This window comes from Brenneria sp. L4-2C, from assembly GCF_040240335.1.
Taxonomy (GTDB): Bacteria; Pseudomonadota; Gammaproteobacteria; order Enterobacterales; family Enterobacteriaceae; genus Brenneria.
The window spans coordinates 1-353844 of record NZ_JBEIAC010000004.1 but is presented as its reverse complement, the minus strand read 5'-3'; the positions used below and the strand labels follow the sequence as shown (position 1 = coordinate 353844).

Sequence of the window (353844 nt, the reverse complement as noted above, 5' to 3'; positions counted from 1 at the left end):
CGTTGCCTTCCACCAGCCACTCCTCGCCATACAGTCCGTTGATATTGCGTGCGCCTTTTTGCAGCGTGTTCCCTTCCGCCGCCGCGATAATCTGATTTATTTCCGCGCCGCGCTCCAGCAGCGAATCCTTTTCCCGATTAAAATTATCGGTATCAAGGTTAATCACAATATTAGGGTACTCTGGCGATGTATAACTCAGGGTTACCTCCTCCTGTTGGTAATAATCCCCATCGGCAATAAACATATTTGGCCCGCAAAAACCCGGCCGGTCAGGAATATCCGTTTCATTACGGCCTTTAATCCGTTTTAGCAACTCCACCAACTCAATCATTTTCTGAGGAACCGAATTTCGATAAACCTCGGGAAGTTGCTGCCGGTCTTTATCGTAGCGGGATGCGGTGCCATTTTCGGCCTCCACCTCCACTTCTACCGCCACCCCGTTGGTATACAGATGCGCTTCCAGTATTCGCGCGGCATCCGGCACTGATTTATCTTCATTGCGTTCAAAAATCACCCCGACCATACCCGCGGGCAGAGGGAACTTACGTTTTAAAAACGGCATATCCAGCGGATCAACGGTTTTCTCTCCACTTAGCTGCGCTTCGCGGCGGCGGATTTTCTGCTCAAACGCCGGCGGGTATATACGCTGGGTTCTTATCGGATGGTCGTTGATAAATGCTCTCAGCACTTTATTCCTTAATGTAAACGACGCCGGTATATCAATCAGATAGCGCCCCACGCAGCGCGTTTGCATCGTCGTTAAAAAGGTCTCCACCACCGCTTCCTCCTGTTGCGTCAAATCCTGTTGCGGCGGATAAGGCGTCATCCACCGGTAGATGCCATAGCCCGCCGCCAGCGCCAGCAGCGCCGCCATAACCGTTGTGCGTTTCATTGGCCGCCCTGCGTCGTGTGTTTGATAGCCTGCGCGATCCTGACGATCGCCCGTAGCGTAAATAAGCGTGCTTTCTCATCCTGATAGGCGGGTTCATGCTCGACCGCCACCTGACAGCGCGAACGCAAATAGCCGGAGGGTATCCGCCCCGAGCGCAGCGGCACCGTGCCGTCGCCGGCTTCAGTGGGCGGCAGCAGCCGGTAGGTTTGCCGCACGCCGCTGGCCCAGCCTTCCCCGCCAAGCGGCGTGGCGACCTTGCGAGTCACGCCTGTTTGCTCCTCCCCCACCACCCGGGCATCAGGCGCATGACGCATCCGGCCCTGGTTCATCCAGCTTTCTATCGCCGGCGTTTCCGCGCGCCAGCATACGTCGCCGTAGGCCGGATGCGCGCTGGCGGCGCTGTAAAACGCATAGGTATTGGGGTGATATTTGCCTGACAGATTCTCGATAAAAGCCTTCACCTTGTTGTCAAGCATCTTGGCATACGTTAACCAATCGCTATTTAATTCCCCCTGCGTACGGCGGCTCCCTGGATTAATCAGCCGCTCATCGCACAACCCCCACCATTTATCTCTCACCAGATAGATTTCAGAATAGGGATCTTCTTTCGGGTAAAAACTGACATTTTCGCCGTCCAAAATTTTTAGCCAGCGCATACCGTAATCCCGTCCGGGCAGCAGTTGCAGCGGCCCCGGCGCCTGCGACAGCACCGCCGTCATTTTCTTCCCATCGTCGCCCAGCACCTGCGCCGCCGCCCATGACAGATAATTCCCCTCCGGATATTCCGTACCCGCCTTCATCCGCCGGTAGGTGGCCGCCGCGCCGCGGGCCGGCATCACCCCATGCACCATTCCCAGCACGCGGTCTCTGCCGCCCAGGCATTCGCTATAGTGGCGCGCCACCAACCCGCCCATCGAGTGAGTCACCAGGATCACCTTTTCGCAGTGCCAGCCTTTGCTGTGATAAAAATTGATGGCTTCGGTGATTTTTGCACCGAGGCGTTCTGCCGACTGGGCATTAGATTCCAGCCAGTTATAGCCGACGGCAAAAACGGGGAACAGATAGTTATAGCTCTGCTTCACTTCCTCTTCTTGCAGCGCCAGCTCGCCGATTTCCGCCGCCAGATCCCGACCCACCAGTTGATGACGCTCGCCCATGCCATAGGCGGAAAAGTCATTCAGCGCCGCCTGCAACCAGGCCAGAAACGGCGCATAGCTGGTATAGGCCACGCTGCCCCAGCCGCGCTGGCGCCGGCTGCGCAATAAAAACTGCTCATTACCGGATTCGTCGACCTTTCCGCCATCATCCACCACCGTTTTTCCCGGATTTAAGTGCTTTTTTCTTTTTTCCGCGCTGGCGTCGAACCACGTTAGCGCGATCCCTGCCGCGCTATCCAAACGCCACACAGCGGTATTGTTATCGGCGTTTTTCAAATTACTGCCCATCACCCCGGGAATAAAAAATACCGGGATCATCCGCGTCGGATAAACCTGGCATTGCTGCGTGCGGTAGCAGCCCTTCGGATAGCTGTACAGGTCATAAATGGCGTTGCCGCCGTTATCAAACGTCGGATAGATTTTGATGATTTTCGACGGGTCTAACATTATTCCATGTCCCCTTGCAAACAAGCTTTCATCCTCGCATGCGGCGCGGCATCGCCATTAATGGGTAACCGGTAGCGTGAAGTCGGCGGGCGGGTGGAGGTGATGCGTTCCATGCTGTTCCTTGCCATATCCATTAAGAAATTTCAGGAGCGGATTATGCCGAAAAAACAGACGACAAGACAAGTGAATTTTGATAAAAAATCTATAAATATTCCTTAAAAATCAAATTATTGAAAATAAAACAATGAGCAGAGTTATTATTTAAAATAAGGTTTTTTAAGAAATAACCTTGCATTACATCTGAATACGTCGCCACCTTCCTATGCCTCATTCCCGCGCACAAAAACATCGGGAATGTTTTTGAACGCCGCTTGCGGCGGCCCGAAGGGCGAGCCCCAGGGATGGGGCGAGTAACCGGGAGTCAGCCAATGGCGGTTTACGGTTCAGTAGGCGATTCCCGCCTACTACTGCGGGAATGACTAAGCGTAGCGGAGGATGACAATGGCGTATTACAGGCTTTATCAACAGCCTGACGCCCGCTTTCGCAGGCGTGACGAGTCAGTGAAGAGTCCTCTGAGCGACGGGTTACAGCGTATGTTCGGTACGGGCGATAATATCGTCCTGCGTATCGGGCGACAGCGCGGTGAAAAACGCCGAGTATCCCGCCACGCGCACCACCAGGTCGCGGTATTGGTCCGGATGTTTTTTCGCGGCTATCAGCGTGTCGCGCGAAACGATATTGTACTGAATATGCCAGCCCTTATGCGCTTCGAAGAAGGTGCGCAACAGCGCCATCAGCTTATGGCGATCGTTGTCGTTATCCAGCGTTGCCGGGTTCAGCTTTTGGTTCAGCAGCACGCCGCCGAGGATTGAGCCGGTCGGCAATTTGCCGATAGAACTGATGACCGCCGTCGGCCCCAGATGGTCGGTGCCGGACGCCGGGCTGGCGCCTTCGGCCAGCGGCGCATGCGCCTTGCGCCCGTCCGGCGTCGCCATGGTCGCGGCGCCGAACGGCACGTTGGCGGAAATGGACGAGGTGCCGGCATAATAGTCGCCGCCGATCGGCCCGCGGCCGTAACGCGGGTTATGGTAATGCCGCAGCTCATTAATATAGGTTTGATAGGCGCGCACCAGCAGTTCATCGACGCTGTCGTCATCATTGCCGTATTTCGGCGCCTGATTCATCAGACGCTGACGCAATTGCTCATTGGCCGTGCCGGCGAAGTCGCTGTCAAGCGCCTGCGCCAGCTGTTGCTGACTGACAATCCCTTGTTCAAAGACCAGTTTTTTCACCGCGGCCAGACTGTTCCCCAGGTTGGCGATGCCCACCTGCAAGCCGGAAACCCAGTCATATTTCGCCCCGCCCTGCTTGATGCTTTTCGCACGTTCGATGCAGTCATCCACCAGCGCCGAGCACAGAATATCGTGCGCGTTCTCTTCGAGCACGGTATCGACCACATACTCGATTTCAATCGATTTGCGCGTGTAATACCGGATCTGCGCGTCCCACGCCTGCATGACCTGCTCAAAGTTCTCGAAGCCGCCCTGCGACAGCCGGCGCGTCTGCGGCAGGAACAGATTGCCGCTGGTGGCGTCGCGTCCGCCTTCGAGCGCCGCCAGCATCACGCGGGCGAAGTTGATAAAGCTCATACCGGTGCAGCGATAGCCCCACTTGCCGCCCACCGCGGTTTCAATACAGCCAATCGCGGCGTATTGATAGGCGTCTTCCACGGCAACGCCCAGACGGATGAACTCGGGAATGACGATTTCATCATTATTGAAAGCCGGCATGCCGAAACCGCAGCGGATCACCTGCACGCAGGCGTCGAGAAAATCGTCGCTGATGCCGGCATGGTAGCGCACGCTCAGGTTCGGCTGGGTCGAGCGCAGGCGGCCGCAGGACTCCAGAATGGCGTAGGAAAGCGGATTAACGGCGTCCGTCGGCCGGCCGTCAATCAGGTTTTGTCCGCCGATGGTGACGTTCTGATAAAGCGGGCTGCCGGCGGAGGCTTTCGAATGCGAGCCGGAACGGATCTTGTTGACCTCAAGCAGCTTCAGCCAGCAGCTCTGCAACATTTCGATGGCGCTCTCGCGCGTCAGCGTCTGTTGCAATTCCACATCGCGGCGATAATACGGATACAGATACTGATCCATGCGGCCGAAGGAAACCGAGTGGCCGTTGGATTCAATCTGCAACGCCAGTTGAATGAAATAGCACAGCTGTAGCGCCTGATAGAAGGTTTGCGGCGGCCGATGCGCAATCCGATCGCAGTTTTCCGCAATCAGAAACAGCTCCTGGCGGCGGGTCTCGCGCGTCTCCGCCGCAGCCATTTTTCGCGCCAGCCCGGCATAGCGGTGAATGTGCCGGCTCAATGCCTCCAACGTGATGTCGATCGCTTTCAGAAACTGTTCGCCGTGCAAATCGTCCAGTACCGTCAGGTTGATGCGCGCACGACGCTCGGCGACTTTCTCGCGCAATCCGTCCAGCCCTTTTTCCAGCAGCAGCGGGAAATTTACCGCCAGATGCGCGTCGCCGGAGGTCATATTGCCTTCCGCTTTGATGATGCCGCTCGCCAGCAGCGCTTTTTGCTCGTCGGTAAACATGCCGTAGCAACGATCCTGCACGGTCTGCCCCCGCCACCACTGGCAAATCTGATGCAGCACGCGCTTGTTCTCTTCGCTGACCGAGAACCCCGCGCCGGGGCGGTCGGCCAACTCGTCGATTTCCTTTTCAATCCAACTGACGGTGTACTCCGGGAAAATCGGCGCGGCGCGCACTTCGCCGGCCTGATTGCCGATGATCAGTTCATCGTGCTTAATCCAGATTGTGCGCTTGTCCAGGTGGTCGGCCAGCGCCATCGCCCGGCGCACCGGCAGCGGCTTGTCCATATTTTCCTGATAGACGCGGGTATAATGCTGAGCGCGCTCCGTACACACCGGCGGTTTCACAATATGAATCAACGCGTTTTTATGCGCTTTAATGCGCTCGCTCAACATGGTCAAATTCAGGGTGGTCATAGTGCTATCCTCTCAAGGTGACTTTCAGCCCTTTTGCCTGCGCGTAATGCTGCGCAAAAGCCAGTAATTCGGGATCGTTCAACGGCTTGTCCGCCGCGAGATAAGGCTGGTTTAACAACACATACTTGTTCATGCCCAGCGTGTGGTAGGGCAGAAAATGAATATCGGCGACCTTTAATTCGTCGGCGGCAAAGTCGGTAATCGCCCTGATCGCCGCTTCATCGGCATTGAAATTCGGGATCAGCGGCACGCGAATGACGAGCTGTTTGCCGGCGCGCGCGACTTTCTTCAGATTTGCCATCACCCGCCGCGCCGAACCGTCCGTCCAGGCGCGGAACACCCGCTCATCCACATGTTTGAGATCGGCCAGAAAGAGATCGGTATAGGGCAATGAGGGTTCGATATAGGACCAGGGCACATGCAGGCAGGTTTCCACCGCGGTATCAATGCCCTCAGCGCGGCAGCGCCGCAACAGCGCGCCGGCGACCTCGGGCTGCATAAACGGCTCGCCGCCGGACAGCGTCAGACCGCCGCCGCTGCGCTGGTAAAACGGCATATCGCGCCGCACAACAGCCATAATGTCATCCAGTTCGATCGCCTCGCCGCACACCGTCAGCGCCTGCGTCGGGCAGCAGTTTTGCAGGCGGTCAACATCCGCCTCCGTCAGCCGTTCCCGAAAAATAACCAACCCTTGCGCGGTATTTTCAATCACCTCCGGCGCCGCGCGTCTGCAGAGATCGCAATCGGCCATACAGAGACGGGCGTCAAATAACAGATCTCTTTTTCTGGAACGACTTTCCGGATTCTGGCACCAGCGACAGCCCAACGAGCAGCCTTTGAGAAATACCACGGTTCTGATCCCCGGGCCGTCATGTGTCGAGTAGCGCTGTATGTTGAAAATCATCATATCGATCCGCTATATTTTCTTCATATGAAGATTAAATAGATTTCGAAAGAAATGTATTTTGATTTTTATCAAAAGTTATTCGCGTTTTTGATTTTATACTGAGCAAAATTAGCGATAACTCACATTTTCTGAGGATAAATCGATGGAACTCTATCTCGACACTGCCGACCTTGACGCCGTAAAACGTCTGGCGCGCATCTTCCCGCTCGCCGGGGTGACCACCAATCCGAGCATCATCGCCAGCGGCGGCAAACCCGTCGCGGAGGTGCTATTGGCGCTGCATGAATTACTGGACGGCGAGGGCCGCCTGTTCGCCCAGGTAATGGCGCAGACGGCGAAAGGCATGGTGGAAGACGCCAAAAAGCTGCATGCCGTCGCCGGCAATGTGGTAGTGAAAGTCCCGGTGACCGCGGAAGGTCTGGCCGCTATCAAGATCCTGAAAACAGAGGGGATCCCAACATTAGGCACGGCGGTGTATGGCGCGGGTCAGGGGCTGTTGTCGGCGCTGGCGGGAGCGGAGTATGTCGCGCCTTATGTCAATCGCATGGATGTTCAGGGCGGCGACGGCATTCAGACCGTCACCGATCTGCAAAAGCTGCTGTCGCTGCACGCGCCGCACGCCAAAGTGCTGGCGGCCAGTTTTAAAACCTCGCGTCAGGTGCTTGAATGTCTGCTGGCGGGTTGCGAAGCGGTCACGCTGCCGGTTGACGTGGCGGAACAGTTTATCTCCGCCCCGGCGGTCAAGGCCGCGGTGGAAAAATTCGAGCACGACTGGAAGCAGGCGTTCAATACCACTCTTTTATAGGCCGTTGTGGTTCCCGCGCCCCCTCTTCGCAGGGCTGTCTCTTATACACAAATGCGGGAGCGCTGATGGGGTTGGCTGTTACGCGGCGTAAAAAATTATGCTGAGGAGATAGCAGGCTTAGGATGAGCCGCATGGACGCGGCGAAAGCTTGCGCCACGTCGGGAACGTGTCGCAAGCGATCCGTTAAGCCTGATACCGACGAAGGCACCGCGCAGCGGCATAATTTAGCCGCAAGCCCGGGTTCGTAGGGTGGTGGCGCTTGAACCACCCTGCGTCGGGCGCGTACTGCGACATCGCAGAGAAATGACGGCCTTCTCGCGCACGAAATAACACTGAGCCTACATATACCGTTATCGGTAAATATGTGACTAAGAGACAGCTTCGCAGGTGGAGGAGCTAAGCGGTTCCCTCCCCTGCGAAGGCTGTCTCTTATACACAAATGCAGGGAGTCATAACGGATTTTCCCTTTAACTCGGCGTGAGAAATTATGCTGAGGTGGACTTGACCGCCGAGTGAGCAGCAGGGATGCTGCGAAAACCAGTGCCGCGTCGGACAAAAACGTCGGGAGCGTTTTTGAACAGCGCTTGCGCTGGCCCGGTAGGGCGAGTCTCAGGGATGAGACGAGTATTCCGTCACTGGTGGCTCGAATAGCGGTCATGGGCGCCGAGGGTACCGCGCCAGCGGCATAATTTCAGCCGGAAGCCAGGGTTCTCAGGGCTGCGGCGTCTGAGCGCCCTGAGTCGGGCGCGTGCATCGACGTGCCATAAAAATACCTTTCTTTTCGCGCACGAAATAACACTGAGCCTACATATACCGTTATCAGTAATATTTGTGACTAAGAGACAATTGTCAGGGGGAGTAGCTGACGCCCTCCCATGCGAAAGGGAAGATCGGGCGGGAATCACTAACGGCAAGGTTTCGAACTTTGCCGGCAAACGCGGTATAGTTGCTTTTATTTCTTTCACTTTTTGCTATTTGGCGGCTATGAACACTCGGCAACAAAATATTATTCAGTTGGTGAATGAACGCAAGAGCGTCAGCGTCAGCGAGCTGGCGCAGATATCCGGGGTATCGGAAGTCACTATTCGTCAGGATCTCAACGCGCTGGAGCGCAGTAGTTACCTCAGGCGGGCGCACGGTTATGCGGTTGCGATAGAAAGCGATGACGTCGATGCCCGCATGCAAACCAACTTTCAATTGAAAAAATCGCTGGCCGATTACGCCGCCGCCCTGATTAACGACGGCGACTGCGTGTTTATTGAAGGCGGCAGCACCAACGCGCTATTGGCGCGCAATGTCGCCGAGACCAAAGAGGTCACCATCATTACCGTCAGCCACTATATCGCCCATCTGCTTAAAGATACCGACTGCGACGTCATCGCCCTCGGCGGCCTGTATCAGAAAAACAGCCAGTCGGTGGTCGGGCCGTTAACCCGCAGCGGCATCCAGCAGGTACACTTCCATAAAGCGTTTATCGGTATTGACGGCTACCATCCCGAGACGGGCTTTACCGGCCGCAACATGATGCGCTGCGACGTCATCGATGCGGTGCTGAGCAAGGACATCGAGACGATCGTGCTGACCGACTCAAGCAAATTCGGCCTGATACAACCCTATCCGTTATCCAACGACCATCAGGTCAGCCGGGTGATCACCGATACCCTGCTGCCGCAGGAATATCGCGACAAGATGGCGGCGCTGGATATCAAACTCAATCTGGTTACGGAATAACGCCGTTGAGAGCAGGGCGACGGGCGCGAGAGAGCAGACTCCCCCGCGCCTGCGACGACGTTACAGCCCGAGCAGCTTGTCCAGCATCACGTTCAGTTGCAGCCAGAAGGTATAGCCGTCCTCCGGCTTGACGTTGGAATAGACGTATTGCCAATTGCTGTTATTCCAGACACGGGAGCCGGTCATCTGCAAATTAATCTCCGGCGTCAGCATAACGGAGGCGTCGATGCTCAGTTGATACTCGTTGCGCGGCGCCTGCCACCCCGTTCCGCCCAGGGCGTTGAACATATCCTGTGAGTAGCGTTGTCCCCCTTCCGTCAGCCGGCCCCAGCGGAAAGTCAGCCCGTAACTGTCGTGCGGACGACTCTGCCACGGCCCGGACCAGATCAGCCCGACATCCGCCAGCGTGGACGCCCCGGTGTAGGCATTTGATTGCAGGGTCTGCGTGACGCTGCCGTGCAGGCTGATGGCGCTGGGCGACGGATCTTGCGCATCGGCGCCGCCGTCGCGCCGCCACAGGGCTTTCTTGGCGGTAAGGTAAACGCCGGAAACGCCATCGCGGCTACGCGCCGCGGCGCTGCCGTCGTACACTTTGGACGTCCCGTTCACCGTATAGTAGATGTCGTCGTATTCCAGGAAATTATGAAACGCCATCGCTTCCCAGTTGAAGGGATAGGGTTCCTGCCGCCAGTTGACGCGCCGCGCCACATTGGCGACCAGCAAGGTGTTGCCCGACTTATAGTCATCGTCCCACCTTTCCCAGCCGTTGGTGAACGGGAACGCCTGATAGGTGCGCCAGACGCCGACATTGGATTCCAGCGCCGGCGTAAAGCGGTAGCCGATGCGCGCGCCCCAACCGGCATAAGGCGCCGGCCCGAACACCGCCGTTTTATTCAGGATGGTGTTCACACAGGACGACTGGATATTACAGTTGGTGAAACCGAAGAACTGGCCGGGGTTGCTTTTACCCAGCTCGATCGACAGCCGGTCGTCCAACAGCTTCTGTTCGTAGGTGAAACGCATCAGGTGCGCCGTCTTGGGAATATAGGGCGGCGGGTCGCCGGCCAGCATCCCGCCGACTTTGTTGCCATATTCCAGATTGTGGGAGAAAGGCACCCACAGTTGCAGGAAGTGAATATTGCCGCCGGGAATAAGTCCCATCTGATCCAGATTGAAATCCGCGCCGGCGAAAAACATCGTATAAGTTTGATGTTCGTCCGTGGTGGTTCCGGCGCTGGGGTTGCCCAACCAGAGCTGGGACGCGAACAGATGCGGCGTAATGCCGCGATCCGCCAGCCATGTCCCCGCGTCGGACAGCGGACGGCCCGACTGCTCCGCGTCATCGGCGGCAACCGCCGCGCCGTTCGTCAGCATCATGCCGGACACGACGACGCCGACGGACAGCATTCTCATCCACATATTATGATGTGTTATTTTCATTATGTTATCTCATTGAAAGCAATGAGACGGCGCACGGTAATTATTCCGCTGGCAGCCAGCGTTAATTATTTTTTACCGCGTTGTTTCCGCCTCTGGTTTTTATGAATGCGGCGCAATCTGCGCCGCATGGCTGATTAGCGATATTGCTTATTTTTTCACGGCGAGTTGCGCCGCGTGCTCGCCGGCGATACGCCCGGAGTTGAGCGCAAAACCATTCGCCAACCCCTGATAAGGCGGGTAACCCGGTACGCTGTAGAAACCGGCCGCGTTGTTGCCGACCGCATACAGCCCCTCGATAGGCTGAAGATCCGCATTGGTGACCTGTAAATCGGCGTTCACCCGCACGCCGCCCAGGGAACTGAGGCTGACCACTACCGCCTTAAAGGCATAGAAAGGCCCTTTTTCGACGCCGTAGGCCAGATATTCCGCCTTCTTGCCGAAGTCCTTATCCTGTTTGCCCTTCACATGGCCGTTATAACGCTCGACGGTGGCTTGCAGACGTTCAGGCGCGATGCCCATATGCGCCGCCAGTTCGGCAATGTCCTTGCCCTTGAGGATCGATTTGCTGGTTCCGCCTCTGGTGCCTGCCTCCGCCAGCGCGACAAAGTCGCCGGGTTTGGGCGGGTTGGCCGGCCCGGCTCCCGACAGCGGGAACGGCATGGCGTTTTTGGTGAAGGATTGCAGCGTCGGGGTATCGACGACGATGTAATAATGGCCGCCGACGGAATAGGCGACGTTGGCCCAGAACGCGGTATCGTAGATATGGCCCTCGTCGGCGAAGCGTTCGCCGACCACATCCACCCACAGTAGCGGCGATTTCAGCAGCCAGATCAGCGGGCTGTCCAACGCCGCCGCCGCGCCGCCGCCGTGATGCGCCCCTTCCGAAGGCTCGATGTCGACCAGTTGAGCTGCGTGGATCAAGGCGGATTGCATATCCCATTTCGCGCCGCCGGCCTGCCAGGCCATTTGCAGCCCTTCCCCCATATTGGGCCATGCCAGCGGGAAAATATTCGCCGTCAGCATCGCTTCGTCCAGCATCTTTTTATTGGCGCCGAAACCGCCGCTGGCCAGAATCACCGCCTTGGCGTGTACGGTTAATTTGCCGCCGTCCGCTTTTTCCGCGATAAGCCCGACCACTTTGCCTTGATCATCCTGAATCAGCGATTTGCCGACGGTCTTGGTCAGCACTTTGCCGCCCAGTTTGGCGAACTCGTCGTACAGCGTTTTATAAGCCGCTTCGCCGCCGTTTTTGATGCGGTGATACACGTCCGATTTAATCGGATCCTCCAGGTGCGCCTGCTGTACCGAACTCAGCTTGGCGTCGCGCGTGGTCTCCACGATCTCCAACTCCACGCCGTGCTTGATCATCCAGTCGACCGTCGATGCCGATTTATCGACAATCCGCTTCGTCAACGGGCCGTTGGACAGATACTGGTTATATTCCAATAGCCGCTGCGTCAGCTCGGCGGCGGTATATTTCATGCCTTTCGCTTTTTTCAGCGAAGACTCCACCGCGGTAAAACCGCTGGCCATCCGGCCCGCGCCGCCCAGCACCGGCATTTTTTCAATCACCAGCACCGAGACGCCCTTTTCCGCCGCGGCCAGCGCGGCGGCCGTGCCGGATACGCCGCCGCCCACCACCACCACGTCAACGCGGGTTTCCTCATCCTGCCCTTGTTTCGCTACTTTTTGCTGATAGCGCGCGACGTCCGCTCCCGCCTTAACCAGCGCGTCGGCGACCGCTTTCTTCACCGCGTTGCTGGTCATGGTCGCGCCGGTCACGCCGTCCACATTCAGACTCTGGTGTTCGACAATCGCCTTACCCACTTCCGGGCCGGCCTTGCCGCCCAACTCCGGCGTTTCCTTACTGGCATCCACCGCGATATCCTTGATGACGCCCTGCGCATCGACGGTGACCGTCACGCCGACTATCCCCTCGTTGCCTTTCTGCGCGGCGCTGTATTGACCGGCGGTAATCGCGGCCTGCGCCGATCCCAACATGCCGCACGCCAGTAATATCGCGGTAAGTCGCCGTTTATAGGTGCTTCCCTTGCTTTTCGTTATCATAATTTCACCTTTATAGAGATAGCTTCAGACTGCCGACAAAGTTATGCGCTTTGCCATTCCAAACTCCCTCCCCCTGCGAAGGGGCTGTCTCTTAGTCACATTTTTATGCGGACTCAGAGGCAGTTTCGTGCGCCACAATGCCGCCATTTCCATGCTACGTCGTAGCACGCGCCCGACATAGGGGGCCCAAGCGCCAGCCCCCTATGAACCCGGGCTTGCGGCTAAATTATGCCGCTGCGCGGTGCCATCGGTGTTCTTGACCGCTATTCGAGCCGCCAGTGACGCGTTCCCGACGCGGCACTGGCTTTCGCCGCATCCATGCGGCTCACTCGGCGGTCGAGTCCACCGCTGCATAATTTTTTACGCCGCGTAACAACCAACCCCGTCAGCACTCCCGTATTTGTGTATAAGAGACAGCCCTTGTCAGGGGGAGGCGCTAACAAGTGGGTAGTCCTGCTACAGGCGTTCCACAATCACCGCCACGCCCTGCCCGCCCCCCACGCAGAGCGTCGCCAGCCCCAGCGTTTTATCCCGGGCGGCCAGCGCATGTAACAAGGTCACCAGAATCCGGGCGCCGGACGCGCCGATCGGGTGGCCCAGCGCGATCGCGCCGCCATTAACATTGGTTTTATCCATGTCCAGATTCAGTTCATGGCCGACGGCGACAAACTGGGCGGCGAAAGCCTCGTTGGCTTCCACCAGATCGAGATCGGCGACCGTCAACCCGGCCCGGCTCAGCGCCTGCCGAGTCGCAGGCACCGGACCGATCCCCATCACCGCGGGATCGACGCCGCTGACGGCATAGCTGCGGATGCGCGCCAACGGTTGAATGCCATGCTGCTTCGCCCATGACTCGCTCATCACCACCAGCGCGGCGCCGCCGTCGTTAATACCCGACGCATTGCCCGCCGTCACGCTGCCGGCGGGATCGAAGGCCGGCGACAGTTTTGCCAGGCTTTCCGCCGAGGTCGTCGTTCGCAAATGTTCATCGACCGCAAACAGCGTGTCGCCCTTTTTGCTTTTCAGCGTCACCGGCACAATCTCCTGCTGAAATGCGCCGCGCTCAATGGCCGCCGCCGCCCGCCGCTGGGAAAGCAACGCCGCGTCATCCTGCTCCTGACGGCTGATATGGAACCGCCTGGCGACGTTTTCCGCCGTCACCCCCATGTGATAACGGTTGATGGCGCAGAACAGTCCGTCGTTGACCATACTGTCGGTTACCGTCTGGTCGCCCATACGGTATCCCCAGCGCGCCTGATTCAGCAGATAAGGCGCCGCCGACATATTTTCCATGCCGCCGGCCAGCACCACGTCCGCATTACCGGCGGCAATGCTTTGCGCGGCGAGGATCACGCTTTGCAGCCCGGAGCCGCAGACCATATTGATGCTGGTGGCCGGAACGCTGTCCGGCAGGCCGGCTTGCAGCAGCGCCTGGCGCGCGGGGTTTTGTCCCAGCCCCGCCTGAAGCACATTGCCGAAAATCACTTCGTCGACCGCCGACGGCTCCAGCCCCGCCCGGCGAACCGCCGCGTCCATCACCAATGCGCCCAGTTGCGGCGCGCTAAAGGCGCTCAGACTGCCGCCGAATTTGCCGATTGCCGTACGTACCGCACTGGCAATAACAAGTGATGTCATATCATGCCTCGTTATATTTATTTAATAAGAGAGACTCTTCACATTAAAATTGATTCGACATAAAACCCGATTAATTACCGAATAACAAAACACATGGCCTTATTTATCTTTTCCTGGGAAACACCCTTCGCCATTAATATTAAAAATGCCGATATTCAGTGAAACTGCATTAACGGCATGCTGAATCCCAGGTGAAAGAACGATACGTCCGCGTCATTCTTTGCCCGCAGCGAAAATAACATCCGGGCATTTATCGAGAACGCGCCGAAATCATAGGCGAGCAGCGGCCCGGCCAGCACATGCTCCGCTTTATTTCCTTCGCCATAAAACCCCGGCACCGCAGAGACCTTTTTTCCATCAATCTTATCGTCGGTAATTTGCTTGGTATAATTTCCAATAAATCCCAGCGTATAATTATTGATACGTTTGGCGACGGTCATATCCAGATAATAAGTCATGCCTGAACGATATTGAGTAGTCTTATTGGTGGTATTAATATCCAGCAGATTATTCACCGTAATATTCCAGCCATCGGTCAGATAGGTTAACGCCAGGTTCGGTTCCAGCGTCCAGTAATCATTACCGATGGCGGTGGAGGATTTCACATGACGTCCGGCCGGCGCATCGTAGGCGTAGCGGAATTTTCCGTTATCGGCATAGACCGTCAGTCCGGTTCCCAGATGATACCCGCCGCCTAAATCCCATGACAGGATCGCCGGCGTAATCGACGTGTTGACCAGACCGCTGCTGCTCACGACGTTACTGCCGTATTCATCGCCGATCCGCGTGCGCGCCCATTTATACGGTTGCGCGACGGCGGCCGCGTAGCGCGCGCCCAGCACTTCCCAACCGGGAACCCAAACCAACGCCGCCACGGAACTGACGTTCGATGCCTTGATGCGCTGTCCGGTCGGCGTTCTGGCCGTCTCGCCGCGTTCATTCTTCAGTTTCCCCTTTTCATAAGCGACATCCGTCATCAGATACAACCCCGGCGGCGGCAATGCGCCGGCGGCATTTCCCGTCGTCGCGCCGGGTTGCAGCGGGCTGATGCCTTCAGCCGCGATGGCGTGACCGGCCAGCGCGGAGAAACAAAGCGCCAGCGCGCGCATGCTATGCTTTGTAATCAGGTTCATCATTCACCCCCGACGCGTTCTGCGGCCGCACTGATATCGACCGGATTCACATCGATCAGCCAAATCAGCACCAATGCGACGGCGCCGACCCCCACCAGCAGCAGATAAGCGCCGGTATAACCGCCCAGGTAGGCCAGTCCGAATGCCAGAATGGAGAACGCGAAACAGCGCACCACCGATTGAATCGGATGGACGATGCCGATGGCGCGCACATAGAGACGACGAGGAAACTTGCTGGCGATCAGCGCGGTGCTCAGGTTGGTGGCGCCCGGCAGGCTGAAGCCGATCATCAGCAGGGAGATCCACAGCATCACGGTATGGTGAGCGAACAGGTTGATCACCACCGCCGCCATCCACCAGAGGGTGTACACCAGCAGCGCCCGTTTAACCCCGATCCGGTGGTTGAGCCAGCCCCAGCCGTATGCGCCCAGCGTGCCGAACAGCGCCGACGCGGACATATAGAAAATGGCGGTGTTTAACTCATAGCCCATCTCCATCAACCGGGGAACGATCTGACTCACCACGCCCACCAGCATGATATAGATGGCGCCGGTGGCGATACCCATAAACCACACGTCGCGCATGCCCAGCAATTGCCGGATGCTGAGCGGGCAGACATAGCTGTCGTGCTCGCGTACCCGCGCGCCCAACTCGGCGGCGGAAAGCCGTTCATTATCCGGCGCCAGGCCGATATCCTCAGGCTTATTGGCGACCAACAACGCCACCAGTATCGCCATGATGAACATCATCGCCGAGATGCCCCAGAAGCCATGCCGGATCCCCAGCCAGACGAATAGCGCCGCCAGCGTCGGGACGAAAAACGCGCTGGAAAAGGTCTGCCCCACCGTACACCATCCCAGCGCCAGCCCCGCCTTACGCACGAACCAATTGGTTATAATGGCCGTGCCGCCGACATAGGCGAATCCGGTGCCGAAGAAACAGACCCCGGCGAACAGCAGCGTGAACCCCACCAGCGATCCGCTCGATCCCAGCAGACCGAAACAGAGTCCGCAGGCAAGCAGGCAGAAGATGACGTTGAATTTGGCCCCTTTTTTTTCGCACAGCCAGGCGCATATCGGTCCGGCGGGAATCGATGCCCAGGAAGCCGGCGTCGCCAGCGCCAGCAACGTGCTGTAGTCCAGATCGTAAGTCTGCGATAGCGCAGGCAACATCACATTCAGGCCGTGAGTCACCGCCCCGGCGGCAATCCAGAACATTAGCGCCTGTAAGATGATGATGATCCAACCGCGAGAACCAAAACCATTGCGATCGGCGGCTGAAGATTGCGTATCGTTGTTGATGGAACATGCAGTCATTTTAGTTAATGCAATATTGTTTTTTTGCCCTGTCATAAAGTGTGCTCCCACGGCGCGAACAGGATAATGCGCGCTGGCGCCGTTATTAGGCCGGCATAATCGTCAACCGCTCGGCGACGATCAGCCGGGGTTCGACCTGTTGTTGGATCGCTTCGGGCGTCATTCCTTCCAGCAATTCGACCAGCATCAATCCATCGCGCGTGACGTCAATCACGCACTGTTCGGTGACGATATGGTTCACACAACCTTTGCCGGTCAGCGGATAACTGCACGAATTCACGATCTTTGGTTTGCCGTCCCTGGTACACAGCTCCATGGTGATAATCACTTTGCGGGCGCCGTTCACCAGATCCATCGCGCCGCCCATGCCGAATACCCGGCCGGGTTGCGCCCAGTTGGCCAGATCGCCGTTCTCCGCCACCTGCAATCCGCCCAATACCGTCGCCGCCAGTTTGCCGGAGCGCACCAGCGCGAAGGATTCGGCGCTATCGAATGCGCAGGCGCCAGGCACCGGCACAAAGCGCAGCGCGGTGGCGTTGGAGAAACCTTCCACCGCCAGCAGCCCGTCGACCAGCGGCCCCATGCCGACCAATCCGTTTTCGGTGTGGAACATCACGCCGGGCGGCGCATAGTCGCTGCACAGGCTGGGAATACCGATACCGAGATTGATGACGTCGCCGTCCGAAAAATATTGCGCGGCGCGCCGGGCTATCCTGTCACGCGCGTTCATGGCCGTTCTCCTTGCATTGTCAGAATCTTGTCCACATAGGCGCCGGGGGTGATGATGCGATCGATGTCGAGTTCATCGACATCCACCAGCATGTCGGCGTCCACCAGCGTCAGGCGGGCGGCTTTGGCGACCAGCGGATTGAAGTTGCGCATAGTGCCGCGATAGGTCAGGTTGCCCAGCGGATCGGCGGTGCGGGCGCGCACCAGGCCGATATCCGCCTGTAGCGCCGTTTCCAGCAGATAGCGTTCGCCGTCCGCCAGCACGGACTGCTTGCCCTCCTCCACCATCGTGCCGATGCCGGTTTTGGTCAGCACCCCGCCCAGCCCCGATCCGCCGCAGCGCATCCGTTCGGCCAGGCTGCCCTGCGGCACCAGTTCCAGTTCGATTTTTCCGGCGGCGACCAGCGCCACCGTTTCGGTGTTGCGCCCGATATGCGACGCGATCAGTTTGTCCACCAGACCGTGATGAATCAGGCGGCCCACGGTAAGATCCGCGTCGCCGGAATCGTTGGATATCAGGGTGAAATGCCGCGCGCCGCTGTCGATCACGCACTGAATCAGGCGGTTCGGCACGCCGTGATTAGCGAAACCGCCGCACATGAGCGTTTGTCCATCCTGAAACAGGCCGGTGATCTCATCTATTGAAGCGAATTTTCCCAGCATCGTTATTCCCTCGTCAGCAGAACCGCAACGCCCTGACCGCCGCCGACGCAGAAAGTAATGACGGCGTTGTTCAGTTGACGGCGCTGCATGTCGTAAACGGCTTTGGCGGCCAGAATGGCGCCGCTGCCGGCCAGCGGATGGCCGAGCGCAATCGCCCCGCCGTTCGGGTTAACCCGCGCCGGATCCATGCCGATATCGCGGATACAGGCCAGCGACTGCGCGGCAAAGGCTTCATTCAGTTCCCACAGATCGATGTCCTTCACCGCCAGACCGGTTTGTTTCAGCAGTTTGGCGGTGGCCGGCACCGGCCCCAGCCCCATAACATTGGGATCGACCCCGGCGGCGGCATAGCCGCGGAATACCGCCAGAACCGGCAGTCCCTGCGCCTGCGCCAGCGAACGTTCCATCACCACCAGCGCGCCGGCGCCGTCGCTCATCGGCGAGCTGTTGCCCGCGGTCACGATGCCCTCGTCGCAAAAACAGGGGCGCAGGGCGGACAGCGCGTCCAGCGAGCAGTCGGGACGCACCGACTCATCGCGATCAATCACGATTTCCCGCCCTTTCCTGTCCGGTATAGTCACCGGCGTCACCTGCCCGTCGAAGCGGCCTTCTCGCCAGGCGGCGGCGGCCAGTTGATGGCTGCGCAGCGAAAATTCATCCAGTTCCCGGCGGGTGAGTTCATAGCGCCGGGCGATGTTTTCCGCCGTGACGCCCATCGACGGATTGCCCAGCCGGTCCGGCGAGGTGTGAATATCCACAAAGCGCGGCGGCTGCACCGAATAGGCGATTTCCGTTTTTTCCAGCGACCAGGTGCGTCGGGAATCACTCTCCACGCCCCCGACCACCACCGTTTCGGCAAAGCCCGCCATGATCTGAATCGCGCCATAGGCCAGCGCGTTTAACGAGGCGGCGCACTGCCGATCGAGCGTAATGCCCGGCACCGTGATGGGCAGCCCGGCTTCCAGCGCCGCCATCCGCCCCATGTTGTTGATTTCGTGGTTCATTAAGTTGGCGAAGATGACATCATCAATGCTCTCCGGGGCGATACCGGCCCGGCGCACCGCCTCTTTCACCACCTGCGCGCCCAGCTTATGCGCCGGCACCGGCGCCAACGCGCCGCGACACCTGCCGATCGGCGTACGAACCGCCGCAACAATCACTGCTTCTTTCATAATCTTTTCCCGCTGTAACCGCATGGATAACTACAGAGGACGGATCCCCAGTATTTTTCTGGCGCTGGCCGGCGTGGCGACCTGTTTGCCAAACAGACGAATGGCCTGTGCGGCGCGCTCGACCAGTTGCGGATTGGTGGCTTTTACCCCTTTGCTGAAGTAGACGTTGTCTTCCAGACCGACCCGCACATGGCCGCCCAGCGCCAGAGCGGCGAACAGGATCGGCAAATGATGCTTGCCGACGCCAAAGGCCGACCAGGTGGCGTCTGCGGGAATATGCGCGACCAGATAGTTCAGGTTCTCGATGGTGGCGGGCATACCGCCCGGTACGCCGAGACAGAATTGATAATGCAGGGGGGACGACAGTTTGCCCTGCTCGGCAAAGTAACCCGCCACGCCGAGCATGCCGCTGTCGAAGATTTCCACTTCCGGTTTGATCGCCCGCTCGGTGAGGATTTCGCCCAGCTTGCCGAGGAACTGCGGAGAGTTGATGAACACGCCGCCGGGCATCCAGTTAAACGAGCCGGCATCCCAGGAGGCCATCTCAATGCCTTGCAGACGGGAAACGTGTTCCATCCGTTGCGCGTCGCTGGCGCGATGATCGCCGGAGGTGGTGCAATTGATGATCACGTCGCAGTCCTGGTAGCCGCGCAGCAAACGGAGGGTTTCGGCGAACCTGTCGCAGTCCATGGTGCCTTGTCCCTGGTCGTCGCGCATATGCAGATGCACGATGGCGGCGCCCTGTTGCCAGCAGCGATAAGCGTCGGCGGCGATTTCTTCCGGCGTCAGCGGGATATGTTCATTGATCTCTTTTGGCGTTACCGCGCCGGTCAGCGCGGCGGAAATGATAACGTCGTTGCCTGTGTTCATGGATTTTCCCCGGTCATGGATTTTATAGTTTTAAATCAAAAGGTTGACCACTTACGTCCGCTATTTTGACGGCGGCGGGGCCGCCGCCGCGCGCTATCTGGCCGGGTGACCGTAGGGACGGCCACCGTGGATGCAATGGCGAGGACGTATACAGCGCCTGTGAAGGCCGGTTGACGCTTACTTGATTTCGTCTTCTTCCTGACCGCCGTTGATACGCGGACGAATGACCTTGCCTTTTTTCTCAGCGGCCTTGACCAGCTCCGCCTCTTCATGCGCCCACAACCAGTAATTGGCTTCGTGCGGCGAGTGTTCCGTGGCGGTAACGAACATTTCGGTGGCGAAGGCGTTACGCAGTTCGTTGGCGATGTCTTCCTTCCAGGCTTTGCGCAGTTGCTGAGTGGTGATGCGGCGAGTCACGCGGGTGCCGGTGCGCATAATCAGTTCGGCGATTTCCCAGGCGCGGTCATAAGCGGCTTCCGTATCGGGACAAATTTCGTTAACCATCCCGAGGGAAAGCGCCTTGCGCGCGGTGATGATTTCGCCGGTCAGTTCGGCGTAGGCATAACGCTTGCGTCCCATCAATTCGCGCCAGGCGATTTGGATACCGTCGCCGGGTACCATATTGACGCGGAAGTGCATTTCCGTGGTCCATGCATCCTCGGTACACAGGGTGATATCGCTGAACAGCACCAGATCGGTATGGAAAGCCGCGCCGTTCCATACGCCGATGGTCGGCACCTCGACGTCGAACACCTGCCCTTCAATGTCATTGGTGCCGTCATAGTACTGATATTCATACATTTTCCACGCTTCATCGGGCGCGGAGGAGAACTCGGTGGCCGGCAGCCAGTTGCCGTTTTCATCCAAGCGGCCGATGCCTTTCATAAAATCCTTGCCGGTGCCGCCGAGGATGATGATTTCGTTGTCCGGGTCTCTGCCGGCCCAGTCGAAGAAATAGTGCAGCGCCTGATGCGCAGGCGCGCCCCATTGCAGGCTATCGCCATTGGTATGCAGGCGGGCTTCCAGGATGCCGTTCTGCCGCTTCATGGTGAAACAGTGTTTGAGTTTTTCCGAATACTCTTCGAAAGGCATATGGGGGATGGTGCCTAACTCCTTGTGTGACATTTCTTTACGTTTTCCGGCATCGGACTCATAATTGGCTTTAATCACCATGATTTATTTACTCCTGTCTCTCTTTATTGGCATTTATTAGAAACAACGTCGATTTAAGTGATGTCATTCACATTTCACCTCTGATGTTTCCCGACAATAAAAACCTAACACCGGCCCGATATCGGTAGAAATTCTTTTTATTTTTACGGTTATGCATTTTCAACATAGCCATTGAATATAAAATGAAAATAAATTAATTTACCCTTAAAAAACAAGGGAAATAACGGAAATTAAAACAAAAATTGAAAATATAAACAGACAAAAAACAGCGTGCCAATAGCGTATTAATGAGACATTAATCACATTTAATTAATGTCGATTAAATTTCACCTATTGGCGCTATTTTCAGACGACGGGAAGTTGAGGGTGGATAAATTAATAAATAATTTATCCGGCGAATTCATTTAGCGGGAAAGTATTCCTTTCATGTAAAAAACATTTAAATTCATTTAAAAAAAGAGAAATACAGGGATTAGTATTTTTATTATCCCAAACCAGTTCCAGGTTAAACCAGTAATCCTGCTCCAGCACATCCAGTAATACGCTGTTGGCGCCGAGTAGATAGCCGCGATGCTTCGGCATCAGCAAGGCGACCCGATCCCTGAACTCCAGATTAAAACAACAGGTTTTGAGATTGGGATACTCTTTATCCAGTTTAAAATCAATGTTATAGCAATCGAAAAAGCGGGTACTGTAGGCTTCGGACAACAAAAAATCTCGGGGATCGATGCGAATGATCGGCCATTCGCTCACTTCCCGCAGCGACACGCGTCCCCGCCCGGCCAGCGGATGATTTTTATTGACCGCCACGCATATCGGATCGGTTTGAAAGGAGAGTGAGTTAAACTTTTTATTTTCCAGAAAGTTAGGCCGCAATAAAAAGCCCAGATCGCAGGTGTGTTCTTCCAGCAGCAGCAAAGCTTCATCCAATTCGCTATCACGACACTCGACGGTAATATCCGGGTGGTTGCGCTGGAACAGGGTTAACAACTCCACCAGCACGTTCTGGATCGCTTCGCCCAGAAAGGTGATGGTCAGCCGGCGTCGGCTTTTGCCGGTAAACGCGTTAACAATGGAGACGGAACTCTCATATTGCTGAATCACTTTACGCGCTTCCACCGACAACAATTTCCCGGTCGAGGTCAGCTCAACGCTGTGGGTATCACGGCGGAACAGTTCAGCACCGAATTGTTCTTCCAGCGATTTCATATGACGGCTTAAAACCGGCTGGGTGATATTCATTTTCTGCGCCGCCCGACTGAAGTTAAGCAATTCCGACAACAGAATAAATTCGTATAACAGCTGCATTTTCATCGCAAATGACTTCCACTTAACGCGTGACCTGGCCCACGGGGTGCCACTATAGCGAAATCGCGGCGCATGAACTGTGAAAGCAATCAAAGAGCGTCGCCCGCCGGCACGGTTTTGACCTGACCGCGACACGAATCCGCACCGCGCGCCACGCCGACTGCTATGCTGTGATCACCGGTTGCATTCACTGTATATCAATGCGTTTATCGTCAAGCCATGCCACATGATCAGGGGATCCCAATGACCAGCAGAACGATTAAATTTCAACACCCCGCCTACAGAGACGATATTGCCGATCTCTCGACGGTGCGGCCGCTTCCCGGTCCCCACGTCGAGCAAATTGATCCCTTCCTGTTTTTGAATCATCACGGGCCGCAGGTATATCAACCGAATAATGCGGGTCTGCCGTTTGGCCCGCATCCGCATCGCGGCTTCGAGACGGTCACCTTCATTCTGGCCGGCGAACTGTCTCATCTGGACAGCGGCGGTCATGAAAATATCATCGGCGCCGGCGGCGTACAGTGGATGACGGCCGGTTCCGGCCTGATACACGCGGAGCTGTCGCCGGAATCCTTTAAACGCAGCGGCGGCCTGCTGGAGATCCTTCAACTGTGGGTGAATCTGCCGGCCAGACTGAAAATGACCAAACCGGCCTATATCGGCCTACAGAAAGATCAGATCCCGGAAATTCCGCTTGATGGCGGCCGGGTAAAGGTCAAACTGGCGTCCGGCGAGTTTGCCGGAACCACAGGGCCGATCGCCTCGCTGACCGGTATCTCGCTGATGACCGTCGCCATGCAACCCAAGGGCGCCGTAACGCTGCCGGCACCGCCGGGACACAATGTATTTCTCTATACCGTGCGCGGCAATACGGCCATCGACGGCGTGCCGATCAATCCCCAGCATCTGATTGAATTGAATGATGATGGCGATGCGGTCAATATCACGGCGTTCACGGATGCGCTGATCCTGTACGGACACGCCGCCCCGCTGAACGAACCGGTCGTCGCGCACGGTCCTTTTGTGATGAATAGCCGGGAAGAGATCTCGCAGGCGATTCGCGACTATCAGTCCGGGGCATTCGGCAACGTGACGCCGGGAACAAGGTAGATTGGCGTTCTCCGATCTGCGCCCGGCGCGCGGATAGCGAGTTAACCCGCTATCCGCGCGTCCTTCGCTTATTTGAGCCGCTGGCCATTGACGCTGTTTTCTTCCGTCTCGCCGTCCAGCGCCTTGATCAGATTATCCACCGCGCACGCGGCCATGTTATAGCGCGTTTCATGCGTCGCCGAACCGATGTGCGGCAACGCCACCACGTTTGACAACCTCAGCAGCTCGGAGTCGGCGGGCAGCGGCTCGACCTCGAACACATCCAGCCCGGCTGCGCGAATGACGCCGTTTTTCAACGCCTCAATCAGCGCGGGCTGATCGACAATGCGTCCGCGCGCGCCATTAATTAAAATGGCGCTCGACTTCATCCGGCGTAAACGCTCGGCGTTGATCAGATGATGCGTCTGCTCGCTATAGGGCAGCGTGATCGCCACAAAATCCGACTCGGCCAGCAGCGTATCCAGTTCGCAGCGTCGGGCGCCCAGCGTTTGCTCCACCTGAAGGTTGGGCCGATCGTTCCAGTACAACACCTGCATGGCGAATCCGGCGCTGGCGCGACGGGCCAGCGCCGAACCGATACGCCCCATTCCCAGAATGCCGATGGTTTTGTGATGAACGTCGGTGCCGTAATATTCGCTGCCGATGCTGCGCCGCCAACGGCCCGCCTTGACCAGTTCCCCCATCTCCTGCGCCCGGCGGGCGGTCATCAGGATCAGGGTGAATACGGTGTCGGCCGTTGTTTCCGTCAACACCGTCGGCGTGTGCATCAGCACTATCCCGCGCCGGGTCAGATCCTCGACGTCAAACTGATCGTAGCCCACGGAAATGGTGCTGATGACCTTAAGCTGCGGCGCATGATCGAGTAACGCGGCGCGCACCGGCACGCTGGCGCCAATCATGCCCCTGGCGTCGCTTAGCGCGCGAATCACGTCGGACTGATTGGCGGCATTGATGCCGTCAAAAAAGCGCACGTCAAAGCGCTCCGTCAGTCGTTGATGCAAGTCTTGCGGGATTTTTTTATACAATACAATCGGTTGTTTCATGTATAACGTCTCCTGACGGTCAGCGGTCAAACTACCGCCGTCACCTGTTTTTGCGCCTCGGACGGTTTAACAATGATGGTGAGCCAAACCGAAACGAGCAGCGCGCCGGCCATAAAGACATAAGAGGCGGCAGGCGATCCGGTGGCGCCGTTGAGATAGCCCACGAACCAGGAGCCAAAAAACGAGCCCAGCGCCCCCATGCTATTGATTAGCGCCATCGCGCCGCCGGCGACATTGCGCGGCAACATTTCCGGGATAATGGCGAAGAACGGGCCGTACGGCGCATACATGGCCGCGCCGGCAATCACCAACATGGCGTAAGACCACCAGAAATGATCCGCCCCCAGCAGATAAGAGCCGACAAACGCCAACGCGCCGATCAACAACAGCGGCCAGACGAACAGCTTGCGGTTCTGCATTTTGTCGGAAGCCCAGGAAACCACCAGCATGGCGATCGTCGCCGCCAGATAGGGAACCGCGGACAGCCAGCCGGCTTCGACCATGCCCATATCGGAACCGTGGCGTAAAATCGAGGGTAACCACAGCACAAAACCATATACGCCGATACTCCAGGCAAAATACTGTGCGCACAGCAGAACGACATTGCGCGAACGGAAGGCTTCGGCGTAGTTACGCACCACTTTGATATTCTGTTGCTCCGCCAGTAATTGCGCCTGCAACGCCGATTTTTCCTCGTTGCTCAGCCAACTCACCTCATCGGGTTTATCCTTGACCAACACCCACCAGCAAAACGCCCAGATAATCGCCGGAACGCCTTCTATGATGAACATTTCACGCCAGCCATAAGCGTGGATCAAATAGCCGGAAACCACCGACATCCATAGCACCGTGACCGGATTGCCCAGAATCAGGAAGGTGTTGGCGCGGGAACGCTCCGCTTTGGTGAACCAGTTGCTGATATAAATCAGCATGGCCGGCATGACGGCGGCTTCGACAATCCCCAGTGCAAAGCGGATAGCGGCCAGCGCGGGGATATTGCTGACCATGCCGGTCAGCGAAGCGCAGCCGCCCCACAGGATCAGACACCAGAAGATCAGCTTGCGCACGCTGCGCCGTTCGGCGTAGATCGCGCCCGGAATCTGGAAAAAGAAGTATCCCAGGAAAAACAGCGCGCCCAGCAGCGAGGCCATGCCTTTGGTAATGCCGAGATCATCATTGATGCCGGCGGCGGAAGCGAAACTGAAATTGGCGCGATCCAGATAAGCCAGGCTGTAGGTGATAAAAATCACCGGCATCAGGTACCACCAGCGTTTCTGAGAAAGTACGGGATTTTTCATTATTGTCATCCTCAATATTTATCAGTCGGGCGTCCGTACCTAGGTGTAGGGTTCCAGTGATAGAGGTTGATACGGAATTGACCGGCGACTTACTCCGCCAGTTGCGCGCGGGTCGGCAGCCCTTCGCTATCGCCAATGGCCTGTACCGCCAACGCGCCGATTCGGTTGCCGCGCATCACGGCTTGCGCCATGCTTTTCTCTTCCAGCAGCGCGCTGATGACGCCGACCGCGAAACCGTCTCCGGCCCCCACGGTGTCGACGACATTCTCCACGCGCACGGCGGCGACATGCTGCCGCTGCCCGTCGCGGGTTTTAAACCAGGCGCCGTCCGGCCCCAGCTTGATGATGACGGCCTTCACCCCCTGGGACAGATAGAAATCGGCAATCTCTTCCGGCGTCTGCTTTCCGGTCAAGTTCTGCCCCTCTTTCAGGCCGGGCAGCACCCAATCCGCCAGACATGCCAGCTCGTTGAGCTTTTCACGCATCACCCGCTGATTCGGCCACAACACCGGGCGCAGATTGGGATCAAACGACAGGGTTTTCCCCATGGCGCGCATTTCCCGCGCCGCATGGTTGGCCAGCGTCAGCGAACTGTCGGAGATGGCCGCCGCGACGCCGCTGAGATGCAAATGGCGCGCGCGCATAAAATATTCGCGATCAAAATCGCTTACCGCCAGGTGGCTGGCGGCCGAGCCGCGGCGGAAATACTCCACGATGGGATCGGTTCCATTTTCAGCCCGCGATTTAAGCTGAAAGCCGGTAGGAAAACGCGCATCCAACGTGACGCACTGATGATCGATCCCCTCTTTTTCCAGCGTATCCAGGGTAAAATGACCGAAAGAGTCATTTCCCACCCGGCTGACCCAACCCACCTTGAGCCCCATCCGCGACAGACCGATGGAAACATTCAGCTCCGCGCCCGCAATACGTTTGGTGAAGTGGCCGGCCTGCCGTAGCTCGCCGCTTTCATTGGCGACAAACATCGCCATGGCTTCACCGTAGGTAATCACATCCAGTGGAAGAGTGGTGCTCATCTTTAATTCTCCCTCAGTAAATTAACGTAATGCCGGGTAACCGCCGTCAAATCCTGACCGACCAAAGGAAACTCAATACCGCGCATCGCCTGCTGCGGCAACAGGGCAAGCAATGAACGCCAGCTACCGTCGCTGTTGTCCAGATCGACGGCATGCCACTGGCGATTCCGCTGTTGCGCCGCTTTGACGTGGATATAGCCGACATATTCGGCCAGGCGGACGGCGGCCTGATTTGCGTCTTCATCCACCCAGCGCCAGTTCGCCATATCAAAAGTCATGCGGATCGGCGAACCGCTCTGCCGGACGTCGGTGAAAAACGCCTGTAGCGGCGGCAAAACGCCGTACGCTTTGGTCTGGTCGTTTTCCACCACCACCTGAACCGACCGGCCGCCGAGGCTGGCATTCAGTTCGCGCAAGTCATAACCGGCGCGATAACCGCCCAGCGAAAATTTGACCGCCCGCGCCTTCAGCGCACCGGCCTCCGCAAGCCGCGTTTCCAGCCCAGGATTCAGATCGCCATTGTCGGAGAACAACCCCTCAGGCACGGAATAGAGCGTAAATAATTGATGCCGGGCAATGCGCTCAGCCAGCGCGGGCAAGGTTTGTAACTCCTTATCCGTCAACAACTCCCGTCGTATTTCCACACCGTCGGCGCCCGACTCGGCGATAATCGGCAGCAGCGCGGCCTGACCGCCCAGTTGTTTTACCCGCTCGCTGCCATAAGCCGCCGTAACCACCACAATTTCTCTTTTCATCTCGACTCCCGTGAGCACCAATGCATTGCCCTCTGTTTTCCTGTGGCCATAGTAAATGGTATCGGTTCCATTAAAAATCGCGCCACGAACAGAATGTGAACAAAATCACAGCATAATTATTTTTTATATTTAATTTCAAATAGATAAAATCATCTCCCCGGACGACTGGGCATCGATATCGGGCGCAGGCTATAAATGGAAATAGCGGCTTTGTTACGCAGGAATATTCTCTGGTATGACATATTTCAGGAATACCAATGGCGGTTTACGGTTTCAGCAGGCTGATCCCCGCCTACTGCCGCGGGGATGACGAGGGAGATGCGGGGATGACGAGGGAGATGCGGGGATGACGGGGGAGATGCGGGGATGACGAGGAGAGATGCGGGATGACGAGGGGAGATGCGGGGATGACGAGGGAGGTGCGGGGATGACGGGTTGTGTTTGCGGGAATGACGGGCGTCGCAGATACCATGTTGATATCAGCCGATGGCTGTCTACGGTTCCGGGGAGTGCGGAATACTCTGCTGCGTTATGCCTGCGCCGGCGGGTAGCGTTTTGATTTTTTATCCGAAAACAATTGTTCAAAAGATTTGGTGGGATAAAACAGCGCATGGTCATTCTCACCGACAAGAGGGATGAAGCCAAGTGCCGCATAAAAACGCCTGGCCTTGTCGTTAAGCGCTTCAACAAAAAGCCCATAGATACCCACAGCCTTAGAAGCCTGCCAGACGATTTTCATGGCGTGTGTAACCAAAGTCACGCCATACCCTTGTCCTTGCAGTGACTTGTCAATAGCCAGACGACCCAGGGTTACGCTTGGCGTATTGCGATAAGGGACTTTTTTTTGTTGTGCCTTTGACGGCAGCGTGCCTCTTTCGAAGCAACTGCCGGACAATGTGTAATATCCCAGGATTTTCGCCCCTTCATCTCTGAGAACATAGGCTCTTAAAATCTGTCCGGCGTGCTGCCGCTTGAGATGATCTTTTAAAAATACATTCAGCGACGCTTCACCGCAATCAAAATTCAAAAAATCATATTGAAAATCATCGGTGATCATCTCTATCGTCAGCTTGCTCACAGCTTCTACTCCATGTGTTGTAGACGCTTCGCCGCTCGTTTCAGCTTGTCATTCGGTGCTTGCGGATTGTCAATGGCATCCATAACCAAGTTCCACGATTCTTCGTTAAGAACTAATCGACGATGCTGTTGTATAACTTCCGCCGCACGTTCTGCGGCACTGCTAACCATGAACTGGGTCATCGTCAGGTTAGATAGAGCCGCCGCTTCTTCGATCATGCTTTTGTCGTCATCGGTTAATCTTAAGTCGATACGCTGCTTTTTAAGTGCGGACATTGTTTCTCTCCTCGGCTACTCAAGTTGTTAAGTAGCCACTTACTCCTGGTCTCCAGGGGCGACCAACACGGTCTTTATGGCTTCTTGCCATGTACACTTATTCTTTTAGGCCTCTGCTTCTTTTGCCTAATTTGAACGCTTAGCTCATGTACGGAAATATTCCGTACATGAAATATAGCGACAATTGACAATACAATCAACTGCGGCGAGGTAAAACCTCGGGCGGTTGTGATAATCTGTGGCAAGGTCATATCCAGAGGATAGCGTGGTGAGAAGTAAGGGAAACCGTACAACAATCAGCGACGTAGCCAAAGCGGCGCAAACCGGGAAAACCAGCGTGTCGCGCTACCTGAACGGCGAGCAGCGCCTGTTATCGGACGCCCTTAAACTTCGCATCGAGAACGCGATCCGGCAACTGAATTACAGCCCCAGCCAGATGGCGCGCGGCCTCAAAAAAGGACAAACCCGCCTGATCGGCATCATCATCGCGGACATCACTAATCCTTATTCCGTCGACGTGCTGCGCGGCGTGGAAGACGCCTGCCAAAAGCACGGCTTTACCCTGCTGATGTGCAACACCAATAATGAAGTGGATCAGGAGCAGCATTATCTGCAATTGTTCAGCAGCTACAGCGTGGAAGGCATCGTGGTAAACGCGGTGGGCATGCGGGAGGACGCGTTTGCCAGACTACAGCACTCTTCATTGCCGATGGTACTGGTTGACCGCAAAATTCCCGGCTTATCATGCGATATGGTCGGGCTGGATAATCCGGCGGCGACCGTCGAAGCCACCCGCCATTTGATCGAACAGGGATTTGAAGCGTTTTTATTCCTCAGCGAACCCCTGGGGCTGGTCAACACCCGCCAGGAGCGTTTGACGGCTTTTCAGCAGACCATGCGGGATAACCCGTCATTAGTGGCTTGCCACAACGACGTGGCGCTAAGCGACCAGGAACGACTGGATGCCCTCCTGCATGAGTTTTGTCACGACCACCGCGGAATGCGTAAGGCGGTGATTTCAGCGAATGGCGCTCTGACCCTGCAAATTGCGCGCGCAATGCGTCGGCTGCGCCTGAACTGGGGAAATGATATCGGCTTTCTGGGCTTTGATGACATGGAGTGGGCGGAAGTCGCCGGCATCACCACGCTCAAACAACCGACCTACCAGATAGGCCGGGCCGCGCTTGAGCAGTTGCTGTCGCGCATTCGCGGCAACAACGACCCCATCGTGGAAAAAACCTTCCCCGGTACGCTGGTGATCCGCGGTTCCACCGCCCGCTGACCCTATCGCGGCGACCAGAACGAGAGGCGCCCCCGCTCGGCAGCGGCGTCCCCCGCCCCGCCGAGCGCTGACATACAGCTCATCGCCCGGCGAATCGCATCTAATCCCGCAATCGCGCGCGCAGCGTCGCCGACGGTTTCTCATTAAATAAGCGCTGATAATCGTTGGCGAACTGACTTAAGTGCCAGAATCCCCACTGCATCGCCGCGTCCTTAACCGTGTCGCAGCGCGAAAAGGGACTGATTAATTCACGCCGCACCGCATTGAGCCGCAGCATTTTCAGCCAGGCATTCGGACCAACGCCCAGGGTTTCGCAAAAGGCGTTCTGCAAGGTGCGGCGGCTGACGAACAGTTCCCGGCACAGATCGGGAACCGTCACCGGTTCCGACATCCGGCTCAGCGCATATTCACGCGCGCGGGAAACCAGACGCCGGTAGCCCGTTCGCCGGTCGGTCGTGCTGGCAGGCGGCGGACAGGCGCTTTCCAACAGCGCGATCACCGCCGTCAGCAGATTATCGTTAAGGACTTTGCTGACGCTCTGCATCCCTTGCGGATCCCGGCTGCCGTGGCGCAGCGCCTGATGGATGTACGCCCATAAAGCCTTTTTCTTGTCAGTATCCACCCTCAGCGCCGAGGGTTCTTGCAACAGTTGAAAGAACTGCGCCTGCTCCGCCAGCATACCGGTGTGTTTTAACAGCACGTCATAGGAGATCACCACGCCCAGGATCGCGTATTCGTTCGGCGTATTCAGCTCAAACTCTTTGCCGCCCGGACTCAGCGCGATGCTGCCTTCGTCGATGGGCTGCGATCCGATAGCGCCGGTCTCGCCGCAGGCGAGCGGGATCCCCAGCCAGAATGCATCCGGCCACACCATGCAGGACTGCCGTAACGCCAGATTGGTGTATTCGTGGCAGAATTGAACGCCGTCGAACAGCAGTTCCGTCAGTTCGCCGCGAAAATGTCCGGGATGAAGCTGATCGTAAAGCTGCTGCCACGCCGTAATGGTGCAGGATTGCGCGTAGACATCCTGCGTATAATGTTGATGTACGTATTCATCTTCAGCTTGCGATGCCGGTTTCACCGCTGAGGGATAACGCATGGCATCCAGAGAATGCAAGTTGGGGCGTTTGTTCGTCATTGTACGCTCCTCGACAATTACCGTAACGGTATCCACAACATGCGCCGACCACCACAATCCGGCACGGATGACGATACTTTATGTCATGTTCGGGCGAATTACCGTGACGTCGACGATACCCTGATATCCTCGGCGCCGCCGGACATTCGCCCGATGCACTCTTCTTTCATTACGCCCTTTTCACCGCGGCCGTCGCCTCATTATCGCCATGGCGGCCACGGAATGGCGACGCGATCGCATCAGACGATGCGGAACATATCCACCATCACACAGCGACGCCGGCGGACAAAGGTGCTGGCCGAGGTCACGCCTTCGCCGGTCGGCGTGGAGATGGTCATCGAGGTACAGCCTTCGCCGCCCAGTCCCAGACCGGCGATACAGGGGCCGTTTTTCACAAAGATGCTGGTATTCATGATGCTGGCCATGTGGTGCATATTATTCACATTGGTGGAATGTATCGCGGCGGTATGCTGACAGCCGCCTTCCAGCTTCACCGCCAGCTCAATCGCTTCTTTCACGTTTCTGGCCCGCACCACCGGCAATACCGGCATCATCATTTCGGTGACGGCAAACGGATGCGCGGCGTCGGTTTCCGCCAGCAACAGACGCGTTTGCTCGCCGACTTCCAGGCCGATGCCGGCCGCGATTTTCGCCGCGTCGCGGCCAACCCATTCACGATTGACCACCCCTTTGCCATTCTCGCCGATGTTCGACAATAGCTGCGGCAGCAACTGCCCGACTTCGTCGTCGCTCAGCAATACGGCCTGATAACGCTGCAATTCCGCCAACAGCGCATCCGCGACGCTTTCAACCACAATCAGCACTTTTTCGTCGGCGCAGATGATGTTGTTATCGAAAGACGCGCCGCGAACGATAGAACGCGCCGCCCGGGCGAGATCCGCCGTCTCATCCACCACCACCGGCGGATTGCCCGCGCCCGCGGCGATCAGTCGTTTGTCGGTATGTTTACGCGCCGCTTCCACCACCGCTTCGCCGCCGGTCACCACCAGCAGGCCGATGCCGGGGTACTTAAACAGCCGCTGCGCGGTTTCGATGTCGGGATTCGCCACGCTGACCAGCAGATTGGCCGGCCCGCCCGCCGCCACGATCGCTTTGTTCAGCAGGCTGATGGCATGCAGGGAGACCTTTTTCGCCGACGGGTGCGGCGCGAAGACCACGCTGTTGCCGGCTGAAATCATACTGATCGCGTTATTGATGATCGTCGCGGCCGGGTTGGTGGACGGCGTGACCGAGGCGACCACGCCCCAGGGCGCATTCTCAATCAGGGTCAGGCCGTTGTCGCCCGTCAACACTTCCGCCGCCAGGCATTCCAGACCCGGCGTGCCGCGCGCCTGGGACACATTCTTGGTATATTTATCAATCACCCGGCCCATACCGGTTTCGGCGACGGCCATTTCCGCCAGCACCTGCGCGTAGCGTTCGCCCGCGTGGCGCATCGCGTCGATAACCCGTTGACGCAGTGCCATGCTGTTCAGCATTTTCTGCGCCATCGTCGCGGCGTATACCGCATCGTCCAGCGAGTCGAACACGCCGGCTTGCGGTATATTCATTACCTTTTCAGTCGTTAGCTGTTCCATACTCACTTTTCCTCTTCATTATGCTGTTATGCCGTTTCTTCCAACCGTGGACGGCGAAAAGTACGGAGGTGAATTCAGTCACGGCGTTCAATGACGACGTCGCACCGACCGCGTGCCGTCCAAATACCGCTTATTCCTGACGGAGAACGGCTTATCGCGCATCGTCCGGGAAGGCAATGAGGAACATCAGGCGCAACCGGCCTCCTGGAGGGACTTGGCGGAAAGCGTTCCATTGCCATTGCGTCTCCTCATTGACCTGACATCGATTCTGTCAACAATTCGCCAAAGGAAATAACAAATTTCGGCAAGGGGAATGAAAGATTGAAGTGGATCACTTAAATAGCGGGATTTTACGCTCGAACGCGGCCGTAAAAGCGCGCCGGGAGGGGCGATCGGCGATCGCCCGCTGACAAATCATCACCGTTCGCCGGCGCGGAATTATCCTCGCGACGTCAATTGCGCCAGCACGGCTTCCGTCTCGCCGAGCAGTTGCTCGCCGTCGGCCTGTGAAAAAACCAGCGGCGGACGAATTTTCAGTATGTTGGCCGAGTAGCCGGTGGCCGAGATCAACACCCGCCGCTCGCGCAGCCCGTTAACAATCGCCGCCGCCAACGGCGCATCCGGGGTTTTCCGCTCAGGATCGCCGACCATTTCCACGCCGATATAGAGCCCGGCGCCGCGAACATCGCCAATCTGCGGATAACGGCGGGCAAGTTCGCGGAAGCCGGCGCGCAGGAACGTGCCGACCCGGCTGGCGTTTTCCTGCAACCGCTCGTCGCGGATCACATCAAACGTCGCCTGCGCGGCGGCGATCGCCACCGAATTGCCGCCAAAGGTGTTGAAGTAACGCTGGTCGCGGCCGAAACGCTCGACGGCCTCATGGGTGACGGCCACCGCCGCCACCGGATAGCCATTGCCCATCGGTTTTCCCAGGGTAATGATGTCCGGATCGAGACCGTGGCGCTGAAATCCCCACAGCTTATCGCCGGTGCGGGCGAAACCGGACTGCACTTCGTCGGCGATAAACAACCCGCCCGCCGCGCGCACCACTTCGGCGACCGGCGCCAGCAGATCGGCGGGGTCGGTATAAATACCGTCGGACGAAAACACCGAGTCGGCAATAAAGGCCGCCAACCCTTCGCCATAACGCTGTAATTCGGCAATCTGCGCGGCCACCTCTTCCGCCATCCGCCGCCCCATTTCCGCGCGGGAAAGGCGATAGGAATCCGGCGCCGGCACGCGGCGCACCCACTGGCCGAGCGGCGAATGCCCGCCCAGCGACGGCGAAATACCGGCCGTCAGGAACGAGTTGCCGTGGTAGGCTTCGGCAGTGATGATCACACCCTGCCGGCCGGTGTAATGGCGGGCGATGCGCAGCGCCAGATCGTTGGCTTCCGAGCCGGTGCAGGCAAACATCATGTGACCCTGCTCCGATATCCGTCCGCCGAACGTAGGCAGCAGTTGTTCGGCGTAATCCAGAATCCCGTCCTGAATATAGCGGGTATGAGTGCAGAGTGTCCGCATCTGGTTATTGACGGCGTCGGCGACCCTGGGATGCGCATGTCCGACCGAAACCACGTTATTGTAGGCGTCCAGATATTCATTGCCGTTGCGGTCATACAGCCGCACGCCCCGGCCCCGGCTCACATCCACCGGCTGCTGATAGAAAAGGCGGTAGGCCGGCCCCAGCAGGCGAGTGCGCCGCTCAATGGCGGCGCGGTCAGCCGGATCGAGATGGTCAAGATTATCGGGATTAAAGGCATTGACCATTTTACCGCGGCCGGCATGGGAATCAGTCATGGTGTTCTCCTGAAAACGGAATCATCGACATAAACGTTGTTGAAAGCTCATCGCTGGAGCGGGCCAGCAGCCAGGCCAGTTGTCCCCAGCCCGGTTCGGTATTACGCAAAACATAGCGGGCGTTATCCGGGAAACGCCGCGCGCGCCACTGCGTAATCAGCGCCCGGGCGATCGCGCGCCCCATCACCAGATGAGGCAATAACGCCAGTTCTTCGCGGCTAAGCGGCGCCAGTCTCAGATAACCGCGCAGCAGATCGCGCCCGTCGGCGAACAGGTCGTCCGGCGGGTTGGCGGCGGCGTCCCGCGGCAGTTGATTCAGCAACGCGGTGGCGACATCAATGGCGACGGCGGTGTATACCGTATCGCCGAAATCAATGATGCCGGTAACGAAATCGGGCCGGCCGGCATCGACGATAATATTCGACCGGCTGAAATCATTATGCAGCACCTGGCAAGGCAGCGACCGAATACGTTCCGACAGATGCAGAAAACGTGCCATTCCGCGCTCAAGCAGCTGTTGTTGTTGTTTATTTTCCACCGACGCCAGCAGCGGTCGCAGATTGGCCAGATTTTTCACATCCCACAGCAACGTGCGGCGCGCGGCGGGATGCTCGAACCGGGCCATCGCCAGCCGCAAGCGGGCCAGCGCTTCCCCCACTTTTTCCCGCTGCCGGGGCGAAGCCTCGACGCTGTCCAGCGGCGTCCCGGCCAGATACGTCAGCAAGCGCGCATAGCGCCGCTGACCCGCGGCATCGGTTATCCGCACCATCATATTGTCCTGAACATCGGCTATCGGCGCGGGTACCGGCAGCCGGTCGTCCGTCTGCCGCAAAAAATTCAGCAGCGCTGTTTGCAACTGTATCTCATCCGCCGGCTCGGCGGGATTGGCGACTTTGAGAATATATTGCCGACCGTGGGTATCGGTTAGCCGAAACGTATCATCCTTTTCGGTGGCCAGACGCCTGACCCGCCCCTCGATGCCGAAATGCGCGCGGGCAAGCTGTAATGCCTCATCATCGCTCATGCTGATAAATCCGGTCGTCAGACCGCTGTCGTCCGCCGCGATATCAATGTCGTCTGAATCTATCGCCATATACTGTTTATCCCAATTGATTGCGATATTGTCGATTGTCGACAATCGTGCCGTATAAAGCAAGCATAGCGTCGACAATCGCCAACCGTCGCCTATATAATCCGGACATCACTGATTCCTGAGCGCCATGTCCGCCTATGATAAAACGTTCCCGCTTAAAACCGCTGACGAAAAACTCCATCGAAACCCAGACCACCGACAGTCTGCGCAGCTACATCCTTTCCGGTTCGGTTAAACCGGGCGATCGCCTTACCGAAACCTCGCTGGCCGAACAGCTCGGCGTAGGGCGCGCCACCGTCAGAAGCGCATTTCAGCGCCTGTCGGGAGAAGGCATTCTGGTGCAGATCCCCTATACCGGCTGGGAAGTCTCCTCGCTGTCGATCAACGACGTGTGGGAGCTGTGGACGCTGCGCGGCAGTCTGGAAGGACTGGCGGCGCGTCTGGCGGCCGAACACACCGACCCGGCGCAACGCCAGGCCATCGAACGCGCATACCGGCGTCTGGAAGACGACTGTGCGGCGGGCGATATGAAAGACATCAGCGAAAGCGACATGCATTTGCACCACACCATCGTCAACGCCGCCAATCACCAACGGCTGGCTCACCAGTACACGCTGGTGGAGCAGCAGGTGCGCTTGTACATTATGACCAGCAATGTCTATACCTCCGACGGTCCCGCCGACATCTTTTCTCAACACACGCCGATGGTCGAAGCGCTGCTGGCCGGCGACGGGCCGCGCGCGTCGCAGGAAGCCTGGCGGCATAACGAAACCGAAGGGAAAAAACTGTCGGACTGGCTGAAACAGCAAAACGGGCAGGACGCCGCCATCCGTTGACGCCCCGCCGCGTCGGCTCAGTCAGGTATGCCGGCCAGCGGCAAACGCGGACTGCGTGCTTCGATATCCGCCCCCGCCGCCAGACACAGATCTTCGCGAAAACGCCCCGACACGATCTGAATCCCCAACGGCGTCTTATCGGGCAGATAGCCGGTACACAGGCTTAGCGCGGGCAGGCCGGTGACGGGCAGCCCGATCATCGGCAACTGCGAACGCCATACGTGCTGATAGGCGGCCTCGCCCTGCAAATCCAGATTATTGGCAAACGGCAGCGAAGCGCTGACCGGCAGCAGCACAACCGGGTATTGTTGCAGAAAAACGCCCCATTCGCGGGCGATGCCCAGCCGACGCGACAAAGCCTGTGAAAATTCCGTGATGCCGATATTCTCGGCTATCGCTTTCTGTCCGGCCAGCGCGGCGATGGCGCCGGGATCGCCTTCCCGCTCCGCCGCGGCAACCATACCGGCATAGCCATCGCCCATCCACAGCGTAATCTGGATCGCCACCGCTTCTTCCAGCGACACCAGTTCATCCACCTCATCGACGATCCACCCCGCGTCTCTCAGCTTGTCCGCCGACTCAAGCAGCGACCGACAGATTTCCGGCGCGGTGTCGATACCGTCGGGGCGCAGACATACCGCGGCGCGGCGCGGCGCATCGGGGCCATGCAGCGGCGCAGGCACCCACCAGGGATCGTCGACGCTGCCGACCGACATCGCCCGCAGCGCCAGCGACAGATCCGCCACGCTGCGGGCGATCGGCCCGGAGACCGCCATAATCTGGCCGCCGATGGTGCGTTCGGCGCCGGACGCATTGTAAGCGGCGATGCGGCCAAACGACGGACGCAGACCGTGAACCCCGCAGGCATAGGCCGGATAGCGGATCGAACCGGCGATATCCGTACCATGACCGATGGCGGCGATCCCCGCCGCCACCGACGCCGCCGCGCCGCCGGACGAACCGCCCGGCGTCAGCGCGGCATTACGCGGATTAAGGGTGGCGCCGTGCAGCTGATTATCGGTGAACCAACGGTAGCTGAACGCGGGCGTATTGGTGCGCCCGATGCTCAGCGCCCCGGCCGACAGCAGGCTGGTGACCACCGGGCTATCGCGCGTGGCGATCAGGTTTTTCTGCGCTTTCAAGCCGTTGGTATTGACATAGCCCGTTTGGTCCACATTCACCTTGATGGTAACCGGCACCCCGGCCAGCGGCCCGACCGGTTCGCCGGTCGCCAGCTTTTTGTCCACCGCCCGCGCCTGCGCCAGCGTATCTTCCGGGCGGTAATCCACCACCGCATTAATGGCGGGATTCACCGCCTCCAGCCGTTGCAGGCTGGCGAGCGCCACCTCCCGGGCGCTGATATCGCGCAATTGAATCAGACTGGCGATTTCGCTGGCCGAGAGTTGCCACAGTTCGGATGTCGTTTTCATGCTGGTTTCCTTGTTTCATCAGAGAAAGCATCGGATAAAGGCGGTAAGATCGGCAGACGGCGGTCTACGCGCCTGCCGGACAAAAATTCTGGAAATCCCAATTCCGCCCCGGCGCCGCCTCAATCAGCGAACGCGTATAGCTATGGCTGGGTCGGCTCAGTACCGTAACGGCGTCGCCGGCTTCCACGATCTCCCCCTTTTTCATCACCACGATGGAATGACAGATTTGCGCCGCCACCCGCAGGTCGTGAGTGATGAACAGGATGGCGACGCCGGTGCGTCGGCGTATTTCCTCCAGCAGATCCAATACCTGCGCCTGCACGGAGACATCCAGCGCCGACACCGCTTCGTCCGCCACCAGCACGTCAGGCTCCATCACCACCGCGCGCGCAATGCATAAGCGCTGGCGTTGCCCGCCGGAAAATTGATGCGGATAGCGCGACATCACCTCTGCCGATAGACCCACCATTTCCAACGCCTTGCCGGCGATATCCAGCGCCTGCCGGCGCGGCGTGCCGAAATTGATCAGCCCTTCAATCAGCGAATCGCCCACCGTGCGGCGCGGATTGAGCGAGCGGTAAGGGTCCTGGAAGATAAACTGTATCTTGCGCCGCAACCCACGCATCTCCGCGGCTCGGGTTTTCACCAGATCGGTGTTCCCCAGCATAATGCTGCCGCCGCTCGGCTCCTGTAACCGCACCAGACAACGCGCCACCGACGATTTTCCCGAGCCGGACTCGCCCACCACGCCCAGCACCTCGCCGCGGCGAATGCGGAAGCTGACGTTGTTGGCGGCCACCACTCGCCGGGTCGCGCCCATGAATTTTTTCTCTTCGTAAATCTTGTCCAACCCGATGACTTCGATGGCGTCCGGCGTCATCGGTCGGGAAGCATGCCGGGGCAACAGGCTGGGAACGGAAGAAACCAACATCCGGGTGTACGCCTGGGCGGGACGAATAAGAATGTCGTCACGGCTGCCGCTTTCCACCCGCTCTCCGCGATTCATCACCACAATGCGATCGGCAATTTCCGATACCACGCCGAAATCATGCGTAATGAATACCACCGCCGTTTGCTGGCTGTGCTGCAACTCCTTAATCAACGTCAGGATCTGCTTTTGCGTGGTCACATCCAGCGCGGTGGTCGGCTCATCGCAGATCAGCACCCGCGGTTTGAGGATCAGCGCCATGGCGATCACGATACGCTGACGCTGTCCTCCCGACAGTTGATGCGGGTAGCTGTGGTAAATACGCTCGATATCCGGCAGGTGAACCGCCGCCAACATCGCCATAATCTGCTGTTTGCGCGCCTGGGCGGGCAGTGGGGTGTGAATACGCAGTACCTCATCGATCTGCTTACCGACTTTCTGCACCGGATTCAGCGCGGTCATCGGTTCCTGAAACACCATGCCGACAGTGGAAGCGCGCAGCGCCCTCAGGCGCGACGGACTGGCCTGCACCACATCCTCGCCGTCCACCAGAATGCGGCCCGCCGTCACGGTCAACGCCCCGACCGGCAGCAGCCCCATAATCGCCAGCGACGTCACCGATTTTCCCGAGCCGGATTCGCCGACAATGCAGACCGTCTCGCCGGCGAACACCTGATAGGACACCTTCTCCACCACCGCCCGACCTTCGCCGGCCTTACCGGTTCTTACGGTAACCGACTGCACGTCCAGCACCGGATCTGTACTCTGAGACGCATCAGAGGATTGAATTGGCTCCATGGATACTCCTGTTCTTGTGAGGCTTGTCGTTCAACCCGTTTTGACAAACAAAAGTCATCAAACCAGGAATCAACGCATTGCTATAACCGTTTCGCCATGCGGGGATCGAGCGCGTCGCGCACCGCGTCCCCCAGCACATTCACGCTCAATACCGTCAGCGATACCAGGATCCCCGGATAGAGGATCATGCCCGGCAGCATCATAAAGTAGACCCGGCCGTCGGCCATGATGTTGCCCCAGGAAGGGATCTCCGGCGGAATGCCCGCGCCGAGGAAGCTCAGGATGGCTTCGGTCAGGATCGCGGAGGCGAAAATGTAGGTTCCCTGAACGATCAGCGGCGCCACCGTAGACGGCATCATGTGCCGCCACATAATGACCGGCACCGGCGTCCCCAGAATAATCGCCGCCTCGACGTAGGATTCGTTGCGAACGCCCATGATGACGCTGCGCACCATCCGCACCACGCGCGGAATTTCAGGAATGGAAATCGCCACCAGCACGGTAAACAGGCTGGCGCCCGACAGGGAAACCAGCGCGATGGCCAGCAGAATGCCGGGAATGGCCATCAGCCCATCCATAATGCGCATCACAATGGCGTCGACCAGCCGGAAATAGCCGGCGACCACGCCGATCGCCAATCCGATGACCACGCTGATGCACACCGCCCCCAGCCCGACCACTAATGATTGCCGGGCGCCGAACACCACGCGGGCGAAAATATCGCGGCCCAGCGCGTCGGTACCCAGCCAGTGCAGCGCAGACGGCGTTTTAAGCCGTTGCGACGGATCGATATCAATCGGGTTGTAGTGGCTTATCCAGGGCGCGAGCAGCGCCAGCGCCACCACGATCAGCAGCACGGCGGCGCCCAGCATCACCGGCCAGGTCAGCAAGCCGGCGCGAAGCTGGGCCGATATCCCGCCCGTCGACGCGGCCGGAACCACCGAGGTTTCTGAACTCATTGCCATTCTCCTGTTCGGCTTAATAACGGATACGCGGATCAATCAGGGCATAGAGCAGGTCGATAACCAGATTGATGACGATGTACAGCGTGGAGAAGATCAGGATCAGCGCCTGAATGATGGGATAGTCGCGCGCCTGCACCGACTCCAGCACCAGTCGTCCGAGTCCCGGAATATTGAATACCGACTCGGTGACCACCACGCCGCCGATCAGCATGGCGATACTGACGCCGATGATGGTGACGATCGGCACCGCCGCATTGCGCAGCGCGTGATGAATCAGCACCCCGCGCTCATTCAGCCCTTTCGCCCGCGCGGTGCGGATAAAATCCTCCCCCATCACTTCAATCACGCTGGTGCGTACGATGCGGGCAATCAATGCGATATAGGCCGTGCTCAGCGCCAGCGTCGGCAGGATCAGCCGCTCCAGAAACGGCCAAATGCCTTCGCTCAGCGGCCGATAGCCCTGCACCGGCAGCCAGCCCAGCCAGCGCGCAAACACCAGAATCAAGGTATAACCGAAGATGAACACCGGTACGGAGAAGCCGATAACCGAACCGGCCATGATCAGGCGATCCAGCGGTTTGCCCTGTTGCCACGCCGCCATAATGCCCAGCGGGATCGCCACCACGATGGCCACCACGATGGTGGAAAGGCACAGAGCCAGCGACGGGGCGAAACGATCGGCGATCATGGCGGATACCGGCGTGCCGGGAATCAGCGAGACGCCCAGGTCGCCGCGCAATAGTCCGCCCACCCAGATAAGGAACTGTTGCAGCACCGGTTTATCCAACCCCATGGCGGTACGGATATTCGCCAGTTGCTCCGGCGTCGCGCTGTCTCCGGCCAGAATCAGCGCCGGATCGCCGGAAGTCAGCCGCAACAGCAGAAAGACGATGACCGCGACGATGCACAATACCGGCAGCGTGGCCGCCAGTCGTTGTAAAATAAATCGAGGCATAGCGATTACCTGTCGTGTTGGGAATAAGGCGCCCGGCGGCAACGCCGGGCTTCGCGGATTTAGTTACCGGTTTTGGTCATATTCCAGAACACCGGGACGGTGGTATTCACCTGATCTTTCACATTCGCGCGCCGGGCGGTCACCACCGAGCGCTCGCCCAGCGGAATGGCCGCCACTTCCTCCAGCAGCGTTTTCTGCAATGCTTCGGCGTACTGTTTTTTGTCGCTGTCGCTGGTGCTCAACGCAATTTTCAGTCGCAATGCTTCCGCGGCGGGAATATCGGGCCAGCCGAACCAGGCCTGCGGCCCGTTGGCCGCGGCGGTGATCGAGCCGACCGGATCGGAGATATCGGCGATGGTGTTGTAAGTGCTGAAGATATTCCAGCCGCCATTGGCGGGTTTCTCTTTCGAGGCGCGGCGCACCGTCACGGTCTGCCAGTCCATCGCCTGCAACTGCACGTTAAAACCGGCCTGACGCAGCGACTGGGCGAATACCGGCGGCATCGCCGCCAGCGACTGGACGTCCGTGGCGTGCAGAATAACGACCGGCGTGCCGTCATAGTTGGCCTGTTTCAGCAGCTCGGCGGCTTTGGCCGGGTTGCCTTTCACCAAAAGGTCCGCCCCGACCGAACCGGCATACGGCGTGTCGCAGCCAAAGTACGCCGGACAGGTGTGATAATATTTGGGATTGCCGCTTTGCGCCTGCAATACCGCCTCCTGATCCATCGCGACCAGGGCGGCCTGACGGATCAGCTTGTTATCGAACGGCGGCTGAAGGAAATTGAGCCGGGCCACATTCTGCGAGCCTTGCAGCTTATATTCGGTCAGCGTGACCTCGTCGTTGTTCTCCAGCATCGGCAACAGATCCATCGGTAAATCCTCGATGAAATCCACCTCGCCGGAAAGCAGCGCATTCACCGACGTCATGGTATCCGGCATGGAGATCCATTTGACCCGATCGACCTTCACCACCTTGCCGCCCGCCAGCCCGCTGGCCGGCTCTTTACGCGGCACATAGTCGGCGAATTTCTCAAATACCGCCTGTACGCCGGGACGGTATTCGCCGGCGATGAAGCGGAACGGGCCGGAGCCGACCGCTTCTTTGATCGGTTCGCCCGGCGGCTGATCGGCCAGCCGTTTTGGCAGCATAAACGGCGCCACGCCGCTGGATTTGGCCAATGCCTGTAGCGCGATGGCCGTCGGCTGTTTGAACGTCATCGAGAAGCTTTTGTCATCGATCACCTGAATATTTTCCAGCAGGCCGTTCATCACCTGCCCCAGCTTATCCAACTGCGCCCAGCGCTGGATGGATGCCACGCAGTCTGCGGCGACCACCGGTTGCCCGTCATGCCATTTCAGGCCGTCGCGCAGCGCGAAAGTATAGGTTTTGCCGTCTGGCGACACGTCCCATTTTTCCGCCATCTGCGGCTGGATGTTATTGTCGGCATCAAGCGCCAGCAGCGTGTCATAAACCATGTAGGCATAGTCACGCACGATATAGGCCGTCGTGATGTTGGGATCCAACGCGCGCAGGCTGGCATGCATCACGGCGTTAACGGTGGCCGCCTGAGCGACGGTTGAAGCGAACCCTAGCGATGCAGCCATTAACGCGTAACGGGCATAACGCCGTAGCGGTAATCTCGAACTGGTCATGTAAAGCTCCTGGATCGTTTGATGGAAATGGCGTTATCCTCTGACGGGATATTGTCGACAATCGACGATACAGACAGAAGCAATTATCGTTCCAGCTTGCAAACCCGAGATAAGCCGATCATTTGCGCGTTACTGGTGCAATTTTGTTCACCTGATTTCGCCGTTGCGCACCGGCACAGTGCAACCGCGCCGGATACATCAGGCCGGTATTGAATCCAATACAGCGAGGAGAAGACATTGCGTATCGTATATGGCGGTTTTGAGCATGAAACCAACACCTTTGCCCCCAGCCCCGCCGACTGGCGGATGTTCGAACAGGGCGGCGGCTGGCCGGGCATGACGCAGGGCGAGGCGGTATGGCCGAGCATCCGCGGCAAGAATATTCCCGCCGCCGGCTTCGTCGCCCAGGCGCTGGCGCACGGCGATGAGGCGATCCCGACGGTGTGGGCGGCGGCCAGCCCTTCCGGCCCGGTCACCCGCGATGCGTTCGAGCGTATTTCGGCGCTGATCCTTGAGGGTATCCGCTCGGCGCTGCCCGTTGACGCAGTCTATCTGGATCTGCATGGCGCGATGGCGGCCGAACACCTCGACGATGGCGAAGGCGAATTGCTGCGACGCGTGCGGGCGCTGGTCGGGGCGGCCATTCCGGTGGTGGCAAGTTTGGATCTGCATGCCAACGTCAGTCGGGCGATGTTGGATAACGCGGATTACCTGGTGGCCTTCCGCACCTATCCCCATGTGGATATGGCCGATACCGGGGTACGCGCCTGGAATTTGCTGATGCGGCATCGGGCGACGGGCGACAAGCCGGCCAAAGCCGTACGGCGCATCCCGTTTCTGATTCCCATCAGTTGGCAATGTACCGATCTGGCGCCCGCCAGCGAGCTTTATCAACAGTTGGCGGCGCTGGAAACAGAGCAGACGCATCTGTCCTTTACCATGGGATTCCCGGCGGCGGATTTTGCCGAATGCACGCCGGCGATCTGGGCCTATGCGCCGGATCAGGCGCAGGCCGATCGGCTGGCCGATACGCTGTATCACGCGGTGTGCGCCGCCGAATCCCGCTTTAGCGACAAAACCTATACGCCGGATGAAGCGGTGCGATACGCCATGCGTCGGGCGGCGCAGGGCTCGCGGCCGATCGTGATAGCCGACGCCCAGGACAATCCCGGCGCGGGCAGTAACTCCGATACCACGGGAATGCTGCGCGCGCTGGTGCGCAATCAGGCGAACCGCGCCGCCATCGGCCTGATGGTGGATCCCGCCGCGATGAAAGACATCGAGGCCGCCGGCGCCGGCAATAGCCTCACCCTTGCGTTGGGCGGACACGCCGGTCTGAGCGACGACGAACCGTTTAGCGCCACTTTTTTTATCGAACGAATCATGTCCGGCCGCTTCAAGGCCACCGGCCCCTATTTCGGCGGCTTCGATATGGATCTCGGCCCCAGCGCCTGTCTGAAGATCGGCAACGTCCGCGTGGTGGTCTCCACCCACAAGGCGCAAATGGCCGATCAAGCCATGTTTCGCTTTGCCGGAATTGAAACCACCGAACAGGATATTCTGGTGGTCAAAAGCGCGGTACATTTTCGCGCGGATTTTTCCACCATCGCCGCGGAGATTATCGTGGCGGTGGCGCCGGGGTTCATGCCCGTGGATCTGACAACCTTGCCCTGGCGGCATCTGCCTGAGGGTCTGCGGTTAATGCCGATGGGACGCCCTTTTCAGGCCCCGCGTTAAACCCCGGCCGGATGACGGCGCAGCAGCAGCCGTCATCCGGCCATTTTCGCTTCCTCGCCCATCAGGCCTTCTCCCGGCGCGCTGATTGAACCGCGGGGAAATTAATGATGCCGCGCCATATTGGTTATTGAACGGGGAACATTGATGCGTGCTACACTTTTCTACAAAATCAGTGTGGTTTCTACTTGGAATGGTTTCAGACCCTCTTCGTGTACTGTCAGTCAAACAAATCCGACAATATCAGGGAAATGAAAGAATAGAGACGTAATGGAAAAAAACAATCATAGCCCCGCCCCTGGATACGTGTATCTGTTAATCGTCGCCTGGTTACTCCCCATCTTACTGGGCATGGTCTTCAGCTATATCATTGCAAAGCAGGATGTAAAACAGGATCTGAAAATAACCAATCTGGTGATCATGCATCAGGCGGAAGCCATTAGCCGGCAGGCCTGGAGCATGGTGGATAGCCTGATGGTTTACGAGGGGCAACCCTGCGAGCGCATTTTTCCCGAACTGATATACCAGGGTACGCTCTCCGCCTACTTTCGTTCGGTGGGACTGTTGCAGGGAGAGAATATGTACTGTTCCTCCGTTTCCGGCGACAGCCTTATCCCGTTAAACAACATTATCCAGCATCCGCTGCCGACCCCGATGCCCGAGCGCTGGAATATTTCGCTGCCGGAGACAAGGCGCGTCCAGAAACGGCCGGCGGTGATTTTCGCCCGACAGCTTTCCGACTCGTTCGGCGCCTTCGCTCTGGTTGATTCGCAGTATTTGATCGACTTTATGAACGCCATGGGCAATACCCGGCAATATCTGCTGAGCATCTGCTTCGGCGACGGCTATAAAATTCAGGAAGGACACGCCATTGTGGATGATAATCCGCTGATCGCGCCAATGTCCGCCGCCGCCGTCTCACCCCGTTATCCGATTAAGGTCAGCGCGGCGTTGCCGGCCTCGGAGTTGGTCAAGTCATGGCGGCGCGCCTTTATCGCCTTTCTGCCGCTGGCGCTGATTTTGTCTGTGATCTTTACCGCCATTATCCGTTCATGGCAGAAACGCAAAATGTCGCTGCGCGACGAACTGCGCAAGGGCATGCTCAACGACGAGTTCGCCGTGCATTATCAACCGATCTACGATATGACGACCCGAAGCTGTATCGGCGTGGAAGCGCTGATGCGCTGGTATCGGCCCGGCGGCAGAAGCATCAGTCCGGATGTCTTTATTCCTTCCGCCGAGGCCGAGGGCTTAATCATTCCGCTGACGCACCATATGTTCAGACTGCTGGCCGCCGATGTAAAACACTGGCAAGTGCCTGAAGGATTTCATCTGGACGTGAATATCGCGGCCGAGCATATGCAACATGCGGATTTTGTGGACGACATTCGCCGTCTCGCGGAGATGCTGTCGCCGCATAAGATGCGCATCACGCTGGAAATCACCGAACGCAGCCTCATCACGAATACGCAGGATGTGGTGGAAAAGCTGACGCTACTGCGGCGGGAGGGGTTCATTATCGCCATTGACGATTTTGGCACTGGTCACTGTTCCTTGTCCTACCTGCAAATGTTTCCGCTGGATTACCTGAAGATCGATAAGGCCTTCGTCGGAACCATCGACTCGGCCCATAGCGATACGCCGGTGCTCGACGCGATTATCGGCCTGAGCCGCAGGCTGGATCTGGATATGGTGGCGGAAGGGGTGAATACCCGGCACGAATACCGCTACCTGAAGCAGAACGGCGTCAAATATTTACAGGGCTACCTGTACGCCCGGCCGATGGACAGCCGGACATTTATGACATGGCTGCGGAGGCGCAGGGTACGCGCGATTCCTCATTCCTCCCCCGCGTCATCCCCCACGTCATCCCCGCGGCAGTAGGCGGGGAGCAGCTTCTGCAACCGTAAACCGCCATTGACTGATTCCCGCCTGCGCGAGAATGACGAAAAAAGTATCCCGTCGTCCCCCGAGTCATCCCCACGTCAGCAGGCGGGGATCAGCCTCTGCAACCGTAAACCGCCATTGACCGATTCCCGCCTGCGCGAGAATGACGAAAAAAGTATCCCGTCGTCCCCCACGTCATCCCCGAGTCATCCCCGCGGCAGTAGGCGGGGATCAGCTTCTGCAATCGTAAACCGCCATTGACCGATTCCCGCCTGCGCGAGAATGACGAAAAAAGTACCCCGTCGTCCCCCACGTCGTCCCCGCTTCATCCCCGAGTCATCCCAACGTCATCCCCGCAGCAGTAGGCGGGGATCAGCTTCTGCAACCGTAAACCGCATTGACCGATTCCCGCCTGCGCGAGAATGACGAAAAAGTACCCCGTCGTCCCCCACGTCATCCCCGCAGCAGTAGGCGGGGATCAACCTCTGCAACCGTAAACCGCTATTAACCGATTCCCGCCTGCGCGAGAATGACGAAAAAAGTACCCCGTCGTCCCCCTCGTCGTCCCCCTCGTCATCCCCGCGGTAGTAGGCGGGGATCAGCTTCTGCAACCGTAAACCACCATTGACTGATTCCCGCCTGCGTGAGAATGACGAAAAAAGTATCCCGTCGTCCCCTACGTCATCCCCGAGTCATCCCCGAGTCATCCCCGCGGCAGTAGGCGGGGATCAGCCTCTGCAACCGTAAACCGCCATTGACCGATTCCCGCCTGCGCGAGAATGACGAGAAAAGTACCCCGTCATCCCCCGCGTCATCCCCACGTCATCCCCGCAGCAGTAGGCGGGGATCAGCTTCTGCAACCGTAAACCGCCATTGACCGATTCCCGCCTGCGCGAGAATGACGAAAAAAGTATCCCGTCGTCCCCCTCGTCATCCCCGAGTCATCCCCAAGCCATCCCCGCGTCATCCCCGCGGTAGTAGGCGGGGATCAGCCTCTGCAACCGTAAACCGTCATTGACCGATTCCCGCCTGCGCGAGAATGACGAAAAAAGTATCCCGTCGTCCCCCACGCCATCCCCGCGGTAGTAGGCGGGGATCAACCTCTGCAACCGTAAACCGCCATCGCTTGACGCCCTGTTATTTTCCGTCGGGCAACGCATAGGCGATAATATAATCGCCGAGTTTGGTGCCGAACGAGCCATGCCCGCCCGCGGCGATGACCACATACTGCTTGCCGTTAACCGCATAGGTCATCGGCGTGGCCTGGCCGCCGGCCGGCAGACGCGCTTCCCATAGCTGTTCGCCATTCGTCACGTTGAAAGCGCGCAGATAGTTATCGGCCGTCGCCGCGATAAAGAAGACATTGCCGGCGGTCGAGACCGGCGCGCCCAGCATCGGCATGCCGACCTTAAACGGCAGCGGCAATGGCGAGCTGTCGCGCACGGTGCCGATGCGCTTTTTCCACACGATATCGTTGGTTTTCAGGTCAATGGCCGAGATATAACCCCAGGAGGGCTGTTTGCAGGGGATCCCCAGAGGCGACAGAAAAGCGTTCAGCTTGACGCCGAACGGCACGCCGTACTGCGGCTGAATCCCCGCTTCCGAACCGGAACCGCCTTGCTCGCCGACGCCCGGTTGCGCCGGATTATTCGGGCCGCGGGGAATCAGTTGAGAAACGAACGGCAGCGCCATCGGGTTGGCGACGGCAATCTGACGGTCGGTATCAACCGAAATGCCGCCCCATTCGAACATGCCCAGATTGCCGGGGAAAACCAGCGTCCCCTGCTCGGATGGCGGCGTAAACGGCCCTTCATAACGCAAGCGGTGGAACATCACGCGGCAGACCAACTGATCGTAAAGGGTCGCCCCCCACATATCCTTGCCGGTCAACGGCTGCTGAGGACGGAAGGTCAGCGCGGAATAAGGCTGGGTGGGAGAAAGACGATCGCCTTTGGCCGGGCCTTGCGGCACCGGGGTTTCCGGCGCGGGCGACACGGTTGCGCCGGTACGGCGATCCAGCACGAAAATGTTGCCGGTCTTGGCCGGAACATACACCACCGGCACGGTATTACCGTTCTTATCGGTAATGTCCGCCAGACTTGGCTGCGCCGGTACGTCCATATCCCACAAATCGTGGTGAACCGTCTGATAGAACCACGCCAGTTTGCCGGTCGTCGCATTCAGCGCCAGCAGGCCGCTGGCGAAACGCTCCATTTCCGGCGAACGATGACCGCCCCAGATATCCGGCGTCGCCACGCCGATCGGCAGATAAACCAAATCCAGCGCGGCGTCATAAGCGGCCGGCGCCCAGGAGTTCGGCGAGTTCGGCGTATAAACCTGCTCCCCTTGCGGGATCTTGTTCGGATCTTTGCTGCCGGTATCGAATACCCACAGCAGCTTGCCGCTATTCACATCGAAACCCCGGATCACGCCGGAAGGTTCGCGCGTAGAGTAGTTATCGGTGACCGCGCCGGCGATAATCACCACGCTGTCGGTCACAATCGGCGGCGACGTCGGCTCATAGGCGCCGGCGCGGGCATATGGCATATTGCTTTGCAGATTCAGCTTGCCGTGCTCCGCAAAGTCGGGACACAGTTCGCCGCTTTGCGCGTCCAGCGCGTACAGGTTGCCGTCGTTGACCGGCAGCAGGATGCGGCGCGAGCAGAGCGCGGGTTTGGCGTCCGTCGCATTGACCTGCGCCGGCGTTTGGTGATAAGACACGCCGCGGCAGGTAACGTGCTGAAATGAGGGATTAGTCGCCAGTTGCGGATCAAAATGCCATTTTTCTTTGCCGGTCACCGCATCCAGCGCGAACAGCCTTTGGTGCGGCGTACATAGATAAAGGGTATCGTCGATCTTGATCGGCGTAACTTCATCGGTGATTTCTTCCGGATCGCCGACCCTTTTCAAATCGCCGGTGCGAAACCGCCAGACTTCCTGCAATTGACCGACGTTTTTATCGTTAATCTGCGTCAGCGGCGAATAGCGGGTGCCGGCTTGCGTGCGGCCGTAAGCGGGCCAGTCGTCGTCGGGTATCCCGCCGGCCGGGCGGTCGGCGGCGGCGCTTTGATCCGCGCTCAGCGAGCCGTTAATCTCCTGCGGATCGTTGAATATCGCATACGCCAGCACAATGACGGCGATCGCCAACGAGACGCCCAGCGCGCCGCGCGCCAGCGGCCCTTGACCGGTCAGGCCGCGGTAGATAAAGGGCAGCGCAATCCACAGGCCGAAAAAGAAGGTGACGTCCAGACGCGGCGTCAGCGCCCAGAAATCAGGCCCGACTTCCCAAAGCGACCAGAGCGTGGTGCCAAGCAGGAAAACCGCATACAGCAGCAGCGCGACGACGCGGCGGCGATGCAACAGCCAGGCGGTCGCCAGCATAATCAGCCCGGCGATCAGGTAATACCATGAACCATGAAGTTTGACCAACCAGATACCGCCGATGAGCAGGTAGAGGCCGGTCAGGACGGAGAACAAAACGGTGAGGGTTATCAGTATCCGCGATAACCCGGCTTTACGTTGCATAGCATTAACCTTACAGAAATTTAAAGTTACTCCTTTACAGGTTACGCCAAATATTAAAAATAACCCTTTGCCGGACGGATATTTATCATCGGCTCACCCGCCGTTTTCCCCCGCCGGGCAGGCGCGCCTTATCAAGCGTAAGCCTGCGGTCGATCGGCCCCGCGCAGGAAAATGTAAGCAATAATGATATTCACGCCGCGCGCCGGCGAGGTTGCAAGGCAAACGCCTCATTCATAGGTAATCGCGGCGAAAAGCAGATGCGCGTCCGCGGAGTCGGGCCGGACGTCGACGGCGCAGTCGTTCCACCATGCGCCCTGTCCGCGCGCGCAGGTGGCATCCCCTATGCGCCAGCGGCCGGCTATCACCCAGCAAACCCCGGCGACGGCCTGCTGCGGCCGTCGGGTGGCGATCACCGTCGCCCGACATACCCCGCGGCGCGTCATAACGTTGAAATCCAGACTTTCCGGGCCGGACAAACGGGCGTTCACCGCCGCTTCGCCGGCAAAGGCGAAAGGCTGGTACAGCGCCAGCGGCTGGTCAAACGCCCCCGGCGACGCCAGCGCCACGCCCTCGCCTTGCAATAGGGTAATCACACGGTCGACCCCCGGAAAAAAAGAGAAAGCGCCGCTGGCGGCGATGCTGGCGATACTGGCGCGCCAGGCGAATGACGCCGCGCGGGGCGGAAAGCTGACGATCTCCCGCGTTTCGCCGCCGCCATTACGCCAGCGCGTCACCGGCAGGCTCTCGGTATCATAAAATTCGATCATGGATTCCGCTCTGTTGGGTGCGGGGACGACGCCGTCGTCCCGATAATTATGCCAAGCGGCCGAGGCGAATATCCCTCAGCGCGTCGTTACCGGCCTTCGCGGGCAAACGCCAGCGCCGACTGTAGCATGGTCTGAAGATGGGTTTGCAGCGCGCGGGCCTTTTGCGGTTGCCAGCGCCAGGGCGGCGTTTCATCCATATAGCTGCTCTGCGCCAGCTCCATCTGCACCGCGTGTACGCCCTGATGCGGCTGACCATAGTGGCGGGTGATATAGCCGCCGGTATAGCGTCCGTTTTCCACCTGCGTGAACGGCGAGGCGGCGCGCGCGACCGCCGCGATACGCTGCTGCAATGCGGGCGCGCAGCTCGCGCCTTTATTGGTGCCGATATTGAAATCGGGCAGGCGTCCGTCGAAAAACTGCGGCAACACGGAACGAATGGAATGCGCGTCCCACAGCACGACGCGGGGAAAGCGGGCTTTCAGTCGCGTCAGTTCCTCCTCCAGCTTATCGTGCCAGGGCTGCCAGTAACGGCGGCGACGCGCCTGCACCTCTTCGGGAGACGGCGCGGCGCCCGGCAGATACACCGGCCCGCCGTCAAACCGCGTCTCCGGACACAGCCCGGTGGTGGCCTGCCCCGGATAAAGGCTGGCGCCGTCCGGCGGCCGGTTGAGATCGACCACATAGCGGGAGCAGGTGGCCTGTAGCCACGACGCCCCCATTTCTCTGGCAAAAGCATAAAGCTGCTCGATGTGCCAGTCGGTATCGGGTACCGTCCGCGCTTCAGGCGTCAGGTCGCCGGCCAGCTCGTCGGGCAGCCAGACGCCGGTATGGGGCATGGTGATCAATAAGGGTTCGCTGCCCTGATGGAAAATAAACGGCGCTACGCTAGTCATAATGTCAATCTCCCGGTCAAATTTGCTGCAATAACTGCCGACGTACATCGACGAACGCCGCCAGCGCCGACGGATGCAGCAGGTGCTGACGATCCACCCGCTGACGCCCCCCGGTCCATACCCGTTGTACCGCCGAACTGCGCGAACTGCCGAACAGATGGCCGGCCAGAATGTTGTCCGCGGACAGCAGCGCCAGCGCGGCGTGCTGCGCGTCCAGTTCCACCAGATCGGCGCGCTGACCGGCGGCAAGCCCGGCCACATTGCGCCCGCTGGCCTGCGCGCCGCCATGCAGCGCGCCCAGATACAGGCTGGCGGCGACATCGCTCTGCCGTTGGTCGGCGCAGACATTGCGCTGACGGAACTGCAAACGTTGAGAATATTCCAGCATCAGCAGCTCTTCCGCGGCGCTGACGGCGACATTGCTGTCGGAACCGATGCCCCAGCGGCCGTCATGCTGACGCCACTGAGGAAAATCAAACATCCCGTCGCCCAGATTGGCTTCGGTGGTAGGACACAGTCCGACCACCGCGCCGCTGCCGGCGGCGCGTCGATACTCCTGCGCCGTCATATGGGTGGCATGGATCAAGCACCAGCGACGGTCGACCGGCTGGTGTTCCAGCAACCACTCGACGGGCCGCAGACCGCTCCAGGCAACGCAGTCATCCACCTCCTTGCGCTGTTCGGCGACATGGATATGGATCGGCGCGCGCGCATCCATCTGGTCGATACCGCTCAGCAGTTGCGTCAACGCCTGTGCGGAGATGGCGCGCAGCGAATGCGGCGCGACGCCCAGCCGCACCTGAGCGTCGCGCGTCAGCGGCATCAGTTGTTGCCATAGCGTAAGAAACTGTTCGGTGTCGTTGATAAAACGCCGCTGCTTCGCCTCCGGCGGCTGAGCGCCGAAACCGCTGTTCTGGTAGCACACCGGCAGCAGCGTCAGTCCGATGCCGGTGCGCGTCGCCGCGTTGATCAGGCTGCGGCACAGCGTCGTCGGATCGGCATAGGGTCTGCCGTCGGGCTGATGATGCACATAGTGAAACTCGCATACCGAGGTGTAACCCGCCTCCAGCATTTCGCTGTACAACCAGGTGGCGACGATCTCCAACTGCTCCGGTGAAATCTTCGCCGCAAAGTCATACATCAGATTACGCCAGCTCCAGAAGCTGTCCTGTTGCTGTCGCCGATACTCCGTCAGTCCGCCGAAAGCGCGCTGGAAAGCGTGCGAGTGCAGGTTGACCATGCCCGGCAGCAGCCAGCCGGCCTGTTCAACGTCGGGCGGACGGCGGCAATCCGGGACAACCCGGCTGATCACGCCCTGCTCGTCCCACGCGATCAATACGTCGCGCTGCCAGCCGTCATTCAGCAACGCGTGTTGGGCAAAAAGTTGATTCGTTATCATGATGATTGGTTGCCTGGTGAAGAAAAGAGTTCGGTCCGGCGCCTTAGTGCTGGGACAAGACCGACTGAAGAAATCGCTGGGTGCGCTCGCAGCGCGGCGCGCCGAAAATCTGCGCCGGCGTCCCGGACTCAATAATGCCGCCGCCGTCCATCACCACCACCCGATCGGCGACTTCGCGCGCAAACCCCATTTCATGGGTGACGACAATCATGGTCATGCCTTCCTGCGCCAGCAATTTCATCACCTGGAGCACTTCGCCCACCAATTCAGGATCGAGCGCCGAGGTCGGTTCATCGAACAGCATCACCGTCGGCGACATCGCCAGCGCGCGGGCAATCGCCACCCGCTGTTTCTGTCCGCCCGACAGGCTGCCGGGCATCGCCTGCGCCTTGGCGGCCAGACCGACTTTCTCCAGCAGTTGCAGCGCCTGCTGACGAACGGCGGCTTTGCTCATATCGCGCAGCATCAGCGGCGCCACGCAGATGTTCTCCAGCACCGACAAATGCGGAAACAGGTTGAAGGACTGGAATACCATGCCGACCTCTTTGCGCAGTTGGTTGAGCTGCGGTTCGGCCAGCATCTTTCCTCCGCTGATCAGCGGCCGCCCGCACAGCGTGACGTCGCCCTCTTCCGGGTGTTCAAGACCGTTGCAGCAGCGCAGGAACGTGCTTTTCCCCGAGCCGCTGGGGCCGATAATCACCACGACTTCGCCGGGGAACACGTCGAAATCAATGCCGCGCAGCACCGTATTGTCGCCAAAACGTTTGCCGAGACGACGGATGGTGATCAGCGCGGACGCCTCTATAGATTGACGGTCGGTCATTACTGCACCCCCTTCATATGATGACGTTTCTCAAAATAACGCAGCGCCACAACGGAAATGCCGGTCAGGACAAAGTACACGCCGGCCACCACCAGATAGGTTTCCAGATCGCGGTAAGAGTTGCTGATAACCGTCGTGCCGGCCTGCATCACATCCTGAATGGTGATCAGGGAAACCAGCGCGGAGTTTTTGATCAGCGCGATAAATTCATTGCCCAGCGGCGGGATCATGCGCACCAGCGCCTGCGGCAGAATGATTTTGTACATCGCCTGTACGCCGGACATGCCCAGCGAGCGCGCCGCTTCGTTCTGACCGCGTTCGATAGAGGTGATCGCCCCCCTGACGATTTCCGAAATATAGGCGCTGGAGTAGAGCCCGAGGCCGATAACGCCGCAGAAAAAGGACGGCAACATCACGCCGAAACGCGGCAGGCCGTAATACCAGATAAACAGTTGCACCAGCAGCGGCGTACCGCGAATTAAGGTTACGTAGGCGCTGGAGGCGGCATACAGAATGCGCCGGTGCGGGTTAAGCCGGGCGATGCCGACCAGCAGACCGAGCGAACACCCGACCAGCAGCGCGCACAGGGTAATTTCGATCGTCACCAGCGTGCCGGCCAACAGGGCGTCGCTGCTGGCGAATACCGGCGCAAAGTCGAGGTCTAGATTCATAAAAAATGTCCTGTGGTACGTGGCGGTTTTGCGGGCGTGATGCGACGCCCGCGGCGGTTACGCGTTAGTGGGTGGGAAACCATTTATCCAGCAGACGCTGGTAGACGCCGTTCGCCTTGAGCGTCTCGACGGCGCCGTCGATATCGTCGCGCAGCTGCGTCAGATCTTTACGCACCGCGATCCCGTATTCTTCGGTGGTTAACTGGTCGGCAAGAATCCGTACCCCGCCTTTGGTGCGCGCATATTGGAAGGCGGCCGGCTTGCCGGTCACCGCGGCATCGACGCGGCCGATGCTGACCAGGTTGAACATCTGCTGGTTTTTCTCTACTTCCACCAGACGAACCTCCGGCATATTGCCGTGCAGCCATGCCACCGACTTGGTGCCGACCTGAACGCTGACGCTTTTCCCTTTCAGATCGTCATGGGTTTTGATCGCGGCGTTGTTCTCTTTCACCACCACCACCAGTCCGCCGGTCAGATAGGGTTTGGTGAAGTTCACCACCTGCGCCCGTTCCGGCGTAATGTAAATACCGGAGACCGCGATATCGGCCCGCTGCGAAGTCACGCTGGGGATCAACCCCTTGAAATCCACGTTCGTCCACTGTACCGGCCGATTCAACTGCTTGCCGATAGCCTCCACCAGTTCAATATCGAAACCGCTGAACTTGTTGTTTTCCATAAACTCCAGCGGCGGGAAAGTCGCATCCGTGACGGCTTTAATGGGTTCCCCCTGTTGTGCGAAGGTCAGACCGGGAATACAGGACAGTCCGATGGCGAACAGGGTGTTTAACAAAGCACGACGGGTAACAGACATACATGATTTCCTCTGGTTAAACGACGCGATGGATCCCCTGCGGGCCACAGCGTCAAAAATCGTTTAAATGCTGATGAATACGTTCGACGGCCGCCGCCGTCAGGCCAATCAGATCCGCCTGCTTGCCGGCCACCCGCTGCGAAGGCGCCATCAGACTCAACGCGCCAAGCAGTTTGCGGTTGGGCGCCAGTAACGGAAAACTGACGCCCCAGACACCGGCATCCACTTCACTGTCGCTGTCGACATAGCCCCGCTCGCGGATCGCCGCTAACTGCCGCGCTATCGCGGCGCGCTGTTCGGGATGCGGAAACTCCAGCGGCAGAATGTGGCGCAGTTCGGCTTCAGGCAGATGCGCCAGCAGACACTTCGCGGTCGCGCCGGCCCGCAGCGGCACGCTGCGCCCCTTCTCGAAGGAACAGCGCAGCGACTGCGTCGCTTCAATCATGCTGACGCAGATCGCCTGCCGGTTCATCGCCACGGTGATGGCGACCGTCTCCTGCGAGGCGTCGGACAGCCAGCGCATCTCCGCCTGCGCGCACTGCGTCAGCAACGCGGTTTCATCAAACCCCATCGCCAATTGCAAACTCACCGGCCCCGGCGCGTACAGATTCCCGCTTTCCATGACAAACCCCCAGCGGCGGAGGATCGCCAACTGCCGGTACAGCGTACTTTTGGCCAATCCGGTCATCTTCATCAGTTCGGTGGCGCTGGCCGGTCGGCCGAACTGCGCGATGGTTTTAAGGATCATCAGCACCCGCTCCTGCGCGCTGATAACGTCTTCCGCCTGACCGGCAGTGGTTTGAGAAACTTTCGGCATCATGCATCCCCGGTATGCGCAGCAATAAAATCGGGTGACGGCTCCCACCCTGATATGACTAAAGCAGGGGGCGTGCCATATTTTGGGAAATAAACTCCCATATAATGGGAATTAAAATAAATACAATGAATTAACAGGAGTAAAAAAGGCAAAAAACAGCGAAAAAAACGCTATTCGGCGTGATGAAAAAAATTTTCCCCGCGTGGCGATCGCCGGCCGCGGCCAATGGCTGCACCATATTGATGAACGCAAAGCACCAAAATGGCGCACAGGCTGCGGACAGCGATCTATGCGTCTGCCGCCCAGACGGCGCAGAGCGATAGCGTGCGTATGCAACCGCCGCCAAATAAGTGATAGATTTTGCTATACGTTACCCACAGTTATGTCAGAATTTGCCTGCCAAGTTCCAAGCCCAGGAGAATCCCCCGTTAATGAGCACTCAGCAAATCATCGCAAACAGTTATCCGCTGTTGACGCCGGAGCTACAAAGAGCGGCGGAATTTACGCTTCAGCACGCCAACGAACTGGTGGTGCTTTCTATGCGCGCATTCGCCAAACAGGCGGGCGTTCAACCGGCGACCTTGTTGCGTCTGGCGAAAAAGCTGGGGTTTGCCGGCTGGAGCGAACTGAAAAACGCCTTCATTGACGACATGGGGCTTAGCAATGAACCCTACGGCAAAAAAGCGCAAAAGCTGATCGATCAGGGGGAGGACAACGCGCTGTATGAGGAAATATTTAAATCCCATCTCGCCAACCTCGGGCAAACGGCATCGATTAACCCCGAAGCGATGAAAAAAGCGGCGTCCTTGCTGGATAAGGCGGAAAACGTTTATATCTGCGGGTTTCGCGCCAGCTTCTCCATCGCTTATTCGCTCTACTACATCTATCGCCTGTTTAAGAAAAACGTCTTTCTGATCGACGGGCATGCCAGCAACATAGAAATGTTTACCCGCGATTTGACCCCGGCAGACGCCATGCTTGTGATTGGTTTCGCCCCTTACTCGAAAGAGACGGTCAGGGTATTCAACGCCGCCAGGCAGGCGGGATGCCAAACGGTATCCATCACCGATGCGCTTATCTCTCCGCTGGCGCTGGAAGCGGATGCCGCGCTCCTTTTCCACACCGGCAGCCCCTCCTTCTTCCCGTCCGTCCTCTCCGGCATGGCTATCAGTGAATGCCTGCTGGCGCTGTTGGTGGCCAAACATGGGCAGCAGGCGGTGAAAGACATCGAGAACGCGGAAAGTCATCTGATCGATACCGGCGCCTATATCATGCCGGGCAAACAGCAATAATATTTCCCCTCGCCCACGCAGATAACCGCCATGCGCTGAATACCAGGCTAATCAGCGTCTGGATCATTTTTCAGCGCAAATGATACAAATGAATTAATTTTATATTGACCAGTTCCATTTGAATCATGCAAGATGAACGCATGACACCCCTTTTCGCCATTCAAGGTCTGGTAACATGAGCCGTATTATTCATCGCAGTCTGCTGTCAACACCGATCGTGGCGGCATCCGCACAAGGCGCCTATATCACGGATATCAACGGTAAACGTTATCTGGATGCCTGCGGCGGCGCGGCCGTATCCTGTCTGGGTCACGCGCATCCTGATGTTCTGGCGGCAATACATCGCCAAATCGATACCTTGGCCTATGCCCACACCAGCTTTTTCACCAGCGAGGCGGCGGAACAGTTGGCGGACAATCTGGTCGCCAATGCGCCGGGCGATCTCAATCACGCCTACTTCGTATCGGGCGGTTCTGAAGCCGTGGAAACGGCGCTCAAGATCGCCAGACAATATTTTGTCGAAATAGGCCAGCCGGAACGCACCCTGTTTATCGCGCGCAAGCAAAGCTATCACGGCAACACCCTGGGCGCGCTGGCGGTCGGCGGCAACGAATGGCGGCGTAAAAAGTTCGCCCCGCTGCTGATGAATGTCGCCCGCGTCTCGGCCTGCAATGAATACCGCGACAAAGGCGCAGACGAAACCCAGGCGCAATACACCGCAAGATTACTGAAAGAACTGGAAGACGCCATCATTGAGAACGGCGCGGAAAAAATCATCGCTTTCTGCGCCGAAACCGTGGTCGGCGCGACGACCGGCGCGACGCCGCCGACGCCGGGCTACCTGTCCGGCGTGCGCAAAATCTGCGATAAGTACGGCATTCTTTATATCGCGGATGAAGTGATGTGCGGAATGGGCCGCACCGGCACGCTGTATGCGTTTGAACAAGATAACGCCGTACCGGACATCGTGACGATCGCCAAAGGTCTGGGCGGCGGTTATCAGCCGATTGGCGCGGTTCTGACGACAGATAAAATCGTCGACGCCATCAAAGCCGGCAGCGGTCTGTTTCAGCATGGACATACCTACATTTGTCACCCGACGGCCGCGGCGGCCGCGCTGGCGGTGCAGCAGGTCATCCAACGCGACAACCTGCTGGCGGATGTCAAATCGCGCGGACAATATCTGCAAAAGAGCCTGCGCGAAGTCTTGGGGGGATACGATCATGTCGGCGATATTCGCGGCCGGGGGCTGTTTATCGGGGTTGAGCTGGTTAAAAACCGCGCAAGTAAAGAAACCTTTGATCCGGACAGCAAACTCCATGCGGCCATTAAGCGCGCATGCATGGCGAAAGGATTGCTGGTCTACCCGATGGGCGGAACGGTCGATGGCCGATATGGCGATCATATCTTAATCGCGCCGCCGTTTATCGTTAGCGAAAGCCAGTTGGATTTTGTGGTTGAAACGTTAGCCGCCGTCATCCCTGAAGAAATTCAACGTGTGGGAGCGAACCAATAATATGCCGCCGATGAACCGAATGCCGGCCCTGGATTCAGCCAGTTGGGACGCTGAACAAAGAAAACTGGCCGAGGAAATTATCAACGGCCCGCGCGGCGCGCTATTACCGCCTTTCGAACCGCTATTGCGCAGCCCGGAATTAATGAGCCACGCCCAGAAAATGGGAGAATACCTTCGTTATCGCAGCGCAATTGGCCCGCGGCTTTCCGAACTGGCTATTCTCATTACCGCCAGAAACTGGTCGCAAGAGGTGGAATGGGCGATTCATGCGCCAATCGCGGAAAAACAGGGGATCGCCAAAGAGGCGATTGAACGCTTAAATCACCGGCGGGATCCTGAGTTTTATTTAGAAGATGAAAAAGTGGTGTATGAATTCTGCCAGGAACTGCATAACAAAAAAAACATCAGCGATGCCACCTGGCATAAAGCGGTAACATTATTTGGCGAACGCGGCGTGATTGATCTGATCGGTATCAATGGCTATTACACTTTTTTGTCCATGATTATGAATTCATCACACACGCCGGCGCCGGAAACGGTATATCCACTTTTAAAAGAGCAGCAAAAGATATAATAATAAAAACACTAAAATGAGTGCGAAAATATGACCTTCACCAGGGAATCATTATTTTAGTGCAACGATTGGATCATTTTGGTGAAAAAATAAAATACATGAATTACATAAAAATAACGTGTTTAAACTAAAAATAAAAAACCTTTTAAATCAATAATATAAAAACAATAAAAACACAATAAAAAGACGGAAGATAATGCATCCTGGCATACCTCTTGCTAAATACTTATGTCAGTACACAGGTTTATATACTCTAACTAATTCGAGTTGCAGCAAGGCGGCTAACGCCCATGCAATTTTAAGCAGGACGAGTATAATTATCTTACAATGAGGTATTAATTATGAATTTTTTCAGCAAGTCATTATTCGTCTCAGGCGCAATTCTGGTCAGCAGTTTTGCTATTTCCGCTCACGCTCAAGACAAATTACTCGTTGGCGTGGATACCGCGTTTGTTCCCTTCGAGTTCAAACAAAACGATAAATATGTCGGCTTTGATATTGATCTCTGGGACGCCATCGCCCAGAAAATGGGCGTCGATTACGACTTAAGACCGATGGATTTCGGTGGTTTAATCCCCGGACTGCAATCCAGGAATATTGATGTCGCCATGGCCGGAATCACCATTACGCCGGCGCGTAAACAAGTGGTGGATTTCAGCGACGGATATTACGATGCCGACCTGCTTATCACGGTTAAAACCAGCGACGATTCAATCATTAAATTCAAAGATTTAACGGGTAAAAAGGTGGGACTTAAGCAGGGAACCGCCGCGGCGAATTATATGAAAGCCAATGTAAAAGCCAACTATGTCGAATTCCCGAATATTGATAATGCCTATCTGGATCTACAGGCCGGTAATATTCAGGCCGTGGTGCATGATACCCCCAACGTTCTCTATTATGTGAAAACGGCAGGCAACGGAAAAGTAAAATCAACCGGCGAAACAGACAGTATGCTACCTCAGCAATATGGTTTTGCCTTGCAGAAAAACAGCAAATATACCGCTGAAGTGAATAAAGCGCTGGCGGAATTAAAACAAGACGGAACTTATAATAAAATCTATATCAAATGGTTTGATAAAGCGCCCAAATAAGCATAAATACCGGCCGGGAGTCTATTCCCGGCCGACTGCTGCGTAGTTGAATTGGATATAAGCATGAATTTTGAATTTAAATATGTATGGGAAGCGATCCCCATACTTCTGCAAGGGTTGGAGTTAACGTTATTCATTTCCGTCATTGGATTGATCGGCGGTTTCGTCATCGGCCTGATCGCCGGAATATGCCGGGCATTAGGGGGGAAAATAACGAAAACCCTTTCATTATTTTTCGTTGAGATTATTCGCGGAACGCCCATTATGGTTCAGGTGATGTTCATCTATTTCGCCTTGCCGATGATCTTACCCGTGCGTATTGATCCCATTACCGCGGCGGTGACGACTATTATCATCAACTCCGGCGCTTATATTGCAGAAATTACCCGCGGCGCGATTTTATCTATTAATAAAGGTTTCCGCGAAGCGAGCCTGGCCATGGGGCTATCGCAAAGAGATACCTTAATTCATGTCATCATGCCGCTCGCGCTGCGAAGAATGATCCCGGCGCTGGGCAACCAATGGATTATCAGTATCAAAGACACCTCTTTATTCATTGTTATCGGCGTGGCGGAATTAACCAGACAAGGTCAGGAGATCATCGCCGGAAATTTCCGCGCGCTGGAAGTATGGAGCGCGGTCGCCGTACTTTACCTGCTGGTCACGATTTGCCTGAGCGTTGTACTTAAACGGTTGGAAAAAAGGATGCACATACTATGAGTATCGTTGAATTTCAAAAGGTCGCCAAAAACTTCGGCGATACCCAGGTGTTGCATGATATCAACCTGAAAATCGAAAAAGGCGAAGTCGTGGTGATCATCGGCCCTTCGGGTTCCGGCAAATCAACGCTGCTGCGCTGCATCAATAAGCTGGAGGAGATCTCGTCGGGCGCGCTGCTGGTGGCCGGCATGCACATTACCGATGCGCATGTTAATGAATGCGATATTCGCCGTGAGGCCGGCATGGTTTTTCAGCAGTTCCACCTTTTCCCGCATCTGACCGCCCTGGAGAATGTCATGTTCGGTCCGATACGCGTGCGCAAAAGCAGTAAAAAAGACGCCAGGGCGCTGGCTAAACAGCTATTGGATAAGGTCGGTCTGGCTGAACGGGCGGATCACTACCCGGCCGAACTGTCCGGCGGCCAGCAACAGCGGGTTGCCATCGCCAGAGCGCTGGCGGTTAAACCGCAGATGATGCTATTCGATGAACCGACGTCCGCGTTGGACCCGGAACTTCGTCACGAGGTGCTCAAGGTGATGCAGTCCCTGGCGGAAGAAGGGATGACCATGGTGATTGTGACCCATGAAATCGACTTCGCCCGTAAGGTGGCCTCGCGTCTTATTTTTATCGACAACGGCACCATCGCCGAGGATGGCCCGCCGGCGGAACTGCTTACCGCATCCAGAAGCGAACGCCTGAAAACGTTCCTGCAACACGTGTCATAATTAGACATTGACGACGATTCGTTAGCGACGAGATTGCGATATCCGGGCTTATCGTACCGGGGCCATGTTCAGCAATCGGCATAATCCCTGGTCAATAAACAGTAAAGAGAGAACGATGAAGATGATGACTATCGCTGGCGATCGTTACCAGATTGGCCGCCGGTTGGGCGAACTGGGGCGCCGGGCGTATCAGGAAAAAGTGCGGGCCACCAGCCTGTGGAAAAAAATTGCCGCGTTGCAACAATCGCCTCAGGCGTTGAGCATGCAGGCGTTGGTGCGAACTGATTTTCCCGATTGTTGGCAGGAGTTGGAAGGACTGGCTTCAGGTCTGGCGTGTTCCGTCAGTGAGGTCTTTGCCTGGAACTGCCGCGGAGATTTACTTCCCTCAACGTCTGACGGTTGCAGCACGGTGCTGGGGAGAAGCGCGCACAACGATCTGATCATCGCCCATAATGAAGACGGCTTCCCTCAGTTAAGAGAAGATTGCGCCATCGTGAATATTCAGCCCAGTCAGGGGTTGGCCTTTACCAGCTTTTACTATCCCGGTTCCCTCTGCGGCCATACCTTTGCCGTTAACCAGCGGGGGTTGGTCATGACGATCAACAATATTCGCGCGCAGGTGCGGCCCATCGGTTATCCCAGACAGATTCTTGCCCGGGCCGCGCTGGATACGGATACGCTTGACGACGCGCTTGCCATTCTGACGAGCGAGAAGCGTTCAGGCGCGTTTCATCACAGTCTGGCCCAATGCGGCGATCCCCGGTTAATCAGCGTCGAAGCAACCGGTTCAGGCTTCAGCATTCGGCAAGTGACCGGAACGCACGGCCACGCCAATCACCTGATAGAACCTGCGATGAGCGGCGTTGAACAGCTCGTCACTCAGAGTTCAGCCAGCCGTCAGCGGCGTCTGAACGACTGGTTGCGTGAGCGCGGCGACACGCCGCTCGAATGCGCTGAGGCGCTGGCGATATTAAGCGACCGGCAGGATGCAGCGCTGCCCATTTTCCGTCAGGACCCCGCCGATCCGGATGAGGAAAATACCCTGGCGACCGCCATCTTTACGCTCTCACCTCAGGCGGTTGAATGGCGTGTGTATACTCAGGATCGCCAGAATGCGCGTCTGGAGGGCATGATCAGGCGTTAAATGCACATGGGTCGGATACGGCGTCGGCCGCCGTATCTGCCTGTCCGGCGGCCGGTCGCAACCGATACTGTTATTTAATCGCGCGACTAATGCGCTACGGCATTTGCCGGTCTGTTTACCGTCTCGGATAAAGTAAATGCCGATATAATGGTAAACGTCAGCGCAATGCCGCCTAACACCAAATAGGTGTCGTTAAAGCCGATACGATCGTATAAGCCGCCGGCTATAGACGATAAAAATATCTGCATCAACTGCTTGGAAAACTGAAAACCAACCAGATAAATCGTGGCGGACAGGCGAGTATCGAACGTATTGGAAATATATTTAAAGATACCGATCAATAAAAAAGGCACTTCAAACGCATGCAGCATTTTCAGGATCACAATCTCCACGATCGATGTCGCGAAAGCCGAGCCAAAAATACGCACCGACATAATCACGCCGGCCAGCAGCAATGAGTTTTTCGCCCCGATGCGATTAATGATCCACGGCGTTAAAAACATGATCAGCGCATTAGCCGCTTCACCGGCCGTAGTGACAAAGCCGAATATCCGATTGCCCTGCTCCGCCGTGGCGAAGAAAGATTTAAAAAAGTTGGCGAACTGTTGATCGAAAACATCATAAATACACGCCACGCCTAATACATACAGCACCATCAGCCAAAACTTACGCAGCTTGAACAGATCAACCACTAATCTCATATTAAACTGCGGCGCGTTGGCGCCTAACGCGCTCATCACCTCAACGGTCTTATTATTATCGGTTTTAGCCATCAATAGCAGCACAGCCAGGATAATGGCGGCCCCCGATCCCATCCAGAAGACGATATCCGGGTTCACGCTAAATAATATCCCCGCGGTCGACGCGCAAATTCCCCAGCCGAAACAGCCGAACATCCGCGCCTTGCCGTATTCAAAATGACTTTGACGACTAATTCGTTCGATATAAGCCTCAACGGCGCCGGAACCGGCGTTAAATACAAATCCGATATAGACGCCCCCTAATAACGCGCCCAACACGATATTCGCCTTCAACATCGGCGCGAAGACAAACAGAAAAAAAGGCGCGAAAAAGAGCAACAGGAAGGTAATCACCCACAGCAGGTGTTTTTTAATACCCAGTTTATCAGACAAGATGCCAAGAACAGGTTGAAATATAATGGCGAATAGCGACAGGCTGGAAAAAACAATCCCGGTTTCCGTTTTATTTAACCCGATTACCTCATGCAGCCATATGGGTAAAAAGGGGAAACAGGTCGCCATAATGAAGAAATAAAGGAAGAAAAACGTGCCGAATAGCCAAAAAGTTCGATTATTAATATAATAGCATGAAGTTGTATTCATTTTAGTTTCCCTATATCAACGCTATATAAAACATCGAGACGGGCAGAAATAATATTTGTTCCTGCTCATTGATCTTAACTTTCCCTGTACATTCGTTAGGTATCGACATCAAATCGAGCCGCCGGACGGGGTAAGGTCGTTATCTCCGGGGTCATAAAACGCCGCCGGATCGTCTCCCGGTAAAAAATTTCCGCCTCAGGCGAATAGCGTGCAATCACTCCTGACTTATCGCTGGTTTCGCGACTCATTACTCCCCCCACAGGCGCTTCTTGATGAAGCCATACTGGATCCGAAACGTTTAGACAGACAACCGAAACGATTCGGATTTGTGATTTGGGTATAAAAATAACTATTCTGTTCGGGAGTCGACACGCCGAAATACCAGAGCGGACGATGATGCAATATGCGCCAGATCCTGCTTATCGCCAGCCGCATCCTGCGCTACCCTGTGCGGCTCGCCTGTACCGGCAACCCTGTATATAGAGAACGCCGGGGGCGTGTCTTACGGCGCATTTCGGCAAACGGATATCGGACGGCCGACATATGTTATGCCTTTTTATTCATTGCGTTGCGTCGGGATTGCGCCTATATCACGCATAAAAAGAAGAGTCAGGTAATAAAGTATGCATCTGGATTTACGGCAATTGCGCAATTTTCTAGCCCTGGCGGAGCACGAAAGTTTTGTGCAGGCGGCGGAAGCCGTTTGTCTGTCGCAGTCGGCATTTAGCCGCAGCATTCAAACGCTGGAACAAACCATGGGCCACCCGCTGATCGATCGGCAAAGCAAGCGGTTTGCCCTGACGTGGCAGGGGAAAAAACTGCTGCCTTTCGCGCGCCGTATGCAGGAACTGTCCTGGGAGTTGATCAATGATATGCAGCAAATCAGCGATGAGGGCGGCGGCGAGCTGACGTTTGGCTGCGGCCCGGCGCCGGCGGTGGCGCTAATCCCGCGCGCGGTGGCGCAATTCCACCGGCTGCGGCCGCGGGATCGGGTGGCCTACAGCGTGGATAACTGGCAGTCGTTGCGTCAGCGTCTGTTAGCCGATGAATGGCCGTTTTTCGTCGCCGATACCTGGCACGCCGAGTTGGAAACCACGTTTCGCGTCCAGCCGTTAAGCCAGCAGCGCTGCTTTTTTATCTGTCACCGCACGCACCCGCTGGCCCGACAGGAAGCGGTCACCCCGGATGAACTGCTGCGCTTCCCGCTGGCGTCGCCCTATCTGCCGGTCGGCATGCGTAAAATTCTGGCGACGCTGACCGGTCAGCCCGATTTCCGCCCGCAGATTCAATGCGATCATATCTATTCGCTGTTCAACGTGCTGTCCCAGACCGAAGCCATCAGTTTCGCCAGCGAAGACGGCCTGGCGCTGGGTCGGCAAAGCCACCAACTGGTGGAGATTCCCCTGACGGAGACGCCGCCGGAATGGGGCGAAATGCGCACCCGTTTCGGCATTATCTCCAACCTGCAAAAGACCCTCCCGCCGCTGGCGCAACTGATGATAGACACGCTGCTTGAGCAGGACCGGCAGCGCCAGTCCGATGACTACTGCGCCTGACCGGCGGCGTTATATTGCGGCCAGACCGCGGCCTGCGGCTGTTCTGCCAGCGCCTTATCGACAAAACCGCCGGCGAACCATTCATCGACCGGGTAATCGCGACGGATCAAGCCGGCGTTTTTCGCCCGCTGAATGCTGTCGGCAAAGCTGCTGCGTAAAAACGCATCCAGACGCGGAGAACTCTGGAAATTGAGATCGTTTGGATTCAACTCTTCCTCAAACAGCGCCTTGGGGATCTGGCTCTGTTCCGCCATCAGCGCGATATAGTCCGGCAAATGCGCGGGATCGGCGATCCAACGCGCGTTTTCCACCAGCACGTCGACCAATTGCTGAGTCGCCTGCGGATAACGCTGAATAAAGTCCTCGGTCGCCAGCACCGCGGCCTGCGTGGTATTGGCGCGTCCCAGCTCGCTGCTGTTCGCCACAATGTTGATGCCCTGTTTACGCAGGGTCAGCAGTCCGACGCCGCCCCATGCCGCATCCACGCGCTTGGCGGCCAGCGCCGCTTTACTGGCCGTCCAGTCCAGATTAATCACCCGGACATCCCGCTCATTGAGGCCGGCGCTTTTCAACGCCCGTTCGAAAGAGAGCTGATCCGCCGTTCCCTTATAGACCGCTACGCGCTTGCCGCGTAAATCTTCAATTCGCTGAATGCCCGATTCCGGCGTCGCCGCCAGATAGGAATTCGAGCCGCGCGATCCCACCAATACCTTGGTCGGCAAGCCGCCCGCCCGGCCGATAATCGCCGCCAAATCGCCCAGGTAGACAACATCCAACTGCTGGTTGGCCAGCGCTTCGTTAACCGCCGGCCCCGCGCCTTTGAAAAACGACCAGTTAATTTTTATTCCCTGCGGTTCAAACACCGCTTCCAACTGGCCGCGAATATGCGCCAGCCCCAGCGGGCCACGGATAAACGGCTTGCTGCCCGCGCTTTGATCGGGCAGGCCGATACGGATCTCCGTCGGCTGGTTTTCCGCGGCCTGAGCGCCGGCGGAAAACATCAGGCCGGCCAGCATCAGCGAACCGACTATGCGCTGAGCGGCTCTCCGCCAGCGGCTTACTGCTTTTTTCTGCATTACCGAACTCCACTAATCAAGACTGTTGCCATCAAACTAGCGAAACACGGCGACGCGTTTTAAATAACATTTCCTGCTTTATTCAGTAAAAAAAATCATATGGCCGATCAGTTTCCGCCAGCCTGCCGGCGGCGGCGCATCAACCGCTGGGCGCCGATGCCGGTAAATAACGGGCGCGGCGAGAAAAGCCGGCGCAGGCGCGGCTGGAAACCTGGCGGTGAGAAATACGCCTTCAGACGGCAATCATGCAGATATGCATTTTTTGCACGTCCGCTATCGGATTAATGCATTGGCCTTCGGCGCTAAAACCTGTTTTTTATTCTTTATTAATCCGCCCCGGCTGGTTTCAATAAAGAAAATGAATAAGGTTATTGTGCTGAAAATGTTTCCATTGACCTGGCCCACGCTGCCGAAAGCAGCGTTTTATCCTCTGGTCGTGCCGCTCGGCCTGCTGTTGCTGTGGTTCATCAGCAGCCGGCATGGCTGGATGCCGCCGCAGATCCTGCCCTCGCCGGCGATGGTCGCCCGCACGGCGGCCGAACTTTGGCAGGGCGACCTGCTGTCGCAGTTGCTCGTCAGCCTGCGTCATCTGTTCGCCGGCCTGCTGGCGGGCGTGCTCGCGGGTACCCTGCTGGGGGCGCTGATGGGCGCCTCGCCGCGCGCCGCCGGTCTGCTGCACCCGACGGTCTATGCCCTGGCGCAAATCCCGACGCTGGGCTGGATCCCGCTGTTCATGGTGCTGTTCGGCATCGACGACGGCCTGAAGCTGGCCGTGATCGTCAAAGCGGTGATTGTGCCGGTCACGCTGCATACCCAGAGCGGCGTGAGCAACATTCCCCATGCATTACTGGAAGTCGCCCGCACCCTGCGCCTGCCCTGGCGGCAGCGGCTGATTCGCCTGACGCTGCCGGCCATGCTGCCGGTGTGGCTGGTCGGCCTGCGGCTGGCGCTGTCGCAAGCCTGGGTATCGCTGATCGTGGTGGAACTGCTGGCGTCGTCCCAGGGCATTGGTTATCTGCTGGTCTGGGGGCGCCAGCTATTTCAACTGGATATCGTGTTCGTCTGTATCGCGGTCATCGGTCTGGCCGGGCTGGCGATGGAATGGACGATCAACCGACTGGAGCAGCGGCTGGTCTACTGGCCGCATCCGCCGGTCAGCCGGCTGAACGCTCAGCCCTCTCGCTGGCTGAACGGTTTACTTTTGCCCGTCGCGCTGCTGGCGCTCTGGCGTCACGCCAGCCTGGCCGGCTGGGTCGACGCCGCGCTGCTGCCGCCGCCGTCCGACGTGCTGCACACTCTGATTCAGGGGCTGCGCGACGGCGTATTGCTGGACGCCATGCGCCACAGCCTGATGCGCGCGCTGGCCGGCGCCGCAGTCGGCGTCAGCGCCGGTCTGCTGCTTGGCATTGTGCTGGGTCTCAGCCCGCGCGCCGATGCAATGATTACCCCCACTGTCGCCACGCTGCGCCAGATTGCGCTGTTCGCCTGGCTGCCGTTGCTGACCGCCTGGGTCGGCAACGGGGAAGCGGGCAAGGTGGCGTTCGTGGCGCTGGCCGCCTTCTTTCCCATGCTGGTCGCCAGCCATCGGGGAATTCGGCAGCGCTCGCTGCAACTCCAGGAGGTGGCGCAGGTGCTGCAACTTTCGCTGGCGCTACGGCTGCGCGTGCTGATCCTGCCGGGCGCGGCGCCGGCCATTTTCGCCGGTTTACGCCTGTCGCTGATTTATGCCTGGCTCGGCACCATCGGCGCGGAATATTTCATGGCGTCGAACATCGGTATCGGCAGCCTGATGATTAACGCCCAGCAGTTGCTGGATATGCCTACCATCATCAGCGGCATGTTGCTGATCGGCATCACCGGCGCCGCCATCGATCGCGCCGGTCTCAGTCTGGAAAAACGCATGACCCGCTGGCGCACCGCAGGAGAATCCGCATGAGTTCCATCGACATCAACCACCCGCCGGTGGTGCAATTTGAACATTTGACCAAGCAATTCAATGTGAAAGGCCAGCCGATGACGGTCATCGAGGACTTTTCGCTCGCCCTCTATAGCGGCGAGCTGGTGGCTATCGTCGGCAGCAGCGGCTGCGGCAAATCCACGCTGCTTCGCATGCTGGTCGGGCTGGATAACGACTATCAGGGCGACATTCTGGTCGACGGCAAGGCGGTCAACGGCATCAGCCGCGACCGCGGTATGGTATTTCAGGAGCCGCGACTGTTTCCCTGGCTGACGGTGCGACAAAACATCGCGCTGGGACTGGCGCAGGAAAAACAAAGCCAGGCAACGCGCGAACGGCTGATCGACCATTTTATTCAGTTGGTTCACCTCGGCGAGTTTGCCGACGCCCTGCCCGCCCAGCTCTCCGGCGGCATGGCGCAACGCGTCGCCATCGCCCGCGGGCTGGTGGCCAACCCGCGCATCCTGATGCTGGATGAACCCTTTGGCGCGCTGGACGCCCTGACCCGTCAACAGATGCAGCAGGAACTGCGGCGCATCCATCAGGCGGAAGGCACCACGACGCTGCTGGTGACGCACGATGTGGAAGAAGCGGTCTACCTGGCCGACCGCGTCGTGGTGCTGGCGCCGCGCCCCGGCCGCATCCGCCATATCGCCGCCCTCAGCCAGCCGCACCCCCGTCGGCGGGACAGTCCGGCTTTTCATCAACAGTGCGGCGAGCTGCTGTCGCTGTTAACGCATCCCGACATGCCGGCGTCGCCGGAACCCTCACTGACCTCTTTCTGAATGGAGCTTTACCATGGGACATCCTTCCGTCTACCCCACCGGCACCACTATCTATGACCCGGAGAAAGCCTGGGGCGGTTATACCGTCTTTCAGGCGCTGGAAAGCGGCGCCGTGCTGATCGACATGAACGGCGCCGAACTGCGCCTGTGGGAAGGCCTGCACGGTTTTCCCAATAAAATCCTGCCCGGCGGCTACATTCTGGGCCACAGCGGCGAACGCGATCCGCGCTACGGCATGCAGGATATGGTCGATCTGATCCAGGTCGACTGGGAGGGCAATATCGTCTGGAAATTCAACGGCTATGAAAAGATCGCCGATCCCGACCTGCCCGTCGAATGGATGGCGCGCGCCCATCATGACTATCAGCGCAGCGGCAATCCGGTGGGCTACTATGCGCCGGGGCTGGAGCCTCAGTCGATTGGCGGCAATACGCTGATTCTGGCGCACAAAAACCTGCGCAACGATCGCATCAGCGATAAATTGCTGCTCGACGACACCATCATTGAAGTGGATTGGCAGGGCAATATCCTGTGGGAGTGGCGTTGCAGCGATCACTTCGATGAATTGGGCTTTGACGACGCGGCGAAAAGCGCCATCTACAATAACCCCAATATGCGCAAGAGCGGCGGCGGCATGGGCGACTGGATGCACATCAATTCGATGTCGGCGCTCGGCCCCAACCCATGGTTCGATCAGGGCGATACCCGCTTCCATCCCGATAACATCATCTGGGACGCGCGTGAATCCAATATTATCGCCATCATCGATAAGCAAAGCGGCGACATCGTCTGGAAACTGGGGCCGGACTACAACACGCCGGAGCTGAAGCATCTGGGCTGGATTATCGGCCAGCATCACGCCCACATGATCCCCGCCGGATTGCCCGGCGCAGGCAATATTCTGGTGTTCGACAACGGCGGCTGGGCGGGTTACGGCGCGCCGAATCCGGCGTCCGCCGACGGCGTTAAAAACGCCTGGCGCGACTACTCGCGCATACTGGAAATCAACCCGGTGACGCTGGATATCGTCTGGCGCTATTCCCCCTATGAAGCCGGGCTGCCGCAGCCGACCGACGCGTTCCGCTTCTACAGCCCTTATATCAGCAATATTCAGCGCCTGCCCAACGGCAATACGTTCATCAACGAAGGGGCGAACGGACGCATTTTCGAGGTGACGGCGGAACACGATATCGTGTGGGAATATATCTCGCCGTACTGGGGGAAAACCGTCAACACCAATATGCTTTATCGCGCCTATCGCGTGCCTTATGACTGGGTGCCGCAACTGGCGCGTCCGCAGGAGACCCCGGTAGAAGCGCCGGATAACACGCGCTTTCGTCAGCCGGGCGCCGCGCAGCCCGGATTCGCCAGCGTGATCCGCGTCGACGGCGTCCGTCCTTACAAGAAAAGCGGCGATGCGCTGTGCGTGGCGACCGACAGCGAAGACCTGAAGCGCAGCCCCAAATTGTTTACCGTCAATCGTTCGCGCTTCACGCCGCTGGACGAAAGCGCATGGGAAGATCTCAGCCGGCAGCCGACGCCGCAGATCTTGCTGGTCGGCGCGGAGCGCTGCGTCCACTGTAAGAGCCTGTATAAACAGCTGGAGACGGTGCTGGACGAAGCGGCGTACCGCCAGCTAGACAGTCACTATCTGGATGCCGATCGTCATGTCGAACTGGCGCAACGCCTCGCGGTGCGATCGCTGCCGACGCTGCTGTGGCTGGAACAGGGCGAGGTCAAAGCGCGCGTCAACGGCGTTCAGCAACCGCAGGCGCTGCGCCAGTGGCTGAGCAATGTCGGATAACCCTGAGTCAGGCATTGATAACCTAGACCTCCCCTTCGCCTGTCTTTTATACACAAATGCAGGGAGCGCTGATGGGGTTGGTTGTTATGCGGCGTAAAAAATTATGCTGAGGAGATAGCAGGCTTAGGATGAGCCGCATGGATGCGGCGAAAGCTTGCGCCACGTCGGGAACGTGTCGCAAGCGGTCCGTTAAGCCTGATACCGACGAAGGCACCGCGCAGCGGCATAATTTAGCCGCAAGCCCGGGTTCATAGGGGGGTGGCGTTTGACCCCCCTATGTCGGGCGCGTGCTACGACGTAGCATGGAAATGGCGGCATTGTGGCGCACGAAACTGCCTCTGAGTCCGCATAAAAACGTGACTAAAAAACAGTCGCCGAGGAGGAAAACCGCAACGATATCCGGTCATCGGAAAATAATTACGTTCGGGCGACCCTGCGCAATATTTCTTTTGCATTATCTCGTTTCATTTTGTTATGTTATTACATAACGAAAAACAATGACGATATTCAGTGATAATGACGAACAGCGACAACCCGGCCGATAGCGTATTAGAGGTGGATAACCTCGGTCTGTCCATTGGCGCGGAATGCAAAATCAGCGGACTCACCTTTCGCCTGCGCGCCGGAGAAAAAGTTTGTCTGATCGGCGCATCCGGTTCCGGTAAATCGTTAACCGCCAAAATGGTGATCGGCACGCCGCCGGCGGGCTGTCGCATCAGCGGACAAATCCGGGTCAACGGCGTAGACGTGACGCACCGACACGCCCTTGCCCGGCCGGTTGGCGCACGCGTGTCCGCGGTATTTCAGGACTCGTCCACCGCGCTCAACCCGCTGATGACGCTGGGCAAACAGTTGTCGCTGGCGTTGGCGGCCTCATCGCCGGCTGAACTCGCCCTGCTGCTCGACGACATGGGACTGGGCGATATTCCCAACCTGCAACAGCGTTTTCCAGCCGAGTTGTCCGGCGGTCAGCGCCAGCGCGTCTGCATTGCATTGGCGCTGTTGGGACGCACCCGTTTGCTGGTGGCCGATGAACCGACGACCGCGCTGGATGTCATTAGCCAACAGCAGGTACTACGGGTGTTGCAGGAGCGATGCGCGCAACCTTCCGCGCCCGCCCTGCTCTTTATCACGCATGATATCGCCGTCGCCGCGCAGCTTTGCCAGCGCGGGCTGGTGATGGAACAGGGCCGTCTGGTTGAAGACGGCAGCATGGCGCAATTACTGAATGCGCCGCGACATCCTTATACGCGTCGTCTGGTCAGCGCCGCTCGCCAGGCCGATCTGTCTCTGCCCGACGTGGGAGCCCTTGCCGGATGAGCCGACATCTACACGACGTTTCCATCCCCTTTTTAAGTATGGAACGCGTCAGCCGTTATCGCGCCGCGCCGCGGTTCCCGTGGCGAAAAGCCGCTGCCGGCAACGCCATCTTTCTCGATCTGTCGCTAAGCCTGCAACGCCGTGAACATGTTGGTCTGGTCGGCGTATCCGGCTGCGGCAAATCCACGTTGCTGAAAACGCTGCTGGCGTTGGACACGCCGGACAGCGGCACGATACACTGCGACGGCCAATTGGTGCGGCCCGGTTCCGTTCGCTCGCTGCTGTGGTATCGCCGTCGCGTGCAGTACATTCCGCAGGATCCGGCCGGCTCGCTGGATCCGCGCAAACCGGTCGCCTCGCTGATTGCCGAGCCATTGAAACGTCTGAGATGCGGCGAAGACATTTCGTCATGCGTGCGCGACGTGATGGATCAGGTCGGCCTGAGCGTCGGCTTATTGGCGACCCCTGCCGGTCTGCTGTCGGGCGGACAGGCCCAGCGAGTCGCGATAGCCCGCGCGCTGGTGACGCGTCCTGATTTTTTACTGGCTGACGAACCCATTAGCGGGCTGGATTTACCGCTGCGGGAACAGATAAAAAGCCTGCTACAGCAGGTGACGTTGCAAAATAATATGGGATTGCTGATGGTGTCGCACGACATCTCAATGATCGCCGGTTTGTGCGAACGCATGCTGGTCATGGACGAGGGACGTATTATCGAAGATCGCCCGACGCCCGATGTGCTGGCGGCGCCGCGGCATCCGCAGACTCGTCGGTTACTGGCGGCCATCCCTTCGTTAACTACGCCCTTTCACACCGTCGCCGACCGTGCGGCGATGTGAAAAATGCAAGGCATATACCCCATCGATTTCACGCTGCCGGGTATTTTGAATTAATGGATGATTCTATGTCAGATCTCGCAAACAACCGTGCCGTTCAGCCTTACCCGCCGCTATTACTGGGCAGCCAGTTGGTTTTCAATATCGGTTTTTATGCCGTCGTTCCCTTTCTGGCCATCTTCCTGCGTGACGACATGCTGCTTTCCGGCTGGACGATCGGGCTGATTATCGGCTTAAGAACCTTTTCGCAGCAGGGCATGTTTCTGGTTGGCGGCGCGCTGGCCGACCGGTTCGGCGCGCGGGGCATTATTCTGTGCGGCTGCGTGGTGCGCATTGCCGGCTACCTGTTGCTGGCGCTGTCGGATTCGCTGTGGCCGATTATCCTCGGCGCCTGTCTGACCGGCGTGGGGGGCGCGCTGTTCTCGCCGTCGATTGAAGCGCTGATGGCGCAGGCGGGAACCCACAGTGAAAAACAGGGCAAACGCAGCCGTTCGGAATGGTTCGCGCTGTTCGCCATCTGCGGCGAACTGGGCGCGGTGCTCGGCCCGTTGCTCGGCTCCATGCTGGCCGGATATGGTTTCCAGCGAGTCGCGCTGGCCGGCGCACTGGTCTTTTTACTGGCGCTGTTCATCCTGTTTTTCAGCCTGCCCGCAACGCCGCGCAACCAGTCAACCCTGCATATTGCGCCCTGGTGGCAGACTTTCCGCCAGCGACGTTTTGTGGCGTTCATCATCGCCTACAGCGCCTATCTGTTCAGTTATAACCAGCTCTATCTGGCGCTGCCGGTGGAACTGCATCGCGCCGGCGGCAGCGAAAAGGATCTCGGTCCGCTGTTCGTGCTGGCCTCGCTGATGGTGATCGCCCTGCAACTGCCGCTGGCGCGGTTCGCCCGCCGTCAGGGCGCGGCCCGTATGCTGCCGCTGGGATTCGCCCTGCTGTCGGCGTCGTTTTTCAGCGTCGCGCTGTTTGCTCCCCTCGCGCCGGCAGAAGGCTGGCTGCGCCTGCTGCCGGCCATCTGCCTGATTAGCCTGTTGACGCTGGGGCAGATGCTTATCGTTCCCGTCGGCATGGATCTTATTCCGCATTTCGCCAATAACCATAACCTCGGCGCACACTACGGCGCGCTGGCGTCGATGGGCGGCGTGGCGGTGCTGACCGGCAATTTTCTACTCGGCGCGCAGCTTGACCTCGCGCTGACGCCATCGCCGCAGGCGGCGATCCCCTGGCTGATGCTGGCGACCGTTCCGTTGTGCAGCGCATTGGCGATGGTGCTGATTTGCCGTCCTTTTAAACATCCTCATTTTTTAAATCAATAGGATATCCGATGAATGCTCGCACCTTACGGCCGCTTTCCGGTCTGCTTTGCGCTACCCTGCTGCTTGCCGGCTGCTTCAATGAACCCGAGGAGAAACAGGCCGCCGATGGCGGCGGCCGCTTAAAGCTGGCGATGCTGCAACCGCCGCGTTCCGGCCTGACCCCGTTGAGCGATGATGCCTTTAAACTGTCGCGCTGGAGCACGGCGGAGACGCTGGTGACGCTGGATCCGCTCGGCGAAGCGCAGCCGGCGCTCGCCACGCAATGGCGGCAAATCGATGATAAAAGCTGGCGTTTTGAACTACGCCCGAACGTCCGTTTTCATGACGACAGCGCGCTGAACGCCGCGACGGTGGTCAACGCGCTCACGGTCGCCGCTTCCGCCGCGCCGAAACCGCGCATCCTTGACGGCGTTCAGATGACCGTCGCGGCGGACGGCGATAATGCGGTCATCGTATCCACCGCCACACCGGATCCGCTGCTGCCGCAGCGTCTTTCCAGCCCGCAGTTGGCCATTTTATCCACCCGCGCTTATGGCGAAAACGGCGTGGTTAACCCGCAGAACGCCGGCAGCGGCCCCTTTGTGCTGCGCAGCGTGAACGGCACCAGCGGCGCCGCGCTGGACAGATTCGAGGGATACTGGGGCGACAAAGCGCAGGCCGACGGCATCGACGTCAGTTTTGTGCCGGACGGCGCGGCGCGCGCCGCCGCATTACGTACCGGCGCGGCCGATATCGTGGAAGCGATTCCGGTCTCTCAGGCGCCGTTGCTGGATCAGAAACTGGTGCATGAAGTTCCGATGCCGCGCACCAATACGCTTTACCTCAATACCCAGCAGGGAGCGATGCAAGATCCGGCGTTGCGCGCGGCGGTGCGTAACGCGGTGAATCGCCAGCAACTGGTGGACAACGTTTATGAAAAACGCGCGGACGTCGCTCAAGGATTGCTGGGGCCGGCGCTGCCGTGGGCCGCTACGCTGCGTCAGCCGGTCGCCAATCCGGTCGCGGCGGCGGCGCCCAACGGCGTCAGCATCACGCTGGCGACCTTTAGCGATCGCGCAGAACTGCCCGAAGTCGCGGTGTATCTGGCGCAACAGCTTACCGCCGCCGGTTTCACGGTAAAACAGGTGGTGCGCGAATATGCCCAGATTGAGTCCGACGCGCTGGCGGGCAAATTCGATGCCTTCATTTTGTCCCGCGCCACGGTGCTGGACTCCGGCGATCCGGTGGCCTACCTGTATAGCGATTTCTCCTGCGAAGGCTCTTTCAATATTTCCCAGCTCTGCCGCCCGGAAATCGACCAGGCTTTGCGGCAGGCGGCCGCCATTCCGGCGGGCGATGCCCGACGTCAGGCGATTATGCGCGCGGAAAATCTGATTTTAGCCAGCGACGCGGCCATCCCGATGCTGCATGAACGGGTGATCCAGGGCGAAAGCGCACAGGTCGTCGATGCGCTGCGCGATCCGCGCGAACGCGCCTTGATCAACAGCGCCACCCGCATCGACCCGAAGAAAACAACCGAGTAACGCCCGTATCGCCCTAATGAGTGAAAATCCGTCATGAGTGAACCTTTATATTGCCGCACCTGCGCCGGGGTCGGCCGCACCCTGCCGCCCCGTTACGGCATGCTGATCCCGTTGTTTTCCCGCCTGCTGACGCTGGCGGGCATCGTCGCGCTGATTGGCATCTTGCCGTGGCTGTCGGGGCAGGATCCGGCGTTGGCGCTGCTGCGCGCGCGTTCCGGCGATCAGGAAGCCACGGCGGAAACCCTGAATGCGATCCGCCAGGCGCTGGGTCTGGATCAGGGGCCGTTGCGACTGCTGGCGAACTGGCTTGGCGGCTTACTGCGCGGCGACGCGGGCAATTCATGGGTATCGGGGCGTCCGGTCTTACCGGGGATGTTGCAGGCGGCGGGCGTCTCGTTGACTTTGATGGCGTCGGCCGCGCTGGTCGCCTTTTCGCTGGCGGCGTTGCTGTGCGCCAACACGTTCCGGCAAGGGTTGCGGGGACGGATCCGTCGCTCAAACGGTCTGTTCGCCGCCATGTTCACCGCGCTGCCGGAATTTCTGCTGGCCTCGTTCCTGTTGATTGTCGGCGCGGTCTGGCTGCAATGGTTTCCGCCTTACGGCTGGAATGGGCCGTATTATGCGGTATTGCCGTCGCTGGCGCTGGGCATTCCCGCCGGCGGCTATCTTGGCCGCATTATTGCCGATGCGCTGACGGCGACATTCAGCGAGAGCTGGCTGACGACCTGGAACGTGGCGGGGATCGGCCGCCGCCACCTTGCGCTGGCGGTGCTGAAGCGCACCTTGCCGAGCGTCATGCCGCTGGTGGGACTGGTTTTAGTCTCCCTGACCGGCGGCGCCATCGCGGTGGAAAAAGTGTTCGCCATACCGGGACTGGGCCGCGCGACGCTGGGCGCGGCGGCGGCGCAGGATCTGCCCGCGCTACAGGCGGGCGTGCTGATTTTACTGGTTATCGCGTCGATTGCCGGCATGGCCGCCGCCGGCGTGCGGTGGCTGATACTTGGCCGCGCGCTGAACAGCGGCGCGATGCCGGTGCCGGCGGAAAACCAGATGACGGCCTCGCGCTATGCCATCTGGCTGCCGGTCGTTTGTCTGCTGCTGTTAATCGCGCTGCTGATCGCCGGGCTGCCGCGCGATCCCTATACCTCCGCGTTTTTACGTTTGCAAACGCCCTCTTTCGCCCTGCCGTTCGGCGCCGATGCCATGGGGCGCGACCTGCTGGCCCGCGTCGCCCACGGTACGCTGAATACCTGCCTGCTGGCGTTCATGGTGTCGCTGGCCTGCCTGGCGATTGGCTTATTGATCGGGCTGTTCCCGCGCCTGTTCATCGGCCCGGTGGAAGTGACCAATGCCCTGCCCCCGGTGATCGCCGGCCTGCTGGTGGCGGCCATCAATGGCCCGACGGCGGCGGGCGCGGCGATTGCGGTGACCGCGGTCAGTTGGGCGCCGCTGGCGGCGCACACCGCGGCGCTGGTGTCTGAAATAAGCGCCCGCCCTTACATTCGCATGCTGCCCGTGATCGGCGTCGGGCCGGCGCGGCGCAGTCTGTTTTACGTCTTGCCGGCGCTGGCCGGGCCGTTGTTCCGTCATGCCATGCTGCGGCTGCCGGGTATCGCGCTGGCGCTGGCCTCGCTGGGATTTCTGGGGCTGGGGGCACCGCCGCCGACGCCGGAATGGGGACGCGTGCTGGCGGAAGGCATGCCCTATATCGAACGGGCATTCTGGGGAGTGCTGGCGCCCGCCGCCGCCTTGAGCATTCTGTCGATCCTGGCGGTCAGCGCCGCCAATCTGTCCGGCGCGACAAAACATTAAAAAACCAAAGGTTCGTTTTTACTTTGACTTTCAGCTAGCCTGTTACAACATGACTAGCTGAAAATCAAAAAAACCAATGGAGAAACGAGTATGGGTAACAACGGATCCAGCGCGAACCTCACAACCGCTGAGGCGCTTGATAAACTGGAAGCGTTGTACGACAACGCAGTTTCAGCACTGCGTGATGCCATAGGGGATTTTATCAACCACGATAAATTACCTGATGTGAAGGCGCGCGCCGAGGGGCTGTTCGCCTATCCTGAACTGCGCGTCAAATGGGACGGCATCTCGACCGGTCACCCCAAACACCGAGCCTATGGACGCTTTACCCGACCGGGCAACTATGCCACCACTATTACCCGACCCGCCTTTTTCCGCCACTATCTGCAAGAACAGTTGACGCTGCTGGAAGAGGAATACGCCGCCAGCATTGAGGTGGTTCCCTCGCAGCAGGAGATCCCCTTTCCTTATGTCCTGGACGGCTCCGATCTTATCCTCGATCGCTCGATGAGCGCCGGGATCGCCAAGCATTTCCCGACGACCGAGCTGTCGAAAATCGGCGATGAAACCGCAGACGGGTTATTCCACGCCACCACAACCACCTCTCCGCTGTCGCATTTCGACGCGCTGAGAACTGATTTTTCTTTGGCGCGGCTGCGCCACTATACCGGTACCGACGTGGAGGCGTTTCAACCTTTCGTTCTGTTCACCAACTATACCCGCTATGTGGATGAATTCGTGCTCTGGGCCTGTAAACAGATTACCGATCCGGATAGTCCGTATGAAGCCCTGGCCTGCGCCGGCGACGTTTTTATCACCCCGCAGACCCCGGAGCCGGAACAAACCGTTTCCGACCTTACCTGGAAAAAACATCAGATGCCGGCCTACCATCTGATTTCACGCAACGGCAAAGGCATTACGCTGGTCAACATCGGCGTCGGCCCGTCCAATGCCAAAACCATCTGCGACCACCTCGCCGTGCTGCGTCCGCACGCCTGGCTGATGATCGGCCACTGCGGCGGCCTGCGTGAAAGTCAAACCATCGGCGATTACGTGCTGGCGCATGCTTATCTGCGTGACGATCACGTGCTGGATTCCGTGTTGCCGCCCGATATTCCGATTCCGAGCATCGCCGAAGTCCAGCGCGCGCTTTATGACGCCACCAAGACGGTAAGCGGCATGCCCGGCGAGGAAGTGAAACAACGCCTGCGCACCGGTACGGTGGTCACCACCGACGATCGCAATTGGGAGCTGAGATATTCGGCCTCCGCGCTGCGCTTTAATCTCAGCCGCGCGGTGGCCGTCGATATGGAAAGCGCGACCATTGCCGCGCAGGGTTACCGTTTCCGGGTGCCTTACGGCACGTTGCTCTGTGTTTCGGACAAACCGTTGCACGGTGAAATCAAACTGCCCGGTCAGGCTAACCGTTTCTATGAAGGCGCGATTTCGGAGCACCTGCAAATCGGCATCTGCGCCATCGATCTGCTGCGTGCGGAAGGCGACCGTCTGCATTCACGCAAACTGCGCACCTTCAACGAACCGCCTTTCCGTTAAATGCGGGGCAGTATGCCCGCGGGTATGCTGCCGACTACCTTTTTTTTGATAATTCCTTGATTTCCTGCGTCTCTTTCGCATCGATACTTAACTCCGCCGTCGGCCTTAGCAACAGACGGCGCAGCCCGATGGGATCTCCCGTTTCAATACAATAGCCGTATTCGCCGGTGCGAATACGTTGCAATGCCGCATCGATTTTCGGCAACAAACGGCTTTCACGATCGATCTGCCGAAACAGCATTCTCAGCTCTTCCTCTCTGGTCGCCTTATCTCCGTCATCACCGTACTGTTCGCTGAATTGGATCGCGCTTTTCAGTTCATCAATGTGGTTAAGCAGGCTGGCGCGTTCGTTGATAAGCCGGCTTTTAAAAAAATCCAGCTGCTGCTGGTTCATGTAATCTGCCGACGGCATGGCCAAAATTTGTAATTCTTCATTTTGCGATGATTTAGGCATCTTTGCCTCCAAAGATAGAATCCACTCTTTTGTTATGTTATAACAAACCAATATTATTGATGACAGGCAACCATAATGCAAAAACACGCCTACCTGTTGTTCCTTTTCCTTGTTGCGGCGAAATCCCCCGCCTTTCAGGCCAAAATCGCGCCGCAAGACCTTCCGTCCGCTGGCGAGCTAAACAATCTTGAGAATAGGTTGTATCACGTGTCTGCAATGACGATGCAAACGCTCCATCCGGGCGTATGCAGCGCCGTTTCCATTGATGGTTGCGGCTGTCCTTTCTGCGTACAGTTGAGAAACATCGGCCGCTAAACCCGGTTGTTCAACCTCGCAATGCTTTGCGGCCAGGGATCGTCGAATTCGCCGCCGCGCCGCCAGTACTCGATTTCGTCTTCCGTCAGAAAACAAGTTCGCAACGCCGGCACAAAGCGCGCCAACGCCCGCCGTTGGCCGATGAGCGTTAAGCGACAGCGGCGATCGCCGAAACGTCCCGGCATCAAGTCTAGTTGCTGTTGTAATATCTGTCGTTCGGATTGACTCAACCGGTTATCGCGATGGTTAAGTATTCCCGCTTTCCAGTAGCTGATGAACTCCAGACCGATGGCGCCGGCGGCCTGATTCCACAACAACGCGAGATCGTCGCGGCCCGGCAGCCAGAAAAAGCCTTTACTGCGATGAATGCCGACGCCGAGCGCCTGGTGATAAACCTGCCACAATCGCTGCGGATGAAATGGCCGCTCGTCCTCGACCACCTGGCAGGCAAGATCATAAGGATGACGGCTGGCGGAATTCGACGTTGCAAGCTCATCTTCCAGTTCGGCAATCAGCTTTTCGACGCGATGGAAATCATAGTCCGGCCAGGACAGTAAATCATTCAGCCTGATATTGCCCCAGCAAGAGGAGAGAATATCGACGTAAGGGTTCAATGGATGAACAGCCTGAGCGATATCCCGCACCGTTTCCGCCGCCAGCCGATCGGCTTTCGTCAGCAGCAGTTGGCTGCAAAACATGATTTGCTCCGCCAACAGGTTGTCAATGGTACGCGTCCCGTGCGCCAGGTTTTGTTGCAGCCGGGGGATCAACCGCGTTCCTGTCGCATAGTCCTGTTGCAGCATGAGCGCATCCACCAGCGTGATAACCCCTTTCAGCGCCACGGCAGGATGAGTATGGAAGTATTTGATCAGGGGCAGCGGATGGCTGCTGCCGGACGTTTCCAGCAGGATATGGGCGGGCTGATTTTTCGCCAGCATAGCGCATAACGCGCGATCCAGTTTCGCGATCCCGCTGACGCTGCTGATGTCATCCGCCGAAATACTGACAAAGTTGCTGTGCTGTTGATCGACGATTTCAGTATTGGCGATCAGTACGCCATCCACATCCAGTTCACTCATATCGTTAACGACGATACCGAGCGGTATGCCGTGTTGATGCGACTGGACCAGCAAACTTTTCAGCAAGGTGGTTTTTCCTGCCCCTAAAAAGCCGTTTAAGAGGGTCAATGGGATTTTCATGATGGCATCCAACTCTCGTGCCGGGTGATACAGGCAGGTTTATGCCGGGTCGGTTTTTTTCTGCGCGCTACGGGCATCATTGCGAACCCTGTTATCAAACGGTAAACATTGGTGTTATGTTATAACATATCCAGTTCTGTTTCCATATCAGGCCGCGTGGTCATCGCCAAAATACAGTGCGCCAAAACGCCAGCCCAACCAACGGCGCAGGAATAAAAAAACGGCCCCTTAGCGACTGGCAACCGTATCCAGCGCTAAGGGGCCGTTCAATGACTCATCGCCTTAATTAATTTTGGGATGCTGGTCGATCAGCGTTTTTCTTTTTGTCTGCAACTCGGCGATTTGCTCATCAATATCTTCTATTTTCTGTTCAATATTGTCGTGATGCTCCTGCAATAGCTCTTTCGCCTCGGCCCGGTCTGAAGCCGCGGGCGTTGCGCCTTTCAACGGTCGGTTCGCCGTTTCTTTCATCGATATCCCGGTGACCAGCCCAATGACGGCTATCACCATCAAATAATAAGCCGGCATATAGAGGTTACCGGTTGATTCCACCAGCCATGCCGCCGCCGTAGGCGTAAAACCGGCGACGAGAACGGAAATATTAAATGAAATGGCCAACGCGCTGTAACGTATATGCGTCGGGAACAGCGCGGGTAAAATAGACGCCATCACGCCGGTAAAAGAGTTAAGCAGCACGGCCAGAATTAACAGTCCGCAAAAAATAAGGCCAATCACGCCGCTGTTAATCAGCATGAAACTCGGGATGGATAACAGGAGAAGACCGATGCTGCCGCAGATAATAAACGGCTTACGTCCGAATTTGTCACTCATTAACCCCATTACCGGCTGGACAAACAGCATACCGAGCATCACGGCGATGATAATCATGACGCCATGGTCTTCCGAATAATGGAGACTGTGTGACAGGTAACTCGGCATATAGGTCAGCAGCATGTAGTAGGTGACGTTGGTGACAATCACCACGCCCACGCACATCAGTAAACCCCGCCACTGTTTGGTGGCAATCTCCCTGAATGACACTTTGGGCGCCGACTGTAAGCTGTCTTTCGATTCTTTATCTAGTTTATCAACATGCTGTTGAAAGGCGGGCGTTTCCTCCAGCGCATGGCGCAAATAGATCCCAATCAGTCCTAAAGGACCGGCAATAAAGAACGGAATACGCCATCCCCACTCGAGGAAATCCGCTTCGCCGACAATCGACGAAATCACCACGACCACGCCCGCGCCTAACACAAAGCCGGCGATCGAACCGAAATCAAGCCAACTGCCTAAAAATCCGCGCTTCCTATCTGGCGAATATTCGGCGACGAATATCGCAGCGCCGGTATATTCCCCGCCGACGGAAAAGCCCTGCGCCAATTTGGCCAGCAGCAATAATATCGGCGCCCAGATGCCTATGGATGCATAAGACGGAATCAAACCGATACAGAACGTACTGACCGCCATAATGATAATGGTTACCGACAAAACTTTCTGCCGGCCAAATTTATCGCCCATCGCGCCGAAGAATACCCCGCCCAACGGTCTGACAAGAAAAGGCACCGAAAAAGTCGCCAGCGCGGCGATCATCTGTACGCCCGGATCCGCGCCGGGGAAAAATACCCGACCGAGCGCATAGGCAACGAAACCATAAACGCCGAAATCGAACCACTCCATCGCATTGCCAAGCGCCGCGGCCGTAATGGCCTTTTTAAGCTTGGCGTCATCAATTATCGTGATGTCCTGTATTTTCATTGGCACACGACGTTTCTTTTTTAATACCATCTATAACTCCATTTGTTTAAAAAACAACCGCCCATTTAAAAACGTCAATGCGCGATTGCAACAATTCTTGCCCAAAATCATTTGATTATAGGATATTTCAAAAATGACGCCCGTTATTCGCAGCGATTGAAAACGACCTGACGATTGCATTGCGGGATAAATAACGGAGTAGTAATTTCATCTTGAAATGACGGAATTGCAGCGTACTGAATAGCGCTATAATAACACAATCAGGGTAACGCGGGGAGGCGGCTAATATTTACCCCGCCTCACGCTCTCAGGTAGTGGGGTTACCCTCACAGCTTCTCCCGGAACAGGGAGAAGCTGGATAGCGGTTATTTAACGTGAACGACGGGCCGCAATAATCTCTTCCGTCACATTGCGCGGCGCTTCCACATAGTGCTTAAACTCCATGGTGTAGGTGGCGCGCCCCTGCGACATCGAGCGCAGCGCGGTGGAATAGCCGAACATTTCAGATAGCGGCACCTCGGCGCGGATAATCCGTCCGGTGATCATCTCTTCCATCCCCTGCACCAGACCGCGGCGAGACGACAGGTCGCCCATGACGCTGCCGGCGTACTCTTCCGGCGTTTCAACCTCAACCTTCATGACCGGCTCCAGGATCACCGGATTGGCGCGTTTGACCGCCTCGCGGAAACCGAAAATCGCCGCCATCTTGAACGCCATTTCCGAAGAGTCCACTTCATGGTAAGAACCGAACGTCAGCGTAACTTTGACGTCGACAATCGGATACCCCGCCAGAACGCCGGTCATCATCGCTTCACGGACGCCCTTTTCCACTGACGGAATAAATTCTCGCGGCACCACCCCGCCCTTGGTCGCATCCTCAAACACAAAACCCTTGCCCGCTTCCTGCGGCTCCACCGTCAGCACCACATGCCCGTACTGACCTTTACCGCCGGACTGCCGGACAAACTTCCCTTCCACATCCGTCACTTTGCTGCGTATCGTTTCGCGGTAGGTCACCTGCGGCCTGCCGATATTGGCGTCCACCCCGAACTCACGCCTCATGCGATCGACGATGATCTCCAGATGCAGTTCCCCCATGCCGGAAATGATGGTCTGACCGGATTCCTCGTCGGTTTTCAGGCGGAATGAGGGATCTTCCGACGCCAGCCGTTGCAGCGCAATCCCCATTTTTTCCTGATCGGCTTTGGTTTTCGGCTCTATCGCCAGCGAAATCACCGGCTCAGGGAATTCCATGCGTTCCAGCGTCAGTATCGCATCCGGATCGCACAGGGTTTCCCCGGTGGTCACCTCCTTCAGACCGACGCAGGCGGCAATGTCCCCGGCTCGGATTTCATCCACCTCATGACGGGCATTGGCATGCATCTGGACGATACGTCCGATGCGCTCTTTCTTGCCCCTTACCGGGTTATACACGCTGTCGCCTTTTTTCAGCACGCCCGAATAGACCCGGATAAACGTCAGTTGGCCGACATAGGGATCGGTCATCAGCTTGAACGCCAGCGCCGCGAACTTATCGTTGTCGTCGGCATGACGCACCGCCACGTTGCCTTTTTCATCAGTCCCGCTGACCGGGGGAATGTCCAGCGGCGACGGCATCAGCTCAATAATGGCGTCCAGCATGCGCTGCACCCCTTTATTTTTAAATGCGCTACCGCACAGCATCGGCTGAATTTCACCGGCAATGGTGCGGATGCGCAGACCAAGCGTGATTTCCTCTTCGCTCAACGCCGCACCCTCCAGATACTTGGTCATTAATTCGTCAGACGCCTCCGCCGCCGCCGTGACCATTTTCTCCCGCCATTCCTGCGCCGTCGGCAACAGGTCATGCGGGATCGCCTCATAGCTAAAGGTCATGCCTTGGGAGGCTTCATCCCAAATGATGGCGCGCATCTTGATCAGGTCGACCACGCCAATAAAATGCTCTTCGCTGCCAATGGGAATAACGATCGGCACTGGATTAGCTTTCAGCCGGTCAATCATCATCTGATAAACACGGAAATAGTTGGCGCCGGGGCGGTCCATTTTGTTGACGAACGCCAGACGCGGCACATGATATTTGTTGGCCTGACGCCACACTGTCTCCGACTGGGGCTGTACGCCGCCGACAGAGTCGTACACCATCACCGCGCCATCCAGCACACGCATGGATCGTTCCACTTCAATCGTGAAATCCACGTGTCCGGGCGTGTCGATAATATTGATCCGATGCTGAGGATAACGGCGATCCATCCCCTGCCAGAAACAGGTCACCGCCGCCGACGTAATGGTAATACCGCGTTCCTGCTCCTGCGCCATCCAGTCGGTGGTCGCCGCGCCATCGTGTACTTCGCCCATTTTGTGACTGACCCCGGTATAAAACAGAATACGTTCCGTGGTGGTGGTTTTACCGGCATCGATATGGGCGGAAATGCCGATATTGCGATAGCGTTCAATGGGGGTTGTACGTGCCATATAACATCCTTAATTAGTTAAACTAATCCTGGGCTGGCAGTTGCCTGTCTGCGGCAGAACTCGGTAGAAATATCGATGAACAATATAGTCCAATTGTACGAGTATGTACGAACTATTACTGCAATCGGTTTTGCCTGATAACCCTCAGTCATGAAAAATGACGCTGCGTCCTACTACCTGATTATTACTGCCCGGAAAAATTTTGCCGCAAAGCGACGACCGTTTATTCCCGCACTCGCCCGCCCCGAAACGCTTCACGGCGCTGGCGTTGAACGTTAAATCCAATGATTTCAAAGGACATAGCGCCATTCCTGTGGTAACCGGAAGAATGAAAGCTGACTCACATATCTAGTCCCTCAATATTGTCACCTCCGGACATGCGCCCTATAAGTAGATTGACCGGGAATGACCGACCGAATAAATAAAGACGAACCTGTCTGACAAATTTTTGGGACTAAAAAAGGACAAACATCGATGAATAAAACGCTCGCGATCGGGCTGATGATTATCTCTTCGCTCTGCCATGCCGCTCTTGCCGGCGAGCCCGAAGTTACGCTAGATAGCGGGCGTATCATCGGCACCACCGCGCAGGGCGTCGATGCTTTCAAAGGCATTCCCTTTGCCGCGCCGCCGGTCGGCGAACTACGCTGGCAACCGCCGCAGCCGGTTGCGCGCTGGACGGACGTGCGTCCGGCGAGCGCATACGGTAAAGATTGCATGCAGGAGCATTTTCCCGGCGATGCCGCTCCGCTTGGCGTCGGATTCAGCGAGGATTGCCTGACGGTTAACGTGTGGCGCCCCGTCAACGCGCATGGACCACTGCCGGTGATGGTGTGGATCTATGGCGGCGGTTTCGTCAACGGCGGTTCATCACCCAGCGTCTATGCCGGTGAAGCGTTTGCACGACAGGGCGTGGTATTCGTCAGCTTCAACTATCGCGTCGGCCGTTTTGGTTTCTTCGCCCATCCCGCCTTGGCCGACCAGCCGCTGCGCGGCAATTACGGCCTGATGGATCAGATTGCGGCGCTGAAATGGGTGCAAAAAAATATCGCTCAATTTAAGGGGGATGCGCAAAACATCACGCTGTTCGGTGAATCCGCCGGCGGGTTCGCCATCCATTCGCTGCTCACCACCGATTTGGCGCAAGGGCTGTTTCACAAGGCTATTATTCAATCGGGCGGCGGCAGACATAATCTGACGATCGCTCAAGACTGGGCCAAAGCGGAGCAAGCCGGGCTGGCGTTTGCGCAAGCCAATGGCATCCGCGGGGAAAAAGAACACGCGCTGGCGGCGTTACGCAGCATTCCGGCGGACAAGGTGGTCAACGGCCTGAATATGGCGACGATGACGTCAGCGGATTACTCCGGCCCGATGCTCGACGGCAAACTGATCGGCGGCGAACCACAGGATCTTTATCGCCAGGGGGCATTTCAGCGCGTACCGCTGATAATTGGCGCAACCGACGCCGATGTCGGCTTTCCTCCCAGGGTGGAAACCCTGGATGAGGCGGTGGCGGTTTTTGCCGCAGCCGATCGCCGACAAGCCAGGCTGGCTTATCGGGACATGACGCCTCAGGCGGTCGCTCAGGCGATTGCCAGCGATACGCTGATGGTTGAGCCTGCGCGTTTTGTCGCCCGCATCTGGGATAAGGCCGGGATTCCGGTATGGCAGTATCGTTTTGGCTATGTCGCGGACAGTATGCGCGCGCAATGGCCGGCCGCGGTGCATGCCAGCGAGATCCCTTATGTGTTTAATACGCTGACCGCGCGCTACGGAGATCGGCTCACGGCAAAGGATCGCGCCGTCGCCCGGCAAATGCAGCAGTACTGGGTGAATTTTGCCCGTACCGGTCGGCCGGATAGCGCCAATCTGCCAGCATGGGAGCGCTATCGCCAGCAACAAGACAACATTCTGATCGTTCCGGCCAACGGCGCGGAACACATCATAGAACAGGCCGACCCGTGGAAAGAGCGCCTGGATAGGGTGGAAAAGCTGGCGCAACCTGAGTCGCATTAACGTTATCACGGTAGGGCGTCGCACTGCGCCAGGAAAAATCGTTTCCCTGATTAATTTTCAGGATCGAATGGAGCCTTACCGGATAACTGCGCCATCTCTTCATCCGAAAGCCGGGTAATCTGCTGAATTTTTTCTCTGTCCATACCGCTTTGCAGCAATTGGCGAGCGATGTGGCAAGCGCTGACTTTCATGCCTTTTTCTATGCCTTTTTCTATGCCGCGCTTTTCTCCCTGCTTCAGCCCTTGCTGGATACCTTTCTCAAAACCAATCTTCTCAAGCTGTTGTGCAATCGTCATGATCTCTTCCTTATCCGCGGATAGCGCGTCAGTCACGGTATCGATAAACTTTGCCGGTCTGGAGGTATTGCCAGTCTGCGCAATATAAAACAACAGCGCCCGTTTCTGCGCCAGCGGCACCTGCCAGCGTTCAAATAATAACCCGATATCCCGCGCCAGTTCCAGCATATCCCTGGTACGAATATGCTTCTGAACCAACTCCAGCAACGCCGCGCGTCGATGCGTTTTAATTTCCTCATCCGGCATGACGGTCAGATCTATCAGCGGGAATGCGTCGCCGTAAATTTGTGCGGCCAACTGCGGATTATCAAAACCATCCAGCCAGCGCAGACTATAGGGATAAGGAGAGCGTTTACCGTGATAAAACAGTAACGGCACCACCAGCGGTAATTGTTTATGTCCCTGTTCCAGATGCTGCTGCATCGCCGCCAGGCAGTAGCGCAACAAGCGAAATGCCATGAGTTTTTCCGGCCTGCTCTGGTGTTCAATAAGGCAATAAATATAGCCTTTCCCCGCGGAGGTATGCAGTGAGTAGAGCACATCCGATACCCTTGAACGCAGCTTGTCATCAATAAATGACGCCGGCTCCAACCGCAATGTGGCGAAATCGCAACGTTCCCTGATGTCCGGCGGTAAATGGATCGACAGGAAATCCCGCGCGACATCAATATCACCGAGAAACTGTTTAAATATCGCATCATGTGTTTGCATCCCCCGCCCTCGCCATCCCTGAGTCCTTGCCCGAGATAGTAGCGGACTAACGACGGGCTAATAGCTGACAGTTGGGAAACTGGAATGCGACGCGAAAGAAAAACGCTGGCGAACGATAACGGCCTCCAGCTAAGCCGGTCTCTTAGTCACACGGTATATGTGAGCTCAGCGCTATTTCGTGCGCCAGAAGGCCGTCATTTCTTACGCCGACGAAAAGCAAAAAAACAAAGAACCAAGAATGAACCCAAGACCAGAATAAACATGGCCTCTAGAGGTTCCTTGGATTTATGTATAAGAAACAGAGCTAAGCAGGGGATTCTGTATGCAAAAAGCCAGTCGGCGTCTGGCTGACTGGCTTTTTGAATGGCATAAGAAAAGGCTGAATATCCGTATCGCTATCTTATTCGACGGCGAATTCCTTGATGTTATTCTCTTCCTGCATCATCGCCTTTAAATTTTTCAACACTTCTCCCGCCTCTTTCAACACCCGAACGCACTGTTCATGGGTAATGGTAAGCGGCGGTTCAATGCGAACGGATTTAGCGTTATTCAGGGTCCCCGCGACCAGAATGTTGCGATGGAAAAGTTCTTTAGCGAACGCATAACCAATCTCGTTTTTCTTGAACTCGATAGCCTGCAACAAACCAAGACCACGAACTTCGGCAATCAATTCCGGGTAGCCGGCGGCCAACTGCTTCAGTCCTTTCAGCAAGAAAGCGCCTTGCTGCGCGGCTTTTTCAGGTAAGTTATCGGTCAACAGGACATTGATGGTCGCCAGCGCCGCCGAACAAGCCAGCGGATTGCCGCCAAAGGTTGTGGTGTGCAGGAACGGATTTTCAAACAGTACGGAGAAGACCTCTTCCGTCGCCACCGTCGCGCCGATGGGCATCACTCCGCCGCCCAACGCTTTAGCCAGACAAAGAATATCGGGCTGAACGCCATAATGCTCACAGGCAAACATCTTGCCCGTCCGCCCCATGCCGGTCTGCACTTCGTCCAGAATCAGCAATGCCCCAACCTCATCACATAATGCTCTGACTGCAGGTAAGTAATTATCCGGTGGCACAATTACGCCGCCTTCCCCTTGAATGGGTTCAAGGATGATGGCGGCAACGTCATCTCCGGTCTTCTGGCATTGATGAACCTGCTTCCTCATAGCGCTGATATCGCCAAAAGGAACATGGTGAAAACCAGGAATCAACGGCATGAAAGGACGACGAAACTCAGCCTTGGCGGTAGCGGACAGCGCACCGAGCGACTTACCGTGAAACGCGCCCGACGCGGCGATAAACGTATATTTACCGCGTTTGGACTGATAAGCCTTGGCCAGTTTCAGCGCCGCTTCAACCGATTCCGTTCCGCTGTTGCTGAAAAAACTGTATTTAAGATTGCCCGGCGTTAATGCCGCCAGCGTTTTAGCCAACATGGCCCGTAGCGGGTCGAGAAGTTCCTGACTATGCAGCGGTTGCTTGGCAAGCTGCTGCTCTACCGCGGCGATAACGGTGGGATTGCGGTGACCAACGCTGAAGATGCCAAAGCCGCCCAGACAGTCCAGATATTCATTTCCCTGGGTATCGACTAACGTATTCGGGCCGCTGGCGCGCCATTCAACCGCGCCATACTCGCCCCCGGAGGTGACGGATTTTCTGTATTCAAGAAAACCTGGATTGACGTATTCACGAAAAGAAGTTAGAACATCGCGATTTAATGCCGCCACCTCATCGGTGGTTAAGTTTTCGCTTTTAATCCAATGCAATGCCTGCTGAGTACACTCTAGCGGGTTGAGGTTTGACGTTGATCTGGACAAAATGCGCTCCTTTATAACTGATATCACGCGATATCAGTTTAATTAATGCACATAACACGCCAGTAAGCAGCCCCGAAAGCTAATAAAAGATTAAAACCTGATATGGCTTACAAAAGCGAAATAAAAAGACAAATAAAAATTAACCATCAGAATTAAAAGCTAATAGAGGGCTTGTTTTTAGAAAATAAACCGATAAACACCCTTTATTTGCACCACAAAAGCTCACATCGCCCCACAATAGTGCAATCACACCATCAGGATGCAGCGTTCGCGCGCGGGAAATATAAGCAGGTGGGGAAGACTGACTCACGCCGCATTACCGCGGTGAAAACGCAGGTCATGCGGCGTTGTACGCTCAGACGGGACTAATGTCGGATCATGATATGGCGAACAAGGGTGTAATCCTCCAGGCCGTATATCGACATATCTTTTCCGTAGCCGGATAGTTTCTGTCCGCCGTGCGGCATTTCACTGACCAGCATAAAATGGGTATTCACCCAGGTGCAGCCATATTGCAAGTTGGCCGCCAGACGATGCGCACGGCCGATATCCCTGGTCCACACGGATGACGCCAGCCCATAGTTGGAATCATTAGCCCAACCAATCACCTGCTCTTCGTCATCGAACGGGGTGATGGAAACCACCGGACCAAAAACCTCTTTCTGGACGATCTCATCTTCCTGACGGGCGCCGGCCAGCACGGTCGGCTGGAAATAATACCCTTTTCCTTCTCTTTTCTTACCGCCCGTTACCACGGTGATATGCGCCTGCGCGCGGGCTCTTTCGACAAAACCAGCGACCCTTGCCAATTGCGCTTCGGTAATCAACGGTCCCAGTTCGGTGTTTTCATCCATCGGATCGCCCATATTCAGCGTAGACGCCGCCTTACCCAGTTCAGTCACGACCCGATCATAAACGCCGCGCTGGACATAAAGGCGACAGGCGGCGGTACAGTCCTGACCGGCGTTATAAAAACCAAAACTACGAATGCCGTCAACCACTTGTTCGATATCCGCGTCGTCAAAAACGATGACCGGCGCTTTACCGCCCAGCTCCATATGCGTGCGTTTAACGCTGGATGCCGTGTTGGAAATAATATTCACGCCCGTGGCGATCGACCCGGTCAGGGAGACCATGCGCACCTTTTCGTGGCCGGTAAGCGCGTTGCCCACGCCGGCGCCGTTGCCGAACAGGATATTCAGTACGCCGGCAGGCAGAATATCCGCCAGCAAATGGGCCAGGTAAAGGGCGGTCAAAGGCGTTTGTTCCGCCGGCTTCAGCACTACGCAGTTACCGGCGGCCAGCGCCGGCGCCAGTTTCCAGGACACCATCATCAATGGGTAGTTCCACGGGGCGATAGACGCCACCACGCCGACCGGATCGCGCCGGATCATTGAGGTATGCCCCTCAAGGTATTCGCCCGCCGCCGAACCGCTCAGACAACGCGCCGCGCCGGCGAAAAACCGGAACACATCGGCAACGGCCGGTATTTCGTCATTCAGCACCGCATGATAGGGTTTACCGCAGTTAAGGGATTCCAGTCGGGCAAACTCCGCGGCATGTTCCTCGATCACATCGGCAATTTTTAATAATAAGGCGGCGCGATCTTTGGGCGTCGTTTTTCCCCACTGCGCGAATGCCGCATCGGCGGCTTTCACCGCGGCATCAACCTGATGTAGGTCGGCCTGCGCTATCAATGCGATTTGCTCTCCATTTGCGGGATTAAAAACCGCCAGCACGTCCCCCTGACCCGCAACTTGTTTACCATCTATGAGCAATTTATCGTGCATAACACTTCCCTTATAAACAGAAAATCAGTGGTTTTTTACGCGTTACTGGTTCTTCACTTATAAAAGACACATGCAAAATATCGGCCACTTTACGCTGTATAAAATACCCGCGGCTCGTCAGTTAATATCAACAACGCGACCTTTCGTTCATCATGAGACGATGCGGTATCGCTAACGTTTCTGTTCAGCCTCTTTTTTCGCGTCCGTCACCGCCTTTTTCGCCTTTTCAGCCAACGCGGCCACCTCTTCTTCGGTCAGCTTATCCGCCGCCTCACGCATTTTCGCCAGCCCTTCGCTGACAGTGGCATCTTTTTGGGGATCGGATTTAGTCATGTTTGATTTCCTGATAGACAATGGATTGAGGAATGTTCAGATAAGTGTAGTCCATTGCCGCCGGAAATCAGACGGCGGGCAACGATAACAGACGGAGATTCACGCGCCTGACAGATTAGAATAATCAGCCCTACGCAATCAAAACGATGCTCTATCGACTCGCCAGCTATTTTAACCATGACTAAGCGATGCCTGTAAAAAATAGCCCCTTTCATTTTTTCAAGTTACGGTGCCGGTTGTCCATGCCTCGTTTTATACCAATCTAATTCCCTCATAGATTTTATACGCCAATAAAAACTTAGCGCCAAATCGGCATAAGCAATTTTATTTTTAAACTAATGCAACCGGCAATTCAGATCGGTTTATTTTCAAAATCCCATTTTTAAAAAAAGAAAATCTCGGCTTGGAAAACATCATTAGATAAAAACAGCTTAAAATAACCTGGTTATTATCATTAATTGGAATATTGAAAAAAAACGATAATTGACATTTTCGCCCGGCAAACAGCCCTTTCATCTAAAATAAAAAATCAAATAAAAATCAATAAACTAAAAAAAATCAACCACAAAAAAACGCTTAACCTCAAAAAAATAAAGGTTATTTATCAAAAAAATAAAACCGAGAAAGTCATAACAGAGAACCAACCAACAACAAAAAAATAACAATGGAGTGATAGATTTTTAATATTTAAAACCCTGTTCAATATGAATATAATCCATTGATTTTCAATTCATATTAAAAAACTAAAGTCATAATTAAAAAACTAAATAAACCAAAGAGAGATGATTATTGAGAGCTAGTTCTTCTATTTTGAATAAAATACTGAAAGATAAAAAATAGTAGACTCAGATCAAAAAAATAAAGCGCAAACGCCCCATATAGTACCCGTGACGAAGGTAAGACAACTTTATTAATTAACCCGTCACTTCGAGCAATGGGGTATATAATGGATTTTATCATTCAATTAGTCATTGTCCTGATCTGCCTTTTTTATGGGGCAAGAAAAGGTGGGATAGCTCTGGGATTATTAGGCGGTATCGGGCTCGTTATTCTGGTATTTGTATTCAAGCTCCAGCCAGGCAGACCGCCTATTGACGTTATGCTGGTCATCATCGCTGTGGTGGCGGCATCGGCTACGCTTCAGGCCTCAGGCGGTCTGGATGTGATGTTGCAGATCGCTGAGCGTCTGCTGCGGCGTAATCCCAGATATGTTTCGATTATCGCGCCGTTCGTTACCTGTATCTTGACCATCCTGTGCGGTACCGGCCATGTGGTTTATACCATCCTGCCGATTATTTACGATGTCGCCATCAAGAATAATATCCGTCCGGAAAGACCCATGGCCGCCAGCTCCATCGGCGCGCAGATGGGGGTTATCGCCAGTCCGGTATCGGTAGCCGTTGTGTCGCTGGTGGCGATGCTGGCTAACTTTACCTTCCACGGCAAACACCTGGAGTTCCTCGACCTGCTGTCGATTACCATTCCGTCAACCTTGTTGGGTATTCTGGCCATTGGTATCTTTAGCTGGTTCCGCGGTAAAGATTTGGATAAGGATCCGGAGTTTCAGAAATTTATCTCTGTTCCGGAAAACAAGGAATATGTGTATGGCGATACCGCGACGCTGCTGGACAAAAAACTGCCGCGCAGCAACTGGGTCGCCATGTGGATCTTTTTGACCGCCATTGCCGCCGTCGCCATTCTGGGCGCGGTATCCGAATTGCGTCCGCATTTCGGCGGTAAGCCCTTATCCATGGTGCTGGTTATTCAGATGTTTATGCTGTTGGCTGGCGCAATCATCATTATCGCCACCAAAACCAACGCGGCTTCCATCTCGAAAAACGAGGTGTTCCGCTCCGGTATGATCGCCATCGTCGCCGTTTATGGGGTTGCCTGGATGGCGGAAACCATGTTCGGCGCGCATCTGGAAGAGATTAAATCCACGCTGGGTACGCTGGTATCACAGTACCCGTGGGCCTACGCGATTATTCTGCTGCTGGTGTCGAAATTCGTTAACTCTCAGGCCGCCGCTTTAGCCGCTATTGTGCCGATTGCATTGGCGATCGGCATCAACCCGGCTTATATCGTCGCCTCCGCGCCCGCTTGTTACGGTTACTACATTCTGCCGACCTACCCAAGCGACCTGGCCGCCATTCAGTTCGACCGCTCAGGTACAACAAAAATCGGCCGTTTTGTTATTAACCACAGCTTCATCCTGCCGGGCTTAATCGGGGTGTTTACATCCTGCGTATTCGGCTGGGTGTTTGCCGGTTTGTACGGCTTCCTCTAATTACCACTTCTGTATGACAAGACCGTTCGGAAAACCGGACGGTCTTTTGTTTTACTTGATTAGGAACAGAATGCTTACATTTCCTCTAATAATCATTTATCTCCAAAAATAAGTGATTACACTCATTCTCCATTTGCCTATTCCCTTTCACATGACCGATCTATAAACGGCTTATTATCTTGCTCCCATTACCTATAGCAGGGTGACTTTTCCCTGCGTGCGGCGTTTAATGATCTAAGCGGCGATAATATTCGCAATCGCGACAGCCGCAATAATCCAGAGCAATGTAATTACCCAGTGAAATTTATTTTTAATAAAAATAATGATGATTAGTCTTATTATCAGAAGACAACAAGGGGGAATAGATGACGAATCCGTGGCAAAAGGTTTCCTTGTCCGATTATGAATCACATATGCAACTGCCGGACGTTGGGCAGCTACAGGCGTTGAACAACATTATGCGCCACCAGTTCAATGATTTTCCTGTAAAAACATTATGTATACTTGGCGTGGCCGGCGGTAACGGACTGGAACATATTGACGGCAAGTCGATTGAAAAAGCGTATGGCGTGGATATCAACGAAGACTACCTGAAAAACTGCCGGCAGCGTTATCGCCATATGGGCGATACGCTGAGGCTGTTAAACCTCGATCTGACCCGGCCGGACACACAGCTCCCCGCGGTGGATTTAGTTGTCGCCAATCTGCTTATTGAATATATCGGATTAGAGGTATTTTGCGCCAGGTTGCAAAATCATCCAGCCCAATATGTCTCCTGCGTGATTCAAAAAAATAACGACGATGGTTTTGTATCCGCATCACCCTATCAGGATGCCTTCGTTGATATCTCACAGGTGTATCATCAGATCAATGAAGAAACCACCACTGCCGCCATGGCGGCGATCGGCTTTTCATTAAAAGCGAAAGCTATTACGGTATTACCGAATCGGAAACAACTGATAACGTTGGATTTCCAGCGCCGGTAAGCCCGCCCGGTGGGCAGATGGAAGACATTGCCCGCCCGGATGGTTGATGAGAGAATGTCTGCCGCAGTTTCCCGGCGAGTTGAGCCGCAGTGAAACAAAGTCGGTTATTTTGCAAAATGGTGGTAAAAAAATATGAGTAATGGAGGCATGATTTTTCTTGCCGTAGCCATTGTGATGGAAGTGATTGCAACGACCTGTCTGAAAGCGTCTGAGGGTTTTAGCCGTTTGTTGCCCAGTATCATCACCGTTGTCTGTTATGGACTCTCATTCTGGTGCCTTTCCATCACCATGAAGACGTTACCGATAGGGATAATTTATGCTATCTGGTCTGGCGTCGGTATTGTACTCATCGGCGCCGTCGGGTGGTTATTCTACGGTCAGAAACTGGATTTACCCGCACTCATCGGTTTAGGCATGATTATCGGCGGCGTTGTGGTGGTAAACGTTTTTTCATCCTCGGTCAGCCACTAGGCGAAGCGAGACAATTCACCCCGGGAGGCGTAACTACGCCAACCTCATCCCGGGGTTCTGTATAACGCCGGCGTTTAAAAACCTTCCTTTTGTTGCACGGGTTCGCTGCCGACGTGTCTTAACTCACGCTCATATTGCCGCGCTTTTTTCTCGTCGAACTGCCCTTCCCATTTGGCAATCACCAGCACCGCCAGCGCATTGCCGACCACGTTCAGCGCGGTGCGCGCCATATCCAGAATACGGTCCACGCCGGCGATAAACGCCAGACCTTCCAACGGGATCCCCACGCTGCCCAGCGTCGCCAGCAGCACAACGAAGGAGACGCCCGGCACGCCGGCAATCCCTTTCGAGGTCAGCATCAGGGTCACGACCAGCACGATTTCCTGGCCGATCGACAACTCGATGCCATACAGTTGCGCGATAAAGATCGCCGCAATACTCTGATAAAGCGTGGAACCATCCAGATTGAACGAATAGCCGGTCGGCACGACAAAGCTGGTGATCGATTTCGGCGCGCCGTAGGCTTCCATCTTCTCAATGATGCTCGGCAACACCGTTTCTGAGCTGGCGGTGGAATAAGCGAGGATCAGTTCATCTTTCAGGATGCGAATCAGCGTGATAACGCGCAGTTTGCACACACGGGCAATCGCGCCCAGCACCACCAGGGCAAAAAACAGTATCGCGACATAGACCAGCACAACCAGTTTCGCCAGCGGTAATAATGAGGCGAAACCAAAATTGGCCACCGTAACGGAAATCAGGGCAAATACGCCGACAGGCGCATAACGCATGATCATGTGCGTAACTTTGAACATGCTCTCCGAAACGCCGCGAAACACCTTCAGCAGCGGCTCACGGTGCTCTTTTGGCAAAGAAGAGAGCCCCAGGCCAAACAATACCGAGAAGAAAATGATCGGTAGCATCTCCCCATTGACCATAGCGGAAAAAATGTTCGATGGGATTAAGGACAACACGGTGCCAACCAGGCTATGGGAACCATTTTGCACATGTTCGGTGGTTTTCTCATATTGAGAAATATCAACAGCCGTCAGGATCGACATGTCAATCCCCGCGCCCGGTTGAAACACGTTCGCTAACGTAATCCCCAATATAATGGCCAGCGTGGTGACAATTTCAAAATAGATAATGGTCTTAAAACCAAGCCGTCCTAACTTCTTGGCATCACCGACACCGGCAATCCCCACAATCAGCGTCGCGATAACAATCGGCACGACGATCATCTTAATCAGCCGGATAAAAATATCGCCGGCAGGGCTGAGAATATTGCTGACAAGCCATTGCCGGTTTTCAGGTTGATCGTGCAATACCGCGCCAAGCGCGATACCCAGGATTAACGCAATAAGAATTTGCCAGGCCAGGCTGATTTTCTGTATTTTCATAGAGCTCTTCCTTTCAAAACTCCTCGCCGGGAACGAACGACGATAGCGCAAATTTCAGCTCAAATTGAGCCGTAAAGTAAGCGTGGAGGTGACGAATATCGGGTATGTTTGATGGGCGGCAGGCGAAAATTTTCTCGATGCCAGTACACAAGGATGAATCACATAGTTATTCAATAAAAGCGCACAAGTATTTGTATCTAAAAACAAAACACCAAACATATGTTATTGTTATGCCGAGGGATGCTACTATCCCGCCACGGTGAGATCAAGTGGATTGTTCATAAGCAAAGCCATAATTATGCTAATGGAATGCATTTGCGCGACGATTTGGTCGCGGTAGAAAACAAGCGTGAAAAAGCGCGACCAGCCAGAAATGTTCTGGCTGGTTAATCAGTTATCTTAACGGATTGCCGGGGATACCCATGCGATATCCCGCAAGAGGCCGGGGGAAGAAACAGGCGGAAAAATTAAATCTGGAAATCGATAACGCTCTCATCATTCTCTGCAAATACCCGCTCTTTAATCTCCGCCTGCGACAGTTCGGTGTTACATAGCTGGATAAATTTCCAGGCGTAGTTACGTTGTAACTGATTCTTTTTTAATCCCAGCCAGACGGTATTCGCCTCAAACAGATGTTCAGCGCTCAGGCGCACCAGCCCTTTGTCCCGAACCGGATCGTAAGCCTTATCGGCCAAAATCCCGACTCCGAGTCCCAACTCCACATAGGTTTTGATGACATCCGAATCCTGGGCGGTCAGCGTAATGTCCGGCTCCATCCCCACCGCCTGGAAGGCGTGATCCACGCGGGAGCGTCCGGTAATGCCCTGACGATAGGTAATCAACGGCACGGCGTTAAGCATATCCAGCGTCACAATCTGTTCCCGAGCCAGCGGATGCGCCTCCGGCACCACGATCGCATGGTGCCAGCGGTAATAAGGAAAAGCCGCCAGCGAGGGATCGTTCATCAGCCGTTCGCTGGCAATGCCGATATCGGCTTCCCCTGAATGCAGCATGGCGACGATTTCATCCGGCGTTCCCTGATTCAGCACCAGACGTACCTGAGGATAAAGTTCACGAAACGCCATAATCACTTGAGGCAGACTGTAACGAGCCTGAGTATGAGTGGTGGCGATCACCAGTTGCCCGGTATCATTGTTGGTGAACACATTCGCCAGACGGCGAATGGTGCTGGCGTCATTCAGGATCCTGTCGGCCACCGTCAACAACGCTTTACCTGGTTCCGTCATTCCCAGCAAACGTTTACCGCGTCGGACAAAAATTTCAATCCCCAACTCCTCTTCCAGCTCGCGGATATGACGACTCACGCCGGATTGGGAAGTAAACAGGCTATTCGCCACCTCGGTCAGGTTGTAATTGCACCGCGCTGATTCACGAATAATCTTCAATTGCTGGAAATTCACCTTGCACTCCATCACCATTGCCCGAAACATGTAATAGAGATACGAAGGAATAATACCCAGGACAAATAAGTAAATGGATTTGTTTATATTTTTTTATACTAAAGCCATCTCCCAAATGCATTTCCAACGGTAACTCAGCGCCATCAACAATAAAAACACATAAAATTCAATTAATTACAAATACAACACAAAGACAATGGTTTTTGACCGCGCGCGACCGTTAAATCTTTTTGCCATGAATTATAAGATTTACATCTATAGATTATCTCGCTCTCACGGGATCAAAGGGCCGTGCGGCGGATTTAAAATCGCACGCGACGGCAAGAAGAGGAGTGACCCGACGCCGCTTGAGCGCCGGGCGATATCTGCATTTTTCCATCCGCCCCGCGCTACGTCATCATAAAGATCACCACGCCTTCAGTGAAAATCCCGACGGCGGTTCCCACCAGTATCGCCGAGGAAGCGGATTCAACATAAGTATCGCTGCGTATCGCAAACATGCCGGCGGCGATAGCGGACGGCGTCGCGCCGATAATCACCACCTGCTGCATCAGGCTGGGGCTGAGCCCGAAAGCAATGCCGGCTGCGGCCATAATGGCTGGCTGTACCAGATTTTTCAGGCTGATGTTGGTCAGGGTATGCAGATTAAATTTCGGGTTTTCGCCATAAAACAGCAGGCCAAGCGCAAACAGAGAAATGCCGCCGGCAGTTTTACCCATCATATCAATCGACGAATACAACAGCGCCGGAATTTTGACGCCCAACAGGCTGAGCGTCACGCCCAGAATCGGGATCCACACGATCGGATTGCGAGCGGCCTTATACAGATTGCTCATGATCATGATGCCCAAGCTCTCCTGACGCTCGGCATTGCCGCCGTTATCGCCCATACGGATAAGCACAATCGTCAACGGGATCATAAACACGCTGGTGATCAGGTTGCCGATCAATACGCCAAGAAACCCTTCGGGTCCGATTAGCACCGCCAACACCGGCGCGCCGAAATAAGCCATATCGGGAAAGGCGCAGACAAGCGACTGAATCGCGCTGGTCTTGATATCGTGGCGAAAAACTAATCGGGAAATACACAGTGTCAGTAGATAAGCGCCCATCAGACCGATAAACAACACGGCCACAAAAGAGAAATTCTTTATTTTATCAGGGTCGGTATTCAAGGCGCCGATAAACAAATGCAACGGCAAGGCAAAACGGATAACGACCGTCGCCAATACGCCGGCATCATCCCGTTTCATATAATTTAATTTCCCACTCAACCATCCCATCAGCATAATAAATACCAATGGAAATAAGGACGATAATAATAATGAAGACATGAAAACAATACCTTTTATCTGTGTTATAAGATAAAGGCGTTTTTATCTTATTTATTATCTCCTCATTGTGATTATCGTCACATGATTTTTTATATTTAATTTTCAATAATTAATAAATACAAAACAAACTAATATAACAAATTAATAAAAATTAAAACTCATATAATAATTAATATACCCTGAATAATTTCAACCTTGCGGAACCCGGTAATCGCGGGATGAATTCGGTGAAACGCATTTGAGCTTTTATACAGAATATCTCTACCTCATTGAATCCGCCGAATAATTGAAGTTATTTTCATCTTATTTAAACAATCATCGTCCAATTCGCTATTTCCCACGGATGCCAATAAAATAAAGGAACGCCGAAGAGTCATATCGCGGAAAGCGAGCGTAAAAACCGCTGACTGAGATTGTCAAAAAAACGCCGCCTGTCTGTCATGCCGTAGCGTTAAACGGGTATACTCGCCATATTGCATGCGCGTTGCCGCACTCGGTCGTCCGATGGTCACAATACAGGCGCGATTCAAATAACAAACAGGTTTAATCATGCTAACCGGTATTCTTTTTGCCCTTTCCGCGGGATTAATGTGGGGATTAGTCTTTGTCGGCCCTCTGCTGGTGCCTGAATATCCCGCCGCGCTGCAATCAACGGGACGCTATCTGGCGTTCGGCCTGATCGCATTACCGCTGGCCTGGCTGGATCGACGCCGGCTAAGTCGGCTAACCCGTCAGGACTGGTGGGAGGCGGCCAAACTCACCACCGTCGGCAATCTGCTTTACTACTTCTTTCTCGCCAGCGCCATTCAGCGCACCGGCGCGCCGGTGTCAACCATGATTATCGGCACGTTGCCCGTGGCGATCGCGGTAACGGCGAATCTGCTCTACAGCCAACGCGACGGCCGGGTTTTATGGCGCCAACTGATACCGGCGCTGATGCTGATTGCCGTAGGACTCGTTTGCGTCAATATTGCCGAACTGCAATCCTTAACGGTGACGCTGGATGTCTGGCGCTATGTCAGCGGCATTATTCTGGCGTTTATATCCGTGATCTGCTGGACCTGGTATCCGCTGCGCAACGCCCGCTGGCTGCGCGCGCATGCCGATCTGCCGCCGACGACCTGGGCGACGGCACAGGGCGTAGCCACGCTGCCGATCGCCTTGCTCGGTTATATGTTGGTATGCGGCCATCTTGCTTTGACCGACAGCGCGTTCGCCCTGCCGCTTGGCCCTCATCCTGAGGTGTTCATTCCCCTGATGATCGCCATCGGGCTGTTTTGCTCATGGCTGGGCACCCTATGCTGGAATGAAGCCAGCCAACGTCTGCCAACCGTGCTAATCGGTCCGCTGATTGTATTCGAAACGCTGGCGGCGCTATGTTACGCCTTTATCCTGCGTCAAACCTGGCCGCCGTTGCTGACCTTGACCGGCATCGTCTGTCTGGTGACTGGCGTAATTTATGCGATGCGCATCAAACCCCAGCCGGTGGCGGCGGCGGTATCAGCGTCGCTTCCCGCGGGAAAATAGGCAGGCTCGGCTATTTAGCGCCCAGGCCGGCGCTAAAAATGGGCGACGTCGACCCGATCAACGAATTTAATCGCCAACCCCGTCACGCCCCGTGCGCCAGGCGCGTAAACAACGCCGTCAACTGTTGTTCATTCCGCGCGCCTTGATGTTGCGCGATCACCTTACCGTTGTCGTCGATGATAAATGAAGTGGGCGTACCGATAACCTGATAGCGCTCTTTGGTGATCCCCAGTTGATCGCGGATCACCGGATAGCTGATCTGGTGCTGCGCCAGCAGCGGGGAAATATCCACGCCGTCCGGATCGGTATTCACCGCCACCACCACGACCTTATCGCCGTAACGCCGGCTCAGCTTTTCCAATGTCGCCATTTCCGCCAGACAGCCGCCGCAGCCCGAAGACCAGAAATTCAGATAAACGCTTTTCCCCTGCCAGCGAGACAGTTCCGCCTGCCGCCCGGTTAAATCATAGGCGGCCAGCGCGGGCGCTTTCCCGCCGATGCTTACCTGTTCCTCTTTGCAGCCGCCCAGTAACGCCAGCGCGCCCAACACCAGAAAAAGGGTTAACCCGTTACGCCACCGCATGATGATTAACCTCCTCGCCTAAATATTTACCGTGCTGCAAACGGATAATACGATCGGCAAACTTACCCAGCTCAGGGTTATGCGTCACCATCACAATGGTGCGCCCCTGACGGTGTAAATCTCTCAGCAGATCCAACACCCGCTGTTCGTTCTCTTCATCCAGATTGCCGGTCGGCTCATCGGCGAAAATCACCGGCGGCTCGTTGACCAATGCTCTGGCGATACACACCCGCTGCTGTTCGCCGCCGGACAGCTGACTGGGCAAATGGCCGATGCGGTGTTCCAACCCGACCTGAGCCAGAACCCGTTTGGCGGCTTCCTCATCGACCACGCTGTGGTAATGCTGCGCCAGCATGATATTCTCCAGCGCCGTCAGAAAGGGGATCAGATGAAACTGCTGGAACACCAGTCCGATTTTATCGGCGCGAAATTTGCGTCTTCCCTCTTCATCCAACGCGGCGGCGTCGACGCCGTCCAGCAGCACCTGGCCTTCGCTGACCGTATCAAGACAGGTAAGGATATTCATCAACGTGGTTTTACCCGATCCCGACGCGCCCATGATGGCGACGAATTCGCCGCGGGCGATGCGAATGTTGATATCTTCCAGCGCGGTAACCTGTCCGAAACGCTTGTATAGCCCGCGAGTCTCAATCACCGCCTCCGGCGTCTGCCCCGCGATCCGACCCTTTATTAATGAGGACATCGCACTACTCTCCTTTTAAAACTTTAGCCGGTTCGATATAAATCGCCCGCCGGGTGGGAACAATGGCCGCGACGGCGGCGACCAGCAAAGAGAGCGTCAGCGTCAGCGGGAAGACCGGCGCCCGCAGCGAAATCGTCGCATTGAACACCGCCATTCCGAGGATCTGAGCCAGCAGGTACCCCAGCACCGAACCGCACGCCACCGCCGCCAGCGCGATAATGCCGGTTTCGGCCAGCATCTGGCGGATAATATCCCGCCCGCTGGCGCCCAGCGCCTTCTGCAAGGCAAACTCGCGCGAACGTTCACCGACAATCGCCATCAACGTCGTGTTGACGCACAGGGATGAGAGCACCAGAATAACGGCCGAAACCAATCCCATCAGTCCCTTGATCTTATTGAGCACCTGACCTTCGGAAGCCGAGACCTTAAGGATCGGCCTGATTTCCAACTGCGGATATTGCTGCTGCAAGCGCCCGGCGAACCGATCCACCTGTCCCAGATCGTTACTGACGCTGAGCAGCGCATTACTGATCGTGCCGGCTTTATTCAGCCATTTCTGCGCCAGATCCAGACTGACGATCAGCATATTGTCCGTGGCGTCGCCGGACTCGACGATGCCTTTAATCTGCAAACGTTGCTTCTCGCCATCGTCCACCAGCGTAATGCTGTCGCCGACCTTCACATTCAGCCGCTCCGCCAGCTTGACGCCGATCATCGCGTTGCGATCGTCAAAGCTGACGCCGATCCAGTTGCCTTTCACCTGCCAGTAAGGCGCCAGCGGACGCAATGATTCGAACCACACGCCCATCAGCACCACTTTTTCCAGTTCGGTTCGCGCCATGCCGTACAGATAGGGACTGGCCGCATTGATGAGCCCGGCCGGCGCGTTATCCATAATTTGCTGGAACGTGGCCTGCGGCAACGAACTTCCCCGCGCGGGGCCGATATAGAAATTCGCCCCGAAGGTGCGCAGTTCCTGACTCATCTTGGCGTTGATATCGAAATAGACGGCGGACATGGCGGTCACTATCGCCGCGCCGACCATCAGAGCGGCGAACACCACGCCGACCCGCTGCATTCGCAGTCGTAGCGCGCGCAGCACCAGTCGCCAGAACATGCCGTTCATCCAGGCGTTAGCGGCCATACAGCACCTCCACCGGATACAGTTTGGCGATACGCCGCGCCGGGAACCAGGTGCCGATAACGGCAATCAGCATCGAAATCACCAGCACGCAGGGGATCACGATCCAAGCGAAGCTGAGCGGCACGCCAAACAGCATCAGTCCGATCGCCTTCGCCAGCCCCCAGCCCGCCACGCAGCCGATGAGGCCGCCGAGCAAGCCGCTCAGCGCCGCTTCCAGATAGAACAGCAGCATGATCTGCCATTGGCGGGCGCCCAGCGCTTTCATCAGGCCAATCTCTCTGGCCCTTTCCATAATGGTGCTGGTCATCAGCGAGGCGATCCCCATGGCGGCGGCGACCAGCGCGGCAAACGTGACCACCGCCAGCAACAGTTGGATCTTATCGATCACCACCCCCTCCGACGCGGCCACCTGCCAAATAGGGCGAACCACCGAGCCGGAGATGGCCTCTTCCAGTTGATGAGCGATGGAAGAGACATAGGCGGTGCAGTACCAGAGGTCATACTCTTCGGCGTTCAGCGCGTCCAGGTTTTCACGCGCCCGGCGCGACAGATCGTTTTCCGGCACCGTCAGCGCCGACACGCGGATCGCCTGAATCTTTCCTTCCAGCCCCAGCAAATGCTGCACCACCGCCAGCGGCATCACCAGACGATTCTCTTCATCGCCGCCGCTGGTCAGAATGCCGCTTACCCGCGCCGGGATCTCGCCTGTCGACCCCTTCAACCGAAGCCGGCTGCCCACCTGCCAGCCATTTTGCCGGGCCAGTTGTTTCCCCGCCAGCACCTCGGCGACTTGCCCTTCGACAACCGGCTCCTGCGGCCACTGACCGGCGACCTGCCAATACGGGCTGACGGTTGCCTGTCCGGTGCGGTAGTCCTCTTCATCCGGCACCGCGACGGGCTGGGAGAAAAACGTACCCAATATCGCAACCGGCTGTCCGTTAATCTCGACGTCGCCGCTGAGCAACGGCGCAAAGCCGACGATATTGTTACGCCAGAAGATATCCTTAATGTTCGGCAGTTCCGCCTCGTCGAGAAAGTCCTGCCCGTCCAGCGGATTGCTGCGTTCGCCGAATAACGCCGGTAACGCCGCCTGTCCCGCCGGCTCAATCAGGATATTCGCGCCATAGGATTTCAATTCGCGCGACATTTTGTCGCCGATATCGATAGAGACCGCCAACAGCGCCGAAATCAACCCGGCCGCTAAAAAGACCGTTAATATCGCCAGCGATTTACGCCGGATATTTCGGCGCCAGGACTGGCGTAACATGCGCCATAACATCGTTATTCCCCTTCCGCTTGATCGTCAGCCGCCGACCTGGCGGCGACATATTTGCCAGGACTTTCACGGAAACGGTTGTAGTTGGCTTCAGACGAGAAGAAATAGGTTTTACCGGCATAGCGATACTTATGCTCGGCTTTCACATTGGTGAGCGTTGAACCATCCACCGGATCGACCACCTCCAGGGATATCACGGTCGTGAAATAGTTGGCGCCCGCCGCCAGCGACGCGTGGCTAATCACCAGTTCGCGATCGTCATTGCTCCAGCCTTCTATCGGCACCGGATTACAGCCGCCCGCCTTACCGATGGAGGGAATAAAGATACGCACGTCGCAGGCCACGCAAATCACCTGATTGCCTTCCATCACGTAGCCCTGATCGCCGCATAGCAGGCAGGCGTCGAAAACCACGCCCAGCCGCAGCCGATCCGGATAACGGTTAATGACGAAAAAACGCACCGCTTTGCCGTCGTCGGCGACCCAGACAAACCGATGCAGCTTGCCGTCGCGGATCTGTTCGATCGGGATATGCACCTTGCCGTCTTCGGCCAGCGTCACCGGCAATGCCTCAGACAGGCGCGGCGGACGGGATGCCACCTGATCCCAGTAAAGCTGCCCCAAGACGATCGCCAGCAGCGCCGCCGCGGTCGCCAGCACCGTGCGACGCACATTGCGGTAATCGGCCGTGGCTTTACGTTTGGCGATGGCCTGCGTTTCCGAGCGCATCCGCCGGCGCGCGCGTAATAACGGCGGCAGGTAACAGAACGCCGCTAATGCCATTAATAGCGCGCTCAGATAATTCAACAGCCAGGCGCTGTTGGTCACCTGGGCGACATAGCTCAGGCGCGGTTTGGTCAGCCCCAAAACCTGTAGCTTTATCAATAGCAACAGCAGGTTGCCGCTGATCGGCAACATTAATAAGGCGACCAGCAAAATAAGCAGCGGCCAGCGCAGCGCGCGAATGCGTCGGACGATCATGCCGCAAAGCGCGGCGCTGAACGTCAGCCAGCCTAAGGCGATAACCACGGCGCTGAAATTCAGCAGGAGTTCGGTATTCACCACATGGGTGGCGGTTAAGGCGCTCAGATTGGGATCGCCGCCCCAATGGATAGCCGCGCCGGCGACCAGCGCCGCTTGCCAGAAATAGCCGATACGCGCGTGGGAGAAAAATTGGCTGACGAGAAACAGCGCTAAAGCCGCCGCCTGGATACCGGTTATCCACAGTTGCAGTTGCTGTCCGCCAGGCAGGCGTACCCCAACCAACGTACCGAGAATCAGCGCCAGCAGCGTTATCCAGGCTAACGGTCTGATTTCGGGCGTGGAACGGTGGCTCCAGTTCAACCCTAACAGCAACGCTATCGGCAGGAACGCCTGTAGCGTGGTCACAAAGAAATAACTCATATCCCCGTCATCTTTCAAATTGCAGGCGCGTCGGCGGCTTTACTCGCGCCTATCCGTGGAGCCCGCCGCCTTCAGGCGCCGCTGCCGAGAGGTGAATATGACCACGATGACGAAGAACGCATCGCGGTCGGGAGGATCACTTAATGCCGACGTATTTAAAGTCGAAGCTGACATCAAACGGCTTCCACCAGCGGCCGACGCCGGTTTCGCTGTCGGTATGACGATGCATGCCGGCTTTGGAAGGCGGGTCGATATGGTAAACCACCTTGTAGTTGCCGACGCCCATCATTTTGATGTTCGCGCCGTAGTGCGGACCATCGCTGGCGACCATCGGCATAAAGTTGCCTTCCTGTTTGGCGCCGGTATCGGTGTTGGTCAGGGTATAGGCGATAGTCAGGTTCGGCATCCATTCGCCAGCGCCGAAGCCGTTCTTATTGCCTTCAACCGCATGGATATCCGCTTCCAGATGGATATCCGATTTTGCCGCCGGCAGTCCCATACCGCGAGGTTCCATGTCGATCGGTTGCAGATAAACCGCAGCAATCTCCATTTCATTGAGAGTGACCGGCTCGCCAGCCGGGTACTCTTCAAACGCCAACACCGCCGGGGCGGTGAAAAGACCGGCGATTACCGCGCCCGCAATCAGACTTTTTCGCATGTTCATCAAACCCATCCTCATATCATCAATGTAAAAAATTATCTTTCGTTTAGCGCTTTTCATCACTTCCAGAATCAGGCGACCGCGGCGCGCCGCCGCATAATCAGCAGCGCGACTAACGCGGCGAGCAACAGCGCGGCTTGCGGTATCAGCGTTTCCACATAGGGATAAATCCCCAGGCCGCTGATTTCAGGCACGCCGGTCAGCAATGTCGGTTCAAACAATTTGCCTTCGATCAGCTCCAGCACCCCTTTGCCGGCAAAGACAAACGCCATCAGATACATAAAGCAGCCGGTGAACATAAAGAAAGGCTTAAGCGGAAGTTTAACCACCGTGAATCGCATAATCAGATAGGCGATAACCAGGATCACGCAGCCGATGACGAAGCCCGCCAGAATCGAGAGATGCCCCATCATATTGTTCGCATCCCCCGCCAGCGCGTAGTAAAACAGAACGGTTTCCGCGCCCTCGCGATAAACCGCCAGGAAACTGGTCAGCCATAACCCCACCAGCGACCCGCTGCTCAGGGAGTGCGACAATTTACCTTCCAGATAGGCTTTCCAGTGGCGGGCTTCCACTTTCGACAGCAGCCAGTAACTCATAAAGAACAGCATCACCACGGCGATCAGCATCGTGACGCCTTCCAGCAGCTCGCGGCTGGCGCCGGCGTTGGTAAACAGCAATTGGAAAATAACGGCGGTGATCACGCTGCACAGCAGCGCGACATAAACAGACTGTCGGATCAGCGGCAGCTTATCGTGCTGGCCGTTTTTCACCAGATAGGCGACGATGGCCGCCACAATCAGCAACGCTTCCAGCCCTTCTCGCACAATGATCAACAGGCTATAGACCAACAGGCTCCAGTGGGTATCGCCGCCGTCCCCCAGCATGGCGACGGCATTCGCCAGATCCTGCTTCAGCGCGTCCGCCTGCGCTTGCAGCTGTTCTACCGGCTGTCCGGCGCTCATCAGGCTGACCAGACGAGTAAAATACCCTTCCAGCGTGGACTTGAACGCGGCGTTGCGGGAACCGACTTTGTTTTCCATCCCGCTGGCTTCAAACAGATCGAAATAGGCGTCCTGCACCGCCATTATGGCGGGTCGGGACTGCCCCTGACGATATTGTTCGATAGCGTCCAGCATCGCCTGATTGATATCGGCGGCGACGTTGCCCCAGTCGGCGTCAGGCACATCATCGGCGGCGATGCCGGCATCGTCTTCCGGAGTTGCCGTGACTGGCTGGCTATCGCGCGTGGTGGGCAGCCCCGGCAGCAGATCCTCAATATCCTGTAGTAGCGTCGTCACGCGATAGGCGACTTCGCTCATCTGATCCGGTTGATTCGTCATGGCGATCAGCGCGGAGAACTGCTGATTAATGGCGGCGGCCTGCTGCGCGGAACGGTTCTGACGCACGGACATTTCCATCTCGGAGTTTTTAAACCCCTGATAGAGCGCCTGCTGCACATTCTGGCTGGCTTTGCTGTAATCGCCGGCCTGATAATCGCTTATCGCCTGCGCCAGCGAATCATCGATAATCTTGAAACTCTGCTGCCAGTACAGCGCGATATCCGTATTGTCATACGCGCCGTGCTGCTCCTGCGCCACCAGCTTATGCCCTTCCGCCAGAACGGGCTGCACCGCGTTCAGTTCCCCTTTCAGCCAGGAAATTTTGGCCTGTACATCGGCCAGCGGTTTTCCGGCGCCGATCATGCGGCGGATTTCACCGAACGTCGCTTCCAGTTGATAGCTTTTTTGCGCGGAGATATTGATACGAATGGGGCCTTCAAGATTTTCGAACACTTCGAAATAGGCCATTTGCACTTCGGTACGGGCTTCGTCCGGCTTCTGCTGCGCATACAACTGAGCCGTTTTATCCAGCCGGGATTCGATATCCTGAATAAATGAAACATAATCGGTTGCGGCTAAAGCCAGCGAGCAGCTCAACAGCCAGCACAACGCCAAGAAGAATTTTTGCCACATAGACATAATAGGAGTGAACGCTAATGGTATTTATTCTCATTATCACCCCATGGAGTGGACAATTTTTGATTCACATCACAAAATCGAATTTATTGACGCAAAAAATATGTAACATCTTGTTCCAACTCTTCCATCTGCCGCAAAACATCGAGTGTCGACTGCGCTTCCTCTTCATCTAAACGGCTCATGGCGAAGCCGACATGAACCAGCACCCAACTGCCGATCAGCTGTTGACGATCCACGCCATCCAGCACCAGGGCGATATTCACCTCGCGCCGGACGCCGCAGACATCAACCCAGGCGAGTTGTTCGTCCCCGGATGCCAACGCCACGACCTTTCCCGGAATACCCAAACACATAATCATCCTCCAACGCTAGCGGCCGGTCATATCATCCTGCCATTGTAATAAAAATGAATATTGCAATTTTTATGCCATAGTAGAAACAATGTGCATAATGACATTGCTAACGCCCTGTTAATTAGCGTCTTCATTACAGAAAATGAGATAAATTTACATAATGCGTCTGTTTTTAGACTATGCATTTCCATGCTCCCATGCGCTGTGAATGCCGCCTCGCCACCCCGCCGGCAACCCCATCATCCCCACCTCCCCCTCGTCATTTCCGCAAACACCCCGTCATCCCCGTAAACACCCCTCGTCATCCCCGCGACTGTAGGCGGGGATCGACTGCTGAAACCGTACACAGCCATCGGCTGATTCCCGCCTACGCGGGAATGACACGCGGGCGAGGTGTGACTTTGGATAATCAACATGGTATCCACTACGACTCCGTCATTCACGCAAACACCCTCGTCATTTCCACAAATACCCTGTCATCCCCGTAAACACCCCGTCATCCCCGCAAACACCCCGTCATCCCCGCGGCCGTAGGCGGGGATCGCCTGCTGAAACCGTACACAGTCATCGCCTGATTCCCGCCTACGCGGGAATGACACGCGGGCGAGATGTGACTTTGGATAATCAACATGGTATCCACTACGACCCCGTCATTCACGCAAACACCCTCCGTCATCCCCGCAAACACCCTCGTCATCCCCGCGGCCGTAGGCGGGGATCGCCTGCTGAAACCGTACACAGCCATCGGCTGATTCCCGCCGGTCTCCACACGACGAAAAAGCGCCAGACGTAAAAAATAATCTCATCGTCAAAAGTGTCGAAACCGCCGGCCGGGAAGCTGTCGACACTAATGTCGAGCGCATCGCCTCCCTCAGTGCGATAGCCGTCGTCTCTTGCCTCAGCCCTTGGCCGCCGCGCTCTGGCGCTATCATTTCCTGACGTGGCACGAAATATGCTTCAGCGCTGCAAACGCTAATATTTCCCCACGGAGGGTATGGCTATGAACCGCTTCGTCATTGCGGAGCCCAAACGCTGTATCGGATGCAACACCTGCATGGCCGCCTGTACGCAGGTACACCGCCGCCAGGGGTTGCAATCGCATCCGCGCCTGACGGTGGAACGCGACCTCGCCGGCACCGCGCCGGTGTTATGCCGCCATTGCGAAGATGCGCCCTGCGCCACAGTCTGCCCGGTTAATGCCATCACGCATCAGGATCAGGCGGTGGTGCTAAACGAAAATACCTGCATCGGCTGCAAACTTTGCGCCATTGCCTGCCCCTTCGGCGCGATAACGCCGTCCGGCAGCAAGCCGCAGGCTATCCCGGAGACCTTCAGTCAGAATATCCCTTTGTCCCTGCTTTCCGACGTCCCATGCAGCGTTTCCTCCATCAATCCTTTTCTTGCCTGGCATGCCGGAATACGCAGCGTCGCCGTCAAATGCGACCTCTGCGCCTTTCAGGAACAGGGGCCTGAATGCGTCCGGGTGTGTCCCACCAAGGCGCTGTTCATCGTCGACGAACGGGAACTCGAACGCGTGACGGCGGAGAAACGCCGCCATGCAATGGAATGGCCGGCCGGCAACCTGCCCTTCCCGCCAGACGCGACCGAACGGGAGAATAAACTATGATGACTTCACTGGAATGGTTGGCGCTGGCGCTGACGCTCTACGCCGTCGGCGCGTTGCTGTCCCTGTGTCTGGCCCGCGCCGAGTCTGTGGCGATTCTGCTGAGCGGCCTCAGTTCCGCACTGGCCGGACTCTGCGGCATCGCCGCCGCCCTGCCGGTTTTGCTCAACGGTCAATTGCTGACGGCGACCTTCGCCGGGCCATTCGCCGCGTTTGCTCATTTAACGCTAAGAATGGACGCGCTCGCCGCGTTCCTCATCCTGGTTATTTCGCTGCTGACGGTCGTCACCGCGCTCTATTCGCTGTCTTATTTACAGGAGTACCGGGGACGCGCCTGGGCGATGGGGTTCTTTATGAATCTGTTTATCGCCTCGATGGTAGCGCTGGTGGTTGTCGATAACGCCTTTTATTTCATCATCCTGTTTGAAATGATGTCGCTCAGTTCCTACTTCCTGGTGATTTCCGATCAGGACGAAGAAGCCATCAACGCCGGTCTGCTTTACTTTTTAATCGCTCACGCCGGTTCGGTGCTGATCATGATCGCCTTCTTCCTGCTGTATCGGCACAGCAACAGCCTGGATTTCGCCGATTTCCGCCAGGCGACCCTCTCCGCGCCGCAGGCGTCCATCGTATTTTTGCTGGCTTTCTTCGGCTTCGGCGCCAAGGCCGGGATGCTGCCGTTACACGGCTGGCTGCCGCGCGCGCACCCGGCCGCGCCGTCTCACGCTTCGGCGCTGATGTCCGGCGTGATGGTGAAAATCGGCATCTTCGGCATCATCAAAGTGGGCATCGACCTGCTGGGCGCCGCTGAAGTCTGGTGGGGCGTGGTGGTGCTGGCGTTCGGCGCGGTCTCCTCGGTGCTCGGCGTGCTCTACGCGCTGGCCGAACACGATATCAAACGCTTGCTGGCTTATCACACCGTGGAAAATATCGGCATCATTCTGATGGGCGTCGGCGTGGGGATGATCGGCATCGCCACGCATCACCCGCTGCTGGCGGCGCTTGGCCTGCTGGGCGGCCTGTACCACCTGTTGAACCACGCCGTCTTCAAGGGGTTGCTGTTTCTGGGCGCCGGCGCGGTGATTTACCGTCTGCATACCAAAGATATGGAGAAAATGGGCGGCCTTGCGCGCGTGATGCCGTATACCGCGCTGGCCTTTCTCATCGGCTGTATGGCGATTTCCGCGCTGCCGCCGCTGAACGGTTTCGTCAGCGAATGGTTTACCTACCAGTCGCTGTTCACCCTGAATAAAGAAGGCAGCTTCTCACTGCGGCTGGTCGCGCCAATCGCCATCGTTATGCTGGCGATTACCGGCGCGCTGGCGGCCATGTGTTTCGTCAAGGTCTACGGCATCAGCTTCTCCGGCGCGCCCCGCAGCGAGAAAGCGGCTCAGGCGCGGGAAGTCCCGTGGCCGATGACCGCCGCCATGTGGCTGCTGGCGCTGCTGTGCATCGCGCTGGGCGTGGGCGCCAGCGCAGTGGCGCCGGTAATAGGCCGGGTCGCCGCCAGCCTGACGGGAACCGCCGCGCCGCTTGTCGCGCAGGGCATGCTGGTGTTCCCCGGCGACCCGGCGCAAACCTCGCTGGCGGCGCCGCTGATTTTCATCCTGCTGCTGGCCTTGCCGCTCCTGCCGTTGCTGCTGTATATCGGCGCCAAAGGAACGCGGTTGAATTTTCGCCGACGCGGCACGCCCTGGGCCTGCGGCTATGCCTACGAGCCTGCGATGGCGGCCTCCGCCGCCAGCTTCACCCAGCCATTGCGCGTGATGTTCGCGCCCTTGTACCGAATACGTAAAACGCTGGATCCGGCGCCGATGATGCAAATCGCGCTGGATAAAACCACGCTGGCCGCCGGGCGAACCGAACCCGTCTGGGATACGCGCCTCGTCATGCCGCTGGTCGGCCTGGCCCAGCGTATCGGCCGCGTCACGCAGCGGATTCAGCATGGCGACTTCCGGGTTTACTGCCTGTATGTGGTCGCCGCCCTGGTGATCCTGCTGCTGACGATGGCCTGAGGAGAACATGATGATCGCTGATAGCTCAATCACAGGAACGATAAACTCAGGGACGCTGGCCTTGCCTGTTTCCGGCCTGATCGCCTGCGCGGTGATTCAGGCGCTGGCGTTGCTGGCGCTGGCTCCGCTGATGTCCGGCATGGCGCGGGTTATTCGCGCCAAAATGCATTCCCGGCAGGGGCCGGGCGTATTGCAGGACTACCGTGACATCTTCAAGCTGCTGAAACGGCAGGATGTTTCGCCGCAGCATGCGGGCGGCGTTTTTCGCCTGATGCCTTACGTCCTGATCGGCACGATGCTGCTGGTCGCCATGACGCTGCCCATCGTCACCTGGGTATCGCCGTTTGGTTCCGGCGGCGACGTCATTACCCTGCTCTACCTGTTCGCGCTGTTCCGCTTCTTCTTTGCGCTGGCCGGTCTGGACTCCGGCAGCAGCTTTGCCGGCATCGGCGCCAGCCGCGAGCTCACGCTGGGGATCCTGGTCGAACCCATAATGATACTGGCGTTGCTGGTGGTCGCGCTGATTGCCGGCTCCACCAACATCGGCAATATCAGCAGCATGCTGGCTGGCCGCCATTGGCTGTCGCCAACCGCCACCGCGATGGCGTTGCTGGCCTGCGCGTTCGCCGTCTTCATCGAAATGGGCAAAATCCCGTTCGACGTGGCCGAAGCCGAACAGGAACTACAGGAAGGCCCGCTGACGGAATACTCCGGCGCGGCGCTGGCGCTGCTGAAATGGGGGATCAGTCTGAAACAGGTAGTGGTGGCCGCCCTGTTTCTGTCCATCTTTATTCCGTTCGGCAAAGCCGAAACCTTTACGCTGGCCGCCCTGATCGGCGGTTCGATCGCCTTTCTTATCAAGCTGATCGTGGTGTTTTTTGTCGCCGCCTTAATTGAAAACAGCCTGGCGCGCGGGCGCTTCCTGCTCACCGGACATGTTACCTGGTTAGGCTTCGGCGTGGCGGCGCTGGCGTTCGTTTTCTATCTTACCGGTCTATAAGGAGTAGGCATTCATCATGGATATTCTCGTCTTAAAGAATGTTGCCCTTGCGACCATCCTGCTGCCGTTTATCGGCGCGCTGCTGATAGCCGCCCTGCCGCAGCGCCGGGCCAAAGGGCTCTGTATCCTGTTCGCTTTGCTGGCGACGCTCGGCATGACCTGGCTGGGCTACGGCTATCTGGCCGGGGGGAAAACGGATGTTGCCTATACCCTTTACCGCTACGGCCAGGCTGAGCTGTTCGGTTTTCTGTTCGACCGCATCAGCCTGCTGATCGGCTTTGCCGTGGTCTTCCTCGGCCTGTTGGTCAGCATTTATTCCACGGGCTATCTGACATTGGGCAACCGGGAACATCCGCACGAAGGCACCAACCGCTATTACGCCTTTCTACTGGTGTTCATCGGCGCGATGGCCGGCGTCACGCTGTCATCCACCCTGCTGGGGCAACTGCTGTTTTTCGAAATCACCGGCGGCTGCTCCTGGGCGCTCATCGGTTATTACCAGCAGCCGAAATCGCTGCGTTCGGCGTTGAAAGCGCTGCTGGTCACGCACATTGCTTCCGTCGGGCTTTATCTGGCAGCGGCTTATCTGTTCGTGCAGACCGGAACGTTCGCGCTGAGCGCGCTGGCGCAGTTGGACAACGACAGCAAAATCATCGTATTTAGCGGCATCCTGTTCGCCGCCTGGGGGAAATCGGCGCAGCTTCCGCTGCACATGTGGCTGCCCGACGCCATGGAAGCGCCGACGCCGGTCAGCGCCTATCTGCATGCGGCGTCGATGGTGAAAGTCGGCGTCTATATTTTCGCCCGGGCGATCCTTTCCGCCGAGCAGGTGCCACACATTATCGGCGCGGTCGGCATCGTCATGGCGACCATCACCATGGTGTACGGCTTCATCATGTATTTGCCGCAAAAAGACATGAAGCGGCTGCTGGCTTACTCCACCATTACGCAACTGGCCTACATTTTCTTCGCCCTGTCGCTGGCGACGTTCGGCTCGCGCATGGCGTTCGACGCGGGCGTGGCGTACATCTTCAACCATGCCTTTGCCAAGAGCCTGTTTTTCCTGGTGGCCGGCGCGCTCAGCTACAGCTGCGGCACCCGGATGTTGCCGAAGCTGAAAGGCATCATGCGGAAAATGCCGCTGCTGGGCGTCGGATTTTGCGTCGCGGCGCTGGCGATTGCCGGCGTACCGCCGTTTAACGGTTTCTTCAGTAAATTCCCCCTGTTCGCCGCCGGTTTCAGCCTGTCGCGGGAATACGTCTGGCTGCTGCCTTTGCTCGTTATCTCGCTGATTGAGTCGGTAGCCAGTTTTGCCTGGCTTCTCTATTGGTTCGGCCGCACCGTGCCGGGGGAACCGTCCGAAGAAGTTGCCGCCGCCACGCCCGTACCCTGGGCGATGCAGGGGGTGTTGATCGTGCTGATCGTCATGTCGGTATGTTCAAGCGTTATAGCCGCCATCTGGCTGAACTAAGGATAAATGATGACTGGATCTCTGATCATTAATAACCTGGCCGGGTTGCTGATTATCACTTCCCTGCTGGTAATCTGCGCCCGACGCCCGACGGTATCGGCCTGCCTGTATGCGCTACAGTCGCTGGTGCTGGTGCTGATTTTCTTCTCGCTGGCCGAACTGCTACAGGCTCACCAGCTATATCTGTGGTCCCTGAGCGCGTTTATCACCAAAGTCATACTGGTTCCGGTCATTATGTACTGGGCGTTTCGCAAGCTGGACGACCCGAAGGCCGATGGCGGCGTCGTCGGCCCGGCGGTGATTATCCTGTTGGCGACCCTGATTGTGGTGCTGTGCTACTTCGTGGTCGAACCGGTTAAATTGCCGATGGTCAGTTCGCTGAAACCGGCGCTGGCGGTCTCCCTCGGCCACTTCATGATCGGCCTGCTGTGCATTGTCACCCAACGCAATATCCTCAAACAGGTATTCGGCTATTGCCTGATGGAAAACGGCGCTCATTTGACGCTGGCGCTGCTGGCGAACCGGGCGCCGGAACTGGTGGAAATCGGCATCGCCACCGACGCGATTTTCGCGGTGATCGTCATGGCCCTGATGGCCCGCAAAATCTACCGCACGCTTAACACGCTCGATGTGCAACAGCTAACCGCGCTGAAGGGGTGAACAACATGACCACTACCGCTCTCCTTCTCACCCTTCTCGCCACCCCGCTGGTTACCGCGCTGCTGGCTTTCCTGTGCCGCTTTACCGGCGGTCAGGCGCGCAGGCTGGTAAGCCTTATCCATCTGCTGGGCATTCTCGCCCTGCTGGCGGTTTCCATGCAGCAGGTCTGGCTGGTGTACCAGCACGGAGAAATTCTGGCCGTACATAACTGGCTGCATCTGGACAGCCTCAGCGCCCTGTTTTTGTCTATTCTCGGCATCATCGGCTTTCTCACCGGGTTGTACTCCATGGGCTATATGCGCCATGAGGTCGACGGCGGGGAAATCACGGTGACCACCCTGTGCTACTACTACGGATTCTTCCATCTGTTCCTGTTCACCATGTTGCTGGTGATCACCAGCAACAACCTGATCCTGATGTGGGCCGCCATTGAAGCCACCACCCTGAGCTCCGCCTTTCTGGTCGGCCTCTACGGCCAGCGATCTTCGCTGGAGGCCGCCTGGAAATACATCATCATCTGTACGGTCGGCGTCGCTTTCGGCCTGTATGGCACCGTGCTGGTGTACGCCAACGCCGCCAGCGTGATGGCGGAACCGGGCGACGCCATCTTCTGGACGGAGGTGCTGAAACATGCGGGCGAACTGGACGGCACGCTGATGCATCTGGCGTTTATCTTTATCATCATCGGCTTCGGCACCAAAACCGGCCTGTTCCCGATGCATGCCTGGCTGCCGGATGCGCACAGCGAAGCGCCAAGCCCGACCAGCGCGCTATTGTCCGCGGTATTGCTGAACTGCGCGCTGCTGGTGATTGTGCGCTATTACATTATCGTCAGCGCCGCCATCGGTTCCGACTTCCCCCGTACGCTGCTGCTGGTTTTCGGCATGCTGTCGGTCGCGGTCGCCGCCTTCCTGATCCTGGTTCAGCGCGATATGAAACGCCTGCTGGCCTATTCCAGCGTTGAAAACATGGGGCTGATCGCCGTTGCGCTGGGGATCGGCGGCCCGCTGGGCATTCTCGCGGCGTTGTTGCATACCCTGAATCACAGCCTGGCGAAAACGTTGCTGTTCTGCGGTTCCGGCAATGTCCTGCTGAAATACGGCACGCGCGATATGGATGCGATTAAAGGCATCATGCGCGTCGCCCCGCTCACCGGCGCCTTACTGGCCGGCGGGGCGCTGGCGCTGGGCGGGATGCCGCCTTTCAATGTATTCCTCAGCGAATTTATGACCGTGAGCGCAGGGCTCGCCGCCGGCCATCTCTGGCTGGTGATTGCCCTGCTGGCGTTGCTGACCGTGGTGCTGGCCGGGTTGGTGCGTATGGTTGCCAGTACCGTGCTGGGCAGTAGCCCGACCGCGGTCAGTAAAGGCGAATTAGGGATCATGACCACCGCGCCGATGGTTGTGCTGCTGATCCTGATGCTGGTGATGGGGACGCACATCCCGCAGCCGGTTATCCGCCTGCTGGAAAATGCGACGACCATCGTCAGCAACGCGGCACGACACAACGAGATTGAACTGAATAGCCCGTTCCTGCCGCCCTGGCTGCGCACCGCGGACGGCGACACGACCGGACTTCACACCGCTGAACATACAGCGCCCACCCTTTCGCGTCAGGAGATGTATCGTGATGAATGAAACCCCTACTTCCAGCCAGGGATCCCCTGCTGACAAACTCGGCGCCGGTTATGCCGCGCAGGTCAGGCAGCGATTCCCGGCGGCCATTCTGGAGGAAGAGTGGCAAACATCCAATCAACTGACCCTGACCGTCAAACCGGATTCGTTGCCTGAGGTGGTGGAATTTCTTTACTACCGACAAGGCGGCTGGCTGTCCGTGCTGTTTGGCAACGATGAACGTTCATTGAATGGCTGCTTCGCCGTTTATTACGTGCTGTCGATGGAGGAAGGCGAAAAATGCTGGGTGATCGTCAAAACGCTGGTCAGCCCGGATAACCCGGAATATCCGTCGGTGACGCCCCGCGTACCGGCGGCCGTCTGGGGCGAACGCGAAGTTCGCGATATGTATGGTCTGATCCCGGTCGGTTTGCCCGACGAGCGCCGGCTAGTGTTGCCGGACGACTGGCCGGACGATCTCTATCCGCTGCGCAAGGATGCCATGGATTACCGTCAACGACCGCAACCCACCCGCGATGACGAATCCTATACCTTCACCAATGAAGCCACCGGCGCCACCCGCGTGGTACCCATCGGGCCGCTGCACATCACCTCAGATGAACCCGGCCACTTCCGCCTGTTCGTGGACGGTGAACAGATTATCGATGCGGACTATCGTCTGTTCTATGTCCATCGCGGCATGGAAAAGCTGGCGGAAACGCGCATGGGCTATAACGAAGTGACCTTTCTGTCGGACCGGGTGTGCGGTATTTGCGGTTTTACCCACAGCGTGGCTTACACCTCTTCCATCGAAAATGCGTTAGGCATTGTCGTTCCCGCGCGGGCGCACAGCATTCGCAGCATTTTGCTGGAAGTGGAACGCCTGCACAGCCATCTGCTGAACATTGGGCTTTCCAGCCACTTTGTCGGTTTCGATACCGGTTTTATGCAGTTTTTCCGTATTCGGGAAAAGTCGATGACCATCGCGGAAATGCTGACCGGCGCGCGAAAAACCTACGGTCTGAACCTGATTGGCGGTATCCGCCGCGACATTCTGAAAGACGATCGCTTAAAGACCATCAAGCTGATCCGGGAGATGCGCGCCGAGGTCAGCCAACTGACCGACATGCTGCTCAGCACGCCTAACATGGGGCAGCGCACGCAGGGTATCGGCATTCTCAATAAGAAAGTCGCCCGCGATTACAGCCCGGTCGGCCCCATGATCCGCGCCAGCGGTTTTAAGCGGGATATGCGTATCGACCACCCTTATGCGGGTTATCTGGATCTGCCGATGGAGCTGCATCACCTGGATGCGGGCGATGTCTATTCCCGCGTGCTGGTTCGGGTGCGCGAGGTGTTCACCTCGATGGCGATGATTGAATACGGTCTGGACAATCTGCCGGAAGGCCCGTTGCTGAACGAAGATTTCACCTATCAGCCGCACAAATTCGCACTGGGTTTTGCCGAAGCGCCGCGCGGCGAAGATATCCACTGGAGCATGACCGGCGACAACCAGAAGCTGTTCCGCTGGCGCTGCCGCGCCGCCACCTACGCCAACTGGCCGGTGCTGCGCTATATGCTGCGCGGCAATACCGTTTCCGACGCGCCGCTGATTATCGGCAGTCTGGACCCCTGTTACTCCTGTACCGACCGGGTGACGCTGATCGACGTGCGCAAACAGAAAATCACCACCGTGCCCTATAAAGAAATGGAACGTTACGGCCTGGAACGTACCCGTTCGCCGCTCAAGTAGAGGGATGAATCATGCTGAAACTGTTTAAAACCATCCTCAAAGCGGGCAACAGTACGGTGAAATACCCGTTTAAACCGCTGGACGTTCCCACGGGATTTCGCGGCAAACCGCAATACGACGCCGAACAATGCATCGCCTGCGCCGCCTGCACCATGGCCTGCCCGGCCAATGCGCTGACGATGGAAACCGATGTCGTCAACGGTACCCGCACCTGGCAACTGTTTCTCGGGCGCTGCATCTTCTGCGGACGCTGCGAGGAAGTCTGTCCGACCCGCGCCATCGTGCTGTCGCAGGAGTTTGAAATGGCCGTCGCCAGTAAGGCCGATCTCTATCAGCGGGCCACCTTTAACCTGCTGAATTGCCATGTCTGCCACCGTCCTTTTGCGCCGCAAAAAGAGGTGGAATACGTCATAGCGCTGATGGCGCAGTCCGGTTTAACCGAACAAGAGGCGGCGTCGCGGCGCGATCACCTGGCGACCTGTCCCGAATGTAAACGCAAACAGAATATGGACAATAAAGACAATGTGATGCTGAGCCGCTACGTTCAATCAACGGCCGGCGGCGCGCCAGCGACGATCAAAGGGAGCAAATCATGAGCACTCACGTCGATCACTACCGAACCACGCCGATCGTATTGGATGAACAGGCGCAAAAGCTGAAAAAAACGCTGCTGAAGGATATCCAGCGTTCGGCCTACGTTTACCGCGTCGACTGCGGCGGCTGCAACGGGTGTGAAATCGAGATTTTTGCCGCCATTACTCCGGTCTTTGACGCCGAACGTTTCGGCATCAAAGTGGTGGCCTCGCCCCGTCATGCCGACATTCTGCTGTTCACCGGCGCGGTGACCCGCGCCATGCGAACGCCCGCGCTGCGCGCCTATGAGTCCGCGCCCGATCCGAAAATCTGTATCTCTTACGGCGCCTGCGGCTGCGGCGGCGGCATCTTCCACGACCTGTATTGCGTCTGGGGCGGCAGCGATACCATCGTGCCGATCGACGTCTATATTCCCGGCTGTCCGCCGACGCCCGCCGCCACCCTCTATGGATTCGCCGTCGCGCTCGGCCTGCTGGAACAAAAGCTGCACGGCAGCGCACATCAGCAGGGGGCGGATGAAAAAGCGGCGTTGATTCATCCCGGCGTCCCGCTGGATCTGCGCGTGTTGCTGGAACGGGAAGCCCGACGTATGGCGGGATACCGTCAGGGACGGGAAATCTGCGACGCCTTTCTGGCCCGGCTGGAAAATCAATCGCTGGACGGTTTCGAGCAACGCATCAACGACTGGCTGCAACCCCATAACGACCCACGGCTGAATGAAATCGTCGGGCGGTTGCAACAAATTTACCTGTCGCTGCTAAGGGGGGAGCGCTACCGATGAACAGTCAGGCGATTTTCTACGCGCTGAATCAAAAGTTCCTCGACAGCAAGGACAAAGTGCCGGAACAGGCGCAACAGGTGATGTATTACTCGTTGTCGATCGGCCACCACGTCGGGGTGATCGACTGTTTGAAACGCATACTGACCTGTCCGCTGACGGACTATCAACGCTGGATCGGTCAACTCCCCGACGGTGACGCGCGGCGTAAAATGGCCGGATTGATGAAATTCGGCGAAATCGTTATCGATAGCAGCCACACCAAACTGCTGGGACAGGCTTTCAGCCGGTTATCCGACGGTCAGGACGCCTACCCCGACTGGACCGACACTCTGCTCGCCTATCTACAGGCGATTGAACGGGAAACGGCGCTTTATTTAATGGTGAAACGGATTGATGACTGAACTTAACCCACGTGTCGACAATATGGTGCTCGCCGTCGGCAACAGTATGATGGGCGACGATGGCGCCGGGCCGCTGCTGGCCGAACGCATGCTGCAAAATCCGGTTGCCGGCTGGTCGGTGATTGACGGCGGCGCCATTCCCGAAAATGCGGTCCATCAGCTCCGCGCGCGGCAACCCAGGCGGCTGCTGGTGGTGGACGCCACCGATATGGGGCTGGCGCCCGGTGAAATCCGCATCGTCGATCCGACGCGCATCGCCGAAGATCTGCTGATGAACACCCATAATCTGCCGCTGAATTTCCTGATCGATAGCCTGAAAGAGGATATTCCCGAAGTGATTTTTATCGGCATTCAGCCGTCGCTGGTGGCGTTCTATTTCCCGCTCAGTCAGGAAGTGGAACAGGCGGTGAACCAGATCTACCGGCGATTGGCCGGTTGGCGGGAGAACGGCGGTTTTCAGACGCTGTAGCGCGGGATGCCGGATTGCGCGTATCCATGAGGGTCGACGCCGATCGTCAAATCTGCCGAACCGGCATCCCCATCGTCGTCACCCTTGTTTTCGCCGCCATGAATTTCAATGGAAAAAAACGAAAAATCGCCAATATTCAATAAATTAAAAAGACTACACGGTTGTTGGCACAAACCCTGCTTATCAGTAGCGATGTGTCACTCCAAGAGTAATGTCGACACCCTAATTTTTTCACCTGACCCCAGGTCGGAGACGATGTTATGAACCGTTTCGTTATTGCAGATTCAAGGAAATGTATTGGCTGTCGCACCTGTGAAATTGCCTGTGTACTGGCCCACGGCGACGGTAAAACGTCTTCATTATCCCCTGAGCATTTTTCACCGCGCCTCAAGGTGGTAAAAGGGCTGAATATCAGCACCACGGTGCAATGCCGTCAGTGTGAGGACGCCCCCTGCGCCAACGTCTGTCCCAACGGCGCCATCATCCGCGCGGATGACCGTATCAAGGTGCAGCAGGAAAAATGTATCGGCTGTAAAACCTGCGTCGTGGCTTGTCCCTACGGCGCCATGTCCGTGATCAGCAAACCCGTTGCCCGCGTCAGCCATTACCAGACGTTGGGCCAGTGCATCAAGGCCGAAGCGCAGAAATGCGACCTCTGTGAAGGGCGCGCCGCAGGCCCGGCCTGTGTGGAGGTGTGTCCGACGAAAGCATTACGGATGATCGGCCGCGACGATATTCAGGCGATGATCCGACAAAAACAACGGCGTGCGGCGCTTGATGATGCCGCAGGAATGCAGTTCTGAACGGTGCCGCTCAAGGTACGCTGAAGGAGAATAATCATCATGCAGAAAGTTATCACCGTCTGTCCCTATTGCGGGTCAGGCTGCAAAATTAACCTGCTGGTTGAAAACGGCAAAGTGGTCGGCGCAGAAGGCGCCAACGGCCATACCAACGAAGGCGAACTGTGCCTGAAAGGCTATTACGGCTGGGATTTTCTTAACGACACCAAATTGCTGACGCCGCGCTTGAAACAGCCGCTGATCCGGCGTCATAAGGGCGAACCCTTTGAAGCGGTGTCCTGGGATGAAGCCATCACCTTTGCCAGTTCTCGATTGAAGGCCATCAAAGAGAAGTACGGCGCCGAATCCATTATGCATACCGGATCGTCTCGCGGCCCCGGCAATGAAACCAACTATGTGATGCAAAAATTCGCGCGCGCCGTCACCGGCAACAATAACGTAGACTGCTGCGCCCGCGTTTGCCACGGCCCTTCCGTCGCCGGCTTACAGGTCACGTTGGGTAACGGGGCCATGAGCAACTCCATCAATGAAATCGAGCATACCGAATGTATTCTGGTGTTCGGCTATAACGCCGCCGATTCGCACCCGATCGTCGCCCGCCGCATCCTGAAAGCCAAAGAGCGCGGCGCCAAAATTATCGTCTGCGACCCGCGTCACATCGAAACCGCGCGTATCGCCGACCTGTGGCTGCCGCTGAAAAACGGCTCCAATATGGCGCTGGTCAACGCCTTTGCCAACGTGCTGCTTAATGAAGGACTGTATAACCAGGACTATGTCGCCCGTTATACGGAAGGGTTTGAGGAATATAGCGAGATCGTCGCCAAATACACGCCGGAATACGTCGCGGACATCACCGGCCTGTCGCCGCAGTTGATCCGTGAAGCGATGCGCATGTACGCCGCCGCGCCATCGGCGACCATTCTGTGGGGCATGGGCGTAACCCAGTGGGGTCAGGGCGTTGACGTGGTGAAGGGCCTGTCGGGACTGGCATTGCTGACGGGCAATCTGGGACGACCCAACGTGGGCGTTGGTCCGGTGCGCGGTCAAAACAACGTACAGGGCGCCTGCGATATGGGCGCCCTGCCGAATGTGTTCCCCGGTTATCAAAAGGTCACGGACGAACAGGCCCGCGCCAAATTCGCCAAAGCCTGGGGCGTGCCGAGCCTGCCGGACAAAATCGGCTATTCGCTTACCGATGTGCCGCACAAGATCAAAGAAGGGAAAATCAGGGCAAACTATGTGATGGGCGAAGATCCGCTGCAAACCGAGCCGGACCTGTCCATGATGCGGGAAGCGTTTAGCGAGCTGGAGCTACTGATCGTACAGGATATCTTCATGACTAAAACCGCCTCGGTGGCCGACGTGATCCTGCCTGCGACCTCCTGGGGCGAACACGAAGGCGTCTATTCCGCCGCCGACCGCGGTTTCCAGCGCTTTTACAAAGCGGTCGAACCGAAAGGGGATGTCAAACCCGACTGGGAAATCATCAGCCTGATGGCGACCGCGCTCGGCTATCCGATGCACTATAACAACACCCAGGAAATCTGGGATGAACTGCGCCATTTATGCCCGCTGTACTACGGCGCGACCTATGAAAAAATGGCCGGACTGGGATACGTACCCTGGCCCTGCGCCACGGAAGACAGTCCCGGCACGCCGTGGCTGTACGCCGGCAACAAGTTTGACCGTCCCGGCGGCAAAGGGCTGTTGTTCGCTACCGAATGGCGGCCGCCGATGGAGCTGGTTGACGACGATTACCCGCTGGTGCTGTGTACCGTGCGCGAAGTCGGCCATTACTCCTGCCGCTCCATGACCGGCAACTGCACCGCGCTGCAAACGCTGGCGGACGAACCCGGCTACGTGCAGATCAATCCGGCGGACGCCGAACGTCTGGGACTGCGCGACCAACAGTTGACCTGGGTTTCCTCCCGGCGCGGCAAAGTGATTACCCGCGTCGCCGTCAGCGAACGGGTCAATAAAGGCGCGGTGTATATGACCTATCAATGGTGGATCGGCGCCTGCAACGAACTGACGCTGGATCACCTCGATCCCATCTCCAAAACGCCGGAATACAAATACTGCGCGGTCAAACTGGAGGCGATAGAGAACCAGCAATGGGCGGAAAATTATGTCCAGCAGGAATACAGCCAGTTGAAATCCCGCCTGCGGAAAACGGCGGAAGAGATCAGATAATCGTCGCAGCGGTCAGAGATGGCCGCTCGCATCTGAAGCGATAAATCGATTACATCGGCCGGCGAACCCGCTATCATGGGGCGTTTGCCCGTGGCGGGTTTAACCGGAGTCTTGACATGAAATACATTGGCGCGCAGCTGAACGAAGAAGCGACGGTGTGAAATGAACGAGAGAGAAAAGCAGATCCTCAAGATTTTGCGCCGCAACCCGCTTATTCAGCAAAATGAAATCGCCGATATCCTCGACATCAGCCGTTCGCGCGTTGCCGCCCATATCATGGATTTGATGCGCAAAGGGCTCATTAAGGGGAAAGGCTATATTCTTACCGAGCAGGAATATTGCGTGGTGCTCGGCGCCATCAATATGGATATTCGCGGCGTCGCCGACGTGCATTACCCGCAATCGGCATCCAATCCCGGCAGCATCCAGTGCTCGGCGGGCGGCGTCGGACGCAACATCGCGCACAACCTGGCGCTGCTGGGGCGCGACGTCCATTTGATTTCCGCCATCGGCAACGACTTCTATGGCGAGACGCTGCTCGAACAGACTCGTCAGGCAGGCGTCAACATGCAAAGCTGTACACGTCTGCACGGACACAACACCTCGATTTATCTGTCCATTGCAAACCGGCGGGATGAAACCGTGCTGGCGATCAACGACACGCACATCCTCGAAAAGCTCACACCGCAGTTGCTCAACAGCGCACGCGATTTGATCACCCACGCAGGCGTGATTCTGGCGGACTGCAACTTGTCGGCGGAATCCCTTGAGTGGGTCTTTACTCTGGCGGGCGATATTCCTGTCTTCGTTGATACGGTATCCGAATTCAAGGTCGAGAAGATTAAACCCTGGCTGGCGCGCATTCACTCGCTTAAGCCGACGCAGCAAGAGCTGCAAATTCTCTGGGGCCGCGAGATAACCGGCGAAGACGAACGCCGCGACGCCGTTCAGTGGCTGCATCGGCAAGGGACGCGGCGAGTGTTTGTCTACCTGGAGGACGATGCCGTGTTCTGTAGCGAAAAAGACGGCGAGCAGTTCTTACTGACGCCGCCTGTTCATCCGGTGGCGGATAATTTTGGCGCGGATGATGCCTACATGGCGGGGCTGCTTTACAGCTTTCTTGACGGCAGCGACTTCGCCGCCAGCGCCCGCTTTGCGCTGGCCTGCGCCGCGTTATCGCGCGCCAGCATCAGCATGAATAACCCGATACTGTCCGCTGACAACGCGTTGCAACTCGTCGGGCAACTGTAACCCGCGCCGGGCATTCGGCGCGGGTATCGCTCAGGCAAGACCGATGAAGAATCCGGCGATGGTGGCGCTCATCAGGTTGGAAAGCGTGGCGGCGACCAACGCTCTCACGCCCAGTTGGGCGATTTCCGGCGCGCGCTGCGGGGAAACCGCAGAGAATGCGCCGACCACCACGCCGATCGAGCCGAAGTTGGCGAACCCGCACAGCGCGAAAGAAATAATGGCGATGGTTTTAACGTCCAGCGCGCCGGGGGTTTGCAGATACGGCGAGAAATTGAGATAGGCGACAAATTCGTTGATCGCCAGCTTTTGGCCGATCAGACTGCCCGCCAGCGTCGCTTCGCTCCAGTCAACGCCCATAATCCAGGCGAGCGGCGCCAGCGCATAGCCGAACAACGCTTCCAGCGAGAGATTGTCGACGCCGAACCAGCCGCCGATGCCGCCGATCATGCCATTAAGCAGCGCAATAATGGCCACGAACGCCATCACCACGGTTGCGACGCCGGCGGCGATTTTCAGCCCGGTCATCGCCCCGCTGGCGGCGGCTTCAATAATGCTTTTCGGCGGCGTTTCGCTGAAGGAAAGGTTCTCAAAGGTGACCTGCGATTCTTCCGTCGCCGGGCTCAGCAAGCGAGCAAACAGAATACCGCCCGGTATCGCCATTAACGATGCCGCCAGCAGGTAATCAATCGGCACGCCCATCCCGGCATAGCCGATCAGCATCGAGCCGGCAATCGACGCCATGCCGCTGCAAATCGCGGTGAACAGTTCGTTGCGGTTAAGCCGGTTTATAAACGGTTTGACGATGGCCGGGATTTCGTTCTGGCCGAGGAAAATCGTGGTGACCGCGACGAAAGATTCTATTCTGCTGATTTTTAGCGCCCGCTGGAAAATCCCGCCCAGAATACGAATCAACAACCCCATTACCCCAATGTAATAAAGCAGGCTAATTAACGCCGTCACGAAGATAATGGCGGGCAGGACGCGGAAGGCGAAAATAAACCCTGCGCCATCGAACAGCTGGTCCATTTTCGGCCCGACCAACGCGCCGAAGATAAATGCGCTGCCCGCGTCGCTGTATGACATAACCTTATGCACGCCGTGCGCGGCTTGCTCAACCAGCCATTTGCCCGGAGGAAAATAGAGCATGACGCCGCCGATGGCGATTTGCAGCGCAAAGGCCGCGCCTACCGTCCTTATACTGATGCGTTTTTTATTGACTGACAGCAAAAAAGCGATGGTCAGCAATACCCCCATACCCAGAAGACTTCTCATTAAGTCCATAATAATTTCCCTTATACATGGTCGAAAACCCGGCCGCGAGGCCAGGCGATCCGGTATGTCGATATTTCAAAACCTGTTACGGGCGAAGGCAGACTGTCCGCAGATTAACGTTAAGCGAGCTGTTGATATTCTTTGGCGATTTCACTGGCCAGTGCGGCGTTATTAAACACCAGTTGGATGTTGGATTTCAGGCTATCGCCGCCGGTCAACTCCGCGACGCGGGCCAGCAGGAACGGCGTGCTCTCTTTGCCGATAATCCCCTGCTCATGCGCCTCCGCCAGCGCGCGGTCGATGGCGGCATTAATCTTTTCTTCCGCCATGGCGTACTGTTGTGGGATCGGATTCGCCACCACCAACCCGCCGTTAAGGCCGATCTGCCATTTCACCGCCATCGCCCGGGCGATTTCTTTAGGCGTATCAAGCTGAATGCCAACGTTGAAAGGACTGGTGCGGCAGAAAAAGGCCGGAAGCGACGAGGTTTGATAACCAATTAACGGCACGCCGAACGTTTCCAAATATTCGGTGGTCAACCCCAAATCAAGAATAGATTTTGCGCCCGCGCAAACGACGGCGACATTGGTTTTCGCCAGTTCCTGAAGGTCGGCCGAAATATCAAAGGTTTGCTCGGCGCCGCGATGCACACCGCCAATTCCGCCGGTGGCGAAAACTTTAATTCCCGCCATCGCGGCGATAATCATCGTCGAGGCCACGGTGGTGGCGCCGTTTACGCCGGCGGCGACCACAAACGGTAAATCGCGACGGCTTACTTTCGTGACGCCGTGTCCTTCACGGCCTAATAATTCAATTTCTTCTTTATTCAGCCCGACTTTCATTACCCCATGAATAATGGCGATGGTCGCGGGAACCGCGCCGTGTTTACGCACGGTTTCTTCGACTTCAAGGGCGGTTTGCGCATTTTCAGGAAAAGGCATGCCGTGAGAAATAATCGTCGATTCAAGCGCAACCACAGGTTTATTATTGGCTAAGGCCGCTTTAACTTCGGGCGATATTTGCAGTAACTGAGCAGAGATGTTTAATTCAGACATTTTCTTTCTCCATTAAATCCATCACTGTTGCGAAAGATAATTCAGGGTTATTGGTATATTCTGAAGACAGCGCCAGCGACGCGCATCCCTGGGCAAAGCGCACCGAATCGATAAATGAAAATTGCTCAACCGAACAGGCGGCGAGTCCAGCCATCATTGCATCGCCCGCGCCGGTTACATTCACCACCTGCGTTTGTATCGGCGGCGACCAGCCGCGTTCACCGTTGAGTTCGCTGTAATACACCCCGTCGCCGCCCATGCTGAGCACCAGGCGTCTCAGACCGCGCTGGTGAAACCAGTCCGCGGCGCCGACCACGTCATCCGGCCCGGAAAGCGTGATGCCGCTTAGCGTTTCCGCCTCAAGCCGGTTGGGTTTAAGGGTGTGAATCAGCGGTAGGCAGTCTTTGATTTTCACGCATTTCCAGGCCGAAACCGGATCGATAAATACCGGTTTATCCTGTGCATGCGTCAGGAGCCAGGCGAGCGCCGCCTCACTGATATTGCAATCCGCAACAATTACCGCGGCGCCGCGAATAAATGCCAGATGCTGAGCTAAAAACTCAGGCGTAATATGTTCTGTAATGCTCATGTCATTAATGGCGACAAGCATTTCCCCGGTGTTGTCGAGTAAAGATAAATAACTTGAAGTCCGCTGGTTCGCGACGATCGCGCATTTATCGACGTGAACGCCCGACTCGCGTGTTTTATTAAGTAGTAATTCGCCATAAGAATCATCGCCGACTACCGTAAGCAGCCAGGATTCAATACCCAGCAAGGCCAGATTCTGCGAAATATTGCGCCCGACGCCGCCGGGCGTATATTTAATTTTCCCTGGGTTGGAATCTGCATAATTCAGAGGAGCATGAGAATAGCCGGCAATATCCATATTGGCTGAACCAATAGTTACAATGTAGCCTTTTTCGCGCATGGAATGCCCTCTGATAAAATCATTTTCAGATTAATTAGCCCGTTAATAACAACGGCGATAACTATCGCGGTAAAAAAATATTAGAGCAGATGTTTATTTTTGAACACCTGTTTACTGTAGGGCTTTTGAGAGGAGAGTAAAGGCAACGCCGCGAGAGCTGGGACAAAAATAAGATCTTAATCACATATTTCCATTGTCCCTTGAGGGGAAAAGGTCAATTTATGTGATACACGTCACATAAATACCTTTCACAACATATTGGCGATGAGTCTGAGAGGAAAAACGTCGAGGCAGGGTGACTGTGGACGCGCCGCGCAGATACGTACCCGGCGAGGAATGATCGGCCTACTCCATATCTTCGATGGCCTTGACGGAAATCCCCATCCGCTGCATGCGCGATAGCAGCGTGGTACGTTTCAGACCCAACCTGACGGCGGCGCCTTTCGGCCCGGCGACAATGCCGTTGGTCTCTTTCAGCACCTGAATAATCCGCTGGCGCTCAGATTGTTCTTCGTCATCCGCGGCAACCGGCGATGCCGCCGGCGCCGCTTTTTCCGCCGCCGGAGACGCCTTGAGCGCGTCCGGCGCGGGCTGGTGATATTGCAATTCGCCCAGTTGCAGATTTAGCGTGGCGCCTTTCGTCAGGATCACCGCCCTTTCGATCACATTCTCCAACTCACGCACATTCCCCGGCCAGGGCAACTTACTAAGCTGACGCAACATTTCGGAAGGAATGCTGTCGATGGTTCGATTCATGCGCCGCGCAATCTTACGGGTAAAAAATTTGGCCAGCAGCGGGATATCTTCCGGCCGTTCACGCAACGGCGGGATCACGATAGGAAAGACATTCAGCCGATAATAGAGATCGCTGCGGTATTCCCGATCGGCCACCATCTGTTTCAAATCGCGGTTGGTGGCAGCAATCAGACGCACATCGACTGAAATCACTTTACTGCCGCCCAATCGTTCGATTTCCCGCTCCTGCAACACCCGCAACAGTTTGGGTTGCAGCTCTAAAGGGATATCGCCCACTTCATCCAGAAACAGCGTGCTCTTATCCGCCATTTCAAAACGCCCTTGCCGCTGAGTCGTAGCGCCGGTAAACGCGCCTTTTTCATGCCCGAACAGATCGCTCTCCAATAACCCGGATGGGATAGCGGCGCAATTCATTTTCACCATGCGCTTCGCCTTACGCGAACTCAGACTATGAATGGCGCGCGCGATCAACTCTTTCCCGGTTCCGGTTTCCCCCAGAATAAGCACGGTACTGTCGCTGCCGGCCACCATTTCCACCTGCTCCAGTACCGAGCGGATCGCGGCGCTGCGGCCGATAATTTCCCCGAAAGCCGCGCCGCCCAGGCTTTGGGTATGCTCGGTCAATTGTTCCGTCAGGTAGAAATTTTCATGGATCAGACTGTCTTTCAGGCGGGTAATCTGCTCGTAGGCCAGCGCGTTATCCAGCGCAATGGCGATACGCGACGCGATCTGACGCAGCAACTTTATCTCCGCCTCGCTGACCGACAGTTCGACGCCGTGGGCCAGCTCCAGTACGCCCAGCACATGGCTGCCGAAAGCCAACGGCAGCAGACAGGCATGCTGTAATCCGCTGTCAAACCCCTGCGCCAAATAGCGTGGCTGACCGGGCTTGATCATCCGGTCGCGATGATTGATGAGCATGAGCTCGTTGGTGCGTATGACGTCGGCCGCCAGCATCTCTTCATGCGCCAGCTCCCCTTCCCCCAAGCGCGGCGTCTGGCCGGGGAGATAGTGCGTCGCGTAATACTTCAGCGTTTTATCATCGTCATCGTTATCCCGAAAAGCCAGGGCCACGAAATCGATATTAAAAAAACGGTGGATCTCTTTTGAAACTTCCAGCGCCAGCGCCTTAAGTTCCAGTTTGGAAATCACGGTGTTGGTCACATCCACCAGAATGCGGAAATGGTCGCGTTCATGGCGCAGCCTCTCTTCTTCGCGCCGCGCCAGCTCACGCTCGCTGATATTTTCCAGCGCCAGCGTCACCACGCCGGACAACGCCTGAAAAAAAACGATTTCACTGTCATCAAACCGGCTGCCGTCCGTTTTAATGAACTCAAGGCCCCCTAACGCACGGTGCGGCGTCAATAACGGCAGTTGGCAATAATCGCTGAGCCCGGCGTAAGCAGGCTGATTCATCAGAGAGGGGAAATCATGCTGGAAATGAACTTTGTCGCAATGCAACAGCGTATGGGTGTTCCATACCACATTGCCCGGCCCTTCCAGTAGCGATAGCGTTTCTTCGCTACAGCCGGTTTCATTCGTATCGCGGTCATGGCTGTAAAACGCGGCCTGATTATGCAGGGGATCGATCAATAGCAGGTTAACCCGACCAAACCGCACCACCGAAAAAGAGAGGCTATCCAACACCTGCAACAGGTTATCAATGCTGCGCTGCTGCAACAGTGTCTGCGACACTTTCAGCAACGTATCCTGCCATAAAATCGACAAGCGTGATGGAAAATCTGTCAGCCGTATCGCCATAGCTACCGCAATAAAATCGCCATGAAAAGTGTGGTTAATAGTGTAGGAGTTAACAGACTAAAAACCTATATTGTCATGCCAATAGGTTGATCTGAATCGTACTAAACAAGCGTGAATCAACCTTCAGCCGCACTGAATAATAATAAGAACCATTTACCAATCTCGGCACGCCCGTCAAAGGCGGCGGTTGATTGATGCGCCGTTCAAATCAATCCTGCGGGCGTATTTTTACAATGTAACAAAAACAACACTTTTATTTATCAAAATAAAACAATTAGTCTCCATTTTCGCCATTTCATTTGAATAAATAACGAACAAAAATAATTACTTTATTTGAATATAATATTTATAACTAGACAGATGCATAATCTCTTGGTAGAGCCGGAAAATTAAACCGCCACAAAGAAAGTCGATAAAATACCCTGCAAATATAATTCTATTTATTACTAATATCGCCCACACCATAAGAAAATCTAATAGATGGGGCGTTTTATGTCTGCATGCGCAAAAAATGATTGTTCAATGCATTGTTTTTTATGTAATTTATTAACCTGACATTTAACGGACTGCGCAACGCCGCTATCCATCGAACGCCATAATCATGTTTTTTTTTGCGCCGAATTGTTATAGTTTGCAACCCGTCACACAGAAAAAACGGTAAACGACAAGAATCCATGTAATATCTGGCAGACAGACACAACATCCCCAATAACAGTCAGGGGGCTGGTTCAGTGCGTTCAAGGAATACGCGCCGTTTCCCACGCTGTAATAATACTGTGTTGTCTGAATCTATTCACCAACATGAGGTTTATATGCAAAGGCAGAAGTTACTTATACAGATAGTCGTGGCTATCATATTAGGGATATTAATAGGATGGCTATGTCATCAGTATCTTGATGGAGGTCGAGCCAAGGAAATTGCCTCTTATTTCAATATGGTGACCGATATTTTCCTGCGTTTGATCAAGATGATCATTGCTCCGCTGGTGTTCGCCACGCTGGTTTCCGGCCTGGCCAGTATGGGCAACTCGTCCGCCGTCGGACGTATCGGCCTGAAAGCCATGACCTGGTTTGTCACCGCCTCCGTTCTTTCCCTGTTTATCGGCATGGCGTTGGCTAATTTCTTCCAGCCCGGCGCCGATATGAACCTGGAAATCCCGGCCGCTTCCGCCCACGTCGCTACCGGGCTGAACACCGATGGCTTTACGCTCAAGAGCTTCATCAGCCATATTTTCCCGAAAAGCATCGTGGAAGCGATGGCGAACAATGAAATCCTGCAAATTCTGGTCTTCTCACTGTTCTTCGGCTCTGCGCTTGCCTTTGTGAAACACAAGAACAAAAACGCCAGCGTGATTTCATCCATGATTGAGGAACTGGCCAAGATCATGTTCCGCGTGACGGACTACGTGATGAGCCTGGCGCCTATCGCCGTCTTCGCCGCCATCGCCTCCGCCATCACCACCCAGGGACTGGGCCTGCTGTACGACTTCGGCAGGCTGATTGGCGAGTTCTATCTCGGTCTGGTGCTGCTGTGGGCCGTGTTGTTCCTGGTGGGCTACGCCTTCCTCGGCCGGTCGATCGTCACGCTGGGCAAACTGATCCGCGAACCGACCATGCTGGCCTTCGCCACCGCCAGCAGCGAATCGGCCTATCCGAAAACCATGGAAGCGCTGACCAAGTTCGGCGTACCGAAGAAAATCACCAGTTTTGTGCTGCCGCTGGGTTACTCGTTCAACCTTGACGGCTCAATGATGTATCAGTCTTTTGCCATCCTGTTTATCGCACAGGCGTACAACATTGATTTAAGCCTGACGCAGCAAGTCCTGATTCTGCTGACGCTGATGATCACCAGTAAAGGTATGGCGGGCGTAGCGCGCGCGTCTGTCGTGGTGGTCGCCGCGACGCTGCCGATGTTCAGCCTGCCGGAAGCCGGCATTCTGCTGATTATCGGTATCGACCAATTCCTGGATATGGGCCGTACCGCCACCAACGTTATCGGCAACAGTATCTCCACCGCCGTGGTCGCCAAGCTGGAAAACAGTATCGGCGCGCCGGAGGAAGAGGAAGATGAAGAAATCGAGTATGAAGAGGCGAGCGCGAATCGGTAATTAATCGCTCGCCTTATCCGCAATCACGGCGGCCTTTATGGCCGCCGTTTTTTATCCGCTAATGCCGTCCCAGCGTTTTCACATAGCGCCAGAATTTTTCCGATGCCATGTTCAGCTTGGTATCCAGCCGGTAGATATAAACCCCCATCGGCATCACCGCGTTTTTCATATCGACGATGGTCAGCGTTTTGTCTTGCAACTCGTCCTGAATCGAATAATCCGGCAGCCAGGCGATACCGAACCCCTGTTTGGTCATACGCTTAAGCAGATCGCTCATCGATGAAACAAAAGTAATGGCGAATTTATTGCTGTCGATGCCGGCGAGATAGCGGTTTACCTGACGTCCCATATAGCTGTTATCGGTATAATTCAACAGCGGCGCCGCAGGGGTATGGATATCGAATAGCGGGTTGCCTTCGCCGTCGCACGCGCAGACAGGATAAAGACGGGATTCCAGTATTTTGGCGTGCATAAAAGGTTCGGACATCAAATCTTCATTATAAAAAGAGATGATAAAATCACTGCGCCCTTCCTTAAGGTTTAATACCGCCTCATCTACATCAATGGATTCGACATAAAATATCTTTTCCTGAGATTCCGGCACATTCTTTAATAACTCAGGCATGATAAAAATCGACAGCGAATGCGCGGCCGCGATAGTGATTTTATTTTTATAATGACTGCCGCCGTGCAATTTATTTAATTGATACTCTAAATCATCCAGGGTATTTCGAATATGCGCATGAAAAACCCGGCCCTGTTCGGTTAATTGCAACGGCGAAGAGGCGCGGTCAAAAATATCGAAGCCAATCGCCGTCTCCAGCGCGCGAATACGCCGACTGAATGATGACTGAGAAATATTTCTTTTTTCCGCCGCGATCGTAAAGCTGCGATACTCCTCCAGCGCGATAAAATCATAAAGCCATTTTGTTTCTATATTATTCAGCATGATATTGCACCGCGTTTGCAAACCCAGGAAAAGCATGAGAAACCGACGAGCTATGCAAATCATACATAGCGAATGGGAATTTAGCAATTCACATTCCGGCGGGATGTGCAATTATGCTTTCAGTTTCAGAACGCTATGAGGCATACGGCATGAACAGTCTAATCGGTATTCTTGGCGGCATGGGGCCGGGCGCAACGGTTGACGCCATGCAGAAGTTGATAAAAAACACCCCCGCCTATCGCGACCAGGATCATATCCCGATGATTGCGGTTTCTATTCCGGATATTCCGGACAGAACACAATGTATTCTCGACCATAGCGCATCGCCGCTGGAAAAAATGATTCAGTATATGAAAATATTGGAGAATGCCGGCGCCGAGTGCATTATTATTCCCTGTAATACCGCGCACTACTGGTTCAATGAATTAAAAATGCATACCCGCGTTGAAATGATCAGTATTATCGATGCAACCTGCCAGGTTATTCAGCAGCAAAAAATCACCCGCGTGGGTTTACTGGCGACAACGGCCACCGTTAAGGCGCGGATCTATCAAAATAAACTGAGCGACAGTCATATTTGCTGCCACACGCCGACAGCGATTGAACAAAAACAGGTGATGGAAAGTATTTATGCCTATAAATCCGGCGATGCGCAAACCGCCCATCGCCTTCTCTCGCCGATAAAAGATCGCATGCGGCAAGACGGGGTGGAAAAAATCATTCTGGGTTGTACCGAACTGCCCCTTATTCTGGCAAACGACATACAGATATCGCCGGAAAACTATATCGACGCCACCGAAGCGTTGATCAAAAAAACCGTCGAATGGTACTTCACGCATACGCACAGGAACGAAGTCGCGGCCTGATCTGTTAACTCGCTTCCAATTTTATTTCCTGCGGTTGCGGGGATCGGCGTGACTGCGCATCATGCTGTTTCGTGACTTTTAAGTTGCAGGCAAAACGATGATTAATGTGGCGCTGATAGACGACCATATCGTTGTACGTTCCGGCTTTGCACAACTTCTGGCATTGGCGGACGATATTCAGGTCATTGGGGAGTATGCCTCGGCCGCGCAGGCATGGCCGCACCTTCTCAAACTGCCCATTGACGTTGCGGTGATTGATATCGCCATGCCGGATGAAAGCGGTCTGAGCCTGTTAACCCGACTGCGCCGGCAGCGTCCCGCCTTCCGCGCCATTATTCTAAGCATCTATGACACCAGCGCCTTTGTGCAAAGCGCGCTGGATGCCGGCGCCGTCGGCTATCTCACTAAACGATGCGGCCCTGAAGAGCTGGTTCAGGCCGTTCGTGTCGTCAGCGGCGGCGGTCTGTATCTGTGCGCGGACGCGCTGCACAGCATTCGCCACCAGCAACAACCGCCGAAAGAGCTGCTGGCGTTAACGCCGCGCGAACGAGAGATCTTTGCCCTGCTGGTCAATGGATTAAGCGTGAAAAACATTGCGGAGCAGCTTGCGCTGAGCCATAAAACCGTACACGTCCACCGCGCCAATATCCTGGGCAAATTACAATGCGATTCCACGGTTGAACTGGTGCATTTTGCTTTACGGCATCAGTTATTGGCGGGGAAATAACCCATGCCCGGCCGTCGTTCCGCCGGTATGATGCTGTTCCTGCTTTTTTTCTATAGCTTAAGCTGGTTGGCGTTATGGACCATCAGTTTCTACCTGAGCAATAACGGCCAGCAGGCGATACTGTTATTGCCGCAGGGACTGCGGCTGGCGCTGATGATCCTGCTGCCGCGCAGATACTGGCCGACGCTGCTGCTGGCCGAAATGGCGATGCAGACCTGGTTGATCGGCGAACAGTTGCAAACCCAACGGCTGGCCTTGCTTTCTCCCTGGCTGAGCCTGCTACCGGCGATCTGCACGCAGAAAATCTGGCATCGCTATACGCTGTACTGGCAGCGGCTTCTGCTGTTGCTGGCGGCGCTGACACTGAACAGCATCCTGCACGGGCTGTTTATCGGTCTCTGGCTGCCCGCGCAGTTTACCCAAACGCTACTGGCGACCTTTACCGGCGGCGTATTGTTGATTCCCTTTACCTATCTGATTCATGAGTATATCAAGCAACAGCACCTGCAAATCCTGCTGGCGCAGGCGATCCCCGATCCGCCGCTGCGCACATCGTTACTGATCTGGTGTTCGCTGTTTTTTTCCATCGGCGTCTGTCTGCAAATCACCTTTACGCCGGAAATGGAGCGTCTGCTGCTCATTTTCGTTTTCTTTCCCAATGTGGTGATGGCCTATAAGTTCGGCTGGCAAGGCGGGGTGTTATCCGCGGTGCTGGGCAGTCTGATGATCACGGCGACCCGTCAGGTCAGCGGCGCATTTAACGACTTACGCGAACTGGAACTGTTTGTCTCCACCCAGGCGCTGTTAGGCATCGGACTGGGGATCGCCATCAGCCGTCAACAGCAACTGGCGCAGCGGTTACAGCGCTATCGTCAACAACTGGAACAGGAACTGAAAACCCGACGCCGGCTGATGGAACAAATCATTCATACCGAAGAGGAAGTACGTAAAGATATCGCCCGCGAACTGCATGACGACATCGGCCAGAACATTACCGCTATCCAGATTCAGGCCATGCTGGTTAAACATAGCGTCTCGGCGGGAACGGCCCAGCAGGCCGCCGGCCAAATCGGCGTGCTGTCCCAGCGTATTCATCATACTACCCGTCAGCTATTGCGTCGGTTACGTCCCCCGGTACTGGATGAAATGATGCTGGACAAAGCGCTGCGCCATCTGGCGGACGAGTTCGCCTTCAACAGCAGGGGAATCGACTTCAATCTGGATTATCAGTTGCCGCAACAGCCTTATGACGACGCGGTGATCTTTACGCTCTACCGGCTGTTACAGGAACTGCTCAATAACATCAATAAACATGCCTTTGCCAGCCGGATTGAGGTTTCCCTCTATCAAAAAGAGGACTTAATCACGCTGGAAGTCATCGATGACGGCATCGGTATCCCATCGGACAACGTCGGCGGTTTCGGTCTGCGCGGAATAGAGGAGCGAGTGCGGGCGCTGGGCGGGAACTGGCTGGTTCAGGCGCAGCGTCAACCCGCGCGCGCCGGCGAAGCGCCGCGACAGCACGGCACCCATATAATTGTTAACCTGCCCACAAAATCTAAACAAAAGGCCGTCTGACTAGGAATTGTTCCTAGACGGCTAAAACCTTATCTCATCTCTTTTGACCGGTTTCCCCCTACGCTTGCGCCATAGCCGATCGAGGTATCCATGCACAGGACAACGCTATCTCCGACACAAATCAGCCTGCGTTACCGTTACTGGCGACCCCGGCTGCTGATTTCGATGATAGTCGGGTACGCCACCTTCTATCTGACACGGCGCAGCGTCAATTTCGCCATGCCGGTGATGCAATTGGAGCTAGGGCTGAGTAAAGACGACATCGGTCTGTTGGGGACGCTGTTTTATCTCTGTTACGGCGCATCGAAGTTTATCTCCGGCATGGTGTGCGATCGCAGTCAGGCGCGCTGGTTTATGGGCGTCGGACTGCTGATTACCGGGATATTGAACATTTTATTCATTTTCTGCCAGTCGCTCAGCGGGTTGCTGATTGTCTGGGCGTTGAACGGATTCTTTCAGGGATGGGGCTGGCCGCCCTGCGCCAGACTGCTGACCAGTTGGTATTCGCGCAACGAGCGCGGCCTCTGGTGGGGATGCTGGAACACCTCAATCAACATCGGCGGCGCGGCGGTACCCTTACTGGCGGGGTATCTGGCCGCGGAATGGGGATGGCAGGCGGCGCTGCTGACGCCGGGGATCGTCGGCATCCTGGTTGGCCTGTGGCTGTGCCGGCGGTTATGCGACAAACCGCAGCAGCAGGGGCTGCCGAGCGTGGGCCAATGGCGGCGGGATGCGCTGGAAATCCGCCAGGAACAGCAAAGTCCGCCGATGCCGATGCGGCAGATGCTGCGGGATACCATCCTGCGCAACCGGACTATCTGGCTACTGGGGATTTCCTACATTCTGGTGTATCTGATTCGCATCGCCCTGAATGACTGGGGAAATATCTGGCTGGCGGAGAGCCACGGCTTCAACCTGCTCAGCGCCAACGCCACGCTGTCGTTGTTCGAGTTGGGCGGATTGATCGGCGCGCTGTTTGCCGGCTGGGGATCGGATCTGCTGTTTCGCGGTCAGCGCGCGCCGATGATCCTGTTGTTTTCGCTGGGGCTGTTCCTGACCATGACCGCCCTGTGGCTGACGCCGGTGCATCACGCCTCGCTGCTGGCGGTCTGTTTTTTCAGCATCGGTTTTTTCGTTTTCGGGCCGCAAATGCTGATCGGCCTGGCGGCCGCCGAGTACAGCCATAAAGATGCCGCCGGCACCGTCACCGGATTCCTGGCCCTGTTCGCCTATCTGGGCGCGGCGCTGGCCGGTTGGCCGCTGGCGCAGATACAGCAACACGCCGGCTGGTACGGATTTTTCACCCTGCTGGCGCTGGCTTCAGCCTGCATCGGGCTATTACTGATGCCGCTGCTGATGGCCGGCGTTAGCCAGCGGGAAACGCTGAAATCACTGTAATACAGGCAGTAACCCTACAAACCGAGAAGGAAAAATAATGAAACTCACTACCCTAACCTCTCTAATCGCCGCCGGGATTACGCTGGCCGCCGTCTCTGCCTCCGCCCAGGCCGCCGGACGGCTGGTGATTTACTGTAGCGCCACCAACGCCTTCTGCGAGGAGGAAGCCAAAGCATTTGGCGAAAAATATGACGTCAGAACCTCGTTTATCCGCAATGGTTCCGGCAGTACGCTGGCGAAGGTCGAAGCGGAGAAGCGCAACCCGCAGGCCGATGTCTGGTACGGCGGTACGCTGGATCCGCAGTCTCAGGCGGGCGAAATGGATCTGCTTGAACCTTACCAGTCCGCCAATCTTGAGCAGATCATGCCGCAGTTCCGCGATCCGGCCAAACGCAAGGGCAACTACTCCTCCGCCGTGTATGTGGGCATTCTGGGCTTCGGCGTCAACACCAATCGCCTGAAAGAGAAAAATCTGCCGGTGCCGCAATGCTGGAAGGACTTGACCGACCCGATTTACAAAGGCGAAATCCAGATAGCCGATCCGCAGAGCTCCGGCACCGCCTATACCGCGCTGGCGACCTTCTCACAGCTATGGGGAGAGGATCAGGCCTTTGATTACCTGAAAAAACTCAACGCCAACGTTTCGCAATACACCAAATCCGGCATCGCTCCGGCGCGCAACGCCGCCCGCGGCGAAACCGCCATCGGCATCGGCTTTCTACATGACTACTCGCTGGAAAAAGAGAAAGGCGCGCCGTTGACGCTGGTTTCCCCCTGTGAAGGCACCGGTTATGAAATCGGCGGCGTCAGCATTCTGAAAGGCGCCCGTAATCTGGACAACGCCAAGCTGTTCGTGGACTGGGCGCTGTCGAAAGAAGCGCAGGAACTCGCCTGGAAGAAAGGTCAGTCCTACCAGATCCTGACCAATACCACCGCCGAGACTTCTCCGCTGTCGCTGAAACTGCAAGATCTGAAACTGATTAATTACGACATGGACAAATACGGCGCGGCGGATGTGCGTAAGGAACTGATTTCTAAATGGGTTAACGAAGTCAAAATGGGTAAGTAGTCGTTTATCGGGTAAATAATCCGGCGGATGAGCCTGCAACGGCGGGATGGCGACATGCGGCTTATCCGCCGACCCGATGCCATTGAATACGTATAACAATCTCACGACTCACTTAATGAATGATGACAATACCAGGGAATCCATCATGTCACACACCTTAACGCTCGCGCCGCCGCGCAAACGCGATCCCATCTTTCTGTGGCTGTCGTTGATAGCCACCGCCTTTCTGCTGCTGCCCGCCTGGAGCCTGGACTACGGCCTGTTTGACGTCACGCGCGATGAGCTGCTGGCCGCTTACAGTTGGTCCAATCTGAATATCAGCCTGCTATGGTTTTTGCTGCCTATGGCGCTGTTATGTCGCCCGCCGGTCGCCGCCGGGCGGGAACGCCCCGGCAGACACCGCTTCGATGCCGCCTACGCGTTGTTCTGCGCCGTTTTCGTGCTGATCAGCGCCACGCTGGCAGGACGAGGCATGGGTTATGCCGCCATCCCGCTGTTCATCGCGCTTGGCGCCATTATCACCCTGTCGCTATCGCGGCTTGACTGGTTAGGCGGCGATCGGTTCGTGATCGGCTCGCTGGTTAGTATCATTGTGCTGATCGGCGCATTTATTCTTTACCCCAGCATCGCCATCTTCATTCCGATGTTCACCAACGACAGCGGTGAATTTGCCCCGCTGCTGTTTATGCAGATTCTGGGACAGGCCCATATTTTACAGGTGATCTGGAACTCGTTCATGCTGGCGGCCGCGGTAGGCGTCGGCTGTACGTTTTTCGGTATGGTGCTGGCGATTTACACTTCGCGCATCGCCCGGCGCTCCGCTATCATCGGCCGGGTATTCTCCATCCTGCCGATCGTCACGCCGCCGTTCGTGGTCGGGCTGGGCGTAACCCTGATGATGGGCCGTTCCGGCTATGTCACCGAACTGATGGTCGCCTGGTTCGGCTTGACCAATACCAACTGGCTCTATGGCTTCACCGGCATCTGGCTGGCGCAGGTGCTGGCCTTTACCCCGATGTCCTTCATGATCCTAGAAGGCGCGATTAAAACCATTCATCCGTCGCTGGAGGAAGCCTCTTACACGCTGCGCGCCAACCGCTGGCAAACGTTTCAGCGGGTATTCCTGCCGCTGCTGAAGCCGGCTCTGGCCAACTCGTTTCTGATCGTTATCGTGCAATCCCTGGCGGATTTCAGCAACCCGCTGGTGCTGGGCGGCAACTTTGATGTTCTCGCCACCCAGATCTATTTCTATATCGTCGGCGCCCAGTTGGATTATCAGGCGGCCAGCACGCTGGGGGTGATCCTGCTGTTGTTCTCGCTGTTGGTGTTCTGTATTCAATATTTATGGATTGGCAAACGCTCCTACGTCACCATCTCCGGCAAATCCTATCGGGGCGATGTGCAGCCGCTGCCGGTCTCGCTGGTGTGGATCGTCAGCATTCTGCTTTATATCTGGATTGCCTTTAATTTCCTGCTGTACGGCAGCATTTTCTACGGCAGCTTCACCGTGAACTGGGGCGTCGACTATACCCTGACGCTGAACAACTTTATCAAGCTGTTCGGGCAAGGTTTCAGCGACGGCGCCTGGCCGTCGATGCTCGACACCCTGTTGTTCGCCGGTATCGCCGCGCCGATTACCGCCATGCTGGGACTGCTTATCGCCTATATCGTGGTGCGCCAGCAGTTTCATGGCAAAAAAACCATCGAGTTCACGACCATGCTGTGTTTCGCCGTACCGGGAACCGTGGCCGGGGTATCCTATATTCTGGCCTTTAACGATGCGCCGATATACCTGACGGGAACCGCCGCCATCATCATTATTTCGATGGTAATGCGTAACGTGCCGGTAGGCATCCGCGCCGGCATCGCCGGTTTGGGCCAGTTGGATAAATCGCTGGATGAAGCCTCGCTCAGCCTGCGCGCCGGTTCCATGCGCACCATCTTTTACATCCTGCTGCCGCTGCTGCGCCCGGCGATCCTGTCGGCGCTGATTTACAGCTTTGTACGCGCCATTACCACCGTCAGCGCCATTGTCTTCCTGGTGACGCCGGATACCCGCGTGGCGACCGCCTACATTCTTAACCGGGTGGAGGACGGCGAATACGGTATGGCGATTGCCTACGGCTCAATTCTCATCATGGTCATGCTGGCCATTATTTTCCTGTTTGACTACCTGGTCGGCGAAGCGCGGGTTTCCCGCTCCAAAGCCCAGAACAGCGACCAAGCGGAGTAATTACCTTGAATACTGAAAAGCCAAAAACACCGGGAACCTCTTTTAATGCCGACCCACAGGGCGCCCGCGATAAGAACTTTGTTGAACTGAAGCACGTCACCAAGCGCTTCGGCCGCAATACCGTTATTGACGACCTCAATCTGGCCATTCCGCAAGGAAAAATGGTCACGCTGCTCGGCCCCTCCGGCTGCGGCAAAACCACCGTACTTCGCCTGGTCGCCGGGCTGGAAAAACCGACGGAAGGCCGCATCCTGATCGACGACGAAGATGTAACCGAACGTTCGATTCAGCAGCGCGACATCTGTATGGTGTTTCAGTCCTACGCCCTTTTTCCGCATATGTCGCTGGGGGAAAATATTGGCTACGGACTGAGAATGCTCGGACGCCCGAAGGCGGAAATTAATCGGCGGGTCAAAGAAGCGCTGGCGTTGGTTGATCTGGACGGGTTCGAAGATCGCTTTGTGGATCAGATCTCCGGCGGCCAGCAACAGCGCGTAGCGCTGGCCCGCGCGTTAATCCTCAAGCCCAAAGTTCTGCTGTTTGACGAGCCGTTAAGTAACCTGGATGCCAACTTGCGACGCAGCATGCGCGAGAAAATCCGTGAGCTGCAACAACAGTTCAATATCACCTCGCTGTATGTGACCCACGATCAAAGCGAAGCCTTTGCGGTTTCCGATATGGTTTTGGTGATGAACAAAGGTAAAATAATGCAACTCGGCGCGCCGCAGGAACTCTATCGCCAGCCGGCATCGCACTTTATGGCGAGTTTTATGGGCGATGCCAATATCTTCCCGGCGAAGCTTTCTCAGGACAGCGTAGACATTTACGGCTATAAACTGCCGCGTCCCGCAGGCTTTGCCGCGGGACTGACCGAATGCACCGTCGGCGTCCGGCCGGAAGCCATCACCCTTGGTCAGCAAGGAGAGGACAGCCAGCGCTGTACCATCACCCAAGTCGCGTACATGGGGCCGCAATACGAAGTGCTGGTCGAGTGGCACGGCCAGTCATTGTTGTTACAGGTCAACGCCACACAGCTCCAACCCAATCCCGGCGATTGCTACTATTTACAGATTCACCCTTACGGCATGTTCGTGCTGGCCGATCAATAATCCCAGGGGCGGCATCCGCTGCCCTTCACTTCCCTGGCCGGCATTAGGCCCGTCACGGCATGAAAAATTCCTGCGCCCCTTCGCCGACGACAGTAAAAATCCACGGTAAAACACCGATATAACTCAGAATTGCAGCAACTTGCACATTCTCTCGCCAAACAGACGGAATTTGTGGTTTCCGCCTTTGACATGCGCACGGCGCCTCGCTATGATGCGCCCCGTTCACACGATTCCTCTGTAGTTCAGTCGGTAGAACGGCGGACTGTTAATCCGTATGTCACTGGTTCGAGTCCAGTCAGAGGAGCCATTTACTTGTTTTCATGCATCCTTGCGAATCCCTATTTGTACATTGATTCAACAGGTTAGCGTGAAAAACCTTCCCGATGCGTTTCTGGTTTTCCCTCCGCATCGGGGAAAAATGGTGGTCAGATTTGGGGTCAGGTTGGTTCGATGACGGAATGACCCCTAAATATCTCTTAACGACTCAAAAATCCGCAAGTTAAAACCTCTCGTTACCCCCATAAAACTGTCCGATTCAGGCCATTTGGAACCGGTGTTTCCCGGTGACCATAATCCGTATAAACCGATGAGTGCAAACACGGTCAATAAGGCGCTGCGTCTGATGGGTTATGACACCAAAACGGATGTCAGCGATCACGGATTCCGGACGATGACCTGTAGCGCCTTGATGAAATCCGGCCAGTGGTCGCAGAATGTCGTTGAGCGTCAGATGAGCCACCAGGAACGCAATAGCGTGCGGCGACCTATCCATCTTGAAGCCCGTAAAGCGATGATGCGGTGGTGGTCGGGTTATCTGGATGCGCGCAGGAAGGCATATCTCCCCCCCTACGAATGGGTAAACAAAACAACGTTTACAGCCACCGAATCGGAACCATCCATAATTAACGAGTAGAAAAAAAGCAGATCCAGACAATTCAGGATCGGCTTTCTCTACATTGTCTGTTCTTGGGAAGGCTGTTTCGCAGGGATATTGAGCCCATTCTCAATAATCAAGAAAACTTCATTTAAAACATCAGAATAAAGTGCTGAAGGGGAATTACGCTTCTTCCAGATATCATGAGCAGCCCAATGGGCATAATCCAAAACGCCAACAATAACGTTTGGTCGAATATCAACGTCAGCATCAACGCCGATACGTTGAGCGATCAACGAAATGATTGAATTTCTTCTGCTTTCACCATTTTGAAGGTTTTTGGCGCGAACCAAAGGATGGCTCCTTAACAGTTCCTGCAAAGTGATGAATCGATGTGCATCAAATCCATAGGAACCCGCTTCACACCCTTTTACGACCTGAACGGCAGAATGCCTAAGCGCGGTCAAGATTGGCTCATGCGCAGGGCGACTAATGAGCGCTGCAATAAAATCCTTGTGTTCAGCTTCTTGATAGTCAAGAACAACATCTTCTTTTGCTGCAAAATAGCGAAAGAACGTTCGGGTAGAAACATCAACCTTTTCAGTGATATCCTCAATTCGGGTCTCATCAAAACCTTTTTCGGCAAACAGCTCATAAGATGCCGTTATCAAGGCATCACGGAGCTGAATTTTCTTACGTTCACGGCGACTCACTTCTTTTTTGTCTGTCACGCGCTCGCCCCTCTACTCTTACCCGGCAATAAAAATCAAACCCAATAACTCTAGTCTCATCAAGACATTGGTACAATGCATATAAATAGCATTTAATGTTATTTGATTCATAAAAACTTTTGTCATTAAATGACACTTAATCATACCGAGCATCTCGTGTGAAAAATGTCCGGTGACGGTTTAGATCGGGCCTTTCTGCCGTCCTCATAAGCTCTATTCCTCAATTTACAAGGAACATGGACTATGAACAGCGCTACAGAAATCATCACTGTCTCATCTTATGAAGGCGAGCTAAGCCCATATGCAATGGATATCTGGGTTGAAACTGGTCGTAATGAAAACAGCCATCAATTTACCGTAGCTCTACATAAACGGCTTCCAAGCGCCATCGATCCAGAACGCCTCAAGCAAGCCGCCGAGCGAGTTCTGGCATCCGAGCCGGCGGCACACAAGGCGTTCCACAATGACGAAGGGATGACCCGCCAGATAGCGCCTGATATCTCTATTGATGTCCAAGACGCAGCAATCAGACTGTCTAAGCCTGCGTTTATTATTGGGGCTCATGATCACCGAGCGCCTTCATCTTATGCAAAAACTGTGGTAGCCGCTATTTCAGGTTCTCGTTATGTGGAATTAGATACTGGTCACCTTGCGCATATAGAACGTCCCGATGAGTTTATCTCTCTTCTAAAAGACTTTTTCTTATCGGGGGATAAATAATGATTTCTCAACGAGATCTAAAAACCTCGAGCGCTAAACTGACTAAGGCTGAAAATTCATCTGCTGCAAGTATTCGCGAATGGGCAGGTTTGGCGCTATTAGCCTTACCTACCATATTGCTTGGGCTTGACCTTACGCTTGTTCACCTGGCCCTTCCTGCTCTGGCCGCAGATTTACAACCAACCAGTACACAGGCGTTATGGATTATGGACGCCTATGGATTCATGATTGCTGGTTTCCTGATAACGATGGGTACGCTAGGCGATCGCATCGGCCGTCGTAAGCTCCTGATGATCGGTGCCGGAGCCTTCGTGGCGGCCTCGGTAGGCGCGGCTTTTTCGACCAGTGCGACGATGCTGATTTTGGCGCGAGCGGCACTAGGGATAGCGGGCGCAACGCTCATGCCATCGACCCTGGCGCTTATAAGTAATATGTTTAGTCATCCACGCCAACGGGCGCTTGCAATCGGCGTATGGGCGACAATGTTTGCGTTAGGTATGGCTATTGGGCCTGTGGTGGGAGGCTTATTACTGAAATATTTCTGGTGGGGCGCGGCCTTCTTAGTCGCGGTTCCTATTGTTGCTTTGTTACTTATTCTCGCGCCATTTTTATTGCCAGAATACCGTGATCCTCACGCAGGAAAAATTGATCTTTATAGTGTAGTTCTCTCTCTCATATCCATTCTAATGATTATCTATGGCTTAAAGAATCTCGCCCAATATGGGGTAACGTCAAATGACATTATTATCATCACTATAGGACTGAGTTTCGGATTCATCTTTATTTATCGACAGCGAAGACTGCATGACCCATTGCTCGATATGGCTTTATTTAAAAATCGTGCTTTTTCTGTTGCCTTGATAGTGTTGCTGTTCGGCCTTATAGCCGTCGGTGGAACCATGCTTCTTGTTACTCAATATCTGCAAATGGTTGTGGGATACTCACCATTCATAGCAGGACTTTGGATGGGGCCGCCTGCATTGGCGATGGTAATAGCTGGAATCGGATCCCCTATCCTCTCAAGACGTATTCGTCCAGGCTTTGTCGTAGCGGGTTCGTTAAGTTTATCAGTTATTGGCTACTTGATGCTAAGCCAAGTCAATGCAAGTCATACTGGCGTTGGAATTGTAGTTTCCGGTTTCTCTTTAGCCTATTTAGGCCTTGGTACCATCGCGGCCCTGGGTACCGATCTTGTCGTTGGATCAGCACCGGCAGAAAGAGCAGGCTCTGCATCAGCTATATCCGAGACAGTACAAGATCTGGGGATATCACTCGGAATTGCCATACTCGGCAGTATGGCAACAAGCATTTATCGCCGAGAAATGCTCGAATTAACGCCAAGTTCCCTGTCAGATGAGCAATACACTGCGGTAACAGATAGTTTATGGGCTGCCTTAGCAGTCGCTGCAAACTTGACTCCCGAAATAATTATGGATGCGAAAGGCGCCTTTACTATTGGATTCAAAATGGTGGCCATTGTGAGTTCCATCGGCGTTTCTATTTTGGCTGTTCTTGCCGTGACAATGTTAAAAAACGTCAAGAGCCATACGACATAAACGTGAAAATAATAGTTTTTCATTCTCATCGATATTCTGATTGGATATTTAAAATATCTATCAGCCTCTTATTGAACAGAAAGAATTCCTGATGGAGTACTTAATATGGATAACCCATACCGCGAGCTATTTAGCACTCCTGGCACTATCGCCTTCTCCGTGGCGAGTCTTGTTGCTCGCATTTCATTGCCAATGACAGGGATCGGCATCATCACAATGTTGTCTCAATTACGTGGTAGTTACACGCTGGCGGGAACCGTCTCTGCTACCTTTGTGTTGACCTACGCGTTATTGTCTCCGCAGATATCACGTCTTGTCGATAGATACGGGCAAAGACGAATACTGCCTGTAACAGCAGCAACTAGCGCCCTTGGCATATTCGCTTTGCTCATCAGTTCCTGGTGGCAAACTCCAGACTGGACATTATTTATCGGTGCCTTTCTCGCTGGCTTTATGCCCAGCATGTCCGCGATGGTACGAGCTCGTTGGACTGCTATCCATCGGGGTCAACCACGGCTACAGACCGCCTACTCTTTGGAAACCGTCCTCGATGAGGTCACTTTTATTGCCGGCCCTCCACTTTCGATCGGTCTGAGCGTGATGTTATTTCCCCAGGCCGGGCCTTTGGTTGCAGCAATACTGTTACTCGCCGGTGTGTTTTCCTTTGTAGTACAAGGTTCCACCGAACCGCAGATCGAAACGCATGACTCCACCTCTGTCCACACGGGATCCGTTATTCAACAGGCAGATCTGCGCTTGCTGACATTGTTGCTGGTTGCGATGGGCGTCATCGTCGGCACCGTCGATATCACCAGCGTGGCGTTTGCCGAGCAACTCGGGCAGCCCGCTGCGGCCAGCTTAGTTCTCTCTGCTTATGCGGTAGGTTCCTGCTTGGCCGGACTTCTGTTCGGCACGATAAAACTAAAAACCCCACTGCATCGTTTGCTACTATTGGGGGGATTGGCAACCGCAGCAACGACATTGCCCTTACTACTGGTCGGCAGTATCCCCTTGTTGGCCGCGGCCGTGTTCGTTGCAGGCCTGTTTTTCGCACCCACGATGATTGTCGCCATGTCTATCGTTGAGCGCATAGTGCCGGAAAACCAACTGACTGAAGGTATGACTTGGCTGCTGGCCGGGTTGAATGTTGGCGTGGCCTTTGGCGCAGCCACATCCGGTCAAGTGGTGGATATCGGCGGCGCAGGAGCCGGATTTACTGTGGCATTTTGCGCGGGAGTTGTCGTGTTGCTGGTGGTGATTTGGGGGCATCGACGACTGCGTACCTGCAATCTCGCGCGGCTGCCAGTCATTGATCAAAAACCCTCGAACATACGATAACCACCGTCCTGCTCGAGAAGCTGGAAGTACAGTAAGCAGCCTACCCCAACTAAGAGAGCTAATTCATAAATTGTCTCCAAAAATCGCAGCCGAGGAGCGGCCCTGTCGCATCGCTTCCCGGAGGTGTTCACCGCCAAAGTATTTGTAGGGATCGAGAAATTTTATCGTAGCCGATATCGGTGGCACGTCGCCCAAAGATTCAGAAGCTCTCACCGTCGCGCCGATGGTTAAATTCCCCCAATAAAAATTATCCGGCTTAATACACGCTCAGTTCAGAAAAAACGATGACATCAAAATGCTTGAATATGTTTTTCGACTGGGCCATGGTATCGGAATCGCGGCAGGGAAATCCGATAGAGCTCAGCAAATAGCCAACCCTATTCTCAATAGTCGCATTGGCGGAACGGTTCAAATTTAAGAGGCAAGATCTGATGCAGCATGCTTTTTCCTTATCATTGCACATAATAGTTCTTTTTCTGTTTTTCTTTTTTTTGGTTCGTCTGTTTTATCGGATTCGTGACAAAAAGGAATCTACCGCCAATGATGAAACAATGAAGAAAATATCTCAAAGCTCATTTATCCTGAAAAAACTTGGCATCAACAGAGAAGATTATTATTATGACCGTTTTTATTTTTATCAGGTTAGAGAACAATATACTAACAAAATTCCGTTATCAAAAATAATAAGAGTCAGTCCTGATATCATCAAAATAAACGGGAGACGCAAATGGTCAGTGCGGTATATTGCTCATGACGCAGAAAAAGAGGTGACATTCGTTCATAACTTCACACTTTTTAATCGTAATTTCGCTGGATTCCTGTCCGCAGTAAAGGAAGCAAACCCTAATGCAGACGTTAAGGCGCTGACCATTTTTTCATTTTGACTGGACGGCATGTTCTTTTTTGCCGCTATCGCTCTATTTTCACTCTTATTGACTCACTTCTTGCGCTCAGGCGCGCGCCATTTTTTTAACAGGTAGTTTATGCCGCGGAAGACCGTTAAGACGCGCAGCGCGCGTGACGTAGACCCGGAAGCGTTAAAGCCATCCGCTGGCCGTTTACGCTAAATCAGCGCCAGATCGACTTCCGGCAGCGATTCAAACCCCGGCCGCGCGAAATAGTATCCCTGCGCGTAGTCAATGCCCAGCCCGGCAAGAAAAGCATACTCCTGCCGGGTTTCAATCCCTTCCGCCAGTACGCCGACATTCAGCTCTCTCAACATGCGGATAGTATTGGACACGATAATTTGCCGCGTTGGATCTGTATCGATATTGCGAATCAGCGCCATATCCAGCTTTACGATATTGGTCTGAAAGTCCGCCAACAGATTCAGTCCGGAATAGCCGGCGCCAAAATCATCAATAGCGGTGTGAAAACCGAGACTTTTATAGTAGGCGACGATGTGCTGAATATGTTTGTTGTCGATGGCCTGCTCCGTCTCTGTAAACTCAAACATGATATTTTCGACGGGAAAACCACTGCTTTGCGCCATTTCCAGCGTGGAACGAATACAGCGCTCCGGCTGGTAAATGGCATTAGGCAAAAAATTAATGCTGAGCATACCGGACAACCGGAGTTTGGCCGCCAACGCAATCGCCTTGATACGGCACTGCTGGTCGAATCCGTAAAGCTTATCCTGGCTGACCTGCGAAATAATGCTGTACGCCGACTCATTACTTGTTCCGCGTACTAGCGCCTCGTAGCCGAAAATACGCCGGGCGGCGCAGTCCACTATCGGCTGAAACGCCATGGTGAAATCGAAACCTAAGTTAGCGCTATTTTTACATCGCCCGCAGGGGGCGGGTACCGCGTGAAGAGCCGGGGGATTCATAGTTACCTACCTGAAGATCAAATAAATGAAACCTGGCGCGCCGATCAAACCACCCTTGACGGCCGCAAATATCTTTAACGGCGCCAATCGGCGGGAAGCCGCCCTTCACAGCGAAATAAGCGGTGGAACAGCGATTGACCTCGTCGAAAGCCAGCGTCAAAAAGTGTAGTGTTTATCGGCTCAATGGCGCTGAAAGTTAGCGGAAATTTCGCTCAGGCGGTGAAATAGGGACTAAAACTGGCCGCTGCGATGATAATAATCTGGGGGTTGTTGCCGGAAGATTGAGACGCCGGTAGGTGGAATGGATATTCTTTAATCGAGCGCGGGATACGGTTATCGGGCGAAAGAGATGGCCGGCGGTCGCGCCGCCGGCCTGTATAGCGTGAAAATTAAAACGAAGTCCAATCCCCTTTATTGGACGCCGCGGTTTTACCACCGTCCCGCGCGGATTTATGCTCCAGCGCGGTCGTGGATAACGCCGGCTTGCCTGCCGCTGACGACGCGTTCGATGACTGCGCTTGCGTCAGACGAAATACGTTGACCACCTGCTCCAGCTGTTCAGCCTGCTGTTGCAGCGACTGCGTGGCCGAGGCCGCTTCGTTGACCAGCGCGGCGTTTTGCAGGGTCGTCTGTTCCATCTGGGTCACCGCCACGTTCACCTGATCGATCCCCAATGATTGCTCCAGGCTGGCGGCGCTGATTTCACTCACCAAATCGCTGACTTTGCGCACGCCGCCGACAATATCCAGAATGGACGCGCCGGCCTGTTCCACCAGCCGATTGCCCGTTTCAACGGTCTGTACCGAATGGGCGATCAGATCTTTAATCTCTTTGGCCGCCGACGCGCTGCGCTGGGCCAGACTACGCACTTCGCCGGCCACCACCGCGAATCCCCGGCCCTGCTCGCCCGCCCGCGCGGCTTCCACCGCTGCGTTAAGCGCCAGAATATTAGTCTGGAAAGCGATGCTGTCGATGACGCCGATAATGTCGACAATCTTCTTCGATGAGGAGTCGATGGCGCCCATGGTCTGCACCACTTCGTTCACCAACTGTCCGCCCGACTGAGCCTGTCCGGCGGTGGACTGCGCCATCTGATTGGCCTGTTTGGCGTTGTCCGCATTCTGGCGAACGGTGGAGGCCAACTGCTCGATAGCGGCCGCCGTCTGCTGCAATGCGCTGGACTGTTCTTCGGTACGGCTGGAGAGATCGAGGTTGCCGGCGGAAATTTGCGAAGACGCCCCGGCGATAGAGACCGCCCCCTGACGCACCTCGCCCACGACATTGCGCAGTCGCAGCGTCATATTGCGTAAGGCGTGCAGCAACAGCGCGGTTTCATCCCGCCCTTCCGGACGCACATCCTGGGTAAGATCGCCGTCGGCCACCGAGTTAGTGATATGCACCGCATGTTCCAGAGGCCGCACGATGCTGCGGGTAAGAAACCAGGCCAGCAGCGAACCGACCACCGAAATCAACAGGCCGATCCCCCCCAGAAACAGAAAGCCGTTGCTGGCTGCGCGAGAAATATCCACGCCCAGTTGGTCGATGGCGGCGCGCTGAAAGTCGCGCAGCGCCTGCAATGACGCCAGATAACGCTGCGTCGCCGGTTGAAAATCCTTTTCAAACAGCGTTACGGCCTTTTCCAACTGGCCGCTCGATTTCGTTGTAATAACCAAATCGCGCGCCTTGAGGTAATTCTTGCGCATCTCGTTCAACTGGTCGAATAACGCCTGTTCCCGCTCGCTGGAGATCAGATTGGCGAACGCGCTCTGCCGCTCGCCGGCGCCCTTGCTGGTGGCCACATAGTCCGCCGCGAACAGCGTGGATAACGCGTCATCGTTACTGCGTGCAATGGCGATAGTGCGCTGCACGCTGGCATTGATAATGTTATACCAGTCCGTCACCAGCCGTTCCTTACGCAGCGGCTCCTGCATCATTCGTTGGGTTTGCTGATCGATCTGGTTAAGCTGATAGACGCCGCACGCCAGCATCACCAGTGAAAAGATGATAAGCATGCCAAATCCCATCGCCAACCGAATCCCGATTCTGTAATTTTTCATTCCTTCACTTCCTTCGTGTGTCTTACTTTTACCTACAATGCGAATAGCGCTATCCCGGCGTTAAACGGGGAATATAGGGTGTATGAAGATGGGATATCCATCTGATGGAATAACGCCGGGCAAATGGGTAACAACACTATTTTTCAGCTAACCTTCAGGGCGAATGAAGGTACATTCGTGCTAACTGAAATCATTTCAAATGTTTATTACCCGACCCCTTATCGGCGAAAAGGAAGAGAAGTTTATGCCTATTATTGGTAATAACGATAAAATGCGAAAGTTTGATAGCTTTATCTAATCAAATGGAGTGTATTGATCGTTATATTCTATTTCATGCGCATTTGGTAAACAGTTTCGGCGCCGATTTACCCATCGCGGAAAAACCGGCGCCGTCGAATCATTACGCTAAATAAGGTTGGCCGAAATAGCGCCGCCGGCAGAGTCGCAGCCGCGCGATATAGAAGGAAAAAACCTGCTGAAATGGCGTCCACCGCCGCGGGGGGAAATCAGCTTCCGCACGCCAGGCGATTCAGCTTTTCCACTCAGCGACAATCCCGTCCGTCGGCTTCACCCGGATGGCATTTCCCGGCAGACTCAGCTCTGCCCAGACTTCATTATGTTGACCAATCAGTTGTTGAGCCGTCGCATGGGTTCGGTTCGAGGTGGTATGAGCGTCGGAAGCAACGGTAATGGCATAGCCTTTGCTGGCGCCGACTTTGATTGTCGTGTCCAGGCAATAATCCGTCGCACAACCGCAGATGACGAAGTTATCGGCGTTTAGCCGATGAAGAACATTTTCCAGCTCGGTATGCCAGAAAGCATCACTCGCGGTTTTATTCACATAAATAGCTTCATCCGGTTGCGCAAGCTCCGGTAAAATCCGCCATAACTCGCCGCCTTCCGTCATTTCGCCTTCGATATGCTGAATGAATATCGTCCGATCCGCCTGCGATATCAATTTATTGATCCGCCCGACGCAACCTTCCCTGTCATAGCGCGGCGCGGCAAATACGCCATTTTGCATATCAACAACGATTAATAGTCTCATTTAATAACCCCAGTACTTTATATCCCTGATAAGAGCCTATCACGGCTGGCGCCACCACTGAGAAAAAGTCTGTCTCGCATCGTCGATGGCGACATATTCGCCGATACGCGGGGTCATTAATCGCCATGCCTGATGTTGACTGGCCTGAAAGAGTCGTTCCAAAGGGTCGTTCCAGCGATGATGCGCCAGTTTGAATTTACTGTTGTGAACGGGCAACACCGCCTGCGCGCGCAAATCACTGGCTGCCAGAGCGGTTTCTTCCGGCGTCATATGCACATGCGGCCAGCCGTGATCATACTGACCACATTCGACGATGGCGATATCAAACCCGCCCAAACGCCGGGCAATCTCTTTGTAATGCGGGCCATAACCGCTATCGCCCCCCAGATAAATACGGTGCCGCGCGGTGATCAGCGCAAAAGATCCCCATAATGTCCGATTACGTTTAAATAAGCGGCCGGAAAAATGCTGCGTCGGCAGAATATGGATGGTCAGGTCATTCCTTTTCACCACGCTGAACCAATCCCCCTGCGTAATTTTTTCCCGTGCGAATCCCCATCTGGCAAAATACGACCCCACGCCCGTCGGGGCGACGATATGGCGGATTTTCCCGCGCAACGCCTTGACTGTAGGATAATCCAGATGATCCCAGTGATCGTGCGTAATCAGCAGATAATCAATCTCCGGGATATCCTCCGGCGCGTAAATGTTGCTGCCCCTGAAAGCGACATTGGTTCCGGGTACCGGCGATGCGCTGCGGCTGAATACCGGATCGACTAAAAAACGCAGCCCTTCCATCTGAATAAAATAGCTGGAATGTCCCATCCAGATAATCACATTATCGGTTATGCTCAGGGCATGCAGGTCGGTCTTTTGCGACGGCATCACAGAGGCGGGAACCGCGCCGGGATCTTTACCGAACAGCAAGCGGTACCACAGCATAAAATAACTCTGGCTATGGCTTATGATCGGTTGTTCAATCTGGTTATGAAAACGGCCATCACGAAAGTTCGGCGTTCCCTGATCCGGCTTCACCTCCGGCGAAACATACTGCGGTTGCCGCAGCCAGACATAAATAACCAGTACGACGATAACAAGTAATAAAAGCATATCCTCTATCCAAGACCTCTTTCCATTGGGATTAACGTTGTCCCGCATCGGCTGGCGCTACGCGCTAATCAAAGCAAGATGACAGCGTAACACCTGGCAAATACGCATGTCATCCGGCCTATCTGTTTGTCACGGCGCAACGGCGTCAAATAAACGAGACACGGGAACGCACGAGGATAAAGCCAGCGCACTTGCAATTGGCAAGATTAAGGGTATATAACGGAAGTCAGCAGGTAATTAACATCAACATGTGGCGATATAATTCGTTCTACTATAGTGACGGCAATATTTATTAAAAGAATAAAAGCATCTAGATAATGATTTTTCCCTTATATGGACTTTAGACTAATTCAAGGATTTTTATGATGTATTCTTTTGTTGCACGACAGCCTATTTTTGACCGAAATCTGAATACCGTGGCTTATGAACTGCTCTTCAGAAACGGACTTAACAATACTTTTCCTTCCGTTTCAGACGAATACGCCACAACCCAGATGATATCCGACCAATTTCTCTGTACGCCGCACTCCCGGCTTGTTGGTAACTATTCTTCTTTTATTAATTTTCCTTACCAGATGATCATTCAGGGCCTGGCTGATGCGCTGCCGCGAGAGGAGGTGGTCATTGAAATACTTGAAAATGCCGAACCGGATGATCATTTGCTTAAAGCGATAAAACGGTTACATCATAACGGATTTCGTATTGCGCTCGATGATTTTTCTTTAAGCGCCGAATGGGATAGATTCATTCCCTATATTACCCTGATAAAGTTCGATATCAGAATGAATACTTTCAGCGAGATAGATAACTATATAAAATCTCATAAACAAAAACTCCAGCATGTTACCTTTCTCGCCGAAAAAATTGAAACCTACGTTGAATTTGAAAAATATAAAAGACAGGGATTCGGTCTTTTTCAAGGGTATTTTTACAGCAAACCCGAGCTAATAAAAAACCGGCGCCTCTCACCCAATGAAATTTCCGCATTTCAACTGATGCTTGAGGTGAATTCAGACAAGCCCGACTTTAATAAAATAGAGATGATCATTAAGCGTGACTTGTCGCTCTCTTATAAAATCATGCGTTATGCTAAAAACGCCTTATATAAAACAGGCGGTAGTCATAACGTTAATCGGCTGTCTTTCAAAGCCATTGCCATGTATCTGGGTAAAAATGAGCTGAGGCGCTTTGTCTCCGTTGCCTGCCTGGCAGACAAGGATAATATAAAAACGCCGGAGCTCTATCATACCAGTTTGGTCAGAGGGCGATTCTGTGAACTGATTGCCGAGCACTTCAAGCTGTACGACCTCTCGCAAGACGCTTTTCTTTGCGGCCTTTTCTCTTTGCTGGATATTATTCTCGACATCCCGCTGGATGAACTGTTTAAGCAGGTCACGATATCCGACATCGTGACGGATACATTGCTTCGCCATGAAGGGATGCTATACCCGTTGTTAAATCTTGCGCAATTATATGAGCAGCAACGCTGGGAAGAGGCCAACACCGCGATCGCCCAGCTCAATATCTCTGAAAAGATGGTGATTAAAACCATGAGCGACGCCATCAAATGGACCGATGAATTTCAGCTATGATGATAAAACTCATTACTGTACTGATTCATTTCGGCTTTATATTCCTTTCCAGAGCCCTCTTCATCCCATATTTTTATCGCGTATTTTTTCCATTCCTGCGCCAGATTATCCAGTTCATGGCTGAACTTAAATACCGCGTCAGGCTAAATAAGCAACCCGACTTTATAAATCGCTAAGGATATTGATAACCAAAATGTGTGAGCTGATATTTCAGCTATCTGCCGGTCGTCAGGTATGCCGTGTTTCATCACCAGTTCGTTTTCGCGTGATATTGACGACCCGTTCGGCGTGCCGCCCCCCCGTTACGAAGCTGTCGCGCAGCCCTGTCGCCGGACAATAACGGGCGTGGGTAAGAAGGTGGCAAACATTGAAATTTGTACTATCATTTTTCTGTATAATGCAATGATTACATTGCATATTTTTAACATCTCATCAATTTTCAGGAAAACGAATCATGAAAGTATGGAATAAAGTTCTGCTGGCTTCGCTGATCGGATTAGCTATCGCCGGCTGTGACGACTCTTCCAAAGTGGATGCGCAACTGGATAAAGCGAAAGATAACGCGCAGCAAATCAAAGAAGCCGCCGATAGCAAGGCCGATCAGCTCACGGACGCGGCGAAGCAGAAAGCCGATGAATTGAAGAAAGATGCGTCCACGCATATCGACCAGCTCAAGTCGGAATCCGCGGCGATTAAAAATGAAGCCGATCAACGCGCCAAGGCCATTACCGAAGAGGCGAAAGCGAAGGCCGGCGACATCAAAGAACAGGCCAAACAGCAGAGCGACCAAATCGTCGAGCAGGCAAAAGATATCAAGGATAACGCCATCAGCGGCGCGCAAAATCTTTCCACCGAAGCGCAAAAACAGACCCAGGCGATCAAAGACAGCATCAGCAAAGATAACGCTCAGCAGACAACAACCCCGGATGCTCAGCCGGCGCCGGTAACCGAAGCGGAACCGACGCCCGCCACGCACAGCCACCCTTAATGGATTTTGCTGTCGCATGACTTAATCAATCAGGGCCGTCTGACGGCCCTTTTCCCTTCACAAGGGGCTGTTAGTCACAAATTTACGGATAACGGTATATAGGTTCAGTGTTATTTCGTGCGCGAAAAGAAAGATAATTTTATGCCACGTCGAAGCACGCGCCCGACAAGGCGCGGAATAGCGTTGCACCTTCCCTTCAGAAAACGATATCTCGGCCGCTTGCCTGCGCCAGCGATTGAGCGTAGGATTTTGATGATTAAAAACCAACCGGTCTAAATCATGGACGCCGAATCTCATTCCGAACTGAAACCGCGCCGGGGACGACCGCCGAAAACGGCGCGCGGCTTCGCCGATACGCGTGAGGAATTGATTCGCTCCGGTCTGGAAGTGATTACCGAGACCGGCTATCTGTCCGCCGGCATTGAGACGATAATTAAAAATATTTCGGTGCCGAAGGGCTCTTTTTATCATTACTTCAAAAGTAAAAAAGAGTTCGGTCGCGCGGTGCTAACGGCTTACGCTTCATTTTTCGCTCACCGGCTGGATAAGTTTTTACTGCATACTCCGTCGCCGCCTTTGCAACGACTGCAAGACTTTGTCGCCCATGCGGGGCTGTCCATGGCGAAATATGACTTTAAGCGCGGATGTCTGGTCGGCAATCTGCTGCAAGAATCTCCACTGCTTCCTGACGATTACCCCGACATGCTCAAAGCCATTCTGCAAGACTGGGAAAACCGCGTTGCGCAATGTCTGGAAGAAGCGCAACGGGCCGGGCAGCTCGCCGTGACCACCTCCCCGGCCTTGCTCGCGCGGATTTTTTGGTCCGGCTGGGAAGGCGCCGTTATGCGGGCGAAATTATTCCGCTCGGCGGAACCGCTGGAGCAGTTCTGGTCTTTCTTTCTGCAAAGCATTGATAAAAAGAACACCTGCGATCGGGAAAATGAAAAAAACCGTTTTCCGAGCCCTAACTCTTCTTCACCACCGGGACGTGGTGTGTGACTCATTACCGCGTTATCCGCCCCTGCCGGAAAGCGGCATTTCAGGCCGGAAGGAACGCTTAACCATAAAGGCGCAATAATGAAAGCTCTCGTACTCGAACAACAAGACGATAAAACCCTGGCTGAAGTAAAAGACATTACGCTTCCCCCGATGGCGGACGGCGACGTGTTAGTGGATGTCGCCTGGTCCGGCCTGAATTACAAGGACGCGCTGGCGATCACCGGTAAAGGAAAAATTATCCGCCAATTCCCGATGATCCCCGGCATTGATTTTTCCGGTCGGGTAAACCAAAGCAACGATCCTCGCTTTGTCCCCGGCCAGTCGGTGATTTTAACCGGCTGGGGCGTGGGCGAAACCCACTGGGGCGGTCTGGCGCGACAAGCCTGCGTCAAAGGCGAGTGGCTGACGCCGTTGCCCGAAGGGCTGGATGAGCGACAGGCCATGATAATCGGCACCGCCGGTTTTACCGCCATGCTTTGCGTCATGGCGCTGGAAGACGCGGGCATAAAACCGGACAGCGGCAAGGTCGTGGTGACCGGCGCCAGCGGCGGCGTGGGCAGCACCGCCGTCGCCTTGCTGCATGCGCTGGGTTATTCCGTGGCGGCGATAACCGGCCGTGAGGCGACGCATGACTATTTGCGCCGACTCGGCGCCGGCGAAATTCTGCCGCGCGCCGATTTTGCGCAATCCCGACCGCTGGAAAAACAGCTTTGGGCGGGCGCGGTGGATACCGTGGGCGACGCCGTGCTGGCGAAAGTGCTGGCGCAGACCAATTATGGCGGCTGCGTCGCCGCCTGCGGCCTGGCGGGCGGATTCAACCTGCCGACCACGGTTATGCCTTTCATCCTGCGCAACATCCGTTTGCAGGGCGTGGATTCCGTCTTCCTCCCCGCTGATCGTCGGGCCGAGGTCTGGCGTCGATTAGCGAAAATTCTGCCGGAGAGCTTTTACCAGCAGGCCGCCAGCGAAATCAGCCTGCAAGAAGCGCCCCGCGCCGCCGCAAATCTTTTGCAGAATAAAATCCAGGGGCGCACGCTGGTCAGGATTGACGGCGAATAACCCCTAATTTGAGTATCCGGCGGACGGGGTTTTACGCCAAACGGGAAAATAATCCGTCGTCGTGAATGATAATCAATAGATGTTGTCAGGGGGCGCAACGCGCCTACGCGGGTCGCACCCCTGACGCTATACGGATACTCGCGATCCTAAATCCGCATCCTGATGATCCCCGCTCACCAGATGGGTAAGCTCGCTGCACCGATAGATGCGCTGGTTTCTCAACGTAAAATGCGCCAGCACCTGTATTGTACTGCGAGCGCCATCTTGCTTTTCAACGTCCACCAAATGGTGCGTCAGCACTTCGTCCCCTTGCGACGCCACAGCCACAATTGTCAGCGTCATAGATCGCGTAACCTGCTTGAGCAACGCCATGTGATGTAAAAAATCTTCATAACATAAGTAATTACCATTTACCCATTGCTCATAGTCCGCATCGAAAAGTTCGGTCATTAATGCCGGGTTATGAACAGGCGAAGTGATTATCTGGCGTAATGCCGCCAACACATGTCGTTTTGCGGAATATCCCATTTTCGTCTCCCTGGTTGCGTGAATACAGAGAGCTTAAATCAACCAAAGTCTGTCATAATAACCATATTCTGACATTAAATAATGATTTTAAGCCATAATGATTATCCGCAGCGAAAAACTGGAACATACGAAAAAGCACCTAACGCCCTGGCACCAGCATGACGCCGGCCAGCTTTACTGGTTAAATCGGGGCATGATTACGCTTGAGACGCCGGTTCAACAAGGGGCGTTGACGCCGGGTTGTATTGGCTGGTTTCCGCCGCATGTCGCCCATCAGGCATGCGCTTTTGGTCATATGACGGGATTTATCCTCTATCTGACGGCGGAATATTGTCGGGAACTCCCTACCGCGCCGCAAATTTTCAGCGCAAATCGCCTATTGCAGGCGCTGGTGGAACGTATCGCCAACCTGAATGCGACTTCATTAACGGCACAACATCTGCGCCTGGTTCAGGTTCTCATCGACGAACTGTCATCAGCCCCGACGGCGCCGTCGCATCTGCCGATGCCGCAGGATAACCGGGCGCTGAAAGTCGCGCGCGAAATACTCGAAAATCCGGCCGATCCCCGCCCTCAGTCGCAATGGGCCGATTATGGCGGCTTGAGCGCGCGAACGCTGAGCCGGCTTTTTCTGGCGCAAACGGGGCTCAATTTCGCGCACTGGCGTCAGCAAGCCCGTCTGTTGCGCTCCATGGAACTATTGGCGAAAGGCGATCCCGTCGGCAACGTCGCTACGGCCTGCGGCTACGAAAACGTCAGCGCCTATATCGCGGTTTTTCGTCAACGCTTCGGAATTACGCCCGGCGGCTATTTTGCTGAAAAACAGGGTTATTAGCGGCCGCCGGCGGACGGAATTTTACTGGTAAGTCAGCGTAAAGGTGGCGTCGCCGTTGGCGGAACCGGCGGTCACGCTATCCTGCGTCGCCACATACTGGCCGTAGAACACCAGTTGCGCATTGCTGACGCCGGCGGTCAACGGGTATTGCTCGCTCGCACCGCCAAGCGGAATACGATTGCGATCTTTATCCAGAATCGCGATACCGACATGCGCGGCGGTGCTTTCGCTATTCAACGCCAACAGCGTCGAGTCGTTCGCATCCGCCGTACCGGAAAACGTGGCGGAAACCGAAGACACCGCCGAACCGCAGCGTTCAAGATTGACGGCAAACCTGACCGGATCCGCCCCCGCTTTACCTGCGCTGAACTGCTTTGCGGCCAGCGTTCCCATATTGACGGTTTGCTCCTGCGAAGCCACGCTGACCGCACAACTGTTCGACACCAGTGTCGCGGTGAGCCGCATATTCGTTGATCCCAGTTCCGCGTGTGCGGAAAACAAACCGCCCCACAACCCGGCCGCCAATGCCAGATGCTTGGCCGACGCCCGACGGCGCCAAATAGCAGACAATATCATCGTGACGCCTCCATCAGTCAAAGTCGACGCGCAGATAGGCCAGCGCGCTCACGACGCCCGCCTCTGGCGTATTGCCCGTTACGCTGACCGGGTAAGCGGTGATCGTCACGTTGGCGCTGGCGTTGTCATCCAGCGTAAAGGGCAGCACGCTGGAGAGGTCGTTAGGCGTCAGCGGGCGACTGCTGCTGTCGGTCACGACGAAGCCGACATCGCTGTTATCGGAGACAATCGCATTCCCGGACGCCGTATCCGCCTGAACGCGCAGCGACAGGTTGGTCTGAGCCTCAATGCCGTTACAGGCGATGCCGATCGTCCGGGTGGCCGCTTTCACGCCGTCAGGCTTGCTTCCGGCCGTGCTGAATGCGCCGGTGGAAATATTGCCGAAATCGATGGAGATCACTTGCCCCGCATTCAGCGTACAGCTTTGCGGCACCGTCATCGTACCGCTCAAAAAACCTTGCACCAGAGGGGATCCGGTTCCCTGCCCCAGGCTGCCTTGATTGCCGTACACAGCGAAGATGGGCATTAGCGGCAGCGTCGTCACGCCGACGAATTTGCGTTTAATGCGGAAACTCACCTGTACCCGGCTGCCGGTGGTCGCCATGCCGCCGCAGCGGCCGTTACAGTTATTGGATAAATCGACAAAGGGAACATTGTGATAGCTACTGCCGCCCGATGCGTTATACACGTAGATCTGCGAGGCGACCTGCAAATAATCATTGCCGATAATGTCGTACCAGTTAGCGGAGCCGTCGGAAAAAGAGAAGCTCAGGGAGGATCCCGGCTGGGCGGTATAATAGACGGTATCTCTATTATTACATCCGCCGCTAATGGTATACGAACCGCTGTCTGTTTTTTGGTTCCAGCCGGTGGTATAGCCGACATAGTTTTGCTGCGAGGCGAACTGAAAATTGAAATCATAATTCACGGGCGTACCGGCCGCGGTATTGCACTGGATCGCCAGGGCGTGCTGCGCGGCCAAAAAACAGAATACGGCCAGCATTAGCCGCCACTGTTCTTTTACTCTCAATCCGATTAACGTTATTACTGCTCTTTGCATAACTACTCCGCCTTGGCATGGCGCCTGCTGGTTTACTGTCCCGCGGTTACTGGTAACTCAGTGTAAAAGTGGCGTCGGCATTGGCCGAGCCGGGCGTCACGGCGGCGCCGGTTCGCACGTACTGCCCGTAGAACGTCAAGGGTTGATTACCGCCGCCGGCGGTCAGCGCGTAAACTTCGCTCGGCTGACCGATAGCAATGCGATTGCGATCTTTATCCAAAATCGCCACCGCGACATTCGCGGCCGTACTGTCGCTATTGAGCGCCAGCAGCGTGCTATCGTTGGCGTCTTGCGTGCCGGTAAAAGTGACTTGTACGCCGGTCGTCGCCGCGCCGCAGTCCTCCAGGGTAATCTGGAAGCGAGTCGGGTACGGGCTTTGCTGCGCGCCGATAAATTGCTTGCTGGCCCAGTTCCCCAGATCCACGGTTTTGTTCACGCTGTCCTGGCTGACGACGCAACTGTTGGCAAGCACCGTGACGGTCAACTGCACATTGCTCAGCCCCAAATCCGCCAGCGCGGACGGCGCCAGTATGACGAGCAGCAGGCCAACGCCGAATTTCAAGCCGCGACGCCCGGCTGCGCGGGCGGTCGAATGGAGAGATAAAGAAGCAGTCACCTGATTTCCTCCTGCTAGTAAAAGTCGACGCGCAAATAGCCTTTACCTGTCGCCAGTCCGACCTGCGGCGTCTTGCCGGTGACGCTGACCGGATAAGCGCCTATCCTGACATTGGCGCTGGCGGCATCGTCAAGGACGAACGGGATCACGCTCGACAGGGTGTTGGGCGTCAACGGATTGTTGTCGCCGTCGGTGATGATGAAGCCGATATCGGCGTTGTCGGACACGATCATATTGTCTTTCACCGTATCGGCCTGCACGCGCAGCGACAGGCTGGTCTGCGCTTCAATACCCTTGCACTGAATACCGATGCTACGGCTGACGGGCGTGACGCCCTCCGCTTTTTGACCGACGGTTTTGAACGCGCCGGCGGACACGCTGCCGAAATCAATACTGATGATCTGGCCGGCATTCAGCTCACAGCTTTGCGGCACCGTGACCGTACCGCTCAAATAGCCTACGGCCAGCGGGCTGCCGGTTCCCTGCCCCGCGCCGCCCTGATTGGCGTACAGATAAAAAATCGGAATGGAGGATATCGTCGTGATACCGACGAAAGGACGTTTGATGCGAAAGTTGACCCGTACCTTGCTGCCGCTGGCCAGGGTTGTACCGCAGCGGCCGTTACAGTAATTATTGACGTCGGTGAACGGCACATACTGGTACTGAAGTTGTCCCAGATTGACGTTATTGATGGCGATCTGCGAGGCGACTTGCAGATAATCATTGCCGCTGATGTCGTACCATTTGGTATCGCCTTCGGCGACGGCGAAGGTCAGCGACGGGCCGACCTTTGAGGTGAAATAGGTATCGGGACCGCCTTTACATCCGCCGCCGATCGACGAGGAGCCTGAAGCGCTTTCATTCCGCCAGCCGGTTTCATAACCGGCATAGTTCTGGCTTGAGGCGATCGTATAATTAAAATTGTAGGTAGTCGGGGAACCGGTGGTCGTATTGCACTGAACGGCCCATCCCAACTGCGGCAGCCCCAGCGCCCCCGCCGTCAGCGCGATCCCCAGCGCCTTGCCGCGCGTGACGCAGACGATTTCTTTTACAAGTTTTTTCATTAGTGTTCCGCTTTTCATGCAAATACTGTTGGTCGATCTTGATCGCCGTCGCGCAGCATGTGCGACGTTTCGCGTTACTGGCATCCGGATTTGAGGTAAGTAATCGGCTGATTTTCGCTGCCGCCGGGCAAGGTGTAATCGACCAGACACTGCTGCTGCGCGCCGCCGCCCCATTCAACTTTCAGCGTGCCGTTTTTCGGCAAGCCGGACAGGAACACCTGGCCGTTATCGCCGACGATGCCGGTGTAGTCACTGTCGGTACGCGTCACTTGCGCCCCGAACGGCACAATCTTGCCGTTGCGCTGTTGCAGCGTAATCAACACGCGGCTGCCCACATGGGCGTGAAAGTCCGCCAGTACCAATGCGCCGCGCGTCGGCACCACGTTCACCACCGCGTTGTCGACTTCGGTATTGGTCTTGAGCGAATCGACATCCAGCGCAATGCGGTTGGCGCGATACACGCTGGCGTAGGGGATCACCGCATAACCGCGACGGTCGGTGCGAATGCCGGTGGTATTGTTTAGTCTCACATCTTCCGCGCCAGGCGCTTTGATCAGCACATTGGTGTCGCCCAGCGGTTGACTGAGGGTGATGCCGTTGGCGTGAGCGACGATGCCGCCATCCAAGCCGTAATTAACCTGATGGTAATCTCGGTAATAGCTATAACCGACGTTGCTATTGCCGTAAGCGCCCTGATAGTTGAGGTCGGCGCCGCCGCTATAGCCGATGTTTTTATTGCCGTAGCCCTGACGAACGCTGTAATTAAGATTATTGTCTTCCAGCAAGGTGCCGCTGACGCCAGCCTGATGAACGGTGCGGTGATGGTTGTCGGCGGTGGCGTTATAGGTCGCGTAAGCGCTGTTGCTGGAACTGCTGAAGATGCCTTTGTTGCGCACGGGACTCAGCCATTCGCCAAGCGGCAACGAGAGGTTGAGCGAAACCATCCGATCGCTATCGTCAAGCGCCCGGCTCTTGTTGTAGCTGTACGTCAGGTTATAACTAATGTGGTTATAGTTGCCGCTATAGCCCGCTTGCCACAGGTCGTTGGTGCGATCGCTCTGCCAATAGGTCTGCCGGTTGGCGGAAAAGAACAGCGAACCCAACCCATCGCCCAGTTGCTGAGAAATATTGGCCTGCATTTGGCTTTTCTTGGCGTGGCGCAGGTCGTAATAGTCGCGATAGACGACGCGATCGGTCACCGTATCGTCTAGGGTATAACCGCGCATATTCTTGTAGCTGGCTTCATCCAGCGTAAAGAACCCCTTGGTGGAGTAACGGTAGCCGAGCAGTTGAAAGTTGGTGCCGAATTCGTTAAGCGATTTAGCATATAAGAAACGCAGCGACTGTCCGTCATGTTCACTGTCGTCCGAGAGTCTGGTATGGGCTTGCGTGACATCCAGAGATAACGCCCCCCAATGCCCCAGGTTCTGCCCCGCGCCGATCGCCACAGATTTGTAGTCGTCCGATAATTGGCTGCCGCCATACAGCGTAGTGCCGTACGGCAATCCCCAGATCAGGGTACCCTGCGCGAATTTTGGTTTACTCTGCTGGCTAAGGTTGCTGCGGTATTCCGCCAGCGTAACGGCGTATTTAATGTGACCTTCGCGTTGCAGCAGCGGCACCGCCGAATAAGGGATGTTAAAGCTATTGACGCTGTTGTCGCTTTCAGTCACGGTCACTTGCAAATCGCCGCTCGATGACGTGGGGTACAAGTCGTTGATAACGAACGCGCCCGGCGCGACATAAGCCTGATAAATCACATAGCCGTTTTGTCGGACGGTGACCCGGGCGTTGCTTTTGGCGATGCCGCGGATCGTAGGCGCGAAACCGCGCAGGCTGTCCGGCAGCATGGTGTCGTCGGAGGCCAACTGCACGCCGCGAAATCCCAGACTGTCGAACACTTCGCCGGGCGTCGTGCTATCGCCGAGCGTCACCTGGCTGCGCCAGGGCGTAACGGCATGTTGCAGGTAGGTGCTAACGTGTTGCCAATCGCTGTTGCTGGCGTTGCGCTGCTTGCTGTAGTTCCAGGTGGAAAAGTCACGCAAACGCCAGCCCTGCCAGTTAATCCCGCTGTCTAAATTGAGAAAGTAATTGTCGCTGCGCGTATCGCCGGAGGTGTTGCTGCCGGTGAAATGGTAATTGAGCAACGCGGTGGTGATGCCGTCGTCCCACTGCTCCGGCGGAATGTAGCCGCGCCCGTTGTGACTCAGCGCGATTTGCGGCACGCTGAGATAGAGGCGTTGCAGCCCGAAGTCGAAGGTACTCGTGGCGTCAGGGATTGCCGTCGGCAACGAGAGGCATTTATCTTTTGGCGCGTCCGCGATAGCGTTGATACCGCCGACATTCACGCCGAACTGTTCCAGCATCGGGCGCGTCAGGCAGGCCTCCAGCCCGGTATTATCTGGAACGGATGCGGTTTTCGCGGCGGCCGGTCGGTCATGAAAGGCGACGTCGCGCGAAGCGACGAATTCGTCGTTGATATAAATATCCACACGATAAAGACCGGGCGGCTGTCCTTCACCCCGTTCAAAACGCGACAGGTCGGCAACGGCGGACGGATCGTTCGATAGAAACGATGGATTAAAATACTCTTCTGCCGATGCGCCGCCGAATGGGAGCGCGATGCTCAATATCATCGCCTGATAAAGCGGCTTCAGACGACAAGGTACAGGGATGAGCGACTGCATTCGAAAATCCTCGCTGTTTATAACGAAAACACGCCCGCGCGCGAAAATCGGGTCATTGCTTTAATCTCGGCGCCATTGGCCATGCGGAAAAATCACTTCAGCACGCCGTTCGCTTTAGGCGTATTGGCGCCGTAATCGTTGATGGTCTGATAGGTCAGATCACCGCTGGTTCCGGCCGGAAGCGGTATCGAAATGCTGCCTTTGGGCGGCACCATGGTGTTAGGCAGTTTTTTCCCGCTCCGGTAGATGTTTACCAACGTAATGTAATAAGGAGAGGGATTTTCGATATGGGCCGTCTCGCCGACGCGAGTGAAACGCAGTTGGCTTGGCGCATCGACGGGCGAAACATCCAGATTGGCGGGGCGAACGAACATTTTGATGCGGGACAAGACCGCCAGTTGCAGTACATTTTTGTCCTGAAGTTCATTTTTATCCACCGAAGGAATCGCCTTGACGTTCATCCAGAAGACAGACTCTCGGTCAGTGGGCAGCGGTTTGCCGACATACATAATACGCAGCGTGTTTTCCCCTTTGGGATTCACAACGAACAGCGGCGGCGTAACGACGAACTCGGTGGTTTTATTACCGGTGCTGTCTTCTACCCAGGACTGAATCAGAAAACGCGATTTCTCATCGCTATTATTAATAGCCAGTGATGTCTGGGGCGCGCCGGCGGGATAAATAACACGCGTTGCGCCAAGCCCGATGCCCCCGGCCTGCACGGCGTGAGAAACCGTCAACAGAGAAAGAAATACCATGCCGACGCGGGCTAATCGACGTAGCGGCATAGCATGTAATAATGGGGTATTGAACACGTTAGACCTCGTTGATGCATAAAAATAGACGCTGAACAGTCAGCTGTTTAAGGCGTTAGCGGCTGCGTTTCGGTCGGACGACAGGCGAAAATGGGAGCGACGGAGCGCCACCGCTCGGTGACGGTGAAGGGATGTCCTTGCAATAGCCCTTTTCAACTGAATCAGCCATCCCTGGCTTTATTCACGTCCTTGATACATGTTGCGAATTATTCGTACTGCCGAATTATTCGTACTGCATAGTAAAGGTGGCATCCGCATCAGCCTGACCAGGCGTTACCGTAGCCAGAGTTGATTTATAACGTGCGGTAAAGTTCAGCGTATTGGTGCCGCCGTTGACCAGAGTCTGCGCAGCGGAGAAAGTGGAACCATTTGGCGTCAGTACGCTACCTTTGCTGTCGGAAATTTCGATACCTACGCCGCCAGCGGTACCGGCGCCGCCACTGCTGATGTTGCTGGTAGCCAGTACGGTGTTGTCGCTGGTATCAGCTGAACCATTAAAGGCAACCGCTGCGGTAGTCGATACCGTGGTATCACAATCTTCCAGTTTGATAGTGAATGGCACTTTGGCGGAATAGGCCCCCACGCTGGTGAAGTTAGCGGTACGGTACTGGCCCAGGTTTACCGTCTGGTCGGCAGAATTGGTGCTGACGGCGCAGGCGGCGTTAACAATTTGGCCTTTAAAATGAACTGTACCGCCATTAACGGTTGTTGCGGCGGCAGCCAGGCCAGACGACAGCATTGATGCGCCGATCAGGGCACTGAGTAGTAATTTACGCATAAGTGACGATTCCTTATTACCAATAAAGGGCCACGTTAGTGGCTGATAAATGAATGTGGTTTATTGCCCACGAGGTTATTTCTCATCTTCCATCCTGAAATCAATATAAAAACGTGCTAAGAACGCGCTTAAATAGACTCCAGTGCAGTTACATCGAGAGAAAAGACATACACAACATCCTTGCCGCCCCTTATTATTTTCAAAAAACCGCCCCACAGACCAATCGACCAGAAAATGCCAGCAATACAAAACTAAAACGCAAATTGAAAAACGGAAATAGAACAAAAAGCCAAAGAGTGATAATTAAAACGTCAGCAGCAAAATAAAAAACTGCAAAACCACAGATAGCTCACAAAAACCTTAAATTGCAAAGTAAAATAAAAAAATCCATATGAATTGAAATATTAAAAAATTGTAAAACATCAATAAAAAACGTTATTCCACAACAACCAAGCGGCTTAAACAGCAAATAAAAATAAATAAATTAATATTAAATTAACTAAAAAAACAGGATGAAAAATAGGAAGGGAAATAAAGAAATGAAATTCATTGAAAATGATAGCGTCGCGTAACCTAATCTCTTACATTACAGAAAAAGATTAAATCACACGACCAGATCAAGTATTTATAAGATAAGCCAATATAAAAACTAGCTAAACGAGATACTTTTCAATCGCCCTCGTTCCAATTCAATCGCGTTTTCCGACTGTAATTTCTTCAAGATCCTGAAGATGGTACTTTTCGATAACGAGCTTCGCTCGGCGATATAGTTTAACACGCTGAAATGCTGTCTGACGTCCGGCGGGAGATTATGCAATGAAATCAGCATATTCCTTACGACGAAGTTCGAATCTCCGTCGTTATCGACACAAAAATCAACCAGTTGATGAAACCAGAAATTGACGATATTCAACACGTCGTCAAACCGCTGATAGGCGGTGACCACCCTGAAAGCAAGATCGAACGGCAGACATCTTATTTTTCCATAATCCACCCTTTCGATATAGATATCATCACCGCCGAATACGGCTAAAGACCAGCCCACAACTGCCGGCGGTAAAATAACCGAGATAACTTTATTATCCCGTGTTCGCTTCATTAAAAACTCGCCCTCATCAAGAAAATAGATAAATTGCTCGCCGTCGGAGCGAAGGTGATAGCGTCGTTTTCCCTTTACAATTTCACTGGGCGTTGCTAAGCGAGCATGCGGAGAAAGCGTTCTTGTCAGACGATGTATGGATTGCTGTAGATCAACCATTCGAATAACCTTGTCAAAAATAAAACACCAGAACGTTATCCATCAGGAGTAGACCATCCTGATGAATTTCGAGCCAGTCAATAAGCGTGCTCAATTGTATTATTTAGCCATATTATGAAATGAAAAATATGACTATCTATTTCCCGCGTAATTGAATTCTACTTTGGGATATGTTGTTAACTTAAAACTATTTAAAGCAAAAGAAATAAACCATCCTCCATATTTATTTTTAATAACGACACACAGAGGAAAAACAGTTGAAGTATAGACAAAATCCTTACATTTTCTGCCAAACGAAAAAAAATAAATAAAAAAGAACATATATCTAAAAATAGAGATAAAATAGAGCAAGAAGGAGGAAAAAACAATATAAACCCAAAACGGCAGCATATAATTCGATTAATTATCGGCCAAATAGCCTCAACCAGGTGATAAAGAAGAATTATCCTATTGTCAGGTGACAAGAAATGTTAAACAGATATGTCAAATTCTGTGCCATTTTGTAGATAAATCGGCAAAGCGCCCCGGCAACCGGGTTACGCCTTGCTCGCCTTCGCTCAGCTTAAATCGACATTTTTACTGCCGAAAAACCAGGTCAATACGAACCCCGCCGCATAGGACACCAGCAATCCCGCGACGTATACCCCGATACCGGCATAAATGCCCTGCCCGGAGGTCATCAGCGGAATAGACACCACGCCGGAAGGACCGAAAACGGTATTCAGGCCGACAGGCAAGCCCAGATAGGCGACCAGACCGATGAAAAATCCCCCGGCCGCGCCGCCCAGACAGGCGGTGACAAAGGGTTTCAGCCTGGGCAGCGTGACCCCGTAAATCAACGGTTCGCCAATACCGAGAATGCCCGGAATGATCGCCCCTTTGATCTGAGTACGCAGCACCGAGCCGGCTTTCGCTCTGACGAACAGCGCCGCCGACGCCCCGACCTGCCCGCCGCCGGCCATCGCCAGAATCGGAAACAGCGAGTTAAATCCCTGGGCATCCATCAGCGCGAAATAGACCGGAACAAAGCCCTGGTGAACGCCGAACATGACGGCGATCAGGAATAACCCGGCCAGCACCGCGCTGCCAATCGGGTTGCCATTCAGATGCAAGAACAGCCATGACATCCCCTTAAACAGTTCGCCCCCGACCGGCATGATCACCACGAACGTCACCGCCCCCATAATCAGCAGAGTAATCAGCGAAGTCAGGATCATATCCAGGTTGTCGGGCATAAATTTCCGCACCGTACGCTCAACCCAGGCGCCCATAATCGTGGCGATCAGTACGCCGATAATGCTGCCTCGGGGGTCGATGGGCAGGCCGAAGAAGTTATCGATTCCCGCATAGAAGCCTACTTTGGCGTCGGGTACATAGCCCAACACAAACAGCGAAGCGATGATGGCGCCGTTCACGCCGGTGCCGCCGAACGCCTTTTGCGCGTTATGGCCGATCAGAATGCTCAAAAAGGCGAACAATCCCTTGCTGAAGACCTTCATATAACCGATGGCGCCGACCAGTCGTTGGTCGGGCGACTCAACGCCCAGCACCAGACTTTGCTCCAGCAGGGTCGCGATCCCCAACAGCAGACCGGCAGCGATAAAACCGGGGATCAGCGGCGTAAAGATAGTGGCGAACTTGGTGAAAAAGCGATGAATAGCGCTGCTTTGTTTCGCTTTGATCTGCTGCTTATTTTCCGCGGCGATCGACTTGAGATCCCGGCTCACGGCGGAATTTTCCGGCGCGTCGCGGCTTAGCCGCGCGTTCATTATGTCGGCGGCGGTTTGCGCTTTACCGGGGCCAAGAACAATCTGTAGCTGATCGTCGCCCTCAATTACGCCCATCACGCCGGCGATACGTTTCAGTTCATCGAGTTCGACCAACTCCCGGTCTTGCAGCGTTAAACGCAGTCGCGTCATGCAGTTGCCGCAAAGCGCGATATTGCCGCCGCCGCCCACATGACCGAGGATCTGTTCAATCAGGGCTTCATTTATTTTCGCCATCGTGGTGATGTCCTGTGTCGTGTAATGCCGCGCGGATAAAGCCGTTGTTGCGCTTCAGAAGCCTGCTGGCGTCAGCGGCGGAAAGATGGGCCAGCACCATGACAATCGCCGTTTTGCAGTGGTTGCCGCACTGGCTCAGCGCCTCGCTTGCGCGCTGCTGACTGCATTCCGTGGCCTGCATGACGATGTTGATCTGGCGCTGCACCAGTTTGGCGTTGGTGGCTTCGACATCCACCATCAGGTTGCCGTACACTTTGCCGCTGCGGATCATCGACCCGGTGGTCAGCATATTCAGTACCAGCTTCTGCGCCGTCGCCGCTTTCATCCGCGATGAGCCGGTCACCACCTCGGCGCCGACCACAGGCTCGATGGCGATATCCGCCAGCCGGCTCATTTCGCTATTCGGGTTACAGGTCAGCGCGACCACCGCAGCGCCCAACGTACGGGCATAGCGCATTGCCCCCAGGACGTAAGGCGTACGGCCGCTGGCGGCGATCCCCACCAGCACATCGCGGGAATTGAAATTCAGATCGCGCAGATCCTGCTCGCCCTGCGCCGCGTTATCTTCGGCATTCTCCACCGCCTGCAAAATCGCCGGATGTCCGCCGGCGATCAGGCCGACGACCTGCCCGCGCGGCGTGCCGTAAGTCGGCGGACATTCGCTGGCGTCCAGAATGCCCAGCCGGCCTGAGGTACCCGCGCCACAGTAAATCAGGCGGCCGCCGCGGGTAAAAGCGGCGCTAATCGCGTCCACGGCCTGCGCCGCCTGCGGCAATACCCGCTCGACGGCAAAGGCCACCTTTTGATCTTCGGCATTAATAACCTGAAGCATCTCCAGCGTCGGCAGCGTATCAATATTTTCACTTGCCTGATTGCGGCTCTCGGTCACCAGGTTGGATAAATCTATTTTCATAAGCGGGTTGCGTCATATTTGTACAGTAAGGAATAATTTATACCTGATAATGGGCAAATAAAATAATATTTTATTACTCTGAGACCTTCGTCGCCCATTTTGTTTTTCGTCATCGGCAACGTAAGATGGCTTGGATCAGGCGTCGGCTATGTGAGTTTCCACCATGAGATACACGCAAAAAATTATTCAGAACAAAGCGATATTTACCCCTGGCGAGCGCAAGATCGCGGATTACGTGCTGGAAAATCCGGCGGCGTTAAAACAGCTTTCCTCGCAGGGACTGGCGGCCGTACTGGGCATCAGCCAATCCAGCATTATCAAATTCGCCCAGAAACTGGGCCTGAAAGGCTTTACCAATCTTAAGCTGGCGTTAATCGAAGAGTGGGGACAGCAGGCATCGCGGCAAAAACAGCGAAGTTCGCACATTCATAACGCCATCAGCAGTGATGACAGCCTGCCGGCGATCGCCGAGAAGTTATGCGCGGAAAAACAAAAAGCGCTGCGGGATACCACCGATAGTCTTGATTTCGCCCAGCTACAGCAGGCGGTTTCGCACATCCAGTCCGCCAAACGCATTCAGATTATCGGCGTGGGCAGTTCATCGCTGGTCGCCAAGGATCTGGCCTATAAGCTGATGAAAATCGGCTATCCGGTTATGCATGAACTGGATAGCCATGTGCAGATCACCGTCGCTCAGTCCCTCAACGCCGCCGATGTGCAAATCATCATTTCATTTTCCGGTAAACGGCGGGAACTGCTGATTGCCGCCGAGGCCGCTAAAAAAAGCGGCGCGACGCTGATCGCCATTACCGCCCTGCAACATAATCCGCTGCGCGAACTGGCGGACTACACGCTGGATACCGTCGCGGATGAAACCCGCTGGCGCAGCTCTTCCATCTCCGCCCGGACGGCGCAAAACACCATTATCGACCTGCTGTTTGTCTGCCTTTTGCAGCAAAACAGCGAACAAAGCCGCCGTTTTATCAAGCAAAGCCAAACGCTGGTCGATCGGTTAAGCAAACCGAGCGCCAGATGAGAAATGAAGATGGTGAAGCCAATGTCCCCAGCAGCCCGATCAAGGCGATGCCGCCGCAGGGTACGCGCAGCAAAACAGTATTCACCGCACGCCGTGCGATACGCTTATCCTCGGTTGTAAGAGTCAACCGCAGAGTTGTAGCCGCCGATCATAAACTGAAGATCGCTCGGATCTTTTGACTCTTTAAACTGGCGGTAATAGTTAATCTCGCTATAAAGATAATTGATCACCGAATTATTCGTCACGCCGGCTTTTTTAGGATCGGAATTCTGGTCAATAAGCCGTTGCAGGCTGGCAAGATTGTCCTGCATCTCTTTGGCGATGGCATCCGCTTTGGCGACTTTATCCTTATCCTGCACATCTTCCGCCGACTCGATCAGCGAAACCAACTGTTCCGCCAGGTTCAAGCTTTTCAACTGATGATAGGCGTACATGTTGCCGCCCTTTTTCACCGCGTCCAGTTGCTTACCCTGATTCTGGTGATACACCACGTCCAGCTTCGTCTGAAAAGCGGCGTAACTCCGCAACGCCTGATTCAGTTCATTCTTAATGCGGGCGTCCGCGCTTTTCCCTTTAGCCAGATCATCTGTTTTATATTCGGCCGTGTCATAATATTGTTTTAGTTGCTGCTCTTCATTATGCAAGACTTCAAGCTGTTTCTTTAAATCGGCGGCGGCCTGAGTTAATTCAGGACTCCCCTGATAATTTAACGCCTCCGCCTTGGTATATTGCTCCATGATGTAATTATAATTAATCGGCGTGAGTTTCAGCGAATAAATGCCTGAACTATCGCCTTTATCGATATTCTGCCGTACGTAACTGCTCGCCGCACTTTCCAATCCACCGATGTTATTGAGCTGGTTGCTTATTTCAACGTAATAACCGACAGCCTGCGTCTCTTTTTGATCCTCGGACTGGCTGCTGGCGGCGGCAGTGGGCTCCTTGCCTGGCCCATCGCATCCGGCCAGACCGCACAGTAAAAGCGCGGAAAACAGGGTAGTGAGAGTAAATTTTTTTGCATTATTCATATAAGTATTCGCTTTATTTTAGCCATAGAAAGAGTATCGGAATAATAGTCTTTTCAGGCATTCTATCGCAACATCAAACGCCGCGAATTAAAGCGCTGAATTCAGGAAAATCTTATGGTATTCCCGCCGTAAAAAGAGATTAAAAATACGGCGACTATCCTGAATAATAAACTTGAAATAATTAGCTTTGCAGCGCTGAAAGTAAGGGACAAACTCGCGGGGAACATCCGGCGAGAGGCAGGCATCTCTCATTAAATCCCGATGCGCAATCCAGGGGACGGGCAAATCTTCCAGGAGCAAATACGCACGCGACTTGCCGGGCAGAGGCCTGCAAATGGGCCGGGTAATACGGCCAGCGCACCCGTCGCCTGAAGTAGGGCGAGTGGCGACATCGCCGAAAACCGACGATGTCGCGTATCGATGCTAATCGCGTTCGCCGGCATTAACCGCGCGTGTCCGCCTCGCGTACAACGTACCCCATGCCATCCCCAACACGGCCGCCGTCAGCGAACCGAGCAACACGCCGAGCTTGGCCGCGCCCAGTTGATTTGCATCGGCAAACGCCAGCATGGCGATGAAGATGGACATGGTAAAGCCAATGCCCCCCAGCAGCCCGATCAGGACGATGCCGCCCCAGGATACGCCGGGCGGTCGGTTGCATAAGCCGATCCGCACCATCAGCCAGCTTACGCCGATGATGCCCAACGGCTTTCCTATCACCAGCCCGGCCATTACGCCGACCATCACCCAATGAGCCCCCTGCGCCGAGAGATCGACGCCCTGAATGCTGACCCCGGCATTAGCCAGCGCAAACAGGGGCATAATGAAAAACGCCACCCACGGATGAAGCGCCATTTGCACCCTCATCACCGGGGGAAGCAGCTCGCGTCTGGCTACGCGCAACTGGCGGAAAGGCTGGGCCAGTCCGCTCGCATCATTATTGCGGGCGGAACGTCCCGCCAGCTCATTACCGATGCGCCGTACCTTGTCTAATGCGGACTCCTGCGTCCGCGCCGGGAATACCGGCGTGATGAGCCCGAGCACCACGCCCGCTATCGTCGGATGCACGCCCATAATCAGAAAACCGCTCCAGATGATGACGCCGGGTATCAGATAGACCAGCGCCGCGCCGACACCGATTAATTGCAAACCGAAGACCAGTAAAATCCCGGCCCCGGCGATCGCCAGCCCGCTATAGTCGAGCCCGGAGGAATAAAAGAGGGCAATCATCACGATGGCGACAAGGTCGTCGATAATCGCCAGCGTGAGCAAAAACACCCGGACATTGGCGGGAATCGCCCGCCCCAGCAGCGCAAGCACGCCCACGGCAAAAGCGATATCGGTGGCGGTGGGTACCGCCCAGCCGTGATGACGCGTCGGGTCGCTGTTAAACAACACATAGATCAACGCGGGCAGCGCGACGCCGCCGAAAGCGGCCACGATCGGCAGCATCGCCTGTTTGATATGACTTAGCGCGCCGGCGTGAATTTCATACCTGATTTCCATGCCGACCACTAAAAAGAAGATCGCCATCAGCCCGTCATTAATCCAGAAATGCAGCGGCTGAGAAAATGAAAACGATCCGACGGCCAGGGAAACCGGCGTATGCCATAACTGATGGTAGCTGGCGGCGAAAGGGGAATTAGCCCAGATTAAGGCGACGGCCGCTGCGGCAAGCAACACAATGCCGCTGACGGATTCGATATGGGCAAAACGTTCTAGTGCGGCGAAAGCGCGTTCGGCGAACAGACGAACGCGGGGAATTTTACGCGGTGACAGGTCGCGCCTCATAACGTGACAACTCCGCGCGGCGGCCCGACCAACGCAAAATGATAACCTGCCTGACTGTCCTATACAGCCGACACCCGGCGAAAATTTATCACGCCGCGGCGTCGGGAGGCAAGGCCGGCTATGCGACGGCAACCGCCGCGCCGCCCTCATCCTTTCGCACGACGCTAAATCCCATCGGGTGGATTCTAAACGAGAATTTTACCGACAAGGCAACAATGCCGCCGGGCGTTATAACGGCGTCACCGCGTTGACCTGATGGTGAAAGACATAAGGATCGGACAGTAATTCGAACTGTTCGTCATCGGGATAGGTCACCGCCACGGCATAATGCTCGCCGGCAAACGCCGTCACCGCCGCGATGTCCCGCCAATATGTCGCCAGGAAAAAATGTTCCCACTCTCCCTGGGTTTCACGCCTGACGAACGCGCCCAGATTACCGTCGATCCCTGCTGAATGCTGAACGCCGGTACGCTGAAGGTGTTTAGCAAATGCTTCAGCATAATCCACCGGCACGCAGCCGTGCCATGTGCGCACTATCATGTTAATCATTCCCGTTTTTTATGAAGAGATTTAACAGATTAACATGACCTTGTTGAATAATCAGAATTTGGCCGCCCACCGAGCCGACGTCGCAAGACGGCCAATATTGCGCAACGTGGTTAACGATAAATTTCTCCGGTCAGGAAATCAGGCCAGTTTTTCTCGAAAAAGATAGTATCCAGATCGCCGAGCGGCCGTAACGGTCTGGCCTCGACAGTAAAACCCGACGGTTGATAGCTCACGAACAACTGCTGCCGTTTATGCTTCGGTTTTTCCGTCAGAAACCGATATTGCTCCAGCGCGCCGGCGCGGGTTATCGGGGTTTCCTCTCCCTGCGGGGAGCAAATGGCTCTGGCGCCCCGGCTGCCGCCCCCCTGGCGAATATAAAAATCCAGCGCGCTGAGAAGCGCTTCCGACGCCAACGCCATATGCCGCCATTGGAAACTGACCGCCGCCTTATTGACGAAAGGGATGGCGATACCGCGCGCGCGTATCTGTTCATTCAAACGCCTGGCGGCCAGCAGCGCCCCTTCGACCTCATCGGCGTAGCAGATAAATCCGGCTTTATCGCTCATCCGCTGCTGAATGTCCCGCTTGATATCGTCAATAGCCAGACCGTTTTCATTCTCCATTCCCGACGCGATTGTTTGCGCGCAGTCCTGAATCTGGTGCAGCAGCCCGCTCACCGCTATCGGCGAAATTTCGCCCTGATTGGCGATTTTCCGGGCGCAACGCATGCCGAACACCTGTCCGGCGTTCAACGCCGCGCCGCCCGGCCGGGTAACGCCATGAGTACCGGCCGCCTCCCCCACCGCAAAACAACCGGTAAGCGAGGTTTGCCCCCACATATCCACCGCCAGCCCGCCGTTCATATGCTGATGGTTGACGTTAAACGGCAGCGGCGCGATGCCGATATCGTGGCCATGATGTTTATATAGCTCGATAGCCAGCGGGTTCATGCGCCGCAGCCGGTCGATCGGCTGAGCCAGCAACGCCTCATTATTCGCCAGATACTGCGCGACATCGTCATCCAGTTCGGTCAGGCTGAATGGCCGATCGCCAGGCACCGGCTGCGGATTGCGATTGAAATCCATATAGATCGTACGCCCCAGTTGGGACTCGGAAAAAATCGCCAGATCGACCAGGCTGGAGCCAAAATTCAGCATACGGGTAGCGTGGATCGGCCACTGATACCCCTTCCTGAAAATGTTTGACGCCAGTTCCCGCGTGGTACGGTAATAGTCAGCCAGAAAATTATGTTCCCGGCCCTGTTCGTCTACCGAGTACAGATACGGCATACACTGAACATAGGTTCCCGACAGGTTCCACGGAAACTCATCGCGTCGGGTACCGATGCCGAATTGATTTTCAGTCAGGTTGACGGCATGGATCCCCGCTTCCAGCCCCAAACCCAGCGAACCGAAACAACGGTTGGGATAGACGCTATCGCGAAACAATTCCCCAGGCCCGCCCGCGGCCAGCACCAGCGCCGGGCAGAGATACAGCGCCAGACCGGCGGGGTTATCGCCGCAACGGGCGCCGGTGTTGATCGCCAGCGCGCCCGCGATCCGCCGTTCATCATGACGCTCGTCAATGAGCAGGCGAATAATCGTCGAGTGATCGACGAAAGGCACGGCTAACCGGTTCGCCTCTTCAGCCAATACTTTCACCATCAGGCGCGAGGTGCGCGGGCCGCAGCTGGTGGCGCGCCCCGCCTCGTCATGATCGGTCTGATAACGCAAGCAGGCGCCGTAGCGATCTTCCGGCAACGGCAGGCCGATGTATTTCAAACCGGCGAACGCCTCAATAGAGCCGACGGCCTCGACATAGGCCGTATCGGCATCCATTGCCCCGCCGGCGCTCAGCGCATTCGCCAGTTGAATAAAGTTATCCCCGCCCTTGCTGGTGGCGGCGGTATGCAGCGTCTGCTTATCCGAGCCGGAGCAGGCCGAGGTTCCCCAAAACAGCGTCTGCGTAGCGACCAGCACATCCACCTGTCGGCGTTTGAGCTCCACCGCGGCGCGCAATCCGGCGGCGCCGCTGCCTACCACCAGCGCCTCGCAGCGATAGACAGGGATAACAATCCCCTGAGCCAACGCCAGGGTTTCATCCGGCTGGCGGGCGGCGGTGTGCTTGGGCATTTCGACATCGGTTAACTGGTCCAGCGTATTCTGCGAAATAATCATTGCCATATTCGGTTCACTCATTGAAATCTATTATGCAGGCGATCGGTGACGATCAGACGAGATGCTTGCGCGCGGAAACCGCCTCCGAGGCCGGTTGTTCGGCGGCGTTATCCGCGCCCGCCTCGATTTTGTTCACTTTCAGCAGCAGCAGACTGCTCAATGCCATCAGACAGGCGGCGAAAAACCACACCACCGGCATGTCATAGCGATCGGACAGGTAGCCCGCCAGCACCGGAGAAATACCGCCGGCAATCATGCCGATATTCATGACAAACCCAATGGCCGCGCCGCGAATGGCGGCCGGCACCAGTTCTGAGGTAAAGGAGAGCACCAGCGGAGTAATGGGATAACCGATAAAGCCGAGCAGCATCACCAGCACCACCACCGCCGCGATCGGCAGTTGGATGATCAGAGAAGCCATCAGCAATCCGCTGGCGACGGTGATGCCGATCAAAATCCATCTTTTGCGGGAGAAATTGCCTTTATCGCAGTATCGCCCCAGCAGAAAACCGCCCAGCGCGCCGGTCAGACCAAGCAGACTGGCGATGGTGCCGGCCATACTCATGGGCATTTGTTTGGCGTTCATCAGGAACGTCGGCGCCCAGAGCAGCACGATCCACCAACCGCACAGCAGCAGAAAATAGTAGAGCGCCATCATCACCACGGACGGAGTGCTGAACAGCAGAGACAAGGGAACTTTTTCTTTGACCACGCCGGCATTGGCAGCCGTTCCAGCGGATTTAGGCTCTGTTTTTACCAGGACGGCGTAAAGGATCGCCACCACGATCCCCAGCCCGCCGGCGACGTAAAAAACCATGCGCCAACCGTAAACCGGCCCCAGTACCGCCCCCAGCCAGGTGCCGAAAAAACCGCCGATTGGGTAGCCCATCCAGTACAGCGACATCACGGTGGTGCGCTGTTTTTCGGAGGTCACGTTAGCCACTTCCAGCGATGCGGCGGGCCAGAATATGCCCTCGCCGATCCCCGTCATAACGCGATAGAAAATTAATGCGGTGAGACTGCCCGCCAGTCCGGTAAATACCGTGGCGAGTGAAAATAGCGTTAATCCAAGAATTAATACCGGTTTACCGCTGAGTTTATCGGAGATAATGCCTGAGACGAATAAAAACAGGATAAAACCATAAAAGAAAGAGCTGAGTAAAATACCGGAGCTGCCTTTCCCCAGACCAAAATCCTGAGAAATCAAGCCAATGGCTGAGGACACGGTCATTCGGTCGACGGAATACATCATATAACCGAGACCGCAAAGGACGGACACCAATATCATTTTTTTTGTATCTGTATTCATAATTTCCCCGGCTGATAAAAGTCGCAACGAGAATTGAATTTCACCTCAGCGGCCAAATAAATGACCGCCGGCATGCTTTCTATGTCAGAGATACAACAACGACTGGGATAATATTTTTCCGGTGGTCTAACAACACGCCAGATGACGTTGTTTACACGTCTCCAGCACTTCATCGGGATCGCGCAGCCACCAGTTTTTGGCGGAGAAGATCTCGACTTCATGAAATCCGCGGTATCCCTGCGCTTCCACCGTCCAGCGGGCCGCGCGGATATCGATAACGCCATCGCCCATCATGCCGCGATCGAGCAACAGATCTTGCGTGGATGCCAGCCAGTCGCAGATATGAAAAGCCAGCAGTCGTGATTTCCCAGCGCGTTCAACCTGTTGACTGAATTTGGGATCCCACCAGGTATGGTAGAGGTCGACGGCGATCCCCAGCCCGTCATCGCCCAGTTCGTCGCACAAATCGTTGGCGTGTTCGAGCGTATTGACGCAGGCGCGGTCGGCGGCATACATCGGGTGCAGCGGTTCGATAGCCAGCGGCATGGCGACCGAACGGGAATATTCCAGCATGGTCGCCAGTCCGTCCCGTACCTGTCCGCGCGCCTGACTGAGATCCTTGCTGCCTTCCGGCAGGCCGCCGACCACCAGCACCAGGCATTGCGCGTTCAGTTCCAGCGCTTCATCCACCGCGCGGCGATTATCGTCATCGTTGAGGCGACGCTGCTGCGCGGTCGCGCCGGGAAACATGCCGCCGCGGCAATAACCGGTAACCGTCAGTTGATGGGCGCGGATGCGGCGCGCGGCCTCTTTCACCCCCAGCGCATGGGTTTGATCGCGCCACGGGGAAATACCGCGGATTTCATGACGGGCGCAGCCATCGATGATTTTATCGAGCGTCCACTGCTGGCGTACCGTAGCCGTATTGAGTGACAGCAGGTTGGCGTCGGGCCGTTGGTTATGATGTTCAGACATCGTATGATTCCTTATTCAGCGCCGTCATTACGGTTCAATGGCGGAACGTCTATCCAGCGGCGTTCGCGCCAACTTTGCAGCGCAAGCTCGACCAATTGCACGCCTTTCGCCCCTTCCAGCAGATTCCACTGGAAGTCGCCCTCGCCCCATACGTGCCGCAGGAACAGTTCCCATTGCACTTTGAAGGCATTGTCGTAAATCTTATTTTCAGGCATCGGCGCCCAGTCCTGGTAGAAGTCGTGGGTTTGGCGTACATCCGGATTCCACACCGGTTTAGGGGTATTGACGCCGGACTGGATACGGCAATCGGTCAGACCGGCCACCGCCGATCCATTGACGCCATCGACCTGAAAAGTCACCAGATCGTCCCGCCTTACGCGCACGCACCACGAGCTATTGATTTGCACCACGACGCCATTGTGCAGTTCAAACGTGGCATAGGCGGCGTCATCGGCCGTTGCGGCATAGGGTTGACCGTTTTCATCCCAGCGTTGCGGAATGTGCGTCGCGCCAAAGCAACTCAGACTTTTTATTTCGCCGAAAAGATTGTCGATGACGTAACGCCAGTGGCAAATCATATCCAGAATGATGCCGCCGCCATCCTGCTGACGGTAATTCCAGGAAGGACGCTGAGCCGGTTGCAGATCGCCGTCGAAAACCCAGTAGCCGAACTCGCCCCGCACGGAAAGCACTTTGCCGAAAAAGCCGGACTGGTTAAGCATCTGAAGTTTTTGCAAACCGGGCAGCCAGAGCTTGTCCTGAACGACGCCGTGTTTCACCCCGCGTTCTTCCGCGCAGCGGTAAAGATCGAGCGCTTCCGCCAGGCTAACCGCGACGGGTTTTTCGCTGTAGATATGTTTCCCGGCGGCGATCGCCTGCTTTAATAATGCCGGGCGCGCCTGCGTCGTGGCCGCATCAAAGAAAATGGTATCTTGCGGATTGTCGAGCGCCTGCGCCAAATCGGTCGTCCAACGGTCGATCTGGTAGCGGCGGGCGAGCGCGGCGATTTTATCTTCATTGCGCCCCACCAAAATAGGATCGGGCATCAGGCGATCGCCATTCGCCAACGCCACGCCGCCCTGCTGACGGATGGCGACGATAGAACGAATCAAATGCTGATTTTTCCCCATGCGGCCGGTAACGCCATGCATGATGATGCCAATAGAATGTGTTGCCATTGATGATTTCCCCCGGTGTCGCTTTCGCACTAACTACTTGTTGTTTTTATTAAAAATGAGGAACATTCAGCCCGCCGTCGACATTGATAATTTGTCCGACGGTAAACGGCAGGCGACCCGCCGCCAGCGTTTGCACCACCTCAGCGACATCCTGCGTTTCTCCCCAGCGCTTCATCGGCACCAGACCATCTGCAATCTGTCGATCGTACTTAGGCTTCACCACGCGGGTCATATCCGTATTGATAATGCCGGGTCGCACCTCATAAACGCCGATCCCCTCTTCGGCCAGACGTAAGGCGAAAAGCTGGGTAACCATGCTGGCCGCCGCTTTGGAGATACAGTATTCGGCGCGGCTGATAGACAGGATCGAGGCGCTGCACGAGGTAATATTGATAATGCTGCGACGATGACCGCCCAGTTCGCCCTGCCGCAGCATGATGCGCGCGACGCGTTGGCTGAGAAAAAACATCGCCTGCGCGTTGATATCCAGGCAGTACTGGTAGTTTTCGGCGCTGACGTCCAGCAGATCGCCGCGCTGTTTCGCCGCGGTGCCGGCATTATTGACCAGGCAGTCCAACCGTCCCCAGCGTTCGAGAATACGATCCAGCATCGGTTGGTGTTGTTCGAGTTCCGCCACGTTGCCGGAGCAAGCCATCGCTTCCACGCCATACTCGCCGAGCAGATCGACCAACGCCTGCTGGCGTAACAGGCCGTCAGGCGTATCCCGACCGTTAATCGCGACATTAAATCCCTGTTTAGCCAATTCAATGGCGCACTGCCTGCCAATGCCCCGCGTTGATCCGGTAATCAATGCCACTGGACGCGTTGTTGTCGTCATATGAACTCCATTGTTTTATTATTCAGTGAATTATAATCAACCAACCGTTTGGTTATTTGCGAATTCTAGAGCGGATTCGGGGTAAAAAAAATGATCCGACTCGCATAACCAACCAACCGGTTGATACATTTTTGAGCAGGATCACAATATCAATCATGACGCGGACCTTGGGGTTTGATACGGAGACCGATAGCGCGCATTGCGGGTTTGCCGCCAAAGTTAACATCGGCCATTGTTATTGCGCACGGACGCTATGGTAGGATGAAACGCGCCAACGACGGTTTTTCGGCGGCAAAAAATACATCTGATCAATACTTTGAGGTGGTGGCGTGGCAAAAGAAGCAAAGCCAAGACGTAAACGTGACCCGGTACTGACCCAGGCGAGAATCCTTGCCGCCGCAAGCCAGGAGTTTGCGGAGAAAGGATTCGACGGCGCCCGCGTTGAGCAAATCGCCAGCTTGGCTGATATCAATAAACAACTTATTTATCATTATTTTAATAATAAGGATGAGCTGTTCACCCGCGTACTGGAAGACGCCTATCGCGGAATTCGCAAAGAAGAAGCGGCATTGCAGTTGGACCACCTGCCGGCGGATCGGGCGATTTTGCAACTGGTGGATTTCACCTGGCATTACTACCTGGAACACCCCGAATTTATTCGGCTGTTGAGTAGCGAAAACCAGCAAAAAGCCCGCCACTTAAAAGCCTCGCGCAACATCGACGATATCAATCTCAGCTGGCAAGGGATCTCGCAGTCGCTGCTCGATCGCGGCGAACGTGAAGGAACCGTACGAATGGGGCTGGACGCCATGCAGTTGAACATCTCGATCTCTGCGTTGGGTTTTTTCTATCTAATCAATTGCTCCACCCTCTCCATCGTCTACCAGCAGGATCTCACGGCGGCGGAAGCGCTGGATAAGCGTCTGGCCGTCATGCGCGATACCATCGCCTGCTGGATACGCCCGGTGAAGTAAGGGCAACGTTGCCGCTACCCCCACCCGGCCTCCCCCTTATCAGGGCTGTCTCTTAGTCACAAATGCGGGAGCGCTAACGGGGTTGGCTGTTATGCGGCGTAAAAAATTATGCTGAGGAGATAGCAGGCTTAGGATGAGCCGCATGGACGCGGCGAAAGCTTGCGCCACGTTGGGAACGTGTCGCAAGCGGTCCGTTAAGCCTGATACCGACGAAGGCACCGCGCAGCGGCATAATTTAGCCGCAAGCCCGGGTTCATAGGGGGCTGGCGCTTGGGCCCCCTATGTCGGGCGCGTGCTACGACGTAGCATGGAAATGGCGGCATTGTGGCGCACGAAACTGCCTCTGAGTCCGCATAAATATGTGACCAAGAGACAGCTTATCAGGGGGAGGCTGGGTGGGGTCAATCGCAGCACAAGCGATAAAGGTTTATTGTTGATCGAACAGCAATTATCTTTCGCCACGATCAGACTGTATCTGGAATATCAGAAGCGGATACAATGCGCCTGCATGCTTATGTCTTTTTGTCTGCGGATTCGCCGACAAGGGCCGTTTCAGAAATAACGCAAGGCCGGTTTCTTTCGTTCCTCTATTATCAGGATTAGCTGTCGATGAAACTCAATTTTCCACTGGTGGCCTTAGCCACAGGCGCATTCGCCATTGGTACCACCGAATTCTCCCCAATGGGATTATTGCCGGTTATCGCGCGCGGAGTTGATGTCTCCATCCCCGCGGCAGGTATGCTAGTCAGCGCCTATGCCATCGGCGTGATGATCGGCGCGCCGGTAATGACCCTTCTGCTGTCGCGTTATTCCCATCGCAGCGCGTTGATTTTCCTGATGAGCATTTTCACCCTGGGAAATCTGTTATCGGCGCTCTCGCCCAACTATACGGTGCTGCTGCTTTCCCGCCTGATCACCAGCCTGAATCACGGCGCTTTTTTTGGCCTCGGATCGGTGGTCGCCGCCAGCGTGGTGAGCAGGGATAAACAGGCCAGCGCCGTCGCCACCATGTTTATGGGCTTGACCATCGCCAATATCGGCGGCGTGCCGGCGGCGACCTGGCTAGGGGAAATGATCGGCTGGCGCATGTCTTTTGCCGCGATATCCGTATTGGGATTGGCGGCGATGCTAAGCCTGCTGCTGTCGCTCCCAGCGGGAAAGGCGGGCCAGCGCCCGCAGGTTCGCCAGGAGCTGGCGGTGCTGACCCGCCCGGTGGTGGTGATGTCGCTATTGACCACCGTACTGGGCGCCGGCGCCATGTTCACCCTGTACACCTACATTTCACCGGTGCTGGCCACCCTCGCCGATGCATCGCCGGCGTTTATCACCGTCATGTTGATATTGATTGGCGTCGGCTTTTCACTCGGCAACTATCTGGGCGGCCGCCTGGCCGATCGCTCGGTCAACGGGACGCTGAAAGGCTTTTTTCTGCTGCTGATTGTGTCGATGCTGGCTATTCCCTGGCTGGCGAGAACAGAAATCGGCGCGGCGTTCAGCATGATTGTATGGGGCATGGCGACTTTTGGCGTGGTGCCGCCGCTGCAAATGAACGTGATGCGGGTCGCCCATGAAGCGCCGGGCTTATCCGCATCGGTCAATATCGGCGCGTTTAATCTGGGCAATGCGTTAGGCGCCGCCGCGGGCGGCGCGGTGATCGCGGGCGGGCTGAGTTACGCCTATATCCCGGTCGCCGGCGCGTTGATCGCCGGCCTCGGGCTGCTGCTGGTGCTGTATTATTCCCGCGGTCAGCGCGCCCGGGCATAAGATCGCAGCCATTCGCGCTGGCGGCGTGCGGGGATTAAGAAGAAATATCCGGCGCTCGGGCGCGCTTCCCATCGCCTTTCGCGTTTGAAGCGCCGCTACTCCCTGGTCGGCGACTGACGGCACAGGCTGGCGGACAGGCGATCCAGCAGAATCGCCATCAGCACCACCACAAAACCGCTCTGCAATCCCTGCCCGACGTCCAGTTGCTGAATGCTGGTCAGAATATCGTTGCCCAGCCCGCCGGCGCCGACCATCGAGGCGATAATCACCATCGACATCGCCATCATGATGGTCTGGTTCACCCCCGCCATAATCGACGGCAAGGCATTGGGCAATTGCACTTTCAGCAGCAGCTGACGCGGGGTACAGCCGAACGCCAGCCCGGCCTCGATCAGTATTTTATCCACCTGGCGGATCCCTAAATCGGTTAAGCGCACCACCGGCGGCATCGAAAACAGTACCGTGGCGAAAATGCCCGGCGGCCTGCCGAGGCCAAACAGAATGGTCGCCGGGATCAGATAAACAAACGCCGGCATGGTCTGCATGAAATCCAGCAGCGGCCGCACCGCCATACCGATGCGGCGATGTCGGGCAATCAGAATGCCCAGCGGAATACCAAGCAACAGGCTGAAAAACGTCGCCGACAAGGTCAGGCCCAGGGTTATCGCCGCGTGCTGCGCATAGCCGCTGTAGACGATATACAGCGTCGCGGCCGCGCTGAACAGCGCGAATCCCCAACCCAGCCGCCACCAGCTCAGCGCCACCGCCAGCAGCACCAGCCCCCAGGGGGAGAGCAGCAGCAATCCCTGTTCCAGTCCGCCGGAGACGCCGTCGAGCAGCGCGGCGATAAATTCGAATATCTCGCCATGCTGGCTCAGCAGATAGCGCACCGCGTCGTCAATCTGGCTGCTGAAATTTAACGGTTCAGCCATGAGTGGTTCCTCCCGGCGCGGATGTTGAGTAAATATCGGCATAGCTTTCCGCCAGCACATAGCGCGACGTATCAATCCCGGAGAAGAAGCGTTGCACATAGGCGTTGGCCGGCGCATTCACCAGCTGTTCGGCGGTGCCGATCTGCACCAGACGTCCGTGTTCCATAATCGCAATCCGGTTGCCGATGCGCAGCGCTTCTTCGATATCGTGGGTGACGAAAACGATGGTGCGCTGCTGCTCCGCCTGTAGCCGCAGCAGCAGGCTCTGCATTTCCCGGCGGTTAATCGGGTCCAGCGCGGAAAAGGCTTCGTCCATCAGCAACAGCGTCGGATTAACCAGCAGCGCCCGCGCCAGCCCGACGCGCTGCTGCATGCCGCCGGAGAGCTGGTGCGGCATATGGCGGGCGACCTGCGCCAGCCCCACCTGTTCCAGCGCCGCCAGCGCAGCCTGATATCTGGCGGCGGCCTTGACCCCCGACAGTTCCAGGCCGAACGCCACGTTATCCAGTACGTTGCGCCGCGGCAATAAGGCGAATGACTGAAAAACCATACTCATGGAACGACGGCGAAGATCGATTAATTCCGCCGCCGATAAAGCGGAAAGCGCGTTATTTTCAAAAAATATCTCGCCCGCCGTCGGTTCAATTAACCGATTGAGTGTACGCAATAAAGTTGATTTACCCGATCCGGACAATCCGACGATAACGAATATTTCCCCCTGGCGGATATGCAACGAAACATTATTTAATGCCACCGACCAACCGTGCTTGGATAATAATTCCGCGGCGTCCTTTCCCGCCTGTAAATAAGGGATCGCTTTATGTGCGCCGGGGCCAAAAACTTTATATAGCCCTTCAATTCGAATCAATTTCTCAGCCATTGATCACCTGATATTTATATTTTCTATATGTCGAGCATGCTGCTGACGGAAGTGAGTCATCCGCATATCGGGGCTCACTGTATAAGAAATAACACCGCGCCAATAAAACTTTATCATCTGAGTTATAACAAAATAATTTAACTCATCCCTGCGGTTGAAAATAACTCTCATGCCGGCTTTTGAAGGAAAATGATTCGTTAATCAGCCACTCTTTGACCCGGTGATACAGCGCGGATTCGCTGTCGCGCTGCGACTGGATCAGATAATAGCCGCGCTCGGTTTTCACCTCTGGCCCGCACGGGATAACCAGTTCGCCGTCATCCAGCAGTTGCCCCACCAGCGGCATCCAGCCCAATGCCACGCCCTTGCCTTTCAGCGCGGCCTCGATCAGCAGGGAATAGGCGTTAAAGGTTAACGAAGCGACTGAATTATCAAGAGTAATTCGCTGAGAGCCGAACCAGTCATACCAGGTCAGCCAGCGGCTCGGATTGGTCTCCGGCAAATTGAGCAGCGGCACCTTGAGCAAGGATTGCGGCGTATCCAGCGGCCCATACCGGCGGATAAATTCAGGGGTGCAAACCGGGACGACCAGCTCGGGAAACAGCTTTTCGCTGTGACATCCCGGCCAGTGGCCGTTGCCGAAGGTAATGGAGAGATTAGCGTGGCTGTCGCGCAGGTTGAAGTCATTGGGAGAGGTGGAAATCTGCACGTCCACGTCCGGCATCAGGCGCTGTAATTTATCCAGCCGGGGCAGCAGCCAGTAGCTGGCGAAGCCCATATCGGTATCGATGCGCAGGGTATCTCTGGTTTTCTTTTTCTTTATTTTTTCAATCTGTTGGCTGATATCCGTCAGGCTGCTGTAAACAATATGGTAAAGCCGATCGCCTTCCGGGGTTAATAATACGCCGCGATGGCGACGTTCGAACAACGCCACGCCAAGTTCGCGTTCCAACTGATTAATTCGCTGGCTGACCGCCGGCTGCGAGGTTCCCAGTTCTTCGGCCGCCGCGGTGAAATTAAGATGACGGGCCGCCGCCTCGAAAAATATTAATGCCGGGAGCGACGGTAATCGATTAATTGCTGACATAATCCCCTCTTATCAAGGCATAAGTTTTTAACCCGTTCACAGTCTGTGGAGATTATGAGATAAAAAATTATATTAATGAAGTCGTATTCTTAAGGTGATTTAAGATATATGCTTAGCAGAAAACCGAATATCGTTATTTTAATGGCGGATCAATTAACCGCGGGCGCACTTTCCGCCTACGGGAATAAAATAACCAGAACGCCCAATATTGATAAATTAGCGCAACAGGGCGTAGTGTTTGAATCGGCCTATTGCAATAGCCCGTTATGCGCGCCGTCCCGCGCGACATTAATGACCGGGCTGTTAAATTCCGAGAATAACGTTTTTGATAACGCCGCCGAATTCAGCGCGGAACAACCGACCTTCTGCCATTATTTGCGCGTGCAGGGTTACCACACCATTCTGGCGGGCAAAATGCATTTTTGCGGCCCCGATCAACTACACGGTTTTAATGAACGTCTGACCACCGATATCTATCCCGCTGATTTCGGCTGGACGCCAGACTGGCGAAATCCTGAAGTACGGCTCGACTGGTATCACAATATGAGTTCGGTGATCGACGCCGGCACCTGCATTCGCACCAATCAGCTGGATTTCGACGACGAAGCGGTGTTCCTGACCCGGCAGAAGCTGTTTGATATCGCCCGTCAGGGCAATCAGCAGCCGTTCCTGCTGTTGATGTCCCTGACCCACCCGCACGATCCTTTCGCCATACCGCAGCCTTATCTCGACCGTTATTCGCCGCAGGATATTGATTTACCGAAGGTGAGCGCCGCACAGGCGCCGTCGGACCCGCACTCCCGGCGGCTGCGCAAGATATACCAGTTGACCGACGACCTGCTGAGCGACGAACAGATCCGCCGCGCGCGCCACGCTTACTATGGCGCGGTCTCTTATGTCGACGATCAGTTCGGCGCCGTTCTCGCTACCCTGCAACAGACCGGATTGGACGAGAACACCATCGTGCTGGTGATTTCCGATCATGGCGAAATGCTCGGCGAACGCGGGCTGTGGTATAAAATGGGCTTCTTTGAGGGCGCCGCGCGCATCCCGTTTATCGTCCATGCGCCGGACCGTTTTGCCGCGCATCGCGTCGACGCCAGCGTCTCGCTGGCCGACCTGCTGCCCACGCTGGTGGCGCTGGCGGGCGGCGAGCCGTCATCGCTGCCCGCGACGCTGGCCGGACACAGTCTGCTGCCCCATCTGCGCCGGGAAGCCGGCCCCGACGGCGTGTATGCCGAATATCTGGCGGAAGGCGCGCTGGCGCCCATCGTGATGATTCGCCGCGGCGACTGGAAATACGTGCATTCGCTCAGCGATCCCGAACTGTTATTCAACCTGCGCGAAGATCCGCTTGAGCTGAGCAATCTGGCCGCGGACGCCGATTGCCTGCCGGTGCTATCGGCGCTGCGCGACGAGGTGGCGTCGCGCTGGGATCTGCCGGCGCTGCACCAGCGCGTATTGCAAAGCCAGCAAAACCGCCTGTTTCTCAACCGAGCGCTGGCGCACGGCGCGGCGCCGGCGTGGGACTATCAGCCGGTGCAGGACGCCAGCCGCCGCTATATTCGCAATAATCAGACACTGGACGAACAAGAGGCGGTGGCGCGTTTTCCACGTCCTCACTCTTCCTCTCATAACCAATAACACGGGAATTTATCATGCGCTTTCGTCATTCCGCCGTCACACTGCTTATCCCCTTACTGCTCGGCAGCGCTTTTTCGGCCCAGGCCGCCGTCGACGACGCCAGCTGCCGGTTAGTGAGAATGTCCGATCCGGGCTGGACCGACATCAACGCCACCAATGCGCTGGCCGGCGTGTTGCTGGAAGGACTGGGCTATCGGCAGCAGGTGCAAAACCTGTCGGTCGCGCTGGGCTTTCAGGGACTGAAATCCGCCCAGTTGGACGTTTTTCTCGGCAACTGGATGCCCGCGCAACAGCCGGTCATTGAAAAATTTACCCGCGACGGTTCGGTTGAAGTCTTGACCGCCAACCTGGCCAGCGCCAAATTCACCCTGGCGGTGCCGGATTACGTCGCCCAGGCCGGGGTAAAAAACTTTGCCGATCTGGCGAAATACGGCGATCGGTTCCAGCATAAAATTTACGGCATCGCGCCGGGCGCGCCGGCCAACCAGAATATTAAACGCATGATCGACCAGAAGGAGCTCGGCCTTGACGACTGGTCGCTGGTGGAATCCAGCGAAAGCGGCATGCTGGCGCAGGTTGAACGGGCGGTGAATAAAAAAGAGTGGATTGTGTTCCTCGGCTGGGAGCCCCACGCGATGAATACCCGTCATTCCCTGGTCTACCTCGGCGGCGGCGATGAGTGGTTCGGCCCGAATTACGGCAGCGCGACGGTCAATACCGTGGTGCGCAAAGGCTATGCGCAGGCTTGCCCCAACGTCGCCCGGCTGTTCAGCAATCTGCAATTCAGCGTCGACCTGGAAAACAAGGTGATCAAACGTCTGCTGGACGATAAGCAAACGCCGCGTGACGCCGCGCGCGCCGAGATCAGCGCCAACCTGCAACAGCTGGAACCCTGGCTGAACAACGTCACCACGCTGGACGGCAAACCGGGTCTGGAAGCCGTGCGCCAGTCCCTGGCGCGGTAAATTTTCAGCGCCACCAGAGGCGCGCCCGTCTCTGCAAACAGGCGATCGCCGCCCGCCTCAGGATACTTTGGTCAGCGCGGCGGCATCCGCCCAGGCGCGCAGTTCGCGCCAGCGTTCGTCCCGCGCCTCGGCCAGTTCGCTCAGCACTTCCGGCGTCAGGGATTTAAAGCGGCCCTGAGGCGAGAAATAGCTTTCCAGCGGCGCAAAACGTTTAGGATTGCGATTGATGGTCAGCGCCCCGTTCTGATATTCCAGCAGCGGCCACAGCCCGGTATCCACCACGCTTTTCCCCAGCGCTATCGTGCTGTCGCTGGCGCAACCCCAACCGGTGGGACAAGGGGCGAAGACGTGCAGAAACGCCGGACCGTCGACGGACGCCGCCTTCTCCAGCTTTTTCAGCAGATCGGACGGCTGCCCCACGCTGGCGGTGGCGGCGTAAGGCACATGGTGGGCGGCGGCGATCTGCAATAAATCCTTCTTGACGTTAAGGCGGCGCGGCGTGAAACCGGTCGGCGAGGTGGTAGTTCTGGCTCCCCAGGGGGTGGCGCCGCTCTTCTGAATGCCGGTATTCATATAGGCTTCATTGTCATAGCAGATATAGATGATGCGCTCCTGACGATCGAACGCGCCGGACAGGGATTGCAGGCCGATATCCGCCGTGGCGCCGTCGCCGGCGAACCCCACCACCGGAATATCGCGGACGCCTTTGGCGCGCAATGCCGCCGCCAGCCCCGAAAGCACCGCGCCGGTGGCGGCGAACGGCGCGATCATCGCATTCACCCCCACCGCCATTTGCGGATAGATAAAGCCGACCGCCGACATACAGCCCGCCGGGATCACCACATGGGTTTTCGGCCCGAAAACCTTCAGCGCCAGACGCACCACCAGACTGCCGCCGCAGCCGGCGCAGGCTTTATGGCCGATGAAGTACTCTTCCGGCGGCAGGTTTTTAATCGATATGGACATGGATGTCCTCCCGTTGAGCGGCAACCGATGACGAAGGGCGATCGGGCTCCGACGGGTCAATGCCAAGAAAACGCAAATCCGGCTCCTCAGCGGAACGGACGGGCAAGCGTGACAATTCGCCATATAAGCGCACCACATCCTCCAGCCCGATTTCCTGCCCGCCCAGTCCGGCGATCTGGTTGAGCAAACGCGGTACGCCCTTGCCGGTCGCGCTGGCGTAATCGAACAGCGCGGACTTGATCTCCACCGCCACCGCGCCCTGCTGACCAAAAGAAATGTCCTTCTCCAGCACGGCGACGGCCTGTACCCGGCGGGTGCGATGGGCGCCAAACAGCGCGTCGAGCACCGCGCCCTGCGGGAAAGGCCGCAGGTAACGCAAACGCAGCAGCCCGACCGCTTCGCCCCGCGCGCGCAGCGCATCCACGGCGGCGCGCACCGTACCGGCCACGCTGCCGAGCGTAATCACCACCCGTTCGGCGTCGTCCAGTTGATAACCTTCGATAACGCCGTCGGTCATCCCCTCTTCCCCACGACCGAAATGGGCGCGGAAACGCCGGCCGATGGCGGCGATTTCAGCTAACGCGCCGCGCATCGCCTGATGTTGAAGATACTTGAACTCGGTGTACTCTCCCGGCCCGGCGGTGATCGCCAGGCTCTGCGGATGCTCAAGACTGAAGGTTCCCGGCGTCCCCTCGGCAAAAAAGCGGTTCGCAAGGAACGAATCCACCAACGCCTGTTGCGGCAACTGCACCGGCTCATAGGTGTGGGTCAGCACGAAACCGTCCAGATTGATCAGCACCGGCGTACGCACCGCGGGGTGTTCGGCCAGCGCATAGGCCTGAATAATCAGATCCAGACTTTCCTGCGCGGTTTCGGCGTAAACCTGGATCCAGCCGCTGGCGAGCTGGGAAAGGGAATCGCTTTGATCGCCATAGATATTCCACGGCAGCGCCAGCGCCCGGTTGGCATTCATCATCACCAGCGGAAAACGCCCGCCGGCGCTGTAGGGCAGACATTCGGCCATATACAGCAGCCCCTGCGAGGAGGTGGCGGTAAAGGTGCGCACGCCCATCGCCGCGCTGCCCATCACCAGCGACAGCGCCGAGTGTTCCGATTCCACATGGACGAATTCGGCGTCAAGTTCGCCCTCCTCCACCATTTCCGCCAGCCGCTCCACCACCACCGTTTGCGGCGTGATGGGATAAGCGGCGATCACCGCGGGACGGCACAGGCGCACGCCGTGGGCCACCGCCTCATTGCCGCACAGGAACAGGCGTTCGCCCTTATCGCGGGTATTCAACCCATCGCTAGCGGTTGCAGATTGACTCATCGCTGTTCTCCCGTAACGGCACTGCGCCGGCTATCCGTTAATAACGCGTCGGACTCGCTCACCATAGTGATGGCGTCTTTAGGACATTCCAGCGCACAGATGCCGCAGCCTTTGCACCACTCCGCCAGCAGGCGGGGATAGTTGTCACGGGTATTGGCCAGCGCCCCGTCGGGGCAAAGCAATACGCACAGGTTGCAGCAGATACAGGCGCCGTCTTCGATTTTCGGCCGCGAGGTGCGCCAGCCGCTGTTTTCCGCCGCCAGATAGCCGGAGGCAAGCTGAGGCGAAGCCGGCCATTGCCGTAAGTCGGGCCTTTGATGGGCGCGCAGCCGACAGGGGCCGGACAAGGCCACCGGCAGCGGGTCCTGGCTGGTCCCGCCTTTGCGGGCGCGGCGCGGACGCTCGGCCGCGTTGCCGTCAACGCCGTTCACGTCGGCGTCTTTGCTCGAATCAGCCATGCGCCGCCTCCTGAATCGCCGCCGGGCGATGGTGGGCCGCCAGCCACGCCGTCAGCGGAGCGGCGCTGTTTTTTTCCGCCTGGCCGAACTGGCCGGCGGCGGCAAACGCCGCCAGATTGCGGCGCGCCCGTTCAGGCAACGGCGCGGAGGGCTGCCGGTGAGGCGCGAACTCGGAAATAATCGCCTGCTCCAGCGCGGAAGACGGCAACAGGTCGAGCAGCCCATTGAGGATACCGAGAAGGACGGTATTGGTATGCCGGCTGCCCAGATGATGTTCGGCCAGCGCGCGCGCCGGCACTCGCCACTCCAGCCCGTGCGGCCGCGGCTGAAAACGCGGCTCGTGCTCGCCGTCAATCAGGATCAGCGAGCCGGCGGACAGTTGATCGACGCGCAACTGCGGCAGCAGGGTGTCGTCCATCACCACCGCCACCTGAGCCTGACGCACCGGGCTGCGATCGCGGATAGGCGAGCGCGATAACCGCGTGTAGGCGTAAACCGGCGCGCCCCGGCGTTCCGGGCCGAAAGAGGGAAAGGCCATCGCCTCCAGATCGGCAAAGCGCACCGCGCCCAGCCCCAGTAACCGCGCCGCGGTAAAAGCCCCCTGGCCTCCGCGGCCCAGCCAAAGAATATCAAGCATACGTTTACCTATGCCTCTTATGGTGTGTCGTCAGTAAAAATCAGAGCGCGCAGGCACTGCGAGTATCGATAACGCGTTTCGCTTTGTGGGTATGACGAGGCAGGGTTTCCGGCGCCAGCAGCAGGACGCGCTTGGGGCGGACGCCGAGCCGGGTTTTAATCTCCTGATGCAAACGCGCCGCCAGTTGTTCATCCTCTTCGCCCGTATCACCGCTGCGTTCGACTTCAAGATCAAAGCGCGTCAGATGATCTTCCTCATACAGCGTAATACGGTATTCGCCATTGAGTTCCGGCGTGGCGCGCACGATCGCTTCCAGATCGCCGGGGAAGACGTTCACGCCGGAGACGATAAACATATCGTCTTTGCGCCCGGTGACCGTGATGCGCACATGCGTGCGACCGCAGGCGCAGGGCGAATGGTCGGCGATGATAATATCCCCGGTGCGAAAACGGATCATCGGACGCGCCTGTTTGGTCAGCGTGGTCAGCACCATTTCGCCCGGCTGGCCGTCCGCAACCGGTTCGTCGGTGGCCGGGTCCAGCACTTCCAGCAGAATATCGTCCTCGGCCAGATGCAGGCCGTCCTTCTGTTCACAGGAACCGGCGCAGGCGCCGTAAATATCGGAGATGCCGTAAAAATCATAAACCTCAACGCCCCAGCGCGCTTCGATCGCCTGCCGGGTCTCCGGGATGGATCCGCCCGGCTCGCCGCAAACGATAATGCGCTTAAGCGCCAAATCCCGGCGCGGATCGAGCCCCTGGGCAACCGCCGTTTCCCCCAGATGCCAGGCATAGGACGGCGTGGTCCAGGTGATGGTGGGACGGAAGTTTTTCATAATATACAGCAGGCGATCGGACGGGATGGTGCCGGCCCAAAAGCAGAGCGCTCCCAGCTTCTGGGCGCCGATCACATCCGGCCCGCCGACAAACAGCGTGAAGTTGAGCGCATGCACGTAGCGATCGTCGGGCCGCATGCCGACCGCCCAAAAAAGCCGCGCCTGAATATCCTGATAACGCTCGAAATCGTCAGCGCTGAACGGACTCAAGGTCGGCACGCCGGTGCTGCCGGATGACGCCGAGACATAGACCACCTGCTCTTCGGCAACCGCCAGAATATCCCCCAGCAAGGGCGCGGCCTCCTGCCGCTCTCTTTCAATCTGCTTATTGATAAACGGATAGCGACGCAGATCGTCCAGTTGCTGCAAATCGTCAGGATGGACGCCCGCCCGTTCAAACGCTTCCCGGTAGTAAGGGGAATGTTGGTAGGCATGGGTCAAGGTGGTTTTTAATCGTTGCAGTTGCAACGCTTCAAGTTCCTGACGGGGCAGTATTTCCACCTCATCCCAATAACGTCGATAGGTTGTTGTGCTCGTCATGACATGCCCTTAATTCTGCGCTAACTTCTCTTGCAGCCACTGCGGTTTCTGGAAGTCGCGAAAGATGTATTTGGGATCCTGTATCACCGCGGCGAATTCCGGCGACTCGACGGTCGCTTTAATATCGGCGACAAAGGGCTTGTTCAAATCCTCGGTGCGCACCGCCACCACGTTCTTGAGATCTTCCTCAAGCGTTTCAAGCGCGATGGCGTCCGAAAGCTTGAGACCGGAGGCGATGGCGAAGTTGCCGTTCACCAGCGAAGCGGCGGAGCTGTCCAGCGTGCGCGGCAATTGCGCCGCTTCCAGCGGTTTTAGCGCCAGCCCCCGCGGGTTGCCGCCGATATCCCTTTCCGTGGCTTTCGTCGCATCGATATCCCCTTTCAGGGTGATGAGATCCAGACTGGCCAGAAAACGCAGCCCGCGCGCCAGGTTGGTCGGATCGTTCGACAGCGTGACCACATCGCCGCGCTTCAGCTCATCCAGATTTTTAATTTTCCTGGAGTAAATCCCCAGCCCGGCGGTAGGAACATTAATTAGCCGCGACAGTTTCAACCCCTTGTCGGCGGAAAACTTTTGCAGATAAGGAAGATGCTGAAATAAATTGACGTCGATGCTGCCATTCGCCAGCGCCAGATTCGGCTGCACATAATCGCTGAATTCCGTAATCTTGACCTGATAACCTTTCTGCTCCAGCCCCGGTTTGATGGCGTACTTAATCATGTCGCTATACGGCCCCGGCGCCACGCCGAATACTATCGTCTGCGATTGCGCCTGCGCTGCATGAGAAGGCATAAAAATAGCGCCGACTAATAAGGAAAACATCATGTATAAATATCCGGCATACTTTCCTGAAATCATCTCTTCACTTCCCATATAAATTAAATAAACGCCCCGACCAACAGGGGGAAATATCTCATCCGCGTTCAATAAAAACGCTACCAATAAAGGGGATTAAAAATAAATTAAATAATCAACTATCATTATGTGAAAAACGGAATTAAATATTTCCGTTACCCTTTTGTTAAAAAACATCATCTTTTTGGCATGAGCAACAAATACCCCGTCAATATGGGCTTACCCGATCATCAGAAAATAAAAAACCATAGGATATAAAAGGTTATCCCACATCATTCGCCATAGCGACGTTTCAATATTTGATAATGAATTTTATTACGCGATTTATAAATTGATCGGCATCATATTTTCCATTGTAGCGGATACGACAAACGTTAATTTAAATGAATTACCCCGCGCCGGCTATTGCCGGTCGGCGGGAATAATCAGCAATAAAAAAGCTAATCCGGCCTCCCCAGCATAACGTCATGTCGGCTAGCGCGGCGTTTCCGCCGCCATTGTTGATTTTCAGCTTAATAATCAACGCTGAAGCGCGGCTCGGCGGGACGGGTTTTAACATCCACGCCAGGTACTTCCGCCGGCGCGTAATGGGTTTCCAAATCGCGAATCAGCGCCAGATAGCGGTCCGCCGCCTTGCTTAATATTTTGCGCCCTTTTTCCGCGCTGGCGGTCAGGATATCCTCGGTGCGCCCCAGCCCGCCGAGACTTTTATGGCCCGCGGCGGGGATCGGGATCCAGGTGGCGATATCCATCACGCCGAATGTCTCCGTTTCGTCGTGGGTGACGGAGCGCTTGAGCAAATTGCGATCGAGCAGCGGTTTCAATTCATGTCCGGTCACCGTATCCAGCTTCACCAGATCGGGTCGGACAAACAGCACGTTGCTGGTTTCCTCTTCCCCGGCGTGATAGAACGGCGTATTCAGCTCGTCGCGCAGCGTTTGCGCCGCCAGTTCCCAATAGGTAGCGCCGCCGATAAAGATCGCTTTCCCCTCGCGGCGCAGTTCGGTCGCCACCTCATGGGCGATAACCTGGAAATTCGGTTCTTGTCCATGACCTTGAATAATAATGACTTTACGAAATCCAGTGGCCCACAGTCCGCGCACGATGTCCTTAATCAGCGCATGCATGGTGGCATGGCCGATAGCCAGCGTGCCGGGGATCGGATCGCCGTTGACATCGTAATGAAACGTCGGCGACGCCCCGGCTCTTATCGGCGTCGGCAGCAGCGCGGGCAACCCCGTTTTACGGCTTAATTCCGCCGCAATCCATTCAGCGGTAAAAATATCCGTTCCCAGCGGCAGATGGGTGCCGTGCGCTTCGGTGGTCGCCACCGGCAAAATAACGATCCCGCGCGTTTCAGCGCTTTCAACCGCCTGATCCAATGAAAGCTCATCAAAATGAATAGCCTCTGCCATACATAACACCTCAGTTATTTTATCAAATTTTTATTTAATAAATTGCCGTCAGAAATCCCGACGTATTTATTCCTTACTTTCCCGTTAACCGTCATGACTATGCAGAAATACGGCTGAAAACATAAATAACAATCTTTCATGACGTAATGAGGAAATTTATTTTTGATTTTAAAAACTGAAAAATTTTTTAGATAACAACGGCTCGGCGAGAATATATATCGCGTATCGCATTTACCGATATAAACAATCCCATGCTAAATTGATCGGCATCATATTTGGCAAAAATCTATTTTTTGCCAAATATGATGAGGCCAGCTATTTAATATCAAACCATGGCAACGTTCGGCGTAATAAGTAGCGCCATGATAGTTGGCGACGCGAAAAAGCGGCATGCCTGATGCCCGGGAACCTTGGCGATGCGGGGTGTCGCGCCGCCGGCTGCGAGAGCCGCGGCCATTATGAATTTTATACGCAACGCGCATAAAAGTTCGTATTTACATAGCATAAAGTTATAGGGAAAGCCGACGATAACTATGGGGCAACACTGCATATGGTTATTTTTTTAAGGGAACAAAATGTTTAATCGTATAAAAGTAGTGACTGGATTGATTGTCGTGCTGTCGCTTTTCTACACGCTGCAATTAGTTTCAGGTGGGTTGTTCTTTAACGCGTTAACCAACAGTAAAGCCTCGTTTAGCGCTTCACAGACGGTTAATCAGCAAAAATCGGAATTGGACGCAGCCTGGTCGTTACTGCTGCAAACCCGTATCACGTTGAACCGCGCAGGTACACGAGCGGTGCTGGAAATCAACGGGTTGGGAGCCAGAGCGGACTCCAGCGGCCTGCTCGCCTCGGCGCAGTCCACGCTGAATGAGGCCAACGAACGCTTCCTGCGCTATGAAAAAACGGCCGGCGACATCAGTCTGGATCCCTCGTTAATCAGCGAGGTAAAAAAACATTATCTCGCCTATCACGCCGCCCTTGCCGAATTGATTCAATTCCTCTCCGCCAACGAAATTCAAAAGTTTCTCGATCAGCCGACCCAGGGCTTCCAGAACAATCTTGAAAAGGCCTACCAGACCTATCAGAACGACATTGACCACCTCTATCAGCAGATTAACCAGCAAAATAACCGCAACTATCAGCTATCGCTGTGGACGCTGGGCATAGCGATCGCGCTTATCACGCTGCTGTCGCTGCTGGCGTGGTTCGGCAGCAAGAACTTGCTGATCCGTCCGTTGAACAGCGTGATTGACTATATCCGCCATATCGCCACCGGCGATCTGAGCCATACGCTGAACGTACGCGGCAAGAATGAAATGGGTACGCTGGCGGATAACCTGCGCCACATGCAAAACGAGCTGATCAAGTTGGTGAGCGAAGTGCGCACCAGCGCGGAATCCATCCTGACCGGCGCCACGGAAATCAGCGAGGGCAACAACGACCTCTCTTCCCGCACCGAGCAACAGGCATCGTCGCTGGAAGAAACGGCGGCCAGTATGGAACAGTTGACCGCCACGGTGAAACAGAACGCGGAAAACGCGCGTCAGGCCAGCCAGTTGGCGCTGAACGCGTCGGGCAGCGCGCAGAAAGGCGGCGAAGTGGTGAATAACGTCGTGTCGACCATGCGCAACATCGCCGGCAGTTCACAGAAAATTGCCGATATCATCAATGTGATAGACGGCATCGCCTTTCAAACCAACATCCTGGCGCTGAACGCGGCGGTGGAAGCCGCACGGGCCGGCGAACAGGGCCGCGGGTTCGCGGTGGTGGCGGGCGAGGTGCGTAGTCTGGCGCAACGCAGCGCACAGGCGGCCAAAGAGATCAAAGGATTGATCGACGACTCCGTCAGCCGCGTAAGCGAAGGTTCCTTACTGGTGGAAAATGCCGGGGAAACCATGGAGGAGATCGTTTCCGGCGTGACGCGCGTAACCGATATTATGGGCGAAATCGCCTCCGCTTCCGACGAACAGAGCAAAGGCATCGCACAGGTGGGCGTGGCGGTAAGCGAGATGGACAGCGTAACCCAGCAGAACGCCGCGCTGGTGGAAGAATCGGCGACCGCCGCCGTCGCGCTGGAAGAACAGGTGCGCGCGCTGAACCGGGCCGTGGCCGCTTTTCGTCTGTCCGCGACGCAGCAGGCCGATACGCGTCTGAACGGCGACGGCCATAAAACGGCAAAGACGGCGCTATTGGCGAATAAAACCCACGCCACGCTCTCTCCGGCTAAACCCTCCGGCGACGAGAATAACTGGGAAACATTCTAAAGCGCCGTGTAACCGCCCCGCCCGCCGGCGGGGCTTTATCCAAAGGTTCATGCAGGCCGCCCGCAACCATCGATATCCGCCAGGGTAATTTGAGGCGTCAGATTTTATTGATGGCCCTTTCCTGAAAATATTTTCTGAAATATCCCGCGCTCATCGGTTTGCCAAAATACCAGCCCTGCCCGACCGAATGGGGACAGCGATTGCCGATATAGACGGCCTGTTCATAGGTTTCGATCCCTTCGACCACCACGGTGGCGTTGAACATCGCCATCATACTAAAGAGATGCTCGACCATCTGCGCATTAATCGAATCCGTGCCAATGGCTTCGGTAAACATTTTATCTATTTTAATGGCATCAAAAGGCATCACCGCAAGATAGGATAAATTGGAATAACCGGTGCCGAAATCATCCAGCGCGATTTTATAACCGGCGTCATGTAATATCGCGAGCCTTTCGGACATCACCGCATGATTGGCCGTCGAACGTTCGGTTATTTCCAGCATAATCTGTTCTCTGGCAATGCTAAAGGAATCAACAAGCCGATCCAGATAAGACTGAAACTCAGGCTCCACGATATCTTTAATATCCAGATTAATACTGAGGTAAAAATTTTTATTTTGGATCAGAATATCCTTTAGCTCGTCCAGCGCCAGATGCGCGACCTGCCGGGTAATTTCCCCGATAATGCCCAATTTCTCCGCAACCGGAATAAACACATCCGGCGGAATATTTTCGCCTTTATTATTCGTCCAGCGCGCCAGTACTTCCGCGCCGACCACCTTGTGATTGCGCAGGCAAACCAGGGGTTGATAATTAACGTGCAGTTGCTTAGCGCATACCGCGCTATAAACCTGTTTGCTGAACGATCTATTGCGTTCAATAAGCAAGAAAGCCGCCAGCGATAAAGATCCGCTCAATATGCCGCCCAGCAGCGCAAGAATGGCGACGATATAAGGCGGGAGAGCAAAAATACCCGATGAGTTCATGCGGACATAGATGCAGATATTATAAACTTTGCTGCACTGATATCCCAGGCGATACTGATGGTACCATGCGCTGGGCTGACGCGAATATTCTTCATCGCCGGCGCCGAATGTCTGGTAAATGTGCCGTTCATCCACGGTCGTCATCCGCGCGCTATAACCCGGCGCCGGCAGGGAAAAACCGTGGAACGCATCGGGAGAGGTGAATACCGCGACATCGCCCCGGGCGGCGATATCCATTTCCATTCTGGGATCAAGCAATCCCTTCGCCGCGCGCCAAAATCCGGTGTCTTTTTCCACCAGATCCGGCTTAGGCAAAGCCACCGGCGGGGTGAGAATTCCGCGCCCGGCGGAACAAATCAGTTTGCCGTCGCGCAGGCGGCCGACATCCAGCAGGTAACGGTATTTATAGGCCAGAAAACGCAACTGATACAAGTCGTCGTCGGAACAGGGCGTCACTGAAGAATAGCCGGCGTTATTGATCGCCTGCGCGGTTTGCATCGCCACGCCATTGGCGCGACGAATGAGCGCGTCGCTATAATACTTCAATTTATTCTGATCCATTTTGGCCGTCACGAACTGGCCGATTAGCAACAGACACAGGGCGCCGCACGCGATATTAAGCGCCATGATGACTTTTGCTTTTCTGCCGTTCGATCTCATCGATTCAAATTCTCTGACCATACGAAAAATGGTTACCTAAGCTTAAGTCATCGGCACATGCGGCAATAAGTTTATCTGAATAAAGGCCGTGGCGGTAAGCGGTTCCATTCCTTATCTTTTCCGATCCGATGATCAATCCTTTTTCAGCCCATGCTCTCATCTCGTCCGCCCGCGCGCAGGTCGCTCATTCACACATAAAACAGAATCTAAATATAAATATGAAAACATTATCGGAATAAAAAACTAAGTATTCTGTTTTTTCATAATTAAATTGTGGATGGCGGCGTCAGTGGTGTTTCATATGCCTCAACGAAACACACCGGGTTTCACGGTGGTTTCATCAATCCTCAGATTAAAAAGGTAAATGAAAATGCGTACGACAGTAAAAAATATCACCACGGTTATCGGTCTCTCTCTGGCGACGATGATGAGTATCCCGGCAGTACAGGCAATGGAAGGCGGCATCGATGTCGGTAAGAACTTTACCGATGTCAACGTCGGTCTGGGACAGCACACCGCCGGCCTGTATATCAACGGCGGCTGGGTTAAGAATAATGAAAGGGGTCATGAAGTGGCCGGCGCGGAAACCGGCATCAACATGCCTGTCGGCCCGGCGCTGGTCAATCTGGGCATTCAGGCCAATTACATTAAAGGCTCTACCGGCAGCGGCGAAGGCGTAGTTTTCCCGGTCGGCGCCGGCCTGCAATTGCCGGTTAATGACGCGGTCGGATTTTACGCCAGCGCCTATACCGCTCCCCGGCAATTGAGCAACAGCGCCAAAAATTACCTGGACGTGGATTCCGGTTTGAGCTGGGCGCCGGTGCAACCGCTGACGCTGAAAGCCGGTTATCGCTATATCGGTATGGACGGTAAAAACGCGCGCCCCAACCAGCGTCTGATCGAAGGCCCATATGTCGGCGGCGCGCTGAGTTTCTAAAGGCGCGGCTAATTAACGCAATCCGGGAAATAACGCTCCCCCAGTCATTTCGGCGCAGGTAGGAATCAGTCAATGACTATTTACCGTTTCAGTGGGAGATCCCCGCCTACTGCCGCGGGGATGACGGGTACTCTTCTGTGTCATTCCCGCGCAGGCGGGAATCAGTCAATGACTATTCACGGTTTCAGCGGGAGATCCCCGCCTACTGCCGCGGGGATGACGGGAGATATTCGGGAATGTCTTTCCCCTCAGTCATTCCCGCGCAGGCGGGAATCAGTCAATGACTATTCACGGTTTCAGTGGGCGATCCCCGCCTACTGCCGCGGGGATGACGGGTACTCTTCTGTGTCATTCCCGCGCAGGCGGGAATCAATCAATGACTATTCACGGTTTCAGCAGGAGATCCCCGCCTACTGCCGCGGGGATGACGGGTACTCTTCTGTGTCATTCCCGCGCAGGCGGGAATCAGTCAATGACTATTTACCGTTTCAGCGGGCGATCCCCGCCTATTGCCGCGGGGATGACGAGGAGATATTCGGGAATGACTTTCCCCTCAGTCATTCCCGCGCAGTCGGGGAATCAGTCAATGACTATTTACCGTTTCAGCGGGCGATCCCCGCCTACTGCCGCGGGGATGACAGGTACTCTTCTGTGTCGTTCTCGCGCAGGCGGGAATCAGTCAATGACTATTTACCGTTTCAGTGGGAGATCCCCGCCTACTGCCGCGGGGATGACGGGAGATATTCGGGAATGACTTTCCCCTCAGTCATTCCCGCGCAGGCGGGAATCAGTCAATGACTATTCACGGTTTCAGTGGGCGATCCCCGCCTACTGCCGCGGGGATGACGAGGAGATATTCGGGAATGACTTTCCCCTCAGTCATTCCCGCGCAGGAGGGAATCAGTCAATGACTATTCACGGTTTCAGCGGGCGATCCCCGCCTGTTGCCGCGGGGATGACGGGAGATGTTCGGGAATGACTTTCCCCTCAGTCATTCCCGCGCAGGCGGGAATCAGTCAATGACTATTTACCGTTTCAGCAGGAGATCCCCGCCTACTGCCGCGGGGATGACGGGGAGATATTCGGGAATGACTTTCCCCTCAGTCATTCCCGCGCAGGCGGGAATCAGTCAATGACTATTCACGGTTTCAGCGGGAGATCCCCGCCTACTGCCGCGGGGATGACGGGAGATATTCGGGAATGACGAGGAGATATTTGGAGATGACGGGGAAATATTCGGGGATAACGAAGAGATATTCCCAAGGATAGCAGCCAAATTATTCGTGGAAATATCCTCAATAACGTCATAAACGAGTTTTTAAATAATCCAATGCGCTCGAGCGAGCGCTTTATTTTAAATCAGGACGTCACAATGAGTCGTAGTAAATGTTTTTTCTGGCTATTTATCGCGGTCATTACCGAGATATTCGCCACGACCATGCTTATTTTATCCGATGGCATTAGTCAGGCGATCCCCGCGGTATTTGCGACCATCGGTTATGCCGTTTCTTATTATACCCTGACGCTGGCGCTGCAAAGAATCCCGATGGGGCTGGCTTATGCCATCTGGTCCGGCATTGGTATTCTGGCGACAAACTTTATCGGCAGGTTTTTATTTAATCAAACGCTACAGAGCGGATCAATTATCGGCATGTGGTTAATTATTATCGGCGTGCTGATTATTAATTTACTGTCCAATACAGAAACACAGGCGGAAAGAATATGACGACCTTTCTTATGTCCACCTTCTGGCTATTTATCGCGGTACTGCTGGAAGTCACCGGTACCAGTCTGCTGTTAAAAACCCGGAATTTCAGCAAAGCGATTCCGTCATTATTCGCCGTGGGATCTTATCTTTTGTGTTTCTACGCGCTGGCCCAGGCGATGTCGCTGATGTCTCCCGGATTGGCTTACGCGTTGTGGTGCGGCCTGGGCATTATATTTATTGCCTTTGCCGGGTTTATTTTTTATCAGCAGAAGCCGGACAAATTCGGCGTAATCGGCCTTGGTTTTATTGTCGCCGGTTGCATAACAATGGGAGTATTCCAATGAATAATAAAGAAGCGTTATCCGTACGAATTAATGCGCTGCGCCATCGCTATTTACAGGCCAAACCCTTTATCTCTATTTCACGCGCCAGGGCCGTCACGGAAATTTATCAGCGCTATCCCGGCATGGCGGCCATTCAACTGCGCGCGCTGGCCTTTCGCCGCGCCTGTCAGCTTGCGCCGCTGGTAATAGAAGACGGCGAGTTGATTATCAGCCATCCCGCCGGTCGGGCGCGCGGCGGTGAGATTTCACCGGAAATCGCCTGGCGCTGGGTGGCGGACGAATTGGACACCATGGCCGCCCGCGCCCAGGATCCCTACTTCATCAGCGATGCCGATAAACGCGAGCTGCGCGAGCATATCCTGCCATTCTGGCAAGGTCGTTCCCTGGATGAGATGGCGGAAACGCAGTTGCGTCAGGCCGGGCTGTGGGCCTGGAGCCATGACGAAAATATCTGCGATTTAACCATCAAAACCCAGAACGGCGGCGGCGATACCTGTCCCGGCTATGACAATATCCTGCTCGTCCAGGGCATGGGCGGCGTGCGGGAACAGGCGCGCCGGTCGCTGCTCGCCCTGAGCGGCATTTCCGATGAGGAAATGGAAAAACGGTGCTTCTATCAGGCGGTGATCGACACCTGCGACGGCGTGGTTGAATACGCGCACCGTTATGCCGCCTATGCGCAACAGCTTGCCGAAGGGCAGACCGACCCGGCGCGCAAGGCGGAGTTGGAACAGTTGGCGGCAATCTGCCTGCGCGTGCCGGAACAACCGCCGCGCAACTTCCATGAAGCGCTGCAATCCATATGGTTCGTTCAATCTCTGTTTATTCTGGAAGAGAACCAGACCGGCATCTCGCTCGGACGAGCCGATCAATATCTCTGGCCTTATCTGGAAGCCGACCTGGCGAATGGAACCCTGACGGAAGCGCAGGCCGAAGAGCTGATCTGCTGCTGGCTGATCAAAATGTCGGAATGCATGTGGGTGTGCAGCGCCGATACCGCCATGTATTTTGCCGGCTACCAGCCTTTTATCAATCTGGTGGTCGGCGGCCAGAAACGCGAAGGCGGCGACGCCACCAACCCGCTCTCTCTGCTGTTTATGGAGTGCTCGCGCAAGCTGAAACTGTATCAGCCGGGGCTGGCGGTGCGGATCCATAACCGCACGCCGCAGCATTTCATGCGCAAGGTGGTGGAGGTGATCCGCGCCGGAATGGGTTTTCCCGCCTGTCACTTCGACGACGCCCATATCAAGATGATGCTGCGTAAAGGTTTCGATTATGAAGATGCCCGCGATTACTGCCTGATGGGCTGCGTGGAACCGCAAAAGTCAGGCAAAATCTATCAGTGGACCTCCGTCGGTTACACGACGTTTACCGCCGCCATTGAGCTGGCGATGAATAACGGCAAGCGCGCCAGCGGCACGCAGGTCGGCCCCGCCACCGGCGATATCCGTACCCTGACGGACTATGAGGGTTTCGAACTGGCGGTCAAAACCCAGTTGCGCCACATTATCCGCCAGGCGGCGCACGCCTCGCTTATGGTGCAGAAACTGCACCGCGCCCACACGCCGAAACCGCTGATCTCCTGCCTGATTGAAGGCTGCGTCGCCTCCGGGCGCGATGTGATGCACGGCGGCGCCGAGATCAATAACGGGCCGGGTCTGATCTGGACCGGCATGGCGGATTTCGCCAACTCGATGATGGTGATGCGTGAACTGGTCTATCGTCAGGGCAAAGTCACGGCGGCGGAAATGGCGCAGGCGCTGCGGCATAACTTCCGCGACCATGCGGAACTGCGCGACCAGTGCCTGAATATTGCCAAATTCGGCAACGATATCGAAGAAGTCGACCTGATCGCCCGCGATCTGATCCGCTTCACCGAATATGAACATCGTCAGTATCGCATGCTGTACGGCCCTTTCACCCACGGCACGCTCTCCATTTCCAACAATACCCCGTTCGGCCTGATTACCGGCGCCTTGCCCAGCGGTCGACTGGCCGGACAACCGTTGGCCGACGGCATCAGCCCGTCCCAGCAGTCGGATATCGCCGGGCCGACGGCGATCGTCAATTCCATCGCCCGTATCAATGTCGAAGAGATGGAAATCGGGATGGTGCATAACTTCAAACTGATGTACGGCATGCTGGATACGCCGGAGGGCGAACAGGGGATCATTAACCTGCTGCGATCCGCCAGCCTGCTGGGGAATGCGCAGATGCAGTTCAGCTATGTGGATAACGCTACCCTGCTGAAAGCCCAGCAAAACCCGGACGCCTACCGCAACCTGATGATTCGGGTCGCCGGTTATAGCGCATTTTTTGTCGAACTCAGCCGTGAGGTACAGGATGAAATTATCAGCCGCACCCTGCTGCGTCACTTCTGATCTGCGGCGCTGCCGCGGCCGGGTATTCAATATCCAGCGCTTTTCTCTGCATGACGGGCCGGGCATCCGCACGGTGGTGTTTTTGCAAGGCTGTCCGATGCAATGCGCCTGGTGCGCCAACCCGGAGGGGATTTCACCCCATAGCGAGCTCCTGTTCGCCGGCGACTCGGCGCCGCGCCGGGTCGGCGAGATTTACACCGTCGAACAGGTTCGCCGACAAGTCATGGCCGACGAAGTCCACTATCGGGTCTCCGGCGGCGGGGTCACGCTCAGCGGCGGAGAAATGGCGCTTCAGCCGGCATTCGCCCGCGCGCTGCTGGCCACGCTCCGGGAAGAAGGCGTTCACACCGCCGTGGAAACCTCCGGTTTTGCCCCCTGGTCATCGCTGACGCGAGCCTGTGAATACAGTCAACTGATCATGTATGACCTGAAGCTGGCGGATGACGGCATGCATCTGCGTTATACCGGCGTCAGCAACCGGCCTATTTTGCGTAATCTGCAACGGCTGCTGGCCGGGGATATTCCGGTACGAATCCGTATACCGGTCATCCCGCAGGTCAATGACGGGCCGCAACAGGCGGAACAAATGATGGCGCTCATTCATTCACTCAGCCGCCATAGCCGCTGCTTTACCGGCATCGATTTGCTGCCTTATCACCGCTTCGGCCTGAATAAATATGCGCTGTTGGGCAAGCCTTATCGCTATGGCGAAATGCATCCCGACCCCGGCCCCGCCGACACCCGGACGTTGCAGGCCGCGGCGGAACGCTATGGTTTGACCACGAACACGCTATCGCACTGTATTGCCTGAACCCCAGACAACCGTCGGCGGCGATCTCCGCCGGCCTCCTATTTCGACCAGGTTGCACATGATGAAAGAGACCTTTAACCACAGAATCCCCGCGCGGGGCCTGTTGCTTGTCGCCGCGCTGCTGTCCGGCTCCGCGCTGGCTATCGTCAGACCGACGGTGACCACTGCCGACGTCATAACCCGGCATCAGGAAGCGGATCGCACTTATCTGGGCCGCCTTGAGTCCATACGCTCCGCCGATGTCGTCTCGCGGGTGGAGGGCATTATCGCCCGGCGTCATTTCCACGACGGCGACTGGGTCGAGGCGGGTCAACTGTTGTTCGAAATTGATCCGGCGCAGCAGCAGGCCGCCGTTGCGCGAGCCAAAGCCGCCGTCGCCAGCGCCGACGCCGGCGCCAATAACGCCCGACAGCATTTGGCGCGTCTCAGCCGGCTTACAGTCAGCCGCGCGGTGAGTCAGGCGGACAAGGACGCGGCCAAAGCCGACTGGCAGATGGCCCAGGCGGCGCTGGCGCAGGCTCAGGCCGAATTGAGCACGCAGCGGATCTTTCTTGGCTATACCCGCATTACCGCCCCCTTCTGCGGGCGTATCAGTCATAGCCCCTACCATGCGGGAACCCTGGTCGGGCCGGCGAGCGGCACGCTGGCGACAGTCACGCAGCTTGATCCGCTGCGGGTGGTCATTGCCGTCAACGAACCGGACTATCTGCGCCGCCTGGCAAAAACCGATATCCACGGCGCGCGGGAATTCGCCCCGCTGTCGCTTCAGTTGCTGCTGAGCGACGGCACCCGCTATCCCTACGGCGGCGTCTTTGACGCCATCGATAACCACATTGATCCGCAGACCGGTACCGTCGCACTGCGTCTGCGATTCGCCAATCCGCAGGAAAAATTGCTGCCGGGCGGCGTGGTCAATGTCGTCCTGCATACCGCGGCGTCGCAGGCGCCGATGATACCGGCCGCCGCGCTACGACAGGACAATCAGGGTTACTTTGTACTGGCGGTGGACGAGCAGGAGCGGGCCGTCGCGCGGCGCATCACGATCGGCGCCCTGTCCGGAGGATATTACCCGGTGACCTCCGGTCTGGAAGACGGCCAGCGGGTCATCATTTCTGATGTTCAGCACATCCGCCCGGGCGGGCCGGTGATGGCGACGGCAGCCAGCCGATAAGGAAAGCACCGTGTTACATTTTTTCATCAGAAGACCCAAGTTCGCGATGGTTATCGCGCTGATCACGGCGCTATGCGGATTGCTGGCGCTACGGCTGATTGCGATGGAACAGTTCCCTGACATCACGCCGCCGGTGATCGGCGTCAGCGCCTTTTATCCGGGCGCCAGCGCCAATGACGTCACGCAGGCGGTCGCCGGCCCGATTGAGCGGCAGCTCAATGGCGTCAGCCATATGCTGTATATGGAATCGAACAGCAGCAACAATGGCCGCTATCAGTTGAACATTACCTTCGCCAGCGGTACCGACCCGGATATGGCGATGGTGGACGTGCAGAACCGGCTCTCTCAGGTCGGCGCGCAGCTACCGCCGGAGGTGAACAGTCAGGGGGTGACCGTGCATAAACGCGCCACCAACATCCTTATGGGGATCAGCATCGTCTCGCCCGCGAATACCTTTGATAACCTCTACCTGAGCAATTTTGCCCGTCAGCGCCTGATCGACGTGTTGGCTCGCATTGACGGCGTGGGCGACGTGGAGATGTTGGGCGCGCGCGATTACAGCATGCGCATCTGGTTGGATCCCCAGCGAATGGAAGCGCTGCACATCAGCAGCGACGAATTGATCGCCGCGCTGAAACAGCAAAATGTGCAGGCGGCGGCGGGCCAGATAGGCTCGTCCCCGGCGCCCGCGACCCAGCGGCAGACGCTGACGCTGAGCGGACAAGGCCGGCTGGCCACGCCGGAAGCGTTCTCGCGGATCATTCTGCGCAGTAATGCTCAGGGCGGCATGGTACGGCTGGGGGACGTCGCCGCTATTGAGCTTGGCGCGGAAAACTATCAAATTAATGCGACCGTCAACAACACCCCCGGCGTGCTGCTGATGGTTTATCCGGCGCCGGGGGCCAATGCGCTGAATCTGGTACGGGCCATTAATCAGGAGATGGCGCGTTTGGCCGTCGATTTCCCTGACGATATCCGCTATCAGGTGAAATTCGATGCCAGCGAGTCGGTGCGAACCTCGTTGCAGGAGATTTTGTTTTCACTGGCGCTGACGCTGCTGATCGTGCTGGCCGTGGTCTATCTGTTTATGCAAAGCCTGCGCGCCACCCTGATTGTGGCGCTGACCATTCCGGTGTCGCTGCTGGGGACGGTCGCCGTGCTTTATCTGACCGGCTATACCCTGAACATGCTCAGCCTGTTCGCGATGATTCTGGCGCTGAATATTGTGGTCGACGATGCCATCGTGGTGGTGGAAAACGTCGAACGGCTGATGAGCGAAACCGAGGGGAAAAGCGCGCTTCAGGCCACGCGCGAAGCGGTCGGCCAAATCGCCGGGCCGGTTATTACCACCACGCTGGTGCTGCTGGCGGTATTCGCCCCGGTCGCCATGTTGCCCGGCATTACCGGCGAGCTGTACCGCCAGTTCGCCGTCACGCTGTCCACCGCCATGGTGCTCTCCAGCATCAACGCCCTGACCTTGACGCCCGCGCTATCGGCGATGCTGCTGCGCGCCCGTCCGGCGACATCGTCGGGGATGCTGGCCGGATTCAATCGCCTGCTCGACGCGACCCGGGAAGGCTACGTGAAAACGAGCGGCGCCATCAATCGCTATGGCGCGACGACCCTGCTGGTTATCGTCGGCGCCGTTGCCCTCATCTGGCTGAGTTACCGTCAGCTTCCCACCACCTTTCTGCCGCAGGAAGATCAGGGTTACCTGTTCGTCAACGTGCAACTGCCGGATGGCGCCTCGCTGGCGCGCACCCAGGATGTGCTGGAGCAGATGTATCAGCGGCTGTCCGACAACCCGGCCATTGAGGATATCATCAAGATCGCCGGGTTCAGCCTGATGAGCGGCGGCAATTCCGCCAACACCGGATTCGCCATCATCATGCTGACCCCCTGGGAAACGCGCCCCGCTGTCGATCGGCTGTTGCCGGCGATCCAGCAGCAGCTGACGACGATCCCCTCGGCGATGTTGATGGCTGTCGCCCCGCCGCCCATCAGCGGTCTGGGGAATGCCGCCGGCTTCGATCTGCAACTTCAGGCCTTTGCGGGACAGTCGCCGCAGGAACTGGCCCGCATCAGTCACGCCGTGATTATGGCCGCCAATCAACGGCCCGAACTGCAACGCGTGTTTACCACCTTCAGCGCCGCCGCGCCGGAATATACCCTGGCCATCGATCGTGAGCGCGCCGCGTTGTTGCAGGTGCCGGTCGACCGCCTGTTCGCCACGCTTCAGACGGCATTCGGCGGCTCTCTGGCCGGGGATTTTACCCACGGCGGCCGTTTATTCCGGGTACAAGTACAAAATGAGATGAACTACCGGCAGCGCAGCGAACAGATCCATCGGCTATCGGTGCGCAGCGACAGCGGCGCGCTGGTGAATCTCAGCCAGTTGGTCTCGCTGCAACCGTCGCTCGGCGCCCCCTTTCTGACCCGGTACAATCTCTTCCCGTCGGTGGCGATCGCCGGTTCGGGCGCGGAAGGCGTTCGCTCGGGACAGGCGATGCAGGCAATGGAACACGTTCTGTCGCAACATTTGCCGTCCGGTTATGGCTTCAACTGGAGCGGATTATCGCTACAGGAACAGCAGACCGGCGGCCAAATCGTCTATCTCGTTCTGGCGGCGCTGGTATTCGCCTATCTGTTTCTGGTCGCGCAATATGAAAGCTGGAGTATACCGGCAGCGGTGCTGCTCTCCGTCGTTTTTGCGCTGGCCGGCGCCATGACGGGGCTTCGGCTGGCTGGTTTGTCCAACGATATCTATGCGCAAATCGGCCTGATGCTGCTGATCGGCCTGGCCGCCAAGAACGCCATTCTGATGGTGGAGTTGTCGCTCAACCTGCGCGCTCAGGGATACAGTCTGCGGCAGGCCGCGCTTCAGGGCGCCCGGCAGCGGTTTCGCGCGGTTATCATGACCGCCGTCTCATTCATCATCGGCGTTGTGCCGCTCATGCTGGCAAGCGGCGCCAGCGCGTTGAGCCGCCAGGTCATCGGCGTCACGCTCTTCGCCGGCATGCTGGCCGCCACCAGCGTCGGCATACTGTTTATCCCGGCCTTATACCTGCACATCCAACGTCTGCGGGAGCGTTGCCGGCAACGACCGGCTTGCCCGCCGGTAAATGGAGGCCGGCATGAACATCACTAAACAACCTGGCGATGTGGTATTGAAAGGCCTGCTGATGCTGACTTGTCTGGTGATTGTGGTAATCGGTATTCGTCTGGCTGCGCCGATTATCGTGCTGCTGTTATTAGCGTTATTTCTGGTCATCGTCCTTGAGCCGCCGATCGCGATGATGTCGCGGCTGGGCGTACCGCGCCTGGCGGCCGTTGCGCTGCTGAGCGGCGGTCTGTTGCTGACCCTGCTGCTCACGCTGACGAAAATCATCAATACGCTGCCGGAACTTCAACTGATGATTACCCAGATGCGGGGATTGCTGGCGAACCATCTCATCGCCGGACTGGCGCCGCTGACGCGGGCGGGACTGACGCTCAGCCCCGATCAAATCATGACGGTACTCAATCCCGGCAAAATTCTGGGCATCGTGACCCGCGCCGTCGGTCGGATATCAGAGATCCTGTCGGCCATACTGGTGGTATTCCTGCTGGTGATATTTCTGCTGTGCGAAATGCCTGCGCTGGTCGCCGCAAGCCGGCGCCGGCTGCGGGATTCGCCAACCGCCATTGAGGCTATTCGTCAGGGCATCGCCTGCGTCACCCAGTATCTGGCGCTGAAGACGCTGATTAGCCTGCTGTGCGGTCTGGCGGTGTGGGCCGCCCTGCTGCTGCTGAAGGTCAAATTTGCCTTCATTTGGGGCGTACTGGCGTTTCTGCTGAATTTTATTCCGATTATTGGTTCGGTGCTTGCCGCTATCCCGCCCGTGATTCAGGCGTTTCTGTTTAACGGCATCGGCGCCGGTTCGCTGGCGTTGCTGGCGTATCTGCTCATCAATCTGATCGTGGGATGCCTGCTGGATCCCTATCTAATCGGGCGCAAACTCAATTTGCCCACCAGCGCGGTGATCGTATCCTTGCTGGTATGGGAAGGGATGCTGGGAATGACGGGCGTTTTGCTGGCGGTGCCGCTAACCCTGTCCGTCAAACTGGCGCTGGCGCAGATAAACGGCGGCGGCCAGCGGAACGCGGCCCCGATATCGGAGGGGGCGCGGCGATAAGATCCTTGCGGCGGCCTCGACGGGACGGGATCGGGCAATCCAGCCGCCGTACAGGGATAAACTAGGCACTAAATCAATCTCTCTATATAATCATCGTTACGTGGCGAATCGTCTCTTTTAACAGGTAACTTGATGATTTATATCATAGCGGAGGAGATCAGATTCAACCCTGATGATGGTACGCTGGGCAACCATCAACATGATGATTTCATTAAACTCAGCATCCCCGCCTGTCGTTTGCTGGAACAACTGCTGGTCTCCGGCGGGGAAACGCTGGGCCGCGAATATTTGCTGACCGAGGTATGGGATAAATACGGCCTGCGCGGCACCAACAGCAATCTTAACCAATATATCAGCATATTGCGTCGCGCCCTGGCCGGCTATGGCTGCGACAACCTGATTATTACCATGCCGAAAATCGGCTTTCGTCTCAATACCGATATACCGCTACAGCGCGTTGATTCCCCGCCACCCCGGCCCGCAGAGCAATCATTGCCCGCCGGACCATCGCCGGCCGCAGAGGAAGCGCCGCCGCCGCAGAAAGCCGGTAATCAGCAAAAGAAAACCTGGTTTCTGATTTTGCTTATTGGTTTCAGCATACTGATACTGGGATTATTGCTGCTTCAGTTCAGCAATACCCTGCAAGGGCGTGAGATTGAACCGGTTAACGCGACGTTTCAGGAGAACTGTCATGTCACCTATCTCAAAAATACGGACAGCAAAGATCGGGAAGCCATTAACCGGCAGATCGTAAAAATTCTGCATGACAACCAATTACAATGCGATAAAAACCGCAGAATTATTTTCGATAATTATACGTCTTACTCCACGCAAAGTTATGGACGCACCCTGTTGTCGTTTTGCCAACTGGGGATAAAACAAGAAATTATCTCCTGCGATAATTTTTACTATTACGACTGGAAATAACGTTGAAAAGATTCAGAGTCCATATCGCCGTCGCCGTGGGGCTGCTGTTGCTGCTGGTTACGCTGTTTATCGTGATTTCTTCTCACCAGCAAATCGCCTGGCCGTTTAAATGTTCGGCGTTTACCCGCTATAATTTGAATCAGGACGGGCAGAATCTGGAGTTCTTTCTGGCGCAAGACCTGCGTTTTCAGAACAATGACTCAGGCTATCTGTTACTGAACGGCCGCGCGGTCGATCGGGGGAAAACCACGGTTCTCAATCGCACTATCTATCTAAAGCAGGGCGGAAGAATAGATAGCGATACCTTCCGTTATGCTATTAGCCGGATCGTCCCCTCGCCTACGGATAATACCCCGGACGCAGTGTTCAATCAGTTACTTGCGGAGTTTACCTCCGACAGTACGCGGCTACAGCTGGACACCATTCACATTCAGGACAAGGCTTACCTGATAGGCGGCCCCATTTCCTACCTTTTCACCTGCACGGCCTACTGAATCGAGGGAATCAACATGTCTATCAAGATTATCCAGCCGCAGCACGCACAGCAGTTGCTCGAAAACGGCGCGCAATTGATCGACATTCGCGCCGCTGACGAATATGCGCGCGAACATATCGCCCAGGCGCAAAATATTCCCCTGACCGCGCTTTCATCAGCGCCGCCGCTCGCCGACGCCGGCAAGGGCGTGATCTTCCACTGCCAGTCCGGTCGCCGCACGGAACTGAATATCGATAAGCTCGCCGCCAGCGTGCAGGGCGAGGCGTACATTCTGGAGCGCGGATTATCCGGCTGGAAACAGGCGGGATTCTCTACCATCGTGGATGCCTCGCAGCCCCTCGAACTTAACCGTCAGGTACAGATTGCGGTCGGGTCCATCGCGCTGCTGGGCGCCATCCTCGGCGCCACGGTATCGCCGTGGTTCCACATTCTGTCAGGGTTCGTCGGCGCGGGACTGATCTTCGCCGGCATATCGGGTTTCTGCGGTATGGCCCACCTGCTGATGAAAATGCCCTGGAACAGGAGATGAAACCAGCGGCAATACCGCCGGGCGGAGCCGTATGTATTCCCGGAGGCGAACAAACGAGGCGAATGCCGCTCCGGGCGACGGGAAAAACCGACTTAGTCGGCGACAAACAACCGACGCGGCGTCTGACTCAGGCGGGCATGCCCCTGCTCAGTAATGGCAATGGTTTCGCTGAAGGCGATGCCGTTCGCATAAATGTACATATGAAAGACCATGCCGGGTTTTAAACGCCACTCCGCATTCGGTAAAAACACCCGGCTGAAGTCGCTGGTATTCGGCGAAATGCGCGGGTAATAACCCAGGGTATAGCCGGTGATGCTGACATAATCTTCCCGCAGTCCGGCAGCCAGCACCGCGTTACGCGCCACGGCATCGACATCCCTGGCGACGGCGCCGGGCCGCATCGCGGCAAACTGGGCGTCCTGAATGGCAATCAGTTGATCGGCCGTATCTTGCTGCCGAGCGTTGGCTTGCCCAATCACAATAGGGCGCATAATCCGCGCGCTGTAGCCTCGTTTGAAAGAGACGATCTCCGTGTGCAGGATATCCCCGGACGCCAACGGACGATCGTGCAAATTCCCATGAAGAAAACTGTTGCCGACGCCAAGCGTAATAATGCCGCAGCGGTTTGAATCCAGTCCGTTGCTCATCAATACCTGATGAACGACGGTCGCCGCTTCACGCTCGGTTTTTCCTACGCCGGTATCGGCTAAAACCGCAGAAAACGCCAAATCATTCACCCTCGCCGCCTCGGCGATATAGTCAATTTCCCGCGGCGTTTTGCAATCCCGCAACTTGATCAGCACCCCGGAAAAATCGCGCAAAGGATGTGCGGGGAAACGGGCTTGCAGACGATTAAAGCGACTTAACGTCATACAGTACGAATCGAAATCCACGCCTATCTTGCGCTTATCCCAGCCGCGCTCGACGATGGTGTCGATAAGCACTTCGAGGGGGTCTTGCCAGTCAGCAAAAGTGACGGTGTCCGTTACCCAGCTATTCTCGTGAAAGGTATGCGCATCCATCGCGCGAAAGACCATCACCGGATCGCCGTCCAACGGCAATAAACAAGCCCGATACATATTTTCGGAAATGCCGAATCCGGTCAGATAATACAGAAACTCGGTCTGATCGATCACCAGCAGGCCGATATCTTTCTCTCGCATGTAAGCGCGGATATTTTCCGCTCGCTGGTGATATTCCTCTGGCGTAAAGCCGAGTTCTTGCTGATTATTCATGTTATTTATCCCTGTAATAAAATTTACAATATCGCTATCGTTGTTTTGTTATTAAATTAGCTGTTAGTAACGTTACAATGGTGATCAAAATCAATAATGCGCTCACCGCCGCAATAGTCGGATCGAGTTGAAACTGCACGTTATTCCATATTTGTACCGAGAGCATTTGTGTTTCATTGTCCGCCATAAACATCGCAATCAGCAACTCATCAAAAGAACTGAGAAACGCGAAGAGCGCGGCGGAAACCATCCCTGGCGCCGCCAGCGGAAACGTAATCCGCCGAAACACGGTGAAATTGCCGGCGCCCAGGCTCATCGCCGAATATTCCAGTTGGCTGTCGATACCCTGCAAGGTCGATGAAATAATGATCGTCGCCACCGGCAAGGCAATCACCGCATGACCGATAATAATCGCGCTGGCGCTGTTGAAAATATCGGCGGCGGAAAAGAAAAAGAACAAGGCGAGCGCCGATATAATATTCGGCACAATCAATGGCAGTAAGACCAGCACATAAATAATTTTCTTCCCGGCAAACCGGTAGCGAACCAATGCGATGGCCAACAACAGGCTGAAGATCATCGCCAACAGCGTTGATATAACGGAAATGCGAAAACTCAACCACAGCGAGCTCAGCCATTCCGCGCTGGTCAGCACTTTTTCCATCCAGCGCAGAGAAAATCCGGGCGGGGGGAAGGTTAAATAAGCTGACTGACTAAATGCCAGCGGAAAAATAATAAGGATCGGCAATGCCAGAAATAACAGCACCAGTATCGCCATAGTCAGCGAAAATAGTCCCGGTTTGATGGTATTCATCGTTTGGCCTCAAACAGCTGTTCCAATCCAACCAGCCGCTGATAGAACCAGAACAGCACCAGCGTACAGACCAGCAATACCGTGGATAGCGCGGAACCGAAGCCCCAGTCGAAATAAGTTTCTATCTGGCTTTCAATCACCATCGAAATCATGGTCTGCTGCGGGCCGCCCATCAGCGCAGGCGTAATGAAAAAGCCCAGCGAGAGAATGAACACCAGCAATCCGCCCGCCGCGATGCCCGGCAACGACAGCGGCACAATGATGCGCCAGAAAGCGCGGGTGCGTGACGCGCCCAGGCTTTGCGCCGCATTCAGCAAACCGAGGTCGATCCCGCGCATCACGCTATAGAGCGCCAGGATCATATAAGGCAGCAGGATATAGGTCATACCGATCAGTACGCCCGTCGAGGTGTACATCAGTTTTAGCGGCTCGGTGATTAAACCGACGGCAAGCAACAACTGGTTGACTACGCCTTGCGCCCCCAGCAGCACCATCCAGGCGTAGGTACGCACCAGTACGCTGGTAAAATAGGGGATAACCACCAGAATCAGCAAAATATTCGCCGTACGAGGTTGCAAGCGCGCCAGCACCCAGGCCAACGGATAGCCCAGCAGCAGGGTGCTTAAGGTCACCCAAAAGGAGATTCGCAGGGTGATCCACAACACGTTAATCCACACCGGCTCCTGTACGATGCGCAGATAGTGCCGCCAGGTAAAATCCGGGCTATAGAGGCTGAACCCCAACATTTTTATCAACGGATAGATAAAAAATATCAGCAGCGCCAGCAACGACGGGGCTAATAACAGCCAGGGTTTCCAGTTACGCCGGGCCGGCGACGTCGGGCTCATTCCGCCTCCCCGGCAATAAACCACAGGCTTTCCGGCTGCCAGCCGAGAGAAACGGCGATGCCAGGGGCGATGGCCTTTTGCAGATCGATGTTCTGCGCCTGAACCAGTAGATCCGTGCCGTCGCCAAGCCGCACGCTCACCTTTACCGTATGGCCCAGATACAACACCTCGCTGATAACCGCGTTTACCGCCAGTTGACCGGCGCTCGCCAGGCGAATTTTCTCCGGCCGCAATACCGCGAAAACCCGTTGCCCGTTAGCCAACTGTCCGATGCCCGGCCCGCTTACCCGCTCGCCGCTATCCAGCCTGACGTCATAGCCCGTCGAATGAACCGCCTCAATATGCCCGCCGATAAAATTGGATTGTCCGATAAATTCGGCAACCCAGCGATTGGCGGGTTTTTCGTATAAGGATTGCGGCGAGTCGATTTGCGCAATACGGCCATCCTGCATCACCGCGATACGATCGGAAAGCGTCAGCGCCTCCTCCTGATCGTGGGTGACAAACAGCACGGTCGAACCGCTCGACTGATGCAGGCGTTTGAGTTCCAACTGCATATGTTCGCGCAGTTTTTTATCCAACGCCCCCAGCGGCTCATCCATCAACAGCGCCTGAGGTTCGAATATCAACGCCCGCGCCAGGGCAATTCGCTGTTGCTGACCGCCGGATAATTCACGCGGCAGCCGATGGCCCTTGTCGGCCAACTGCACCATATCCAGCGCATCCGCCACCTTTTGCCTGATAAGGCTCTGCGACGCGCCGCGCATTTCCAGCGGAAACGCCAGATTGCGGAAAACGGAAAGATGGGGAAAGAGAGAGTAATTCTGAAATACCACGCCCAGATTACGTTTAGCCGGCGGAAAATCCGTCACGTCCTGGCCGCCGAGCAGGATCCGCCCCGTGGTTGGCGTAGTAAAACCGCCGACCATCATCAGCGTGGTGGTTTTTCCCGACCCGCTGGCCCCCAGTAAAGTAACGAATTCGCCCGGCTCGACGACCAGATGCAGATTATCCACCGCGGCGGTCTGACCAAAGCGTCGGGTTAACCCTTGCAGACGAAGTTCCGTTCCCGCGGTTGGACGGGAACGGAACGGCTGGTTAGCAATCCCCATTAAGCCTGACCTAAGATCCACGGCTGCCAGATTTTACCGATCTCTTCCAGATGATCCGACCACCACTGCGCATCCTGTATAAAGGTGTTTGGAAAGTACGCCGGGTTGGAAGGCAGTTTTGCCAGATCTTCCGGACGCACGAAATCAAAGGCTTTTTTATTGGTCGGGCCATAGGCGATATACTGAGTCAGCTTGGCCTGCACTTCCGGCTGCAAGGCGAAGTCGATAAGCAACTGGGCATTTTCAGGGTTCGGCGCGCTTTTCAACACGCTCCAGTATTGCACCTGCTGTCTTGCCTGATTCCACTCTATCGCCAGCGGCGCGCCCTGATCGATCAGCACCTGAGCACGACCATTCCACAGCGCGCCAAGCACCGCATCTTTACGCTCCAGCAACTGCGCGGAAACCGCGCCGGTATCCCACCATTTTGTAACATGCGGTTTGATTTTATTTAGCGAGGAAAAAGCCCGGTCGATATCAACAGGGTAAATATCCGACATCGCCACGCCGTCAGCCAGCACGGCGAATTCCAGATCTGCCGCGCCTGAACGCAAATCCGCCAGCGTGCGCGGGCCGGGAAAACGCTTCACGTCCCAAAATTCCGCCCAGTTTTTAGGGTGTGATTCAGCGCTAAAAACATCCGTATTGTAAACCAGCACGGTTGCAAACAGGAGGTTGCCGACCATATTAGGATGACGGAATTCAGCGGCGATATCGTCAGGATTGCAATATTTCATCGCGGCGTAATTAATCGGCGCCAACGCTCCCGCTTTCTCAAGGTTGAGCTGAGCAAGCGTGCCGATATCCACAACGTCCAGACTTACCTGACCGGCCTTTATCATGGCCTGAATTTGTGCGGAGGTGGAAGGTTTTACCTTGACGCTAATCCCCGTTGCCGCGGTAAAAGGTTTATAGACGGCGATATCCATGGCGTCCTGATAAGCGCCGCCCAATCCTCTGACAATCACTTCCGGACTGCCTTTAGCAAAGACTGAAGGGGCGGAAAAAGCACCGAATGCCATGCCGGCACCGATGATGGACGTTTGTTTGATTAAACGACGGCGAGAGGTATCTATCGCTTCCCCTGTTGAAATAACAGGGGAGTCGATATCTCCTTTTTTATCACTCATACTCATTTTCCTTTGATGTAAGTTACGGAAAGAAATCTCCTTCTCTGGTGTTTGTTATAAACGATAAATTAATTATTTTTTAGATTTATATTAATATTTCCCTGGTGTTGGCTTTTTCCAATGACCCAGCAGTTTCCAGGCGTCATCAGATTGTTCCAATCTTTTCTTTACTGCATCTTCATCACACATCACCACTTGCGAAATAAGCCAATCGACAACGGTCATCGTGCTCATTTTCGACCACCAAACCAGTGGCGAACTGCTGCGAAGAATATAAATGACTTCATTTGATTCACGGGCTAACGGTGATGTGATTCGATCGGTCACCGCCACGACATGCGCCCCACGCTCACGCGCCAGATGCATCATATCGATGGTATATGGAATATAGCGTTCATACCCAATGCCGATAAACACATCATGTTCATTCACTTGCTGAATACGATCGGCCACGTCGCCGCAACCGATATTAAAAACGTCCGACTTACCCAAAATATGGTTAAGGTGCATCGCCAAATACGCCGCCATCGGGTAGGTATTGCCATGCGCGGTAACCCAAACTTTTCGAGCAGCGACAATACGCTCGGCAACACGTAAGATGACGCCATCGGTATTTAACTCGAGCGTCTGGTTTATCAGCGTATGCGCATTATCAAAAACCTGTTTTTGTAATTCTTCATCGTCCGTTGGCAACTGCGCCCGATGTAATACGCCGCCGGCTCCCGTTCGCTCAATCAGCGCTTCGCCCAAATCCTCTCGCAGATGGGTATAACCCCGGAAGCCTAATGCGCGGGCAAAGCGGACAATCGCGGCATCGCTCACATTTATTGCATCGGCTAACTGCTTGGCCGTCATAAACGCCACTCGCTCCTTATTCCTTTCGATATAACGTGCAATAAGCTGCTGTGCAGGAGTAAGTTTAGAAAAGCGTTCATCAACCAATGCTGAAAAATTCATATAACATCCCGAATGACTCAGTCACTACAGTAAAGTGCAAACATGTTGTGTTTGCAACAATAAAATTAATTTTTTTGGGAAAAATCCACAAAACACAAATAAATCATAAGGATACATTTTAATTAAATACGCATTACCATAAAAGATAATAATTCATCGGCTTGAATATATAAATAGCACGTTAATAATTTCATTTGAATGATAGTAGTTAATTCATTGACATGTGAAATAGATAATATATTTAATTATTACCTACTGACTCATTTATACAATAACGTATTTAACAGGATAGAACAGATATGAAGTTTTCCATAATTTTGTGAAAAAAACCGGAGAAATAAACGCGTTATCGATCAGAATGCCCGCCGGGGCTTAGGTTGGCCCCGGACCGGGATCATGTCGCTGACTACATATGAGCGCGATGCGCACCGCCGGCAACGGAATATTCATTCCATTCCTGAGCCTCGCGGCAAAAAAATTACGGAAAATTATGAGGGCAGCATGATATTGCTATCGGACAATAGCCCCATATTGTTATGCATCGCGCAGGCCGCGTCGATCAAAGGCATGGCCATCGCCGCCCCGCTGCCTTCGCCAAGCCGCATGCCTAATTGCAAATAAGGCTCCATTTGTAGATGCTGCAACGCAATCAGCGCGCCCTTTTCCGCCGAAAAATGGGAGGGAATCAGGTAATCCCGCACCTGCGGCGCAATACGGCAAGCCGCCAGCGCAGACGCATAGGAAAGAAAACCGTCCAGCACCACGGGCAATCCGGCGGCCGCGGCCCCCAGCATCACGCCCGCCATCCCGACCAGATCAAAACCGCCGACCTTAGCCAACACATCAATGCCGTCATGCGCATTAGGTTGGTTCACGGTAATCGCCTGACGCACCACCGCCACTTTATGATGCAGTCGCTCGCTGGGGAAATTAGCGCCGATGCCGACCACCTGATTGGGATCATGATCGGTCAGCACGCTGATCATCGCCGCCGCGGGCGTGGTATTCGCCATACCCAGCTCGCCGACGCCAAAGACGCGAACGCCCCCTGCGGCCTGCTGTCTGGTCAAGCGCGCGCAGGCAAGCAGCAAATCCTCCGCCTGCCGGTAGGTCATCGCCGCTTCACGAGCGATATTGCCGCTGCCGCGCCGCACTTTCATATTCAGCACGCCGGGCAGCGGCTCGCTGTCGATGCCGACATCCACTACGTTCACCTCTGCGCCCGCGTTGGCCGCCAGTACACAGACGCCGGTAATGCCCCTGACCATATTCGCAGTCTGAATGGCCGTTACCGCGCGCGGGGAAATCGCCACCCCTTCCTCATAGACGCCATGATCGGCGGCCATCACGATGATCTGTTTGCGCGCCGCCTGAAGTCCGGAAAGCCCGCGCATACCCGCAAGCTGGATGGCCAACTGCTCCAGCCGTCCCAGACTGCCCAGCGGTTTCAGCAGGCCGTCCAGCCGGTCGGCGGCGCGCCGCATAGCGTCTTTGTCCAGCGGCACGATGGCGTCGACCAGCGATGAAAGCGTGGATGATGGTTCTGTTTGCATAATATTATTCTCGTTATATCAGGGCTGCCAGGGCGCCCGATTATTCAATGCCCGCAGCGTGGCGAACCCGTCCTGTACGTCCAACACGCTGTATGCGCCTTGCGCAAAATGAAAGTGCCACATCTCGCTCGCCGGCATCGTCAGCAGCGTGGCCAACAGCAGGCTTAATACGCCCTGATGCGCCACGATCAGCTGATTATCCGCGCCATGCTGTTTCCGCAAGGCCTGCGTGATCTGTTCCACGCGGCGAGAAAACTCAGGGAACGACTCTCCGCCGGTCGGACGCGCCGTTTGCCAGTCCGCAATCCAGGCGGCCCAGGCTTCGGCATCCTCATGCTGTAAATCGTGGCGATGGCGCATTTCCCAATCGCCGAAAGCCATCTCGTTGAATGCCCGATCCGCGGCGGCGGCGATAGGATGCTTTTCCAACACGATTTCCGCCGTATGCCGCGCCCGCAACAGCGTACTGCTGACGGCCGAACCAAAGTTCACGTCCGCCAGCCAGCCGGCAACCGACCGGGCCTGAGCAACGCCAGTCGCCGTCAGGCCGACGTCCGTCATACCGCAAAAAACGCCGCTAAGATTGGCCTCGGTCTGACCGTGCCTGACCAGAAATAACCGCATGGTTTATCCTTCTCTTTCCGTCACAACATCGCCAGCAGGAAGACCAGTTCGCCGACCTCTTCCGCAGCGCCCAGCGTATCGCCGGTTTGACCGCCCAACCGACGGCGCAGATACAGCCCCATCAGCCAGATTATAACCAGGGTAATGGCCCATGCCCGCAGCGCGGCCCCCTGTCCCAGCAACCCGGCCAGCAGCGCCCCGCCCGCCAGCGTAATCAGCATCTCAACGCCGCGAACCTGGCCGATATACAGATTTCCCAGCCCTTGTCCTTCGCGAGCGTAACGCTGGCGATACATCAGCAACACAATGGCGCTGCGGCTCACCACCGACGCCGCCGTCAGTACGGCCAGCATCGATGTTCCGCGTAGCGCCAGCTCGCTCACTACCAGCACTTTCGCCACCACGATAAAAATCAGCGCCAGCCCGCCATTGGTGCCGAGGCGGCTGTCGCGCATGATCTCCAGCATTCTTTCCCGTTTACGGGCGGAAAACACGCCGTCGCAGGTATCCGCCAGTCCGTCCAGATGAAACGCGCCGGTAATCAGCGCCAGCGCCAGCACATAGGCCAGCGCCGCCAGCGGCACGCCGCACCAGGGAGAGAGCGCAACGAACGCCAGCCCGGCGATCCCGCCCACGATGAAGCCGATAAAGGGGAAACCGACAATCCCGCGCACGTATTGCTCCATCTCCAGCCCCTGCGTCCAGCGCGCCGGCAGCGGAATTCGAGTCATAAATTGCAACGTGGCGAAAAATAAACGCAGATTCATTTAATTTTAACCTCAATACCCGACACCACCAGATAGACCGACTCGGCGGCGGCGGCCAGACGCTGATTCACGCGTCCGGCGATATCACGAAAATGCCGCGCCAGCCGGTTTTCCGGCACGATGCCCATGCCAAGCTCATTGGTCACCAGATAGATCGGCGCCGCGCTATGGGAGCAGGCGTCGATCAACGCATCAATCTGCGGTTGGATCGCATCTTCAATGGCCGAAAAGTCCATCTGCTCCGGCGGCGTATCGCCGGCCTGCTCAAACAACAGGTTGGCGATCAGGGTCGTGACGCATTCCAGAATAACCGCCTCGTCGGCGGCTATTTTTTCCGCGATCACTGTCCCCAGATCTCGATAGCCTTCCCAGGTACGCCAATGCGCCGGGCGGCTTTCCTGGTGCCGCCGCACGCGCGAAGCCATTTCGTCATCGGTCACCACCGATGTGGCGATATACAGCACCTTCTCGCTGTGCCGCGCCGCCAGCCTCTCCGCCAATGCGCTTTTGCCGCTTCTGGCTCCGCCCGTAATCAATATCACCCGATAAGCTCCTGTTTAATCTTTTTTTCTCCCCGCTTGCGCAGGGGAGGGTTGGGGTGGGGTCAATCGCAGCACAGGTGATGCCTGCCGCTACCCCTTGTCAGTTGTCTCTTAGTCACATTTTATGCGGACTCAGAGGCAGTTTTGTGCGCCACAATGCCGCCATTTCCATGCCACGTCGTAGCACGCGCCCGACGCAGGGGAATAGCCAACTCCCTCCCCTGCAAAGGGGAGGGTTGGGGTGGGGTCAATCGCAGCGCAGGTGATGCCTGCCGCTACCCCCACCCGGCCTCCCCCTTGTCAGGGGGAGGAGCCCCCGTGCAAACTAGCTGCGCGCCGTCGACATAAAGCCATATATCGCGGCGATATCAATATGTTCGCGCATCGCCGCGGCCAGAATATCGAACTGCCGCTGCTTGTGACGGGCATAGTCAAACACCTCGCCGTCAAACGCGGTCAGCCCTTTGCGTTGGCGCAACGTATTCAGCAACGCGCGGGTAAAGCAATCGTTATCAAACAGACCGTGAAGATAGCTGCCGATGACGCTGCCGTCCGCGTTAATCGCCCCATCGTATTGGGTTACCGGCTGGCCGTTACTCTGCGTCAACGTGATAAATGGCGCGGCCTGACTGCCAAGGCGCGATGTACCCATATGGATTTCATACCCGCTGACGGGCTTATCCGACCCGGCGTTCGCCATGCCCGGCAGCATCGGCCGACAGCTTCCGCTGACGCGGGTAGTGACTTTTTCCGATGCGAACTCGGTTTCGATATCCAGCAGCCCCAGACCGTCCATCCGCGCAACGTCCGACTCCACGCCGTCGATAATGCTGCGTCCCAGCATCTGATAGCCGCCGCAGATGCCAATCAGCGGCGTACCGGCCTGATGCCGCGCCCGCAGCGCCCCGGCCAGCCCGCTTTGCCGCAGCCATTGCAAATCGCCCAGCGTATTTTTACTGCCTGGCAGAATAATCAAATCGGCGTCCGTCAGCCCAGCCGGATCGGCGACATAACGCAAACGGACATCCGGTTGCGCCGCCAGCGCGTTGAAATCGGTGAAGTTGGCGATATGCGGCAGGCGCACCACCGCGATATCCAGCGCCTGCTGCGCGTTTCCGGCATATTTGCCGCTTTGCAGCGCAACGCCGTCTTCGTCCTCTAACTCCACATTCAGCCAGGGCATCACGCCGATCACCGGCACGCCGGTCAGCGCTTCGATCTGCGTCAGCCCGGGTTTCAGCAACGCCACGTCGCCGCGGAATTTATTGATGATCACCCCTTTTACCCGCGCTTTTTCCTCCGGCGCCAACAGCGCCAGCGTTCCGTAGATGGCGGCGAACACCCCGCCGCGGTCGATATCGGCCACCAGCAATACCGGACAGTCGGCCTGCGCCGCCATACCCATATTAACGATATCCCGATCGCGTAGATTGATTTCCGCCGGGCTGCCCGCTCCTTCCAGCACTATCACGTCATATTCGGCGGCCAGGCTCTGGTAGACATCGCCGATCTGCTGCTGTAACTGCGGTTTGTACTGGTGGTAGGTCATCGCATCCATATTGCAGAGCGCTTTCCCCATCAAGACCACCTGCGACTTGCGATCGCTGGTCGGCTTAAGCAGCACCGGATTCATCCGCACATCGGGCTCGATGCCCGCCGCTTCGGCCTGAAATATCTGCGCCCGCCCCATCTCTTCGCCCTGCGGCGTAATCCCCGAATTGAGCGCCATATTTTGCGATTTAAACGGCGCGCAGCGGTAGCCGTCCTGAGCGAAAATCCGGCACAGGCCGGCCACGAGAACGCTTTTGCCCACGTCGGACGCCGTTCCCTGCAACATGATGGACAGGCTCATGCGTTTCCTCCCGCGCCGCGCTCGCGCAGCAGCGCAAATAGCTGTTGTTCGGTTTTACACAGCGGCAGCCCCAATTCGCTGTGCAGCTTGACCAGCCAGGGCTGAACCAGCGCGGCCGCCCGCAGCTTTTCGCGTTGCAGGAAAACGTCGGCGCTGACTCCCTCGCTGACCAGCTCGCCGTGCGCCAGCACGTACACGTAGCCGCACACCGCATAGATCAGGTCGATATCGTGGCTGGAGATGATAACCCGTTTCCCCTGCGCCACAATCCGTTCAATAATCGCGATCATCTGCTCGCGTCCGGCGGGATCGAGGCCGGAAGTCGGTTCATCCAGCAGCAGATAAGGCGCTTCCATCACCAGCGCCCCGGCGACGGCGACGCGTTTTTTCTGACCGTGACTCAGATACTGAATCGGCTTATGGCGAAATGCCTGCGCATCCACCAGCGTTAACGCCTGCTCCACCCGTTGGGCGATGAGGGTTTCATCCATACCGAGATTGCGCAGGCTGAAAGCGATATCACTGTCGATATCGGTATAAAAGATCTGTTGTTCCGGATCCTGAAATACCGTGGCGATCCGTTGACGCAAGGCGCGCAACCCCGCTTTGCTGTAATCGATCGGCTGGTTGTCCCACAGCACCGCCCCGCTCTGCGGGCGCAGAATACCGGTCAGGTTCATAAACAGCGTCGACTTGCCGCAACCGTTCGCCCCTATCACCCCGGTGACGGCATGGCGACTGAAATCCAGCGACAGATCGCGCAGTATCGGTTCATCCTGATAGCGAAAATTCAATTGTCGGGTCGTCAGCATAACGGTTCTCTTCTCACAGATGGAATTCTCCCTGATACAGTTTGATTTCCAGCGCAATCACCATCTGTTGGTAGCGCATCATGACCCGCATAAACAGCATGCCGACCAGCATGGAGAGCGAACGATAGCTGCTGCCCAGCGATGAATAACCAAAGCGCAGCGACTGCGCGCGACGGATCGCCAGCGCTTCATCCAGAAAAATGAAGATAAACCGCCAGGTCAGCAGAATTTGTTCCGTCAGCAGCGTCGGCACCCGGCAACGTTGCAGGATCTGAATCAACTGCGGAAACGGCGTGTTCAGCACAAACCAGAAGGTCGCCGATAGCGCCGCCAGGCTGCGCCAGAGGGTATGATTCGCCGTATGCAGACCGATGGGATCGATGCCGACCCAGAACGTCCCCAGCGGGATCCCCCACCACAGCGTTTCCGGCTGGCGCGAAACCGACAGCACAATCGTCGCCACGCCCACCGACAGGAACCCCAACGGCACCGACAGCCATTTCAGATAGCGCAACGGGCCGATCCGCAGCAGCCAGCAGGTCAGCGCGGCGATAAATCCCAGCAGCAGCGCCTGATACAGCGGCGGGCAGGTCATCGCCAGCAGCAGAAACAGCCCATACAGCGCCAGCTTGCGCATCGGATCCACCTGCCGCCAGCGCCCCTGATAGCTGAGTTTGTCAATTCCCAGCATGATCGCTGCGCTTGCCGCGGTAATAGCCGAGAATATAGAAAATTACCGCCGCGCCCAGCGATCCCTGCAAGGTAAACAGCAGGCTTTCAATCTCGCCGCTGGCGGGCTCATACAGCGGTTGGAACCAGGGCTGATAATCCGGCGCGGTCTGGGTGATCAACGTTTCCGCTTCGCCATCCGACCCGCCGTACTCGCCGCCGTGATTGATAAAAAAGGGCAGAATCACCAGCGCAATCACCAGTGATAACAGGATTAAGTTCTTTTTCATGTTAACGACTCCCGGCATGAATAAGCTGACGCTTGGTTAACTGGTCGTAAATCATCACGGTAAGCAACCCTTCGGCGATGGCGATCGGCACCTGCGTCAGACAGAAAATGCCCATGAATTTAACCATCGATGCGGTAACGCCCAATTGCGGATCGGGGAACGCCACGCCCAGTTGAATCGACGTCACCAGATAGGTCGCCAAATCGGCCAGCATGGCGCACAGGAATACCCCGACGTCGCGGCGGATCCCGGCTTTGCACGCCAATTTCCACACCAGATAACCGATAACCGGCCCGATAACCGCCATCGACATCCCGTTGGCGCCGAGCGTCGTCAGACCGCCGTGCGCCAGCAAGAGCGCCTGAAACAGCAGGACAATCGCCCCCAGCACCGCCACGACCACCGGGCCGAACAGAATCACCGCCAGACCGACGCCGGTCGGATGCGAGCAACTGCCGGTGACGGACGGGATCTTCAGCGCGGAAAGCACGAAAATAAACGCGCCGCATAGCGCCAGCAGGACTTTCTGGTTGCTGTCCTCACTGACGATTTTGCGCAAACGCACCAGCCCGGCAAACAGACAGGGCAGAAACAGCACCCACCAGGCCAGCGCCCACATCGGCGGCAAAAATCCCTCCATAATATGCATGGCGAACGCTTCCTGCGGCGCCAGCATCAGTAGCAGCGCTATCGCCAGACCGGATAGCGAAAGTTTCTTTAATTGTTGTTCCATTGATTACCCCTCAAACCCCATCATGTTTTAAGTCAATGTCCATCCGTTATTCCCTCACTCCCCCTGCCTACCACGTACCCTTGCCATTCCCGCCGACTACGCTCCGCGTCATTCCCGCGCAGGCGGGAATCAGTCAATGACTACCGCCGTTTCAGCAACCGATCCCCGCCTACTACCGCGGGGATGACCGGGTGTGTTGCGGGGATGACCGGGCATGTTACGGGAATAGCCGGGTATACAGCCGGAATGTCCTGCTACACCGCGAGATGACCGGCGTATCCCTCCCCCACCGACTAAGATCCGTGTCATTCCCGCGCAGGCGGGAATCAGTCAATGACTACCGCCGTTTCAGCAACCGATCCCCGCCTACTACCGCGGGGATGACCAGGTGTGTTGCGAGGATGACCGGGCATGTTACAGGAATAGCCGGGTATACAGCCGGAATGTCCTGCTATACCGCAAGATGACCGGCGTATCCCTCCCCCACCGACTACGATCCGTGTCATTCCCGCGCAGGCGGGAATCAGTCAATGACTACCGCCGTTTCAGCAACCGATCCCCGCCTACTACCGCGGGGATGACCGGGTGTGTTGCGAGGATGACCGGGTGTGTTGCGAGGATGACCGGGCATGTTACGGGGATGACCGGTTGTGTTGCGGACATGGCTAGGTGTACTGCCGGAATGTCCTGCTATACCGCGCGATGACCGGCGTATTCCTCCCCCACCGACTGCGATCCGTGTCATTCGCTGCGCCACTGTTTATTCACCACAATCGTGGAGAAATAGGGCAACGGCTGGTCATCCGTCACCCGATCCAGACGTCGCCAGCACTGTTCGCCCGGCAGCGAGGCATCGGCCATCAACAGCGCGTGATCGAACAGATCAAGACGCGCCAGCAGCGCGCGCACGGCGGCGAAACGGCCATACACTTTCATCAGCACCACGCTGTCGTGAGTCAGCAGCGCTTGCTCCAGCTCGGCTTCCGGGGCGGTGCACGGCATCACCGCCATCGACTGCTGCTCCATCGCCAGCGGCAGCGCCGACCGCGCGGCTATCGCCGCAAACGAGGTGACGCCCGGCACGATTTCCAGCCAGGGCTGACGGCCGATACGCGCCAGCAGAAAGACCCAGGTGCTGAATAGCATCGCATCGCCCAGCGTGATAAAGCCGACCTGCCTGCCGTCGGCCACTTCATTCGTCAGCTGTTGGGCTATCTCGTCCCAGACGGCTTCTTTCTCTGCCTCGTCGGCCTTCATGGGAAAATGCGTGGTGCGAATTTCCGTCGCCGGCGACAAATACTCGCGCACGATGGATAACGCCAGGCTATCGCCGCCCTTACGCCCGGCCGGCGCATACAGAATGTCGAGCCGGCCGATCAGACGCGCGGCGCGCACGGTAATCAAATCGCTGCCGCCCGGCCCGACGCCTAACGCATACAGTCTGCCGGTCATTACGCCGCCTCCTGCTGCTTCGGGTTCAGCGCGGCGTCGAGGTGACGGGCGAACATCCGGCGGATCTGCGCATTTTCGCCCAGCCCTTGCAGCCAGCAACAGGTGGCGATGCCCGCTGCTTCAAGCTGCGATTTCCACGAGTCCTCTTCATCCGAAGCCATATCGTTGGTGGCGTGATCGCCCGCTACCAGCATCAGCGGCATCAGATGCACTTTGCGCACCCCCTGCTGTTGCAGACGCTGGATGATATGGTCGATTTCCGGGTAGCTTTCCACCGCCCCCACCAGCGCCGGGAAACCGCGCGACGCCATCAGGTGGTCGAGACAGGCGTAGGCGGAAAACGCATGATGGCTGGCGCCGTGTCCCATAAACACCACCCGTTCATCGGCGGCCAGCGGCGGCATCTGCGTCTGAAGCGCGCTCATCAATTGCTGATAGTCATCAAAACCGCTGAGCAGCGGCGTACCGAGCGCCAACCGTTGAAAATGCGGGCGCCAGACGCGAACCTCCGCCGCCACTTTGTCGTATTCATCGCCATTAATCACATGCAGCGACTGGATGGCCACATCCTGATAACCTTCGTCCGCCAGCCGCTGCAAGGCCTGCGCGGGGTTATCAATCCGCAGGCCGTCGCGATCCCACAGCTTGCGGATAATCATTTCCGACGTAAACGCCCGAAACAGATCGCGATCGCCGTGGGACGCCGCCAGAAATTGTTCGCAGGCATCAATATTCTTTTCCCGGGTTTGCGGGTAACTGGTGCCGAAACTGATAATCAACAGTGCTTTTTTCATTTACGATCCTCGTTGTGTCGCCAGCGGGATAAGCAAGCGGCGAACGCATCCAGCGATGCGATCCGTTCCGCCGACGCAGCGTCGTCTGCCGCGACCGGGCGACAGATCACGATACAGGGGATGCCCAACGCCAGGCAGGGCGCGACCTTTTGCTGATAGCCGCCCGGCGCGCCGGACTCTTTAGTTACCACCACATCGGGCCGACAGTGCTGATACAGCGCCTGATTGAACGCCGCGCTGAACGGCCCGCATTGGGCGATAATCTGCTCCACGCCGAAGCCCAGCGCTTCGCACTGCGCCAGCACCGCCGCGGTCGGCAGCACCCGAACCAACAGCTGTTTGTCCGGCAAGCGTTGCCGATAGCGGGCCAGATCCTTGCTGCCGGTGGTCAGCAGCACCCGCGTCCCCAGCGTGCGGGCGATCGCGCACGCCGCGTCAAGGCTCGCCGCTTTATGCAGCAGCGGATGGTCGATGGCGTCGATATCGCTGGGCCGCTGATAGCGCGTCAGCGGCAGTTGCAACCGGCGACAGGCCGCCGCCACATTGGCGTGCAGCGCCTCGGCATAAGGATGGGAAGCGTCGATCACCCAGCGAATACGCCGGGCGGCGAGATAGGCCGCCATTTCATCCGCATCCATACGTCCGACCACCACCTCGCCGGCGATATCGCCGGCCAGCTGTTTTCCCGTGTCGGTGGCGACGGACAGGCGATAAACTTCGCCCGCCGCATCCAGCGCCTGACAAATCAGCCGGGCGTCGCTGGTGCCGCCGAAGACATGGATAACCGGCTCGCTCACAGCGTATAGCCTCGCGGCGTAATCATCAGCCCGTCGCGGCAGTAGGTGGTTTTGTTGCCGACAATCACCAGACTGGTCATATCCACCGGCGAGAAGTCCATGTCGCCGAAGGTGGTGATCCATTTTTGCTCTTTCTTACGCCCGGCGGCTTTGACGACGCCAACCGGCGTTTGCGCTGACGTGAAGGGCTTCATCAGCTCGAACGCGCGCGCCAGATGCCCTTCACGGCCGCGGCTGCGCGGGTTATAGAAGCAGATAACAAAGTCGGCCTGCGCCGCCGCGACGATGCGTTTTTCGATCACCGGCCACGGCGTCAGCAGATCGCTGAGGCTGATATGACAAAAATCGTGCATCAGGGGCGCGCCTAACAACGACGCCGCCGCGATACTGGCGGTCATCCCGGCCACCAGCCGGACGTCCAGATCCGACTGCTGCTGAGCGACCAGCTCCAGCACCAGCCCGGCCATGCCGTAAATACCCGCGTCGCCGCTGCTGATCAGCGCCACGTTGTGGCCGGCCAACGCCAGATCGATCGCCGTCTGGCAACGCTCGATTTCTTTACACATGCCGGTTTTGATCACTTGCTTATCGCCGGTGAGCGGCTTTACCAGATGCGTGTAGGTTTTGTAGCCCACCACGATGTCCGCCTCGCGGATAGCGGCGACGGCCTCTTGCGTCATCATGGCTTCACTGCCCGGCCCAATGCCGATTACGGTTAACATTAATGCTTTACTCCCAGGGTAATAGTCACCCCCTGCTGACGCAGGGTATTGCCAACCAGCTTGCCGCCGCTCATCAGCCAGGCAACCGGTTGTGAAACGCTGCCGACGCCGACCGTGCGGCGCACAAATTCGGAAGCGGGAAAACGGTGTTCGTGCGGGGCGAGTTCGTCGACGCCGAACAGTTCGAACGGCACGCGCCGGCGCTGCGCCAGTTCGATCAACGCCGGCTCGTCCCGCTTGATATCGACGCTGCCGATAGCCCGCAGCGCCAGCGGATCGAAATGGTTTTCCGCCAACTGCCGCGACAGCAGATCGGCCAGCGTGGGCAGCTCGGTCGACCGCCGGCAGCCGATCCCCGCCACCACGCGCTTCGGCACCAGCTTGAAGATCGGCGCCGGCGATCCCGCCGATAAGGCGTCGGGCAGGGTATCGCGCAGCGTCACGCACACCAGCGCATCCAGCGTCGGCAGCGCCGTCAGACTGTCTATCGCGATAAAGCCGCGCACGTCGCAACGGGAACGCGCGGGCCGCATGGCATCGTCCCACCACAGGCCGACCTTGCCACCGCTGACCAGCAGCTGATTCACCGCTTTCACCGCCTGGCGGAAATCCTCCATTTGCGCGTCCAACTGCATCGCCAGCATATCCAGCGCCGCCAGCTGATTGACGTCCGTGGCGGTGCTTATCACCGGTTCGGCGCCCAGTATCTCCGCCAGCCGGCGGGTCAGCGCGTTCGCGCCGCCGATATGGCCGGAAAGCAGGCTGATGACATGCCGTCCCTGCTCGTCGATCACCACCACCGCCGGATCGGTCAGCTTGTCGTTTAACAGCGGCGCAATCGCCCGCACCGCAATGCCGGTCGCGCCCACCACCACCAGCGCGGAATAGCGGTTGAACGCCGCGCGCAGGGTGTCGCCGAAACCGCCGCTAAAGGCGGTAAAGCCTGGCGCCAGCAATTTTTCACTGGTGAAACAGGTCAGCGGCAAATGCGCCTGCAAACGCCGGGCCAGACGTACGCCGCCCGGCGTCAGGCAGAACACGGCGATGGATTCAGGCCTGGCGATATTCATGACTGAATCCTGCGTCATACAGTCTGGAATAGTGGTATTCATCGCCCAGAAAAGCGCCGACCAGAATCAGCGCGGTTTTGCGAATGGCCGCCGCCCGCACCTGCCCGGCGATATCCGCCAGCGTGCCGCGCACCGTGCGGCTTTCCGGCCAGGTGGCCTTGTAGACCACCGCCACCGGCGTGGACGCCGGATAGCCGCCGGCGGTCAGCCGCGCCACCACCCCGTCGATATCCTGTACCGACAGGAAAATCGCCATGGATGTCTGATGGGCGGCAAACGCCTCCAACTGCTCCAGCGGCGGCATCGGCGTACGCCCTTCTATACGGGTAATCACCAGACTCTGCGCCACTTCCGGTACGGTGTATTCCACGCCAAGCTGCGCCGCCGCCCCGAGAAACGCGCTCACGCCGGGAACGGAAACGAATCCGATGTCCTGTTGCGCCAGCGCCTCGCTCTGTTCGCGAATCGAGCCATACAGCGACAGATCGCCGGTTTGCAGCCTCACCACCAGTTTGCCGGCGCGCGCGCTGGTGACCATCAGAGTCACGATCTGCTCAAGGGTCATTCCGGCGCTGTCGTAACACGCCGCCTGCGGCCGGCAATATTCCAGCAATTCGGTATTAATCAGCGAACCGGCGTAGATCACCACATCGGCCTGTTGCAGCAAGCGGTAGCCTTTGAGCGTAATCAACTCGCGATCGCCCGGCCCCGCCCCGACAAACCAGATTTTATGGGGATCGAACGCCGGTTGCGCGTTCGCTGTTTGCGGTGTTGCGGCATGCTCAGACATGCGTTCCCTCCTTGCAGCAGGAAATAAGATAGGTGGGGTTGTTCGGTTTAAAATAATGGCCGTTGCCAAGCGGCGTCAGGGACGAAACCTGAAGCTGCGTGCAGGCCAGCGACGCCACGTTCAGCGACTGCAAATGCGCCAGCGCCGTATTCAGGTTATCCAGCAGAATGAACGTCAGCGCCAAACGACCGCCGGGATGCAAATGAGCCAAAGACCAGTCGATAAGCTCGGTCAGCTGTCCGCCGCTGCCGCCGATAAACACCGCGTCCGCCATAGGCTCCAGCGGCAGCGGCGCCGCGCCGGCGATAATCGCCACATTATTGCAGCCGAACCGACGGCGGTTTTCTTCAATCAGCGCCAGCGCCGTCGGATTGCGCTCGATGGCGGTCACCGCCAATCGGGGAAAACGCAGCGCCGCCTCCAGCGATACGCTGCCGGTGCCGGCGCCGACATCAATCAGATGGCGCGCGTCGCTCAGCGCCAGCCGCTCCAGCGCCAGCAGGCGTACCGGCTCTTTGGTCATCGGCACCCGTTGGCCGCGTAAAAATTCATCATCATTCATTGAGGATCACCACCACGTTCATGTCATAGTGCCGCGCCACCTGTTCCGGCGACAGGCGATGAATACGTTCATCCGGCAGCGACAGATTTTCGCCGATAATCATCGTGCGCCTCAGTTGCCGTTGCAGGATGGCGTCGGCAATGGCGCGCGGGCCGATATGTCGATCGGTCACCATCGCCACTTTGTCGTGTTGCAGCAGCCAGTCAAAGTCCGGTTTGCGGCCGTGGCTGCTGGTGAGATAAATATCATTCATATCCAGCGCGATACGGGCGCAAAGGTACTGCACCGCGCTGATGCCGGGTACGATCAGCAGTTGATCCGCTGGGAAATGGATGGACAGCCGCTTCCCGATGCCGTACAGCAAAGGGTCGCCGGAGGCCAGCACCACCACCTGACGGGATATGTGCGCTTTGAGCCACGTCATCAGCCCGTCGATATCGGCATCCAGCCGGCGGGTCTGGCCGTGAAAGTCAGGAAACATCGCCAGATGACGGGCGCCGCCGACCAGAATTTCGGCGGCGGCGATCGCCTGGCGCGCCTGCGGCGTCAGATGCGCCAGCGAACCGGGGCCAATGCCCACGACCACGATCATCGCAGCGCCTCCACGATGTCGGCCAGCGATCGGTTGGCGCCCAGCACCTGGTTATCGAAAGAGAACAGGATGACGTCGATGCGCGGCGGCTCACTGGAGAACCGCATCATCTCGTTGACCCGCTGACAAATGCGCTGCGCGATTCGCGCGTACACCGCCTGCAAGCCGTGCTGCGCAATCACCTCCATCGCTGCCTCGGTGGTGTCGCACTGATTCACCGCCAGCAAGACGTCATGAGAAGCGCCCATCAGCGCCAGATTGGCGATCAGGGTTTCCATGCGCCCGTCGGCGATATGGCTGTGGGTATGGAAGATCCCCGCCGCCACTTTCACCAGCTTGCCGAGATGGCCGACCAACGCCACGCGGCGGAATTTAAGCCTGACGGTTTCCTGCAACATATAACCGACGAAATTACTCATGGTCACCACGCGTTGTCCGTCCAGCCCGAGTTGCTCGCGCACGAAGCGTTCGCCGTGATTGCCGGGTACCAGAATGACGCGGTCCTCCCCGGCGGCGCGCTTCATTTCCAGCTCCAGCGCCAGCGAGCGTTTCCAGCTCTCTTCCGACATCGGCGTCACGATGCCGGTGGTGCCGATGATGGAGATGCCGCCGAGGATCCCCAGACGTCCGTTGTAGGTTTTTTTCGCCCGCTCCTCGCCCTCGGGCGCGAAAATTTCCACTTCCGCGCCGCGCGTCGGGCCGATCGCCTCGCGCACCGCCGCTTCAATGGTTTGCAGCGGCGTGCGATTGATCGCCGCGCTGCCTACCGGCAGGCCGATGCCTTTGCGCGTCACGGTACCCACGCCTTCGCCGCCGCGAATATGAATATCGCCGTGTTCGCACAGGGCGACGCGGGCGAAAATCAGCATGCCGTGCGTGGCGTCCACGTCATCGCCGCCGTCTTTACGGATCGCCGCCGTCGCCTGCCGCCCCTCAATCAACGGCTGTTCGACGTTGAGATACAGCGTGACGCCCGATGGCGTCACGATGGAAACCTGATCGATCACCTGCTGGCGCAAGACCATCAGCGCCGCCACCTTGGCCGCCGCCGTGGCGCAGGAGCCGGTGGTATAGCCTTTGCGGTATTGCTTGCCGTTGTGCCAGACGCTGTCCAGCTTCATTTCAGGCTTTTGCGAATCGGCGTTCACTGGCTCTCCCGCAGACGATACAGAATGGCGTTGACGATGGCGGCCGCCACATTGCTGCCGCCTTTACGCCCGCGCGCGGCGATGTGGGCAAGCGGACTGTCGATCAGCGCCGCTTTCGATTCCGCCGCCCCGACAAAGCCGACCGGCACGCCGATAACCGCCAGCGCCGAGTCCGGTTTTTCCGCCGTATGCTCCAACAGCCGAAACAGCGCGGTGGGCGCATTGCCGAACACGAACAGCTTACGGCCCGGCTCTTCCAGCGCCACATCCACCGCCGCCATCGAGCGCGTCATGTTTTCGGCCTGCGCCCGCGCGACCACGCGCGCATCGCTGATAAAGCAGCGGCACTCGCAGCCCAGTTTCGCCAGCCGGGTTTTGTTGATGCCCGACAGCGCCATGGTGGTATCGGTATACAGCGTACAGCCGGTGCGCAGGCCGTCGGCGATCTGCGCCACCGCATCCGGCGAGAAATGCAAGGTATCCAGCCAGTCGAAATCCGCCGTGGTGTGGATCACACGCTTAATCACCGCTTCCTGCTCCGCATCGGCGAAACGGTAGTCCGGATGTTCGCTGGCGATGATGTCGCCGATAATGACAAAACTTTGCCGCTCGATATCCAGCGGTTGCTGCAGATAGTTCATCTCTCTGTTCCTTATCCCGTCAGTGTGACCGACAGCAGAAAATACGCGGCGCTAAACAACAGTAAAGCCAGCAAAGAAGCCACCTTCATCAGACTGATGCTGCGCGGGATATCGCTCAACGCGATCTCTCGTCGTTCATCGCCGATCCAGGGCTTCTCCACCCGCTCGCCGAAATAATTATTGGGGCCGCCGAGCCGTACGCCCAATGCGCCGGCTACCGTCGCTTCCGACCAGGCGCAGTTGGGACTGGCATGACGGCGGCGATCGCGCCAGCCGATGCGCCACGCCTGGCGATAGTCTTCTCTCAGCAGCCAGGCGGCGGCGCTCAGCAGCAGCCAGCCAAGCCGCGCGGGCAGATAATTGGCCAGATCGTCCATGCGGGCGGAAACATAGCCAATCGCCCGATATTTTTGGTTCTTATAGCCGACCATCGAATCCAGGGCATTCACCGCTTTGTAGGCCATCGCCAGCGGCGCGCCGCCGATCAGCAGGAAAAACAGCGGCGCGATCACGCCGTCAATGCTGTTCTCGGCAACGGTTTCCACCACCGCGCGGGTGATTTGCGGTTTCTCAAGCTGCGAGGTATCGCGCCCGACGATCCATGAAAGCTGGCGGCGGCTCTCCGCCAGCGTGCCCTGTCGCAACGCGCGGTGAACCGCCAGCGCCGCGTCCCCCAGACAACGCCCCGCCAGACAGGTGTAAATCATCCACACTTGCGCCAGCCAGCCGAGCCACGGATGAATCGACGTCAGCAGCGCCAACACGCCCCAGCTTACCGCCCAGGTGACGCCCACCACCGCCAGCCACAGCAATCCGCCGCCGAGTTTAAGCGCCCGTTCGCTGCGACAACGGGCGCGAATGCCGTCTTGCAGCCAGGTGATAAAATTACCGATCCAGCGCACCGGATGCGGCCAATGCGGCGGATCGCCCAGCCAGTGGTCGAGTAAAAAAGCGACGAACCAGGCCGCTAGCGTCATAACCGCCTCCGGGCGGCGCTCAACCAGCGGTCAAGTACGCCGGGACGTTGAGCGAAGTGGATATGCAGATAACCGGCGCAGGTCTGTTCAAGCTGATAACCGCCCTGCCACTGCCGCATAACGGCGCCGTCGCGCAATTTGGCGCAATCAAAGACGGGAGACAGCGAAGTGGAAAAATCGGAGTAATGGAATTCATGACCGCGCAGGATTTCACCGGCCGCCGCCAGCAGCGTGTCTTGCTTCGCCTGCGCCTGGCAATAGCCAAAGCGGGTCAGCCGTTTGCCCATCGCGCTTTCGCCGGGCAGGATGCCGCTCATCGCGTGGCGCTGCCCGTCCGGCGTGGTCAGCCCGGCGCCCAGATACATCAGGCCGCCGCACTCGGCATACAGCGGGATGCGCCGTTGATGCACGTCATGCAAGGCGCGATGCATCGCGGTGTTGCGCGCCAACTGCGCCGCGTGGATTTCCGGATAACCGCCGCCGATGTAGATCATTTGGCAATCCGGCAGCCGGCGGTCGTAAAGCGGGCTGAAACGTTGGATCCGTACCCCGGCCTGCTCCAGCAAATCCAGGTTGTCCGGATAGTAGAAATTGAAGGCTTCATCATCGGCCAGCGCCAGCGTCAAACCGTCGGCCAGAGCGGCAGCGGGTAAAACAGGCGCAACGCCTGCGGGTGACGCCGTATTGCCGCACAAGGCCAGCAGTCGATCCAGCTCAATGGTTTCTTCCACCTGCCGCGCCAGCCGCTGCCAGCGCCGATCGTCGTTCGCCTGCTCCTGCGCCGGGATCAGACCGAGGTGCCGCGACGGCAACGCCACATCCTCCATAACCGGCAATCGGCCCAATACCGGGACGCCGCAATAGTGTTCGATAGCATGGCGGATAAGCGCGTAGTGTTGCGCCGAGTTGACGCGATTGACAATCACGCCGGCGATGGTCAGCGCGGGGTCGAAACGGCAAAAACCCATTACGGTGGCCGCCACCGACGTGGATACCGCTTTGCCGTCCACCAGCAAAATCACCGGGCAGCCCAACTGCTTGGCCATCGCCGCCGTGCTGCAATAATCCGGATCGGTGCCATAGCCGTCGTACAGCCCCATCACCCCTTCGATCACCGCCACATCGGCGTGGCGCATGTGCTGGTTATACAGGCCGTTAAGCGTCGCCGTCGGCAGCATAAAGGCGTCCAGATTGCGTGACGCCACGCCGCAGACCGCGCTGTGCCAGCCGCTATCCAGATAATCCGGGCCGACCTTGAAAGGCTGAACGGCCAGCCCGCGTCGCATCAGCGCCCGCAGAATCCCCAGCGTCACAGTGGTTTTACCGCAACCGCTCCCGGTGCCGGCGATAACAAACGCCTTTTTACTCGCCCCGAGCTTATCCGGTTTTTTTTCACTGAAACTCGACATAAAAAATCCCGACGTTTCGGTCGGGAAAGGCGGCGTCAACAGCGTACGCGCAGCCGGCATTACCGGTGCGCATATCGGATGACAACCCGCTTCCCACCGAAGGAGTTGAATATAGACAGGCTGTCAGGTCGGTCTTCTGGCTTAGCGTCATCCTCCCCCGCGCCTTCCCAATCCTGCGAATCAGTGGCTTTAACGGGTTTGTCGGCATCACAGCAGCGGGGGCTGCGGGGGAATTTCACCCCCTTCCCGGCAGAATCATTTCCGATGAAAGATTCTTACCTGACAGCGATACAATCTTTAGTTTTTTTCTATCTTTTCATTTACACCGCATTAACGTTTGTTTATCTGTTATAGTGCTTTGAATACATTGACCCTCATTCCCCTCGAACCCCGTCATTCCGCGCAGGCGGGAATCAGTCAACGACTGTCCACGGCGTCAGTAGGCGTTCCCCGCCTACTGACGCGGGCATGACGCGTGGTGGTTGGCGGAACGACAGTGGCGGACGAACGACGATGGTGGCGTTCACGAGAATGAAAACCGTAAGACCAGGTTATCGTCCAACTCAATACAGGCCTTCATAGCAACAAAATGGTAAACATTTATTTTTTTCGATGCCTATTTTCGCGCCGGAATAACAAATTATTGTTCTCATCATCGCGAACATCCGCGCTATTCGAGCCGCTATGACCGGGCCAAAGAGCCAAGTTTTGTCATCCCCCGCCGCTTAAAACCATGACCACGAAGCACATCACAAATTCATAATCTATTAACTGAGATATGCATCATACTGAATCCAAAATTTCATCCCTTGATGTCGTGCAATAAATGAAGAGGAAAACGCAATGCAGAATATACGTGGTTTTGCCGCACTTGATGCTACCAGCCCGTTAGTTCCACACCAGTTTGTTCGTCGGGATCCGCGTGAAGACGATGTCGTCATCGATATCGTTTATTGCGGCGTGTGTCATTCCGATATCCATATGGCGCGCAACGAGTGGAAAAATAGCCTTTACCCGGTTGTTCCCGGCCATGAAATCATCGGCAAGGTGGTTGGCGTGGGTAAATCCGTCACGCAATTTAAAGAAGGCGACTGGGTCGGCGTCGGCTGTATGGTCGATTCCTGTCAACATTGCGACGCCTGTGACGACGGACTGGAGCAATACTGCGTCGAAGGGCCGACCGGCACCTACGGCGGCGTTGACCGTCACGACGGTCTGCCCACTTTCGGCGGTTACTCCGAACGGATTATCGTTGCCGATAAATTCGTGCTTCGCCTGTCCGACAAGCTGGATATGAAATCCGCCGCGCCGCTGCTGTGCGCCGGCATTACCACCTACTCGCCGCTGAAGCACTGGAACGTCGGGCCGGGCGATAAGGTGGCGGTGGTTGGATTGGGCGGTCTGGGTCATATGGGACTGAAGTTCGCCAAAGCGCTGGGCGCGGACGTCACGCTGTTCACCCGCTCGCCGGGCAAAGAGCAGGAAGCGCGTCGCCTGGGTGCCGATCACGTGGTGATCTCCACCGATGACGAGCAGTTGAAGGCGGTCGCCAACCGCTTCGATATCATTCTCGATACGGTGCCGATGCAGCACGATCTTAACCCCTACCTGAGCACGCTGAAACGCGACGGGACGCTGATCCTGGTCGGTCTGATTGAACCTATTGAGCCGACGGTACACAGCGGCGCGCTGGTGATGGGACGTAAAACGATTGCCGGCTCGCTGATCGGCGGCATTGCGGAAACGCAGGAAATGCTGGATTTTTGCGCCGAGAACGGCATTACCTGCGACGTTGAAATGATCGATATCCAGTCCATCAACACCGCCTACGACCGTATGCTGAAAAGCGACGTACACTATCGCTTTGTGATTGATATCGCGTCGTTGAAAGCGAGCTTTTAGCATTCGCCCCGTCCCGGCGTCACAGGCAACGTAGCCGCCGTTCCGTCGCTTATGGTACGCTGACATCCATAGTTATTGCAGGGATATCAGAGCGTAATGAGCGAACACGGCGGCAACATACTGGAAATGGCATTGAAGATCGGCATGGATGCCAGCGACATTATCGACTTCAGCGCCAATATCAATCCGCTGGGTATGCCGACGTCGCTGAAAGCGGCGATAGTCAGCCAGCTTGAGCGCGCGGAGCGCTATCCCGATGTGGAATACCGCGAGCTGCACGCCGCGCTCGCCCGCGTTCACGGTTGTGATGCGAGCAATATTATCGCGGGCAACGGCGCCACCGAGTTGATTTACGCGGTGGCGCAATATCTTCAGCCGCGCCGGGCGCTGCTGCTGACGCCGGGATTTGCCGAATACCGCCGCGCGTTGCAACGGGTCGGCTGCGTGATTGACGATTATGTCATGACGGAAGCGGACGGTTTTCAACCCGACGAGCGCCTGCTGGCGGCGCTCGACAACACCCAGTACGATTGCCTGTTTATCGCCACGCCCAATAACCCGACCGGTTTGATGCCCGATGCCCGCCTGGTGCTGGCGATCGCCGAGCGTTGCCGCAAGCGCAATACCGCGCTGATCGTTGATGAAGCCTTTATCGATTTTGTACCGGACGCGCCGGGGCTGATTCCACACTTATCAACGTTCTCCCCTCTGTATGTTCTGCGCTCGCTGACCAAGTTTTTCGCCATTCCCGGTCTGCGCCTCGGCTATCTGGTCAGCGGCGACCGGCAGGCCGTCAGCGCGATGAAACGCGCGCGCGAACCCTGGACCATTAATGCGTTCGCCGCGCTGGCCGGCGAAATTATTCTGCAAGACCAGGCCTATATCGACGCCACCCGCCGCTGGCTGACCGACGCGCAGCGCTGGCTTTACCGGGAACTGACCGCCATGCCCGAGCTTCGGGTCTGGCAACCGGCGGCCAACTATATTTTTCTGCACTGCCGTCGAGCGGAAATCGACCTTCAGCAGGCATTGCTGCAACAGCAGATTCTGATTCGCTCCTGCGCCAACTACCCCGGTCTGAGCGCCAGCGACTATCGGGTCGCCATTAAAAGCGCCGACGATAACAGGCGACTCGTCGCCGCCCTGCATCAGGTTTTCGGCCATGGCTGAAGCGCGCTGCCCCGCTTCCTGCGGCGAACTGATTCAGGGCTGGATCCTCGGCGGGGAAAAGCTGATCTCCTGTCCGGTGGACTGGTTTTGCACCGTGTCGGTCACGGACGGCAAACCGGGGCTGAATGAACGTCCGCGCATGCGACACATGCTGGCAGCCATACTCGCCCGCTTCGGCTATCCGGCGGAAACGGCCCGCGGCTTGCGCATTGAGTTCACCTCCACCATTCCCGTCGCCAAAGGCATGGCCAGCAGCACCGCCGATATCGCCGCGACCGCGCTGGCCGCCGCCCGCCATCTTGGCGAAACGCTGGATGAAGCGGCGCTTGCCGCGCTGTGCGTGCGGTTGGAGCCCACCGACAGCACGCTCTTTCGCCAACTTACGCTGTTTGATCATCAGACGGCCGAAACCGCCATCGCCTGCGACTGGCGGCCGGATATCGATATTTTGCTGCTGGAAAGCCCGCAAACGCTGGACACCGCCGCCTACCACCGCCGTGACCGTCGGCAGGCGTTGCGGCGACACGCCGACCGGTTGGATCGCGCCTGGCGACTGTTCTGCTCGGCGGCGGCGGCGAAAGACCGCTATCGGTTGGGGGAAGCCTGTCTCCTCAGCGCCATCGCCAGTCAGCAAACGCTGCGCAAGCCGGCTTTTAACGATTTGCTGGATGTGGTGGAAAGCAACGGACTGTATGGTTTGAATGTGGCGCACAGCGGCAGTGTGGTCGGCCTGCTGCTCGACCGCCGCCGTCACGATGTGGAGAAAGTCAGCCGCCAGCTGCATCAGCGCGGCGTTACCCGGCATTATCCTACTCACTATTTGTTGCCGATGATCGCCGGCGGCGTACGGTGATGAAGCGGACCTTTTATAACGCGGCCCTCAATACGTTATTTACCAGATCCCCGCCCACCTTCTTCGCCATTCCTGCGCACAAAAATATCGGGAATGTTTTTGAACGCCGCTTGCGGCAGCCTGAAGGGCGAGCCCCATAGATGGGGCAAGTAACCGGGAATCAGTCAATGGCTATTTACGGTTTCAGCAGGCGATCCCCGCCTACTAACCGCGGGGATGACGGGGTTAGTAGGCGGGGATGACGGCGTTGTTAACCGGGTAGTAGACCGGGATCGCACATTGTTGTCGACCGGCGACCGGGGGTTAGTTATTTCCCGCCTGCTGCAAATAGTCGGTCAGGAAAGCCTCCGCATTACCCTGATCAGACAGGTCTTTGCTGTAGCCGATTTGCACCGGTTGCGCTTCGCCAGGCAGATAAAGTTCGCCGTAACCCTGGTTCAATATCAGCGCGACAAACTTCTTATCATTTACGTTCAGCCAGTAGCGAGTACTACTGGACAGTTTTTCAACATTCATTTTCTGGATTTTGCTGTTCCAGTCATGATCAATTCCGGTAATCTGCACCAGCGCCTGTGATTCGTCTGCTTCGCCAACACGCAATGTCCAGACCTGCGCGCCTTCCGTTCCCTGGTATGCTTTCACGGTATTCGCTATCGGCGGTCGCGGCGTTTCAGCATAAGCGCCGCCGATTCCTGCAATCTGCGACAGTGAAAGCATCACGATCAGGCCGAGTATATAACGTAATTTTTGCATGATTCTGTTCCTGTATTCAGATAATCGTTATTTTGAAGGTAATTATAGCGAAACGAATAATAACATCGTTATCATTGCGTTAGCATCATTATTGATAATGGCGCGGAGTAACAAAAGAACAACGCGGTAAGCTGAAGGGATAACAAAAACAGGCAGGGGAAACCTGCCTGTGAATGGTATTCATGCCTGGTGTGGTGAACAAAAACTTAACGTGGTCCCATTTGACTGCCGCGCATGTCCTGGAAACCAGGCCCGCCGCCGCCATGACCACCGCCATGACCGCCGCCGTGACCACCACCACCACCGGGAGGCGGGAACAGACAACCACTTAGCGCCGTGATCAAAGTAATCACCCCAATGATTTTAAAAATACGACTCATGTTTACCTCAGTGTTGATGGGATATCACGAGCGAATCATAGAGGGGCCAAAATCGGCAGACAATGCAGAATCATCCTGAAAGAAGGCGAATAAATACTTAGTTACATTCACCTACGATTTTATGTAACAACCAAGACACATTTTTGACGCTTCCAGGTCAATTTCAACATACCGAACATTGCCGCCGCACAAGGCGAGGCAGCGTGGCGCCGCCCTCGCCCTTCTGCCATAACGGCTACAAGCCGTTATTTTTAATGACCTGCGCATACCAGTACGAACTTTGTTTACGGATGCGCCGCAAATCTTTCAGATCGAACTCATCACGGTTGACATAAATAAAGCCGTAACGTTTGGAGCAGCCCTGATGCGTTGAAATCAAATCCAGCGCCGACCACGGCGTATAGCCGAAGACATCTACTCCATCGGTAATCGCCAGTTGAATTTGTTCAATATGCCGGCGCAGGTAATCGATACGGTAATCATCATTAATCTGGTCGTTTTCTTCCAGCTTGTCGAACGCCCCCAAGCCGTTTTCCGTTACGATCAGCGGTAAATGGTAGCGATCGTGCAACTCCCGCAGCGTATTGCGAAAACCGATGGGATCGATCTCCCAACCAAAGGCATTCTTTTGCAGCCACGGATTGTTCGTACCCCGGCAAACGCCCTCTTCGCCCGATGTAAGATGCTGGTCGCCATCGCGGGCAACTTCATCGGAGCCGTCGTCTTTACTGGCCTCGACCGTTTGCGAGGTGTAATAGTTGAATGCGATGAAGTCCGGCTTCGCCGCGGCCAATATCGCCATATCTCCCGGTTGAATCTCCGGCGCGCAGCCTTTTTCCTCCATGTAACGCCAGGCGGTAGTGTTGTATCGCCCATAGACCGCCATATCCAGATACAGCCAGTTGCGGATCGCGTTGTAGTTGAAAGCCGCCATGACATCTTCCGGTTTTGAAGTCGCCGGGTAGATCAGGGCGATATTCGGCGCCGGACCGATTTTCGCATCAGGCACTTTGTCATGCAGCGCATTCATCGCCTTCGCCTGTGCGACCAGCATATTGTGATTCTGCTGATACAGATTTTTCTGCGGATTTTCCAGATTGGGATCCAACGTTCCCAATGCGGAACCATGTAGAATCATCATGTTCTGTTCGTTGATGGTCAGCCAGTACTTCACTTTGTCGCCATATTCATCAAACAGCACGTTGGCGAAGCGTTCAAACGCATCCACCGTCTCGCGGTTATACCAGCCGCCTTTTTCCTGCAAGGCCTGCGGCAGATCGAAATGATACATCGTGACAATCGGCACGATGCCGTAATGCAGCAATTCGTCGAGCAGATTATGGTAAAACGCAATGCCAGCCGGGTTAACGTCACCGCTGCCGTCGGGAATGATGCGACTCCAGGCGATGGAAAAACGGTAGGTTTTGAAGCCAATCTCCGCAAATAGCGCAACATCCTCCTGGTAGCGATGGTAGTGATCGCTGGCCACTTTGTAATCTGAAGTGCCTTCCGGATAAGACGTTCTCGCATCAATAACCGACGGCCCCTTGCCGTCTTCATTCCACGCCCCCTCAACCTGGTAAGCCGACGTCGAGGCGCCCCATAAAAACCCCTGAGGGAAACTTTTAAGCGTTTGATACTTCATATTCCTCTCCTTTTGTCATCAGGATAATGTCATCACGACATCACCCACTGCTGATGTTCGTTTGTCTGTCGGATTCAATGACGAGTCATCGTCGACGGGCCGAAAACAGGTAAAAAAAAACCTGAGAGGGATCATGTCGATAACAACATGATCCCTCTCAGGTTTCGCTCAGGTACGCCCCAATAACGACCTCAGTGCGAAGTTATATCCGCTAATTAAGGCTAACTCAAATGCAGACGGAATAATATGTGATGAGCATCACCGTTAATCCGTGTGCGGGGATGGGAGCGAAGACAGGGGATGACTGGATACCTTTTTGAGTGATTCCGGAATCAGCCAGTGACAGTATACGGTTTCAGCGGAAGATCCCCGCCTACTACCGCGGGGATGACGGGGTAGTTGGCGGGGATGATGGGTTTTAATCAGTTGTAAGTCACGCCGTACAAGGACGTGCGACGCTGCAACATCTGTCCGCCGTCTCGCGTTAACGGCACCCAACCGACTGCGCCCCGTTTCACGGTTGGCTCGGAGAGCAGCAAATCAAACGGTATGGAGATATAGAAGCCTTTGGTAAAGCTGCCTTCCCCGTACTCGCTTGAGCTGACGTCCGTTTTAGTGGCGAATGCGCCGGCGACGATGCCGCTGTCAAAGCGACGGGACAGGTCGAGCGTGACCCCTTTATCGCCCGCCAGATAACGCCCCACGCTGACCTTGGCCACTGCGTTTTCGACGAACGGCAGTTCCCAGTACGCGGTCAAGTGGCCGGTCACCACGTCGTAATCCGCCGTCTTCATGATGTTATCCCAGTCGCGCTGCTTGACGTAGTTAACATCCAGACCCAGCGCCCAGCTTTGTCCGTATGGCCGGTACAACACTTCGGAACCGACGCCGGCATACATCATCTCCAGATAGCCGCCGTACACCTGGCTGTACCAGTCCGGCGCCGGATTATCCATGCGCGTCAGCTGTAAGTTGGTGAGCAGCACGTCGGAGGAAGTGACATATTCCCGGATCCGGGTTCTGACCCGCGGCAACGTCGTTCTATCCGTTGGCGCCGTATAGTTGAACCTGTCGTAGTTATCCAGCAGATTCAGCGACGCGGTTCCGCCGATAGTCCAGTGATCGCTCAGGCGGTAATCCACATTGCCTTTCAGCGCCACCTGATACATATAGAAGGACTCAGGACCGCCGATGGATTGCGTCAGAGCGGGTTCCAGCGAGTAAGAGAAACGATCCGGTTCGGTACGCAACACCTGCTGACCGCGAACATCAGCGACGGGTTCCGCCCGATGCGTTTCCGGCTCCGGCTGCCCCAGCGGCGTGGCCGACTGCTGCACCTGATGGAATGCTTTGGCGTCGACCGCGGTACTGGCGATAGGCATGCGCTGATTGCGTTTGACGATGTGATACTCGGCTACATCCTCCGGCACATAATTCGCCAATATGGTGGCCGCCCGCTGGTTGGCTTCATCGTTATCCCGGTATTTAGTCTGATCGGCGACAACCGTAACCTGATGGCGATCGGCATAAATATCCGCCCCGCGATAGCCGGCTTTATCATCCAGCTCTTTCGCCACCAGTTGCCAATCCGTGTTCTTGCCATTGTTCACCGGCGCATAAACCGGCGGCGCGTCATCAATACGATTCGGTTTCAGGCTGTCAAAGTTGGTGCGCAGAGTAAAGCCCCACATCAACGTATTACCGCGCTGCCAGGACAAGGTGGTATCCAGGATATTGCCGACGCGATACACCATGCCGACGTTAAACGGAGAGTCCTGTTTTATCTTTTCCCGTCTTCCGCGATCGGCAGCCTCGTTGCTGTAATCATTCCCATCATATTCCAGCTTCAGGCGCAGCGGATCCCACGGCGTTTGATATTCGACGCCGCCAAAAATCGCCGCCGGGCCGTGGAAAAAGTTTTTGACCTCAAATTGCCCCGTCTCTGTACTCGCCGTGCGGGTACAGAAGCTCTCTTTTAAAGAACAGGCGGGGTTTTTGATATTGCCGCTTTCCGCCATATTTCCCCAGCCCACGCCCAGCGTGAAGTCAAAAGGCCCGATACGCTTGCTGGCCGCCAGGTATTCGCTGTCGAATAATCCGGTACCGGCGATATCACGCAACCCCAGCGACACTTCCGGCATCCAGTAGCTTTCCTGCCACAGACGGGCTTTCAGGTCGAACGCCTTATCTTTATAACTCTGATCGCCGCTAAAGCCAGGATAATTACTATAAAGACGCGTTCGGATATCGGTATAACGCACCGTGGTTTCCAGCCAGTCAAATAACTGCAACGACACCGAATAGCGACGGTACTCCTCGTTATCGCGGTAGTTGAAGCTGAATTCTCCCGTCTCGGCCATCCGAGCCGTCGGCATTTGCAGCAACCCGGTGCCGCCGAAATCAGACTGCGATACGCCAGCCGGTTGATAGCGCGTATTGGCGTTGGTCGCTTCATTTTCTTTCGTCGCATCCGCCGCCATCGCCTGGGCGTTTAAGATGCCGCCGATCGCCAGCGACAGACAGCCCAGTTTAAACTTTCTGTTCTTTATCATTAATGTGGGATCCGGTTTGCAAGATAGTCAGCAAGTTGATCGTTTAGCGATGCCATGTCACCGGGCAATACCGAAGGATCAAAACCAATAAACAGCGTTTCCCCCGCCGCCGGCTCAATATGTTGCCGATTCCACAGCGCCAGAGGCACCTTACGCCATACCCCATTACCGCCGATCAGATATCCCTCGCTTTTATCCGCTCCCGCCAGAAGACGCCGACTGGAGACGTAACGCTCAACCGACCAACCGGAGCGCAGGGCGACGTTGCCCGAGGTTTCCAGCTCTCCCACGTCGGCAGAGGTATTTACCAGACCAATAAGCGAAAAGTGATTGGCATACGGCGCAATATAAAGCGCATATTCACCGACCAGCGGCCGGTTATTCTGGATATGAACACGCACGCGATCGGGATCGAGTTCGGTGTGAATGCGGCCGGCTACGTTAATCGGCTCCAGCGTTTTGCGCAGCAGCCAGGCGGAAATAGCCAGATCGCCATCACCGGAATTACGCCAGCGCGTTTCCAGCGCCGCCAGCTTTTCCCTTAGCGCATCGCCCTGCGCATAGGCTTTCTGCGTGGTGGCGAAATCGGAAATCAAGGCCGTTTGCCAGTTGATATTTTCCGGGAATACGGCCTGTTCATAGAATTTTTCAAGACGCGCGCCATCGTCGAGTTTGACTACCGCAATAGTTTGCTGCGGATCTTTCACGGTTAGCTGGGCGGCGGTCGCCGAACCACAAACCAACAGCAATAACGTCGCCATACGAGTGAGTGACAACATTCAAGCCCCTTATTGTACGTATGGTTTTAAAACGGTAAATTTCACCAGCGCCATAGCAGGTCCCATATATTGGTGACTCTGTACAACCTGGCCATTCGCCGGATCAAGCCAAAAGCTATTGGTGTAAGTCTCATTCAATGCAGGGACGGTAACCAACTCATCGAAGCGAATCAATTCACGCGATTGATTCAAAATCTGTACCCTTTCCTTGCCTCGCGGCTGGAACACAGAGGTTAAATCATAACCACCGCGGAAAACCTGCGACCACTCGACACGCGTTTGCCATTTCATCGGCGTCGCGGACTTCAGCAGCCCCAGCGCCAGCGGATCCTGAGCGAGATTATCGACATAGGTAATATCCTCGCCAAACCCTTGCGTTTTGACTAACCGACCGTGGCGGGTCACCACCATATTTTTGTCTGCGGCAATCCATTTCAACTGCTGTTGTTCAGCAAATGCCAGCACGACAAAAGCCTGAGGCGCCTTACCGACTTTGAGATAAGCGGAAGCATAAGGGACATTAGCGACCTGTTGCGCGCTAACCTGCGTATCGTCCTGACCCAGAAAGGCCAGCTTTGCCGTTTTTCCCAACGACTCCATCTTCTGAGAACAACCGGTCAGAAGAATGGATAAAATAGGCATGGCAATCAGCATATTCATTTTTGCCATTCGTTTTACTGCCGTCATTCGTTTTATTTTTATCACTGAATGAATTCTCGCTGAACAGCGTAATAATCAGGTAAAAGAAAGGCCACCGAAGTGGCCTTGTGGTCAACACAACATTAGTTTGTGTTGGTAACGGTAGAAGTCGAGGTAGCAGTACCTGCACCACCATTATCATCGTCATTAGCAACGGCAACGGCAATGCCGGCCGCAACTGCCGCAGCAGCGCTAATAGCAATGATCGAAGTAGTGCCTGCTGCTGCGCCGCCAGCGGCTCCCGCGGAACCAGCGGCAGTACCGCTAGAAACGCCATCAACTGCAAACGCATTTGACGACAGGGCCAACACAGCAGCCAGTGTGATTAATGCTTTTTTCATTACAATTTCCTTTTTTGAACATGAAGTACTTCAGGGTGAGGCATCGTCAGTACGACCATACCCCGTCCTTCATTCCGGCAGGAGCGATAGTAAAAACATCCTGTTCTACCATTGACCTGCCGATACTGGGATCCTCCCAGCCATGAGTTACAGGTATATGGCGCTAACAACTATTCCAAACACCATCATCCCCAAGCCTAATTCTTGCAACATTATAAAAAATAGCAAGATCCATACACACCAGACAACGGAGATCCCAGTAAAAAAATAGATATCTTTAACTAAATTGACAAGATAAAAAGAAAAAATGCCATATTGATCATAATAATGCGTGCAAATTTTTCTTTAAAACAAAAACGCCAGATATTTCCTAATCTGGCGCTAATTGATGACACAGCCCGGCAGGTACATCGTTGTTGCGCTATCCCCGCCGTGTCCACGCAGACGGCTTACATGCCGCCGCGCCGCGATAGCGTGCGGGGGACGGCGGGCTGAACGCTTCAGCGCGATTATTCTAACCACTCGGTATGGAATACGCCTTCTTTATCAATGCGCTTATAGGTATGCGCGCCAAAGTAATCGCGCTGCGCCTGAATCAGGTTAGCAGGCAATACCGCGGAACGATAGCTATCGTAATAAGCAATAGCGGCAGAGAACGTCGGAACCGGGATCCCATGTTGCACGGCGTAGGCCACCACATCGCGCAGTGCCTGCTGGTATTCATCCGCCACTTGCTTGAAATACGGCGCCAGCAGCAGGTTGGCGATATCGGCGTCCTGCTGATAGGCATCGGTGATGGTTTGCAGGAATTGCGCTCGAATAATGCAGCCCGCGCGGAAAATCTTCGCGATCTCGCCGTAGTTAAGATGCCAATCATTTTCTTCAGATGCGGCCCGCAACTGGGAGAAACCCTGCGCATAAGAGACGATTTTCCCCAAATACAGCGCACGGCGCACTTTTTCAATGAATTCGGACTTATCGCCGGCAAAGGGTTCGGCCTGCGGCCCGCTCAGCACTTTTGATGCGGCGACGCGTTGATCTTTCAGAGAAGAAATATAACGCGCGAAAACGGATTCCGTAATCAGGGACAAGGGTTCGCCCAGATCCAGCGAGCTCTGGCTGGTCCATTTTCCCGTGCCCTTATTCGCCGCTTCATCCAGAATCACATCGACCAGATAGTGGCCTTCATCGTCCTTCTTGGTGAAAATATCTTTTGTGATATCAATCAGGTAACTGCTAAGTTCACCTTTATTCCATTCCGCGAAGGTCTTGGCCAATTCGTCGTTGGAAAGATTCAGGCCATGTTTCAGCAGCGCATAGGCTTCGGCAATCAACTGCATATCGCCGTATTCAATGCCGTTATGCACCATTTTGACGTAGTGGCCCGCGCCATCGGCGCCAATATAAGCGACACAAGCTTCGCCATCGGCACGAGCGGCGATTTTCTCCAGAATCGGCGCCACCAGCTCATAGGCTTCTTTCTGACCGCCAGGCATAATAGAAGGGCCTTTCAGCGCGCCCTCTTCACCACCGGAAACGCCGGTGCCGATGAAATTGAATCCTTCAGCGGACAGTTCCCGATTACGGCGGATGGTATCTTTATAGAAGGTGTTGCCGCCGTCGATCAGGATATCGCCTTTCTCCAGATAGGGCTTCAGCGAGGCAATGGTTTTATCGGTCGCTTCTCCAGCTTTAACCATCAGCAGAATACGACGCGGCTTTTCCAGGGATGCGACAAACTCTTCAACGGTATAGTAAGGCGCCAGTTTTTTACCCGGATTTTCTGCAATCACTTCGTCAGTTTTATCTGAAGAGCGGTTAAAAATGGAAACGGTATAGCCACGGCTTTCAATATTGAGCGCCAGATTGCGCCCCATCACCGCCATACCGACAACGCCAATTTGCTGTTTGGACATTAAAGCAACTCCTGTCTGAAGGATAACCTGCCAGCGATGCTCATCATTCCCCGCCGGCAATCAAAAGCAGGGCAACATGGTAACTCAGCTTACGGCAGGTGAATAGTAATTGGTTTGATAGCAGGCTTAGTTAATAGGAAAGAGCTACGTTTTTTATTTCGTGGCTTGTCGATACGCTATGCGCTGTCATAATACGCTGTTAACGGTGAAGGTCTTATCCACGCTTAAACCAGTCCCCCTGCAATACAAAGAAGGAGATCAGGTATGAGTACAAAATACTATCAGCTAAAAGTCAGCCTTATCGGCACAACGCCCGCCATCTGGCGACGGTTTGTGGTTCCGGCCGCCATCACCCTCGACCGCCTGCACGATGTTCTGCAAATCGTAATGGGTTGGGAAGACAGTCACTTTCATGAGTTTATTTTCAGCAAAAAACGCTTTACCGAACACCCGGAGGATGCGTCACAGGGTGAAGACGAGGGTTTCTATCGCCTTAACGAACTGCTGAAACGCAAAAGCAACAAGCTGCTTTACACCTATGATTTTGGCGACGGTTGGGAACATGAAATCATTTTAGAAAACAATAACTACATACCCGATGAGTTTGATGGTTTCCTGTTTTGTCTGGGAGGTGAGCGCGTTTGCCCGCCGGAAGATTGTGGCGGCGTGCCGGGTTATGAAAATCTGCTCGGCATTCTTCAGGATCCGACGCATGAAGATTATGAAGAAACGTTGGAATGGCTTGGCATTCCCGCTGAATTACTGGAAATCGCGCCGGATATCTTTGAGGAATTTGATGCCGAGGAAGTCAATGGCAATCTGGCGCTCTACGCCCGTTGGACGCGCGATCGCTATCAACCGTGGCTTGACGAGGAATAACCGGCTGGAAATACCCGCTTCCGTCATTTCCACCACCTGTCGTTATCCCCGACAATCTCCGTCATCCCCGCCAACGCCCCTGTCATCCCCGCGGTAGTCGGCGGGGATCACCGCCTGAAACCGTAAACAACCATTAACTGATTTCCGGTTACTCGCCCCATCCCTAAGGCAATAGGGGCGTCAGGCCTGTTCTTTCAGCAACGTCTTGATGCTTTCTTTAAACGCCTTACCAAACTCTGGATTGCGCAACCCATACGAAATGAAAGCCTGCGCATAGCCCAGCTTACGACCGCAGTTAAAGCTGCGTCCGGCCATTTGCACGGCGTCCACCGGTTGGGTTTTAATCAGGGCGGCAATCGCATCCGTTAACTGGATACGGCCCCAGGCTCCCGGCAGGATCTTATCCAGAATCGGCCAGGCATCCGCCGTCAGCACATAACGGCCGACCGCGGAAAGATCGGAACCTTCAGACGGCGCCAGTTGCGGTTTTTCAATCATTGAGGTAATGGCTGCGGCATCCCCCGCCTTGACGAGTGGTGTGGCACATTCAACCACGGAATACTCCGGCAGAACCTCGTAAGGACGATGTTTCACCAGCACCTGACTGTTGCCGCTCTTTTCAAAACGAGAGACCAGCAGCGCCAGATTATCTTTGCTTTGATCGGCGCTATCTTCATCCAGCACCACATCCGGTAGCACCACGACAAAAGGCGCATCGCCAATGATAGGTTTGGCACAGGTCACCGCATGCCCTAACCCCCGCGGTTCCCCCTGGCGCACGTTCATAATAGTGACGCCCTTCGGACAAATGGCCTGCACTTCAGCCAGCAACTGCCGTTTGGCGCGCTCTTCCAGCAGGGATTCAAGCTCAAAAGAAGTATCGAAGTGGTTTTCAATCGCATTTTTAGACGCGTGCGTAACCAGAATAATATCTTTAATGCCGGCATTAGCGCACTCGTTAACGATCTTTTCAATCACCGGACGGTCAACCAACGGCAGCATCTCTTTAGGAATAGCCTTGGTCACCGGTAACAAATTCATCCCTAAACCCGCTACAGGGATAACAGCTTTCAATGATGTCATAAGTCGACTCTCTTATTGGATAACTCTCTCTGAGGCACCATACACCCCGGAGCCACGTATGCCCTTAAGATTACACCTAATCCGAACCAAAGGGATCGCCTTTTTCTGAAATATCAATGTTGTTCCTGCATGGATGCGACAATAAAATTCCCAGTAAAATCAATCACCGGTATTCCATTAAACAGAACGATGACGCCACCAACGGCACAACAATAGAATGACAAGAATAACCAGTACCACCAACAATAAGCTGGCGAGCTGGTTATCAACATCGCCAATGATATTTTCAATCACCTGGCCGCCGAAATAGCCGAGCATCACAAATATCGAAGCCCAAAGAACGGCGCCAAGAATATTAAGCGGGACAAAACGTGTGGGGGGCAATCGGGCTGCGCCGATCAGCGCCGGACCGATGAGGCGAAAACCATACATAAAGCGCACGCCGATAACAAACAGCATCGGATGTCGGGCAATCAAGCGCTGGGCATAGGCGATGCGTTTTTGCTGGCCTTTCAAACGAGAGATTACCCGTTCGCCATAGCGACGCCCGGCGAAATACAGCGCCTGATCGCCCAATGAACCGCCAACCGCCACCACGGCAATCACCCACGGCCAATGCAGCAACCCGTTATGCGCCGCAATCCCTCCCAGCAAGGTGATGGTTTCCCCTTCCAGCAGGCAACCGACAAACAGCGCCCAATAACCGCATTGCGTGATGTAGTGGGACAGTTCGGCCATATTGATGCCTTATTTCTATTAAATAAGGTGAGTATAGGCTTGTTGATGAGGATTAGATCGAGATCTGTCATTCGCGGATAGACATTAATATTAAAAAACGCTCAGTCACATAAACGCGAATGAAACTAAAACCTGCTTTATCCCAGATAAAATAAAGCAGGCTATATAATCAATCCGAACCAAAGAGATCACGAGTATAGATTTTTTCCGCAACGTCAGATAATTCAGATGCCATACGGTTGGAAAGAATCACATCCGAGATCTGTTTAAATTCAGACAGATCACGAACCACTCGGGAGCGGAAGAAAGAAGCATCTTTTAGTTCAGGCTCATAGACCACGATTTCAATCCCTTTAGCTTTGATTCTTTTCATCACGCCCTGAATTGCCGACGCGCGGAAATTATCAGACCCACTTTTCATAACTAATCGGTATACGCCGACAACCTTGGGATTCTGACTAATAATAGAATCAGCAATAAAGTCTTTACGAGTTCTATTCGCCTCAACAATAGCATTAATAATATTATTAGGTACGCTTTCGTAATTAGCTAACAACTGTTTTGTATCTTTTGGCAAACAGTAGCCGCCATAACCAAAAGACGGGTTATTATAATGATTACCAATTCGAGGATCTAAGCCAACTCCTTCAATAATCTGCTTACTATCCAGGCCGTTCGTTTGCGCATAGGTATCTAATTCATTGAAATAGGCAACCCGCATAGCAAGATAAGTATTGGCAAACAATTTAATGGCCTCTGCTTCCGTAGAGTCGGTAAGAAGCACAGGAACATCTTTTTTTATTGCACCTTGCAGCAGTAATTTAGAAAATTTCTCGGCTCGTTCCGAACGTTCACCGACAACAATACGGGATGGATAAAGATTGTCGTAAAGCGCACGCCCCTCACGTAAAAACTCTGGTGAAAAAATAATATTGTTGTTACTATATTTTTCACGAGTCTGCTTCGTATAACCAACGGGAACGGTAGACTTAATAATCATCACCGCATCAGGATTAATCGCTAATACATCCTCAATCACTGCCTCGACAGATTTTGTATTAAAATAATTGGTTTTAGGATCATAATCTGTTGGTGTTGAGATAATAACGAAATCTGCATTTTCATAAGCAAGGTTTTTATCCAATGTTGCCTGAAAACGCAGTGATTTATTCACTAAAAAATCTTCAATTTCCTTATCGGCAATTGGGGATTTTTTATTATTAAGCAGCTCGACCTTTTCAGGAACAATATCAACTGCAATAACTTCATTATGTTGCGCCAATAACATGGCATTAGACAGACCAACATAACCTGTACCTGCGATTGCTATTTTCATTTTATCAAACCATTAATATCTACAATATGAAAGATAACTCAAGTTGTACAAAAGCATGGCCCCTAAGATTACTTAAGTAAAATTGACAACTGAACTTGGATAACCAATGACACACAACTAAAGCATAACAAAACAAATCACCTATCTAAGACAATAAAAATTATAAAGAAAACATATCATTCCAATTAAGGAAACAGAGTTTTACCATTGAATTTAAACCTCAAAAAAATGAAAAAATAAAATATAAATTGCCCAATAAAATTTAGATTTGTAAAGTTATCAGAATATATAGACAAAACACATGAGGTAGATATTGTTATTAGAGAAAAAAAAGCCAAAGAACTCCTTCCTGAAAAATATATAGAACCAGAGACTAACCCCAAAGCAATCATTAATGATTGAATACCGATCCAACCATTATCAATATATGGTCTTAACATTGCAGTTGAAACATTAAATGCTTCACTCTCAAACCACAAACCGACATTAGACGCTGTTGCAATAAAATCATATCGGCTCCCCCCCCCACCTCTTAGTATATCCATTATTACCGAAGGAACAAGCGGGCTAAATGTTCGGACAAAGAAAATATTATACTCCGGAGTTGCATTCTGTATTGCATATATGAAGTTATGCAATGGTGTTGTCATATATAAATAGACCCAATTTAAACCAGGGACCATTTCAATGATACTATCAGATTTAAAACCACCTAATTCATTAATATGCCCTACACCACTACGTATATCACCGACAACGCCAAAAACAACTACAACTGTCAGCCCGATAAGAAAAACCTTTATAAATTTTGAGAAACTTATATTATTTAATGTCAAATAAACAAAAATCCATTGAGTAACACCAACCATAAAAACCTTTCGGCTTACAATTAGCACTCCCCAGAAAAATGTGTATAATATGATGCAAAGATAAAATTTATTTTTTGTTTTTTGATATAAAACTAAAGAAATAGTTGATAGACTTAAAAAACCAGCCATTAATAATCCATGTAAAGATGGGATTCCAAATGCGAAATGACTTAAATTCCCCCCTCTTAATTTTGACAGAAGAGGAATGTATCCTCCTATCAAAAACTCTAATAGCGATAAAAAGACCAAAAAATAAAATACATATTTTATTCTTCTTAATTCCATGTTAGAGAAAACAATCTCCATCATGGCTTTTTTCTTTCTCAGAACAGTTCTAAACATGAAGACAAAGAAATATGCCACTACAGCAGGGATAATAATTGCCATTACAGTGACAATAACAATATCAAAGGGAAAATAAAGACGTGGAGATAAAGATATTATATAAAGAAAAGAAACAAAAGCCCAAACAGATAATAAAATCCATATAGGATTTATATATAGCTTATTTTTATCAACAGCTATAGTTATATTATCATTTCTCATAAATCCCTCTGAAATTTAATTTTGAAAAAAACTCTCTCAATAAAATATTCATTTTAAAACAAAGCAACAAAAATTTATTTTTCTTATATAACATATAATGTTTTTCTAAAATATACTTTCTAGCCCATATTCCTTTATTAAAACCCGTCGAGATAGATCCCTTAGTTTCCATGCAAATTGCTAAACAATCAGATATATAATATCCATTGTAATTTTCAGAAAGCCTAATTGCAAGTTCCCAATCTTGAAATCGTGGCAAATTATTATCAAAACCATTGATGCTAACTAATGCTTGTCTTTTTACTATAAGGCATTGCGTACTTACAAAATTTTTTCTTAACAACCGCTTCAAGGTATTATTTCTTTCAAGAAAGATATCCCTTTTAGAAATCCCCCCTCCTGTACAAAAATTATTTTTATAACCTCTTAGAAATGGATGAACAATGTAATCTATGGTGCAATTCATATTTTTAATTGTATTTAATATTTTTTTTATTTTATCAATACGCCAATAATCATCACTATCATTGAATGCAATCCACTCACCTTGAGCATACTTAATCCCTAAATTCCTAGCGAAACACGCACCTTTACGACCATCGGTTGAAACAATTTTTACATTTAAGTCAGAAATAACTTCCAAACTATTATCTGTCGAACCATCGTCTACAACGATCACCTCCAAATCATACTCACTATTTTTTTGAGATAACACTGATAGAACAGACTCTCTAATTGAATTAGCGCGATTAAAACACGGTATCACAACACTAATCATCATTGTATATCTACCTTTCCAAGTTTATTTTTTATTGCATCCGAATATGCCTTAAAAAACACCTTCCAATTTGACAACATAAGAAAGTTAAACTTAAAACCCCTTAAGTCTTTTATTATTTGAATAAAAATAAAATACATAAAATTCACATAATAAAAAAATCCATTTTTATTATATCGCAGATCAGTAACGACTCCATTTCTAATAGTATAATAAACTCTTTCCTTATTTGAATTAGGATCAAGAATTACAGAACCACTTTTACGCACATGCCAAGAAACATCAATATCAGTAACAGCAATGTTTTTTATTAAAATCAATTTATATCCTTTAGCTTTTGCTCTTAATGAATATTCAAAATCATCAGAATATAAATAAAAACTTTTATCAGGTAATCCAATATGTTTAACTACATTCCGTTTCAATACCATACCACCATATGGCAATATATCGGCATAAATATACTTATCACTTTCTGATCTTTTTTCTTTAAAAAAATAGAAAATATCATATCCTAAAAAACAATTATTTGAATATATAATATTCATCCCTTTGGATAGCGATTTAACTTGATTAACTCTATCCTTCCTATGGGCACAAAATATTTTATCACTATTATCATTATATAGATAATAACTGATAATATTTTTCACCCCCCCTTGGTCGATAACATTATCATCATCGAGTAAAATAAGGAATTCTTCTTTTTTTTGTTCTAAAAAAAACTTTATTCCATAAAAATAACCACCAGCAGATCCCTCATTACAGTCATTAAATATAATGTTTATTCTTTTATCAGAACATTCAGTGCGTAAATGATTACATTGAGTAGTCGTCTGCCCATTACTAACTATTACTATACTGGACACATCTTCATCCAATAATCTCTCAATAACCTGTTTAAGAAGATGGATTCTTTCTCCATATGTGACTATAACAGCACAAACATCTATCATTTTATTTCATCTTTTATAATTAACACTTTGTGGTTTATAATAGGAGAATGAGGAATTCATGGGAAATCATTCAGCCTCCTACGCCCAGAAATGATACTTTACGTATTAAAAACAACGTAAATATAAGAATTAAATTTCATATACCTAATAAACTTTATGATGTAGGCTTCGTTATCTAAAAAATAGTAAACTCTTTACGTTAGTTGAACCAAGTATTTCAATCAATCTGATTTAAAAAGGATTGAATATCGGAACCAAAAATTATCTAGCATTTTAAAAATACTGATTATTTCATAACTTGACTAATACTTTATTTTCACATGAACTTTGTTGCATTCAGCGTCTGGAAATACAACAACAGATAGTGAAATCTATATTCATCATAAATGAGCGCTCGTGATTTTACTGATTTTTTGTTCTTTACTCATCAATTAATATCCGCATGTCATCCCTCATGTAGGATAAAATATATTCTAAATTAAATCGATTTATCAATACCATTTTCATTTAAACTCTCTTAATATTCATATCCAACGAACTATAATCCTATCTTTCTTCATTGAAGATCATGTAGAAATTCTACTGAGTTTTCATAGATAAAACTATGCCAATTCATACCTAGAATACTAAAGCAGAAGTCCAGCATTGAGAATGCATAAGCTACAATTTCACAGGTACGATGAGACAAATATTAAGGCAATTGAGCGATTAAACGTTCTATTTGTTCAGTACAAACAACGTACGTCATTAGAGTAGCCGTTTTTGGTTTGAACTAATGTAATCATTGATATGGCAGTTAATAGTGGTTTTATGGAGACGAAAAGTGTCAAGATTGCTGCCTATTTTTTCCTCTCTGAATTCAGCATTACTTCGCCTATTGGTTGCTAGTTTCTGGTTCTTCCCGACCAGCGCTCAAGAGATGCGCCGTTTTACCTGAACTTAGCCACGTAAAGCGGACACAGTTCTAAGTGAGATTCTAATTTACAAATTATTATGAGCTAAAACCGCCACAGGCACAGTGGCGACACCAGCGATTGTAATCACACTCGATATAATCAAACACCTTCGTGCGCATTATTTCCCGGCAGGCACTACATAACCATGACCGAGTTCCAGCTTTCAAATACCAGAAGCGCCGATTTTATGCGAGTACGAACTACCATCAAGAGTTACATCATACAGACCTTTAAGTTTGATTTTTCTCATCAGTAATAAATATTTCTATAGAGCATGGATAATTAGCATGAACATCAAATTTTTAATAATTCAAATTAAAACTTAAATCCTGGTTTATATTTTTCATCTACCCCTTTCCTATTCGCTTTCGCAGAAAAAATAGCACGTCGATAAAGATCTCGTGTAGTACTATTTCTCATGCTTCTAATCTGTAATAAAATCTTTAATTTTAACAGCAGCATTTCATATAAGTAGGTCAAATATGCATGTTTTTTATACATAAGCATTTTATTTCTAACGCCATAAAAAGTTTTCCATGAAATATCTGTATTACTTGATAGCGTATCATGATTTATTTTTGCATTTGGAACACACAGTATCTTACCTATTTTCCTCAAACGCCAAGAATGCTCTGTATCGTCATACCATATGAAATATTCTCGTTCGGTAACACCGGCTTTGTCTAGCTTTTTAGCATTTATGACGACACCAACATATGAAAACAAATCTATAGAAAACTCATCTTTTTCATATTCATGAATGTCAATTTCCTTCTGATTTTGGAGGAAAAAATATTTTTTCACTAATGCTCGTCTATGACTAACATCTATTTTACCTTTATCAATAACAGCACCACATATTGCAGAATAATCTGATTGGTTTATCTCAGCCAATTTAGATCTTATCACATGGAAACAGTCTACTTCAGGGAAAGCATCATCATCAGAAACCCATATCCAATCTGGCTTTAAAGTTAAAGCATATTTAAACCCTTCGTGAAACCCTCCGCTACCACCAATATTTTCATTCAAACTCAGTAAAAATTTACTTTTATATTTAGTTTTTATAAACCAATCATTTATAACTTGAGACGTTCGGTCTGTTGAATTATTATCAACTATAATAATAGAGTCAGGAGGTGATACAATCTCTTCAAATCTTTTTAAAACCATCTCCAAAAGTTCAGCTCTATTGTATGTTACTATTACTGCACAAATGTTCATATACCCTCTATTTAATAAACTCGACAAGGTTTAATTAATATTCTTATAACGCTTTAATTAGATTTAATGCAGACCGGATGACTTGGTGCATATCATAGTATTTATACTCAGCCAGTCGGCCACCAAAAAAAACACCCTTTTCCAAATTAGAAAGAGAACGATATTTTTTATATAACCTCATGTTCTTATTATCATTTATTGGGTAATAGGCATCATCACCTAACTTCCACTCTTTAGGATACTCTTTTGTTATCACTGTATGTGATGATTCCGTCATATCAAAATGTTTATGCTCTATGATCCTAGTAAATGGAACATCGCTACTCGTATAATTTATAACAGCATTCCCTTGATAATTCTCGATGTCTAACGTTTGTGTATCAAAATAGAGAGAACGGTATTCTAAACAACCGTAACAATAATCAAAATACTCATCTATAGCACCAGTATAAATTACGCTCTTAGTTAGTTTTGTAAACTCATCTTTTGTTTTAAGAAAATCAACATTTAACTTTACATCTATACCCTCTAACATTTTATCAATCAATGCAGTATACCCACCAATTGGAATACCTTGGTAACGATCTAAAAAATAGTTATTATCATATACCATTCTTACCGGTAATCGGTTAATAATAAATGTAGGTAATTCTGTAGCCTTTCGCCCCCACTGTTTTTCTGTATATCCTTTTATAAACTTTTCATATATATCTCTCCCTACAAGTGAAATTGCTTGTTCTTCTAGGTTTTGCGGCTCCTTATCTTTCATCTCATCCCGTTGACTATCTATTATATCTTTAGCTTCTTTAGGCGTTTTACATCCCCATAGTTGATAAAATGTATTCATATTAAATGGAAGATTAAATAGCTTCCCATCAAAAAAGGCTAAGGGGGAGTTAGTGAATCGATTAAACTCCACAAAAGAATTAACATACTCCCAAATAGCTTTATCATTTGTATGGAAGATATGTGCGCCATATTTATGAACTTGTATACCATTGTTATTTTCAGTATATACATTTCCACCAATATGGTTTTTTTTTTCTAAAACAAGGACTTTATTCCCCTTCTTTTTTAACTCATATGCACAGACAGAGCCAAAAAGTCCAGAACCAACAATAATATAATCATACTGCATATACATCCTCACTTAAATAATGGAATATTATTTTTCTTAATAACTAAATACATCAATAATGTTACTAATAACTCAGTGAAAAATACAGACACCGCTGCGCCTTTTTGCTCAAATGGATAAGCCAATAACAATAAAGCGAACACATTAAAAATTCCCGACAAAATAAGTATTTTGCTGAACACTTTCTTTTTACCAAGTACTAGCAATGTTTGAACACCAAAAACATTATTGAATCCAATAATAAATGGCAACCACGCAAGCCATCTAAGCACACTGACAGACTCAGAGTATGCACTCCCATATGCAAGTTTTATTAAAAAATCAGCGAACAAAAATAACGTAAGACTAACAAAAAAAGTAATACAACATAGAATTAGAAGTAATCGTCTAATCATACAGAATGCCTGATCTCTATCCCTCCTCATTAACGTATTTATTCTTGGATAAAAAGCTTGAGAAATTGGTGATATTAGTCCTTGTGCAGCTAACCTAAGTTTATCAGCAGAAACATAATATCCTACAGCTATTGGCCCTGAAATAAGACCAAGAATAACAGTAGTACTTGTAGTATATAAACTGATTGCTGCAGTAGAGAGAAAAACATGCCAACCTTCAATAAATTCATTTTTTATTTTATTAAAGTCAATGCTTTTTCTTTTTATCCACTTTTCTTTATATACTATCACTAAACTAACAAAACCTGCTCCTAAAGCTGAAATCCCATTAATCAATGCAGCTAACCATGCATCATGCTGAGTGGTAATAAATAAAAAGATAAATGGTATAGATAACAAACGAGCAACTATATTAGATATTGCGCTCCATCCCATTTTTTCTTTCCCTTGAAACAACCATGTTGGAAAAATAACATTACCTAATACTGTTATATATGCTGAAAAAAGAATTAATTTTATTTGACTAGCTTTATCATAGACAAAAATAACTGAACACAAAAATAAAAAACCACAAATACATAACAAAAATTTGCATGCTATAGTAGTCCAAAACACTTCACTTATACAGTCATTATCTCCTTTATTAATGGCAATTTTTTGAGTGGCTGACAAATTAAACCCATAATCAACCAATATACAAAAATATTGAATCAAAGCAAGGGAAAAACTTAAATTCCCGTATCCAACAGGCTCCAACACTCTGACAAGATATGGAAGTGTTATCAAGGGAATAATAAAATTAGCCCCCTGAATCCCAACTAATGAAATTATATTCTTAAGAATAGTTTTATCCAAAAAAACACCCTTTAATATTAAAGCTAAATTAATTTAATAATCACATTTAATGCAGAAACCCAATCACTTAAACCTATATTAAAATTCGATATTTTTTTACAATTTAATCCTGAGTATTTAGGTCGAATGGCAGGTGTTGGATACTGTATTGTTGCAATAGGTTTTATTATAGGTTTTTCTTCTAAACGTTCTAACGTCATAGCTTTATCAAAAATAATCTCAGCAAACTCGTTCCATGCAACCTCTTTATCACCACAAAAATGATAAACTCCACCAGGGGCATTCAGCTTCAACAAACCAATAATCGCCTGAGCAATATCCCCCGCATAAGTCGGACAACCACGCTGATCTGCCACAATCCCTAATTCATCACGATCTTTCGCCAATCTCAGCATGGTTTTCACGAAGTTATTGCCATATTCGCTGAAGACCCAAGCAGTACGGATAATAATGGCATCAGGAAGAACATGAGAAACAGCTATCTCACCATCCAGTTTGGTTTTACCGTACACGCCCAACGGATTAGTTTTATCTGTCTCAATATAAGGAACCGTTGCGTCACCATCAAAAACATAATCTGTCGATACATGGACCAGACGAGCACCAATCTCTTTAGCCGCCAGCGCCAGATTTTTTGGACCAGTTTCATTGATCAACGCTGCCAGTTCCGGCTCACTTTCCGCTTTATCCACCGCAGTGTAAGCTGCTGCATTGACGATGGCATCAGGTTGGAATTCTTTTACCGCGGACAATACTTTCTCATAATCGGTAATATCCAGATCGGCGCTGTCCGTCGCCCAAATCTGCCACCCCTCAGGCAATCGATCCTGAAAACAACGGCCAAGCTGGCCGTTTGCACCCGTCAATAAAATTTTCATACTGCCAGTTCCTTAAACCGTTTACCTAACTTATCTTTTTCAGAAAGCAGAGGCTCGATGACAGGCCACTCAATACCGACATCAGGATCGTTCCACAACAGGCAGCCTTCATTTGCCGGATTGTAGTAATCAGTGCATTTATATTCAAAATCAGCTACATCAGACAAAACCACAAAACCATGCGCCAGGCCGGGCGGGATCCAGAATTGCGTTTTGTTTTCTTCTGAAAGGATCACGCCTTCCCAGGCGCCATAAGTTGGAGAACCGGGGCGGATGTCGACAGCTACATCAAATACTTCTCCTCTGACGACTCGCACCAATTTTCCTTGCGGATTCGATCTCTGAAAATGCAGCCCACGCAGTACTCCTTTTGAGGAACGGGAGTGATTGTCTTGTACAAAATCCAGATCAATATTCAACATTTCCTGATAACGTCGTTTTTCAAACGTTTCCAGGAAAAAACCTCTCGCATCACCAAACACTTTTGGCTGAATGATCTTTACACCCTCAATACGGGTATCCTTAACCTGCATCTTATTTCTCCCCAATCAAGCGGGCTAAATACTGCCCATAATTCGTTTTACTCAAGGCTTTCGCCTCTACAGCAACCTGCTCTTTACTCAACCATCCTTTACGAAAAGCGATTTCTTCCAGGCAGGCAACCTTAAATCCCTGACGTTTTTCAATGGTATGAACAAACTGCGATGCTTCCATCAGGCTGTCATGCGTACCGGTATCCAGCCAGGCAAAACCACGCCCTAATTGTTCAACATTGAGCAAGCCTTTTTCCAGATACATCTCATTTAGCGTTGTAATCTCAAGCTCACCACGCGCAGAAGGTTTTACTAGTTTGGCCATATCGACAATCTGGTCATCGTAAAAATAGAGGCCGGTTACCGCCCAGTTGGATTTAGGCTTCAGCGGTTTTTCTTCCAGAGAGATTGCTCGGTTATTTTCATCAAATTCAACCACCCCAAAACGCTCGGCATCTACCACCTGATAGCCAAAGACCGTCGCACCTTCCGTTCGCGCCGATGCCGCTTCCAGCTTTTGACCAAAGCTCTGACCAAAATAAATATTATCACCCAGCACCAGAGCACAACGATCCCCGTTAATAAACTCTTCACCAATGAGAAATGCTTGCGCCAGGCCGTCTGGGCTAGGTTGAATAGCGTAACTGAAGTTGACGCCGAAGCGGCTGCCGTCTCCCAAAAGACGTTTAAACGAAGGCATATCCTCTGGCGTCGAGATGATCAGGATCTCTTTAATGCCTGCCAACATCAATACAGATATCGGATAATAGACCATCGGTTTATCGTAAATAGGCAACAACTGTTTAGATACACCGCGGGTAATCGGATGTAAACGCGTTCCTGAACCACCGGCCAGTACAATACCTTTCATATTTTATATCTCCTGAATTAACCCGTTATACCCAAACGCTCGCCAGCATACGAACCATCTTTGACACGGCTCCACCATTGTTCGTTCGCCAAATACCACTCCACCGTTTTGCGAATACCGCTTTCAAACGTTTCCTGGGGTTTCCAGCCTAATTCTCGGTTTATTTTGGATGCATCTATGGCATAGCGCATATCGTGACCAGGGCGATCGGTAACATACGTAATTAGATCTTCATACTTATTAATGCCATCAAGCTTATCTGGCACCAATTCATCCAACAGTCGGCAAATGGTTTGCACCACTTCAATATTTTTGCGTTCATTGTGTCCGCCAATATTGTAGGTTTCCCCGACTTCTCCCTCGGTTACCACTTTATATAAGGCCCGGGCGTGATCTTCCACATACAGCCAGTCACGGATCTGAGCGCCATCGCCATATACCGGCAGTGGTTTGCCTTCCAGCGCATTAAGGATAATCAGCGGGATCAACTTTTCCGGGAAGTGATAAGGGCCGTAGTTGTTGGAGCAATTGGTCACAATCGTTGGCAGACCATAAGTACGTAGCCAGGCGCGAACCAGATGATCGCTGGAAGCCTTAGACGCAGAATAAGGGCTGCTGGGGGAATAAGGCGTAGTTTCTGTAAATAGGTCATCCGTACCATGAAGATCGCCATACACTTCATCGGTTGAAATATGATGGAAACGAAATGCTTTTTTAGCATCATCATCCAACGTATTCCAATACTGACGTGTAGCCTCCAATAGCGTATAGGTACCAACGATATTGGTTTCGATAAACGCTGCCGGGCCGTCGATGGAACGGTCAACGTGGCTTTCCGCCGCCAAATGCATCACAGCGTCGGGCTGAAAAGCATTAAAAACGCGCTCCAACTCTTTACGATCACAAATATTCACCTGTTCAAATTTGAAACGCGCATTATTAGCAATCGGCTTTAATGATTCAAGATTGCCAGCATAGGTCAGGCTGTCTACGATCAGAATCTCATCCGCCGTATCATGAATAATATATCGGGCAACCGCAGACCCAATAAAGCCGGCGCCGCCAGTAACGATAATTTTCATATATCCCTCAAAGCTCAATTATTATCTTTAATACGCGCCATCTCTTTTCAAAACCACATTGATAGTTTTAAAAAGAATCGCAATATCATTCCACAAAGACCAGTTTTTCACATACCAGGCATCAAAATAAACGCGGGTGTCATAATCGACATCACTTCTGCCACTGACCTGCCATAATCCAGTCATGCCAGGCTTTGCCATTAAATAATAATCAACGTCACCAGCATAGCGCTCCAATTCCTTTTCAATCACCGGACGAGGTCCCACCAAGCTCATCTCACCTTTAAGTACATTAAAAAGTTGCGGTAATTCATCAAGGCTGGTTTTACGAATAAAATGTCCGACACGGGTAATACGCGGATCATTTTTTAATTTAAAGTCTTTATTCCATTCGGCCCTTGCCTCAGGGTCGCTTTCCAATAATTTCTGAAGCACTTCTTGAGAGTTCATGACCATGGAGCGGAATTTCAGACATTTAAATTTGTTACCATCTCGACCAACACGCTCATGTCCGTAAATGGCATTACCGCCATCTTTAGAAACCAGATAAGCCAGAATAATCAAGAACGGGGAAAGTAAAATAATAATGCTTGCCGCACCTATAATATCGAAAGTTCTTTTTAAGATACGGGACGTTCTCTTCGCCAGATTATTACTGACACGCAAAATCATGACTTCATGGCTGAAAATAAATGACATATCCGTGCCATACAAAGGCACACCTCGCAATGTCGGGATCACAGAAACTGAACGACAGTGATGTTTTGCCAGCGTCTTCAACCATTCATCACGCAAAACATGCTCATCAAATTCTAATGCCACAATAAATTGGGTAGACTCGGGATCGCACTGTTGCCACAGCTGTTGCTCATCACAAATTACCGGTAATCCCAACAACGTTTTCTCGCATTGCTTGCCGCTGGAGAAAAAAGCACTGATGGCAAATCCCAACACTTCTTCACTTTGCAATGCGGCATAGGCATCACGGGCATTTTTACCTGTACCAATAATGATCGTTTGTTTTTGCCATAATCCGAGTCTATTCAAAAGCCGTTTCATTAAGGCTCGTCCCAGTGGGACTAAAATAACCGCAAGCATCCATGTAATGACCCAGATATAACGCGAAAAATGCCACTTAGAAAAAGCGACCAACGCAAGATCAAAAACAGAAAAAATGACTAAGGTTCTTATTACTTCTTTTAACTCAAACCAGAATGGTTTTCGATAAGTATAGTGCCGCAATCGTACCCAAAACCAACCAACGCAAAGTACAGAAAGTGTGAAATGAGAGATAAATCGCGCTGGTAATTCAGAGTCAGGAATAAAATCAGAAATATCATAATTCAGTGTATTCACGAGCCACAGAGTCAAGAATAATGATAAATTAAATAATACAAAATCTGATAACGCTAACAAAAACTTTACTATATTATAGTTTATGGAATTCTTAAATGTATGCATGGCTGCACCTCAATTATATTAATCCTTATACCAATAACCTTTATGCATACTGAATTTTTCCACCAAAGATATTGGTAATTTATTATAATTCTGTCCGAGTTTATAACCTGTTATTTTAAAAAAATTATTAATACAAGCTAACGGAATCCAAAATGGCGCATGTTTTAAGAGAAAATTTAACTCTGAAAAAATGAATTTCTTCCCTTCACCACCAGCCCCGCCAAAACTCTCTCTTATCCAAGGCTCATCGTGATGAAAAACACCGATATCAAAATATCGTTTAAACTCTTCCCAGGCGGAATAATTATGTGAGTGTTTTACATCAGAGTCAGCAACATAGGCGATTTTATATCCTGCTAAAACAGCCTTCGCCGCAAAATACATATCCTCCCCCAGAATGGTATTTGATGGAAAACCATCTAACGATCTAAATACATCAGTTCGATAGGCGGAAAAAGAGTTAGAGGAAAAAACCGTTTTAATACCATACTTTTTCTTATCGTCTAAACCTAACACATGATTTTCTACGCCATAATTAAAATTACGCGCATGTGTTGCCAGGGGATTAGCATCATCATGAGGTAGTTGGCGGCCGTAGCCGACTGCTACTTTAGGGTCGTTAAACGCCGATAAGATAGACTTGATACAACCAGGTTCCGGTATAGCATCCTGAGTAAGAAATATTACTATATCCGCATCAGTGGAACTTTCAACGCCCAGATTTCTAGTTCCTCCATGATTAAACTCTGTTTTATTTATTTTAATAATCTGAAAACCAGCATCTTCTGCTATTTGACAAGTATCATCACTACTGGATGAATCAACCACAAGAACAGAGTCAAAATCTTCAGATTGTTTTTTTATCGCAGCACAAATCTTCCGCCATAATTCTCCGCCATTATAAGTGGGAATAACAATTCGAACTTTCATTATATTTCACCGTTGAAAGCAACAATAAATAGGAAACCATATTAAATTCATTCAAATAGATTTTACATCATTGAATAATCATTACCGGAAAGGTATATTTAATTTTTCGTGAAGGTTAAATACGTTTTTAGTCCACCGTTTGCTGCTTGAGATCCCCGCCTTCGCGGGGATGACGAAATATAACCTTGGAGATAACGAAATATGATAGAAAAAATATAATTCCAAGAATAAGGGACCAGTTATAATTTTAAACCATGATATATATTAACCCAATGTTACATAAGATTTCTGACCACAGAGTGACTGAGAATACGTGATAGCGATATATAATCACGGTGATGATATGTTTTAATTTATTACCAAACGTAAAGCTCGCTTTTTATAAAGGCGAACTTTACGTTAAAAGGGAAAAGGCTAAACGTCGGATAAGCTATTTTTTATACTCATAGGTATAATAATCATAATTGCCGTAGCCATAATAACTGGCTGCTCTTTTGACAATCGCATTAAGAATAACCCCCTTGATCTCCGTACCATTTTGCTCAAAGCGTCGAATACTCACTTCAATCTCTTTTAAGGTATTCATCTCAAAACGAGCAACCAACAGAGACGTTCCGGCATGGCGACTGATAATAGCCGCATCCGTTACCGCCAGAATGGGCGGTGTATCCAGCAATACGATATCATAATGCTGAGAGGCCCAATTGATAAAGTCAGAAAAATGGCTATGCATTAGCAGTTCTGAAGGATTGGGGGGAATCTGCCCTCTGGGAATAAAGTCCATATTATCCACTGCGGTTTTTCTTATCGCTTTTTCCGCTACCGTTTGTCCTGATAAAATATCAGATAATCCGTTAGCAGCATCGGTACCCATCAGTTCATGGGCATAACCTTTGCGCATATCACAGTCAACAATCAGCACTTTTTTCCCTGATTGGGCAATCACCGCCCCCAGGTTGGCGCTGACAAAGGTTTTACCAATTTCCGGGCTAGCGCCGGAAATCATCAGCACATTATTTTTCGCTTCCATCATGGCGAAATGCAGACTGGTACGCAGGCTTCTGATAGCCTCAATGGCTAAATCCGTTGGGTTACCGGTCGCCAGTAGTTCATTCGCTCGAGTATTAGCTTTTTTTCCCTTATGACGAGTAAACAGTTCCCGATCTTTTTTCTGCTGCCATTCCGAAAGCGGCACGCTGGCATACACGTTAATCCCCAACTCTTCCAGTTGTTCAGGGCTTTCAATGCCTTTATGCAGCATTGTTTTAAGAATAACAAAAACCGTAGAAAGTACGCTGCCAAAAATCAAACTTAATAATACGATCAATATTTTCTTCGGCTTAACCGGCTTTAACTGAGTAGCAGCGGAGTCAATAATACGCACATTTCCGACTACACTGGCTTTATTGATACTCAATTCCTGCTGCTTATTCAGCAACTGCATATATACCTCTTGTCCAGCCTGTACATCGCGAGTTAGGCGCAATATTTCCTGCTGAGTTTTAGGCATGCCCCCGACACGTTTATTTAGCTTATCCCGCTCTTGTTCCAGCGTTTTACGTTTTTCCATTAAAGCACGATAAGCCGGGTGCTCCTTAGTATACAGCTTAGAAATTTCCGCTTCTTTAAAGGTCAGTTCATTTAACTGTGCCTCTACTGAAACCATGGTATCCAGCACAGCTTTAGCTTCCAGAGAAAGGTCGACCGATTCATTTTGTTGGCGATATTGATTCAGCTTATTTTCCGCTTCATTCAGCGAATTACGAACATTGGGTAATTGTTCTTTCAGAAAATCCAAGCTCTTACCCGCTTCTTCCGATTTCCTCTCAACATTCTGCTGCAAGTAGTTTTGACTTATACTATTTAAAATTTTACTGATATCTCCTGGACTTTCTCCTTCCAAGCTTAATAGTAAAACCCCGGTATCTTTACCAGTATCTACAACAGAAAAATTGTCAAGTAAGTCATTAATCGCTGTTAACTCATTCAATTTTTTTAATCGAAAAGCGGTTCCTTCGGGGGCGGCAATATCACTCACTAATAGCGTAAGACCATTGTTACTCTCCAACTTCCCTACCGTACCGGTAAAATTGACGATATCACCTGCTGCAACCTGATAACTGGTTCGGCTTAATACCGTTAGCTCAATTTTTTCATCCTGCCAGGAATCCGGCACTTCCAGGCGAGAAACGGCTATTTCTCCCGGTTCTTTATTCAGAACTCTGGCTAGTCCTTTGCCAAACACCGGAAAATATTTTTGCTCAACTACCGTATCCAGAGAGAGATCGCGGATCGTTTTACCTATCACCATACGGGATTTTATCAGCTCAATTTCCGCCGCCGATTGCGGTTTGGAGTCCGGCAGCATGCTGGAGATATCGCTTAATAACTTATTACCGGTGTTCTGTTCAACCTGAATTAACGCATCAGCCTTATAAACCGGCGTCGCTAATGTGGCATATAAGATACCGATAATGGCGAACACGGCAGTAACACCAATAATCAACCATCTGTTATCCAGCAACGTGCCTAACAAATGCCCTAAATCAATTTCATCTGACGCGGTTTCAGATGCTTTTACTGAAATTTTTTCTGCCATGGGTTTCCCTGACTTGTTTTAACGGCTTAATGCTTGCACCCATTTCTGGGCAGACTGCTCAAGTTGCGAATAAACGAATTCAAACGCTTCGCGGCTTTTACGGTAGGGATCGGCAATTTCCTGCTGATTGAGCCAGTGGCCGAACAACATGGTTTTGCCACGCACCTCCGGCACTTTACGCGCCACCGCATCAATATGCCCTTTCTCCATCACCAGAATCAGATCGTACTGGCGACAGAGCGCCGAGGTAAGCTGTTGCGCACAGTGGCCTTCCAGAGAAAGTCCGTGAGCCGCGGCCACTTCGGCAGCGGTGGCATCAGCAGGTTTGCCCACCAGTGCGGCCAGCCCGGCCGAGGCAATTTTTTTCCCCGGCAGCGCCCGTTTCAGCAACCGCTCCCCGGTTGGGGAGCGGCAAATATTACCCACACACACCACTAAAATAGAATCAAACATCGTTATCTCTACGGCCAGTTGCGGATACGCAATGTGCCTTCGGTCAAATCATTAAAGCCGGAAATGGTCGGCACCAGTTGGCTGATAACCCGGTTCCAGCGCACAATCGGCGCGGTAGTCACATAGACAATATCGTAAGGCTGAAGCTGGAACTCAGTGCCCATCACCATCGCTGTCGCATCCTGAGCATTAAGCTGGTAGATATTAGCCAGTTTCGGCCCTTGCGTTCCTCTTAATGATCGAATAACAAAAATACCGGTGGCATCGGAATAGGCCTGATCGATACCTTCGGCATTACCCAGCGCTTCAGTCAGCGTCATGCCGCTGCGGTCCATCTTCAGGGTGCTTTGTTTCTTCACTTCGCCCATCACGAATACTTTCAGGTCATCGTTGCGGGGAATATAAAGGATATCGCCAGGGTAGAGCAGGCGGTTCTGCGACAGGTCGCCGTTTTGCATTAGCGCCTGTAGGGAAATACGCTGTTCTTTACCATTATGGGTCAACACCACGTTGCGCCAGTCGGCATTTTCGGTCAGGCCGCCCGCTTTATTGATCGCATCCAGGATGGTCAACGGCACGTTGGTGATTGCCTGCTGTCCAGAGGTCGCGACTTCGCCCGTCACATAGGCTTTCTGCGAACGGAAGGCGGCGATACTGACGTCAACCTGCGGCGATTCAATATAGGTCGCCAGACGGCTCATAATCTGGTCGCGCACCTCGGTTACCGTTTTACCGGCCACTTTAACCTTGCCGATATAGGGGTAGAAAATGGTGCCGTCGGAATGTACCCAGTTGCCTGTATCCGCCGCGGTACGATACGTCCCTGCCGGCGTGGTGAGTTCCGGATGGTCCCAAACGGTAACCATAATGACATCGCCAACACCGATGCGATATTCGTAGCCTTGCAGCTCGCTCTCCAGCGCCGGATTATTCTGCGCCACCAACGGCCTGGAACGCATTTTTTCCACCAGATAAGGCGTCATCGGGTAAATGTTAACCAGCTTATTAATATCAAAATCAGCATCTTGCTGTTCGATAACTTCTTTGCCGCTGCTGGAAAGATGACTGCCGGGAACAATGGTGCAACCACTAAGCAGAACGGTTGAAACCACCAATGGTAACAATTTTAATTTGTGCTTTATCATCCTGTGTATGCCATCGCTCTTGATTGAAATTTGCGCAAATCCCTACAAAACCATCAATAATTATAGAGAAGATTTATTCGAACGAACCTGGGGTCTAACGTATAAAAAGCAGGTAATTTACTTGTTAACGCCGCTGCGCCATACGGTTCATCAATGCAGTCTGCCGGCTATGTCGGATACGTCGACTCCATGCCAATACCCGCCATATCCGGGGGGTTGACCAGAAGTAACCGGCAAAGGTCGCCAGAAATACGCTCAACATAATAGACTCAGATACGCCATTGCGCTCGCTAATGATGCCGATCGCCGCAAATAAAATCGCCACACCGACAATCATAGTCAATGCCAGGCGCGGCGTTAGCCCCGAGCGCACCAATATGTGATGAATGTGCTCGCGGTCAGATTTAAAAGGACTATGGCCTTTGCGAATGCGGCAAATCATCACGGTCGCCATATCCATCAGCGGGATGGCGATCAACCATAATGCGGTTACCGGATGCATCACGGCCGATTCCCCTTGCGTCGCCAATATCAGCAGCCAGATTACCGTAAAACCAATCAACGTACTGCCGGCATCCCCCATAAATACCTTCAATTTATTACCCCAGGGGATGCCGAGGTTCAATAAAATATAAGGTAGGGTTGCGGCCAGCAGACATAGGCTCCACTGGGCCAACTCGCGCTGTTCGTCAAGATAGAACAAGACGGCAAGCGCGCCGAAGGTAACACAGGAAAGCGCGCCCAGTAAGCCGTCAAGGCCATCAACCATATTGAACGCGTTGATGGCGCCCCATACGGCGAACAGCGTAATGATGTAGCCCCAAGCGCCTAACAAGACTTCATAGCCAAACAGCACATTGCCCAGCGTGGTCAAATACAGACCGGCATACATCATTAACGCGGCGACCAGCGCCTGCAAAGCGATACGAGGTAATACGGGAAGGTCAAAGCGGTCGTCTAATACGCCGACTACCAGCAACGCACTGGCGCAAAGCATATAGAGAGGGAAATAAGGGAGCCATTCAGGATGGAGCGCATACAAAATCCATAACGCCAGATAGATAGAAACCCCACCAACTAAAGGGATATCGCCGTGATGTTGTTTCCTGATATTGGGTTTATCCACTAACCCAATAGCCATCGCCGCCTTCCTTGCGAAAAAAAGGGCAATGAATGCACTAATGAACACTATGGTAAATTCTTGCATATTTGCATCATCATCAACCGTTATAAATTATGTCGCATCAGACACGCTACCGCCCTTGGCTTGTAGCTACCAATGCACTGTAAAAAAACGGAAACCATTCTACGGATTCAGATTTTGGAATCTTGAAACACGCACTTTATGTGCGAGATATTATTTTTATGCAGGGAGCAACGCTCGCGTAACAAAAACGTTGTTTAGTCAGCCGCCCTTTTGTTGAAAAAGACGATCCCTGTTGCAAAACTAAATTTTGCGTCCTAATAGTATTGACTACTAATTGCAGAGTACAAGGAGAAGATGTTCTAAGCGGTTCTTTTCAGAAAAAGACTACATGCACCCATAACAATTTCACCTCTGTTAGCATAAAAAACCGACTTCAGAGATAAAACCGGCATGTTTTTATGAGCCTTCATCATTGATAGCGTTCTCCACGCCGAAAAACCACCATAATAATGGTGGCATATTCTATGCACCGGCAGGCGGCACTTCAAACGCAATGCGCCATAACATGGCGTTAACCCACCAAAAAGGGATTACTTGCCTTTTTTTTAGGCAACGGTGACATATTTTCGCCGGAATAACGCCGTTCCACTTACCAGGGCAGCAACAAAAGCCGAACATTGAATTGGCCTATGATGTTGTCCTCCCCCTAAATAATACGTCACAAGATAATGCTTTGGTATATACTCGGTATATCTTTATAGGGGGGGTGTTATGACGACAAAAGCAGTTTTCACCATGAAGTTGGAGCCTGAGCTGCGCGATGCGTTCATGGCGGAAGCGGCAGCCGACGATCGGCCTGCTGCTCAGGTTATTCGAGAATTAATGCGGGGCTATATTGAGCAGCGCAGGCAGAGTCGTGACTATGATGCCTACCTCCGCCGCAAAGTTGACATTGCCCGTAAGTCAATGACGGCTGGCCGTGGCCGCACAAACGCCGAGGTCGAAGCAGCGTTTGCTGCACGCCGCAACGAGGTGACGGCAGGCAATAACAAATCGTGATAGTGATCTGGACCCCTGAGGCCGAGCAAGATCGTGCTGATATATGGGACTATATTACAGCTGATAATCCGGTTGCTGCGGTTAAGATGGATAATCACTTTAGTGAAAGTGCCATCAGACTTGAAGAGCAGCCAGTAATGGGCGTTCCCGGCAAGATCCCCGGTACTCGTGAGCTATTCCCTCATCATCATTATCGTATGGTGTATGAAATCAGCGAGGATGAAAATACTGTATGGATATTGTCCCTGGTTAGTACATTTAGTGAATGGCCGCCTGTTTAACACGCCTTTTACATTGCTTGCATAGGTACAGTCGACTGAGTCAACTAAACAACAACAATCTGGAATAGTAAATTTTACGTCGTCAAATCCTCAGTCTCTATACCCAATAGATTTCGAGCTGCAGGAAGGCGGCAACTGAACGAATCCCCAGGAGCTTACTCAAGTAAGTGACTGGGGTGAGTGAAGGCAGCCAACGCACCAGCAACTTGAAAGATGACGGGTATATACCATTGCTTTGATTCATCACCATAAAATACCCTTACAAATTCTGGTTCATCCGCGTTTGCCCTGATACGCTATCAAGCGTGGTATTCAATAAAGGTGAAATAATAAGTATGGAGTGGATCGTTGATCCAACAATATGGGCCGGTCTGGCAACGCTGGTCGTGCTGGAACTGGTGCTGGGCATAGACAATCTCGTTTTCATCGCCATTCTGGCTGAAAAACTACCTAAAGAACAAAGAGATAAAGCGCGAGTGGTGGGTCTATTGCTCGCACTGGTGATGCGTCTGATTTTATTGTCGTCGATTTCCTGGCTCGTCTCCCTGACAACCCCCCTTTTCACGCTGCTTGGGCATTCGTTCAGCGCACGCGATGTGATTATGTTGATTGGCGGCGTGTTCCTGCTATTTAAAGCAACAATGGAGCTCAACGAACGGCTGGAAGGCAAGGATCAGGAACAACATGCGCAGCGCAAAGGCGCTCGTTTCTGGCCGGTGGTGGCGCAGATTGTCGTTCTGGACGCCATTTTCTCACTGGATTCCGTTATCACCGCCGTCGGCATGACGGAACATCTCTTAGTGATGATGTCCGCAGTAACGATCGCCATCTTCCTGATGCTGTTAGCCAGCAAACCCTTGACCCGCTTTGTCAGCGCGCATCCAACCATTGTTATTTTGTGCCTGAGCTTTTTGCTGATGATTGGTTTCAGCCTGGTGGCGGATGCGTTTGGCTATCATATTCCCAAAGGTTATCTCTATGCCGCGATTGGTTTCTCGGTTCTGATAGAGATGTTCAATCAGGTATCGATGTTTAACCGCCGGCGCTTTCTGTCTTCGTCCGTACCTCTGCGCCAGCGCACCGCCGAGGTGGTGCTGCGAATCCTGAAGGGAGAGCATGAAGAAGCGGAGCTGGATAACCAGACATCCTCTATGATTGCGGACAACGCCCAAACCGGACAGGCCGTTTTCAATGTGCAGGAACGTCGTATGATAGAGCGGGTCCTGGGCATGTCGCAGCGTACCATCAGCAGTATTATGACCTCCCGTCATGATATCGACCCTATCGAGCTCAATACCTCACAAGAGGCACTGGCGCAGATATTGAAAAGCAACCAGCATTCGCGTTTGGTGATCGTCGACAGCGAAAAATCAGATGAGATACTGGGCGTCGTCAATGTCACGGAGCTATTGCAGCAGCAGTTGGACCATGTCCCCTTCGACCTGCGAACGCTGGTTCGCCAGCCGTTGATATTCCCCGAACAACTTTCTCTGTTGCTGGCGCTTGAGCAATTCAGGGAAGCACGTACTCACTTCGCGTTCGTGGTTGATGAGTTTGGTTCGGTGGAAGGCGTCGTCACATTAAGCGACGTGATGGAAACCATTGCCGGGAATCTGCCATTGGCGGGCGAAGACGTGGATGCCCGTCATGATATTCAGCAGAATACCGACGGCAGTTGGACGGCTAACGGCTATCTTCCTCTGGAAGATCTGACCATGTACGTTCCCATCAAACTGGATGAAAAACGGGAATACTATACGCTGGCAGGGCTGCTGATGGAGCACTCGCAACGGATCCCGCAGGCTGGCGATACCTTATCTATCGATGGTTACACCTTCACCATTTTAACGGTGGAAAGCCACCGTATCGTGAAGGTACGGATCACCAAAGATGCCGATCCGCAAGCCGATTTCGAAGTGTGAAGGCGACTGCACGCCACCTGGGTTCCCACTCTAAACGTCATTCCCACGCAGACGGGAATCAGTCAATGGCTGTCTGCGGTTTCAGCAAGTGATCCCCGCCTACTGATGCGGGGATGACGGTGGTGTGGGTGGGGGTGACAGGGATGTATTTACCGCAGGGGGAATAGGGAAAACATCATCACTGCGAATCATATTCCAAACTAGCCAAAGTACACCTTGCACACGTGTCATTCCCGCGCAGGCGGGAATCAGCCAATGGCTGTCTACGGCTTCAGTAAGCGATCCCCGCCTACTGCCGCGGGGATGACGGGTTAGTGCCGGAGGTGGCGGGTTGCTGGCGGGAATGGTGGGGTCATGTCGGAAGATAACTGGGTCGTAGCGGATACCATGTTGATTAGCTACATTCACACCTCGCCCGCGTGTCATTCCCGCGCAGGCGGGAATCAGCCAATGGCTGTCTACGGTTTCAGTAAGCGATCCCCGCCTACTGCCGCGGGGATGTTCGACGCTTTGCTGTTTATGCCCCTCCCCGCCTCCTCCTTCCCAGGGGGAGGCGCTAACGCCAGAATGCTGGAATACGCTGCCTTACAGCCGGTCAAGCAGTTGCTTTAGATCCTTGCCTTTCTGGCTCTGACTATTCTTATCGGCCCACTCATTCAACCGTTTTTTCATTTCGTCCTGTAAGCGCTTACGCAACAGTTGCTCGACCTGTAGCTGATAACTCAGCTTATCCCACGGGCCGTATATCCGTAATGGGATGGCGGTATTTTGCAGTATCTTGATTAGCTGTTCATCGCCATGCCAACCCAGGAGCACTTTCACGCCCAGGTGGCTGTCACAGGTTCGGGCTAATAGATCGAGCTGCCCGTTCCCGGTGACCGACAAAAATTCAGAGCTGCCGTTAAGGTCGCTTATCCGCAGTTTTCCCGCGTTCAGTTGCGCATTTCCGGTCAACTGCCGAATTTCCGTGTAACGTTCATAGCGATCCATTCCCTGAACGCTGCTGTTGCCGCGCGCCACCGCCATCTGCACCATCTGATGAATGTTCAGCCCCTGCAAACGCAGTTCGGTGACCTTCAATGCCGCCTTGCCCTGCCACTGCCGGGTAATCGCCGGCAGCGTCAACGAATTACCGCCCAACTGACCGTTCATGGAAAACTTGCCGCTCAGCGTGCCGGGCAATGCAAATGCCGCCGTCAGCGGTGCAATATCGATATTATGAATTTCAGGTTGAAACGTGATAGCGGGTGAAGCATGAACATCGATTTTACCAGGCAGGGAAAAACTCCCCTCGCCAAGCTTGCCGCTCAGCGTGGCGATATTCAGCAGCCCCTGTTGATTGGTCGCCTGAAGATTAAACCGGCTGATGGTAAGCCCGCGATAGATCAACGTTTCAGCCTGCAAGGACAGACGGGCGATAAAGCCCTGTAGGACGTCATCGCGCGCTTTATCCTCTTCCGAGGAGATAACCGGTTTTCCGGCTTTATTCTGACCGACGGAGGAACCTTGCTCCGTACTAATCCTGGCGCCAAGCAGCGCATCCAGATCGATTTTGTCAGACTTCAAATCCAGCACATAGTCGGGAATATCGCCGAGCGTCGCGCTGCCGCTGCCCGTTAGCCGGCTTTCATTGGCGCTCAGAGCCAATTGGCTTAATGTGATTTTTTCAGGTTGACGCTGATAGCTGGCCTGCAAACTGCCCTGCCCTGAAATTCCGCCGCCGGGAACGCCCGCCCCCTGAATTTGGTATTCCAGCTTCTCAATATTCGCATTGACCTGCTGCGGGAAGTGCGACATATCCATGTCGGCAAGCAGAGAAAAAGCGATATCCCGCTGATCGCGATTGATGCGGCTGGACAGATCGATATGCACCTGTCGGTCGCCGTCCTGCTCCATCAATAAATTAATATCGCGGACGTTTATCTGTTCGTTATCGTTGCGTTGCAGAACCAGCAGACTGTCCACGATCCTTAATTTATCAATATCCAGTTGCCAGCCCTGCCTTTCCGGAGAAGGCGATCCTGAGGGAGCGATGGGCGCATTACTTGCCGGTTTAATCTCGCTGTCCGGCGTCAGTCGAATGACCGCGCCTTTCAGCAAGACCTGTTTGACGACGAGTTTATGGGAGAGAAGCGGCCAGAGCTTAACGTCCAGGCGCATGTTTTCCGCGCTGACAATCGGCGCGGTCGACCCCGGCGCGCTCAGCGCCATTCCGCCGGATAAAATGCTGAGCTGCGGCCAGACGTGCCAGCGCAAATCGCCATCCAATCGTAGCTGATAACCGCTACGCTCTTCGACTTGCCTTACCATGTAAGCGCGAAAATCATTGGGATTAACCAGCACTACCAGCGCCGTCATTCCTGCCACCAGCACAACAAGCAGAATCGCCAGCGTTGTCAGAAATCTTCTCATGCCATCCTCATTGTCGTACGCTTCATCACAGACAGTATTGGCAATTAGTCTTTGTCGATACGACTCGCCACAGCCCCCTGCTGATCTTTATATTTTGCATCCTGACGACGGTTATAAGGCCGAGCCGCCGGGCCGGAAAGCGGTTCAAAACTCAGCGCGCCGATCATCATGCCGGGACGCAATGCCAACGGCAATTTACCTGAATTATAGAACTCCAGCACGATTCTTCCCTGCCAACCCGGATCAATTCGGTGCGCGGTAACGTGAACCATCAAGCCCAGGCGCGCCAGAGAAGAACGTCCGTCGAGCCAACCAACCAGATTATCCGGCAATGTTACCGACTCCAGCGTGACCGCCAACGCCAGTTCGCCCGGGTGCAGGAAGAAGGCTTCGCCTTCCGGCAGGTTAATTTCATCGCTCATCACGCGATCCAACGCCGCGCTGACTTCATCTTTCGGGCCGCTTAAATCAATAAAAGCCGCCGTGTGTCCTCTGAATACCCGAAATTGATTCCCTAAGCGGACATCAACGGTAGCGCCATTGATTCTTTCTGTCGGCGGTCGCGGCGTAATCAGCAATCTGCCATCGTCCAACCAGGCTTCAATATCACGGTCACACAGTCTCATTTTTTTCTCCACTCGCATCAATACTGGCTAAAAACCCCAAAAAGATTATTCGAAAAACTGGCTTATCTTGGCTTTCAGAATATCAATCGCAATACGGTTTTTCCCACCACGCGGCACGATAATGTCGGCGTATTGTTTTGAGGGTTCGATAAATTGCATAAACATTGGACGTACCGTTTTCTGATACTGTTCCATCACTGAATCCATTGAACGACCGCGTTCGTTGACATCACGGCGCATACGACGCAGCAGGCAAATATCCAGCGGCGTATCGACAAAAATGGAAAAGTTCATTTCATCACGCAGGCGGGCTTCCGTCAGCAGCAGAATGCCTTCCAGAATAATGACCTTCTTCGGCTCAAGATGCACCGTTTCCTGTTTACGAGTATGTTCAACATAGCTGTATAAGGGAAGTTCTACCGCCTGACCCGCTTTCAGCATTTTCAAATGCGTCAGCAGCAGGCTGTGGTCCATGGCGCTGGGATGATCGTAGTTGGTCTTGACCCGCTCTTCCATCGTCAGGTGACTTTGATCTTTGTAGTAGCTATCTTCAGGTATCACACCAATATGCTGGTCACCAACCTGGTCGCGCAATTCACGGTATAACGTGCTGGAAATAAGACTTTTACCGGAAGCAGATGCGCCCGCGATCCCGATGATGACACACTGGTGAGACTTATCAGTCATGGTATTAAAGACCTGATTAACATAAAAAAGAGAGGGATGCACCAACTGGTGCGACGACGCGGCAATTATAGGGAGTTAGCGCTGTTCACGCCAGCGTTTCCACTATTACCGGGGTAGAGCACTCAGGATCTGAATAACTTATTTAACTCTCAGGTGGTTAACCTGTTATATAGAAAAACCGCCACGGAACACGGTACTCCTTCCTTAGTCATTGCCTGCGCACAAAAGCATCGGGAATGTGTTTGAACGCCGCTGCCGGCGGCCGAAGAGCGAACCCCGGAATGGAGCGAGTAACCGGGAATCAGCCAATAGCTGTCTACGGTTTCAGTAAGCGATCCCCGCCTACTGCCGCGGGGATGACGAGTTGGTGCCGGGGATGACGGGGTAGTGCCGGAGATGGCGGGTTGCTGGAGCGAATGGTGGGTTACTGGCCGGAATGATGGGGTCGTGGTCGGAAGATAACAGGGTCGTAGCGAATACCATGTTGATTAGCTACATTCACATCTCGCCCGCGTGTCATTCCCGCGCAGGCGGGAATCAGTCAATAGCTGTCTACGGTTTCAGCATGCGATCCCCGCCTACGGCCGCGGGGATGACGAGTTGGCGCCGGAGGTGGCAGGGATGACAGGGATGACAGGGATGACAGGGATGACAGGGATGACAGGGATGCATTTTACCGCAGGGGGAACGGGGAAAACATCATCACTGCGAATCATATTCCAAATTTCAAATAGGACACCTGACTTAGTAATCTCTTCAGATTAAAACGAACTATTCCGCGTAAAACCATTTTTAAGAATGCAGACATGAGCAAACAGCCATGTATATACATATTGAGCAACCGACCCTATGGATCACTCTATGTCGGGGTAAGCAGCCACTTGCTCAAACGCATATGGCAACACAAAAACCATATTACGGGTGGTTTTTCTGAGAAATATGACCTGAACATGCTGGTTTATTACGAATTTTTTGAAGATATAAATAATGCCATTTTGCGTGAAAAACAGCTAAAAAAATGGAACAGGGCTTGGAAAATCAGGTTGATTGAAAGTATCAATCCAAACTGGGACGATCTTTATAGTCATATAATTTAATATTTACGTCATTGCTACACGGTCATTTGCACAACTCTTCGCCTCCGACACAGATACTGTGTTGATTAGCCCAATTCACACCTCGCCCACGTGTCATTCCCGCGCAGGCGGGAATCAGCCAATAGCTGTGGCTGTCTACGGTTTCAGCATGTGATCCCCGCCTACGGCCGCGGGGATGACGGGTTAGTGCCGGGGATGACGAGTTGGCGGCAGGGATGACAATAATTGCCGGGTCGAAGACGGAGATGACATATGGACGTATGGTTGTCGCGGATAACGCGCTGAGGACGGCGGCGGTTGGCGGAGTGACAATGGCCGTATTAAGGACGACCAGAGTCAGGAACGGTGGAAAGAGACGGCGTGGCGGTTTTGTCACCCTGCCCCGCCATCCACCGCCTACAGCGACCGGAAGGAGATTTCCGTCGGAATGACTTCGCCCTGCCAGTAGAGTTGCGCGGCGACCTGACCGGCCAGTTCGCGATAGAGAGACGTGAACTCGCTTTCCGGATGGCTTACCACCGTCGGTTCGCCGCGATCCAGATCTTCACGCAGCGAAATATGCAGCGGCAGTTGCCCCAGCAGCGCGCAATGGTATTTTTCCGCCAGCTTTTGCGCCCCGCCGGTGCCGAAAATCGGCTCCAGATGACCGCAGTTGCTGCAAATATGCACGCTCATGTTCTCCACGATACCCAATACCGGCACGCTGACTTTCTCGAACATGGCGATCCCTTTCATCGCATCCATCAGCGCGATATCCTGCGGCGTCGTCACCACCACCGCGCCGGTGACGGGAATATTCTGCGCCAGCGTCAACTGGATATCCCCGGTACCCGGCGGCATATCCAGCACCAGATAATCCAGATCCGGCCAGAGGGTATCCTGCAACAGTTGCAACAACGCTTTGCTCGCCATCGGACCCCGCCACACCATGGCGTTGTCATCGGTGACCAGATAACCAATCGAATTGGTCGCCAGACCGTGCGCCATAATCGGCGACATGTGCTGGCCGTCCGGCGAAGTCGGGCGCTCGCTCGCGGCCCCCAGCATCGTCGGGATCGACGGGCCGTAAATATCGGCATCCAGAATACCGACATTGCCGCCTTCCGCCGCCAGCGCCAGCGCCATATTCACCGCGGTGCTGGATTTGCCGACGCCGCCCTTGCCGGAGCTGACCGCAATAATATTCTTGACCCCTTTGATGCCGGCCTGATCGTTCACCCGACGTAATGTGGCGATGTTCTGCGTCATGCGCCACTCCACCGCTTTCGCGCCGGACAGGCGCAGCAGTTCATCACTCACCGTCTCTTTTAATGCTTCCAGACCGCTCAGCCAGGCGAACGGCATAATTAATTCAATATGCAGCACATCATCCAGCAACGCGCAGTGATGCAGCGCGTTCAAGGTCGTCAGGTTATTTTTCAGTGTCGGGTGCTGAAAAGTCGAGAGTACCCCGGTCACCATGGCATGCAGGGCCTCTGGGCGCTGTTCGGGGAGGGTAGAGTTCATTCCGGCTCCTTAAAATTCTCATTATTTAACCGATAAAGACCGCTATAGCATATCAGAAGAATACCGCGACTTGCGCACCCGGCGTAAAAACCCCCGGCTGATCATCCTGAATTATTCGCGCCGGTTTCATGCCCGGCAGACAGGTTTAGGCAAGGCAGCGGTTTACGCAGTAAGGCGCTATCGGTTAACATCAATGACCCTCAATCACCAAAAGAAAGCAAGTTCCTCATGACTCAAGTCGCAAAGAAAATATTGGTAACGTGCGCGTTGCCTTACGCTAACGGTTCGATCCACCTCGGTCATATGCTTGAACACATTCAGGCGGATATCTGGGTTCGTTACCAGCGAATGCGCGGCAACCAGGTTTACTTTATCTGTGCGGACGATGCCCACGGCACGCCAATCATGCTGAAAGCGCAGCAGATGGGCATTGCGCCGGAGCAAATGATTGCGGCGATGAGTCAGGAACATCAACAGGATTTCGCTGGCTTCAACATCAGCTACGACAATTATCACTCCACGCACAGTGAAGAAAACCGGGAACTGTCCGCCCTGATTTACACCCGGCTTAAAGAGAACGGTTTTATTAAAAACCGCACTATCTCTCAGCTTTACGATCCGGAAAAAGGCATGTTCCTGCCGGACCGTTTCGTGAAAGGCACCTGCCCGAAATGTAAGGCGCCCGATCAGTACGGCGATAACTGCGAAGTCTGCGGCGCGACATACAGCCCGACCGATCTGATCGATCCGAAGTCCGCGGTGTCGGGCGCCACGCCGGTAATGCGCGAATCAGAGCACTTCTTCTTCGATTTGCCGGCTTTCAGCGACATGCTGCAAGCCTGGACGCGCTCCGGCGCGCTGCAAGAGCAGGTCGCCAACAAGATGCAGGAATGGTTCGATGCCGGTCTGCAACAGTGGGATATCTCTCGCGACGCGCCTTACTTTGGTTTCGAAGTGCCGGATGCGCCGGGCAAATATTTTTATGTCTGGCTGGATGCGCCGATCGGCTACATGGGCTCATTCAAAAATCTGTGCGACAAACGCGGCGATCTCAGTTTCGATGAGTTCTGGCGCAAAGATTCCACCGCCGAACTGTACCATTTCATCGGCAAAGACATCGTGTATTTCCACAGCCTGTTCTGGCCGGCCATGCTGGAAGGCAGTCACTTCCGTAAACCGACCAACCTGTTTGTTCACGGTTATGTCACGGTCAACGGCGCCAAGATGTCTAAATCACGCGGCACCTTCATCAAGGCCGATACCTATCTCAAGCATCTGGATGCCGACTGCCTGCGCTACTACTACGGGGCTAAACTCTCTTCCCGTATTGATGACATCGATCTCAATCTGGAAGATTTCGTTCAGCGCGTGAATACCGACATCGTCAACAAGCTGGTCAATCTGGCCTCGCGCAACGCCGGTTTTATCAGCAAACGTTTCGACGGCAAACTGGCCGATAAGCTGGCTGATGAAGCGTTGTATAAAACCTTCACCGATGCGGCGGAAAGCATCGCTGACGCCTACAACAGCCGTGAGTCGGGCAAAGCAATCCGTGAAATCATGGCGCTGGCCGATTTGGCCAACCGCTACGTGGACGAACAGGCGCCGTGGGTGGTGGCGAAACAGGAAGGCCGCGACGCCGATCTGCAAGCCATCTGCTCTATGGGCATCAATCTGTTCCGGGTACTGATGACCTACCTGAAACCGGTACTGCCCGCGCTGGCGCAACGTGCCGAAGCGTTCCTGAATCAGGAACTGAAGTGGGATGAAATCACCACGCCGTTGCTTAATCATCAGGTGAATGCCTTTAAAGCGCTTTTCAGTCGTATCGATCTGGATAAGGTTAATGCCATGGTGGATGCATCCAAAGAGGATATGGCGGCGGCGAAAGTCGCGAGCGGTCCGCTGGCGGACGACCCGATACAAGAAACCATCAAGTTTGACGATTTTGATAAGGTGGATATGCGTATCGCCCTGATCAAACAGGCTGAATTGGTTGACGGTTCCGATAAGCTCCTCCGTCTGACGCTGGATCTCGGCGGCGAAACTCGGCAGGTGTTCTCCGGTATCCGCTCGGCTTATCCCGATCCGGCCAAGCTGGAAGGCCGCCTGACGGTGATGGTCGCCAATCTGGCGCCGCGCAAAATGCGTTTCGGCGTATCAGAAGGCATGGTGATGGCCGCCGGCCCCGGCGGGAAAGACATTTTCCTGCTCAGCCCGGATAGCGGCGCGCAACCCGGTATGCAGGTGAAATAACATTACGCGCCCGCCGGTGCGGCAATCAGGGAATTGGAGAACACGCACAAACAACCCGTCATCCCCGCGCAGGCGGGGATCAGTCAATGACTGTTTGCGGTTTCAGCAAGTGATCCCCGCCTACTGCCGCAGGGATGACGAGGATTAGGAGCCGCGGGAATGACGAGGGTCGGACGCGGGGATGACGAATTCACAGGGTAAAGCCTTACCTCAAACTCAGGCGGAACAATTGTTCCGCCTTTTTAACATCCTTTTTTAACATTCCTGTTTTCACATCTCACGTCATCTGCCTCTCCATGTTGCCGAAAGAAACCACAAAACAACACAAACTTAACCATTCGCTATATAAAAAGTGATACAGCGCACAAAAATCCCGTTCCCTGAGCAACAAGAAAAGACCTTAAATACTTAATTTTTGATTTGGCGCAAAACCCACAATTTGTGTGTTGTTAGATTGCCTGCAACAAAAATGATACATAATAAACAGGGAAACTAATGCAACTGAATCGAAGAAGTTTCTTTAAAGTTTGCGCGGGAGGAATGGCTGGAACCACCCTCGCGATGTTGGGTTTTACCCCAACGGAAGCAATGGCATCGGTACGTCAATACAAACTGCTGCGAGCAAAAGAGACACGCAATAACTGCACATACTGTTCCGTCGGCTGCGGCGTACTGATGTACAGCCTCGGCGATGGCGCAAAAAATGCCAAACCCTCCATTTTTCATATCGAAGGCGACGCCGATCATCCGGTAAGCCGCGGCTCTTTATGTCCGAAAGGCGCCGGCCTGGTGGACTATATTCACAGCAAGAATCGTCTGCTTTATCCTGAATATCGCGCGCCGGGTTCGGATAAATGGCAACGCATCAGCTGGAATGAGGCTATCGACCGTATCGCGCGCCTGATGAAAGCGGACCGCGACGCCAATTTTCAGCGTACGAACGCCAAAGGCGACATCGTCAACCGCTGGACGACCACCGGCATGCTGTGCTCCTCCGCCGCCAGCAACGAAACCGGGCTGCTCGATCAGAAATTCACCCGTTCGCTGGGTATGGTCGCCATCGATTGTCAGGCCCGCCTGTGCCATGGCCCGACCGTCGCCGCACTGGCCCCGACCTTCGGGCGCGGCGCCATGACCAACAACTGGGTCGATATCAAAAACGCCAACGTGATTATCGTCATGGGCGGCAACCCGGCGGAAGCGCATCCCGTCGGCTTTAAATGGGCGGTCGAAGCCAAAACGCATAATGACGCGAAACTGATCGTCGTCGATCCGCGTTTCAACCGTTCCGCCTCGGTTGCCGATCTCTACGCGCCTATTCGTGCGGGATCGGATGCGGCCTTTCTGCTTGGTATCGTTAACTATCTAATCACGCAGGACAAAGTCCATCATGACTATGTGGTGTCTTACACCAACGCCAGCCTGATTGTGCGCGATGATTTCAGTTTTGATGAAGGCCTGTTCAGCGGGTATAACCAGGAAACCCGTCAATACGACAAATCCAGTTGGCAATACGAACTGGATGCCGCCGGCTTCGCCAAACGCGACAAGACGCTCTCCCACCCTCGCTGCGTGTGGAACCTGCTGAAAAAGCACGTTGCGCGCTATACGCCGGAAATGGTGACCTCATTGTGCGGCACGCCCGCCAAAGCCTATGAAGAGATCTGCCGTTCGCTGGCGGAAACCAGCGTGCCGGATAAAACCGCCACCTTTATGTATGCGCTGGGCTGGACTCACCACACCAACGGCGCCCAGATCATCCGCGCCGCCGCCATCATCCAGCTATTGCTGGGGAATATCGGCATGGTCGGCGGCGGCATCAACGCCCTGCGCGGTCACTCCAATATTCAGGGCTATACCGACCTTGGCCTGTTGACCACCAACCTGCCGGGCTACATGCCGCTGCCGTCGGAAAAACAAACCGACCTGAAAACCTATCTGGGACAAATCACGCCGGCGGCGTTGTTGCCCGAACAGGTTAACTACTGGAAAAACACCCCGAAATTCTTTATCAGCATGATGAAGAGTTTCTTTGGCGAGAATGCGCAAGCGGCCAACAACTGGGGCTATGACTGGCTGCCCAAATGGGATCGCAGCTACGACATCATGGCGCAGACCGAGCTGATGATGGAAGACAAAATCAACGGCTATATCGTTCAGGGTTTTAACCCCATCGCCGCGTTCGCCAATAAAAATAAAGCCACCGAAGCGCTGTCCAAACTGAAATTTTTGGTGACTATCGATCCGTTAGCCACGGAAACCTCTACCTTCTGGCAGAACCATGGCGAATTCAACGACGTCGATACCCAATCGATTCAAACCGAAGTGTTCCGTCTGCCCTCCTCCTGCTTTGCCGAAGAGGACGGTTCGATCGCCAACTCCGGCCGCTGGCTGCAATGGCACTGGGCCGCGGCAGAGCCGCCGGGAGAAGCGCTGCACGACGGCAAAATTCTCGGCAAGCTGCTGATGCGCCTGCGTGAACTTTATCAAGAAGAAGGCGGCGCCTATCCCGATCCGTTAATGAACATTAACTGGAACTATCAGGATCCGGAAGACCCGACGCCGGAAGAGATTGCCCGTGAAGCCAACGGTATCGCGCTGGCCGATCTGTATGACGACAGCGGCAAACTTATCCTGAAGAAAGGTCAGCAAATCGCCGACTTTTCCCAGTTGCGCGATGACGGCACCACCGCCAGTTTCTGCTGGATTTACGCCGGTTGCTGGACGGAAGCCGGCAACCAGATGGACAAACGCGATAACGCCGACGCCGGTCTGGGCTGTACGCCGAACTGGTCGTGGGCATGGCCGCAAAACCGTCGCATTCTTTACAACCGCGCCTCCGCCGATCTGCAAGGCAAGCCGTGGGATAAGAAACGCAAGCTGATGGAATGGAACGGCCAGAAATGGAGCGGGATTGATATTCCCGACTTCGCCAGCACCGTGCCGCCGGGTAAAGATACCGGACCGTTTATCATGCAGCCGGAAGGTCTCGCCAGATTGTTCTCCATGGACAAACTGGTGGATGGCCCGTTCCCGGAACACTACGAGCCGATTGAAACACCGCTAGGCACCAATCCGCTGCATCCCGACGTGGTTTCTAACCCGGCGGCGCGTTTGTTCGCCAGCGATGCGAAAACCATGGGGTCGGCGAAAGATTTCCCTTACGTCGCAACGACCTATTCCATTACCGAGTTGTTCCGTCACTGGACGAAACACGCGCGGCTGAATGCGATAGTACAACCAGAGCAGTTCATTGAAATTGGCGAAAATCTGGCGCAAAGCAAAGGCATTAAAGCGGGCGATGAAGTGAGGATTTCCTGCCAGCGCGGCTATATCAAAGCCAAAGCGGTGGTCACCAAGCGCATCAAAACGCTGAACATTGCCGGTCAATCCGTTGAAACCGTTGGTATTCCTTGCCACTGGGGTTTTGAAGGCGCGACCCGTAAAGGCTTCCTGGCTAACACACTCACCCCCAGCGTCGGCGACGCTAATTCACAAACGCCTGAATATAAAGCGTTTCTGGTAAATATAGAGAAGGTGTAAGGGTAGCCAACTATGTCAATGCAATCTCAAGATATTATTAAACGTTCGGCCACCAACGCTTTCACACCGCCGCCGCATGCGCGTGACGATAAAAGCGAAGTGGCGAAACTGATCGACGTCACCACCTGCATCGGCTGTAAAGCCTGTCAGGTCGCCTGCTCAGAGTGGAACGATCTGCGTGACGAAGTCGGCCATAACGTCGGGGTTTACGATAACCCGGCCGATCTGAGCGCCAAATCCTGGACGCTGATGCGTTTCTCGGAAGTGGAAGAAAACGACCGGCTGGAGTGGCTGATCCGCAAAGACGGCTGCATGCACTGTAGCGAACCGGGCTGCCTGAAAGCCTGTCCGTCGGCAGGCGCCATCATTCAGTACGCCAACGGCATCGTCGATTTTCAATCCGAACAGTGCATCGGTTGCGGTTACTGTATCGCCGGCTGCCCGTTTAATATTCCGCGCCTGAATAAAGAGGATAACCGCGTTTATAAATGCACGCTGTGCGTCGATCGCGTCAGCGTCGGTCAAGAGCCGGCCTGCGTGAAAACCTGTCCGACCGGGGCGATCCATTTCGGCACCAAAGAAGAAATGAAAATCGTCGCCGAGCAGCGGCTCGTCGATCTGAAAAAACGCGGTTACGAGCACGCCGGTCTTTACGACCCGCAAGGGGTTGGCGGTACGCATGTCATGTATGTCCTGCACCACGCCGACAGACCGTCGCTGTACCACAATCTTCCCGATAACCCGCAAATCTCCACGCCGGTCAATCTGTGGAAAGGCATTCTGAAGCCCTTATCGGCGCTCGGATTTGTCATGACGTTTGCCGGATTAATCTTCCACTACGTCGGCATCGGCCCGAACACGGAAGAAATTGAGCACGAGAATGAGGGAGAGGACAAACATGAGTAAACAGAAAATGATTTTGCGTACCAAATTCATTGACCGAATCTGTCACTGGATAGTGGTGATCAGCTTTTTCCTGGTCGCCTTATCCGGGATAGCGTTGTTCTTTCCGACCTTGCAGTGGCTGACGCAAACCTTCGGCACGCCGCAGATGGGGCGCATTATGCATCCCTTTTTCGGCATACTGATCGTTATCTGCCTGATTCCGATGTTCATCCGTTTTGTCGGCCACAACATCCCCAAACTGCGTGATATTCCCTGGTTCCTCAATATCATTGAGGTGTTGAAGGGCAATGAACACGAAGTGGCGGACGTGGGTAAATATAACCCCGGCCAGAAAATGATGTTCTGGAGCATTATGGGGTTAACGCTGGTTCTGCTGATTACCGGCGTCATTATGTGGCGCCCGTATTTCGCCCATTGGTTTCCGATCGATGTGGTGCGTTACGCCATTCTGATTCATGCGGCGGCGGCTATCGTGCTGATCCATGCGATTCTGATTCATATGTATATGGCATTTTGGGTCAAAGGGTCGATTAAAGGCATGATTGAGGGGAAAGTTTCCGAGCAATGGGCGAAGAAACACCATCCCCGCTGGGCGCGCAGCCTGAAAGAGAAAGAAGCGAAGAAGTAATTTCGCCCTTTTTCCGGCCGCCCCTTCCCTTGCCAGAGGGAGCGGGGGTCGGCTGAACGCGAAATAAAGATCATCAAATGCCCCGTCAGCGGGCATTTTTTTATGGCGCGCAACCGGCCTGCCGCTCCCCCGGCTCAGCCAAACAAACCAACGGTTATAACTTGCGCCTAAAAGGCATAATGCACCCCATTCCTCAGCCATCGCTTAGCGGTTATGATGCGCTATCGCTTGCAAATAGCCATCCAGACAGCTATCAACTCGATGAATTTTCAAACGAAAACCATAAAACCGCGATATAGACTTAACACAACACATTGCTGACATACCATGGAGCTGATAATGAAGAAATTTACCCCCGCACTGATAGCGTTAAGCCTGGCGACCGCTTTACCGGTATTTGCCGCCCAACCCGCTGCCATTGCGCCAATTCCCGCAGCTCTGGCTCAGCATAACGGCCCGGTACGTATCGCCGTTATCCGCAATCTGGGCTCCGACGACAACACCACGCAGTTTATCTCCGGCGTACTCGAAGAAGGCAAAAAGCTGGGCTTTAAGGTCAGCACATTCCTGAGCAACGGCGATGACGCGCGCTTCCAGGACTTCGTCAATCAGGCCATCAGCCAAAAATACGACGGCATCATTCTGTCTCAGGGACGCGACCCCTACTCTACCGACCTGGTCAAACGTATCGTCGACAGCGGCATTGCGGTTTCAGTGTTTGATACCGCCGTCAATGGCGAGATCCCCGGCGTCACCGTCACGCAACAGGACGACGCCTCCCTGACCCATGAGTCATTCGGCCAGTTGGTTAAGGATTTCAACGGTCAGGCGAATATCATCAAACTGTGGGTGGCCGGCTTCCCGCCCATGGAGCGCCGCCAACTGGCCTATCAGCAAATTCTGAAGGCCAATCCCGGCATCAAGGAACTGGAGTCCATCGGCGCCGTTTCCTCTGACGTGCAGGGCGATACGGCCAACAAAGTCGGCGCGGTGCTGGCGAAATATCCGAAGGGCAAGATTGATGCGATTTGGGGCTCATGGGATGCATTTACCCAGGGTGCGTATAAAGCGCTGAAAGAAAACGGCCGTACCGAAATCAAAATCTACAGCATTGATATCTCCAACCAGGATCTGCAACTGATGCGCGAAGCCAACAGCCCCTGGAAAGTCAGCGTGGCGGTCGACCCTAAACTGATTGGCAAGGTAAACCTGCGCCTGGTCGCCAATAAAATCGCCGGCGAACCGACTCCCGCCACCTATGAATTCAAAGCGGCGGCCATCCCTCAGGCATTGTTAGCCAGCCAGCCTGGTCCGGTCAACGTTGCCGGACTGGCTAAAATCATCCCCGGCTGGGGCCATACCGATGATTTTACTCCGCCATGGTTCGCTACGCTGGAAGCCAAACAGGCTAAATAAGGGGGATAAAAGATGGCATCTCATCCTCTGCCCACCCCGGAATACAGCCGCAATATGCGGCTGATCGGCCACAGCGATCAGGGTGGCCGACCCGATGGCGTACAGGTTATGGTTCATCGGGGTTACGCCTATATCGGCCATATGGTTTCGCAAGGCGTATCCATTGTGGATGTGCGCGATGCCAGGCATCCCAAACCCGCCGGATTCATCGCCGCGCCGTCCGGAACCTGGAATATCCACCTACAGGCGCACGACGATCTGCTGCTGGTGGTCAATGCCCGCGATCTGTTCGCCGACGCCAGTTTTGCCGAGGAAAAAGTTTACTATACCCGCTCGGTCGCCGAGACGGTCAGCACCAAACAGCAGGGTAAAAGCTGGAGCGCCGGATTACGGATCTTTGATATTTCGACGCCGGATAAACCGCGCGAAATCAGCTTTCTGGCGCTGGACGGCATCGGTATTCACCGTATCTGGTATGTCGGCGGCCGCTGGGCCTACGTTTCGGCACTGCTTGACGGCTACAGCGACTATATTTTCCTGACCATCGACCTGGCCGACCCCAAACGCCCGGAAGTCGCCGGTAGTTACTGGCTGCCCGGCATGCATACCGCCGGCGGCGAGAAGCCCGACTGGCCGGAGGGAAAACGCTACGCGCTGCATCATGCCATCGTCAGCGGCGATACCGCATACGGCAGTTGGCGCGATGGCGGATTAACGCTGCTGGATATGAGCGATCGCAGCGCGCCAAAGCTTATCAGCCATCGCAACTGGAGCCCGCCTTTCGGCGGCGGTACGCATACCGCGCTGCCGCTGCCCGATCGCGATCTGCTTATCGTACTGGATGAAGCCGTGCTGGATAATCAGGAAGATGGCGAGAAACTTATCTGGGTATTTGATATTCGGGAACCGAGCAACCCGGTCAGTATTGCGACCTTCCCGCAGCCGGCCGAAACGGATTATGTGAAAAAAGGCGCGCACTTTGGCCCGCATAACCTGCACGAAAACCGGCCGGGCAGTTTTATCAGTTCAACGTTGATTTTCGCGACCTACCAGAACGCCGGCGTCAGGGCTTACGATATCAGCAATCCTTATCAGCCGAAGGAAACCGGCGCGCTGGTGCCGGCTGCGCCGCAAAGCATGGTGGATAAACGTCCCGGCCGACCCAAAGTGATTCAATCCTGCGATGTGTTTGTCGATGCCGAAGGCATTATCTACAGCACCGATTACAACGCCGGTTTATCGATTATCGAGTACCGCGGCTAGGCGGGAATCAGCCGATGGTTGTCTACGGTTTCAGCGGATGATCCCCGCCTACTGCCGCGGGGATGACAAGGGATGGGGTTTCGGGGATGACGAGGGTAGAGTCTCAGGGATGACAAGTGTGGAGTCTGGAGATGACAGGAGTCGCTCCCCCGCCGTCATTCCCGCGCAGGCGGGAATCAGCCAATAACTGTCTACGGTTTCAGCGGATGATCCCCGCCTACTGCCGCGGGGATGACAAGGGTTGGAGTATCGGGGATGACATGTGCAGAGTCTCGGAGATGACAGGAGTCGCGCCCGGCCGTCATTCCCGCGAAGGCGGGAATCAGCCAATGGCTGTGTACGGTTTCAGCAGGTGATCCCCGCCTACTGCCGCGGGGATGACAAGGGTTGGGGTATCGGGGATGACATGGGTTGAGTCTCGGAGATGACGGGGCAGAGCGCGGGGATGACTGCCCGCATTCGAACTCAATCCAGCGCCAGAACACTCACCCACATCGCGCCTTTACCCACCGGATAACGTGCCAGCGGCTGTAATGCGCCGTCGGTATCGTTAATACGATACACCTCGATATGTTGCGATTTCTGTCCTGTGGAAATCAGATACTTGCCGCTATCGTCAATATTGAAACCACGCGGCTGCGTTTCCGTCGGCTGGTGCGCGGTCAACGACAGCGTGCCGCCGTCTTCGGACACCTGGAAAATACTCAACAGGCTGGCGGTGCGATCGCTGATATAAAGGAAACGCCCATCCGGCGTAATGTGAATATCCGCCGCCCAGCGCGTATCGGTAAATCCGGCAGGCATCGCATCCAGCGTCTGAACTCTTTGATATTCGCCGTCCGGCGTATTGAGCTGATAAACATCCACGGAGCTGTTCAGTTCATTGACGCAATAGGCAAAATTCTGGTTGGGATGGAAAGCCATATGGCGCGGCCCCGCGCCGGCAGCGGTTGCCAATGCCGACTGAGAATGCACGCTCAGCTCTCCCGCGGAGCTCAGATCGTACAAACGGATACGATCTTCTTTCAGGCAAGGCGCCCAGACCACGGTATTGGTAGGATCGATATTGGTGGAGTGGCATCCCTCCAACCCATCCAACTGCTGGATTGACTCACCGGCAATGCCGTTTTCACCAATCGGAATAACGTTGACAGTGGCGCCGCTGTAGGAAGCGCTAAACAGGAAACGCCCCTGACGATCGGTGGACAGATGCGTTGGGCTGCCGGGTAAAGAAGCCGAACCCGTTTCCGTTAATAACCCTTTATCATCAATACGATAGCTGATAACGCGAAAATCGGGACGAACACCGGCAAACAAATGGCGTTTATCAGGCGCAATCACCATGGGTTGCACCTGCCCGGGCATATCGACAACCTGCAATAGCGCCAGGTCGCCCCGCTCGCCAAGTTGCCATACATGAATTTGCTGACTTTCCGGACTGGCGACATAAACCACTTGCTGCATCGTACTCTCCTTAACTCATGCGAATTTTACTTCTCAGGCGGTTCACCAAAAGCAGCGAGGCATTAACTTACCCGTATTTTGCGCCGCCTGAAATACAGTGTAACATCATCATTAATCATTCTATTCTACAGCCACTTTACGAGACTACTATGGCCTATCGTGTAATTGCGCTCGATCTCGACGGAACACTCCTGAATCAACAGAAAAAAATTTTGCCGGAATCACTTGCCGCATTAGCACTGGCTCGTCGGCAAGGCGTAAAAGTGGTCATCGTGACCGGCCGTCACCACTCCGCCATTCATCCTTTCTATCAGGCGCTGCAACTGGATACCCCGGCCATCTGCTGTAACGGAACCTATATCTATGATTATCTGGCAGGTCAGGCGTCTCATGCCAATCCTATGTCGGCCGAACAAGCGAAAAGCGTGCTGAAGCTGCTGCAACGATTTGATATCCATGGCTTGATGTATGCGGATGACGCCATGTATTACCAGCACTCCACCGGACATGTCGCCAGATCTCAAGCCTGGGCTGCCTCGCTGCCGGAACGGCAACGCCCGTCGTTAAAACAGGTCGACGATTTAGCCCGGCAGGCCGATTCCTCTCTGGCTATCTGGAAATTCGCCACGCATCACGAAAATATTCCCACCTTGAATGATTTCGCCGATATCGTCGCGCAAGAGCTCGGCCTGGCCTGCGAATGGTCGTGGCAGGATCAGGTCGATATTGCGCAAACCGGAAACAGTAAAGGCAAGCTGCTGCGGAAATGGGTTGAAGAACAAGGAATCAGCATGAGCGAAGTTATTGCCTTCGGGGACAACTTCAACGATCTCAGCATGCTGGAAAACGCGGGACTCGGCGTGGCGATGGGCAATAGCGCCGATAAAGTCAAAGCGCATGCCGATCTGGTTATCGGCCATAATGAGGAACCGGGAATAGCGGAAGTGATCCGCACCCGAGTGCTGGGGTAACGCCCATCAGGCGGTAATCGATACGCTTTTTATCTGGGCATAAAGCTGCATATTCGGGCGCAGCGCCAATTCATCGCGCGCCCACGGCGTAATTCTCGCCCATAGGGTTTGATCGCCGACGACCAGCTTAACTTCGATTTGATCCTCAACATCAATGCACTCGACCACTCTGGCCGGGAGAACATTGCGGATGCTGCTCGCCGTTGACGGCTGTAATACCAGCGATACATCGGCGGCATTAATACGGATACGCAACGGCGTATCAATCGGCGCATCCACTTTCCCCACCCACAGGTGACGATCGCCCAGCGACAGCGCCGTCATCGCATAGCGGTCATGCTGTTCAAGCACGCGCACCTTCAATATGCTGCTTTGCTCTTCCCTCGGCAGCCAGGGACGCAACGCGCTGCTGGCCCAGACCGCTTCCAGCATACCCTGCGCCTTGACTTTGCCCTGATCCAACACCAGGACGCGATCCGCCAGCCGCAGGATCTCTTCCATACTATGGCTGACATACAGAATGGGAATATTCACTTCTTTCGCCAGACGCTCCAGGTAAGGCAACAGCTCCCTTTTTCTCGGCAAATCGAGCGAAGCTAACGGTTCGTCCATCAGCAGCAGATCGGGTGCGGTTAGCAACGCGCGGCCAATCGCCACTCGCTGCTTTTCTCCCCCCGATAACGTCAGCGGATAGCGCCTCAGCAAGTGTTCAATGCCCAGCAGCCGGACGATGTCGGCGAACTGTTCGTCCATGCCGGCGGCCATGCCATAACACAAATTACCGCGGACACGATAATGGGGAAATAAGCGCGCGTCCTGAAAGACATAGCCGATTCGGCGCTTTTCCGGCAGCAGAAAAATAGACTTCCGGGTATCGACCAATACGCGCTCGTTCAGCATGATGCGCCCGGAATCAGGGCGGGTTAATCCGACAATGGCATTGATTAATGAAGTTTTCCCTGCCCCGGAAACGCCGAAAACGGCAGTAATGCCGCTGGCGGGTAAATCCTCTTTGACGCTGAGATGAAGATCGCCCAGCTGTTGTTCAAAATCGAGCTGTAGCATTAGCCCCCCAACCGTTTACGGCTCCAGTTCGTCAGCCACTCGGACAGCAGCAGCGAAACCAGAGAAAGCGCGATGGCAATGACGCACAGCCTTGCGGCGTCGGTTTCCGCGCCGGGCGTTTCGATCAGCGTATACATCGCCAGAGGGATGGTTCGGGTTTCGCCAGGAATATTGGAAACGAACGTGATGGTCGCGCCGAATTCGCCCAAAGAACGGGCAAAAGCCAATACCGTACCCACCACGATACCAGGAAAGGAAAGCGGCAAGGTAATGGTAAAAAACACGCGCCAGGGCGATGCGCCCAACGTGCGCGCCGCCTGCTCAAGACGCGTATCCACGGCTTCCAGAGACAAGCGAATCGCCCTGACCATCAGAGGAAAAGCGACAATCGCCGACGCCAGGGCCGCGCCGCGCCAACTGAAACTAAAGCTGAAACCAAACCAGTCGTACAGCCAGGCGCCTATCACTCCCCGCCGGCCCATGGCGATCAATAACAGATAACCGATGACCACCGGCGGCAACACCAGCGGCAAATGGATAATGCTATCAAGCAGCGATTTACCGGGGAAGCGGAAACGCACCAGAATCCACGCCATCAGGATCCCCAACGGCAGGCTGCATACCACCGCCGCAAGAGAAACCTTGAGGCTGAGTTCAACGGCCTGCCATTCATAGTCACTTAACATGGATAGTCACTTAACATGGATAATCACTTAACGTCGATAGCCGCTTAACATCCTAGCGCGGAGTAAAGCCGAAACGTTTAAAGACTTCCGCCGCCGCCGGCGTTTTCAGGTAGTCATAGAAACCCGTCGCCGCCGCACTGTTGTGATCTTTCACAATCGCCATCGGGTATTCCACCGGCTTGTGGCTGCTGGTTGGGAAAATGCCGACCACTTTGACTTTGTCGCTGGCGACGGCATCGGAACCATACACGATACCTAACGGCGCTTCTTCGCGTTCAACCAGCGCCATGGCGGCGCGCACGTTGTTCGCCCGCGCCATCAGAGGCGAAAGCGTATCCCAGGCTTTCAGATTTTGTAAGGCTTCTTTAGCGTAAATACCGGCGGGAACATGATCCGGATCGCCAACGGCCAGACGACCGCCGCTCAACAGGCTTTTCCAATCGGTTTTATCATTCAGGACCACGTCTTTAACGGCGCTGGTTTTCGGCGCGATCACCACCAGCTCATTACCCAATAGCGTATAGCGGGTCGTGCTATCCATCAGATTTTTATCCTGGGCGTAATCCATCCACTGCTGATCGGCGGAAATGAACATATCGGCAGGCGCGCCCTGCTCGATCTGACGCGCCAGCGTCGAGGATGAAGCATAAGAGGCGACAATCGTGACATTTTTCTCTTGCTGATATTGCGTAGCGATTTCCTGTAATGCGTTCGTCAGCGATGCGGCTGCAAACACGGTCACTTTTTCTTCCGCCGCCATTGCCGGCAGCGCAACGCCGGCGCAAAGCGCCAGCGCGGTAAACCATTTTATCCAATGCTTCTTCATTTCCGTCTCCCGATGACACCGTTGTGTAGCCGATAATATAACGATAATTCCATCAGTGTCTATGTGGTTTAACGGCTGTTAGGCGCAAAAGATCCGCGGCGTGCGGACGTTGGAATCGGGAGACGGCGCCAAGGGGAAGACGGGGAGGAGGTCAATCAGTTCCTCGCCTTGTCAGGGCGAGCCTCCCCTGACAAGGGGGAGGCCGGGAGGGGGTCGTAATCGCAATGCGCTGAATTTCCAAAACAACCTGAAATCAATGCTGCTTTTTAACTTCTTCGGTATGACCGATATTGGAAAGAACGTTAAATACTTCGCCCAAACCATAGATGGCGCCCAAAATAATCGCCATCATTACCGGCACCATCGCTATGGCAAATAGCAGGCTTGTTAATAACTCCAACATGCTTACCTCACTTATCGCAACGCTTACCGCTACGCGAGTCGCTTACCCGTTGAATCGCGTCATCGTAAGCTATCATAATCATCATAATGAATCGGCATTGTATCTTAATAATAGGAAATAGCGCTGCCATTCGTGCGATTTGCCCCTGATGAAAAAAATGGCGACAATACAAATTATTAAAACCAAATTTCACTCACCTTTGGTGGACCCGTGCCATGCAAGCTGAAATTCTGCTGACCCTCAAGCTGCAACAACGTCTATTCGCCGACCCGCGGCGCATCGAATTACTGAAACAAATCCGCCATACCGGTTCAATCAGCCAGGGCGCCAAACTGGCGGGCATCAGCTATAAAAGCGCATGGGACGCCATTAACGAAATGAATCAATTGGCGGAGCAAACACTCGTTGAACGCATGACCGGCGGCAAAGGCGGCGGCGGCACCCGGGTGACCCGCTATGGCGAACGACTGATTCAGCTTTACGACCTGCTTGGCCAAATTCAGCAGAAAGCCTTTGACGTACTGCACGAAGATCATCTGCCGCTGGACAGCCTGCTGGCGGCCATTGCGCGTTTTTCACTGCAAACCAGCGCCAGGAATCAGTTTTTCGGCACGGTGATCGCACGCAGTCATCAACAGGTGCAGCAACATCTGGAAATTTTACTCGCTGACGGCAAAACGTCGATCAACGCATTGATTACCCAACAAAGCGCCGAGCGTTTACAACTTCAGTCCGGTAAAGAAGTCTTGGCGCTGGTTAAAGCGCCCTGGGTGAATTTGTGCGTGGAAACGCCGCCGCAAGCGGATAACGTCCTTAACGGGCGGATCGCGCGCATTCAGCCTGGCGCCGACAATAGCGAAGTGCTGGTCGCGCTGGCCGGTGGGGAAACGCTTTGCGCGACGGTGCCGAATTCCGTGGTCTCACAACAACGTTTCCAGCCGGAGCAGCCGGTCTACGCTTATTTTGATGCCGACAAGGTGATTATTGCAACGCTCTGCTAACCCTGCCCGCAGTCTGATACACCATTGGTTCGAATTTAACACCCGTCTTAGGAAGGTCAAAAATGTCGTTGTTGAAAATATCGCAAGGGTTATTCCGCTTAAGCGATACCCGCGTGCTGCGTCTGGATGAACTGACGATCGAAAAACATCAATGCTGGGCTTTCGTCGGCGCGAACGGCAGCGGAAAGTCGGCGCTGGCGCGCGCCCTGTCCGGTGAGTTACCGCTGTTGAGCGGCGAACGCCAATGCGACTTTCAGCGTATTACCCGATTATCGTTTGAACAGTTGCAACAGCTGGTTTCCGCTGAATGGCAACGCAATAACACCGACATGCTGAGCAGCGGTGAAGACGACACGGGTCGTACCACCGCAGAGGTCATTCAGGATGCGGTAAACGACCCCGCACGTTGCCGGCAACTGGCGCAGCAGTTTGGCATCGATCATCTGCTGGCGCGTCGCTTCAAATACCTTTCCACTGGCGAAACGCGTAAGACCATGCTGTGTCAGGCTTTGATGCCTCGCCCGGACCTGCTCATTCTGGACGAACCCTTCGATGGGCTGGATGTCGCCTCGCGCCGACAGCTTGCCGAACATCTGCCTGAGCTGGCCGACCAGGGGTATACGCTGGTGCTGATTTTGAATCGCTTTGACGATATTCCTGACTTTATCCAGCACGTCGGTATCCTTGCCGACTGTACCCTGACCCGCCTCGGGGAACGCGAAGCGCTGCTGTCAGAGGCGCTGGTCGCCCAACTGGCCTACAGCGAAAAACTGGCCGGCAGCGCCCTGCCCGAACCAGAAGATCCACGGCAGCAGGCGATGCTTCCCGAGAATGAACCGCGTATAACGTTGCGTAACGGCGTCGTACAATATAACGATCGTCCGATACTGCATGGCTTAAGCTGGCAGGTGCTGCCGCGCCAACACTGGCAGATTGTCGGCCCGAACGGCGCGGGAAAATCCACGCTGCTGAGCCTGATTACCGGCGATCATCCACAAGGTTACAGTAACGATCTGACTCTGTTTGGCCGTCGGCGCGGCAGCGGCGAAACCATCTGGGATATCAAACGGCATATCGGTTACGTCAGCAGCAGCCTTCATCTCGACTATCGCGTCAGCGTCAGCGTGCGCAACGTGATTCTTTCCGGTTTTTTCGATTCCATCGGCATCTATCAGGCGGTTTCCGACCGCCAGCGTCAGCTGACCAATCAGTGGCTGACCCTGCTGGGCCTTGACGGCGCGATCGCGGACGCCCCTTTTCAATCATTATCCTGGGGCCAGCAGCGCCTGACGTTGATCGCCAGAGCATTGGTTAAACATCCCGCGTTGCTGATCCTTGATGAACCGTTGCAAGGGCTGGATCCGCTGAATCGACAGTTGGTGCGCCGCTGGCTGGATATTCTGATCGGAGAAGGCGACACGCAGTTGCTATTCGTTTCCCATCATGCGGAAGACGCCCCGCAGTGTATTACGCACCGTCTGACGTTTGTCGCCAGAGACGAGGTATATGACTATCAAATTGAAAAAATCGCCGGGAGCGATGTTTAACGCCGCTTGCGACGGCCCGGAGGGGGACGCGTCATAAGCGATCGCCGGGCGTGATTCATCAGGATTCTGATTGATCTTCTCACTGTAAACCAGAATCCTATAAGCCCTACCCGTTCAAGGATCGGCACATTAGTGATAACGCTACCACTTTTAATATCATAAAGTAGAAAATCGCGTTTTACTTGCATGAAAGCAGCATTTGAATACGGGCTTGCCCGTTAAAAAGTTATTCATAACAGGCGCTATTTTCGGCTATGGATCACCTTTTTCAGCCTCAGGCCATGTTATTTTTTTATCAATCTTCAAGCAGAGGTCATTATGAACGTTCTTGTTACTGGTGGAAGCGGTTACATAGGAAGCCATACCTGTGTGCAACTCCTGGCCGCCGGGCATCAGCCCATCATTCTTGATAATTTATGCAACAGTAAAGCCAGCGTCGTTAAAACCATCACGCAGCTGACAGGAAAAACGCCCGATTTTTATCAGGGCGATATACGCGACGGCGCGTTGCTTGATGACATTTTCGCCCGGCATGCTATCGATTCAGTGATCCATTTCGCCGGCTTAAAAGCGGTGGGTGAATCCGTCCAGAAACCGATCGCATACTATGACAACAACGTCTACGGCACGCTGGTGTTGGTTGAAGCGATGAAAAAAGCCGGCGTGAAAAACCTGATTTTCAGTTCATCCGCCACCGTTTACGGCGATCAGCCGCAAATCCCCTATCAGGAAAGTTTCCCGACCGGTCATCCCGCCAGCCCTTATGGCCGCAGTAAGCTGATGGTTGAACAAATTTTGCAGGATCTGCAACATGCCGAACCGGACTGGAGCATCACGCTGCTGCGTTATTTCAACCCGGTCGGCGCGCACCCGTCAGGCGAAATGGGCGAAGATCCGCAGGGCATTCCCAACAACCTGATGCCTTATATTGCTCAGGTCGCCGTTGGCCGCCGTGAATCACTGGCCGTTTTCGGCAATGACTACCCGACGGAAGACGGCACCGGCGTGCGTGATTACATCCATGTCGTCGATCTGGCCGACGGCCACGTCGCCGCGATGAATACTCTGCAAAATCGCGCCGGCGTGCATATTTATAATCTGGGCGCCGGCGTCGGCTATAGCGTCTTGCAGGTGATCGACGCCTTCAGTCAGGCATGCGGCAAACCCGTCGCTTATCATTTCGCGCCACGCCGTCAGGGCGATCTGGCCGCCTATTGGGCCGATGCGGAAAAAGCCGCCAGGGATCTGAACTGGCGGGTAAAACGTTCGCTGCAAGAAATGGCGCAGGATACCTGGCGCTGGCAGTCCTCCCATCCTAACGGCTACCCGGACTAACTAAATACGTACAGGAGCAGGCCATGTTGAATGAAAAAAGTGCCGCGCCGGCGCCGGATGGTCAGCCATTTCAGCTAACCACGTTGCAAAACCAGGCCGGCATGCGCGTGCGTTTAATGGATTGGGGCGCAACCTGGCTGTCCTGTGAACTTCCCCTGGCGGATGGCGAGGTTCGCGAAGTGTTGCTGGGGTGCGCCTCGCCTGAACAATATCCGCAGCAGCAGGCCTATCTCGGCGCGTCGATCGGCCGTTATGCCAATCGCATCGCCAATGCCACGATCCGACGCGGAGATGAAGTTTTTCATCTGACGGCCAATCAGGGAGAACACCAGTTGCATGGCGGGCTGGAAGGTTTCCACGCCCGACGCTGGCGGATCCTCAGTCAGGATGCGTCGCAGGTCACCTATCAACTGCACTCTGCGGACGGCGATCAGGGATTTCCCGGCCAGCTTAGCGTGCAGGCATGCTATCGCCTGACCGAACAGAACGCGCTGGAAATCGAATACCAGGCCGTCGCGGAGAAACATTGCCCGGTGTGCCTGACCAATCATGCCTACTTTAACCTTGACGGCAGCCCGGCAGACGTGCGTCAACATCGGTTGCAACTGTTTGCGGACGATTATCTGCCGGTAAACAGCGACGGTATTCCCATCGCCGGCCTCGCCGAAGTAAACGGCACCGGAATGGATTTCCGCCAGCCTAAAACGCTGGGGAAAGACTTTCTGCGCGACCAGGATCAGATTGCCGTCGGCGGTTACGATCATGCTTATCTGTTGCACCGAACCTGCGGTTCCGGCGCAAGTCCGGCGGCCAATCTATGGTCATCCGACGGACGCGTATTGATGAGCGTGTTTACCAGCGCGCCGGCCCTGCAACTCTACAGCGGCAATTTCCTCGCCGGAACGCCTTCGCGTGGAGATCGGGCTTATGAAAATTATGCCGGCGTCGCGCTGGAAAGCGAATTCCTGCCGGACAGCCCCAATCACCCGGAGTGGCCGCAGCCGGATTGCTGGTTAAAACCGGGAAAGGTTTATCGTTCTGAGACGACGTACCAGTTTTTTTCCCAATAACCGGCAACCTCATCGTCCCCGCCTGCGCGGAAATGACGCAAAAGAGTACCCGTCATCCCCGCGGCAGTTGGCGGAGATCTCCTGCTGAAACCGTGAATAGTCATTGACTGATTCCCGCCTGCGCGGGAATGACTGAGGGGAAAGTCATTCCCAAATATCTCCCCGTCATCCCCGCGGCAGTTGGCGGGGATCTCCTGCTGAAACCGTAGACAGCCATTGCCTGATCCCCGCCTGCGCGGGAATGACGCAGAAGAGTACCCGTCATCCCCGCGGCAACAGGCAGGGATCGCCCGCTGAAACCGTAGACAGCCATTATCTGATCCCCGCCTGCGTGGGAATGACGCAAAAGAGTACCCGTCATCCCCGCGGCAGTAGGCGGGGATCGCCCGCTGAAACCGTAGACAGCCATTACCTGATCCCCGCCTGCGTGGGAATGACTAACAAGAGTATCCCGCCATCCCCCTCGGCGGCAGGAGGTTCTGCGTGACAGAAAAGATCCCGCGTCGCCAATTTACAAATCTCTTCAATTTCCCGCTTGCCCGCGTCAGTTTCCGACTATTACACTGCCATGGCATTCAGTAAGGATATGTCATGTCAGCATCCGGATTATCGCCTTCCTTTATTCACCACCTGCGCCACAAGGGCCGGTGGGGATGGCTGTTAGCCTTATGCTGGCTATTTCTGAATGCTCAACTGGCCCTCGCCGGGCATCATTGCGATCTGACGATCAACAATGTATCCCCTTCCGTGCAGCATCAGGCGCACCTGCAACAAACGACGTCTCATTCATCCCATCATGATGCGATGCCGAAACACTCGGCAGGGCAACAGACGCCGCTGTGCGAAAAACACTGTGTGCCGGACACCATCAAACAGGACAACGCATCGCCGGCGTTACTGGCGCTGCCGGTCAGCAGTGAGTTAGCGCTGGCCGCTGCGCCGCGAGAAGCGAATTGCGCCAGTCATGTATGGTTCACCCCTCCGGTTGCCGGCCCCCCGGCCGAAATCCGTTTCTGCCGCTTTATCGAATAGCTCAACAACGATTAACCAGTCTGCGCCAATTGGCGTAATCGTCTGTTATTTATCGTTTTTATGGAGCTATTCTTATGCGCACCACTTATATGGCGTTTATCGCCGGCCTGCTTCTTTCTTCCTCTTTATGGGCCAATGAGCATCAGCATCACGCGCCGACATCGCCCGACGCGTCCAAAACCGCAGCAAAGGTCTACCAAGCCAGCGGGATAATTAAACAATGGGATACCCGCAGCGTCACCATTTCCCATACGCCCATTGCCGACTTGCAGTGGCCGGCCATGACCATGGCCTTCAGGCTGCCTGACGCCTCCGATGAACCTCTCAAACCGTTGCCGGTTAACACGCCCGTCGCCTTCAGTTTTATCCAAAGCGACAGCGGCTATACCTTGACCAATATTACTCCGCGGCAACAATAAAAGAGGATCGAACATGAGCCTATCCAAACGCCCTTCTCCGGGGTGGCTGGCGATGTTGCTGTGGCTGCCTGCCGTGTCGTTTGCGGCGGATCTGGATCTGAATCAGGCCTTACAGGCGGCGGAGCGCTATTCCGCCGAGCTGTCGGCCAATAATCATCAGATTCGCTCGCTGCAAAACATGGCCGATTCCGCCACGCAACTCCCGGATCCTCAACTCAAATTCGGCGTCGAAAACCTGCCGTTGGGGGGAAATAACGGCGGCCGACTGACGCGAGAAGGCATGACGATGCAGCGCATCGGCATCATGCAAACCTATGTCAGCAGCAGCAAACGCGAAAACAAGGCGCAAACGTTCCGCGTGGAAGCCGATAGCCTGCGCAGCAACCGTGAAGCTATTCGCGCCCGTCTGCAACGGGAAACCGCTCAGGCCTGGCTGGAGCTGGCGCTATCGCAGCAATCCCTGCAAGAGGTCAAATCGTTGGTCAATGAAAGCCGGCGGCAGATTCCGTTGCAAAAGGCCGGCGTCGCAAGCGGCGGCGAAGCCAGTAACGTACTGGACGCCCGTCTGACGCTGGCGGCCATGCAGGATAAACTGGCCGATGCCGAACGGGATGTGCAAATCGCGCGCGCCAGGATGGTGCAACTGACCGGCATACCGGATATCAATATCCGCGGCGCGCTTCCCCGCTTTGAACGTTTACCCGCCTCGCCCGACGAGCTGAGCAAAACGATTCATCTGCACCCGGAGATGCAGCTGGCGCAACGCGAATCCGAACTGGCTCTGGCTCGCTCGGCGCAATCCTCGGTGGCGGCCATTCCCGATGTGGGCGTTGAACTTTATTACGCCAAACGTGGCGACGACTACGACGACATGGCCGGCGTGATGGTGACCGTCGATCTGCCGCTGTTCAAATCCAAACGGCAGGATAAAGACTACGCCGCCGATGTGGCCCGCACGCAGGAAGCGCGCGACAACGTACTGTTAACCGGCAGAGAGCATCAGGCGCAGCTTGCCACGCTGATCGCGCAGTATCAGGCCGCTCAGTCGCGCTGGCAGCGGCAGAAAAATGAGGTGCTGCCTCTCCAGCGACAGCGCATCAAGCTGATCCAGACCCAGTATCAGTCCGGCGTCAGCGACCTTGCCGCCGTGCTCGAAGCCCGTCGCTCGCTGCTTGAAAGCCAGATTGACGCACAGACTACCGCTCGGGAGATGGCTCAGTTTTGGGCAGCCATTCGTTATCTGACGCCACAGGGAAACCCATTGCAATGAATAAACCACTCACTATCAGCCTGCTGACGCTGGCGATCGCCGGCGCGCTCGGCGTCGGTTATTTCTGGGGCGGCCAGCAACCTCGGACAACCGCCGTCGCCTCGCCGGCACAAAGCGAACGTCCGGTGCTGTACTGGTACGATCCCATGGTGCCGGATAAACGCTTCGATAAACCGGGTAAATCGCCGTTTATGGATATGCAGCTCATCCCCCGTTATGCCGATGAAGCGCAGGATGACGGCGGCGTCACCATCAGCCCTCGTCAACAGCAAAATCTGGGCGTTCGCACCGCGCAGGCGAAAATCCGATCGCTCGACACGCAAATTTCCGGCTATGGCAGCGTGACGCTGAACGAACGCGGGCTGCGCACCATCGTCGCGCCCAGCGGCGGTATTGTCGAACGGCTTAATGTCAATGCGTTGCAACAGCAGGTGAAACAGGGGGAAACATTGGCGACGCTGTGGAACCCCGCCTGGAGCGCGGCGCAGCAGGAGTATCTGGCGGTACGACAGTTGGGCGATCGTTCGCTGACGCAGGCCGCGCGCCAAAAGCTGTCTCTGTTGTTTATGCCGGAAGCGGTGATCCGAGAAGTGGAGCGTAGCGGGAAACCGCAGTCCCGAGTGACGATCGTCGCGCCGGCAAGCGGTTACGTGAATAAACTGGAGGTGCGCGCAGGCATGCAGTTAACCCCGGCGCAGCCGTTATTCGAATTGGCGAGTTTAGATCCTGTCTGGGTCGAGGTGGATTACCCGCAGGCGCAGGCGGCGCAGTTGACCGTCGGCAGCGAAGCGATAGCCGGCAGCAACGCCTGGCCGGGAAAAACCTTTCGCGGCGCCATCAGCGAACTATTACCGGTACTGGATGACGCCACCCGGACGCTGAAAGCGCGCGTGGTGCTGGAAAATCCTCAGCACCAGCTCAAACCCGGCATGTACCTGTCGGTACAGATCGCCGGTCAGAAGCCACAGCCGCGCCTGATGATCCCGCAACAGGCCTTGTTGGTTAGCGGGAGCCGGAATCGGGTATTGCTCAGCGAAGGCGACGGCCACTTCGTGCCGCGCAACGTCACCGTCGGCATCACTCAGAACGACTGGGCCGAAATCACCGACGGCCTGCGCGAAGGCGACGCCGTCGTCACGTCGGGTCAGTTCCTGATCGATTCCGAAGCCAGCCTGCGCAGCTCGCTGTCGCAGTTTGGCGATGAAAAACCGCAGACATCGCCGTCGGAAGCGAATGGGCAGCCCGCCGGGTATCAGACGCAGGGGGTCATCAAAGCCATCAACGGCGACCAGCTTACCATTGAGCATGACGCCGTTGCGGCGCTTAACTGGTCGCCGATGACCATGGACTTCACGCTGCCGGCAGACGGACTGCCGCCGGGAATTGGCATCGGCAGCAAAGTCAGCTTCCGTTTTAATATGGATGACAACGGTATTCATATTCAGCGCATCGCGCCGCTTAATGCCGAGCATGGAGGCCATCAATGATTGCTTACGTCATTCGCTGGTCGCTGAAAAACCGGCTGTTGGTGCTGTTGGCCGCGTTACTGATGGCGGCCTGGGGGATTATATCGCTACAGAAAGCGCCGCTGGATGCCCTGCCCGACCTTTCAGACGTTCAGGTGATTATCCGCGTCAGCTATCCCGGCAAAGCCCCGCAGGTGGTGGAAAATCAGGTGACTTATCCGCTGACCACCACCATGCTGTCGGTTCCGGGGGCGAAAACGGTGCGCGGCTTTTCCATGTTCGGCGACGCGTACGTCTATATTCTGTTCGAGGACGGCACCGACCCTTACTGGGCGCGCTCCCGCGTGCTGGAATATCTCAGCCAGGTACAGTCAAGTCTGCCCGCCGACGCCAAAACCTCCCTCGGGCCCGATGCCACCGGCGTCGGCTGGATCTACGAATATGCCCTTGTCGATCGCAGCGGCAGGCATAGTCTGGCGGATCTGCGGGGAATACAGGACTGGTTGCTCAGGTTCGAACTGAAAACCATCCCTAACGTCGCCGAGATCGCCAGCGTCGGCGGCATGGTGAAGCAATATCAGATCGTGGTCGATCCGGAACGGATGCGGGCGCAGAATATTACCCATCAGCAAATCATCAGCGCTATTCAGGCGGCGAATCAGGAGAGCGGCGGTTCGGTCGTAGAGTTGGGTGAAGCGGAGTATATGGTTCGCACCGCCGGCTATCTGAAAAATGCGCAGGATTTCAATCAGGTCGTCGTCACCATGCGCAACGGCATTCCGGTGCTATTGCAGGATGTCGCCACCCTGCGCGAAGGGCCGGAAATGCGCCGGGGCATCGCCGAGCTGAATGGCGAAGGCGAAGTGGCCGGCGGCATCATCGTCCTGCGCTACGGCAAAAATGCGCTGGAGACGCTGCATGCGGTCAAGGCGCGCCTTGCGGAAATTCAGAAAAGCCTGCCGGCCGGCGTAGAGATCGTCCCCACCTACGATCGTTCCCAACTGATTGAACAGGCGATTGAAACGCTGAGTCATAAGCTGCTGGAAGAGTTTGCGGTGGTTACCGTTATCTGCGCCCTGTTTCTGTTTCATTTCCGTTCGGCGCTGGTGGCGATCATCAGCCTGCCGCTGGGGATCCTTGGCGCGTTTATCATCATGCGTTATCAGGGGGTAAACGCCAACATCATGTCGCTGGGCGGCATCGCGATTGCGATCGGCGCCATGGTGGATGCGGCTATCGTGATGATAGAAAACATGCACAAAGTGGTTGAACAGTGGCGACATCAAAATCCGGGGAGAAATCCGCACGATAAAGAGTGGTGGCAACTGGCCGAGCGGGCCGCTACCGAAGTCGGCCCAGCGTTGTTTTGCAGCCTGCTGATCATCACGCTGTCGTTTGTGCCGGTGTTCTCGCTGGAAGCGCAGGAAGGCCGGATGTTCTCGCCGCTGGCCTTCACCAAAACCTATGCGATGGCGGTCGCCGCCGGATTGGGGATCACGCTGGTTCCGGTGCTGATGGGCTATTTCGTGCGCGGCAAGATCCCTGACGAACAGGCCAACCCGCTGAACCGCTGGCTGATCGCCTTATATCATCCGGTGTTACAGAAAGTGCTGAGCTATCCGAAAACCACCCTGTTGGTCGCCGGCGGCCTGTTGCTGCTCACGCTGTTTCCGCTTAGCCGCCTCGGTAGTGAATTCATGCCGCCGCTGGACGAAGGCGATCTGCTCTATATGCCGTCGACGCTGCCCGGCATCTCTGCGCGGGAAGCGGCCCGGCTGTTGCAACAAACGGACCGACTGATCAAAACCGTTCCCGAAGTCGAGTCGGTTTTTGGTAAAGCCGGCAGAGCGGAAACCGCGACCGATCCCGCGCCGTTAACCATGCTGGAAAGCACCATCCGACTAAAACCGCGCGATCAATGGCGGACGGGAATGACCATGGATAAGCTGATTGCCGAACTGGACGCCACCGTCAACTTACCCGGTATCGCCAACGTGTGGGTGCCGCCGATCCGTAACCGTCTGGATATGCTGGCCACCGGCATCAAAAGCCCGGTGGGCATCAAGGTGAACGGTAATAATTTGCAGGATATCGAGCGCATTGCCGCGCAAATCGAGCAGGTAGTGAAGAACGTGCCGGGCGTCACCTCCGCGCTGGCCGAACGTCTGGCCGGCGGCCGCTATATCGATATCGATATCAATCGCCTGCGGGCTGCGCGCTACGGCGTGTCGGTGGATGAGTTACAGTCGCTGGTATCGACGTTGATCGGCGGACAAAATATCGGCGAAACCATTGAAGGCCGCCAGCGCTACCCCATCAATATCCGTTATCCGCGCGAGTTGCGCGATTCGCTGGATAAACTGCGGGATTTGCCGGTGGTGACGGAGAGCGGCGCGCGCGTTACGCTGGCCGAATTAGCCGATATCAGCGTCAGCGAAGGCCCGCCGATGCTGAAAAGCGAAAACGGACGCTTATCCGACTGGATTTATGTCGATCTGCGCGGACGGGATTTGAAATCCGCCGTGCAGGACATGCAGCAGGCCGTTGCCAGTCAGGTCACGCTGCCGGAAGGCATCTCTCTCAGTTGGTCGGGACAATTTGAGTACCTGGAGCGGGCGACGGAGAAAATGAAAATCGTCGTTCCCTTCACGCTGCTGATTATTTTCGTGCTGCTGTATGTCACGTTTAACCGCATCAGAGACGCGTTGCTGATTATGGCGACCCTGCCCTTTGCGTTGATCGGCGGAGTCTGGTTGCTCTATATTCTGGGCTATAATCTCTCCGTCGCCGGCGCGGTAGGGTTCATCGCACTGGCCGGCGTTTCCGCCGAATTCGGCGTCATCATGTTGCTCTATCTCAATCACGCGGTGGAAAAACACCGCGTGGATGGGCAGCCGCTCTCGCGACAGCAGCTAATGGCCGCCATTCATGAAGGCGCGGTACTGCGCGTACGGCCGAAGATGATGACCGTTGCGACGATCATGGCCGGTTTATTGCCGATCATGTGGGGCGGCGGCAGCGGTTCTGAGATTATGCAACGCATCGCCGCGCCGATGATTGGCGGCATGGTCAGCGCGCCGCTGCTTTCCATGCTGGTGATCCCGGCGGTTTATCTGCTATTGCACAAGAATGATTCGAATCGGCTGAAACGATAAAGCTGAGCGTGATTTTGAACAAACATCACGCTGATAAATGGCGTTGACCGTCGACTATCGATTGCCGATAACCGCCCTCCGCCCCTATAATGGAGCGAGTTATCACAGAAATCTTAGGATATGAAGGAGTTTAGCTATGGCTGTAACTAAGCTGGTACTGGTAAGACACGGTGAAAGCCAGTGGAACAACGAAAACCGCTTCACAGGCTGGTACGATGTTGATCTGTCCGACAAAGGTCGTTCAGAAGCAAAAGCCGCAGGTAAGTTACTTAAAGATGAAGGTTTTTCCTTTGACTTCGCTTACACTTCCGTGCTGAAACGTGCTATTCATACGCTGTGGAATATACTGGACGAGCTGGATCAAGCCTGGCTGCCAGTGGAAAAATGCTGGAAACTGAACGAACGTCATTACGGCGCGCTGCAAGGTTTGAATAAAGCGGAAACCGCTGAGAAATACGGCGACGAGCAAGTTAAACAGTGGCGCCGCGGCTTTGCCGTTACCCCGCCGGAACTGACCCGCGATGACGAACGTTTCCCTGGGCACGATCCGCGCTACGCTTCTCTGAGCGACAAAGAACTTCCGCTGACTGAAAGCCTGGCTCTAACCATCGAACGTGTGGTTCCTTACTGGAATGAAACCATTCTGCCGCGCATCAAAAGCGGCGAGCGCGTTATTATCGCCGCTCACGGCAACTCACTGCGTGCTCTGGTCAAATACCTGGACAACATGGGCGAAGACGAAATTCTTGAACTGAATATCCCAACCGGCGTGCCGTTGGTTTATGAGTTTGATGAAAACTTCAAACCGATCAAACACTACTATCTGGGCAATGCTGATGAAATCGCAGCAAAAGCCGCGGCGGTAGCGAATCAGGGTAAAGCCAAGTAATTAGGCTTAACCAGTAAAAAACCCGGCCATCGCGCCGGGTTTTTTATTACGCGCCGTTCAGCAGTTATTTACTGCGGCGTTCGCGTACCGCCGACGCCAACTGACGCAACAGCGCTTGCGTATCTTCCCAACCGATGCAGGCATCCGTCACGCTCTTGCCATACACCAAAGGTTCGCCGCTCTCCAGATCCTGGTTACCTTCCACCAGCGCGCTTTCGACCATCACGCCGATAATCGCTTTTTCGCCCTGTGCAATCTGACGGCTAACGTCTTCACACACTTCCATCTGCTTTTTGAATTGTTTGCAGCTGTTCGCATGGCTGAAGTCAATCATCACCTGCGGCGACAGTCCGGCTTTCTCCAGACCCGCCTTGACCGCTTTAACATCTTCCGCGCTGTAGTTCGGCGCCTTGCCGCCGCGCAGAATAATGTGGCAGTCGTTGTTGCCGCTGGTATTCACGATAGCGGAGTGGCCCCACTTGGTGACGGACAGGAAGCAATGCGGCGCGCTGGCGGCATTAATCGCGTCGATGGCGACCTTAATGGTGCCGTCGGTACCATTCTTAAAGCCAACCGGGCAAGACAGACCGGAAGCCAGTTCACGGTGTACCTGAGACTCCGTCGTCCGGGCGCCGATCGCCCCCCAGCTCATCAAATCAGCCAGGTATTGCGGCGTGATCATATCCAGAAACTCGCCCGCGGTGGGCAAGCCGGTGTGATTGATATCCAGCAACAGGCGGCGCGCAATACGCAGTCCGTCGTTAATCTGATAGCTATGGTCCAGATGGGGATCGTTAATCAAACCTTTCCACCCCACCGTCGTGCGCGGTTTTTCAAAATAAACCCGCATCACCACTTCCAGATCGTCTTTCAGTTCCTGACGTAATTTAAGCAGGCGGGCCGCATATTCTCTGGCCGCTTCAGGATCGTGAATAGAGCAAGGGCCGATGATCACCAGCAGACGGTCATCGTTATGATTAAGAATTTTATGAATGGCGGTACGCGTGAATGAGACGGTTTCCGCGGCGCGCTCAGTGGCCGGAAATTTTTCCAACAGGGCGATAGGCGGTAAAAGTTCCTTAATGTCTTTAATTCTTAAATCATCATTTTGGTAATTCATAATAATTCCATCGATTCCAGAACGGTATTTTAACCCACATCCAACGCGCGCCACCTGACGTGCAAGATAGCTGATAGATTGAGAAATGAAGCTGCTCATGTTGCAGGCTGACTATTATATGCCAAGAAAACGACTTAATGGCGCTGAAATTGACCGCGTTTAGCCGATCAAATGCTTTTCGAGGCAAATAAGCCGCGTTTTAACCATGCGGGAAAAGGCCAGTATCGGTTATGCGCCGCAAACATCTGCCTTCCGTGCGCACCATATTGAAAATCAGCAGAAAAGTTTTTTACTGTCGACTACAGTAGTAAGAAATTAATCGGCTTATACCCAACTCAGGATAGATCATGGCTCATTCCCACCCCTCAGAATCGGGTAACGGTAAACGGCTGTTAGCGGCATTTATCGTTACCGCGACCTTCATGGTGGCCGAGGTGATTGGCGGATTGTATTCCGGCTCGCTGGCGCTGCTGGCCGATGCCGGCCACATGTTGACCGACGCCGCGGCCCTGTTGATGGCTTTATTAGCCGTCCGTTTTGCGCAACGTAAACCTAACGCCCGTCATACCTTTGGCTACCTGCGTCTGACCACCCTCGCCGCATTCGTTAATGCGCTGACATTGGCCGTGATTACCGCTTTCATCTTCTGGGAAGCCATCCAGCGCTTTTATCAACCGCAACCGGTGGCAAGTCTGCCCATGCTGATTATCGCCATTGCAGGCTTGGCGGCGAACATTGCGGCGTTCTGGCTGCTGCATCACGGCGGCGAAGAGAAAAATATTAATGTCCGGGCGGCGGCGCTGCACGTTCTGGGCGACTTGCTGGGTTCGGTAGGCGCGATTTTCGCCGCCTTGATTATCCAGTTTACCAACTGGACGCCGATCGACCCCATCCTCTCCATCCTGGTCTCTTGTCTGGTGTTACGCAGCGCCTGGGCGTTGATGAAAGAGAGTATTCATGAGCTGCTGGAAGGCACACCGGGCCAGATCAGCATTGATGTTCTGAAGAAAGACCTGACCCTCAATATACCGGAGGTCAGAAACATCCATCATGTCCATTTGTGGCAGGTCGGCGAAAAACCGTTTATGACGCTGCATGCTCAGGTCATTCCGCCTTATGATCATGATGCGTTATTAAAGCGCATTCAGGATTATTTGTTGCAACATTACCAAATCGATCACGCTACGATTCAGATGGAATACCAGCACTGTGACGATGACCACTGCGACCTCAATCATATCGATGGTCATCACCACCATCACCACTAATGTAAATGCAAAACGAAAACAGGCTCCCGAGCGGGAGCCTGACCTTTCTGCATCTTACGCTTCAGCTGATAGCGGTTTGGCGCGATTTTCCTGCGCGCTTTTAATCCACAGCCAGGAACCGTTGAGTGCGATAAGCGTCAGTATCGCGTATTCCACCGCCATCGCGTAGACCCCTTGATAAGCGAAAATCACCACGCTGATAACATCAATGACCACCCACAACAGCCAGTTTTCAACGTACTTGCGCGTCATCAGGATCATAGCGACAATCGACAGCACCATCATGGTGGAATCCCAGAAGGGGAATGCGTCCGGCTGTAGCTCCGGCATTTGTACGCCTAGCCCCAGGCTTTGCATGCCCGACACCGCAATACGCGTCAGCGCGGCAAAAACGGCGTCGATATACAGGGTCATCAGGCCGATGGCGACGACGCATACCACGGACCAGGCGATCAATTTGGATAACGACAGCCAGCGGATTTTAAGTTCCGCCTCCTGCGACGCTGTTTTGCGCGTCCAGGCATACCAACCGTAAATATTGGCGGCAAAAAAGAAAATTTGCAGCAGCAGACTGGCATAGAGTTGAATCTGGAAAAAGATCACGGCAAACAGCGTGACGTTGATCAAACCAAACAAATAGTTAATGGTTTTTTCCAGACTCGCCAACCAAATACAAAGCAACCCGAATAGCGTGCCAATCGCTTCTATCCAGGACAGATCGTAGCCGCCCGCCCCTAAAGGGATATGAACTAAAATATTACCGGTACTGAAAAAATCCATCTCATCATCCTGTCTTAATCATTATGCGCAAATCCATGGCCATCCCCTTCATCTTCTGATTACCGGCGTATTGGCTTCCGGTTAACTGAAACCTGTTGGGTATCACCAAATGGGAATATTGAGCTATCAGGCATTGCCGCGCACCTGTAATTTCAGTGTAGCGGCAAAATCCAGCATGCGGTTCAACGGAATCAATGCGCTCTCGCGCAGTACAGCGTCCACGTGAATTTCATGCGCGTCGCCATGCCGCTCCAGACCGTTGGCGATGGCTTCCAGGCCATTCATCGCCATCCACGGGCAGTGCGCGCAACTGCGGCAGGTCGCCCCTTCGCCGGCGGTCGGCGCTTCCAGCAAGGTTTTACCGGGACACGCCTGCTGCATCTTGTAAAAAATGCCGCGATCGGTCGCCACAATCATCTCGCGCTGCGGCAAAGTGCTGGCAGCCTGAATCAGTTGGCTGGTGGAACCCACGGCGTCGGCCATATCAACCACGCTCTGCGGAGATTCCGGATGAACCAGCACGGCCGCATCAGGATACAGCGCTTTCATGCGCTTCAAAGCCTGAGTTTTAAACTCATCATGCACGATGCAAGCGCCCTGCCAACACAGCACGTCGGCGCCGGTCTGCTTTTGCACATAGCTACCCAGATGACGATCGGGCGCCCAGATAATCTTTTTACCAAGACTATCAAGATGTTCAATCAACTCAACGGCGATACTGGACGTGACCACCCAATCGGCGCGCGCTTTTACCGCCGCCGAAGTATTGGCATACACCACCACCACGCGATCGGGATGGGCGTCGCAGAAGCGGCTAAACGCATCGACCGGGCAACCAAGGTCGAGCGAACACTCCGCCTCAAGCGTTGGCATCAGCACGGTTTTTTCCGGATTCAGGATCTTTGCCGTTTCCCCCATAAAACGAACGCCGGCGACTAACAGCGTTGAGGCTGAGTGCGTACTGCCGAACCGGGCCATTTCCAGAGAATCGGCGACACAACCGCCCGTTTCCTCCGCCAGGGATTGAATTTCCGGGTCGGTGTAGTAATGCGCGACCATCACAGCATTTCTCTGCCGTAATAGAGACTTTATCCTGCTGCGGTAGTGCTGCCTGGCTTCTGCCGATAAGGGCTTTGGCTTGGCCGGGAAAGGATAAATGGTTTCATTGCTATCAAAAAGGATGCTCATTATGGGTGTCCATGATGACAACTCAGAGATCTGAAACAGCGGAAGCCGCACGATTCAGGTTGTATTGTTTTTTATCCTAAACAAAATAGCGAAAAAAAAGCATGAAGTCGCGCTATTTTTAGCAAAATTCAGTATTTTGTTTAATCAACTTAAAACAAGAAGATTAAAAAAACGTTCACTGCTCATCGACGATGAAAACCAGGGAGGGATTGAGCAGCCAAAAACGTAAGCGCATCCGAAGATAGACCTGAGCCACGACGCATTCGGAGGCTCAGGCGCAGAGGCGGAGTCAACCAAAAAAACGATGCCAATACAATGAGATAGGAATGATAAAAAACAGCGCGGGCAGGAAGTTCACCACCGCGAATAATTTAATTTGTGCAATCCGCAATCCGACGGCAATCATAATCAAACCACCGCAGGCAGAGAAGTCGCCTGACGTGACCACCGTCATAAACGGCATTATCAACTTGGCGGAATAAAACAGCAGCGACTGGATAATAAGCTGGGGAATGGCGATCGACATCACCGCAAAGCCAAGCGAGATAGAAAAAATCAAGGCGGTAAAAATATCCAGAGCGGACTTGATGATCAGTAATTGGTAGTCGCCGCTCATCCCTTCGGTCAATGACCCGACGACCCCGGTTCCGCTGGCGCAAAACAGCACAATCAGCGCGGTAAAATTCTGCGTGTAGACATCCTGCGGCAAGCGATGCTCAGGTGTCGGCAGGATACGGCTGAGCGCCCGTTGAATCATCATGCCGGCATATTGAACGCCGGATTCCATACGACATAACTCACCGACCGCGACGCCGATAATGATCGCCAATGCTACCGCCGGCAGTTGCTGAACTTTAATCACCAGCGTTATCCCCATCGCTATCGACACCATCGCGAATGCCGGGGGCAGACCATCCTGCAACCGCTGGGGGATAAAGCGCCGAAGCGCAATGCCAAGCCCGCCGCCGATAACGATGGCGGCGCCATTAATCAAAGGACCGATCATAAAATTCCCTAACCTCTGCTACGCATACACGATATAGATAATCCATCAACACGCAGAGGCGCGACAGACCATCGCGAACGCCCAAAGAAAAGTAATATACCGCAAACCATCTGGTAACGGGAAAATAGCATCAATGGGCGCGATGATCGTGTAGGGTCGCTGGCGATTCGTCTCATCCTGAGATCCGCTCGCACGACGCGTGCTACATGATGATTTTAGAGAAGTTACTTCAGAAAAGGGAATATGCGGATAATGGTGGGTCGTGCAGGATGACTCGGCCTGCGGCCTCACCCCTTCGGGGTCAACGCTAACGCGTTGCTGTCTCGCTTCGCTCGGCTCGAACCTGAACGCAGCTTCTCACCCGCACGACGCGTGCTACATGATGATTTTAGAGAAGTTACTTCAGAAAAGGGAATATGCGGATAATGGTGGGTCGTGCAGGATGACTCGGCCTGCGGCCTCGCCCCTCGGGGTCAACGCTGACGCGTTGCTGTCTCGCTTCGCTCGGCTCGAACCTGAACGCAGCTTCTCACCCGCACGACATGTGCTACATGATGATTTTAGAGAAGTTACTTCAGAAAAGGGAATATGCAGATAATGGTGGGTCGTGCAGGATTCGAACCTGCGACCAATTGATTAAAAGTCAACTGCTCTACCAACTGAGCTAACGACCCGCAATGCGGTACGACTAGAACTGATTTTGAAATTGGTGGGTCGTGCAGGATAACTCGGCCTATGGCCTCGCCCTTCGGGCCAACGCTTGATGCGTTGTTCAAAATCGACGATATCGATTTTGTCGAACCTTACGGTTCTCATCCTTCACGATTCTAAACCACTCTCTTAATTTGAAATTGGTGGGTCGTGCAGGATTCGAACCTGCGACCAATTGATTAAAAGTCAACTGCTCTACCAACTGAGCTAACGACCCAAATTTCATGCTGCTTTAGCGTTTCGTTCTTGCCTTGGCAACGGCGGCATATATTACTAATTTAAATTTTCAGCGCAACCTATTTTCCATAAAAAAGGTCCGACTGCTTATTCTTCAGACGTTCAGGCACAAAAATTGCCCATAAAGAGCAACTTTTGTACCTGAAGAAAAAGGATCAGGATGCAGAGAGGCGTTTTTGCGCCTGCTTGGCGCTTTCCGTATTGGGATACATTTTTACGACCTGCTGGTAAACGGCCTTGGCTTTATCCGCCTGACCTTTTTCCTGCATGATCACCCCGACCTTCAGCAAAGCTTCGGCGCTTTTAGGGGATTTAGGGTAGTTTTTTACTACATTGGCAAAGTAGTAAGCGGCATCGTCTTTCTTCCCCTTGTTGTAATTCAACTGTCCAAGCCAGTAATTGGCATTGGGTTGATAAGTTGAATCCGGGTATTTCTTAACGAAAGCCTGAAATGCGTTGATAGCCTGATCGTACTGTTTTTTCTCCAGTACCAGGGCAACAGCTTCATTGTAATCGCTATTCGCATCACCAGAGGCGGCCGGCGCGGCGCTGTTATCCGCGCCAGACGCATCCGGCGTTTGGGCCGCGGCGGGTGCGGATGCGGAGGAAGAACTTAATCCGTCAATTTGCTGATAGATCTGCTTTTGTCGTTCAACAACCTGATTCAACTGATACTGGCTTTCCTGAATCTGCCCGCGCAAATTATCAATATCACGCTGCGTATCGGAGAGTTGTTGCTGAAGTTGGGTTAAAACCTGACTGTGAGCGTTAGAAATACGCTCCAATTGAGTGACTCGATCTTCTACCGAGCCCGAGCCGACATTACTGATTGGCGCTGCCAGGGCAGTAGCGGCCCAGGGAGCCGCTACGCCAACCAGTAACGACAGACCGAATAAACGATGTCTGAAGTTACTGCTCATGCGATTCTCTTAGTAGACCAGAACGGCACGACGGTTTTTGGCATATGCCGCTTCGTCATGACCCAGAACGGCTGGTTTTTCTTTACCGTAAGATACGATAGAGATTTGATCGGAAGAAACGCCCTTGCCCTGCAAGTACATTTGTACCGCATTAGCACGACGTTCACCCAGAGCAATGTTGTATTCCGGCGTACCGCGTTCATCCGCATGACCTTCGATGGTCACTTTGTAAGACGGGTTGCCGCGCAGGAATGCAGCATGCGCGTCCAGCATTTGAGCGAAATCAGAGCGAATATCGTACTTATCCAGATCGAAGTAAACGATATTGTTACGCTGTAATTCCTGCATTTGCAGACGTGCCTGCTCAGAAGAGGCGCCGCCATTTTCAAAACCGCTGCCGCTGCCGTCGGCGGCGCCGATGGAAGATTGGTCGCTGCCCGCATTCTTGTTAGAGCTACATGCGGCAACTGCCAGTACCGGCAGAGCCAACATCAGGCCTTTCAGCACTTTATTGAATTGCATCTCTTTGTGTCCTTAAAATAGTTTATTGTACATATCTGCACTTATAGATACGGCGACCAGGCAGGAAATTTAACCTGTCCATCAGTGGCCGGAAGACGCGCTTTGAAACGCCCATCAGTCGAAACTATCTGTAACACGGAACCCAGCCCTTGCTTAGAGCTATAGATAACCATGGTGCCATTAGGTGCGATACTTGGCGTTTCGTCCAGGAACGTGTCCGTTAATACTTGCTGCACGGCGCCCGTTACCAGATCCTGTTTGGCAATATGCTGAACTCCGCTATTGGAAGTCACCATTACCAGAAATTTACCGTCGGCGCTCACTTCAGAGTCCTGATTTTGGGCTCCGTCCCAAGTCAGTCGTTGAGGCGCGCCGCCGTTCACATTCGTTTTGTAAACCTGAGGACGTCCAGCCTGATCCGAAGTATAGGCCAGAGTCTGGCTATCCGGGAACCAGCTGGGTTCCGTGTTGTTGCTGCGTCCGTCCGTTACCTGGCTGATTTGACCGGACCCCAGATTCATCACATACAGATTCAAACTGCCGCTCTTGGACAAGGCGAAGGCCAGCTTGCTGCCGTCGGGCGAGAATGCCGGCGCGCCGTTATGCCGAGGGAAAGAGGCGATCTGGCGGATAGCGCCGTTCGCCAGCGTTTGCACTACCAGAGCGGAACGACCGCTTTCGAACGTCACATAGGCCAGTTTGCTGCCGTCCGGCGACCAGGCCGGCGACATCAGCGGCTGAGGAGAACGATGAACGACGAACTGATTGTAGCCGTCATAATCCGCAACGCGCAGCTCATAAGGGAACTGGCCGCCATTGGTTTGCACCACATAGGCGATACGCGTGCGGAACGCGCCCTTGATGCCGCTCAGCTTTTCAAAAACTTCATCGCTGGCGGTATGCGCCGCATAACGCAACCACTGTTTAGTGACTTTGAACTGGTTCTGCGCTAATACGCTGCCCGGATTGCCGGAAGTATCAACCAACTGGTAAGAGATAACGTAGCTGCCGTCGGCGCTGGGCTGCACCTGACCGACAACAACCGCATCGATACCCAGCGCGGTCCAGGCGGCCGGCGTCACTTCGGACGCGGTGGCGGGCTGCTGAGGCATACGGGCGGCATCAATGGGATTGAATTTACCGCTGTTGCGTAAGTCGGCGCCGACAATGCCGCCGATATCTTCAGGCGCCGAGCCGGGGCCCGCCCATTTAAAAGGAACGACGCCGATGGGACGCGCAGAGTCTACCCCCTGGGTGATCTCGATGCGCACTTCCGCATGCAGCGCCACGGCCCACAGCATTAACAGACTTAATGCAACTTTAAATACCTGCTTCATTTAATCTCCCTTATCCAGACGCTATGTCTACGATAAACAGCAGAATTTTAACAAAAACAAACCAATGTCAACAAAACACCATAACCTGGTTTGTTTACCATAGTAATAATCTTAAACCCATATCGGTAAACAGCCTGGTTACTGCGGTTTAAAGTCTATTGGCGCATTCTTGAAAGCCTCATAAACATCTGCACTTGGCGGTTTAGGAATTCTCGCCTGCTTTGCGGCGGCAATCGCCGCCTGACACAAAGCGGGATCGCCGCCTTCAGCATTCACATCGATCAACAAACCATCCGGCGCAAGTTTGATGCGCAATGTGCAGGTTCGCCCTTTGTAGAGCTGCCAGTCATAAAACTTGCTTTGGATAGCCGTTCTAACCTGACTGCCATAACTGTCCAGCGCCGCGCCGGACGCGCCGCTGCGTTTGTTATTTCCGGTCCCCGCCGGCGCGCCGCCGCCTGACCTGGGCGCATTCTTCGATGACGCCAGTCCGCCCAGCAAATCATCAACGGCGCTTTCCTGTTTGGCGGCTTCCGCGGCGGCGCGTTTTTTATCGTCCGCCGCTTTTTTAGCCGCGGCCGCCGCCTCGGCTTTCTTCGCCGCCTCAGCCGCCGCCTTTTGCTTAGCCGCCTCTGCCGCCGCGGCCGCTTTTTGTTTCGCTAACTCTGCGGCTTTTGCCGCTTCCGCTTTAGCCGCCTCTTGCGCTTTCCGCTTTGCGGCTTCTTCTGCGGCGGCTTTGGCCTCTTCTTCCGCCTTTTTCTTCGCCGCCGCAGCCGCAGCCGCTTGTCGTTGAATTTCTTCTTCAGCCTGTTTCTTCGCATCGGCGGCGGCTTTCGCCTGCTGTTCCGCCTCGGCCTTCGCCTTAGCCGCCGCCACTTCAGCCTGTTTCTGCTGCTCTTCAGCCTGTTTCTGCTGCTCTTTAGCCTGTTGCGCCGCCTCTTCAGCCTGCTTGCGCTGCTGTTCCTGCGCCAGCGCCTGCTGTTTGGCCTCTTCCTGTGCCTGCAAACGCTCTTTTTCCAGCTCTTTCAGCCGCTGTTGCTCCGCCGCCTGCTTCTGCTGTAGCTCTTCGGCCTGCTGCTCGGCCTGTTTCTTGCGCAACTGTTCGGCGCGCTGAGCGTCGCTTTGCTGCTGTTGCTGACGGTTGTATTGCTCGACAACGGCGCTCGGGTCGACCATGACGGCGTCAATGGATGAGCCGCCCCCGCCGCCTCCGCTGGCATCCATCGTTTGCGTCAACGAACTCCAGATCAGCAAAGCAATCAGTATGACATGCAGACCAGCCGAAATAATAACGGCGCGTTTCAGCTTGTCGTTTTGTTCGGTTGCCTTTAGCACAATCGATTCCCAAAAACAGTATTGCCAGAAATATGCCCGACGATCATCGCGCTGAGTCAGATCGGCTGCGTCATCAGCCCAACGGATTTAACCCCGGCCTGATGCAACAGGTTCAGTGCCTTGATAATTTCATCATAAGGAACATCTTTCGCACCGCCAATCAAAAATACCGCCTTAGGATTTTCAGTCAATCGCGCCCGAGCTTCAGCAACAATCTGTTCCGCCGGCAGTTGCTCCATCCGCTTTTGTTCAATCACCAGGCTGTATTGCCCGACGCCTGACACTTCCACGATCACCGGCGGATTATCATTACTGGAAACCGTTTTCGAATCCGTCGCCTCCGGCAGATCAACTTCAACGCTCTGCGTAATAATCGGCGCGGTTGCCATGAAGATCAGCAGCAGCACCAACAGCACATCCAGCAGCGGGACAATGTTGATCTCGGATTTCAGTTCACGACGACCTCTGCGTAGTCGAGCCATGATCCCCCCTGATTATTTGCTGCTATCGCTTGCGAACGCCTGGCGATGCAGAATGGCAAGGAACTCTTCCATAAAGTTGTCGTAGTTCTGTTCCAGTTTGTTCACCCGCTGATTAAGCCGGTTATACGCCATAACGGCGGGGATAGCCGCAAACAGACCGATAGCCGTGGCAATCAACGCTTCCGCAATACCGGGCGCAACCATTTGCAACGTTGCCTGTTTCACCGCGCCCAAGGCGATGAACGCGTGCATAATCCCCCAGACGGTCCCGAACAGGCCGATGTACGGGCTGATGGAGCCTACGGTACCCAGAAACGGGATATGCGTTTCCAGCGTTTCCAGTTCGCGGTTCATGGAAATGCGCATCGCCCGCGACGCGCCTTCCACCACTGCTTCAGGCGCATGGCTGTTGGCGCGATGCAAACGTGCAAATTCTTTGAACCCGGAATAGAAGATTTGTTCTGTACCCGTCAGCGTATCGCGACGGGTCTGACTCTCCTGATACAAACGCGACAGTTCGATACCAGACCAGAATTTATCTTCAAAGGCATCGGCATCCCGCGTCGCGGCATTCAGGATCCGGGTTCGCTGGATGATAATCGCCCAGGAGGCGATGGAAAAACAGATTAAAATCAGCATGATTAGTTTGACCAGAAGACTTGCCTTCAGGAACAAATCAAGAATGTTCATGTCAGTCACTGCTTAAACTCCGCGACAATAGACTTAGGAAGCGCGATGGGCTTCATTTGATGTGGATCGATACATGCGATCAAAACGTCAGCCTGACTCAGTAGTTTGCCATCTGAATTAAGAATGCGCTGTAAGAAAGTAAGGGAAGCGCCACGTATCGAAACGATTTCGCTTTGCACCTCCAGCAAATCGTCAAGACGCGCCGGAGCAAAATACTCCACCGTCATTCGGCGAACGGCAAATGCGATATGCTCGCTCATTAAGGCTTGCTGATGAAAATCGCGCTCACGCAACATCTCCGTCCTCGCCCTTTCATAAAAGGCGACATAGCGTGCATGATAGACGACACCACCCGCATCAGTGTCTTCAAAGTAAACCCGAACTGGCCAGCAAAACACCTTATTACTCACTCTACATCCCGGCAATGCCCTAAACATCGCTACTATACGCAAGAGAAATGAGGTTGGGAATGGATTGCAACAGCGGAAAGAAAATAATTATGGGTTGTTTGCAACCCATAACCAAATGGAATAGAGGGTAAGACTAATGGAAGAAATGGTAGAGACCCAACGCCAGGATCGCCAGGGCGGGAAGCGGACTGAAAAATGCGCGCCAGCGCAACCGTTGAGGACGGAACCCGACGCCATGAACCACGCCCGCGCAGACGGCCCAAATCAGCAACAATCCCTGCCAGACCGATAATTCGCTGGTCTTGGCCGCGAAACGGCTGGGATCCCAGAAAACACACCCTGCCGCCGTCAGCGCCATGATAAGGGAAAGAGCCCGAATCGGGCTCTTATCCATCAGGCGATACAGCTTATCGACCAAATCACTCATTGAGTTTTATCTTCAGTCGTTTTGCTTGCCTCGCTTTGCTCAAGCGCCAGGGCTGTAATGATCCCCAGAGAACAAGCAAGAAGCGTTCCGAGTATCCAGGCAAAATACCACATAAATTAAGCTCCTTACTTAGTACAGCGAGTGAGTGTTTTGCTCAATATGTTCTTTGGTGATCCGTCCGAACATTTTGTAGTAACACCACGCGGTATAAGACAGCACGATCGGCACGAAAATAATGGCAACCACCGTCATCACTTTCAATGTCAGCAAACTGGAGGTCGCATCCCACATGGTCAGGCTGACGTTCGGCACGGTCACTGACGGCATAATGAAGGGGAACATCGCCACACCCGCAGTCAGAATCACGCAAGCGATGGTCAGAGAGGAGAACAGGAACGCCATCGCGCCTTTCTCCAAACGAGCCATGATGATAGTCAATACCGGTAATACCACGCCCAACAGCGGAATCGCCCATAGCACAGGGTGATTGTTGAAGTTGATCAACCAGGCGCCCGCCTGATGGGCGACTTCTTTACGCAACGGGTTGGACTCGGCCGCGGTATTGATAGCGGAAGTCACGACATAACCGTCGATGCCGTAAATAACCCAGACGCCAGCCAGCGCGAAAGCCACCAACATGACCAGCGCGGAAATCTGCGCGACGGACCTGGCGCGAAGATACAAATCGCCATTGGTGCGCATCAGCAGATAGGTCGCGCCCTGAGCCAAAATCATCGTCAGGCTGACGATGCCGGTCAGTAACCCAAACGGGTTCAGCAGTTGGAAGAAGTTGCCGGTATAGTACAGGCGCAGATACTCGTCGACATGGAAGGGGACGCCCAGCAACAGGTTGCCGAAGGCCACGCCAATCACCAGCGGCGGTACGAAGCTGCCGATAAACAGGGCCCAGTCCCACATGCCGCGCCAGCGCGGATCTTCGATTTTTGAACGATAGTCAAAACCGACCGGACGGAAAAACAACGATGCCAGCACCAGGATCATCGCAATATAAAAACCGGAGAACGCGGCGGCATAGACCATCGGCCAGGCGGCGAACAACGCGCCGCCTGCGGTGATCAGCCAGACCTGGTTACCGTCCCAGTGAGGAGCAATACTGTTGATCATCACACGGCGTTCGGTATCGCTCCGGCCCATCAGCCGAACCAACATCCCTACCCCCATGTCAAAACCATCGGTGACGGCAAAACCAATCAGCAGGACGCCGATCAACAGCCACCAGATAAATCGCAATACTTCATATTCAAACATAGTGGACTCCTGTTTACCGTGCTTCCTGCGCGACCGCTATCGGCTGTTCAAAATGGTAGCGGCCCGTTTTCAGGCTGCTTGGCCCCAGACGCGCGAATTTGAACATTAAATACATTTCCGCAATCAGGAACAACGTATACAGACCACAGATCAGCCCCATCGAAAACAGGATATCCCCCGCGGTCAATGATGAGTTAGCGACCGCGGTCGGCAGGACTTCACCGATAGCCCAGGGCTGACGACCGTATTCGGCGACGAACCAACCGGCTTCTACCGCAATCCACGGCAAGGGAATACCGTACAACGCGGCGCGATGCAGCCATTTTCTTTCGCCGATTTTGCCGCGCAGCACCGTCCAGAAAGAGAGGCCGATGATCAGCAGCATCAGGATGCCGCACGCCACCATAATGCGGAAAGAAATATACAGCGGCGCAACGCGCGGAATAGAGTCTTTGGTCGCCTGCTGAATTTGCGCTTCGGTCGCGTCGGAAACCTGCGGCGTATAGCGTTTCAGCAGCAGACCGTACCCCAGATCGTGTTTAGACTGGTTAAACGCTTCCCTCACCGCCGGATCGGTATTCCCGGCGCGCAGTTCTTGCAGCAGTTGGTAAGCCTTCATCCCGTTGCGGATACGAACCTGATGCTGTTCCATCAGATCTTTCAGGCCGGTCACTTGCTTATCGGTCGAACGCGTCGCGATCAAACCCAGTACATACGGGATCTGAATCGCATAATCGTTTTCCATGGTGCTTTGATTCGGCAGGCCAATCAGCGTGAAGGAGGCCGGCGCCGGCTGGGTTTCCCATTCGGCTTCGATAGCGGCCAGCTTGGTTTTCTGCACATCGCCCATTTCATAACCGGACTCATCGCCCAGGACGATAACGGACAACACCGACGCCAGGCCGAAGCTGGCGGCGATAGCGAAAGAACGCTTGGCAAAAGCGATGTCGCGGCCTTTCAGCAGATAGTAGGAACTGATGCCCAGAATAAACATCGCGCCGGTACAGTAGCCAGCGGCGACGGTATGAACGAATTTCACCTGAGCAACCGGGTTCAGCACCAGATCGGCGAAGCTCACCATTTCCATGCGCATGGTTTCAAAGTTGAAATCAGAGGCGATGGGGTTTTGCATCCAGCCGTTGGCCACCAGGATCCACAGCGCGGAGAAGTTGGAGCCCAGCGCGACCAGCCAGGTCACCGCCATATGCTGAACTTTCCCCAACCGGTCCCAGCCGAAAAAGAACAGACCGACGAAAGTGGACTCGAGGAAGAACGCCATCAGGCCTTCAATGGCCAGCGGAGCGCCGAAAATATCCCCGACATAATGAGAAAAATATGACCAGTTGGTACCGAACTGAAACTCCATCGTTAGCCCGGTAGCCACCCCCAGAGCAAAGTTAATTGCAAATAACTTGCCCCAGAATTTGGTCATATCTTTATAGATTTGCTTGCCCGACAGCACGTATACCGTTTCCATAATCGCCAGTAAAAACGCCATCCCCAGCGTTAGCGGCACGAATAGAAAATGGTACATTGCGGTTAAGGCAAACTGTAAGCGCGACAGTTCGACTATATCAAACATCTTGACTCCTTGCTCCTCGCAGGAAGGTTTTAGCTTGCAGCACCTCACAAGCCACTAAACACCCGTCAGTAAACACCCAAAAAGAACACAACAATAAATTGCTTCGGCGCAAGCCGGCGCATACGCCGAAAAAAATATCGGCGAATCCATCAGCAAGCCAAAGAAAAATCACGATAATTACAAGTATCGTATCCTAAGACAGAGTAGCGGTATATTACGCCTCTAATCCCTCACAATAAATAGGTTTTTACGTGACCCAGATTGGGTTTTTGGTTTCAAATCAACTTTGGGGATAAAACCGGTCTCACGCAATAATTGACCTGGCGCAATTTAAGCGTATTTCTTGAAATATATCCATAGTCAAATCTTGATCCAAAACAAATTAACTCGCCTTTGTTAATTAATGGTTTATATAAACTTCACATTAGCTATTATTGTTAATGCAGTGTAATCCATTGGTTTAAATTTAAATTAGTTGGTAATATATTTTTTACCTCAATACCACCAGCCATTTGTTGCGATGTGCTTTTACATACTGTGTTTGCACAAACATCCGCACCCTATATTTATAGACCATAATCATGCATTTTTATTGTTACGATATTGTTGTAGCCAATTAACAATAATCATTCGCGATGCGAACTGACTGAATGTATTCAAACTTCGCCATAAAAATCGCCGTTGGCAATACCTTGCAGGGAGGCGGATAAGAACGCCCGCCATAAAAAAGGCCACCTTTGAATCTCAGGTGGCCAAACATGTCGAACGTAGAAATTTATGCCTGTTCGTTGTAACCCAACTTAACGGGAAAGCACGGTTTTTAGCGCATCGCCGATATCGGCCAGACTGCGCACGGTTTTCACCCCGGCCGCCTCCAGCGCCGCAAACTTATCATCGGCGGTGCCTTTGCCGCCGGCGATAATCGCCCCCGCATGCCCCATTCGCTTACCTTTAGGCGCGGTAACGCCCGCAATGTAGCCGACGACAGGTTTTGTCACATGCTGTTTGATGTAGGCGGCGGCTTCTTCTTCCGCCGTCCCGCCGATTTCACCGATCATGACAATCGCTTCGGTCTGCGGGTCCTGCTCAAACAGTTGCAAAATATCAATGAAGCTGGAGCCGGGAATGGGATCGCCGCCGATACCCACACAGCTTGATTGCCCCAGTCCGGTATCGGTAGTCTGTTTTACCGCTTCATAGGTCAGGGTGCCGGAACGGGAAACGATCCCCACCTTTCCCGGCAGATGGATGTGACCGGGCATAATACCGATTTTACACTCGCCCGGCGTAATGACGCCCGGACAGTTAGGACCAATCATCCGTACGCCGCTTTCATCCAGCTTGACCTTGACCGTCAGCATATCCAGCGTCGGAATACCTTCGGTAATGCAAATAATTAACTCAATACCCGCGTCAATGGCTTCAAGAATCGAATCTTTACAGAATGGCGCGGGTACGTAGATGACGGAGGCCGTCGCACCGGTAGCCGCGATGGCTTGATGCACGGTATTGAAGACCGGCAATCCCAGATGCGTCGTTCCGCCTTTGCCCGGCGTTACCCCGCCCACTAACTGCGTGCCGTAAGCCAGCGCCTGCTCGGAGTGAAACGTCCCCTGACTGCCGGTAAACCCCTGGCAAATGACTTTGGTGTTTTTATCGATCAGAATGGACATTATTTCTCCCCCGTTGCAGCAACCACTTGCTGAGCCGCATCGATCAAACTGGTTGCGGCGATAATATTCAGACCGCTGCCCGCCAGTTTTTTCGCGCCCAGATCCGCATTGTTCCCTTCCAGACGAACAACCACGGGGACGTTAACGCCCACTTCCTCGACAGCGCCGATGATACCGTCCGCGATCAGATCGCAACGCACGATACCGCCGAAAATATTGACCAATACCGCCTTGACGCTGTCATCAGACAGGATGATTTTAAACGCTTCCGTTACGCGCTCTTTGGTCGCGCCGCCGCCGACGTCAAGGAAGTTGGCCGGGGCGCCGCCGTACAACTTGACGATGTCCATCGTCCCCATCGCCAAACCGGCGCCGTTCACCATGCAGCCGATGTTACCGTCCAGCGCCACATAGTTCAGTTCCCACTGAGCGGCATGCGCTTCGCGGGCGTCTTCCTGGGTCGGATCCTGCATTTCACGCAGTTCAGGCTGACGGAACAATGCGTTGCCGTCTACCGCCAGTTTGCCGTCCAGACAGATCAAATCCCCCTCGGCGGTGATAACCAGTGGGTTAATCTCCACCAGCGACAGGTCGCGCTCCAGAAACATCTTCGCCAGCCCCATGAAGATGCCGGTGAACTGCGCGACCTGCTTGCCGCTCAAGCCCATTTTGAAAGCCAGCTCGCGGCCCTGATAAGGCTGCGGCCCCGTCAAGGGGTCCAGCGTCGCCTTGTGAATCAGTTCCGGCGTTTCCTCGGCGACTTTTTCAATTTCCACCCCGCCTTCCGTGGAAGCCATGAACACCACGCGGCGGCTGCCGCGATCGACAACGGCCCCCAGGTAGAGTTCTTTGTCTATGTCGGTGGCGGCTTCCACCAGAATCTGATGAACCGGTTGTCCAAGCGCATCCGTTTGATTCGTCACCAGACTTTTTCCCAGCCAACTTTCAGCGAACGCGCGAATATCTTCTTTGTTGCTGACAACCTTCACGCCGCCCGCTTTACCGCGGCCGCCGGCGTGAACCTGACATTTAACCACCCATGGACCCGCACCAATTTTTGATGCAGCCTCTTCCGCTTCACGCGGCGTAGTACAGGCATAGCCGACCGGCGCCGGTAACCCATATCGAGCAAACAGTTGTTTTGCCTGATATTCATGTAAATTCATGATGTTCTATCCATTCTGGTTTTTCATTTCCGAGAGCGTCGTTGACGACAACGACCTGCATAGCACATGTTTATCGTTATAAGTAATAATCGGCAGGCATTCGACGGCCTGCCGCAAGGTGATCAGATATCCAGCAGCAGACGAGTCGGATCTTCCAGCAACTCTTTTATCGTAACCAGAAAGCCGACGGACTCACGGCCATCAATCAAACGGTGGTCGTAGGACAGCGCCAGGTACATCATCGGCAGAATGACAACCTGACCCTCCACAGCCATCGGACGATCTTTTATCGCATGCATACCAAGGATTGCGCTCTGTGGCGGGTTAATAATCGGGGTAGACATCAGCGAACCGAAAACGCCGCCGTTGGTAATGGTGAAATTACCGCCGGTCAGCTCTTCAACGGTCAATTTGCCGTCGCGGCCTTTCAGCGCCAGCTCTTTGATTCGTTTCTCAATCTCGGCCATGCCTAGTGTATCAACATCCCGCAGTACAGGGGTAACTAAACCGCGCGGCGTCGACACGGCAATGCTGACATCAAAATAATTATGATAAACCACGTCCTCGCCATCTATCGAGGCATTGACTTCCGGGAAGCGTTTCAACGCTTCAACCACCGCCTTGAGATAGAAAGACATAAAGCCTAAACGCACGCCGTGGCGTTTTTCAAACACTTCGCCGTATTGTTTGCGCAAATCCATAATCGGCTTCATGCTGACTTCATTGAACGTCGTCAACATGGCGGTGCTGTTTTTCGCTTCCAGCAGCCGTTCCGCCACCCGTTTACGCAGCCGCGTCATAGGGACGCGTTTTTCACTGCGCCCGCTCAGCGCCGGCTCCGGCGCCGGCGTGGGTTTGTCTTCTTTACCGGCCTCTTTTTTACCGCTCTCTTTTGGCTGCGCGGCCAGATGCTTATCGATATCTTCGCGGGTAATGCGGCCGCCGACGCCGCTGCCTTTAATCGCGGCGGGATCCAGGTCGTGCTCGGCGATCAAGCGGCGGATCGCCGGGCTGAGCGCATCGCTGCGCTCATCTTCCAGGCCCGCGGTATAGCGCTGCGCCGGCGTAGATTCCTTACTCTGGGACTTTTCGCTGGTTTCTTTGCCGGAGCTGTCGCCGGGACGCAGGCGAGCCAGCACCTGACGCGAGGTCACCGTGGCGCCTTCGTCCTCCAGAATGCTATCCAGAATCCCCGCTTCGGAGGCAGGGACTTCCAGCACCACTTTGTCGGTTTCAATCTCGACCAGCACTTCATCGCGCTGGACGCTGTCGCCCGGTTTTTTATGCCAGGTAGCAACGGTTGCATCGGCTACCGATTCAGGCAGATCAGGGACGAGAATATCTACGCTACTCATTATCTATCCTTTTATTTAATCAACGTTCAGCGCGTCATTCACCAGAGCTTGCTGCTGTTTCTGGTGTACGGACAAATAGCCAACTGCTGGTGAAGCGGAGGCCGGACGTCCGGCGTAACGTAAAGAAGCCCCAAATGGAATGACTTCACGGAAGTGATGCTGACTGCAATACCAGGCGCCCTGATTCAGCGGTTCTTCCTGACACCACACGAAATCATGGACATGAGAGAACGGCTCCAGCGCGGCTTGCACCGCCTGATGCGGGAAGGGATAAAGTTGTTCGATACGCACCAGTGCCACATCTTGTTGTTCATTCTTACGACGCTGTTCCAGCAGGTCATAATAAACCTTACCGGAGCAGAGAACGACGCGTTTGACGGCTTTCGCATCCAAATCATCGATTTCACCAATCGCCGGCTGGAAACAACCGTTCGCCAAATCATCCAGAGACGAGACGGCAAGCGGATGGCGCAACAGCGATTTAGGCGACATGACGATCAGCGGACGACGCATGCCGCGCAGCGCCTGGCGACGCAGCATATGATAAACCTGCGCCGGCGTCGAAGGGATGCATACCTGCATATTCTGTTCGGCGCACAATTGCAGATAGCGTTCAAGGCGAGCGGATGAGTGCTCCGGCCCCTGCCCTTCGTAACCGTGCGGCAGCAGCATGACCAATCCGCACATCCGTCCCCACTTCTGCTCTCCGGAACTGATGAACTGATCGATAACCACCTGGGCGCCGTTGGCGAAATCGCCGAATTGCGCTTCCCAGATCGTCAGGGTGCGGGGCTCGGCCGTCGCATAACCATATTCAAACGCCAGAACCGCCTCTTCAGACAGCACCGAATCCCAGACCTGGAACTCCCCCTGCGCGTTATGCACATGCTCGAGCGGCGTGTAACCGGAACCGTTTTTCTGATTATGCACCACGGCATGACGGTGGAAAAACGTTCCACGGCCAGTATCTTCGCCGGACAGCCGCACCGAGACCCCGTCATCGACCAGCGTGGCATAGGCCAGCATTTCCGCGCCGCCCCAGTCGAACGGTTTGCCGCCGTTGGCCATTTCCGCGCGGTCGCGATACACCTTGGCCACCCGCGGCTGCATTTCTATCGCTTCCGGGATCTCGCTAATACGTTTCGCCAGTTCCTGCAAACGCTTCATATCAATCTTGTTGGGATAGGGTTCATCCCACTCGTGATTCAGATACGGCGACCAGGTGAAAGACTGCATGTCCATCTCGCGCCGCTCTTCCACCACGCATTCGCCGCCATCCAGCGCATCGCGGTACAGGTTGATCATTTCCGTGGCGTCTTCCAGCGTCACCACCTTTTCCTGTTCCAGACGGTCGGCATACACTTTGCGCGGCGTCGGATGCTTCTTGATTTTCCGATACATCATCGGCTGCGTGGCGCTGGGTTCATCGGCTTCGTTATGACCGTGCCGGCGATAACAAATCAGGTCGATAAATACGTCACGCTTAAAGGTGTTGCGGAAATCCAACGCCAGACGGGTCACGAAGGCCACCGCCTCCGGATCGTCCGAGTTAACGTGGAAAATCGGCGCCTGCACCATTTTACCGATATCCGTACAGTATTCCGTGGAACGGATATCCAGCAGATTGGACGTGGTAAACCCGATACGGTTATTAATGACGATACGCAGCGTACCGCCCACTTCATAACCGCGCACCTTGGACATGTTCAGCGTTTCCTGCACCACGCCCTGTCCGCTGATCGCCGCATCGCCATGAATGGTCACCGGCAAAACCAGCGTATCGACCGGATTATCCAGCCGGTCGAGGCGGGCGCGCACCGAGCCGGTGACCACCGGGCTGACAATCTCCAGATGGGAAGGGTTGAAGGCCAGCGCCAGATGCACCAGTCCGCCATCCGTTTCCAGATCGGAGGAAAAACCCTGATGGTATTTCACGTCACCGGTACCCAGGTGCTCTTTATGCTTGCCGGAGAACTCATCGAACAGATCCTGCGGCTTCTTGCCCACCACGTTAATCAGCACGTTCAGGCGGCCGCGGTGCGCCATGCCCAGCACCACTTCGCGCGTGCCGTTGTTGCCCGCATGCCGAACCAACTCTTTGAGCATCGGCACCAGAGCGTCTCCCCCTTCCAGCGAGAAACGTTTGGCGCCGGGGAATTTGGCGCCCAGATAGCGCTCCAGACCTTCCGCCGCGGTCAACTCTTTCAGGAAGCGCTTTTTCTCCTCGGCGGCAAAAGAGGGCTGCCCCATCACCGACTCGATACGGTGCTGGATCCAGCGTTTTTCTTCCGTATTGGTGATGTGCATATACTCGGCCCCGATCGACCCGCAGTAGGTCTGTTTCAGCGCCTCATACAATTCCCCCAATTGCATGGTGTCTTTGCCGATGGCGAATGACCCCACGTTAAAGGTTTCCTGTAAGTCTTCCTCGGTCAGATTATGGTAATCCAGATCCAGTTCCGGCACCGGGATTTGCGGACGCAGATTCAGGGGGTCGAGATTCGCCTGCTGGTGACCACGGAAACGAAACGCATTGATAAGCTGCAAGACCTTGACCTGTTTCACATCATTATCAGGATCGGTAATCGACGAGGTATAACGAGAGGAATCCTTCGCCAGACGGCGAAAGTATTCGCGGGTTTTCGAGTGGAGTTGATCCGGTTTAATCCCAGCCGTAGGCAACTGCTGGAAGATCGAGCGCCAGCTAAGATCGATTGAGTCTGGATCGGTTAAAAAATCTTCATAGAGCTGCTCTATGTAGGACTGGTTTGCGCCCGCCAGATAGGAGGAATCCAGCCAGGCCTTCATTGCGCCGTTCTGCATTATGATCCCTTAAGCTAATAAGCTTCAGTTTTCGCCGTGGTTAACATGTCGTTCGTGCCATATAAAATCGGTTGCCGTAAACGGTTCGCTCGTTGACAAGCCGTGTCCTGTATCCATAGTTACCCGTTAAGGAACCTTTGAAAGCCGGCTCTGGCGTCAAAGCCCGCTTTTAAAGATTTCCTGCCATCCCCTTGAATCCATTTCAAGGGGACAAGATGTCACTTGCCTGACGTTCAAGCCCTGCGCCATTGCCGCCGTTCCCTGCCGGCTAGCGCGGGGATAACGGAAACGGCGCCCCGCCCGGTTACCCGTTGCGCTGTAGCAACATGGATTTAATGTGGCCGATCGCCCGCGTCGGGTTAAGCCCTTTCGGGCAAACATTGACGCAATTCATAATGCTGTGACAGCGGAATACGCTGAAAGCATCGTCCAGATTGTCGAGCCGCGGCTGGGTTTCCGTATCGCGACTATCGATCAGGAAGCGGTATGCGGCCAGCAATCCCGCTGGCCCGACGAACTTATCCGGGTTCCACCAGAACGACGGACAAGAGGTTGAACAACAGGCGCACATAATACATTCATATAACCCATCCAGCTTTTCGCGCTGCTCTGGCGACTGCAAATGCTCGCGCGCCGGTGGATTCTTCCCATTATTCAACAGGTAAGGTTTTATTTTCTCATATTGGGCATAGAATTGCCCCATGTCCACTACCAAATCGCGCACAACCGGCAATCCGGGCAGAGGTCGGATGACGATTTTACTATTTCCGCGCCGTAATGCCGATACCGGCGTGATGCAGGCCAGACCGTTTTTACCGTTCATGTTAACGCCATCCGAACCACAGACGCCCTCGCGGCATGAACGACGAAACGATAAGGTCGGATCCTGTTCTTTGAGCAGAATCAGGGCGTCCAGCAGCATCATGTCACGCCCTTCTTCCGCTTCCAACCGGTAATCCTGCATCCGCGGCGCGCTATCCACATCCGGGTTATAACGATAAATAGAAAATTCAAGTTTCATCAATCAATCCCCCGCGATTAATAGGTACGCACTTTCGGCGGGAAGGCCGGGCGCAGTTTAGGCTGCATGTTCACCGCGCGGCGCGTCATGCTGTCGGTTTGCGGCAGATACAGCGAATGACATAACCAGTTTTCATCATCACGATCGGGGTAGTCGAAACGGCTGTGCGCCCCGCGGCTTTCCGTTCGGAAGTTGGCGGACACCGCGGTCGCATACGCGGTTTCCATCAGGTTATCCAGCTCCAGACACTCCACCCGCTGGGTATTGAATTCCGTGGAGCGGTCGTCCAGCCGGGCGTTTTTCAGCCGTTCACGAATGGTCTTCAATTCTTCCAGCCCCTTCGCCATCGCATCGCCTTCACGGAATACCGAGAAATTGTGTTGCATACAGGATTGCAGCGCCTTGCGAATCTCCACCGGATCCTCGCCCGACGTGCTGTTGTTCCAGCGGTTAAGACGTTCGAGCGAGGCTTCAATATCCGACTCGCTGGCGTCGCGGCTCGCGCCCTGCTCATCCAGCGACGCCTGCAAATGCATCCCCGCCGCTCGACCGAACACCACCAGGTCGAGCAGTGAATTTCCTCCCAGACGGTTGGCGCCATGCACCGAAACGCAGGCGATTTCGCCGACCGCGAACAGACCGGGGATCGCCACGTCTTCCCCTTTTTCGTTCACCGTCAGCGCCTGACCGCTGACTTTGGTCGGGATGCCGCCCATCATGTAGTGACAGGTGGGAATAACCGGAATCGGCTCTTTCACCGGATCGACGTGGGCAAAGGTGCGGGATAATTCCAGAATGCCCGGCAGGCGGGATTCCAGCACCTCTTTACCCAAATGGTCCAGCTTCAGCTTGGCATGCGGCCCCCACGGCCCCTCGCAACCGCGCCCTTCGCGGATTTCGATCATAATCGAACGGGCCACCACGTCGCGGCCGGCCAGATCTTTGGCGTTCGGCGCATAACGCTCCATAAAGCGTTCGCCGTGCTTATTCAGCAGATAGCCGCCCTCTCCGCGGCAACCTTCGGTCACCAGCACCCCGGCGCCGGCGATGCCGGTCGGGTGGAACTGCCACATTTCCATATCCTGCACCGGCACCCCGGCGCGTAACGCCATGCCGACGCCATCGCCGGTATTGATATGCGCATTGGTGGTGGACTGATAAATACGTCCCGCGCCGCCGGTCGCCAGTACCGTGGCCCGGGCTTTGAAATAAACGACTTCACCCGTTTCGATACAAATCGCGGTACACCCCACGACGGCGCCATCCTGATTCTTCACCAGATCGAGCGCATACCATTCGGAGAAGATGGTGGTGTGATTTTTCAGGTTCTGCTGATAAAGCGTATGCAACAGGGCATGACCGGTACGGTCCGCGGCGGCGGCGGTGCGGGCCGCCTGTTCGCCGCCGAAGTTTCTGGATTGTCCGCCGAACGGACGCTGATAAATACGGCCGTCGTCCAGCCGCGAGAACGGCAATCCCATGTGCTCCAGTTCCAGCACCGCTTCCGGTCCGGTTTTGCACATATATTCAATCGCGTCCTGATCGCCGATGTAGTCGGAACCTTTCACGGTGTCATACATATGCCATTCCCAGTTGTCTTCATGGGTGTTGCCCAGCGCGACGGTAATGCCGCCTTGCGCGGAAACGGTATGGGAACGGGTTGGAAAAACTTTGGATAACAGGGCGCAGGACAGGCCCATCTGCGATATTTGCAGTGCGGCGCGCATACCTGCGCCACCCGCGCCGACCACCACCGCATCAAACTCTCTAATTGGCAAATTCATTACGCCCCCCACACCACAATGGTTCCATAAATAACGTACACCAACAGCGTAACCACAATCGCCAATTGTAAAGTCAGGCGCAGGGGCAACGGTTTAATGTAGTCGGTCAACACTTGCCACATCCCTATCCATGCGTGTACCAGAATGGAAAATAAGGCGAGGAGGGTGAATATCTGGGTGAGCGCCATAGAAAAGAAAGCGCGCCAGACGTCATAGGTTATATTGTTAGCGGAGACGACAAAGCCAATCAGATAAATAACATACAGCACGATAACGATAGCGGAAGCGCGGAGCAGCAACCAATCGTGTACGCCATTTCGTCCTAATGCAGACGCATTGCTTACCATACGAGGACTCCAGCCAGAAGTGAAAGCACGACAGTAATGACAAAGGAGATGTTTGCGGAACGATTACCGGCAGCGAGGTCTTCTTCTATAAAGCCGAAATCCATCATCAGGTGACGTAAGCCGCCCACGATATGATAGGCCAGCGCCGTGAGAATGCCCCACACGATAAATTTAACCAGGAAGCTATCCATTATTTGCGCGGCGCGTAAGAATCCTTCCTCTGAAGACAGGGAAAGACCTAACAGCCACAGCAGGATACCGACGGCGACAAAGGTAATAACGCCGGAGACGCGGTGAAGAATAGAGGCTATCGCAGTAACAGGAAATTGGATCGTTTGCAGATCCAGATTAACAGGTCTTTGTTTTTTCACAGATTTGCCCACACAGTTTTTATTATTGTGTCTTCCTCCGGACCTGAATCAGGTCAGACAGCATGAATATCGCAAACCTGAAACTCGTTTCACGCTACGCGCTCAAACATCGACACTCCGGTATCTAAACAGCGCATGCTCCATTCATACTGGGTGCTCCTACGGCAGAGTATTCCGGAGACCTGGTCGAAGTATAGGAGCTTCACATTTCTATTACAAATCCCATACAAACTGTTTGGGAACATTTCGTTTGAATAGTGATTCGCATCACGAATTTCACAATTCATTCAAAATTAATCATTAATTTTGACAAATAATAAACATTCCAATTACAAGTATGCCGATAAATTCCCTATGCTGTAGTAAAGCTCTGCGGTTATTCTTCCCCACTGCCGCAACTTATGTAACAGTGGTGCGATAATCCATGTAAAGATTATAGATATCATGGTGACGAATTCAGCGAATGTGAGTTATCTGGAGAATGGTATTTTCATCCTGAGGCAATGGGCTATAGCCAATAAATTTCGCCCCTGCTCTGTACCCTCATTGACGATTCGTCGCGACAGAGCGTCATTGGTCCATCCTTAATCCGATGTACAGGCATGACGGTATTTCTTCGGTGAAAAGAGTTTAAAATTAAAGCGCTAGGAGACAATAAATGACTGACAAAAAAGCAACGCTTACTCTAGACGGTAAAGACCCTATTGAGCTTGACGTGCTGACCGGCACGTTGGGACAAAAGGAGATTGATATCCGCTCCCTGGGCGCGAAGGGATTATTCACATTTGACCCCGGTTTCACTTCCACCGCATCCTGCGAATCGAAAATCACCTACATCGACGGTGAAGAGGGCATTTTATTACACCGCGGGTTTCCCATCGCCCAGTTGGCCGAAAAATCCAACTATCTTGAAGTGTGCTATATCCTGCTGTTCGGCGAAGCCCCGACGCAGGAGCAATTCGACACCTTTAAAACAACGGTGACGCGCCACACCATGATCCATGAACAGATTACCCGTCTGTTCCACGGCTTCCGCCGCGACTCGCATCCGATGGCCGTACTGTGCGGCGTAACCGGCGCGCTGGCGGCGTTTTACCACGATTCGCTGGATATCAGCATCGAGCGTCATCGTGAAATCGCCGCCTACCGTTTGCTGTCCAAAATGCCGACCGTCGCCGCCATGTGTTACAAATATTCGCTCGGTCAGCCCTTTGTTTATCCCAAAAACAATCTCTCTTATGCCGGTAACTTTCTGCACATGATGTTCGCGACGCCGTGTGAGGAATATGAAGTGAATCCGGTGCTGGAACGCGCCATGGACCGTATTTTGATCCTGCACGCCGACCACGAACAAAACGCCTCCACCTCCACGGTAAGAACGGCGGGCTCATCCGGCGCCAACCCGTTTGCCTGTATTGCCGCCGGCATCGCCTCGCTGTGGGGACCGGCGCACGGCGGGGCGAACGAAGCCTGTCTGCGTATGCTGGAAGAGATCAGTTCGGTTGAACATATCCCGGCCTTCATCAAACGCGCCAAGGACAAGAACGATTCGTTCCGTCTGATGGGATTCGGCCACCGCGTGTATAAAAACTATGACCCGCGCGCCACCGTGATGCGTGAAACCTGCCACGAAGTGTTGAAGGAGCTGGGCAGAAAAGACGACCTGCTGGAAGTCGCCATGGAGTTGGAGAATATCGCCCTGAACGACCCGTACTTTATTGAGAAAAAACTGTATCCCAACGTCGATTTTTACTCAGGCATCATTTTGAAAGCGATGGGCATTCCGTCTTCCATGTTCACCGTAATCTTCGCCATGGCGCGGACGGTCGGCTGGATAGCCCACTGGAATGAAATGCACGACGATGGGATTAAAATCGCGCGTCCGCGTCAGCTTTATACCGGCTACGACAAACGTGATTTTTCATCCAATCTGAAAGATTGATCGACAGAACAAGGCCGGAGCCTCCGGCCTGCGAGACCAACCTTCCGCGTCTTCCGCCCCAGCCTCTCCTTTCGCAACAGACGTCTTCCCCCTGACAAGGATGTCTCTTAGTCACATTTTATGCAGACTCAGAGACAGTTTCGTGCGCTACATTACGCCATTTTCATGCTACCCCGCAGCACGCGCCCGACGCAGGGTGGTTCAAACGCCACCCCCTACGAACGGCTAAATTATGCCGCGTCCCCCGTTAGAGCTCCCGCACTGGTGTATAAGAGACAGTCACCGGGGATAACACGTCTCTCCCGACAAAGGGTAGGTTGGGGGATCAATGGCAAAACGGCGAACTTATCGCAGGCGCCGTTTAACATCGCTCCGGGCTATTTTTTTATTTCTGACAGCCGGGACACCAGTAAAACGGTCGCGAAGCCAGCATGGTTTTCTCAATAACATGTCCGCATCGCGGACAGGCTTCCCCAGCGCGATGGAATACCTTAAAAGAGAAAACGGCGCCGTGATGGCGATTTTCATCCGCGTCGCCGCGCGTGTTGTAGGATAAACGAGGAATATCAAGCATCGCCCGGCTTAAGGTTTGCAGTTGCCCGGCGCTTAAATCCTGCGCGCTGTGTTGCGCAGCCAAGCGGGCCTGCCAGAGGATCTCGACGCGCAGATAGTTGCCCAGTCCGGCAAGAAAAGCCTGATCGAGCAATAAGCCACCGAATCGGCGGCGGCGAAAACGCGGGGAAAGTAACCGCTCGCCGACCTGCTCCGCCGTCAACGTCAAATCCAGCACATCGGGGCCGATCCGCTGCAAGAAAGGATGCGATGCGAGGGAATCCGTGGTCAGCATTTCGATATCGGACGCGCTATACAGCAAAGCGGCCCGATCGCCCGTTTCCAGCCTGACGCGCAGATCGCGCCGGGTTTCCGGCGTTTCGCCGGCATTCGCCACCCGCCATACGCCATAGAGCTGGTTATGGCTGTAAAGCACCAGACCTTCGGTAAAATAGGTCAACAGGGCTTTTCCCCGAGTCACGATTTTCTCAACCCGCTGTCCGACCAGCTTCGACTCATACTGTTTCAGTTCAGGGAACGCGAACCAGACCCGGGTCAACGTCTTTCCCGCAATCGCGGCCGCCAGTGTGTCGGCCGCGCGGCGGATCTCAGGTCCTTCCGGCATGAATGACTCCGTAATAATATAAAAATCGGTGCGGCTAGTGTAAGGAACCGCCGGCCACGGCCGCATCCTGACGTCCCGCCAGCGACTGGCTGATGATGATTTCCAGCGCATCGCTTACCGTGCGGCTCGGCATACAGGGCTCGCCGGGATGTCCCACCGCCTGCTGCGGCGTATGCGGAACGTGTACGAATCCGCCGCGCGCCAAATCGCCCTGTTGATGAAGATGGTGCAACAAGCCGTACATCAGGTGATTGCAAACAAAGGCGCCGGCCGTCTGCGATACCGAGGCCGGAATTCCGGCGCCACGCAACGCGTTGACTATCGCTTTTACCGGCAGCGTTGAAAAATAGGCGGCCGGACCGCCTGCAATCACCGGAGTATCGATGGGTTGATTGCCCTGATTATCCTGAATGCGCGCGTCATTAAGATTAATGGCGATCCGCTCCACGGAAATGTCGGCCCGTCCGCCCGCTTCGCCAACCGCAATAACCACCTCCGGTTGCCATTGCGCCACCTCGCGATAAAGCTGTCGCAAAGCCAGATCGAACACGCAGGGAAGCTGGCAGACCACCACTCTGGCGCCGTCAATCTCACGCTGATGCAAAACCCTGGCGGCTTCCCAGGACGCGTTATGCTGTTCGCCGCCGAAAGGTTCGAACGCGGTAATCAATACGGTTTTCATCTGCCCTCGCTTAGGCGGTAACGGCCCAGTCCGTCATGCAGCGGTGACGCTGATGTGATGCTGGGAAAAACAGTTGCGCAGCTTGCGTGCGAACGTCAGCGCATGTTGACCGTCGCCATGAACACAGACGGTATCCGCCTGAACATCCACCCAGGAGCCGTCGCTGGCGCGCACGCGCTTACGCTGGATCATTTCCAGCGTTTGGGCCAACGCCAGATCGTCGCTGTTAATCAGCGCGCCTGACTGGGAACGCGGCACCAACGAGCCATCCGGCAGATAGCACCGATCGGCGAATACTTCCTGACGGGTAACCAGTCCCAATCGCTGCCCGGCCCGGATCAGCTCGCTGCCGGCCAGCCCGACCAGACGCAAGGCCGGGTTAATCATTTTCACTGCGCGGGCGATGGCGTCGGCCAAGGCGGGCTCGCGGGCGGCCTGATTATACAGCATGCCGTGCGGCTTGACGTGAACCAGCTTTCCCCCTTCCGCCGCGGCTATCGCCGCCAGCGCGCCGACCTGATACACCACCTGGGCAAACACCGTCTCCGCAGGCAACTGCATCGCTTTACGGCCGAAATTTTCACGATCCGGAAAGCCTGGATGCGCCCCGATCGCCACGCCATAGTCAATGCCCCAACGTACCGACCGCCGCATGGTTTCCGCGTCGCCGGCATGAAATCCACAGGCGATATTTGCCGAACTGACCAATTTCAACAGTGCTTCGTCATGCTCGCCGCCTTCACCCAGGTCGGCATTCAGGTCAATAATCATGTAGCCTCCACGCCAGTTGATCAAGATAACGCCGCTGCTCCTGCGCCGCATGCTGAGCCTCCGCCAGCGTACAACGAACAAAATGCACCGGTTCCCCCAGGCGTATTTGCGCCAAATGATACAGATCGGCGTCAATCACGCAGGCGATACGCGGGTAACCGCCGGTCGTTTGCGCATCGGCCAGCAACACAATCGGATGACCGTTATGCGGCACCTGCACCACGCCCGGCAATAAACCATGAGATGACATTTCCCGCTGGGTCGTGCGGTATAATTCCGGGCCTTGCAGCCGATACCCCATTCGGTTGCTTTGCGGACTCAGATGCCAGGGCGTATGCCAGAATTTCTCCTGCGCATCCCGACTGAATTCTTTGTATTCCGGCCCCGGCAAGGCCCGGACGCGGTTGCCGAAGAGCAACTGCTTCACGCCGATTTCACCAGTCGGCGACCGGGCGGCGCGCCCCAACGCAAGCTGGTCGCCATCCGCCAGCAAACGTCCGGAAAATCCGCCGAATCCCGCTTTCAGATCGGTACTGCGCGATCCCAGGGTTTCCGGTACCTCGATTCCGCCTGACAACGCCAGATAGCTGCGCATGCCGTGACGCGGCACATGCATTTTCAATGTTTGCCCGGCCTGCACGGCAAAGCGCCATCCTGTCCACAATGGTTTACCGTCCAATTCGGCATGACAGTCAGCGCCGGTCAGCGCGACCCAGCAAGGAGACGTAAAGACGGCGACGAATTTCCCCAGCGTTATCTCCAGCGCGGCGGCACGCTCCGTATTGCCCACCAGCAGATTGGCCATCTTGAGCGCGGGAATATCCAGCGCGCCCGACTGACTGATGCCCAGCCGACGAAAGCCAAAACGGCCGGTGTCCTGCACCGAGGTATGTAATCCGGCATGAATAATTTTCAGCATATGCCCGCCTTCTGAGGCAAAAACCGAACGCTATCGCCAGGACGCAGCAACGTCGGCGGCATACTCTGCGGATTGAACAAACGCAGGGAAGTGCGGCCAATCAACTGCCAGCCCCCAGGCGTCGATAAGGGGTAAATTCCAGTTTGGGCGCCGCCGATGCCAACCGAACCGGCCGCCACCTGAAGTCGGGGTTCGGCGCGACGAGGAACATGCAGCTTTTCATCCAGCCCGCCCAGATAGGCGAAACCCGGCTGAAAGCCAAGAAAATACACGATATAGCGGGCGGAGGAATGCGCTTCCACGACCTGTTTTTCGCTCATCCCGCAGTGGCTGGCGACCAATGCCAAATCCGGCCCGGCGTCGCCGCCGTAGGTCACCGGAATATCAATGTCGCGCGGCTCGAAAAGCAGCGACTCGCTCTCTTCCCACCAGCGTTGCAGACGTTCGATGGCATCCAGCGCAACCTGTTGCGGCTGCGCCAGCAGCACCGTCAGATTGTTCATGCCCGGAATCGCTTCCTGCACCGCTTCATGGTGATTCAAACGCTCAGCCAGCCCCCAGATGCGCTGTTGACTTTGCAGCGTCATTGGCGGCTCCAGTTCCAGAACCACAGTCTTCTCGCCCAGCAGATAACATCGCGCCCGTTGCAATCTTCTCTCCTGCATCCAGTTAGGTGCTTTTCTTGTTGTAATAGGAAAAGCAAAAAAGATACCAACCTGAATTTTACCTGCTTATTTTTATCATTTTGGAAGCTATATCCTTAATAAAAAAAGCGTTACCCCTCAGGCTGGGTTAGGAATATCAATAAACGTCACGTCAAATCCATGCTGCCGGGCCAGCCAATCCCCCAGAGCATGGATCCCTCCCCGCTCCGTGGCATGGTGTCCGGCGGCGTAAAAATGCAGCCCCATTTCACGGGCGATATGAATCGTCTGTTCGGAGACTTCGCCGGTAATAAAAGCATCGACGCCGAAACGGGCGGCCAGTTCGATAAAACCTTGCCCCCCGCCGGTACACCACGCAATTTTTCTTATCTGTTGCGGTGCATTATCCCCACAATGCAGCACCGAACGCCCCAAGCGGTCTTCCAGACGCTGACGCAGCGCATCGCCGCTAAGTGTCTGAGATAATTCGCCATACGGCACCAGCGGTTCGATCGTCCCCAGCACGTCGATTGCCAGCAACGCCGCCAGTTGGGCGTTGTTGCCCAACTGAGGATGGGCATCCAGCGGCAAATGGTAGCCATACAGGTTAATATCGTTAACCAGCAGCGTTTTCAGCCGATTACGCTTCATGCCGACGACAAGCGGCGATTCGTTTTTCCAAAAATAGCCGTGGTGAACCAAAACGGCGTCGGCCTGATGCTCAACGGCGGCATCCAGCAAGGCCTGCGAGGCGGTGACGCCGGTGACGATACGCCGCACTTCCCGACGCCCTTCAACCTGCAAGCCATTGGGGGCATAGTCCTGAAAGGACTCAACGTTAAGCTTCTGGTTAATCAGCTGTTCCAAATCGCTATTACGCATATTTACTCTTCTCTGTTTGATCGTCATGCACCATGGCTAAATTTTTCGCCGCGTCAAAAGCCGCCAGCGTCTGCTGTCTCGCCTGTTTGTGATCGACAATCGGCAACGGATAGTTCAGGGACTCCCCCTGTCGATCGGCCCAGCGATGGGGCTGATGAATATCTTTATCCGGCACCGCCGCCAATTCAGGCAGCCAGCGACGAATAAAGGCGCCCTGCGGATCGAATCGCGCGCCCTGCGTGGTCGGGTTGAAGATGCGAAAATAGGGCGCGGCATCGGTGCCGGTCGACGCCGCCCACTGCCAACCGCCGTTATTCGCCGCCAGATCGCCATCCAGCAATTGCGACATAAAATAGCGCTCCCCTTCCCGCCAGTCGATAAGTAAATCTTTTACTAAAAAACTGGCGCAAATCATACGCAGACGATTATGCATCCAACCGGTTTGATTCAACTGCCGCATAGCCGCGTCAACAATCGGATAGCCGGTTTTCCCCTGTTGCCAGGCCGCCAGATCGTCCGGCGCCTGCCGCCATTGAATCTGCCGGGTCCATGCGATAAACGGTTGGTGTTTACACAAATCCGGCCAGTACACCAATAAGCGGCGGTAAAACTCACGCCAGATCAGTTCATTAAACCAGATAAACGCGCCGCTCTCCCGCTGTTCCAACAGATCGGGACATTCCGCGCGCAGCCGATTAAAACACTGGCGGGGAGACAGCACGCCCAACGCCAGGTAAGGCGATAATCGGCTGGTTCCCGCCAGCGCCGGCAAATCCCGCTGGCGGGCATAATCCTGTACCTGCTCGCGGCAGAACTGCCGCAGCCGCTGCAAGGCCGCCGCTTCCCCGGCGGGGAATTCGCCCTCGTTATCCAGCCGAGGATAGCTGAACGGCGTTAACGCCGCCGTGATATCAACCGCACCGTTTCTCGGCGTTGGCGCCGGCACGCTGTCGGTATTCGTTTCCAGCAGTCGTTTAACAAACGCCTGGCGAAACGGCGTAAACACCTTGTACATGTTGCCCTCGCCGGTCAGCACCCGACCGGGCGGCAACAGCAGGCTGTCATCGAATCCCCGGCACTCGACGCGATCGCTCAACAGCGCTTCCGCCTCTTGGTCGCGCCGACGTTCGTTGATTTCATACTGGCGGTTATAGAACAGGCGCGTGACGTTCTGCCGCCGGCAAAAGTCAGCCAGCCAGTTCACCGCCGCAGAAAAATCCGCGCACTCATGGTAATAAAGCGCAATTCCTTTTTCGGCCAGCGTATGCTGTAGCGCGTGAAGATTTTCCAGCAGAAAAGCGGCCTGCCGCGGCGCCATGTCGTGCCGCCGCCACTGTTGCGGCGTGGCGATAAATAAGGCGATAACCCGCGCCTGCGGATCCTGACAAGCCGCATGCAATGCCAGGTTATCAATGGTGCGTAAATCATTACGCAACCAGACCAGATTGGTACTCATCAAACATCCTCAGGCCGCGCGTTAGCGACCATACCGCAATCTTAACGCTTCCGGATAAGGCGCAAAATAACGCTGCCCGGCAAGGTAATCGTCCGGATATTCCGTCAGATAATGATTCAGCAAGGTGATTGGCGCCAACAGAGGCTGCAACCCCTGCCGATAGCGATCGATCAACCCGGCAAGTTCCTGACGCTGCTGGGCGTTGAGCTGCCGACGGAAATACCCCTGCGCATGCATCAGCACATTGGTGTGATTACGCCGCGTCGCCGGATGAGACAGGAGTTTCATCAGCCGCAGTCGATATTCGCGCGCGAAGTCTTCCAGCGAGTCCCAATTATCGATACCCGCCATAAAACGCCCCAGTTCGCGGTATTCAGACTGAGAATGGGCCAGCAGCAGCAGTTTGTAGCGGCTATGAAACGCCATCAGCGCCCCGCGACTCAGTCCCTGCCGCCACAGCTGATGCAATTCATGCAGGGCATAAACCCGCTCAATAAAATTTTCCCGCAAACCGGGATCGTGTAGGCGGCCATCTTCTTCGACCGGCAACCAGGGCAACTGACGCAGCAATTCCTGCGTAAACAATCCCGTGCCGCTTTTGCGCGCATTCTTTTGCGCGGCGTCATACACTCTGACCCGCTCCATACCGCAGCTAGGCGATTTGGCGCAGACAATGTAGCCGCACAAATGCCCTAGCCGGCCGACCCGTTCCGTGGAAAATTGCCGCATGCGCTCGGTCACATCGAGTGGCGACCCATTGCTGGCGCGCAGCACAATGTTTCCCTCGTCGTTTTTTATCAGCCGTAGCGCCGGACGCGGCACCGGCAGGCCGACGGCCATTTCCGGGCAAACGGGTTCAAAATGGAAATACGGCGATAATTGCTCTACGGCAAACGCCAGGCGCTTATGCCCGCCGTCAAAGCGTACAGGGTTCCCAAGCAGGCAAGCGCTGATGCCTACCGGGATCCGATCGAATGTCATGATTTACCCCTTATAAAAACCATTCGCTATAACCAGCATAGCGGAACTTGCTTCCATTCAGGGTAAGCCATGGAAAAATAAGGTAAGTAATCATGAGATTAGTCGCGGCTGGTGATAAAAACGGCTCGAAGGGAAGCGGGCGCGGAAAAAACCCCTGTCAGGGTAGCCAACCGCTCACTGATGGGCGTTTTATGCCGAGCGTCTGGTCATCTGTCGCTGCACGGCGTAGCATTTCCGCCATATATCTCACAGCATCCGTGTTGGCTTTATTATTCGATTATCCGATCCAACCCTGAGGCCTCATCAGCGACATTTCGTCCCTCATCGTCGGCCGGTCAAATTCGCGCCTGACGAATTTGTCGCCCGGTCGCCGCCTCAATGCAATGCGAAACCAATTAGGTATTACTTGTTCAACGTGTCTGTTTATTCTGGGATCTTACATTATGAGTAGCTGGTTAATTTACGCTTTGCTTTCCGCGCTGTGCGCCGCGCTGGTCGCCCTGTTTGGCAAAATCGGTCTGCAAAATCTGGACGCCAATACCGCAACGGCGATCCGGGCCGTGGTAATGGCGCTTTTTTTGGTCGGCGTCGTCGTCGCTCAAGGCAAAATGACATTGGTCGGCGATATCATCGCCAACAAAAAGGCCTTACTGTTTATTCTTCTCAGCGGCGTGGCCGGCGCCATGTCATGGCTATTTTATTTTGTCGCGTTGAAAAACGGCAATGTCGCCCAGGTGGCGCCGATCGATAAGCTCAGCGTGGTGTTCGCGGTGGTATTGGCCGTGGTGTTGCTGGGGGAAAAAATTTCGCTGCTGGCCGGCGCCGGCGTGGCGCTGATTTCGCTAGGCGCGCTGATGGTGGCATTGGGATAAAGGACGCGGCATCGCCAGAGCCCGTCGATAAGGTTCGGTTTTGCCATTAATCCCCCCTTCCCGGCCTCCCCCCTTGGCTTGTCTCTTATACACAAATACGGGAGTGCTGACGGGGTTGGTTGTTACGCGGCGTAAAAAATTATGCAGCGGTGGACTTGGCCGCCGAGTGAGCCGCATGGATGCGGCGAAAGCCAGTGCCGCGTCGGGAACGCGTCACTGGCGGCTCGAATAGCGGTCAAGAA

General features: G+C 54.9%; 299 protein-coding genes, 3 tRNA genes, 3 other RNA genes, 2 pseudogenes and 1 riboswitch. Of the genes and pseudogenes, 109 read left to right on the top strand and 198 right to left on the bottom strand.

The annotated features are described in order from the left end of the window. The 4 genes from ABRZ26_RS09405 to ABRZ26_RS09390 all read right to left on the bottom strand — a co-directional run. A partial coding sequence (locus ABRZ26_RS09405) for a Tli4 family immunity protein (protein ID WP_319603991.1) occupies positions 1-892 on the bottom strand: 892 nt, incomplete at its 3' end. After that, positions 889-2496 (bottom strand): esterase/lipase family protein, encoded by a 1608-nt coding sequence (locus ABRZ26_RS09400; protein WP_319603990.1) that lies wholly within the window; start codon positions 2494-2496, stop codon positions 889-891. The genes ABRZ26_RS09400 and ABRZ26_RS09405, both read right to left, overlap by 4 nt. Before the next feature lie 585 nt (positions 2497-3081). Further along, positions 3082-5514, bottom strand: coding sequence for a formate C-acetyltransferase/glycerol dehydratase family glycyl radical enzyme (locus ABRZ26_RS09395; protein ID WP_319603989.1), 2433 nt, complete (start codon positions 5512-5514; stop codon positions 3082-3084). Between the two features lie 4 nt (positions 5515-5518). Then, a complete protein-coding gene (locus ABRZ26_RS09390) occupies positions 5519-6418 on the bottom strand; it encodes a glycyl-radical enzyme activating protein (protein ID WP_319604007.1) in 900 nt (299 codons plus the stop codon). Positions 6419-6563: 145 nt separating this feature from the next. Between ABRZ26_RS09390 and fsa the strand changes: the two genes are divergently transcribed. Continuing rightward, positions 6564-7226, top strand: a complete 663-nt coding sequence (gene fsa / locus ABRZ26_RS09385) for a fructose-6-phosphate aldolase (RefSeq protein ID WP_319603988.1) — start codon at positions 6564-6566, stop codon at positions 7224-7226. 984 nt (positions 7227-8210) lie between these two features. Further along, complete coding sequence (locus ABRZ26_RS09380; RefSeq protein WP_319603987.1) at positions 8211-8957, top strand: DeoR family transcriptional regulator; 747 nt, start codon at positions 8211-8213, stop codon at positions 8955-8957. A 60-nt stretch (positions 8958-9017) separates the two neighbouring features. On the opposite strand, the gene ABRZ26_RS09375 is transcribed toward ABRZ26_RS09380, so the two are convergent. From ABRZ26_RS09375 to ABRZ26_RS09325, 11 genes are all read right to left on the bottom strand, one after another. Continuing rightward, positions 9018-10397 (bottom strand): carbohydrate porin, encoded by a 1380-nt coding sequence (locus ABRZ26_RS09375; protein ID WP_319603986.1) that lies wholly within the window; start codon positions 10395-10397, stop codon positions 9018-9020. 147 nt (positions 10398-10544) lie between these two features. Further along, entirely contained in the window at positions 10545-12464 is a 1920-nt protein-coding gene (locus tag ABRZ26_RS09370; RefSeq protein WP_319603985.1) for an FAD-dependent oxidoreductase, read from the bottom strand. Between the two features lie 456 nt (positions 12465-12920). Next, entirely contained in the window at positions 12921-14099 is a 1179-nt protein-coding gene (locus ABRZ26_RS09365) for an acetyl-CoA C-acetyltransferase (protein WP_319603984.1), read from the bottom strand. A gap of 155 nt (positions 14100-14254) precedes the next feature. Next, entirely contained in the window at positions 14255-15235 is a 981-nt protein-coding gene (locus ABRZ26_RS09360) for a SphA family protein (RefSeq protein ID WP_319603983.1), read from the bottom strand. Next, positions 15232-16584 (bottom strand): MFS transporter, encoded by a 1353-nt coding sequence (locus ABRZ26_RS09355; protein WP_319603982.1) that lies wholly within the window; start codon positions 16582-16584, stop codon positions 15232-15234. Before ABRZ26_RS09355 ends, ABRZ26_RS09360 begins: the two co-directional genes overlap by 4 nt. Positions 16585-16633: 49 nt before the next feature. Further along, on the bottom strand, positions 16634-17278 hold the full coding sequence (locus tag ABRZ26_RS09350) for a CoA-transferase (RefSeq protein ID WP_319603981.1): 645 nt from the start codon (positions 17276-17278) through the stop codon (positions 16634-16636). Next, positions 17275-17940, bottom strand: a complete 666-nt coding sequence (locus tag ABRZ26_RS09345; protein WP_319603980.1) for a CoA transferase subunit A — start codon at positions 17938-17940, stop codon at positions 17275-17277. The genes ABRZ26_RS09350 and ABRZ26_RS09345 overlap by 4 nt, the downstream gene beginning before the upstream one ends. Positions 17941-17942: 2 nt before the next feature. Further along, a complete protein-coding gene (locus tag ABRZ26_RS09340) occupies positions 17943-19112 on the bottom strand; it encodes a thiolase family protein (protein WP_319603979.1) in 1170 nt (389 codons plus the stop codon). Between the two features lie 30 nt (positions 19113-19142). Next, entirely contained in the window at positions 19143-19982 is an 840-nt protein-coding gene (locus ABRZ26_RS09335; protein WP_319603978.1) for a beta-keto acid cleavage family enzyme, read from the bottom strand. A gap of 177 nt (positions 19983-20159) precedes the next feature. Next, positions 20160-21155 carry an enoyl-CoA hydratase/isomerase family protein gene (locus ABRZ26_RS09330; RefSeq protein WP_319603977.1) on the bottom strand — a complete coding sequence of 332 codons (996 nt, stop codon included), beginning with the start codon at positions 21153-21155 and terminating at the stop codon, positions 20160-20162. A 387-nt stretch (positions 21156-21542) separates the two neighbouring features. Beyond that, the gene (locus ABRZ26_RS09325; RefSeq protein WP_319603976.1) at positions 21543-22469 is read right to left on the bottom strand and encodes a LysR family transcriptional regulator; all 927 of its coding nucleotides are present in this window, start codon (positions 22467-22469) and stop codon (positions 21543-21545) included. 237 nt (positions 22470-22706) lie between these two features. Between ABRZ26_RS09325 and ABRZ26_RS09320 the strand changes: the two genes are divergently transcribed. After that, positions 22707-23576, top strand: coding sequence for a pirin family protein (locus ABRZ26_RS09320; RefSeq protein ID WP_319603975.1), 870 nt, complete (start codon positions 22707-22709; stop codon positions 23574-23576). Positions 23577-23644: 68 nt separating this feature from the next. Here ABRZ26_RS09320 and ABRZ26_RS09315 read toward each other — a convergent pair whose 3' ends face one another. From ABRZ26_RS09315 to ABRZ26_RS09290, 6 genes are all read right to left on the bottom strand, one after another. Further along, a complete protein-coding gene (locus ABRZ26_RS09315; RefSeq protein ID WP_319603974.1) occupies positions 23645-24619 on the bottom strand; it encodes an NAD(P)-dependent oxidoreductase in 975 nt (324 codons plus the stop codon). Between the two features lie 26 nt (positions 24620-24645). Then, positions 24646-25917: an MFS transporter gene (locus ABRZ26_RS09310; RefSeq protein ID WP_319603973.1), complete on the bottom strand. Its 1272-nt coding sequence runs from the start codon at positions 25915-25917 to the stop codon at positions 24646-24648. An 89-nt stretch (positions 25918-26006) separates the two neighbouring features. Beyond that, positions 26007-26951, bottom strand: a complete 945-nt coding sequence (locus ABRZ26_RS09305) for a sugar kinase (protein WP_319603972.1) — start codon at positions 26949-26951, stop codon at positions 26007-26009. 2 nt (positions 26952-26953) lie between these two features. Then, positions 26954-27706, bottom strand: a complete 753-nt coding sequence (locus ABRZ26_RS09300; RefSeq protein WP_319603971.1) for a sugar phosphate isomerase/epimerase family protein — start codon at positions 27704-27706, stop codon at positions 26954-26956. 529 nt (positions 27707-28235) lie between these two features. Further along, positions 28236-28763 (bottom strand): GNAT family N-acetyltransferase, encoded by a 528-nt coding sequence (locus ABRZ26_RS09295; protein ID WP_319604006.1) that lies wholly within the window; start codon positions 28761-28763, stop codon positions 28236-28238. 26 nt (positions 28764-28789) lie between these two features. Then, a complete protein-coding gene (locus ABRZ26_RS09290) occupies positions 28790-29059 on the bottom strand; it encodes a type II toxin-antitoxin system TacA family antitoxin (RefSeq protein WP_319603970.1) in 270 nt (89 codons plus the stop codon). A gap of 268 nt (positions 29060-29327) precedes the next feature. Here ABRZ26_RS09290 and ABRZ26_RS09285 point away from each other — a divergent pair, with 268 nt between their 5' ends. Then, positions 29328-30341, top strand: coding sequence for a LacI family DNA-binding transcriptional regulator (locus tag ABRZ26_RS09285; protein WP_319603969.1), 1014 nt, complete (start codon positions 29328-29330; stop codon positions 30339-30341). A gap of 100 nt (positions 30342-30441) precedes the next feature. Here the strand turns inward: ABRZ26_RS09285 and eutR are convergent, their stop codons facing one another. From eutR to ABRZ26_RS09265, 4 genes are all read right to left on the bottom strand, one after another. Next, entirely contained in the window at positions 30442-31479 is a 1038-nt protein-coding gene (eutR, locus tag ABRZ26_RS09280) for an HTH-type transcriptional regulator EutR (RefSeq protein WP_319603968.1), read from the bottom strand. A 239-nt stretch (positions 31480-31718) separates the two neighbouring features. Continuing rightward, positions 31719-33077, bottom strand: a complete 1359-nt coding sequence (locus tag ABRZ26_RS09275) for an aldehyde dehydrogenase family protein (protein ID WP_319603967.1) — start codon at positions 33075-33077, stop codon at positions 31719-31721. 438 nt (positions 33078-33515) lie between these two features. Further along, on the bottom strand, positions 33516-34877 hold the full coding sequence (locus tag ABRZ26_RS09270) for an aspartate aminotransferase family protein (RefSeq protein WP_319603966.1): 1362 nt from the start codon (positions 34875-34877) through the stop codon (positions 33516-33518). Further along, positions 34870-35970 carry a phosphotransferase gene (locus ABRZ26_RS09265; RefSeq protein WP_319603965.1) on the bottom strand — a complete coding sequence of 367 codons (1101 nt, stop codon included), beginning with the start codon at positions 35968-35970 and terminating at the stop codon, positions 34870-34872. The genes ABRZ26_RS09270 and ABRZ26_RS09265 overlap by 8 nt, the downstream gene beginning before the upstream one ends. Before the next feature lie 137 nt (positions 35971-36107). Between ABRZ26_RS09265 and ABRZ26_RS09260 the strand changes: the two genes are divergently transcribed. Next, complete coding sequence (locus ABRZ26_RS09260; RefSeq protein WP_319603964.1) at positions 36108-36806, top strand: GntR family transcriptional regulator; 699 nt, start codon at positions 36108-36110, stop codon at positions 36804-36806. A gap of 17 nt (positions 36807-36823) precedes the next feature. Here the strand turns inward: ABRZ26_RS09260 and ABRZ26_RS09255 are convergent, their stop codons facing one another. The 5 genes from ABRZ26_RS09255 to ABRZ26_RS09235 all read right to left on the bottom strand — a co-directional run bounded on the left by ABRZ26_RS09255 (position 36824) and on the right by ABRZ26_RS09235 (position 43534). After that, the gene (locus ABRZ26_RS09255; protein WP_319603963.1) at positions 36824-38236 is read right to left on the bottom strand and encodes an amidase family protein; all 1413 of its coding nucleotides are present in this window, start codon (positions 38234-38236) and stop codon (positions 36824-36826) included. Positions 38237-38300: 64 nt separating this feature from the next. Continuing rightward, positions 38301-39962, bottom strand: coding sequence for a dipeptide ABC transporter ATP-binding protein (locus ABRZ26_RS09250; protein ID WP_319603962.1), 1662 nt, complete (start codon positions 39960-39962; stop codon positions 38301-38303). An 80-nt stretch (positions 39963-40042) separates the two neighbouring features. Further along, a complete protein-coding gene (locus ABRZ26_RS09245) occupies positions 40043-40921 on the bottom strand; it encodes an ABC transporter permease (RefSeq protein ID WP_319603961.1) in 879 nt (292 codons plus the stop codon). Positions 40922-40940: 19 nt separating this feature from the next. Next, the gene (locus ABRZ26_RS09240; RefSeq protein ID WP_319603960.1) at positions 40941-41882 is read right to left on the bottom strand and encodes an ABC transporter permease; all 942 of its coding nucleotides are present in this window, start codon (positions 41880-41882) and stop codon (positions 40941-40943) included. Positions 41883-41941: 59 nt separating this feature from the next. Continuing rightward, a complete protein-coding gene (locus tag ABRZ26_RS09235; RefSeq protein WP_319603959.1) occupies positions 41942-43534 on the bottom strand; it encodes an ABC transporter substrate-binding protein in 1593 nt (530 codons plus the stop codon). A 237-nt stretch (positions 43535-43771) separates the two neighbouring features. Here ABRZ26_RS09235 and ABRZ26_RS09230 point away from each other — a divergent pair, with 237 nt between their 5' ends. Together ABRZ26_RS09230 and ABRZ26_RS09225 are read left to right on the top strand one after the other, a co-directional pair. After that, a complete protein-coding gene (locus tag ABRZ26_RS09230) occupies positions 43772-45271 on the top strand; it encodes a M81 family metallopeptidase (RefSeq protein ID WP_319603958.1) in 1500 nt (499 codons plus the stop codon). A gap of 267 nt (positions 45272-45538) precedes the next feature. Further along, complete coding sequence (locus ABRZ26_RS09225; protein ID WP_319603957.1) at positions 45539-47152, top strand: EAL domain-containing protein; 1614 nt, start codon at positions 45539-45541, stop codon at positions 47150-47152. Positions 47153-48292: 1140 nt separating this feature from the next. Here the strand turns inward: ABRZ26_RS09225 and ABRZ26_RS09220 are convergent. From ABRZ26_RS09220 to ABRZ26_RS09185, 8 genes are all read right to left on the bottom strand, one after another. After that, positions 48293-50680 carry a glucose/quinate/shikimate family membrane-bound PQQ-dependent dehydrogenase gene (locus ABRZ26_RS09220; protein WP_319603956.1) on the bottom strand — a complete coding sequence of 796 codons (2388 nt, stop codon included), beginning with the start codon at positions 50678-50680 and terminating at the stop codon, positions 48293-48295. A gap of 227 nt (positions 50681-50907) precedes the next feature. Continuing rightward, on the bottom strand, positions 50908-51447 hold the full coding sequence (locus ABRZ26_RS09215; protein ID WP_319603955.1) for a HutD/Ves family protein: 540 nt from the start codon (positions 51445-51447) through the stop codon (positions 50908-50910). A gap of 86 nt (positions 51448-51533) precedes the next feature. Continuing rightward, positions 51534-52340 (bottom strand): N-formylglutamate deformylase, encoded by an 807-nt coding sequence (gene hutG / locus ABRZ26_RS09210; protein WP_319603954.1) that lies wholly within the window; start codon positions 52338-52340, stop codon positions 51534-51536. 16 nt (positions 52341-52356) lie between these two features. Continuing rightward, positions 52357-53739, bottom strand: a complete 1383-nt coding sequence (locus ABRZ26_RS09205) for a formimidoylglutamate deiminase (RefSeq protein WP_319603953.1) — start codon at positions 53737-53739, stop codon at positions 52357-52359. Positions 53740-53782: 43 nt separating this feature from the next. Next, the gene (locus ABRZ26_RS09200) at positions 53783-54529 is read right to left on the bottom strand and encodes an amino acid ABC transporter ATP-binding protein (protein ID WP_319604005.1); all 747 of its coding nucleotides are present in this window, start codon (positions 54527-54529) and stop codon (positions 53783-53785) included. A gap of 32 nt (positions 54530-54561) precedes the next feature. Then, positions 54562-55233 (bottom strand): amino acid ABC transporter permease, encoded by a 672-nt coding sequence (locus ABRZ26_RS09195; protein WP_319603952.1) that lies wholly within the window; start codon positions 55231-55233, stop codon positions 54562-54564. Positions 55234-55297: 64 nt separating this feature from the next. After that, positions 55298-56047: a transporter substrate-binding domain-containing protein gene (locus ABRZ26_RS09190; RefSeq protein ID WP_319603951.1), complete on the bottom strand. Its 750-nt coding sequence runs from the start codon at positions 56045-56047 to the stop codon at positions 55298-55300. A 52-nt stretch (positions 56048-56099) separates the two neighbouring features. Further along, on the bottom strand, positions 56100-56867 hold the full coding sequence (locus tag ABRZ26_RS09185; protein ID WP_319603950.1) for an IclR family transcriptional regulator: 768 nt from the start codon (positions 56865-56867) through the stop codon (positions 56100-56102). 428 nt (positions 56868-57295) lie between these two features. Here ABRZ26_RS09185 and ABRZ26_RS09180 point away from each other — a divergent pair, with 428 nt between their 5' ends. From ABRZ26_RS09180 to ABRZ26_RS09150, 7 genes are all read left to right on the top strand, one after another. Next, on the top strand, positions 57296-58156 hold the full coding sequence (locus ABRZ26_RS09180) for a MurR/RpiR family transcriptional regulator (RefSeq protein WP_319603949.1): 861 nt from the start codon (positions 57296-57298) through the stop codon (positions 58154-58156). A 175-nt stretch (positions 58157-58331) separates the two neighbouring features. After that, complete coding sequence (locus ABRZ26_RS09175; protein WP_319603948.1) at positions 58332-59672, top strand: aspartate aminotransferase family protein; 1341 nt, start codon at positions 58332-58334, stop codon at positions 59670-59672. Between the two features lie 10 nt (positions 59673-59682). Then, a complete protein-coding gene (locus tag ABRZ26_RS09170) occupies positions 59683-60246 on the top strand; it encodes a carboxymuconolactone decarboxylase family protein (protein WP_319604004.1) in 564 nt (187 codons plus the stop codon). A 341-nt stretch (positions 60247-60587) separates the two neighbouring features. Next, complete coding sequence (gene glnH, locus ABRZ26_RS09165; RefSeq protein WP_319603947.1) at positions 60588-61340, top strand: glutamine ABC transporter substrate-binding protein GlnH; 753 nt, start codon at positions 60588-60590, stop codon at positions 61338-61340. A 63-nt stretch (positions 61341-61403) separates the two neighbouring features. Further along, a complete protein-coding gene (gene glnP / locus ABRZ26_RS09160) occupies positions 61404-62060 on the top strand; it encodes a glutamine ABC transporter permease GlnP (RefSeq protein WP_319603946.1) in 657 nt (218 codons plus the stop codon). Between the two features lie 2 nt (positions 62061-62062). Beyond that, entirely contained in the window at positions 62063-62785 is a 723-nt protein-coding gene (glnQ, locus tag ABRZ26_RS09155; protein WP_319604003.1) for a glutamine ABC transporter ATP-binding protein GlnQ, read from the top strand. Between the two features lie 115 nt (positions 62786-62900). Continuing rightward, entirely contained in the window at positions 62901-63929 is a 1029-nt protein-coding gene (locus tag ABRZ26_RS09150) for a C45 family autoproteolytic acyltransferase/hydrolase (RefSeq protein WP_319603945.1), read from the top strand. Between the two features lie 86 nt (positions 63930-64015). Here the strand turns inward: ABRZ26_RS09150 and ABRZ26_RS09145 are convergent, their stop codons facing one another. Continuing rightward, complete coding sequence (locus tag ABRZ26_RS09145; protein WP_319603944.1) at positions 64016-65272, bottom strand: MFS transporter; 1257 nt, start codon at positions 65270-65272, stop codon at positions 64016-64018. A gap of 623 nt (positions 65273-65895) precedes the next feature. Between ABRZ26_RS09145 and ABRZ26_RS09140 the strand changes: the two genes are divergently transcribed. Next, positions 65896-66828, top strand: coding sequence for a LysR family transcriptional regulator (locus ABRZ26_RS09140; RefSeq protein WP_319603943.1), 933 nt, complete (start codon positions 65896-65898; stop codon positions 66826-66828). On the opposite strand, the gene ABRZ26_RS09135 is transcribed toward ABRZ26_RS09140, so the two are convergent. Next, on the bottom strand, positions 66816-67904 hold the full coding sequence (locus ABRZ26_RS09135; RefSeq protein WP_319603942.1) for an ABC transporter substrate-binding protein: 1089 nt from the start codon (positions 67902-67904) through the stop codon (positions 66816-66818). The genes ABRZ26_RS09140 and ABRZ26_RS09135 overlap by 13 nt on opposite strands. 382 nt (positions 67905-68286) lie before the next feature. On the opposite strand from ABRZ26_RS09135, the gene ABRZ26_RS09130 reads away from it, so the two are divergent. The 9 genes from ABRZ26_RS09130 (at position 68287) to ABRZ26_RS09090 (ending at position 80811) form a co-directional block, all read left to right on the top strand. Next, positions 68287-69840 (top strand): ABC transporter permease, encoded by a 1554-nt coding sequence (locus ABRZ26_RS09130; RefSeq protein WP_502880290.1) that lies wholly within the window; start codon positions 68287-68289, stop codon positions 69838-69840. After that, positions 69837-70646 (top strand): ABC transporter ATP-binding protein, encoded by an 810-nt coding sequence (locus tag ABRZ26_RS09125; RefSeq protein ID WP_319603940.1) that lies wholly within the window; start codon positions 69837-69839, stop codon positions 70644-70646. The genes ABRZ26_RS09130 and ABRZ26_RS09125 overlap by 4 nt, the downstream gene beginning before the upstream one ends. Positions 70647-70659: 13 nt before the next feature. Continuing rightward, positions 70660-72450 (top strand): aryl-sulfate sulfotransferase, encoded by a 1791-nt coding sequence (locus tag ABRZ26_RS09120; RefSeq protein ID WP_319603939.1) that lies wholly within the window; start codon positions 70660-70662, stop codon positions 72448-72450. 516 nt (positions 72451-72966) lie between these two features. Next, positions 72967-73770: an ATP-binding cassette domain-containing protein gene (locus tag ABRZ26_RS09115; RefSeq protein ID WP_319603938.1), complete on the top strand. Its 804-nt coding sequence runs from the start codon at positions 72967-72969 to the stop codon at positions 73768-73770. Continuing rightward, positions 73767-74609 (top strand): ABC transporter ATP-binding protein, encoded by an 843-nt coding sequence (locus ABRZ26_RS09110; RefSeq protein ID WP_319603937.1) that lies wholly within the window; start codon positions 73767-73769, stop codon positions 74607-74609. Before ABRZ26_RS09115 ends, ABRZ26_RS09110 begins: the two co-directional genes overlap by 4 nt. 65 nt (positions 74610-74674) lie before the next feature. Then, a complete protein-coding gene (locus ABRZ26_RS09105) occupies positions 74675-75922 on the top strand; it encodes an MDR family MFS transporter (protein WP_319603936.1) in 1248 nt (415 codons plus the stop codon). 8 nt (positions 75923-75930) lie between these two features. After that, a complete protein-coding gene (locus tag ABRZ26_RS09100) occupies positions 75931-77445 on the top strand; it encodes an ABC transporter substrate-binding protein (protein WP_319603935.1) in 1515 nt (504 codons plus the stop codon). A 33-nt stretch (positions 77446-77478) separates the two neighbouring features. Then, positions 77479-79257 (top strand): ABC transporter permease subunit, encoded by a 1779-nt coding sequence (locus ABRZ26_RS09095; protein ID WP_319603934.1) that lies wholly within the window; start codon positions 77479-77481, stop codon positions 79255-79257. A gap of 90 nt (positions 79258-79347) precedes the next feature. Continuing rightward, entirely contained in the window at positions 79348-80811 is a 1464-nt protein-coding gene (locus ABRZ26_RS09090; protein ID WP_319603933.1) for an AMP nucleosidase, read from the top strand. A gap of 34 nt (positions 80812-80845) precedes the next feature. Here ABRZ26_RS09090 and dksA read toward each other — a convergent pair whose 3' ends face one another. Further along, positions 80846-81265, bottom strand: a complete 420-nt coding sequence (dksA, locus tag ABRZ26_RS09085) for an RNA polymerase-binding protein DksA (protein WP_319603932.1) — start codon at positions 81263-81265, stop codon at positions 80846-80848. Positions 81266-81340: 75 nt separating this feature from the next. On the opposite strand from dksA, the gene ABRZ26_RS09080 reads away from it, so the two are divergent. Then, positions 81341-81580: a hypothetical protein gene (locus ABRZ26_RS09080; RefSeq protein ID WP_319603931.1), complete on the top strand. Its 240-nt coding sequence runs from the start codon at positions 81341-81343 to the stop codon at positions 81578-81580. Here the strand turns inward: ABRZ26_RS09080 and ABRZ26_RS09075 are convergent. The 3 genes from ABRZ26_RS09075 to fusA form a co-directional block, all read right to left on the bottom strand. Further along, positions 81577-82782, bottom strand: coding sequence for a CobW family GTP-binding protein (locus ABRZ26_RS09075; protein WP_319604002.1), 1206 nt, complete (start codon positions 82780-82782; stop codon positions 81577-81579). The two genes, ABRZ26_RS09080 and ABRZ26_RS09075, sit on opposite strands and share 4 nt — an antisense overlap. Before the next feature lie 279 nt (positions 82783-83061). Next, positions 83062-84564: a glycine betaine/L-proline transporter ProP gene (proP, locus tag ABRZ26_RS09070; RefSeq protein ID WP_319603930.1), complete on the bottom strand. Its 1503-nt coding sequence runs from the start codon at positions 84562-84564 to the stop codon at positions 83062-83064. 339 nt (positions 84565-84903) lie between these two features. Then, positions 84904-87006 carry an elongation factor G gene (gene fusA, locus ABRZ26_RS09065; RefSeq protein ID WP_319603929.1) on the bottom strand — a complete coding sequence of 701 codons (2103 nt, stop codon included), beginning with the start codon at positions 87004-87006 and terminating at the stop codon, positions 84904-84906. Positions 87007-87480: 474 nt separating this feature from the next. Between fusA and ABRZ26_RS09060 the strand changes: the two genes are divergently transcribed. Further along, complete coding sequence (locus ABRZ26_RS09060; protein WP_319603928.1) at positions 87481-89022, top strand: carboxylesterase/lipase family protein; 1542 nt, start codon at positions 87481-87483, stop codon at positions 89020-89022. A 50-nt stretch (positions 89023-89072) separates the two neighbouring features. Here ABRZ26_RS09060 and ABRZ26_RS09055 read toward each other — a convergent pair whose 3' ends face one another. From ABRZ26_RS09055 to ABRZ26_RS09040, 4 genes are all read right to left on the bottom strand, one after another. Beyond that, positions 89073-90029 carry an Rpn family recombination-promoting nuclease/putative transposase gene (locus ABRZ26_RS09055; protein ID WP_319603927.1) on the bottom strand — a complete coding sequence of 319 codons (957 nt, stop codon included), beginning with the start codon at positions 90027-90029 and terminating at the stop codon, positions 89073-89075. Positions 90030-90429: 400 nt separating this feature from the next. After that, positions 90430-91836: a putrescine aminotransferase gene (gene ygjG / locus ABRZ26_RS09050; protein WP_319603926.1), complete on the bottom strand. Its 1407-nt coding sequence runs from the start codon at positions 91834-91836 to the stop codon at positions 90430-90432. Between the two features lie 365 nt (positions 91837-92201). Further along, on the bottom strand, positions 92202-93626 hold the full coding sequence (gene patD / locus ABRZ26_RS09045) for an aminobutyraldehyde dehydrogenase (RefSeq protein WP_319603925.1): 1425 nt from the start codon (positions 93624-93626) through the stop codon (positions 92202-92204). A 171-nt stretch (positions 93627-93797) separates the two neighbouring features. After that, positions 93798-93959, bottom strand: a complete 162-nt coding sequence (locus ABRZ26_RS09040) for a hypothetical protein (RefSeq protein ID WP_319603924.1) — start codon at positions 93957-93959, stop codon at positions 93798-93800. Between the two features lie 946 nt (positions 93960-94905). Between ABRZ26_RS09040 and ABRZ26_RS09035 the strand changes: the two genes are divergently transcribed. The 3 genes from ABRZ26_RS09035 (at position 94906) to ABRZ26_RS09025 (ending at position 97703) form a co-directional block, all read left to right on the top strand. Next, positions 94906-96246, top strand: coding sequence for an anaerobic C4-dicarboxylate transporter (locus tag ABRZ26_RS09035; protein WP_319603923.1), 1341 nt, complete (start codon positions 94906-94908; stop codon positions 96244-96246). Between the two features lie 365 nt (positions 96247-96611). Further along, positions 96612-97232, top strand: coding sequence for a class I SAM-dependent methyltransferase (locus ABRZ26_RS09030; RefSeq protein ID WP_319603922.1), 621 nt, complete (start codon positions 96612-96614; stop codon positions 97230-97232). A gap of 147 nt (positions 97233-97379) precedes the next feature. Next, positions 97380-97703 (top strand): DMT family transporter, encoded by a 324-nt coding sequence (locus ABRZ26_RS09025; RefSeq protein ID WP_413556137.1) that lies wholly within the window; start codon positions 97380-97382, stop codon positions 97701-97703. 74 nt (positions 97704-97777) lie between these two features. Here the strand turns inward: ABRZ26_RS09025 and gltP are convergent, their stop codons facing one another. From gltP to ABRZ26_RS09010, 3 genes are all read right to left on the bottom strand, one after another. Then, on the bottom strand, positions 97778-99103 hold the full coding sequence (gene gltP / locus ABRZ26_RS09020; RefSeq protein WP_319603920.1) for a glutamate/aspartate:proton symporter GltP: 1326 nt from the start codon (positions 99101-99103) through the stop codon (positions 97778-97780). Positions 99104-99570: 467 nt separating this feature from the next. Next, on the bottom strand, positions 99571-100524 hold the full coding sequence (gene cbl, locus ABRZ26_RS09015; RefSeq protein ID WP_319603919.1) for an HTH-type transcriptional regulator Cbl: 954 nt from the start codon (positions 100522-100524) through the stop codon (positions 99571-99573). A 389-nt stretch (positions 100525-100913) separates the two neighbouring features. After that, the gene (locus ABRZ26_RS09010) at positions 100914-101858 is read right to left on the bottom strand and encodes an AEC family transporter (RefSeq protein ID WP_319603918.1); all 945 of its coding nucleotides are present in this window, start codon (positions 101856-101858) and stop codon (positions 100914-100916) included. Between the two features lie 549 nt (positions 101859-102407). Between ABRZ26_RS09010 and ABRZ26_RS09005 the strand changes: the two genes are divergently transcribed. Next, positions 102408-103385 carry a DMT family transporter gene (locus ABRZ26_RS09005; RefSeq protein ID WP_319603917.1) on the top strand — a complete coding sequence of 326 codons (978 nt, stop codon included), beginning with the start codon at positions 102408-102410 and terminating at the stop codon, positions 103383-103385. Positions 103386-103467: 82 nt separating this feature from the next. On the opposite strand, the gene ABRZ26_RS09000 is transcribed toward ABRZ26_RS09005, so the two are convergent. From ABRZ26_RS09000 to hypC, 8 genes are all read right to left on the bottom strand, one after another. Continuing rightward, positions 103468-103968, bottom strand: coding sequence for a TlpA family protein disulfide reductase (locus tag ABRZ26_RS09000; protein WP_319603916.1), 501 nt, complete (start codon positions 103966-103968; stop codon positions 103468-103470). Then, positions 103955-104671, bottom strand: coding sequence for an ABC transporter ATP-binding protein (locus ABRZ26_RS08995; protein WP_319603915.1), 717 nt, complete (start codon positions 104669-104671; stop codon positions 103955-103957). Before ABRZ26_RS08995 ends, ABRZ26_RS09000 begins: the two co-directional genes overlap by 14 nt. A gap of 4 nt (positions 104672-104675) precedes the next feature. Next, positions 104676-105788, bottom strand: coding sequence for an ABC transporter permease (locus ABRZ26_RS08990; RefSeq protein WP_319604001.1), 1113 nt, complete (start codon positions 105786-105788; stop codon positions 104676-104678). A gap of 16 nt (positions 105789-105804) precedes the next feature. Then, positions 105805-107094, bottom strand: coding sequence for an ABC transporter permease (locus ABRZ26_RS08985; protein WP_319603914.1), 1290 nt, complete (start codon positions 107092-107094; stop codon positions 105805-105807). A gap of 2 nt (positions 107095-107096) precedes the next feature. Beyond that, the gene (locus ABRZ26_RS08980; protein WP_319603913.1) at positions 107097-108494 is read right to left on the bottom strand and encodes a Fe-S-containing protein; all 1398 of its coding nucleotides are present in this window, start codon (positions 108492-108494) and stop codon (positions 107097-107099) included. 136 nt (positions 108495-108630) lie between these two features. After that, positions 108631-109158, bottom strand: coding sequence for an iron transporter (locus tag ABRZ26_RS08975; protein ID WP_319603912.1), 528 nt, complete (start codon positions 109156-109158; stop codon positions 108631-108633). A 68-nt stretch (positions 109159-109226) separates the two neighbouring features. Continuing rightward, positions 109227-111137 (bottom strand): FTR1 family iron permease, encoded by a 1911-nt coding sequence (locus ABRZ26_RS08970; RefSeq protein WP_319603911.1) that lies wholly within the window; start codon positions 111135-111137, stop codon positions 109227-109229. A gap of 83 nt (positions 111138-111220) precedes the next feature. Further along, complete coding sequence (gene hypC, locus ABRZ26_RS08965) at positions 111221-111490, bottom strand: HypC/HybG/HupF family hydrogenase formation chaperone (protein WP_319603910.1); 270 nt, start codon at positions 111488-111490, stop codon at positions 111221-111223. Positions 111491-112490: 1000 nt separating this feature from the next. Between hypC and ABRZ26_RS08960 the strand changes: the two genes are divergently transcribed. From ABRZ26_RS08960 to ABRZ26_RS08895, 14 genes are all read left to right on the top strand, one after another. Further along, positions 112491-113117 (top strand): 4Fe-4S dicluster domain-containing protein, encoded by a 627-nt coding sequence (locus ABRZ26_RS08960; RefSeq protein ID WP_319604000.1) that lies wholly within the window; start codon positions 112491-112493, stop codon positions 113115-113117. Beyond that, positions 113114-115129, top strand: coding sequence for a hydrogenase 4 subunit B (gene hyfB / locus ABRZ26_RS08955; protein ID WP_319603909.1), 2016 nt, complete (start codon positions 113114-113116; stop codon positions 115127-115129). Before ABRZ26_RS08960 ends, hyfB begins: the two co-directional genes overlap by 4 nt. Positions 115130-115259: 130 nt before the next feature. Beyond that, positions 115260-116129 carry a respiratory chain complex I subunit 1 family protein gene (locus ABRZ26_RS08950; protein WP_413556138.1) on the top strand — a complete coding sequence of 290 codons (870 nt, stop codon included), beginning with the start codon at positions 115260-115262 and terminating at the stop codon, positions 116127-116129. A 16-nt stretch (positions 116130-116145) separates the two neighbouring features. Beyond that, positions 116146-117600 carry a hydrogenase 4 subunit D gene (locus ABRZ26_RS08945; protein ID WP_319603908.1) on the top strand — a complete coding sequence of 485 codons (1455 nt, stop codon included), beginning with the start codon at positions 116146-116148 and terminating at the stop codon, positions 117598-117600. 9 nt (positions 117601-117609) lie between these two features. Continuing rightward, on the top strand, positions 117610-118260 hold the full coding sequence (hyfE, locus tag ABRZ26_RS08940; protein WP_319603998.1) for a hydrogenase 4 membrane subunit: 651 nt from the start codon (positions 117610-117612) through the stop codon (positions 118258-118260). A gap of 5 nt (positions 118261-118265) precedes the next feature. Then, positions 118266-119897: a hydrogenase 4 subunit F gene (locus tag ABRZ26_RS08935; protein WP_319603907.1), complete on the top strand. Its 1632-nt coding sequence runs from the start codon at positions 118266-118268 to the stop codon at positions 119895-119897. Continuing rightward, positions 119890-121626 (top strand): hydrogenase large subunit, encoded by a 1737-nt coding sequence (locus ABRZ26_RS08930; RefSeq protein ID WP_319603997.1) that lies wholly within the window; start codon positions 119890-119892, stop codon positions 121624-121626. The genes ABRZ26_RS08935 and ABRZ26_RS08930 overlap by 8 nt, the downstream gene beginning before the upstream one ends. Before the next feature lie 11 nt (positions 121627-121637). After that, on the top strand, positions 121638-122222 hold the full coding sequence (gene hyfH, locus ABRZ26_RS08925; protein ID WP_319603906.1) for a hydrogenase 4 subunit H: 585 nt from the start codon (positions 121638-121640) through the stop codon (positions 122220-122222). Continuing rightward, a complete protein-coding gene (locus ABRZ26_RS08920; RefSeq protein ID WP_319603905.1) occupies positions 122219-123001 on the top strand; it encodes an NADH-quinone oxidoreductase subunit B family protein in 783 nt (260 codons plus the stop codon). Before hyfH ends, ABRZ26_RS08920 begins: the two co-directional genes overlap by 4 nt. Beyond that, positions 122998-123402, top strand: a complete 405-nt coding sequence (locus ABRZ26_RS08915) for a formate hydrogenlyase maturation HycH family protein (RefSeq protein WP_319603904.1) — start codon at positions 122998-123000, stop codon at positions 123400-123402. The genes ABRZ26_RS08920 and ABRZ26_RS08915 overlap by 4 nt, the downstream gene beginning before the upstream one ends. Then, the gene (hycI, locus tag ABRZ26_RS08910; RefSeq protein WP_319603903.1) at positions 123395-123871 is read left to right on the top strand and encodes a hydrogenase maturation peptidase HycI; all 477 of its coding nucleotides are present in this window, start codon (positions 123395-123397) and stop codon (positions 123869-123871) included. Before ABRZ26_RS08915 ends, hycI begins: the two co-directional genes overlap by 8 nt. A gap of 260 nt (positions 123872-124131) precedes the next feature. Then, positions 124132-124674, top strand: a complete 543-nt coding sequence (locus tag ABRZ26_RS08905; RefSeq protein WP_319603902.1) for a 4Fe-4S dicluster domain-containing protein — start codon at positions 124132-124134, stop codon at positions 124672-124674. 39 nt (positions 124675-124713) lie between these two features. After that, positions 124714-126864 (top strand): formate dehydrogenase subunit alpha, encoded by a 2151-nt coding sequence (gene fdhF / locus ABRZ26_RS08900; protein ID WP_319603901.1) that lies wholly within the window; start codon positions 124714-124716, stop codon positions 126862-126864. Positions 126865-127026: 162 nt separating this feature from the next. After that, positions 127027-128115, top strand: a complete 1089-nt coding sequence (locus ABRZ26_RS08895) for a sugar kinase (protein ID WP_319603900.1) — start codon at positions 127027-127029, stop codon at positions 128113-128115. Between the two features lie 30 nt (positions 128116-128145). On the opposite strand, the gene ABRZ26_RS08890 is transcribed toward ABRZ26_RS08895, so the two are convergent. The 4 genes and pseudogenes from ABRZ26_RS08890 to flhA all read right to left on the bottom strand — a co-directional run bounded on the left by ABRZ26_RS08890 (position 128146) and on the right by flhA (position 133887). Continuing rightward, on the bottom strand, positions 128146-129396 hold the full coding sequence (locus ABRZ26_RS08890) for a NupC/NupG family nucleoside CNT transporter (protein ID WP_319603899.1): 1251 nt from the start codon (positions 129394-129396) through the stop codon (positions 128146-128148). A 110-nt stretch (positions 129397-129506) separates the two neighbouring features. Further along, positions 129507-130442, bottom strand: coding sequence for a pseudouridine-5'-phosphate glycosidase (locus ABRZ26_RS08885; RefSeq protein ID WP_319603898.1), 936 nt, complete (start codon positions 130440-130442; stop codon positions 129507-129509). After that, positions 130430-131370: pseudogene (locus ABRZ26_RS08880) on the bottom strand (pseudouridine kinase). The gene ABRZ26_RS08885 and the pseudogene ABRZ26_RS08880 overlap by 13 nt, the downstream one beginning before the upstream one ends. 345 nt (positions 131371-131715) lie before the next feature. Further along, the gene (gene flhA, locus ABRZ26_RS08875; protein ID WP_319603896.1) at positions 131716-133887 is read right to left on the bottom strand and encodes a formate hydrogenlyase transcriptional activator FlhA; all 2172 of its coding nucleotides are present in this window, start codon (positions 133885-133887) and stop codon (positions 131716-131718) included. A gap of 812 nt (positions 133888-134699) precedes the next feature. On the opposite strand from flhA, the gene ABRZ26_RS08870 reads away from it, so the two are divergent. Further along, the gene (locus ABRZ26_RS08870; protein ID WP_319603895.1) at positions 134700-135995 is read left to right on the top strand and encodes a dicarboxylate/amino acid:cation symporter; all 1296 of its coding nucleotides are present in this window, start codon (positions 134700-134702) and stop codon (positions 135993-135995) included. Positions 135996-136053: 58 nt separating this feature from the next. Here ABRZ26_RS08870 and hypT read toward each other — a convergent pair whose 3' ends face one another. Further along, on the bottom strand, positions 136054-136944 hold the full coding sequence (gene hypT / locus ABRZ26_RS08865) for a hypochlorite stress DNA-binding transcriptional regulator HypT (RefSeq protein WP_319603894.1): 891 nt from the start codon (positions 136942-136944) through the stop codon (positions 136054-136056). Between the two features lie 149 nt (positions 136945-137093). On the opposite strand from hypT, the gene cuyB reads away from it, so the two are divergent. The 9 genes and pseudogenes from cuyB to ABRZ26_RS08820 form a co-directional block, all read left to right on the top strand. Next, positions 137094-137810: a cysteate racemase gene (gene cuyB, locus ABRZ26_RS08860; protein ID WP_319603996.1), complete on the top strand. Its 717-nt coding sequence runs from the start codon at positions 137094-137096 to the stop codon at positions 137808-137810. A gap of 97 nt (positions 137811-137907) precedes the next feature. After that, on the top strand, positions 137908-138537 hold the full coding sequence (locus ABRZ26_RS08855; protein WP_319603893.1) for a response regulator: 630 nt from the start codon (positions 137908-137910) through the stop codon (positions 138535-138537). 3 nt (positions 138538-138540) lie between these two features. Next, on the top strand, positions 138541-140115 hold the full coding sequence (locus ABRZ26_RS08850) for an MASE1 domain-containing sensor histidine kinase (RefSeq protein WP_319603892.1): 1575 nt from the start codon (positions 138541-138543) through the stop codon (positions 140113-140115). A 90-nt stretch (positions 140116-140205) separates the two neighbouring features. After that, entirely contained in the window at positions 140206-141513 is a 1308-nt protein-coding gene (uhpC, locus tag ABRZ26_RS08845; protein ID WP_319603891.1) for an MFS transporter family glucose-6-phosphate receptor UhpC, read from the top strand. Positions 141514-141550: 37 nt separating this feature from the next. After that, positions 141551-142582, top strand: coding sequence for an ABC transporter substrate-binding protein (locus ABRZ26_RS08840; protein ID WP_319603890.1), 1032 nt, complete (start codon positions 141551-141553; stop codon positions 142580-142582). 145 nt (positions 142583-142727) lie between these two features. Next, positions 142728-144815: an ABC transporter permease gene (locus tag ABRZ26_RS08835; RefSeq protein WP_319603889.1), complete on the top strand. Its 2088-nt coding sequence runs from the start codon at positions 142728-142730 to the stop codon at positions 144813-144815. 5 nt (positions 144816-144820) lie between these two features. Continuing rightward, on the top strand, positions 144821-145924 hold the full coding sequence (gene fbpC / locus ABRZ26_RS08830; protein ID WP_319603888.1) for a ferric ABC transporter ATP-binding protein: 1104 nt from the start codon (positions 144821-144823) through the stop codon (positions 145922-145924). Between the two features lie 231 nt (positions 145925-146155). Next, positions 146156-146231, top strand: a tRNA-Asn gene (locus ABRZ26_RS08825). 228 nt (positions 146232-146459) lie between these two features. After that, positions 146460-146837: pseudogene (locus tag ABRZ26_RS08820) on the top strand (tyrosine-type recombinase/integrase); the annotation flags it as partial. Positions 146838-146875: 38 nt separating this feature from the next. Here ABRZ26_RS08820 and ABRZ26_RS08815 read toward each other — a convergent pair. Then, a complete protein-coding gene (locus ABRZ26_RS08815; protein WP_319603887.1) occupies positions 146876-147529 on the bottom strand; it encodes a TetR family transcriptional regulator in 654 nt (217 codons plus the stop codon). Positions 147530-147772: 243 nt separating this feature from the next. Between ABRZ26_RS08815 and ABRZ26_RS08810 the strand changes: the two genes are divergently transcribed. From ABRZ26_RS08810 to ABRZ26_RS08795, 4 genes are all read left to right on the top strand, one after another. Then, positions 147773-148249: an alpha/beta fold hydrolase gene (locus ABRZ26_RS08810; RefSeq protein WP_319603886.1), complete on the top strand. Its 477-nt coding sequence runs from the start codon at positions 147773-147775 to the stop codon at positions 148247-148249. Then, on the top strand, positions 148249-149805 hold the full coding sequence (locus ABRZ26_RS08805; protein WP_319603885.1) for an MFS transporter: 1557 nt from the start codon (positions 148249-148251) through the stop codon (positions 149803-149805). The genes ABRZ26_RS08810 and ABRZ26_RS08805 overlap by 1 nt, the downstream gene beginning before the upstream one ends. Positions 149806-149910: 105 nt before the next feature. After that, positions 149911-151143: an MFS transporter gene (locus tag ABRZ26_RS08800; protein WP_319603884.1), complete on the top strand. Its 1233-nt coding sequence runs from the start codon at positions 149911-149913 to the stop codon at positions 151141-151143. Between the two features lie 431 nt (positions 151144-151574). Beyond that, positions 151575-152027, top strand: coding sequence for a hypothetical protein (locus ABRZ26_RS08795; protein ID WP_319603883.1), 453 nt, complete (start codon positions 151575-151577; stop codon positions 152025-152027). Positions 152028-152206: 179 nt separating this feature from the next. On the opposite strand, the gene ABRZ26_RS08790 is transcribed toward ABRZ26_RS08795, so the two are convergent. From ABRZ26_RS08790 to ABRZ26_RS08775, 4 genes are all read right to left on the bottom strand, one after another. After that, on the bottom strand, positions 152207-152974 hold the full coding sequence (locus ABRZ26_RS08790; RefSeq protein ID WP_319603882.1) for an EAL domain-containing protein: 768 nt from the start codon (positions 152972-152974) through the stop codon (positions 152207-152209). Between the two features lie 389 nt (positions 152975-153363). Next, entirely contained in the window at positions 153364-155031 is a 1668-nt protein-coding gene (locus ABRZ26_RS08785) for a methyl-accepting chemotaxis protein (RefSeq protein ID WP_319603881.1), read from the bottom strand. 529 nt (positions 155032-155560) lie between these two features. Continuing rightward, positions 155561-156079, bottom strand: a complete 519-nt coding sequence (locus ABRZ26_RS08780) for an isochorismatase family protein (protein ID WP_319603880.1) — start codon at positions 156077-156079, stop codon at positions 155561-155563. A gap of 39 nt (positions 156080-156118) precedes the next feature. Continuing rightward, positions 156119-157189 (bottom strand): MBL fold metallo-hydrolase, encoded by a 1071-nt coding sequence (locus ABRZ26_RS08775; protein ID WP_319603879.1) that lies wholly within the window; start codon positions 157187-157189, stop codon positions 156119-156121. A 362-nt stretch (positions 157190-157551) separates the two neighbouring features. Here ABRZ26_RS08775 and ABRZ26_RS08770 point away from each other — a divergent pair, with 362 nt between their 5' ends. The 4 genes from ABRZ26_RS08770 to acuI all read left to right on the top strand — a co-directional run bounded on the left by ABRZ26_RS08770 (position 157552) and on the right by acuI (position 161827). Next, entirely contained in the window at positions 157552-158781 is a 1230-nt protein-coding gene (locus ABRZ26_RS08770; protein ID WP_319603878.1) for an EAL and HDOD domain-containing protein, read from the top strand. Positions 158782-159235: 454 nt separating this feature from the next. Further along, on the top strand, positions 159236-159769 hold the full coding sequence (locus ABRZ26_RS08765; protein ID WP_319603877.1) for an E3 ubiquitin--protein ligase: 534 nt from the start codon (positions 159236-159238) through the stop codon (positions 159767-159769). A gap of 279 nt (positions 159770-160048) precedes the next feature. Continuing rightward, positions 160049-160768: an acrylate utilization transcriptional regulator AcuR gene (acuR, locus tag ABRZ26_RS08760; protein ID WP_319603876.1), complete on the top strand. Its 720-nt coding sequence runs from the start codon at positions 160049-160051 to the stop codon at positions 160766-160768. A gap of 78 nt (positions 160769-160846) precedes the next feature. Continuing rightward, entirely contained in the window at positions 160847-161827 is a 981-nt protein-coding gene (gene acuI, locus ABRZ26_RS08755) for an acrylyl-CoA reductase (NADPH) (protein ID WP_319603875.1), read from the top strand. Positions 161828-161953: 126 nt separating this feature from the next. Here acuI and ABRZ26_RS08750 read toward each other — a convergent pair whose 3' ends face one another. Further along, positions 161954-162355, bottom strand: a complete 402-nt coding sequence (locus ABRZ26_RS08750; protein WP_319603874.1) for a nuclear transport factor 2 family protein — start codon at positions 162353-162355, stop codon at positions 161954-161956. Positions 162356-162449: 94 nt separating this feature from the next. Between ABRZ26_RS08750 and ABRZ26_RS08745 the strand changes: the two genes are divergently transcribed. Next, entirely contained in the window at positions 162450-163190 is a 741-nt protein-coding gene (locus ABRZ26_RS08745; protein WP_319603995.1) for a helix-turn-helix domain-containing protein, read from the top strand. Positions 163191-163211: 21 nt separating this feature from the next. Here the strand turns inward: ABRZ26_RS08745 and ABRZ26_RS08740 are convergent, their stop codons facing one another. The 10 genes from ABRZ26_RS08740 to murQ form a co-directional block, all read right to left on the bottom strand. Beyond that, a complete protein-coding gene (locus ABRZ26_RS08740) occupies positions 163212-163766 on the bottom strand; it encodes a fimbrial protein (RefSeq protein WP_319603873.1) in 555 nt (184 codons plus the stop codon). A 13-nt stretch (positions 163767-163779) separates the two neighbouring features. Continuing rightward, on the bottom strand, positions 163780-164826 hold the full coding sequence (locus ABRZ26_RS08735; protein WP_319603872.1) for a fimbrial protein: 1047 nt from the start codon (positions 164824-164826) through the stop codon (positions 163780-163782). A gap of 46 nt (positions 164827-164872) precedes the next feature. Beyond that, the gene (locus tag ABRZ26_RS08730; protein ID WP_319603871.1) at positions 164873-165442 is read right to left on the bottom strand and encodes a fimbrial protein; all 570 of its coding nucleotides are present in this window, start codon (positions 165440-165442) and stop codon (positions 164873-164875) included. Between the two features lie 14 nt (positions 165443-165456). Beyond that, positions 165457-166506, bottom strand: a complete 1050-nt coding sequence (locus ABRZ26_RS08725) for a fimbrial protein (protein WP_319603870.1) — start codon at positions 166504-166506, stop codon at positions 165457-165459. Positions 166507-166580: 74 nt separating this feature from the next. Next, on the bottom strand, positions 166581-169193 hold the full coding sequence (locus ABRZ26_RS08720) for a fimbrial biogenesis usher protein (RefSeq protein ID WP_319603869.1): 2613 nt from the start codon (positions 169191-169193) through the stop codon (positions 166581-166583). Between the two features lie 92 nt (positions 169194-169285). After that, positions 169286-169951 (bottom strand): fimbria/pilus periplasmic chaperone, encoded by a 666-nt coding sequence (locus ABRZ26_RS08715; RefSeq protein WP_413556140.1) that lies wholly within the window; start codon positions 169949-169951, stop codon positions 169286-169288. 280 nt (positions 169952-170231) lie between these two features. Beyond that, on the bottom strand, positions 170232-170786 hold the full coding sequence (gene fimA / locus ABRZ26_RS08710) for a type 1 fimbrial major subunit FimA (protein WP_319603868.1): 555 nt from the start codon (positions 170784-170786) through the stop codon (positions 170232-170234). Positions 170787-171435: 649 nt separating this feature from the next. Next, the gene (locus ABRZ26_RS08705; RefSeq protein WP_319603867.1) at positions 171436-172044 is read right to left on the bottom strand and encodes a helix-turn-helix domain-containing protein; all 609 of its coding nucleotides are present in this window, start codon (positions 172042-172044) and stop codon (positions 171436-171438) included. 557 nt (positions 172045-172601) lie between these two features. Further along, positions 172602-174047 carry a PTS N-acetylmuramic acid transporter subunit IIBC gene (murP, locus tag ABRZ26_RS08700; RefSeq protein WP_319603866.1) on the bottom strand — a complete coding sequence of 482 codons (1446 nt, stop codon included), beginning with the start codon at positions 174045-174047 and terminating at the stop codon, positions 172602-172604. Further along, positions 174031-174960 (bottom strand): N-acetylmuramic acid 6-phosphate etherase, encoded by a 930-nt coding sequence (murQ, locus tag ABRZ26_RS08695; protein WP_319603865.1) that lies wholly within the window; start codon positions 174958-174960, stop codon positions 174031-174033. The genes murP and murQ overlap by 17 nt, the downstream gene beginning before the upstream one ends. A 163-nt stretch (positions 174961-175123) precedes the next feature. On the opposite strand from murQ, the gene ABRZ26_RS08690 reads away from it, so the two are divergent. Further along, a complete protein-coding gene (locus ABRZ26_RS08690) occupies positions 175124-175996 on the top strand; it encodes an SIS domain-containing protein (RefSeq protein ID WP_319603864.1) in 873 nt (290 codons plus the stop codon). A gap of 104 nt (positions 175997-176100) precedes the next feature. Here the strand turns inward: ABRZ26_RS08690 and ABRZ26_RS08685 are convergent, their stop codons facing one another. The 8 genes from ABRZ26_RS08685 to ABRZ26_RS08650 form a co-directional block, all read right to left on the bottom strand. After that, entirely contained in the window at positions 176101-177024 is a 924-nt protein-coding gene (locus ABRZ26_RS08685; RefSeq protein ID WP_319603863.1) for a DUF3829 domain-containing protein, read from the bottom strand. Positions 177025-177447: 423 nt separating this feature from the next. After that, a complete protein-coding gene (gene nhaA / locus ABRZ26_RS08680; RefSeq protein WP_319603862.1) occupies positions 177448-178815 on the bottom strand; it encodes a Na+/H+ antiporter NhaA in 1368 nt (455 codons plus the stop codon). 228 nt (positions 178816-179043) lie between these two features. After that, positions 179044-179355, bottom strand: coding sequence for a hypothetical protein (locus ABRZ26_RS08675; RefSeq protein WP_319603861.1), 312 nt, complete (start codon positions 179353-179355; stop codon positions 179044-179046). A gap of 119 nt (positions 179356-179474) precedes the next feature. Further along, positions 179475-181541, bottom strand: coding sequence for an FAD-binding protein (locus ABRZ26_RS08670; RefSeq protein ID WP_413556142.1), 2067 nt, complete (start codon positions 181539-181541; stop codon positions 179475-179477). A gap of 52 nt (positions 181542-181593) precedes the next feature. Beyond that, on the bottom strand, positions 181594-182850 hold the full coding sequence (locus ABRZ26_RS08665) for an MFS transporter (RefSeq protein WP_319603859.1): 1257 nt from the start codon (positions 182848-182850) through the stop codon (positions 181594-181596). Between the two features lie 126 nt (positions 182851-182976). Next, positions 182977-183825: a sugar phosphate isomerase/epimerase family protein gene (locus tag ABRZ26_RS08660; protein WP_319603858.1), complete on the bottom strand. Its 849-nt coding sequence runs from the start codon at positions 183823-183825 to the stop codon at positions 182977-182979. An 11-nt stretch (positions 183826-183836) separates the two neighbouring features. Next, complete coding sequence (locus ABRZ26_RS08655) at positions 183837-185003, bottom strand: Gfo/Idh/MocA family protein (RefSeq protein ID WP_319603857.1); 1167 nt, start codon at positions 185001-185003, stop codon at positions 183837-183839. Between the two features lie 49 nt (positions 185004-185052). Then, on the bottom strand, positions 185053-185841 hold the full coding sequence (locus tag ABRZ26_RS08650) for a 3-ketoacyl-ACP reductase (protein WP_319603856.1): 789 nt from the start codon (positions 185839-185841) through the stop codon (positions 185053-185055). Between the two features lie 329 nt (positions 185842-186170). On the opposite strand from ABRZ26_RS08650, the gene ABRZ26_RS08645 reads away from it, so the two are divergent. Beyond that, complete coding sequence (locus ABRZ26_RS08645) at positions 186171-186815, top strand: TetR/AcrR family transcriptional regulator (protein WP_319603855.1); 645 nt, start codon at positions 186171-186173, stop codon at positions 186813-186815. A gap of 609 nt (positions 186816-187424) precedes the next feature. After that, a complete protein-coding gene (locus tag ABRZ26_RS08640; protein WP_319603854.1) occupies positions 187425-188579 on the top strand; it encodes an MFS transporter in 1155 nt (384 codons plus the stop codon). Between the two features lie 95 nt (positions 188580-188674). On the opposite strand, the gene ABRZ26_RS08635 is transcribed toward ABRZ26_RS08640, so the two are convergent. From ABRZ26_RS08635 to ABRZ26_RS08625, 3 genes are all read right to left on the bottom strand, one after another. Next, positions 188675-189511: an ABC transporter permease gene (locus ABRZ26_RS08635; protein ID WP_319603853.1), complete on the bottom strand. Its 837-nt coding sequence runs from the start codon at positions 189509-189511 to the stop codon at positions 188675-188677. Next, positions 189504-190391, bottom strand: a complete 888-nt coding sequence (locus tag ABRZ26_RS08630) for an ATP-binding cassette domain-containing protein (protein ID WP_319603852.1) — start codon at positions 190389-190391, stop codon at positions 189504-189506. The genes ABRZ26_RS08635 and ABRZ26_RS08630 overlap by 8 nt, the downstream gene beginning before the upstream one ends. 142 nt (positions 190392-190533) lie before the next feature. Beyond that, positions 190534-191478, bottom strand: a complete 945-nt coding sequence (locus ABRZ26_RS08625) for a choline sulfate utilization transcriptional regulator (RefSeq protein ID WP_319603851.1) — start codon at positions 191476-191478, stop codon at positions 190534-190536. Positions 191479-191586: 108 nt separating this feature from the next. On the opposite strand from ABRZ26_RS08625, the gene betC reads away from it, so the two are divergent. After that, positions 191587-193122, top strand: a complete 1536-nt coding sequence (betC, locus tag ABRZ26_RS08620; protein WP_319603850.1) for a choline-sulfatase — start codon at positions 191587-191589, stop codon at positions 193120-193122. Between the two features lie 14 nt (positions 193123-193136). Then, entirely contained in the window at positions 193137-194087 is a 951-nt protein-coding gene (choX, locus tag ABRZ26_RS08615) for a choline ABC transporter substrate-binding protein (protein WP_319603849.1), read from the top strand. 57 nt (positions 194088-194144) lie between these two features. Here the strand turns inward: choX and ABRZ26_RS08610 are convergent, their stop codons facing one another. The 7 genes from ABRZ26_RS08610 to ABRZ26_RS08580 form a co-directional block, all read right to left on the bottom strand. Continuing rightward, the gene (locus ABRZ26_RS08610) at positions 194145-195053 is read right to left on the bottom strand and encodes a thiamine pyrophosphate-dependent enzyme (protein ID WP_319603848.1); all 909 of its coding nucleotides are present in this window, start codon (positions 195051-195053) and stop codon (positions 194145-194147) included. Further along, the gene (gene porA / locus ABRZ26_RS08605; protein WP_319603847.1) at positions 195037-196383 is read right to left on the bottom strand and encodes a pyruvate ferredoxin oxidoreductase; all 1347 of its coding nucleotides are present in this window, start codon (positions 196381-196383) and stop codon (positions 195037-195039) included. Before porA ends, ABRZ26_RS08610 begins: the two co-directional genes overlap by 17 nt. Further along, the gene (locus ABRZ26_RS08600) at positions 196380-196841 is read right to left on the bottom strand and encodes a 4Fe-4S dicluster-binding protein (protein ID WP_319603846.1); all 462 of its coding nucleotides are present in this window, start codon (positions 196839-196841) and stop codon (positions 196380-196382) included. Before ABRZ26_RS08600 ends, porA begins: the two co-directional genes overlap by 4 nt. Further along, a complete protein-coding gene (locus tag ABRZ26_RS08595; protein WP_319603845.1) occupies positions 196834-197478 on the bottom strand; it encodes a 2-oxoacid:acceptor oxidoreductase family protein in 645 nt (214 codons plus the stop codon). The genes ABRZ26_RS08600 and ABRZ26_RS08595 overlap by 8 nt, the downstream gene beginning before the upstream one ends. Before the next feature lie 40 nt (positions 197479-197518). After that, positions 197519-198853 carry a phenylacetate--CoA ligase family protein gene (locus ABRZ26_RS08590; RefSeq protein ID WP_319603844.1) on the bottom strand — a complete coding sequence of 445 codons (1335 nt, stop codon included), beginning with the start codon at positions 198851-198853 and terminating at the stop codon, positions 197519-197521. A 9-nt stretch (positions 198854-198862) separates the two neighbouring features. Further along, positions 198863-199675, bottom strand: coding sequence for a MetQ/NlpA family ABC transporter substrate-binding protein (locus ABRZ26_RS08585; protein WP_413556143.1), 813 nt, complete (start codon positions 199673-199675; stop codon positions 198863-198865). Between the two features lie 545 nt (positions 199676-200220). Beyond that, positions 200221-201123: a creatininase family protein gene (locus tag ABRZ26_RS08580; protein WP_319603843.1), complete on the bottom strand. Its 903-nt coding sequence runs from the start codon at positions 201121-201123 to the stop codon at positions 200221-200223. 575 nt (positions 201124-201698) lie between these two features. Here ABRZ26_RS08580 and ABRZ26_RS08575 point away from each other — a divergent pair. Continuing rightward, the gene (locus ABRZ26_RS08575) at positions 201699-203390 is read left to right on the top strand and encodes a methyl-accepting chemotaxis protein (protein ID WP_319603842.1); all 1692 of its coding nucleotides are present in this window, start codon (positions 201699-201701) and stop codon (positions 203388-203390) included. Between the two features lie 97 nt (positions 203391-203487). On the opposite strand, the gene ABRZ26_RS08570 is transcribed toward ABRZ26_RS08575, so the two are convergent. Further along, entirely contained in the window at positions 203488-205005 is a 1518-nt protein-coding gene (locus ABRZ26_RS08570) for an EAL domain-containing protein (RefSeq protein ID WP_319603841.1), read from the bottom strand. 403 nt (positions 205006-205408) lie between these two features. Between ABRZ26_RS08570 and ABRZ26_RS08565 the strand changes: the two genes are divergently transcribed. The 11 genes from ABRZ26_RS08565 (at position 205409) to ABRZ26_RS08515 (ending at position 218517) form a co-directional block, all read left to right on the top strand. Next, positions 205409-205975 (top strand): YfaZ family outer membrane protein, encoded by a 567-nt coding sequence (locus tag ABRZ26_RS08565; RefSeq protein WP_319603840.1) that lies wholly within the window; start codon positions 205409-205411, stop codon positions 205973-205975. Positions 205976-207347: 1372 nt separating this feature from the next. Then, complete coding sequence (locus ABRZ26_RS08560; RefSeq protein WP_319603839.1) at positions 207348-207701, top strand: DMT family transporter; 354 nt, start codon at positions 207348-207350, stop codon at positions 207699-207701. Next, complete coding sequence (locus tag ABRZ26_RS08555) at positions 207698-208027, top strand: DMT family transporter (protein ID WP_319603838.1); 330 nt, start codon at positions 207698-207700, stop codon at positions 208025-208027. The genes ABRZ26_RS08560 and ABRZ26_RS08555 overlap by 4 nt, the downstream gene beginning before the upstream one ends. Then, on the top strand, positions 208024-210408 hold the full coding sequence (gene cutC / locus ABRZ26_RS08550; RefSeq protein ID WP_319603837.1) for a choline trimethylamine-lyase: 2385 nt from the start codon (positions 208024-208026) through the stop codon (positions 210406-210408). The genes ABRZ26_RS08555 and cutC overlap by 4 nt, the downstream gene beginning before the upstream one ends. Beyond that, positions 210371-211219 carry a glycyl-radical enzyme activating protein gene (locus ABRZ26_RS08545; protein WP_319603836.1) on the top strand — a complete coding sequence of 283 codons (849 nt, stop codon included), beginning with the start codon at positions 210371-210373 and terminating at the stop codon, positions 211217-211219. Before cutC ends, ABRZ26_RS08545 begins: the two co-directional genes overlap by 38 nt. 58 nt (positions 211220-211277) lie before the next feature. Next, positions 211278-212390 (top strand): efflux RND transporter periplasmic adaptor subunit, encoded by a 1113-nt coding sequence (locus ABRZ26_RS08540; protein WP_319603835.1) that lies wholly within the window; start codon positions 211278-211280, stop codon positions 212388-212390. Between the two features lie 10 nt (positions 212391-212400). Then, positions 212401-215538, top strand: a complete 3138-nt coding sequence (locus ABRZ26_RS08535; protein WP_319603834.1) for an efflux RND transporter permease subunit — start codon at positions 212401-212403, stop codon at positions 215536-215538. Continuing rightward, on the top strand, positions 215525-216565 hold the full coding sequence (locus ABRZ26_RS08530; RefSeq protein ID WP_319603833.1) for an AI-2E family transporter: 1041 nt from the start codon (positions 215525-215527) through the stop codon (positions 216563-216565). The genes ABRZ26_RS08535 and ABRZ26_RS08530 overlap by 14 nt, the downstream gene beginning before the upstream one ends. Before the next feature lie 132 nt (positions 216566-216697). Further along, the gene (locus ABRZ26_RS08525) at positions 216698-217492 is read left to right on the top strand and encodes a winged helix-turn-helix domain-containing protein (protein ID WP_319603832.1); all 795 of its coding nucleotides are present in this window, start codon (positions 216698-216700) and stop codon (positions 217490-217492) included. A gap of 2 nt (positions 217493-217494) precedes the next feature. Next, the gene (locus tag ABRZ26_RS08520; RefSeq protein ID WP_319603831.1) at positions 217495-217986 is read left to right on the top strand and encodes a FidL-like protein; all 492 of its coding nucleotides are present in this window, start codon (positions 217495-217497) and stop codon (positions 217984-217986) included. 15 nt (positions 217987-218001) lie between these two features. Next, a complete protein-coding gene (locus ABRZ26_RS08515; protein ID WP_319603830.1) occupies positions 218002-218517 on the top strand; it encodes a rhodanese family protein in 516 nt (171 codons plus the stop codon). Between the two features lie 92 nt (positions 218518-218609). On the opposite strand, the gene ABRZ26_RS08510 is transcribed toward ABRZ26_RS08515, so the two are convergent. The 27 genes from ABRZ26_RS08510 to ABRZ26_RS08380 all read right to left on the bottom strand — a co-directional run bounded on the left by ABRZ26_RS08510 (position 218610) and on the right by ABRZ26_RS08380 (position 243469). Then, positions 218610-219752 carry a M24 family metallopeptidase gene (locus ABRZ26_RS08510; RefSeq protein WP_319603829.1) on the bottom strand — a complete coding sequence of 381 codons (1143 nt, stop codon included), beginning with the start codon at positions 219750-219752 and terminating at the stop codon, positions 218610-218612. 34 nt (positions 219753-219786) lie between these two features. Beyond that, a complete protein-coding gene (locus tag ABRZ26_RS08505; protein ID WP_319603828.1) occupies positions 219787-220566 on the bottom strand; it encodes an ABC transporter permease in 780 nt (259 codons plus the stop codon). Beyond that, positions 220563-221414 (bottom strand): ABC transporter permease, encoded by an 852-nt coding sequence (locus ABRZ26_RS08500; protein WP_319603827.1) that lies wholly within the window; start codon positions 221412-221414, stop codon positions 220563-220565. Before ABRZ26_RS08500 ends, ABRZ26_RS08505 begins: the two co-directional genes overlap by 4 nt. After that, entirely contained in the window at positions 221411-222526 is a 1116-nt protein-coding gene (locus ABRZ26_RS08495; RefSeq protein ID WP_319603826.1) for an ABC transporter ATP-binding protein, read from the bottom strand. The genes ABRZ26_RS08500 and ABRZ26_RS08495 overlap by 4 nt, the downstream gene beginning before the upstream one ends. Continuing rightward, on the bottom strand, positions 222526-223656 hold the full coding sequence (locus ABRZ26_RS08490) for an ABC transporter substrate-binding protein (RefSeq protein WP_319603825.1): 1131 nt from the start codon (positions 223654-223656) through the stop codon (positions 222526-222528). The genes ABRZ26_RS08495 and ABRZ26_RS08490 overlap by 1 nt, the downstream gene beginning before the upstream one ends. A 90-nt stretch (positions 223657-223746) precedes the next feature. Beyond that, positions 223747-224613, bottom strand: coding sequence for a MurR/RpiR family transcriptional regulator (locus tag ABRZ26_RS08485; protein WP_319603824.1), 867 nt, complete (start codon positions 224611-224613; stop codon positions 223747-223749). 488 nt (positions 224614-225101) lie between these two features. Continuing rightward, a complete protein-coding gene (gene cobT / locus ABRZ26_RS08480; protein WP_319603823.1) occupies positions 225102-226166 on the bottom strand; it encodes a nicotinate-nucleotide--dimethylbenzimidazole phosphoribosyltransferase in 1065 nt (354 codons plus the stop codon). 18 nt (positions 226167-226184) lie between these two features. Continuing rightward, entirely contained in the window at positions 226185-226790 is a 606-nt protein-coding gene (locus ABRZ26_RS08475) for an adenosylcobalamin/alpha-ribazole phosphatase (RefSeq protein WP_319603822.1), read from the bottom strand. 20 nt (positions 226791-226810) lie between these two features. Then, complete coding sequence (cobS, locus tag ABRZ26_RS08470; protein ID WP_319603821.1) at positions 226811-227557, bottom strand: adenosylcobinamide-GDP ribazoletransferase; 747 nt, start codon at positions 227555-227557, stop codon at positions 226811-226813. Further along, a complete protein-coding gene (gene cobU, locus ABRZ26_RS08465; protein ID WP_319603820.1) occupies positions 227554-228099 on the bottom strand; it encodes a bifunctional adenosylcobinamide kinase/adenosylcobinamide-phosphate guanylyltransferase in 546 nt (181 codons plus the stop codon). Before cobU ends, cobS begins: the two co-directional genes overlap by 4 nt. Positions 228100-228424: 325 nt before the next feature. Beyond that, a complete protein-coding gene (locus ABRZ26_RS08460; RefSeq protein ID WP_319603819.1) occupies positions 228425-229951 on the bottom strand; it encodes a cobyric acid synthase in 1527 nt (508 codons plus the stop codon). Next, positions 229948-230763, bottom strand: coding sequence for an ATP-binding cassette domain-containing protein (locus tag ABRZ26_RS08455; RefSeq protein WP_319603818.1), 816 nt, complete (start codon positions 230761-230763; stop codon positions 229948-229950). Before ABRZ26_RS08455 ends, ABRZ26_RS08460 begins: the two co-directional genes overlap by 4 nt. Positions 230764-230776: 13 nt before the next feature. Then, positions 230777-231454 carry an energy-coupling factor ABC transporter transmembrane protein gene (locus tag ABRZ26_RS08450; RefSeq protein WP_319603817.1) on the bottom strand — a complete coding sequence of 226 codons (678 nt, stop codon included), beginning with the start codon at positions 231452-231454 and terminating at the stop codon, positions 230777-230779. Next, entirely contained in the window at positions 231441-231722 is a 282-nt protein-coding gene (locus ABRZ26_RS08445) for an energy-coupling factor ABC transporter substrate-binding protein (RefSeq protein ID WP_319603816.1), read from the bottom strand. Before ABRZ26_RS08445 ends, ABRZ26_RS08450 begins: the two co-directional genes overlap by 14 nt. A gap of 1 nt (position 231723) precedes the next feature. After that, the gene (gene cbiM, locus ABRZ26_RS08440) at positions 231724-232455 is read right to left on the bottom strand and encodes a cobalt ECF transporter S component CbiM (protein ID WP_319603815.1); all 732 of its coding nucleotides are present in this window, start codon (positions 232453-232455) and stop codon (positions 231724-231726) included. 741 nt (positions 232456-233196) lie between these two features. Continuing rightward, positions 233197-233907: a cobalt-factor II C(20)-methyltransferase gene (locus tag ABRZ26_RS08435; RefSeq protein ID WP_319603814.1), complete on the bottom strand. Its 711-nt coding sequence runs from the start codon at positions 233905-233907 to the stop codon at positions 233197-233199. Further along, complete coding sequence (gene cbiK / locus ABRZ26_RS08430; RefSeq protein WP_319603813.1) at positions 233907-234701, bottom strand: sirohydrochlorin cobaltochelatase; 795 nt, start codon at positions 234699-234701, stop codon at positions 233907-233909. Before cbiK ends, ABRZ26_RS08435 begins: the two co-directional genes overlap by 1 nt. After that, positions 234698-235498 (bottom strand): cobalt-precorrin-6A reductase, encoded by an 801-nt coding sequence (locus ABRZ26_RS08425; protein WP_319603812.1) that lies wholly within the window; start codon positions 235496-235498, stop codon positions 234698-234700. The genes cbiK and ABRZ26_RS08425 overlap by 4 nt, the downstream gene beginning before the upstream one ends. Next, positions 235495-236220 carry a precorrin-3B C(17)-methyltransferase gene (locus tag ABRZ26_RS08420; RefSeq protein WP_319603811.1) on the bottom strand — a complete coding sequence of 242 codons (726 nt, stop codon included), beginning with the start codon at positions 236218-236220 and terminating at the stop codon, positions 235495-235497. Before ABRZ26_RS08420 ends, ABRZ26_RS08425 begins: the two co-directional genes overlap by 4 nt. Then, positions 236220-237290: a cobalt-precorrin 5A hydrolase gene (gene cbiG, locus ABRZ26_RS08415; protein ID WP_319603810.1), complete on the bottom strand. Its 1071-nt coding sequence runs from the start codon at positions 237288-237290 to the stop codon at positions 236220-236222. The genes ABRZ26_RS08420 and cbiG overlap by 1 nt, the downstream gene beginning before the upstream one ends. Continuing rightward, positions 237271-238080, bottom strand: coding sequence for a cobalt-precorrin-4 methyltransferase (locus tag ABRZ26_RS08410; RefSeq protein ID WP_319603809.1), 810 nt, complete (start codon positions 238078-238080; stop codon positions 237271-237273). Before ABRZ26_RS08410 ends, cbiG begins: the two co-directional genes overlap by 20 nt. Next, entirely contained in the window at positions 238073-238642 is a 570-nt protein-coding gene (locus ABRZ26_RS08405) for a decarboxylating cobalt-precorrin-6B (C(15))-methyltransferase (RefSeq protein ID WP_319603808.1), read from the bottom strand. The genes ABRZ26_RS08410 and ABRZ26_RS08405 overlap by 8 nt, the downstream gene beginning before the upstream one ends. After that, entirely contained in the window at positions 238635-239234 is a 600-nt protein-coding gene (locus tag ABRZ26_RS08400; RefSeq protein ID WP_319603807.1) for a cobalt-precorrin-7 (C(5))-methyltransferase, read from the bottom strand. The genes ABRZ26_RS08405 and ABRZ26_RS08400 overlap by 8 nt, the downstream gene beginning before the upstream one ends. Further along, positions 239231-240355: a cobalt-precorrin-5B (C(1))-methyltransferase CbiD gene (cbiD, locus tag ABRZ26_RS08395; protein WP_319603992.1), complete on the bottom strand. Its 1125-nt coding sequence runs from the start codon at positions 240353-240355 to the stop codon at positions 239231-239233. Before cbiD ends, ABRZ26_RS08400 begins: the two co-directional genes overlap by 4 nt. 23 nt (positions 240356-240378) lie before the next feature. Then, positions 240379-241023 (bottom strand): cobalt-precorrin-8 methylmutase, encoded by a 645-nt coding sequence (locus tag ABRZ26_RS08390; protein WP_319603806.1) that lies wholly within the window; start codon positions 241021-241023, stop codon positions 240379-240381. Positions 241024-241034: 11 nt separating this feature from the next. After that, on the bottom strand, positions 241035-242000 hold the full coding sequence (gene cbiB / locus ABRZ26_RS08385) for an adenosylcobinamide-phosphate synthase CbiB (protein ID WP_319603805.1): 966 nt from the start codon (positions 241998-242000) through the stop codon (positions 241035-241037). Further along, positions 241997-243469 carry a cobyrinic acid a,c-diamide synthase CobB gene (locus ABRZ26_RS08380; protein WP_502881493.1) on the bottom strand — a complete coding sequence of 491 codons (1473 nt, stop codon included), beginning with the start codon at positions 243467-243469 and terminating at the stop codon, positions 241997-241999. The genes cbiB and ABRZ26_RS08380 overlap by 4 nt, the downstream gene beginning before the upstream one ends. Before the next feature lie 49 nt (positions 243470-243518). Then, a riboswitch (cobalamin riboswitch) is annotated at positions 243519-243707 on the bottom strand. 545 nt (positions 243708-244252) lie between these two features. Here ABRZ26_RS08380 and ABRZ26_RS08375 point away from each other — a divergent pair. From ABRZ26_RS08375 to ABRZ26_RS08365, 3 genes are all read left to right on the top strand, one after another. Continuing rightward, entirely contained in the window at positions 244253-245311 is a 1059-nt protein-coding gene (locus ABRZ26_RS08375) for an NAD(P)-dependent alcohol dehydrogenase (protein ID WP_319603803.1), read from the top strand. A gap of 96 nt (positions 245312-245407) precedes the next feature. Beyond that, positions 245408-246481: a threonine-phosphate decarboxylase CobD gene (gene cobD, locus ABRZ26_RS08370; protein WP_319603802.1), complete on the top strand. Its 1074-nt coding sequence runs from the start codon at positions 245408-245410 to the stop codon at positions 246479-246481. Beyond that, positions 246474-247334 carry a GHMP family kinase ATP-binding protein gene (locus ABRZ26_RS08365; protein WP_319603801.1) on the top strand — a complete coding sequence of 287 codons (861 nt, stop codon included), beginning with the start codon at positions 246474-246476 and terminating at the stop codon, positions 247332-247334. The genes cobD and ABRZ26_RS08365 overlap by 8 nt, the downstream gene beginning before the upstream one ends. Positions 247335-247637: 303 nt before the next feature. Here the strand turns inward: ABRZ26_RS08365 and ABRZ26_RS08360 are convergent, their stop codons facing one another. The 8 genes from ABRZ26_RS08360 to gnd form a co-directional block, all read right to left on the bottom strand. Continuing rightward, positions 247638-248087 (bottom strand): hypothetical protein, encoded by a 450-nt coding sequence (locus ABRZ26_RS08360; protein ID WP_319603800.1) that lies wholly within the window; start codon positions 248085-248087, stop codon positions 247638-247640. A gap of 206 nt (positions 248088-248293) precedes the next feature. Then, the gene (locus ABRZ26_RS08355) at positions 248294-248467 is read right to left on the bottom strand and encodes a hypothetical protein (protein ID WP_319603799.1); all 174 of its coding nucleotides are present in this window, start codon (positions 248465-248467) and stop codon (positions 248294-248296) included. Positions 248468-248702: 235 nt separating this feature from the next. Next, positions 248703-250112, bottom strand: a complete 1410-nt coding sequence (locus ABRZ26_RS08350) for a glycoside hydrolase family 1 protein (protein ID WP_319603798.1) — start codon at positions 250110-250112, stop codon at positions 248703-248705. A 422-nt stretch (positions 250113-250534) separates the two neighbouring features. Then, entirely contained in the window at positions 250535-252664 is a 2130-nt protein-coding gene (locus ABRZ26_RS08345) for a YjbH domain-containing protein (protein WP_319603797.1), read from the bottom strand. Beyond that, a complete protein-coding gene (locus ABRZ26_RS08340; protein ID WP_319603796.1) occupies positions 252664-253443 on the bottom strand; it encodes a capsule biosynthesis GfcC family protein in 780 nt (259 codons plus the stop codon). Before ABRZ26_RS08340 ends, ABRZ26_RS08345 begins: the two co-directional genes overlap by 1 nt. 9 nt (positions 253444-253452) lie before the next feature. After that, positions 253453-254112: a YjbF family lipoprotein gene (locus tag ABRZ26_RS08335; RefSeq protein WP_319603795.1), complete on the bottom strand. Its 660-nt coding sequence runs from the start codon at positions 254110-254112 to the stop codon at positions 253453-253455. A gap of 113 nt (positions 254113-254225) precedes the next feature. Continuing rightward, positions 254226-254483 carry an exopolysaccharide production protein YjbE gene (yjbE, locus tag ABRZ26_RS08330; RefSeq protein WP_319603794.1) on the bottom strand — a complete coding sequence of 86 codons (258 nt, stop codon included), beginning with the start codon at positions 254481-254483 and terminating at the stop codon, positions 254226-254228. A gap of 509 nt (positions 254484-254992) precedes the next feature. Beyond that, the gene (gene gnd / locus ABRZ26_RS08325; RefSeq protein WP_319603793.1) at positions 254993-256399 is read right to left on the bottom strand and encodes an NADP-dependent phosphogluconate dehydrogenase; all 1407 of its coding nucleotides are present in this window, start codon (positions 256397-256399) and stop codon (positions 254993-254995) included. Between the two features lie 264 nt (positions 256400-256663). On the opposite strand from gnd, the gene ABRZ26_RS08320 reads away from it, so the two are divergent. Beyond that, positions 256664-257278 carry a plasmid pRiA4b ORF-3 family protein gene (locus ABRZ26_RS08320; RefSeq protein WP_319603792.1) on the top strand — a complete coding sequence of 205 codons (615 nt, stop codon included), beginning with the start codon at positions 256664-256666 and terminating at the stop codon, positions 257276-257278. A gap of 180 nt (positions 257279-257458) precedes the next feature. On the opposite strand, the gene ABRZ26_RS08315 is transcribed toward ABRZ26_RS08320, so the two are convergent. The 19 genes from ABRZ26_RS08315 to wecA all read right to left on the bottom strand — a co-directional run bounded on the left by ABRZ26_RS08315 (position 257459) and on the right by wecA (position 279311). Then, the gene (locus ABRZ26_RS08315; protein ID WP_319603791.1) at positions 257459-258361 is read right to left on the bottom strand and encodes a sugar phosphate nucleotidyltransferase; all 903 of its coding nucleotides are present in this window, start codon (positions 258359-258361) and stop codon (positions 257459-257461) included. 177 nt (positions 258362-258538) lie between these two features. Beyond that, entirely contained in the window at positions 258539-259099 is a 561-nt protein-coding gene (locus tag ABRZ26_RS08310; RefSeq protein ID WP_319603790.1) for a DedA family protein, read from the bottom strand. Positions 259100-259268: 169 nt separating this feature from the next. Further along, positions 259269-260435 carry a nucleotide sugar dehydrogenase gene (locus tag ABRZ26_RS08305; RefSeq protein ID WP_319603789.1) on the bottom strand — a complete coding sequence of 389 codons (1167 nt, stop codon included), beginning with the start codon at positions 260433-260435 and terminating at the stop codon, positions 259269-259271. A 185-nt stretch (positions 260436-260620) separates the two neighbouring features. After that, positions 260621-261850: an O-antigen polymerase gene (locus tag ABRZ26_RS08300; RefSeq protein WP_319603788.1), complete on the bottom strand. Its 1230-nt coding sequence runs from the start codon at positions 261848-261850 to the stop codon at positions 260621-260623. Continuing rightward, positions 261840-262631, bottom strand: coding sequence for a glycosyltransferase family 2 protein (locus tag ABRZ26_RS08295; protein ID WP_319603787.1), 792 nt, complete (start codon positions 262629-262631; stop codon positions 261840-261842). Before ABRZ26_RS08295 ends, ABRZ26_RS08300 begins: the two co-directional genes overlap by 11 nt. Beyond that, a complete protein-coding gene (locus ABRZ26_RS08290) occupies positions 262628-263584 on the bottom strand; it encodes a glycosyltransferase (protein ID WP_319603786.1) in 957 nt (318 codons plus the stop codon). Before ABRZ26_RS08290 ends, ABRZ26_RS08295 begins: the two co-directional genes overlap by 4 nt. 1271 nt (positions 263585-264855) lie before the next feature. Then, positions 264856-265764, bottom strand: coding sequence for a glycosyltransferase (locus ABRZ26_RS08285; RefSeq protein ID WP_319603785.1), 909 nt, complete (start codon positions 265762-265764; stop codon positions 264856-264858). A gap of 43 nt (positions 265765-265807) precedes the next feature. Continuing rightward, a complete protein-coding gene (gene glf / locus ABRZ26_RS08280) occupies positions 265808-266902 on the bottom strand; it encodes a UDP-galactopyranose mutase (RefSeq protein WP_319603784.1) in 1095 nt (364 codons plus the stop codon). 8 nt (positions 266903-266910) lie between these two features. Then, the gene (locus tag ABRZ26_RS08275) at positions 266911-268152 is read right to left on the bottom strand and encodes a flippase (RefSeq protein ID WP_319603783.1); all 1242 of its coding nucleotides are present in this window, start codon (positions 268150-268152) and stop codon (positions 266911-266913) included. A 23-nt stretch (positions 268153-268175) separates the two neighbouring features. Beyond that, the gene (gene rfbD / locus ABRZ26_RS08270) at positions 268176-269030 is read right to left on the bottom strand and encodes a dTDP-4-dehydrorhamnose reductase (RefSeq protein ID WP_319603782.1); all 855 of its coding nucleotides are present in this window, start codon (positions 269028-269030) and stop codon (positions 268176-268178) included. Further along, complete coding sequence (gene rfbC, locus ABRZ26_RS08265) at positions 269027-269563, bottom strand: dTDP-4-dehydrorhamnose 3,5-epimerase (protein WP_319603781.1); 537 nt, start codon at positions 269561-269563, stop codon at positions 269027-269029. The genes rfbD and rfbC overlap by 4 nt, the downstream gene beginning before the upstream one ends. Before the next feature lies 1 nt (position 269564). Beyond that, positions 269565-270434, bottom strand: a complete 870-nt coding sequence (gene rfbA / locus ABRZ26_RS08260; RefSeq protein ID WP_319603780.1) for a glucose-1-phosphate thymidylyltransferase RfbA — start codon at positions 270432-270434, stop codon at positions 269565-269567. Between the two features lie 17 nt (positions 270435-270451). Continuing rightward, a complete protein-coding gene (rffG, locus tag ABRZ26_RS08255) occupies positions 270452-271516 on the bottom strand; it encodes a dTDP-glucose 4,6-dehydratase (RefSeq protein ID WP_319603779.1) in 1065 nt (354 codons plus the stop codon). 27 nt (positions 271517-271543) lie between these two features. Continuing rightward, a complete protein-coding gene (gene wbaP, locus ABRZ26_RS08250) occupies positions 271544-272977 on the bottom strand; it encodes an undecaprenyl-phosphate galactose phosphotransferase WbaP (RefSeq protein ID WP_319603778.1) in 1434 nt (477 codons plus the stop codon). 18 nt (positions 272978-272995) lie between these two features. Continuing rightward, the gene (locus tag ABRZ26_RS08245) at positions 272996-273907 is read right to left on the bottom strand and encodes a glycosyltransferase family 2 protein (protein WP_319603777.1); all 912 of its coding nucleotides are present in this window, start codon (positions 273905-273907) and stop codon (positions 272996-272998) included. A gap of 430 nt (positions 273908-274337) precedes the next feature. After that, positions 274338-276506, bottom strand: coding sequence for a tyrosine-protein kinase Wzc (gene wzc / locus ABRZ26_RS08240; protein ID WP_319603776.1), 2169 nt, complete (start codon positions 276504-276506; stop codon positions 274338-274340). An 18-nt stretch (positions 276507-276524) separates the two neighbouring features. Next, entirely contained in the window at positions 276525-276959 is a 435-nt protein-coding gene (locus tag ABRZ26_RS08235) for an arsenate reductase/protein-tyrosine-phosphatase family protein (RefSeq protein WP_319603775.1), read from the bottom strand. A gap of 8 nt (positions 276960-276967) precedes the next feature. After that, the gene (locus ABRZ26_RS08230; protein ID WP_319603774.1) at positions 276968-278104 is read right to left on the bottom strand and encodes a polysaccharide export protein; all 1137 of its coding nucleotides are present in this window, start codon (positions 278102-278104) and stop codon (positions 276968-276970) included. Positions 278105-278228: 124 nt separating this feature from the next. Further along, a complete protein-coding gene (gene wecA, locus ABRZ26_RS08225; protein WP_319603773.1) occupies positions 278229-279311 on the bottom strand; it encodes a UDP-N-acetylglucosamine--undecaprenyl-phosphate N-acetylglucosaminephosphotransferase in 1083 nt (360 codons plus the stop codon). A 711-nt stretch (positions 279312-280022) separates the two neighbouring features. Here wecA and ABRZ26_RS08220 point away from each other — a divergent pair. The 3 genes from ABRZ26_RS08220 (at position 280023) to ABRZ26_RS08210 (ending at position 282513) form a co-directional block, all read left to right on the top strand. Further along, on the top strand, positions 280023-280310 hold the full coding sequence (locus ABRZ26_RS08220) for an antitoxin of toxin-antitoxin stability system (RefSeq protein ID WP_319603772.1): 288 nt from the start codon (positions 280023-280025) through the stop codon (positions 280308-280310). Then, a complete protein-coding gene (locus ABRZ26_RS08215; RefSeq protein WP_319603771.1) occupies positions 280307-280591 on the top strand; it encodes a type II toxin-antitoxin system RelE/ParE family toxin in 285 nt (94 codons plus the stop codon). The genes ABRZ26_RS08220 and ABRZ26_RS08215 overlap by 4 nt, the downstream gene beginning before the upstream one ends. 335 nt (positions 280592-280926) lie before the next feature. Continuing rightward, positions 280927-282513: a TerC family protein gene (locus tag ABRZ26_RS08210; protein WP_319603770.1), complete on the top strand. Its 1587-nt coding sequence runs from the start codon at positions 280927-280929 to the stop codon at positions 282511-282513. A gap of 585 nt (positions 282514-283098) precedes the next feature. Here the strand turns inward: ABRZ26_RS08210 and asmA are convergent. The 3 genes from asmA to udk are packed head-to-tail and all read right to left on the bottom strand — an operon-like array spanning position 283099 to position 286238. Then, on the bottom strand, positions 283099-284925 hold the full coding sequence (gene asmA / locus ABRZ26_RS08205; RefSeq protein ID WP_319603769.1) for an outer membrane assembly protein AsmA: 1827 nt from the start codon (positions 284923-284925) through the stop codon (positions 283099-283101). A gap of 44 nt (positions 284926-284969) precedes the next feature. Beyond that, positions 284970-285551: a dCTP deaminase gene (gene dcd / locus ABRZ26_RS08200; RefSeq protein ID WP_048635598.1), complete on the bottom strand. Its 582-nt coding sequence runs from the start codon at positions 285549-285551 to the stop codon at positions 284970-284972. A gap of 45 nt (positions 285552-285596) precedes the next feature. Further along, entirely contained in the window at positions 285597-286238 is a 642-nt protein-coding gene (udk, locus tag ABRZ26_RS08195) for a uridine kinase (RefSeq protein WP_319603768.1), read from the bottom strand. A gap of 806 nt (positions 286239-287044) precedes the next feature. Here udk and ABRZ26_RS08190 point away from each other — a divergent pair. Continuing rightward, positions 287045-287335 (top strand): GIY-YIG nuclease family protein, encoded by a 291-nt coding sequence (locus ABRZ26_RS08190; RefSeq protein ID WP_319603767.1) that lies wholly within the window; start codon positions 287045-287047, stop codon positions 287333-287335. A gap of 396 nt (positions 287336-287731) precedes the next feature. On the opposite strand, the gene apbC is transcribed toward ABRZ26_RS08190, so the two are convergent. Beyond that, positions 287732-288841 carry an iron-sulfur cluster carrier protein ApbC gene (gene apbC, locus ABRZ26_RS08185; RefSeq protein ID WP_319603766.1) on the bottom strand — a complete coding sequence of 370 codons (1110 nt, stop codon included), beginning with the start codon at positions 288839-288841 and terminating at the stop codon, positions 287732-287734. Positions 288842-289069: 228 nt separating this feature from the next. Between apbC and metG the strand changes: the two genes are divergently transcribed. The 6 genes from metG to ABRZ26_RS08155 all read left to right on the top strand — a co-directional run bounded on the left by metG (position 289070) and on the right by ABRZ26_RS08155 (position 298853). Continuing rightward, a complete protein-coding gene (gene metG / locus ABRZ26_RS08180) occupies positions 289070-291097 on the top strand; it encodes a methionine--tRNA ligase (protein WP_319603765.1) in 2028 nt (675 codons plus the stop codon). A gap of 495 nt (positions 291098-291592) precedes the next feature. Continuing rightward, a complete protein-coding gene (gene fdnG, locus ABRZ26_RS08175; protein ID WP_319603764.1) occupies positions 291593-294640 on the top strand; it encodes a formate dehydrogenase-N subunit alpha in 3048 nt (1015 codons plus the stop codon). 12 nt (positions 294641-294652) lie between these two features. Then, complete coding sequence (gene fdxH, locus ABRZ26_RS08170) at positions 294653-295546, top strand: formate dehydrogenase subunit beta (protein WP_319603763.1); 894 nt, start codon at positions 294653-294655, stop codon at positions 295544-295546. Further along, entirely contained in the window at positions 295539-296174 is a 636-nt protein-coding gene (fdnI, locus tag ABRZ26_RS08165; protein ID WP_319603762.1) for a formate dehydrogenase-N subunit gamma, read from the top strand. The genes fdxH and fdnI overlap by 8 nt, the downstream gene beginning before the upstream one ends. 339 nt (positions 296175-296513) lie before the next feature. Beyond that, a complete protein-coding gene (locus tag ABRZ26_RS08160; RefSeq protein WP_319603761.1) occupies positions 296514-297590 on the top strand; it encodes a sugar ABC transporter substrate-binding protein in 1077 nt (358 codons plus the stop codon). A 12-nt stretch (positions 297591-297602) separates the two neighbouring features. Beyond that, complete coding sequence (locus ABRZ26_RS08155; RefSeq protein ID WP_319603760.1) at positions 297603-298853, top strand: LVIVD repeat-containing protein; 1251 nt, start codon at positions 297603-297605, stop codon at positions 298851-298853. Positions 298854-299318: 465 nt separating this feature from the next. Here ABRZ26_RS08155 and pgl read toward each other — a convergent pair whose 3' ends face one another. Continuing rightward, a complete protein-coding gene (pgl, locus tag ABRZ26_RS08150; protein WP_319603759.1) occupies positions 299319-300317 on the bottom strand; it encodes a 6-phosphogluconolactonase in 999 nt (332 codons plus the stop codon). A gap of 149 nt (positions 300318-300466) precedes the next feature. Here pgl and ABRZ26_RS08145 point away from each other — a divergent pair, with 149 nt between their 5' ends. After that, positions 300467-301288, top strand: coding sequence for a pyridoxal phosphatase (locus tag ABRZ26_RS08145; protein WP_319603758.1), 822 nt, complete (start codon positions 300467-300469; stop codon positions 301286-301288). A gap of 6 nt (positions 301289-301294) precedes the next feature. Here the strand turns inward: ABRZ26_RS08145 and modC are convergent, their stop codons facing one another. The 4 genes from modC to ABRZ26_RS08125 form a co-directional block, all read right to left on the bottom strand. Continuing rightward, on the bottom strand, positions 301295-302353 hold the full coding sequence (modC, locus tag ABRZ26_RS08140) for a molybdenum ABC transporter ATP-binding protein ModC (protein WP_319603757.1): 1059 nt from the start codon (positions 302351-302353) through the stop codon (positions 301295-301297). Further along, complete coding sequence (modB, locus tag ABRZ26_RS08135; RefSeq protein WP_319603756.1) at positions 302353-303039, bottom strand: molybdate ABC transporter permease subunit; 687 nt, start codon at positions 303037-303039, stop codon at positions 302353-302355. Before modB ends, modC begins: the two co-directional genes overlap by 1 nt. Before the next feature lie 52 nt (positions 303040-303091). Continuing rightward, positions 303092-303865, bottom strand: coding sequence for a molybdate ABC transporter substrate-binding protein (modA, locus tag ABRZ26_RS08130; RefSeq protein WP_319603755.1), 774 nt, complete (start codon positions 303863-303865; stop codon positions 303092-303094). A 253-nt stretch (positions 303866-304118) separates the two neighbouring features. Beyond that, on the bottom strand, positions 304119-304268 hold the full coding sequence (locus tag ABRZ26_RS08125) for an AcrZ family multidrug efflux pump-associated protein (RefSeq protein WP_319603754.1): 150 nt from the start codon (positions 304266-304268) through the stop codon (positions 304119-304121). Positions 304269-304483: 215 nt separating this feature from the next. Here ABRZ26_RS08125 and modE point away from each other — a divergent pair, with 215 nt between their 5' ends. The 11 genes from modE to gpmA all read left to right on the top strand — a co-directional run bounded on the left by modE (position 304484) and on the right by gpmA (position 317452). Continuing rightward, on the top strand, positions 304484-305269 hold the full coding sequence (gene modE / locus ABRZ26_RS08120; RefSeq protein ID WP_319603753.1) for a molybdenum-dependent transcriptional regulator: 786 nt from the start codon (positions 304484-304486) through the stop codon (positions 305267-305269). 62 nt (positions 305270-305331) lie between these two features. After that, positions 305332-306816 carry a molybdate ABC transporter ATP-binding protein ModF gene (modF, locus tag ABRZ26_RS08115; RefSeq protein WP_319603752.1) on the top strand — a complete coding sequence of 495 codons (1485 nt, stop codon included), beginning with the start codon at positions 305332-305334 and terminating at the stop codon, positions 306814-306816. A gap of 318 nt (positions 306817-307134) precedes the next feature. Further along, a complete protein-coding gene (galE, locus tag ABRZ26_RS08110; protein WP_319603751.1) occupies positions 307135-308151 on the top strand; it encodes a UDP-glucose 4-epimerase GalE in 1017 nt (338 codons plus the stop codon). A gap of 23 nt (positions 308152-308174) precedes the next feature. Beyond that, positions 308175-309221: a galactose-1-epimerase gene (gene galM, locus ABRZ26_RS08105; RefSeq protein ID WP_319603750.1), complete on the top strand. Its 1047-nt coding sequence runs from the start codon at positions 308175-308177 to the stop codon at positions 309219-309221. Between the two features lie 241 nt (positions 309222-309462). Further along, complete coding sequence (locus ABRZ26_RS08100) at positions 309463-309708, top strand: hypothetical protein (RefSeq protein WP_319603749.1); 246 nt, start codon at positions 309463-309465, stop codon at positions 309706-309708. A 104-nt stretch (positions 309709-309812) separates the two neighbouring features. Beyond that, positions 309813-310253 (top strand): hypothetical protein, encoded by a 441-nt coding sequence (locus tag ABRZ26_RS08095; RefSeq protein WP_319603748.1) that lies wholly within the window; start codon positions 309813-309815, stop codon positions 310251-310253. 74 nt (positions 310254-310327) lie between these two features. Beyond that, positions 310328-310672 (top strand): copper-binding protein, encoded by a 345-nt coding sequence (locus ABRZ26_RS08090; RefSeq protein WP_319603747.1) that lies wholly within the window; start codon positions 310328-310330, stop codon positions 310670-310672. A 13-nt stretch (positions 310673-310685) separates the two neighbouring features. After that, entirely contained in the window at positions 310686-311942 is a 1257-nt protein-coding gene (locus tag ABRZ26_RS08085) for a TolC family protein (protein WP_319603746.1), read from the top strand. After that, complete coding sequence (locus tag ABRZ26_RS08080; protein WP_319603745.1) at positions 311939-313429, top strand: efflux RND transporter periplasmic adaptor subunit; 1491 nt, start codon at positions 311939-311941, stop codon at positions 313427-313429. The genes ABRZ26_RS08085 and ABRZ26_RS08080 overlap by 4 nt, the downstream gene beginning before the upstream one ends. Continuing rightward, on the top strand, positions 313426-316563 hold the full coding sequence (locus ABRZ26_RS08075; RefSeq protein ID WP_319603744.1) for an efflux RND transporter permease subunit: 3138 nt from the start codon (positions 313426-313428) through the stop codon (positions 316561-316563). Before ABRZ26_RS08080 ends, ABRZ26_RS08075 begins: the two co-directional genes overlap by 4 nt. A gap of 136 nt (positions 316564-316699) precedes the next feature. Next, the gene (gpmA, locus tag ABRZ26_RS08070; RefSeq protein WP_319603743.1) at positions 316700-317452 is read left to right on the top strand and encodes a 2,3-diphosphoglycerate-dependent phosphoglycerate mutase; all 753 of its coding nucleotides are present in this window, start codon (positions 316700-316702) and stop codon (positions 317450-317452) included. A gap of 64 nt (positions 317453-317516) precedes the next feature. Here gpmA and aroG read toward each other — a convergent pair whose 3' ends face one another. Beyond that, positions 317517-318572: a 3-deoxy-7-phosphoheptulonate synthase AroG gene (gene aroG / locus ABRZ26_RS08065; protein ID WP_319603742.1), complete on the bottom strand. Its 1056-nt coding sequence runs from the start codon at positions 318570-318572 to the stop codon at positions 317517-317519. A gap of 347 nt (positions 318573-318919) precedes the next feature. Here aroG and zitB point away from each other — a divergent pair, with 347 nt between their 5' ends. After that, positions 318920-319840 carry a CDF family zinc transporter ZitB gene (gene zitB, locus ABRZ26_RS08060; RefSeq protein ID WP_319603741.1) on the top strand — a complete coding sequence of 307 codons (921 nt, stop codon included), beginning with the start codon at positions 318920-318922 and terminating at the stop codon, positions 319838-319840. 54 nt (positions 319841-319894) lie between these two features. Here zitB and pnuC read toward each other — a convergent pair whose 3' ends face one another. The 27 genes from pnuC to sdhC form a co-directional block, all read right to left on the bottom strand. Beyond that, positions 319895-320620: a nicotinamide riboside transporter PnuC gene (pnuC, locus tag ABRZ26_RS08055; protein WP_319603740.1), complete on the bottom strand. Its 726-nt coding sequence runs from the start codon at positions 320618-320620 to the stop codon at positions 319895-319897. 126 nt (positions 320621-320746) lie between these two features. Next, entirely contained in the window at positions 320747-321808 is a 1062-nt protein-coding gene (nadA, locus tag ABRZ26_RS08050; protein ID WP_319603739.1) for a quinolinate synthase NadA, read from the bottom strand. 289 nt (positions 321809-322097) lie between these two features. After that, entirely contained in the window at positions 322098-322814 is a 717-nt protein-coding gene (locus ABRZ26_RS08045) for a DUF554 domain-containing protein (RefSeq protein WP_319603738.1), read from the bottom strand. A 253-nt stretch (positions 322815-323067) separates the two neighbouring features. Then, positions 323068-323195: non-coding RNA, RtT sRNA (locus tag ABRZ26_RS08040), on the bottom strand. A gap of 45 nt (positions 323196-323240) precedes the next feature. Next, positions 323241-323367, bottom strand: a non-coding RNA gene (locus ABRZ26_RS08035) — RtT sRNA. Between the two features lie 45 nt (positions 323368-323412). After that, positions 323413-323488, bottom strand: a tRNA-Lys gene (locus ABRZ26_RS08030). A gap of 33 nt (positions 323489-323521) precedes the next feature. Continuing rightward, a non-coding RNA gene (locus tag ABRZ26_RS08025) (RtT sRNA) lies at positions 323522-323651 on the bottom strand. A gap of 15 nt (positions 323652-323666) precedes the next feature. Next, a tRNA-Lys gene (locus ABRZ26_RS08020) sits at positions 323667-323742 on the bottom strand. 175 nt (positions 323743-323917) lie between these two features. Continuing rightward, positions 323918-324682 carry a cell division protein CpoB gene (gene cpoB / locus ABRZ26_RS08015; protein ID WP_319603737.1) on the bottom strand — a complete coding sequence of 255 codons (765 nt, stop codon included), beginning with the start codon at positions 324680-324682 and terminating at the stop codon, positions 323918-323920. A gap of 9 nt (positions 324683-324691) precedes the next feature. Further along, entirely contained in the window at positions 324692-325204 is a 513-nt protein-coding gene (pal, locus tag ABRZ26_RS08010) for a peptidoglycan-associated lipoprotein Pal (RefSeq protein WP_319603736.1), read from the bottom strand. A 41-nt stretch (positions 325205-325245) separates the two neighbouring features. Beyond that, positions 325246-326541 carry a Tol-Pal system beta propeller repeat protein TolB gene (gene tolB, locus ABRZ26_RS08005; protein ID WP_319603735.1) on the bottom strand — a complete coding sequence of 432 codons (1296 nt, stop codon included), beginning with the start codon at positions 326539-326541 and terminating at the stop codon, positions 325246-325248. Positions 326542-326679: 138 nt separating this feature from the next. Beyond that, the gene (gene tolA, locus ABRZ26_RS08000) at positions 326680-327876 is read right to left on the bottom strand and encodes a cell envelope integrity protein TolA (RefSeq protein WP_319603734.1); all 1197 of its coding nucleotides are present in this window, start codon (positions 327874-327876) and stop codon (positions 326680-326682) included. A gap of 56 nt (positions 327877-327932) precedes the next feature. Beyond that, positions 327933-328358: a colicin uptake protein TolR gene (tolR, locus tag ABRZ26_RS07995; protein WP_319603733.1), complete on the bottom strand. Its 426-nt coding sequence runs from the start codon at positions 328356-328358 to the stop codon at positions 327933-327935. Positions 328359-328370: 12 nt separating this feature from the next. After that, a complete protein-coding gene (tolQ, locus tag ABRZ26_RS07990; protein ID WP_319603732.1) occupies positions 328371-329057 on the bottom strand; it encodes a Tol-Pal system protein TolQ in 687 nt (228 codons plus the stop codon). Beyond that, positions 329054-329458 carry a tol-pal system-associated acyl-CoA thioesterase gene (ybgC, locus tag ABRZ26_RS07985; protein ID WP_319603731.1) on the bottom strand — a complete coding sequence of 135 codons (405 nt, stop codon included), beginning with the start codon at positions 329456-329458 and terminating at the stop codon, positions 329054-329056. The genes tolQ and ybgC overlap by 4 nt, the downstream gene beginning before the upstream one ends. A 133-nt stretch (positions 329459-329591) precedes the next feature. Further along, entirely contained in the window at positions 329592-329885 is a 294-nt protein-coding gene (ybgE, locus tag ABRZ26_RS07980; RefSeq protein WP_319603730.1) for a cyd operon protein YbgE, read from the bottom strand. Next, positions 329882-329998 carry a cytochrome bd-I oxidase subunit CydX gene (gene cydX, locus ABRZ26_RS07975; RefSeq protein ID WP_319603729.1) on the bottom strand — a complete coding sequence of 39 codons (117 nt, stop codon included), beginning with the start codon at positions 329996-329998 and terminating at the stop codon, positions 329882-329884. Before cydX ends, ybgE begins: the two co-directional genes overlap by 4 nt. Positions 329999-330014: 16 nt before the next feature. Next, the gene (gene cydB, locus ABRZ26_RS07970) at positions 330015-331154 is read right to left on the bottom strand and encodes a cytochrome d ubiquinol oxidase subunit II (RefSeq protein WP_319603728.1); all 1140 of its coding nucleotides are present in this window, start codon (positions 331152-331154) and stop codon (positions 330015-330017) included. Between the two features lie 13 nt (positions 331155-331167). Then, positions 331168-332736: a cytochrome ubiquinol oxidase subunit I gene (gene cydA, locus ABRZ26_RS07965; protein ID WP_319603727.1), complete on the bottom strand. Its 1569-nt coding sequence runs from the start codon at positions 332734-332736 to the stop codon at positions 331168-331170. An 800-nt stretch (positions 332737-333536) separates the two neighbouring features. Next, positions 333537-334409, bottom strand: coding sequence for a succinate--CoA ligase subunit alpha (gene sucD / locus ABRZ26_RS07960; RefSeq protein WP_319603726.1), 873 nt, complete (start codon positions 334407-334409; stop codon positions 333537-333539). After that, positions 334409-335575 (bottom strand): ADP-forming succinate--CoA ligase subunit beta, encoded by a 1167-nt coding sequence (gene sucC / locus ABRZ26_RS07955; RefSeq protein WP_319603725.1) that lies wholly within the window; start codon positions 335573-335575, stop codon positions 334409-334411. The genes sucD and sucC overlap by 1 nt, the downstream gene beginning before the upstream one ends. Positions 335576-335697: 122 nt before the next feature. After that, positions 335698-336930 (bottom strand): 2-oxoglutarate dehydrogenase complex dihydrolipoyllysine-residue succinyltransferase, encoded by a 1233-nt coding sequence (gene odhB, locus ABRZ26_RS07950; RefSeq protein ID WP_319603724.1) that lies wholly within the window; start codon positions 336928-336930, stop codon positions 335698-335700. Between the two features lie 15 nt (positions 336931-336945). Beyond that, positions 336946-339753: a 2-oxoglutarate dehydrogenase E1 component gene (sucA, locus tag ABRZ26_RS07945; protein ID WP_319603723.1), complete on the bottom strand. Its 2808-nt coding sequence runs from the start codon at positions 339751-339753 to the stop codon at positions 336946-336948. A gap of 304 nt (positions 339754-340057) precedes the next feature. Then, positions 340058-340774 (bottom strand): succinate dehydrogenase iron-sulfur subunit, encoded by a 717-nt coding sequence (locus ABRZ26_RS07940; RefSeq protein ID WP_319603722.1) that lies wholly within the window; start codon positions 340772-340774, stop codon positions 340058-340060. 17 nt (positions 340775-340791) lie between these two features. Continuing rightward, positions 340792-342558 carry a succinate dehydrogenase flavoprotein subunit gene (gene sdhA / locus ABRZ26_RS07935; RefSeq protein ID WP_319603721.1) on the bottom strand — a complete coding sequence of 589 codons (1767 nt, stop codon included), beginning with the start codon at positions 342556-342558 and terminating at the stop codon, positions 340792-340794. Then, complete coding sequence (gene sdhD, locus ABRZ26_RS07930) at positions 342558-342905, bottom strand: succinate dehydrogenase membrane anchor subunit (protein ID WP_319603720.1); 348 nt, start codon at positions 342903-342905, stop codon at positions 342558-342560. The genes sdhA and sdhD overlap by 1 nt, the downstream gene beginning before the upstream one ends. Further along, complete coding sequence (sdhC, locus tag ABRZ26_RS07925) at positions 342899-343288, bottom strand: succinate dehydrogenase cytochrome b556 subunit (RefSeq protein ID WP_319603719.1); 390 nt, start codon at positions 343286-343288, stop codon at positions 342899-342901. Before sdhC ends, sdhD begins: the two co-directional genes overlap by 7 nt. Before the next feature lie 646 nt (positions 343289-343934). Here sdhC and ABRZ26_RS07920 point away from each other — a divergent pair. After that, positions 343935-345218: a citrate synthase gene (locus ABRZ26_RS07920; protein WP_319603718.1), complete on the top strand. Its 1284-nt coding sequence runs from the start codon at positions 343935-343937 to the stop codon at positions 345216-345218. A 385-nt stretch (positions 345219-345603) separates the two neighbouring features. Here ABRZ26_RS07920 and nei read toward each other — a convergent pair whose 3' ends face one another. The 8 genes from nei to ABRZ26_RS07880 form a co-directional block, all read right to left on the bottom strand. Next, entirely contained in the window at positions 345604-346395 is a 792-nt protein-coding gene (gene nei, locus ABRZ26_RS07915; RefSeq protein ID WP_319603717.1) for an endonuclease VIII, read from the bottom strand. A gap of 34 nt (positions 346396-346429) precedes the next feature. Continuing rightward, the gene (gene pcp, locus ABRZ26_RS07910; protein ID WP_319603716.1) at positions 346430-347077 is read right to left on the bottom strand and encodes a pyroglutamyl-peptidase I; all 648 of its coding nucleotides are present in this window, start codon (positions 347075-347077) and stop codon (positions 346430-346432) included. A gap of 33 nt (positions 347078-347110) precedes the next feature. Continuing rightward, positions 347111-347848, bottom strand: coding sequence for a 5-oxoprolinase subunit PxpA (pxpA, locus tag ABRZ26_RS07905; RefSeq protein ID WP_319603715.1), 738 nt, complete (start codon positions 347846-347848; stop codon positions 347111-347113). After that, the gene (pxpC, locus tag ABRZ26_RS07900) at positions 347838-348767 is read right to left on the bottom strand and encodes a 5-oxoprolinase subunit PxpC (protein WP_319603714.1); all 930 of its coding nucleotides are present in this window, start codon (positions 348765-348767) and stop codon (positions 347838-347840) included. The genes pxpA and pxpC overlap by 11 nt, the downstream gene beginning before the upstream one ends. Further along, the gene (gene pxpB / locus ABRZ26_RS07895) at positions 348761-349417 is read right to left on the bottom strand and encodes a 5-oxoprolinase subunit PxpB (RefSeq protein WP_319603713.1); all 657 of its coding nucleotides are present in this window, start codon (positions 349415-349417) and stop codon (positions 348761-348763) included. The genes pxpC and pxpB overlap by 7 nt, the downstream gene beginning before the upstream one ends. 132 nt (positions 349418-349549) lie before the next feature. Then, complete coding sequence (locus ABRZ26_RS07890) at positions 349550-350293, bottom strand: type 2 GTP cyclohydrolase I (protein WP_319603712.1); 744 nt, start codon at positions 350291-350293, stop codon at positions 349550-349552. Then, positions 350286-351749, bottom strand: coding sequence for a deoxyribodipyrimidine photo-lyase (gene phrB / locus ABRZ26_RS07885; RefSeq protein ID WP_319603711.1), 1464 nt, complete (start codon positions 351747-351749; stop codon positions 350286-350288). The genes ABRZ26_RS07890 and phrB overlap by 8 nt, the downstream gene beginning before the upstream one ends. 21 nt (positions 351750-351770) lie before the next feature. Continuing rightward, positions 351771-352730, bottom strand: a complete 960-nt coding sequence (locus ABRZ26_RS07880) for a YbgA family protein (RefSeq protein ID WP_319603710.1) — start codon at positions 352728-352730, stop codon at positions 351771-351773. A gap of 443 nt (positions 352731-353173) precedes the next feature. Here ABRZ26_RS07880 and ABRZ26_RS07875 point away from each other — a divergent pair, with 443 nt between their 5' ends. Next, a complete protein-coding gene (locus ABRZ26_RS07875) occupies positions 353174-353602 on the top strand; it encodes an EamA family transporter (RefSeq protein ID WP_319603709.1) in 429 nt (142 codons plus the stop codon). Positions 353603-353844: the final 242 nt, after the last annotated feature.

Coding starts and splice junctions, on each gene's coding strand:
- fdxH (WP_319603763.1), top strand. CDS start 294,653: ATGTCAATGCAATCTCAAGATATTATTAAACGTTCGGCCACCAACGCT.
- ABRZ26_RS08570 (WP_319603841.1), bottom strand. CDS start 205,005: ATGGCGCTTAATATCGCGTGCGGCGCCCTGTGTCTGTTGCTAATCGGC.
- ABRZ26_RS08190 (WP_319603767.1), top strand. CDS start 287,045: ATGAGCAAACAGCCATGTATATACATATTGAGCAACCGACCCTATGGA.
- fdnG (WP_319603764.1), top strand. CDS start 291,593: ATGCAACTGAATCGAAGAAGTTTCTTTAAAGTTTGCGCGGGAGGAATG.
- ABRZ26_RS08300 (WP_319603788.1), bottom strand. CDS start 261,850: ATGAGAAATGATAATATAACTATAGCTGTTGATAAAAATAAGCTATAT.
- ABRZ26_RS08145 (WP_319603758.1), top strand. CDS start 300,467: ATGGCCTATCGTGTAATTGCGCTCGATCTCGACGGAACACTCCTGAAT.
- ABRZ26_RS08805 (WP_319603885.1), top strand. CDS start 148,249: ATGATTTCTCAACGAGATCTAAAAACCTCGAGCGCTAAACTGACTAAG.
- ABRZ26_RS09370 (WP_319603985.1), bottom strand. CDS start 12,464: ATGATAACGAAAAGCAAGGGAAGCACCTATAAACGGCGACTTACCGCG.
- ABRZ26_RS08445 (WP_319603816.1), bottom strand. CDS start 231,722: ATGAAAAAGAACTTAATCCTGTTATCACTGGTGATTGCGCTGGTGATT.
- ABRZ26_RS08725 (WP_319603870.1), bottom strand. CDS start 166,506: ATGAAAAAACTTGTAAAAGAAATCGTCTGCGTCACGCGCGGCAAGGCG.
- rfbD (WP_319603782.1), bottom strand. CDS start 269,030: ATGAAAATTTTATTGACGGGTGCAAACGGCCAGCTTGGCCGTTGTTTT.
- ABRZ26_RS08595 (WP_319603845.1), bottom strand. CDS start 197,478: ATGCTTGATATTCTTTGGCTGGGCCGCGGAGGCCAGGGGGCTTTTACC.
- ABRZ26_RS09300 (WP_319603971.1), bottom strand. CDS start 27,706: ATGAAAAGAGAAATTGTGGTGGTTACGGCGGCTTATGGCAGCGAGCGG.
- ABRZ26_RS09215 (WP_319603955.1), bottom strand. CDS start 51,447: ATGATCGAATTTTATGATACCGAGAGCCTGCCGGTGACGCGCTGGCGT.
- cydA (WP_319603727.1), bottom strand. CDS start 332,736: ATGTTTGATATAGTCGAACTGTCGCGCTTACAGTTTGCCTTAACCGCA.
- ABRZ26_RS08365 (WP_319603801.1), top strand. CDS start 246,474: ATGGCTGAAGCGCGCTGCCCCGCTTCCTGCGGCGAACTGATTCAGGGC.
- cpoB (WP_319603737.1), bottom strand. CDS start 324,682: ATGAGCAGTAACTTCAGACATCGTTTATTCGGTCTGTCGTTACTGGTT.
- ABRZ26_RS08890 (WP_319603899.1), bottom strand. CDS start 129,396: ATGGACTTAATGAGAAGTCTTCTGGGTATGGGGGTATTGCTGACCATC.
- ABRZ26_RS08945 (WP_319603908.1), top strand. CDS start 116,146: ATGGATATTCTCGTCTTAAAGAATGTTGCCCTTGCGACCATCCTGCTG.
- rfbC (WP_319603781.1), bottom strand. CDS start 269,563: ATGCAGGTTAAGGATACCCGTATTGAGGGTGTAAAGATCATTCAGCCA.
- ABRZ26_RS08390 (WP_319603806.1), bottom strand. CDS start 241,023: ATGAACTATCTGCAGCAACCGCTGGATATCGAGCGGCAAAGTTTTGTC.
- ABRZ26_RS08665 (WP_319603859.1), bottom strand. CDS start 182,850: ATGAATACAGATACAAAAAAAATGATATTGGTGTCCGTCCTTTGCGGT.
- ABRZ26_RS09355 (WP_319603982.1), bottom strand. CDS start 16,584: ATGACAGGGCAAAAAAACAATATTGCATTAACTAAAATGACTGCATGT.
- ABRZ26_RS08355 (WP_319603799.1), bottom strand. CDS start 248,467: ATGAGTCGTATTTTTAAAATCATTGGGGTGATTACTTTGATCACGGCG.
- glnH (WP_319603947.1), top strand. CDS start 60,588: ATGAATTTTTTCAGCAAGTCATTATTCGTCTCAGGCGCAATTCTGGTC.
- ABRZ26_RS08625 (WP_319603851.1), bottom strand. CDS start 191,478: ATGTCAGCAATTAATCGATTACCGTCGCTCCCGGCATTAATATTTTTC.
- hyfH (WP_319603906.1), top strand. CDS start 121,638: ATGCTGAAACTGTTTAAAACCATCCTCAAAGCGGGCAACAGTACGGTG.
- aroG (WP_319603742.1), bottom strand. CDS start 318,572: ATGAATTACCAAAATGATGATTTAAGAATTAAAGACATTAAGGAACTT.
- ABRZ26_RS08075 (WP_319603744.1), top strand. CDS start 313,426: ATGATTGCTTACGTCATTCGCTGGTCGCTGAAAAACCGGCTGTTGGTG.
- ABRZ26_RS07880 (WP_319603710.1), bottom strand. CDS start 352,730: ATGACATTCGATCGGATCCCGGTAGGCATCAGCGCTTGCCTGCTTGGG.
- ABRZ26_RS09005 (WP_319603917.1), top strand. CDS start 102,408: ATGCTAACCGGTATTCTTTTTGCCCTTTCCGCGGGATTAATGTGGGGA.
- ABRZ26_RS08840 (WP_319603890.1), top strand. CDS start 141,551: ATGAAACTCACTACCCTAACCTCTCTAATCGCCGCCGGGATTACGCTG.
- ABRZ26_RS09040 (WP_319603924.1), bottom strand. CDS start 93,959: ATGACTAAATCCGATCCCCAAAAAGATGCCACTGTCAGCGAAGGGCTG.
- ABRZ26_RS08525 (WP_319603832.1), top strand. CDS start 216,698: ATGATTTATATCATAGCGGAGGAGATCAGATTCAACCCTGATGATGGT.
- ABRZ26_RS09225 (WP_319603957.1), top strand. CDS start 45,539: ATGGAAAAAAACAATCATAGCCCCGCCCCTGGATACGTGTATCTGTTA.
- ABRZ26_RS08790 (WP_319603882.1), bottom strand. CDS start 152,974: ATGAATCCCCCGGCTCTTCACGCGGTACCCGCCCCCTGCGGGCGATGT.
- ABRZ26_RS08230 (WP_319603774.1), bottom strand. CDS start 278,104: ATGATAAAGCACAAATTAAAATTGTTACCATTGGTGGTTTCAACCGTT.
- ABRZ26_RS08915 (WP_319603904.1), top strand. CDS start 122,998: ATGAACAGTCAGGCGATTTTCTACGCGCTGAATCAAAAGTTCCTCGAC.
- ABRZ26_RS09080 (WP_319603931.1), top strand. CDS start 81,341: ATGCAAAAACACGCCTACCTGTTGTTCCTTTTCCTTGTTGCGGCGAAA.
- glf (WP_319603784.1), bottom strand. CDS start 266,902: ATGCAGTATGATTATATTATTGTTGGTTCTGGACTTTTTGGCTCTGTC.
- ABRZ26_RS08155 (WP_319603760.1), top strand. CDS start 297,603: ATGGCATCTCATCCTCTGCCCACCCCGGAATACAGCCGCAATATGCGG.
- ABRZ26_RS08630 (WP_319603852.1), bottom strand. CDS start 190,391: ATGGCTGAGAAATTGATTCGAATTGAAGGGCTATATAAAGTTTTTGGC.
- acuR (WP_319603876.1), top strand. CDS start 160,049: ATGGACGCCGAATCTCATTCCGAACTGAAACCGCGCCGGGGACGACCG.
- ABRZ26_RS09400 (WP_319603990.1), bottom strand. CDS start 2,496: ATGTTAGACCCGTCGAAAATCATCAAAATCTATCCGACGTTTGATAAC.
- ABRZ26_RS08495 (WP_319603826.1), bottom strand. CDS start 222,526: ATGGGGATTGCTAACCAGCCGTTCCGTTCCCGTCCAACCGCGGGAACG.
- ABRZ26_RS09035 (WP_319603923.1), top strand. CDS start 94,906: ATGGATTTTATCATTCAATTAGTCATTGTCCTGATCTGCCTTTTTTAT.
- hycI (WP_319603903.1), top strand. CDS start 123,395: ATGACTGAACTTAACCCACGTGTCGACAATATGGTGCTCGCCGTCGGC.
- modF (WP_319603752.1), top strand. CDS start 305,332: ATGTCGTTGTTGAAAATATCGCAAGGGTTATTCCGCTTAAGCGATACC.
- ABRZ26_RS09185 (WP_319603950.1), bottom strand. CDS start 56,867: ATGATGCCGAAAGTTTCTCAAACCACTGCCGGTCAGGCGGAAGACGTT.
- ABRZ26_RS08780 (WP_319603880.1), bottom strand. CDS start 156,079: ATGAGACTATTAATCGTTGTTGATATGCAAAATGGCGTATTTGCCGCG.
- ABRZ26_RS08245 (WP_319603777.1), bottom strand. CDS start 273,907: ATGAAAGTTCGAATTGTTATTCCCACTTATAATGGCGGAGAATTATGG.
- ABRZ26_RS09010 (WP_319603918.1), bottom strand. CDS start 101,858: ATGTCTTCATTATTATTATCGTCCTTATTTCCATTGGTATTTATTATG.
- ABRZ26_RS08335 (WP_319603795.1), bottom strand. CDS start 254,112: ATGGCAAAAATGAATATGCTGATTGCCATGCCTATTTTATCCATTCTT.
- ABRZ26_RS08705 (WP_319603867.1), bottom strand. CDS start 172,044: ATGGTTGATCTACAGCAATCCATACATCGTCTGACAAGAACGCTTTCT.
- apbC (WP_319603766.1), bottom strand. CDS start 288,841: ATGAACTCTACCCTCCCCGAACAGCGCCCAGAGGCCCTGCATGCCATG.
- ABRZ26_RS08980 (WP_319603913.1), bottom strand. CDS start 108,494: ATGAGTTATTTCTTTGTGACCACGCTACAGGCGTTCCTGCCGATAGCG.
- ABRZ26_RS08380 (WP_502881493.1), bottom strand. CDS start 243,469: ATGCCGGCTGCGCGTACGCTGTTGACGCCGCCTTTCCCGACCGAAACG.
- ABRZ26_RS09350 (WP_319603981.1), bottom strand. CDS start 17,278: ATGAACGCGCGTGACAGGATAGCCCGGCGCGCCGCGCAATATTTTTCG.
- ABRZ26_RS09265 (WP_319603965.1), bottom strand. CDS start 35,970: ATGGCGATAGATTCAGACGACATTGATATCGCGGCGGACGACAGCGGT.
- flhA (WP_319603896.1), bottom strand. CDS start 133,887: ATGGCGATACGGCTGACAGATTTTCCATCACGCTTGTCGATTTTATGG.
- cydX (WP_319603729.1), bottom strand. CDS start 329,998: ATGTGGTATTTTGCCTGGATACTCGGAACGCTTCTTGCTTGTTCTCTG.
- modA (WP_319603755.1), bottom strand. CDS start 303,865: ATGAAGAAGCATTGGATAAAATGGTTTACCGCGCTGGCGCTTTGCGCC.
- ABRZ26_RS09325 (WP_319603976.1), bottom strand. CDS start 22,469: ATGAAAATGCAGCTGTTATACGAATTTATTCTGTTGTCGGAATTGCTT.
- rfbA (WP_319603780.1), bottom strand. CDS start 270,434: ATGAAAGGTATTGTACTGGCCGGTGGTTCAGGAACGCGTTTACATCCG.
- ABRZ26_RS09125 (WP_319603940.1), top strand. CDS start 69,837: ATGAGTTCCATCGACATCAACCACCCGCCGGTGGTGCAATTTGAACAT.
- ABRZ26_RS08410 (WP_319603809.1), bottom strand. CDS start 238,080: ATGTCTGAGCATGCCGCAACACCGCAAACAGCGAACGCGCAACCGGCG.
- ABRZ26_RS07920 (WP_319603718.1), top strand. CDS start 343,935: ATGACTGACAAAAAAGCAACGCTTACTCTAGACGGTAAAGACCCTATT.
- nhaA (WP_319603862.1), bottom strand. CDS start 178,815: ATGAGGCGCGACCTGTCACCGCGTAAAATTCCCCGCGTTCGTCTGTTC.
- cbiB (WP_319603805.1), bottom strand. CDS start 242,000: ATGACGCTAGCGGCCTGGTTCGTCGCTTTTTTACTCGACCACTGGCTG.
- ABRZ26_RS08600 (WP_319603846.1), bottom strand. CDS start 196,841: ATGGCTGATTCGAGCAAAGACGCCGACGTGAACGGCGTTGACGGCAAC.
- ABRZ26_RS08485 (WP_319603824.1), bottom strand. CDS start 224,613: ATGAATTTTTCAGCATTGGTTGATGAACGCTTTTCTAAACTTACTCCT.
- ABRZ26_RS07890 (WP_319603712.1), bottom strand. CDS start 350,293: ATGCGTAATAGCGATTTGGAACAGCTGATTAACCAGAAGCTTAACGTT.
- pxpA (WP_319603715.1), bottom strand. CDS start 347,848: ATGATTATTGACCTGAATGCCGACCTGGGTGAAGGCGGCGAGCATGAC.
- fdnI (WP_319603762.1), top strand. CDS start 295,539: ATGAGTAAACAGAAAATGATTTTGCGTACCAAATTCATTGACCGAATC.
- ABRZ26_RS08285 (WP_319603785.1), bottom strand. CDS start 265,764: ATGAACATTTGTGCAGTAATAGTAACATACAATAGAGCTGAACTTTTG.
- sucC (WP_319603725.1), bottom strand. CDS start 335,575: ATGAATTTACATGAATATCAGGCAAAACAACTGTTTGCTCGATATGGG.
- ABRZ26_RS08310 (WP_319603790.1), bottom strand. CDS start 259,099: ATGGCCGAACTGTCCCACTACATCACGCAATGCGGTTATTGGGCGCTG.
- ABRZ26_RS09390 (WP_319604007.1), bottom strand. CDS start 6,418: ATGATTTTCAACATACAGCGCTACTCGACACATGACGGCCCGGGGATC.
- ABRZ26_RS09220 (WP_319603956.1), bottom strand. CDS start 50,680: ATGCAACGTAAAGCCGGGTTATCGCGGATACTGATAACCCTCACCGTT.
- ABRZ26_RS09115 (WP_319603938.1), top strand. CDS start 72,967: ATGACGAACAGCGACAACCCGGCCGATAGCGTATTAGAGGTGGATAAC.
- murQ (WP_319603865.1), bottom strand. CDS start 174,960: ATGAAAATAGATTTATCCAACCTGGTGACCGAGAGCCGCAATCAGGCA.
- ABRZ26_RS08500 (WP_319603827.1), bottom strand. CDS start 221,414: ATGAGCCCGACGTCGCCGGCCCGGCGTAACTGGAAACCCTGGCTGTTA.
- ABRZ26_RS09105 (WP_319603936.1), top strand. CDS start 74,675: ATGTCAGATCTCGCAAACAACCGTGCCGTTCAGCCTTACCCGCCGCTA.
- patD (WP_319603925.1), bottom strand. CDS start 93,626: ATGCACGATAAATTGCTCATAGATGGTAAACAAGTTGCGGGTCAGGGG.
- ABRZ26_RS09180 (WP_319603949.1), top strand. CDS start 57,296: ATGAGCACTCAGCAAATCATCGCAAACAGTTATCCGCTGTTGACGCCG.
- asmA (WP_319603769.1), bottom strand. CDS start 284,925: ATGAGAAGATTTCTGACAACGCTGGCGATTCTGCTTGTTGTGCTGGTG.
- ABRZ26_RS08975 (WP_319603912.1), bottom strand. CDS start 109,158: ATGAACATGCGAAAAAGTCTGATTGCGGGCGCGGTAATCGCCGGTCTT.
- ABRZ26_RS09250 (WP_319603962.1), bottom strand. CDS start 39,962: ATGGAGCCAATTCAATCCTCTGATGCGTCTCAGAGTACAGATCCGGTG.
- ABRZ26_RS08090 (WP_319603747.1), top strand. CDS start 310,328: ATGCGCACCACTTATATGGCGTTTATCGCCGGCCTGCTTCTTTCTTCC.
- eutR (WP_319603968.1), bottom strand. CDS start 31,479: ATGACGAACAAACGCCCCAACTTGCATTCTCTGGATGCCATGCGTTAT.
- wecA (WP_319603773.1), bottom strand. CDS start 279,311: ATGCAAGAATTTACCATAGTGTTCATTAGTGCATTCATTGCCCTTTTT.
- ABRZ26_RS09090 (WP_319603933.1), top strand. CDS start 79,348: ATGGGTAACAACGGATCCAGCGCGAACCTCACAACCGCTGAGGCGCTT.
- ABRZ26_RS08555 (WP_319603838.1), top strand. CDS start 207,698: ATGACGACCTTTCTTATGTCCACCTTCTGGCTATTTATCGCGGTACTG.
- wzc (WP_319603776.1), bottom strand. CDS start 276,506: ATGGCAGAAAAAATTTCAGTAAAAGCATCTGAAACCGCGTCAGATGAA.
- ABRZ26_RS09295 (WP_319604006.1), bottom strand. CDS start 28,763: ATGATCACCGATGATTTTCAATATGATTTTTTGAATTTTGATTGCGGT.
- ABRZ26_RS08850 (WP_319603892.1), top strand. CDS start 138,541: ATGCCCGGCCGTCGTTCCGCCGGTATGATGCTGTTCCTGCTTTTTTTC.
- ABRZ26_RS09275 (WP_319603967.1), bottom strand. CDS start 33,077: ATGGAACAGCTAACGACTGAAAAGGTAATGAATATACCGCAAGCCGGC.
- betC (WP_319603850.1), top strand. CDS start 191,587: ATGCTTAGCAGAAAACCGAATATCGTTATTTTAATGGCGGATCAATTA.
- ABRZ26_RS08670 (WP_413556142.1), bottom strand. CDS start 181,541: ATGATTATTTCGCAGAATACGCTGGACCAGTTAACCGATGTCGAAATG.
- pcp (WP_319603716.1), bottom strand. CDS start 347,077: ATGAAAACCGTATTGATTACCGCGTTCGAACCTTTCGGCGGCGAACAG.
- ABRZ26_RS09130 (WP_502880290.1), top strand. CDS start 68,287: ATGTTTCCATTGACCTGGCCCACGCTGCCGAAAGCAGCGTTTTATCCT.
- ABRZ26_RS09330 (WP_319603977.1), bottom strand. CDS start 21,155: ATGGTGATTAAAGCCAATTATGAGTCCGATGCCGGAAAACGTAAAGAA.
- galE (WP_319603751.1), top strand. CDS start 307,135: ATGAACGTTCTTGTTACTGGTGGAAGCGGTTACATAGGAAGCCATACC.
- yjbE (WP_319603794.1), bottom strand. CDS start 254,483: ATGAAAAAAGCATTAATCACACTGGCTGCTGTGTTGGCCCTGTCGTCA.
- hypT (WP_319603894.1), bottom strand. CDS start 136,944: ATGCTGAATAATATAGAAACAAAATGGCTTTATGATTTTATCGCGCTG.
- ABRZ26_RS08795 (WP_319603883.1), top strand. CDS start 151,575: ATGCAGCATGCTTTTTCCTTATCATTGCACATAATAGTTCTTTTTCTG.
- ABRZ26_RS08685 (WP_319603863.1), bottom strand. CDS start 177,024: ATGAATAATGCAAAAAAATTTACTCTCACTACCCTGTTTTCCGCGCTT.
- pal (WP_319603736.1), bottom strand. CDS start 325,204: ATGCAATTCAATAAAGTGCTGAAAGGCCTGATGTTGGCTCTGCCGGTA.
- ABRZ26_RS09270 (WP_319603966.1), bottom strand. CDS start 34,877: ATGACTGATTCCCATGCCGGCCGCGGTAAAATGGTCAATGCCTTTAAT.
- ABRZ26_RS08295 (WP_319603787.1), bottom strand. CDS start 262,631: ATGATGATTAGTGTTGTGATACCGTGTTTTAATCGCGCTAATTCAATT.
- ABRZ26_RS08970 (WP_319603911.1), bottom strand. CDS start 111,137: ATGTCTATGTGGCAAAAATTCTTCTTGGCGTTGTGCTGGCTGTTGAGC.
- ABRZ26_RS08420 (WP_319603811.1), bottom strand. CDS start 236,220: ATGTTAACCGTAATCGGCATTGGGCCGGGCAGTGAAGCCATGATGACG.
- ABRZ26_RS08435 (WP_319603814.1), bottom strand. CDS start 233,907: ATGACCGGCAGACTGTATGCGTTAGGCGTCGGGCCGGGCGGCAGCGAT.
- nadA (WP_319603739.1), bottom strand. CDS start 321,808: ATGAGCATCCTTTTTGATAGCAATGAAACCATTTATCCTTTCCCGGCC.
- ABRZ26_RS09305 (WP_319603972.1), bottom strand. CDS start 26,951: ATGAGCACCACTCTTCCACTGGATGTGATTACCTACGGTGAAGCCATG.
- phrB (WP_319603711.1), bottom strand. CDS start 351,749: ATGAGTACCAATCTGGTCTGGTTGCGTAATGATTTACGCACCATTGAT.
- ABRZ26_RS08360 (WP_319603800.1), bottom strand. CDS start 248,087: ATGCAAAAATTACGTTATATACTCGGCCTGATCGTGATGCTTTCACTG.
- pgl (WP_319603759.1), bottom strand. CDS start 300,317: ATGCAGCAAGTGGTTTATGTCGCCAGTCCGGAAAGTCAGCAAATTCAT.
- uhpC (WP_319603891.1), top strand. CDS start 140,206: ATGCACAGGACAACGCTATCTCCGACACAAATCAGCCTGCGTTACCGT.
- ABRZ26_RS08765 (WP_319603877.1), top strand. CDS start 159,236: ATGAAAGTATGGAATAAAGTTCTGCTGGCTTCGCTGATCGGATTAGCT.
- ABRZ26_RS08460 (WP_319603819.1), bottom strand. CDS start 229,951: ATGAGCCTGTCCATCATGTTGCAGGGAACGGCGTCCGACGTGGGCAAA.
- ABRZ26_RS08895 (WP_319603900.1), top strand. CDS start 127,027: ATGAACGAGAGAGAAAAGCAGATCCTCAAGATTTTGCGCCGCAACCCG.
- ybgE (WP_319603730.1), bottom strand. CDS start 329,885: ATGAGTGATTTGGTCGATAAGCTGTATCGCCTGATGGATAAGAGCCCG.
- ABRZ26_RS08505 (WP_319603828.1), bottom strand. CDS start 220,566: ATGAATACCATCAAACCGGGACTATTTTCGCTGACTATGGCGATACTG.
- ABRZ26_RS09335 (WP_319603978.1), bottom strand. CDS start 19,982: ATGAACACAGGCAACGACGTTATCATTTCCGCCGCGCTGACCGGCGCG.
- ABRZ26_RS08740 (WP_319603873.1), bottom strand. CDS start 163,766: ATGATATTGTCTGCTATTTGGCGCCGTCGGGCGTCGGCCAAGCATCTG.
- ABRZ26_RS08530 (WP_319603833.1), top strand. CDS start 215,525: ATGAACATCACTAAACAACCTGGCGATGTGGTATTGAAAGGCCTGCTG.
- ABRZ26_RS08125 (WP_319603754.1), bottom strand. CDS start 304,268: ATGTTGGAGTTATTAACAAGCCTGCTATTTGCCATAGCGATGGTGCCG.
- ABRZ26_RS08655 (WP_319603857.1), bottom strand. CDS start 185,003: ATGGCAACACATTCTATTGGCATCATCATGCATGGCGTTACCGGCCGC.
- ABRZ26_RS08650 (WP_319603856.1), bottom strand. CDS start 185,841: ATGACGACAACAACGCGTCCAGTGGCATTGATTACCGGATCAACGCGG.
- ABRZ26_RS08575 (WP_319603842.1), top strand. CDS start 201,699: ATGTTTAATCGTATAAAAGTAGTGACTGGATTGATTGTCGTGCTGTCG.
- ABRZ26_RS08305 (WP_319603789.1), bottom strand. CDS start 260,435: ATGAAAATAGCAATCGCAGGTACAGGTTATGTTGGTCTGTCTAATGCC.
- ABRZ26_RS08835 (WP_319603889.1), top strand. CDS start 142,728: ATGTCACACACCTTAACGCTCGCGCCGCCGCGCAAACGCGATCCCATC.
- ABRZ26_RS08590 (WP_319603844.1), bottom strand. CDS start 198,853: ATGACGAGCACAACAACCTATCGACGTTATTGGGATGAGGTGGAAATA.
- ABRZ26_RS08675 (WP_319603861.1), bottom strand. CDS start 179,355: ATGATAGTGCGCACATGGCACGGCTGCGTGCCGGTGGATTATGCTGAA.
- ABRZ26_RS08375 (WP_319603803.1), top strand. CDS start 244,253: ATGCAGAATATACGTGGTTTTGCCGCACTTGATGCTACCAGCCCGTTA.
- ABRZ26_RS08095 (WP_319603748.1), top strand. CDS start 309,813: ATGTCAGCATCCGGATTATCGCCTTCCTTTATTCACCACCTGCGCCAC.
- ABRZ26_RS09120 (WP_319603939.1), top strand. CDS start 70,660: ATGGGACATCCTTCCGTCTACCCCACCGGCACCACTATCTATGACCCG.
- ABRZ26_RS08905 (WP_319603902.1), top strand. CDS start 124,132: ATGAACCGTTTCGTTATTGCAGATTCAAGGAAATGTATTGGCTGTCGC.
- ABRZ26_RS08635 (WP_319603853.1), bottom strand. CDS start 189,511: ATGGCTGAACCGTTAAATTTCAGCAGCCAGATTGACGACGCGGTGCGC.
- ABRZ26_RS08405 (WP_319603808.1), bottom strand. CDS start 238,642: ATGAATGATGATGAATTTTTACGCGGCCAACGGGTGCCGATGACCAAA.
- gltP (WP_319603920.1), bottom strand. CDS start 99,103: ATGAAAATACAGAAAATCAGCCTGGCCTGGCAAATTCTTATTGCGTTA.
- sdhA (WP_319603721.1), bottom strand. CDS start 342,558: ATGAATTTGCCAATTAGAGAGTTTGATGCGGTGGTGGTCGGCGCGGGT.
- pxpC (WP_319603714.1), bottom strand. CDS start 348,767: ATGCTGAAAATTATTCATGCCGGATTACATACCTCGGTGCAGGACACC.
- nei (WP_319603717.1), bottom strand. CDS start 346,395: ATGCCGGAAGGACCTGAGATCCGCCGCGCGGCCGACACACTGGCGGCC.
- ABRZ26_RS07875 (WP_319603709.1), top strand. CDS start 353,174: ATGAGTAGCTGGTTAATTTACGCTTTGCTTTCCGCGCTGTGCGCCGCG.
- glnP (WP_319603946.1), top strand. CDS start 61,404: ATGAATTTTGAATTTAAATATGTATGGGAAGCGATCCCCATACTTCTG.
- rffG (WP_319603779.1), bottom strand. CDS start 271,516: ATGAAAATTATCGTTACTGGCGGCGCCGGCTTTATTGGGTCTGCGGTT.
- ABRZ26_RS09340 (WP_319603979.1), bottom strand. CDS start 19,112: ATGAAAGAAGCAGTGATTGTTGCGGCGGTTCGTACGCCGATCGGCAGG.
- ABRZ26_RS09310 (WP_319603973.1), bottom strand. CDS start 25,917: ATGAAAAATCCCGTACTTTCTCAGAAACGCTGGTGGTACCTGATGCCG.
- ABRZ26_RS09360 (WP_319603983.1), bottom strand. CDS start 15,235: ATGATGAACCTGATTACAAAGCATAGCATGCGCGCGCTGGCGCTTTGT.
- ABRZ26_RS09260 (WP_319603964.1), top strand. CDS start 36,108: ATGATAAAACGTTCCCGCTTAAAACCGCTGACGAAAAACTCCATCGAA.
- ABRZ26_RS07940 (WP_319603722.1), bottom strand. CDS start 340,774: ATGAAACTTGAATTTTCTATTTATCGTTATAACCCGGATGTGGATAGC.
- fimA (WP_319603868.1), bottom strand. CDS start 170,786: ATGCGTAAATTACTACTCAGTGCCCTGATCGGCGCATCAATGCTGTCG.
- ABRZ26_RS08775 (WP_319603879.1), bottom strand. CDS start 157,189: ATGCTTTTATTACTTGTTATCGTCGTACTGGTTATTTATGTCTGGCTG.
- ABRZ26_RS09245 (WP_319603961.1), bottom strand. CDS start 40,921: ATGAGTTCAGAAACCTCGGTGGTTCCGGCCGCGTCGACGGGCGGGATA.
- wbaP (WP_319603778.1), bottom strand. CDS start 272,977: ATGCATACATTTAAGAATTCCATAAACTATAATATAGTAAAGTTTTTG.
- fdhF (WP_319603901.1), top strand. CDS start 124,714: ATGCAGAAAGTTATCACCGTCTGTCCCTATTGCGGGTCAGGCTGCAAA.
- cbiD (WP_319603992.1), bottom strand. CDS start 240,355: ATGAAGCTGGACAGCGTCTGGCACAACGGCAAGCAATACCGCAAAGGC.
- cutC (WP_319603837.1), top strand. CDS start 208,024: ATGAATAATAAAGAAGCGTTATCCGTACGAATTAATGCGCTGCGCCAT.
- dcd (WP_048635598.1), bottom strand. CDS start 285,551: ATGAGACTGTGTGACCGTGATATTGAAGCCTGGTTGGACGATGGCAGA.
- ABRZ26_RS09290 (WP_319603970.1), bottom strand. CDS start 29,059: ATGTCCGCACTTAAAAAGCAGCGTATCGACTTAAGATTAACCGATGAC.
- zitB (WP_319603741.1), top strand. CDS start 318,920: ATGGCTCATTCCCACCCCTCAGAATCGGGTAACGGTAAACGGCTGTTA.
- hypC (WP_319603910.1), bottom strand. CDS start 111,490: ATGTGTTTGGGTATTCCGGGAAAGGTCGTGGCGTTGGCATCCGGGGAC.
- ABRZ26_RS08235 (WP_319603775.1), bottom strand. CDS start 276,959: ATGTTTGATTCTATTTTAGTGGTGTGTGTGGGTAATATTTGCCGCTCC.
- ABRZ26_RS08935 (WP_319603907.1), top strand. CDS start 118,266: ATGACCACTACCGCTCTCCTTCTCACCCTTCTCGCCACCCCGCTGGTT.
- ABRZ26_RS09345 (WP_319603980.1), bottom strand. CDS start 17,940: ATGCTGGGAAAATTCGCTTCAATAGATGAGATCACCGGCCTGTTTCAG.
- cobD (WP_319603802.1), top strand. CDS start 245,408: ATGAGCGAACACGGCGGCAACATACTGGAAATGGCATTGAAGATCGGC.
- ABRZ26_RS09140 (WP_319603943.1), top strand. CDS start 65,896: ATGCATCTGGATTTACGGCAATTGCGCAATTTTCTAGCCCTGGCGGAG.
- ABRZ26_RS08920 (WP_319603905.1), top strand. CDS start 122,219: ATGAGCACTCACGTCGATCACTACCGAACCACGCCGATCGTATTGGAT.
- modE (WP_319603753.1), top strand. CDS start 304,484: ATGCAAGCTGAAATTCTGCTGACCCTCAAGCTGCAACAACGTCTATTC.
- sucD (WP_319603726.1), bottom strand. CDS start 334,409: ATGTCCATTCTGATCGATAAAAACACCAAAGTCATTTGCCAGGGGTTT.
- ABRZ26_RS08085 (WP_319603746.1), top strand. CDS start 310,686: ATGAGCCTATCCAAACGCCCTTCTCCGGGGTGGCTGGCGATGTTGCTG.
- ABRZ26_RS08450 (WP_319603817.1), bottom strand. CDS start 231,454: ATGCTGGGAATTGACAAACTCAGCTATCAGGGGCGCTGGCGGCAGGTG.
- ABRZ26_RS08750 (WP_319603874.1), bottom strand. CDS start 162,355: ATGGGATATTCCGCAAAACGACATGTGTTGGCGGCATTACGCCAGATA.
- galM (WP_319603750.1), top strand. CDS start 308,175: ATGTTGAATGAAAAAAGTGCCGCGCCGGCGCCGGATGGTCAGCCATTT.
- ABRZ26_RS08080 (WP_319603745.1), top strand. CDS start 311,939: ATGAATAAACCACTCACTATCAGCCTGCTGACGCTGGCGATCGCCGGC.
- ABRZ26_RS08660 (WP_319603858.1), bottom strand. CDS start 183,825: ATGTCTGAACATCATAACCAACGGCCCGACGCCAACCTGCTGTCACTC.
- ABRZ26_RS08565 (WP_319603840.1), top strand. CDS start 205,409: ATGCGTACGACAGTAAAAAATATCACCACGGTTATCGGTCTCTCTCTG.
- acuI (WP_319603875.1), top strand. CDS start 160,847: ATGAAAGCTCTCGTACTCGAACAACAAGACGATAAAACCCTGGCTGAA.
- hutG (WP_319603954.1), bottom strand. CDS start 52,340: ATGACTAGCGTAGCGCCGTTTATTTTCCATCAGGGCAGCGAACCCTTA.
- fusA (WP_319603929.1), bottom strand. CDS start 87,006: ATGGCACGTACAACCCCCATTGAACGCTATCGCAATATCGGCATTTCC.
- ABRZ26_RS09255 (WP_319603963.1), bottom strand. CDS start 38,236: ATGAAAACGACATCCGAACTGTGGCAACTCTCGGCCAGCGAAATCGCC.
- sdhD (WP_319603720.1), bottom strand. CDS start 342,905: ATGGTAAGCAATGCGTCTGCATTAGGACGAAATGGCGTACACGATTGG.
- ABRZ26_RS09395 (WP_319603989.1), bottom strand. CDS start 5,514: ATGACCACCCTGAATTTGACCATGTTGAGCGAGCGCATTAAAGCGCAT.
- ABRZ26_RS08540 (WP_319603835.1), top strand. CDS start 211,278: ATGATGAAAGAGACCTTTAACCACAGAATCCCCGCGCGGGGCCTGTTG.
- ABRZ26_RS09055 (WP_319603927.1), bottom strand. CDS start 90,029: ATGCAAACACATGATGCGATATTTAAACAGTTTCTCGGTGATATTGAT.
- ABRZ26_RS08545 (WP_319603836.1), top strand. CDS start 210,371: ATGAAATTATCAGCCGCACCCTGCTGCGTCACTTCTGATCTGCGGCGC.
- tolR (WP_319603733.1), bottom strand. CDS start 328,358: ATGGCTCGACTACGCAGAGGTCGTCGTGAACTGAAATCCGAGATCAAC.
- ABRZ26_RS09060 (WP_319603928.1), top strand. CDS start 87,481: ATGAATAAAACGCTCGCGATCGGGCTGATGATTATCTCTTCGCTCTGC.
- ABRZ26_RS09000 (WP_319603916.1), bottom strand. CDS start 103,968: ATGCGGTGGCGTAACGGGTTAACCCTTTTTCTGGTGTTGGGCGCGCTG.
- ABRZ26_RS08350 (WP_319603798.1), bottom strand. CDS start 250,112: ATGAAGTATCAAACGCTTAAAAGTTTCCCTCAGGGGTTTTTATGGGGC.
- pnuC (WP_319603740.1), bottom strand. CDS start 320,620: ATGGATTTTTTCAGTACCGGTAATATTTTAGTTCATATCCCTTTAGGG.
- ABRZ26_RS09030 (WP_319603922.1), top strand. CDS start 96,612: ATGACGAATCCGTGGCAAAAGGTTTCCTTGTCCGATTATGAATCACAT.
- ABRZ26_RS09150 (WP_319603945.1), top strand. CDS start 62,901: ATGAAGATGATGACTATCGCTGGCGATCGTTACCAGATTGGCCGCCGG.
- modC (WP_319603757.1), bottom strand. CDS start 302,353: ATGCTACAGCTCGATTTTGAACAACAGCTGGGCGATCTTCATCTCAGC.
- ABRZ26_RS08870 (WP_319603895.1), top strand. CDS start 134,700: ATGCAAAGGCAGAAGTTACTTATACAGATAGTCGTGGCTATCATATTA.
- modB (WP_319603756.1), bottom strand. CDS start 303,039: ATGTTAAGTGACTATGAATGGCAGGCCGTTGAACTCAGCCTCAAGGTT.
- ABRZ26_RS09100 (WP_319603935.1), top strand. CDS start 75,931: ATGAATGCTCGCACCTTACGGCCGCTTTCCGGTCTGCTTTGCGCTACC.
- ABRZ26_RS08610 (WP_319603848.1), bottom strand. CDS start 195,053: ATGTCCATATCGATTAAAAACCTGCCGCCGGAAGAGTACTTCATCGGC.
- cbiG (WP_319603810.1), bottom strand. CDS start 237,290: ATGAATATCGCCAGGCCTGAATCCATCGCCGTGTTCTGCCTGACGCCG.
- ABRZ26_RS09205 (WP_319603953.1), bottom strand. CDS start 53,739: ATGATAACGAATCAACTTTTTGCCCAACACGCGTTGCTGAATGACGGC.
- ABRZ26_RS08770 (WP_319603878.1), top strand. CDS start 157,552: ATGATGTATTCTTTTGTTGCACGACAGCCTATTTTTGACCGAAATCTG.
- cydB (WP_319603728.1), bottom strand. CDS start 331,154: ATGTTTGAATATGAAGTATTGCGATTTATCTGGTGGCTGTTGATCGGC.
- ABRZ26_RS09195 (WP_319603952.1), bottom strand. CDS start 55,233: ATGAATCTAGACCTCGACTTTGCGCCGGTATTCGCCAGCAGCGACGCC.
- cbiM (WP_319603815.1), bottom strand. CDS start 232,455: ATGGAACAACAATTAAAGAAACTTTCGCTATCCGGTCTGGCGATAGCG.
- ABRZ26_RS08160 (WP_319603761.1), top strand. CDS start 296,514: ATGAAGAAATTTACCCCCGCACTGATAGCGTTAAGCCTGGCGACCGCT.
- ABRZ26_RS09025 (WP_413556137.1), top strand. CDS start 97,380: ATGATTTTTCTTGCCGTAGCCATTGTGATGGAAGTGATTGCAACGACC.
- ABRZ26_RS08930 (WP_319603997.1), top strand. CDS start 119,890: ATGAATGAAACCCCTACTTCCAGCCAGGGATCCCCTGCTGACAAACTC.
- ABRZ26_RS08220 (WP_319603772.1), top strand. CDS start 280,023: ATGACGACAAAAGCAGTTTTCACCATGAAGTTGGAGCCTGAGCTGCGC.
- ABRZ26_RS08510 (WP_319603829.1), bottom strand. CDS start 219,752: ATGAATAATCAGCAAGAACTCGGCTTTACGCCAGAGGAATATCACCAG.
- ABRZ26_RS08100 (WP_319603749.1), top strand. CDS start 309,463: ATGACGCAGAAGAGTACCCGTCATCCCCGCGGCAACAGGCAGGGATCG.
- gnd (WP_319603793.1), bottom strand. CDS start 256,399: ATGTCCAAACAGCAAATTGGCGTTGTCGGTATGGCGGTGATGGGGCGC.
- sucA (WP_319603723.1), bottom strand. CDS start 339,753: ATGCAGAACGGCGCAATGAAGGCCTGGCTGGATTCCTCCTATCTGGCG.
- ABRZ26_RS08560 (WP_319603839.1), top strand. CDS start 207,348: ATGAGTCGTAGTAAATGTTTTTTCTGGCTATTTATCGCGGTCATTACC.
- ABRZ26_RS09365 (WP_319603984.1), bottom strand. CDS start 14,099: ATGACATCACTTGTTATTGCCAGTGCGGTACGTACGGCAATCGGCAAA.
- hyfE (WP_319603998.1), top strand. CDS start 117,610: ATGACTGGATCTCTGATCATTAATAACCTGGCCGGGTTGCTGATTATC.
- tolB (WP_319603735.1), bottom strand. CDS start 326,541: ATGAAGCAGGTATTTAAAGTTGCATTAAGTCTGTTAATGCTGTGGGCC.
- gpmA (WP_319603743.1), top strand. CDS start 316,700: ATGGCTGTAACTAAGCTGGTACTGGTAAGACACGGTGAAAGCCAGTGG.
- ABRZ26_RS09110 (WP_319603937.1), top strand. CDS start 73,767: ATGAGCCGACATCTACACGACGTTTCCATCCCCTTTTTAAGTATGGAA.
- ABRZ26_RS09190 (WP_319603951.1), bottom strand. CDS start 56,047: ATGTCTGTTACCCGTCGTGCTTTGTTAAACACCCTGTTCGCCATCGGA.
- hyfB (WP_319603909.1), top strand. CDS start 113,114: ATGATGACTTCACTGGAATGGTTGGCGCTGGCGCTGACGCTCTACGCC.
- ABRZ26_RS08340 (WP_319603796.1), bottom strand. CDS start 253,443: ATGTTGTCACTCACTCGTATGGCGACGTTATTGCTGTTGGTTTGTGGT.
- odhB (WP_319603724.1), bottom strand. CDS start 336,930: ATGAGTAGCGTAGATATTCTCGTCCCTGATCTGCCTGAATCGGTAGCC.
- ABRZ26_RS08320 (WP_319603792.1), top strand. CDS start 256,664: ATGAGTACAAAATACTATCAGCTAAAAGTCAGCCTTATCGGCACAACG.
- ABRZ26_RS08810 (WP_319603886.1), top strand. CDS start 147,773: ATGAACAGCGCTACAGAAATCATCACTGTCTCATCTTATGAAGGCGAG.
- ABRZ26_RS09240 (WP_319603960.1), bottom strand. CDS start 41,882: ATGCCTCGATTTATTTTACAACGACTGGCGGCCACGCTGCCGGTATTG.
- ABRZ26_RS08345 (WP_319603797.1), bottom strand. CDS start 252,664: ATGATAAAGAACAGAAAGTTTAAACTGGGCTGTCTGTCGCTGGCGATC.
- ABRZ26_RS08585 (WP_413556143.1), bottom strand. CDS start 199,675: ATGTTTTCCTTATTAGTCGGCGCTATTTTTATGCCTTCTCATGCAGCG.
- ABRZ26_RS09315 (WP_319603974.1), bottom strand. CDS start 24,619: ATGAAACAACCGATTGTATTGTATAAAAAAATCCCGCAAGACTTGCAT.
- murP (WP_319603866.1), bottom strand. CDS start 174,047: ATGGCGAAAATAAATGAAGCCCTGATTGAACAGATCCTCGGTCATGTG.
- ABRZ26_RS09175 (WP_319603948.1), top strand. CDS start 58,332: ATGAGCCGTATTATTCATCGCAGTCTGCTGTCAACACCGATCGTGGCG.
- cobT (WP_319603823.1), bottom strand. CDS start 226,166: ATGCAAACAGAACCATCATCCACGCTTTCATCGCTGGTCGACGCCATC.
- ABRZ26_RS08715 (WP_413556140.1), bottom strand. CDS start 169,951: ATGGTATTTCTTTCTCTGTTGACGGTTTCTCACGCCGTGCAGGCCGGG.
- dksA (WP_319603932.1), bottom strand. CDS start 81,265: ATGCCTAAATCATCGCAAAATGAAGAATTACAAATTTTGGCCATGCCG.
- ABRZ26_RS08045 (WP_319603738.1), bottom strand. CDS start 322,814: ATGATCGGTCCTTTGATTAATGGCGCCGCCATCGTTATCGGCGGCGGG.
- ABRZ26_RS09135 (WP_319603942.1), bottom strand. CDS start 67,904: ATGCAGAAAAAAGCAGTAAGCCGCTGGCGGAGAGCCGCTCAGCGCATA.
- ABRZ26_RS08995 (WP_319603915.1), bottom strand. CDS start 104,671: ATGTCCTCATTAATAAAGGGTCGGATCGCGGGGCAGACGCCGGAGGCG.
- ABRZ26_RS08985 (WP_319603914.1), bottom strand. CDS start 107,094: ATGTTATGGCGCATGTTACGCCAGTCCTGGCGCCGAAATATCCGGCGT.
- ABRZ26_RS08515 (WP_319603830.1), top strand. CDS start 218,002: ATGTCTATCAAGATTATCCAGCCGCAGCACGCACAGCAGTTGCTCGAA.
- ABRZ26_RS09095 (WP_319603934.1), top strand. CDS start 77,479: ATGAGTGAACCTTTATATTGCCGCACCTGCGCCGGGGTCGGCCGCACC.
- udk (WP_319603768.1), bottom strand. CDS start 286,238: ATGACTGATAAGTCTCACCAGTGTGTCATCATCGGGATCGCGGGCGCA.
- ABRZ26_RS09320 (WP_319603975.1), top strand. CDS start 22,707: ATGACCAGCAGAACGATTAAATTTCAACACCCCGCCTACAGAGACGAT.
- fsa (WP_319603988.1), top strand. CDS start 6,564: ATGGAACTCTATCTCGACACTGCCGACCTTGACGCCGTAAAACGTCTG.
- ABRZ26_RS09380 (WP_319603987.1), top strand. CDS start 8,211: ATGAACACTCGGCAACAAAATATTATTCAGTTGGTGAATGAACGCAAG.
- cbiK (WP_319603813.1), bottom strand. CDS start 234,701: ATGAAAAAAGCACTGTTGATTATCAGTTTCGGCACCAGTTACCCGCAA.
- ABRZ26_RS09170 (WP_319604004.1), top strand. CDS start 59,683: ATGAACCGAATGCCGGCCCTGGATTCAGCCAGTTGGGACGCTGAACAA.
- ABRZ26_RS08735 (WP_319603872.1), bottom strand. CDS start 164,826: ATGCAAAGAGCAGTAATAACGTTAATCGGATTGAGAGTAAAAGAACAG.
- ABRZ26_RS08785 (WP_319603881.1), bottom strand. CDS start 155,031: ATGAAAAATTACAGAATCGGGATTCGGTTGGCGATGGGATTTGGCATG.
- cobS (WP_319603821.1), bottom strand. CDS start 227,557: ATGAATCTGCGTTTATTTTTCGCCACGTTGCAATTTATGACTCGAATT.
- ABRZ26_RS08455 (WP_319603818.1), bottom strand. CDS start 230,763: ATGCTGACGACCCGACAATTGAATTTTCGCTATCAGGATGAACCGATA.
- ABRZ26_RS08855 (WP_319603893.1), top strand. CDS start 137,908: ATGATTAATGTGGCGCTGATAGACGACCATATCGTTGTACGTTCCGGC.
- ABRZ26_RS09145 (WP_319603944.1), bottom strand. CDS start 65,272: ATGAATACAACTTCATGCTATTATATTAATAATCGAACTTTTTGGCTA.
- porA (WP_319603847.1), bottom strand. CDS start 196,383: ATGAGTCAATCTGCAACCGCTAGCGATGGGTTGAATACCCGCGATAAG.
- ABRZ26_RS08800 (WP_319603884.1), top strand. CDS start 149,911: ATGGATAACCCATACCGCGAGCTATTTAGCACTCCTGGCACTATCGCC.
- ABRZ26_RS08990 (WP_319604001.1), bottom strand. CDS start 105,788: ATGTTCTGGCGACTGGTGCTGCGCGCGCTACGACTGCGAATGCAGCGG.
- ABRZ26_RS08400 (WP_319603807.1), bottom strand. CDS start 239,234: ATGATCGTGGTCGTGGGCATTGGCCCCGGTTCGCTGGCGCATCTGACG.
- ABRZ26_RS08290 (WP_319603786.1), bottom strand. CDS start 263,584: ATGATAGATGTTTGTGCTGTTATAGTCACATATGGAGAAAGAATCCAT.
- ABRZ26_RS09235 (WP_319603959.1), bottom strand. CDS start 43,534: ATGACCAGTTCGAGATTACCGCTACGGCGTTATGCCCGTTACGCGTTA.
- choX (WP_319603849.1), top strand. CDS start 193,137: ATGCGCTTTCGTCATTCCGCCGTCACACTGCTTATCCCCTTACTGCTC.
- ABRZ26_RS08960 (WP_319604000.1), top strand. CDS start 112,491: ATGAACCGCTTCGTCATTGCGGAGCCCAAACGCTGTATCGGATGCAAC.
- ABRZ26_RS08885 (WP_319603898.1), bottom strand. CDS start 130,442: ATGTCTGAATTAAACATCTCTGCTCAGTTACTGCAAATATCGCCCGAA.
- ABRZ26_RS08580 (WP_319603843.1), bottom strand. CDS start 201,123: ATGGCAGAGGCTATTCATTTTGATGAGCTTTCATTGGATCAGGCGGTT.
- ABRZ26_RS08490 (WP_319603825.1), bottom strand. CDS start 223,656: ATGAGTGATAAAAAAGGAGATATCGACTCCCCTGTTATTTCAACAGGG.
- ABRZ26_RS09375 (WP_319603986.1), bottom strand. CDS start 10,397: ATGAAAATAACACATCATAATATGTGGATGAGAATGCTGTCCGTCGGC.
- metG (WP_319603765.1), top strand. CDS start 289,070: ATGACTCAAGTCGCAAAGAAAATATTGGTAACGTGCGCGTTGCCTTAC.
- ABRZ26_RS08950 (WP_413556138.1), top strand. CDS start 115,260: ATGTCCGGCATGGCGCGGGTTATTCGCGCCAAAATGCATTCCCGGCAG.
- ABRZ26_RS08210 (WP_319603770.1), top strand. CDS start 280,927: ATGGAGTGGATCGTTGATCCAACAATATGGGCCGGTCTGGCAACGCTG.
- ABRZ26_RS08475 (WP_319603822.1), bottom strand. CDS start 226,790: ATGCGGTTATTTCTGGTCAGGCACGGTCAGACCGAGGCCAATCTTAGC.
- cuyB (WP_319603996.1), top strand. CDS start 137,094: ATGAACAGTCTAATCGGTATTCTTGGCGGCATGGGGCCGGGCGCAACG.
- proP (WP_319603930.1), bottom strand. CDS start 84,564: ATGGTATTAAAAAAGAAACGTCGTGTGCCAATGAAAATACAGGACATC.
- ABRZ26_RS08315 (WP_319603791.1), bottom strand. CDS start 258,361: ATGACATCATTGAAAGCTGTTATCCCTGTAGCGGGTTTAGGGATGAAT.
- ABRZ26_RS08640 (WP_319603854.1), top strand. CDS start 187,425: ATGAAACTCAATTTTCCACTGGTGGCCTTAGCCACAGGCGCATTCGCC.
- ABRZ26_RS08690 (WP_319603864.1), top strand. CDS start 175,124: ATGAGATACACGCAAAAAATTATTCAGAACAAAGCGATATTTACCCCT.
- ABRZ26_RS08720 (WP_319603869.1), bottom strand. CDS start 169,193: ATGCAGTCGCTCATCCCTGTACCTTGTCGTCTGAAGCCGCTTTATCAG.